The 461,373-nt window shown below is 57.4% G+C and carries 431 protein-coding genes, 13 tRNA genes, 6 rRNA genes, 1 other RNA gene and 1 riboswitch (2 of these 452 running past the window's edge); of the genes, 303 read left to right on the top strand and 148 right to left on the bottom strand.

All coding sequences use genetic code 11. From position 1 onward, the window contains the following. The 3 genes from aupA to FIV08_RS02305 form a co-directional block, all read right to left on the bottom strand. On the bottom strand, positions 1–761 hold the 5' portion of the coding sequence (aupA, locus tag FIV08_RS02295) for an alkane uptake protein AupA (RefSeq protein WP_152437223.1). It extends 577 nt beyond the left edge of the window; the window shows 761 of its 1,338 coding nt (coding positions 1–761); the start codon lies at positions 759–761; the stop codon falls past the left edge of the window. Between the two features lie 375 nt (positions 762–1,136). After that, a complete protein-coding gene (locus FIV08_RS19795; protein ID WP_228715479.1) occupies positions 1,137–1,655 on the bottom strand; it encodes a PEP-CTERM sorting domain-containing protein in 519 nt (172 codons plus the stop codon). Positions 1,656–1,891: 236 nt separating this feature from the next. Beyond that, positions 1,892–3,565: a LuxR C-terminal-related transcriptional regulator gene (locus FIV08_RS02305; RefSeq protein WP_172972238.1), complete on the bottom strand. Its 1,674-nt coding sequence runs from the start codon at positions 3,563–3,565 to the stop codon at positions 1,892–1,894. A 132-nt stretch (positions 3,566–3,697) separates the two neighbouring features. Here FIV08_RS02305 and FIV08_RS02310 point away from each other — a divergent pair, with 132 nt between their 5' ends. Both FIV08_RS02310 and FIV08_RS02315 read left to right on the top strand, forming a co-directional pair. Beyond that, positions 3,698–4,465: a class I SAM-dependent methyltransferase gene (locus FIV08_RS02310; protein ID WP_172972239.1), complete on the top strand. Its 768-nt coding sequence runs from the start codon at positions 3,698–3,700 to the stop codon at positions 4,463–4,465. Continuing rightward, a complete protein-coding gene (locus FIV08_RS02315; RefSeq protein ID WP_152437226.1) occupies positions 4,466–6,145 on the top strand; it encodes a hypothetical protein in 1,680 nt (559 codons plus the stop codon). Here FIV08_RS02315 and FIV08_RS02320 read toward each other — a convergent pair whose 3' ends face one another. The 7 genes from FIV08_RS02320 to rpsU form a co-directional block, all read right to left on the bottom strand. Beyond that, positions 6,146–7,612 carry a hypothetical protein gene (locus tag FIV08_RS02320; RefSeq protein ID WP_152437227.1) on the bottom strand — a complete coding sequence of 489 codons (1,467 nt, stop codon included), beginning with the start codon at positions 7,610–7,612 and terminating at the stop codon, positions 6,146–6,148. Between the two features lie 273 nt (positions 7,613–7,885). Next, complete coding sequence (locus tag FIV08_RS02325; RefSeq protein WP_152437228.1) at positions 7,886–8,221, bottom strand: hypothetical protein; 336 nt, start codon at positions 8,219–8,221, stop codon at positions 7,886–7,888. A 58-nt stretch (positions 8,222–8,279) separates the two neighbouring features. After that, on the bottom strand, positions 8,280–8,837 hold the full coding sequence (locus tag FIV08_RS02330) for a DUF6036 family nucleotidyltransferase (protein WP_152437229.1): 558 nt from the start codon (positions 8,835–8,837) through the stop codon (positions 8,280–8,282). Positions 8,838–9,004: 167 nt separating this feature from the next. Continuing rightward, positions 9,005–9,081 (bottom strand) — tRNA-Ile (locus FIV08_RS02335). 60 nt (positions 9,082–9,141) lie between these two features. After that, positions 9,142–10,989, bottom strand: a complete 1,848-nt coding sequence (rpoD, locus tag FIV08_RS02340; RefSeq protein WP_152437230.1) for an RNA polymerase sigma factor RpoD — start codon at positions 10,987–10,989, stop codon at positions 9,142–9,144. A gap of 150 nt (positions 10,990–11,139) precedes the next feature. Continuing rightward, positions 11,140–12,876 (bottom strand): DNA primase, encoded by a 1,737-nt coding sequence (dnaG, locus tag FIV08_RS02345; protein ID WP_152437231.1) that lies wholly within the window; start codon positions 12,874–12,876, stop codon positions 11,140–11,142. Positions 12,877–13,029: 153 nt separating this feature from the next. Then, positions 13,030–13,245 carry a 30S ribosomal protein S21 gene (rpsU, locus tag FIV08_RS02350; protein WP_007153483.1) on the bottom strand — a complete coding sequence of 72 codons (216 nt, stop codon included), beginning with the start codon at positions 13,243–13,245 and terminating at the stop codon, positions 13,030–13,032. A gap of 234 nt (positions 13,246–13,479) precedes the next feature. On the opposite strand from rpsU, the gene tsaD reads away from it, so the two are divergent. Continuing rightward, positions 13,480–14,535 carry a tRNA (adenosine(37)-N6)-threonylcarbamoyltransferase complex transferase subunit TsaD gene (gene tsaD / locus FIV08_RS02355; RefSeq protein WP_152437232.1) on the top strand — a complete coding sequence of 352 codons (1,056 nt, stop codon included), beginning with the start codon at positions 13,480–13,482 and terminating at the stop codon, positions 14,533–14,535. A gap of 12 nt (positions 14,536–14,547) precedes the next feature. Here tsaD and plsY read toward each other — a convergent pair whose 3' ends face one another. Further along, positions 14,548–15,141, bottom strand: a complete 594-nt coding sequence (gene plsY / locus FIV08_RS02360) for a glycerol-3-phosphate 1-O-acyltransferase PlsY (protein WP_152439574.1) — start codon at positions 15,139–15,141, stop codon at positions 14,548–14,550. Positions 15,142–15,286: 145 nt separating this feature from the next. On the opposite strand from plsY, the gene folB reads away from it, so the two are divergent. After that, positions 15,287–15,658 (top strand): dihydroneopterin aldolase, encoded by a 372-nt coding sequence (folB, locus tag FIV08_RS02365; protein WP_152437233.1) that lies wholly within the window; start codon positions 15,287–15,289, stop codon positions 15,656–15,658. After that, positions 15,655–16,170: a 2-amino-4-hydroxy-6-hydroxymethyldihydropteridine diphosphokinase gene (gene folK, locus FIV08_RS02370; RefSeq protein WP_152437234.1), complete on the top strand. Its 516-nt coding sequence runs from the start codon at positions 15,655–15,657 to the stop codon at positions 16,168–16,170. The genes folB and folK (FIV08_RS02370) overlap by 4 nt, the downstream gene beginning before the upstream one ends. Here folK (FIV08_RS02370) and pgi read toward each other — a convergent pair. The 11 genes from pgi to dksA all read right to left on the bottom strand — a co-directional run bounded on the left by pgi (position 16,153) and on the right by dksA (position 28,152). Continuing rightward, complete coding sequence (pgi, locus tag FIV08_RS02375) at positions 16,153–17,814, bottom strand: glucose-6-phosphate isomerase (protein WP_152437235.1); 1,662 nt, start codon at positions 17,812–17,814, stop codon at positions 16,153–16,155. The two genes, folK (FIV08_RS02370) and pgi, sit on opposite strands and share 18 nt — an antisense overlap. 54 nt (positions 17,815–17,868) lie before the next feature. Continuing rightward, positions 17,869–18,717, bottom strand: coding sequence for a pantoate--beta-alanine ligase (panC, locus tag FIV08_RS02380; protein WP_152437236.1), 849 nt, complete (start codon positions 18,715–18,717; stop codon positions 17,869–17,871). Continuing rightward, positions 18,714–19,508 carry a 3-methyl-2-oxobutanoate hydroxymethyltransferase gene (gene panB, locus FIV08_RS02385; RefSeq protein ID WP_061333538.1) on the bottom strand — a complete coding sequence of 265 codons (795 nt, stop codon included), beginning with the start codon at positions 19,506–19,508 and terminating at the stop codon, positions 18,714–18,716. Before panB ends, panC begins: the two co-directional genes overlap by 4 nt. Before the next feature lie 119 nt (positions 19,509–19,627). Beyond that, entirely contained in the window at positions 19,628–20,128 is a 501-nt protein-coding gene (gene folK, locus FIV08_RS02390; RefSeq protein ID WP_152437237.1) for a 2-amino-4-hydroxy-6-hydroxymethyldihydropteridine diphosphokinase, read from the bottom strand. Next, a complete protein-coding gene (gene pcnB, locus FIV08_RS02395) occupies positions 20,125–21,495 on the bottom strand; it encodes a polynucleotide adenylyltransferase PcnB (RefSeq protein WP_152437238.1) in 1,371 nt (456 codons plus the stop codon). Before pcnB ends, folK (FIV08_RS02390) begins: the two co-directional genes overlap by 4 nt. After that, the gene (locus FIV08_RS02400; RefSeq protein WP_228715480.1) at positions 21,488–21,919 is read right to left on the bottom strand and encodes a hypothetical protein; all 432 of its coding nucleotides are present in this window, start codon (positions 21,917–21,919) and stop codon (positions 21,488–21,490) included. Before FIV08_RS02400 ends, pcnB begins: the two co-directional genes overlap by 8 nt. Before the next feature lie 288 nt (positions 21,920–22,207). Beyond that, entirely contained in the window at positions 22,208–23,605 is a 1,398-nt protein-coding gene (locus FIV08_RS02405) for a sigma-54-dependent transcriptional regulator (protein WP_152437239.1), read from the bottom strand. Positions 23,606–23,612: 7 nt separating this feature from the next. Beyond that, positions 23,613–26,576, bottom strand: a complete 2,964-nt coding sequence (locus FIV08_RS02410) for an ATP-binding protein (protein ID WP_152437240.1) — start codon at positions 26,574–26,576, stop codon at positions 23,613–23,615. Beyond that, positions 26,566–26,742 (bottom strand): hypothetical protein, encoded by a 177-nt coding sequence (locus FIV08_RS19670; protein WP_058090701.1) that lies wholly within the window; start codon positions 26,740–26,742, stop codon positions 26,566–26,568. The genes FIV08_RS02410 and FIV08_RS19670 overlap by 11 nt, the downstream gene beginning before the upstream one ends. 4 nt (positions 26,743–26,746) lie before the next feature. Then, positions 26,747–27,664, bottom strand: a complete 918-nt coding sequence (gene gluQRS, locus FIV08_RS02415; RefSeq protein ID WP_152437241.1) for a tRNA glutamyl-Q(34) synthetase GluQRS — start codon at positions 27,662–27,664, stop codon at positions 26,747–26,749. Between the two features lie 47 nt (positions 27,665–27,711). Then, positions 27,712–28,152, bottom strand: a complete 441-nt coding sequence (dksA, locus tag FIV08_RS02420) for an RNA polymerase-binding protein DksA (RefSeq protein ID WP_058090703.1) — start codon at positions 28,150–28,152, stop codon at positions 27,712–27,714. A 177-nt stretch (positions 28,153–28,329) separates the two neighbouring features. On the opposite strand from dksA, the gene sfsA reads away from it, so the two are divergent. Further along, on the top strand, positions 28,330–29,061 hold the full coding sequence (sfsA, locus tag FIV08_RS02425) for a DNA/RNA nuclease SfsA (protein WP_152437242.1): 732 nt from the start codon (positions 28,330–28,332) through the stop codon (positions 29,059–29,061). On the opposite strand, the gene FIV08_RS02430 is transcribed toward sfsA, so the two are convergent. Genes FIV08_RS02430 through FIV08_RS02440 form a run of 3 tightly spaced genes read right to left on the bottom strand, consistent with a single transcriptional unit; the run spans position 29,045 to position 31,412 of the window. Further along, on the bottom strand, positions 29,045–29,416 hold the full coding sequence (locus tag FIV08_RS02430) for a Rieske (2Fe-2S) protein (protein ID WP_152437243.1): 372 nt from the start codon (positions 29,414–29,416) through the stop codon (positions 29,045–29,047). The two genes, sfsA and FIV08_RS02430, sit on opposite strands and share 17 nt — an antisense overlap. Beyond that, positions 29,413–29,781: a pentapeptide repeat-containing protein gene (locus FIV08_RS02435; protein WP_152437244.1), complete on the bottom strand. Its 369-nt coding sequence runs from the start codon at positions 29,779–29,781 to the stop codon at positions 29,413–29,415. The genes FIV08_RS02430 and FIV08_RS02435 overlap by 4 nt, the downstream gene beginning before the upstream one ends. A gap of 44 nt (positions 29,782–29,825) precedes the next feature. Then, positions 29,826–31,412: an AAA family ATPase gene (locus FIV08_RS02440; protein WP_152437245.1), complete on the bottom strand. Its 1,587-nt coding sequence runs from the start codon at positions 31,410–31,412 to the stop codon at positions 29,826–29,828. Between the two features lie 133 nt (positions 31,413–31,545). Here FIV08_RS02440 and mrcB point away from each other — a divergent pair, with 133 nt between their 5' ends. Continuing rightward, positions 31,546–33,864: a penicillin-binding protein 1B gene (gene mrcB, locus FIV08_RS02445; protein WP_152437246.1), complete on the top strand. Its 2,319-nt coding sequence runs from the start codon at positions 31,546–31,548 to the stop codon at positions 33,862–33,864. Continuing rightward, positions 33,861–34,442, top strand: coding sequence for a tetratricopeptide repeat protein (locus FIV08_RS02450; protein WP_138436760.1), 582 nt, complete (start codon positions 33,861–33,863; stop codon positions 34,440–34,442). Before mrcB ends, FIV08_RS02450 begins: the two co-directional genes overlap by 4 nt. Before the next feature lie 58 nt (positions 34,443–34,500). Here FIV08_RS02450 and FIV08_RS02455 read toward each other — a convergent pair whose 3' ends face one another. Continuing rightward, positions 34,501–35,436 carry a DUF4382 domain-containing protein gene (locus FIV08_RS02455; RefSeq protein ID WP_152437247.1) on the bottom strand — a complete coding sequence of 312 codons (936 nt, stop codon included), beginning with the start codon at positions 35,434–35,436 and terminating at the stop codon, positions 34,501–34,503. Between the two features lie 194 nt (positions 35,437–35,630). Between FIV08_RS02455 and FIV08_RS02460 the strand changes: the two genes are divergently transcribed. The 4 genes from FIV08_RS02460 (at position 35,631) to FIV08_RS02475 (ending at position 38,735) form a co-directional block, all read left to right on the top strand. Then, a complete protein-coding gene (locus FIV08_RS02460) occupies positions 35,631–36,218 on the top strand; it encodes an RNA polymerase sigma factor (protein WP_152437248.1) in 588 nt (195 codons plus the stop codon). Between the two features lie 10 nt (positions 36,219–36,228). Continuing rightward, positions 36,229–36,933 (top strand): anti-sigma factor family protein, encoded by a 705-nt coding sequence (locus FIV08_RS02465; protein WP_152437249.1) that lies wholly within the window; start codon positions 36,229–36,231, stop codon positions 36,931–36,933. Beyond that, a complete protein-coding gene (locus FIV08_RS02470; RefSeq protein WP_228715481.1) occupies positions 36,930–37,328 on the top strand; it encodes a hypothetical protein in 399 nt (132 codons plus the stop codon). The genes FIV08_RS02465 and FIV08_RS02470 overlap by 4 nt, the downstream gene beginning before the upstream one ends. An 84-nt stretch (positions 37,329–37,412) precedes the next feature. Next, a complete protein-coding gene (locus FIV08_RS02475) occupies positions 37,413–38,735 on the top strand; it encodes a tetratricopeptide repeat protein (protein WP_152437250.1) in 1,323 nt (440 codons plus the stop codon). Between the two features lie 49 nt (positions 38,736–38,784). Here the strand turns inward: FIV08_RS02475 and hemL are convergent, their stop codons facing one another. The 5 genes from hemL to FIV08_RS02500 are packed head-to-tail and all read right to left on the bottom strand — an operon-like array spanning position 38,785 to position 43,738. Next, positions 38,785–40,065, bottom strand: coding sequence for a glutamate-1-semialdehyde 2,1-aminomutase (hemL, locus tag FIV08_RS02480; protein ID WP_152437251.1), 1,281 nt, complete (start codon positions 40,063–40,065; stop codon positions 38,785–38,787). Positions 40,066–40,077: 12 nt separating this feature from the next. Further along, entirely contained in the window at positions 40,078–40,728 is a 651-nt protein-coding gene (gene thiE / locus FIV08_RS02485) for a thiamine phosphate synthase (RefSeq protein ID WP_416376914.1), read from the bottom strand. 5 nt (positions 40,729–40,733) lie between these two features. Then, positions 40,734–41,540, bottom strand: coding sequence for a bifunctional hydroxymethylpyrimidine kinase/phosphomethylpyrimidine kinase (gene thiD, locus FIV08_RS02490; protein ID WP_228715482.1), 807 nt, complete (start codon positions 41,538–41,540; stop codon positions 40,734–40,736). After that, positions 41,537–41,959 (bottom strand): protoporphyrinogen oxidase HemJ, encoded by a 423-nt coding sequence (gene hemJ, locus FIV08_RS02495; RefSeq protein ID WP_061333554.1) that lies wholly within the window; start codon positions 41,957–41,959, stop codon positions 41,537–41,539. Before hemJ ends, thiD begins: the two co-directional genes overlap by 4 nt. Before the next feature lie 3 nt (positions 41,960–41,962). Continuing rightward, positions 41,963–43,738 carry a chloride channel protein gene (locus FIV08_RS02500; protein WP_152437252.1) on the bottom strand — a complete coding sequence of 592 codons (1,776 nt, stop codon included), beginning with the start codon at positions 43,736–43,738 and terminating at the stop codon, positions 41,963–41,965. A gap of 144 nt (positions 43,739–43,882) precedes the next feature. Here FIV08_RS02500 and argC point away from each other — a divergent pair, with 144 nt between their 5' ends. The 4 genes from argC to erpA all read left to right on the top strand — a co-directional run bounded on the left by argC (position 43,883) and on the right by erpA (position 46,535). Further along, on the top strand, positions 43,883–44,920 hold the full coding sequence (argC, locus tag FIV08_RS02505; protein WP_152437253.1) for an N-acetyl-gamma-glutamyl-phosphate reductase: 1,038 nt from the start codon (positions 43,883–43,885) through the stop codon (positions 44,918–44,920). A 12-nt stretch (positions 44,921–44,932) separates the two neighbouring features. After that, positions 44,933–45,673: a DUF6776 family protein gene (locus tag FIV08_RS02510; protein ID WP_072678571.1), complete on the top strand. Its 741-nt coding sequence runs from the start codon at positions 44,933–44,935 to the stop codon at positions 45,671–45,673. A 3-nt stretch (positions 45,674–45,676) separates the two neighbouring features. Further along, complete coding sequence (locus tag FIV08_RS02515; protein ID WP_152437254.1) at positions 45,677–46,120, top strand: bactofilin family protein; 444 nt, start codon at positions 45,677–45,679, stop codon at positions 46,118–46,120. A gap of 61 nt (positions 46,121–46,181) precedes the next feature. Further along, a complete protein-coding gene (gene erpA / locus FIV08_RS02520; RefSeq protein ID WP_061333558.1) occupies positions 46,182–46,535 on the top strand; it encodes an iron-sulfur cluster insertion protein ErpA in 354 nt (117 codons plus the stop codon). Positions 46,536–46,539: 4 nt separating this feature from the next. Here the strand turns inward: erpA and FIV08_RS02525 are convergent, their stop codons facing one another. Then, positions 46,540–47,640 (bottom strand): anhydro-N-acetylmuramic acid kinase, encoded by a 1,101-nt coding sequence (locus FIV08_RS02525; RefSeq protein ID WP_152437255.1) that lies wholly within the window; start codon positions 47,638–47,640, stop codon positions 46,540–46,542. A 2-nt stretch (positions 47,641–47,642) separates the two neighbouring features. After that, positions 47,643–49,034, bottom strand: coding sequence for an OapA family protein (locus FIV08_RS02530; protein WP_152437256.1), 1,392 nt, complete (start codon positions 49,032–49,034; stop codon positions 47,643–47,645). A gap of 313 nt (positions 49,035–49,347) precedes the next feature. On the opposite strand from FIV08_RS02530, the gene tyrS reads away from it, so the two are divergent. Further along, the gene (gene tyrS / locus FIV08_RS02535; protein ID WP_152437257.1) at positions 49,348–50,550 is read left to right on the top strand and encodes a tyrosine--tRNA ligase; all 1,203 of its coding nucleotides are present in this window, start codon (positions 49,348–49,350) and stop codon (positions 50,548–50,550) included. Here tyrS and FIV08_RS19675 read toward each other — a convergent pair. After that, on the bottom strand, positions 50,537–50,878 hold the full coding sequence (locus FIV08_RS19675) for a hypothetical protein (protein ID WP_172972241.1): 342 nt from the start codon (positions 50,876–50,878) through the stop codon (positions 50,537–50,539). The two genes, tyrS and FIV08_RS19675, sit on opposite strands and share 14 nt — an antisense overlap. A 149-nt stretch (positions 50,879–51,027) precedes the next feature. On the opposite strand from FIV08_RS19675, the gene FIV08_RS02545 reads away from it, so the two are divergent. The 58 genes from FIV08_RS02545 to rplQ all read left to right on the top strand — a co-directional run bounded on the left by FIV08_RS02545 (position 51,028) and on the right by rplQ (position 96,298). Further along, positions 51,028–52,568 (top strand): 16S ribosomal RNA (locus FIV08_RS02545). 90 nt (positions 52,569–52,658) lie between these two features. Beyond that, positions 52,659–52,735, top strand: a tRNA-Ile gene (locus tag FIV08_RS02550). A gap of 124 nt (positions 52,736–52,859) precedes the next feature. Then, a tRNA-Ala gene (locus FIV08_RS02555) sits at positions 52,860–52,935 on the top strand. A 317-nt stretch (positions 52,936–53,252) separates the two neighbouring features. Further along, positions 53,253–56,144: ribosomal RNA gene (locus FIV08_RS02560) — 23S ribosomal RNA — on the top strand. A gap of 104 nt (positions 56,145–56,248) precedes the next feature. After that, positions 56,249–56,362, top strand: a 5S ribosomal RNA gene (rrf, locus tag FIV08_RS02565). The 16S, 23S and 5S rRNA genes sit together here with 2 tRNA genes alongside, the layout of an rRNA operon. Before the next feature lie 212 nt (positions 56,363–56,574). After that, complete coding sequence (locus FIV08_RS02570) at positions 56,575–57,777, top strand: DUF6160 family protein (protein WP_106693784.1); 1,203 nt, start codon at positions 56,575–56,577, stop codon at positions 57,775–57,777. Beyond that, positions 57,777–58,862, top strand: coding sequence for a hypothetical protein (locus tag FIV08_RS02575; protein WP_228715483.1), 1,086 nt, complete (start codon positions 57,777–57,779; stop codon positions 58,860–58,862). The genes FIV08_RS02570 and FIV08_RS02575 overlap by 1 nt, the downstream gene beginning before the upstream one ends. Continuing rightward, positions 58,859–59,410 carry a hypothetical protein gene (locus FIV08_RS02580; protein WP_152437258.1) on the top strand — a complete coding sequence of 184 codons (552 nt, stop codon included), beginning with the start codon at positions 58,859–58,861 and terminating at the stop codon, positions 59,408–59,410. The genes FIV08_RS02575 and FIV08_RS02580 overlap by 4 nt, the downstream gene beginning before the upstream one ends. A 62-nt stretch (positions 59,411–59,472) precedes the next feature. Further along, positions 59,473–61,821, top strand: a complete 2,349-nt coding sequence (locus FIV08_RS02585) for a DUF6160 family protein (RefSeq protein WP_416376915.1) — start codon at positions 59,473–59,475, stop codon at positions 61,819–61,821. Positions 61,822–61,936: 115 nt separating this feature from the next. Continuing rightward, complete coding sequence (locus tag FIV08_RS02590) at positions 61,937–62,902, top strand: biotin--[acetyl-CoA-carboxylase] ligase (RefSeq protein WP_152437259.1); 966 nt, start codon at positions 61,937–61,939, stop codon at positions 62,900–62,902. After that, on the top strand, positions 62,899–63,633 hold the full coding sequence (locus FIV08_RS02595; RefSeq protein WP_152437260.1) for a type III pantothenate kinase: 735 nt from the start codon (positions 62,899–62,901) through the stop codon (positions 63,631–63,633). Before FIV08_RS02590 ends, FIV08_RS02595 begins: the two co-directional genes overlap by 4 nt. Beyond that, positions 63,630–64,268, top strand: a complete 639-nt coding sequence (locus FIV08_RS02600; RefSeq protein ID WP_152437261.1) for a hypothetical protein — start codon at positions 63,630–63,632, stop codon at positions 64,266–64,268. The genes FIV08_RS02595 and FIV08_RS02600 overlap by 4 nt, the downstream gene beginning before the upstream one ends. Before the next feature lie 31 nt (positions 64,269–64,299). Beyond that, positions 64,300–64,375, top strand: a tRNA-Thr gene (locus FIV08_RS02605). Between the two features lie 40 nt (positions 64,376–64,415). Next, positions 64,416–64,499 (top strand) — tRNA-Tyr (locus FIV08_RS02610). Positions 64,500–64,509: 10 nt separating this feature from the next. Beyond that, positions 64,510–64,584: transfer RNA gene (locus FIV08_RS02615), tRNA-Gly, on the top strand. Between the two features lie 13 nt (positions 64,585–64,597). Beyond that, positions 64,598–64,673, top strand: a tRNA-Thr gene (locus FIV08_RS02620). 50 nt (positions 64,674–64,723) lie between these two features. Continuing rightward, complete coding sequence (tuf, locus tag FIV08_RS02625; protein ID WP_068351550.1) at positions 64,724–65,920, top strand: elongation factor Tu; 1,197 nt, start codon at positions 64,724–64,726, stop codon at positions 65,918–65,920. 44 nt (positions 65,921–65,964) lie between these two features. Further along, positions 65,965–66,040 (top strand) — tRNA-Trp (locus FIV08_RS02630). A 33-nt stretch (positions 66,041–66,073) separates the two neighbouring features. Next, complete coding sequence (gene secE, locus FIV08_RS02635) at positions 66,074–66,442, top strand: preprotein translocase subunit SecE (protein ID WP_072678396.1); 369 nt, start codon at positions 66,074–66,076, stop codon at positions 66,440–66,442. Between the two features lie 12 nt (positions 66,443–66,454). Then, positions 66,455–66,988, top strand: a complete 534-nt coding sequence (nusG, locus tag FIV08_RS02640; RefSeq protein ID WP_058092381.1) for a transcription termination/antitermination protein NusG — start codon at positions 66,455–66,457, stop codon at positions 66,986–66,988. 119 nt (positions 66,989–67,107) lie between these two features. After that, positions 67,108–67,539 carry a 50S ribosomal protein L11 gene (gene rplK, locus FIV08_RS02645; RefSeq protein ID WP_058092380.1) on the top strand — a complete coding sequence of 144 codons (432 nt, stop codon included), beginning with the start codon at positions 67,108–67,110 and terminating at the stop codon, positions 67,537–67,539. A gap of 1 nt (position 67,540) precedes the next feature. Beyond that, positions 67,541–68,239: a 50S ribosomal protein L1 gene (gene rplA, locus FIV08_RS02650; protein ID WP_152437262.1), complete on the top strand. Its 699-nt coding sequence runs from the start codon at positions 67,541–67,543 to the stop codon at positions 68,237–68,239. A 212-nt stretch (positions 68,240–68,451) separates the two neighbouring features. Next, a complete protein-coding gene (rplJ, locus tag FIV08_RS02655; RefSeq protein ID WP_061333835.1) occupies positions 68,452–68,982 on the top strand; it encodes a 50S ribosomal protein L10 in 531 nt (176 codons plus the stop codon). A gap of 39 nt (positions 68,983–69,021) precedes the next feature. Then, positions 69,022–69,396, top strand: coding sequence for a 50S ribosomal protein L7/L12 (gene rplL, locus FIV08_RS02660; protein ID WP_061333837.1), 375 nt, complete (start codon positions 69,022–69,024; stop codon positions 69,394–69,396). A 242-nt stretch (positions 69,397–69,638) separates the two neighbouring features. Continuing rightward, positions 69,639–73,715 carry a DNA-directed RNA polymerase subunit beta gene (gene rpoB, locus FIV08_RS02665; protein WP_061333843.1) on the top strand — a complete coding sequence of 1,359 codons (4,077 nt, stop codon included), beginning with the start codon at positions 69,639–69,641 and terminating at the stop codon, positions 73,713–73,715. 76 nt (positions 73,716–73,791) lie between these two features. Continuing rightward, positions 73,792–78,006 carry a DNA-directed RNA polymerase subunit beta' gene (gene rpoC, locus FIV08_RS02670; RefSeq protein WP_058092376.1) on the top strand — a complete coding sequence of 1,405 codons (4,215 nt, stop codon included), beginning with the start codon at positions 73,792–73,794 and terminating at the stop codon, positions 78,004–78,006. A gap of 165 nt (positions 78,007–78,171) precedes the next feature. After that, positions 78,172–78,546 carry a 30S ribosomal protein S12 gene (rpsL, locus tag FIV08_RS02675; protein ID WP_012139854.1) on the top strand — a complete coding sequence of 125 codons (375 nt, stop codon included), beginning with the start codon at positions 78,172–78,174 and terminating at the stop codon, positions 78,544–78,546. A 113-nt stretch (positions 78,547–78,659) separates the two neighbouring features. Continuing rightward, complete coding sequence (rpsG, locus tag FIV08_RS02680) at positions 78,660–79,130, top strand: 30S ribosomal protein S7 (protein ID WP_011784243.1); 471 nt, start codon at positions 78,660–78,662, stop codon at positions 79,128–79,130. Positions 79,131–79,148: 18 nt separating this feature from the next. Next, complete coding sequence (gene fusA / locus FIV08_RS02685; RefSeq protein WP_152437263.1) at positions 79,149–81,254, top strand: elongation factor G; 2,106 nt, start codon at positions 79,149–79,151, stop codon at positions 81,252–81,254. Positions 81,255–81,289: 35 nt separating this feature from the next. Continuing rightward, entirely contained in the window at positions 81,290–82,486 is a 1,197-nt protein-coding gene (gene tuf, locus FIV08_RS02690) for an elongation factor Tu (protein WP_068351550.1), read from the top strand. A 186-nt stretch (positions 82,487–82,672) separates the two neighbouring features. Beyond that, the gene (gene rpsJ / locus FIV08_RS02695) at positions 82,673–82,984 is read left to right on the top strand and encodes a 30S ribosomal protein S10 (RefSeq protein WP_004580743.1); all 312 of its coding nucleotides are present in this window, start codon (positions 82,673–82,675) and stop codon (positions 82,982–82,984) included. A 75-nt stretch (positions 82,985–83,059) separates the two neighbouring features. Further along, positions 83,060–83,698: a 50S ribosomal protein L3 gene (gene rplC / locus FIV08_RS02700; RefSeq protein ID WP_152437264.1), complete on the top strand. Its 639-nt coding sequence runs from the start codon at positions 83,060–83,062 to the stop codon at positions 83,696–83,698. Between the two features lie 11 nt (positions 83,699–83,709). Then, positions 83,710–84,315 carry a 50S ribosomal protein L4 gene (gene rplD / locus FIV08_RS02705; protein WP_061333569.1) on the top strand — a complete coding sequence of 202 codons (606 nt, stop codon included), beginning with the start codon at positions 83,710–83,712 and terminating at the stop codon, positions 84,313–84,315. Further along, positions 84,312–84,605, top strand: coding sequence for a 50S ribosomal protein L23 (gene rplW / locus FIV08_RS02710; protein WP_008174862.1), 294 nt, complete (start codon positions 84,312–84,314; stop codon positions 84,603–84,605). The genes rplD and rplW overlap by 4 nt, the downstream gene beginning before the upstream one ends. A gap of 17 nt (positions 84,606–84,622) precedes the next feature. Then, entirely contained in the window at positions 84,623–85,450 is an 828-nt protein-coding gene (rplB, locus tag FIV08_RS02715) for a 50S ribosomal protein L2 (protein ID WP_058089996.1), read from the top strand. A 23-nt stretch (positions 85,451–85,473) separates the two neighbouring features. Further along, on the top strand, positions 85,474–85,749 hold the full coding sequence (gene rpsS / locus FIV08_RS02720; RefSeq protein ID WP_061333570.1) for a 30S ribosomal protein S19: 276 nt from the start codon (positions 85,474–85,476) through the stop codon (positions 85,747–85,749). A 16-nt stretch (positions 85,750–85,765) separates the two neighbouring features. Beyond that, the gene (gene rplV, locus FIV08_RS02725; RefSeq protein WP_008940674.1) at positions 85,766–86,098 is read left to right on the top strand and encodes a 50S ribosomal protein L22; all 333 of its coding nucleotides are present in this window, start codon (positions 85,766–85,768) and stop codon (positions 86,096–86,098) included. Positions 86,099–86,109: 11 nt separating this feature from the next. Continuing rightward, positions 86,110–86,793 carry a 30S ribosomal protein S3 gene (gene rpsC / locus FIV08_RS02730; RefSeq protein ID WP_058089998.1) on the top strand — a complete coding sequence of 228 codons (684 nt, stop codon included), beginning with the start codon at positions 86,110–86,112 and terminating at the stop codon, positions 86,791–86,793. 12 nt (positions 86,794–86,805) lie between these two features. Beyond that, positions 86,806–87,219, top strand: a complete 414-nt coding sequence (gene rplP / locus FIV08_RS02735) for a 50S ribosomal protein L16 (RefSeq protein WP_044387654.1) — start codon at positions 86,806–86,808, stop codon at positions 87,217–87,219. Further along, on the top strand, positions 87,219–87,410 hold the full coding sequence (gene rpmC, locus FIV08_RS02740; protein ID WP_058089999.1) for a 50S ribosomal protein L29: 192 nt from the start codon (positions 87,219–87,221) through the stop codon (positions 87,408–87,410). Before rplP ends, rpmC begins: the two co-directional genes overlap by 1 nt. Position 87,411: 1 nt before the next feature. Next, positions 87,412–87,678 carry a 30S ribosomal protein S17 gene (rpsQ, locus tag FIV08_RS02745; RefSeq protein ID WP_044387650.1) on the top strand — a complete coding sequence of 89 codons (267 nt, stop codon included), beginning with the start codon at positions 87,412–87,414 and terminating at the stop codon, positions 87,676–87,678. Between the two features lie 18 nt (positions 87,679–87,696). Further along, positions 87,697–88,065 (top strand): 50S ribosomal protein L14, encoded by a 369-nt coding sequence (gene rplN, locus FIV08_RS02750; protein ID WP_007154005.1) that lies wholly within the window; start codon positions 87,697–87,699, stop codon positions 88,063–88,065. A 17-nt stretch (positions 88,066–88,082) separates the two neighbouring features. After that, positions 88,083–88,403, top strand: coding sequence for a 50S ribosomal protein L24 (gene rplX / locus FIV08_RS02755; protein ID WP_061333571.1), 321 nt, complete (start codon positions 88,083–88,085; stop codon positions 88,401–88,403). A 15-nt stretch (positions 88,404–88,418) separates the two neighbouring features. Beyond that, a complete protein-coding gene (gene rplE, locus FIV08_RS02760) occupies positions 88,419–88,958 on the top strand; it encodes a 50S ribosomal protein L5 (protein ID WP_058090001.1) in 540 nt (179 codons plus the stop codon). A 12-nt stretch (positions 88,959–88,970) separates the two neighbouring features. Further along, entirely contained in the window at positions 88,971–89,276 is a 306-nt protein-coding gene (gene rpsN, locus FIV08_RS02765) for a 30S ribosomal protein S14 (RefSeq protein ID WP_058090002.1), read from the top strand. Positions 89,277–89,364: 88 nt separating this feature from the next. Next, positions 89,365–89,757, top strand: a complete 393-nt coding sequence (gene rpsH / locus FIV08_RS02770; RefSeq protein ID WP_058090003.1) for a 30S ribosomal protein S8 — start codon at positions 89,365–89,367, stop codon at positions 89,755–89,757. Between the two features lie 9 nt (positions 89,758–89,766). Continuing rightward, positions 89,767–90,300: a 50S ribosomal protein L6 gene (rplF, locus tag FIV08_RS02775; protein WP_058090004.1), complete on the top strand. Its 534-nt coding sequence runs from the start codon at positions 89,767–89,769 to the stop codon at positions 90,298–90,300. 9 nt (positions 90,301–90,309) lie between these two features. Then, positions 90,310–90,657, top strand: coding sequence for a 50S ribosomal protein L18 (gene rplR, locus FIV08_RS02780; RefSeq protein WP_011784258.1), 348 nt, complete (start codon positions 90,310–90,312; stop codon positions 90,655–90,657). Positions 90,658–90,669: 12 nt separating this feature from the next. Then, complete coding sequence (gene rpsE, locus FIV08_RS02785) at positions 90,670–91,170, top strand: 30S ribosomal protein S5 (RefSeq protein WP_058090005.1); 501 nt, start codon at positions 90,670–90,672, stop codon at positions 91,168–91,170. Between the two features lie 4 nt (positions 91,171–91,174). Next, entirely contained in the window at positions 91,175–91,363 is a 189-nt protein-coding gene (gene rpmD / locus FIV08_RS02790) for a 50S ribosomal protein L30 (protein ID WP_007153997.1), read from the top strand. Between the two features lies 1 nt (position 91,364). Beyond that, complete coding sequence (gene rplO, locus FIV08_RS02795; protein WP_022989795.1) at positions 91,365–91,799, top strand: 50S ribosomal protein L15; 435 nt, start codon at positions 91,365–91,367, stop codon at positions 91,797–91,799. A 17-nt stretch (positions 91,800–91,816) separates the two neighbouring features. After that, positions 91,817–93,139, top strand: a complete 1,323-nt coding sequence (gene secY / locus FIV08_RS02800) for a preprotein translocase subunit SecY (RefSeq protein WP_058090006.1) — start codon at positions 91,817–91,819, stop codon at positions 93,137–93,139. Between the two features lie 33 nt (positions 93,140–93,172). Then, positions 93,173–93,286: a 50S ribosomal protein L36 gene (gene rpmJ, locus FIV08_RS02805; protein ID WP_004580765.1), complete on the top strand. Its 114-nt coding sequence runs from the start codon at positions 93,173–93,175 to the stop codon at positions 93,284–93,286. A 141-nt stretch (positions 93,287–93,427) separates the two neighbouring features. Continuing rightward, positions 93,428–93,784 (top strand): 30S ribosomal protein S13, encoded by a 357-nt coding sequence (gene rpsM / locus FIV08_RS02810; protein WP_029655315.1) that lies wholly within the window; start codon positions 93,428–93,430, stop codon positions 93,782–93,784. A gap of 13 nt (positions 93,785–93,797) precedes the next feature. Next, a complete protein-coding gene (gene rpsK / locus FIV08_RS02815) occupies positions 93,798–94,187 on the top strand; it encodes a 30S ribosomal protein S11 (RefSeq protein ID WP_007153992.1) in 390 nt (129 codons plus the stop codon). Between the two features lie 18 nt (positions 94,188–94,205). Further along, positions 94,206–94,826 carry a 30S ribosomal protein S4 gene (gene rpsD / locus FIV08_RS02820; protein ID WP_058090007.1) on the top strand — a complete coding sequence of 207 codons (621 nt, stop codon included), beginning with the start codon at positions 94,206–94,208 and terminating at the stop codon, positions 94,824–94,826. Between the two features lie 35 nt (positions 94,827–94,861). Then, a complete protein-coding gene (locus tag FIV08_RS02825) occupies positions 94,862–95,866 on the top strand; it encodes a DNA-directed RNA polymerase subunit alpha (protein ID WP_008174911.1) in 1,005 nt (334 codons plus the stop codon). Positions 95,867–95,899: 33 nt separating this feature from the next. Then, positions 95,900–96,298 (top strand): 50S ribosomal protein L17, encoded by a 399-nt coding sequence (rplQ, locus tag FIV08_RS02830; protein ID WP_058090008.1) that lies wholly within the window; start codon positions 95,900–95,902, stop codon positions 96,296–96,298. Positions 96,299–96,558: 260 nt separating this feature from the next. Here the strand turns inward: rplQ and uvrA are convergent, their stop codons facing one another. Further along, positions 96,559–99,378: an excinuclease ABC subunit UvrA gene (gene uvrA / locus FIV08_RS02835; protein ID WP_152437265.1), complete on the bottom strand. Its 2,820-nt coding sequence runs from the start codon at positions 99,376–99,378 to the stop codon at positions 96,559–96,561. Positions 99,379–99,558: 180 nt separating this feature from the next. Between uvrA and FIV08_RS02840 the strand changes: the two genes are divergently transcribed. The 8 genes from FIV08_RS02840 to FIV08_RS19800 all read left to right on the top strand — a co-directional run bounded on the left by FIV08_RS02840 (position 99,559) and on the right by FIV08_RS19800 (position 105,793). After that, positions 99,559–100,929, top strand: a complete 1,371-nt coding sequence (locus FIV08_RS02840; RefSeq protein WP_152437266.1) for an MFS transporter — start codon at positions 99,559–99,561, stop codon at positions 100,927–100,929. A 56-nt stretch (positions 100,930–100,985) separates the two neighbouring features. Beyond that, positions 100,986–101,525 carry a single-stranded DNA-binding protein gene (gene ssb / locus FIV08_RS02845; RefSeq protein WP_058090011.1) on the top strand — a complete coding sequence of 180 codons (540 nt, stop codon included), beginning with the start codon at positions 100,986–100,988 and terminating at the stop codon, positions 101,523–101,525. A 212-nt stretch (positions 101,526–101,737) separates the two neighbouring features. Next, complete coding sequence (locus FIV08_RS02850; RefSeq protein WP_228715485.1) at positions 101,738–102,661, top strand: biogenesis protein MshI; 924 nt, start codon at positions 101,738–101,740, stop codon at positions 102,659–102,661. Then, complete coding sequence (locus FIV08_RS02855; protein WP_227510293.1) at positions 102,658–103,278, top strand: PilN domain-containing protein; 621 nt, start codon at positions 102,658–102,660, stop codon at positions 103,276–103,278. Before FIV08_RS02850 ends, FIV08_RS02855 begins: the two co-directional genes overlap by 4 nt. Further along, on the top strand, positions 103,275–103,952 hold the full coding sequence (gene gspM, locus FIV08_RS02860) for a type II secretion system protein GspM (protein ID WP_152437267.1): 678 nt from the start codon (positions 103,275–103,277) through the stop codon (positions 103,950–103,952). The genes FIV08_RS02855 and gspM overlap by 4 nt, the downstream gene beginning before the upstream one ends. Position 103,953: 1 nt before the next feature. Continuing rightward, positions 103,954–104,283, top strand: a complete 330-nt coding sequence (locus tag FIV08_RS02865) for a hypothetical protein (RefSeq protein WP_072678391.1) — start codon at positions 103,954–103,956, stop codon at positions 104,281–104,283. Beyond that, positions 104,280–105,029 (top strand): secretin N-terminal domain-containing protein, encoded by a 750-nt coding sequence (locus tag FIV08_RS02870; protein ID WP_228715486.1) that lies wholly within the window; start codon positions 104,280–104,282, stop codon positions 105,027–105,029. The genes FIV08_RS02865 and FIV08_RS02870 overlap by 4 nt, the downstream gene beginning before the upstream one ends. Before the next feature lie 104 nt (positions 105,030–105,133). Then, entirely contained in the window at positions 105,134–105,793 is a 660-nt protein-coding gene (locus FIV08_RS19800; protein WP_267313130.1) for a DUF6701 domain-containing protein, read from the top strand. Between the two features lie 13 nt (positions 105,794–105,806). Here FIV08_RS19800 and FIV08_RS02875 read toward each other — a convergent pair whose 3' ends face one another. Beyond that, positions 105,807–106,253: a hypothetical protein gene (locus FIV08_RS02875; RefSeq protein WP_072678380.1), complete on the bottom strand. Its 447-nt coding sequence runs from the start codon at positions 106,251–106,253 to the stop codon at positions 105,807–105,809. Between the two features lie 180 nt (positions 106,254–106,433). On the opposite strand from FIV08_RS02875, the gene FIV08_RS02880 reads away from it, so the two are divergent. The 6 genes from FIV08_RS02880 (at position 106,434) to FIV08_RS02905 (ending at position 111,877) form a co-directional block, all read left to right on the top strand. Beyond that, the gene (locus FIV08_RS02880; protein WP_216646165.1) at positions 106,434–107,177 is read left to right on the top strand and encodes a MotA/TolQ/ExbB proton channel family protein; all 744 of its coding nucleotides are present in this window, start codon (positions 106,434–106,436) and stop codon (positions 107,175–107,177) included. Then, on the top strand, positions 107,167–107,565 hold the full coding sequence (locus FIV08_RS02885; protein WP_058090025.1) for an ExbD/TolR family protein: 399 nt from the start codon (positions 107,167–107,169) through the stop codon (positions 107,563–107,565). The genes FIV08_RS02880 and FIV08_RS02885 overlap by 11 nt, the downstream gene beginning before the upstream one ends. Further along, positions 107,562–107,981: an ExbD/TolR family protein gene (locus FIV08_RS02890; RefSeq protein WP_072678378.1), complete on the top strand. Its 420-nt coding sequence runs from the start codon at positions 107,562–107,564 to the stop codon at positions 107,979–107,981. The genes FIV08_RS02885 and FIV08_RS02890 overlap by 4 nt, the downstream gene beginning before the upstream one ends. Next, positions 107,981–108,784 (top strand): energy transducer TonB, encoded by an 804-nt coding sequence (locus FIV08_RS02895; protein ID WP_152437268.1) that lies wholly within the window; start codon positions 107,981–107,983, stop codon positions 108,782–108,784. Before FIV08_RS02890 ends, FIV08_RS02895 begins: the two co-directional genes overlap by 1 nt. A 141-nt stretch (positions 108,785–108,925) precedes the next feature. Next, a complete protein-coding gene (locus FIV08_RS02900) occupies positions 108,926–111,040 on the top strand; it encodes a TonB-dependent receptor family protein (RefSeq protein ID WP_172972242.1) in 2,115 nt (704 codons plus the stop codon). A gap of 174 nt (positions 111,041–111,214) precedes the next feature. Continuing rightward, a complete protein-coding gene (locus FIV08_RS02905; protein ID WP_058090029.1) occupies positions 111,215–111,877 on the top strand; it encodes a response regulator transcription factor in 663 nt (220 codons plus the stop codon). A gap of 7 nt (positions 111,878–111,884) precedes the next feature. On the opposite strand, the gene ntrC is transcribed toward FIV08_RS02905, so the two are convergent. The 4 genes from ntrC to glnA form a co-directional block, all read right to left on the bottom strand. Next, positions 111,885–113,318, bottom strand: a complete 1,434-nt coding sequence (gene ntrC / locus FIV08_RS02910) for a nitrogen regulation protein NR(I) (protein WP_058090030.1) — start codon at positions 113,316–113,318, stop codon at positions 111,885–111,887. Then, a complete protein-coding gene (glnL, locus tag FIV08_RS02915; protein ID WP_106693312.1) occupies positions 113,315–114,415 on the bottom strand; it encodes a nitrogen regulation protein NR(II) in 1,101 nt (366 codons plus the stop codon). Before glnL ends, ntrC begins: the two co-directional genes overlap by 4 nt. 240 nt (positions 114,416–114,655) lie before the next feature. Beyond that, the gene (locus tag FIV08_RS02920) at positions 114,656–115,180 is read right to left on the bottom strand and encodes a DUF4124 domain-containing protein (protein WP_058090031.1); all 525 of its coding nucleotides are present in this window, start codon (positions 115,178–115,180) and stop codon (positions 114,656–114,658) included. Between the two features lie 198 nt (positions 115,181–115,378). Continuing rightward, entirely contained in the window at positions 115,379–116,782 is a 1,404-nt protein-coding gene (glnA, locus tag FIV08_RS02925; protein WP_152437270.1) for a glutamate--ammonia ligase, read from the bottom strand. Between the two features lie 391 nt (positions 116,783–117,173). Between glnA and typA the strand changes: the two genes are divergently transcribed. The 5 genes from typA (at position 117,174) to FIV08_RS02950 (ending at position 123,214) form a co-directional block, all read left to right on the top strand. Next, the gene (gene typA / locus FIV08_RS02930) at positions 117,174–118,985 is read left to right on the top strand and encodes a translational GTPase TypA (protein WP_072678372.1); all 1,812 of its coding nucleotides are present in this window, start codon (positions 117,174–117,176) and stop codon (positions 118,983–118,985) included. Between the two features lie 249 nt (positions 118,986–119,234). Beyond that, on the top strand, positions 119,235–120,197 hold the full coding sequence (gene pip / locus FIV08_RS02935) for a prolyl aminopeptidase (RefSeq protein ID WP_152437271.1): 963 nt from the start codon (positions 119,235–119,237) through the stop codon (positions 120,195–120,197). Between the two features lie 106 nt (positions 120,198–120,303). Further along, positions 120,304–120,759, top strand: a complete 456-nt coding sequence (dtd, locus tag FIV08_RS02940; protein ID WP_152437272.1) for a D-aminoacyl-tRNA deacylase — start codon at positions 120,304–120,306, stop codon at positions 120,757–120,759. A gap of 490 nt (positions 120,760–121,249) precedes the next feature. Beyond that, a complete protein-coding gene (locus tag FIV08_RS02945; RefSeq protein ID WP_152437273.1) occupies positions 121,250–122,263 on the top strand; it encodes a porin in 1,014 nt (337 codons plus the stop codon). Between the two features lie 93 nt (positions 122,264–122,356). Further along, the gene (locus tag FIV08_RS02950) at positions 122,357–123,214 is read left to right on the top strand and encodes a CYTH domain-containing protein (protein ID WP_058090037.1); all 858 of its coding nucleotides are present in this window, start codon (positions 122,357–122,359) and stop codon (positions 123,212–123,214) included. A 76-nt stretch (positions 123,215–123,290) separates the two neighbouring features. Here the strand turns inward: FIV08_RS02950 and FIV08_RS02955 are convergent, their stop codons facing one another. The 3 genes from FIV08_RS02955 to FIV08_RS02965 all read right to left on the bottom strand — a co-directional run bounded on the left by FIV08_RS02955 (position 123,291) and on the right by FIV08_RS02965 (position 126,747). Then, a complete protein-coding gene (locus tag FIV08_RS02955) occupies positions 123,291–124,019 on the bottom strand; it encodes a TorF family putative porin (RefSeq protein ID WP_058090038.1) in 729 nt (242 codons plus the stop codon). 194 nt (positions 124,020–124,213) lie between these two features. Next, complete coding sequence (gene mgtE / locus FIV08_RS02960) at positions 124,214–125,569, bottom strand: magnesium transporter (RefSeq protein WP_152437274.1); 1,356 nt, start codon at positions 125,567–125,569, stop codon at positions 124,214–124,216. Between the two features lie 8 nt (positions 125,570–125,577). Beyond that, positions 125,578–126,747, bottom strand: a complete 1,170-nt coding sequence (locus tag FIV08_RS02965; RefSeq protein ID WP_152437275.1) for a potassium channel protein — start codon at positions 126,745–126,747, stop codon at positions 125,578–125,580. 80 nt (positions 126,748–126,827) lie between these two features. Here FIV08_RS02965 and glnE point away from each other — a divergent pair, with 80 nt between their 5' ends. The 3 genes from glnE (at position 126,828) to FIV08_RS02980 (ending at position 131,554) form a co-directional block, all read left to right on the top strand. Continuing rightward, positions 126,828–129,734 (top strand): bifunctional [glutamate--ammonia ligase]-adenylyl-L-tyrosine phosphorylase/[glutamate--ammonia-ligase] adenylyltransferase, encoded by a 2,907-nt coding sequence (gene glnE, locus FIV08_RS02970; protein WP_152437276.1) that lies wholly within the window; start codon positions 126,828–126,830, stop codon positions 129,732–129,734. 77 nt (positions 129,735–129,811) lie between these two features. After that, entirely contained in the window at positions 129,812–130,735 is a 924-nt protein-coding gene (locus FIV08_RS02975; RefSeq protein WP_152437277.1) for a branched-chain amino acid transaminase, read from the top strand. A gap of 99 nt (positions 130,736–130,834) precedes the next feature. Next, positions 130,835–131,554, top strand: a complete 720-nt coding sequence (locus FIV08_RS02980; protein ID WP_152437278.1) for a 3-deoxy-D-manno-octulosonic acid kinase — start codon at positions 130,835–130,837, stop codon at positions 131,552–131,554. Here FIV08_RS02980 and FIV08_RS02985 read toward each other — a convergent pair. From FIV08_RS02985 to FIV08_RS03025, 9 genes are all read right to left on the bottom strand, one after another. Then, complete coding sequence (locus FIV08_RS02985) at positions 131,544–132,650, bottom strand: glycosyltransferase family 4 protein (protein WP_152437279.1); 1,107 nt, start codon at positions 132,648–132,650, stop codon at positions 131,544–131,546. The two genes, FIV08_RS02980 and FIV08_RS02985, sit on opposite strands and share 11 nt — an antisense overlap. Then, the gene (locus FIV08_RS02990; protein WP_152437280.1) at positions 132,647–133,894 is read right to left on the bottom strand and encodes an O-antigen ligase family protein; all 1,248 of its coding nucleotides are present in this window, start codon (positions 133,892–133,894) and stop codon (positions 132,647–132,649) included. The genes FIV08_RS02985 and FIV08_RS02990 overlap by 4 nt, the downstream gene beginning before the upstream one ends. After that, on the bottom strand, positions 133,891–134,898 hold the full coding sequence (locus tag FIV08_RS02995) for a WavE lipopolysaccharide synthesis family protein (RefSeq protein ID WP_228715487.1): 1,008 nt from the start codon (positions 134,896–134,898) through the stop codon (positions 133,891–133,893). Before FIV08_RS02995 ends, FIV08_RS02990 begins: the two co-directional genes overlap by 4 nt. A 20-nt stretch (positions 134,899–134,918) precedes the next feature. Further along, positions 134,919–135,908: a hypothetical protein gene (locus FIV08_RS03000; RefSeq protein ID WP_228715488.1), complete on the bottom strand. Its 990-nt coding sequence runs from the start codon at positions 135,906–135,908 to the stop codon at positions 134,919–134,921. 87 nt (positions 135,909–135,995) lie between these two features. Beyond that, positions 135,996–136,859, bottom strand: a complete 864-nt coding sequence (locus FIV08_RS03005) for an aminoglycoside phosphotransferase family protein (RefSeq protein WP_152437283.1) — start codon at positions 136,857–136,859, stop codon at positions 135,996–135,998. A 40-nt stretch (positions 136,860–136,899) separates the two neighbouring features. Next, the gene (gene gmhB / locus FIV08_RS03010) at positions 136,900–137,454 is read right to left on the bottom strand and encodes a D-glycero-beta-D-manno-heptose 1,7-bisphosphate 7-phosphatase (protein ID WP_152437284.1); all 555 of its coding nucleotides are present in this window, start codon (positions 137,452–137,454) and stop codon (positions 136,900–136,902) included. Next, positions 137,451–138,494 (bottom strand): glycosyltransferase family 9 protein, encoded by a 1,044-nt coding sequence (locus FIV08_RS03015; RefSeq protein ID WP_152437285.1) that lies wholly within the window; start codon positions 138,492–138,494, stop codon positions 137,451–137,453. The genes gmhB and FIV08_RS03015 overlap by 4 nt, the downstream gene beginning before the upstream one ends. 1 nt (position 138,495) lies before the next feature. Then, positions 138,496–139,944 carry a bifunctional D-glycero-beta-D-manno-heptose-7-phosphate kinase/D-glycero-beta-D-manno-heptose 1-phosphate adenylyltransferase HldE gene (gene hldE / locus FIV08_RS03020; protein WP_416376916.1) on the bottom strand — a complete coding sequence of 483 codons (1,449 nt, stop codon included), beginning with the start codon at positions 139,942–139,944 and terminating at the stop codon, positions 138,496–138,498. Beyond that, a complete protein-coding gene (locus FIV08_RS03025; protein WP_152437287.1) occupies positions 139,941–140,525 on the bottom strand; it encodes a D-sedoheptulose-7-phosphate isomerase in 585 nt (194 codons plus the stop codon). The genes hldE and FIV08_RS03025 overlap by 4 nt, the downstream gene beginning before the upstream one ends. 264 nt (positions 140,526–140,789) lie before the next feature. Here FIV08_RS03025 and rfaD point away from each other — a divergent pair, with 264 nt between their 5' ends. Genes rfaD through FIV08_RS03040 form a run of 3 tightly spaced genes read left to right on the top strand, consistent with a single transcriptional unit; the run spans position 140,790 to position 143,481 of the window. After that, on the top strand, positions 140,790–141,731 hold the full coding sequence (gene rfaD / locus FIV08_RS03030; protein ID WP_152437288.1) for an ADP-glyceromanno-heptose 6-epimerase: 942 nt from the start codon (positions 140,790–140,792) through the stop codon (positions 141,729–141,731). Beyond that, positions 141,728–142,735 carry a lipopolysaccharide heptosyltransferase II gene (waaF, locus tag FIV08_RS03035; protein WP_152437289.1) on the top strand — a complete coding sequence of 336 codons (1,008 nt, stop codon included), beginning with the start codon at positions 141,728–141,730 and terminating at the stop codon, positions 142,733–142,735. The genes rfaD and waaF overlap by 4 nt, the downstream gene beginning before the upstream one ends. Next, entirely contained in the window at positions 142,732–143,481 is a 750-nt protein-coding gene (locus tag FIV08_RS03040) for a glycosyltransferase family 2 protein (protein ID WP_152437290.1), read from the top strand. The genes waaF and FIV08_RS03040 overlap by 4 nt, the downstream gene beginning before the upstream one ends. On the opposite strand, the gene FIV08_RS03045 is transcribed toward FIV08_RS03040, so the two are convergent. Continuing rightward, a complete protein-coding gene (locus FIV08_RS03045; RefSeq protein ID WP_152437291.1) occupies positions 143,465–144,559 on the bottom strand; it encodes a glycosyltransferase family 4 protein in 1,095 nt (364 codons plus the stop codon). The two genes, FIV08_RS03040 and FIV08_RS03045, sit on opposite strands and share 17 nt — an antisense overlap. 70 nt (positions 144,560–144,629) lie before the next feature. On the opposite strand from FIV08_RS03045, the gene FIV08_RS03050 reads away from it, so the two are divergent. Beyond that, entirely contained in the window at positions 144,630–145,658 is a 1,029-nt protein-coding gene (locus FIV08_RS03050; protein ID WP_152437292.1) for a glycosyltransferase family 4 protein, read from the top strand. A gap of 23 nt (positions 145,659–145,681) precedes the next feature. On the opposite strand, the gene FIV08_RS03055 is transcribed toward FIV08_RS03050, so the two are convergent. Then, the gene (locus tag FIV08_RS03055) at positions 145,682–146,590 is read right to left on the bottom strand and encodes a lysophospholipid acyltransferase family protein (RefSeq protein ID WP_152437293.1); all 909 of its coding nucleotides are present in this window, start codon (positions 146,588–146,590) and stop codon (positions 145,682–145,684) included. Beyond that, positions 146,587–148,005 (bottom strand): mannose-1-phosphate guanylyltransferase/mannose-6-phosphate isomerase, encoded by a 1,419-nt coding sequence (locus FIV08_RS03060; RefSeq protein ID WP_152437294.1) that lies wholly within the window; start codon positions 148,003–148,005, stop codon positions 146,587–146,589. The genes FIV08_RS03055 and FIV08_RS03060 overlap by 4 nt, the downstream gene beginning before the upstream one ends. 122 nt (positions 148,006–148,127) lie before the next feature. On the opposite strand from FIV08_RS03060, the gene FIV08_RS03065 reads away from it, so the two are divergent. Beyond that, positions 148,128–148,928, top strand: coding sequence for a glycosyltransferase family 2 protein (locus FIV08_RS03065; protein ID WP_152437295.1), 801 nt, complete (start codon positions 148,128–148,130; stop codon positions 148,926–148,928). Between the two features lie 16 nt (positions 148,929–148,944). Here FIV08_RS03065 and FIV08_RS03070 read toward each other — a convergent pair whose 3' ends face one another. Genes FIV08_RS03070 through lpxL form a run of 4 tightly spaced genes read right to left on the bottom strand, consistent with a single transcriptional unit; the run spans position 148,945 to position 152,977 of the window. Beyond that, positions 148,945–149,952: a glycosyltransferase gene (locus tag FIV08_RS03070; protein WP_152437296.1), complete on the bottom strand. Its 1,008-nt coding sequence runs from the start codon at positions 149,950–149,952 to the stop codon at positions 148,945–148,947. Continuing rightward, the gene (locus FIV08_RS03075) at positions 149,949–151,058 is read right to left on the bottom strand and encodes a glycosyltransferase family 4 protein (RefSeq protein ID WP_152437297.1); all 1,110 of its coding nucleotides are present in this window, start codon (positions 151,056–151,058) and stop codon (positions 149,949–149,951) included. Before FIV08_RS03075 ends, FIV08_RS03070 begins: the two co-directional genes overlap by 4 nt. Next, positions 151,055–152,017, bottom strand: coding sequence for a mitochondrial fission ELM1 family protein (locus FIV08_RS03080; RefSeq protein WP_152437298.1), 963 nt, complete (start codon positions 152,015–152,017; stop codon positions 151,055–151,057). The genes FIV08_RS03075 and FIV08_RS03080 overlap by 4 nt, the downstream gene beginning before the upstream one ends. Before the next feature lie 3 nt (positions 152,018–152,020). Then, complete coding sequence (gene lpxL, locus FIV08_RS03085) at positions 152,021–152,977, bottom strand: LpxL/LpxP family Kdo(2)-lipid IV(A) lauroyl/palmitoleoyl acyltransferase (protein WP_072678350.1); 957 nt, start codon at positions 152,975–152,977, stop codon at positions 152,021–152,023. 102 nt (positions 152,978–153,079) lie between these two features. On the opposite strand from lpxL, the gene waaA reads away from it, so the two are divergent. Further along, positions 153,080–154,333, top strand: coding sequence for a lipid IV(A) 3-deoxy-D-manno-octulosonic acid transferase (gene waaA / locus FIV08_RS03090; protein ID WP_152437299.1), 1,254 nt, complete (start codon positions 153,080–153,082; stop codon positions 154,331–154,333). A gap of 43 nt (positions 154,334–154,376) precedes the next feature. Here waaA and FIV08_RS03095 read toward each other — a convergent pair whose 3' ends face one another. Beyond that, entirely contained in the window at positions 154,377–155,738 is a 1,362-nt protein-coding gene (locus FIV08_RS03095; RefSeq protein ID WP_061332408.1) for a TolC family outer membrane protein, read from the bottom strand. 138 nt (positions 155,739–155,876) lie between these two features. Beyond that, positions 155,877–155,990: riboswitch (TPP riboswitch) on the top strand. Between the two features lie 81 nt (positions 155,991–156,071). Here FIV08_RS03095 and thiC point away from each other — a divergent pair. From thiC to FIV08_RS03125, 6 genes are all read left to right on the top strand, one after another. Further along, positions 156,072–157,949 (top strand): phosphomethylpyrimidine synthase ThiC, encoded by a 1,878-nt coding sequence (thiC, locus tag FIV08_RS03100; RefSeq protein WP_152437300.1) that lies wholly within the window; start codon positions 156,072–156,074, stop codon positions 157,947–157,949. A 458-nt stretch (positions 157,950–158,407) separates the two neighbouring features. Beyond that, positions 158,408–159,028: an NUDIX domain-containing protein gene (locus tag FIV08_RS03105; protein ID WP_152437301.1), complete on the top strand. Its 621-nt coding sequence runs from the start codon at positions 158,408–158,410 to the stop codon at positions 159,026–159,028. Beyond that, positions 159,025–159,510 carry a DUF1249 domain-containing protein gene (locus tag FIV08_RS03110; RefSeq protein WP_152437302.1) on the top strand — a complete coding sequence of 162 codons (486 nt, stop codon included), beginning with the start codon at positions 159,025–159,027 and terminating at the stop codon, positions 159,508–159,510. The genes FIV08_RS03105 and FIV08_RS03110 overlap by 4 nt, the downstream gene beginning before the upstream one ends. A 214-nt stretch (positions 159,511–159,724) precedes the next feature. After that, positions 159,725–160,531, top strand: a complete 807-nt coding sequence (gene cpdA, locus FIV08_RS03115) for a 3',5'-cyclic-AMP phosphodiesterase (RefSeq protein WP_152437303.1) — start codon at positions 159,725–159,727, stop codon at positions 160,529–160,531. Between the two features lie 224 nt (positions 160,532–160,755). After that, positions 160,756–161,019 carry a helix-turn-helix domain-containing protein gene (locus tag FIV08_RS03120; protein ID WP_152437304.1) on the top strand — a complete coding sequence of 88 codons (264 nt, stop codon included), beginning with the start codon at positions 160,756–160,758 and terminating at the stop codon, positions 161,017–161,019. Further along, positions 161,016–162,251 (top strand): type II toxin-antitoxin system HipA family toxin, encoded by a 1,236-nt coding sequence (locus FIV08_RS03125; protein ID WP_152437305.1) that lies wholly within the window; start codon positions 161,016–161,018, stop codon positions 162,249–162,251. Before FIV08_RS03120 ends, FIV08_RS03125 begins: the two co-directional genes overlap by 4 nt. Positions 162,252–162,267: 16 nt before the next feature. On the opposite strand, the gene metE is transcribed toward FIV08_RS03125, so the two are convergent. Next, complete coding sequence (gene metE / locus FIV08_RS03130) at positions 162,268–164,538, bottom strand: 5-methyltetrahydropteroyltriglutamate--homocysteine S-methyltransferase (RefSeq protein ID WP_152437306.1); 2,271 nt, start codon at positions 164,536–164,538, stop codon at positions 162,268–162,270. Positions 164,539–164,652: 114 nt separating this feature from the next. On the opposite strand from metE, the gene FIV08_RS03135 reads away from it, so the two are divergent. The 3 genes from FIV08_RS03135 to FIV08_RS03145 all read left to right on the top strand — a co-directional run bounded on the left by FIV08_RS03135 (position 164,653) and on the right by FIV08_RS03145 (position 167,358). Continuing rightward, on the top strand, positions 164,653–165,543 hold the full coding sequence (locus FIV08_RS03135; RefSeq protein WP_152437307.1) for a LysR family transcriptional regulator: 891 nt from the start codon (positions 164,653–164,655) through the stop codon (positions 165,541–165,543). Positions 165,544–165,591: 48 nt separating this feature from the next. Further along, positions 165,592–165,984 (top strand): glycine cleavage system protein GcvH, encoded by a 393-nt coding sequence (gcvH, locus tag FIV08_RS03140; RefSeq protein ID WP_072678341.1) that lies wholly within the window; start codon positions 165,592–165,594, stop codon positions 165,982–165,984. 177 nt (positions 165,985–166,161) lie between these two features. Beyond that, positions 166,162–167,358 (top strand): class I SAM-dependent rRNA methyltransferase, encoded by a 1,197-nt coding sequence (locus FIV08_RS03145; protein WP_152437308.1) that lies wholly within the window; start codon positions 166,162–166,164, stop codon positions 167,356–167,358. A 187-nt stretch (positions 167,359–167,545) separates the two neighbouring features. Here FIV08_RS03145 and FIV08_RS03150 read toward each other — a convergent pair whose 3' ends face one another. Then, positions 167,546–168,202 carry an HAD family hydrolase gene (locus FIV08_RS03150; protein ID WP_152437309.1) on the bottom strand — a complete coding sequence of 219 codons (657 nt, stop codon included), beginning with the start codon at positions 168,200–168,202 and terminating at the stop codon, positions 167,546–167,548. Positions 168,203–168,372: 170 nt separating this feature from the next. Here FIV08_RS03150 and FIV08_RS03155 point away from each other — a divergent pair, with 170 nt between their 5' ends. The 3 genes from FIV08_RS03155 (at position 168,373) to FIV08_RS03165 (ending at position 172,554) form a co-directional block, all read left to right on the top strand. Next, complete coding sequence (locus tag FIV08_RS03155; protein WP_061332397.1) at positions 168,373–168,903, top strand: RNA pyrophosphohydrolase; 531 nt, start codon at positions 168,373–168,375, stop codon at positions 168,901–168,903. Positions 168,904–168,915: 12 nt separating this feature from the next. After that, a complete protein-coding gene (ptsP, locus tag FIV08_RS03160) occupies positions 168,916–171,222 on the top strand; it encodes a phosphoenolpyruvate--protein phosphotransferase (protein WP_152437310.1) in 2,307 nt (768 codons plus the stop codon). Positions 171,223–171,312: 90 nt separating this feature from the next. Further along, a complete protein-coding gene (locus FIV08_RS03165) occupies positions 171,313–172,554 on the top strand; it encodes a patatin-like phospholipase family protein (protein WP_061332395.1) in 1,242 nt (413 codons plus the stop codon). Positions 172,555–172,627: 73 nt separating this feature from the next. Here the strand turns inward: FIV08_RS03165 and hslU are convergent, their stop codons facing one another. From hslU to FIV08_RS03195, 6 genes are all read right to left on the bottom strand, one after another. Next, complete coding sequence (gene hslU, locus FIV08_RS03170) at positions 172,628–173,959, bottom strand: HslU--HslV peptidase ATPase subunit (RefSeq protein WP_152437311.1); 1,332 nt, start codon at positions 173,957–173,959, stop codon at positions 172,628–172,630. Between the two features lie 11 nt (positions 173,960–173,970). After that, positions 173,971–174,501 (bottom strand): ATP-dependent protease subunit HslV, encoded by a 531-nt coding sequence (hslV, locus tag FIV08_RS03175; protein ID WP_058090075.1) that lies wholly within the window; start codon positions 174,499–174,501, stop codon positions 173,971–173,973. Between the two features lie 256 nt (positions 174,502–174,757). Continuing rightward, positions 174,758–175,405, bottom strand: a complete 648-nt coding sequence (locus tag FIV08_RS03180) for an SPOR domain-containing protein (protein ID WP_152437312.1) — start codon at positions 175,403–175,405, stop codon at positions 174,758–174,760. A gap of 7 nt (positions 175,406–175,412) precedes the next feature. Beyond that, a complete protein-coding gene (argS, locus tag FIV08_RS03185; RefSeq protein WP_152437313.1) occupies positions 175,413–177,098 on the bottom strand; it encodes an arginine--tRNA ligase in 1,686 nt (561 codons plus the stop codon). A gap of 141 nt (positions 177,099–177,239) precedes the next feature. Next, complete coding sequence (locus FIV08_RS03190; RefSeq protein WP_152437314.1) at positions 177,240–179,045, bottom strand: hypothetical protein; 1,806 nt, start codon at positions 179,043–179,045, stop codon at positions 177,240–177,242. A 104-nt stretch (positions 179,046–179,149) separates the two neighbouring features. Further along, complete coding sequence (locus tag FIV08_RS03195; protein WP_152437315.1) at positions 179,150–181,315, bottom strand: primosomal protein N'; 2,166 nt, start codon at positions 181,313–181,315, stop codon at positions 179,150–179,152. A gap of 233 nt (positions 181,316–181,548) precedes the next feature. Between FIV08_RS03195 and rpmE the strand changes: the two genes are divergently transcribed. Then, positions 181,549–181,770, top strand: a complete 222-nt coding sequence (gene rpmE, locus FIV08_RS03200; RefSeq protein WP_058090079.1) for a 50S ribosomal protein L31 — start codon at positions 181,549–181,551, stop codon at positions 181,768–181,770. A 216-nt stretch (positions 181,771–181,986) separates the two neighbouring features. Beyond that, positions 181,987–183,252, top strand: a complete 1,266-nt coding sequence (locus FIV08_RS03205; RefSeq protein WP_061332389.1) for a malic enzyme-like NAD(P)-binding protein — start codon at positions 181,987–181,989, stop codon at positions 183,250–183,252. A 92-nt stretch (positions 183,253–183,344) separates the two neighbouring features. Here the strand turns inward: FIV08_RS03205 and FIV08_RS03210 are convergent, their stop codons facing one another. Further along, positions 183,345–185,873 (bottom strand): penicillin-binding protein 1A, encoded by a 2,529-nt coding sequence (locus FIV08_RS03210; protein ID WP_152437316.1) that lies wholly within the window; start codon positions 185,871–185,873, stop codon positions 183,345–183,347. 238 nt (positions 185,874–186,111) lie between these two features. On the opposite strand from FIV08_RS03210, the gene FIV08_RS03215 reads away from it, so the two are divergent. The 12 genes from FIV08_RS03215 (at position 186,112) to FIV08_RS03270 (ending at position 202,293) form a co-directional block, all read left to right on the top strand. Then, the gene (locus FIV08_RS03215; protein WP_152437317.1) at positions 186,112–187,176 is read left to right on the top strand and encodes a pilus assembly protein PilM; all 1,065 of its coding nucleotides are present in this window, start codon (positions 186,112–186,114) and stop codon (positions 187,174–187,176) included. Next, entirely contained in the window at positions 187,176–187,739 is a 564-nt protein-coding gene (locus tag FIV08_RS03220) for a PilN domain-containing protein (protein WP_106693178.1), read from the top strand. The genes FIV08_RS03215 and FIV08_RS03220 overlap by 1 nt, the downstream gene beginning before the upstream one ends. Then, positions 187,739–188,350, top strand: a complete 612-nt coding sequence (locus FIV08_RS03225) for a type 4a pilus biogenesis protein PilO (protein ID WP_072678328.1) — start codon at positions 187,739–187,741, stop codon at positions 188,348–188,350. Before FIV08_RS03220 ends, FIV08_RS03225 begins: the two co-directional genes overlap by 1 nt. Positions 188,351–188,352: 2 nt before the next feature. After that, on the top strand, positions 188,353–188,895 hold the full coding sequence (locus FIV08_RS03230; protein WP_061332384.1) for a pilus assembly protein PilP: 543 nt from the start codon (positions 188,353–188,355) through the stop codon (positions 188,893–188,895). An 18-nt stretch (positions 188,896–188,913) separates the two neighbouring features. After that, complete coding sequence (pilQ, locus tag FIV08_RS03235) at positions 188,914–191,028, top strand: type IV pilus secretin PilQ (protein ID WP_152437318.1); 2,115 nt, start codon at positions 188,914–188,916, stop codon at positions 191,026–191,028. Between the two features lie 123 nt (positions 191,029–191,151). Beyond that, positions 191,152–191,736 carry a shikimate kinase AroK gene (aroK, locus tag FIV08_RS03240; RefSeq protein ID WP_138438137.1) on the top strand — a complete coding sequence of 195 codons (585 nt, stop codon included), beginning with the start codon at positions 191,152–191,154 and terminating at the stop codon, positions 191,734–191,736. Continuing rightward, positions 191,711–192,799, top strand: a complete 1,089-nt coding sequence (aroB, locus tag FIV08_RS03245) for a 3-dehydroquinate synthase (RefSeq protein ID WP_152437319.1) — start codon at positions 191,711–191,713, stop codon at positions 192,797–192,799. The genes aroK and aroB overlap by 26 nt, the downstream gene beginning before the upstream one ends. Positions 192,800–192,842: 43 nt before the next feature. Beyond that, positions 192,843–194,324, top strand: a complete 1,482-nt coding sequence (locus FIV08_RS03250; protein WP_152437320.1) for an AAA family ATPase — start codon at positions 192,843–192,845, stop codon at positions 194,322–194,324. A 178-nt stretch (positions 194,325–194,502) separates the two neighbouring features. After that, positions 194,503–198,951 (top strand): glutamate synthase large subunit, encoded by a 4,449-nt coding sequence (gltB, locus tag FIV08_RS03255; RefSeq protein WP_152437321.1) that lies wholly within the window; start codon positions 194,503–194,505, stop codon positions 198,949–198,951. 78 nt (positions 198,952–199,029) lie between these two features. Next, complete coding sequence (locus FIV08_RS03260; RefSeq protein ID WP_152437322.1) at positions 199,030–200,448, top strand: FAD-dependent oxidoreductase; 1,419 nt, start codon at positions 199,030–199,032, stop codon at positions 200,446–200,448. A gap of 125 nt (positions 200,449–200,573) precedes the next feature. Further along, positions 200,574–201,638, top strand: coding sequence for a uroporphyrinogen decarboxylase (gene hemE / locus FIV08_RS03265; RefSeq protein ID WP_152437323.1), 1,065 nt, complete (start codon positions 200,574–200,576; stop codon positions 201,636–201,638). Positions 201,639–201,924: 286 nt separating this feature from the next. Next, on the top strand, positions 201,925–202,293 hold the full coding sequence (locus tag FIV08_RS03270) for a PilZ domain-containing protein (protein WP_152437324.1): 369 nt from the start codon (positions 201,925–201,927) through the stop codon (positions 202,291–202,293). Between the two features lie 199 nt (positions 202,294–202,492). Here the strand turns inward: FIV08_RS03270 and radA are convergent, their stop codons facing one another. Together radA and ettA are read right to left on the bottom strand one after the other, a co-directional pair. Beyond that, positions 202,493–203,869: a DNA repair protein RadA gene (gene radA / locus FIV08_RS03275; RefSeq protein WP_152437325.1), complete on the bottom strand. Its 1,377-nt coding sequence runs from the start codon at positions 203,867–203,869 to the stop codon at positions 202,493–202,495. A 69-nt stretch (positions 203,870–203,938) separates the two neighbouring features. Then, positions 203,939–205,600: an energy-dependent translational throttle protein EttA gene (gene ettA / locus FIV08_RS03280; RefSeq protein ID WP_061332377.1), complete on the bottom strand. Its 1,662-nt coding sequence runs from the start codon at positions 205,598–205,600 to the stop codon at positions 203,939–203,941. A gap of 396 nt (positions 205,601–205,996) precedes the next feature. On the opposite strand from ettA, the gene glyA reads away from it, so the two are divergent. The 8 genes from glyA to FIV08_RS03320 all read left to right on the top strand — a co-directional run bounded on the left by glyA (position 205,997) and on the right by FIV08_RS03320 (position 212,612). Next, the gene (gene glyA / locus FIV08_RS03285) at positions 205,997–207,250 is read left to right on the top strand and encodes a serine hydroxymethyltransferase (RefSeq protein WP_072678319.1); all 1,254 of its coding nucleotides are present in this window, start codon (positions 205,997–205,999) and stop codon (positions 207,248–207,250) included. A 73-nt stretch (positions 207,251–207,323) separates the two neighbouring features. Continuing rightward, on the top strand, positions 207,324–207,842 hold the full coding sequence (gene nrdR / locus FIV08_RS03290; RefSeq protein WP_058091276.1) for a transcriptional regulator NrdR: 519 nt from the start codon (positions 207,324–207,326) through the stop codon (positions 207,840–207,842). Next, positions 207,839–208,954 carry a bifunctional diaminohydroxyphosphoribosylaminopyrimidine deaminase/5-amino-6-(5-phosphoribosylamino)uracil reductase RibD gene (gene ribD / locus FIV08_RS03295; RefSeq protein WP_152437326.1) on the top strand — a complete coding sequence of 372 codons (1,116 nt, stop codon included), beginning with the start codon at positions 207,839–207,841 and terminating at the stop codon, positions 208,952–208,954. Before nrdR ends, ribD begins: the two co-directional genes overlap by 4 nt. Before the next feature lie 63 nt (positions 208,955–209,017). Then, entirely contained in the window at positions 209,018–210,133 is a 1,116-nt protein-coding gene (gene ribBA, locus FIV08_RS03300) for a bifunctional 3,4-dihydroxy-2-butanone-4-phosphate synthase/GTP cyclohydrolase II (protein WP_152437327.1), read from the top strand. Between the two features lie 48 nt (positions 210,134–210,181). Next, on the top strand, positions 210,182–210,658 hold the full coding sequence (gene ribE, locus FIV08_RS03305; RefSeq protein ID WP_106693188.1) for a 6,7-dimethyl-8-ribityllumazine synthase: 477 nt from the start codon (positions 210,182–210,184) through the stop codon (positions 210,656–210,658). Beyond that, positions 210,658–211,134 carry a transcription antitermination factor NusB gene (nusB, locus tag FIV08_RS03310; RefSeq protein ID WP_072678316.1) on the top strand — a complete coding sequence of 159 codons (477 nt, stop codon included), beginning with the start codon at positions 210,658–210,660 and terminating at the stop codon, positions 211,132–211,134. Before ribE ends, nusB begins: the two co-directional genes overlap by 1 nt. A 3-nt stretch (positions 211,135–211,137) precedes the next feature. Further along, positions 211,138–212,088, top strand: coding sequence for a thiamine-phosphate kinase (gene thiL, locus FIV08_RS03315; RefSeq protein WP_152437328.1), 951 nt, complete (start codon positions 211,138–211,140; stop codon positions 212,086–212,088). Continuing rightward, positions 212,085–212,612 carry a phosphatidylglycerophosphatase A gene (locus FIV08_RS03320; RefSeq protein WP_152437329.1) on the top strand — a complete coding sequence of 176 codons (528 nt, stop codon included), beginning with the start codon at positions 212,085–212,087 and terminating at the stop codon, positions 212,610–212,612. The genes thiL and FIV08_RS03320 overlap by 4 nt, the downstream gene beginning before the upstream one ends. Positions 212,613–212,661: 49 nt before the next feature. Here the strand turns inward: FIV08_RS03320 and FIV08_RS03325 are convergent, their stop codons facing one another. Next, the gene (locus FIV08_RS03325) at positions 212,662–212,865 is read right to left on the bottom strand and encodes a DUF6316 family protein (protein ID WP_058091282.1); all 204 of its coding nucleotides are present in this window, start codon (positions 212,863–212,865) and stop codon (positions 212,662–212,664) included. Positions 212,866–213,127: 262 nt separating this feature from the next. Between FIV08_RS03325 and FIV08_RS03330 the strand changes: the two genes are divergently transcribed. Next, a complete protein-coding gene (locus tag FIV08_RS03330; RefSeq protein ID WP_152437330.1) occupies positions 213,128–213,778 on the top strand; it encodes a DUF2057 family protein in 651 nt (216 codons plus the stop codon). Between the two features lie 38 nt (positions 213,779–213,816). Here FIV08_RS03330 and FIV08_RS03335 read toward each other — a convergent pair whose 3' ends face one another. Further along, positions 213,817–215,343, bottom strand: coding sequence for a WS/DGAT/MGAT family O-acyltransferase (locus FIV08_RS03335; protein WP_152437331.1), 1,527 nt, complete (start codon positions 215,341–215,343; stop codon positions 213,817–213,819). Positions 215,344–215,436: 93 nt separating this feature from the next. Beyond that, positions 215,437–216,351, bottom strand: a complete 915-nt coding sequence (locus FIV08_RS03340; protein WP_152437332.1) for a LysR substrate-binding domain-containing protein — start codon at positions 216,349–216,351, stop codon at positions 215,437–215,439. A gap of 190 nt (positions 216,352–216,541) precedes the next feature. On the opposite strand from FIV08_RS03340, the gene FIV08_RS03345 reads away from it, so the two are divergent. Further along, on the top strand, positions 216,542–217,528 hold the full coding sequence (locus tag FIV08_RS03345; protein ID WP_152437333.1) for a glutathione S-transferase family protein: 987 nt from the start codon (positions 216,542–216,544) through the stop codon (positions 217,526–217,528). 47 nt (positions 217,529–217,575) lie between these two features. Here FIV08_RS03345 and ispB read toward each other — a convergent pair whose 3' ends face one another. After that, complete coding sequence (gene ispB / locus FIV08_RS03350) at positions 217,576–218,544, bottom strand: octaprenyl diphosphate synthase (RefSeq protein WP_152437334.1); 969 nt, start codon at positions 218,542–218,544, stop codon at positions 217,576–217,578. Between the two features lie 241 nt (positions 218,545–218,785). On the opposite strand from ispB, the gene rplU reads away from it, so the two are divergent. The 4 genes from rplU to proB all read left to right on the top strand — a co-directional run bounded on the left by rplU (position 218,786) and on the right by proB (position 221,878). After that, the gene (gene rplU / locus FIV08_RS03355; RefSeq protein ID WP_061332366.1) at positions 218,786–219,097 is read left to right on the top strand and encodes a 50S ribosomal protein L21; all 312 of its coding nucleotides are present in this window, start codon (positions 218,786–218,788) and stop codon (positions 219,095–219,097) included. 35 nt (positions 219,098–219,132) lie between these two features. Beyond that, positions 219,133–219,393: a 50S ribosomal protein L27 gene (rpmA, locus tag FIV08_RS03360; RefSeq protein ID WP_022987754.1), complete on the top strand. Its 261-nt coding sequence runs from the start codon at positions 219,133–219,135 to the stop codon at positions 219,391–219,393. 136 nt (positions 219,394–219,529) lie between these two features. Next, positions 219,530–220,723, top strand: a complete 1,194-nt coding sequence (cgtA, locus tag FIV08_RS03365; RefSeq protein WP_152437335.1) for an Obg family GTPase CgtA — start codon at positions 219,530–219,532, stop codon at positions 220,721–220,723. A 30-nt stretch (positions 220,724–220,753) separates the two neighbouring features. Further along, the gene (gene proB, locus FIV08_RS03370; RefSeq protein WP_152437336.1) at positions 220,754–221,878 is read left to right on the top strand and encodes a glutamate 5-kinase; all 1,125 of its coding nucleotides are present in this window, start codon (positions 220,754–220,756) and stop codon (positions 221,876–221,878) included. A gap of 72 nt (positions 221,879–221,950) precedes the next feature. Here the strand turns inward: proB and rpsT are convergent, their stop codons facing one another. Beyond that, the gene (gene rpsT, locus FIV08_RS03375; protein ID WP_058091292.1) at positions 221,951–222,220 is read right to left on the bottom strand and encodes a 30S ribosomal protein S20; all 270 of its coding nucleotides are present in this window, start codon (positions 222,218–222,220) and stop codon (positions 221,951–221,953) included. A 270-nt stretch (positions 222,221–222,490) separates the two neighbouring features. On the opposite strand from rpsT, the gene murJ reads away from it, so the two are divergent. The 13 genes from murJ to FIV08_RS03440 all read left to right on the top strand — a co-directional run bounded on the left by murJ (position 222,491) and on the right by FIV08_RS03440 (position 236,978). Then, entirely contained in the window at positions 222,491–224,080 is a 1,590-nt protein-coding gene (gene murJ / locus FIV08_RS03380) for a murein biosynthesis integral membrane protein MurJ (RefSeq protein ID WP_152437337.1), read from the top strand. Between the two features lie 122 nt (positions 224,081–224,202). Next, a complete protein-coding gene (ribF, locus tag FIV08_RS03385; protein ID WP_152437338.1) occupies positions 224,203–225,171 on the top strand; it encodes a bifunctional riboflavin kinase/FAD synthetase in 969 nt (322 codons plus the stop codon). A gap of 34 nt (positions 225,172–225,205) precedes the next feature. Further along, on the top strand, positions 225,206–228,025 hold the full coding sequence (gene ileS / locus FIV08_RS03390) for an isoleucine--tRNA ligase (protein WP_152437339.1): 2,820 nt from the start codon (positions 225,206–225,208) through the stop codon (positions 228,023–228,025). Beyond that, the gene (gene lspA, locus FIV08_RS03395; protein ID WP_152437340.1) at positions 228,025–228,549 is read left to right on the top strand and encodes a signal peptidase II; all 525 of its coding nucleotides are present in this window, start codon (positions 228,025–228,027) and stop codon (positions 228,547–228,549) included. Before ileS ends, lspA begins: the two co-directional genes overlap by 1 nt. 5 nt (positions 228,550–228,554) lie before the next feature. Further along, entirely contained in the window at positions 228,555–229,007 is a 453-nt protein-coding gene (fkpB, locus tag FIV08_RS03400; RefSeq protein ID WP_152437341.1) for an FKBP-type peptidyl-prolyl cis-trans isomerase, read from the top strand. A 104-nt stretch (positions 229,008–229,111) separates the two neighbouring features. Next, positions 229,112–230,065, top strand: coding sequence for a 4-hydroxy-3-methylbut-2-enyl diphosphate reductase (gene ispH / locus FIV08_RS03405; protein WP_152439582.1), 954 nt, complete (start codon positions 229,112–229,114; stop codon positions 230,063–230,065). A 139-nt stretch (positions 230,066–230,204) separates the two neighbouring features. Beyond that, positions 230,205–230,693: a GspH/FimT family pseudopilin gene (locus FIV08_RS03410; protein ID WP_152439583.1), complete on the top strand. Its 489-nt coding sequence runs from the start codon at positions 230,205–230,207 to the stop codon at positions 230,691–230,693. Further along, positions 230,678–231,166: a type IV pilus modification protein PilV gene (gene pilV / locus FIV08_RS03415; RefSeq protein ID WP_216646166.1), complete on the top strand. Its 489-nt coding sequence runs from the start codon at positions 230,678–230,680 to the stop codon at positions 231,164–231,166. Before FIV08_RS03410 ends, pilV begins: the two co-directional genes overlap by 16 nt. Next, complete coding sequence (locus FIV08_RS03420) at positions 231,163–232,197, top strand: PilW family protein (protein ID WP_216646167.1); 1,035 nt, start codon at positions 231,163–231,165, stop codon at positions 232,195–232,197. Before pilV ends, FIV08_RS03420 begins: the two co-directional genes overlap by 4 nt. Continuing rightward, positions 232,194–232,712, top strand: a complete 519-nt coding sequence (locus FIV08_RS03425) for a pilus assembly PilX family protein (protein ID WP_152437342.1) — start codon at positions 232,194–232,196, stop codon at positions 232,710–232,712. The genes FIV08_RS03420 and FIV08_RS03425 overlap by 4 nt, the downstream gene beginning before the upstream one ends. A gap of 23 nt (positions 232,713–232,735) precedes the next feature. Further along, positions 232,736–236,200, top strand: coding sequence for a pilus assembly protein (locus FIV08_RS03430; protein ID WP_216646168.1), 3,465 nt, complete (start codon positions 232,736–232,738; stop codon positions 236,198–236,200). Between the two features lie 66 nt (positions 236,201–236,266). Continuing rightward, positions 236,267–236,671, top strand: a complete 405-nt coding sequence (locus tag FIV08_RS03435; RefSeq protein WP_152437343.1) for a type IV pilin protein — start codon at positions 236,267–236,269, stop codon at positions 236,669–236,671. A 28-nt stretch (positions 236,672–236,699) separates the two neighbouring features. Next, positions 236,700–236,978 (top strand): hypothetical protein, encoded by a 279-nt coding sequence (locus FIV08_RS03440; RefSeq protein WP_152437344.1) that lies wholly within the window; start codon positions 236,700–236,702, stop codon positions 236,976–236,978. A 32-nt stretch (positions 236,979–237,010) separates the two neighbouring features. Here the strand turns inward: FIV08_RS03440 and FIV08_RS03445 are convergent, their stop codons facing one another. From FIV08_RS03445 to FIV08_RS03455, 3 genes are all read right to left on the bottom strand, one after another. Continuing rightward, positions 237,011–237,517, bottom strand: a complete 507-nt coding sequence (locus FIV08_RS03445; RefSeq protein WP_172972312.1) for a GspH/FimT family pseudopilin — start codon at positions 237,515–237,517, stop codon at positions 237,011–237,013. 109 nt (positions 237,518–237,626) lie between these two features. Further along, entirely contained in the window at positions 237,627–239,012 is a 1,386-nt protein-coding gene (locus FIV08_RS03450; protein ID WP_152437346.1) for a sigma-54-dependent transcriptional regulator, read from the bottom strand. Between the two features lie 54 nt (positions 239,013–239,066). After that, complete coding sequence (locus tag FIV08_RS03455) at positions 239,067–240,713, bottom strand: sensor histidine kinase (RefSeq protein ID WP_152437347.1); 1,647 nt, start codon at positions 240,711–240,713, stop codon at positions 239,067–239,069. 93 nt (positions 240,714–240,806) lie between these two features. On the opposite strand from FIV08_RS03455, the gene FIV08_RS03460 reads away from it, so the two are divergent. Continuing rightward, positions 240,807–242,471: an NAD+ synthase gene (locus FIV08_RS03460; RefSeq protein ID WP_152437348.1), complete on the top strand. Its 1,665-nt coding sequence runs from the start codon at positions 240,807–240,809 to the stop codon at positions 242,469–242,471. Positions 242,472–242,541: 70 nt separating this feature from the next. Here FIV08_RS03460 and FIV08_RS03465 read toward each other — a convergent pair whose 3' ends face one another. Next, the gene (locus FIV08_RS03465; protein WP_152437349.1) at positions 242,542–243,375 is read right to left on the bottom strand and encodes an outer membrane protein assembly factor BamD; all 834 of its coding nucleotides are present in this window, start codon (positions 243,373–243,375) and stop codon (positions 242,542–242,544) included. A gap of 63 nt (positions 243,376–243,438) precedes the next feature. On the opposite strand from FIV08_RS03465, the gene rluD reads away from it, so the two are divergent. From rluD to clpB, 3 genes are all read left to right on the top strand, one after another. Beyond that, the gene (rluD, locus tag FIV08_RS03470; protein WP_138438110.1) at positions 243,439–244,416 is read left to right on the top strand and encodes a 23S rRNA pseudouridine(1911/1915/1917) synthase RluD; all 978 of its coding nucleotides are present in this window, start codon (positions 243,439–243,441) and stop codon (positions 244,414–244,416) included. After that, a complete protein-coding gene (pgeF, locus tag FIV08_RS03475) occupies positions 244,406–245,161 on the top strand; it encodes a peptidoglycan editing factor PgeF (protein ID WP_152437350.1) in 756 nt (251 codons plus the stop codon). The genes rluD and pgeF overlap by 11 nt, the downstream gene beginning before the upstream one ends. A 353-nt stretch (positions 245,162–245,514) precedes the next feature. Beyond that, positions 245,515–248,091, top strand: coding sequence for an ATP-dependent chaperone ClpB (clpB, locus tag FIV08_RS03480; RefSeq protein WP_152437351.1), 2,577 nt, complete (start codon positions 245,515–245,517; stop codon positions 248,089–248,091). 74 nt (positions 248,092–248,165) lie between these two features. Here the strand turns inward: clpB and FIV08_RS03485 are convergent, their stop codons facing one another. Next, positions 248,166–248,645 carry a DUF4124 domain-containing protein gene (locus tag FIV08_RS03485; RefSeq protein WP_072678286.1) on the bottom strand — a complete coding sequence of 160 codons (480 nt, stop codon included), beginning with the start codon at positions 248,643–248,645 and terminating at the stop codon, positions 248,166–248,168. Positions 248,646–249,115: 470 nt separating this feature from the next. On the opposite strand from FIV08_RS03485, the gene FIV08_RS03490 reads away from it, so the two are divergent. From FIV08_RS03490 to FIV08_RS03600, 23 genes are all read left to right on the top strand, one after another. Next, positions 249,116–250,834 (top strand): acetolactate synthase 3 large subunit, encoded by a 1,719-nt coding sequence (locus FIV08_RS03490; RefSeq protein WP_072678285.1) that lies wholly within the window; start codon positions 249,116–249,118, stop codon positions 250,832–250,834. A gap of 2 nt (positions 250,835–250,836) precedes the next feature. After that, on the top strand, positions 250,837–251,328 hold the full coding sequence (gene ilvN, locus FIV08_RS03495) for an acetolactate synthase small subunit (RefSeq protein ID WP_058091315.1): 492 nt from the start codon (positions 250,837–250,839) through the stop codon (positions 251,326–251,328). Positions 251,329–251,391: 63 nt separating this feature from the next. Continuing rightward, a complete protein-coding gene (gene ilvC / locus FIV08_RS03500) occupies positions 251,392–252,408 on the top strand; it encodes a ketol-acid reductoisomerase (protein ID WP_072678284.1) in 1,017 nt (338 codons plus the stop codon). A gap of 91 nt (positions 252,409–252,499) precedes the next feature. Continuing rightward, positions 252,500–253,312, top strand: a complete 813-nt coding sequence (gene pssA / locus FIV08_RS03505) for a CDP-diacylglycerol--serine O-phosphatidyltransferase (RefSeq protein ID WP_072678283.1) — start codon at positions 252,500–252,502, stop codon at positions 253,310–253,312. A 92-nt stretch (positions 253,313–253,404) separates the two neighbouring features. Further along, positions 253,405–254,376, top strand: coding sequence for a protein-methionine-sulfoxide reductase catalytic subunit MsrP (gene msrP / locus FIV08_RS03510; protein WP_072678282.1), 972 nt, complete (start codon positions 253,405–253,407; stop codon positions 254,374–254,376). Continuing rightward, positions 254,376–254,999: a sulfite oxidase heme-binding subunit YedZ gene (locus tag FIV08_RS03515; RefSeq protein ID WP_072678281.1), complete on the top strand. Its 624-nt coding sequence runs from the start codon at positions 254,376–254,378 to the stop codon at positions 254,997–254,999. Before msrP ends, FIV08_RS03515 begins: the two co-directional genes overlap by 1 nt. A gap of 413 nt (positions 255,000–255,412) precedes the next feature. After that, a 16S ribosomal RNA gene (locus tag FIV08_RS03520) occupies positions 255,413–256,953 on the top strand. Between the two features lie 90 nt (positions 256,954–257,043). After that, positions 257,044–257,120, top strand: a tRNA-Ile gene (locus FIV08_RS03525). A gap of 124 nt (positions 257,121–257,244) precedes the next feature. Then, positions 257,245–257,320 (top strand) — tRNA-Ala (locus FIV08_RS03530). A 317-nt stretch (positions 257,321–257,637) separates the two neighbouring features. After that, a 23S ribosomal RNA gene (locus tag FIV08_RS03535) occupies positions 257,638–260,529 on the top strand. Positions 260,530–260,633: 104 nt separating this feature from the next. Then, positions 260,634–260,747: ribosomal RNA gene (rrf, locus tag FIV08_RS03540) — 5S ribosomal RNA — on the top strand. A 114-nt stretch (positions 260,748–260,861) separates the two neighbouring features. Next, a complete protein-coding gene (locus FIV08_RS03545) occupies positions 260,862–262,412 on the top strand; it encodes a 2-isopropylmalate synthase (RefSeq protein WP_152437352.1) in 1,551 nt (516 codons plus the stop codon). 42 nt (positions 262,413–262,454) lie between these two features. After that, on the top strand, positions 262,455–263,264 hold the full coding sequence (locus FIV08_RS03550; RefSeq protein WP_152437353.1) for a hypothetical protein: 810 nt from the start codon (positions 262,455–262,457) through the stop codon (positions 263,262–263,264). Further along, on the top strand, positions 263,264–263,743 hold the full coding sequence (rimI, locus tag FIV08_RS03555) for a ribosomal protein S18-alanine N-acetyltransferase (protein ID WP_152437354.1): 480 nt from the start codon (positions 263,264–263,266) through the stop codon (positions 263,741–263,743). The genes FIV08_RS03550 and rimI overlap by 1 nt, the downstream gene beginning before the upstream one ends. Positions 263,744–263,804: 61 nt before the next feature. Beyond that, a complete protein-coding gene (gene prfC / locus FIV08_RS03560; RefSeq protein ID WP_152437355.1) occupies positions 263,805–265,385 on the top strand; it encodes a peptide chain release factor 3 in 1,581 nt (526 codons plus the stop codon). A gap of 19 nt (positions 265,386–265,404) precedes the next feature. Next, entirely contained in the window at positions 265,405–266,172 is a 768-nt protein-coding gene (locus FIV08_RS03565) for a TatD family hydrolase (RefSeq protein WP_152437356.1), read from the top strand. 219 nt (positions 266,173–266,391) lie between these two features. Beyond that, a complete protein-coding gene (rplM, locus tag FIV08_RS03570; RefSeq protein WP_152437357.1) occupies positions 266,392–266,820 on the top strand; it encodes a 50S ribosomal protein L13 in 429 nt (142 codons plus the stop codon). A 12-nt stretch (positions 266,821–266,832) separates the two neighbouring features. Then, positions 266,833–267,225, top strand: a complete 393-nt coding sequence (gene rpsI / locus FIV08_RS03575; protein WP_058092410.1) for a 30S ribosomal protein S9 — start codon at positions 266,833–266,835, stop codon at positions 267,223–267,225. 237 nt (positions 267,226–267,462) lie between these two features. Beyond that, complete coding sequence (petA, locus tag FIV08_RS03580) at positions 267,463–268,059, top strand: ubiquinol-cytochrome c reductase iron-sulfur subunit (protein ID WP_152437358.1); 597 nt, start codon at positions 267,463–267,465, stop codon at positions 268,057–268,059. Continuing rightward, complete coding sequence (locus FIV08_RS03585) at positions 268,059–269,291, top strand: cytochrome b (RefSeq protein ID WP_152437359.1); 1,233 nt, start codon at positions 268,059–268,061, stop codon at positions 269,289–269,291. Before petA ends, FIV08_RS03585 begins: the two co-directional genes overlap by 1 nt. After that, on the top strand, positions 269,291–270,046 hold the full coding sequence (locus FIV08_RS03590; RefSeq protein ID WP_138435402.1) for a cytochrome c1: 756 nt from the start codon (positions 269,291–269,293) through the stop codon (positions 270,044–270,046). The genes FIV08_RS03585 and FIV08_RS03590 overlap by 1 nt, the downstream gene beginning before the upstream one ends. Before the next feature lie 105 nt (positions 270,047–270,151). Further along, positions 270,152–270,781, top strand: a complete 630-nt coding sequence (locus FIV08_RS03595; protein ID WP_152437360.1) for a glutathione S-transferase N-terminal domain-containing protein — start codon at positions 270,152–270,154, stop codon at positions 270,779–270,781. A gap of 57 nt (positions 270,782–270,838) precedes the next feature. Continuing rightward, positions 270,839–271,249, top strand: coding sequence for a ClpXP protease specificity-enhancing factor (locus tag FIV08_RS03600; RefSeq protein WP_228263750.1), 411 nt, complete (start codon positions 270,839–270,841; stop codon positions 271,247–271,249). 27 nt (positions 271,250–271,276) lie between these two features. Here FIV08_RS03600 and FIV08_RS03605 read toward each other — a convergent pair whose 3' ends face one another. Genes FIV08_RS03605 through FIV08_RS03615 form a run of 3 tightly spaced genes read right to left on the bottom strand, consistent with a single transcriptional unit; the run spans position 271,277 to position 274,128 of the window. Further along, positions 271,277–271,867: a D-sedoheptulose-7-phosphate isomerase gene (locus FIV08_RS03605; protein WP_058091019.1), complete on the bottom strand. Its 591-nt coding sequence runs from the start codon at positions 271,865–271,867 to the stop codon at positions 271,277–271,279. 8 nt (positions 271,868–271,875) lie between these two features. Continuing rightward, the gene (locus FIV08_RS03610; protein ID WP_152437361.1) at positions 271,876–272,241 is read right to left on the bottom strand and encodes a YraN family protein; all 366 of its coding nucleotides are present in this window, start codon (positions 272,239–272,241) and stop codon (positions 271,876–271,878) included. A 12-nt stretch (positions 272,242–272,253) separates the two neighbouring features. After that, the gene (locus FIV08_RS03615) at positions 272,254–274,128 is read right to left on the bottom strand and encodes a penicillin-binding protein activator (protein WP_152437362.1); all 1,875 of its coding nucleotides are present in this window, start codon (positions 274,126–274,128) and stop codon (positions 272,254–272,256) included. Positions 274,129–274,279: 151 nt separating this feature from the next. On the opposite strand from FIV08_RS03615, the gene rsmI reads away from it, so the two are divergent. From rsmI to lpxC, 18 genes are all read left to right on the top strand, one after another. Further along, a complete protein-coding gene (gene rsmI, locus FIV08_RS03620; RefSeq protein WP_152437363.1) occupies positions 274,280–275,158 on the top strand; it encodes a 16S rRNA (cytidine(1402)-2'-O)-methyltransferase in 879 nt (292 codons plus the stop codon). 39 nt (positions 275,159–275,197) lie between these two features. Continuing rightward, positions 275,198–275,549, top strand: an RNA gene (rnpB, locus tag FIV08_RS03625) — RNase P RNA component class A. A 304-nt stretch (positions 275,550–275,853) separates the two neighbouring features. Next, the gene (mraZ, locus tag FIV08_RS03630; protein ID WP_061333007.1) at positions 275,854–276,306 is read left to right on the top strand and encodes a division/cell wall cluster transcriptional repressor MraZ; all 453 of its coding nucleotides are present in this window, start codon (positions 275,854–275,856) and stop codon (positions 276,304–276,306) included. Beyond that, positions 276,303–277,259, top strand: a complete 957-nt coding sequence (gene rsmH, locus FIV08_RS03635; RefSeq protein WP_152437364.1) for a 16S rRNA (cytosine(1402)-N(4))-methyltransferase RsmH — start codon at positions 276,303–276,305, stop codon at positions 277,257–277,259. Before mraZ ends, rsmH begins: the two co-directional genes overlap by 4 nt. Positions 277,260–277,285: 26 nt before the next feature. Continuing rightward, on the top strand, positions 277,286–277,690 hold the full coding sequence (gene ftsL, locus FIV08_RS03640) for a cell division protein FtsL (RefSeq protein ID WP_058091014.1): 405 nt from the start codon (positions 277,286–277,288) through the stop codon (positions 277,688–277,690). A gap of 31 nt (positions 277,691–277,721) precedes the next feature. Beyond that, entirely contained in the window at positions 277,722–279,464 is a 1,743-nt protein-coding gene (locus FIV08_RS03645; RefSeq protein WP_152437365.1) for a peptidoglycan D,D-transpeptidase FtsI family protein, read from the top strand. Positions 279,465–279,468: 4 nt separating this feature from the next. Then, the gene (locus tag FIV08_RS03650; protein WP_152437366.1) at positions 279,469–280,953 is read left to right on the top strand and encodes a UDP-N-acetylmuramoyl-L-alanyl-D-glutamate--2,6-diaminopimelate ligase; all 1,485 of its coding nucleotides are present in this window, start codon (positions 279,469–279,471) and stop codon (positions 280,951–280,953) included. Beyond that, positions 280,950–282,347, top strand: coding sequence for a UDP-N-acetylmuramoyl-tripeptide--D-alanyl-D-alanine ligase (locus tag FIV08_RS03655; RefSeq protein ID WP_152437367.1), 1,398 nt, complete (start codon positions 280,950–280,952; stop codon positions 282,345–282,347). Before FIV08_RS03650 ends, FIV08_RS03655 begins: the two co-directional genes overlap by 4 nt. After that, complete coding sequence (mraY, locus tag FIV08_RS03660; protein WP_058091011.1) at positions 282,332–283,417, top strand: phospho-N-acetylmuramoyl-pentapeptide-transferase; 1,086 nt, start codon at positions 282,332–282,334, stop codon at positions 283,415–283,417. Before FIV08_RS03655 ends, mraY begins: the two co-directional genes overlap by 16 nt. A gap of 15 nt (positions 283,418–283,432) precedes the next feature. Continuing rightward, positions 283,433–284,773 (top strand): UDP-N-acetylmuramoyl-L-alanine--D-glutamate ligase, encoded by a 1,341-nt coding sequence (gene murD, locus FIV08_RS03665; RefSeq protein ID WP_152437368.1) that lies wholly within the window; start codon positions 283,433–283,435, stop codon positions 284,771–284,773. Further along, on the top strand, positions 284,773–285,972 hold the full coding sequence (ftsW, locus tag FIV08_RS03670) for a putative lipid II flippase FtsW (protein WP_152437369.1): 1,200 nt from the start codon (positions 284,773–284,775) through the stop codon (positions 285,970–285,972). The genes murD and ftsW overlap by 1 nt, the downstream gene beginning before the upstream one ends. Continuing rightward, entirely contained in the window at positions 285,965–287,050 is a 1,086-nt protein-coding gene (murG, locus tag FIV08_RS03675; protein WP_152437370.1) for an undecaprenyldiphospho-muramoylpentapeptide beta-N-acetylglucosaminyltransferase, read from the top strand. Before ftsW ends, murG begins: the two co-directional genes overlap by 8 nt. Next, entirely contained in the window at positions 287,043–288,482 is a 1,440-nt protein-coding gene (murC, locus tag FIV08_RS03680; protein ID WP_152437371.1) for a UDP-N-acetylmuramate--L-alanine ligase, read from the top strand. The genes murG and murC overlap by 8 nt, the downstream gene beginning before the upstream one ends. After that, a complete protein-coding gene (locus FIV08_RS03685) occupies positions 288,479–289,456 on the top strand; it encodes a D-alanine--D-alanine ligase (protein ID WP_072678061.1) in 978 nt (325 codons plus the stop codon). Before murC ends, FIV08_RS03685 begins: the two co-directional genes overlap by 4 nt. Continuing rightward, entirely contained in the window at positions 289,449–290,288 is an 840-nt protein-coding gene (locus FIV08_RS03690) for a cell division protein FtsQ/DivIB (RefSeq protein ID WP_058091005.1), read from the top strand. The genes FIV08_RS03685 and FIV08_RS03690 overlap by 8 nt, the downstream gene beginning before the upstream one ends. Positions 290,289–290,324: 36 nt before the next feature. Then, positions 290,325–291,560: a cell division protein FtsA gene (gene ftsA, locus FIV08_RS03695; RefSeq protein WP_058091004.1), complete on the top strand. Its 1,236-nt coding sequence runs from the start codon at positions 290,325–290,327 to the stop codon at positions 291,558–291,560. A gap of 102 nt (positions 291,561–291,662) precedes the next feature. After that, positions 291,663–292,820, top strand: coding sequence for a cell division protein FtsZ (gene ftsZ / locus FIV08_RS03705; protein WP_058091003.1), 1,158 nt, complete (start codon positions 291,663–291,665; stop codon positions 292,818–292,820). A 216-nt stretch (positions 292,821–293,036) separates the two neighbouring features. Further along, entirely contained in the window at positions 293,037–293,951 is a 915-nt protein-coding gene (gene lpxC, locus FIV08_RS03710) for a UDP-3-O-acyl-N-acetylglucosamine deacetylase (protein ID WP_058091002.1), read from the top strand. An 11-nt stretch (positions 293,952–293,962) separates the two neighbouring features. Here the strand turns inward: lpxC and FIV08_RS03715 are convergent, their stop codons facing one another. Further along, positions 293,963–294,415: a DUF721 domain-containing protein gene (locus FIV08_RS03715; protein ID WP_152437372.1), complete on the bottom strand. Its 453-nt coding sequence runs from the start codon at positions 294,413–294,415 to the stop codon at positions 293,963–293,965. A gap of 235 nt (positions 294,416–294,650) precedes the next feature. Between FIV08_RS03715 and FIV08_RS03720 the strand changes: the two genes are divergently transcribed. From FIV08_RS03720 to ribA, 6 genes are all read left to right on the top strand, one after another. After that, entirely contained in the window at positions 294,651–295,586 is a 936-nt protein-coding gene (locus FIV08_RS03720) for a M23 family metallopeptidase (RefSeq protein ID WP_416376905.1), read from the top strand. An 89-nt stretch (positions 295,587–295,675) separates the two neighbouring features. Beyond that, positions 295,676–298,408 (top strand): preprotein translocase subunit SecA, encoded by a 2,733-nt coding sequence (secA, locus tag FIV08_RS03725; RefSeq protein ID WP_061333018.1) that lies wholly within the window; start codon positions 295,676–295,678, stop codon positions 298,406–298,408. Between the two features lie 102 nt (positions 298,409–298,510). Beyond that, the gene (gene argJ, locus FIV08_RS03730; protein ID WP_061333019.1) at positions 298,511–299,728 is read left to right on the top strand and encodes a bifunctional glutamate N-acetyltransferase/amino-acid acetyltransferase ArgJ; all 1,218 of its coding nucleotides are present in this window, start codon (positions 298,511–298,513) and stop codon (positions 299,726–299,728) included. Beyond that, positions 299,709–300,689 (top strand): Nudix family hydrolase, encoded by a 981-nt coding sequence (locus FIV08_RS03735; RefSeq protein ID WP_061333020.1) that lies wholly within the window; start codon positions 299,709–299,711, stop codon positions 300,687–300,689. The genes argJ and FIV08_RS03735 overlap by 20 nt, the downstream gene beginning before the upstream one ends. A gap of 91 nt (positions 300,690–300,780) precedes the next feature. Then, positions 300,781–301,263, top strand: a complete 483-nt coding sequence (moaC, locus tag FIV08_RS03740; RefSeq protein ID WP_058090996.1) for a cyclic pyranopterin monophosphate synthase MoaC — start codon at positions 300,781–300,783, stop codon at positions 301,261–301,263. Positions 301,264–301,395: 132 nt separating this feature from the next. Continuing rightward, on the top strand, positions 301,396–302,007 hold the full coding sequence (ribA, locus tag FIV08_RS03745) for a GTP cyclohydrolase II (protein ID WP_058090995.1): 612 nt from the start codon (positions 301,396–301,398) through the stop codon (positions 302,005–302,007). A gap of 56 nt (positions 302,008–302,063) precedes the next feature. On the opposite strand, the gene dxs is transcribed toward ribA, so the two are convergent. From dxs to FIV08_RS03765, 4 genes are all read right to left on the bottom strand, one after another. Further along, positions 302,064–303,995, bottom strand: a complete 1,932-nt coding sequence (gene dxs / locus FIV08_RS03750) for a 1-deoxy-D-xylulose-5-phosphate synthase (RefSeq protein ID WP_152437374.1) — start codon at positions 303,993–303,995, stop codon at positions 302,064–302,066. Between the two features lie 136 nt (positions 303,996–304,131). Further along, the gene (ispA, locus tag FIV08_RS03755) at positions 304,132–305,028 is read right to left on the bottom strand and encodes a (2E,6E)-farnesyl diphosphate synthase (RefSeq protein WP_152437375.1); all 897 of its coding nucleotides are present in this window, start codon (positions 305,026–305,028) and stop codon (positions 304,132–304,134) included. Beyond that, complete coding sequence (locus FIV08_RS03760) at positions 305,028–305,285, bottom strand: exodeoxyribonuclease VII small subunit (protein ID WP_058090992.1); 258 nt, start codon at positions 305,283–305,285, stop codon at positions 305,028–305,030. Before FIV08_RS03760 ends, ispA begins: the two co-directional genes overlap by 1 nt. Before the next feature lie 57 nt (positions 305,286–305,342). Then, a complete protein-coding gene (locus tag FIV08_RS03765; RefSeq protein ID WP_152437376.1) occupies positions 305,343–306,116 on the bottom strand; it encodes an NRDE family protein in 774 nt (257 codons plus the stop codon). 99 nt (positions 306,117–306,215) lie between these two features. Here FIV08_RS03765 and FIV08_RS03770 point away from each other — a divergent pair, with 99 nt between their 5' ends. The 4 genes from FIV08_RS03770 (at position 306,216) to FIV08_RS03785 (ending at position 309,516) form a co-directional block, all read left to right on the top strand. After that, a complete protein-coding gene (locus tag FIV08_RS03770) occupies positions 306,216–307,013 on the top strand; it encodes a sulfite exporter TauE/SafE family protein (protein WP_106693386.1) in 798 nt (265 codons plus the stop codon). A gap of 10 nt (positions 307,014–307,023) precedes the next feature. Next, positions 307,024–307,812: a prolipoprotein diacylglyceryl transferase gene (gene lgt, locus FIV08_RS03775; RefSeq protein ID WP_106693387.1), complete on the top strand. Its 789-nt coding sequence runs from the start codon at positions 307,024–307,026 to the stop codon at positions 307,810–307,812. Continuing rightward, positions 307,809–308,648, top strand: a complete 840-nt coding sequence (locus tag FIV08_RS03780; RefSeq protein ID WP_152437377.1) for a thymidylate synthase — start codon at positions 307,809–307,811, stop codon at positions 308,646–308,648. Before lgt ends, FIV08_RS03780 begins: the two co-directional genes overlap by 4 nt. A gap of 352 nt (positions 308,649–309,000) precedes the next feature. After that, complete coding sequence (locus FIV08_RS03785) at positions 309,001–309,516, top strand: dihydrofolate reductase (protein ID WP_152437378.1); 516 nt, start codon at positions 309,001–309,003, stop codon at positions 309,514–309,516. 20 nt (positions 309,517–309,536) lie between these two features. Here the strand turns inward: FIV08_RS03785 and FIV08_RS03790 are convergent, their stop codons facing one another. Next, positions 309,537–311,060, bottom strand: a complete 1,524-nt coding sequence (locus FIV08_RS03790) for a DEAD/DEAH box helicase (RefSeq protein ID WP_152437379.1) — start codon at positions 311,058–311,060, stop codon at positions 309,537–309,539. A gap of 197 nt (positions 311,061–311,257) precedes the next feature. Here FIV08_RS03790 and FIV08_RS03795 point away from each other — a divergent pair, with 197 nt between their 5' ends. Further along, positions 311,258–312,046, top strand: coding sequence for an acyl-CoA thioesterase (locus tag FIV08_RS03795; protein ID WP_152437380.1), 789 nt, complete (start codon positions 311,258–311,260; stop codon positions 312,044–312,046). A 13-nt stretch (positions 312,047–312,059) separates the two neighbouring features. On the opposite strand, the gene FIV08_RS03800 is transcribed toward FIV08_RS03795, so the two are convergent. The 3 genes from FIV08_RS03800 to FIV08_RS03810 all read right to left on the bottom strand — a co-directional run bounded on the left by FIV08_RS03800 (position 312,060) and on the right by FIV08_RS03810 (position 313,778). Next, positions 312,060–312,959, bottom strand: a complete 900-nt coding sequence (locus FIV08_RS03800; protein ID WP_152437381.1) for a haloalkane dehalogenase — start codon at positions 312,957–312,959, stop codon at positions 312,060–312,062. Between the two features lie 122 nt (positions 312,960–313,081). Then, on the bottom strand, positions 313,082–313,330 hold the full coding sequence (locus tag FIV08_RS03805; RefSeq protein WP_152437382.1) for a hypothetical protein: 249 nt from the start codon (positions 313,328–313,330) through the stop codon (positions 313,082–313,084). A gap of 97 nt (positions 313,331–313,427) precedes the next feature. Then, positions 313,428–313,778 carry a hypothetical protein gene (locus tag FIV08_RS03810; protein ID WP_058090982.1) on the bottom strand — a complete coding sequence of 117 codons (351 nt, stop codon included), beginning with the start codon at positions 313,776–313,778 and terminating at the stop codon, positions 313,428–313,430. A gap of 137 nt (positions 313,779–313,915) precedes the next feature. On the opposite strand from FIV08_RS03810, the gene FIV08_RS03815 reads away from it, so the two are divergent. Both FIV08_RS03815 and FIV08_RS03820 read left to right on the top strand, forming a co-directional pair. Further along, positions 313,916–315,007 carry an AI-2E family transporter gene (locus FIV08_RS03815; protein ID WP_152437383.1) on the top strand — a complete coding sequence of 364 codons (1,092 nt, stop codon included), beginning with the start codon at positions 313,916–313,918 and terminating at the stop codon, positions 315,005–315,007. Positions 315,008–315,109: 102 nt separating this feature from the next. Next, positions 315,110–315,508, top strand: a complete 399-nt coding sequence (locus FIV08_RS03820; RefSeq protein ID WP_152437384.1) for a peptidoglycan-binding domain-containing protein — start codon at positions 315,110–315,112, stop codon at positions 315,506–315,508. 69 nt (positions 315,509–315,577) lie between these two features. Here the strand turns inward: FIV08_RS03820 and ilvD are convergent, their stop codons facing one another. Beyond that, positions 315,578–317,413 carry a dihydroxy-acid dehydratase gene (ilvD, locus tag FIV08_RS03825; RefSeq protein ID WP_152437385.1) on the bottom strand — a complete coding sequence of 612 codons (1,836 nt, stop codon included), beginning with the start codon at positions 317,411–317,413 and terminating at the stop codon, positions 315,578–315,580. A gap of 151 nt (positions 317,414–317,564) precedes the next feature. Between ilvD and FIV08_RS03830 the strand changes: the two genes are divergently transcribed. Then, a complete protein-coding gene (locus tag FIV08_RS03830) occupies positions 317,565–318,818 on the top strand; it encodes an HDOD domain-containing protein (RefSeq protein ID WP_152437386.1) in 1,254 nt (417 codons plus the stop codon). 45 nt (positions 318,819–318,863) lie between these two features. Beyond that, complete coding sequence (locus FIV08_RS03835) at positions 318,864–319,442, top strand: LON peptidase substrate-binding domain-containing protein (protein ID WP_072678278.1); 579 nt, start codon at positions 318,864–318,866, stop codon at positions 319,440–319,442. Here FIV08_RS03835 and FIV08_RS03840 read toward each other — a convergent pair. Genes FIV08_RS03840 through FIV08_RS03850 form a run of 3 tightly spaced genes read right to left on the bottom strand, consistent with a single transcriptional unit; the run spans position 319,439 to position 322,904 of the window. Continuing rightward, positions 319,439–320,896, bottom strand: a complete 1,458-nt coding sequence (locus tag FIV08_RS03840; RefSeq protein ID WP_152437387.1) for a bifunctional DedA family/phosphatase PAP2 family protein — start codon at positions 320,894–320,896, stop codon at positions 319,439–319,441. The genes FIV08_RS03835 and FIV08_RS03840 overlap by 4 nt on opposite strands. Continuing rightward, positions 320,893–321,891 carry a GGDEF domain-containing protein gene (locus tag FIV08_RS03845; protein ID WP_152437388.1) on the bottom strand — a complete coding sequence of 333 codons (999 nt, stop codon included), beginning with the start codon at positions 321,889–321,891 and terminating at the stop codon, positions 320,893–320,895. The genes FIV08_RS03840 and FIV08_RS03845 overlap by 4 nt, the downstream gene beginning before the upstream one ends. After that, the gene (locus FIV08_RS03850) at positions 321,888–322,904 is read right to left on the bottom strand and encodes a GGDEF domain-containing protein (protein WP_152437389.1); all 1,017 of its coding nucleotides are present in this window, start codon (positions 322,902–322,904) and stop codon (positions 321,888–321,890) included. Before FIV08_RS03850 ends, FIV08_RS03845 begins: the two co-directional genes overlap by 4 nt. A gap of 137 nt (positions 322,905–323,041) precedes the next feature. Between FIV08_RS03850 and FIV08_RS03855 the strand changes: the two genes are divergently transcribed. The 10 genes from FIV08_RS03855 to lipB all read left to right on the top strand — a co-directional run bounded on the left by FIV08_RS03855 (position 323,042) and on the right by lipB (position 332,085). Further along, a complete protein-coding gene (locus FIV08_RS03855; protein ID WP_152437390.1) occupies positions 323,042–324,298 on the top strand; it encodes a glutamate-5-semialdehyde dehydrogenase in 1,257 nt (418 codons plus the stop codon). A gap of 4 nt (positions 324,299–324,302) precedes the next feature. Then, a complete protein-coding gene (nadD, locus tag FIV08_RS03860) occupies positions 324,303–324,953 on the top strand; it encodes a nicotinate-nucleotide adenylyltransferase (protein ID WP_152437391.1) in 651 nt (216 codons plus the stop codon). A 70-nt stretch (positions 324,954–325,023) separates the two neighbouring features. Beyond that, on the top strand, positions 325,024–325,374 hold the full coding sequence (gene rsfS / locus FIV08_RS03865) for a ribosome silencing factor (RefSeq protein ID WP_058090972.1): 351 nt from the start codon (positions 325,024–325,026) through the stop codon (positions 325,372–325,374). 2 nt (positions 325,375–325,376) lie between these two features. Then, complete coding sequence (rlmH, locus tag FIV08_RS03870) at positions 325,377–325,847, top strand: 23S rRNA (pseudouridine(1915)-N(3))-methyltransferase RlmH (protein ID WP_152437392.1); 471 nt, start codon at positions 325,377–325,379, stop codon at positions 325,845–325,847. A gap of 8 nt (positions 325,848–325,855) precedes the next feature. Continuing rightward, positions 325,856–327,751: a penicillin-binding protein 2 gene (gene mrdA, locus FIV08_RS03875; protein ID WP_152437393.1), complete on the top strand. Its 1,896-nt coding sequence runs from the start codon at positions 325,856–325,858 to the stop codon at positions 327,749–327,751. Further along, the gene (gene rodA / locus FIV08_RS03880) at positions 327,751–328,893 is read left to right on the top strand and encodes a rod shape-determining protein RodA (RefSeq protein WP_152437394.1); all 1,143 of its coding nucleotides are present in this window, start codon (positions 327,751–327,753) and stop codon (positions 328,891–328,893) included. The genes mrdA and rodA overlap by 1 nt, the downstream gene beginning before the upstream one ends. 136 nt (positions 328,894–329,029) lie before the next feature. Beyond that, the gene (locus tag FIV08_RS03885) at positions 329,030–329,911 is read left to right on the top strand and encodes a septal ring lytic transglycosylase RlpA family protein (RefSeq protein WP_228715490.1); all 882 of its coding nucleotides are present in this window, start codon (positions 329,030–329,032) and stop codon (positions 329,909–329,911) included. Between the two features lie 49 nt (positions 329,912–329,960). Then, a complete protein-coding gene (locus tag FIV08_RS03890) occupies positions 329,961–331,127 on the top strand; it encodes a D-alanyl-D-alanine carboxypeptidase family protein (RefSeq protein WP_152437396.1) in 1,167 nt (388 codons plus the stop codon). A 42-nt stretch (positions 331,128–331,169) separates the two neighbouring features. Further along, entirely contained in the window at positions 331,170–331,439 is a 270-nt protein-coding gene (locus FIV08_RS03895) for a YbeD family protein (RefSeq protein ID WP_058090966.1), read from the top strand. A gap of 4 nt (positions 331,440–331,443) precedes the next feature. Next, on the top strand, positions 331,444–332,085 hold the full coding sequence (lipB, locus tag FIV08_RS03900; RefSeq protein WP_058090965.1) for a lipoyl(octanoyl) transferase LipB: 642 nt from the start codon (positions 331,444–331,446) through the stop codon (positions 332,083–332,085). A 3-nt stretch (positions 332,086–332,088) separates the two neighbouring features. Here the strand turns inward: lipB and FIV08_RS03905 are convergent, their stop codons facing one another. Further along, the gene (locus FIV08_RS03905; RefSeq protein ID WP_152437397.1) at positions 332,089–333,174 is read right to left on the bottom strand and encodes a GGDEF domain-containing protein; all 1,086 of its coding nucleotides are present in this window, start codon (positions 333,172–333,174) and stop codon (positions 332,089–332,091) included. 275 nt (positions 333,175–333,449) lie between these two features. Between FIV08_RS03905 and FIV08_RS03910 the strand changes: the two genes are divergently transcribed. Then, positions 333,450–334,901, top strand: coding sequence for an ABC1 kinase family protein (locus tag FIV08_RS03910; RefSeq protein ID WP_152437398.1), 1,452 nt, complete (start codon positions 333,450–333,452; stop codon positions 334,899–334,901). On the opposite strand, the gene FIV08_RS03915 is transcribed toward FIV08_RS03910, so the two are convergent. Continuing rightward, entirely contained in the window at positions 334,835–335,284 is a 450-nt protein-coding gene (locus FIV08_RS03915) for a YqaA family protein (protein ID WP_152437399.1), read from the bottom strand. The genes FIV08_RS03910 and FIV08_RS03915 overlap by 67 nt on opposite strands. A 59-nt stretch (positions 335,285–335,343) precedes the next feature. Here FIV08_RS03915 and FIV08_RS03920 point away from each other — a divergent pair, with 59 nt between their 5' ends. Both FIV08_RS03920 and FIV08_RS03925 read left to right on the top strand, forming a co-directional pair. Next, entirely contained in the window at positions 335,344–337,470 is a 2,127-nt protein-coding gene (locus tag FIV08_RS03920; RefSeq protein ID WP_152437400.1) for a methyl-accepting chemotaxis protein, read from the top strand. Between the two features lie 148 nt (positions 337,471–337,618). Further along, positions 337,619–337,873 (top strand): GrxA family glutaredoxin, encoded by a 255-nt coding sequence (locus FIV08_RS03925; protein WP_138435373.1) that lies wholly within the window; start codon positions 337,619–337,621, stop codon positions 337,871–337,873. A 71-nt stretch (positions 337,874–337,944) separates the two neighbouring features. On the opposite strand, the gene FIV08_RS03930 is transcribed toward FIV08_RS03925, so the two are convergent. Further along, the gene (locus FIV08_RS03930) at positions 337,945–339,207 is read right to left on the bottom strand and encodes a 6-phosphofructokinase (RefSeq protein ID WP_061333038.1); all 1,263 of its coding nucleotides are present in this window, start codon (positions 339,205–339,207) and stop codon (positions 337,945–337,947) included. 144 nt (positions 339,208–339,351) lie between these two features. Between FIV08_RS03930 and mpl the strand changes: the two genes are divergently transcribed. From mpl to FIV08_RS03950, 4 genes are all read left to right on the top strand, one after another. Further along, positions 339,352–340,746, top strand: a complete 1,395-nt coding sequence (gene mpl / locus FIV08_RS03935; protein WP_152437401.1) for a UDP-N-acetylmuramate:L-alanyl-gamma-D-glutamyl-meso-diaminopimelate ligase — start codon at positions 339,352–339,354, stop codon at positions 340,744–340,746. Continuing rightward, positions 340,739–341,359 (top strand): flavin prenyltransferase UbiX, encoded by a 621-nt coding sequence (locus tag FIV08_RS03940; RefSeq protein WP_152437402.1) that lies wholly within the window; start codon positions 340,739–340,741, stop codon positions 341,357–341,359. The genes mpl and FIV08_RS03940 overlap by 8 nt, the downstream gene beginning before the upstream one ends. A 129-nt stretch (positions 341,360–341,488) precedes the next feature. After that, the gene (locus FIV08_RS03945) at positions 341,489–342,628 is read left to right on the top strand and encodes an acyl-CoA dehydrogenase family protein (protein WP_152437403.1); all 1,140 of its coding nucleotides are present in this window, start codon (positions 341,489–341,491) and stop codon (positions 342,626–342,628) included. Between the two features lie 140 nt (positions 342,629–342,768). Continuing rightward, positions 342,769–344,706 carry a hypothetical protein gene (locus FIV08_RS03950; RefSeq protein WP_152437404.1) on the top strand — a complete coding sequence of 646 codons (1,938 nt, stop codon included), beginning with the start codon at positions 342,769–342,771 and terminating at the stop codon, positions 344,704–344,706. Between the two features lie 150 nt (positions 344,707–344,856). On the opposite strand, the gene FIV08_RS03955 is transcribed toward FIV08_RS03950, so the two are convergent. After that, positions 344,857–344,943, bottom strand: a tRNA-Leu gene (locus FIV08_RS03955). A gap of 251 nt (positions 344,944–345,194) precedes the next feature. Here FIV08_RS03955 and rnr point away from each other — a divergent pair. The 8 genes from rnr (at position 345,195) to alr (ending at position 353,315) form a co-directional block, all read left to right on the top strand. Beyond that, positions 345,195–347,654 (top strand): ribonuclease R, encoded by a 2,460-nt coding sequence (rnr, locus tag FIV08_RS03960; RefSeq protein WP_152437405.1) that lies wholly within the window; start codon positions 345,195–345,197, stop codon positions 347,652–347,654. Positions 347,655–347,679: 25 nt separating this feature from the next. Next, a complete protein-coding gene (rlmB, locus tag FIV08_RS03965) occupies positions 347,680–348,417 on the top strand; it encodes a 23S rRNA (guanosine(2251)-2'-O)-methyltransferase RlmB (protein WP_058092239.1) in 738 nt (245 codons plus the stop codon). A gap of 243 nt (positions 348,418–348,660) precedes the next feature. Continuing rightward, entirely contained in the window at positions 348,661–349,074 is a 414-nt protein-coding gene (gene rpsF / locus FIV08_RS03970; protein WP_061333280.1) for a 30S ribosomal protein S6, read from the top strand. 24 nt (positions 349,075–349,098) lie between these two features. Continuing rightward, positions 349,099–349,329, top strand: a complete 231-nt coding sequence (gene rpsR / locus FIV08_RS03975) for a 30S ribosomal protein S18 (protein WP_008937282.1) — start codon at positions 349,099–349,101, stop codon at positions 349,327–349,329. Positions 349,330–349,354: 25 nt separating this feature from the next. Then, positions 349,355–350,221 carry a hypothetical protein gene (locus FIV08_RS03980; protein WP_058092237.1) on the top strand — a complete coding sequence of 289 codons (867 nt, stop codon included), beginning with the start codon at positions 349,355–349,357 and terminating at the stop codon, positions 350,219–350,221. 20 nt (positions 350,222–350,241) lie between these two features. Then, on the top strand, positions 350,242–350,688 hold the full coding sequence (rplI, locus tag FIV08_RS03985; protein ID WP_152437406.1) for a 50S ribosomal protein L9: 447 nt from the start codon (positions 350,242–350,244) through the stop codon (positions 350,686–350,688). A gap of 147 nt (positions 350,689–350,835) precedes the next feature. Next, complete coding sequence (gene dnaB / locus FIV08_RS03990; protein ID WP_058092235.1) at positions 350,836–352,242, top strand: replicative DNA helicase; 1,407 nt, start codon at positions 350,836–350,838, stop codon at positions 352,240–352,242. After that, positions 352,242–353,315, top strand: a complete 1,074-nt coding sequence (alr, locus tag FIV08_RS03995; protein WP_058092234.1) for an alanine racemase — start codon at positions 352,242–352,244, stop codon at positions 353,313–353,315. The genes dnaB and alr overlap by 1 nt, the downstream gene beginning before the upstream one ends. 30 nt (positions 353,316–353,345) lie before the next feature. Here the strand turns inward: alr and FIV08_RS04000 are convergent, their stop codons facing one another. Next, positions 353,346–353,702, bottom strand: coding sequence for a hypothetical protein (locus tag FIV08_RS04000; RefSeq protein WP_058092233.1), 357 nt, complete (start codon positions 353,700–353,702; stop codon positions 353,346–353,348). Positions 353,703–353,858: 156 nt separating this feature from the next. Between FIV08_RS04000 and FIV08_RS04005 the strand changes: the two genes are divergently transcribed. Beyond that, positions 353,859–354,740, top strand: a complete 882-nt coding sequence (locus FIV08_RS04005; protein WP_058092232.1) for an SDR family oxidoreductase — start codon at positions 353,859–353,861, stop codon at positions 354,738–354,740. Positions 354,741–354,767: 27 nt separating this feature from the next. Here the strand turns inward: FIV08_RS04005 and fnr are convergent, their stop codons facing one another. Both fnr and ylqF read right to left on the bottom strand, forming a co-directional pair. After that, positions 354,768–355,520 (bottom strand): fumarate/nitrate reduction transcriptional regulator Fnr, encoded by a 753-nt coding sequence (gene fnr / locus FIV08_RS04010; protein ID WP_058092256.1) that lies wholly within the window; start codon positions 355,518–355,520, stop codon positions 354,768–354,770. 275 nt (positions 355,521–355,795) lie between these two features. Beyond that, on the bottom strand, positions 355,796–356,719 hold the full coding sequence (gene ylqF, locus FIV08_RS04015) for a ribosome biogenesis GTPase YlqF (RefSeq protein ID WP_152437407.1): 924 nt from the start codon (positions 356,717–356,719) through the stop codon (positions 355,796–355,798). A gap of 239 nt (positions 356,720–356,958) precedes the next feature. Here ylqF and FIV08_RS04020 point away from each other — a divergent pair, with 239 nt between their 5' ends. Beyond that, positions 356,959–357,402 (top strand): Spy/CpxP family protein refolding chaperone, encoded by a 444-nt coding sequence (locus FIV08_RS04020; RefSeq protein ID WP_058092255.1) that lies wholly within the window; start codon positions 356,959–356,961, stop codon positions 357,400–357,402. A 50-nt stretch (positions 357,403–357,452) separates the two neighbouring features. Here the strand turns inward: FIV08_RS04020 and FIV08_RS04025 are convergent, their stop codons facing one another. The 5 genes from FIV08_RS04025 to FIV08_RS04045 all read right to left on the bottom strand — a co-directional run bounded on the left by FIV08_RS04025 (position 357,453) and on the right by FIV08_RS04045 (position 364,976). After that, positions 357,453–359,930: an efflux RND transporter permease subunit gene (locus FIV08_RS04025; RefSeq protein ID WP_152437408.1), complete on the bottom strand. Its 2,478-nt coding sequence runs from the start codon at positions 359,928–359,930 to the stop codon at positions 357,453–357,455. A 48-nt stretch (positions 359,931–359,978) separates the two neighbouring features. Continuing rightward, positions 359,979–361,199, bottom strand: a complete 1,221-nt coding sequence (locus FIV08_RS04030) for a methyl-accepting chemotaxis protein (RefSeq protein ID WP_152437409.1) — start codon at positions 361,197–361,199, stop codon at positions 359,979–359,981. Positions 361,200–361,206: 7 nt separating this feature from the next. Then, positions 361,207–362,253 (bottom strand): lipoyl synthase, encoded by a 1,047-nt coding sequence (lipA, locus tag FIV08_RS04035; RefSeq protein WP_152437410.1) that lies wholly within the window; start codon positions 362,251–362,253, stop codon positions 361,207–361,209. Positions 362,254–362,385: 132 nt separating this feature from the next. Continuing rightward, positions 362,386–363,663, bottom strand: a complete 1,278-nt coding sequence (locus FIV08_RS04040; RefSeq protein WP_152437411.1) for an O-acetylhomoserine aminocarboxypropyltransferase/cysteine synthase family protein — start codon at positions 363,661–363,663, stop codon at positions 362,386–362,388. Between the two features lie 101 nt (positions 363,664–363,764). Next, the gene (locus tag FIV08_RS04045; protein ID WP_152437412.1) at positions 363,765–364,976 is read right to left on the bottom strand and encodes a serine hydrolase domain-containing protein; all 1,212 of its coding nucleotides are present in this window, start codon (positions 364,974–364,976) and stop codon (positions 363,765–363,767) included. Between the two features lie 274 nt (positions 364,977–365,250). Here FIV08_RS04045 and FIV08_RS19960 point away from each other — a divergent pair, with 274 nt between their 5' ends. Beyond that, positions 365,251–365,682, top strand: a complete 432-nt coding sequence (locus FIV08_RS19960) for a DUF4124 domain-containing protein (RefSeq protein ID WP_152437413.1) — start codon at positions 365,251–365,253, stop codon at positions 365,680–365,682. Between the two features lie 49 nt (positions 365,683–365,731). On the opposite strand, the gene FIV08_RS04055 is transcribed toward FIV08_RS19960, so the two are convergent. Then, positions 365,732–366,004, bottom strand: coding sequence for a helix-turn-helix domain-containing protein (locus FIV08_RS04055; protein WP_152437414.1), 273 nt, complete (start codon positions 366,002–366,004; stop codon positions 365,732–365,734). Between the two features lie 112 nt (positions 366,005–366,116). On the opposite strand from FIV08_RS04055, the gene FIV08_RS04060 reads away from it, so the two are divergent. The 13 genes from FIV08_RS04060 to FIV08_RS04115 all read left to right on the top strand — a co-directional run bounded on the left by FIV08_RS04060 (position 366,117) and on the right by FIV08_RS04115 (position 373,774). Next, positions 366,117–366,335, top strand: coding sequence for a DNA-binding protein (locus FIV08_RS04060; protein ID WP_152437415.1), 219 nt, complete (start codon positions 366,117–366,119; stop codon positions 366,333–366,335). After that, a complete protein-coding gene (locus tag FIV08_RS04065) occupies positions 366,335–366,790 on the top strand; it encodes a hypothetical protein (protein ID WP_152437416.1) in 456 nt (151 codons plus the stop codon). The genes FIV08_RS04060 and FIV08_RS04065 overlap by 1 nt, the downstream gene beginning before the upstream one ends. Next, on the top strand, positions 366,787–367,059 hold the full coding sequence (locus FIV08_RS04070; protein WP_152437417.1) for a hypothetical protein: 273 nt from the start codon (positions 366,787–366,789) through the stop codon (positions 367,057–367,059). Before FIV08_RS04065 ends, FIV08_RS04070 begins: the two co-directional genes overlap by 4 nt. 377 nt (positions 367,060–367,436) lie before the next feature. Continuing rightward, positions 367,437–367,589 (top strand): hypothetical protein, encoded by a 153-nt coding sequence (locus tag FIV08_RS19680; RefSeq protein ID WP_172972243.1) that lies wholly within the window; start codon positions 367,437–367,439, stop codon positions 367,587–367,589. A 3-nt stretch (positions 367,590–367,592) separates the two neighbouring features. After that, positions 367,593–367,922, top strand: a complete 330-nt coding sequence (locus FIV08_RS04075; protein WP_152437418.1) for a hypothetical protein — start codon at positions 367,593–367,595, stop codon at positions 367,920–367,922. 14 nt (positions 367,923–367,936) lie between these two features. After that, positions 367,937–368,155: a hypothetical protein gene (locus FIV08_RS04080; protein WP_152437419.1), complete on the top strand. Its 219-nt coding sequence runs from the start codon at positions 367,937–367,939 to the stop codon at positions 368,153–368,155. Between the two features lie 27 nt (positions 368,156–368,182). Continuing rightward, on the top strand, positions 368,183–368,452 hold the full coding sequence (locus FIV08_RS04085) for a major capsid protein (protein ID WP_152437420.1): 270 nt from the start codon (positions 368,183–368,185) through the stop codon (positions 368,450–368,452). Positions 368,453–368,639: 187 nt separating this feature from the next. Next, positions 368,640–369,833, top strand: a complete 1,194-nt coding sequence (locus FIV08_RS19685; protein WP_172972244.1) for a virulence factor TspB C-terminal domain-related protein — start codon at positions 368,640–368,642, stop codon at positions 369,831–369,833. A 2-nt stretch (positions 369,834–369,835) separates the two neighbouring features. After that, entirely contained in the window at positions 369,836–370,150 is a 315-nt protein-coding gene (locus FIV08_RS04100; RefSeq protein ID WP_152437423.1) for a DUF2523 family protein, read from the top strand. A gap of 2 nt (positions 370,151–370,152) precedes the next feature. Next, complete coding sequence (locus tag FIV08_RS19690; RefSeq protein ID WP_172972245.1) at positions 370,153–370,308, top strand: hypothetical protein; 156 nt, start codon at positions 370,153–370,155, stop codon at positions 370,306–370,308. After that, positions 370,305–371,396, top strand: a complete 1,092-nt coding sequence (locus FIV08_RS04105) for a zonular occludens toxin domain-containing protein (protein WP_152437424.1) — start codon at positions 370,305–370,307, stop codon at positions 371,394–371,396. The genes FIV08_RS19690 and FIV08_RS04105 overlap by 4 nt, the downstream gene beginning before the upstream one ends. A gap of 144 nt (positions 371,397–371,540) precedes the next feature. Then, entirely contained in the window at positions 371,541–372,797 is a 1,257-nt protein-coding gene (locus tag FIV08_RS04110) for a hypothetical protein (RefSeq protein ID WP_152437425.1), read from the top strand. Then, positions 372,794–373,774 (top strand): tyrosine-type recombinase/integrase, encoded by a 981-nt coding sequence (locus tag FIV08_RS04115; RefSeq protein WP_152437426.1) that lies wholly within the window; start codon positions 372,794–372,796, stop codon positions 373,772–373,774. The genes FIV08_RS04110 and FIV08_RS04115 overlap by 4 nt, the downstream gene beginning before the upstream one ends. 49 nt (positions 373,775–373,823) lie before the next feature. On the opposite strand, the gene FIV08_RS04120 is transcribed toward FIV08_RS04115, so the two are convergent. From FIV08_RS04120 to FIV08_RS04160, 9 genes are all read right to left on the bottom strand, one after another. Then, a tRNA-Met gene (locus tag FIV08_RS04120) sits at positions 373,824–373,900 on the bottom strand. Positions 373,901–373,990: 90 nt separating this feature from the next. Then, positions 373,991–375,082 (bottom strand): redox-regulated ATPase YchF, encoded by a 1,092-nt coding sequence (gene ychF, locus FIV08_RS04125; RefSeq protein WP_061333290.1) that lies wholly within the window; start codon positions 375,080–375,082, stop codon positions 373,991–373,993. Between the two features lie 83 nt (positions 375,083–375,165). Further along, a complete protein-coding gene (gene pth, locus FIV08_RS04130) occupies positions 375,166–375,756 on the bottom strand; it encodes an aminoacyl-tRNA hydrolase (RefSeq protein WP_152437427.1) in 591 nt (196 codons plus the stop codon). A gap of 21 nt (positions 375,757–375,777) precedes the next feature. Further along, the gene (locus FIV08_RS04135) at positions 375,778–376,416 is read right to left on the bottom strand and encodes a 50S ribosomal protein L25/general stress protein Ctc (RefSeq protein WP_061333314.1); all 639 of its coding nucleotides are present in this window, start codon (positions 376,414–376,416) and stop codon (positions 375,778–375,780) included. 165 nt (positions 376,417–376,581) lie between these two features. Further along, positions 376,582–377,532 (bottom strand): ribose-phosphate diphosphokinase, encoded by a 951-nt coding sequence (locus FIV08_RS04140; protein ID WP_061333292.1) that lies wholly within the window; start codon positions 377,530–377,532, stop codon positions 376,582–376,584. A 52-nt stretch (positions 377,533–377,584) separates the two neighbouring features. Next, positions 377,585–377,659, bottom strand: a tRNA-Gln gene (locus FIV08_RS04145). Positions 377,660–377,681: 22 nt separating this feature from the next. Beyond that, the gene (ispE, locus tag FIV08_RS04150) at positions 377,682–378,545 is read right to left on the bottom strand and encodes a 4-(cytidine 5'-diphospho)-2-C-methyl-D-erythritol kinase (RefSeq protein ID WP_152437428.1); all 864 of its coding nucleotides are present in this window, start codon (positions 378,543–378,545) and stop codon (positions 377,682–377,684) included. Positions 378,546–378,549: 4 nt separating this feature from the next. Continuing rightward, the gene (gene lolB / locus FIV08_RS04155) at positions 378,550–379,176 is read right to left on the bottom strand and encodes a lipoprotein insertase outer membrane protein LolB (protein ID WP_058091885.1); all 627 of its coding nucleotides are present in this window, start codon (positions 379,174–379,176) and stop codon (positions 378,550–378,552) included. Then, on the bottom strand, positions 379,176–380,927 hold the full coding sequence (locus FIV08_RS04160; RefSeq protein ID WP_152437430.1) for a tetratricopeptide repeat protein: 1,752 nt from the start codon (positions 380,925–380,927) through the stop codon (positions 379,176–379,178). The genes lolB and FIV08_RS04160 overlap by 1 nt, the downstream gene beginning before the upstream one ends. Positions 380,928–381,161: 234 nt before the next feature. On the opposite strand from FIV08_RS04160, the gene hemA reads away from it, so the two are divergent. From hemA to FIV08_RS04180, 4 genes are read left to right on the top strand one after another with little or no spacing between them, the layout of a single operon-like run. After that, positions 381,162–382,451, top strand: a complete 1,290-nt coding sequence (gene hemA / locus FIV08_RS04165; RefSeq protein WP_152437431.1) for a glutamyl-tRNA reductase — start codon at positions 381,162–381,164, stop codon at positions 382,449–382,451. Beyond that, positions 382,448–383,536, top strand: coding sequence for a peptide chain release factor 1 (prfA, locus tag FIV08_RS04170; RefSeq protein ID WP_152437432.1), 1,089 nt, complete (start codon positions 382,448–382,450; stop codon positions 383,534–383,536). Before hemA ends, prfA begins: the two co-directional genes overlap by 4 nt. After that, positions 383,526–384,380, top strand: coding sequence for a peptide chain release factor N(5)-glutamine methyltransferase (gene prmC, locus FIV08_RS04175; protein WP_061333298.1), 855 nt, complete (start codon positions 383,526–383,528; stop codon positions 384,378–384,380). The genes prfA and prmC overlap by 11 nt, the downstream gene beginning before the upstream one ends. A gap of 11 nt (positions 384,381–384,391) precedes the next feature. Further along, positions 384,392–385,138, top strand: coding sequence for a HesA/MoeB/ThiF family protein (locus FIV08_RS04180; protein WP_061333299.1), 747 nt, complete (start codon positions 384,392–384,394; stop codon positions 385,136–385,138). A gap of 143 nt (positions 385,139–385,281) precedes the next feature. Here FIV08_RS04180 and phrB read toward each other — a convergent pair whose 3' ends face one another. Next, positions 385,282–386,673, bottom strand: coding sequence for a deoxyribodipyrimidine photo-lyase (gene phrB, locus FIV08_RS04185; protein WP_152437433.1), 1,392 nt, complete (start codon positions 386,671–386,673; stop codon positions 385,282–385,284). Between the two features lie 140 nt (positions 386,674–386,813). On the opposite strand from phrB, the gene FIV08_RS04190 reads away from it, so the two are divergent. The 11 genes from FIV08_RS04190 (at position 386,814) to FIV08_RS04240 (ending at position 400,041) form a co-directional block, all read left to right on the top strand. After that, positions 386,814–387,626 carry a hypothetical protein gene (locus FIV08_RS04190; RefSeq protein ID WP_152437434.1) on the top strand — a complete coding sequence of 271 codons (813 nt, stop codon included), beginning with the start codon at positions 386,814–386,816 and terminating at the stop codon, positions 387,624–387,626. 22 nt (positions 387,627–387,648) lie between these two features. Beyond that, positions 387,649–388,536, top strand: coding sequence for a mechanosensitive ion channel family protein (locus FIV08_RS04195; protein WP_152437435.1), 888 nt, complete (start codon positions 387,649–387,651; stop codon positions 388,534–388,536). Continuing rightward, the gene (locus tag FIV08_RS04200) at positions 388,517–389,008 is read left to right on the top strand and encodes an ATP-dependent zinc protease (RefSeq protein WP_058091876.1); all 492 of its coding nucleotides are present in this window, start codon (positions 388,517–388,519) and stop codon (positions 389,006–389,008) included. Before FIV08_RS04195 ends, FIV08_RS04200 begins: the two co-directional genes overlap by 20 nt. A 2-nt stretch (positions 389,009–389,010) precedes the next feature. Next, the gene (rimK, locus tag FIV08_RS04205; RefSeq protein WP_058091875.1) at positions 389,011–389,916 is read left to right on the top strand and encodes a 30S ribosomal protein S6--L-glutamate ligase; all 906 of its coding nucleotides are present in this window, start codon (positions 389,011–389,013) and stop codon (positions 389,914–389,916) included. Positions 389,917–389,922: 6 nt separating this feature from the next. Beyond that, positions 389,923–390,990 carry a succinylglutamate desuccinylase/aspartoacylase family protein gene (locus FIV08_RS04210; protein WP_061333304.1) on the top strand — a complete coding sequence of 356 codons (1,068 nt, stop codon included), beginning with the start codon at positions 389,923–389,925 and terminating at the stop codon, positions 390,988–390,990. Positions 390,991–391,004: 14 nt separating this feature from the next. Next, positions 391,005–391,430: a secondary thiamine-phosphate synthase enzyme YjbQ gene (locus FIV08_RS04215; protein ID WP_058091873.1), complete on the top strand. Its 426-nt coding sequence runs from the start codon at positions 391,005–391,007 to the stop codon at positions 391,428–391,430. A 240-nt stretch (positions 391,431–391,670) separates the two neighbouring features. Next, on the top strand, positions 391,671–392,648 hold the full coding sequence (locus FIV08_RS04220) for a TAXI family TRAP transporter solute-binding subunit (protein ID WP_152437436.1): 978 nt from the start codon (positions 391,671–391,673) through the stop codon (positions 392,646–392,648). 84 nt (positions 392,649–392,732) lie between these two features. Then, positions 392,733–394,928, top strand: a complete 2,196-nt coding sequence (locus FIV08_RS04225; protein WP_152437437.1) for a TRAP transporter permease — start codon at positions 392,733–392,735, stop codon at positions 394,926–394,928. Between the two features lie 107 nt (positions 394,929–395,035). Next, the gene (locus tag FIV08_RS04230; RefSeq protein ID WP_152437438.1) at positions 395,036–396,850 is read left to right on the top strand and encodes a sensor histidine kinase; all 1,815 of its coding nucleotides are present in this window, start codon (positions 395,036–395,038) and stop codon (positions 396,848–396,850) included. Next, complete coding sequence (locus FIV08_RS04235) at positions 396,847–398,199, top strand: sigma-54-dependent transcriptional regulator (protein ID WP_152437439.1); 1,353 nt, start codon at positions 396,847–396,849, stop codon at positions 398,197–398,199. The genes FIV08_RS04230 and FIV08_RS04235 overlap by 4 nt, the downstream gene beginning before the upstream one ends. A gap of 147 nt (positions 398,200–398,346) precedes the next feature. Further along, on the top strand, positions 398,347–400,041 hold the full coding sequence (locus FIV08_RS04240; protein ID WP_152437440.1) for a methyl-accepting chemotaxis protein: 1,695 nt from the start codon (positions 398,347–398,349) through the stop codon (positions 400,039–400,041). Positions 400,042–400,116: 75 nt separating this feature from the next. Here FIV08_RS04240 and FIV08_RS04245 read toward each other — a convergent pair whose 3' ends face one another. Genes FIV08_RS04245 through FIV08_RS04255 form a run of 3 tightly spaced genes read right to left on the bottom strand, consistent with a single transcriptional unit; the run spans position 400,117 to position 404,577 of the window. Next, entirely contained in the window at positions 400,117–401,775 is a 1,659-nt protein-coding gene (locus FIV08_RS04245) for an acetolactate synthase large subunit (protein WP_152437441.1), read from the bottom strand. Continuing rightward, positions 401,772–402,959: an L-lactate dehydrogenase gene (locus FIV08_RS04250; protein WP_152437442.1), complete on the bottom strand. Its 1,188-nt coding sequence runs from the start codon at positions 402,957–402,959 to the stop codon at positions 401,772–401,774. The genes FIV08_RS04245 and FIV08_RS04250 overlap by 4 nt, the downstream gene beginning before the upstream one ends. A gap of 4 nt (positions 402,960–402,963) precedes the next feature. Beyond that, on the bottom strand, positions 402,964–404,577 hold the full coding sequence (locus FIV08_RS04255; protein WP_152437443.1) for an FAD-binding dehydrogenase: 1,614 nt from the start codon (positions 404,575–404,577) through the stop codon (positions 402,964–402,966). A gap of 114 nt (positions 404,578–404,691) precedes the next feature. Between FIV08_RS04255 and FIV08_RS04260 the strand changes: the two genes are divergently transcribed. After that, the gene (locus FIV08_RS04260; RefSeq protein WP_216646170.1) at positions 404,692–405,672 is read left to right on the top strand and encodes an AraC family transcriptional regulator; all 981 of its coding nucleotides are present in this window, start codon (positions 404,692–404,694) and stop codon (positions 405,670–405,672) included. Positions 405,673–405,674: 2 nt separating this feature from the next. Here FIV08_RS04260 and FIV08_RS04265 read toward each other — a convergent pair whose 3' ends face one another. The 4 genes from FIV08_RS04265 to FIV08_RS04280 all read right to left on the bottom strand — a co-directional run bounded on the left by FIV08_RS04265 (position 405,675) and on the right by FIV08_RS04280 (position 410,527). After that, positions 405,675–407,612: an alpha/beta fold hydrolase gene (locus FIV08_RS04265; protein WP_152437445.1), complete on the bottom strand. Its 1,938-nt coding sequence runs from the start codon at positions 407,610–407,612 to the stop codon at positions 405,675–405,677. Between the two features lie 177 nt (positions 407,613–407,789). Next, complete coding sequence (locus FIV08_RS04270; protein WP_061332321.1) at positions 407,790–409,175, bottom strand: PhoH family protein; 1,386 nt, start codon at positions 409,173–409,175, stop codon at positions 407,790–407,792. A 24-nt stretch (positions 409,176–409,199) separates the two neighbouring features. Continuing rightward, on the bottom strand, positions 409,200–409,691 hold the full coding sequence (locus FIV08_RS04275) for an HPP family protein (RefSeq protein WP_072677927.1): 492 nt from the start codon (positions 409,689–409,691) through the stop codon (positions 409,200–409,202). Positions 409,692–409,795: 104 nt separating this feature from the next. After that, positions 409,796–410,527 carry an START domain-containing protein gene (locus FIV08_RS04280; RefSeq protein WP_152437446.1) on the bottom strand — a complete coding sequence of 244 codons (732 nt, stop codon included), beginning with the start codon at positions 410,525–410,527 and terminating at the stop codon, positions 409,796–409,798. A gap of 137 nt (positions 410,528–410,664) precedes the next feature. Between FIV08_RS04280 and FIV08_RS04285 the strand changes: the two genes are divergently transcribed. Next, positions 410,665–411,672, top strand: a complete 1,008-nt coding sequence (locus tag FIV08_RS04285) for a DUF2804 domain-containing protein (protein WP_152437447.1) — start codon at positions 410,665–410,667, stop codon at positions 411,670–411,672. A 14-nt stretch (positions 411,673–411,686) separates the two neighbouring features. Here the strand turns inward: FIV08_RS04285 and minE are convergent, their stop codons facing one another. From minE to FIV08_RS04310, 5 genes are all read right to left on the bottom strand, one after another. Next, positions 411,687–411,938: a cell division topological specificity factor MinE gene (gene minE / locus FIV08_RS04290; RefSeq protein WP_152437448.1), complete on the bottom strand. Its 252-nt coding sequence runs from the start codon at positions 411,936–411,938 to the stop codon at positions 411,687–411,689. Positions 411,939–411,941: 3 nt separating this feature from the next. Continuing rightward, the gene (minD, locus tag FIV08_RS04295; protein WP_061332318.1) at positions 411,942–412,754 is read right to left on the bottom strand and encodes a septum site-determining protein MinD; all 813 of its coding nucleotides are present in this window, start codon (positions 412,752–412,754) and stop codon (positions 411,942–411,944) included. A 64-nt stretch (positions 412,755–412,818) separates the two neighbouring features. Continuing rightward, entirely contained in the window at positions 412,819–413,583 is a 765-nt protein-coding gene (gene minC, locus FIV08_RS04300; protein ID WP_072677924.1) for a septum site-determining protein MinC, read from the bottom strand. 23 nt (positions 413,584–413,606) lie between these two features. Next, positions 413,607–413,969, bottom strand: coding sequence for a HopJ type III effector protein (locus FIV08_RS04305; protein WP_152437449.1), 363 nt, complete (start codon positions 413,967–413,969; stop codon positions 413,607–413,609). After that, on the bottom strand, positions 413,969–414,247 hold the full coding sequence (locus tag FIV08_RS04310; protein ID WP_152437450.1) for a DUF1244 domain-containing protein: 279 nt from the start codon (positions 414,245–414,247) through the stop codon (positions 413,969–413,971). The genes FIV08_RS04305 and FIV08_RS04310 overlap by 1 nt, the downstream gene beginning before the upstream one ends. Positions 414,248–414,362: 115 nt before the next feature. Between FIV08_RS04310 and dinB the strand changes: the two genes are divergently transcribed. Both dinB and FIV08_RS04320 read left to right on the top strand, forming a co-directional pair. Next, on the top strand, positions 414,363–415,427 hold the full coding sequence (dinB, locus tag FIV08_RS04315) for a DNA polymerase IV (protein WP_058091763.1): 1,065 nt from the start codon (positions 414,363–414,365) through the stop codon (positions 415,425–415,427). 163 nt (positions 415,428–415,590) lie between these two features. Then, positions 415,591–417,003 carry a pectin acetylesterase-family hydrolase gene (locus tag FIV08_RS04320; protein ID WP_152437451.1) on the top strand — a complete coding sequence of 471 codons (1,413 nt, stop codon included), beginning with the start codon at positions 415,591–415,593 and terminating at the stop codon, positions 417,001–417,003. On the opposite strand, the gene FIV08_RS04325 is transcribed toward FIV08_RS04320, so the two are convergent. From FIV08_RS04325 to FIV08_RS04335, 3 genes are read right to left on the bottom strand one after another with little or no spacing between them, the layout of a single operon-like run. Then, positions 416,976–417,653, bottom strand: a complete 678-nt coding sequence (locus FIV08_RS04325) for a hypothetical protein (protein ID WP_152437452.1) — start codon at positions 417,651–417,653, stop codon at positions 416,976–416,978. The genes FIV08_RS04320 and FIV08_RS04325 overlap by 28 nt on opposite strands. A gap of 55 nt (positions 417,654–417,708) precedes the next feature. Continuing rightward, positions 417,709–418,272, bottom strand: a complete 564-nt coding sequence (locus tag FIV08_RS04330; RefSeq protein WP_152437453.1) for a phosphatase PAP2 family protein — start codon at positions 418,270–418,272, stop codon at positions 417,709–417,711. Continuing rightward, positions 418,238–419,485, bottom strand: coding sequence for a glycosyltransferase family 4 protein (locus FIV08_RS04335; protein ID WP_072677919.1), 1,248 nt, complete (start codon positions 419,483–419,485; stop codon positions 418,238–418,240). Before FIV08_RS04335 ends, FIV08_RS04330 begins: the two co-directional genes overlap by 35 nt. A gap of 86 nt (positions 419,486–419,571) precedes the next feature. Between FIV08_RS04335 and FIV08_RS04340 the strand changes: the two genes are divergently transcribed. The 4 genes from FIV08_RS04340 (at position 419,572) to FIV08_RS04355 (ending at position 424,003) form a co-directional block, all read left to right on the top strand. Further along, positions 419,572–420,609, top strand: coding sequence for an NADP(H)-dependent aldo-keto reductase (locus FIV08_RS04340; protein ID WP_152437454.1), 1,038 nt, complete (start codon positions 419,572–419,574; stop codon positions 420,607–420,609). A gap of 223 nt (positions 420,610–420,832) precedes the next feature. Next, positions 420,833–421,168 carry a hypothetical protein gene (locus tag FIV08_RS04345; protein ID WP_152437455.1) on the top strand — a complete coding sequence of 112 codons (336 nt, stop codon included), beginning with the start codon at positions 420,833–420,835 and terminating at the stop codon, positions 421,166–421,168. Between the two features lie 145 nt (positions 421,169–421,313). Then, the gene (locus FIV08_RS04350; protein WP_152437456.1) at positions 421,314–423,527 is read left to right on the top strand and encodes an acetyl-CoA hydrolase/transferase C-terminal domain-containing protein; all 2,214 of its coding nucleotides are present in this window, start codon (positions 421,314–421,316) and stop codon (positions 423,525–423,527) included. Further along, positions 423,527–424,003 (top strand): FKBP-type peptidyl-prolyl cis-trans isomerase, encoded by a 477-nt coding sequence (locus FIV08_RS04355; protein ID WP_058091769.1) that lies wholly within the window; start codon positions 423,527–423,529, stop codon positions 424,001–424,003. The genes FIV08_RS04350 and FIV08_RS04355 overlap by 1 nt, the downstream gene beginning before the upstream one ends. Here FIV08_RS04355 and FIV08_RS04360 read toward each other — a convergent pair. Continuing rightward, positions 423,963–424,778 carry a lysophospholipid acyltransferase family protein gene (locus FIV08_RS04360; RefSeq protein WP_152437457.1) on the bottom strand — a complete coding sequence of 272 codons (816 nt, stop codon included), beginning with the start codon at positions 424,776–424,778 and terminating at the stop codon, positions 423,963–423,965. The genes FIV08_RS04355 and FIV08_RS04360 overlap by 41 nt on opposite strands. A gap of 17 nt (positions 424,779–424,795) precedes the next feature. After that, positions 424,796–425,557 carry a GNAT family N-acetyltransferase gene (locus FIV08_RS04365; protein ID WP_152437458.1) on the bottom strand — a complete coding sequence of 254 codons (762 nt, stop codon included), beginning with the start codon at positions 425,555–425,557 and terminating at the stop codon, positions 424,796–424,798. Positions 425,558–425,798: 241 nt separating this feature from the next. Here FIV08_RS04365 and FIV08_RS04370 point away from each other — a divergent pair, with 241 nt between their 5' ends. From FIV08_RS04370 to glpK, 3 genes are all read left to right on the top strand, one after another. After that, the gene (locus FIV08_RS04370) at positions 425,799–426,533 is read left to right on the top strand and encodes a response regulator (RefSeq protein ID WP_058091771.1); all 735 of its coding nucleotides are present in this window, start codon (positions 425,799–425,801) and stop codon (positions 426,531–426,533) included. 58 nt (positions 426,534–426,591) lie between these two features. Further along, a complete protein-coding gene (locus FIV08_RS04375) occupies positions 426,592–428,166 on the top strand; it encodes an ATP-binding protein (RefSeq protein ID WP_152437459.1) in 1,575 nt (524 codons plus the stop codon). Between the two features lie 259 nt (positions 428,167–428,425). Then, on the top strand, positions 428,426–429,907 hold the full coding sequence (gene glpK / locus FIV08_RS04380; RefSeq protein ID WP_152437460.1) for a glycerol kinase GlpK: 1,482 nt from the start codon (positions 428,426–428,428) through the stop codon (positions 429,905–429,907). Between the two features lie 9 nt (positions 429,908–429,916). On the opposite strand, the gene FIV08_RS04385 is transcribed toward glpK, so the two are convergent. Next, the gene (locus FIV08_RS04385) at positions 429,917–430,990 is read right to left on the bottom strand and encodes an ABC transporter ATP-binding protein (protein WP_152437461.1); all 1,074 of its coding nucleotides are present in this window, start codon (positions 430,988–430,990) and stop codon (positions 429,917–429,919) included. 3 nt (positions 430,991–430,993) lie between these two features. After that, positions 430,994–431,908, bottom strand: a complete 915-nt coding sequence (gene argF / locus FIV08_RS04390) for an ornithine carbamoyltransferase (RefSeq protein ID WP_152437462.1) — start codon at positions 431,906–431,908, stop codon at positions 430,994–430,996. A 210-nt stretch (positions 431,909–432,118) separates the two neighbouring features. On the opposite strand from argF, the gene grxD reads away from it, so the two are divergent. After that, positions 432,119–432,445: a Grx4 family monothiol glutaredoxin gene (grxD, locus tag FIV08_RS04395; protein ID WP_061332302.1), complete on the top strand. Its 327-nt coding sequence runs from the start codon at positions 432,119–432,121 to the stop codon at positions 432,443–432,445. An 8-nt stretch (positions 432,446–432,453) separates the two neighbouring features. Here grxD and FIV08_RS04400 read toward each other — a convergent pair whose 3' ends face one another. The 4 genes from FIV08_RS04400 to FIV08_RS04415 all read right to left on the bottom strand — a co-directional run bounded on the left by FIV08_RS04400 (position 432,454) and on the right by FIV08_RS04415 (position 437,776). Next, a complete protein-coding gene (locus FIV08_RS04400; protein WP_152437463.1) occupies positions 432,454–433,212 on the bottom strand; it encodes a TonB family protein in 759 nt (252 codons plus the stop codon). Between the two features lie 5 nt (positions 433,213–433,217). After that, positions 433,218–435,431, bottom strand: a complete 2,214-nt coding sequence (locus FIV08_RS04405; protein ID WP_152437464.1) for a DUF1631 domain-containing protein — start codon at positions 435,429–435,431, stop codon at positions 433,218–433,220. 161 nt (positions 435,432–435,592) lie between these two features. Next, a complete protein-coding gene (locus FIV08_RS04410; RefSeq protein ID WP_152437465.1) occupies positions 435,593–436,894 on the bottom strand; it encodes an HlyC/CorC family transporter in 1,302 nt (433 codons plus the stop codon). Between the two features lie 75 nt (positions 436,895–436,969). Next, positions 436,970–437,776 carry a cytochrome C assembly family protein gene (locus tag FIV08_RS04415; RefSeq protein ID WP_152437466.1) on the bottom strand — a complete coding sequence of 269 codons (807 nt, stop codon included), beginning with the start codon at positions 437,774–437,776 and terminating at the stop codon, positions 436,970–436,972. Positions 437,777–437,935: 159 nt separating this feature from the next. Here FIV08_RS04415 and ffh point away from each other — a divergent pair, with 159 nt between their 5' ends. From ffh to ung, 13 genes are all read left to right on the top strand, one after another. Continuing rightward, complete coding sequence (gene ffh / locus FIV08_RS04420; protein WP_152437467.1) at positions 437,936–439,327, top strand: signal recognition particle protein; 1,392 nt, start codon at positions 437,936–437,938, stop codon at positions 439,325–439,327. 165 nt (positions 439,328–439,492) lie between these two features. After that, positions 439,493–439,732, top strand: a complete 240-nt coding sequence (gene rpsP, locus FIV08_RS04425) for a 30S ribosomal protein S16 (protein WP_058091782.1) — start codon at positions 439,493–439,495, stop codon at positions 439,730–439,732. A 29-nt stretch (positions 439,733–439,761) separates the two neighbouring features. Further along, positions 439,762–440,289 carry a ribosome maturation factor RimM gene (gene rimM / locus FIV08_RS04430; protein ID WP_152437468.1) on the top strand — a complete coding sequence of 176 codons (528 nt, stop codon included), beginning with the start codon at positions 439,762–439,764 and terminating at the stop codon, positions 440,287–440,289. Positions 440,290–440,292: 3 nt separating this feature from the next. Then, complete coding sequence (trmD, locus tag FIV08_RS04435; RefSeq protein ID WP_152437469.1) at positions 440,293–441,051, top strand: tRNA (guanosine(37)-N1)-methyltransferase TrmD; 759 nt, start codon at positions 440,293–440,295, stop codon at positions 441,049–441,051. 25 nt (positions 441,052–441,076) lie between these two features. After that, positions 441,077–441,433 carry a 50S ribosomal protein L19 gene (rplS, locus tag FIV08_RS04440; protein ID WP_022988899.1) on the top strand — a complete coding sequence of 119 codons (357 nt, stop codon included), beginning with the start codon at positions 441,077–441,079 and terminating at the stop codon, positions 441,431–441,433. Positions 441,434–441,531: 98 nt separating this feature from the next. Further along, complete coding sequence (gene xerD, locus FIV08_RS04445; RefSeq protein ID WP_152437470.1) at positions 441,532–442,437, top strand: site-specific tyrosine recombinase XerD; 906 nt, start codon at positions 441,532–441,534, stop codon at positions 442,435–442,437. A gap of 90 nt (positions 442,438–442,527) precedes the next feature. After that, a complete protein-coding gene (locus tag FIV08_RS04450) occupies positions 442,528–443,262 on the top strand; it encodes a thioredoxin fold domain-containing protein (protein ID WP_152437471.1) in 735 nt (244 codons plus the stop codon). 143 nt (positions 443,263–443,405) lie between these two features. Continuing rightward, complete coding sequence (locus FIV08_RS04455) at positions 443,406–444,707, top strand: homoserine dehydrogenase (RefSeq protein WP_152437472.1); 1,302 nt, start codon at positions 443,406–443,408, stop codon at positions 444,705–444,707. Between the two features lie 11 nt (positions 444,708–444,718). Further along, positions 444,719–446,119 (top strand): threonine synthase, encoded by a 1,401-nt coding sequence (thrC, locus tag FIV08_RS04460; protein WP_152437473.1) that lies wholly within the window; start codon positions 444,719–444,721, stop codon positions 446,117–446,119. 6 nt (positions 446,120–446,125) lie between these two features. Continuing rightward, complete coding sequence (gene recJ, locus FIV08_RS04465) at positions 446,126–447,859, top strand: single-stranded-DNA-specific exonuclease RecJ (RefSeq protein WP_152437474.1); 1,734 nt, start codon at positions 446,126–446,128, stop codon at positions 447,857–447,859. Between the two features lie 235 nt (positions 447,860–448,094). After that, positions 448,095–449,190, top strand: a protein-coding gene (gene prfB, locus FIV08_RS04470) for a peptide chain release factor 2 (RefSeq protein ID WP_152437475.1) whose coding sequence is annotated in 2 segments (ribosomal slippage) — positions 448,095–448,166 and positions 448,168–449,190 — 1,095 coding nt in all. Because the reading frame shifts where the segments join, the coding sequence is not laid out codon by codon here. A gap of 51 nt (positions 449,191–449,241) precedes the next feature. Beyond that, positions 449,242–450,777, top strand: a complete 1,536-nt coding sequence (lysS, locus tag FIV08_RS04475) for a lysine--tRNA ligase (RefSeq protein WP_152437476.1) — start codon at positions 449,242–449,244, stop codon at positions 450,775–450,777. A gap of 4 nt (positions 450,778–450,781) precedes the next feature. Further along, positions 450,782–451,516 (top strand): uracil-DNA glycosylase, encoded by a 735-nt coding sequence (ung, locus tag FIV08_RS04480; RefSeq protein WP_152437477.1) that lies wholly within the window; start codon positions 450,782–450,784, stop codon positions 451,514–451,516. Positions 451,517–451,685: 169 nt separating this feature from the next. On the opposite strand, the gene FIV08_RS04485 is transcribed toward ung, so the two are convergent. The 5 genes from FIV08_RS04485 to nadB all read right to left on the bottom strand — a co-directional run bounded on the left by FIV08_RS04485 (position 451,686) and on the right by nadB (position 456,002). After that, positions 451,686–452,519: an HDOD domain-containing protein gene (locus FIV08_RS04485; protein ID WP_058091731.1), complete on the bottom strand. Its 834-nt coding sequence runs from the start codon at positions 452,517–452,519 to the stop codon at positions 451,686–451,688. A 102-nt stretch (positions 452,520–452,621) separates the two neighbouring features. Further along, the gene (locus tag FIV08_RS04490; RefSeq protein WP_172972246.1) at positions 452,622–453,605 is read right to left on the bottom strand and encodes a YgfZ/GcvT domain-containing protein; all 984 of its coding nucleotides are present in this window, start codon (positions 453,603–453,605) and stop codon (positions 452,622–452,624) included. A gap of 28 nt (positions 453,606–453,633) precedes the next feature. Continuing rightward, positions 453,634–454,095: a hypothetical protein gene (locus tag FIV08_RS04495; protein WP_152437479.1), complete on the bottom strand. Its 462-nt coding sequence runs from the start codon at positions 454,093–454,095 to the stop codon at positions 453,634–453,636. Next, positions 454,079–454,351, bottom strand: coding sequence for a succinate dehydrogenase assembly factor 2 (locus FIV08_RS04500; protein ID WP_061332284.1), 273 nt, complete (start codon positions 454,349–454,351; stop codon positions 454,079–454,081). The genes FIV08_RS04495 and FIV08_RS04500 overlap by 17 nt, the downstream gene beginning before the upstream one ends. A gap of 43 nt (positions 454,352–454,394) precedes the next feature. After that, positions 454,395–456,002 (bottom strand): L-aspartate oxidase, encoded by a 1,608-nt coding sequence (gene nadB / locus FIV08_RS04505; RefSeq protein ID WP_216646171.1) that lies wholly within the window; start codon positions 456,000–456,002, stop codon positions 454,395–454,397. Positions 456,003–456,141: 139 nt separating this feature from the next. Between nadB and rpoE the strand changes: the two genes are divergently transcribed. The 6 genes from rpoE to FIV08_RS04535 all read left to right on the top strand — a co-directional run. Beyond that, positions 456,142–456,831, top strand: coding sequence for an RNA polymerase sigma factor RpoE (gene rpoE / locus FIV08_RS04510; RefSeq protein WP_061332282.1), 690 nt, complete (start codon positions 456,142–456,144; stop codon positions 456,829–456,831). Positions 456,832–456,846: 15 nt separating this feature from the next. Continuing rightward, on the top strand, positions 456,847–457,410 hold the full coding sequence (locus FIV08_RS04515) for a sigma-E factor negative regulatory protein (RefSeq protein WP_152437481.1): 564 nt from the start codon (positions 456,847–456,849) through the stop codon (positions 457,408–457,410). Positions 457,411–457,426: 16 nt separating this feature from the next. Next, complete coding sequence (locus tag FIV08_RS04520; protein WP_152437482.1) at positions 457,427–458,479, top strand: MucB/RseB C-terminal domain-containing protein; 1,053 nt, start codon at positions 457,427–457,429, stop codon at positions 458,477–458,479. Beyond that, the gene (locus FIV08_RS04525; protein ID WP_152437483.1) at positions 458,476–458,925 is read left to right on the top strand and encodes a SoxR reducing system RseC family protein; all 450 of its coding nucleotides are present in this window, start codon (positions 458,476–458,478) and stop codon (positions 458,923–458,925) included. The genes FIV08_RS04520 and FIV08_RS04525 overlap by 4 nt, the downstream gene beginning before the upstream one ends. Before the next feature lie 156 nt (positions 458,926–459,081). Continuing rightward, a complete protein-coding gene (locus FIV08_RS04530; protein WP_228715535.1) occupies positions 459,082–460,485 on the top strand; it encodes a DegQ family serine endoprotease in 1,404 nt (467 codons plus the stop codon). Positions 460,486–460,601: 116 nt separating this feature from the next. After that, positions 460,602–461,373, top strand: partial view of an EAL domain-containing protein gene (locus tag FIV08_RS04535; RefSeq protein ID WP_152437485.1) — the 5' end (the start) only. 1,955 nt of this gene lie beyond the right edge of the window; the window shows 772 of its 2,727 coding nt (coding positions 1–772); the start codon lies at positions 460,602–460,604; its stop codon lies beyond the right edge, outside the window.

Raw genomic sequence — 461,373 nt, forward strand, 5'->3', positions numbered from 1 at the left:
GTGGTAGACGATGTCGATTTGGTGCGGTAGGAAATCGCCGTTTCCCATCCGTCCAGGAAACATGCCTGGTCTGGGCAGAAGGTATCTGCGTAATCGATATTAACGCTAAGAATGCTCTTCAACGACGGCTTGGCATTCACGCTGAGCTTCTCTTTCTCCGTATCGCCTGCCAGGTTGGAGGTGGCGATCAGTTCGGCCTCAGCTTCCAGTGTGATTCTGGCCGAAACCCCGGCGTCGATACCGCGCCAAATTCGCGTGGCACCGCCCAGATTAAGAAACAGAGGTTCTTTTCCGTACTGCAGAAACTGCCCCGTCTCGGATGTTTCAGACGAGAACGCGAGCATCTCTTTTCCATATTTTTCCACACCCGCTATGAAACCGAGGTAAAGCGGGTGCCCGAAACGGGTCAGTGAGCCCAGATTGGTTTTCATGCCAATCAAGACGTGCTGGCTTGGGGAGCTGGAAACCACGTCACCATCCCGGTTTGGGCCGCTGGCGCGCAGTTCCTGTTCGGCATGCAGCAGGCCGGCAGTGAGCTCACCCCGGGGGTCCTTGGTCAGATAGGCGGGGTTGTAATAGGTGGCAGACACTTGTGTATTAAACATCGACAGTGCCTGCGCTGAGGCAACATCAGTGGGCATCACGCCATAGGTGGTACCAAGGTTTCCCATGCTGGCACACACGGGTAACGACAGGGATAGACTGATCGCCGAAACAGAGGCGCAGAGAATCCGCTTACCTGCGAAATCAAAGCCGTGCATTGTAATACTCCGTTGTTTTTTTTAGTCGCTTGTCGGTCTTGTGACCGATTTATCATTATTCTGTGATCATAAGCTGGACGGCGCACTGGGTGGTGTGGCTTTGGTGACAGGTAAAGAGGCGTTTGAGGGTCAAGATTGATATAAGTCACTGTCTGGCATTGGGTTTGCGAGCCAGCCCGAGAAGTGCGGGAGGGATCAAGTTGTCCGTTTTGTGATGAGATTCACGTATTTTGGGGGCAGCCGTGTGTTGATGAGCGCGGTAATTTCGTTTGATGCGTAAAGAAACCTGACAGCTACTTCAATGGTGGGCCACGATCATAAAAACAAAGCCCCCCGATAGGAGGGCTCTGAAGAGACGGCAACGACTCTAGCTGCTTATGCAGTGCGTTGCAGTTTCCGGCGAACCGTCAGCAGCCCCAGGATGCCGAGACCAAGAAGGCCCAGCGTGCCCGGCTCGGGTACGGTAACGGTGCCGCCGTTGAACTCAGTCAGATGGCTGAGCTGAAGATCTTCTTTGTCCTTGAAGTAGTCCAGAAGCCGGAACACGCCCCAATCCATGTTGGGCTCGTTCTTGAACAGAACGTGTGTGCGGGCGTCTTTCAACAGAAAGTAGGACGGTGTGGTCAACAGTTTGAACGCGACGATACCCGAGTCTTCAACGGTGACCTGAAAGCTCGCGGGATCTGATTTTCCTGTAAACGTCAATGTGGTACCAACGATGCCTGATGCCCACGTTGCTTCCGTGGCGGGGTCCGACGGATTCATGTTTTCGATCTTTCCTAAGAATGAATCGATTCCTCCAACGTCTGTACCACCCGCGATGGTGTACGCAAAAGCGCTGCCACTGACACTGAAGGCCAGTAACGCACTGAATAACATAGTTTTGATTTTCATGATGACACACTCCTTGAGATCAGCACCTGTCGGTGACCAACGGCACCCTGTATCGATCTTTTCACTACCCATTCCTTAAGGGCGTGTAGTGTCGGGTTTCCATACGGATGTCATAGAGGGTCAAGCAATCGGCGGGCCAAGGTTTCAGGGCATTGATCGATATGGGATTTTTGTCTCGATTTATGCAAGGTGTGTAAAGTTACCTGACGTCTGATCGGGTGTGGCTGTAAAGGGACCTATCCGTGTTCTCGTGCGAGTCGGTTACCGGAGGCGTTTGCCATTGTCGCAAGGGCTTTGTAGAGCCGTTCGGTTTGCGAGACCGCCAATGTTAGCCCCTCGCCTTCAACCAGCTCGATGGTGAGGTCAGGGTTAATGCCCCGGAAAATACTCAGGTGAGGCACCGGGGTACTGGCATTGCAGTCGCCGTGAATAAGTGTCAGAGGGAGGTTCGGAGCGTCCAGCAAGTGCCCCCAATCCTGAATCATAATTCTGAGGTCCTCCAGATACCCGGCCCCGAGCTGATTGATATAAAACCCGTAGGCCGCGATCACCCCTTGTCTGAGGGAGTTTTTGCGAATTATATGCTCATCTGGCTCCACGCCCTCGAAAATCACTTTGGGCCACTGCTCCGGCCCGAGCTTCCTCATTCTCAGGATCAACAGCCGAACCATCAACCTGGCCAGCCAAGGCGCGTGGCGGGCGGCCTGGATGAAAATCGCCTGGTGAGCAGGCATGGCGTTAATCTGCTCCAGCTCCTTGAAAGGCGGAGCTGCGGAGACGGAAACAATGCCGTTTATCGCTATGCCTGGCTGTTTCAGCAGCGCAAGGGCGGGGATAAGGGCGACTTCATGGGACAGAATGGTTACCCGAGAGATCGACAGGGAGCCTAGCACGGCGAGTATATCGTGGCACTGGCTTTCCAGTGGGTCTTCGGATTTGTCCGAGGGTTCGGTCCTGCCATAACCGGCGCGTTCGACGGCAATGACATCCAGCCCAAATTGCGAAGCCAGTCGCCGTTCGTCCGGAAAGTCCCCGGCACCGAAGGAGGGGCCATGGAGGAATAGCGCTGGTTGCCCGCCGGGGCGGCCAAACCGGCGCCAGCCAATTCGCCGGTGATCACGGGCCACCTCATGAATACTCATGGGATAATCGTCGTAATGGGCAGACAGCAAATCCCCTTTCGCTTTCACGGTATCCATGGCGGTCGCTGCAGAGGCGGCCATGGTGGCTGCCTGCACCTGACTTTTAGCGCCCAGCTTCTGTAACAGGCTCTTGATTTGCTGCCGGACGGTAGCCACCGAACTGCCTCGCTCTTCAGCGATCTCTTCCGACGAGCAGCCCCGTGATAGTAGCGCGAGGATATGGCGTTCACTGGCAGACAGGCCGAACACATCTGCGAACGCCAGATCAATGGATTCCGGCCAGTGTTGCTGCAAGGCATTCAGCACGAAGGTTTTCAGTTTCTGCTGGTACATGCCCACGAGAATCAGGGGCAGGGTATGTTCGTCACTGCCTTTTCGGTAGGCCTTCAACAACGTGGGGCCCTGGGTGGAGGCGAGGCGTTCCTTGAACTGATGAAATGCCTCCGGGCTGATGCCCAGAGTGACCAAGCCATCACCGGATTGCATATCAAACAGCTGGGCCGCGCCCACGTTCAGAGCAACAACCTGGCCAGACTCATTGAGAGCCAGGGCGGGGGCTGTGTGGTCGTTAACCAGTCTGTATAGCGGGTCGTGGCCCGTTGCACGCTCTTCCAGGTCGTGCAGCGCCGTAGACAGTTCCAGGGCAAGATCAGTCGGCAGAATGGCCTGTGAGCTAAGATCCGGTGCCAGAGCGACGATCAGGTCGGCAAATTCCGCTTGCCTGGCGGCAACGGCCGAGATGAGTTCCTTGAGGTTGGTGTCTGACATCGGGCTCCACCGGATATATCCCATCAGTTAAACGAAATCAGGGAATTTCCGGATCACTTTATACCATGTGGTAGATGCCGCTTGGTGGCAGGCCCATTAATGTTAGCTCAAAACGCTGGGAGATACGGACAGGTGCTTGCAGATTACGCTGAAATTTTCCGGCACCGGGGTGGCAGTTACCATAAGGCCATGCTCACTGTGCCTCATGCGAGGGAGCTTGAGTTTAAACGGGCTTTAGAGCCCCTTATAGCAGACCTTGCAGCCCGTCCCGCCTTCCGGATAGCTGATGCGCCGTCTGGCGGGGAGTACCTGCGGAGTTTTCTGCCCGCAACGGTGGAGTACCATAGCTTCGACCCCAGTTCTGGCTTTAATACCGGCCCGGCTGAAGGTGGCGATCTGGCTGACTTGCCTTTCCCGGACCTATCGATTGATGCGTTTATAAGCCTGGCGGGGCTCCATCACTGTCTGGATAAGCGCCCTTTTCTGAATGCGTGTCACCGCACACTGGTACCCCATGGTTTGCTGTCTGTGCTGGATGTCCGGTCAGGGTCTCCTGAAGCCCGGTTTCTCGACGAGTTTGTAGGTGAATACAACGGCATGGGGCATAAAGGCGATTATCTCGGGCCTGAGTTCGTTTTACAGCTCGAACCATCAGAATGGGATGTCCTGTCAGCGGGTATGGTGGATTGCCACTGGCAATTCGCCAGTAAGATCGAACTGTGCGAATTCTGCCGTGGCTTGTTTCGTCTGCAGGGCGTTTCAGACAGCCTGATCCTTGAGGCCGTCAGAAGTTACCTGGGCATCAAACCGAGTATTGATTCGCAAGAATCTGTGCAAATGCCATGGCGCCTTTACCGAGTGGTGGCTCGCAAATGCGTCCCCAACCCGCAGGAGCACTGAATGCTGCAGAGACCCGATTGGGATATGCAGCCACCGGTTACGCGCTATTACGGTGGTTCAGATGTGACCCGTCAGCCTGGCTTCTGCGTGAACATCCGCCCGCCTTCGAATGCTTCGGAGCCGGTCTCACGGGCTTTTGTCACTTTGCTCGAACGCGCCTTTCCGGAACCCGGCTTTGGCCGATTACCGAAGCCTTCAGGGCACCCCGTCGGGCCTGAGACCTGGTTGGAATGGCTTGGGTACTGGCACCATCGAATCGTGCGGTTCGCCGGGTTGCCGGTATTCGAGGCGCCGAAGGCTTTGCCTTCGCCGGATATGCCCAATTACTACCTGGTGTACTTCCCCTCATACGAGGGTACGGAGAACGCCAGTTTATCGCTTTTGAAGTGGCTGTTGACGGTGTCCATGGCCCCCCAAACCGACACCCTTGTTCGTGAGGCAATATCCAGCCTTGAAACCGTCATGAAGCCCCTGGCTGACTGTGCCCCGACCTCGGCCAACATCTCGAGGTTTCTCTTCGCCGCTTTCGAGGCGCGTTTGCCAGTGGTTAGTCTGGGGCATCACATGTTTCAGATCGGCATTGGTGCATCCGGTGTGTGGTTCGACAGCTCGTTTACCTCCTCAACCCCGGTGATGTCGGCCAATCTGGTGAGAAACAAAGCGGCCACCAGCGACTTCCTTGCCAAGGCGGGCATTCCGGTGCCCAGGCAGGCACTGATCATGGAGGAGGTGCAGCTGAAGCCTGTCGCCGAGGCACTGGGCTTTCCCTTGGTGTGCAAGCCGGCCGATCTGGACGGTGGTAAGGGCGTTCATCTGTACCTGGAAGACCTGCCTTCGCTGGCGGAGGCCTTCCGGCAGTGCCGGGAACTAACCGATCAGGTTCTTGTTCAGCCTCAGGTGCAGGGTCGGGATTATCGATTAACCGTGCATCGCGGAGAATGTGTATGGGCGATAGAGCGAGTGCCCGCCAGTGTGATTGGTAATGGAAAAGACACTGTTTCGAGATTAATAGAGCGTGAAAACGCCCGGCCGGAGCGTTCCGGCACCGGCCTCAGCCCGCTCAAGCCTTTGCCTGGTGCGGAATCCGCGAAAGACTTGCTCAACGCTCAGAACCTCAAGCCAACCAGTGTGCCGGCAACAGGCCAGGTTGTTGTGCTGTCGCATTTACCGAATGTCGCCGCCGGTGGCCAGCCGGTTCCGGTCTACGCCGACATTCACCCGGACAACGCCGAGCTAGCAGCCAAAGTAGCGCGATTGTGCCGCCTGGACTTGGCCGGCATTGATCTGATCATGCCGGACATCAGTCATTCATGGCGTGATATCGGCGCCTGGGTGATCGAAGTGAACGCGCAGCCGGATATTGGCCAGACCACCGCTGCCCACCTGTACGGCAAATTGCTCGGAAGGATGCTGCCGGAAAAGCCGGTTGAGATTCGCTACGTTGAAGGGCGGGAGCGTGATGCCTGGGGTAGGGGGGATAGAGTGAGCCACAAGGGGCTTTTTTGGGATGGGTTGAGCTGGCAGCCGTTGCCCGATAAAACGGCCGAACGGATTGCCTGGGCGCGACAGTGCCTTTTGGATGATCAATGCCAAGGTGTATGGCTGGATGAGGTGAGTTGGAAATGGTTCAGGCAAGCCGCCACGGACTTGAGAATCCAATGGCGGCCGCAAGAAGACTAGTTAAATCACCACGGATGGATCATAGGAAATTGGCCCGAGCCCCGGAAGAGGAATGAACCTGGTTGGGCCATTTTCGCCATCGCGACAGACGTTATCTTCACTTGCTGTCGATATTGCCACAGCTGGATCGCGGTTGGTTTGAGTATTGTTCTCATCCACATACACGCGAGTCGTTTCCTGCGAGTTGCCATCTAAAAGGAAACTGATGCCCGCGACCATTGGTGCGCTGGGTGTAGAGGAATAGCCAATCGTGGCACTTGTTGGGCAATCCAGCCGCGCTTGGTCTGATCTGCCTCTCAAGAAGCTGGCTTCGTCTCCAACAAACTCAAAGTCCGCGGTAATGAACTTATCATTGCCACCGTTTGACAGGGTTTCGATAAAGACCGTTTCGGCGTCCTCATCACTACCGAATACGATAGAGCTAGCTTCGGCATTTTCATCACCGCGGTAGGGTGATTCGACGTACAACTTGTAGATATCGTCTGGCGTGTTGTTACCCAACTCAGTTGGGGCCACAAAAACAGACGCAAAGTTGTTGAACTGCACCTGCGATGCTGTGCCACCATTGGGTGTGGTGGTGATGCTCAGGTTCGCTGCATCGAAGGCATACATGCCTTTGAAGTCGTTATCGGCTAAACGCTGCTGGAACAGGCGTGATCTGAACGGCTGAGCGTATTCAAAATTGCTCAGTGCGTTTTGTTGGGCCTGGGAGAACTCGCCAAAGACATGGGTTTCGGTAAAGCCAAAAGCCAAGCTGTAGGTGGTGTTACCCTTGGTCACAACAACCGGCTCTCTGGCTTCAAGGCCAGACGTGCCGAAGTTAAAGTGGAAGTTATCCATGATAATACGGCTGTTACCCATATCCCCGTTGCTGCTCTCTCCAACCCATTCCCGTATAAGTGCGACCTGGCCATTAATCGTGGCGACGACGGTGCTTGAATCGGCCGGGTCGACGAGTTCACAATCATTGAAGATCAGAAGGGCGACTTCTCTGAAGAGCGCTGCCGTACCGACGCCATCCGGGTATGCCCCAAGCTCTTCTTCGTTATTCGCAGTATCTTTGGAAGACACTTGAAAGGAATTGGCGGGTGTTCCGACGGCTGGGTCAGGCTGTGTTGCTAGAGCGCCAAAGGTGCCTACGCCACACTGATAGTTGGTGAAGGCATCTTTTGTATCAATCCAAAACGAAAGCCTGTCTGTGCTCGACGCAGTGCCGCCTTCAATGAGCTGCTGGCGTAAGAGGTTATACAGCTCGGCCGGAAACGCCTTCTCAGGCAACTCCTTCATCTCATCCAGCGCCGTCGCCGGATTCTGACTGAACGCAAACGCTGCCGGGAAAGTCGGCTCATCCGGCGTCATATCCTCTTCCACCTGCTGATTCCCAGAGGAACTGGAACCACCACAACCCGCCAGCGCCAGTGAGGTGGTTAAAACTGCTAAACCCAGAAGATTCTTCTTTGTGTTCATGGTCGACATCCATTCTGATCACGGAATTAAGTGCCCGAACAGAGTAGGAGAGCGACACAAACGGAGCATCTACCATCTGGTATAAAAGTTGGGTTCTACTGGGAAAAAATCGAAAAGTATTTGAAACGATGGAGTTCGCTTTAGGAGAGGGAAGAAAGCTGCAAGTAGTGTTGGGCCCACCTGGACTCGAACCAGGGACCAAAATTCATGTGTGGCCGTTTCTACGTATCCGACGCCCCCTTAGTCCAGGGCCCTTCGGACTAAGTGGTATCTTCAGGCAGCGGTTTTATCGAGACCGCGCTTATAGTGCCGGGTTTGGAAGGGGAGTAAGGCTTTCATAAACGGCCTGAGATCGTGATCGAGCCCCCAGGATCGGGCCAGCCCGTCGACACGCTCCCGTGACAAACGCTCAGGAAGGTTCGCCTTCGCATCAGAGGCGACGGTTTGCAGTTCTTTCTTCTGCTCGGCACTCAGGCAGTTGAACCTGGATAAACGGTCAACCAGATAGCCGGCCAGGCGTCGCTCTTCTAGGGGCAACCCTGAAAGCGTCGGGACATAGCCCTGATGCCAGACTTCAAGGGCTGCTTTTACAACCTCTTGGTCTGTCACACGGTCGAGTCCTTTGTGTGCGACGTTAAGTAAGGAATTCATGAAATATCCGCGTTGATCACTTTGTATACGTTTTTATAACGTGGGTGATATTCCCTGTCAATCTGTCGAGGTTGCCGGGAAAGTACTTACGGGCCTCCTCGGCACGGTTTTTGAACTCCTCGATGGAGAGTCCATGGTCAAACAGCGTGTGTATATCATCGATGTCCTGGTCTCCATAGCGCCCGAGTTTCGAAACAGCCAGGTCCACTTTTTGAACCAGGTAGACCCAGATCGGTGAGTCTTCCTCGTTCCGGTTAAGCCAAATGGCGTCTTCCTGGTAATCCTCATGCAACGGTGCGAGGGTCGGAGTGAAATTCGGATCGAATACGATAGATGAGGGGCCGGTTTCCGGATCATCAAAAAAGACTTCATCCAGCGCAAGGACCAGCTCATTTGGAGAAATCCTCTCCATAGCTTCGAGTTCAATATCCAGATCACTGCTACCACGCGCGTTAGTATGGAGGTGGAGAGCACACCCGCCGAAAATATACGCCTTACAGCTACCAGGCTTTGCTCCTCGATCTTCCAGGAAGTCAGCCAGGTTATCGAACATTTCGAAAATGGCTTTCGCCATTGGTGTGTCCCTGTATATTTCGGTCATGGATACCCCCGTATATCAGCCCGGAAGCATAACAGAACCTCAGAGTCGTATCGTCCAGGTTAGCAGTAAAAAAGCGCCGTTGACGTTTGGTTGACACCTAGCGAGGAGAGGGGGGGGAAGTGATGTAAGTGCTTGAAATATGGTGGGCCCAGCTGGACTCGAACCAGCGACCAAGGGATTATGAGTCCCCTGCTCTAACCAACTGAGCTATAGGCCCTAAAAGGAAAGCGGGCGCCATTATACCCACGAGGGGTGGCGCCCGCTACTGTCTTGCGGATTAACCGTTGCCCTGGTCGTCAATAAAGCCGCGCAGGTGATCGGAGCGGGAAGGGTGGCGCAGTTTGCGCAGGGCCTTGGCTTCGATCTGACGGATACGCTCCCGAGTTACGTCGAACTGTTTGCCGACTTCTTCCAGGGTGTGGTCGGTGTTCATTTCAATACCGAAACGCATGCGCAGTACTTTCGATTCGCGAGCGGTCAGGCCGGCCAGCACCGAGCGGGTCGCCTCGCGCAGGCCTTCGGCAGTGGCGGAATCCACCGGCGACAGGGCCTGGATATCTTCGATGAAATCGCCCAGATGGCTGTCTTCATCGTCGCCAATCGGGGTTTCCATGGAGATCGGCTCTTTGGCGATCTTCAGTACCTTGCGGATCTTGTCTTCCGGCATGTCCATGCGCTCGCCCAGCTCTTCAGGCGTGGGCTCGCGGCCCATTTCCTGCAGCATCTGGCGGGAGATACGGTTGAGCTTATTGATGGTCTCAATCATATGCACCGGAATCCGGATGGTGCGGGCCTGGTCCGCGATGGAGCGGGTAATGGCCTGGCGAATCCACCAGGTGGCGTAGGTGGAGAACTTGTAGCCACGGCGGTATTCGAACTTATCCACGGCCTTCATCAGGCCGATGTTGCCTTCCTGAATCAGGTCCAGGAACTGCAGGCCACGGTTGGTATATTTCTTGGCGATGGAAATCACCAGTCGCAGGTTGGCCTCGACCATTTCTTTCTTGGCGCGGCGGGCCTTGGCTTCGCCGATGGACACCCGACGGTTGATTTCCTTGATATCGACTACGTCCAGATCCACTTCGGTCTGTACGTTCTGGATGCGCTTCTGCAGGCGCACGATCTCGTCGATGCGCTCACCAATGGCGGCGGCGTATGGCTTCTTGGTGGCCGCGATTTCTTTCGCCCATTCCAGGTCGGTCTCGTTGCCCGGGAACCATTTGATGAAATCTTTGCGCGGCATTTTGCAGTCGCGTACACAGATCTGCATGATGGCCCGTTCGTTCTCCCGCACCAGATCGTTGGTGGAGCGAACCACGTTTACCAGCTCGTCGAACGCCTTGTTGCCCAGCTTGAAGGGGGCAAATACCTGGCCCAATTCGTTCAGCGCTTCCTGGGTTTTCTTGTGGCTGCGGCCGTGCTTGGCCAGCGCCTTGTCGGCGGCATCCAGTTTTTCTTTCAGCAACTCAAAACGCAGGCGGGTTTCTTCCGGGTCCGGACCGTTATCGGTTTCTTCCTCGGTTGAAGTGTCGTCGTCATCATCGCTGCTGTCGTTATCGTCAGCAGAGGTGTCTTCACTGGTGTCTTCGCCCATGAACGGCTCGGCGTCGTCTGGGTCCAGGAAGCCGGTAACGATGTCGCTGATGCGGCCTTCGTTCTCGATGATGCGATCGTAAGCCTGAATCACGGTGCCGGCGGTGCCGGGGAAGTGGGCTACGGCGGCCATGACGTCGCGAATGCCTTCCTCAATGCGCTTGGCGATCACGATTTCGCCTTCACGGGTCAGCAGTTCAACGGTGCCCATTTCACGCATGTACATGCGTACCGGGTCGGTGGTGCGGCCGGCATCGGTTTCTACGGCGGCGAGAGCGGCGGCGGCTTCAGCAGCGGCGGCTTCGTCGGCGGTGGAGTCGCCTTCGGTCATTAACAGGGTATCGGCGTCGGGTGTTTCTTCGCACACCTGGATACCCATGTCGTTGATCATCCGGATAATGTCTTCAACCTGATCCGGATCTGCGATATCTTCCGGTAGGTGGTCGTTTACCTCGGCGTAAGTCAGGTAACCTTGTTCCTTGCCTCGTGCGATGAGGTCTTTCAAACGTGATTTCTGCGAATTGCCTGACATAGACACCCTGTGAACTCGCTTTTAAAGAGGAAAAAAGTTAAACAGCCATTATAGCTGCCGCGTATCTGCTGTGCCACCGAATGGTTAGATGGTGATCAGTGGCGTCAGTTTCAAGTGGTCATGCCCCAGCAACGGGATTTAACGCAGGATTCAATCTGCGTTGCCCTTGCTGAGCGTTCTCAGCTCTTCCCGCTGTTCCGGAGTGAGCGTGGCCAGATTCCGGAGCAGGGTTGCCAGTCTTTGCTGGCGCGCGGCCTCTTCGTTCGGGCTCAGCAGTTCTCTGGCGGCTGCCAGTATGCTTTCCCGGGCCGGTATATGCTCCAGTCCATCAAACAGGTTGTAGAACCTGTCTCTGGCCTGTTTGTCCGTTGCCAGCCCCGCGACTAATGCTTTGCGGGTACTGATATTCTGTTCCATCAGCCAGCGGGCGAACCGCCCGGCCTGCTCCAGCTGGCGGTTGCTGTCAGCCAATGCTTTGACTTCCGCCGCCATTTCCGGTGCTTCCAGTAGTGCCAGGCAAAGCGTGCTGTCTTTGCTCAGCTTCACATCTATGCGTTCTTCTGTCGGCCGGCTCTGCCGCTCGCCGCGCCATCCGCGGGCCTTGAAGTCATTGCCTTTAGGCCGCTCCTGCCAGGGCTTCCGGCCGCCACACAGGCGCATCATTTCGTGCCACATGGCGTCCCGCAGTGTGCTGCGGGGCATCTTGTTCAGAAGCGGTTCTGCCCGGGCTCTCAGTTCGCCTCGGTGTTCCGGCAACTCCAGGTTCAAACCTTCGCTCTGCCGGTCGAACAGGTAACGTGACAGGGGCGTTGCCGCCTCAATCCGCTGTCTGAAGGCGTCTGCGCCTTCCTTCCGGATCAGTGTGTCCGGGTCTTCACCCTGTGGCAGCATCAGAAACTGCAGGTGCAGGCCGTCGGCCATCAGTTCCAGGGCGTTCTCCATGGCGCGGTCTGCAGCACGGAAACCGGCCTGGTCGCCATCAAAGCAGAACACAATGTGCCGGACTTGCCTTAGCAGGGCGGTCAGACTGTCCTGGTTGGTTGCGGTGCCCAGGGTTGCCACTGCATCGTGTATGCCGTTCTGGGCCAGCGCGATCACGTCCATATAGCCTTCAACCACCAGCAGTTTGTCCAGCTGGCGGATGGCTTGCCGGGCCTCATAAAGGCCGTAGATCTCCCGGCTTTTATGAAACACATCCGACTCCGGGGAGTTGATGTATTTGGCCTTGTCGTCTCCGAGGGTGCGGCCGCCAAAGGCCACCGTTTTGCCCCGGGTGTTCCGGATCGGAAACATCACCCGATTGCGGAACAGATCTCTTGTTCGGCCGTACTTGTCTGAAACTGTTTTGGTTTCCAGTAACGGCTCTTTCAGATCTTTCGGTGCGGCGTCAAAAAGCGCCGTTCCGGTGCCGGGCGCAAAGCCGATCTGGTACTGCTCGATGATGGCATCGTCCAGGCCGCGCTGTTTCAGGTAGTCCCGAGCGTAAGCGCCTTGCTGGCTGCCAAGGGCCGAGTGGTAGAAGCGGCTGGCGAAATCCAGGGCGTCGGTCAGGGTTCTGGCCTGTTGCATTTCCTGTCGCGCAGCGCGGTCATAAGGCACTTCCAGCCCGGCCCGTTTCGCCAGTTCTTCTACGGCTTCGGTAAAGCCCAGACCGTCGAATTCGCGGATAAAGCTGATGGCATCGCCATGAGCGCCGCATCCGAAGCAGTGGTAAAAGCCTTTGTCTGGACGAACGTTAAACGACGGTGTTTTTTCGTCGTGAAACGGACAACAGGCCTTGTAGTTGGCGCCAGCCTTTTTGAGGGTGATGCGGCTACCGATCAGCTCTGCCAGATCAATCCGATCAAGCAGGTCTTCAACAAATCGTTGAGGGATCAGTCCGCTCATGGTGGCTCCACTTCAGTCGGGGTGCCTGATACAAACCGGTATTCACCATAGCCAAAAATGCCGCCGAAGCCAGGCCTCGGCGGCATTTTCAGTTTGCCGGAGAAGGCGAAACGCCGTTCCGGCAATCAGTCTTGCTGTCGATGCGCGCTGAACTCAGTACAGACGCTCGAACTTACGCTGCTCACGCTGAAGCTTCTTGAGATGACGCTTAACGGCGGCAGCTGCTTTACGCTTACGAACAGCGGTCGGCTTCTCGTAGTGCTCACGACGACGTACTTCAGACAGTACACCGGCCTTCTCGCAGGAACGCTTGAAGCGACGCAGTGCTACATCAAACGGCTCATTCTCTTTCACTTTAACAGCTGGCATTCGAAAATCACCTACCTGATAGATTCGGTTTCAATTGGTTCCGCCGGCCTTGGCCACGCGGGCTCGATACCTGGTCAGATTGGCTAAAACTCGACCAGTGCATAATTTAGGGCGGCAATGATAGCCGTTGGATATGTTCAGGTCAATGACTGTTCAACGAAACTGCCGGAGCCTTTCGGGTTTCTGCTAAAATGCCGCCAGTTCCACATTCCCATTTCGGACGCGGCCCAGACTATGCTGATTCTTGGTATTGAAACCTCCTGTGACGAAACCGGCGTTGCCCTGTATGACACCGAGCAGGGCTTGCTGGCCCACGCGCTGTTCAGCCAGATTGCTATGCATGCGGATTATGGCGGGGTAGTGCCTGAGCTGGCGTCCCGCGACCATGTTCGCAAGCTCTTGCCGCTGTGTGATCAGGTATTGGCCAAGGCTGGCAGGGATCGTAACGATCTTGAAGGGATAGCCTATACCGCCGGCCCTGGCCTGGTCGGGGCGCTGATGGTGGGTGGGTCGGTGGCCCATGCCCTGGGGTTTGCCCTGGGTATTCCTGTGCTGGGGGTTCACCACATGGAGGGGCACCTGCTGGCGCCGATGCTGGAAGACAATCCGCCGGCGTTCCCTTTTGTTGCTCTGCTGGTGTCCGGTGGTCATACCCAGCTGGTTCGGGTAGATGGTATCGGTCAGTACGAGATGCTGGGTGAATCGGTGGATGATGCCGCCGGCGAAGCCTTTGATAAAACCGCCAAGATGCTCGGGCTGGATTACCCGGGAGGCCCCCGGGTAGCAGCCTTGGCGGAAAAGGGCCGCGAGGGGATCTACCGCTTCCCCCGGCCAATGACGGATCGTCCCGGGCTGGATTTCAGCTTCAGCGGCTTGAAAACGTTTACCCTGAACACGGTGAACGATGCGAAAGATAACGGTGCCTTCGATGAGCAGGTAAAAGCAGACATCGCCCTGGCATTTGAGGCGGCGGTAGTGGATACCCTGACTATCAAGTGCCGGAGGGCGTTGGAGCAAACCGGTTGCAAGCGCCTGGTTATTGCCGGTGGAGTAAGCGCCAACAAGCGTCTGCGGGCAGGGCTGGAAAAGATGACCGCGAAACTCAATGGCTCGGTGTTTTACGCCCGCCCGGAGTTCTGTACTGACAATGGCGCGATGATTGCGTATGCCGGTGCCCAGCGGCTCAAGAGCGGTCAAAGGGACGGTGAGCGCATTGTGTCTGTGCCGCGCTGGCCGATGAATACCTTGCCGCCGGTTAACGAGCCGCGGGCGAACGGCCTGGTTGATTAACCCGGCCGGGCTTCAGAGCCCGGTTTCTCGACCCTGGGCGAGGCGGATCAGGTTGTTGCGGTGGCGCACAACGATCAGCAGGGTCAGCAGCCCGAACAGTGGCAGGGTTTCCGGCTCAATCAGCGCGCTGATAACCGGCCCACTGGTAACCGCCACCAGGGAGGCCAGCGCTGAAATGCGCCAGCGCCACATGATCAGCAGCCAAAGCAGCGCCATAATACCGGTGGTCACCGGAGCCAACGCCAAACCGGCCCCGAGTGCTGTGGCCACGCCCTTGCCGCCTTTGAAACGATAGAACAGGGGGATCATGTGGCCGGTGACCGCGCACAGTGCCACCATGGCCTGAACCAGTATCGACATACCCGCAATGTGTGATAGCCACACTGGCAGCCAGCCTTTGAATGCATCCAGTACCAGTGTAGCCACCGCAGGTTGCCAGCCACCGGCCCGGTATACGTTGGTGGCACCGGGGTTGCCGGAGCCCAGGGCTCTTGGGTCAGGCAGGTGCCAGAGCCTGCATACCGGGATGGCAAACAGCACGGAGCCGGCCAGGTAGGCGCCGAAGCAGAGTGCGACAATCAGAACTGGGTTACTGGTCAGGTTCATGGCCATATCACGGGCGCGCAGACGGCGCCGGGTGTTCTGTGAGAAAATGCCCGCCCTGAAGCTCAGTACACAGGCAAACTCCCACACTATCGTTTGCCTGCATATTATTCAATCAGCCTTGAGTGGAACACACTGGGAGTCCGGTTTGGCAGAAGGTTTGGTAGACACAGTGCTCATCGAGGGCCTGGCAGTGGACACCGTGATCGGCGTTTACGATTGGGAGAGGGAAATCACCCAGCGGATACTGGTGGATCTGGAAATGGCCTGGGACAACCGTGCGCCCGGGGCCAGCGACAATGTCGCCGATGCACTGGATTACGCGGCCGTTAGTGAGCGGGTGAGTGAATGCCTGCAAACCCTGAAACCCCAGCTGCTGGAACGGGCAGCGGAGGAGATTGCTGCGCTGTTGCAGTCGGAATTTGGTGTTCGCTGGCTACGGCTGACCCTGAACAAGCCCGGGGCCGTGCCGGCTGCGCGCTCCGTGGGCGTCCGGATTGTGCGGGGAACGCGGGCATGAGCCGGGTTTACATCAGTGTTGGTACTAACATCGAGCGATACCGCCATGTCACTGTGGCACTGGACGCGCTGGCAGGGTGGTTTGGAGATTTGACCATCTCGCCGGTTTACGAGAGTGAATCCGTCGGTTTTGAAGGTTCCGATTTCCTCAATCTGGTGGTGGGAATCGACACCGGGCTTTCGGTGGGAGAGCTGTCCCGCCGGTTCAAGCAGTTGGAAGCCGACAACGGCCGAACCCGATCTGCGCCCAAATTCAGCCCTCGAACCCTGGACCTGGATATATTGACCTATGATGATTCTGTCGGGGTGGTCGACGGTGTCGAGCTGCCGAGGGCGGAGATTCTCAAGAACGCTTTCGTGTTGCGGCCGCTGGCAGACATTGCCGGGGCGGAAATGCATCCGGCCTGCCGGCAAACTTACCAGCAGCTCTGGCAGGACTACCAGCGTGACCAGAAGCTCTGGCCGGTCGACTTCAGCTGGCAGGGGCGCCAGATTTCACGGGCGGTTGGCTGACCTGAATAGCCGGATCATCTGGTCGGTGGCACTGTCGCCGGCGGTGCCTTCGAATTTATCCCCGAGCAGCCGGGGCAGGATCTGGTTGCCAATCTGCTTGCCCAGTTCCACGCCCCACTGATCAAAGCAATCGATATCCCAGATCACGCTTTGCACGAAGGTGCGGTGCTCATACAGCGCGATCACGGCCCCAAGGGTTGTCGGGGTAATCTTGTCCATCACCAGAATATTGCTGGGTTTATTGCCTGGGATTTCCTTGTGGGGTGCCAGAGCTTTTGCGTCAGCCGAGGCCAGGCCCGCCTGCAACAGTTCCTGTTCCGCCTCGGCCCGGGTTTTCCCGGCCATCATCGCGCTGGCCTGGCTCAGGCAGTTGGCAAACAGGGTAGCGTGGTGATGTTCCACCGGGTTGTGGGACTGTAAGGGGATGATGAAGTCAGCCGGAATCAGCCGTGTGCCCTGGTGAATCAGCTGGTGGTAAGCGTGCTGGCCATTGGCGCCAACGCCGCCCCACAGGATTGGCCCGGTTTCGTAATCCACCGCGTTGCCGTTCTGGGTTACCCGCTTACCATTACTTTCCATATCCAGCTGTTGCAAGTGCTCCGGCAGATGCTTGAGGTATTCGTCATACGGTAGAACGGCGTGGCTCTGTGCATCCCAGAAGTTGTTGTACCAGACGCTCAGCATGGCCATGATCACTGGCAGGTTGCTGGCTGCTGGCTGTTCACGGAAGTGGCAGTCCATCGCGTGAGCGCCCTCAAGCAGCGCCCGGAAGTGCTCCATGCCGATGATCAGGGCAATGGGCAGGCCGATGGCCGACCAGAGTGAGTAGCGGCCCCCTACCCAGTCCCACATGGGGAAGATGTTGTTGCGGTCGATGCCAAACCGGATGGCTTCGTCCACGTTGGCGGTCACCGCCAGGAAATGCCGGGCCACCGCTGGCTCACTGCCGCTCTTGTCGAGAAACCACTGGCGGGCCAACAGGCTGTTATCCAGGGTTTCCTGGGTGCGGAACGACTTCGACTGCACCAGGAATAAGGTGGTTTCCGGGTTCAGCGACCTCAAGGTTTCGGCGATGTCGGTGCCGTCGATGTTGGCGACAAAGTGGCAGTTCAGATGGCCGTGCCAGAAGGGTTTCAGGGCTTCCACCACCAGTTTCGGGCCGAGGAACGAGCCGCCGATACCGATGCTCACCACGTCGGTAAAGGGTTTGTTGGTATAACCGGTATGGCGGCCCTCGGTGATGGCGGACACCAGCTCTGCCATTCTGTCGAGTGTGGCGTGCACTTCCGGAATAATGTTTTTACCGTGTACCCGAACGTCCTGGCCGCGGGGTTGGCGCAATGCCGTGTGCAGGGCGGGGCGGTTTTCCGTTCGATTGACGATGCCGCCATCAAACAGCGCGTTTCGCTGCTGCTCCAGGCCACAGGCCTGGGCCAGGTCCATCAGCGCGTTGAAGGTGGCATCGGTAAGCCGATTGCGGGAGAAGTCCAGGGTCAGACCGGCGCCGCTCACCAGGTACCGCTGGGCTCGCTGCGGGTCGTCCCTGAACAGATCCCGTATCGGCGTTCCGGCCAGCTTATCCTTGAATTGGGCCAGAACCCGCCATTCCGGAAGGTGAGTCAGTGGTGCCGGTTTGTCGGGCATCAGAGGTTCCTTTCTGTTCGCCGCCGGACAGTCTTCAGGCGGTGGTTCCTGGTGTTATCGGGTGACGCTAAGGTTGTCGATTAGCCGGGTGGTCCCTAAAAACGCCGCGACCAGGAGTGTCAGCTCCTGATCTGCTTCGATGGCTGGTTTCAGCGTCTGGCTATTCACAATGTTGAAATAGTCCGGGCGTAGCCCGGCCTTGGCCAGCGTGTCGTTCGCTTCCCGTGCCAGATCGTCAAAATCGGAGCGGCCCTGTTCCAGTTGCGCAGCCACGTTGGTCAACGTCTGATACACCACCGGCGCAATGGCTCTTTCCTCTTCATTGAGATAGCCGTTTCTGGAGCTTTTCGCCAGCCCGTCCTCTTCGCGAACAGTGGGGGCGCCAATAATTTCAACCGGGATCATCAGGTCCCGGGTCAGTTTGCGGATGACGGCCAATTGCTGGAAATCTTTCTCGCCGAACACTGCCAGGTCGGGCTGAACCATGTTGAACAGCATGGTGACGACCGTTGCCACACCCTCGAAGTGCCCTGGCCGGCTGGCACCGCAGTGCCCTTCGCTGACTTCCGGCACAACCACTTTGGTTTGTCGGGCCAGGCCTTCGGGGTAAATCTCGTCCGCCGAAGGCGCGAAAACCAGGGTGTTGCCAGCGGCGGCCAGCTTGTCCTGGTCGTCGGCGAGTGTGCGGGGGTAAGTGTCCAGGTCTTCGTTGGCGCCGAACTGCATCGGATTGACAAAAATGCTGGTGACAACGATATCCGCTGCCTCTGCCGCCTTCCGTACCAGCGAAACGTGGCCCTCGTGCAGATTGCCCATGGTGGGCACCAGGCCAATGGTTTTACCCTGCTGCCGGTAGCTGCGCAGAATGGTTCGGAGTTCTTTGAGTGAATGTACGGTTCTCATGCCTTGAACGTATGCTCCTCGGCCGGAAATGAACGCGCCTTGACGGCCTGGGCGTAGGCGGCGATGGCCTCCGGAATAGAGTTGGTTTCCGCCAGGAAGTTCTTCACGAAGCGGGGTTTGCGGCCGGTGGTGATGCCCAGCATATCGTGCAGCACCAGTACCTGGCCGTCGGTGTCTGCGCCTGCGCCAATGCCGATCACCGGGGCCCGGACGGCCTGGGTGATGCGGGCAGCCAGAGGGGCGGGTACGCATTCCAGAAGGATGACATCGGCGCCGGCCGCTTCCAGCTCGCAGGCATGCTCGATCATGGCTTCGGCAGCCTTTTCGTCACGGCCCTGAACCTTGTAGCCGCCAAACTTGTTGACGAATTGTGGCGTCAGCCCCAGGTGGGCGCACACCGGCACACCGCGCTCACTCAGGGCTTCGATGGTGTCTTTCATCCAGTCGGTACCCTCAAGCTTGACCATGTGGGCGCCGGCGCGCATCAGTTCTGCGGCGTTGTCCAGGGCATCGGTCACGGTGCCGTAAGACATGAAAGGCATATCGGCCATGATCAGTGAACCCTGGTTGCCTTTGGCAACGCAGCTGGTGTGGTAAACCATCTGTTCCATTGTGACTGGCAGGGTGCTGTCATGCCCCTGCAGAACCATGCCCAGCGAATCACCAATCAGGATAACGTCAACGCCGGCCTCACTGACCACATGTGCGAAGGTGGCATCGTAGGAGGTCAGGGCAGAGAAGGCTTCGCCCTTTTGCTTGTATTCCCGCAGGGTATTGATGGTAACTGCCATAAGATCCTTGCCTTTTGGGTGGATGGGCCGGTTCTGGCTCGGGGTCGTCCGAGCTCAGAGCGATAGATTAATGCCGGGGTATATCTGACACAAGAGTAGCATGGGAGTCTGGCTTGGGGTCAGTGACTTCCGGCCTTTGGGGGCAATAATCGAAGCTGGTTGTCCGGGCATGCTTGTCGCAGTGTTTCAATGCTTCGGCCATCGGGCAGCACCAGCTCGGGATTCAGATCGAGCAGGGGCTGCAGCACGAAGTCCCGGTTGGCCAGCTCGGCATGGGGTACGGTCAGTCGTTCGTCGTGGATGCTGTCGTTGCCGTAAAGCAGCAGGTCAAGGTCCAGGGTTCGGGGCCCCCAGTGGCGCAGTCGCTCCCGGCCATGAGCCTGTTCGATGGCTTGAAGATGATCCAGTAGCTGGTGTGGCGACAGCTCCGTGGACAGTTGCACGGCGCCATTCACGAAGTCCGGTTGATCCTGAGGGCCAACCGGCCGGCTGGCATAGAAGGCAGACTGTGCCATCAGGGAGGTGTTGGGCAGGCTGGCCAGTTCGGCAACCGCGCGTGCCAGCTGTGCGGTTGGGTCTTCCAGATTGCTGCCCAGCCCAACATAGGCCACTACCGTCATGCTTGCGGTGGCCTTTTGACCGGGCTGCGTTTGCGGCGCCGTTTACGCGGGGTGCTGGCGGAGCCCAGTTCCGACAGCATTTTTTCCTGCCCGCGTTCATCCAGGCGCTGGAATTCCGTCCACCAGTCGCCGAGGCCCGGTTCGATCTCGCCGGCGGATTCACGTACCAGCAGGAAATCGTACGCAGCCCGGAAGCGCGGGTGGGTCAGCGTGCCAAAAGCCCGCTTGCCCTGGCGCCTGGGCAGGCGCATCTGCATTTCCCAGATCTCTTTCATCGGGCCTGAGAAGCGTTTCGGAATGGCCGTGGCCTGCACCTGCCGGCCAATGACTTTGCCGATGGCGCCATGAAGGGCGGGCTGCACCGGGTCGCCATTATCCTGGCGGCGGCGCCATTCCACTTGTAGGGCCGGCCAGAGCATGGCGGCAAACAGGAAGTAAGGAGTGACGGATTTGCCCTGGGCAATCCGGGCGTCGGTATTGCGCAGTGCCTGGCGAATGAGTTCGTCGGATTCCCCGGCGTCGATGGCCTTGGCGGTTTCCGGGAACAAGGGCGCCAGTAGCCCGTACTCGCTGAGCAAGTCGTAGGTAGCTTCGCCATGGCCCGCCGAGAACAGCTTGAGCACTTCATCAAATAGCCGGGCCGATGGGATGTGAGTCAGCAGTGGAGCCAGTTCCCGGATGGGAGCTTCGGTGTCCGGTTCAATCTCGAAACCCAGTTTGGCGGCAAAGCGGATGGCGCGAAGCATGCGAACCGGGTCTTCACGGTAGCGGGTTTCCGGGTCACCGATCAGGCGGATCTGGCGATTTTTCAGATCGTCAACGCCGTTGGCGTAGTCGATGATGGTGAAGTTGCGGATGCAGTAGTAAAGCGCGTTGATGGTGAAGTCACGGCGCAGGGCGTCTTCTTCCTGGTTGCCGTAGACATTGTCGCGCAACAGCAGGCCATGCTCACTGGTTCTGTGCTCGTCGGCTGCCGGTTCATCTTCGGTGTCCCGGGCGTTGCCCCTGAAAGTGGTCACCTCGATGATTTCCCGGCCGAATACCACGTGCACAATCCGGAACCGGCGCCCGATCAGTCGGGAATTCCGGAACAGGTCGTGAACTTCCTCAGGGGTAGCGTCGGTGGCAATGTCGAAATCCTTTGGCTGTCCGCCCAGGAGGATGTCGCGCACGCCGCCACCCACCAGATAAGCTTCATAGCCGGCTTTGTTGAGCCGATGCAGGACTTTTCGTGCGGGCTCGCTGATCATCGAGCGGGACACGGTGTGCTGATCCCGGGGGATCTCCTGCCGCTGGTAGCGTCGGGCTTTCTTTTTCCCGTTGCCGGGAATGAAGGAGCGTAGTTTTTCTACAAGTCGTTTAGGCATGAAATTCCGTGATTGCGATGCGCAAAGACGGGGATTTTAACGGTTTGCGCAGGAATTGCACATGTTTAGGCAGAAACGGAAATAGAAAAGGTGATTTTTGTTCAGGGGTTGGGGCGCTGAGGGTGGGTCTGTGGGCCAGATAATCAAAAGGCGGATCCGTTTTCACGAACCCGCCCTGAAAGCGTTGACGATCTGCATTGTTTTTGTTGTTGCCGGGATTCTTTTTGATTTTTTTACCCCACCGTGTTGTCCCAACAGTAAGGACATCAAATAACGCAAACGGAAAGCTTTGAATACATAGAGCGGTCAGGAGCAAAATGCGGGCTATGTTGGTAGGTGCAGTGCCGCTTCTGGAGCGATTCTTCTCTACATCTACAACTCGCACATGCCTGGGGACCACTAAAAAGCAAAGTACCCAAAACACTCAGTTCGCTTGCATCCTGTTTTTGTTTTTGTTGCTGGATGCTCATGCAGCTTTTTGTTTTTGTTTTGCCGCTGCGTTGTCACTTTTGTTTTTGTTGTTGTGCGCTAATAAGGGTGCGAAGGCTGTGCCAGTTTTTGAAAATCTTTAATTAACAGAGGGTTATGTTTTTGTGAGAAATAAGTGTTACCCCGTATACGTCTAAAGTGTTACCTGTCTCACGTAACCTGAGCCGGAAGTGTTACCTTGGGGAACGCCTGGTAACAAATGATTTTGGATTCATTTCTTTGTTCAGGAACTTTTCTTGCGGGGAATACCCAAACGCTGGCGCCGTTCCCACAGAGATTTCCGGCTGATGCCCAGTTTCTGAGCCAGCTCGGTTTCGCTCATCCGGTCCTGGTTCTCCAGCACAAAATGCTGAAAGTAGTCTTCCAGAGACAGGTCGTTGGCGGAGTCCGGCTCGCGGGTGCGGGTCTGCTCGTTGTTGCCTTCTACCAAAGTTTCGGGAATGTATTCGTCACTGCCCTCGTTATCGAGGTCCAGCACTGAGGGGGTGATGATGTCTCCGTCCGTGAGAATGGAGGCCCGTTCGATGGCATTTTCCAGCTCCCGCACGTTACCTGGCCAGCGGCACCGCTCCAGCGCCTGCATGGCCTCCGGGCTGAGACTGAGCTCCGGCCGTCCGAGCTTCTCTGCCTGCCGCTTAAGGAAACGGCGGGCCAGGCCCAGAATGTCTGACCGGCGTTCTCGCAGGGGCGGAATTCGGATTTGCATTACGTTAAGCCGGTAATACAGGTCTTCCCGGAATTCTCCGGTGCGGGTCATTGCTTTCAGGTTGCGGTGGGTTGCGGCAATCATGCGCACATCGACTTTCCGGCTCTGGGTGGAGCCGACCTTGCGGATCTCGCTTTCCTGCAGCACCCGCAGTAGCCGGGCCTGGGCTTCCGCTGGCAGTTCTCCTATCTCATCAAGGAACAGGCTGCCGCCATCGGCGGCTTCAATCAGACCGGTACGGGCGGATACGGCGCCGGTGAAGGCGCCTTTCTCATGGCCGAACAACTCCGATTCAATCAGGCTTTCGGGTATGGCGGCGCAGTTTACTGAAATCAGCGGCTTGGTAGCCCGGGGGCTGAGCAGATGCAGGGCTCTGGCCGCCAACTCCTTGCCGGTGCCGGACTCGCCCTGTATCAGGACGGTGGTTTCGGTCGGGGCCACCTTGCGAATCAGCGTGAACACCTTCTGCATGGGCTCGCACTGGCCGTACATGATGGCTGCCGGGTCGGATTCGGTCGCCTGGTGCTGCCCGGTGCTCTCGCCACTGCCGGGCTCAGCAGGCTGCGTACTCTGGCGGGCCAGGATGTTCTCCACGGCTGCGAGCATTTCATCGTGATCAAAGGGCTTGGCGATGTAGTCCACGGCGCCGAGTTTCATGGAATCCACGGCGGAGCGCAGGCTGGCATAGCTGGTCATGATCAGCACCGGGGTGTTGGGCGCCCGGTTGATCATCTCGGTACCCGCCGCGCCGGGCAGGCGCAGATCTGTGATGATCAGGTCAAAGCCGTCCGGTTCCAGGTTGTCCGCTTCCTCAACGGAGACGGCATCCGCCACTTCGTAACCGGCGTGCTGTAGAAGCTTGCGGACCGCGGAGCGGATAATGTCTTCATCTTCAACTATCAGAATACGGGGCATATCGCGTTCACGACCTTTCGTTCGGGGTGCTGTTGCCGGTATCGGTGTCTGGCTCGTAGGCGGGCAGGCGTAACCTTACACAGGTTCCCCGCTGGCGTTCGGTATCGGCCGGGCTTTCCACTTGTACGTTGCCATAGTGTTCTTCAACAATGCTGTACACCAGCGAAAGCCCAAGGCCCGTGCCTTTGTTCGGTGCTTTGGTGGTGTAAAACGGTTCAAAGATATGGTCCAGCTGGTCAGCGGGAATGCCGGTGCCTTCGTCAATCACTTCGATGATAGCGGAGTAGCCATCGCCCTTTCCACTGACCCGAATGGTGCCGCCGTCTGGCGAGGCATCACGGGCGTTGGCCAGCAGGTTGACGAAGACCTGCACCAGGCGTTGCTCATCCCCCAGTATCTGCAGGTTTGCCGGGCACTCATTCATGTACCGGATGCCCATACCCTTGTCACTCAGCGACAACAGGTTGATGGATTCTTCCACGCAGCGGTGGATACTGACCGGCTCATAGCGGTTGGCATGGGCGTGGTTGCCCGTTCGGGCAAAGTTCATCAGTGACTGCAGAATGGCGGAGATGCGTCGGGTTTGCTGCTGTATCTGGTCTGCGGTTTCCAGGATGGACGGGTCGTCGGTTTCCAGTTTCAGGTTCTGGGCCAACGACGAAATACCGGTGACCGGGTTGCCAATCTCGTGGGCAACACCTGCGGCCAGTCGGCCCACGGAGGCCAGCCGTTCACTGTGCATCAGCTCGTCTTCCAGCAACCGGGTTTCGGTCTGGTCTTCCACCAGAATGATAGAGCCACCCTCTGGATGGTCTGGCCCGCTCAGGGCGGCCTTATGAAGGTTCAGCCAGTGGGGCTTGCCGCGCAGGTCCAGCCGGTGTTTGTAACGGTGCAGGTCGTCGCCCCGGTTGAAGTCGTCCAGCAGGGTATGCCAGTGCTCCGGCAGAGCCATGAGTTTGGCGCCGACCACCTCGTCGGCAGAAATGCCGGTGAGCGATTCGATGGCGTGGTTCCACATCAGGATTTCGCCATCCTCACCGACAGAGCAGGCGGGTATCGGCAGGTTCTGCAGGGTCTGCCGGTAGTGGCGCCGCAAGTTGTCGAGCTCCCCCGCCAGGCCGGTGAGCTGGTTCTGGTAGTCGCCCAGCGCCCGTTCCACGTAGCGGATGTCCTGGCCGGTGCCGCCGTGGGTCAGGGGTTTGAAGCCCAGATGGCGTTTGACAATATCCCGGGCCACGGCAGGGCCCAGCAAGCCCGACAGGTTGATTTCAACCTGATCCCGCAGGCGCCTGAGCTGGTAGGGGCGAAACTCCACGTTGGGCAGCTTTAATTGCCCCAGTGCGCGCTCCACTTCCCGCCGGGCCACGGTCGGGCCCAGCGGGTCGGTCAGGTGTTGAACGAAGTCGTTGGAAGATGTTGCCAGCAGTTCCCTACGCTGTGGGCGAGACAGCGCACCCAGGGAGCAGGCCTGTGCCGCGCTGGTTTCTTCCGGAGACGCGGGGCTCAGGATGGAGACCAGTGCAAACACCGAAATGTTGGCCGTCAGGCTGATGAACGTGAACAGATGCCAGTTGTCATAACCCGGAGTGACCGGAAGGTCCAGCCAGGACAGCAGGTCGGCGGCGTAGGAAAACGGCAGCACCAGGGTGGTCATCCAGATGGCCAGGCCGGTCAGCAGTCCGGCGATCAGGCCGCGCCGGTTGCCCTCCGGCCAGTAGATAACGCCGAGGGCGCCTGGTAGCAGCTGCAAGGTGCCGGAGAGCGAGATTGCTCCGAGGATGGACAGGTCCAGGTTCTGGCCAATGGTTTCGTGGAATAGCAGCGCCAGAAACAGGATAACGGCAATGAGCAGGCGTTTTACCCACTGCAGCCACTGATAGATGTCGCCCTGGTCTTTGGGGGTTTTCAGGGGCAGCACAACATGGTTCAGAACCATACCCGACAGCGCCAGGGTGCTGACGATCATCAGTCCGCTGGCGGCGGAAAGCCCTGCGATATACATCAACAGTGTTAGCGCTGGGCTCTCCAGTGCCTGGGCCACCCCGATACTGAAAAACGCCTGGGGCACAACAACACCCAGGGCCTGACCGGCCCAGACAATCAGGGGCACAGGCAGGCCAAGCAGCAGCAGATACAGGGGCAGGCCCCAGCTGGCTTTCGCCAGGGCTCTTGGCGATGGGTTCTCGCTGAAGGTCATATGGTACATGTGCGGCAGGACCAGCGCGGCGGCAAACGACATCAGCAGCAGGGCCCGCCAGCTGCCGTCATTGATCGCCATGGTCATGGTTGCCTCGGGGTGTGAGGCCTGGGCCAACCATTCTTCAAGCCCGTCGGTGCCGCCGAACACACCGAATAACACCACACCACCCAGCACCAGCAGGGCAACCACCTTGACCAGGGAGTCAAAGGCGATGGCCAGCACCAGCCCCTGATGGTTGCCAGAGCTCTGGTGCCGGCGTGCGCCAAAGAGCATGGTGAACAGCACGACGATCAGGCTGAACATCACACTGATGGCTTTGGGTGAGGTGTCAGGCGCGAGCAGGGACGCCGATACCGCAACAGCCTGAATCTGCATGCTCAGCAGCGCCAGAATGGCGGCGGCTGAGCAGAGTGTCACCAGGGTGCCGGCCCACTGGCTGCGATAACGATAGGCAAACAGGTCAGCCAGGGACGTCAGTTGATAAGCGCGGCCGATGCGCAAGATCGGGTTCAGCAACACCGGTGCCAGCAGAAAGGCCCCGGAGATACCCAGATAGTAAGCCAGAAAGCCGTAACCGGATTCCGCGGCCATGCCGATGGCGCCGTAGACTGCCCAGATGCCGGCGTAGACGCCAAGGCTGAGGGTATAAACTAGAGGATGTCGTACCCACTGGCGCAGCAGAGTGCCCCGCTCGGTACTCCAGGCAATGCCGAACAACAGAATCAGGTACAGGAGGCTGGCCAGTAGCAGGCCGCTGGCGCTAAAACTCATTTGGGTCTCGCCGCCATTCGAGCCAGAAGCCGATGGCAATCAGGCCTCCCCAGATCACGTAGGGGCTGTACCAGGCGTTATCTGGTGAGGTCCACCAGTCCAGAATGTTGGGAGAAAAAATATAAATGGCCAGTACCAGCAAAAAGACCAGGCGGTAGATATACATCGGCTCAGTGGTCCGGACGCAAGTGTGTGTCTGGGTTTATACCATGGGCCTGCCGAGATGTCAGGGGGATAGCGTGCCGGCGCCAGTTTTCCCGGCCCCAGGCCAGCACATCGTCCACCGTTGCGTTCAGAAGCGCGGACGGCGGCTGTTGGCCCAAGGCTGCCAGTGCGTTGACCAGGTTGGCTGCGGGCTGTTGGTCATCCAGCGCCGGAGCATGGGTCTGTTTGCTCAGCTTCTGGCCCTGATCGTTCACGATGACGGGAATATGCAGCCACTGCGGTGGCTGGGCGCCAAGAGCACGGAAAATCTGTTGCTGCTGCGCTGTCATGTCCAGTAAGTCGGAGCCCCGCACCACGTGGCTGATGTTCTGGTCGATATCGTCCACCACCACCGCCAGTTGGTAGGCATAGAAGCCCTCCTTACGCAGTAGCACCGGGTCGTCCAGTTCTGCCGCTACTTTCTGTTGCTGATCGCCCAGCAGCAGGTCCTGCCAGTGGCTGAGTTCGTCGGTCAGGGCAAATCGAATAGCGTAGGGGGTATCTCCAGGTGCTGGATGGCCATCTCGGCAGTGGTCCGGATGATAACCGCCGTGCTTTTGGAGCAGTTTTCGGGAGCACCGGCAACGATAGGCTTGATGCCGCGCCAGAAGCTGGCCAATGGCAGCCTGGTAGGCGTCGTGGCGCCGGGATTGAAATCGTACCGGTTCGTCGGGAAACAGCCCGTGGCAATCCAGGGAATGGAGAATCTGGCCGGTGGCCTCGGGGGGCTCCCGTAGCGGGTCCAGGTCTTCGATACGAACCAGCCAGTCGCCACCGGCGGTGCGGGCTTCCAGCCAACTGGCCAGGGCGGTTACAAGGGAGCCGAAATGCAGCGGTCCTGTCGGGGAAGGGGCAAAACGCCCACGGTACCGTGGTTGCTCCATAGAGACTCAGTAAGCCGGCTGCTTATGCGGCCGGCTATCGGTAGGGCTCAGATGCCAGTCTGGCGCTCGCGGATTTCTGCCAGGGTTTTGCAGTCGATGCACAGTGTGGCCGTCGGGCGAGCTTCAAGGCGACGAATGCCGATCTCCACGCCGCACTGATCGCAGAAGCCATAGTCGTCCTTGTCGATGCGGTCGATGGTCTGGTCGATCTTTTTGATCAGCTTGCGCTCGCGATCCCGGGTGCGCAGCTCCAGGCTGAATTCTTCTTCCTGGGTTGCACGGTCACTGGGATCCGCGTAATTTGCGGCGTCTTCCTGCATGTGGTGCATGGTGCGGTCCACTTCTTCCATCAACTCCTGTTTCCATTGCAGGAGCAGATTTTTGAAGTGCTGCAGCATATCAGCACTCATGTAGTCTTCACCCTTTTTCATTTCATAAGGGGTGAAATTGGTAAAACGTTCGCGTGGTTGTTCTGCAGTGTTTGCCATTGAACCCGGCCTCTTGTTTGTACTTCTACAAGAACGCTTTGCTTCCGCCGCGCCAGCACGGTTGCTGCGCGGTTTAACCCTGGATAAAGCATTCGTCCTGAAACGGGAATTTGCGGAAAATAGCAGATTAGTCTCAGGGTGGCCAGCCTTGTGACAACGACTTTTTGCGGAGAGCACATGAAGTTTGCTGAACCTTTGGTGGAAGGGCGCCTGATTCGACGCTACAAACGCTTCCTTGCCGATGTACGTCTGCCCGATGGCGAAGAGGTTACGGCCCATTGCCCGAACACCGGGTCTATGCTCGGTTGCCAGCCGGATAATGCCCGGGTCTGGCTGAGCCGGAGTGATAATCCCAAGCGGAAACTGAAGTTCACCTGGGAGTTGGTAGAAACGGCCCCGGCTGTGTTCGCCTGCGTCAACACCGCCCGTCCCAACGCCCAGGCACGAGAGGCCATTGAAGCCGGGCGGGTACCGGAGCTGGCCGGTTACACAGAGTGCCGGGCAGAAGTGCGATACGGTGATGAGAAAAGCCGGATAGATTTGTTGTTGTCGGGCCATCCGGCGCGGCCAGACGCCTGGGTTGAGGTAAAGAATGTCACTTTGGCGGAAGGTTCGCACGGCTATTTCCCGGATGCGGTGACCGAACGGGGCCAGAAGCACCTGCGGGAACTGATGGTGCAGGTTGCAAAAGGCGACCGGGCGGTACTCTTTTTTGTGGTTAACCACACAGGAATCGACAGGGTGCGCCCGGCGGATCATATTGATGCCCGCTATGGCGAGTTGTTACGCCAGGCGAAGGCCGCCGGGGTCGAGGTGCTGGCTTATCGCGCCGCGCTGTCGGGGCCGGATGGCAACCCGGGAGGCAGGCTGGACCTGACCGAAGCGGTGCCGGTCAGTCTTCAAGCCTGATTTCGATCTGGTCACCGTTCTGGCGTACATCCAGGGCAGTCAGGGCATCGCCCTGGCAGGGCCCGGCAATGCATTCGCCGGTGCCGGGCTTGAACAGCGCGCCGTGGGTCGAGCACTGGATAAACAGGTTGTCGGCGTCCATGAACTTGCCCGGCATCCAGTTCAGTTCGATGCCCAGGTGCGGGCAGAGGTTCAGGTAGGCTTTCGGCTCGCTACCATCCAGAAACACAAAACCGGTCAGGGGCATGCCTTCCGGTTCACGGGCTTTCTGTTTCAGCCGGAACTCCAAAAACGCGCCCGGCACCAGGTCGCTGACCGGGCAAACGGTCTGCCAGGGATTGCTCTGTTCCGTCATTTCGGCAGCAGGGCGTAACGCATTCGGGTGCCGTGGTTCAGCGACATCACGATTTCATCGGCCTCCAGGCGATGGGGGAAATAGCAGCCGGAGATCTTGGCGCTGGCAATGCTGGCGCCCTCCATCCGGGATTTGGAAAAGTCGATGCCGCGCAGGTCGGCGCCCCGGAAATAGGCGTGGCGTAAATCCAGTCCTTTGGCGTCCAGGCCCCTCAAATCCAGCCCCCGGAAGTCGCCATGAGCAAAACTGGGCAGTTCGCTCAGCTTTGCTTTTTCGGCATTGAATGCCTTGATGTCTTCGCTGCGCAGTATTTCATACAGCGGATGATCAATGTGATGCAGTTCGTGTTCCTGAATTTCGTCCATCTCGCACCTCGAATGGAATGACAGCCAAGCATTTCCGGATAAGTTTAGACGCTCTGGCGCGGAGGCAAGCCAAAGTGCTGCCGAATTCGGTCTGCGACCGCTTCAGCTACATGCTCCTGGTCGGTATGCAGGTGCACCGTGTGGGTTTTCTCCTCCACCGTCAGTGGCTCGAACCAGCTTTGCTGTGCATCCAGCAGTTCTTCGGTGGCTTCCGAGGCATCGCCTTTGCGTTTGCGCACCCACTCCCGCCTAAGCTGTTCCGGGGCCTCGCAGTGCAGCAGGGCAAAGGGCACGCCCTGGGCCTCGGCCACCTTGGCAAAGAGCGTGCGTTCGCGTTCTTTCAGGCAGGCCGCATCCACAATGACGGAAAGCCCGGAGGCCAGCAGGTCCTGGGCCAGATTGGCGAGGTGCTGGTAAGTCTGTTCGGTGACTTCCGGGCTGTACAGGTCCGTGCCAACGCCGGATTTGCTGTCGTCCAGCGGTCCAAGGCCGTACAACCGTTTGCGCTCAACATCTGAGCGCAGCCTGATCAGGTTCAGCTCGCCGGCCATGGCGGCACTGACGCAGGTTTTGCCGCTGGCTGAAAGCCCGGTGGTGGCCAACAGGTAATGGTTGGGGATCTCGCCGTAATCTTCCGCCAACTGGGCGTAATCCCGGTATCGTTGCATCAGGCCGGCTCTTTCGTCCTCGCCCAGGCTTGGGTTAGCCATGGTGAACAGGGCGATTTTGGCCCGGACCATCGCCCGGTAAGCCTTGTAGAGCGGGAGCAGCGCCAAGGCTTCGAAATCGCCCCGGTATTCCAGATAGCTGTTCAGCACCAGGTTGGCCAGCAGCGGTTCCCGGCGGGATTCCAGGTCCATCAGCAGAAACGCCAGATCGTTGATGACATCAATCCAGCGGAACGGCTCATTGAATTCGATGCAGTCGAACACCGTAACCTGATCGTTGAACACTGTAATATTGGCCAGGTGCAAGTCGCCATGGCATTCCCGCACCATGCCTTTTGCCCGCCGGCTGGCAATCAGCTCCCGGTGCCGCTCGAAGGTGGTTCGGGTCCAGTCTTCCAGATTGTCCAGCTGCAGCAGCAGGGCGTTGTCGTCCAGCATCGGGCGGATCTGGTCGAAATTCTCTTGCATGGCAGCGAACACCGCTTCCGGGGTACCCAGTGGCTTGTCTTCATCAACGGCGGGCAAGCTATCGTGGAACTGCGCTACCTGGCGGGCCAGGTTGGTGAGCATCTCCGGTGGCAGGTCACCGCGCTCCTGGCGCTTGTCGAACAGCTGGTCCTGGTCGAACTGGCGCATGCGGATGGCGTATTCGAAGGCTTCTCCCTCGCCGCCGATAACAGGCTGCTCCGGTGTGCCGGTAATGGGCAAAACGTCCTGGTACAGTTCCGAGGCCAGGCGGCTGTTGAGCCGGAGTTCTTCCTCGCAGAAGCGCTTGCGGCGCGCCAGAGTGGAGAAGTCCAGAAAGCCGAAATCCATCGGTTTTTTGATCTTGTAGGCGTAGCTGCCGGTCAGTAACACCTGTGAAATATGGGTTTCAATGACCTGGAAGCCCTGTACCGGGTGGTCATACAGTGCCGGGTTTTGCAGTGCCTTGATCAGTGTTTCCGATGGGGTCTCGCTCACGGTGTGCTCCTGGTTCCCTGAACTCATTGATTTTTATCGCTCTGTTCTGATTGGCCTACTATAACGGGCGGATTACAGAAATAACACACAACAGACCTGCCGAAGGGGTCGCCCGCTTCGTTATAATCCGGCCATGACCAAATCTCGTTCCCCCCGTAAAAAATCCTCTAAATCCAGACCGGTGCGCAAACGCAGCGGTTTCTGGCGTTTCCTGTTTCGTGCCGGGGCCCTGGGCCTGGTGCTTCTGGCCGGCTGGATGGTGTACCTGGACGCGGTAGTCACCTCCCGCTTTGAGGGGCGCCGTTTTGAAGTGCCGTCCCGTGTCTACGCCCGGCCACTAGAGCTCTACGATGGCGCGAGCGTGAGCGCATCAGGTCTCGCCCGTGAGCTGGAGCTGGCGGGCTACCGGGCCGGAGATGGCGTTCGCGCAGGCACCTATCAGCGTAATGGCGGGCGCTTTGTGATCAGCGCCCGTGGTTTCAGGTTCCCCGATGGTGAGGAGCCCCGGCGCCGGTTGTCGCTGCTGGTATCCGGAGACCGTATCCAGTCGTTTTCGGTCGTAGCGGGCCCGGATTCCCCGATTGTCCGGCTGGAACCTGCCCAGATTGGCGGTATCTACCCCACCCACCGGGAGGACCGGGTGCTGGTTCGGCTTGACGAGGTGCCGGAGCTGTTGCCCCTGGGCCTAATGGCGATTGAAGATCGGCAGTTCTACGAACATCACGGCGTTGCGCCTTTGTCTATCGCCCGGGCCATGCTGGCAAACATCAAGGCGGGGCAGATAGTGCAGGGTGGCAGTACCCTGACCCAGCAGCTGGTGAAGAATTTTTTCCTGACCCGAGACCAGACACTGGTGCGCAAGGGTAACGAAGCCCTGATGTCGGTTTTGCTGGAATGGCACTACGAGAAAGACGACATTCTGGAAACCTATCTGAACGAGGTCTACCTCGGCCAGGCCGGCAACCGCAGCATCAACGGCTTTGGCCTGGCCAGCCAGTTTTTCTTTGGCGAGCCCCTGAAAGACCTGGACGTTCATCAGATTGCCCTGTTGATCGGCATGGTCAAAGGCCCCAGCTACTACAACCCGCGCCGCCACCCGGAGCGGGCCAAGGCCCGGCGTGACCTGGTGCTGTCAGAAATGGCTGAGGCCGGGCTGATCAGCGCTGATGATACAGCCCGGGCCATCCGCCAGCCCCTGGGGGTGAGCGCCAGGCCGTCTTATACCGATAATCGTTATCCGGCATACATTGACCTGGTGCGCCGGCACCTGGCTCGGGATTACCGGGAAGAAGACCTGCAGAGTGAAGGCTTGCGCATATTCACCACCCTGGACCCGGCGGTTCAGGGTGCGTCAGAAAAGGCGGTTCGCGATACCCTGCCCAGGCTGGCCCGTGGCGACACCCGCGAGGCCCTGGAGGCAGCTCTGGTGGTCACCGCGAAGGACACCGGCGAGGTGTTGGCGCTGGTGGGCGGCAAAGACCCTGAGTTTGCCGGCTTCAACCGTGCCGTAGACGCCCGCCGGCCCATTGGCTCGCTGATCAAGCCGTTCACCTATCTGGCAGCCCTTGAACAGGCTGACCGGTATACCTTGATTACCCCGGTTCAGGATCGCGCGTTTACCCTGGAGTTTGACGACGGCCGGTTGTGGCAGCCCAAGAACTTTGATGGTGAGGAGCGTGGCGAAGTGCCCCTGCACCTGGCCCTGTCCCGGTCCTACAACCTCCCGGCAGTGCGGGTAGGGCTGGATGTCGGCATCCCGCGCGTGCAGGAAGTATTAAGGGCGTTTGGGGTGACCACACCGATTTCGGACTATCCCTCGCTGCTACTGGGGTCCATGTCGTTGACGCCAGCGGAAGTGGCTCAGATGTATCAGGGGTTGGCCACTTCGGGGTTCAACACACCCCTGCGGACCATTCGCGAGGTGACCGATGCCCGCAACGAGCCGTTATCGCGCTATAACCTGAAAGTCGACCGGGTTGCCGACCCCGCTGCGGTGCACCTGGTGCAGTACGCCATGCAGGAAACCATGCAGGAGGGTACCGGCCGCTCAGCTTATCGGACCCTGCCAGATCGACTGACACTGGCTGGAAAGACCGGCACAACAGACCAGGGTCGGGACTCCTGGTTCGCCGGGTTCAGTGGTGATTATCTGGCGGTGGCCTGGGTGGGGCGTGACGATAACGGCCCCACGGTATTGACCGGCGCCTCTGGCGCCTTGCCGGTGTGGTCTGCAATGATGGCGCAGTTGCCACAGCATGGCTTTTCACCGGTCATGCCGGACGGTGTCCAGTATCATTGGGTCAATGCCCGGGAGCAGGCATTGACGGGAGAGCGGTGTGAGGATGCCCGTCTGGTGCCATTTATCGCCGGCAGTGAGCCCCGGCAGCGCCTGGACTGCGAAAGGCAGTTCGGCCGGCAAATACGCAGTTGGTTTGAAGGATTGTTCCGATGAATAAAACAACGATTACCCGCGCCGGTTGCCTGGCTATGGCGCTGGGCCTTGCAGGCTGCGCCAGCGGCCCCGGCGGTGGCTCCATCTACGTACCTATGGGCGGCGATGATCGCTCGAGTGCGCCGGAACCGCCAAGAACCGCAGAGCCGCAAGAAGAGTCTGAGCCCCGGGTATGGCGCAAGAGCGAGCAGCCCGAGGTGAGTGAGCCGGAGGCGCCCGCTACCCGCTCGCCCAGTTATCGGGAGTCCGGTGACGAACTGCCGGCCGCAGCGGTCAGCCTGATCCGTGATGCCGACCAGCGCCTGGCGCAGGGGGACTCTGCCGGCGCTGTCGCCCGTCTGGAGCGGGCACAACGCATAGCGCCGCGTTCCTCAGAGGTCTATTTCAAACTGGCGGAAGCCTATGTGTCTGGTGACAATCTGGGGGCGGCAGAACAGTTCACGCTGAAAGGTCTGTCGCTGGCGGGAAACGATTCGAGAATGCAGCGTTCGGGGTGGTTGTTGCTGGCGGACATTCGCCGAGCCAGGGGTAACGTGGCCGGGGCCGATCAGGCCGAGGCTCGTGCAGGGGCGTTATAGTTAGCACTGAACAGCCAGAGCAAAGGCCGTCCATGGCCTTTGCGTCAATGCAGCGTTATCAAAGCTGCTCGGGGATGGGGTCAGCCACGGTGGTTTCGCCAGCGATAACGTCGAGGGTCTGGGTACCCTCAAACTCGATCTCGTCGCCGGTCTCGTTATCATCCAGCTGGCAGCTGTAGCTGATGGTGTAGGTGCCTTCGGTGAGGAAGGCCGCGGTCCACTCATACAGGCTGCCATCTTCCTGCTCAGTGACCGGAACCACCATCAGCGGATTGAGGCTGTCCCGTTCGACGTTCAGATCTACCGGTTCGTCAATCTCACCTTCGTAGACATAGACTGCACCTTCATAGTTCGGACTGCAGTCAAGCCGCTCCGGGTTTTCACTGCGAGCTTGCAGGATTGTGGTGTAATCCACCTCGCCAGTCAGCTCACCCACCTCCAGGTTGTTGACCAGGCGAAGTACCGGCTTGAGCATATAATCCCCGAGCGCTCGGCCCTGGGGGTTAACGATGGATTTGCGAACATCGAAGTCGATGGTGAAGCTCTGGCTGGAATCGGCCGCGACAATAAAGCTGCCTTTGAGCTTCAGGCCGCTTTGCTCACCAGATGGCACACCCAGAGTGTAACGGGCATCACCATCGGACTCTTTGGTTACCCAGGACTGCTCAGTATCGACAATCAGGCGGATTTCCTCATACTCACCGGCAGGTACTTCTTCGTCGGTAATCAGAGGCTCGGTCACGCCGCCTTGCAGGGTGAGCAGGTCAATAATCCCTACTTCGTCCAGGCTGAATTCCTGCCATGGCCCGTCAACTGGCTTCAGCCGGATGGCGTTGAACGCCACGTTCACGCTGCTCAGCTCCATTGTGGGGGCATCGGTCAGCCCCATGGATACGGTGCCTGTCTGCCCTGAAGAATCGCTGCCACTGCCACCACAAGCCGCCAAAGCGGCAGCGAGGGCGGAGACCGTGAATACTTGGGTTGAACGCTTCATAAATCCTCCGGTTCGTATCCTTTTCAGTGTGTATCCGGCGTTGTGATCGCCAGTATTGTCTCCACGCTTCCGATTCCCTGCGGGTTCCCCCTGATTTGATTAACATTTGCACATGAGTTGGTCATAATTCGCTGGTAAGGGCAGGGCTGGTATAGACTGCGCGCTTCTGTAAACCGTCATCAGGCAGTACTTTTTTGGCCATTCTTCCGTTTCGCCCATCCGCGCAAAAGCGATTTCAGCGCCTGGTGCAGCCGCACCTGACGGCGTTGCACAGCTTTGCCTATCGATTGACCGGTAGCCTTCAGGACGCCGAAGACCTGGTGCAGGATGTGGTAGTGAAACTCTATCCGCGCCTGGATGAGCTGGAATCCGTGGATCAGCTTCGGCCGTGGTTGAACCGGGTGCTGTACCGCCAGTTCATCGATTCGGTCAGAAAAAAGGGGCGCCAGGCTGACCGCCCGGTGAGCGAATTGATGGAAGCGGATAGTCAGTCTGATTGGCTCGACAGCCAGATGTCGGACGATCAGTCGCCTGAGCTGGAGCTCAACAAAGAACGGCTTGGCCCTATGCTGGACCGGGCCCTGGAGCAGATGTCGCCAGACCAGCGCACGCTGCTGTTGCTTCATGATGTGGATGGCTGGCGCCAAGAAGACGTGGCGGAAGTGTTGGGAGTGCCCATCGGCACGGTCAAATCCCGGCTGCATCGCAGTCGGGCGGCACTGAGGAAACATCTTCAGGCGGTGGTGGAACCGGATGGCGATTCCGGGCGTCTGGAACATTGAGGTGATAACTATGTCCTGTCGGCAAATCCGATCACAATTACCCGAGTATGTTCGGGGCCAGCTGCCTGCTGATGAGTCGCAAGCGGTGCTCGTGCACCTGGAAGATTGTGCTTCGTGCCAGCAGCATGAGGCGTTCGAGCGCTCGCTGATGTCCGAAATGGCCTCCCGCTGCAAGGTCCCAGAACCGTCACCGGGCTTCGAGGCTCGGGTGTTCGGCCAGCTTCCCGCATCAGGCTCCAATCGCAAGGTGCACGTGGCCTGGGGCGGTGCCGTTGCGGCGGCACTGGTGCTGGGTCTGGTGCTCGGCCAGGGAGGAGGTAAACCAGGGCTTGAGCCGGAAGTGGCGGCCACAGACGTGACCGAAGAATCGGCCGATACGTTGGAGATGGTGCCGGTGGAGCGCAAGGTACGACTGGCGTTTAATGCGGGCGAAGCTCTGGATGATGTCACCTTGACCCTGGACCTGCCGCCCCATGTTGAGCTGTCAGGCTTGCCCGGTCAGCATCGGGTCAGCTGGCAGGTGAGTCTTGTACAGGGCGACAATGTATTGGAGCTACCCTTGACGATTCTGTTTCCCGGCGCCGGCGAGTTGATTGCCGAGCTCGATGCCAATGGTCGTCAGAAAGTGTTCAGGGCGATGGTGCCCCAGTACCCGAACGATGATGGCCCGGCAGCCTCCGGCAGTCGGACAAATCAAGAGGAGCCTGCAACATGAGCGTTTGTGAATCCTGGTGGCGGGCCAGCTCTTCCCGCTGGATGCTGGTGGCCGTGCTGGTGGTTAGCGCCCCTTTGGCGCTGGCTGACGACCTTGATGTGACCATGAGAATGGTGGACGACAGCGAAGATCTCACCGGTGCCGTGACTCGGGAAATACGCCTGCCGGAGCTGCCTGGTTTGCGCCGCCACGAGCGAGGTAATAGCTCGGTGCCTGGCAGGGCAACGGCAGAGGATGCCAGAGAGCGGGGGCGGGATTTTGGCCAGTCGGTCTCTGAACGTGCCCGGGAAGTCCGGCGTGGAAATCCGGATATCGGGCGCGACAGTCTGCCGGAAACTGTAAGGGATCTTGACGAATTGAGGCCTGAGCTACCGTCACCATCGTCACGTCCCTGACCTTTTATCTGTGTTAACCTCAGGGCTCGCCCGGAACGGGGCTGCCCCGGCCGGTTCCGTTGATGTCGAGCCTGAGGTTTTCGGTTGTTCAAGACCCTTCGTTTTGTGGGCCTGTTGGCCATCTCCGCTGTCGTTGTTGCTGAGCCGGATCAATCCGCGCAGCAGGCCATGGCCACTGGCATTGAACAGTTTCAGCAGGGCGATTATCCCGCCGCACGGCAGCAGTTTGAAACGGCCAGGGAGCTGGGTCACGACAGCCCAGCCCTGACCTACAACCTGGCGGTCACCTACTACAAAACCGGTGATTACCCGGCCGCCGAAGCTCTGTTTCTCCAGCTTTTGCAGGGGTCAAATCAGGCTCTTGCCCACTACAATCTCGGTCTGGTTGCCCTGGCGGACGGCCGAACGGCCGAGGCTGAGGGCTGGTTTCAGGAGTCTGCCCGTCAGGAATCGCCAGAAACCATCCGTGAACTGGCACAGCGGCAGCTGGCCAAACTGGCCGGAGACGCCCCCTCTGACTCGTCCTCAATGAAATCGATTGCCCAAGGCTACTTGGCTACCGGGCTTGGCTACGACAGCAATGTGGCCGGCGTTCCCGACGACTCGCCGAGCGACAGAGGCAGCTTTTTCGCCGAGCTGGTGGCGGCGGGCACTCTGAGCCAGCCGGTCAGCGAGCACTGGCGGGTGGTCTGGGATGGCGTGATTTATGGTCAGGATTATACCCGCGGCCGGGCGGACGACACGTCTGTGGTTCAGGCCCGGGCGGCCGGGGTGCGCCGCTTTGACCAGTGGGAACTTGGCCTGCGTGCCGGTGCCTCACGGGCCTGGCTGGGCAATGATGAGCTGGAAACCCGTGTAGGCCTGAGCCTGTTCGGCCGTTCCGGCGTTTGCCCGTTATCCGACTGGCTGTCCGGCTGTTCATGGTCGGTGTCAGCGGATCAGGTGAATGGCGGCCCGGATTACGCCGCCTATGATGGCCAGTGGTACCAGTTTGAAGTCCGTGCGGAACAAGGCTTTGACTCGCTGCTTGTTGACGGGTTCTATCGTTGGCAGCGCAATCACCGGAGAGACTTTCAGCAAGACGAGTTTTTTGCCAGCGTATCCCCGGACCATCATGAACTGGGCGTTGAGGCGATTTATCCGGTTGGGCCGGCACTTTCGGTAGGCGCGGAGGTTGCCATGCGGCACAGTCATTACGAAGATCCACACCAATGGCTCGAACAAGATACACTGATCACCCAGCGGCGCCGGGATGTGCGGCGGGAAGTCGGGCTGATGGCAGAGTATGCAATCAGTCGGCAATGGCTGGTGCGTAACCAGTGGCTTTTCCGGGATCAGAATAGCCGGATTGACCGGTACGACTACCGTCGTCACACCTATACACTATCGCTGGAAGGGGTATTCTGAAAACCATCAGCCCTGGCCTGAGGTGGCCAGAGCTGACAAGGCGATCCTGTTACAGGGTCGCCATGACTTTCCGGGCCGCGGCCAGGGTAAACTCAATGTCGTCATCGCTGAGGGCGGCCGTGGTAAAGCCCGCTTCGAATGCCGAGGGCGCAAGGTAGATGCCTTCCTTCAGCATCCCCTGGAAGAACTTCTTGAAGCGTTCCACATCGCAGGCCATCACCTGTTCGAAGGTGGTTACCGAGGGCTCGCTGGTAAAGAAGAATCCGAACATGGCGCCAGCGGACTGCACGGTCAGCGGGATGCCGGCTTCGTCGGCGGCGGCTTTCAGTCCGTCGCGTACCTTGTTGGTTTTCTCCGTCAGTTTATCGTGGAAGCCGGGCTCAGAAATGGCGTTCAGGGTGGTTAGGCCCGCAGTCATGGCCAGGGGGTTGCCGCTCAGGGTGCCGGCCTGGTAGACCGGGCCCAGTGGAGAAATGTGCTCCATGATTTCGCGCTTGCCGCCAAAGGCACCCACCGGCAAGCCGCCACCGATCACTTTGCCCAGGGCGGTCAGGTCCGGCTTAACGCCGTAGAAGCCTTGGGCGCCGCCGAGTGACACCCGGAAGCCGGTCATCACTTCATCAAAAATCAGCACGGTTCCGTGTTCATCGCAGACTTCCCGCAACCCTTCCAGGAACCCGGGTACCGGCGGAATGCAGTTCATGTTGCCGGCAACAGGCTCGACAATGATTGCCGCCACCTGGTTGCCAATGTCCTTGAAGGTTTCCCTCACCTGGTCGATGTCGTTGTAGTCTAGGGTGATGGTGTGTTCGGCCAGGCTGGCGGGAATGCCCGGGGAATTGGGTACACCCAGGGTGAGCGCGCCGGAGCCAGCTTTCACCAGCAGCGAGTCCACGTGGCCGTGGTAGCAACCTTCAAATTTCACAATCTTGTCCCGGCCGGTGTAGCCACGAGCCAGGCGAATGGCGCTCATGGTGGCTTCGGTTCCGGAGTTAACCATGCGCACCAGTTCAATGGAGGGCACCAGCTCACACACTTTCTTCGCCATCTCGGTTTCGATGGCGGTAGGGGCGCCATAGCCCACACCCAGATCCACCTGGGCGTGCAGGGCCGCTTTAATGCGCGGGTCTGAGTGGCCAAGGATCATCGGGCCCCAGGAGCCGATAAAGTCAATGTATCGGCGGTCATCTTCGTCATACAGATAAGCGCCTTCGGCATGCTTGAAGAAAACCGGAGTACCGCCAACACCGCGGAAGGCCCGCACCGGTGAATTTACGCCGCCCGGAATGTATTTCTGGGCCTGTTCGAATAGCGTTTCAGAGTGAGTCACGGATAGCTCCTGTCAGTTTGAAGATGAGAAAAGAGGGTGATGCCTGGCCACCAGCCGGGTAAAGGTTTCCGCTCTGTGCCTGATGTCCTCCGGAGTGCCACCAAACAGACCGCCCACTACCGCAATCAGGTCTGCGCCGGCACAGATCAGGGCTTCGGCGTTGTCGGTGGTGATGCCGCCAATCGCGGTAATCGGAAGCGCCAGCGCTCTGGCTTCCGTCAATACACTCGTTTCTGCAGGTGGTGCACCGGGTTTGGTGGCCGAGTTGTAGAACCGGCCAAACGCCAGGTAGTCGGCCCCTGCCGCCTTGGCGTTGCGGGCAAGGTCCAGCCGATGGTGGCAGGTAATGCCAATGATGGCCTCTGACCCCAGAACACGCCGGGCGTCGGCCAGGGTGCAATCGTCCTGGCCCAGGTGCACACCCGCAGCGCCCACCCGCAGGGCCAGTTCCGGGTCATCGTTAATCAGCAGGGGCACGCCGGCCTGGCGGCACAGGGCGTTCAGCTCCGTTGCCTGGCGCAATCGCTCGGCACTGGTGCCTGCCTTGTCGCGGTACTGTACCAGTGTCGCTCCGCCCTGCAATGCCGCTTCCACGGCGGCAATCAGCTGATCTGCCGGGGTCAGTACGTTATCGGTAATGGCATACAGGCCTGGTTTAAGCATCCGGTTCAGCGTTCCCACAGAATGCCCCGGTCGGGAACCCGTTGGCCTTTGCCCACGTTCAGCGCGTGCAGCAGGGCACGGTGAACGTAGTTCTGCGCCTGGGAGATCGATGCCCTGGCCGACAACCCACTGGCGCGCCCGGCCGCAATGGCGGCGGCCAGCGTACAACCGGTGCCGTGGAACTCATTGGCACCGACCCTTTCCACTTCCCAGTGCATGGGTTCCGGGGCGTGGTTGTACAGGGTATTGACGATATGGATGCCCGTGCCATGGCCACCGGTGGCCAGTACCGATTGGCAGCCGGCGTCAATCAGGTTTCTGGCGGCCTGGTCAGGATCATCACTGCCACCCAATTGGGCCAGTTCAACGCCATTGGGGGTGATCATTTCCGCCCTGGGGAACAGCCGGGTTTTCATCGCCTGAACCAGCGCTTCATCGGCAAGATCGCCGCCGCCGGCGGCCTTGATGACCGGGTCGACAATCAGCGGCAACTCCGGCTGGCTGTCAAGAAACTCCACCAGCACATCGACCACATCGGCATTGCCCAGGGCGCCGGTCTTGATGGCATGGATGGGCACATCTGCTGCCAGGCACTGCAGTTGTTGCCGGATCAGCTCGGCGTTGACAGGCTCGGCGCCATAGACGTTGTTGGTGTCCTGCACGGTCAGGCAGGTCAGCACTGGCAGGGGGTGCCCGCCAAGGGAAGTAATCGCCTGGATATCGGCCTGAATGCCGGCACCACCGGAGGGGTCCAGCCCAGACAGCACCAGAACATGGGGGCGGGTGTAGCTATTAATGGTTGCTCTCCTCAAAAGGGTTTTACAACAGCCAGAATGACCACCGCTAACAGAATGAATACCGGAACCTCGTTAAACCAGCGATAGAACACGTGGCTGCGGGTATTCTTGTCATCCCGGAAGACTTTCACCAAGTGGCCGCAATAGAAATGGTAGACGACCAGCAGCGCGACCAGAGCCAGTTTGGCGTGCATCCAGCCCATGCTGAAATAACCGGACACATTGTAACTGAGTAACCAGATTCCAAAGACCACCGTGGCGATCATCGAGGGTGTTGTTATGCCCCGGTACAGCTTGCGCTCCATGATCTTGAAGCGTTCGCGGCCCGGCTGGTCCTCACAGGCTGCATGGTACACGAACAGTCTGGGCAGATAGAAAATGCCGGCAAACCAGCACACCAGAGAAATGATATGAAACGCCTTGACCCACAACATCCATCAACTCCGTCGGTATTGGTAATAGCTTTCGATATCTGATTGAAGCACGACACCATAAACCCGCTGAATCATCGGGGCTACATGGCGTTGTACGTACAGTGCCTCAGCCTGGGTCGAGTCGAATTCGTTCAGGGCCTCTTCCAGGGTGGCTTGATATTGCACTGGCGCCACATCCCGCCGGTTGGCCGGGATTTCCATCAGGTCGACGGTGTCCGGAGGGTCGATGCCCTCTTCGGCAACCTGTTTTTCGGTGTCTTCCAGGTAGCGGGCAAGATCCACTGCCGGTAGCAGCGCGGTTGGCCCGTTGCTGCCCTCAACCAGCAACCATTTGGGTTCCGACTTCAGTGCCTTGCGGGCCTCATCCGGGGTTAGCTCCCGATCCGTGCGCAAAATGCTCCGGTCCATGATCGCGCCCACCGACACTCGCCTTAACGCCTGGATCACTGGTGAATTCTGGTAACTCAGGCCCTGGTTTTTCAGAATGGTCAGGAACAGGGATTTTTTGCCGAAAGCTTCACTGGTCACCAGGCTGGCGGTGGTGATGATCAGCATGCCAGGCAGAATGATGTTCGGGTTTCGAGTCAGTTCCATCAAGGCCATCAGTGCGGCCAGCGGTGCCTGTAGCACCGCCCCCATCATCGCCCCCATGCCCAGCATGGCGTAAAAGCCCACCGACGATGCCAGCTCGGGGAAGATCTGGGCGCCGATCAGCCCCATCGCTCCGCCAAGGGTCGCCCCCATGAAAATGGTCGGGCCGATCACGCCACTTGGCATGCCAAGCCCGATAGACAACCCGGTAATCACCAGTTTTGCCACGCCCACGCCAAGCAGCAGCCAGAACCCCAATTCGCCGTGAATGGTTTCGCTGACCGTGTCGTAACCAATACCCATGGTTTCCGGAACCAGGATCGCAAACGGCACCATCAGCAGGCCAGCCACCGTGATACGGAGCAGTACCGGCCGGTGGTGATGGCGCCCCATGTTGTCCACCAGATGGATAAAAGCCGCGGCGGTAATTCCGATGATCACGGCAATCGCGAGGATCCATGGAATTTCCAGCAGAGAGTTCATCGTCAGCGCGGGCACGCTGAAGGCTGGTTCCGAGCCGTAGACGATCTGGGTAATGATGGCGGCACTGACCGCCGCCAGAATAATCGGCGTGAAGCCGGCAATGGTGTACTCCATCATCACCACTTCCATGGCGAAGATCACGCCGGCAATCGGCGTGTTGAAAGACGCCGAGATAGCGGCTGCACAGCCGCAGGCCACCAGTGTTCGTATGCTGTTGTTGGGCAGTCTCAGCCATTGCCCGAACAGGCTTGAAAACGCCGCGCCCAGGTGCACCGCAGGGCCCTCCCGGCCAGCCGACTGGCCGGATACTACGGTGGTAACCCCGGCAACAAACTGAACCATGGCGCTTTTGAACGATATGTAGCCCTGATGGTAGTTCAGGCGCTCCATAATGTGGACGATGCCCACCTTGCGATCGTGAATGGACAGTTTGTGCAACAGAATGCCCAGACCAACGGCACCGGCCAGAGGCAGCAGCCCCCTGGTCAGGATGTCCAGTTGCTCGAAGTTCTCTGAGCCCGCTCCGGGCAGGAAATGTTCCAGCGGCCATTCAATGGCGAGCCGGAACAACAGAATCACCGCGCCCGTGACAATTCCGGACAACAGCCCAAGCACAGCCAGTTGTGGCAGTGCATCGACCCCCGACAGTTTCCTCCGGAAAACGGGGATCAGGTTCTCGGTGATCTGTTGCCTGATGTTACGCATGAGCGCCGGGTTCCGGGTCGATGGGCGGGTCCTTCAGAAGGATTCTGACAACATTGTAACCATGGGTCTGCAGGCTGCAATAAGTCCTTGGATTATCATGGTAGACTACCCGGGAATTCTGACCAGACCACGTTGGAGATGAGTGTGATTAAAATAGGCATCGTTGGGGGAACCGGGTACACCGGTGTTGAGCTATTGCGGATTCTTGCCGTTCATCCGGACGCAGAGGTGAAATGCATCACTTCGCGCTCCGAGGCTGGTATGCCGGTAGCTGACATGTACCCCAATCTGCGAGGGCATTTTGACCTGGCCTTCTCGGAGCCTGATTCGGCGGTGCTGGCACAGTGCGACCTGGTGTTCTTTGCCACACCCCATGGGGTTGCCATGCGCATGGTTCCGGAGCTAATGGCCGCCGGCGTTCGTGTGGTAGACCTGTCTGCGGATTTCCGCCTGAAAGACCTGGATGTCTGGGCCAAGTGGTACGGCATGCCCCATGAAACCCCGGAGTGGGCACAAAAAGCGGTTTATGGTCTGCCTGAGGTGGCACGTGACGCGATTCGCCAGGCCCAGTTGGTCGCCAATCCTGGTTGTTATCCCACGGCGGTGCAGCTTGGCTTCCTGCCTTTGCTCGAACAGGGGCTGGTTGATCCCACCCGGCTGATTGCCGATGCCAAATCTGGTGCCAGCGGTGCCGGTCGCCAGGGTAACATCGGCATGCTACATGGTGAGATCGGTGAAAGCTTCAAGGCCTACGGTGCCTCCGGGCATCGGCACCTGCCGGAAATCCGCCAGGGCCTGAGTCTGGCAGCTACCGGGCCGGTGGGCGTAACCTTCGTGCCGCACCTGGTACCGATGATTCGGGGTATCGAAGCCACCTTGTACGCGGAGCTGTCCGAGCCGGCGGATTTTGATCGGCTCCAGGCCCTCTACGAAGAGCGCTACAGGGCGGAGCCATTTGTGGATGTCATGCCTTTTGGCAGTCACCCGGAAACCCGAAGTGTTCGCGGCGGCAACCAGTGCCGGATGGCATTGCATCGCCAGGAACAGAGCAATGTGGTGATTGTCTCCTCGGTCATCGACAACCTGGTCAAAGGCGCTGCCGGGCAGGCAGTGCAGAACATGAATATCATGTTTGGTCTTGACGAAACCCAGGGCCTGAAGGCTCCGGCACTTCTTCCTTGAGGGCAATACAAGGTGAGTGATACCCGCAAACCGAACGATGAGTATGTGGTGATCCGCCACCGGCCGGGCTACCGCCTGCGCCGGACGATGATCCTGCTGGCTTTTACCGTGGTTGCCGCCATTGCAGGTTACGCTGCTGGAATGGCGCAGGGCGGGTTCCGGTTTTCATCTGCTGAAGCCTCGAACGAGCAGCTGGCACAGGAGTTGCGCAGTCTGCGGGATCAATTCCGCACCGCGCGGCAGAATCTGGTGAATCTAGAGCGCGGGCGGGCGATCGACGAACAGGCACTGCGAGAAGCCAGGAACACCATCGTTGGGCTCGAAACCCGAATATCGGAGTTGGAGGCAGACCTGACGTTCTATCGGAATATCATGGCGCCCTCAGAAACCAGTAAAGGGCTGCAGGTTGACAGCTTTACGTTGGCGTCCGCCCGTGGTGATAACACCTATCGGTTCAAGATGGTGCTAACTCAGGTTGGCAATAACAACAGTTTCATCGCCGGGCAGGTGGCCGTGAATATCATAGGCCGGTTGGGCGGTGAGAAAGAAGTGATTGCCTTGCGCGATCTGTCCGATGACATCGAGGATCTGGGGGTCAGGTTCCGGTTTCGGTACTTCCAGGATGTAGAGGGTACCTTGAGCCTTCCCCAAGGCTTTGAGCCCTACGAAATCCAGGTGGTTGCGCAGGCGCAGGGGCGGAATGCCTCACAGGCAGAACGAACATTTGATTGGGCACAGTTAACTGGGAGCTGATACATGCTGGGCAAGAAAAAACAGAAACCGCGCCGTTCCGTTGGCCATTTCGATACCTTGATTTCATCCAGAACAACCATTGAGGGCGATGTACGCTTTTCCGGCGGCTTGCACGTGGATGGCAAGATCAAAGGTCGGGTGCTGGCGGAAGAGGGCAGTGACGCTGTGGTCCGGCTGTCGGAGGTGGGGGAAATCACCGGCGATATCACTGCGCCACACATTATTATCAATGGCAAGGTGAACGGTGACGTGCGCGCCACCAGCCACCTTGAACTGGCAGAGAACGCTGCCATTAACGGTAACGTATACTATCGTCTTATCGAGATGGCCATGGGGGCATCCGTGAACGGTAATCTGGTTCGTCAGGATGAAACCAGCGGCCTGCTGACTCACAATAAAGAGTCTGTGCTGAGCGCGGAGTCAGAGGGTGAGGGTAAATCCGAATAGTTGACTGTTTTAGTCGGGAATACCATAATCCTCTGACCGCTTTATCTCCCGGAGGCATACCTTGAGTGTAGTTCAACAGCAAATAGCCACACCGTTGTTCTTCAGCGACAGCGCTGTTGCCAAGGTTCGCGAGTTGATCGAGGAAGAGGAGAATCCTGATCTCAAACTGCGGGTGTTCGTAACAGGTGGCGGTTGTTCGGGGTTCCAGTACGGGTTTTCGTTCGACGAGAATCAGGAAGACGACGATACCGTCATAGAGCGGGATGGAGTGAAGTTGTTGGTTGATTCCATGAGCTACCAATACCTTGTAGGCGCCACCATTGATTATCAGGAAGGCCTTCAGGGTTCACAATTTGTGGTTCAGAATCCAAACGCCAGTTCCACCTGCGGTTGCGGCAGTTCGTTTTCCATCTGATGCCTCAAGCCGGGTAAATCGCGCCCAGCACCCGCGGGCCTCTGGCGCCGGTCACCTCGGGAAGGTTTCCGGGCTGGCCTTCGAGGGTTTGCCTGGCCAGCCAGGCAAATGCCACCGGCTCTACCCATTGCGGGTCCAACCCCAGATCAGCCGTTGTGGTCAGTGCTACCGACCCCAGTCCGACTCTGAGTTCATTCATCATTAACCGGTTGAACGTTCCGCCGCCGCAGGCGTAAACCGTCATGTTGGCGGACTCCTGTGGCAACTGCTTCAGAACGGTAATCACCGTCAGTTGTAACAGGGTCCGTTGAACGTCCTCTGCAGCCAGATCGGGGAACCGCTGCAGGTGGGTTCTGATCCAGTCAAGGTTGAAGCGCTCCTTGCCGGTGCTTTTCGGAGCTGGCTTGCTGAAATAGGCATCGGAAAGCATGCTGCTCAACAGCTCCGAATGCACAGCGCCCTCGCTTGCCAGGTGTCCGGATTCATCATAGTGACGCCCGGTCTGGTCCAGGCACCAGGCATCAAGCAAGGCATTTGCCGGGCCGGTATCAAAGCCTATCACCGGTTTGCGGCCAGCGGCTGGAAGCCAGGTGATATTGGCAATTCCTCCAAGATTCAGTATGCAGCGATCCTGCTCGTCCGAGGCAAACAGCCATTGATGGAAGGCCGGAACCAGTGGGGCGCCCTGACCACCAGCGGCCAGGTCTCTGCTGCGAAAATCCGAGACCGTGGTCAGTCCGGTGCTTTCCGCAATACAGGCGGCATTGCCAATCTGAAGTGAGAAGGGGGCAGGGCCGGCAGGTTGGTGGCGTACTGTTTGCCCGTGACTGCCAATGCCTCGAATATCCCGGATTTCCAGGCCGGAGCGCCGGATCAGTTCCTTTGCGGTATGACCAAAGTGGTGGCCCACCAGTGTGTCCAATTCACCGAGTTCGTCAGTGTCTGACTGGTTTCGGGTGGCCAGCAGGAGCCTTTGTCTGAGTGGTTCAGGGTAGGGTAGCGAAAGCGTGGAATGAATATCCAGATGCCGGCCAGTGAAAGACACCAGCACCGCGTCCACTGCGTCCATGCTGGTGCCTGACATCAGGCCGAGCCAGTAGGTCATAATCAGTTGTCCGATGCCAGAGCCAGTTGGCGGCCACTCTCGCGGAAACCATTGAACTGCGCCAGCCGTTGCTCGGTGAATTGGCGAAATCTTGCCATTTCAGCGCTTGGTACGGGCTTGGCGTCGGGCAGTTTCACGGTACGGGAGTTCTTGGCAACGCCATTCACCCGGAACTCGTAATGCAGATGAGGGCCGGTCACCATTCCGGATGAGCCAACATAGCCAATGGTGTCTCCCTGTTTTACCCGGGTGCCATTCTTGATGCCTTTACCCAGTCGACTCATATGAGCATACAGGGTGGTGATATTGTCGCCATGCTGCAAAACCACGGTGCGGCCATAGCCGCCTTTCCAGCCGGCAAACTGCACTCGCCCACTGCCGGCTGCCTTGATCGGTGTGCCCGGGGGCGCGGCATAGTCGGTTCCCTCGTGGGGTCTGACCACGTCCAGTACCGGGTGTCGGCGTTGCAGGTTGAAGGGCGATGACACGCGGGCGTTGATTGGAACTCTCAGAAACGCCTTACGCATACTTTTGCCTTCCGGCGTGTAATAGTCACTCTCGCCGTTGTTGTCTGTGTACAGCAGGGCCACATTCTCAGTACCGCGGTTGATGAAGCGTGCGGAAAGAATTCGACCGGTATCAAATTTTTTACCGTCGATGTACAGCTCTTCGTACACAACTTCAAAGCTGTCACCCTTGCGGACGTCGTAGACAAAGTCGATGTCCCAGCCAAATATTCCGGCCAGTTCCATGGTGAGCCGGTCATTCAGGCCTGCGTCCCTGGCGGCAAGATAGAGGGAGCCGTCAATGACGCCGGCGGCAAATGCCGGGCGCGGCTCCGGTTTGCGAACTTCTGTGTTGCCAAGGAAGCCGTTGTCGGCCTTTGAGATCTTGAGAGTTTCCAGGCGGCTGCGTTGCAGCTCTACGGCCACAAGCTGCCCCTCGCTGTCGACACCGAAGCGAATGTCTTCCCCGGCGTATAGGCGCTGAAGCTTGCCTGCTTCGCCCTCACCGTGAATCACCGACAGCATGATGCCATCGTTGAAACCTGCTTTGCGAAACAGCGAAGACAGTGTGTCGCCGGACTTTACACGAAACTCCTGCCAGTCGACCTTCGGGGTATCGGGTTTCGCTGTGCGCCCAGTCTGAGCGATTGGTTCTCCGGCACTTTGCGCTTTGTCCTCTGAGGGCTGAGTGCCGCTGGCTTCCTGTGTCTGGGCGGGCCTGGTGTCTTTCGATGCCGCGCCAGACACCAGGCCCTCTTCGAGGTCAATGGTGTAGGACATGCGCTTGGCTTCGACGTCAGCGCTGGGGCTCATCAGCACAGCCGCAGAGACAACAATCGTCACTGCTGCTGCCAGAGTAATATGTGTTTTGGGGAATGTTTTAAGCACGTGGCTCACCCGTTTTCATCGGTATTCCAGCAAGTTGTACTAGCTAATTAAAGCGCTAGATCAAGTAAAGTCAAACAGATTACCGCATCTGACATTATCAGGACAGTGTCGAACATTACGGTTGAGCGGGTGTCTGGTCGTACAAAACTGCCTGCCGCTGGTATAATGCCGGTCCTTTTATTGCTCGGTTTGGTTGAAAACTGAGCAGTCACACTTTAGCAAGGGTGTCGGTTAAACACAGATTTGTTTTGTTGAGGTCTGTAACTGCCGCCGGCAAACCCTGGCACCAAGTCAAACTGGGGACGAAAGGTTCATGGCAACAATTGAGGAAGCGTTGGCCGTTATCAAGCGCGGTATTGAAGAGCTGATTCCCGAAGAGGATTTGATTGCAAAGCTTAAAGAAGATCGGCCGCTGAGGATCAAGGCGGGTTTCGATCCGACCGCACCTGATTTGCACCTCGGCCACACCGTGCTAATCAACAAGCTCCGCCAGTTCCAGGATCTTGGCCATGAAATCATCTTCCTTATTGGTGACTTCACGGGAATGATTGGCGATCCAACCGGAAAAAGCGCAACACGTCCTCCTTTAACAGAAGAGCAGGTGCGCAAGAACGCTATTACCTATAAAGAGCAGGTGTTCAAGATTCTGGACCCGGAGAAAACCCGGGTTGTATTCAATTCCGAATGGATGAGCCAGATGAATGCCGCGAGCATGATCCAGCTCGCGGGTCAGTATACGGTTGCACGGATGCTCGAGCGTGATGATTTCACCAAACGTTATAAAGCTGAGCAGCCGATTGCCATTCACGAGTTCCTGTATCCGCTGATTCAGGGCTACGACTCCGTAGCGCTTGAAGCTGATGTGGAGCTTGGTGGTACTGACCAGAAGTTTAATTTGCTGATGGGGCGGATTCTGCAGAAGCATTATGGTCAGGCGCCCCAGGCCATTATTACCGTTCCGATTCTTGAGGGTCTGGATGGTGTGCAGAAAATGTCCAAGTCGTTGGGCAACTATGTTGGGGTCAGTGATTCACCGGGAGAGATGTACACCAAGCTGTTGTCGATGCCGGATGAGTTGCTGTGGCGTTACTTCGAATTGCTGAGCTTCCGGCCGATGGCGGAAGTGGAACAGTTCCGCGCTGAGGTGGAAGCTGGTGCCAACCCGCAGGACTATAAAAAAATACTGGCTGAAGAGCTGATTACTCGCTTCCATGATGAAGAGGCTGCGAAAACCGCTCACAAGTCTGCCGGCAACCGGGTTGCGCTCGGGGAGATTCCGGAAAACGTACCATTGGTAGAAGTCTCTCTCGAAGGGCAGGATGAAATGCCGATGGCAGCCGTCCTTCGCCTGGCTGGGCTGGTAAAGAATGGCGCTGCTGCCAGAGATGTACTTGGTCGTGGTGCTGTCTATATAGATGGCAAACAGTTTGAAGGTGATCGCAGGTTTGTCAAAGGTGATGATTGCGTTGTCCAGGCGGGTAAGAAGAAGATTGCCCGGGTGGTCATTGTCGAGTGAAGTAAGGCTGGTTGCGGCCAATTTGAAAAAATTTCAGATTGGCCGTTGACTCCTCAGCAGAGGTCTGTAGAATGCGCATCTCGCTTGAGGGGCTGGCCACTGAGAAGGGGTAAAGCCTCAGCGATAACTGCTTGAAAGCACTGAAGAAAAAGTTTGAAAGATTCTTCAGGAAGCGGTTGACAGGAAGGCGGTTCAGTGTAGAATGCGCACCTCGAAACAGGCAGTAAGCCGGACAGTTTTTCGGCGGTTTTCGGAAGCGGAAACGGCGAAAAATAAACGGTTGACAGGGCAGCGGAACGATGTAGAATACGCGGCCTTGATTGAGCAACAGCTCAAACGCTCTTTAAAAAGTTAACCAAGTAATTCGTGTGGGCGCTGGCCGAGGTATTTCGGATACGAAATATCAGGACAGTGACTCGTCGAAATTGAGTTTTGTCTTGAGCAAGAATTAAGAACTTTCGGGTTCTTGTATGATTTAAACTGAAGAGTTTGATCATGGCTCAGATTGAACGCTGGCGGCAGGCTTAACACATGCAAGTCGAGCGGTAACAGGGGGTGCTTGCACCCCGCTGACGAGCGGCGGACGGGTGAGTAATGCTTAGGAATCTGCCCAGTAGTGGGGGATAGCCCGGGGAAACCCGGATTAATACCGCATACGTCCTACGGGAGAAAGCAGGGGATCTTCGGACCTTGCGCTATTGGATGAGCCTAAGTCGGATTAGCTAGTTGGTGGGGTAAAGGCCTACCAAGGCGACGATCCGTAGCTGGTCTGAGAGGATGATCAGCCACATCGGGACTGAGACACGGCCCGAACTCCTACGGGAGGCAGCAGTGGGGAATATTGGACAATGGGGGCAACCCTGATCCAGCCATGCCGCGTGTGTGAAGAAGGCTTTCGGGTTGTAAAGCACTTTCAGCGAGGAGGAAGGCCTTAAAGTTAATACCTTTGAGGATTGACGTTACTCGCAGAAGAAGCACCGGCTAACTCCGTGCCAGCAGCCGCGGTAATACGGAGGGTGCAAGCGTTAATCGGAATTACTGGGCGTAAAGCGCGCGTAGGTGGTTAGGTAAGCGAGATGTGAAAGCCCCGGGCTTAACCTGGGAACGGCATTTCGAACTGTCTGACTAGAGTGTGGTAGAGGGTAGTGGAATTTCCTGTGTAGCGGTGAAATGCGTAGATATAGGAAGGAACACCAGTGGCGAAGGCGGCTACCTGGACCAACACTGACACTGAGGTGCGAAAGCGTGGGGAGCAAACAGGATTAGATACCCTGGTAGTCCACGCCGTAAACGATGTCAACTAGCCGTTGGGACTCTTGAAGTCTTAGTGGCGCAGCTAACGCACTAAGTTGACCGCCTGGGGAGTACGGCCGCAAGGTTAAAACTCAAATGAATTGACGGGGGCCCGCACAAGCGGTGGAGCATGTGGTTTAATTCGACGCAACGCGAAGAACCTTACCTGGCCTTGACATCCAGAGAACTTTCCAGAGATGGATTGGTGCCTTCGGGAACTCTGAGACAGGTGCTGCATGGCCGTCGTCAGCTCGTGTCGTGAGATGTTGGGTTAAGTCCCGTAACGAGCGCAACCCCTATCCCTGGTTGCTAGCAGGTAATGCTGAGAACTCCAGGGAGACTGCCGGTGACAAACCGGAGGAAGGTGGGGATGACGTCAGGTCATCATGGCCCTTACGGCCAGGGCTACACACGTGCTACAATGGCGCGTACAGAGGGCTGCCAACTCGCGAGAGTGCGCCAATCCCTTAAAACGCGTCGTAGTCCGGATCGGAGTCTGCAACTCGACTCCGTGAAGTCGGAATCGCTAGTAATCGCGAATCAGAATGTCGCGGTGAATACGTTCCCGGGCCTTGTACACACCGCCCGTCACACCATGGGAGTGGATTGCACCAGAAGTAGTTAGTCTAACCTTCGGGAGGACGATTACCACGGTGTGGTTCATGACTGGGGTGAAGTCGTAACAAGGTAGCCGTAGGGGAACCTGCGGCTGGATCACCTCCTTAAACGAAGCCGAGAGCTTCGGTCAGAGTCCACACGAATTACTTGGTTGGCTAATAAAGAGAGCAAAAGGGGCTTTGCAGTCCCGTATGTTTGGGTCTGTAGCTCAGGTGGTTAGAGCGCACCCCTGATAAGGGTGAGGTCGGTGGTTCAAGTCCACCCAGACCCACCAAAATCGCTCAGCTCGTCGTTGCTTCCAGGCTCACGTGCTACTCGCACGCTACACCTGAAAGCGCCTAGATCTGAACGATTTTCCGAGTACGGCATTTGGTCGGCTTGGTGAGTGGTTTCGATGAGGGGCTGTAGCTCAGTTGGGAGAGCGCCTGCCTTGCACGCAGGAGGTCAGCGGTTCGATCCCGCTCAGCTCCACCAAAAAAGCCTGAACGATCGACGATTAACTGACTAACTCCGGTTAGCAGTGTACAGAAACGAATGTTTCATATCGATGAAGCCTTCCTTTCTGATCACTGGGTCAGATTTGCTCTTTAACAAATTGGACGAGATAGAACACGAATAGATTTCTCTCATTATCTCCGAGAGAAACTGTTCAAAGTGATAGCGATTTCAAGCGTTATCCGGTGTTGTCGTTGAAGTGGTTGTTATATCGCTTCAAGGAACTGTCTCCACTTATTGGCATCCTGGTTTACCAGGCGGTCGATAGATGGAACGCAGTTGTCTTGGGGTTATATAGTCAAGCAACTAAGCGCATACGGTGGATGCCTTGGCAGTCAGAGGCGATGAAAGACGTGGAAGCCTGCGATAAGGTTCGGGGAGCTGGCAAACGAGCTGTGATCCGGACATCTCTGAATGGGGAAACCCACCGACTTTCGGGTCGGTATCTTGTACTGAATCCATAGGTGCAAGAGGCGAACCGGGGGAACTGAAACATCTAAGTACCCCGAGGAAAAGAAATCAACCGAGATTCCCTAAGTAGCGGCGAGCGAACGGGGACCAGCCCTTAAGCTGGACAACTGGTAGGAGAAGGCTCTGGAAAGTGCCGCCATAGTGGGTGATAGCCCCGTATCCGAAACCTGAGTCCAGTGAAATCGAGTAGGTCGGCGCACGAGAAACGTTGACTGAACATGGGGGGACCATCCTCCAAGGCTAAATACTCCTGACTGACCGATAGTGAACCAGTACCGTGAGGGAAAGGCGAAAAGAACCCCTGTGAGGGGAGTGAAATAGACCCTGAAACCGTATGCGTACAAGCAGTCGGAGCAGACTTGTTCTGTGACGGCGTACCTTTTGTATAATGGGTCAGCGACTTATGTTCAGTGGCGAGGTTAACCGTTTAGGGGAGCCGTAGGGAAACCGAGTCTGAATAGGGCGAATTAGTCGCTGGGCATAGACCCGAAACCGGGCGATCTATCCATGAGCAGGTTGAAGGTGCCGTAACAGGCACTGGAGGACCGAACCCACTGTCGTTGAAAAGCCAGGGGATGACTTGTGGATCGGAGTGAAAGGCTAATCAAGCCCGGAGATAGCTGGTTCTCCCCGAAAGCTATTTAGGTAGCGCCTCGGACGAATACCACAGGGGGTAGAGCACTGTTTCGGCTAGGGGGTCATCTCGACTTACCAACCCGATGCAAACTCCGAATACCTGTGAGTACTATCCGGGAGACACACGGCGGGTGCTAACGTCCGTCGTGAAGAGGGAAACAACCCAGACCGCCAGCTAAGGTCCCAAAGTACCAGTTAAGTGGGAAACGATGTGGGAAGGCTCAGACAGCTAGGAGGTTGGCTTAGAAGCAGCCATCCTTTAAAGAAAGCGTAATAGCTCACTAGTCGAGTCGGCCTGCGCGGAAGATGTAACGGGGCTCAAACTGGTCACCGAAGCTGCGGCTGCATACATTGTATGCGGGGTAGGGGAGCGTTCTGTAAGCCTGCGAAGGTGTGTTGAGAAGCATGCTGGAGGTATCAGAAGTGCGAATGCTGACATGAGTAACGACAATGCGGGTGAAAAACCCGCACGCCGGAAGACCAAGGGTTCCTGCGCAACGCTAATCGGCGCAGGGTGAGTCGGCCCCTAAGGCGAGACCGAAAGGTGTAGTCGATGGGAAACGGGTTAATATTCCCGTACCTTGGATAGCTGCGATGGAGAGACGGAGAAGGCTAGGTGAGCCGGGCGACGGTTGTCCCGGTTTAAGCGAGTAGGGAGTGGACTTAGGCAAATCCGGGTCCACAATCCTGAGACGCGACGACGAGTGCCCAAGGGCGCGAAGTCATTGATGCCCTGCTTCCAGGAAAATCTTCTAAGCTTCAGGCTATTCGAGACCGTACCCCAAACCGACACAGGTGGTCAGGTAGAGAATACCAAGGCGCTTGAGAGAACTCGGGTAAAGGAACTAGGCAAAATGGTGCCGTAACTTCGGGAGAAGGCACGCCGGTGTGTACGTGAAGCCCCTGCGGGTGGAGCGGAAGCCGGTCGAAGATACCAGGCCCCTGCGACTGTTTATTAAAAACACAGCACTCTGCAAACACGTAAGTGGACGTATAGGGTGTGACGCCTGCCCGGTGCCGGAAGGTTAATTGATGGGGTTAGCATTCGTGCGAAGCTCTTGATCGAAGCCCCGGTAAACGGCGGCCGTAACTATAACGGTCCTAAGGTAGCGAAATTCCTTGTCGGGTAAGTTCCGACCTGCACGAATGGCGTAACGATGGGGGCGCTGTCTCTACCCGAGACTCAGTGAAATTGAAATCGCCGTGAAGATGCGGTGTATCCGCGGCTAGACGGAAAGACCCCGTGAACCTTTACTATAGCTTCACAGTGAACTTTGAGCATGCTTGTGTAGGATAGCTGGGAGGCTTTGAACCCGGGACGCCAGTTCCGGTGGAGCCAACCTTGAAATACCAGCCTGGCATGTTTGAGGTTCTAACTCTGACCCCTTATCGGGGTTGAGGACACTGTGTGGTGGGTAGTTTGACTGGGGCGGTCTCCTCCCAAAGCGTAACGGAGGAGCACAAAGGTGGGCTAAGTACGGTCGGACATCGTACGGTTAGTGTAATGGCACAAGCCCGCTTGACTGCGAGACAGACACGTCGAGCAGGTACGAAAGTAGGTCATAGTGATCCGGTGGTTCTGTATGGAAGGGCCATCGCTCAACGGATAAAAGGTACTCCGGGGATAACAGGCTGATACCGCCCAAGAGTTCACATCGACGGCGGTGTTTGGCACCTCGATGTCGGCTCATCACATCCTGGGGCTGAAGCCGGTCCCAAGGGTATGGCTGTTCGCCATTTAAAGTGGTACGCGAGCTGGGTTTAGAACGTCGTGAGACAGTTCGGTCCCTATCTGCCGTGGACGTTGGAGATTTGAGGAAAGCTGCTCCTAGTACGAGAGGACCGGAGTGGACGAACCGCTGGTGTTCGGGTTGTGTCGCCAGACGCATTGCCCGGTAGCTATGTTCGGACAGGATAACCGCTGAAAGCATCTAAGCGGGAAGCCCCTTCCAAGATGAGATCTCCCTGAGGCCTTGAGCCTCCTGAAGAGCCGTTCAAGACCAGGACGTTGATAGGCTGGGTGTGTAAGCGCTGTGAGGCGTTGAGCTAACCAGTACTAATTGCTCGTGCGGCTTGACTATATAACACCCAAGACAATTGCGGATAACGCAGAGCCACGCGAAAGCCACGCTCAAACGAAATCAATATCACGTTCCATCTCGTCCCCCAGTGATCATCCGTTTTGCCTGACGACCATAGCGGTCTGGAACCACCTGATCCCATCCCGAACTCAGAAGTGAAACAGACCAGCGCCGATGGTAGTGTGGTTCGCCCATGTGAGAGTAGGTCATCGTCAGGCTCTTAATACCAAAAGCCCCAGCATCCTTGATGTTGGGGCTTTTTTATTTGTGTTCTCGAAAGTATGACTCGCCGCACAGCTACAACCTGCAAACAAAGTTAACATTCGGTAAAGACTGGCCGACCCAGAATATAAAAAGAGCCAGCTTCAGAGACACTCATCAGTCATTCAATCGATGCCGTCAATAACAAGAAACGGCGCAGGGTGTGGCTATGAGTAAAAAACTGCAGGCACTTGTTGTTGCCATTGTTTCCCTGCCGGTGTCCGCCGAAGCAGGTCTTCAGCCTATTTCCGATGAGCAGATGTCGGAAGTCACCGGGCAAGCATTCCTTTCGGTTGATCGCCAGTACCATCCGGATCCGGACAACACTACCTCTTATACCCGCGTTAACCTTGGCATGGATATAGAAATCCAGACCAATGTCGATGTTCTGGAACTTGGCCGTTATGAACGGGAAGGTGAGAAAGCCGGCTCATCGGACGTCTTGATAAGGGATTTTGCGCTCGGCTATATCAATAACCAGGCGTACTATCAGCGTAACCCCAAGGCGGCGAGACAATATCGTCCGGATGGCTCTTCTTATAACGAGAACGAAATCGTTCCGTTCATGATCGATAACCCCTTTTTCGAGTTTGCATTTGATGAGGCGACCAACGAGGTGGTTGGTGTTCGCCTTGGCTTTGGGGATGCAATGGGAGTGCTGTCGGGTAAGATCGAAACCCTGACGGGTAATGTGAATGTGGACATCATTGACAGGGGTGAAGGGCTGCGGGATGCCAGTTCCAGCGGCAACTTCTTTGATCAACTGATTGTTTTGCTGACCCCTCTTCTGGAAGGCGGCAGTCCCCTGGCAACCAAAGCGCAGCTGGTCTACGGCGATGATAACGATCCTCGGGTTGGTGAGCTTGACCCGATAAGAGCAGAGTACATCGGTATCCCCAACGGTGAAAAGTTCGTTCTGGAGAACGCAGGCAGCTTCACCCGCTGGTCGGTTAAAAATCTGATTGGCTGGGGTTCGAGCTCGGAGATAGAGGTTCCCAATTGTTCATTCTTTAGCTGCGGCTCCGGTGATATCTACGTGTATGCCGATGGCTGCAGAGTGTTGGGCATTGACGCCTGTTTTGACCTGGATATCTACAACAGCTTCCCCATCGGGCAGGTAGAAGAGGTTAACGGGGAGCGTAGACTCACCGGGCCGGCGGATGGGGCTTTCATTTCTTTCCAGACGAAAGATCTGGACTGGTTGAAAGACGTCAAGAAAAGCGACCTGACGGTAGAGGATTTTATTCGAGCGACCTCCGGAGCCTTCTTCAATATTCCGAATGGTGCCACCGAGGTTAACCTGAACGAAGCCCTGAATGGGACTGATCGATATCGTACTGAGTATATCGATCGTGGCCGGGGGCTGTTCTGATGAGCGCGCGTATGCTGCGGGGCAAAGCAGGCTTGCGGCCTACCTGTGCAGGGGTGTTTCTTCTCCTGGTTGCTGTTGCTCCTGCCCCCGCTCTGGCTGAGCTGGAGCGGCTTGCCGAGTCAGAGATGTCGGAGATCGACGGGGCAGGTATTGGCCTGGTATTCGATAACTTTACCTTTTCCCACGGCACTGACCGGCCGGACACTGACGGCAACCAGGCGCGCATCTTCCGTATATCCGGTATCAAGAGTACCGATGGCCGGGAAGTGGATATCACTGTCAACCACCTGTATATCGCCGGCGCCAACTCAAATTATGGGGAAAACCTGACGCCGGTGAATCTTGGCAGGCTGGTTAATCCGTGGAGAATCGATATTGTTGACGGAAATGACATTGGTGTTCCCGATAGGGCGGTTCTCGAACTGGCGGCGCCGAGCAAGATTCCGGGAGCTGAAGGGTTCGACTGCATGGGCGCCACTGCCGCCGCCGGCAGTGGCCAATGTTCCAGTCGACCCGCCACAGCTGACTGGATTGGCGAGCGCGCAGATATCGGTATGCAGATGAATGTCGCCGTTGGCGATGACCGTTCAGCGAATCTCAATATCCATGCCCGAAGTGCTGTTATTGACGGCAGTTATCTGCGTTTGTGGGGTGATGACCAGCGTAGACAGATGGCGGGGCAATTCAAGCTAAACTTCTATTCACCCGAAGTGTCCATCAATGCCTGTACGCAAGACGGCACCGCTTGTGGTTCCCGGATTACCATGTCGGATTTTGCATTGGAGCTGGCGATTGGTAACAGTCTACAGCCGGTATTTTTCGACGTTGATGGCGGCGGAAATTTCATCCTCGAGGTGGAAACCATTCGCTCCCCGGGAGCCGGCCAGATTGCTGCAAACGGACTGAGGGCAGGGAGTAATGCCCAAGCCTGGGATTTCTACCAGGATTACTACAGCAACCCTGAGTATCGAAGTAACCTCCAGATCGGCAACTTCAGCGTTGGCGACCGAGATTTCGGCGCTGCACGGGTTGAGGGCATGCTGATACAGCATTTGCAAATACAGACAAAGGACCTGGCGCCATGACGTTTCCATACGCAGTTCCTGTGCTCTCGCTGTCACTGATGGTAGTCCTCACCTTGCCGGTCAGAGCGGAGATGGCCCCGCTGGGCGATGAAGCTTTGTCGAAGGTGGCAGGACAGGGCGGAATTTACCTGTCGGGTGACATCAGCATCAATGAAATGGGCGGGCCGGTAGAGAATGCTTACTTTGGCCGTTGCGATGAAACCGACAAAAAATGCGGTGCCCGGTTTGCCTACCGCTTGAAAGAAGACGGCGGTTGGATGGTTCTTGATGAAATTCGGGGGTTGTTTGCTTTCGAGGGGTTAACGCTAAGGGTAAGAAAGATCGATTCCGGGTTTGGCGGCGACGGCGAGCTGTTTGATCGGGATGTGATTGAGCTGGGGTTGCCAGATACCGTTCGGTTTACCGATGTGCATTTCAAGGTCGCGGCCAGCAGTACCGCCAGGCCGACCGATCCGGGGTTCATCCAGACCGATATTTTTGCGGTGCAGATGCAGGGTGATGTCATCATGCAGGGCAACCTGCTGGTCTTTCCGGACGGAAACCCATGAGGAAAAGTCTAATGGTCATGACAGGTGCTCGTCTTTTCCCTGGTCCTCTTTTATTGGTATCGATGGTGCCCGTGCTCGTTAACCCTGTGGCTGCCATGGAGCGGTTGGATGATACCGCCCTGTCACAGATTCAGGGGCAGAGCGGTATCACATTGGAGATGGAGTTGAACCTCTCCGCCGACCGCCTCTCTTATTATGATGATGGCAAGGGTGTGCATCTTGAGGGTATGCGCGTTGGATCTTCCAGGGGAGATAATGCGGGGGCGTTCCATCGGGTAAAGGTAGACATTGGGGCCGATGCATCATTGAACCTCGACTATCTGGTAGAGGATCGAAGAATCGAGTTTTCAGATATACGCCTGGCCGGCGCCCCCGGTGTGGGTATGGGGGGGATATTCTTTGATCACTCCCTGCAGGGTAGTCTGCGTATTCGACAAGGTGGGGCTGTGGGTGGCAGTGGTTACACCTTCGATACCGCCTACACCATGACGGGGGGGCGATTGGGATACCGAACCAATGGCAACAGCGTCTTCCTGGATGACATCACCATGGACGTCCAGGCTCTTGGGGTTACGCTGGATGTTGTGGGGGACACGCTGCAGCTGGTTTCCCCGGAGGTGATCGGTAACTGGAGCGTTGGTGCCATTCGCTACAGCAACGAACCGGGCAATATTGACCAAAGTTATAGTTCTGCCACGGGGCTGCCCTTGCCAAGCTACGGTGGGCTGCAGGGTCACTACAAGCTTTCCTCCGTGACCGATATCCGAGCCGGTGGCCGGTCGGGTGAGGGGTTAAGGCTGGATAATGAAACCACCATACACACGGCATCGTTTATCTATCTGGATGATGGCAACAGCTTGGCTCTGCGGGATATCACCGGTGACTATCGCATACACGACCTTCGCCTGGATGTTTCAGAGGACTGGCGTGGCCGGCCTGCGGTTGCGCTGACCCTTGGTGGACTGGAGGGTAATCTGAATATCGGCTCTATAGAGGTCGGCAGTAGCGGCCGAAGCTTTGGCTCGCTGAATTTGTCATTTTTACTGGAAGACCAGATATTCAATGGTCGAACCTATCGCAATGAGTTGTATCTCCAGGGTGGCGGGCATCCTGACGCCGGCCCGCAGGGACTGCGCATGGCAACGGAGTGGAGTTTGCGCCTCGCGGATCTGAGCTACACGGAGGATGGCAACCGTGTGATCTTCAGCGGTCTGCAATCCTGGGGATCGGGGGATGTCACCGTCAATGTCACGCGTAACGAAGTACGTAATGGCACACGGTTCTACGATGGTCTGCGAATTGGCTTTGAAGGCCTGGAAGCGGGTTATCGTATCAACGGGCTCAGAGTGGGCGGTGATGACGCGCCGCTCCAGGGCGGTACCGAGCTGCTGTTGGCACTGGGATTCTATCCCGCCTATGAGTTCGAACTGGATGGGCATATAACCCTGGGTGCCGGCGGCGCCTCGGGAGAGGGGCTTACAATTAATTCTGACATCCAGATTCGGGATGGTAAGGCCGCGGTGATCGCGGCTCCCTATGATGAAGGTAATGGCGAAATCGCCCAGAAGGGACTTTGGCTGACGGAAATGACTTATGACGGTCACGTCCGGGATATGACCCTGGATGTGACCGAAGAGGGGTTGGCCGTTGGCACCGGGGAGTCCTGGAGCACCATGGATATCGGCAATGTGCGGGTGGGCACCAAGGACGACGGTGCCAGTATGGGACGGTTACGAATTCAAAAATATCAGACCGGCAGCACGGCTTTGGTGAAGCCCGGAGGGGCCGGAGATATCTGTGTCGGGGGTGCTGGTAGTTCTGAGGGGGCCTGTGTGGCCGCGGGCGGGCAGTGGGAGACTCGGGGCAGCGAGGGTGTGACCATCGACATGGTTCAGGTTCTGGCTCGAGCCGAGGGCGACGACAAGAAGAATGCCTTGATGTGGGAGAGTAATCGCGCCGTGGATAGTCAGGGAAGGCCAATAAACAACACCGGTATGAAGTTGTTGGTTAACGATATCTATACCAGTGATGGCGGTGACTTTGACGGTGATGGCGTTGAAGACAATCGCTTCGGTATTCGAACCGATCTGTCGGTGGATGTCTACCAGACCAAGGTTACCAAAAAAGAGGATGGGCCTGACGCCCAGGGTGTAGTGGGAAGCCGCGGCGATGAGAAAATCATGAGCCCAGGGTCGGCGGCTGGGTACCGGTATGTAGCCAATCCGGGCCCGGGAGACATTGCTAACCGCCCCCTTGGTTTTGCGGTAAAGGCAGATACCCGTTTCAAGGAGCTCTCAATCAATAACATCGATCTGATCCATCCTGTCGGCGGCAGTCAAACGGTTGTCTACGGAGCAAAATTCCAGAACGTAGATATCCGTGCGAACCTGACCGCAACCCCCATACCCTGACGATTCAGGGGTCCGGTTATGGCAAACGGGCGGTCAAGGCGACTGTCCTTTTTGTGTTTTTGGCTGTCCTGTTGTTTAATCCGGGCTGTTCCATGTCGCCTCCGGAAGTTGTTTCATGAAATCCAGCTCGCTGTTATCCCTTCTTGAAGATCGTCGAATTCATTCCGGCGAATCCCTGGCGCAAACGCTCGGTATTTCCCGAACGGCGGTCTGGAAGCAGATTCGCAAGGCGCAAGCCGAAGGCGTGGAAATCAGAACCATCCGGGGGCAGGGGTATCAGCTCATCTCTACGTTGGATCTCCTGGCAAGTGACCGCATTCGGAAAGCACTGCCGGAGCGACTGCATAACGTCATTGCCCTTGATGTTCTGGATGCCGTTGACTCAACCAACGCGGAAGTGGCGCGACGGTTGACCTCGGGGTTGAAGGGCGTGCCGGTGGTGGTGGCTGACAGTCAGACTGCAGGTCGTGGCCGCCGGGGGCGTCAATGGGTGAGTCCGCAGGGAGAAAATCTTTATCTGAGCCTGGGGTTGAGTGTTCAGGGTGGGTTTTCTGCCCTCGACGGTATGAGCCTTGTGTTGGGGGTGGCGGTCAGTCGGGCACTGTCGACCTTTGGGGCAACGGATGCCGGTTTGAAGTGGCCCAATGATCTGTTCTACGGTGACCGGAAGCTTGGCGGGATACTCGTTGAGATTCAGGGAGAGCTTCAGGACGGAGAAGTGCAGGTTATTGCTGGTATAGGGATTAACGTGCATATGAAGCAGGCTGAGATGGTCGACCAGCCATGGATAAGCCTCGCCGAGGCATGGCCGGATGTCGTCTGGACGCGAAATGCTCTGGTGGCCGCTATTGTGTCGGAGGTAGTAGAGATTATCGCGCAGTTCGAACGTCAGGGCTTTGCCCCGTTCAGGGATGAATGGCAGGCCCGGGATATCTTTTTCAGCAAAGATCTGGTGGCCAGGGATGGTGGCGTTGAGGGTAGGGGTGCCGGTATCGATACCGCAGGCAACTATCAGGTTGATACTCCTGAGGGGCTGGTGCCCGTCAGGGCCGGAGATATCAGCTTGCGGGTGCGATCATGATTCTTTTGCTGGACTGTGGCAACACCCGGTTAAAATGGCGCCTCATGGCCGATGGAGTCGTCGTGCATGACGGTGGCGGAGCCCTCGAAGAAACAGTGACTTTTGCTGAGTTAACACCCTACGCCCGCAAGATAGATCGTGTTGCCGTATCGACAGTCGCATCGGAGCAAAGCCGGCTGCGCCTGGACGAGAGTTTGGCAACCGTAACGGCTGCCCCGGTTCGATACCACTGGGCGGAGGTAAGCCGGGACGGGCTCAGGAATTCCTACCAGGACGTGGCCAAAATGGGTGCCGACCGATGGCACGCAATGGTGGCCGCCTGGGTTGGCACCCGGCGCAGTTTCGCCGTCGTGGATGCGGGCAGTGCGGTGACCATTGACTATGTCGATGGCCAGGGCCAGCACCTGGGCGGGTATATTCTGCCAGGGCTGAATATGATGCGACGGAGCCTCAAGCTGGATGCCGCCCGCATTGGATTCGAATACGACGAACAGATCAACGCTGCGCCGGGCCGGTCCACCGGTGAGTGCGCAAACCACGGTCTTGCATGGCTGACAGAGAGTCTCGTCCAGCGTCTGCTTGGTGATGTTGGTCGCCTCGGGCTGGAGCGGGTTGTTTTGACCGGCGGAGATGCGGGGCGGTTTCTGTCGTTGGGGCTGAAGGCGGAGCATCGGCCCGGTCTGGTGCTGGAGGGGCTGGAAATCGTCGATCTGCAGGAATCGCAGGGATGAGGTTGATCGCGCTGGTGTTGTTGCTGGCCAACCTGGCTGTCTGGTTTGCCCCCGGCTTGATTCCGCCGGTCATCTATGAGGGGGCGGCCGGTGGTGTTTTGCCTCGCGTTGCTAGTCTGAAAGTGTCCGATTCGAGTGAGCAGGCTCCGCTACCTTCCACGGAGTGTGTCAGGGTCGGTTGGTTTGACTCCCGCGAGGACGCCACTGCATTTGCAGAACGGGTTGGCGAGCATTTCCGCATTGAGGAGCGAGAGCGGGAGCTGCCGCCCCTGAATTGGGTGATGATCCCTCCGCAGCCCAGGGAGGTAGCGCTATCCCAGTTTCGTGATCTCTTTAGTCGTGGCGTGGAGTCTTATGTGGTGACAGAGGGTGAGTACCGAAACGCCATCTCGCTTGGTCTGTTTGAGTCGAGGGCGGCAGCAGAGTCTGTGCTGGAGGAAAAAAAACAGCAGAATCTCAATGTAGTGCTAGTCAACTTCCCCCGAAATCGTATAGGATACGCCCTCGTTTTTGATGTTGAGCCAGCAAGGGAAACCGAGGTGGTTCAGGCGGTTGAGGCGGAAAGTCACAGCAATTTCGACTTCGTTGAAATCTACGCTTGTGAAGGTGTTGCATCACCAGAAAAAAATCCGTAGTATACCGCCCTCGCTGAACAGGCGAATGTGAGCTGGCGTAGCTCAGTTGGTAGAGCAGCTGACTTGTAATCAGCAGGTCGGGGGTTCGATTCCGTCCGCCAGCTCCACTTTAAGTTTTGAGCAGGTTTGCGGTTGCAGATCTGTACGGGAGGGGTTCCCGAGTGGCCAAAGGGATCAGACTGTAAATCTGACGCGAAAGCTTCGCAGGTTCGAATCCTGCCCCCTCCACCACTAATTGCTCGCGGGCATCGTATAGTGGCTATTACCTCAGCCTTCCAAGCTGATGACGTGGGTTCGATTCCCACTGCCCGCTCCAATTTGGTTTCAATGCTCATGTAGCTCAGTCGGTAGAGCACATCCTTGGTAAGGATGAGGTCACCGGTTCAATTCCGGTCATGAGCTCCATTTTTATCCGGTCAACGTTACGATCCTGGTTGATTAGGGAGATTGGTCGAATGTCTAAAGCAAAGTTTGAGCGTAACAAGCCGCACGTAAACGTGGGCACCATTGGTCACGTTGACCATGGTAAGACCACTCTGACAGCCGCCCTGACTCGTGTATGTCACGAAGTATGGGGTACTGGTGAGAGCCGTGCTTTCGATCAGATCGATAACGCACCGGAAGAGCGTGCGCGTGGTATCACCATCGCGACCTCTCACGTTGAGTACGATTCTCCGACCCGTCACTACGCACACGTAGACTGCCCGGGCCACGCGGATTATGTGAAGAACATGATCACCGGTGCTGCTCAGATGGACGGCGCTATCCTGGTCTGCTCCGCTGCTGACGGCCCCATGCCGCAGACTCGTGAGCACATCCTGCTGTCCCGTCAGGTTGGTGTACCGTTCATCGTTGTGTTCCTGAACAAAGCGGACATGGTAGACGATGAAGAGCTGCTTGAGCTGGTAGAGATGGAAGTTCGTGACCTGCTGAGCCAGTACGACTTCCCGGGTGACGACACTCCGATCATCACCGGTTCTGCGCTGATGGCTCTGGAAGGTAAAGATGACAACGAGATGGGTACTACCGCTGTCAAGAAGCTGGTAGAAGCCCTGGATGACTACATCCCTGAGCCGGAGCGTGCGATTGATCAGCCGTTCCTGATGCCGATCGAGGACGTATTCTCCATCTCTGGTCGTGGTACCGTTGTTACCGGTCGTGTAGAGCGTGGCATCATCAAGGTAGGTGACGAAGTGGAAATCGTGGGTATCCGCGACACCACCAAGACCACCTGTACTGGTGTTGAGATGTTCCGCAAGCTGCTGGACGAAGGTCGTGCCGGTGAGAACGTAGGTGTTCTGCTGCGTGGTACCAAGCGTGACGACGTTGAGCGTGGTCAGGTTCTGTGTGTACCGGGCTCCATCAAGCCGCACACCAAGTTCGAGTGTGAAGTGTACGTACTGTCCAAAGAAGAAGGTGGTCGTCATACTCCGTTCTTCAAGGGCTACCGTCCGCAGTTCTACTTCCGGACTACTGACGTAACCGGTTCTTGTGAACTGCCGGAAGGCGTTGAAATGGTAATGCCGGGTGACAACGTGAAAATGACTGTTACCCTGATCGCTCCGATCGCCATGGAAGATGGTCTGCGCTTCGCGATTCGTGAAGGCGGCCGTACCGTTGGTGCCGGCGTGGTCTCCAAGATCATCGAGTAACCTTCGGGTTACTCGTTGTTTGTTGCGCTGAGTTGTTTCGGTGCAGGCCAGTAGCTCAATTGGCAGAGCAGCGGTCTCCAAAACCGCAGGTTGGGGGTTCGATTCCCTCCTGGCCTGCCATTTTTCAACATCCGGATACATAAGTTGATTCCTATGGAGTCAAAAGCCGTTCAGTCAGCCGGCCGTTTCGATACCGTGAAATGGCTGGTTGTTTTCGTTTTGATTGCCGTCGGCGTCGTCGGTAATCAGTACTTCAGTGCCGAGTCCGTGCTATATCGGGTTCTGGCTCTTGTTGCGCTGGGCTTGGTTGCTGCGTTTGTGGCGTTGCAAACCGAGCGGGGGCGGCGTTTTGCCACCCTGTTAAAAGAAGCGCGTGTCGAGATCCGGAAAGTCGTCTGGCCGACCAGGCCAGAGTTGATTCAGACCACCATCATCGTGGTTGTGTTTGTTCTGGTAGTGGCGCTTATTTTGTGGGGCATGGATTCGCTGATCAGTTGGCTGGTCGCCGGATTTATCGGTTAACGGGAGTGGGCAATGGCTAAGCGCTGGTACGTCGTTCATGCGTATTCTGGCTTTGAGAAGCATGTAATGCGCACTCTTAAAGAGCGTGTAGCGCTCGAGCAGATGGAAGACAAGTTCGGCGAAATCCTGGTTCCGACTGAAGAAGTGGTCGAAATGCGGGACGGGAAGAAGCGCAAGAGTGAGCGCAAGTTTTATCCCGGCTACGTATTGGTCCAGATGGAAATGGACGACGCCTCGTGGCATCTTGTCAAGAATACACCTCGGGTACTGGGCTTTATTGGCGGTACCAAAGACAAGCCGGCTCCGATTACTGAGCGTGAGGCTGAGGCTATTCTGCGTCGGGTTGAAAGCGGTGCAGACAAGCCCAAGCCCAAGACGCTGTTCGAGCCAGGTGAAATTGTTCGCGTTGTTGAAGGTCCGTTTGCAGACTTCAACGGTGTGGTAGAAGAAGTCGACTACGAGAAGAGTCGAGTGAAGGTTGCCGTTCTTATCTTTGGCCGTTCTACTCCGGTTGAGCTGGAGTTTGGGCAGGTCGAAAAAGACTGATGGCAGCTTTGAAAATTGAAAGCTCGCGCGCTACGGCGACGCGGGCTTTTTGTGTCTGCTTAAAGCAGTTGTGAAAAACCGGGGAGCCGAAAGGCGTTCGAACCCACAGGAGATCTATCATGGCAAAGAAGATTGAAGCCTATATCAAGCTTCAGGTTGCTGCCGGTCAGGCCAACCCGAGTCCCCCCGTTGGTCCTGCGCTGGGTCAGCGTGGTGTTAACATCATGGAATTCTGTAAGGCGTTCAACGCCAAGACTCAGGGCATGGAACCTGGTCTGCCTATTCCGACCGTTATCACCGTTTACAGTGATCGCAGCTTCACATTCATCACCAAGACCCCGCCTGCGCCGGTCCTGCTGAAGAAGGCCGCTGGCATCAAGAGTGGCTCTGGTCGTCCGAACACTGACAAAGTGGGTACGGTTACCCGTGCTCAGCTGGAAGAAATCGCCAAGACCAAAGAGCCGGACATGACTGCTGCCGATATGGAAGCAGCCGTTCGCACCATCGCTGGTACTGCCCGCAGCATGGGCCTGAACGTGGAGGGTCTGTAAGATGGCTAAGCTGAGCAAGCGTCAAAAGCTGATTCGTGAAAAAGTCGACTCCACCCGCGCCTACTCTGTAGACGAAGCGGTTGCGCTGCTGGCCGAACTGGGCCAGAACGTGAAGTTCAAAGAGTCTGTAGACGTAGCGGTTAACCTGGGTGTTGATGCACGTAAATCCGACCAGGTTGTGCGTAGCAGCACTGTTCTGCCTCACGGCACCGGTAAATCCGTGCGTGTGGCTGTGTTCACCCAGGGTGCCAATGCCGAGAAAGCGACCGCGGCCGGTGCCGACATCGTAGGCATGGACGACCTGGCTGATGAAGTCAAGAAAGGCAACATGGACTTCGACGTGGTTATCGCCACTCCGGATGCCATGCGTGTTGTTGGTCAGCTGGGCCAGATCCTCGGTCCCCGTGGCCTGATGCCGAACCCGAAGGTTGGCACCGTAACCGCTGATGTTGAGACAGCGGTTAAGAACGCCAAAGCGGGTCAGGTTCGTTACCGTACTGACAAAAACGGCATTATCCACGCTCCGCTGGGTAACGTTGAATTCTCTGCCCAGAACATCAAGGAAAACCTTGAAGCTCTGGTGGCAGATCTGAAAAAGGCCAAGCCTGCATCGTCCAAGGGTGTGTATCTGAAAAAGATCACCATCTCTTCTACGATGGGTCCTGGCCTGACTATTGATCAGGGTGCTCTGAGTCTCTGATTGGTAGTTACTTTGTAGTCTGGGCGGAAGCCAAGGCTGTCAAAGACCGCAGGCCCCCGAAGCCCTTGGTAACAAGGGCTGCAAGGGTTAAAGCAACGCCTGCGCAGACGGTGTGAAGACGTTCTCTCTGAACCCAAACACCGTTAGGCGTCCTCGTTGAGGACAATGATGGGTTTGCCGGCATAACGCTGGCGAAATCGAGGAGAAATCCAGTGGCAATTAGACTCGAAGACAAGAAGGCGATCGTCGCTGAAGTCAACGAGACTGCTGGAGCTGCTCTGTCTGTGGTTTTGGCTGACTACCGTGGTGTCACCTCCGGTGACATGACTGCCCTTCGTGCCAAAGCTCGTGCCGAGAATGTTCGTCTGAAGGTTGTTCGTAACAACCTGGCGAAGATTGCTATCAAAGGTACTGAGTTTGAGTGCATCGATCCGGCGCTGGTTGGTCCGACCATTCTGGCTTTCTCTATGGAAGATCCGGGTGCCGCTGCGCGCCTGCTGAAGGATTTTGCCAAAGAGAAAGAGGCGTTTGAGATCAAGGGTCTGGCTGTCGGCGGTGAGCTGATGGGCGCAGAACAGATCGATCGCCTGGCCACGCTGCCGACGCTGCACGAAGCGTTGACCAAGCTGGCTATTGTTACACAGGCACCAGTTACCAAGCTTGCACGTACCCTGAACGATATTCCGGGCAGGATCACACGTGTTGTAGCTGCAGTCCGCGACCAGAAGCAAGACGCTGCTTGATTCTGTTGAACACCATTTTTTACATTTTCGGAGAAAGTCATGGCTCTGTCTAAAGACGATATTTTGAATGCAATTGCTGAAATGAGCGTAATGGAAGTTGTTGAGCTCGTTGAAGCTATGGAAGAGAAGTTCAATGTTTCTGCTGCCGCTGCTGTTGCCGCTGCACCTGCTGCTGCCGCTGGTGGCGAAGCTGCTGAAGAGCAGACCGAGTTCGACGTAGTTCTGACTGGCGCTGGCGAGAAGAAAGTCAACGTCATCAAGGCCGTTCGTGAGCTGACTGGTCTGGGTCTGAAAGAAGCCAAGGAAATGGTTGACGGCGCTCCTTCTACTGTTAAGGAAGGCGCTAGCAAGGACGAGGCTGAAGAAGCCAAGAAGAAGCTTGAGGAAGCAGGCGCTTCTGTTGAGCTCAAGTAATAGTCGGCTGTTGATCGACACCGTGCGTTAAGCATGGATGGGCTGGTGGCTCTGTGCCACCGGCCTTTTTCTGTTGTATATGCTATAGAGTCTGGTGTGCTTTTACGGGTTAATGTCAGATCTATAACCTACAGCCAGAGTCTTGTTCAAGACGGCGCGATAAGCCGAGCAATTCGGCCCCGAAGCAGAACATTTGATTGCTTCTTGATACCAGGTATCAGGTCTAAAGCTGGGGAATGCAGATGACTTACTCCTACACTGAGAAAAAGCGGATTCGCAAAGATTTTAGTAAATTGCCTTCCGTGATGGACGTCCCCTATTTGCTGTCTATTCAGCTGGATTCGTTCCGGGACTTCCTGCAAATGGAAGCCGCTCCTGAAGACCGCCGGGAAACCGGTCTTCACGCAGCGTTCAAATCCGTATTCCCGATTGTCAGTTACTCTGGCAACGCCGCGCTCGAGTATGTGAGCTATCGAATCGGCGAGCCAGTGTTCGACGTCAAGGAATGTCAGCTCAGGGGCGTTACTTACGCCGCGCCGCTGCGGGTGAAAGTCCGCTTGATCATTTATGACAAGGAATCGTCCAACAAGGCGATCAAGGACATCAAAGAGCAAGAAGTCTACATGGGCGAGATGCCCCTGATGACTGAAAACGGTACCTTCGTGGTCAACGGTACCGAGCGTGTTATTGTTTCCCAGCTGCACCGTTCGCCTGGCGTCTTCTTTGATCACGACAAAGGCAAGACCCACTCCTCCGGCAAGCTGTTGTATTCGGCCCGAGTGATTCCTTACCGTGGTTCCTGGCTTGACTTCGAATTCGATCCGAAGGACTCCGTGTTCGTTCGTATCGACCGTCGTCGTAAGCTACCTGCGTCAATCCTCCTGCGCGCTCTGGGTTACACCTCTGAGCAGATGCTCGACATGTTCTTCGAAACCAGTAAGTTTGCTCTGGGTGAAGAAGTCTGCAAGCTTGAGTTGGTGCCCAGCCGGCTGCGTGGTGACATTGCGACCTTTGACATCAAGGATAAGGAAGGCAACGTCATTGCTGAAGAAGGCCGTCGTATTACGGCGCGTCACATCAAGCAGTTGGAAAAGGCCGGCATTACCGAGCTGGAAGTTCCCACTGAATACCTGTACGGCCGTGTTCTTGCCAAGGACATGATCGATCAGTCTACCGGCGAAGTGCTGGTGGAATGTAACACCGAGCTGACCGAAGAAGTCATCACCAAGATTCTTGGGGCTGGTGTTAAGGATATTGAAACGCTGTACACCAACGATCTGGATTGTGGTCCGTTCATGTCTGATACCCTGCGTATCGACCCGACCCGAACTCCGTTGGAAGCGTTGGTTGAAATCTACCGGATGATGCGCCCGGGCGAGCCGCCCACCAAGGAATCAGCGGAGAACCTGTTCAACAACCTGTTCTTCTCCGAGGAGCGCTACGACCTGTCCGGTGTTGGCCGGATGAAGCTCAACCGTCGCCTTGGTCGTGACGAGAGCACCGGTGAAGGCACGCTGACCCACGACGATATCATCGACGTGCTGAAAACCCTGATTGCCATTCGTAACGGCCAGGGCCAGGTGGATGATATTGACAACCTGGGCAACCGTCGGGTTCGCTGTGTTGGTGAGATGGCTGAAAACCAGTTCCGGGTAGGCCTGGTACGGGTTGAGCGCGCGGTTCGAGAGCGTCTGAGTCTGGCGGAAAGCGAAGGCCTGATGCCGCAGGACCTGATCAACGCCAAGCCTGTTGCGGCCGCAGTCAAGGAGTTCTTTGGTTCCAGTCAGCTGTCACAGTTTATGGACCAGAACAACCCGCTGTCTGAGGTGACTCACAAGCGTCGTATCTCTGCGTTGGGTCCGGGCGGTCTGACCCGTGAGCGTGCCGGCTTTGAGGTTCGGGACGTTCACCCGACCCATTACGGCCGTGTGTGTCCTATCGAGACTCCGGAAGGCCCGAACATCGGTCTGATCAACTCGCTGGCAACCTATGCCCGTGCCAACTCCTACGGCTTCCTGGAAAGTCCGTACCGGAGAGTCGTCGACGGCGTGGTGACCGATGAGCTGGTGTATCTGTCTGCGATTGAAGAGAGCAACTATGTGATCGCTCAGGCCAGTGCTGCTACCGACGATGGTAAGCGCCTGACCGACGAGCTGGTTACCGTGCGTCACCAGAATGAATTTACCGTCGCTCCGCCGGAAGCGGTTAACTTCATGGACGTATCTCCGCGCCAGGTTGTATCGGTGGCGGCGTCTCTGATCCCGTTCCTTGAGCACGACGATGCTAACCGGGCCCTGATGGGTGCGAACATGCAACGTCAGGCGGTTCCGACGCTGAAATCACAGGTTCCGCTGGTCGGCACCGGTGTAGAACGCACCGTTGCCCAGGATTCCGGCGTGTGCGTAACCGCCCGTCGTGGCGGTGTGATTGAAAGCGTGGATGCTGCCCGTATCGTGGTGCGGGTAAACAACGAAGAAACCGAGGCCGGTGATGCAGGTGTGGATATCTACAACCTCACCAAGTACACCCGCTCTAACCAGAACACCTGTATCAACCAGCGCTCCATCGTGCGTCAGGGCGATGTGATTGCCCGCGGCGACGTGCTGGCAGATGGTCCCTCAGTGGATCTGGGTGAGCTGGCGCTGGGCCAGAACATGCGCATCGCGTTCATGCCCTGGAACGGTTACAACTTCGAGGACTCCATCCTGATCTCCGAAAAGGTGGTTCAGGAAGACCGGCTGACCACGATCCACATTCAGGAACTGACCTGTGTGGCCCGTGACACCAAGCTGGGTAGTGAAGAAATCACTGCGGATATTCCGAACGTCGGTGAAAGCGCGCTGTCCAAGCTGGATGAGTCCGGTATTGTCTACATCGGTGCGGAAGTTGGCCCGGGCGACATTCTGGTGGGTAAGGTCACGCCGAAAGGTGAGACCCAGCTGACACCGGAAGAGAAGCTGCTGCGTGCGATCTTTGGTGAAAAGGCCTCTGACGTTAAAGATACCTCTCAGCGTGTTCCGACCGGCACCCGCGGAACGGTTATCGATGTTCAGGTGTTCACCCGTGACGGTATCGAAAAAGATGCCCGTGCTCAGTCCATCGAGAAAGAGCAGCTCGATCAGTACCGTAAGGATCTGAAAGACGAGTACCGCATTGTCGAAGGCGCTACCTATGAGCGTCTGACTGCCGCACTCAACGGCCAGGAAGTGATCAGTGGCCCGGGTCTGAAGAAGGGTGCCAAGCTTGATGAAGCCTATCTGGCCGATCTGCCGCGTCCGGACTGGTTCAAGCTGCGCATGAAAGACGAAGCTCTGAACGAACTGCTGGAGAAATCCGAGCAGGGTCTGGAAGATCGCAAGAAAGAGCACGAAGCGCGCTTCGACGACAAGAAAGGCAAGCTGCAGCAGGGCGATGACCTTGCTCCGGGCGTGCTGAAAATCGTCAAGGTTTACCTGGCCATCAAGCGTCGTATCCAGCCGGGTGACAAGATGGCCGGCCGTCACGGTAACAAGGGTGTTATCTCTGCGGTAATGCCGATCGAGGATATGCCTTACGACGAAAACGGCACCACCGTTGATATCGTGCTAAACCCGCTGGGTGTTCCTTCGCGGATGAACGTTGGTCAGGTTCTGGAAACCCACCTGGGCGCAGCCGCCAAGGGGCTGGGTGAAAAGATCAGCCGGATGCTGGAAGAGCAGCGTAAAGTGGCTGAACTGCGCAAGCTGCTGGATGAGATCTACAACCACTCAGACGAAGTGACCAAGGTTGATCTCGACAGCCTGAGCGACAAGGAAATCCTGGAGCTGTGCGGTAACCTGCGTGACGGTGTTCCGATGGCAACGCCGGTCTTCGACGGTGCCAAGGAAGCCGAGGTCAAGCGTATGCTTGAGCTGGCCGACATGGATACCAGTGGTCAGGTCAAGCTGTACGACGGCCGCACCGGTGATGCATTTGACCGTCCGGTGACTGTGGGCTACATGTACATGCTCAAGCTCAACCACTTGATCGATGACAAGATGCACGCTCGTTCCACCGGCTCCTACAGCCTGGTAACCCAGCAGCCGCTGGGTGGTAAGGCTCAGTTCGGTGGTCAGCGTTTCGGTGAGATGGAAGTCTGGGCGCTGGAGGCATATGGTGCCGCCTATACCCTGCAGGAAATGCTTACCGTCAAATCTGATGACGTCAACGGTCGGACCAAGATGTACAAGAACATTGTCGATGGTGATCATCGTATGGAGCCGGGCATGCCCGAATCCTTCAACGTTCTCGTCAAGGAAATCCGCTCGTTGGGTATCGACATCGAGCTGGAATCCGAGTGAGCCGAATTGTTTTTGGCAGCGTGAGCGGGCACCTCGTGTGCCCGCCCGAGATTAACGCCATCCGGAGCTTTTACTGATGAAAGATTTGCTGAATCTTCTCAAGAGCCAGAATCAGAGCAAGGAATTCGACGCCATCCGTATCGGACTGGCTTCGCCTGACATGATTCGTTCCTGGTCTTTTGGCGAAGTAAAAAAGCCTGAGACCATTAACTACCGTACCTTCAAGCCGGAGCGTGACGGTCTTTTCTGTGCCAAGATTTTCGGCCCGATCAAAGACTACGAGTGCTTGTGCGGAAAATACAAGCGTCTGAAGCATCGCGGCGTTATCTGTGAAAAGTGCGGTGTTGAAGTCGCACTGGCCAGCGTGCGTCGTGAGCGTATGGGCCATATCGAGCTGGCCAGCCCGGTCGCTCACATCTGGTTCCTGAAGTCATTGCCGTCCCGTATTGGCCTGATGCTGGACATGACCCTGCGCGATATCGAGCGGGTTCTGTACTTCGAATCCTTCATCGTGATCGATCCGGGTATGACCACCCTGGAGAAGGGCCAGCTGCTGAATGACGAGCAGTACTATGAGGCCCTCGAAGAATTCGGTGACGAGTTCGACGCCCGTATGGGTGCCGAGGCCATCAAAGAGTTGCTCGAAGCTATCGATCTGCAAGCGGAAGTTGACGCCCTGCGGGAAGAGATCCCCCAGACCAACTCCGAGACCAAGATCAAGAAATTCAGCAAGCGCCTGAAAATTCTCGAGGCGTTCCTGTACTCCGGTAACAAGCCGGGCGACATGGTGATGACCGTTCTGCCGGTTCTGCCGCCGGATCTGCGCCCGCTGGTTCCGCTGGACGGTGGCCGTTTTGCCACTTCCGACCTGAACGATCTGTACCGTCGGGTCATTAACCGGAACAACCGTCTCAAGCGCCTGCTGGAACTGAACGCTCCGGATATCATCGTGCGCAACGAGAAGCGTATGCTGCAGGAGGCGGTTGATGCCCTGCTGGATAACGGTCGTCGTGGTCGTGCCATCACTGGCACCAACAAGCGTCCGCTGAAGTCCCTGGCTGACATGATCAAGGGTAAGCAGGGTCGTTTCCGTCAGAACCTGCTGGGTAAGCGAGTCGACTACTCTGGCCGTTCCGTCATCGTGGTGGGTCCGTACCTGCGTCTGCACCAGTGCGGTCTGCCCAAAAAGATGGCCCTGGAGCTGTTCAAGCCGTTCATTTTCTCCAAGCTTGAGCATCGTGGCCTGGCGACCACCATCAAGGCCGCCAAGAAAATGGTCGAGCGCGAGGAAGGCGTGGTCTGGGATATCCTGGACGAAGTCATCCGCGAGCACCCGATCCTGCTGAACCGTGCGCCCACCCTGCACCGTCTGGGCATCCAGGCGTTCGAGCCGGTTCTGATCGAAGGTAAAGCGATCCAGCTGCACCCGCTGGTGTGTGCGGCTTACAACGCCGACTTCGACGGTGACCAGATGGCGGTACACGTACCGCTGACCCTGGAAGCCCAGCTTGAAGCCCGTGCGTTGATGATGTCCACCAACAACGTTCTGTCGCCCGCGAACGGTGAGCCGATCATCGTACCGTCCCAGGACGTGGTATTGGGCCTGTATTACATGACTCGTGAGCGCCACGCTGCCCTGGGTGAAGGCATGGTGTTTGCTGATGTCAAAGAAGCCCATCGTGCCTATGGTGCCGGCAAGGTTGACCTGCAGGCGAAGGTCAAGGTGCGGGTTAAGGAAGTGGCCTATGCCGAAGATGGCAGCAAGTCCGAAGCCTACCGTGTGGTTGATACCACCGTTGGCCGTGCTTTGTTGTTTGATATCGTTCCTGACGGCCTGCCGTTTGAGATCGTCAACCGTCCTATGGTCAAGAAGGCGATTTCTAACCTGATCAACACCTGTTATCGGGACGCCGGCCTGAAAGATACTGTCATCTTTGCTGACCAACTGATGTACATGGGTTACCACTATGCAACCCGTTCCGGTATCTCTATCGGCTTCAACGACTTCGAGATTCCGCCGGAGAAGTATGAGCTGGTTGATGCCGCGTCTGACGAAGTAAAAGACATCGAGAACCAGTACGCATCCGGTCTGCTGACCCAGGGTGAGAAGTACAACAAGGTGATCGATATCTGGTCCCGCGCCAACGATAAAGTGTCCAAGGCGATGATGGAGCGTCTGTCCAAAGAGCAGGTTATTGGTCCTGACGGCCAGCCTGTGAAGGGTGAAGACGGCGAAGACCTGATGCAGGAATCCTTCAACTCCGTCTACATGATGGCCGATTCCGGTGCGCGGGGTTCCGCAGCCCAGATTCGTCAGTTGTCCGGTATGCGTGGTCTGATGGCCAAGCCGGATGGCTCCATCATCGAAACGCCGATTACCGCGAACTTCCGTGAAGGTCTGAACGTACTCCAGTACTTCATCTCCACCCACGGTGCTCGTAAAGGTCTGGCGGATACCGCACTGAAGACCGCGAACTCCGGTTACCTGACCCGTCGTCTGGTTGACGTGTCCCAGGACCTGGTGGTGACCGAGGAAGACTGCGGTACCGATGAAGGTCTGCTGATGACGCCGCACATCGAAGGCGGCGACGTTGTTGTGCCGCTGGGTGATCGCGTTCTGGGTCGTGTGACGGCCCGTGACGTATTCACCCCAACCGACAAGGACAACGCTGTTGTTCCGGCCGGCACATTGCTGGACGAGAAAACCGTCGAGATGGTCGAGCGCGCCGGTGTGGATGAGATCTGGGTTCGCTCTGCGATCACCTGTGAGACTCGCCACGGCATCTGCTCCAAGTGTTACGGCCGCGATCTCGCCCGTGGTCATCGGGTTAACGTGGGTGAGGCCGTCGGTGTTATCGCTGCCCAGTCCATCGGTGAGCCTGGCACCCAGCTGACCATGCGGACCTTCCACATTGGTGGTGCGGCCAGCCGGGCCTCCGCCGTGGATAACATTCAGGTCAAGCATGGCGGCACGGTACGCCTGCACAACCTGAAGTCCATCGAGAAGACCGATGGCTCCCTGGTTGTGGTGTCCCGTTCTTCCGCTCTGGCGATTGCCGACGAGCAGGGTCGTGAGCGCGAGTGGTACAAACTGCCTTACGGTGCCGTTCTGTCTGTGAAGAACGGTGACGTGGTTGAGGCCGGCGTTGTAGTTGCCAAGTGGGATCCGCACACGCACCCGATCATCGCCGAAGCGAAAGGCACGGCCAAGTTTGTCAACATGGAAGAGGGCATTACTGTCCGCACCCAGGCTGACGAGCTGACCGGTCTGTCCACCATGGAAGTGATTGACCCGAAAGAGCGTCCTGCGGCTGGTAAGGACATTCGTCCGGCCATCCAGCTGATTGACGATGCGGGTGAAGAAGTAGAACTGCCAGGCGGTGGTACCGCGATCTTCTTCCTGCCGGCTAACGCGCTGGTGACCATGGCTAATGGCGCGAAGATCGAGCTGGGTGACGTAGTTGCCCGTATTCCGCAGGAAAGCTCGAAGACCCGTGACATCACCGGTGGTCTGCCGCGGGTTGCCGACCTGTTCGAGGCGCGTCGCCCGAAAGAGTCTGCCATCCTGGCGGAAATCAGTGGCGTGGTGTCGTTCGGTAAAGAGACCAAAGGCAAGAAGCGCCTGGTCATCACGCCGAAAGATGACGATGCCTATGAGGTTCTGATTCCGAAGCATCGCCAGCTCAACGTTTTCGAAGGTGAAACGGTTGAGAAGGGTGAGGTGATTTCCGACGGTCCGTCCAACCCGCACGACATCTTGCGTCTGCTGGGTGTGGTCGAGCTGGCCAAGTACATCACCAACGAAATCCAGGACGTGTACCGCCTGCAGGGTGTTGTCATCAACGATAAACACATCGAGGTTATCGTTCGGCAGATGCTGCGCAAGGTGGAAATTACCGATCCGGGTGATACCACCCTGCTGTCTGGCGACCAGGTGGAAATCACTCAGGTACTGGAAGAGAACGAAAAGGCCAATCAGGCGGACAAAGAGCCGGCCAGATTCGAGCGTCTGCTGCTTGGCATTACCAAGGCATCGCTGGCCACCGAATCGTTCATTTCTGCGGCCTCGTTCCAGGAAACCACACGGGTCCTCACCGAAGGTGCGGTGACCGGTAAGCGTGACTTCCTGCGTGGCCTGAAAGAAAACGTTGTGGTTGGCCGGTTGATTCCGGCGGGTACCGGTCTGGCTTACCACAGCGAACGTCGTCGCAAGCGTGACCTGGAAGAGCAGGGCGTGACCGCGGCAGATGTTGAAGAAGCTCTGAGCGCGGAGCTCAACCGAGAAGGTTGATTGCCGGCGTGCCATTCTCGGGGTAGTTACTTATCCCGAGGGTGGTTAAAAAGAGAACAGTCATCTTGACTGAGTCGGGGCGCAGGCTTACACTTGCGTCCCTTAAATTTTACCCCCTGCACAGGGGGTAAGTTTCATTGGTATGGTTTTTTGGAGTTTGCTTACATGGCAACGATTAATCAGTTGGTGCGTAAGCCTCGTAAGCGCAAGGTAGCCAAGAGCGACGTTCCTGCTCTCCAGGCTTGTCCTCAGCGCCGTGGTGTGTGCACTCGTGTGTACACCACAACGCCGAAGAAGCCGAACTCAGCACTTCGTAAAGTGTGCCGTGTTCGTCTGACCAACGGCTTCGAGGTTTCCTCTTACATTGGTGGTGAAGGTCACAACCTTCAGGAGCACAGTGTTGTGCTGATCCGTGGCGGTCGAGTAAAAGACCTTCCGGGTGTGCGCTATCACACTGTTCGCGGTACTTTGGATACCCAAGGTGTTCAGAACCGTAAGCAGGGCCGCTCCAAGTACGGTGCAAAACGACCCAAGTCCTGATGTCCCGAGCGGGTGTCTTTTATCGTTGCTTGTAAGAACGGTAAGAGTAAGGCTGAGTAGCATTTGGCTATCTCAGGGGTTCCTGAAGACCTTTTAGATATAAGGGCTTATCGATGCCTAGAAGAAGAGTTGCAGCAAAGCGGGAAATCATTCCCGATCCTAAATTCGGCAGTGCACGTCTTGCCAAGTTCATCAACCATGTGATGGAAAGCGGTAAGAAGTCGGTTGCAGAGCGCATTGTTTACGGTGCTCTGGATATCGTTGCCGAGAAATCTAAAGAAGAGCCGATCGAAATGTTCGAGAAGGCCCTGGAGAACATCCAGCCGATGGTTGAGGTTAAGTCCCGTCGTGTGGGTGGTGCTACTTACCAGGTGCCGGTAGAAGTTCGGCCTTCCCGTCAGAACGCGTTGGCGATGCGCTGGCTCGTTGAATATTCCCGGAAGCGCGGTGAGAAGAGCATGGCGCAGCGTCTGGCTGGCGAAATTCTTGATGCGGCCGATAGCAAGGGTGCCGCAGTGAAGAAGCGCGAAGACGTGCATCGCATGGCAGAAGCCAACAAGGCATTCTCTCACTTCCGTTTCTAACAAGCCGAGGTTTATATCGTGGCACGCAAGACTCCTATCAAACGTTACAGAAACATTGGTATCTGTGCGCATGTGGATGCGGGCAAGACTACTACCACCGAACGTATTCTCTATTACACCGGTCGTAGTCACAAGATGGGTGAGACCCATGACGGCGCTTCCACTACAGACTGGATGGAGCAGGAGCAGGAGCGTGGTATCACCATCACGTCTGCCGCTGTTACAACCTTCTGGCAGGGTATGGACAAGCAGTATCCCGAGCACCGTATCAACATCATCGACACCCCGGGGCACGTTGACTTCACCATCGAAGTAGAGCGGTCCCTGCGTGTTCTTGATGGTGCTGTGGTTGTGTTCTGTGGTTCCTCCGGTGTTGAGCCGCAGTCCGAGACTGTATGGCGCCAAGCCAACAAGTATGAAGTTCCCCGCATGGTGTTCGTCAACAAGATGGACCGTGCAGGCGCCAACTTCATGCGCGTTGTTGAGCAGATTCGTAACCGTCTGGGTGCTATCACTGTGCCCATCCAGCTGCCGATCGGCGCCGAAGACGATTTCGAGGGTATCGTGGATCTGCTTCGCATGAAGGCAATCTACTGGAATGAAGCTGATCAGGGTATGACCTACGAGCTTCGCGATATTCCTGAGTCCATGGTTGCTGAGGCTGAGAAAGCGCGCGAGCAGATGATCGAAGCCGCCGCTGAAGCCAACGAAGAGTTCATGGAGAAATACCTCGAAGGCGAAGAGCTGACCTACGAAGAAATCAAGCAGGGTCTGCGTACTCGTACCATCGCTAACGAAATCGTTCTGGCTACCTGCGGTTCTGCGTTCAAGAACAAAGGCGTGCAGGCGGTGCTGGATGCGGTCATCGAATTCCTGCCGGCCCCGGATGAGGTTAAAGCCATCCGCGGTGAGGTGGATGACGAGGGTACCGAGGAAACCCGTCCGGTTGACGACGATGCTCCGTTCGCCGCTCTGGCGTTCAAGATCGCGACCGATCCGTTCGTGGGTACGCTGACGTTCTTCCGGGTTTACTCCGGTAAGCTTGAGTCCGGTAACGCGGTATTCAATTCCGTGAAGGGCAAGAAAGAGCGTGTGGGCCGTATGGTTCAGATGCACGCCAATGACCGTGAAGAGATCAAGGAAGTTCTGGCGGGCGACATCGCAGCTGCGATCGGCCTGAAGAACGTGACCACGGGTGACACCCTGTGTGACGAGAACAACAAAATTGTTCTTGAGCGCATGGAGTTCCCGGAGCCGGTTATCTCCGTTGCGGTTGAGCCGAAGTCAAAAGCCGACCAGGAAAAGATGGGTGTTGCTCTGGGTAAACTGGCCCAGGAAGATCCGTCATTCCGTGTTCGCACCGACGAAGAGTCTGGCCAGACCATCATCTCCGGTATGGGTGAGCTACACCTCGACATTATCGTTGACCGTATGCGTCGCGAGTTCAAGGTAGAAGCGAATATCGGTAAGCCGCAGGTTGCTTACCGTGAGTGCATCCGCAAGCCGGTTGACGTTGAAGGCAAGTTTGTTCGTCAGTCTGGTGGTCGTGGTCAGTACGGTCACGTAAAAGTGAAGTTGGAGCCGCTGCCGTTGGATGTGGAAGATGGCGAGAACTTCATCTTTGTGAACGAGATCGTTGGTGGTGTGGTTCCCAAGGAATACATCCCGGCTGTTCAGCAGGGTATCGAAGAGCAGATGCAGAACGGCTGTCTGGCCGGCTATCCGCTGCTGGGTATCAAAGCGACGCTGTACGATGGTTCCTACCACGACGTTGACTCCAACGAGATGGCGTTCAAAATCGCTGGTTCCATGGCGATGAAGAAAGGCGCCCTCGAAGCGAATCCTGCCCTTCTTGAGCCGATCATGAAGGTTGAGGTTGTTACCCCTGAAGATTACATGGGTGACGTAGTTGGCGACCTGAACCGTCGTCGCGGCCTTGTGCAGGGTATGGATGAAGGCCCCGCGGGCAAGGTCATCCGTGCTGAAGTTCCGTTGTCGGAGATGTTCGGTTACGCCACCGACCTGCGTTCTGCAACACAGGGTCGGGCGTCTTATGCGATGGAGTTCTCCCGCTATATGGAAGCTCCTTCGAACATTGCCGAAGCGATCATTAAAAAGGGTTGATCCCCAGGACTTAAGAAACAGGAAGAGGTGTAACCGTGTCTAAAGCAAAGTTTGAGCGTAACAAGCCGCACGTAAACGTGGGCACCATTGGTCACGTTGACCATGGTAAGACCACTCTGACAGCCGCCCTGACTCGTGTATGTCACGAAGTATGGGGTACGGGTGAGAGCCGTGCTTTCGATCAGATCGATAACGCACCGGAAGAGCGTGCGCGTGGTATCACCATCGCGACCTCTCACGTTGAGTACGATTCTCCGACCCGTCACTACGCACACGTAGACTGCCCGGGCCACGCGGATTATGTGAAGAACATGATCACCGGTGCTGCCCAGATGGACGGCGCTATCCTGGTCTGCTCCGCTGCTGACGGCCCCATGCCGCAGACTCGTGAGCACATCCTGCTGTCCCGTCAGGTTGGTGTACCGTTCATCGTTGTGTTCCTGAACAAAGCGGACATGGTAGACGATGAAGAGCTGCTTGAGCTGGTAGAGATGGAAGTTCGTGACCTGCTGAGCCAGTACGACTTCCCGGGTGACGACACTCCGATCATCACCGGTTCTGCGCTGATGGCGCTGGAAGGTAAAGATGACAACGAGATGGGTACTACCGCTGTCAAGAAGCTGGTAGAAGCCCTGGATGACTACATCCCTGAGCCGGAGCGTGCGATTGATCAGCCGTTCCTGATGCCGATCGAGGACGTATTCTCCATCTCTGGTCGTGGTACCGTTGTTACCGGTCGTGTAGAGCGTGGCATCATCAAGGTAGGTGACGAAGTGGAAATCGTGGGTATCCGCGACACCACCAAGACCACCTGTACTGGTGTTGAGATGTTCCGCAAGCTGCTGGACGAAGGCCGTGCCGGTGAGAACGTAGGTGTTCTGCTGCGTGGTACCAAGCGTGACGACGTTGAGCGTGGTCAGGTTCTGTGTGTACCGGGCTCCATCAAGCCGCACACCAAGTTCGAGTGTGAAGTGTACGTACTGTCCAAAGAAGAAGGTGGTCGTCATACTCCGTTCTTCAAGGGCTACCGTCCGCAGTTCTACTTCCGGACTACTGATGTAACCGGTTCTTGTGAACTGCCGGAAGGCGTTGAAATGGTAATGCCGGGTGACAACGTTAAAATGACTGTTACCCTGATCGCTCCGATCGCCATGGAAGATGGTCTGCGCTTCGCGATTCGTGAAGGCGGCCGTACCGTTGGTGCCGGCGTGGTCTCCAAGATCATCGAGTAATCTGCTCGTTTGATCAGGAAAAAGGGGCTGACTGGTTCAGCCCCTTTTTCTGTTTAAGTCGCAAAGTCTGCCTGACCTCCGTCAATATCAATGATGTTGACAGGGTTGGGTATTATGCATACAATGCGGCTCCTTTTTTTGAAGGTCGGCTAACTAGTAGCTGCTACGAGTGGAGTTTGGTGCATCATGCAAAGCCAAAAGATTCGAATCCGGTTGAAGGCGTTTGATTATCGCCTGATCGACCAGTCCACGCAGGAGATCGTCGATACCGCCAAGCGGACCGGCGCTCAGGTGCGTGGTCCTATTCCTCTGCCGACGCGCAAGGAAAAGTACACGGTATTGATCTCTCCGCACGTCAATAAAGACGCGCGTGATCAGTATGAAATTCGTACCCACAAGCGTTTGCTCGACATTGTTGAGCCGACGGAGAAGACAGTGGATGCTCTGATGAAGCTGGACCTGGCAGCAGGTGTAGACGTTCAGATCAGCCTCGGCTAATACCGCCCGGTATTAGTCTGTGTAACTGTCACAGGCCATAGAGGGTGCAAGCCCCGTACACTTAAGAGGTGAAACATGGCAATTGGTGTTGTCGGTCGTAAGGCCGGTATGACCCGTATTTTTACGGATGAAGGGCAGGCATTGCCCGTAACGGTAATCGAGGTTGAGCCCAACCGCATTACCCAACTGAAAACTCTCGAAAACGACGGCTACCGCGCTGTGCAGGTAACCGTAGGTTCTCGTCGTGCCTCCCGCGTTAGCAAGGCTGCTGCTGGTCACTTTGCGAAAGCAGGTGTTGAAGCTGGTCGTGGCGTGTGGGAATTTCGTCTGGCTGATGGCGAAGGTGAAGGCCTCGCTGCAGGCGGCGAGCTGACGGTCTCTGTGTTTGAAGACGGTCAGGTGGTTGATGCCACTGGTCAGTCCAAAGGTAAGGGCTTCCAGGGTGGCGTCAAGCGCTGGAACTTCTCCATGCAGGACGCTACTCACGGTAACTCCCTGTCTCATCGTGCTCCGGGTTCCATTGGTCAGAACCAGACTCCGGGCAAGGTATTCAAGGGTAAAAAGATGGCCGGTCAGATGGGTAACGCGCAGGTCACTGTGCAGAACCTGAAAATCGTCCGTGTCGATGCCGAGCGCAACCTGCTGCTGGTAAGTGGTGCCGTACCTGGTGCGACTGGCGGCGACGTTGTCATCAAGCCTGCAGTTAAAGCCTGAGGAGCGGTGCGATGGAATTGACAATTACTGGTAGCGGCAAGGGGATTTCTGTTTCCGACGCTGCGTTTGCCAAAGATTTTAATGAAGCACTGGTGCACCAGGTGGTAACTGCCTACATGGCAGCTGGCCGTCAGGGTACCAAGGCTCAGAAAACACGTTCCGAAGTCAGTGGCGGTGGCAAGAAGCCGTGGCGTCAGAAGGGCACCGGTCGCGCTCGTGCGGGCACCATTCGCAGCCCGATCTGGCGTTCAGGCGGCGTAACGTTTGCAGCCAAGCCCCGTGATTTCGAACAGAAAGTTAACCGCAAGATGTATCGTGCGGCTATGTGTTCCATTCTTTCCGAGCTGGTCCGTCAGGAGCGTCTGGTGGTTGTTGACGATATGAACGTTGACAGTCCGAAGACCAAGGCGTTCACCGCCAAGCTGAAGGATCTGGGCGTATCTAACGCTCTGATTCTTTCCGATAGCGTTGAGCAGAACCTGCACCTGGCTTCCCGCAACATTCCTCACGTGGATGTTCGCGACGTGGCAGGTCTGGATCCGGTCAGCCTGGTTGCCTACGAGAACGTCGTGGTAACTGTTCCCGCTCTGAAGAAGATCGAGGAGATGCTGGGATGAATCAGGAACGTATTTACAAGGTCCTGCTGGGGCCGCACGTATCAGAGAAAGCGTCTCTGGCAGCCGAGCGTGGTCAGGTGGTATTCCGTGTAGCACCAGACGCCACCAAGCCGGAGATCAAGAAAGCCGTTGAGCAGCTGTTCAACGTCACCGTCGAAGGTGTTCAGGTTCTGAACCGTAAGGGTAAGCTCAAGCGCACTATCCGCGGGTTCGGCAAGCGTAATGACATTCGTAAGGCTTACGTCAAGCTGGCAGAAGGTCAGGACATCGATTTTCTGGATGTGGAATAAGGTAAAGGGGTCGTAATATGCCGATCGTCAAAACCAAGCCAACATCTGCCGGACGCCGTCACGTTGTAAAACTTTACAACCCGGATCTGCACAAAGGACGTCCTTACGAGCCGTTGGTAGAAACTAAGAGTAAGTCAGGTGGTCGTAACAACGCTGGCCGCATTACTACTCGTCACATTGGTGGTGGCCACAAGCAGCACTACCGTGTCATCGATTTCAAGCGGACCAAAGATGGTATTCCGGCGGTTATTGAGCGCCTGGAATACGATCCTAACCGCTCTGCGCACATCGCGCTGCTGAAGTACTCTGATGGCGAGCGTCGCTACATCATCGCTCCCAAAGGTATGAAGGCAGGTGATCCTGTGCGGTCCGGCGTCGACGCGCCGATTAAGGTGGGCTCCACTCTGCCGCTCCGGAACATTCCGGTTGGTTCTGTGATCCACTGCGTCGAACTCAAGCCTGGCAAAGGTGCCCAGCTGGCTCGCTCCGCGGGCGCATCCGTACAGCTGGTAGCTCGGGAAGGGGCTTATGCCACTATCCGCCTGCGTTCAGGTGAAATGCGTAAGGTGCTTGTAGATTGCCGTGCAACGCTGGGTGAAGTATCCAACAGCGAGCACAGCCTCAAGCAGCTTGGTAAAGCGGGTGCATCACGTTGGCGCGGTAAACGTCCAACAGTACGTGGTGTTGCTATGAACCCAGTTGACCACCCACATGGTGGTGGTGAAGGGCGTACCTCTGGCGGGCGTCACCCGGTTACTCCGTGGGGTGTTCCGACCAAAGGGCATAAGACTCGTAAGAACAAACGTACTGACAAGATGATAGTACGTCGTCGTTCAGCCAAGTAAACGACTACATAGAGGTAAATGCTGTGCCACGTTCTTTGAAGAAAGGTCCTTTTATAGACCTGCATCTGTTGAAGAAGGTCGAGGCAGCTCTGGAAACAAGTGACAAGCGGCCGATCAAAACCTGGTCCCGCCGGTCAACAATCTTTCCGGAGATGGTAGGCCTGACCATTGCAGTCCACAACGGCAAGCAGCACGTGCCGGTTTATGTCACCGAAGATATGGTCGGGCATAAACTGGGTGAGTTCGCGGCAACGCGTACTTATCGTGGTCATGCGGCCGACAAGAAAGCTAAACGCTGATTGTGAGGTAATAGAAATGGAAGTAGCAGCCAAGTACAAGGGCGCTCGCCTCTCAGCTCAGAAAGCACGTCTTGTTGCCGACCAGGTACGCGGCAAGGCTGTTGAGGACGCCCTGAACATTCTGACTTTCAGCCCTAAGAAGGCAGCGGTTGTGATCAAGAAAGCTCTTGAATCCGCCATTGCCAACGCTGAGCACAACGAAGGTCTGGACGTAGATGATCTGCGGGTTTCCACCGTCATGGTGGATGAGGGCCCAACGCTCAAGCGAATCAAAGCTCGAGCCAAGGGGCGCGCTGACCGTATTTTCAAGCGCACCTGTCATATCACCGTCAAGGTCGCCGACAAGTAGGAGATGCTCAGATGGGTCATAAAGTAAATCCAACCGGCATGCGCCTGGGTGTGATCAAAGAGCACAACTCAGTGTGGTATGCCGACAAGAAGGACTACGCGAAGAATCTGCTGAATGATATTCAGGTTCGCGAGTTCCTGGACAAGCGTCTGGTGAAGGCGTCTGTCAGCAAGATCGTGATCGAGCGCCCTGCTCAGAACGCCCGGATCACGATCCATACCGCCCGCCCCGGTATTGTTATCGGTAAAAAGGGTGAAGATGTTGACCGTCTGCGTCGCGAAGTCAGCGACATGATGGGTGTGCCCGTGCACATCAACATCGAAGAAGTCCGCAAGCCGGACCTGGATGCCCGCCTGGTAGCGCAAAACGTTGCCGGTCAGCTGGAGCGTCGTGTGATGTTCCGTCGCGCTATGAAGCGTGCGGTTCAGAACGCCATGCGTCAGGGTGCCAAGGGTATCAAGATTCAGGTTGGCGGTCGTCTTGGGGGTGCTGAAATCGCACGTTCCGAGTGGTATCGCGAAGGTCGTGTACCTCTGCACACATTGCGTGCAGATATTGATTATGCAACCTATGAAGCGCACACCACTTACGGCGTTATCGGCGTAAAGGTATGGATCTTCAAAGGTGAGATTCTTGGTGGTATGGAGCAGGTCCGTGCTGACAAGAAAGCCTCTGGGAAGAAAGGTTCTAAGTAAAGGGGCACTCTTATGCTGCAACCAAAACGCACCAAATTCCGCAAGGTAATGAAAGGCCGTAACACCGGTCTTGCTCACCGCGCCAACAAGGTGAGCTTCGGTGAATACGGATTGAAAGCGACCAGTCGCGGGCGTATAACTGCGCGCCAGATTGAGGCGGCACGTCGTACTATGACACGTCGTATCAAGCGGGGCGGTAAGATCTGGATTCGGGTTTTCCCGGACAAGCCGATCACCGGTAAGCCGCTTGAAGTACGGATGGGTAAAGGTAAAGGTTCTGTCGAGTATTGGGTGGCTGAAATTCAGCCGGGCCGTATGTTGTACGAGATGGAAGGTGTTTCCGAGGAAATCGCTCGTGAGGCCTTCACTCTTGCAGCGGCCAAACTGCCGGTACAGACCACCTTTGTAACGAGGACGGTGATGTGATGAATGCAACAGAGCTGCGTGAAAAGTCAGTCGAGGAGCTGAACAAAGAGCTGATCGACCTCCTGAAGGAGCAGTTCAACCTGCGCATGCGCAAAGCGACAGGTCAGCTGAATCAGTCTCACCTCCTCGGCAAGGTGAAGCGCGATATCGCTCGCGTTAAAACGGTATTGAATGAAAAGGCAGGACAGTGACATGACCGAAGCTACCCAAACTGCCAGAACTCTGAGCGGCAAGGTCGTGAGCAACAAGATGGACAAGTCCATCGTGGTCCTGGTTGAGCGTCAGGTGAAACATCCTCTGTACGGCAAGTACATGAAGCGCTCGACCAAGATCCATGCGCACGATGAAAGCAATCAGTGCAACATCGGCGACATCGTAACCATTCAGGAAACCCGCCCGGTCTCCAAGACCAAAAGCTGGGCCCTGGTGGAAGTCACCGAACGCGCGTCCAAGGTGTAATTCGCCCGGAGAACAACCATGATTCAGACTCAAACAATGCTTGAAGTCGCGGATAACAGTGGTGCACGTCAGGTTATGTGCATCAAGGTCCTGGGCGGATCTCACCGGCGTTATGCGAGCGTTGGGGATATCATCAAGGTAACCGTTAAGGAAGCCATCCCCCGCGGTAAGGTGAAGAAAGGCCAGGTCCTCAAGGCTGTTGTAGTACGTACCCGTAAGGGTGTGCGTCGTCCGGACGGTTCATTGATCCGTTTTGACGGTAACGCGGCGGTACTTCTGAACAATCAGGACGCTCCCATTGGTACCCGTATCTTCGGACCGGTTACCCGTGAACTGCGTAACGAGAAGTTCATGAAGATTATCTCACTGGCACCCGAAGTACTTTAAAGGACCAGAGGCCGGTTATGAAAAAGATCAAACGAGATGACGAAGTAATCGTCACCACGGGGAAAGACAAAGGCAAACGTGGTAAAGTCCTGAAGGTTCAGGACGACGGCCGTGTGATTGTTTCTGGCATCAATATGATGAAGAAGCACACCAAGCCGAACCCGATGCTTGGCACCCCGGGTGGTATCGTCGAGAAAGAAGCGCCTATCCAGGCTTCCAACGTGGCTATTTTTAATCCGCAGACCGGCAAAGCCGATCGTGTTGGCTTCCAGACCAAGGAAGACGGCAGCAAAGTGCGGATCTTCAAGTCCACGAACGAAGCTGTCGATAACCAGTAAGCGGTGGTGGTTACGATGCTTAACATGAAAGAGCAGTACACTAAGGAAGTGGTACCCGCCCTGCAGAAAGAGTTCGGTTACAAGAACGTTATGCAGGTGCCGCGTATCGAGAAAATCACCCTGAACATGGGTGTTGGCGAAGCGGTTGGTGACAAAAAGCTGATTGAAAACGCTGTGGCGGATCTTGAGCGCCTGGCGGGTCAAAAAGCGGTTGTTACCAAGGCACGCAAATCCGTAGCGGGTTTCAAAATCCGTGAAGGTTGGCCGATTGGCTGTAAGGTGACCCTGCGCGGTGAGCGTATGTGGGATTTCTTTGATCGCCTGGTGCACATTGCGGTTCCCCGCATTCGTGACTTCCGCGGTCTGAATCCGAAATCCTTCGACGGTCGCGGTAACTACAGCATGGGTGTTCGTGAGCAGATCATCTTCCCTGAGATCGAGTACGACAAAGTCGACAAGATCCGCGGGTTGGATATCACCATCACCACCACTGCCGGTACCGACGACGAAGGTCGCGAACTGTTGAAAGCCTTTGGCTTTCCGTTCAAGAAATAAGGAACGAGTGACATGGCGAAGGTTTCAATGAAAAACCGTGAGCTCAAGCGCGAAAAGACTGTGGCTAAATTCGCAGCCAAGCGCGCCGAGCTCAAGGCGATTATCAAAAACCCGAATACCAGCGAAGAAGATCGTTGGAACGCGCAAATGAAGCTGCAGCAGCTGCCTCGTGATGCGAGTCCCTCACGTCTTCGGAATCGTTGCCAGGTGACTGGTCGTCCCCACGGCGTTCTGCGCAAGTTCGAACTGTCACGGATCAAACTCCGTGAGTACGGCATGCGCGGTGACGTTCCGGGCCTGACCAAGGCAAGCTGGTAAGATAGGCCGCCTGACTTCGGTCAGGTGCCTGTTGGTAAGCGGTGCGGCACGCCGCTGCACAACTAAAAAGATCAGGAGCCTCATACTAATGAGTATGCAAGACACGCTTGCGGATATGTTTACCCGTATCCGTAATGCCCAGATGGCATCGAAAGCTGATGTGACGATGCCGTCTTCAAAAATGAAGGTCTCCGTGGCCCAGGTCCTTAAGGACGAAGGCTACGTAGCAGATTTTTCTGTTTCAGCTGACGCGAAGCCCGAGCTGACCATCACTCTGAAATACTTCGGCGGCAAGCCGGTTATCGAAGAGATCAAGCGGGTCAGCCGTCCGAGTCTGCGCCAGTACAAAGGCGCTGGGGAACTGCCGAAGGTTTCCGGCGGTCTGGGAGTCGCGATTGTCTCAACGTCCAAGGGCGTTATGACAGACCGCGCCGCACGTGCTGCAGGCGTGGGTGGCGAAGTCATCTGCACCGTATTCTAGGAGATACACATGTCCAGGGTTGCCAATAATCCTGTCGTGCTGCCTTCCGGTGTTGAGGTTAAGCTGAACGGACAGGAAATTAATGTGAAGGGCTCCAAGGGAGCTCTCCAATTCACCATTCACCAAGCGGTTGAAGTGAAGCAGGAAGAGGGTTCTCTTCGCTTTGCGGCCCGCGATGGTGCGAAACAGTCCCGCGCTCTTGCTGGTACTACTCGTGCGCTGGTTAACAACATGGTTACCGGCGTATCCACAGGCTGGGAGCGTAAGCTGCAGCTGACGGGCGTAGGTTATCGTGCGCAGGCGCAAGGTAAGAAGCTCAATCTGACACTGGGTTTTTCTCACCCGGTTGAGTACGAGCTGCCCGAGGGTGTTACCGCTGAAACTCCGTCCAATACGGAAGTTGTGATTCGCGGTATCGACAAGCAACAGGTTGGCCAGGTCGCTGCTGAAATCCGCGCGTTCCGTCCGCCCGAGCCTTATAAGGGCAAGGGTGTTCGTTATGCGGATGAGCAGGTCAGACGCAAAGAAGCCAAGAAGAAATAAGGCGGGACTATGAGCGCGAATAACGAAAGATTGCGTCGCGCACGCAAAGTGCGCATGAAGATCCGTGAGCTGGGTACCGACCGTCTGTGCGTTCACCGCACGCCGCGTCATATGTACGCCCAGGTTACGACTGCAGATGGCAGCAAAGTGCTGGCCACTGCCTCCACGTTGGATAAGGAACTGCGCCAGGGTGCAACCGGTAACGTGGACGCTGCCAAGAAGGTCGGTCAGCTGATTGCTGAGCGTGCCAAGGCGGCAGGCATTGAGAAGGTCGCTTTTGACCGCTCAGGTTACCGTTATCACGGTCGTGTACAGGCTCTGGCCGACGCAGCCCGTGAAGCTGGCTTGCAATTCTAAGAGGTGGAGAAGATGAGCGTTAACGAACAGAAGGCGCCTGAGCTCCAGGAAAAGCTGGTTCAGGTCAATCGCGTCGCCAAGGTAGTTAAAGGCGGCCGTATTTTTGCCTTCACCGCACTGACTGTAGTGGGTGATGGCAAAGGACGCGTTGGTTTCGGTCGTGGTAAGGCCCGGGAAGTCCCGGTTGCCATCCAGAAGGCGATGGAAGCTGCTCGCAAGAACATGGTAGACGTGGCCCTTGACGGCACCACCCTGCAGTACGCAGTTCGTGCCCAGCACGGTGGCTCCAAGGTGTTCATGCAGCCTGCATCCGAAGGTACCGGTATTATCGCCGGTGGTGCGATGCGTGCGGTACTGGAAGTGGCCGGCGTACACAACGTACTGTCCAAGTGCTACGGCTCTACCAACCCGGTGAACGTTGTACGTTCTACCATCAAGGGTCTGCAGGCCATGAAGGCGCCTGAAGATATTGCAGCCAAGCGCGGTAAATCCGTCGAAGATATTCTGGGTTGAAGTCATGGCGAACGCAAAAACGATCAAAGTAACTCTGACCCGCAGCCCGATCGGCTGTCAGCCCAAGCACAAGCTGTGTGTGAAAGGCCTGGGTCTTCGTAAAATCGGTCATACCGTTGAAGTGGAAGATACACCTTCTATTCGCGGCATGATCAACCGGGTTAACTACCTGGTGCAGGTTGAGGAGAACTAAGATGCGTCTGAACGAACTTGCTCCGGAACCTGGTTCACGTCCTTCCGCCAAGCGTGTTGGTCGTGGTATCGGTAGCGGTCTGGGTAAAACTGGTGGTCGCGGTCATAAAGGTCTGAAATCCCGTTCCGGTGGCTCTGTAGCGCCTGGTTTCGAGGGTGGTCAGCAGCCTTTGGCTCGTCGCCTGCCCAAGTTTGGTTTCACTTCCCGCCAGCAGCGTTATGTTGCCGAAATTCGCCTGAACGAACTGGCGAAGGTTGAAGGCGACGTGGTCGATCTGGCTGCACTGAAGAAGGCTGACATCATTCGCGAAGAAATTCGCGAAGCCAAGGTTATGCTGTCCGGTGAGCTGGATCGAGCGGTAACCGTTAAAGGGCTACGTGTCACCAAAGGCGCACGCGAGGCAATCATTGCCGCGGGTGGGAAAGTCGAAGACTAAGACGAGTCGAGGACTAAATGGCCAAGACAGCATCATTGCCTGCGGGCGCCGGAAAAGGATTTGCAGAGCTGCGTTCGCGGCTCTGGTTCGTGTTTCTGGCATTGTTGGTGTACCGGATCGGTGCCCACATCCCGGTACCAGGCATCAACCCGGACCGGTTGGCGGCACTGTTTGACCAGAATCAGGGAACTATCCTGAGTCTGTTCAACATGTTTTCCGGTGGTGCGCTTGAGCGCATGAGTATCTTCGCACTCGGTATTATGCCGTATATTTCGGCTTCTATTATCATGCAGCTCATGACTGCGGTTAGTCCGCAGCTTGAGCAGCTGAAGAAAGAAGGCGAGGCAGGTCGTCGTAAGATCAGCCAGTATACGCGGTATGGTACGGTTGTCCTGGCCCTGGTTCAGGGCTTTGGTATTTCTGTAGGGTTGGCCTCACAGGGCGTCACCTTCAACGACAGCTTCAGCTTCCACTTTGTGGCGGTGGTGTCTTTCGTTTGTGGTGCCGTGTTCATGATGTGGCTCGGTGAGCAAATCACTGAGCGTGGCGTTGGTAACGGTATATCACTGCTGATTTTTGCAGGGATTGTAGCCGGCTTGCCTGGCGCCATCGGGCAGACTCTGGAGCAGGCCCGTAACGGTGAAATGAGCCTGTTGGTAGTGCTCGGTATCGGCGTGCTGGCGATCGCAGTGGTTGGCTTCGTGGTGTTCATGGAGCGGGGCCAGCGGCGGTTGACCATCAATTACGCAAAACGGCAGCAGGGCCGCCGGGTATTCGCCCAGCAGTCCAGTCATTTGCCGCTGAAGGTCAATATGGCCGGTGTTATTCCGCCGATCTTTGCCTCTTCGATCCTGTTGTTCCCGGCCTCGTTGGGCCAGTGGTTCGGTCAGGGCGAGGGCATGGAATGGTTGAGTGACATCTCTCAGGCATTGGCTCCGAGCCAGCCGTTGTATATCATCCTGTTCGCAGCAGCAGTGGTCTTCTTCTGCTTCTTCTATACAGCGCTGATGTACAACCCGAAGGAAGTTGCGGATAACCTCAAGCGTTCCGGCGCGTTCATCCCGGGCATTCGCCCAGGAGAGCAGACTGCCAAGTACATCGATGGTGTACTGACCCGTCTGACGTTGTTCGGGGCTATGTATATTGCAGCAGTGTCCTTGTTCCCTCAGTTCCTGATGGTGGCAGGTAATGTACCTTTCTATCTTGGTGGTACCTCACTGCTGATTGTTGTAGTCGTGGTGATGGATTTCATGGCTCAGGTTCAGTCGCACCTGATGTCGCATCAGTATGAATCGCTGATGAAGAAGTCCAATCTCAAGGGCTATGGTCGGAACGGCTGATACAGCCGTTCCCCTTGAAAACTGGAGTCGACAATGAAAGTACGCGCTTCGGTAAAGAAAATTTGCCGTAACTGCAAAGTAATTCGTCGCAATGGCTCAGTTCGAGTCATCTGCACGGAGCCTCGTCACAAGCAGCGCCAGGGCTGATTTCCAAGAAATCGCTCTGACATTGTAAAAGGGGTTCGGAATAGTAGCGCTTGACTCGCGAGCGGGTCAGGCGCTATTATTTCGCGCCCTTTTTGTGGCGGAAAATTCACACAGCAAAGCTTTGAACGCGGAGTAATTTGGATGGCACGTATAGCCGGTGTCAATATACCCGATCACAAACATGCTGTTATCTCGCTCACCTACATCTTTGGTGTTGGCAAGACAACAGCCCAGAAGCTTTGCGATGCAACCGGCGTTAAGCCGGACGTCAAGGTCAAAGACCTGAGCGACGAGCAGCTTGAAGCACTTCGTACCGAAGTGGGCAAGTTCACCGTCGAAGGCGATCTGCGTCGTGAAGTACAGATGAACATCAAGCGTTTGAAGGATCTCGGTTGCTTCCGTGGTCTGCGTCATCGTCATGGCCTTCCGGTCCGTGGCCAGCGCACCAAGACCAACGCCCGCACCCGTAAAGGTCCTCGCAAACCTATTCGTAAGTAACAGGTAGGCAAACATGGCAAAGCCAGGTACACGTACCCGTAAAAAGGTGAAAAAGACGGTTGTTGATGGCGTCGCGCACATTCACGCGTCCTTCAATAACACCATCGTGACCATTTCGGACCGTCAGGGCAACGTCCTGTCCTGGGCCACCTCAGGTGGTTCCGGTTTCCGCGGCTCACGTAAGAGTACACCTTTTGCTGCGCAGGTAGCAGCTGAAAGGGCCGGTAATGCGGCTGCTGAATACGGCCTTAAAAACCTGGACGTAGAGGTTAAGGGTCCTGGGCCCGGACGTGAATCTGCAGTTCGCGCGCTGAATGCGTGTGGCTACAAGATCACCAACATCACTGATGTGACGCCGATTCCCCATAACGGCTGTCGTCCGCCCAAGAAGCGCCGCGTCTAACACAGGAGACAGTGAAATATGGCTCGTTATATAGGCCCGAAGTGCAAGCTGTCTCGTCGTGAAGGGACAGATCTTTTTCTGAAGAGCGGCGTACGCGCGCTCGATTCGAAGTGCAACATCGAGACTCCGCCGGGTATGCACGGCGCGCGTCGCGGTCGTCTGTCCGAGTACGGCGTACAGCTTCGTGAAAAACAGAAAGTCCGTCGTATCTACGGCGTACTTGAGAAGCAATTCCGCAACTACTACAAAGAGGCCGCTCGTCTGAAGGGTGCAACCGGTGAAAACCTGCTGCAACTTCTGGAAGGTCGTCTGGATAACGTTGTGTATCGCATGGGCTTTGGTTCTACCCGTGCAGAAGCCCGTCAGCTCGTCTCTCACAAGGCGATCCTGGTAAACGATAAGCCGGTCAACGTGCCGTCCTATCAAGTCAAGCCGGGCGACGTTGTGAGTGTGCGTGAGAAAGCCAAAAACCAGCTGCGCGTTAAAGGTGCACTGGATCTGGCTGGTAGCCGCGCACCGGTAAGCTGGGTAGAGGTTGACGCCAACAAGATGTCCGGCGTTTACAAGTCAGTACCTGAGCGTACTGAACTGCCGGCCGACATCAACGAGAACCTCATCGTCGAGCTTTACTCCAAGTAAAGCCCAGTTAGCAACGATAGCAGATAGGGGCGTCTATGCAGCGTTCAGTACATGAGTTATTGACACCTCGTACCATTGACGTGAAAGAATCCAGCGCCACGCGCGCCAAGGTGACACTGGAGCCGCTTGAGCGCGGTTTCGGTCATACCCTGGGTAGCGCACTGCGTCGCATTCTCTTGTCTTCGATGCCGGGCTGCGCCGTGACTGAAGCACAGATCGACGGTGTCCTGCACGAGTACAGCGCCATTGAGGGTGTCCAGGAGGACGTCATCGAGATTCTTCTGAATCTCAAGGGCGTCGCCGTAAAGATGAACGGCCGTGACGATGCTGAGCTGACGCTCAGCAAGAAGGGCCCGGGTGTAGTGACCGCCGGCGATATCAAGCTGGACCACGATGTGGAAATCGCTAACCCCGAGCACGTGATCTGTCACCTGAGCGAGAACGGCGAAGTCAACATGCGTTTGCGTGTTGCCCGCGGTCGCGGCTATGAGCCGGCTGATCAGCGTGGTCTGGACGAGGATGAAACTCGTGCCATCGGACGTTTGCAGCTTGATGCTACGTTCAGCCCGGTTCGCCGAGTGGCGTATGCCGTCGAAAGCGCACGGGTTGAGCAGCGTACAGATCTGGACAAGCTTGTTATTGATCTGGAGACAAATGGCACCATCGATCCGGAAGAAGCGATTCGCCGGGCGGCCACGATTCTCCAGCAGCAGCTGGCTGTGTTTGTAGATTTCGATCATGAGAAAGAGCCAGAGCGTGTAGAAGAAGAGGAAGAAATCGATCCGATTCTGCTGCGCCCGGTTGATGATCTGGAATTGACTGTGCGTTCAGCTAACTGCTTGAAGGCAGAAAACATTTACTATATCGGCGATCTTATCCAGCGCACCGAAGTGGAGCTGCTGAAGACGCCTAACCTTGGCAAAAAGTCGCTGACCGAGATCAAGGACGTTCTTGCGTCCCGTGGTTTGTCTCTGGGCATGCGTCTTGATAACTGGCCGCCGGCAAGCCTTCGTGGTGATGACCGGGTTCTGGGCGGTTGATCGCCGATTAGTTTAAGGTAAGGAATCAGAGCAATGCGTCATCGTAAGAGTGGTCGTAAGTTCAGCAGGACCAGTGCGCATCGCAAGGCCATGTTCCGTAACATGACTGCGTCACTGGTTGAACATGAGCTGATCAAGACAACGCTGCCGAAAGCCAAAGAGCTTCGTCGTGTAGCCGAGCCGTTGATCACGCTCGCAAAGAATGATTCGGTTGCAAATCGTCGTCTGGCGTTCTCACGCCTGCGTAGCGATGCTGCGGTAGCCAAGCTGTTTAATGAGCTGGGCCCCCGTTACAGCGAGCGTCCGGGTGGTTACCTTCGTATTCTGAAGTGCGGTTTCCGTGCTGGCGACAATGCCCCTATGGCATTCGTTGAGCTGGTTGGCCGTCCTCTGGACATCGAAGCTGAAGAAGTGGACGAAGGCGAAGAGTAAAATCTGCGTTTAGTCTCTGAAGAAACCGGGTTCCGAGAGGAGCCCGGTTTTTTTTGTGTCTGGGGTTTGGTTTCCGTTTCTAGCCTGGCGGCTTGTCGGGCGGGTCAGGGGGTGTGGGTAAATTTTCTTTGGAAAAATAACTCGCTTTGCTCTGACATCTTTTTCCGGCAGAAAATTTACCCACACCCCCTGACCGTCCGGACTGCCCGGGAATCGCTTTTCAAGCGCCTTAATTTTCCCTGTCTATTCCTAGCGAAAACTTACTTGAGCATAGGCTTCAGATAACGCCCAGTATGGGACGCCGGATTGTCCGCTACTTCCTCCGGGGTGCCTTCGGCAATAATCTGCCCGCCACCAGAACCACCCTCTGGCCCCAGGTCGACAATCCAGTCCGCTGTCTTGATCACGTCCAGGTTGTGCTCGATGACCACGATGGTGTTGCCGTGATCCCTCAGGCGTTCAAGGACGTTCAACAGTTGCTGGATGTCGTAGAAGTGCAAGCCGGTGGTGGGCTCGTCGAGAATGTACAGGGTTTTGCCGGTGTCTCGTTTGGACAGTTCCTTGGCGAGTTTCACTCGCTGGGCCTCGCCCCCTGACAGGGTGACCGCGCTCTGGCCGAGTCGGATGTAGGACAGGCCCACGTCCATGAGGGTTTGCAGTTTTCTGGCGATAAAGGGGACGGCGTCGAAGAACTCTCGCCCTTCCTCTACAGTCATCTCCAGCACTTCGTTGATGTTCTTGCCCTTGTAGCGGACTTCCAGGGTTTCCCGGTTGTAGCGTTTGCCTTTGCAGATGTCGCAGGGGACGTAGACGTCCGGCAGGAAGTGCATTTCCACTTTGATTACGCCGTCGCCCTGGCAGGCTTCACAGCGCCCGCCTTTGACGTTGAAGGAGAATCGGCCGGGCTTGTAGCCGCGGGACCGGGCTTCCTGGGTGCCGGCGAAAAGTTCACGGATGGGGGTGAACAGGCCGGTGTATGTCGCCGGATTCGACCGGGGGGTGCGCCCGATCGGACTTTGATCAATGTCGATGACCTTATCGAGGTGATCCAGGCCCTTCAGGTTTTTATAGGGGGCATGGTTCAGGCTGGTGGCCTTGTTCAGCTTGGCGGCAGACACCGGGTACAGGGTGCTGTTGATCAGGGTGGATTTGCCGGAGCCGGAGACCCCGGTTACGCACGTCATGACGCCCAGTGGCAGCGTAAGGGTGACGTCCTGAAGGTTGTTGCCCGTGGCGCCCGATAACACCAGGTGTTTGCCGTTACCCTTGTTGCGGGCGGGTGGTACGGCAATTTCTTTCTCGCCGCTGAGGTATTGGCCCGTCATCGACGCCGGGTTGGCGATAATCTCTTCAGGGGTGCCGCGGGCAACGATTTCACCACCGTGTACGCCGGCACCGGGCCCAATATCAATGACATAATCGGCAGCACGGATGGCGTCTTCGTCGTGCTCAACCACAATTACGGTATTGCCGAGGTCGCGCAGGTGGGTGAGGGTGGCCAGCAGGCGGTCGTTGTCCCGCTGGTGCAGGCCGATGGATGGTTCGTCCAGGATGTACATGACGCCCACCAGCCCGGCGCCAATCTGGCTTGCCAGGCGAATCCGCTGTGCCTCACCACCAGAGAGAGTGTCTGCGCTGCGTTCCAGCGTCAGGTACTCAAGGCCGACATTGACCAGGAACTGTAAGCGTTCCCGCACTTCTTTCAGGATTTTTTCGGCGATTTCACCTTTTCGGCCTGGCAGTGTCAGTTCACTGAAGTAACGGTGAGCGTCGCCTACCGGCAGGTGAGTGATTTCCGGTAGTGTCCGTTCCTCGATAAAGACATTGCGCGCGCCGCGGCGAAGCCGGGTGCCACCGCAGTCTTTGCACGGCTGGGTGCTCAGGTTGCGGGCCAGTTCCTCGCGCATGCTTTGGGAGTCTGTCTCCCGGTAGCGGCGTTCCAGGTTCGGGATGATGCCCTCAAAGGGGTGGGCTCTCTCCATGATCTGGCCACGGGAGTTGACGTACCGGAAGCTGATGTCTTCATTGCCAGAACCATACAGCAGTGCTCGCTGAAACGGTTCTGGCAAGTCTTCCCACGGCGTTTCCAGGTCGATGTCGTAATGTTCGGCCACGCTGGTCAGCATCTGGAAATAATAGACCGCGCGCCGGTCCCAGCCCTTGATCGCGCCGGAGGCCAGTGTGGCTTCCGGATTCTGGATAACTTTTTCGGCATCAAAGAACTGGCGCACTCCCAGACCGTCACAGGTGGGGCATGCGCCGGCCGGGTTGTTGAAGGAGAAGAGCTTGGGTTCGAGTTCGCTCAGTGAATATCCGCATTGGGTACAGGCATAGCGTGCCGAGAAGGTCTGTTCTTCGCCGTCTCCGGTCATTGGGGCGACCAGCGCGATGCCATCGGCCAACTCAAGGGCGGTTTCGAAACTTTCCGCCAATCGCTGTTCCAGGCCCTCTTTGACCTTGAAGCGGTCTACCACGACATCAATCTGGTGTTTGCGTTTCTTGTCCAGTGCCGGAACATCATCGATGTCATAAACCGTGCCGTCGACCCTAAGGCGGATGAAGCCCTGGCTGCGCATGGTATCAATCACCTGGAGGTGCTCGCCTTTTCGGTCCCTGATCACCGGCGCCAGGATCATCAGTTTGCTGCCCTCAGGCATCGCCAGGACTTGATCGACCATCTGGCTGACGGTCTGGGCCTCCAGGGGCTGACCGTGGTCCGGGCAGCGGGGTTCGCCGGACCGGGCAAAAAGCAGTCGCAGGTAGTCGTAGATTTCAGTGATGGTGCCAACGGTTGAGCGGGGGTTATGGGATGTGGACTTCTGTTCAATGGAAATGGCGGGTGACAGGCCTTCGATGTGGTCAACATCGGGCTTTTCCATCATCGACAGGAATTGCCGCGCATAGGTGGACAAAGACTCTACATACCGGCGCTGCCCCTCGGCGTAGAGGGTGTCGAAGGCCAGTGAGGATTTTCCTGAACCTGACAGCCCGGTGATGACAATGAGTTTGTCTCTTGGCATATCCAGGTCGATGTTCTTCAGGTTGTGCGTGCGTGCGCCTTTGATCTGGATATGGTCCATAACACCTCGCTTGAGTAAAACCACCATTATATCGTTTTCGGTAGCCCCCGGCGAAACTGGTGTTGTGCCGCCTGGGGTATGCGGTCTTGGGTAGTCCCTCACCCGGGGCGCATCTGGTACAATGCGCCGCTCGCAGCGAGTAGCTGCCTTCCCAATTTGTTCAATCCGGCACAGGTAAGCATGAACGCGCTTGAAAAACGCTCTGTAACGGCTTTGGCCTCGGTGTACGCAATGCGTATGCTTGGCCTGTTCATGGTCATGCCGGTGTTCGTTTTGCTCGGTAGTGATCTGCAGGGCGCAACGCCTGCGCTCATTGGTTTGGCGATTGGGGCCTATGGTTTGAGTCAGGCCCTGTTGCAGATTCCGTTCGGCTTGCTCTCTGACCGGGTTGGCCGCAAGCGGATGATCTATATCGGGCTGGTGCTGTTCGCCGCTGGAAGCCTGCTGGCAGCCTCCACGGATTCCATATACGTTGTGATTGCCGGACGGATTCTTCAGGGGGCAGGCGCGATCGCCAGCGTGTTGATGGCCCTGTTAAGCGATTTGACCCGCGAGGAAGAGCGAACCAAGGCAATGGCTATGGTGGGCATTTCCATTGGTCTGTCGTTCTCGGTATCACTGGTGGTTGGGCCCCTGCTGGGCTCGCTCTGGGGATTGTCCGGCATTTTCTATGCAACGGCAGCCATGGCCATGGTGGCCTTGTTCATCGTAGCCAGAGTGGTGCCAACACCCCATGCCCACAGAGTCAGCGCGGATACCCATCCCGCGAGGGAGATGGTCGGGCGGGTGCTGCGGGACGGTCGCCTGCTGCGGCTGGACTTCGGTATCTTTATCCTCCATTTTGCCCTGACGGCGTTGTTTCTGGTGTTTCCCACCATGCTTCAGGATCAATTGGGGCTGGCCAGCGTTTCCCATTGGTGGTTCTACTTGACGGTGATGGTGACATCCTTCTTCGCCATGGTGCCATTTATCATCATCGGCGAGAAAAAGCGGGTGATGAAACCGGTGCTTTGCGGTGCCATCGCCCTGCTTTCGCTGGCAACGGCCGCATTAACCGGTGTGGAGCAGAGTCTCTGGCTGGCCTGGGGCGTACTGTTCTTCTTCTTTATGGCGTTTAACCTTCTGGAAGCGAGCCTGCCCTCATTGATCAGCAAAGAAGCTCCGGCCGCCAGCAAGGGGACCGCGATGGGGGTTTACTCGACGTCGCAGTTTTTTGGTGCGTTTCTCGGCGGTGCCCTGGGCGGTTACTTGCTACAATCGGCCGGCCTGGAAGGCGTTCTCTGGTTAACGGCCGGTGGTTTGGCTACCTGGTTTCTGGTAGCGCTGACGATGCCGGCGCCGAATTACACCACGAGCTTTGTGGTTGAGTTGGAGCAGGTGCTGCCCACCGGTTTTGATGAGATTGATGAGACATTGCGCCGCCTGCCCGGTGTGGAGGACGTGGTGATTGTGGAAGACGCGGCAACCGCTTACTTAAAAGTGGACCGTCAGCATTTTCATGAAGATCAGCTTGCGCACTTTGAATTTGTGCGGCAGGGTAAAGGTTCTTAAACAAAGGATGCGTGCATGGACCGCACGAGTTCCGGAAAATCGATCAGGAGCAGAAGATGGCACGAGGCATTAACAAGGTAATTCTCATTGGTAATCTGGGCCAGGACCCGGATACCCGCTATACCCCGAATGGCAACGCGGTTGTGAATCTCAACCTGGCTACCGATGAAAGTTACAAGGATCGCCAGACTGGCCAGATGGTACCGAGAACCGAATGGCACCGGGTTGTGCTGTTCGGCAAGGTGGCGGAAGTGGCCGGCCAGTACCTGCGTAAAGGTTCCAAGGTGTATATCGAGGGTCGCCTGCAAACCCGCAAGTGGCAGAATAAAGAAGGACAGGACGTATACACCACCGAGATTGTGGTAGACATCAACGGCCAGATGCAGATGCTCGACAGCCGCGGTGGCGAAGGTGGCATGAATCAGGGCGCTCCCCAGGGCCGGCCGCAGCAGCAGCCCCAATCTCAGTATAATGCTCCGCCCCAGCAGCAGGGTGGCCAGGCTCAGCAGCCGTCCGGGGGTTATAACCCTCAGGGGCAGCAGAGCGGTGGCATGCCGGAGCCGATTGATGATTTTGATGACGACATTCCCTTCTGAACGTGATCCAGCTCATCGACAATCAAAAAACCCGTGCTCTGCGCGGGTTTTTTTGTTAACGAGTTGCAAAATCTCCGTGAAATCAGTCGGTGAAACGTAGAGTTACGTTCACTTTCTCAACTATCATGTAAGCTTGTGTTAAAAGTGCTGATAATTTAAACACCTTGTGCACGCCGGCCGGCAGCAGAGCTGTGGTCACGACCTGGGAATCCATGATCCTGAATCTTGTTACGACGCTACAAAAACTGATCCGCCGCAAGCCTTCGGGCCAGCCTGTCTGTCTTGAGGTGCGCCCGGATGGCATTGCCTGGGCCAGAGCCGCTGCTTCGCCCGGGCAGTCGCTGGGCTTTGTGGAGTGTGTTTCTGCACAACGGCAGGACACGCTCAGCAAGCTGGTGGACGACCAGGGCTGGGCTGGTGTGCCTGCGGTTCTGGTCCTGCCCATTGATCAATATCAGGTGTTTCAAGTTGAGCGTCCGGAGGGTGTTGAGGACAGTGAGCTGGCCGATGCGCTCAAATGGAAGCTCAAGGACTTCCTCGATTTCAGCCCGGCCGACGCCGTGTCGGATGTGTTTGCATTTCCGGAAGACGCGTCCCGTGGGCGTGGCCCGCTGGTGAACGTTGTTGCAGCCCGTAAATCTCTGGTTCGCGAGCTGGTTGGTCTGGTAGCGGATGCAGGCCTTGAGCTGGATCGAATCGATATTGCCGAGCTGGCCTTGCGAAATCTGGCGGCCCGCCTGGATCAGTCGAATAGGGGGGTGGCTCTGGTTCATCTTCGTGACCGCTATGGCCAGATGGTCATATGCCAGGGCGATACCCTGTATCTCTCCCGCCGCCTTGAGCTGTCTTATGATGATCTGCGGGACGCCTCCAGCCAGGAGAGTGCTGTGCAATCCCTGGCGCTGGAGATCCAGCGTTCCATGGACTATTTCGAGAGCCAGCTCGGTCAGGTGCCACCGTCGACCATCCAACTGGTGGCCCGGGATTCGGTATTACCGTTGAACTCCATGCTCTCATCTTACATGGCGGCCGGTATCGAGGTGCCTGAGTGGAGCCAGTTTGGCTTGTCTGACGCGCTTGATAGCCGATGCCTGCCCGCCTGGAGTGCGGCGCTTGGCCAGGGGGGGCAGGCATGATCAGGCAACAGGTGAACCTGTATACCCCGGAACTTCGCCCTACAAGGCAGCGGCTGCATGCCGGTACGGCCGGAGCTTTGGTTGGGATCGTATTGCTGATACTCGTGGCCGTCATGGCTTTTGGCCGCTGGCACAATCAGACGCTGGAGCAGCAGGTAGAGCGGCTGGAACAGCAGAACCGGAATCTGGAAACGGCGGTTGCCACCATGGCCGACCAGGTGCAGGCAAGGCAACCAGATCCTGACCTGGAAGCCTCGCTGGCGCGGATCACCGAGACAATTGCTCGCAGGCAGCGTCTGCTCGAACGGGTGGAAGGGCTGGCAACCCACAACCACGGTGGTTTTTCCGGGCGGCTTTCGGCCCTGGCGCGCCAGGTTCCTGAGGACCTGTGGCTGACAGCCGTGCGCTTGCAATCGCTTCCCTCGGCCATGCGTCTTGAGGGCAGAACCCGGGCGGCGGAACTGGTGCCCAGCTACCTTGCGCGCCTGGGTGACGAGCCGGCGTTTGTTGGTGAAACCTTTGGCGATTTCCGGTTGCAGCGGCCAGACGACGAAGCTGATCATCAGTGGGTGGAATTTCGTGTTGCAACACAACCGGGAGAGGCGTCGGGGCGATGAGTAAATTGACAGATTCCCTGGCCACCACTGCGCAATGGTACAACGACCGTCCGGTCCGTGAGCGGGTTTTGATTGTCGTGACTGCCTGTGTGCTCACGTTTGTCCTGGGCTGGGAGTTGTTGATTACCCCAGTGGAAACCCGGCAGCAGCAACTCAACAACCGTGTGCAGGCACTAACGGCTACGCAGAACAGTTTGCTTAGCCAGCAGGAAACCCTCAACAGCCAGTTGGCCGGTGACCCTTCGGAGGCCTTGCGCCAGCGATTGGCTTCTCGGCAAAGCCGCCTGGAGCGGCTGGATCAGGAAATTACCGAGACTACCGGGCAGCTGATCGCACCGAGGGACATGGTCACGCTGTTGCGGGGCATGCTCTCAGCTCAACAGGGCTTGCAGTTGGAATCCATGACATTGCGCACGCCAACACCGGTTTATGACGGTGCCCAGCCAGAGGCGGGTAATCGGCAAGCGGCAGAGCCCTTGCTCTATGCTCATGACGTGGAGCTGACCATCCGGGGTGGTTATCTCGATGTGCTGGCGTATCTGCAGCGGCTCGAAACCATGGATGAGCGTCTGGGGTGGATACAACTGGACTATCAGGCCGGTGCCTGGCCCAAGGGTGAAGCGACCATCCGTGTGCGCACCCTGAGCCTTGATGCCGCCTGGCTGGGAGTTTGAGATGGCACATCCTTTGTTCAGATATTTGATGATGACGCTGGTGTCACTTGGGTCGCTCCAGGCCTATGCCTTGCAAGACCCGACCCGACCTCCCGGTGCTGACTCGCAGCCGGTGGTGGCATCGCCGGCCCGGGAAATTCGGCTGGGCTCGATCCTCCTGGGCAAGGAGCGGCGGATTGCCGTCATTGAGGGTGTAGCCCTGAAAGAGGGCGACAGCCACGACAACATACGTGTGCGCCGTATCTTCAAAGATCGGGTAGAGGTAACAGATCGCGGCCAACCCAGAACCCTGTATCCGGAACCGCTCCCGCAGGTGCGGAGAACACCATGACAGACAGTCGGACCATGATGACAACACTCAGACCTCTCGCAGCTGCCATGCTCTCTCTAACGCTGGTTGCCTGCGCCAATAACCCGCTGATGCGGACGTCTGCCGCCACATCAACAGACGTTGCCGACCAGATTGACCAGGCGCTGGCCGAAGCAGAGCGGCAAACCCCTGCCTCGGGCGCCGCATCCGCTGACCCTGCTGCTGCATCGGCCGCGGATATCAGCAGTCAGTTGTTACCGCCCCTGTCTAGTGCGCAGGAGCAGGACGAGCGTTTTGATGTGAATGCCCGCGGCGTTCCAGCCTCGAGCTTCTTTGAAGCGCTGGTGGAGGGTACCCGCTATAACGTGGTGGTTCATCCGGGCGTTACGACACCGGTTGATCTGCGCCTGAGCGATGTCAACGTCCCGGAAGTCATGGAGATTGCTGCGGATTTATACGGTCTGGATATCCAGCGTAATGGCCGGCTGTTTCGGGTGGCGGAAGACCGGATACAGACAAGACTTTTCCCCATTGACTACCTGCATTTCAAGCGTCGTGGCGGCTCAGAAACCCGGGTAAGTTCGGGCCAGGTCAGCAGCGCCCGGGGCAGTGGCAACGGCACTTCCAACTCAAACTCCAATTCCAATACCGGTAATGAAACCCGAAACCTGGTGGGCACCACCATTTCGACTGATACCGAGTCAGACTTCTGGCGGGTCAGCCGATCCGCACCCCGGATATTGGCGGGCTGTTCTCCGCCACGGTGAGCGCCGGCGATTTCACTGGTCTGATCCAGCTGTTGGGCTAGCAAGGCAATGTTCAGATTCTTTCCAGCCCGCGCATCTCCACCATCAACAACCAGAAAGCCGTCATCAAGGTAGGTACCGACGAGTTCTTTGTCACCGATATTGATTTCAATGATAACAACTCGGCGGTGACGGCCACTGACAGAACCTCCACCTCGGTGGAGTTGACGCCGTTCTTCTCCGGCATTTCTCTGGACGTTACCCCGCAGATTTCCGACAGCGGCGCGATAACGCTGCACGTGCACCCGTCTGTCAGCGAAGTGAATGACCAGGAAGTTCAGGCCGAGGCGGCCCCCTATGACTTCGAACCGGAGGCCTCTTTTGATATCCGCTACGGCCGGCTGATCATGGAGAACGTTTACGGCCCGGAAACGGTGGAGGCCTTGTTTATGCCGTTCAGGGTGGAGTCTTTCGAGGGCGGGCGGTTTGTTACCCATGATGCGGACAGTTGCACCACGTGGACAACGACCGATATTGATTCGGCCGAAACTCACCATGCGCTGCTGGCGGATTCCGGAGTTTTCGACGAGGGCACAGCCGGGCCATTGCGCCTGGAACCTCTTGGTACCCAGGGCACCGATCTGCTGACCTGGGATGTTCCGGAGTGGCTGGAGGATGATTGGAACAACGATGGGGTGTTAGCAGACCCCTCCGCCAACGCCACCTTCGGCGTCTACCGAGGCAACGACCGCATCATCTACTGGCGGGAAGTACCCGCCAACTGAGCCACCGGCGTTATCAATAAATGCGTATGCTGCCGGTCATTCCTGCCTCCTGATGACCGGCTACCGGGCAGGTCAGGTCGTTGAACTCTCCGGTTTGTACCGGCACAAACCACCAATCCGCCTTGTGGCCTGGAAATACCTCAATTTCATGGATGTGGCCTTTGATTTCGGCTGTGCGCTGGCCGTCGGGTGCGTAGGTTTGTGCCTTGCGGGTAAATACCGAGCGTGCCATACCATTGGAGGAAAAATAGTGTGGCTGGGGGCTGTTGTTGATCAGCACCAGCCGGTAGAGCTTACCAGTCTCAAATTCGAGGTGTGATGGGCTGAATCGCATCTCACCCTCGGTCGTGCCCAGTTCGACTTCCACTACGATGGGCGTTTGTCTGGTCAGGTCGCCTTCACTGTGAGCCTGAAAGGGCAGTGTGATGCCAGCCACCAGTAGTGTTATCCAGAATTTCATCGCGTTGTTCTCCTCATCCACTCGTTTCGACAGTATCAGCGGACAAGTCGGGATACCTAGCGTCTTTCCGTAGTACAACCAAAGTTGGGGAAGTGGCGACCAAAGGGCGGTTCAGGCGGTCCTGGCATTGTGTCAGGCTCAGGTTGAATCAGTGCCATTTGCGCGGAATTGGGTGACGTGATGTCTGAGTGGTTGAGTCCGTTGGTGGAAATGGGTGTGTTGACGCCCGGATTGGTGGAATTGCTGGGTATTGGCGGGCCGGTGGTGGCGATCTTGTTGGTATTCTCCATGGTTGCCGTCACGTTGATTATTGGCAAATCCCTGCAGTTGTTTTTGGCCACCTGGCAATCCAAAACCAAAGTTTCGGACAGTCTGTCTTTGTGGCGGGATGGCCAGGTGCGTGACGCCCACAGTCTCTTGATGACGTGCCAGCAACCGGTGCCGGCATTGGTGGCCAGTGCCATGGCCTCGGTGATGCGCCATGGTGACTCACCACTGGTTCGAGAGGAGCTGGCCCGCCAGGCGTCCCGGCACTTGGCTTCGCTCAAGAGCTATCTGAAGCCGCTGGAAGTTATTGCCACATTAAGCCCGTTGCTGGGCCTTCTGGGTACGGTAATGGGGATGATTCTGGCGTTCCAGCAGATGGAAGCAGCGGGTAACCAGGTGGACCCGTCGGTGCTGTCGGGAGGGATCTGGCAGGCGCTGCTGACCACGGCTGCGGGCCTGATCGTGGCCATTCCCGTGGTCATGTTGCACAGCTACCTTGAGCGTAAAACGGACCGCCTGGTGGATGAGATGGAAGATGCGCTGACCGCGGTGTTTACCGGACCCTTGGTTGGCAATACTTCCGGCGCGGTGAATGTGTCTGAGCCAGCGGCTAATCCTCTTAACGCCAGTGATGAGCGGCGGGGCCATGCAGCTTGATCGCCCTGCGGCACCCTCCCGAAAGCTGATTGGTCTGACACCATTGATTGATGTGGTGTTCATTCTGCTGCTGTTTTTCATGCTGACCTCCTCGTTTATCCAGTGGCAAAGTCTCGACTTGATGGTGTCGACGGGCGAGGGCTCAGAGGTCTCCGGTGAGCCACCGTTGATGCTGGGGATGGCACCGGATGGCCGACCAATCCTGCCGGATGAGCCGCTCGTGTTTCTGGATGACAGGCAGCTGAGTGACCTGCTCGCAGGAGGCGACCGATCCGTGATCCTCACACCCAATCCGGCGAGTTCAATACAGCAGGTGGTCTGGTTGCTTGACCAGGTAGGGGCGTTGGGAGCCGCCAGCGTCTCGGTGAACACTGGGGCGGCAGAATGAACATCAAACGTGGCAGCGCTCCGGCGGCCAGTAATGACGATCATCTGATACCGCTGATCAACGTGGTCTTTCTGATGCTGATCTTCTTCATGCTGGCCGGTCAGATTCGGGCGTCTGATGGTTTGCCGTTTGTTCCCCCAGCCATGGACTCCGGCGAACCGGAGGTGTCAGCGCAGGTCGAGATTCTGATGACGGAAGGTGGTGAGGTTTTTCTCAATGGCACCCCGGTCCAGCACGACGAGCTCTCGCGGGCATTGGCGGATGGCTGGGGTGTGGATGGAGCGGCGCGCTCCCAATCCCAGGTGCTGGTCAAGATTGATCAAGCGTTAACGGCAGAGCAATGGCAGCCGGTGTTGGCCTGGGTGTCGGAAGCTGGGTTTGAATCGGTGCACCTGTCCACGCGGCGGAGCCCGTGATGGGGTTGAAGCGTCGGTATCTGTTTGCGGGTGCGCTCTGTGCACTGGCGTTTCATGCCGGAGCCTTTCTGATCGTGCAGGGTGTATTGGCGCAACAGCCGGTGCCGGATGTGGCCGCAGATGAAGGGACCGATGGTGTTTTTGTGACGCTGGCGAGAGCTGACATGTCGCCTGCTGAAAGTCCTTCTGACACTGATCCGGAGCCGGTACAGGCCACCCCGAAAGAGGAGCCCCAGAAGAAGCCTGATTCCTTGCAGGCCCCCATGCCCGCGCCGTCGCCAGAAACAAAGCCAGAACCCCTGCCAGAACCAGAGCCCAAGCCACAGCCAACGCCAGAGCCGGAGCCTGTCGAGCCGGTATCGACAACGTCAGAACCCGATATGGATGTAGAGGAGCCGGAGGTGCCCGAAACCAGTGGCGCCGACCCGGCACCCACCGCAGAGCCTAACTTAGCCTCCGCCGAAGATGCCTCGGTAACCCACGCCACACAGGCAGATAGCGGTGGTGTGGTGAACGATGAAGCCCGTTATCTGCAAGCGTTACTGGGCCACCTGAACCGCTATAAACGTTACCCCGAGTCTGCCCGCCGCATGCGTCGGGAAGGCGTGGTCGAGGTGACCTTTACGGTTAACCGGCAAGGCCAGGTGGCAGACGCCCGGGTGGTAAAGAGTGCGGGCTTTCGCCCTCTGGATGACGAGGTGCGGGATATGTTGTCCAGGGCGGTACCGTTACCCGGAGTGCCTGCGGATTATGGCCGGCCCGAGTTGACGGTGACCTTGCCCGTCGCCTTCTCCCTGCGGTAACGCCCGGCTTTAACGGGAAAATGTCCCGACCCAAAGTAGGCCTCCTCAGGTTCCATCGTTCAGTTCTCCCGAATCGCTCCCCACTCTAAGGTTACCCCAACAGCAATAAAAACCTGTGCTAAGGGGAATACGATGAGTTTGATGTTGAAACCAATAATCCGCGCGGTGCGTTTCGCCGTTCTGGCTTCCGTTCCGGGCATTGTGATGGCCCAGCAGACAGGCGAGGCAGTGTATCTGCCGGCACTGGATGTGCGTAGCCTGGTGCCCACGTCTGTTGAGGGCATGCCGGGTGCCGCGAGCGTGCTGACCCGTGACCAGATCGATGTGTATAAGCCCTACACCCTGCATGATGCCCTGGACTTTGTGCCGGGCGTGCGCACCATTGATGATGATGTCCTCGGCCGGCGCTCCGGTATTGGTGTTCGCGGTGCACCGCCGCGTCGTTCCCGTAAGGTGCTCTTGCTCGAAGACGGCACGCCGATCAACAACAGTGCATATCTCGATTCCGGTGCGCATTACACCCCGCCGCTGGAGCGCCTGGAGCGCGTTGAGGTCTACAAGGGCGCCGGGCAGATTGTCCACGGCCCTCTGAACAACCACGGCATCGTCAATTTCCGTAACCTGAAACCTACCCCGGTGCCGGAAACCGTCATCGAAGTGGGCGTGGGCAACCAGGACACAGTCCAGCAGCATATTCACCATCGCCGCACTGAAGGCGATGTCGGCATGGTGTTTTCCTACACCGGCAAGCGTGCTGACGGAACCTTTGATGTGGAAGAGCATCAGTACGACGATTTCTACACTGGCCTGGAATGGCAGGTCAATGAACGCAACCAGCTGGCGGCGTCTGTGACCTACTTGCGTGAGCGCAGCGATGGTTACGACGAAGCGAATCTTTCTCTGCAGGAGTATCGTGACGCGCCCCGCAACAAGAGCCGTTTCGATGAGGGGCGCGAAGATAACAACATTTCGGTGAACTACCTGAAGTACGACCTGACCCATAACCTGCAGGTGACGGACGATGTCAGCGTGTCCAGTAAAGTCTTCTTTACAGACCTGGACCGCCCGCGTTTCCAGACTCGCGGCACGGCACCTGCAGACGGCGGCGTGATGGAAGGCCGGGATCGCCGTTATGAGAACCTGGGGGTTGAGAGCCGACTGGAGTGGGCCAACATTGAAGCGCTTGGGCTGACCCATCGTATCCAGACCGGCGTACGCTACGAAAACCATAACTTTGAGGACCGCCGCCCTGTTGGCCTGCCGGGTGAGAAGCTGGATGAGGGCAACCGCGGCCGTTTGTTGGCGGTCTCTGGCGAGGACGGTTACACCCGTGACGGGCGCCTGGTGGAATACGATGCCGAGGCGGTTTCCGGATATATCCAGAATAGCATGAGCTTTGGTGATTGGACGGTGACCCCGGGCCTTCGTTATGAAACCTACAACCAATACAAAGACACGGTGTTTCGCCCTGGTAGCAGTGACGAAGGTGTTCGGGAAAAGGATTCCAACTCATTGTTCCTGCCTGGGATCAGCCTGCTTTACACAGGGTTTGCGCAATCAGAGATCTACGCCGGCATCCATCGCGGTTATGCGCCTGCCTCGGCTCGCTCGGATGAGTTTCCGCTCACCCCGGAAACCGGCGTGAACAGCCAGTTGGGTATCCGTACCAGCGCAATTAAAGGTGTCAGCCTGGATGCCGCTGTGTTCCACAATCGCATCAAGGACACGTTGATTCGTGATGATGTGGACGAATTCGGCGATGCGTTGTTTGTAAACGCAGCGGATTCGCGCATTACCGGCGTCGATGTCGGCGCCAGAATCGATTCCTCTGCCTTCTATCTGGCGGATTACAACCTGTTCGCCGAAGCTGCGCTGAATTACACCGATGCCCGTTTCACCACCGGACCCCTGGACGACAATCGGGTACCTGAAATCCCGACCCGGGCAGGCAGCTTCACCGTTGGGATGGATCACATGGCCGGCTGGCACTTGAGCGCCACTGTCAGCCATCTGGGGTCCTTCTACAGTGATATCGAAAATACCCGTGAGCTGACTGCTGACGGCGAGGCGGGCAAGGTGCCCAGCCGCACCCTGTTCTCGGCACGGGCAAGCTACAAGTTGCCAACCACCACGGATGCAACCTTGTGGGTTCAGGGGCGCAACCTGTCAGACAAGCTGTATATCTCGGATGTGCAGGACGGCATTCGCCCCGGCGCTCCGAGAACGGTTGTTGCTGGCGCAACAGTGAGGTTTTGATATGACCCTCGGTTAGTCATATCGCTTGGCCGGGTTTCCTTCCTTTTCCCGGCATTTTTCTTCCGATGCTCCGGTTGCTCTGCGGCCGGAGCTTTTTTCGTGTCAGGGGGGACAAACGCCCGAGAGGGTTGTGATAATCTTGGCGGGTGAATACCAACAACAAAAGAGTCCGAGATGAAAATTCTGATTGCGGATGATCATGCGGTGGTGCGACAGGGTTATGTCAGCCTGTTGTCGATGGCCCTGGAACCCTGTGAAATTATGGAGGCGGCATCTGGGGAGGAAGCCTGCGACTTCAGCAGAAGGCATCAGCCGGACCTGATCATCATGGATGTCGGACTGCCCGGCATCAGCGGTATTGAGTCCGCGGCCCGAATTCTGGAGGATCAGAAAGATGCTCGCATCCTGTTTTTCAGCATGTACAACGAAGTCCCCATCGTTAAGCGCGCCCTCCAGGTAGGCGCCATGGGATACATCACCAAGTCCTGCGATACCGACACTCTGATCAAGGCGGTCCAGCGAGTTGCCGAAGGTGAAATTTTTGTTGAATACGATCTGATCATGAAGTCGTCGTTCAACGATCAGGCCTCCGAGTCCGCAAAATTGCAGCAGTTGACGCGCCGCCAGTTTGAAGTGTTTTCCATGCTGGCTCGCGGGTTAAGCAATGATGAAATTGCCCATGCCCTGGCAATCGAAAAGAAAACCGTGGCCAATACGGTGACCGCCATTAAGAGCAGCCTTGGAATCGAGTCGATGGCGAAGCTGGTCTTCTTCGCCATTGATGCCGGGCTGGTTCAAATCTGCACGCAGCCAGCGGCATCCGTTTCCCAGGAGTAACGGCTGCTTAGTCTTCCGCGTCCTCAGCAGAATCGATTTTCAGTTCGTTAATCTTCCGGGTCAGCGTATTCCTGCCCCAGCCAAGCAGCACGGACGCATCCCGGCGGCGCCCGCCGGTGTGCTTCAGGGCCACCTCAATCATAATCTTCTCGAACTCCGGTACGGCGGTGTCCAGGATCGACTTCTTGCCGCGCTTCAGTTCCTGTTCTGCCCAGTTTTTCAGGCCTTCCTGCCAGGTCTGGCCAGTGGCGCTGTGCTCACTTTCCGCCTGGTGCAGGAGTTCCGGGGGCAGGTCATCTACATGAATCTCGCGCCCGCTGGCCATCACGGTCAGCCAGCGGCAGGTGTTTTCCAGCTGGCGGACGTTGCCGGGCCAGGGCAGGGTGGTCAGGTACTCTTCGGCATCCGGGCGCAACAGCTTCGGCTCCACCGCCAGTTCCTTGGCGGCCCGTTTCAGGAAGTGCTGCATCAGGCGGGGAATATCTTCCCGCCGTTCCGCCAGCTTGGGCAGGTGCACGCGGATAACGTTCAGGCGGTGGAATAAATCTTCCCGGAAGCTACCTGCCTGCACCAGTTTTTCCAGGTCTTGATGAGTGGCGGCGATGATACGCACATCCACTTTAATCGGGGTGGTGCCGCCTACCCGATAGAATTCACCATCGGCCAATACTCGCAGCAGACGGGTCTGGGTGTCGGCTGGCATATCACCGATTTCATCCAGAAACAGGGTGCCGCCGTTTGCTTGCTCAAACCGCCCCTGGCGGGCTGCGCCGGCGCCGGTGAAGGCGCCCTTTTCATGGCCGAACAGTTCAGATTCAATCAAATCCTTGGGGATAGCGGCCATGTTCAGGGCGATGAACGGGTTGCGGGCCCGGGGGCTGTGGTTGTGCAGGGCCTGAGCGACGAGTTCCTTACCGGTGCCGCTTTCTCCGTTGATCAATACCGTGATGTTGGAGTGAGACAGGCGGCCGATGGCCCTGAACACTTCCTGCATGGCCGGAGCTTCACCGATGATTTCGGTATTGCGCTGGGCGCTGTCGGCCTGGGGTTCGCTGGCGGCCCGTTTTTCATGACTGTGGGCCACAGCGCGTTTCACCAGGGCCACGGCATCGTCCACATCAAAGGGCTTGGGCAGGTATTCGAAGGCACCGGTCTGATAACTGGTAACCGCACTTTCCAGGTCCGAATGGGCGGTCATGATGATCACCGGCACATCCGGATGCTTGTCGACAATCTGTGAAAGCAGGGTGATGCCGTCTACTCCGGGCATGCGGATATCGCTGACGATGGCATCGGGCTGTTCGTGTTCCAGTCGCATCATGATGCTTTCGCCGCTGTCGAAAACCCGCGGCTGCATACCGGCCTGGTTGAGGGCGCGTTCCAGCACCCAGCGAATGCTCTTGTCGTCGTCGATAATCCAGACGTTTGCCGGTTGGCTCATTGGTTGTCCTCCAGAGGCAGGAAGATAATGAAATCGGTTCTTCCGGGCTCGCTCTCACACTCCACCAGCCCTCGGTGCTGGCCGATGATGCTTTGGGTAATGGATAGGCCAAGGCCGGTTCCTGAGGCCCGGCCACTGATCATGGGGTAAAAGATGTTCTGCAGAAGATCCGCTGGAATACCCGGGCCGTTATCGATGATGTCGGCGCGGCACACCAGCCGGTGACGACGGTGGCCTATGGTGAACTGGCGCAGCGCACGGGTACGGAAAGTGATGGTCGGCGGTACATCGGAAGGACTTGCACCTTCGTTCTCGAAGGCCGCCTCCATGGCGTTACGCGCGATGTTCAGGAATGCCTGGATCAGTTGTTCTTTGTCTCCGGGGAACTCGGGAATGCTGGGGTCGTAATCCCGTTTCAGCCGGACCCGGCCCCTGCTTTCGGCTTCCACCAGGGTACGTACCCGCTCCAGAACCTCGTGGATGTTGGTGGGCGCGATTTTCAGTGCCTTGTTGGGGCCGAGCATACGATCGACCAGGCTGCGCAGGCGGTCTGCTTCGTCAATGATTACCCGGGTGTATTCGCGCTGGTCTTCATCGTTCAGCTCCCGGTCAAGCAGTTGAGCCGCGCCACGAATGCCGCCCAATGGGTTCTTGATTTCGTGGGCCATGCCGCGAACCAGGATCCGGGTGGTCTCCTGTTGGGAGATAATGTCTTCTTCGCGGCTGATGCGCATCAGCCGGTCCCGGGGCTGGATCTCGATCAACAGCTCCATGGGTTCAAGGCTGATGGGTGTCACCGAATAGTCCACCGTCAGCCTTGAGCCGCTCAGTAAAGCGAACTCTGCTTCTCGCCGGGTGTAGGATTGGCCATTGCCTGCTGCCGCATACAGGGTTTTCAGAGCGTCCGCAGAATCGAGCAGAACGTCTTTCAGGGGCAGGCCCTGGCTACGGGTCATGCTGGTTTCAAAAAGACTTTCGGCGGCGGGGTTCAGGTAACGGATGGTCAGGTCGTTTCCCAGCACCAGAACGGCCGTGGTCAGGCTGTCCAGAATGCTCTTATAACCGCTTCCCAGCGAGATGGATGGTTGGAACGACATGCTTGGTTTCCGTTTTAAACTCATAGTAGTTACCCCGGTTTTGCAAAAAACGAACCAGTTTTGCCTGGTGAGATACGACGATGGTCTAAGTACGGGCACAGCAGGGCCCGGAGGGCATCCGGGTGCTGTAGGTTGGTGCAGATGGGGAGCTTGTCGCTACAGGCAGCCGGGGTTTTGCCCCTTCGCTGCCCAAAGTATGGCTTTATCGTGGTGCGGTTGCACTAAAGTGGTGCGTAAATATCAGTTCAGGCGCGAAGGTCGGTGAATGGTAAAGGTGATTGGCTGGCCGCTTTTCACCTGTATGCCTTCGCGATCCACGATGTGAACGCCCGCCTGATGGGTGCCCCGGTCAATATTGCGGACGGTGATGGAGCCTGAGGTGCTTTGGCCAACTGGCTGGCCGTCCAGGGTAACCTCATAGCGATGACCGCGCCGCAGGCTCGGGGTGCTGCGCACTTCAAAGGTGACGTCGCCGTTGCCACTGTGGAAGGCCTGATCGTTCTCAGGGGAGATCAGGGACAGGCTCTCATAGGCTGCGCCTTCGCGCTCCACTTCCTCAAGCAACTGTTCGGTTTCTCTCACCGCGTCAGGCTTTGGCAGTGTGATGGTGGTTACCGGTTTAACCTCGATTTCTTCCCCACCCTGCATGGGCTCGTCCGAGAAGGTTACATTGCCCTGGGCATCCACATGGCGGTAAACCTCTGCGTGGGCGGATGCGGTGGCCAGCAGTAACAAGCCGGTTGCGAGCGTGAGCGGTGCTTTCATGACAATAACCTGCGGTAGTGAACTGTCTCGATTATCGGCGGCGGGTGCAGGCATTTCAACGCCGGAGGGCGATCCCTTGGTTACATATCGTTAAGGGCGCGGGGTGTTTGGCGGGATTTGAGAAAAACGGCACAAAAAAGCCCCGCACGGGGCGGGGCTTTCAGGCTTAAATGCCCTGCACCTTATTGGTGCATTGCATTAGCAGGAGTAGTAAAGCTGGAACTCAACCGGGTGAGTGGTCATGTTCAGCTTCTCAACTTCACCGCGTTTCAGGTCAATGTAGCCTGCGATCATGTCTTCGGTGAACACGCCGCCACGGGTCAGGAACTCGTGGTCTGCTTCCAGGCAGTCCAGGGCTTCAGACAGGGTCTCGGCAACCTTCGGAATGTTCAGAGCTTCTTCCTTCGGCAGGTCGTACAGATCCTTGTCCATGGCATCGCCAGGATGGATCTTGTTCTGGATGCCGTCCAGGCCGGCCATCATCAGGGCAGCGAAGGCAAGGTACGGGTTAGCCGCCGGGTCAGGGAAGCGCACTTCGATACGACGTGCTTTCGGGCTGTTTACGTACGGAATACGAATAGACGCGGAACGGTTGCGGGCAGAGTAGGCCAGCATAACCGGTGCTTCATAGCCCGGAACCAGTCGCTTGTAGCTGTTGGTGGCCGGGTTGGTGAAGGCGTTGATGGCCTTGGCGTGCTTGATCACACCACCGATGTAATACAGAGCGGCTTCGCTCAGGCCCGCATAGCTGTCGCCGGCGAACAGGTTCTTGCCGTCTTTGCTCAGGGACATGTGTACGTGCATACCGGAACCGTTGTCACCAACCACCGGCTTGGGCATGAAGGTGGCGGTTTTGCCGTAGGCGTGGGCCACGTTGTGTACGCAGTACTTCAGGATCTGAACTTCGTCAGCCTTGCGGGTCAGGGTGTTGGCGCCAACGCCGATTTCACACTGGCCAGCGGTACCCACTTCGTGGTGGTGTACTTCAATTTCCAGACCCATGGATTCCATGGCGGCACACATGGCGCCACGAAGGTCGTGCAGGCTGTCGACCGGCGGAACCGGGAAATAGCCGCCTTTAACGCCTGGGCGGTGGCCGATGTTGTTGCGATCGAAATCTTCGCCGGAAACCCAGGCAGCTTCTTCGGAGTGGATGTGGTAAGACGCACCTTGCATGTCCACATTCCATTTAACGGAGTCGAACACGAAGAACTCGGGCTCCGGGCCAAACAGCGCGCCATCGGCGATGCCGGTGGACTTCAGGTATTCTTCGGCACGACGGGCAACAGAGCGGGGATCGCGCTCATAACCCTGCATGGTAGACGGCTCTACAATGTTGCAGGTGATGTTGACAGTGGTTTCTTCGGTGAACGGATCCAGTACGGCGGTCTCGTCGTCCGGCATCAGGATCATGTCGGATTCGTTGATACCTTTCCAGCCAGCAATAGAGGAGCCGTCAAACATTTTGCCGTCAGCAAAGAAATCTTCATCGGCTTCGGTGGCGGGCAGGGTGACGTGCTGCTCTTTTCCGCGGCTGTCGGTGAAGCGCAGGTCAATCCATTTCACTTCGTGTTCTTTGATCAAATCAATCGTCTTGGACATTGTGCATGCTCCGTAGTGATGTCGTGTTCGTTATGCCGGATCGTTCAGCGGGCTGAAGCCCGATCTTTTTCAGGTCAGGGCAGCTTAACAGAAGCTGTTGGCTCTTACCTTTCAATTACGGCTGCACAAGGATAAGCAAGGGGCTTGCCAGTTTTTCGGTTTTGCGCCAGAACAGCGCAGCGGCAAGGCTTTGGGGCGATTCTGGCGCACCGGAGTGCAGCTTACAGGCATTGGTTGCACTGAATGTGTGCACTTTATTGGTGCATTGATTCTTATCCTGCCTGATAACGGTGCATTAGCCGATTGGTTACATATTAGGCACTATTCTTCATATTATCGACATGGACTTTTCTATATACTGCTCGCCGCTAAATTCTGCAGGATACCCGTTGTGATTGATAAGCTTAGAAACGTTGCCATTATTGCCCACGTTGACCACGGTAAAACCACCCTGGTTGACCAATTGTTGCGCCAGTCTGGAACTTTGGACCGTAAAGAGCTCGAAAACGAGCGCGTTATGGACTCCAACGACCAGGAAAAAGAGCGTGGCATCACCATTCTGGCGAAGAATACCGCGCTGAAATGGAAAGACTACGACATCAACATCGTGGACACCCCGGGGCACGCGGATTTTGGTGGCGAAGTTGAGCGAGTCATGAGCATGGTAGACAGTGTGCTGTTGGTGGTGGATTCCATTGATGGCCCGATGCCGCAGACCCGTTTTGTAACCCAGAAGGCGTTTGCCGCTGGCCTGCGCCCGATCGTGGTGGTTAACAAGATTGACCGCCCCGGCGCGCGCCCGGACTGGGTGGTGGATCAGGTATTTGACCTGTTCGATAACCTTGGTGCCACCGACGAGCAGTTGGACTTCCCGATTGTTTACGCCAGTGCCCTGAACGGCATTGCCGGCATGGAGCATGAAAACCTGGACGACAACATGGATGCCGTATTCCAGGCGATTGTCGACCATGTGCCCGCGCCTTCCGTAGATCTGGACGGCCCGTTCCAGATGCAGATTTCCCAGTTGGACTACAACAGCTTCCTGGGCGTGATCGGTATCGGCCGCATTATGCGTGGCAAGGTCAGAACCAACACTCCGGTGGTGGCTGTCGGTGCCGATGGCAAGAAGCGTAATGGTCGTATCCTGAAAATCATGGGCCACTCCGGTCTGCAGCGTGTGGAAGTTGAAGAAGCGCAGGCTGGCGACATTGTGTGCGTGAGTGGTCTGGATCAGCTGTACATCTCTGATACCTTATGCGATCCCGCCAATGTTGAGGCACTGCCGGCGCTGACCGTTGACGAACCCACGGTATCCATGACCTTCCAGGTCAACGATTCACCGTTTGCTGGCAAAGAAGGCAAGTACGTGACCAGCCGTAACATCAAGGAACGTCTGGAAAAAGAACTGCTGCACAACGTGGCGCTACGGGTAGAAGAAGGGGACTCTGCTGACAAGTTCAAGGTCTCCGGCCGGGGTGAGCTGCACCTGTCCGTATTGATCGAGAACATGCGCCGTGAGAACTTCGAGTTGGCCGTGGGCCGCCCGGAGGTTGTGATCAAGGAGATCGATGGCGTCAAGCAAGAGCCTTACGAGAACGTGATCATTGACATTGAAGAGCAGCACCAGGGTTCCATTATGGAACAGATGGGGCTGCGCAAGGGCGACATGACCAACATGATCCCGGACGGCAAGGGTCGTATTCGCCTGGAATACACCATTCCGGCCCGCGGCCTGATTGGTTTCCGGAATACCTTCCTGACCATGACATCGGGCACCGGTATTCTGACGTCTACCTTCAGCCACTACGGCCCGATCAAGCTGGGTGACGTAACCAGCCGCCAGAATGGTGTGATTGTCTCCATGGCCACTGGCACGGCGCTGACCTACTCCCTGGAAACCCTGCAGAGCCGTGGCAAGCTGTTCCTCGACCCGGGCCAGGAGATCTATGAAGGCCAGCTGTGTGGTATTCACAGTCGCGACAACGACTTGGTGGTTAACCCCACCAAGGGCAAGAAACTGGACAACATGCGTGCCTCTGGTAAAGACGAAGTGATCGGGCTGGTGCCGCCCATCAAGTTCACCCTGGAGCAGGCGCTGGAGTTCATTGACGACGACGAGCTGGTGGAAGTAACGCCCAAGTCGATCCGTCTGCGCAAGAAGCTTCTGACCGAGAACGAGCGTAAGCGCGCGGGTAAGAAGTAACAGACTTTTTGCCACAAAAGAACACGAAAGAAAGAAACTGATTGGCCACGGACACTCACTGACCCTCACGGACAAAAATGCTTTTGGCAGTTGTCCGTGTAATTCCGTGAGTGTCCGTGGCAAAAAAATAATCATTTTCTTTTAAGTTTTTTTCGTGTTCTTTCGTGGATTTCGTGGCAAAGCAATCCCTCCTTTATTGTCCCCACCCAACTCAGCTAGACTGCCGTTATCCCTGAAACGGAGTTCGTCATGCTGAGCCTGTATCCTGAAATTCAGCCATACGCTCGTCATCACCTTGCGGTGGAAGAGCCTCATGAGCTTTACCTGGAGGAGTCCGGCAATCCGGAGGGTATTCCTGTGTTAGTGGTGCATGGGGGCCCGGGTGGTGGTTGTGAGGATAATCACCGGCGATATTTTGATGCTGAACGCTTCCGGATCATTCTGATGGACCAGCGCGGGGCAGGGCGATCCACGCCGCTTGCGGAACTGGAAGGCAATAGCACAGACAAGCTGGTGGAGGACATGGAAACCGTTCGCCAGTTTCTGGGTATTGATCGCTGGCTGCTGTTTGGCGGCAGCTGGGGCTCCACCCTCAGCCTGGTGTATGCTCAGGCCTACCCGGAGCGGGTCACCGGGCTGGTACTCCGTGGCATTTTTCTGTGCCGGCCCAAGGATATCCATTGGTTCTATCAGGAAGGCGCCAGCCGCGTGTTTCCGGACTACTGGCAGGATTTCGTGTCACCCATCCCGGAAGTGGAGCGTGATGATCTGGTGCCGGCCTATTACCGCAGGCTGACCAGCCCCAACGAGCTTGAGCAGATTCAGGCGGCCAAGGCCTGGTCAGTCTGGGAAGGACGTTGCGCAACCCTGCATCCTAATCCCGGAGTGGTCGAGCGCTTCGCCCACCCCCATGTGGCGATTGCCCTGGCACGGATTGAGTGCCATTACTTCATGAACCAGGCGTTTTTGGCGGCTGACCAGATTGTGCGCAATGCATCAAGGCTGGCGGGGATTCCGGGGGTGATTGTTCACGGACGCTATGACATGGTTTGCCCTCTGGATAACGCCCTCGCGCTAAGCCAGGCTTGGCCCGAAGCGGGTCTGCGTATTATTCGCGATGCAGGGCATTCCGCGTCTGAACCTGCCATTGTCGATGCACTGATTCGGGCCGTTGAGGATGTGGTGTCACAAACTGACTCGCCCGCCGGGTGACTGGATTATCTTTTCTTGATCTGAGGGGTTGCGGCCGGTGTTGCGCGCCGATACACTCTCGACGTTTCTGATTTTTAACCCTCGAAGTTGTTGCTCAAGGGACTGAATGAAAGGACTTATCCAGCGAGTATCAGAAGCCAGCGTGACGGTTGACGGCCGGAAAATTGCCAGCATTGGCAAGGGGCTTTTGTTGCTGTTGGGTGTTGAAAGGGACGACTCACCGAGTGAGGCAAAGGAACTGTGCCGAAAAATTCTCTCCTATCGGGTTTTTCCAGACGAGCAAGGCCGCATGAACATTAACGTTCAGGATGCGGGCGGCTCCATCCTTGTTGTTCCCCAGTTTACCCTTGCGGCCGACACCAGTTCAGGCACCCGGCCGGGCTTTTCCCTGGCTGCTGCACCGGAACTGGCCGTCTCGTTGTATCGCGAGTTCCTGCTCAGTGCCCGTAACCAAATGGGGAGCGAGCGTGTGGAAGAGGGGGAGTTTGGCGCGGATATGAGTGTGGCGCTTATCAATGACGGGCCAGTCACCTTTTTGCTGGAGGTTGCGCAGAAACATTAATGCCCCGAAATGTTGCGCGTGCCATTTGCCTGCGCGTTTCTGGTGCCACATTGTCGGGTGTATGGTGTGAAGACGATGTCGTGAAACGGCTTGGCATGGTTTAACTATATGTTTTAGATTGGAAAAGTCTGTTTTGGCCTCGAGTTTGAGTGATCTGCGTATCGGAAAGCTGGCAAACTTTTGGGCATAAAGGGTTGCCTTGCAGGCACCAAAAAGGCTAAAAACCGGTTGTTAAAAATTTGCAAAAATACATTCACTGTATTAAAACAAGCTCATCACTAAGAGCTTTAAGAAAGGCTGTTAAGTGGTTGAGATGTAAGGCTCAGCTTGATGGCTTGAGTCATATAAAAAGAAAAAATGTCGTGTCCCGCAGGATATAAATGGGAGGCGATCAGGAGTCCGGCAAGCGCAGCCCAGGCTGTTTTGCCAGCAAAAATCGGGATTTAGAACCCGTCGAAAACCTGAGTTAACTCAAAAAGGAAGACGCAACATGAAAAAAACTATCCTTGCTTCTGCTATCGCAGCTGCAACTTTCTCTGGCGCTGCTCTGGCCCAGGAAAGCAACCTGCCGACCGTATACGGTAACATTCAGTATGTTCTGAACCACGACAATGTTGACGGTGGCGGTTCTTCTGTTGAGCATCGCGACAACGGTTCGACGCTCGGTGTGATGCATGACCATGAAATCGCTCCTGGTCTGACTGGTTTCTTCAAGGTCGAAATCGACCGTCTTGGCGCTGACGACATCAATAGTGCGAACGATCCAGAAGGTCGTTTCCGTATTGATGAAGCGTACATCGGTGTTAAGGGTGAGAACTTCGGCCAGCTCTGGGTTGGTACCGACGACACAATTTACGAGCTAGCCGTAACAGAGATTTCAGAATTTTACGAAGTCGCACTGCTGAACCAGGCGGTGAGTTATGACACAGGCGAGGGTGACATGGTTCAATACCTGTCTCCTAATTTCGGTGGATTGACTATCGGCGCCGCTGTCCAGGTCAACGGTGACGATGAGTTTGGCAAGAAGTCTTACCCATGGCAGCTGGCTGCTATGTACGAGGTTGATGCCCTTGAGCTGGCGTTCGCTGTTGACTCAAACGACGGTGGCCGCGCTTATAATCGCATAAGGACCGTTCCCAGCGAGAACAATGAGAATACCTACGGTCTGCGCGCCAGCTACAACCTGGACAATCTGCGTCTGACCGGTGAATTCCACACTCGTAAAGATGTGGCCGACACCTTTGGCGTGATGGGTATTTATACTCTTGGTAAGAATCAGTTTGCTCTTTCTTATGAGCTGACTCAGTACGACGACAATTTCAGCGACGCGCAGTTTGCTGACAAAGACATCGACACTGTGACACTACAAGCGCTGCACAACCTGTCTGACCACATGTATGTCTACTTCGAGGGCTACCTCGGTGGCGGCGATGACGGCGTATACGGCGTTGCTAACAAGAGTGAGCGTTCACTCGCTTCCGTTGGTGCTGTTTACTACTTCTGATCAGCAAACCTGCTAATCAAGTAGTCTCGAAAACCGGTGGCTCAGGTCACCGGTTTTTTTGTATTTTTAGGGGCCTGTTATTGGGAGTCTGCCATGGAAGTCGAACTTGAAATCAAACTGACTCTATCGGAACGGGCGCAGGCAAAAGCCCTCCAGTGGTTGCTTGCGCAGCCTGAGGCCAGTCGCGGTGGTCAGAAGGATTTGATGAATCGCTACTACGATACGCCGGACGCAGCGCTTAACAGGGCCAGGGCGGCACTTCGGGTGAGACAATCTGGAGATCGCTACATCCAGACTCTGAAAACTCAGGGCGAGTTTGTTGATGGTGCCCATCGCCGTCAGGAATGGGAATGGCCGCTGCCGGGGCCTGAGCTTGACCTGTCATTGCTTGAAGACACGCCATTAAAGCAAAAGCTGGATCTGCAGAAACTCCAAGTGGCCTTCGAAACCAACTTCTCCAGGCAGGTGGTGATGCTTGAAACTGCGGACGCACTTGTTGAAGTTGCCGTCGATTTTGGCGAGGTCGTCGGGGGTGGGAGGTCTCGTCCCTTGTGCGAGGTGGAGTTTGAGCTGAAGTCCGGAAACTCGTCACTGCTGTTGAGCTGGGCCAAGGCACTTGCTGTTGAGGTGCCGGTTTTACTGAACCTGATCAGTAAGGCGGAGCAGGGCTACTATCTTGCGGGTATTACCGGCAGAGAAACACGGGTGGCAGAAGATGGAGAGTGTGCGCGCGGGTTCCTGCGGGCGTTGAGTGACTCCTGGCTCACAGGGGCTGTGCTGGCATTGCCGGAAGACTGTTTCAGACAATTAACTCAGAAATCCACGGAGTCAGGATGTCATGCTACATGGCGCGAGGTAGAGGGCTTTCTGAAATCGGGATGCAACACCCGAGATCTGCTTGATCATGTGCCGCGCCTGGGTTTCCTCCAGTTGGCCTTGGCGGAAGGCTGACGGTGCACAGAAAAAAGGGGCCGGATAACCGACCCCTCTCTGCACTACTGCCTGTGTTATCCGGGCAGATAACGTGTCAGAACGATTTGGTCCAGCCTACCCAAACCTGCGGTTTGTCAGCGCGTGGGCTGCCGAAGGGAGAGTCGCTTTTGCTGATGTCCGCGTAATCGACGTTAAGGCTGAACTCGCCCAATTCGCTCGCATCCTTTGCAAGGCTGGCTGAGTAGTGTACGTAACTGGCATCTTCAAAGCCGGCCTTACCATCAACATCGAAATCATAGTAGCCAACGGTGAAAGACGCTGCGAAATCGTTCGCCAGTGGGAGCGAGGCAGAGCCGTAGTAGTAGATGTCGCCCTCATCGAAAACGTCTTCCTGGTTTTCGCTATGAGCAGTGTATGCTACACCGACGGCGAAGTTACCCAGCCCGATCTCGCCATAAATTTCACCGAAATCGATGTTTTCCGGGGCATCGGTGTAGGCGTAGTAGATGTAGCCGACATCATACGCGATGCCCTCCACGTCGCCCGCGAAGCCAAAGTAGAGATCCAGTTCGTGCGTGGCCTCGTCTCCAAAGTCTATCGTGGAAACCCATGTTCCGGCGTAAAGCCCGCTTGCGTCCTCGTAGTCAACGCCGCCCTGAATAGCGGAGGCACCTTCCGTCTGGGTGAGGCCCCGGAACATGTAGTTGCTCACGGCACCAATATTTGCAGACAATTCTGCGTGGGCGATACTTGGCACGGCCAGCGTCCCGAGCAGGGAAGCAGTGAGTACCGAAGCAGTCAGGTTGTATGCGTTGCGTTTCATCGGATACCTCTTGGATCGATTGTTTAACTCACGGTTGACTAAGCACAGTCGATGCCAATAAATGAAACTTATTATAAATCAAAGGCATCCGTGAATCCTCCGTTATTGCGGTTGCTGAGTTGTCCCAATGTGCACTAAGTCTGGGCGTCAGTTTTTGCGGCTGCACCAGATTGCACCACGGAGTGGTGCGTCAGCTATGGCAGGCTCAGAAGCGCTGTTGCCACGCTGAAGTAAATCAGCACGCCGCTGACGTCGGCAATGGTTGTTATCAGTGGCGTACTTGCCGTTGCCGGGTCGAACTTCAGCTTATCCAGCAGGAAAGGCAGCAGCATACCAATGAGGCTGCCCACCATCACCACAGCGATCATGGTAACCGCCACCACAAAGGCAATCTCCGGCCCGGCCCTCATAAAGCCAACCACCATTACGGCGGCAGCCATGGTGACACCCAGGGCACTGGCTACCAGGGTTTCTTTGCCCAGCAATTTGCCCCAGTCTGCGATTGTTACATCGCCGGTGGCCATACCCCGTACCATAAGCGTGGCTGACTGTGCCCCGGCATTACCGGCGCTGGCGACCAGAAGAGGCATAAAGAACAACAACGCAATGTGCTCGGAGATGATGTCTTCGAAGTAAGCGATGCCCGCGCCGGTGAAGATATTGGCAAATACAAGGATGACCAGCCATTGCACCCGTGAGCGGTAGAGCGAGAACGGTGTTGCATCCCTCAGGCCGGTTTCCAGTTTGCCCACCGTGGCCCCTTTGTGGATGTCTTCGGTGGCCTCTTCTTCCGCTACGTCCATGGCGTCATCGTAGGTGACAATGCCCACCAGCCGTTCGTCCTGATCCAGGATTGGCAGTGCCAGCAAGTCGTAGCGTGATATCAGTCGGGCCACTTCTTCCTGGGGAGTGTCGGTGCTGGCGGTCACCAGGCCCGTAGCAATCAGGTCATCCACCGGCGTGCCGGGCATCGCGGTAATCAGGTTCCGAAGGGAAACTGCACCCACCAGTTTGTGCTGGTTATCGATCACGTACGCCTGGTAGATGGTTTCTTTATCCGGCGCGGTGTTTCGGAGTAGGTTAATCGCCGCGCTGGCGGACATGCCGGTGCTGATCACCGCGTATTCCGAGCTCATCAGTGCGCCGGCGGTGCCTTCTTCAAAGCTTGCCAGGCGCCTAAGGTCTTCGCGCTCCTTGCTGGCGAGGGATTGGAACAGGGCGTGTTGACGGTTCTCATCCAGCAGGTTGAAGAAGTCGGCCCGTTCGTCCGAGGGCATGGCGGTTACTAGCTCAGCCAGGTCTTGGGTGGGCAAGAGCTCCGCGATCAACGTTTGGGTGTTGGGGCCGATATACCCGAATACCTTGGCGCTTTGTTCCGTTGTCAGGGCCCGGAGAAGGCGGACGCCTTCCTCGTTATCCGGATTTTCCTCAACAAACTCCGCGAGGTCGGCGGCATTGAAGGTGGCCGCCGCGGCCTGAATCTGCGCTTCGTCACCGGTGGCGATCGCCTCAAAGAGGGGTTGATAGAATTCGGAGTCCAGGTATGACATGCGTTACCTTACTCTTTTGGTGTCATGGTTTCGGCTGTCTGCTCGTTGTGATTGTGCAGGTCTCGCCACTGCTTGAGGAATTCCCTGTACCGGTCCAGGGCCTCCTCAACCACAGATACAGATGGGGTGTCGGTTGATCGGACCAGCACAATCAGTCCCTTGCCCTCGACCTCTTCATTGGTGGGAGGGTGGCAAATCACTTCATTGTCGTGATCGATATACGCCAGGGCGGTGCCTATGCCGTGGCGCACGAGTGCGCTGACAATGTCTGCCCAGACCAGGTCGTCCAACTCCAGATCATAGCGGTGAGGATGGTCGCGCTCGTAGTTGAACATGTCTTCCAGCACCTTCTCTGAGCCGGGTGCCACCACGGCGCGAACCATGATCTCCGGGTAGGTGCGCACCGGGCGGATGGTGGTGCGTACCCCAAGTGTTTTGAAACGGTCGCGATTGTGATCGCTCACGCATTCCACCGTTGTTCGGCCCCCCAGGTTGGATTCTACCAACCTGTGGGCGATATCGAAGGTCAGACTGTCTGAGAACGGATCGGATTCGTCTGCGGCGAGCACAATGATGTGTTTGGCACTGCCGGCATGCACCGCTTTCAGGGCTTCTGGATCGTTGCCCGCGCCATGAAAATGGACCATCCCGCAGTCGGACAGTTCTGCAGGTAATCCGCCCGGGAACTGACGGGTCAGTAGCATGATGGGTACCGTGTGGTATTCGGGTACCGAGCGGATCTGGGAGGCAAAGCGCATAAAGTACTGCTCGCCGCCACTTCGTGGGGTGTTAATGATTACGATGTGATCTTTCATGTTGTAAATCCAGCGTCCGGTCAGGATTCGTTCACGGCGGTAGAACCGGTATTCAATATAGTCGCTGACGATCAGTGTCAGCAGCGTGATGGCGCTGATAAACATCAGCAGGATGGTGCTCAGGCGGCCAACGGTGGTTTCTGGAGCGAAATCTCCGTAGCCCACGGTGACCAGTGTGGTCATGGTCATCCACACCGCCTCAAACAGCGTCAGAGGCTCTGCCGCCCAGATAATCAGTATCTGGGTGATGAGCAAGCAGCCCAATATGACAAAGAGCCGCCGCATTCGGCTGCGGATCAGGCCGCCCATGGGCAGGTGAGACTGCGTATGTTCGGGATTCAGCGGGCGGCGATTGCGCATCATAGAGTTGGCGTGCCTGTTCAGTCCTTGGCGAGTTCGTTATACAGTACCGGAAATATATCAGAGAGACAGGGGTTTGCGTTATGTCTGAGCCTTGGGGTTCATTGCCAGCGGAACTGGCCAACGATGTGTCAGGTTGTTGGGCTTCGATATTCCCGGACGGGATTCCAGGCTGGTTGACCGATGACGCAGACCTGACGGAGGCCGATATTGCCGAAGCCTTTGCCCGAAGCCTGTTCTTGCGGCAAACCATAGAGCGACATTCTGAGCAGATTCGCTCGGCGGTACAGGCACGGCCACTGCAAGAACCCACCACCGAATCCTGGCTGGCGGAGCGCTGGGCATCTTTCCTGGGCTCGGTGGATTCAGAACCAGCGCTGCACTCAGCTCTCAGGCAATTCCGGCGGGAGATCCAGTTCCGGATTATCTGGCGGGATCTGCTTAAGTGGGCCGACCTTCAGGAAACCATCGCCGCCACCAGTGCGTTCGCCGATACCTGTATTGATGGCGCGCTGGATTGGCTATACGAACAGGCTTGTGAAGAGTCCGGCACGCCCTGGGGCAAAGACCCGGTAACCGGCGAGGAAGCTCCCCAGAAAATGGTGGTGCTGGGTATGGGCAAACTCGGCGGCCGTGAACTGAACGTCTCTTCTGATATTGATCTTATCTTCGCCTTCCCGGGCAAGGGTGAAACGCGCGGTGGTCGGCGAGCCCTGGATAACCAGCAGTTTTTTATTCGTCTGGGGCAAAAACTGATCCAGGCGCTGGACCAGATCACCGCCGACGGGTTTGTGTTCCGTGTGGATATGCGCCTGCGCCCCTACGGCCAGAGCGGCGCCCTGGCCCTGAGTTTCGCAGCGCTGGAAACCTACTATCAGGACCAGGGCCGTGACTGGGAACGCTACGCGATGGTGAAAGCCCGGGTAGTGGCGGGCGACCAGCGGGCAGGGGAGGTGCTGATGAGTAGCCTTCGGCCCTTCGTTTACCGGAAGTATATTGATTTCAGTGCCTTTGAGTCGCTGCGCAATATGAAGGCAATGATCAGCCGGGAAGTGCGCCGCAAGGGGCTGGAAAACAACATCAAGCTGGGCAGTGGCGGCATCCGTGAAATCGAGTTTGTGGTGCAGGCGTTTCAGCTGATTCGGGGCGGCCGGGACCGGGAGCTGCAGCAGCGGGAACTGCAGGTGATCCTTAAAGAGCTGGAGGAGCTGGAACTACTGCCCTCCACCGTGGTTCGGGAGCTTCGGGATGCCTATGTGTTCCTGAGAAACCTGGAACATGCTCTTCAGGGCATGGAAGACAAGCAGACTCAGGAGCTGCCCGACGATGCACTCTCACTGGCTCGGATATCACGAATCATGGGTTACGGGGATTGGTCCGCCTGCCAGAAGGCCCTGACAGAGCATCGTGAGCGTGTGGCCACACATTTTTCCAATATCATTGCCTCGGAGGAAGAGGAGCAGGAGGGCGAAGCCGGCATTGAGGATGGCTGGTTCGAGCTTTGGCTGGCGGAAATGGAAGCGCCTGCTGCCGTGGAGTGGCTCTCTGAGCAGGGGTTCGAGCGCCCTGAAGACAGCGTCCAGAAACTGACGGACTTACGGGACAGCCGCACCGTGCAAACGCTGCAGACCCAGGGTCGAAGACGACTGAATGAATTCATGCCACTGTTGCTAAGCGCCCTGACAGGTGTAGAGAATCCCTCAGAAACACTTGAGCGGGTGCTTCAGCTTGTTGAGGCCATTCTGCGCCGCACCGCGTACATGGTGCTATTGTTGGAGAACCCAGGCGCCCTGACCCAGTTGGTACGCCTGTGCAGCGACAGCCCCTGGATCGCCAGCTTGCTGGCGGAAACCCCGTTGTTGCTGGACGAATTGCTGAACGCCGAAAGCCTGTACACGCCCCCCGCCAAGGAAGAGTTACAGGACGACCTGCGCCAGCAAATGCTGCGGATTCCCTATGAAGACCTGGAAGAGCAGATGGAATCGCTGCGGTATTTCAAAAAGGCCCATGTGCTGCGGGTAGCGGCATCCGAGATCAAAGGCACCCTGCCGTTGATGAAGGTGAGTGATTACCTCACCTGGATAGCCGAGGTGGTGCTGGACCACGTGGTGGATGTGGCGTTCGCAAACCTGGTGAGCCGGCACGGCTATCCGCGCAGGGCTGATGGCTCCGCCTGTGATACCGACTTCGCTATCATCGGCTATGGCAAGCTCGGCGGCATCGAATTGGGTTACACCTCAGATCTGGATCTGGTGTTTGTGCACCAGGCAGACCCGGAACTGGCCACCGACGGCGACAAGCCCATCGACAATGCCGTGTTCTATACCCGCCTCGGCCAGCGCATCGTCCACATCCTCAGCACTCAGACCCCGTCCGGCCAGTTGTACGAAGTGGATATGCGTCTGCGCCCTTCGGGCAATTCCGGGTTGCTGGTCAGCACCTTGCAGGCCTTTGAAAAATACCAGCGGAATGATGCCTGGACCTGGGAACACCAGGCCCTGGCGCGGGCCCGTGGGGTGGCGGGTTGCCCGGATACCCTGAAAGCCTTTGAAACCATTCGCCACAACATTCTTTGCCAGCCACGAGACAAGCAGGCACTGCGCAAGGAAGTGGTGGATATGCGGGAAAAAATGCGCGCCAATCTTGGTACGCCCGAGGCCCGGCGGGCAGAGGTGTTCCACATCAAGCATGACAACGGCGGTATTGTTGATATCGAGTTCCTGGTGCAATACCTGATGCTGGCCTGGAGTGCGGAGCACCCTGAGCTGACCCAGTGGAGTGACAACATCCGGCAGATGGAAGAGCTGGGTCGTGCCGGCGTCATGGCGGTGGAAGACACCGAAAAGCTCAGGGAGGTGTTCATAACCCTGAGGTCCACCATCCACCGGCGGGCCCTGCAGAACCTGAACAGCCAGGTGGAGGGAGACGCCTTTCCCGAGGAGCGGGCTTACATACAATCCATGTGGCAAAAAGTGATGCTCGCCGATTAAGCAACATTCAATTCCGGCAGAGAATCCTGCTAGAATGCCGGTTCCCCGAAAACCGCTTTTTTTAGGAGCAGAACAGAATGTCGATGGCTGACCGCGATGGCGTTATCTGGCTGGACGGAGAAATGGTTCCCTGGCGTGATGCCAAGACCCACGTCCTCACCCACACCCTGCATTACGGCCTGGGCTGTTTTGAAGGCGTGCGTGCGTACAACACCGCGAACGGCCCGGCGATTTTCCGCCTGAAAGAGCACACCGACCGCCTGTTCCGCTCCGCTCACATCCTGAACATGAAAATGCCGTTCAGCAAGGATGAGATCAACGAAGCCCAGCGTGCCGCGGTTCGTGAAAACGACCTGGACGAAGCCTACCTGCGCCCCATGGCGTTCCTGGGCTCCGAAGGCATGGGTCTGCGTGCCGACAACCTGAAAGTGCACGTAATGGTTGCCGCCTGGAGCTGGCCGTCTTACATGTCGCCAGAAGCCAAGGAGCTGGGCATCAAGGTGCGCACCTCCTCTTACACCCGCCACCACGTGAACATCACCATGTGCAAGGCGAAGGCCAACGGCAACTACATCAACTCCATGCTGGCCCTGAACGAAGCCATCTCCGGCGGCGCTGAAGAAGCCCTGCTGCTGGACAACGAAGGCTACGTGGCGGAAGGCTCCGGCGAGAACATCTTCATCGTTCGCAACGGTGAGCTGCACACCCCGGAACTGACCTCCTGTCTGGAAGGCATCACCCGCGCCACCATCATCGACTTCGCCAAAGACCTGGGCCTGCAGGTGAAAGAGCGTCGCATCACCCGTGACGAAGTCTACGTGGCCGAAGAAGCCTTCTTCACCGGCACCGCCGCCGAAGTACTGCCCATCCGCGAGCTGGATGGCCGCCAGATTGGTGAAGGCAAGCGCGGGCCGATCACCGAGAAGCTGCAGAGTATGTATTTTGATGCGGTTAAGGGGAAGTTGGCTGCGCATCAGGAATGGCTGACGGCAGTTCGCTAACCCGGAAATCGTGTTCGATCAGTGTAGAAGCCGCCCCAAGTTTCCCGTGGGGCGGCTTTTTTATTAGAGTTGTTGGTGAATGGCCTTGTGAGAGGTTGAGTGGTGGGCTCAGATACGGAAGTACACATAAAACGCGATGGCATCAACGCACTGGTGGTGCCTGAGTGGGCAGAACAGTTCGACCCTGGTTGGTTTGACCCTGATTATTGGGGAGAGCGCGCGGTGCCGGTTTCTTCGGGGGGGCGTGGGAGTGCCTGGTTTGTTGCGCGCAGCCCGGAACATTGGGTGCTTCGTCATTACCGTCGGGGAGGATTGATCGGAAAGCTGATACGTGATCTGTACCTTTACGCCGGCGAGGTGCGCGTGCGCGCGTTCGCTGAATTCCGACTGTTAGTCCAGCTCCGTGTTTTGGGGCTTCCTGTGCCTAAGCCGGTGGCTGTTATGTACCAGCGCAGGGGGTTGTTTTACTCCTCGACCATTATCATCGAGCGCTTGCAAGGCGTTCGCCCATTAGGGGACGTTGCTCTGTCACTGGACGAAGCCCGTTGGCGCGAAATCGGCCAGGTGATTCGTCAATTCCATGATGCCGGTGTGTATCATGCGGATTTGAACTGTTTCAATATCCTGGTCGGAGAGACTGCAATTCACCTGATAGATTTCGATAAAGGTGAGTTGCGTTCCCTAACCCCTTATCAGGCTTTCTGGAAAGGCAATACGGTAGATCGGTTGAAGCGTTCCCTGAATAAGGCTTATGGCGAAGAGCTGGAGCGTGAATGGCAGTTTTTCCTTGAGGGGTACAACGCCTCCACTAACGTTTGACGAGAGAGTTTAACAGATCTTCCATAGCCTGTTTTTGGTTCACCATTGAATACATTTGGCCAAGACTTGCCGCCGCCTGACTAGCTCGCTTTCCTACGTCAGGGTCTGTCAGCATGTTCTGCGCGGCTTTCCCCCACTCCTCCAGGTTGTAGCCACTGATTACCTCTGGCACCGAGTGATCCTGCATCAACTCAGCGACGCCGACGTTGTCACTTGCGATCGTAGGCACTCCACAGGACAACCCCTCCAGGACAACACGGCCGTATTCTTCCAGTAAGGCGGGGAATATGTGCAAATCCAGGGCATGAAACAATTCGTGAACGTTTGGTACCGGGTCAAGAAATCGAATCCGGGACTGCAAGTCGTGTGCAGATATTTGTTCGGCAAAACGAGTACTGTCTGATTTTCCCACGACAAGGAATTCAATCGGCAAAGATGTGTTTGCTGCAAGAAATCCGGCGACCTCCAGAAAGAAACGAACGTTTCGTTTGGTAAAGTCTCCGGAGGTGATCAGCCCAACAACCGTGGAGGTTTCCGGGATCTGCAACTCTCGGCGAGCTATTCTCCGTAACTCCTCTTTGCCCGATGTACTGAACAGACTGGTATCAACGCCCTGGTAGAAAACACGTAGCTTCTCTTTGGGTACTGAATATCGGCGATGGAAATCATCGGCCATAAGTTTGGAGTTGGCGATGAGTACCCGGTAATCTCCATCGGAGATAACGGAGTCGTGGAAGGCTGCTACATCAAGCTCCGGAGTGCCGCATTTTTCTTCATGCAACCTGACACAGTTGTGCATCACCAGGATGTCATTGCTGTGGCTGTCACCATGACTGAAAAAGAGGTCGTAGGGGTTTGCTCTCAGCCAGTGTTGTACACGCTTATCAAACCAGGTTCGGCGATAGGCCCCTTTGATTGGCCATCGCATGATGCGAACGAAATCCGCTCCACATTCATCCAGGATTTTTCGGTTATAGCGTTCTGCGATGACCGTAATGTCATAGCCCAACGCCTTGAGGTACTGGCAGTGTTCAATAACATTCCGAACAGCACCCGTGTACCTCTGAATTTGTCTGATAGCGATGACGGCTTTCAATTTAGACTCTTCCTATGAGTGTTATAGATGAACCACGCAGCAATAGCATAATACAAACCATAGTTCTGAATAACTCTCCTCTGATCAAACAGGGTGATTGTAAGCCCAAAGAAGATGAAGGATAGAAAAATCACAGCCAGCGTAACACGCAGAATATGGTGGTTCAGATGGCTGCCAGGGCGAGGTGTGGCCAGGTAGAACAAGGGAAGGGTCAGCATCAAGAGTAGAAGAAACAGACCTATCAGGCCGTGAGATGCAAGCTGATACAGGTATTGATTGTGAGGCTCGGAAGAAAAATCGGACATGAGTGGTTTTAGATGCCCTTCTGAAATCCGGGTAAGGATTTCGGTTCGGTATCCAGAGAAACCAGAACCAATAACAGGTGCCTCGGTAATCACATTCAATGCTGCATCCCACATGAGCAAGCGCATTCCCATGGAGGTGTACAACTGACCTTCTGAAAATTTATCCAGCTCACTCAGGGTTAGCTCATATCGTTCGGAGATAGGGTCAACATACTTGACTGAGACGATGGCAGCAGACGCGACGAGCGCGAGCGTAATGACGAAGTAGCGAATTTGGTTTCGAGTAACGCTGAACCAGAATCCAACAGCGAGGAGTGCCAGAAATAGTGCAACGAGGCCTCCCCGGGATCCGGACTCCATAAAGGCTATCAGTGCGCCAACACTTCCCGTCGCGGCTATCACATACCAGTGACGTTTGCTCTGGGTGAGTAATCCTCCAACGCAGAGTACCAAGGTAATTAGGGCGATATTGCCAAAATGGATGGCATGAACCAGTCCATCTAACCTGCCCTCGCCATCGTGCACAATCCAATACCCCAGAAACACCAGACCGCTCAGGGAAAAACTCAGTAACAGGTCTTTTGCCCGGAACCGCGCATGAAACAGGAGTGCGATGACAGGAATGCTGATCAAGAGCAGGGCATGTCGCTCGACACGGGATTTCGCGAAATCGCTGGGATCAACGAGCCAGTAAATAATGATTGACCACACAAAGAAGAGAAAAGGCGTGGCAACGAATAGCAGGGCTTTTGGTTCAAAGCAGAGTCTCTCTCTCACATTGGCGCTGATCGCAAATGAGACGATTCCCACGAGACCCAAAAGATACCAAAGGGCACTGCCGTACCCATCAACGATGACGCTGAGTGCAGGGAAAGTGCCAATGACGATAAGTAGTAAATATTTGAGGGTGGATGCCAGGCCACTTTGAACTGGGGTCATTTGATGCTGCCTGACTCACTGATGCGTCTGATTCTGTGGAGTTTGAAGAGGGTCTCCAGCTTGACAGGATGCACATGGACCAAGCGTTTCAGAAACAGGTTTGCCTTCACTGAAGCTGGTGCTTTAGGGAAGTCCGGGTCACAGTAACGGCGATAAATCTCTTGCCATTCCCAGTGTTGCCACTGGGCGCATTGCCCTTTGGTACGTGAGATTCGGGCGGTTCCGAGAAACTTCTGGCAAAGCCCCAAACCGAGCTCTGGAGGGGAGGCAATTATCAGATTGTTGGCGAAACACAGATCAGACTGGTTCATCTTGAGGGGCGATCTGTCAAGTAAGCCGTTGATATTTAATGATGAATCAAATTTCCTCAGGGCTTTTATCCAGAACATCTGGGTGCAATCGGGCGGATAATCTGTAAATAGAGTGTCCTCGCTATCACGAATCGGGTCCTGGGCGTCGTCAAAAAGGGCAAGATCCCAAAGGGTTCTCAGATCTTCGGTTAAGCCAAAATAGAAAAAGTCAGAGAGATGGAAGGGTACCCTGAATCCTTTAGCGTACTGTCTGGTGAATACGTTTGAGACGACAACTCTCTCTTTCAGAAAGCAATGCGTTGAGGTTCTTTTGGGGTATTCACGTTGCAGAGCTACGAAGTTGTTTCCCGTCAGATAGTTGTCACTACGTAATTTGACCGCGTATTTCGTGGTGACCTCTCTCAAGCCCTCACGTGTTGATACTATCTGCCTGTTATTGTTGAAGCGATGTGGCGCACCGTCCCTTCCAAAAAACCTGACGTTAGGCCCTGGGTCTTCGGAGATGATGAGCCGATCGTAATCGAGCCCAGCGAGTTCCTGGCCGGGCCATGTGGAGAGGATCAGCGTGCTACCAGGAAGATGTTGCCGAACTGACTCCAGGCATTTCTGGGTAATGCCTGGTTCTTGTTCACGGTCCTGAAAGCTCTGCACGGGGCCTTGGACAACCACGCTAATGTCAGAAAAGTCGCTCATTCTCATGCTCGTATCAGGTTTCAGATGCCAATATCAAAGCCAATAGACTCTTCAAGCATTTCTTTGAGGTCGTCGCTGTTGCGTTTGATATTTATTGCGTCACAGCTCTTGAAAGGGTTTGTTCGGGCGTAATCATTGATTACGATTCTTCGGCCATGCACCAGGCCAAAAATAATATCGTCGTAAGGAATATTTAGGCGCTCAAGTTGTTTGATGGTCGCTTCCCGAAAGCTTTCCTTCCGCGATGTAGTAATAATTATCTGGACCTTTCCAGATTTGTGAAGTTTGTTCAGGACCTGAATGTTCTTTGTTATGCCATTGGTTTCGCCCCAGTATGGTGAGTTGTACTGGGCCGAGTTCTCTACCAGAGTTCCATCAAGGTCTACGAAAAGCGTAGAGTATTGAGCCTTATATTGATTCCATTCGCGAATCGTTCCCCAGTCACAATAATCTTCACTATGCAGGGCGTTGAACGTATGGCCGTCCAGGAGCATCTGATAAATAATGTTAGAGATGTAAAGGTCGTGTGAGTCGCTGCTTAGCTTTTCATAAATGCTCATAAAGGTTTGGGCTGACTCAAAAACGTAGCCTCCCACACAGAATGTTGAGCTCACGATCTTTTTCTCAACAATATTTTGGACAAAACCATACTCGTCAATGTCTATATAGCTTTTGTTTCGTGCATTAACGGTTTCTAGCTCGTGGAGATCCAGGCAACAGACGTGGTTTCCCTCCTTAACGGGAGCAGAAAACTGGTTGTCAGAGTCTTTAATGAATATTGGACCGGTGATGCCCGCAGCCTTGAGCCCTTGATAAACCGTCTCGGGCTGGTTCCGTGTGCGTTCTTTCAGCATGATAAAACGAAGCTTGTCTCTGTAGCCAATTTCATCAAACTGGGTTTCAATCGCGACTCTCACGGAATGTTTATCTTCATGTTCCTGTAAGCAGATCAGGTTGATACTTTCAAATTTATCCAGGTCCAGTTTTTTGATCGCTTCAACAATCATCATGTGGCCCCTGGGGTGCGTAAGTAGCCATTTGGGTTTCATGTCTGGGAACCGTGATGAGCTGCCAGCAACTGGTAGAATTAGGTGCATTTAGTCCTCCAGAGTCTTCAGGGATGTTTGAATGAAGTTTAAAGTGGTTGTGTCGTTAGCGTACGGCAAAATTCTTAGAACGTTGACAGATTGGAGTAGGTTGTACTCTTTTCCGGAGATTCCGAGAGCTGAAAGCTTACGTTTTGCAAATATATCCAACTGCCGGAGGCCTTGGCAGACTCGAAGATGAGAGAATGGTTTTTTGGATTTGGTGAGAGACCAGCGAAGGTGTGTATCCTGCCGGAGCTTGACTAGGTCCATGATTGGGGAGTCGATGTAGCTGTCCAGGAAATCGAATAGGCCGATGCAATTACCATTGGCAGAAAAAACGATGTTGGACAGGGTAAAATCGCCGTGACACCAACCATGAGGAATATTAATTTCTTTTTTTGTTAATCGGTCTCGCAATTTATTCCCGAAGAGTTGGTCGATCTCTTGTTTTTGAGGCTCCCCTGAAATGTTGCGAGATATTTCATCCAGCTTTACCAAAGCCGATGTATTAACTGTTTGGTAGTCGGTTCGCAGGTTGTGATCGATGAAGCCTTCGATTGCTTTGATACTTTGCATTAACGCAGGCACGGAACAAACGCCAAGGAAGTCGATGAAGTTCAGGTAGGGTAGAAATTCCATTCGTGCGGAATAGAAGGCGGGATTGTCCGCTTCATCATAGAGTTCTGGGACTATTATGGCAGGGTTCTTAAGTGCATGTCGGAAGTTGTCTTGTTTGCGAATTTGTGCCTGGAGACGCGGAATATACGACGGGAGTGCGCATTCCTTTTCAACCATGATTCGCTGGTCATGAGTAAGCAGCCTTACGGTGCATCCCGAATTGCCAGAAATCTCAATTGAAGGCTGATGTGGCATTCCCGTTCCTTACCTTTCTATTTTGTCTTGTGTAATCACACTAGACCGATGATCTATCGTGGATAATCTGGCCAATATGCGTTAGCAGGGATAGTGACGCCTCGTTGTTCGGCAACGTCACAAGGAGGCTGCCGGTCAACACCCTTACCTTTGTGCCGATACTGGCTCGTTCCGCTGCTGCAACGTCACTTGGTTTATCCCCGACCATAATGCACTCCGACGGATCCAAATCAAAGTCCTCAATCCCCCTCAATATCATCCCCGGCTTCGGCTTCCTGCAATCGCAGTCCCGTTCATCTTCGGGCCCAAAGTCCGGATGGTGGGGGCAATGATAAACTCTGGAGATGGTCACGCCCTGTTCCTTGAATCGTTCTACCATCCAGTCTGTCAGTTCCTGGAATTGAGCTTCTGAGTACATGCCGCGGGCAATGCCGGACTGGTTAGTGACGACAATCAGCAGATAACCCTGTTCCTGAAAGTGCCGGCAGGCCTCGAAGATACCATCTACAAACTCGAAATCTTCTTTGCGATACACATAGCCGTGATCCACGTTGATCACGCCATCCCGGTCCAGAAATACGGCTTTGTTGGTCATAGGTTCTGTTCCTGAATACAGCGGTCCAACATGTCGATAACGTGTTCCGTCGTGATGTTCTCCATCAGTTCTTCGCCCTTGAGCCTCTGGCCCCAGCGGCTTTGTTCCGGCGTTTCCCCTCGCATCTGTTTCAGTGCGGGGGTATAGGCGTCTACCACGTAGTTTTGCCACAGGTAGGGGCCGGTACGTTTCGGGTTGCTGTGAGCATACAGGCCGATAACCGGCGTGCCTGCGGCAACGGCCATGTGGGCCGGGCCGGTGTCTGGGGCGAGCACAAGGCTGGCCTCGCCAATCAGGGCGAACAATTGCTTCAGGCTCGACTGGCCAACCAGGTTATGCAGGGAGTGTTTGGCGTGGGCCTGAATGTTGGCAGCTAATTGCTTTTCATGATCGGCCGGCCCGCCACACAGATACACGGAAAAACCCTGGCTGGCGGCGTAGTCGGCTACCGCGGCGTATCGGTCTGGCAGCCAGTTCCGCTCGGTGTTAGAGGCGGCGGCGGTGATGATCAGGTGTTTGCTGGTGTTCGGGTCGAGCTGGGCTTTGGCCCAGCCCCGGTCTTCGGCATTAACCGGAATGTTCCAGCCGGGCGCTTCGAGCGGGATGCCCAGCGATTTCTGGAACTGTCGGAAATTGTCCAGCACGTGGACCTTGTTCGTTGGCTCGATCCGCTCGTTGATAAACAGGCTGTGCAGCTCTTTGCTCTTGGCTTTGTCGTAGCCAATTCGCCGCTTGGCGGAAATACACAAGCTGGCGAGATTCGCTCTCAGGGCGACTTGCATCAGTAGCAGGGCGTCAAATCGTTTGCCCTGGAGTTGGCGCCGAAGGTTTCGGTAAGCGGCCATGCCCTGCTTCTTGTCAAACACGACAAAGTTGACGCCGTCCATGCCTGCCATCAGCGCGGCTTCAGCCTTGCCGATCACCCAGGTGATCTCAGCTTCCGGGTAATGTTGCCGGATGGCATGCACCACTGCAGCGGCGTTGCAGGTGTCGCCAATGGCCGACAGGCGCAGCAGGCAGATGGAGCGTGGCGCAGACAAATCAGCCTCGAACTTTCTTGATCAGCCCGGTGGTGGAACGGCCTTCAACCGTGGGCAGAATGGCAACCTCACCGCCGTTTTCCTGAACAAAGTCCGCGCCGACGATGGTGTCGATTGAGTAGTCGCCGCCTTTGGCGAGCACCTGCGGATTCACCCGTTTGATGAGTTGCTCCGGGGTGTCGTTCTCCTCAGTGTTGTCACCGAAGGGGATGACCCAGTCCACACAGGCCAGGGCGGATAGCACTTCCATCCGGTCTTCCAGCGAGTTCACCGGGCGCTCCTCGCCCTTCAGGCGACGCACGGAGGCATCGGAGTTCAGCCCGACAACCAGTCTGTCACCGAGCGCCCGGGCCTGGGCCAGGTAGCGTACATGGCCGGCGTGCAGGATGTCGAAGCAGCCGTTGGTAAAGACAATCCGCTCGCCCTGTTGGCGGGCGTAGTCAATGTGCAGCAGGCTCTGCTCGACGCTGGGGTGGTAGCCGCTGGTCTTGGCCGACCACTGATGGCTGGCGCGGGCCGCCAGTTCCTCCGGGGAAACGGTTGCGGCGCCTAGTTTGGCCACCACAATGCCGGCCGCAAGGTTGGACAGCCAGGCCGCGTCTTTCAGATCAAACCCGGCACTCAGCAGGGTGCCCAGGGTGGCGATCACGGTGTCACCGGCACCGGTGACGTCACTCACTTCCAGGACTTCCGCCGGGAAATGGTGGTGCTCCGTCGGGGTGATCAGACTCATGCCTTGCTCGCTGCGGGTCAGCAGCATGGTATCGATGCCCGCGTCGGCCAGCATGGCGCGGGCCGAACTCAGCATGGCGTCATCTGAGGAGGCGTCTCCGCCGGCGGCCTTGAACTCACTCAGATTCGGGGTAATGACGGTTGCGCCACGATACAGGGAGAAGTCTTTGCTTTTCGGGTCAACCAGCACCTTCTTGCCGGCCTTTCGCGCAGCCTGGATCAAGTCGCCAACAAAGGCGAGGGTGCCTTTGGCGTAGTCGCTGATGATCACGGTATTGTATTGCTCAACCAGTTCGCCGTAACGCTGCTTGACGCTTTCGGCCTGGGCGACGGGGAAGGTGTCTTCCATGTCGAGCCGAACCATCTGTTGATGGCGGGAGATAATACGGGTTTTGGAGATGGTGCGTGCGTCGTCCAGTTCCAGGAGCTCGGAATGGACCTTTTCCTTGACCAGAAGGTCTTTCAGCAAACGACCGTCGGTGTCGTTGCCGATGATGCCAAGAATGGCAGCCTGGCCATCAAGGTGGGCAATATTTCTGGCAACGTTGGCGGCACCGCCTGCCCGGTCTTCCGTGTGGGCAACCCGGACCACCGGCACCGGTGCTTCCGGTGAAATGCGGTTGGTGTCGCCAATGAAATAGCGGTCGAGCATGACATCGCCAATCACCAGCACAGAGGCGGTCTGAAGCTGGTCCAGCCGGGCCAGATCAAGCATCAGTCAAAGCCTCCGGACAGCATCACCTCATCCATCGCTTCACACAGCCAGTGGCCGATGAACATATGGGCCTCCTGGATGCGGGCGGTTTCGTCACTGTTGATGATGATGGACAGCTTGGCGATGTCTTTGACTTTGCCGCCGTCCCGGCCGGTCAGTGCCACGGTGGCCGCACCCATGTCGTTGGCGGCTTTCAGGGCACGGTTGATGTTCTCGCTCTGGCCGGAGGTGGTCAGGCCGATCACCAGGTCTTCCGGCTTGCCCAGCCCCAGAACTTGCCGCTCGAATACGGTCTCGAATTCGTAGTCGTTCGGGTGTGCCGTCAGAATGGAGGTGTCTGTGGTCAGGGCGATGGAGGCCAGGGGGCCGCGCTCCTTTTTATAGCGGACCATGAACTCGGCCGCCAAATGCTGCGAATCTGCGGCACTGCCACCGTTGCCCAGGAAGATGATCTTGCCGCCCCGTTTCAGGCTTTGGCGAGTCAGTTCCAACAGTTGCTCGACGGATTCCTGATGCTCTTCCATCACGGCAAAGGTTTTGCGGTGCCGTTCCAGGGTGGCGAGGTAACTGCTTTGCTGGGACATATGAGCCTCCGGTGTGAACAATCCCAAAGTCGACCCGGTGCGGCGCAGCACCAGTTCCAAGCGCGAAGTGTACCATGGCCGCAACAGGCGTCCCATATGCTTTTTCACCGACTAACCGCCCGTTAATCCAGTGTTCATCATGGTTCTGGCCGATGGCCAGTCGGGCTCTGGTTGTTTTAGGCAGGTACAAAAGAGGTTAGTATTACGGCTGAACCCAGCGGCCATTATCCGGCCTGTCTGCACAGAAATTTCAGGAGCCTTACCATGATTGTCGTCACTGGCGGTGCCGGTTTCATTGGAGCCAACATTATTCACGCCCTTAACCTGCGTGGCGAAACCGATATTCTGGTGGTGGACGATCTGACCGACGGCACCCGTTTTCGGAATCTGGCGGAGCTGGATGTTACCGATTACATGGACAAGGGTGAGTTTCTGGAGCGGGTGAAAGCCAACGATTTGCCCATGGGTATCCGTGCTGTATTCCATGAAGGCGCCTGCTCAGACACCACCGAGTGGGACGGCAAGTTCATGATGGAGAACAACTACACCTACTCCAAGGTGTTGTTGCACTGGTGCCTTGATCGCAAGGTGCCGTTCCTCTATGCATCCAGCGCGGCGGTCTATGGTGCCAGTGACGAATTCCGCGAAGAGCGCGAGTGCGAACGACCGCTTAACGTTTACGGTTATTCCAAGTGGCAGTTTGACCAGTATGTGCGAAAGATCCTGCCCTCCGCCCGCAGCCAGATTGTTGGTTTTCGATACTTCAACGTGTATGGCCCGAGGGAGCAGCACAAAGGCAAGATGGCTTCCGTTGCCTATCACCTGCACGAGCAGATCAAGGCCGGCCAGAACCCCAAGCTGTTCGAGGGGTGGGATGGCTACTCTGATGGTGGTCAGCAGCGGGATTTCGTGTACGTGGAGGATGTCTGCAAGGTTAACCTCTGGTTCTACGACAACCCCGAACAGTCCGGCATTTTCAACCTGGGTACAGGGCGCGCCCAGTCGTTTCTGGATGTGGCTCAGGCTGTTATCCGCTACCACGGCAAGGGCAGTGTTGAGTTCATTCCCTTCCCGGATGAGCTGAAAGGGCGCTATCAGAGCTTTACCCAGGCCGATATTACCGCTTTGCGTGATGTTGGCTACACTGCTGAGTTTGCTGATGTGGCCAGTGGTGTAGAGAGCTATCTGGCCTGGCTGGACCGATGAAATACCTGGTGGTAGGGCCGTCCTGGGTGGGTGACATGGTCATGGCCCAGGCACTGTTCATGTCCCTCAAACAACAGGACCCGCAAGCAGAAATCGACGTGCTGGCTCCCGGGTGGTCGCTCCCGATCATCGCCCGTATGCCTGAGGTCAACACAGGCATTGCGGCACCCTGGAAAAGTGGTGAGCTGGCCCTGAAGGCTCAGTGGCGACTGGCCAGAATGCTAAAAGGGTATGATAAAGCCATTGTCCTGCCGCGTTCGTTCAAGTCCTCTTTGATCCCTTTCTTTGCAGGCATTCCCGAGAGGGTTGGTTTCAGTGGGGAAGGACGCTCGATTCTGTTGACCGATGCCCGGCGCAGACACCCGACTCGAGACGGCTCTACCATCACCGATAAAACCGTGTGGCGTTACATGGGGCTTGGGGCCAGCAAGGCGGATTACGAAACCTATCAGTTTGATGTGCCACAACCGGCACTGACGATTAACAAGACAAACCTGAACGACGTGATGTGCAAGCTGGGCCTGGACCCGGAACGCCCCGCCATTGCCATCTGCCCTGGTGCGGAGTTCGGCCCAGCAAAGCAGTGGCCTCTTGAAAGCCACCGGGCGCTAGCCGAAAAACTGGTGCAGCAGGGTTTTCAAGTCTGGGTTATGGGCGGTCCGAAAGATGTGGAGCCGGGTGACCAGATTGCCAATGGTCAGGAAGGCGTATTCAATCTTTGTGGCAAAACCCGCCTTGAAGATACCGTGGACCTGTTCAGTCATTGCCGCAAAGTGGTCAGTCACGATTCCGGCTTGATGCACGTGGCCGCCGCTTCTGGCGCTGATGTGGTTGCCATCTACGGTTCCACCAGCCCGGATTTCACACCTCCGCTGACGGATAAGGCGACGATTGTCCGGCATCCGGTGGAGTGTAGTCCCTGCTTTGAGCGGACCTGCCGTTTTGGTCATTACAATTGCTTGACCGGTATTTCCGTGCAGCGGGTTCTGGAGGCTTGCCAGTGAAACTCAGCGCGGTACTGATCACTAAGAACGCAGGGCCTGAGTTTGCCAACTGCTTGGAGAGTTTGGCTTTTGCCGATGAGATTGTAGTGCTGGACTCCGGCTCTACAGACGATACGCTGGCCGTCGCCGAGCAATTCGGGGCGCGCATTTTCCAATCGGACGACTGGCCAGGCTTCGGTCCGCAGCGTCAGAGGGCCCAAAGCCACGCGCTGGGCGAGTGGTTGTTCTGGATCGATACCGACGAAGTGGTCACCCCTGAGCTGGCCTCATCCATTCAGCGCGCCATCGAACAGGCTCCGGCGAAGAAGGTGTTTCAGGTAAAGCGGTTGTCGTGGTTTTTTGGCCGTTTCATCCGGCACTCTGGCTGGTATCCCGATAAAGTAGTGCGGTTGTACCGCCGTGAAGAATTCGGTTATGACGATGCTCTGGTGCATGAAAAGGTACACTGCCCAGGCGCCAGCGTGGAGACATTGGACGGGGATTTACTGCACTATACCGCGACCAATTTCCCGGATTACATGGCGAAATCCGTCCGTTATGCAGAGGATTGGGCCGAGGGGCGGGCCCGCCGTGGCAAGAAAGCATCACTGTTCTCTGCCTGTACCCACAGCCTGGGAGCGTTTGTCCGGAAGTATCTCGTCCAGAGAGGGTTTCTGGACGGCCGGCATGGGTTTTTGCTGGCCGTCACCACCGCCATTTATGTGTTCAACAAATACGCAGCGCTCTGGATTAAAACTCGCCGTTGACGGTTTCGTTCAGTACCTTCAACAGGGCTTCAGACGACTGCTGTACATGAAAGTGCGACGCGATCCGTTTTTGGGCAAGTTCGCCCATATTTGCGCATAGCTCAGGGGATTCATGCAGCTTTTGGATACCTGCCGCAATTTCTTCAGCGCTACCGGGCGTTACGCGTACACCGGATACGCCATCTTCAATGAGCTCCGCACTTCCTCCGGTATCGCTGACGATTGGAGCAACGCCGTAGGCCATCGCTTCAATCACCGTTTTTGGAAGCCCCTCTCGTTTGGTTGAAGCCAGCACGGATACCTGGCAGGACGCAATGATGGCCGGCGCGTCTTTTCTGAATCCAGTCAGGTGAATTCTGTCGGCCATCGGGCTGGCCTGGATTAGAGCCTGAACCTCTGGATTGTCCATTCCCCGGCCCACGAGCAATAGGTGGATGTTGCTGTCCGAGGGTAAAAGGTGTGTGGCTTTCAGCAGAATTGGCAGTCCTTTTCTGGGGCGGATATTTGCCACCGACCCAACCACAAAGGCGCCATCCGGTACGCCGAATTGTTTGAGGTCTACCTGAGTATCCTGGTACCAGTCGAGATCGTGGCCTTTATAGACCGTACAAACTTTGTCTTTGTTGCCCCAGACGTGCTTTTGTAGGTCATCGCGGGTTGCTTTGGAAACGCAGATAATTCGATCCACCCGTGGGCTTAAGTGGGTCAGGTAGCCACTTGGGTCCCAGCGGCTGATATTGCCGGTTTGGCCTCGATAGGTCATAACTTTGACTGGCAGGCCGATTGCCGCAAGGTTGGTGTTAGCGATGGCTTTGTTGTTAAAGCAGTACACTGCGTCAAACTTGCCTTCGATCAGGAGGTGACGAATTCGACGAATGGCTTCAGGCTCTATTTTCTTTCGGGGATGGAAACCGTGTACCTTGATGCCGTTTTCTTCAAAACGGGAACGGTACTCCGCATCCGGTTGTGTCATCAGCTCAACTTCGACACCCAATTTTGCCAGCCCGATCAGCATTTCCGCTTCTGGCCGAACAGAGTTCCAAGTATCTACATAGGAGCTGATTACAAGTAGCTTCACAGTGTTATGTCCTTTTCATGGTCGATCTCTTACACTGCCGCCATTAAAACATCGACAGGGCCGAGTTGGTATGCACATTTGCCACGTAAATCTGGCCGGAGGTTTTTCCGGTGGTGAGCGACAGACCGTAAACCTGATTCGGGAGCTGGCGAAGCGCGGCATTCAGCAAACGCTGGTGGCCAAGCCGGGGAGTCGTCTATGGGCAGAGCTGGAAAGCATCCAATCGCTCGGTAGGCGAGAGACTGCACATTTTCTGCTGGGCCACGGCAAGGGGGATTGGGACCTCGTTCATTGCCACGACGGTAAATCAGTCTACTGGGCCTGGATTGAGTCCCGCCTGCGTAGAACGCCTTACGTCGTCACACGGCGAGTCGATAATCCCATCGGAACCGGGCGCCTGACGTCTGCGGCCTACGGCGGAGCCTCGACCGTCGCCTGCCTCAGTTCCGCCATTGAATCTGTTGTACAACAGCGACTGGGCTGTGTGGACACTGTCATCATTCCGTCGAGTTTCTCAGGCTTTCCCGCCGCACCAGACGCCGTCGAAGCTATCCGGCAACAGTATCCTGCCAAACGCCTGGTTGGCCAGGTGGGGCGCCTCCTGAAGCACAAGGGTTATCACATCACGATTGAGGCAGCGCGTTTGCTGGGCAACCTCAGGCCAGACGTGCAGTTCATTTTCCTGGGAGAAGGGCCAGATGAACAGTGGCTCAAGTCCCTGGCACAGGGTTTGCCCAACGTCAGTTTTCTGGGGCATAAAGATAACGTCGGGGATTGGTTGGCAGCTCTGGATGTCTTCGTGTTCCCCTCACTCTCCGAGGGGCTTGGCTCAACGATTCTTGAGGCCATGCAACATCATGTGCCGGTGGTTGGGGCCAAAGCCGGAGGCATTCCTGATCTGATCTCCGATAAAGCGAATGGTCTTCTGGTATCTCCGGGTGACCCGGAGGCTTTGGCTTCGGCGATTCAGTTTATCCTCGATAACCCAGAGCAGGCCGCCGCTTTCGCAGACGCTGCCCAGGCTGGATTAACAGCGTTTAGCCCTGCATCGGTAGCGGAGCGTTACCTGGGACTCTACTCCGCAACCTTGCAATCCTAAGGGAGTTCCCGGCAGCCGGGCGGTTAGTCGCAAATTTGCCCGGGCTTATAAGGGTTCGGATTCCCCGGCGGCCGGTGCCGCATACGTTTGTACTCCCACTGGTACTGCTCAGGGGCCATTCGCACCACCTTTTCCACGGATTGATTCAAGGCGGTGGCGCCGGCCACTGTATCGTCGGCACCAATGCCAGGCTCCGCCCGGGTGACCAGAATCTTGAAGCCTTCGCCGTTGGGCAGGCGCTCGGCGTAGGTCACCAGAACGTTGGCCCCGGTTTTCTGAACCAACTTGCCGACCAGGGTCATGGTCATCACGTCCATGCCGAAAAAGGGCGCGTAGGCGTTGGTTTTGCCGCGGGGAGACTGGTCGGGGAGAATGCCCGCTACGCCGCCTTCCTTCAAAATGCCCATCAGGCGCATCAGGCCTTTACGGTCTCCGCGTACCAGTTCGGAGCCCAGGCGCCCCCTCACCCGAATCATGTAATCTTCGAATTCCTTGATGTGCGGAGGGCTGTATAGCGCGGCCATTTTGTAGCGGGAGGAGAAAAACAGGCCCGCCAGCTCCCAGTTGCCCAGGTGCGGTGCGAGCAGGATCAACCCCTTTCCTGTCGACAGGGCTTCGTCCACCAGTTCCAAGCCTTCCGTTTCCTTGATCAACCCGAGGCACTTATTTACGGGCCACTCCCACATCAGTGGAATTTCCAGGGCCGTCATGCCGGTATGGGCCAGGGAGTCTCTGGATAGTTCCCTGCGCTGCTCTTCGGTGAGTTCCGGTAGGCAGATGTCCAGATTAATGTCGGTGATCTTCTTTGGCCTGCCGCCCAGTTTCCAGGCCAGGAGCCCCAGCCATTTGCCAATGAACTGCGCGGCTCCCAGGGGCAAATAGCTGACAATCCGCAACAGGCCGGCAATCAGGTAATACTTGAATTTGCTCATGATCTGCCGTACCGGTCCTCAAATCGTACAATGTCATCTTCGCCCAGATAGGATCCGGACTGCACTTCAATCAGTTCCAGATCAATAACGCCGGGGTTTTCAAGGCAATGGATCTGGCCGACCGGTATGTAAGTGGACTGGTTTTCGGTCACCAGGTACGACTCCTGGCCATTGGTTACCTTTGCGGTGCCGCTGACAACAATCCAGTGTTCTGCCCGGTGGTGGTGCATCTGGACAGACAGCTTGGCGCCGGGCTTCACGGTGATGCGTTTCACCTGGTAGCGGTGGCCGTTATCGATGGAATCATATACACCCCAGGGCCGGTAGACTTCCCGGTGATTCATGTGCTCGTGTCGACCATCATTCTTGATGCATTCAACCACCTTTTTGACATCCTGGACCTGATCTTTGTGGGCGACCAGCAAGGCGTCTTTGGTTTCAATGATTACAAGGTCTTTCACGCCAACCGTGGCCACAAGGCGGCTGTCTGCCCGGACCAGAGTGCTCTCTGTGTTGTGGGCAATGACATCACCGCTGAAGGCGTTTCCGCAGCTGTCTTTCTCGGAAACTTCCCATAAGGCGGACCAGGAGCCGATATCGCTCCAGCCTGCATCGAGCGCCACCACGGCGGCGTTGTCGGTCTTTTCCATCACGGCGTAATCGATGGAATCTTCCGGGCACTCGGCGAATACGCTTTCATTCACGCGGGTGAAGTGCAGATCCTCGCTGGCGTCGTCCAGTGCTGCCTCGCAGATGGCGACAATGTCCGGGCGGTGTTTCTGCAGTTCCTGAAGGTAGGTGCGGGCGCCGAACAGAAACATGCCGCTGTTCCAGAGGTAATCACCGGAAGCGAAGTATTCCTCTGCGGTTTTCTGGTCGGGCTTCTCTACAAACCGGCTGACGCTGAAACAGTTATCGGCCAATTTCGGGCCTTGCTGTATGTAGCCGTAACCGGTTTCCGCATGGCCGGGCACTATGCCGAAGTTCACCAGCTTGTCCTGCTGTGCCAGGGGAATGGCGTTCTGGATGCCGCTCTGGAACGCAGCGATGTCTTTGATCAAGTGGTCTGCGGCCAGAACCAGCATCAGCGGGTTCTGGTTTTCATCGATGTTCTTGACCAGTTGCAGGGCTGCCAGAGCGATGGCCGGTGCCGTGTTGCGCCCACAGGGCTCCAGAATAATTCGGGCATCTTTATAGCCCGCCTGGCGCATTTGCTCGGCCGCCAGAAAGCGGTGGTCTTCGTTGCAGATCAGGAGTGGATCGGCGGATTCCATGCCATCCAGCCGGGCCACGGTCAGCTGCAGCATGGATAGATGTTGGTCCGTCAGTTTCAGGAACTGCTTGGGGTTCAGTTGCCTGGATAACGGCCAAAGGCGAGAGCCGGTGCCTCCGGCCATAATGACGGGGTGAATCATGTGTTTGCTCCACGCGTAGCTTTCGGTCAGCATTGTCCTTTTCTGATGGCTGAATATTATCACAGGTGCGCTCTCTCGGCAGTGTTTGGGGCCGAGCAGGGGCCAGTTTGCGGGTGTTTATGATGAAACTGCCGTTATCGGTTTACTACATCACGTTGAATGAAGAGGAGAGGCTGCCGGAATCTCTTGAGAAGGTGAAGGACTGGGCTGATGAAATCATCGTTGTTGATTCGGGTAGCACAGACCGAACCTGTGAGCTGGCAGAGGCCGCGGGCGCCCGAGTGGTTTATCGGGAATGGGAAGGCTTTGCGAGCCAGAAGGCCTATGCCGCCAGCCTGTGTGCGAACGACTGGGTGCTTGATCTGGATGCTGATGAAGTGCTTTCCGATACCCTGGTACGAAACATCAAGCAGCTGTTTTCCAAGCCGATCTCTCCGGATATCGCAGGCTATCGTATGCGTTGGGTTTTGTCGTCCCCCAACCCGAGGCACCCTTTTCGGCACGACAAGTCCAAGAAGATCCTGCGGCTCTACAATCGGAAACGGGCTGCGATCCATGCGGAAAAACACAGTAACGATGACCGGCCTAGAGTGCATACAGGTAAAGTGTTGGAGCTCAACGGCGATGTTTTGCACAGGACCTTGATCTCTCTGGAGCAGATGGAAAGAAAATACACTCAACTGTCCAGCGAGCAGGCCCGGTTCCTGTGTGAGAAGGGCCGCCGAATTTCGACCCCCCGCCTGATGGTCGAATTTCCTTTGAAGTTTCTCAAGTATTACCTGATTCACCGCCAGGTATTGAATGGCTGGTTCGGGTTCAGTGTTTCGGTAGTGGCCGCAAACCGTAATTTCATGCGATTGGCGAAGGCAAGGGAATTGCAAATGCTCGAGGGAATCAGTCGTTCCGGTGGTGAGGAGCGGTAAGGCGCTCTCGCAGGTGCTATTCGGCTTGATATACTCTGACGGTTGCCTCGGCCATGCCCCTGAGCGTGAGATGAGTCTGCGCATAGTCAAAGGCTGACTGCTCTGATTCCCGGAGCCTATCCAGACCGGCAAGTGCCTTGGAGATGACGTCGGCGATAGCCGGCGCGGAAATGTCCCTGGCGAGCGCGTTTTCGGGAAGCAGGTCGATACTACCGGAAACCGGGGTTGAGACAACCGGCAGTCGCGCGATCAAGGCTTCTATCAATACGTAAGGGAATCCCTCCCGCCTTGAGCTGAGAACCATCAAGTCTGCATTGGACAATGCCGATGCCAGCGTTGTTTGGTGCCCTGCCATCGTCACCGAATGTCTTAGGCCTTCATCGTCAATCAGCCGATGCAGGTTTCCGGCTTCAGAGCCGTCACCAAACAGTGTTAGGTGTGCCGTCGGAAAGCGCTTATGGATCAGGCTCCAGGCCTGAACGAGCATGTCGAACCCCTTTACTGGCTCCAGTCTCCCGGCAGCAATGACGTTTGTTGCTTCGGGGAGTGGATAGTTGCCATGGGGCGAATCCGGGAATTCCTTCCGGATTCCATTGTAAATCAGATGACGGGACGGGTGACTCAGGCCCTCATAGATTGACCGGCTTACGGCGATGACTTTGTCCAGCACAAGGAACGGGCGAAGGTTTGATTTGCTGCCGTGAATCGTGGCTACGGTTTGCCAGGTCTGATGAGGCAACCTGCCCAGTATGAGGGCGGCTTTATTGCCGTGGGCGTGGGCGATATCGGGAGAAACCCGCTTCAATATCCGGGAAACGCACCAGCGAAGCCAAGGGTTGTTTCGGCTCAGCTTCATTGGGCACGGGTGAAACTCGGCGAATGGGAAGTGCGTGCGGTAGTCGGGATGGGCGACTATGTGCACCTCATGTCCGAGGCTCGTGAGGGCTTCTGCCAGGTCCGCCACATGTTTTTCCATGCCACCCCAGGCAGTACTAGGCGTTGCGAGTATCAGGGCGACCTTCAATCGGGCCTCCCGTTCAGGGCCTGCTGGTATACCCGAAGCGTCGCCTCCGTCTGCGCCCTCAACAAAAACCGCTCTGGCAACTCAATCTCCGGCCGGGGTTTATCCAGCAGCCCCAACACCGCACTGGCAAACGCCCCGGTATCATCCGGCGTCACCAGTCCGTCCCGAAAGCATGCCTGCAGCGTTTCCGCCGCACCGCCCCGGTTGTAGGCCACCACTGGCGTGCCGGACGCCAGGGCTTCGGTTACTGTCCGCCCAAAGGGTTCTGGCTTGGTGGACATGTGGCAAACCACATCGGCGAACAGATACAGGTTGGTCATGTCGTTGCGCTGGCCAAGGAATGTGACTTTATCGGTCAGGCCCAGCCGGCTGCGCTCTTTTTCAAGCTCCTGCAGGAATCGTTCTTTTCCCGGTTCGGCCCCGCCTACGATGATGCCGTGACAATCCGGCCGCTGGCGGACAATGCGGGCCATGGCTTCAAGGTAGTCCAGCTGGCCTTTCCAGCGGGAGATGCGGCCGGGCATCATAATGATTTTCTTGCCGGCCAGTTGGGGGAAGCGGGACAGGAGAATGTCCAGCCACTGATCATTTATGGCGCGGTTGCGGAAGGCGTCGATGTCGACGCCGCGCTGGATCACCGTCAGCTTGTGTTCCGCTACCTCGAAATTCTTCAACACGTAATCCCGCACGCAATTGGAGACGGCAATGATCTGGTCCGCCCTTGTCATGATGGCGCTGTAGGGATTGACGGAATACATACCGTGAAAGGTCGAGACAACGGCGGGCTGGTGGTCGGCAGGCAGAGTCTTCAGGGCCAGGTGGATAATCCAGGCGGGCATTCGGGAGCGGACATGAACAATGTCAGGCTGCAGCTCCTGTAACAGCTTGCGCATGGGCAGGATCTGCCCGAAAGACGCTGGCGTTTTCCGGTGGATGGGCATGTGGATATGGATTGACCCCTGGCCACGAACCTGTTCCGCCATCGGGCCGCCGTTGGAAACTACATAGGATTGATGACCACGCTTGACCAGTTCTGCGGCGAACTCCACGGTGCCTCGCTCCACGCCGCCACTGTAGAGTGCCGGAAGAGCCTGGAGAATCTTCATTGTCTGGCCTCCTTTCCTGATTTTTGAAAAGCAGCCAAATAGTTACCCGCCACCCATCGGGCGGCCCGGTCGGCTTCCCAGAGGCGTTCATGCCTTTCTGCCTGTTCGGCCATCACGCTGGCATGGTCTGCCCAGTGGGCAATCAGCCCCCGCTCTGTCAGGCGTTTTACTCCGTTCGCCACGCGGCTGTTGGCACGCGCATTCAGGTTCAGCAGGCCGGTGGGCACGCCGGAAGTGGCGGCTTCGCACACCATGGAAATGCTGTCCGGCGTTACCCAGACCGCGCGGGAAGCAGCGAGCTGGTGGCTGAGCCAGTCGTCGTGGGTACGGGTGTGATGCACTACGGAGATTTTCGGGCTCTGCAATTCGGCCAGTCGCTCGCTGGTCGTTTCCGGCGTGCGGCGGGAATCGGTGATGGTCCAGCGCCACTGAGGGTAGCGGGCTATCAGGTCGCTTACCTGGCTCAGAATGGCATCGTCGTCCCAATCGAAATGTTCCGAGCGCCCACCCACCAGGATCAGGGCTTCCGGTTTGCTGGTTAGCCGGGCGAGGGGTGTGATGGTGTTGATCACGCCTTCGGTGTGCAGGATGTTGTTAGCAGGCTTTACCTCGTCATGGGCCGGGATAATCGCGCCATCTACCCAGCCCAGTGGGAAGGCCGGTTTCATCAGTACGAGGGTTTTGGCCTTGCCCAGGCGCCGAAGTGCCAGTAATAAACGGTGAGTGCCGGTGCCTGCGGCGACCATCAGGTCTGGTTTGGGCAGTGCCGTATCCATGGCAGGGGCCACACCCAGAAGGGCTCGCCAAAGAGGTACCGGGTATTCTTCGGCACTGACCCAGTAGAGCGCCGCGCCAGTCAGCACCCGCAGGCGATTGCCCAGCCCCTTGAGTTGGTTTTTGTGGCCGGGCTTGTTGTCAGTTAACAGCCAGACAACCGGTGCTTGTGAGTGATTGCTCACGGATTATTCCTTGCGCTTGCGCCCGTAAAAGCCAGGGTCTTCTCGGTCGGGGCGGGTTTTAAAGCGCCGGTGCATCCACAGGTATTGGTCCGGCGCTTTGCGAATTTCTTGCTCAATAACGGCGTTGGTCCGGGTTGCGTCGTCCAGGTCGTCACCGCTTGGGAAGTTCTCAAGGGCGGGGTGGAAATAGATGTCATAGCCGGGCTTGTCATCGCGGCGAAAATGGCTGAAGGGCACGACTTTGCAGCCGCTGCGTTCAGCAATTCGCGAAGTGGCTGTGATGGTACCGGTGGGAATGCCGAAGAACGGGGCAAACACGATGTCCTTGCGGCCGTAGTCCTGATCTGTCGCGTACCACACGGCGCGATTTTTCTTGAGGCTACGGAACAGGCCGCGCAGGTCGCGGGCACCTAGTACTGTGCCATAGCGCCGGCCCCGGGCCCTGGTCATCACGGCATTCATCAAAGGGTTGTTGTGATCACGCTGCATGACGTCGGCTTCTATGTATTCGGTGACCAGGCTGCCACCCAGGTCGAGCGTGCTGTAATGGCCGCCCAATAGCAGCACGCCCTTGCCGGCTTCCAGCGCTTTCTCGAAATGTTCGATACCGTGAATGCGGGTCATGCCGGTCAGCTTGGCCGGGTTCCGGAACCAGGCAATGCCGAGCTCCATCAATCCGATACCATTGGCGATAAATGCGTTGCGCACCAGGGCGGTCTGTTGCTGTTCGTTCAGCTCCGGGAAGCACAGCCGGATGTTGACCTCGGTAATGTGTCGCCGGCTTTTCGCCAGTTTCCAGGCGAGCAATCCCACCATCTTGCCCAGCCACCATTGAAACCGGATGGGCAGTTGGGCAACCAGCCACATCACGCCAATACCCAGCCAGGTTGGCCACCAGCGAGGATGACGGTAAGCTGAATAGTCGGTATTCCTTGGAAGTTTGCGGTACTTCTTTTTCAAAATCGTGAATCCTGCATCGACAAACGTTTAACCCGGGGGCAAGATGCAACCCCTCGACATTTTTCGCCCTATGATAACGCACTGTTTTGCCGGGAGTCCTGCGTGTTCCAGTTTATCTATTCCCTGCTGATTCGCCTGGCGCTGCCGTTTATTCTCATCCGGCTTTGGTGGCAGGGCCGCAAGGCGCCGGCGCTCAGGCAGGACTGGCAGCATCGCCTGGGCCGTGTGCCTTCCATACCCGGGCCCGTCATCTGGGTGCATGCGGTCTCCGTGGGCGAGACCATCGCCGCCGGCCCCATGGTGCGTCGACTGCTGGCGCGCAATCTCGGTGCCACCATTCTGATGACCGCCATGACCGACACCGGCCTTACCCAGGCCCGGAAAATGTTCGGTAACAGGGTAACCTATGCCTACGCGCCATACGACACACCGGGTGCCATCCGTCGATTTCTGAGGCGGGTCAATCCCCGCATTCTGGTCATCATGGAAACCGAGATCTGGCCCAATATGATCAGCCAGTGCCGCCGCAAAAACGTGCCGGTGTTTCTGATCAACGCCCGGCTGTCGGAGCGCTCGGCCCGGGGCTACGAGCGGGTCAGGGGGCTGGCGGCGCCGATCATGAAAAGTATCACCTGGGTGGCTGCCCAGGCAGAACCTGATGCAGAACGCTTTCGTCGAATTGGGGTTGCGGCAAGCCACGTCGAGGTGACGGGCAGTGTGAAGTTCGATGTCGACATCCCGGAGGATGTCCGGCTTGCCTCTGAAAGTTTTCGTACCACACTTGGCCCACGTCCGGTCTGGATCGCCGGCAGCACACACTGTGGCGAGGATGAACAGCTGCTTCAGGCTCACCGATTGGTGCTTGCGGGACACCCTGATGCCCTGTTGATTATTGTGCCGCGCCACCCGGAACGCTTTGACGCCGTGGCGGTCATGGCACAGGAGTTGGGCTTTCAGGTTGCACGGCGATCTCAGGGGCAGAGTGCCTCGGGCGCGCAGGTTTATCTGGCCGATACCATGGGGGAGCTGATGATGCTCTACGGAGCCAGCGACCTTGCCTTTGTGGGTGGTTCACTGATCGAACGGGGCGGTCACAATCCGCTAGAGCCGGCAGCCTGGGGTATCCCTGTGTTTTCCGGGCCTCATGTGTTCAATTTCGAGACCATCTACGAACGGTTGTTGGCAGACCAGGGGGTGCAGTTGGTTCAGGGGGCAGACGACCTGGCTCGGGCGATCAATCTATTGTTTGCCAACCCGGTGGAACGCAAAGCCTATGGAGAGCGGGCGCTGGCGGTGGTTAACAAAAACCGGGGCGCATTAGACCGGGTGGTTGAGGGGATTATAGAAAGGCTGTGATTCCGGGGCAGTCGCCACCGGAATCACACGGACGACGGCGCCATTACTGCGTGGGGTCGTCCAGGGTCAGATCTTCTTCTGCCAGAGCTTCGATGCCCCTGGCGTTGGCGCTGAGCCAGTTGTTCAGTTCAATCAGGTCTTGCGGGCTCAGAGTGCCTGCCGCCTGTTTCAGCTGTAACGTGTTGATCACGTAATCGTAACGGGCATTGGCATAATCCCGAAGGGCCACGTAATACGCCCGCTCGGCATCCAGCACTTCCACAATGTTCCGGGTTCCCACATCGTAACCGGCACGGGTCGCGTCCAGCGCACTGCGGCGGGAGATGATGGTCTGCTCCAGAGCCGAGGCGGTTTCAACGTTATTGTTTACGGTCAGGTACAGGCTGCGTGTATTTACCCGAACATCCCGGCGCGTTGTGTTCAGGTCTTCCTGAGCGGCGGTAACCAGCGAGCGCTGCTGGCGCACGCCGGCTTGTGTGCCACCGCCCATGTAGAGTGGAACATTCAGCTCAAGGCCAATCACGCCTTGTGTGCCTTCCTGCTGAGTATTCTTGGCTCCATCCAGTTCAGACTTGCCATAAGATGCAAACAGGTCAAGCGTGGGGAGGTGGCCAGATTTCGCAACCTTCAGGTTGGCTTCATTGGCATTCAGCTGATACAGCGCAGACTGGATAACCCAGTTCTGCTCGAGCGCGGTGTTTTCCCAGGCGGAAGGGTCCATCGGCTCCGGTCGGCCAAGCGGGAAGTTCTCGCGCAGGTTTTCCAGATCCTCTGCATATTCGCCAGTCAAACGCGCCAGTTGTTCACGGGCAACGTTGAGCTGGTTTTCAGCGGCGATGCGCTGACTTTTACTGTCATCGTAACTGGCGCGGGCCTCATAGACCTCGGTGATGGCAATCAGGCCGACATCAAAGCGTTCCTGAGCCTGCTCGTATTGCCGCTGAATGGCTGCTTCGGTGGCGCGTGCGGTTGTCACCGTATCCTGGGCACGCAGCACGTTGAAGTAAGCGGTGGCGACGTCCAGTATCAGCTGCTGTTGGGCCAGGTTGTACTGAGCCTGGGCGGCCTCGGTCTGGAACTGACTGGCATCGTAGCGGAACCAGCTGTCGGCACGAAACACCGGTTGGCTCAGCCGAACGCCGTAGTTCAGGGCCTTATAGCTGTCTCCCGGGCCATTCTTGGCGTCGAAATCGGTGTGGTTGGCCTCAGCAAACGCGCCGACTTGCGGCAGAAGTGTGCTCCTGCTGACATCGCTGGCCGCCTGTTGCGCCTGGAATTGTGCCAGCGCGGAGGCAATGCCCGAATCGTATGATAGCGCCTTCTCGTAGGTTTCCATCAAATCCAGAGAAAAGGCAGGCTGGGCTGCGAGCAGGGTGATCAATCCTGGAAGTAGACGTTTCTTCATTGTTTCTCCTGAAAAACTAACTCCGGGAATCTGCCCGGCAATGACCCAAAGGTATTGGTTGACCATTATGGACAATAATCAGTCCGGCCTCTACACTTGCATAGCTCAACCATTTTGTGAGCAAAACAAAATACTTATCGCGTCTTGACGGGGTGCCGAATTGCCAGAACATGGTGATCGGCTGAGATTGCAACGCAGAACCCGCGACCTGATCCGGATAATACCGGCGTAGGAATTAAGACCATATGAACCGCGTCAACATGCCTTTGGTGGCATCTTGTCGTAACTCCGTCATACGCGACCCGACACCATCAGCCTCAACGGGAGCAGATCATGACGGACTTGCCAGCTTACCTCAGCGACTCCGCGAAAGTGGACTCCGCAGCAATCAAACCATTACCAAGCTCACGAAAAATATACGTGCAGGGTAGCCGACCTGATCTGCGTGTGCCTATGCGGGAAATTACTGTGGGAGACACCCCCACGGAAATGGGCGGCGAAAAGAACCCACCGGTCGTTGTGTACGACACTTCCGGGCCTTACACCGACCCTGAGGCCTCCATTGACCTGAGAAAAGGCCTGCCGCCGGTTCGCGCCAACTGGATCGCCGAGAGGGGCGATGTGGAGCAGCTGGACGGTTACACCTCCGAATTCACCCGTCGCCGGATGAAAGACCCGCAGCTCGACCCGTTGCGTTTTATGGATGAGCGTAAACCCCTGCGAGCGAAGCCGGGTAAAAACGTGTCCCAGATGCACTACGCCCGCCAGGGCATCATCACCCCGGAGATGGAATACATCGCCATCCGAGAGAACATGAAATTGCAGGAAGCCCGCGAAAATGGTCTGCTGGCGGACCAGCACCCAGGCCAGTCTTTCGGTGCCAATCTGCCACCAGAGATCACCCCCGAGTTTGTTCGCGACGAAGTGGCCCGGGGCCGGGCGATTATTCCCGCCAACATCAACCACCCGGAAACAGAGCCGATGATCATCGGCCGTAACTTCCTGGTGAAGATCAACGGTAATATCGGCAACTCGGCGGTCACCTCGTCCATCGAAGACGAAGTCGAGAAACTGACCTGGGGTATCCGCTGGGGTTCCGACACGGTGATGGACCTGTCCACCGGCAAGAATATCCACGAAACCCGCGAGTGGATCATCCGCAACTCTCCGGTGCCCATTGGCACCGTGCCGATCTACCAGGCCCTGGAGAAAGTGGGCGGCGTGGCCGAAGACCTGACCTGGGAAATCTTCCGGGACACGTTAATTGAACAGGCAGAGCAGGGGGTGGATTACTTCACCATCCACGCCGGTGTGCGGCTTCATCACGTGCCGCTGACCGCGAAACGTACCACGGGTATCGTGTCTCGCGGTGGCTCCATCATGGCCAAATGGTGCCTGGCTCACCATAAAGAGAGCTTCCTGTACGAGCACTTCGAAGACATCTGCGAAATCATGAAGGCCTACGACGTGTCCTTCAGCCTCGGCGACGGACTGCGCCCCGGTTCTATCGCGGATGCCAACGACGCCGCCCAGTTCGGCGAACTGGAAACCCTGGGCGAGCTCACCAAAATTGCCTGGAAGCACGACGTCCAGTGCATGATCGAAGGCCCCGGCCATGTACCCATGCACCTGATCAAAGAGAACATGGACAAGCAGCTGGAATGCTGCGATGAAGCGCCGTTCTACACCCTTGGCCCACTGACCACGGATATTGCTCCAGGCTACGACCACATCACTTCCGGAATTGGTGCGGCCATGATTGGCTGGTTCGGCTGCGCCATGCTCTGCTACGTTACCCCGAAGGAGCACCTGGGGCTGCCGAACAAGGATGATGTAAAAACCGGCATCATCACCTACAAAATCGCCGCCCACGCGGCCGATCTGGCCAAGGGCCATTCGGGGGCCCAGATCCGCGATAACGCCTTGTCCAAGGCCCGTTTCGAGTTCCGTTGGGAAGACCAGTTCAACCTCGGCCTGGACCCGGACACCGCCCGCGCTTTCCACGACGAGACCCTGCCCAAGGAATCGGCGAAAGTGGCTCACTTCTGCTCCATGTGTGGGCCGAAGTTCTGTTCCATGAAGATCTCGCAGGAAGTGCGGGATTATGCAGCGGAACACGGCATCGATGAGGTATCGGCGATTGATGCCGGGATGCAGGCCAAATCGCGGGAGTTCGTGGAGTCTGGCTCCAAGCTTTACGACAAGGTTTGAGTTGGGTGTTCGTGATCGCCTAGCCTTCTGGCTGGGTGCTTAGAGCCGGGGTGGTGGCCTTGTTCAGAAAACGACTCGAGACGTCCCTGTGCGTCTCGGGCTCCGCCATCCCTGGCTCCGCACGTTTCTGAACAAGGCCACCACCCCGGCTCTTACTGGCCTTTGCAGTAATCGCTTTACTCATACCCTATGCATTCGTTCTGAGCGGATTGCACAATGTTGGACTGGGCGTGTCGGGTAGGGCCTCCAAAAACTGTGCGGAGCCAGGGATGGCGGAGCCCAAGCGCCCCAGGGATGGGCCGAAGGAGCGTGTTTTTGGAGGCCCTACCCGACACGCCCACCTCCCAAGCTCAGCAGGCTGTGGGCAGAACCGTAATCCAAAGCCAGCCGTAAGACACTTGCACCCAAGCAACCCCTAAGGCTATCGTTCCAAGCCGAACACCAAACCGGAAACACGAATGCCGAAACCGTTCCAGTTCAACGCCAGCGACGTCACCGTCGAAAAACGCGAAACCGTCTTTCAGGGCTTCTTCCGCATGGACAAGCTCTGGCTGACCCACCCGCGCTTTGACGGCCGCGACATGCCTACCTTCACTCGTGAGCTGTTCGTCCGCGGCGACGCCACTTGCGTGCTCCCCTACGACCCGGAACGGGACGAAGTGGTGCTGCTGGAACAGTTCCGCCTCGGCGCGCTCGGCCGTAACCAGTCGCCCTGGTTGCTGGAGCTCGTGGCCGGCATGAACGAAGACGGCGAAAGCCCGGAAGACGTGGCCCAACGCGAAGGGCAGGAAGAAGCCGGGCTGAGTTTCAGTCGGCTTGAGAAAATTTGCGATTACCTGGTCTCTCCTGGCGGCACCACCGAAATGATTCACCTCTACTGTGGCCAGGTCAGTACGGCCGAGGCGGGTGGAGTTTTCGGCGTGGAGCATGAACATGAAGACATTCTCAGCCACGTGGTCAGCGCCGAAGAGTGCTTTGCCATGGTCGCCGACGGCCGTATTAACAACGCCGCCGCCATCATTGCGATACAGTGGCTGCAACTGAACCGTGACAGGCTGCGCCGGGAGTGGCGGGCATGACCGAGTGGGTAAAACGGCCTAAGCCGTATGTGCCGGATCTACGTCAGCTGGGTGCGCTGTGTGATGGCAACTACCAGCGCCTGCGCAAACTGCGCCAGTTGGAGGTTGATGGTAGGCCCGTTTGCGAGTTTGAGCTGCACCGGGAAAGCCAGTATTTGGGCCGGGTGCGCATCGAAGTCCTGCAAACCGCAAAGTTCACTGAAACCCTGCTGCTCGAGCAAGTGCACAACAGTGGCCGGTGGCTGAACAACCCTCAAATAACGGTGCGGGTCTACCATGACGCGCTCATGGCTGAGGTGATCAGTTGCTACCGTCAGCGCCAGATTGCGCCGGTAAACGATTACCCGAACCGGTTTATGCATCATCCTGATGAAAAAGTGCAGGTCAACGGGTTCCTGGCTGATTGGCTGGATTACTGCCTGCGGTTTGGGCACCTGCCTATGGAACACGCCGCCTGGTCTGCGGGCGAAGGCTGCGACTGAATTCGTTGTCTCTGTCATAAACGGCGCCACAGTGCCCTGAAAGTCTGACTTGCTCCCGGCTTTGCCTGTGCCATAGTTGTTAAAAACTGCAAAATCTTTGTGGTAGCGGGCCAGAATGTGACCTACCTACCATTTAAAACTGATAAAACGGAACGCAGCCGTCGTACACTTGTCTGAAATATCAAACGGTTGCACTCAAGACAACAGGCCCTGAATGACCATTGCGCATACTGCTCGCCCCCTGAAGGTATTGCAGCTGACCGACCCGCACCTGATGGCGTCGGCAGATGGCGCGTTACTTGGGGTCAATACCCGGGACAGCCTGGCGGCGGTGATTGATGAAGTATTGCGCAACCATGGCCAGCCGGATCTGATCCTCGCGACCGGTGATCTTACTCAGGATGCGTCATCTGAGGCCTATCGGTATTTTGGCGAGCAGTTGAAAGCGTTTAACTGTCCTTCGCTCTGGATTGCCGGCAATCATGACGACTCCGATTTGTTGGCCTCCATCGCAGCGGAGTTTCAGGCCGAGCAAAAACAGGTTGTGCAGGGTGGCTGGCATTTTGTGATGTTGGACTCTTCCGTGCACGGCAAGGTGTTCGGTGAGCTTTCGCCGCCGGAGCTTGCTTTCCTGGACGAGTCACTGTCGCAGCAACCGGAGTTGCCCACCATGGTGTGCCTGCACCATCACCCGGTGGATATTGGCTCTGACTGGATGGAAAAAATCGGCCTGAAGAACCGTGATGCTTTCTGGCAGGTGATCGACAGGCATCCTCAAGTGAAAGTCGTGCTCTGGGGGCATATTCACCAGGATCTCCAACAGCAGCGCAATAGCGTGCAGCTGCTTGCCACGCCTTCCACTTGCATCCAGTTCGCCACTGGCTCCAGTAAATTTGCCGTAGAGCCGCTGGCGCCCGGATACCGTTGGTTTGAGCTTGAGGCTTCCGGGCAGTACTCCACGGAAGTATGCCGCGCCAATGAGTTCAAGTTTGACCTGGACGAGAAGAGTACCGGTTACTGAGCGAACTCTGGTTGCCCTCCAGAATTCCCTCTTCCCGCTGATATCCGCACATACAGGCCCTTGCCTACCCCCGGCCCGCTGAGCAGATAATGCTGCAACCACACGGATAATGCCCGTAGATACACATTGTTCCGATGTTGGATTGAAATCTAGAATGTCCCTATATGTTCTCATGGTGAAGGTTTTCTGGTATTTTGAGAATATATAGGGTCAGGCGTGGTTGTATGGGAGCGATTACCAGAAAGTTGGGGCAACAGATCAAAGAGCGCCGAAAGGCTTTGGGCTATCAAAGCCAGCAAGCCTTGGCAGATGAAACCGGTGTTCTTCGTAAGCGCATCAGCGAAATGGAAACGGGTCGTTATACCGGACGGATAACAGACTTGCAGAGGGTTTTGGCGACGTTGGGGCTGGAAATGGAATTCAGGGTGAAAAGTCGTCCTACATTGGATGATCTGGATGTTCTTTTCCCTGCTGAGGATGATGAATGACGCGAAAAATCAAAACGCTTGGCGTGTCTGCAGGTGGAAGGCTGGCCGGTGAACTGCGTAAAGAGTCGCAATTTTGCTTTGCTTATGACTCCAACGTCAATGAGGGACAGTGCGTTTCGCTTACCATGCCCGTCAGGCCTCAGGAATACCGCAAATCTGTTCTCCATCCGGTGTTCGAGATGAACCTGCCGGAGGGCTATCTGCGCCAGCGGATCATCGAGCGTTTTCGCAAGCACGCAACGGTGGATGAGATGTTTTTTCTGGCTCTGCAGGGTGACAGCTCTATAGGTCGACTGGGGTTTCAGTCGAAGGAGGTGGAGCGTCAGGCTGTCGTAGGAATGTCTCTGGGCTCTTTGGTTGAAACCGACAACCCCCAGTTGTTTGAGCAATTGGTGGAGCGCTATCTGGGTCAGACAACGATCGCCGGCGTTCAGCCGAAGGTTCTGGTGCCCGAAAATACTGAGCCGAAGTCTTCAGTGGTTTTGCCGGAATTGATTGTAAAGTCCGCCGGCGCCGAATTCCCGGGCCTGACGATCAATGAGTTTGTCTGTATGTCTATTGCAGCAAAGGCAGGGCTTTCAGTACCTGAATTCTACCTGTCTGATGATACTCGAATGTTTATCATGCGCCGTTTTGACATCAGTGAGAGCGGTGAGCGGTTCGGCATGGAGGATATTTGTGGACTGATAGGCCTGGTGGCCGACGACAAGTACAAGCGCAGCTATGAGCAGGTGGCCAAGGCAATCGAAGTTTATTCTGAAGCTCCCAATCGGGATCTGGAGATACTTTTCCGGTCACTATGTGTGTCGGTTCTGGTCGGGAATGGCGATGCGCACCTGAAGAATTTTGCCATGCTGTATCGGGATGCGTCCTCGGGCAAAGCGTGGATGTCACCGGCCTATGACATCGTTAACACCACGGTTTATCTGGAGGCGGATACCCTGGCCCTGAAGCTGGGTGGCACAAAGGACTTTCCAAACCGGGCGACTATGATCCGATTCGGCCGGGAGCACTGCAACCTCACCGAGAAAATGGCCGAAGCGGTTATTGATGAATGCATCTCTGCGGTTGAATGGGGTATGCGTGAGTTTGCTGACTATGCAGAATCGGTCGAACTGGAAGGGCGATCGATGCTGTGTGAACTGGGTAAAGGCGTCGGCCGGCTGATGAAACCTGAGCGAAAACAGAAAGTCTGGAAAGGCGAGGTGCGCCTGCCAAAGCGCACCCGCTGATTCCCATAGAGGCTCGTTACGCCCGCAAAGCCTGGGCCGCTGCAACCATCGTCTCCAGCGCTGGCGTCACTTCCTCCCATTTACGGGTTTTCAAACCGCAGTCCGGGTTAATCCACAATCGTTCTGCCGGGATGCGTTCTGCCGCCAGGGTCATCAGATTGATGATGTGTTGCTTGTCCGGAATGTTGGGGGAGTGAATATCGTAAACGCCCGGGCCAATGTCGTTCGGGTATTCAAAGTTCCGGAAAGCATCCAGCAACTCCATGTCCGACCGTGAGGTCTCGATGGTGATCACGTCGGCATCCATGTGGGCGATGGCCTCAATGATGTCGTTGAACTCCGAATAACACATGTGGGTGTGAATCTGGGTGCAGTCATCCACGCCATTGGCGGCGATGCGGAAGCTGTTAATCGCCCAGTCCAGGTACGTTGCCCAGTCTGACTGGCGCAGGGGCAAGCCTTCCCGCAACGCGGCTTCGTCGATCTGGATGATGTTCACGCCAGCCTTTTCCAGGTCCTGTACCTCTTCACGAATGGCCAGGGCCAGTTGCAGGCAGGAGTCTTTCCTTGGCTGATCGTCCCGCACGAAAGACCAGTTCAGAATCGTCACTGGGCCGGTAAGCATGCCTTTGACCGGTTTTTCGGTCAGGGATTGAGCATAGCGAATCCAGTCCACCGTCATTGCCTGGGGGCGGCGAATGTCCCCAAACAGGATGGGCGGTTTTACACAGCGGGAGCCGTAGGATTGCACCCAGCCGAAGCGGGTAAAGGCATAGCCTTCCAGCTGCTCACCGAAGTATTCCACCATGTCGTTGCGCTCTGGCTCACCATGAACCAGCACATCCAGTCCAAGCTTTTCCTGTTCTTCGATGCATCGGGCGATTTCTGCCTGCATCTGCTCGGTATAGGCTTGCCCGGTCAGTTCGCCTTTACGGAATTGCAACCTTGCCTGGCGGATCTCCGGCGTTTGCGGGAAAGAACCGATGGTGGTGGTCGGGAACGCCGGGAGGTTCAGAATCTGCCGCTGCCTGGCGATGCGCTGGGGGTAGGGGCTTTGACGGTTGCCCAGTTCCTGCGTCACTGCGGCGATGGCACGGCGAACCTCCGGGTTGATAACACGGTCGGAGTTCTGGCGGCTGTCAATGGCCCGCTGGTTTGCGGCCAGCTCGGCGCGAACGCTGGCGCGGCCTTCGTTCAGGGCCTTCGCCAGCGTGCTCAGCTCATCAAGTTTTTGCACGGCAAAGGCCAGCCAGCTGCGGATTTCAGTATCCAGCTCCTGCTCACGATCCAGGTCTACCGGTACATGCAGCAGCGAGCAGGACGGCGCCAGCCACAGGCGGTCGGCCAGTTTCTCACTCAGCGGCTCCAGCCATTCCAGGATGCTGTTCAGATCGGATTTCCAGATATTACGCCCGTTGATGACACCAAGGGAAAGCACCTTGTGGTTGGGCAGCCAATCTGCCACGCGGCTGACTTCAGCAGGGGCGCTCACAGCATCGATGTGCAGCCCGGCCACCGGCAATTCGCAAGCCAGCTGCAGGTTATCCCGGAGCTCTCCGAAATAGGTAGCCAGCAGCAGCTTCGGGCGATTGGCCTTCAACTGGTGATAGGCCAGATTGAACGCATAGCGCCAGTTGGCATCCAAATCGGTCACCAGGGCCGGTTCATCAATCTGCACCCATTCGGCACCGGCATCGGCCAGGGCTTCCAGTAGCTGTGAGTAGACTGGCAGCAGGCGCTCCAGCAAATCCAGGCGATTACTGCCATCGGAGGTTTTGCCTAACCACAGGTAAGTAACGGGCCCGATGATCACGGGCTTGGCATTAACGCCTTGTTCCCGTGCTTCAGCCAATTGGGCCAGAAGGCGTTCGGGATTCAGCTCGAACTGGGTGTTGGCATGCAGCTCCGGCACGATGTAGTGGTAGTTGGTATCGAACCACTTGGTCATTTCGCCTGCGGCAGGGGCGCAGCAGGGGCTATCGTTGGCGCCCCGGCCACGGGCGGCTCGGAAGTAGGCGTCCAGTTCCGAGCCTTCTTTGTCTTTGGCCCGTGCTGGCAGGTTGCCGAGGGTGACGGACATATCCAATACCTGGTCGTAAAGGGAAAATTCGCCTATTGGCGCATAGTCCAGCCCGGCTTGCTGCTGCCAGTGGCGCCGGCGCAGGTCGGCGGCCGTGATGGCTAATTCTTGCTCGGTATTCCGGCCAGCCCAGTAGGCTTCCAGTGCGAATTTCAGCTCCCGCTGGCCGCCAATGCGGGGGAAGCCCAGGTTGTGAGTGATTGCCATGATTGAGTCCTTGAATTCCGTGGTTTGTTAAAGGCCTTCAAGGTTAGGTGGGTGATGGCATGAATAAAAATGGTATTATTTCACCTATCCATGAGAATAATTCACGGGTTAGCCATGATTGAACGACATCACCTGGAGATATTGCGAGCGGTGGAGCGCCAGGGCTCGTTGACGGCGGCAGCGGAACAGTTGCACCTGACTCAATCCGCGCTGTCCCATGCGGTGCGCAAGCTGGAGCAGCAACTGGGCACACCGGTCTGGCTGAGGGAGGGCCGGCAACTGAGGTTTACCCAGGCGGGCAGTCAGCTGTTGGGATTGGCGAACCGCCTGTTGCCACAGTTTGAACATGCGGAAATGCAGGTTCGCCAGATTGCCAGGGGGCAACGCGGGAGTCTGCGGGTGGGAATGGAGTGCCATCCTTGCTATCAATGGCTTCTGAAGGTAGTGGGTCCTTACTTGCGGCATTGGCCGGATGTGGATGTGGATGTAAAGCAGGAGTTCCAGTTCGGTGGTATGGGGGCGCTTTTCGGCCATGACATCGATCTTCTGGTAACGCCAGATCCGCTGCACAAGCCGGGAGTATGTTTTGAGCCGGTGTTCGACTACGAGCAGGTGTTGGTGGTGCCAGAAAGTCACGCGCTGGCGGACAAGGCGTGGGTAGAGCCCCACCAATTGGAGAAAGAAACCCTGATTACCTACCCGGTGGCGGTAGAGCGGCTTGATATTTTTACCCGGTTTTTCCTGCCGGCCCACTGCGCGCCCGCCCGGCACAAGACCATCGAAACCACCGATATCATGTTGCAGATGGTGGCTGCGGGCCGGGGAGTGAGTGCGTTGCCGCGCTGGCTGGTGGACGAGTACGCCAGAAACCTGCCAATCACTGCGCTGAAACTAGGTAAAGAGGGTATACCCAAGCAGATTTTCCTGGGCTTCCGGGAGCGGGATGAATCGGTGGATTACCTTTCTGAGTTTGTGAAGTTGGCGCGTGAGGTTCGCTGGGGCTAGGATCTTCGGTTAAACTGCGCGAAAAATTTCAACAGGACACACAAAATCATGAGCGATATTCCTGCAGATCTGAAATACATCGAAACTCATCAGTGGGTTCGGGTGGATGCCGATGGCACAGCCACCGTGGGGATTACCGATTTTGCCCAGGAGCAGTTGGGTGATGTGGTTTATATCGGTGTGCCGGAGGTTGGTGCGACGGTGAATGGTGGTGAGGAGGCCGGTGTGGCCGAGTCGGTTAAGTCGGCTTCGGATGTTTTTAGCCCGGTGACGGGTGAGGTGATTGAGATTAATGAGAAGCTTGAAGACGAGCCGGAGATTGTGAACGAAGATCCTTATGGCGATGGCTGGATGTTCAAGGTGAAGCTGGCGGACCTTGGTGAGCTGGACGGCCTTATGGATGCTGCAGCTTACGGTGAGCACGTCGCTGCTGCCGAGTAATTTTTACAGTGGTGCAAGTCGCGGTTCCGGGGGCGCTTCCCGAAACACGCTGTGAATACGTCCTTGTACGCTCTGCTCCGCCATCCATGGCTCCGCAAGGTTTCGGGAAGCGCCCCCGGAACCGCGCCCCCAACGCTGTGCAAATGGCCCTGCCGACAAAATTCAGGTGATTATTTGATGGATTTCCCGATTCTCTACCTGCGCAAGGGCGCAGAACGCCGTCTCCGTGCCGGCCACTTGTGGGTTTACAGCAATGAGGTGGATACCCAGCGTAGCCCGCTGCCAGGGTTTGAGCCCGGCGCGCAGGTGCAGGTGCGTGCCTCGAACGACAAGCCGATGGGGGTGGCGTTTGTGAACCCTCACGCATTGATTTGCGGCCGGCTGATCAGTCGGGATGCGGACCATGGCATGACGCCTAAGCGGTTGACGGATCGGATGGAGGCGGCGCTGAGTCTTCGGGAGCGTTTGTTTGATAAGCCTTTTTACCGTTGGGTGTTTGGTGACAGTGATGGTTTGTCTGGCCTGGTGGTGGACCGGTTTGGTGATGTCGTGGTGGTGCAGATTTCCACTGCGGGCATGGAGCAGATGAAGGATGCCATTGTGCGTGCCGTTCAGCGGTTGGCTCATTCCCGGGTTATTGTGCTGAAGAACGACGGCAAGATGCGCAAGGTTGAGGGGCTGGACACCTATGTGGAGTTTGCCCATGGGCCGGAAGCGGACACGGTGCTGGTGGAGGAGAACGGTGCTCGCTTTGAGGTGCCGCTGGCCGGTGGTCAGAAGACCGGCTGGTTCTATGATCACCGTATGAATCGGCAACGCCTGCAGGCCTATGCGCCCGGGAAGAAAGTGCTGGATGTGTTCAGTTACGTCGGCGGTTGGGGGATTCAGGCCGCTTGTGCCGGGGCATCCCAGGTGACCTGTGTGGACGCGTCCTCATCGGCGGTGGATGCGGTACATCACAATGCCAAGCTGAACGGGCTGGAGAATGTGGACACAATTGAGGGCGATGCCTTTGATGCCCTGAAAGCCTTGGCGGATGAGAAAGAGAAGTTCGACATTGTGGTACTGGACCCGCCCGCACTGATTCCGCGCCGCCGTGACCAGAAGGCCGGGGAGCAGGCCTATGCCCGGCTGAATCAATTGGGGCTCAGGCTGCTGGAGCGTGATGGATTGCTGGTGTCAGCATCTTGCTCCATGCATCTGTCCCAGGAAAAGCTGATCGACATTATTCGTGGCAGCGGCCGCAAGATTGATCGGTTTGTGCAGCTACTGGAGCAGGGGCACCAGGCGCCGGATCATCCGATTGTGCCGGGGATTCCGGAGACGGACTATATCAAGTCCTGCTTTGTACGGTCGCTGACCGGGTTTTTCTAGGTTTTAAGGGTCTGTCCCAAGGGTCTGTCCCCGAACGGGGACTGACCCATTTTGGAATCCAGTATCGTTGTTAGCTTTGGGCCCAGGGGTCTGTACCCGCATGGGGACTGACCCATCTTGGACTCCAGTACCAAGGTTCGATCTGGGTGCAGAATACGGGCAAAAGTGGGTCAGACCCCGTTCGGGGTCAGACCCTTAACGACATAACCCGCCAACCATTCTCCACAGCCGTCTTCTCCAGCGTCGGGTCCGGATCCACCGCCACCGGGTTCTCCACCTTTCGCAACAGCGGCAAGTCATTGTGTGAGTCGCTGTAGAACCAGGCGCCCTCAAGGCTCTCACCGTGAGCAGCCAGCCAGTCGTTCAGCCGTTCCACTTTGCCTTCCTGAAAACTCGGAGTGCCAGCCACTTCACCGGTGAATTTGCCGTTGACCAGCTCGGGTTCGGTGGCGATCAGGTGCTCAATGCCCATTAGTTCAGCAATTGGCTCGGTAATGAATCGGTTGGTGGCGGTGATAATCATCAGGGTATGGCCCTGTTCGCGGTGGTCGGCCAGTAGCTTCGCCGCCTTATCCTGCATCATGGGCTGTACTTTCTTGGCCATGAAGGCTTCGCGCCAGCGTTCCAGTTCGTCCATGTTGTGCCGGGTCAGTGGTGCCAGGACAAAGCGCTGATAGTGGAATACGTCGAGCTCTCCGTTCAGGTACTCTTCGTAAAAGCGGTCATTGGCGCGCTTGTACTCTTCGGCATCCACCATGCCCTCTTCCACCAGAAATTCACCCCAGGCGTGGTCGCTGTCACCGTTCAGTAAGGTGTTGTCCAGATCAAATATTGCGAGCGTCAAGCCGTTTCCTCCCATTGTGACGGGCTCTGAAGCAGGAGTCACAGTCTACCATGACCTGCCGCTAACGGCTCCGTTTGCCGAAGCCTTGGGATTCTGTAAGAATGAGAGCAACTTGGACAATTTTCGCCGGTTAAAACTTAACCGGTGCCGACTTTTATGAGGACTGTGCCGTGATCGACTCAGACGGTTTCAGACCCAACGTCGGAATCATTCTGGCCAACCACAGGGGAGAGGTTCTCTGGGCAAGGCGAATAGGGCAGGACTCCTGGCAGTTTCCACAAGGTGGTATCAAGCACGACGAATCACCGGAGGATGCGCTTTATCGGGAGCTTGGAGAGGAAATCGGCCTGAGTGCCAGCGATGTGGAAATCATCAGCTGCACCCGGGGCTGGCTGCGTTACCGGCTTCCGAGGAGGATGGTACGCCATAACTCGCACCCCGTTTGTGTGGGGCAAAAACAGAAATGGTTCCTGCTGAGGATGATGTCGCCAGACGCGCATGTGCGCGTGGATGGTACCGATTCACCGGAATTCGACGGGTGGCAGTGGGTAAGCTACTGGTATCCGTTAGGACAAGTAGTTTCATTCAAGAGAGAAGTGTATAGGCGCGCGCTGAGAGAGCTGGCTCCCAGGCTGTTCCATAACATGGAACAGTGGCAACGGAGTGAGCAGAACCGGCGTTTGAAGGAACACCAGAAATGACGGACTGACTCCATGCTGAGCATCCTGCGAAGTCTAGTACAAGAGGTAAACAGCGCCCGCGATCTGCAGGAGGCGCTGGATATCATTGTCTCGCGGGTGCAAAAGGCCATGAATACCGAGGTCTGCTCCGTCTATCTGTTAGATCCGGCGTCCAATCGTTACATCCTGATGGCTACCGAGGGTCTTTACAAAGACTCTGTTGGCAAGGTCAGTCTTGCTTATTCTGAGGGGCTGGTTGGCCTGGTGGGCTCCCGTGAGGAGCCTATCAACCTTGAAGATGCCCCAGCCCATCCCCGCTATCGTTACTTCCCGGAGACGGGTGAGGAACGCTTCCGTTCATTCCTGGGCGTGCCCATCATTCACCATCGCCGGGTACTGGGCGTGCTGGTGGTTCAGCAACGGGAGAGCTCCCGTTGTTTTGATGAGGGCGAAGAGGCGTTCCTGGTCACGGTCTCTGCCCAGTTGGCGGGTGTCATTGCCCACAGCGAGGCCACCGGGGCCATAAGCGGCTTGTCGTTGACCGGGGAAGAAACCCAGGATGTCAGTTTCAATGGGGTGCCGGGCTCCCCTGGTGTCGCGATTGGTACTGGTGTGGTGGTGTATCCGTCCGCCGATCTGGACGTGGTGCCGGAGAAACCGACCGAGGACATCGAGCAGGAACTGGAGCTGTTCCAGTCTGCCGTGCAGGCCGTTCGGGAAGACATCGAGCGGGTAGCGAACCGCCTGGCCTCGCAACTTCGCCCTGAGGAACAGGCCCTGTTTGACGTTTACCTGCGGATGCTGGATGACGGAGCCCTGCCAGGCGAAGTTGCGATCAAAATTCGCGAAGGCATCTGGGCTCAGGGTGCTTTGAAACAGGTGGTGCAGCAGTACATCCGTCATTTCGAGATGATGGATGATCTTTACCTGCAAGAGCGGGTGGTGGATATCCGGGATCTCGGCCGGCGGCTGCTGTCCCATATGCAGGAAGGCGAGCAAAAGCTTCAGGAATACCCGGAGCACACGGTACTGGTCAGTGAAGAACTGACGCCAGCCATGCTGGGCGAAGTGCCGAAAGGGCAACTGGTTGGCCTGGTGTCCGTCAAAGGGTCCAGTAACTCCCATGTGGCCATACTGGCCCGCGCCATGGGTGTCCCCACCGTGATGGGATTGGTGGATATTCCGGTCAACCAGCTGGATGGTCGGGAACTGGTGGTCGATGGCTTTGAAGGCCAGATATACGCGTCACCTTCCTCCGATCTGCGCTCTTTCTATCAGGCCATTTGTGAAGAAGAAGACGAGCTGATTCGTGGGCTTGAGGTTCTGCGGGATAAGCCTGGCGAAACCACTGATGGCCATCGAGTGTCGCTGCTGGTGAATACCGGTTTGATGACCGATGTAGTGAGATCCTTGTCTAATGGCGCGGAGGGCATCGGGCTTTATCGCACCGAAGTGCCGTTCATGATCAAGGATCGCTTCCCCTCTGAACAGGAGCAACGGGAATACTACCGGGAACAGTTGGAAGCCTTCGCCCCCAACCCGGTCACCATGCGCACCCTGGACATCGGTGGTGACAAGGCCCTGACCTATTTCCCGATTGAGGAGGAAAACCCCTTCCTTGGTTGGCGGGGCATCCGGGTTACCCTGGATCACCCCGAGATTTTCCTCGTTCAGGTGCGGGCCATGCTCAAGGCCAGCGAAGGCCTGAACAACCTGCAGATCATGCTGCCGATGATCAGCAACATTTCCGAGGTGGAGGAATCCCTGCACCTGATTTACCGGGTTTATCACGAAGTGCGCGAAGAAGGCTACGACATCCACATGCCCAAAGTGGGTGTGATGGTGGAAGTGCCGGCTGCCGTTTACCAGATTCGTGAACTGGCTGAGCGCGTGGACTTTCTCTCGGTGGGTTCCAACGACCTGACCCAATACCTGTTGGCGGTAGATCGCAACAACCCGCGTGTTGCCCAGCTTTACCATTCTTATCATCCGGCCGTTTTACAGGCATTGGTGCGCATTGCCCAGGATGCCCACTCCGTGGGTAAGCCGGTGGGCATCTGTGGCGAGCTGGCCGGCGACCCGGGTGGCGCGTTGCTGTTAATGGCGATGGGCTATGATTCCCTGTCGATGAACGCGGCCAGTCTGCCGAAGGTGAAATCCGTTATCCGCAGCATTGATCGGGAGTGGGCTATTCAGTTGCTGGAAGACGTTCTGCTGCTGGATTCCCCCCACGTCATCAAGAGCTGTGTCGACCTGGCCCTGCGTAATGCCGGGTTTGGCCGGTATTTGCGACCGGTGAAATCCTCCAGCGCTGCGATGGCAGAGCAGGCGGTTTCCTGACCGACTGTGACAGTAATAGGGTGCTTACTCTAAAATCCGTTGATAGGTTAGTAACGTAATTCTTACTGCAGTACCTACGAAGGACAGGCTATGACCAAAGCGACCGAGCTCAAGCCAGCACCGCGCATTGGCCTCGCCCTTGGGGGCGGTGGGCCACTGGGTGGCATTTATGAGATCGGAGCGCTAAGGGCGCTGGACGAAGCCCTGGATGGCCTGGATTTCAACAACATCGATGTGTATGTCGGGGTTAACTCCGGTTCTTTCGTGGCGGCTAACCTGGCCAACCAGATGACCACGGCCCAGCTGTGCCGGATCTTTGTGCGCAATGAAGCCGAAGTGCATCCGTTCCACCCGGAAGTGTTCTACCGCCCTGCATTCCGTGAGATTGGCAGCCGCTTGCTGGCCGTGCCCGGGCTGCTGTCTTCCGCTGTCAGCCGTTTCATCAACAACCCCTACGACCAGAGCCTTCTGGAAGCCTTGACCATTCTGGCCCAAGCCGCGCCAGCCGGGTTGTTTGATAACGAGGGGCTGCACGAATACCTGCGGCGGGCGTTTACCATGCTTGGCCGCACCAACGATTTCCGTCAGCTAAAGCGTAGCCTGTACGTGGTGGCTGCGGATGTGGAGAGCACGGAAGCGGTATGCTTTGGTGCCCCGGGGTATGACCACGTGCCCATTTCCAAGGCGGTCCAGGCCAGCACGGCTTCGCCGGGGCTGTACGTGCCGGTCGACATCGATGGGCGTTACTATGTGGACGGCACCTTGCGCAAGGGGCTGCACGCCTCGGTCGCCTTCGAAGACGGCGCCGATCTGGTGTTGGCGGTGAACCCTCAGGTGCCTATCGACGCCAGCGCAGCGGTGCGTGCAGGCACCATGAAGCCCGGTGACCTGACACGCTCCGGCATGCCCAACCTGTTATCCCAGACGTTCCGCACCATGGTCTACTCACGGATGCAGTCCGGCATTGCCCAGTACGGCCGTGACTACCCGGACAAAGACATCCTGCTGTTCGAGCCCACCCGGGACGACGCCAAACTGTTCTTCTCCAATGTGTTCAGCTTCCAGAGCCGGCGGATGGTGTGTGAGCACGCCTATCAGATGACCCGCCGAGACCTGCTGAACCGGGCCGATGAGCTGGAGCCAAAGCTGCTCAAGTATGGCATTAAGCTGCGCCGGGATCGCCTGGAAGACGAACAGCGCACCATCAGTACCAGCCTGTATGGCGAAATGCTGCCTCTTTATGTGGCCAAGGGGCGCAAGAAGCAGGCGGAGAAGGGCAAGTTAGCCGCAAGTATCGGCAACGTGACTCATTTGTTCTCGAAAGCCCAGTAAGTAAACGCCAGGGTACAAAAAAAGGCCGGATGCGTTAAACACATCCGGCCTTTTCAGTATCGGGCGAAGCCGGTTACAGAATATACCGGCTCAGGTCCTCGTCTTCAGACAATTCGCCCAGCTTCTCATCTACGTACTCCGCAGTAATCTCGAAGCCATCCGTTACCTTGTCACCGGCATCGAACGACAGGCTTTCAAGCAAGCGTTCCAGCACCGTATGCAGGCGACGGGCACCGATATTCTCGGTGGTTTCGTTCACCTTGAACGCCACCTCCGCGATCCGCGCGATAGCGTCTTCGCTGAAGTTGAGCTTCACACCTTCGGTGCCCATCAGGGCTTCGTATTGCTGTACCAGAGAGGCATCTGGTTCGGTCAGGATGCGTTTGAAGTCGTCCGGTGTCAGCGCCTGGAGTTCTACCCGGATCGGCAAACGCCCCTGCAGTTCCGGGATCAGGTCTGACGGCTTGGACAGGTGGAAGGCGCCGGAGGCGATAAACAGAATGTGATCAGTGCGCACCGCGCCATACTTGGTGCTGACGGTGCTGCCTTCGATCAACGGCAGCAAATCCCGCTGCACACCCTCGCGGGAGACATCCGATGAGGTATTCTCCGAGCGCTTGGCGACTTTGTCGATCTCATCAATGAACACAATGCCATTCTGCTCAACCGCATCAATGGCTTTGTGCTTGATCTCTTCCTCGTTCACCAGCTTGGCGGCTTCCTCGTCTCTCACCTGCTTCATGGCATCCGCCACTTTCATCTTGCGGGTCTTGCGCTTGTCAGATGACAGGTTGGAGAACATGCTCTGCAGCTGATTGGTCATCTCCTCCATGCCAGGAGGAGCCATGATTTCAACGCCGGCGCCGCCACTGCGAACGTCAATCTCGATTTCCTTGTCGTCCAGCTCGCCTTCCCGCAGCTTTTTGCGGAACATTTGGCGAGTGGCGGAATCGTTACTGGCGCGCTGGCTGTCTTCGTTAAAATCCCGGGCCGGTGGTAGCAGGGCATCGAGAATGCGATCCTCGGCGGCGTCCAGGGCGCGGTTCTCGTGGCGTTTCATCTCCTTCTCGCGGAGCAGTTTCACCGCCATATCCGCCAGGTCCCGGATAATGGATTCCACATCCCGGCCCACGTAGCCCACTTCGGTAAACTTGGTGGCTTCCACCTTCAGGAAGGGCGCATCCGCCAGCTTGGCCAGGCGTCGGGCAATCTCAGTTTTACCCACGCCGGTGGGGCCAATCATCAAAATGTTCTTGGGGGTGATTTCATCACGCAGGCTGCTGTCCAACTGCATGCGGCGCCAACGGTTGCGAAGGGCAATGGCTACGGCACGCTTGGCTTCATCCTGACCCACGATGTGTTTATTGAGCTCGTGGACAATCTCACGGGGAGTCATTGCAGACATGGTCGCTCCGCTCAGTCTTTGAAGGACAGCACTTCCAGAGTGCGGTTCTGATTGGTGTAAATGCAGATATCGCCGGCAATCTCGAGCGCCTTTTCGGCGATTTCGTGTGCACTCAGGTCGGTATTTTCAAGCAGCGCACGCGCCGAGGCCTGGGCAAACGGGCCACCGGAGCCAATGGCAATCAGTCCTTGTTCAGGCTCGATGACATCGCCATTGCCGGTAATAATGAGCGAGGCGGTTTTATCGGCCACGGCCAGCAGGGCCTCCAGCTTTCGCAGTGCGCGATCGGTACGCCAGTCTTTGGCAAGCTCAACGGCAGCGCGGGTCAGATTACCCTGGTGCTTCTCCAGCTGCGCTTCAAAGCGTTCAAACAGGGTAAACGCATCGGCGGTACCACCGGCAAACCCGGCAATCACCTGACCGTTATAGAGCCGGCGAACTTTACGGGCATTGCCTTTCATGACGGTATTGCCCAGAGAAACCTGGCCATCGCCGCCCATGGCGACTTCATCGTCCCGGCGGACGGAAACTATGGTAGTCATTTTGGCTCCAGTTGCCTGATTGAAAATCGTGTCTTGGAGCTTTATGGAGGCTGACTGCAGGATTTCAAGAGGGCCGGCTTGAGGTGGAGGCCAGCTTTGCGGGGGTGCTTTTCAAAACACGCTGTGAATACGTCCCTGTACGCTCTGCTCCGCCATCCATGGCTCCGCAAGGTTTTGAAAAGCACCCCCGCAAATCTGTCCCAATCTCCGGCGCGGTTATCTTTTCGGGTGATTCCAGAGGGGGCTTACAAGAACTTTAACCTTCGCGCGGAATTTTCCGAACCAGCGGCTGAATATTAATCGAAACCAGCTTATCCACCGCCGCATTCATCTGGCTGCGAGACTCAAACGGCCCCACATTCACCCGATACCACACGCTGCCACTTTCCAGATCAATGCGCTGAACCTGCGCCCGCAAACCCTGGAATGCGATCTGTGCCCGCTGCCGTTCCGCGTCCGCTTGGCTACGGAAAGAGCCGGACTGGACGATATAGTTGAAGTCCTGTTGGGTGGGATTCGGGGCATACTCCTGAACTTTGGGAGGCACCACTTCCGATTCCGGCAACATATCGTAGAATCGGAAATTCTGCTCCCGTGGCCGGCTTGGCTCCTGCTTGGCGGTGCTGGGCGCGGGTGTTTGGGGCTGGGTAGACTGCTGTGCGGGTTGGCTCGGCCTGGAGGGTTCCTGGCCCGTAGGCAGCGTGTTGAGATACACGATAAAGCCGACAAAACCACCCACCGCAGCCAGAGACAGAATCCATTTGAACGACAGCGCCCCGTGCTGGGAGTGCGATGGCGCACTCCGCTTGGCGGGAGAAGCTTTACGGGGCTTCGGCGTGGGCTTTCTGGACGAGGCCGCTCCTTTTCCCGCAGGCCGGTCTTTCTTGGCGTAGTCTCTGGCCATGGTCTTTTTACATCTCCTCTGGCGCACTAACGCCCAGCAAATCCAGGCCGTTGGCAATCACCTGGCGCACGGCCAGATAAAGGCTGACACGGGCATCCCGCAAGGCGGTGTCTTCAATCAACACCTTGTGGGCGTTGTAATAGGTGTGGAACTGGCCGGCCAGCTCACGCAGGTAATGGGTGAGGTGGTGCGGCTCCCGCTGGGCGGCGGAGTTGGCGATCAGCTCCGGATACTTGGCCAGCTGATTGGCCAGTTCTTTCTCTTCGTCCAGTGTTAACAGGCTGAGATCGCCAACACATTCGTTCATGCCCCGCTGTACGCCTTCCGCTGCCAGCTTACGCAATACGCTGCAAATACGGGCATGGGCATACTGAATGTAATACACCGGGTTTTCATTGGTCTGGGAGCGGGCCAGATCGATATCGAAGGTCAACTGGGAATCGACACGGCGCGCAGCCAGGAAGAAACGGGTGGCATCGCGGCCGACTTCGTCGATCAGGTCCCGTACGGTTACGTAGCTGCCGGCCCGCTTGGATATTTTCACTTCCTGGCCGGAGCGGGTCACCATCACCATCTGGTGCAGAACGTAGTCCGGCCAGCCCTGGGGAATGTCGGCTTTCAGTGCCTGCAGGCCGGCACGCACGCGGGTGACGGTGGAGTGGTGATCTGCACCCTGTTCGTTGATCACGGTGGTAAAGCCACGTTGCCACTTGTCCAGATGGTAGGCCACATCCGGCAGGAAGTAGGTATAGCCGCCATCCTTTTTACGCATAACGCGGTCTTTGTCATCGCCAAACTCGGTGGTTTTCAGCCACATGGCGCCGTCCTGCTCGTAGGTGAAGCCGTTCGCCTTCAGGCGCTCAACGGTGGCCTCCACCTTGCCGTCTTCATAGAGGGACGATTCCAGGAAATACACATCAAACTGAACGCCGAAGGCTTTCAGGTCCAGATCCTGCTCCCGGCGCAGGTAGGCCACGGCAAAGTCGCGGATGGCGTCCTGGTCGTCCGGGTCGGCCTTGGCGGTCACTGCCCGGTCGTCGGCAATCACGGTTTCGCCGGCCAGGTAGGCGTTGGCCACATCGACAATATAATCGCCACGGTAGCCGTCTTCCGGCCAGCTTTCGTGCTCCGGCGTCAGGCCTTTCACCCGGGACTGAACCGACAGCGCCAGATTGTTGATCTGGGCGCCGGCATCGTTGTAGTAAAACTCCCGGGTAACATTGTAACCGTTGGCTTCCAGCAGCCGGCACAGGCAGTCGCCAATAGCGGCACCGCGGCCGTGGCCGACATGCAGGGGGCCGGTGGGGTTGGCCGACACAAACTCCACCTGAACCTTCTCGCCTTTACCCGATTTGTTGCGGCCAAACTGTTCCGCTTCACCCAGGATGGTATCCACAATCCCGAATGCGCTGGCGGTGCTCATGAAAAAGTTAATAAAGCCCGGCCCGGCAATCTCCACCTTCTCCACCGCTGAACTCTCCGGCAACGCCGCCACCAGGGCTTCGGCCAGCTTTCGCGGCGGGCAGCCAGCCGCCTTGGCGGCCATCAGAGCAATGTTGCAGGCGTAATCGCCATGGGATTTGTCCTTGGTGTTGCCAACCTGCGGGGTAAAGGTCTGGTCGGCCGGCAGGGTGCCTTCAGACTGCAGGGCAGCCAGTGCGGACTGGAGAAGCTCGGATACGGTCTCTTTCATGCGTCAGATGACTCGGTTTTCAGGAGAATGGGTACAGGGCAGAGCGCCCGTTGAAATCAGAAGAGGCGTATTATCGCGGAAAGTTTGGGTGTAAGCAAAAAGCCCGGCGCTGGGGCCGGGCTCTGTTAGGAAAATTATTGATTAATCAGTAATCGGTGCCTGTAGCGTGAAAGGGTCGCCGTTAAATGGTGCTGGAGGCGTCACTTCGACGGTGAAGGTGCCTGTAGATGATGTGCCGTCGGCCTCGACCGTTACGCATAGCTCGATCGGTGTTGTCCTGTATGACGTGGTGGATGTGAAGCTGGTTGGATCAACCAATGTTCCGTTTGTTGTCGCGAACGAAACATCGGTGCCTCCTGGAGGTGGGCCTGCAACTGTAGTGCCCAAGTCGTCGTTCCAAAACATGCCGGCAACCTGTGCGCATACAAGTCCTGGCGCGACCGGCGTTGTAAACGTGATCATGATGTCGTCACTGGCAAGGAAAAGTTTGCCTGTTTGCGTGATTTCCAGCAGAGAGCTCGTACAGTTCTCTTCCGTCACGCAGGCTGTTCCGTTATAGATGCCGTTGGGCGGGTCATACTGGCCATTGTTGTTGTAATCGAAATACTCTTCACCAGGGTCGTAAACGCCGTTTTGATTTCTATCTAGAAACGCTTCCCCCAAATCATCTGCAACTGTGTTGAATTGATCTGTCCCGAAAGTATATTGTCCGTCACTGTTAACATCGCGGAAGCTCTCCTCACCAACGGTTCGAGCTAGTATTAAAACAACGCCGTCTGAGCTACGGGGGTTCTGGCTGATCCATTCAATTGAGCAAGCACCATCAACTAGGGTGCACTCGCTTTGAACAGATCCAGCGTTGGTGAGAAAGTTAACTACAGCATCTCTGACCCTGTTGTTGTTTCTGTCTGCGGCGCGAATAGTAATTGGGACCTCAATACCATCGTAGTTGCGGGCGTTTGGAAGAAAATTTTCTTCAATGGAGATCGAAAAACTGTCTTGGTCTGGGATTGCTGCACTGATAGATATAGGGGCGGAAGTGGTTTGGATCGTCGCGCCTGAGTCGGTGGTGTGACTTGCGGTGACGCTTACAACACCGGGGACGGAGCCGGCATTTACTCGTGTTGTAGCTACCCCATTGCCATCAGTTTCGACTGATTCACGTGAAAGCGAGATGCCTCCTACTGTTGTGGAAAGCCTGAATCGGACCTCCTTGCCGGTTGTAATCGGCTCACCACCATTCGCAGTAAGTCTGAAAGAGACTTCTGAGACACTTGGTCTGGAAGCGTTCGAATTTCCGCTTAAAGCAATTGAATCTGGTACGACACTAACAAATTCAAGCTCGCCTACTTGAGCTGAGGCCACAGAGAGTACAACGGTCGCACTCGCGCCATTATCCAGCCTTGCGGTAATTGTGTCGGAGCCCTCACAGGCTGCATTATAGTTAAACGTAAATGAGCCAGAGTTAGAGGTGATCAATCGGTCGAAATCAGCATTTTGGCAAAGCGAAGAGATTGCTGCCGAAGTCGGTTCTGCATTGTAAATGGTGTTTCCGGTTCGCGCATCAACCACGTTGAATTCGAGACGTGCAGAACCCCCAAAAGACAGCTCTGTCGCAGAAGCCTGAATTCGACCCGACTGGAAGCTAGAGCCGCTGCCGCTTCCAAGCTCAAGGACAGCTGTTTGGGCCCCATCGCCGCTGCCCGTTCCTCCATTATTCCCGCCGGTCCCACTGCCACCGGCCAGAGGAGTGGAGTTTTCATCTCCCCCGCAAGCGGCCAAAACAAAAGCCAGCGACAACGCTGACGCACGCGCAAGGAATTTCCCTGACATTTTTATATCTCCAGTTTTCGTTACAGCAAAAGCCTTTTCGCTGCGCATTCCCTGCATGAGAACCGCAACCTCAGGTGTTGTTACAGCTTTGTTAGGTAGTTTGCTGAAAATCATAGCACAGTCGGCGCGAACGCAATGCTTACGGGTGCGGATTTCTGCAAAAGATTGTAACGATTTGCAGGTTATCGACTGCGTCACATTTTTGTTGGCTGAACCGGTTAGCCGGTTTCCTGCGGATCTACATCAACCACCCATCGGGTACTGGAGGGCAGCCTGGCTTGGTCCAGGTGTTGGCAGAGCTGTGTCAGCACGCGGTTCAGGTGGCTACGGCTATCGCTGCACAGAATCAGTTGGGCCCGGTGGCGGTCGGCTTTGCGGGCGATAACGGCGGGTAACGGGCCCCAGATTTCGATGCCTGGGCTTTGCGCCATGGGTTTCAGGGTGTCCAGAAGTTGCAGGCTGTTCTGCATGGTGTCGGCTTCGGCCCGAACTATCGCCATAGCGCGGTAGGGTGGCAGGGCGCCTGTTTCACGCTCGGCCAGGAGTTGGTCTGCGATTGCAGCGTAGTTGCCCCGGCACAAGTTGGTGAGAAGCGGGTGGTCGCTGTGGCAGGTCTGGATCAGCACTTTTCCCGGTTTGTCGCCCCGGCCGGCTCGGCCACTGACCTGCAGCAGAGTCTGGATCATCTGTTCCGGCGCCCGGAAATCAACACTGAACAGGCCACCGTCGGCGTTTACCACGCACACCAGGGTGACGTTGGGAAAGTCGTGGCCTTTTGCCAGCATTTGGGTGCCCACAAGAATGCACGGCTCACCAGTGTTCACTCTTTTAAGGATGGCTTGAATGCTGCCTTTACGCTGGGTGCTGTCGCGGTCTACCCGCACGATTGGCGTGTCCGGAAATTGCTCGGCAAGGGTATCTTCGGTGCGCTCGGTGCCCTGGCCAACCGGTTTGTAGTTTTCACTCTGGCATTTGGGGCAGGTGTGGCTTGCTGCCATCTGGAAGTCACAGTGATGGCAGCGCATGGCGTGGTCGCGCCGATGGTAGGTCAGGCGGGTGTCGCAGCGTGGGCATTCTTCAAGGTGGCCGCAATCAAAGCACATCATCACGGGGGCAAACCCCCGTCTGTTGACGAAGACCAGCGCCTGCTCGCCCCTCGCAAGCGTTTCTTTGATCGAATTCAGGGTTGGGCGGGACAATCCCGCTTCAAGTGGCCGGCTACGGATGTCCAGCAATTCAAGCTGGGGTGGTTTTGCGTTGCCGGCCCGTTCTTCCAGTCGAATCAGTTGGTATTTGCCCTGTTGCGCGTTATGCCAGGATTCCAGGGATGGTGTGGCCGAGCCGAGAATCACCGGGCACCGGTTCAGGTGAGCTCGGTAGACGGCAACATCCCGCCCGGAATACCGGAAACCTTCGCCCTGTTTGTAGGAGCTGTCGTGCTCCTCATCGACGATGATGGTGCGAAGGTGGCTAAAAGGAAGCAGCACTGCCGAGCGGGTGCCGATCAGGATGACCGGTTCGCCATTGCGGATTTTCAGCCAGGTGCTGAGGCGCTCGCCATCATTGAGGGCGGAATGCCATACCTGAATGCGGTAGCCAAAGTAGCGGCGGAAGCGAGCCAGGGTTTGAGGTGTCAGGTTGATTTCGGGCACCAGCACCAGCGCCTGTTCGTTCGTTTCAAGGTGCGTTTTTAAATAATGCAGATAGAGCTCGGTTTTGCCGCTACCGGTGATGCCGTAGAGCAGGGTGGCGGAGAATTCGTGGGTGTGCTCCGGCATTTGAGCTGACGCTGCCTGTTGGGCGGCCGACAGTGTCGGGGCCGGTAGGTCTTTGGTGGCCGGCGTAGTTAAGGCTTTGGCGCCCTCGGTGATCAACTCTTTTTGCTGCAGGTTACGAATCTGAGCCCGGCTGAAGCCAGATTTCACCAGCGCGCTGGAGCTAATGCCAGGTGATTCCTTGATGGCATTGAACAGGGCGACCTGCCGATGTGCGTTGGCTGGTAAGGCGGCCTCTGTTGTCGCCGGATGCCAGCTTTCATCCGCTTTCTCCTGAGCGGGCCGGCCTCGTCGCAAGGCTGGGGGGAGGGCGGTAAACAGGCATTCCCCCAGCGGATGCTGGTAATAGTCGCTGGCCCAGGTGAGCAGGTTAAAGGTGTTGTCTGGCAGGGCTGGCCAGGCTTCCAGTGTGCCTTTGATGGCCTTCAGGTTGACGCCGGGCGGGGGCTCAACGCCAATCTCTACTACCAGGCCAGTCAAAGTCTGGCGGCCGAAAGGCACGGTAACCCGCTGGCCAGGTGCGAGCTCCAGGCCGTCGGGAATAAGGTAGTCAAACAGGCGCCTCAGGGGACGGTTCAGGGCGATGCGGGCGATAGCTGGCCGTGTCACGGTATCTGCGTATCCTGATGGCGGGCCGTTTGGCGCCGGGCGTTGTGTTCTGGAGTCTTGTGAGGAGTCAAGATACTTGCCTGTGGCCGGGTTTGTCAGTAAGATTCGCGGTCTGTTTCTGGCCGGGCATGATTGTGCACGGTCTTTCCAATTGATTCAAACATGCGGTGCCTGGCATGTAGGCCGTTTCTCGGCGGGTGATCAGGTAGCGGCATGACCGACAGAGGTTCGCCATGAAAGAAGGTATTCACCCGAAGTACGAAGACATTACCGCCACCTGTTCTTGCGGTAACGTGATCAAGACCCGTTCCACCGTGGGTAACGATCTGCAGCTGGACGTATGCTCCCAGTGCCACCCGTTCTACACCGGTAAGCAGAAGGTTATGGACACCGGCGGTCGTATCGATCGGTTCCAGAAGCGTTTCGGTAGCCGTATTGGTGGCAAGAAAGCCTGATCTGCACCGAAACGTTGCAAAAAAGCGCCTGAGGGCGCTTTTTTTGTGTCCGGACGTCGGTTTTTTCGATGTCTTATACGCAAAATGCACTATTGACTGGTCATAAAATATTCGGTTTTGGCTTGTCGTTTCGGGGCGGTCGCGCCATAATGTCGCGCTCCGTTGGGCGAGCCCCGGCGGTTATTACCTTTAAACGTGACAAACGGAACAGTGGCAATGTCTCAAGATCTGAAAGAAGCAGCCCTTGAATATCACGCCAAACCGCGGCCGGGTAAGCTGAGTGTTGAAATCACCAAGCCAACCCAAACTTCCCGCGACCTTTCCCTGGCGTACAGCCCCGGGGTTGCCGAACCGGTCCGCGAGATCGCGAAGGACCCCGAGAACGCATACAAGTACACAGCCAAGGGTAACCTGGTAGCTGTGATTTCTGATGGTACTGCGATCCTGGGTCTGGGTAATCTCGGCCCCTTGGCAAGCAAGCCGGTAATGGAAGGCAAGGGCGTACTGTTCAAGCGCTTTGCTGGTATTGACGTGTTCGATATCGAAGTCAATTCCGAAAGCCCGCAAGCGTTTATTGAAACTGTAGAGCGTATCGCGGATACCTTCGGTGGTATCAACCTCGAAGACATCAAGGCACCGGAGTGCTTCGAGATTGAGCGTGCGCTGATTGAAAAGTGCAACGTGCCCATCTTCCATGATGACCAGCACGGTACTGCCATCGTGACTGCAGCTGGCATGATCAATGCCCTTGAGCTGCAGGGTAAGAAAATTGAAGAGGCAAAGGTGGTTTGTCTGGGCGCCGGTGCGGCTGCCATTGCCTGCATGAAGTTGTTGATCAGCTGCGGTATTCGCTCTGAAAACATTTTCATGCTCGACCGCAAGGGTGTGATCCACTCTGGTCGTGACGATCTGAACCAGTACAAAGCGATGTTCGCAAACGAGACAGACAAGCGCACACTGGATGACGCCATTGACGGCGCCGACGTGTTCCTGGGTCTGTCTGGTCCGGACCTGTTGAGCGCTGAGCAGCTGGCGAAGATGGCTCCGAACCCGATCGTATTCGCGTGCTCCAACCCGGATCCGGAAATCAGTCCGGAAGTGGCTCTGGCTACCCGCGATGATCTGATCATGGCAACCGGCCGTTCGGACTATCCGAACCAGGTGAACAACGTTCTGGGCTTCCCGTTCATTTTCCGTGGCGCGCTGGACGTTCGTGCAACCGCCATCAACGAGGAAATGAAGGTGGCTGCTGTTCACGCCATCCGTGAGCTGGCCAAGGAGCCTGTGCCCCAGGAAATCTGCGCCGCCTACGGTGTAGACAGCCTGGAATTCGGCAAGGAATACATCATTCCCAAGCCGATGGACGTTCGTCTGCTTGACGTAGTGCCTGCTGCGGTTGCCCGTGCTGCCGTAGACTCTGGCGTGGCGCGCAATCCGTACCCGGCGCACTACCCGCTGAAGTCCATGGACGACATCATCTGATCTGGATGTAGTTGTTCGGCTTCAACAAAAAACCGGCGGAGATCCCGCCGGTTTTTTTGTGTCTGGCCATTGCTGGGCTCGCCTGCACTGGATCAGAAAATCTGTCCGGGCAGGCTGTCAGAGTCATTGGCGCCTGACCCGTTGCCGTTGGTGTCCTGTGATAGCGGCGCTGGGGCGTCTTCCTCTTTGAAAATTTCAAACGTGCCATCTTCTCCAGGGCGCGCCCGTTCGCCGGTTCTGGGGTTGATGCGGATGCTCACAATCCCGTTGGGTCTTGCCATGGTAGATTCGGGTACGCCTTGCATGGCGGTTTTCATGTAGTCAACCCAGATTGGCAGGGCTGTGCTTGCGCCAAACTCCCGTCGGCCGAGGGGGGCTGGCTGGTCGAAGCCCACCCATACGGTTGTTGCCACGTCGTGATTGAAGCCGGCAAACCAGGTGTCTTTCTGTTCGTTTGTGGTGCCGGTTTTGCCGGCCAGGTCTTGGCGATTCAGCGCCAGTGCGCGGCGACCGGTGCCGCGACGGACCACGTCCTGAAGAATCGTGTGCATGATATAAACCGAGCGTTCGTCGGCCAGGCGTTTCATCACGCGTTTTTCCGCAGACTGCTGGGCGCTTGCCGGCAACAGAATGCCATCCGTTTCCGGTGTGTCGCTGTTGCTCGCTGTGAGCGGGCCTTCACTGGCGTTATCGGTCAGTTGCTGTTCGCAGTCGCTGTCGCAAAGCTCGGTTTCAGGTGCCTCGTAGACAACGGTGCCATCCGGTTCCTGGATGGTTTTAATCAGGTACGGTTCTACGTCATAGCCGCCGTTGGCAATAACGGCGAAGCCGCGCGCCAGCTCCATTGGCGTGAGCTGGCCTGCCCCGAGGGACAGAGACAAGTTGGCTGGCATGTTGGTGGTCGGGATCTTCAGTTGGTCCAGATAGTTCAGGGTTTGGCGGATGCCAAGATCCCTCAGTAGTCGAATTGAAACCAGGTTGCGCGAGCGATAGAGGCCTTCCCTGAGTGTGGTTGGGCCGTAAAACTGGCCCGATGAGTTCTGGGGGCGCCAGGCGCCTTCGAGCTCTGAGTCCTCAAATACGATGGGCGCATCATTGTAAATGGTTGCAGGCGTGCGGCCGTTCTCCAGGGCAGAGAGGTACAGGAATGGTTTGAATGTAGAGCCCGGCTGGCGGTTAGCCTGGGTTGCCCGGTTGTATTTGCTCTGGCTAAAGCTGTAACCGCCGGCAAGGGCCTCAATGGCGCCGGTTTTTGCCGACAGAGAAATCACTGCGCCTTCCACTCTTGGGGCCTGAGAGAGCGCAACCTGTAGTTCAAGCCGGGGCTCGTTGCTGTCAGTTTCAGGGTTCTGCTCCTGTACTTGGGGCAGTTGCGCCACCTTCACGTAGACCACGTCGCCAACACTGACTACATCGGACGGCTTTTCTGGGGCTGGTCCCGTCAGGTTCTCTGTGCGGTATCGCTTAGCCCAGGTCATCGTTTCGAAGTCCATTTTTCCCGGGCCGAGGTGGCGGGTGTGAACCCTTGCTGCGCCCTCATCATCGTTGACTGAGGTGATCACTGCAGGGATGAGGCCTTCTACCCTCGGGTAGTTGAGTAGCTGATTGGATAGCTCTGCTGCAGACATGCCGGCAGCGTCAAACTGGCCGATGGGGCCCCGGAAGCCGTGACGCCGATCGTAGTTTTCAAGGCCGGTGCGGAGGGATTCCGTTGCCGCTTGTTGTTTGATTCCGTCAACGGTCAGCGTTACGCTGTAGCCATCATTGTAGGCGGCTTCACCAAAACGGCGAACCATTTCCGTTCGTGCCATCTCGGCGACGTAATCGGCGTCTACCTCGGCTTCCCGCATGTTATAGGTGGCGGTGAGGGGGGCATTGGTTGCGTCTGACCAGTCTTCCTGTGTGATGTAGCCGAGATCCCGCATTCTTCCAAGAATCCAGTTTCGGCGTATCAGTGCTCGCTCAGGGTTGGCCAGAGGGTTGTAGGCAGAAGGCGCCTTTGGCAGTCCAGCCAGCATGGCCATCTGGGCAAGGGTGAGCTCGTTGACGGGTTTGTCGTAATAGACCTGGGCGGCGGCGGCGATGCCGTATGCGCGGTTGCCCAGGTAGATCTTGTTCAGGTACAGCTCCAGGATCTTGTCTTTATCAAGTTCACGTTCGATCTGAAGAGCCAGAAGTATCTCGTTGAACTTACGAATAAAGGTGCGGTCGCGTGACAAAAAGTAATTTTTTGCAACCTGCATGGTGATCGTACTGCCGCCGGACTGGATGCTGCCGGTGGACACCAGTTCGATGGCAGCCCGCGTCAACCCTTTGATGTCGACTCCGAAATGGTCGTGGAATCGGGCGTCTTCCGCGGCCAGAAAGGCTTGTAACTGAATTGTAGGGATCTGTTCGATTGTGATCGGTGCCCTTCTCTTTTCGCCGAATTCTGCTATTAATCTGTTGTCTGCACTGTATACCCGAAGCGGCGTCTGAAGTTTTACGTCCAGCAGCTGGTGAACAGGAGGCAGACTGGGCCGAAGGTATAAATAGAAGGCCGAGGCTATAATAATGGCGACACTCAGGCCGGTGAGCAGGAACCAGGCGAAAACACGAGATGTGCGCAGCAAATGAGACATTTTTTTCTGACAACAGTTGGATATAGGTCTATTATTTGAGAAATTGCTTTAGGAAGGTTGAGTTGCTTCACTGAATGCAAGATCTCTTGAATAACAAAGAGCCTGCATTGTAGACGGAAAACTTGAAGAATTCTCTTACATAAAAAACACATAAAGCGTCTCTGTCATGATTGCCGTATCAGGGATTGGTTCAGAGGCGCCTTAGCCGGGTGCATTAAACCAGGTATAGGGTGAGCGCGTGTTCGGATTGCTAGGAAAAAAATCCAGTGCAGTGCTGGGCGTGGATGTCAGCTCCAGCTCGGTCAAACTTCTGGAACTGTCAAGGCATGGCGACCGTTACAAGGTTGAAAGCTATGCGGTTGAGCCGTTACCGGCCAACGCAGTTGTCGAGAAAAACATCACTGATGTAGAAGCGGTGGGTGAGGTGCTCAAGCGAGTGGCCTCTAAATCCCGTACCGGCGTTAAGCAGGTTGCCGTGGCTGTGTCAGGTTCTGCAGTTATCACCAAGCTCATCCAGATGGATGGCGGCCTCAACGAATTCGAGATGGAAGACCAGATCACCCTCGAGGCCGATCAGTACATCCCGTATCCGCTGGATGAAGTAGCTATCGATTTTGAGGTGCAGGGTCCGTCTGAGTCGAATCCGGACCAGGTCGACGTGCTTCTGGCTGCGTGCAGAAAAGAGAACGTGGATATCCGTGAGGACGCTCTCGAGATTGCCGGCCTGACCACCAAGATTGTCGATGTCGAAGCTTATGCACTGGAAAGGGCGTACAAACTGATCGAACCCCAATTGGAGTCCCAGGGCGAAGAGCTGGTGGTTGCCATCGTCGATATCGGCGCAACCATGACCACGCTGAGTGTGCTGGCTGAGGGCAAGACAGTTTATACCCGAGAGCAGATTTTCGGGGGCAAGCAGCTTACTGAGGAAATTCAGCGCCGCTACGGCTTATCACTTGAAGAAGCCGGCCTGGCCAAGAAGCAGGGCGGGCTCCCGGACGACTATGAACCGGAGGTGCTTACCCCCTTCCGTGAAGCGGTTGTGCAGCAGGTTGCACGCGCTCTCCAGTTTTTCTTTGGTGCCAGCCAGTACAACGCCGTTGATTACGTCGTTCTTGCGGGCGGTACGGCATCCATTCAGGGCCTGACCGAGATGGTGGAGGAGAAGACCGGCACGCCAACTCTGGTTGCGAATCCATTCGCCGACATGGCCGTGGGTTCCAGAGTGAATGCATCAGCCCTGAGCAATGATGCTCCATCGTTGATGATTGCCTGCGGCCTGGCAATGAGGAGTTTCGACTGATGGCAAAGATTAACCTCAGACCATGGCGTGAGGAACTGCGAGCCGAGAAGCAGAAGCAGTTCGTGGTCATGATCCTTGGCGCAGCTATTGTGGCGGCTGGCCTGGCATTCCTCTGGAAGTCGGATATGGACAGCCGGATTGCTTATCAGCAATCCCGAAACGCCTATATTGAAACCGCTGCAAAACAGCTTGACCAGCAGATCAGAGAGATCGAGAACCTCAAGCGCCAGCGCGATGAGTTGTTGGCTAGGATGCAGGTAATCCAAGATCTCCAGGGCACACGTCCGGTCATCGTTCGGGTGTTTGATGAGTTGGTTCGCACCTTGCCTGATGGCCTCTTCTACACCGATCTGAAGCGGACGGGAGAACGCATCGAAATCGTGGGTATGGCGGAGTCGAACAGCCGTATATCCAATCTGATGCGTCAGTTTGATGACTCTGACTGGTTCACAAATCCCAATCTCACCAATGTGGCTGCAGCCGACGCTCGTCGTGCAGGTTACAGCCAGTTCAACCTGTCTGTTCAGCAGCAGACACCAGAGCCCGAAGGGGAGGATAATTAATGAGCCTCGCGGACTCACTCAAGAGCTTGAACGAATTTGATATCAACGACCTCGATATCAATAACGCCGGTATCTGGCCTGCACCGATAAAAGCGATTGTTGCTCTGATTATTTTTGGCCTGATTCTTGGCGGCGGATACTGGTTCTTTATCAAGGATCAGTATGCCCAGCTGGACAGGGTCGAGCGCACCGAGCAGGAGCTCAAGCAACAATATGAGCGTAAGGCCTATCAGGTGGCCAACCTTGACGTGTTCAAGGCTCAAATGGCCGAGATGGAAGAGACGTTTGGCGCGCTGGTACGCCAGTTGCCCAGCGAGACTGAGGTGCCAGGCCTGCTGGAGGACATTACCAATACCGCATTGGGTAGTGGTCTGTCTCTGCAGCAAGTAGCGCTGCAGCCTGAACAGCGGCGGGATTTCTATTCGGAGCTGCCGATCAATATCCGGGTGTCTGGTGCGTATCACGAGCTGGCAACGTTTGTCAGCAGTGTGGCAAGTTTGCCGCGGATTGTGACATTGCACGATTTAACCATTCAACCAATTGGCGGAGATGGTGAGCGGCTTGATATGCAAGTTGTTGCACGTACCTACCGCTACCGGGCTGGAGAGTGAGCATGACAGGAAAGCATGCGGGAAAAGCCTGGCTGGGGGTGTGTCTGGCGTCTTTGCTGACGGCTTGTTCCCAGGGCAACGGTTTCTCGGATCTGGACAAGTTCATGGCCGATACCCGGGCCAAGCCCCGGGGGCACGTAGAGCCCCTGCCAGAATTCAAGGCCTACGAGGCGTTCAGTTATTCCGCGGCAGATCGCCGGGCCCCCTTTGAGCCGCCTGTCGACGTTCAGTTGACCATGGTGGACGAGCAGCCGATCAGTGATGTTGAGCCAGACCTCGACCGGCCGAGAGAGGTTTTGGAGAACTTCGATCTTAAATCTCTGACCATGGTTGGTACGCTTCAGGGGGTCGGCGGCGGATTGTTTGCATTGATTCGTGATGGCAGTGGCGGCATCCACCGGGTGCGAAGCGGAAATTATATGGGGCAGAACTACGGCCGGATTGTCGGTATCAGTGAAACCCGCATTGAATTGATTGAAATCGTTCCAAATGGCCGGGGTGGCTGGGTCGAGCGCCCGCGTTCCCTGTCTTTGGATGAAGGATAAGGCCGGGAGCGATATAGGATGAACGAAAAAAACATGCACGAACAAAATGGTTTAAGGTCGAGGCTAGCGATGTTCAAAAAACTCAATGTCTGCGTGGGCGTGATCGCCATCGGGTTATGGACCAGCCTGGCCAGCGCGGTCACGCTGGAAGACGTGTCGTTTTCGTCGCTGCCGGGAGAACGCCTGGAAGTGACCATGAAATTCGACGGGCCACCGCCGGAGCCAACCGGTTACACGATTGAGCGCCCGGCGCGCATCGCCGTGGACCTCAAAGACACCACCAGTGGGCTTAACCAGCGGAGCATTCCGCTTGGATCTGGCAACGCCCAGAGCGTGACTGTGGTGGAAACCAAAGATCGCACACGGCTGATCTTTAACCTGGTCGAGCTGGTGCCGCACGATACCGTTCGCCAGAACAATTCGTTGGTGATGACCATTGGTGGCGCCAGTGGCGCGCCGACGGTGACAGCAGGAGCCCAGCAGAGCAGGACCGGAACAACCAATGCCTCTGCAGCCAACGCCTTGGCTGGCGTTGACTTCCGTCGCAGCAAAGAGGGTGAAGGGCGCGTTATTGTTGATCTGGGTAGTGCGTCGGCTCCGGTGAACCTGTCTGAACTGGCCGGTCGCATTCGCCTGACCATGCCGGGCCTTGAAGTGCCTGTGGATCTCCGTCGCCGTCTCGACGTGACTGACTTTGCGACCCCTGTTACCCGCATTGATACCTTTATTGAGGATGGTAACGCTGTTGTTGAGATTCGCCCGGAAGGAAACTACGACTACATAGCGTATCAGTCTGGCCGTGAATTCACCGTGAGCGTGGAACGCATCTCGGAAGAAGAGGCAGAGACCCGTCGCGAAGAGAAATTCCCGTACACCGGTGACAAGCTGTCCTTGAACTTCCAGGACATTGAAGTACGTTCGGTTCTCCAGTTGATTGCCGACTTTACCGGGCTGAACCTGGTGGCCAGTGATACCGTTGGTGGCAGCATTACCCTGCGTTTGCAGAATGTACCCTGGGATCAGGCGCTTGATCTGATTTTGAAGACCAAAGGTCTGGACCAGCGTCAGATCGGCAACGTTCTGCTGGTGGCTCCGGCAGAGGAAATCGCCGCCCGTGAAAAGCTTGAGCTCGAGACCAGTAAGCAAATTGCGGAACTGGCCCCAGTGCGCCTTGATATCATTCAGGTGAACTACGCGAAGGCGGCCGATGTTGTGGCGCTGATTCGCGCGGATGAAGAGTTGATCTCCTCTCGTGGCTTTGTGTCTTCAGACGTCCGCACCAACACGATTAGCGTTCGTGAGACGCAGCAGAAGCTGGAAGAGATTCGTCGCCTTGTCGGCACTTGGGATGTGCCTGTACGGCAGGTGTCCATCGAAGCCCGAATTGTTCGCGCGCAGACCAATGTGGCTGAGAATCTCGGGGTTCGCTGGGGTGGTGCGGCTTACGATGTCAGTGGCAATGATGTCATTAGTATCGGCGGATCGTTGGGTACCCTTCAGGAGGCGCGTGATGCCGCAGCCGGTGGTGGTGGTGGGATTTCGTTCCCCGGCGCCCTGGGAGTCGATCTGGGAGTTTCTGGCGACGGTGCCTCATCCTTTGCCATTGGCTGGGGTAGTGACGACTTCCTGATCGACCTTGAGCTTTCTGCTCTGGAAACAGACGGTCGCGCCGAGGTTGTCTCTCAGCCACGCGTGGTGACAGCAGATCGCCAGAGTGCGTCCATTAAGTCAGGTGAGGAGATTCCCTATCAGGAAGCGACCTCCAGTGGCGCGACTAACGTTGAGTTCAAGGAAGCGGTTCTTTCACTGGAGGTAACCCCGCAGATCACTCCGGATGACAAGATCATCATGGACCTGGTGGTAAACCAGGATTCCCGGGGCGAGGTAACGGCTGGTATACCCTCTATCAACACCAACTCCGTGACCACGCAGGTCTTGGTAGCCAACGGCGAAACTGTTGTATTGGGCGGTATCTTCCAGTCGGAAGTGGCTACACAAACCACCAAGACGCCGTTCCTGGGGGATATTCCCTACCTCGGTCGCCTGTTCAAGCGCACGGAACACATCGATGAGCGCAGCGAATTGCTGATTTTCATCACACCCAAGATCATCAAGAACGACTTGATTCAGTAATCGCTCCGCACGCAAAAAGCCGCCGCTAACCCCGGCGGCTTTTTTCTTTGTGTCGGCCTCTGGCTTATGGAATGTCTTACCCTGTGCTATTCTCACGCGCTTGAACCCTGTTGAGCGGAAATTATGTCTTTGCCCGAACGTGTTGTCCTGGTCGGCCCTATGGGAGCCGGAAAAAGTACGATTGGCCGTATGCTCGCCAAAGAGCTGGGTTATCGTTTTCTTGATTCAGACCGGATAATCGAAGAGCGGTGCGGAGCCAATATTCCCTGGATATTCGATGTCGAGGGAGAAGACGGATTCCGGCAGCGCGAAACCGCCATGCTGGATGAGCTTTCAGAAACGCGGTCAACGGTATTGGCGACCGGAGGTGGTGCGGTGATGCGCCCGGAAAACCATGCATTGTTGAGGAAAAATGCAGTGGTGATCTATCTCAAAACGTCGATTGAGCAGCAGGTAGAGCGCACCCGAAAAGATCGAAATCGTCCTCTGCTTCAGAACGATGACCCCGAGGGTGTGTTGAGAAGGCTGTTCGCAGTCCGGGACCCGCTATACACCAAGCTCGCTGATATCGTGATGTTCACCGATCGCAAGAGTCCAAGATTGGTGGTGCGCCAGCTGGTGAATCGAATCAATCCGAAAACCCCACGACATAAACGGCAGAGACGGAAAGAAGGTCGTCAACATGTACCAGGTACTCAAAGAGCTTAACGTAGAGCTGGGTGACCGCAGCTATCCCATCGTTATTGGTCAGGGGTTGCTGGGGGCTTATGATCTGACACCCTGGGTCTCCGGCAGTCAGGTGATGATTGTTACCAACGAGACGGTTGCACCTTTGTATCTTGAGCGCGCGAAGGCTTGCTTCCCAGGAAAATCGGTTGATGTGGTCACGCTTCCGGATGGCGAGAAGTTCAAGGATTGGCAGACCCTTAACCTGATTTTCGACCGGTTGCTGGAGCGCCGGCACTCCAGAAAAACAACACTTGCTGCCCTGGGCGGCGGCGTCATCGGGGATATGGCGGGGTTTGCAGCGGCCTGCTATCAGCGGGGCGTACCATTCATCCAGATGCCCACTACCCTGCTTTCCCAGGTGGATTCATCCGTTGGCGGTAAAACCGGGATCAATCACCCCCTTGGCAAAAATATGGTTGGTGCTTTTCATCAGCCCAACATCGTCCTGATTGATACCGATTCCCTGACCACACTTCCTCCCAGGGAGGTGTCGGCCGGGCTTGCGGAGGTTATCAAGTACGGCCTGATTCGTGATGTGCCTTTTCTGGAGTGGCTGGAAGCGAACATGGATGCGTTGGTCCGGCTGGAGCCCGAAGCAATAGGAGAGGCCATTTTCCGTTCCTGCCAGTGCAAGGCAGACGTTGTGGCGGTTGATGAGAGGGAAGGGGGCTTGCGGGCCATCCTGAATCTTGGCCATACCTTTGGCCATGCGATTGAAACCTACGCAGGTTACGGCAACTGGCTCCATGGCGAGGCTGTTGGAACAGGGATGATGATGGCATCTGACCTATCGTTGAGGGAAGGTATGATCAGTGCCAGCGATCATCAGAGAGCGGTGGCGTTGATTTGCCGCGCGGGATTGCCCGGGCGGGCCCCGAAAGGCATGACGCCTGATGATTTCATGTCGCTGATGGCCGTTGATAAGAAGAATGTGGATGGCAACCTCCGGTTGGTATTGATGAGGGCCTTGGGGGATGCCTTCGTAACGGCTGATGCCCAGCCCGATAACCTTAGAAAGACCTTGTTGGAATTTATCGATTGATCGTCGTATCACGCGGTGATTGAGCAACAGGCAGGGATGAGTTGTGACCCAGGATAACCTCAATGCGATAGACAGTGGCGGATTGTTTCCGCGCCTCCAGCAACGCTACGGCTTGCGAGACAACCCGCTGGAGATGGAGACACCGTTCTTCCCGGACGCCATGCGCCATCATGCATTGGAGTCATTGCGTCATTTGTGTGGGTTTGGCGACATGGCGCTGCTGCTCACGGGTGCACCCGGTGCTGGAAAAACGCGAATACTCACAGAGTTGGTTCGAAGCGAATCCTCCCGGCTCGATTTCCATCGCATTCCGACAGCGGCTTTGACGAGTACTCAAGCTTTGGCTCGGGATCTCCATAAAATCGCTGGCTCGGGCTTGCCGGGAGATTTAGAGCCCCGCGAACTGGTTTACCAGTTTTTCAGGTGGTCTCAAGCGCGTGCCCAGCGTGGCCGGCGCCTGGTGTTGCTTCTGGATGATTCTGACGGAGTCGCGCCAGAGTTGCTGAATCTGTTGCTATCTGGATTTCTGGCGGCTGATCGGTCATTGGCCGCAGCCTTGGTATTCTCGGGTGCCGAGGGGCTCGAGGAGCAGTTTCGGGCCGAGGATCTCTCCGTTCACATCCATCATATCAATCTCCCAGCATTAACCCGTGATGACGTTTTCGCTTATCTTCAGCCTCGGGTTCATAGGGCTGGTGGCAGGCAGGATGAATTGCTTTCTTCATCGCGCCTTAAGCAGCTTCATGCTTTGAGTCAGGGCAGTTTCGGCCGACTGAAGCGCGTTGCACCAGGTATCTGGCTCGACATGGTTACGCCACAAAGCCGAGCCGCAGCCCGTAGCTGGCCTCCCCTTGCATCACTGCGTTGGCCTGCCTTGGCACTGGTGATATTGCTGGTGTCGTGGTGGTTCGTGGCACGGCAATATGACGAATCGGTCGCTGGCGCAGGTGGGTTGGAGGCTCCGAAAGAGACAGTTCGAAGGAGCATTACTATAGGGCCCGAAGCAGCGCGAGAGGCGGCTGAAGAGCCTACCGCTGATGCGCGGCCGTCGCCAGAGTTACCGCGCCAGCAGGAACCGGAAAACCTGGCGTTGACAGGCGTCAGTGCCGCAGTCGAAACTGAGCCAGAGCCAGAGCCAGAGCCAGAGCCAGAGCCAGAGCCAGAGCCAGAGCCAGAGCCAGAGCCAGAGCCAGAGCCAGAGCCAGAGCCAGAGCCAGAGCCAGAGCCAGCGTTCACTCCGGCAAGACCGAAGAACTTTGTGCCTTTGGCGCAGTTGCAACAACGTGAAGGCTGGACTCTCCAGCTTGTCGCCGGTCATCAGGAGCGTACGATTTTAAATGTTCTTGATCGCCAGCCAGACAACCCCCAATTGAGCTATACCCTCGGAGAGCGCCTGGGTCAGCCCTGGTTTATGTTGGTGTATGGCGAGTATCCAAGCCGTGAATCCGCCCGGGAAGCCTCCGGACGGTTGCCCTCTGCTTTGGGAATTACTGAGCCCTGGGTGCGGTCCTTCGAAAGCTACTAGGCGCACTATTTTGGTGCATTTCCGGCCTGTTCTAGCGGTAAAACAGCGAAAAAAATTGTATACGTAGTTTCACGTGTGTAAAATCGCTTCCCCCTTTTTTTCGGTGTCAGTACGTTTTGTGCACTAAGTTGGTGCGCTTCGGGCTGGCGAGAAAGCATTTACACGCGAGAGAACGCTTATGACAACAGGCTTGTATCATCCCGATGAGTTCAGGGACAACTGTGGTTTTGGCCTGATTGCCCACATGAAGGGCGAGGCGAGCCATAAGCTGTTGCAAACGGCCATCGAGTCATTGACTTGCATGACCCACCGTGGAGGCATCGCTGCCGATGGCAAAACCGGTGATGGTTGTGGGCTTCTTATTCAAAGTCCCAAGGCCTTCCTCTACAAAGCTGCTCAGGCGGCATTCGGGAAAAAACCTGGAGACTTATTTGCAGTCGGCCAGGTTTTTTTAGCCCGGGACGAAAGCCAGGCGGCCGCCGGTCGTGCTGCGGTTGAGAAAAACCTCGTCGATCAGGGGTTGGAAATCATGGGCTGGCGAGAAGTGCCCGTGGACGACAGTTGCCTGGGGCCAATGGCGCTGGATTGTCTGCCCAGGATTGAACAGGTTTTTGTTGAGCCGGGCGGAAAAACCGAGCAGGAGTTTGCCGTTGCGCTGTTTGTTGGTCGCCGCCATGCTGAGCGGGAGATGGCGGACGACTCTGAGTTTTATATCTGCAGCTTGTCGCATCGCACCCTTGCATACAAAGGCCTGATGATGCCGGCGGATCTCGCCAACTTTTATAAGGATCTGGGTGATCCGGATCTGCAAACCGCCATCTGTGTGTTCCACCAGCGGTTCTCCACCAACACCATGCCCAAGTGGCCGCTGGCCCAGCCGTTCCGGTTCCTGGCCCATAACGGTGAGATCAACACCATCGACGGCAACCGTAACTGGGCGATCGCACGCGCGGCCAAGTTCAGCTCACCGGACCTGCCAGATCTGCAAACCCTGCAGCCGCTGGTTAATCTGACCGGCTCGGATTCATCCAGCATGGATAACATGCTGGAGATATTGCTGGCCGGTGGCGTCGACCTGTTCCGTGCCGTGCGGATGATGATTCCGCCGGCCTGGCAGAATGTCGACACCATGGATTCCCAGTTGCGGGCGTTCTATGAATACAACTCCATGCATATGGAGCCCTGGGATGGCCCTGCCGGCCTGGTTATGTCTGATGGTCGTTACGCCCTATGTATGCTCGACCGTAACGGCTTGCGCCCGGCTCGCTGGGTCATCACCAAGGACGACTTTATTACCCTGGCATCAGAAGTGGGCACCTACGGCTACACGCCGGATGATGTGGTTGCCAAGGGCCGTGTGGGCCCGGGCCAGATGCTGGCGATTGATACCGAGTCTGGTGAGGTGCTGCACACTGCAGACATCGACCAGCGCCTGAAAACCGCGCAGCCCTACAAGCGTTGGTTGAAAGACAACGCCCTGCGGGTGGAAACCACGCTGAACCAGGCCACCCCTGAGTTCAAACTGATGGAGCCGGACGAACTTCTGGTTCATCAGAAGATGTTCAATATCTCCTTTGAAGAGCGCGACCAGGTGTTGCGCCCGCTGGCTGAAAGCGCGCAAGAAGCTGTGGGCTCCATGGGTGACGATACGCCGATGGCCGTGCTGTCCAGCAAGGTGCGGCATGTGGCGGATTATTTCCGCCAGAAGTTTGCCCAGGTCACCAACCCGCCTATCGACCCGCTGCGCGAAACTATCGTGATGTCGCTGGAAACCTGCTTGGGTGCGGAGCAAAACGTCTTTGAGGAGACCCCTGAACACGCCAACCGGATTATTCTGACAACCCCGGTGTTGTCGCCGGCCAAGTTCCTCAAGCTCAGCAATAACGATCGCCCGGGCTTTGAAGTGGCCAGAATTGCCATGAGCTACCGACCGGAGGAGGGCCTTCACGAAGCGGTTCGCCGGATGTGCGATGAGGCTGAAAAGTCGGTCCGCGACGGTAAGGTGCTGCTGATTCTGAGCGACAAGGACCTGGTGGAAGGCGAGTTGCCTGTAAACGCCATGATGGTGACCGGTGCTGTGCACCACCACCTGGTTGAGCGGGGCCTGCGCTGCGATTCCAACATCATTGTGGAAACTGGCTGGGCCCGGGATCCCCATCACTTCGCCGTACTGTTCGGCTTTGGTGCCACTGCGGTTTATCCGTACCTGGCCTATCAGGTCCTCAACGATCTGATTCGCACCGGTGAGCTGCTGATGGACCCGATCGAGGCCAAGAACAACTATCGTAAAGGCATCAACAAGGGCTTGTTGAAGATCCTGTCGAAAATGGGAATCTCCACCATCACCTCCTATCGCGGAGCCCAGCTGTTTGAAGCCATCGGTCTGGCCGATAACGTTGTGGATCTGTGCTTCAAGGGTGTGCCTAGCCGTATTCAGGGGGCGGACTACTTTGACTTCCAGCAGGATCAGGAACAACTCGCGGCCGTTGCCTGGAAACCCCGCAAGCCTCTGTCTCAGGGTGGTTTGCTCAAATACGTTCACGGTCAGGAGTACCACGCTTTCAACCCGGATGTGGTTGCCAAGCTTCAGGATGCCGTGATCAGTGGCGACTACGGCCACTATCAGGAATACGCCTGCCTGGTGAACGAGCGCCCGGTGGCTACCCTGCGTGACTTGTTGGTATTCAAGAAGGATATCAAGCCCATTGATCTCTCCGAAGTTGAGCCGGTTGAGAATATCTTCCCCCGGTTTGATTCCGCGGCCATGTCCCTGGGTGCTTTGTCTCCGGAGGCCCACGAGGCGCTCGCGGTGGCTATGAACACCCTGGGTGGGCGGTCTAACTCCGGTGAGGGTGGTGAAGACCCGGCCCGCCATGGCACTAACCGCCGTTCGAAGATCAAGCAGGTTGCCTCTGGCCGATTTGGTGTCACCGCAGAGTACCTGCGCAGCGCCGATGTGATGCAGATCAAGGTAGCCCAGGGCGCCAAGCCCGGTGAGGGCGGCCAGTTGCCTGGCGGCAAGGTGAATGACCTGATCGCTCGCCTGCGTTATTCCGTGCCGGGTGTGACCCTGATTTCTCCACCGCCCCACCACGATATCTATTCCATCGAGGATCTGGCGCAGCTGATTTTCGATCTGAAGCAGGTGAACCCGGAAGCCCTGGTGTCGGTGAAGCTGGTGTCCGAACCTGGAGTAGGCACTATCGCCGCCGGTGTGGCAAAGGCCTATGCCGACCTGATTACCGTATCTGGTTACGACGGCGGTACTGCGGCCAGCCCGTTGACCTCGATTCGCTATGCCGGCTCGCCGTGGGAGCTGGGCCTGACCGAAACCCAACAGGCCCTGAGGGCAAATGACCTGCGGGGCAAGATTCGCCTGCAGACAGACGGTGGCATCAAGACTGGGTTGGATGTTGTTAAAGCAGCGATTCTGGGCGCTGAAAGCTTCGGCTTCGGTACTACGCCAATGGTGGCCCTGGGTTGTAAATACCTGCGGATCTGTCACCTGAACAACTGTGCCACCGGTGTTGCTACCCAGAACGATTACCTGCGGGAAGAGCACTTCAAGGGCACCGTTGAGATGGCCATGAACTTCTTCCGTTTTGTCGCGGAAGAAACTCGCGAGTGGATGGCCAAGCTGGGTGTTCGCAGTCTTGAGGAATTGGTTGGCCGTGTCGATCTGCTTGAGCGCCTGCCGGGCAATACTGAGCGCCAGAAAAAGCTGGATCTGACCCGTCTGCTGCAGAATGATCACATCCCGGCGGACAAGCCCCAGACATGTCAGGTTGAGCGCAACCATCCGTTCGACGAAGGCCGCCTGGCGGAGCAGATGGTGAAAGATACCGCTGCAGCTATCGCAGAGAAGTCCGGCGGCGCCTGGAGCTACAAGGTTACCAACTGCGATCGCTCCATTGGTGCGCGGCTGTCTGGCGAAATTGCAGCGCAGTACGGTAACCAGGGAATGGTGGATGCACCGATCACCCTGGATCTTACCGGGACCGCAGGCCAGAGCTTTGGTGTGTGGAACGTGGGTGGTCTGAACCTGATTCTTGAAGGCGATGCCAACGACTACGTGGGCAAGGGCATGACTGGCGGCAAGCTGGTTGTTAAACCGCCCCGCGGCAGCGACTTCAAAACCCAGGAAACATCCATCGTGGGTAATACCTGCCTGTACGGCGCGACAGGGGGCAAGCTGTTTGCCGCTGGCACAGCCGGTGAACGCTTTGCGGTTCGTAACTCTGGTGCCCATGCGGTGGTAGAAGGGGCCGGGGACCACTGTTGTGAATACATGACCGGCGGCCTGGTGACCGTTCTCGGTTCCACCGGCTATAACTTCGGTGCCGGCATGACCGGCGGCTTCGCCTATGTGCTGGACCTGGACAACACCTTCGTGGACAAGTACAACCACGAACTGGTTGAGATCCAGCGCATTTCGCGGGAAGACATGGAAGCCTACCGGAATCACCTGCGTGGTGTGATCCGGGAGCATATTTCCGAAACCGGAAGCGCCTGGGCGGAGCACCTACTTGAAGATTTCGACGATTACATCGGCCGCTTCTGGCTGGTGAAGCCAAAGGCTGCGAACCTGCGCAGCCTGCTGGCCAGCACCCGTGCCCGCCCGGAATAAGGCTGGGCAACGCAAAGGTTGATGGGCTGCGCCAGCGGGCGCAGCCCCCGTCGAAATTGAGCTGATGAGAGTAGCAACATGAAAGAACGTCTCAACAATGACTTTCAGTTTGTGGAAGTTGGGCGGGTAGACCCGAAGAAGGTGCCTGCCAAAAAGCGGAAGAAAGAATTCGGTGAGATCTATCACCCGTTTACCGAAACCCATGCGGCATCTCAGTCTCACCGCTGCCTGGCTTGCGGTAACCCCTATTGCGAGTGGAAATGCCCGGTACACAACTATATTCCGAACTGGCTGAAGCTGGTGTCTGAAGGCAACATCATGAAGGCCGTGGAGTTGTGCCACCAGACTAACTCCCTGCCGGAAGTGTGCGGCCGGGTGTGCCCACAGGATCGCCTGTGTGAAGGTGCCTGTACCCTGAACGATGGCTACGGCGCGGTAACCATCGGTTCAGTGGAAAAATACATTACCGACACGGCCTTCGCGCTGGGTTGGAAGCCTGATATGTCCAATGTGAAATGGACAGACAAAAAAGTGGCCGTTATCGGCGCCGGGCCCGCTGGCCTCGGCTGTGCCGATATCCTGGTGCGTAATGGCGTCAAGGCGGTGGTTTTCGATCGTTACCCTGAAATTGGCGGTCTGCTGACCTTCGGTATTCCCGAGTTCAAGCTGGAAAAGTCCGTGATGTCCCGGCGCCGTAAGGTGTTCGAGGAGATGGGCGTGGAATTCCGTCTGAACACCGAGGTGGGTAAAGACGTCCAGGTGAAGAGCATCATGGAAGAATTCGACGCGGTGTTCATGGGCATGGGCACCTACACCTACATGAAAGGCGGCTTCCCGGGAGAAGAATTGCCGGGCGTCTATGATGCTCTGCCGTTCCTGATTTCCAATGTGAATCGCCGTCTTGGGTTCGAGAAAAAAACGACAGACTTCATCGATATGAAGGGCAAGCGCGTGGTGGTGCTGGGTGGTGGTGATACCGCCATGGACTGCAACCGCACCTCCATTCGTCAGCAGGCGGAGAGCGTCACCTGTGCCTACCGTCGGGATGAAGCCAACATGCCCGGTTCGCGCCGGGAAGTCGCAAACGCCAAGGAAGAAGGTGTGAAGTTCCTGTTTAACCGGCAGCCTATCGCCATCATCGGTGAAGACCGTGTTGAGGGCGTCAAGGTGGTGTCTACCCAGCTGGGAGAACCGGACGAAAATGGCCGTCGCCGCCCTGAAGTCGTGCCGGGTAGTGAGGAAGTCATTCCTGCCGATGCGGTACTGGTGGCGTTTGGTTTCCGGCCGAGCCCCGCTGACTGGTTCGGTGAACACGAGGTGAACACCGATGATTCCGGTCGCGTTGCAGCGCTGGAGGAAGCCGAGTTCCCGTTCCAGACCAGCAACCCCAAGATCTTTGCCGGTGGCGATATGGTGCGCGGCTCTGATCTGGTGGTCACCGCCATCTGGGAAGGTCGCCAGGCTGCGGAAGGCATTCTGGACTACCTCGACGTATAACTCTGAGTTGATCAGAGTCAGAAGGGCGGCTTGCTACGGGTAAGCCGCCCTTTTTTATTCGTATAAACGGGGTATCATTGCTCCCCATTATCTCTGACCATTTACCGACGAGAACGGGATACCATATGACCGAGCTGAAGAATGACCGCTTCCTGCGCGCCCTGATGCGGCAGCCTGTAGACCGCACCCCGGTGTGGATGATGCGCCAGGCGGGTCGCTACCTGCCGGAGTACCGCGCAACCCGGGCCAAGGCCGGCGATTTTCTCAGCCTGTGCAAGAACACGCCGCTGGCCTGTGAAGTTACCCTGCAGCCGCTCGAGCGCTATCCGCTGGACGCTGCCATCCTGTTCTCCGATATTTTGACCATTCCTGATGCCCTGGGCCTGGGCCTGTATTTCGAAACTGGCGAAGGTCCGAAATTCCGCAAAGTGATTCGCACCGAAGCCGACGTCGACGCCCTGCCGAAGATGAATGCCGAGTCGGATCTGGACTACGTGATGAACGCCGTCTCCACCATCCGCCGCGAACTCAGCGGCCGGGTGCCGCTGATCGGTTTCTCCGGCAGCCCCTGGACCCTGGCCACTTACATGATTGAGGGCGGCTCCTCCAAGACTTTCTCCGAAGCCAAGAAGCTGATGTATGGCCAGCCGGAAGTGATGCACCGCTTGCTGGACCACTTGGCGGATTCGGTGATTGATTACCTGAACGGTCAGATCAAGGCCGGTGCCCAGGCAGTGCAGATTTTCGATACCTGGGGTGGAGTGCTGAGCAGCTGGGCCTACGAAGAGTTCTCCCTGCGTTACATGAAGAAGATTGTGGATGGGCTGATTCGTGAAAGCGAAGGCCGCAGGGTGCCGGTGATCGTGTTCACCAAGAACGGCGGCCAGTGGCTGGAGTCTATTGCTGACTGTGGTGCCGACGCCGTGGGCCTGGACTGGACGACGGACATCGGCAATGCCCGCGCTCGCGTGGGCGATAAGGTTGCCCTGCAGGGTAATATGGACCCGGCGATGTTGTACGCACCGAAAGCGCGGATTCGCCAGGAAGTGGCGGATATCCTGAAGCGGTATGGCTCGGGTTCCGGGCATATCTTCAACCTGGGGCATGGTATAACGCCGGATGTGGATCCGGAGCATGCTGGGGCGTTCATTGAGGCGGTTGTTGAGCTTAGCGGGCAGTATCACAAATAGGTTCGAGTTTGTGCTTTGCTTACTCCTAGCCTGCGGGCTGTGGAGTAGGCAGGGTGGCGATAGGGCCTCCAAAAAAACGCTACGAGCTCATCCCTGAGCGCTTCGCTCCGGCCATCCATGGTCTCCGAGATTTTTTGGAGGCCCTATCGCCACCCTGCAGTCCAACGTTTCGGGAATATCTTAAGCCCTCGGGAGCGAAGCTCTCGTTAACCACTCCACGCTGTACTCCCTTTTATGTCCGGTCTATAGTCATAGAGAGTAATGACCGTCGAGCCGGAGCTGCCCCTTGTCTATCAAAACTTCCGAAAAACGCCGTTTCCATCGAATCAGTTTCGATGCGCCCTGTGAGCTGCATTGTCAGGATCAGGTGTGGTCAACCGAGGTGTTGGATATTTCCCTGAAGGGCGTTTTGGTCCAGCGGCCGGAAGGTTGGAAGGTTCCGCTGAACAAGCCTTGTGAGGTGGTGATTCACCTGAATGAGCATGAAGCCGCGATTGTGATGGCGGTGGAGTTGAAGCACGTGGAGGATCATCGGCTGGGATTTCGGTGTCAGTATATTGATCTTGAAAGTGCCACGCATTTGAAGCGGCTGGTTGAGTTAAATCTTGGGGATCAGGCGCTGTTGGAGCGGGAGTTTGCGCATCTGATTGACTGATGCGGATGTGTTTGCATTTCTCTGTTGGATTAGCGGTTTGCACGACTGATAGAGAGGGTGGTGTTGGGTGACCTTTCAAAAAATCTCGTAGGCCATGGATGGCCGGAGCGAAGCGCACAGGGATGTGCTCGTAGCGTTTTTTTGAAAGGTCACCCAACACCGCCCTAACTCCAAGCCTGGGAAGGCTGGGTGCTAGAGCCTAAAGTTCCTCTAAAGCCGAAAGAGCATCAGAAAGCTTGGTCACCGGAATGACCTTCATGCCTTCCACAGGCTTGCGCGGAACGTTAGCCTTGGGAACCAAAGCCCGAGTGAAGCCGTGCTTGGCTGCCTCGTATATCCGCTCCTGGCCATTCGGCACCGGCCGGATCTCACCGGACAGGCCCACTTCTCCGAAAATCACCAGATCCTGCGGCAACGCCCGATTCCGGAACGACGACACCACCGCCGACAACAAGGCAAGGTCCGCACTGGTTTCATTGACCTTCACACCCGCCACCACGTTAACGAACACATCCTGATCGGCTACATGCATACCGCCATGACGATGCAACACCGCGAGAAGCATCGCCAACCGGTTCTGGTCGGTACCCACGGCCACACGGCGCGGATAGCTGCCCTGGGCCATATCCACCAAAGCCTGGATTTCCACCAACATCGGCCTGGTGCCCTCCCAGACCACCATCACCACACTGCCGGGAGCAGCTTCCTCTCCCCGGTTCAGGAAAATGGCGCTGGGGTTTTTCACTTCCTTCAGGCCCTGTTCCAGCATGGCAAACACGCCCAGCTCATTCACTGCACCAAAGCGGTTTTTGATGCCCCGTAGGGTGCGGTAGCGGCTGTCGCTGGAGCCTTCGAGCAGGATGGAGCAGTCGATCATGTGCTCCAGCACCTTCGGGCCGGCCAGGCTGCCGTCTTTGGTGACGTGGCCAACCAGCAGCAAAATCGTGCCGGTTTGCTTGGCAAAGCGGGTGAGGAAAGCGGCGCTCTCCCGCACCTGGGAGACTGAACCTGGGGCGGATTCGATATCGGCCACGTGCATCACCTGGATACTGTCGATCACCAGAATGCGGGGCTTTTCCATTTCCGCCACCTGCATCAGCCGCTCCACGGACGTTTCCGAGAGCATTTTCAGGTCTTTGGTGGGTAATCCCAACCGTTTGGCGCGCATGGCCACCTGTTGCAGGGATTCCTCACCGGTGACGTAAAGCGCCGGGTGCTGCTCGGCTAGTTGGCAAACCGCCTGGAGCAGCAGGGTGCTTTTGCCCGCGCCGGGGTGCCCGCCCATCAACACTGCGGAGCCCTCCACCAGACCGCCGCCCAGCACCCGGTCGAACTCCTGCATGCCGGTGCTGATGCGGGCCTGCTCGGCCAAGCTGACTTCGTCCAGGCTTTTGACCTCGGATAGGCTGCCTGCGTAGCCCTCAAACCGGGCGCTGCGTGCACCCTTGCCGGGGCTGGAAACGCCGCGTACTTCGCTGATGGTGTTCCAGGCCTGGCAGGCCGTGCACTGGCCCTGCCACTTGGAGTAATCCGCACCGCACTCGGTGCATACAAAGGCGGTTTTGGCTTTGGCCATGGCAGAATTCCGTATCGGGCAAATCGGGGCGGGAGGAGCGAGCCGGCAAACGCCGGCTCAGTACCACAGTTACGCCAGCTTCTTGTACTTCATGCGCTTGGGCTGCATGGCAGATTCCCCTTTGCGCTTCTTGAAGTCGGCGTCGTAATCGGTGAAGTTGCCTTCAAAGTACACCACCTCACCGTCATCCTCGAACGCCAGAATGTGGCTGGCCACACGGTCCAGGAACCAGCGATCGTGCGAGATGATCAGAGCGGAGCCGGGGAAGTTCAGAATGGCTTCTTCCAGTGCGCGCAGGGTTTCCACGTCCAGATCGTTGGTGGGTTCGTCCAGCAGCAACACGTTGCCGCCTTGCTTTAGCAGCTTGGCCAGGTGCAGGCGGTTACGCTCACCACCGGAGAGATCGCCTACCCGCTTTTGCTGGTCGGTGCCCTTGAAATTGAAGCGGCCCACATAAGCGCGGGAAGGTGTTTCGTAGTTGCCAACCTTGATGATGTCGTTGCCGTCGGACAGCTCTTCCCACACGGTTTTACTGCCGTCCAGGTCGCGCATCTGATCCACGTAAGCGAGCTCAACGGTTTCGCCCACGGTAATAGTGCCGGAGTTTGGTTGGTCCATGCCGGCAATCATCTTGAACAGCGTGGATTTACCGGCACCGTTACCACCGATGATGCCGACAATGGCCCCGGGCGGCACGCTGAACGATACGTTTTCGTATAACAGGCGGTCGTCAAAGGCCTTGCTGATGCCTTCCACTTCGATCACCTTGCCGCCCAGGCGAGGTCCGGGCGGGATGTACAGTTCGTTGGTTTCGTTACGTTTCTGGAACTCCTGAGAGCTCATCTCCTCAAAGCGGGCCAGACGGGCCTTGCTCTTGGACTGGCGGCCCTTGGCGTTGGAGCGCACCCACTCAAGCTCCTGCTTGATGGCTTTCTGGTGCGAGGCTTCCTGCTTGGATTCCATTTCCAGGCGTTTTTCTTTGTTCTCCAGCCACTGGCTGTAATTGCCCTCGAACGGGATGCCGTGGCCACGGTCCAGTTCCAGAATCCAGCCGGCGACGTTGTCGAGGAAGTAACGGTCGTGGGTGATGGCGACCACAGTGCCGTCGTAATCGTGCAGGAAGCGCTCCAGCCAGGCCACGGACTCCGCGTCCAGGTGGTTGGTCGGCTCGTCCAGCAGCAGCATGTCCGGGCCAGACAGCAGCAGGCGGCACAGGGCCACACGGCGGCGCTCGCCCCCGGACAGCACTTTGACTTTCTGATCCCAGGCTGGCAGGCGCAGCGCATCGGCGGCCACTTCCATCTTGCGTTCGATATCGTGCCCGTCCGTGGCCTGGATGATGGCTTCCAGTTCGCCCTGTTTCTTGGCCAGGGCGTCGAAATCGGCATCCGGCTCTGCGTACGCGGCGTATACCTGGTCCAGTTCGGCCAGGGCGTTGTGCACGTGGGCAACGGACTCGTCGACGATTTCCTTGACGGTTTTTTCTTCGTCCAGCTCCGGCTCCTGGGGCAGGTAGCCGACATTGATGCCGGGCTGGGGCCGGGCTTCGCCGATGTAATCCTGGTCGACACCCGCCATAATACGGAGCAGGGTGGATTTACCGGAGCCGTTCAGGCCCAGCACGCCGATTTTGGCGCCCGGGAAGAAGCTCAGGGAAATGTCTTTCAGAATCTCCCGCTTGGGTGGTACCACCTTGCCCACGCGGTTCATGGTGTATACGTACTGGGCCATATTGGCAGAATCCTTATCCGAAATTCGCGTAGATAACAGAAAACACGACCGGTGTCTGGCTGAGGCCTTCGGGGTGGGCGATTCGGGATCCACAAAAACAGGGATGTTTTTGTGGAGCGTACAGGGACGTATTCACAGCGTATCCCGAATCGCCCACCCCGAAGGCCGTCACTGCCAAAGTCGACACCTTTGAATGTTGATCGGCTAAGGTATCTAAACCTATCCGGGATAGCAATTGAGCGAAAACCGGGATCCTCGATGTGCCGGTATCTGCGGACGGCATAAAGGATGATTTTTAACCCGCTTTCGGGATAGAATAGCGGCCCAATTTTTCAGGGGTTACGGCATGCACAGAGGCAGCGCCGGGCCAGCCATACAGACAGGGGCAGCACATCCATGTTTAATCGTGATATGAAAATCGCCGGTTTCGATGACGAACTTTGGAACGCCATGCAGGCGGAAGAGAAGCGTCAGGAAGCGCACATCGAACTGATCGCGTCTGAAAACTACACCAGCCCGCGGGTGATGGAAGCCCAGGGCAGTGTGCTGACCAACAAGTACGCCGAAGGTTATCCCGGCAAGCGTTACTACGGCGGCTGTGAGTTTGTCGACATTGCTGAAGACCTGGCCATCGCCCGTGCCAAGGAACTGTTCGGTGCTGCCTACGCCAACGTTCAGCCTCACTCCGGCTCCCAGGCCAACTCTGCCGTGTTCATGGCCCTGCTCAAGCCCGGCGATACCGTTCTGGGCATGAGCCTGGCCCACGGTGGCCACCTGACCCACGGTGCCAGCGTCAACTTCTCTGGCAAGATCTATAACGCCGTTCAGTACGGTATCAACACCGACACCGGCTTGCTGGACTACGACGAAATCGAGGCGCTGGCGGTTGAGCACAAGCCGAAGATGATCATTGCCGGCTTCTCAGCCTACTCCCAGGAACTGGACTTTGCCCGCTTCCGTGCCATCGCCGACAAGGTTGGCGCCTACCTGTTTGTGGACATGGCTCATGTGGCTGGCCTGGTTGCTGCTGGCGTGTATCCGGACCCGGTGCCACACGCCCACGTGGTTGCAACCACCACTCACAAAACCCTGCGCGGCCCCCGTGGTGGCCTGATCCTGGCCTGTGATGATGAAGATCTGCAGAAGAAACTGAATTCTGCCGTCTTCCCCGGCGGTCAGGGTGGCCCGCTGATGCACGTGATTGCAGCCAAGGCCGTGTGCTTCAAAGAAGCCATGAGCGACGAGTTCAAGGCTTACCAGCAGCAAGTGGTGAAGAACGCTGCGGCCATGGCCGAAGTGTTTGTTGCGCGTGGCTTTGACGTGGTTTCCGGTGGCACCAAGAACCACCTGTTTCTGGTCAGTCTGATCAAGCAGGACATCACTGGTAAAGACGCCGATGCCGCGCTTGGCAAAGCGCACATCACCGTGAACAAGAACGCTGTCCCGAATGACCCGCGCTCGCCGTTTGTGACTTCTGGCCTGCGCATTGGTACCCCCGCAGTCACCACCCGTGGTTTCAAGGAAGGGGAGTGTCGTGATCTGGCTGGCTGGATGTGTGACATCCTGGACAACCTTGAAGACGAAGCAACCATCAGCCGTGTGCGTGAGCAGGTAGAAGCGGTGTGTGCCCGCTTCCCGGTCTATGGCTAAGTGATAGCGTAACAAGACTGCCCGGGCGTTCTTGACGGAGCCCCGGGTTCTTCCTTTCCGGAGCATCTGAATTATGCATTGTCCTTTCTGTGGTGAAGCCGATACCAAGGTGATTGATTCGCGCCTGGTGGCTGAAGGTGATCAGGTTCGCCGCCGCAGGGAGTGTTTGTCCTGCCGGGAGCGGTTCACTACGTTTGAAAACGCTGAGCTGGTGATGCCGCGCGTGGTCAAGCAGGATGGAACCCGGCAGCCATTCGATGAAGAAAAACTTCGGGCAGGCCTGATGAAGGCGCTGGAAAAGCGGCCGGTCAGCATCGAGGAAATCGACGCTGCCCTGAACCGTATCAAGTACCGCCTGCGTTCCACTGGTGAGCGTGAAGTAAAGTCTATGCAGCTCGGTGAGGAAGTGATGACCGAGTTGCGTCAGCTCGACAAAGTGGCCTACGTTCGCTTTGCCTCTGTTTATCGCAGCTTTCAGGACATCAACGAGTTCAAGGAAGAGATTGAGCGATTGTCTCAGGGTAATGGTGAAACCGCGGCTGATGTGGCAAGGGCGTTGGCCGACAAGCAGTCCGGAAAAGGCAAGGCATGATTGCAGACCGTGACCGGGCGATGATGGCCCGGGCCATTCAGTTGGCCTGGCGTGGCCGCTATTCTACCCACCCCAACCCCCGGGTTGGCTGCGTGATCGCCAAGGGCAACCGCATCGTCGGAGAAGGCTGGCACGAACGTGCCGGAGAGGCTCACGCAGAAGTTCGCGCTCTGAGCCAGGCCGGCCAGGATGCCCGTGGGGCGACTGCGTATGTCACGCTAGAGCCCTGCAGCCATTATGGCCGAACGCCGCCCTGTGCCAGAGCGTTGATTGACGCTGGCGTGGCGCAGGTATTTGCCGCGACTAAAGATCCTAATCCGTCAGTGTCTGGCCGGGGGCTGGACATGCTCCGGGATGCCGGCATCAAGGTGACCGAGGGGTTGATGGCCGATGAAGCGGTTCGCTTGAACCCCGGTTTTATGAAACGCATGAATACTGGCCGGCCCTGGGTTCGCCTGAAAATGGCCGCCAGCCTGGATGGCCGTACCGCTATGGCCTCTGGCGAAAGCCAGTGGATCACCGGGCCCGAAGCCCGGAGGGACGTGCAGCGGCTGCGCGCCATCAGCGATGCTATCCTGACGGGAGTAGGCACGGTTCTGGCGGATGACCCATCGTTGACGGTGCGTCGGGATGAAATGGGGGAGATTGGTGATGCCACGGATCCCTCACGCCAGCCTCTGCGGGTTATTGCCGACCGGGACGCCCGCACACCGGCGACGGCGCGTATTCTCCAGGGGGGCAATGTTCAGGTGTTCTGCGCCAGTTCGGCACTGGCATCGGCGCCGGCGCAGGATCTGGCCGCGCTGGGCGTTAGCCTGACCGGTGTGGCCTGGAAAGATAATGGTGTTGACCTTGCTGAGCTGCTGGATGCCCTGGGCGAACTTGGCATCAACGAATTATTGGTAGAGGCGGGGCCAACCTTGGCCGGAACGTTCATTCGGGAAAACCTTGTGGATGAACTCTGGTTGTATCAGGCGCCGGTATTTCTGGGCAGCACCGGGCGACCAACCGCTCATCTGCCGCTTGAAACAATGGCTGATAAAGTGCAATGGAAAGTGCTGGATCGGCGTCAGGTGGGTGAGGATCAGAGGCTGATCCTGGCCCGCAGCTAATCATTCAATTCATTCCCTTCGGTCGCAGCAAGATGCGGCCAGGGTGACAGGGTGCAGAACCGTATGGCACTGAACAGCATTGAAGACATCATCGAAGACATCCGCCAGGGCAAAATGGTGATCCTGATGGACGATGAGGATCGCGAGAACGAGGGCGATCTGGTAATGGCTGCAGAACATTGCACGCCGGAAGCGATCAATTTCATGGCTCGCTTTGGCCGGGGCCTGATCTGTATGCCGATGACCCGAGACCGGTGCGAACAGCTTGGCTTGCCGTTGATGGTGCAACAGAATGCTTCCGGTTTCGGCACCAAGTTCACGCTGTCTATCGAGGCGCGTGAAGGCGTGACCACCGGTATCTCTGCGGCTGATCGCGCCCGCACGGTACAAGCGGCGGTTGCCCGCAATGCCAAGGCGTCAGACCTGGTTCAGCCGGGCCATATTTTCCCCTTGATGTCTGATCCTGGTGGGGTTTTGAGCCGGGCAGGGCACACCGAAGCCTCCTGTGACCTGTCGGCTCTTGCTGGTTGCGAGCCTGCCGGTGTGATCTGTGAAATCATGAATGACGACGGTTCCATGGCGCGCCGTGAAGACCTGGAAAGATTCGCAGAAGAGCATGACCTGAAAATCGGCACCATCGCCGACCTGATCCACTACCGCACCATGAATGAAAAAACCGTGGAGTGCGTGGAAGAGCACGACCTGGATACCGAGTATGGTCTTTTCAAGTTACGTACCTACCGAGACAACATTCAGGGTGCCACCCACCTGGCCATGGTGATGGGAGATATTGCCCCTGAAGAGCCTGTGTTTGTGCGTGTACACATCACCGATACCCTTCGGGATCTGCTGGGTGCACGTCGTAAGGACTCGCGCAGTTGGCCATTGCATCATGCCCTTGAGAAAGTGGCTGAGGAAGGGCGTGGTGTTGTGGTTCTGCTGAACAGCGCTGAAGACAGCTATAACCTGGAAGATCGAATCCAGGAATTCTACGACGAGGGCACAGCATCTGCCGGGAAAGGCAGTTCTGGCGTGTACTTCACCGTCGGAACCGGTTCTCAGATTCTGCGGGATATCGGCGTAGGCAAAATGCGCTTGTTGAGCCCGCCGGTAAAATTCTCTGCCATTTCCGGTTTCGATCTGGAAGTTGTGGAATACGTACCCTATACCCCCGAATGATAAACCCGGCTGCGGCTCTGAGTGCCGCAGCTCGCGAAGGAGCCCAAGATGGCAGATATCAAAGTAATTGAAGGTGATTTCACCCAGTGCAGCGGCCGTTACGCCCTGGTGGTTGGCCGGTTTAATGGTTTTGTGGTTGAAAGTCTTGTAGATGGGGCTGTAGATACCCTGTTGCGCCACGGTATTTCCAAAGATGACATCACCATCATCCGGGTACCGGGTGCCTATGAAATGCCGCTGGCAGTCAAGCGCGTAGCCGAAACCTCCGACTACGATGCCATCATCGCCCTGGGTGCGGTTATTCGTGGTGGTACGCCGCACTTCGAATACGTCGCCGGCGAAGCCTCCAGTGGTTTGGGCGCTGTCAGCCTGGAAACCGACGTGCCAGTGACCTTTGGCGTATTGACCGTCGATTCGATCGAACAGGCCATTGAGCGCTCAGGCACCAAGGCCGGCAACAAAGGCGCGGAAGCGGCCATTACTGCCCTGGAAATGGTCAGTCTGTTCAAAAAGTTGGGTGAGTAATGAACGAAGCGGGTGATACCTCTCCCCAGCCGGGGAAAACCGGCCAGCCCAAGGCTGGTGATCGGCGCAGGGCGCGGGCCCTTGCCATGCAGGGCCTGTACCAGCGGCACTTCAGCAAAACGCCGATCTCTGACATTGAAGCGGAGTTCATGGTCGATAATGACATGAGCAAAGTAGACATCATGTATTTCCGGGATCTGTTGCGGGGCATCCATCGGGAACAGGCCGAGCTGGACAAACTGATCGAGCCTTTCCTTGATCGGCCCCTGAAAGAGGTGGATCCGGTTGAGCTGGCGATTGTCCGCCTGGGCACCTATGAGCTGAAGCATCGGATTGATGTGCCCTACAAGGTGGTGATTAACGAAGGCATCGAGATGGCCAAGCGTTTTGGCGGCACCGAAGGCCACAAGTTTGTGAACAGTATTCTGGATAAACTGAGCCAGCGCCTGCGCCTGGCAGAGACTCGCCCGCGTTGATTCATGGGTGAATTCGAGCTGATCCGTCGCTTCTTTGTGCCCCTGGCCAACAAGGCCATGACAGATCAGCTTGTGCTCGGCCCCGGGGATGATTGCGCTATCCAGCGTGTTCCCGAGGGTCGGGATCTGGTCTTCTCAGTCGATACGCTGGTTGAAGGCGTTCATTTCCCTACTAACTATTCCCCTTTCTGTCTGGGATGGCGAGCGCTGGCGGTAGCCACCAGTGATTTGGCTGCCATGGGCGCGACACCTGTTTGCTTTACCCTTGCACTGACATTGCCTGAGGCGCAGCCTGAATGGTTGGCGGATTTTGCCCACGGGCTTGCTAAGGCCAGCGATGCTTTCGGGATTTCCCTGGCCGGTGGCGATACTACCCGGGGGCCGTTGGCGGTCTCCATCCAGGTACACGGTACGGTGACACAAGGCTCTGCTATCCGGCGCTCTGGCGCCCGCCCGGGGGACCTTATCTGCGTGTCCGGGCCTCTGGGTGCAGCAGGCGCGGCACTTGATTTTCTGGGGGCCACAGACCCCGGGGTGGACCAGCAGGCGATACTGGCGCGTTATCATTTTCCCGAACCGAGGTTAGTGCTGGGTCAGCAGCTGGTTGGCAGGGCCTCGGCGGCGATTGATATCTCTGACGGGTTGCTGGCGGATCTTGAACACATTCTAGAGCAGTCCGGTGTGGGTGCTGAGCTGGACGGCAATAACATTCCAATGTTGCCGGAGTTGCGCCGAATTAAAGGGGCTGCGGCGCTCTGTCTGGCATTGACCGCAGGCGACGACTATGAATTGTGCGTGACCATCGCGCCTGATCAGTACGCTGCCCTTGCACCGGAGGTGCAGGGTGGGTTGATTATTATAGGGCGCATTCAGCAGGAGTCGGGGCTGCGCGTGACGGGAGCGGAGATGACGGAATCACCCGCCGGATTTGATCATTTTGGGGGATCGGTTTGAAGGACGAAGATCTGATACATGAGCCAGACAGTCCAACGGCTATACTGCCACCGGGGTTTTTGCGACACCCGGTGCATTTTCTGGCCTTTGGCTTCGGCAGTGGCGCCATGCCAAAGGCGCCCGGCACCTGGGGGAGCCTGGCGGCGATACCGGTATGGTATACCTTCGCCTGGTTGCCGCCGGTTGCCTATTGGCTGGTGGTTCTGGCGGCTTTCCTGGTGGGTATCTGGTTGTGTGGGAAAACCGCAGCCGCGCTCAAGGTGCATGACCATGGCGGTATCGTCTGGGACGAGTTTGTGGGCATGTGGATCGCCCTTGGCCTGTTCCCGGACCAGATCTACGGTGTATTGATGGCGTTTCTGCTGTTCCGGCTGTTCGATGTGGTCAAGCCCTGGCCCATCAGTTGGCTGGATGCCCGGATGCCAGGAGGGCTGGGGATCATGGTGGATGATGTGGTGGCCGGATTCATGGCCCTGGTCTGCTTGTGGGGTATCGATGTATGGGTAATGCCCTTCATCATCTGAAGAACATTACCCTGCGGATGGGCCAGCCGGAGCTTCCTTTCGGCCAGGTCTAATGGAGTTGCTGTTCTTCCGGTAGCATCCTGACCACGTGCAGAAATCGTTTGAGGCCGATCTCAGCACGCTCCCGGGACGCAAAGGGACCGCTGTCAAAGCCTTCCCGGGTGGTGAAATACCATTTGCTGCCTACACAGAAAAAACGACTGCTGCGAAAGGGTGCCGGGCCTTGTTCCCCGGTCCTGCGCTGAGTGTCCATGGTTGCTCCTGAGCCCGCTTATTCTTTTCTTCTCGGGCAACGCGTTTTGTTTGCCGACCTGATTAAAATTAATCCAATTGCCGCTTAATTCAACAATTTTTTACATTCTTGTGATCGGCGTTGCATGAGCCCGGTAAAAATCTCCGGTGCTTGGCGCCCGCATATCAAAGCTTTGCTTGCTCCCCATGGCCTGGATGGTCAGAATGCGAGAGCGTGTGATCCCGTCATGGCCGCCCAGGCCTCTCAAGGAAAAGGAGATGAAATGAGTATGTGTCACGTTTCCAGGGTTTTCAAGTTGGTTGCCCTGATGCTGAGCGTTACCTTGGTAGGTTGTGCATCATCACTGACGCGAGTGGATGCCTGGCAGGGCGACCCCGAGGGGGCGGCGAACCCGGCAGTGTTGAAAGCCCCGGGTGAAATCCAGGTAGCTGCCATCAACGGCAGAAGCATGACCCGCTTCATGTTGGACGACCTGGCTCTGGACTACGGCTTGTTGCCCGGTGAAACCGAGGTCGTCTTTACCTACAAGACCATATGGGCCCGAACCGGGGTGGTGCGGGATGGCGAATCCAAAGTGCATACCGTTGAAAGCGAGCAACAAGTGGTGCGCTTCGATGCCCAGCCGGGCGCAGAGTATCGCTTCCGTTTTGACAAGCCGTCGTCGCGGCAGCAGGCTGAAGCCATGATGACAGGCTTTTCCGCAGCCATTATCGACAGTAATGGCGCGCTGGTGGCTGAATCCAGCAAGTGGGATGGGGCGTCAAAGGGCAGCGCTTCTCGCACGCCTTTGGCGGCATCTGGCGGTAGCGCCGGCAGCGAACCTGGCTCGACCACGCTGGAGCGCCTGAAAGCTCTGTGGGAAGACGCTACCGAGGAAGAGAAGCGAACCTTCCTGCGTTGGGCGTTTGAGTAATATTGTCGGCGGGCCGGGCGTTGGGTGCCCGGCCCGAGTTATCGGCGAAAGCGCTGAAGCCCGCCCTTGATCATGTTTTCAAGCGCCCCTAGTACCTCATCGGTCAGGTTTTGGCCGCTGCCGTGCGGAGTCTCCAGGCCCTGATCGGGGCCGAGGTCATGCAGACACTCCTCGATCCCGGTCAGGCTATCCTCAATCAGGCCTTTCAGGCTGTCTCCATCGGGAGCCACGTCCGGGCAGAGGGTAAAGTTCAGTGTCAGTTGTCCTTGATAGCTCACGGCCACAATGACCAGCCCAAGGCTGTCGAACAGCGGGGCCGTGTTGTATTGCCGGATCAGTCGCGCGCCTTGTAGGAACAGTGGAACTTGTGGTCCGGGTACATTGGTGATTGGCAAGTTGAAGAGCGGGTGATAACGCTGCGCCACCTGCAGCTCAGAATATAGCCGGGCAGACAGCGCCAGCAGGGTGGATGGCAGAAGTTCTGTCAGCCGGTCGGCGGCAATGGCTTCGCGGTAGGGTTCAGACTCCACCGCGTTCTGATGGATGCGTCGGATCCGGGCTGCGGGATTGGGTTCGTTAGTGGCAAGGTCCAGCAGCATCGCAGACATCTGGTTGCCGGTGGCTTTGCGCAGGCTGCTGGAGCGTACGGAAATTGGTGTCATTGCCACCAGGGACTTGTCTGTGTCGCCCCCCTGTTGTTTGAGGTACCGGTGCAGGGTCTCAGCGCATAATCCGAGTACGACATCGTTCAGGGTGACATCCCCGAGGCTTGCCTTGATCGCTTTGAGTCGGGACAGGCTGACGCTGGCGGAGACAATGCGCCGGTTGGCGGTGATCTGCCGGTTAAACGGACTGTGGGGTGCGGTGAACAGCGGGAAGGGCACCGGCAGCTTCTGCAGCTGTTTCTTGACCAGGCCCCGGGCGGTGGCTTCTGCTGCGTTGTAAGCGAGTGAGGCAACCTGCATGGGGGTCTTGAGCATATTGGCGCTGGCCTGAAGAAATACACGCTCCTCGGAAGGCTCCGGTCGCGCCAGCCAGGGACGTGGCGGTGCGATGGGTCGGGGCTCCGGCGTGTATTCCAGTAACTTGCCCATGATCTCCTCGCCACTGAAGGCATCAATGGCGGCATGGTGCAGTTTGACGATCAGCGCAAATCCTTGTTTATCACCTTCCGGGTCGTCAATGCGAAAGCCGTCGACAAACGTGATGTGCCACAGGGGGCGGTCACGTTTAAGCGGCTCTTCCATGATTTTTGACGCCAAAGACATCAGGCTTGCCTGTTTGCCATGTTCACCCAGGTTAACGTAGGCTAGGTGCCGTTCAATACTGAAGCCGGGGTCATCGATCCAGTAGGGGCGCCCCAGGCGCAGGGGGATTTCCTTGAGCTTTTGCCGAAACAGGGGTACCACGTGCAGGCGGCTGCGCAGGTATGACACAAACGTGCTGAATGCCAGGGGATCTCTCAGGCCGCTGGCGTCGAACAGGTACACACCGCCAATGTGCATGGGGGTGGTTTCTGACTCCAGATAGAGAAACGAGGCATCCAGTTCCGACAGCTGACGCATCCAGCGCACTCCCTTGTGTGTCACGGTTAAGGTTGCGGGCCTTGGAGTATAGCCCATGGCATGATCGGGCCTATTGGCCCCGGTGCCTCGATTTTATTCCGGTTGAAGCCATTTGTGGATGGTCTCATCATGGCTGAGTCTGTCCCAGAACCACATCAATGCCTTGCCTTTGTCTTCGCTATGGCGGGCCAGATGTACGCTGATGGCGGAGCGGGGTTCACTCGTCTCTTTGGTAATAAGCGAGCCCCTGGCGAGCTGGTTCCGGATTCTCGGGTAGGGCAGCCAGCCAACCCCCAGTCCTGCCTCCTGGGCCAGAATCTTTTGGTCAATGTTGCTGACGGTGAGGGTTCTCTGGCGCCGGAATATTCCCGCATGGCCGGGTGGTAGCGAGCGCGACGTATCCGCCGCTACCGCTGCCGGATACTGTGCAATATCCGCTTCGGCCAGGGGGGCGGTCACACTGGCGAGAGGGTGTTCTGCGCCTACGGCAAACACAAACGGTACTTCCCCCAGTGATTTGGTGGCGAAAGCTCCGGCAGGTTTGCTCAGCAGGTCAGCCCCGACAACCATATCAACGCGACGGCTTTGCAGGGCATCCCAGGCACCGGCGAAGACTTCTTCGATAATCTGCACATCAACCGGAACCCCGAGCTGATGAAAATCCCGAATGGCCGGAAACAGGCATTCAGCCGGCAGCAGCGAGTTAAAGCCAATACGCAGCCGGGTTTCCCAGCCCTGGGCCACCTGCCGCGTGGTATGGGCAAGGTTCTCAGCGGCTTCCAGCAGTGAACGCCCCTCCTCAAGCAGATACCGCCCGGCCGAGGTCAGCACAGCCTTATGACCGCTGCGGTCAAAGATACTGACGTTCAGATCCTCTTCGAGCTTCTGAACCGTGTAACTGATGGCGGAAGGCACCCGGAACAGCTCCGAGGCAGCCCCGGCAAAACTGCCCTTGCGGTCAATGGCGTCCAGCACTTTGAGTGCGTCAATCGTAATGGCTGTATGCATGTTCGAATAATCTGAAAGTGTTTGCCAGAAATGCTTGCTATCAGCCTACCAGCCCACCCGGTAACCTGTCTCCAACATTTGTAAACGGGGTCAGACCCCTGTGAATTAATGTGGACAGTTAAATTGGGGTCAGACCCCTGTTGATAAGTCTACAGTTATACATAGGGGTCTGACCCCAACAGGAGGTTTTATGGGTTTGTTGGTTGATGGTCAGTGGCACGACGAGTGGTATGACACGGACAAGACCGGAGGCAAGTTTGAGCGTGAAGCGGCTCGGTTTCGCAACTGGGTAACGGTTGATGGCTCGCCCGGTCCGGCGGGGGAGGGCGGCTTTGCGGCCGAGAGCGGGCGCTACCACCTGTATGTGTCTATGGCCTGCCCCTGGGCGCACCGGACATTGATATTCCGGAAGCTGAAGGGTTTGGAGCGTCACATTTCGGTGTCGGTTGTGCATCCGGACATGGTGGAGAATGGCTGGGAGTTTCGGGAGGATGATCCGGCTCACCAGGATCATCTGTATCAATCCCAGTTTATGCATCAGATCTACACTCGGGCCGCGCCAGATTATTCCGGTCGGGTCACCGTACCGGTGTTATGGGATAAGCGGCAGGAAACCATTGTCAGCAATGAGTCTGCCGATATCATCCGGATGTTCAATTCCGCGTTTAACGGCCTGGAAGGTGTGAATTCCGGTCTGGATCTATACCCGGAGCAGCTGCGCGAGCAGATCGATTCGGTGAACGAGCGGGTTTATGACACCGTTAACAATGGTGTTTACAAGGCCGGCTTCGCGACTGCACAGGACAAATACGAAGAAGCCTACAGCGCGCTGTTTGATTCTCTGGACTGGCTTGAGCAGAGCCTGGCGGGGAAGCGCTATCTGACCGGCAGCCAGCTTACCGAGGCGGACTGGCGCCTGTTCACCACGTTGATTCGGTTTGATGCCGTGTATTACAGCCATTTCAAATGTAATCGCCGGCAGATCCGGGATTATCCGAACCTGTCGGGTTATGTGCGGGAGCTGTACCAGGTGCCCGGAGTGGCCGAGACGGTGGATATTCGGCAGATCAAGCAGCATTACTATGTCAGCCAGCGCACCATCAACCCGACACAGGTGGTGCCGGTTGGGCCAGATCTGGACTTCGATGCGCCCCATGGTCGCGAGCAGGTTGGCTAAGGCAGTAGAACGGGCGGCGCCTGATGGGTTGCCGCCCGGTTTGATACTCAGCTGACTCGGGCTACCGCCACTTCAGTCAGCAACTCCAAGGCCTTCCGGTGCTCAGACTTCGGCAGGCAGGTGAGCAGGTCGCAGGCGATCTGTGCCTGCTCTTTTGCCTTGGTCATAGTGTATTCAATGGCGCCGGAGGCTTTGACAATCTCCAGTACCTTTGGCAGGTCGTCCAGCCCGCCTTTGCGGATGGCCTGACGAATCAGCTGTCGCTCTTCATCGCTGCCGTTGGCCATGGCATAAATCAGGGGCAGTGTGGTTTTCCCCTCGGCCAGGTCGTCGCCCACGTTTTTGCCCATGGCTTCCGCATCGCCCAGATAATCGAGAACGTCGTCCACCAGCTGGAACGCCAGGCCTAGATGCTTGCCGTAGTCTTTCAGTGCAGCTTCCTGCTTGTCATCGGCGCCCGCCAGCAGCGCGCCGGTGTGGGAGGAGGCCTCGAACAGCATGGCAGTCTTGTTGTGGATGACCACCATGTACTGCTCTTCGGTAAGATCCGGGTTTTTCACGTTCATCAGCTGCATTACTTCGCCTTCGGCAATCACCGCCGTGGCGTGGGACAGCACGTTCATGATCGACAGGCTTTCCAGTTCCACCATCATCTCGAAGGCCCGGGCGTAGAGGAAATCACCTACCAACACACTGGGAGCATTGCCCCATTTTGCGTTGGCGGTGCTGCGGCCCCGACGCATGTCAGAGGTATCGACAACATCGTCGTGGAGCAGGGTGGCGGTGTGCAGGAACTCAATGACGGCAGCCAGTTTCAGGTGTTCGCTTTCGCTGTAGCCGGCAGCCCGACTGGATAGTAGTACCAGCAGCGGCCTCAGGCGTTTGCCGCCGCTTTCAATGATGTATTGAGCGATCTTCTCAACCATTGGGACGTCAGAGGCAAGCCGCTGGATTATCAGGTCATTGACGCGGCTGAAGTCTTCCGCCACGGTGTCATGGATGCGCTGGGCTGTCATCGGGCTGGTACGTCCCTTGCTGGTGTTTTCGTTGAGTTTTCGGGCAGGACGCGGCAATGCTAGGTATTGCTGCCTACAGTGTCAACTTGCCCGGGAATCTCACTTGTATTGCCCGGCGGCTTTTCGTACAATCACGCGCCCAACTCATCCCAACCTGCGCTCCCTGCAATAGGGTCGCCAGAGCGCCTCCCTTAGAACCAGGTGGATAAGAGCAGGGATGGGTCAATCGCGGAGACTATGAATGTACGCAGTTATTGTTAGCGGTGGTAAGCAGCACCGTGTAAAAGAAGGCGAAACTCTGAAGCTGGAGAAGCTGGAAGTTGAAACCGGCGGCTCTGTTGAGTTCGATCGTGTTCTTCTGGTTGCCAACGGCGACGACGTAAAAGTCGGTGCCCCGGTAGTTGATGGCGCAAAGGTGACCGCTGAAGTGGTTAGCCACGGTCGTCACGACAAGATCAACATCATCAAGTTCCGTCGTCGTAAGCATCACATGAAGCGTCAGGGCCACCGTCAGTGGTTTACTGAAGTCAAGATCACGGGTATCCAGGGCTAAGCCCTCGAATAACCCCTTAATTAAGGAGGCTGGTAATGGCTCATAAAAAGGCAGCAGGTAGTACCCGTAACGGTCGCGATTCCGAGTCGAAACGACTTGGTGTCAAGCGCTACGGCGGTGAGACTGTCACTGCAGGCAGCATCATCATTCGTCAGCGTGGCACCCGTTTCCACGCCGGCAGCAACGTAGGCATTGGCAAGGACCACACCCTGTTCGCGAAAGCGGAAGGTCAGGTGAAGTTCGAGACCAAAGGCCCGCAGAACCGCAAGTTCGTGAGCATCGTTCCGGCTGCGTAAGCAGCGGCGATCCGGTTCTGTTGAACCTTGGATGAGCCTGATATGCTGATCTGATCAGCCCTCAGGTGAATCCGGAGCCCCGCAAAGCTTCCATGAGGCTGCGGGGCTTTTTAGTTTATGCAAAGGCATCAGGCGTATGAAATTTGTAGACGAAGCCACCATCATTGTTGAAGCCGGTAAAGGCGGCCACGGCTGCCTGAGTTTCCGGCGGGAAAAGTATGTACCAAAGGGTGGTCCCGACGGCGGTGACGGCGGGGATGGCGGCTCTGTCTACCTGGAAGCAGACAGCGCTCTGAACACGCTGATCGATTACCGCTTCCAGCGCAAACACAAGGCCCAGAATGGCGAGCCGGGGGCCGGGCGTAACTGCACAGGTAACAAGGGTGAAGACCTGGTGCTGCCGGTACCGGTAGGCACCACCGTTGTGGATATGGATACCCATGAAGTGCTGGGCGACCTCACCAAGGAAGGCCAGCGCCTGAAGGTGGCCCAGGGTGGTTTTCATGGCCTGGGGAATACCCGTTTCAAGTCATCGGTCAATCGTGCCCCGCGACAGACCAGTAAAGGCTCGGAAGGTGAGACCCGTAATTTGCGCCTGGAGCTGAAGGTTCTTGCGGATGTCGGTTTACTGGGCATGCCCAATGCCGGCAAATCTACTTTCATTCGTTCGGTATCTGCGGCAAAGCCGAAGGTGGCTGACTACCCGTTTACCACGCTGGTACCCAATCTTGGTGTGGTTAGTGTTCAGGCTCACCAGAGCTTTGTCATTGCCGACATTCCGGGGTTGATCGAAGGCGCTGCCGAGGGCGCAGGGCTGGGTATCCGCTTCCTTAAACATCTGGTGCGTACCCGCTTGTTGCTGCACTTGGTGGATGTGGCGCCTTACGATGGTTCGTCCCCCGTTGAGGCGGTAAAGGCCATTGCTCTCGAGTTGGAGAAGTTTAGCGAAACCCTGGCCAGCCGCCCCCGTTGGCTGGTGCTGAACAAGGTCGATATGGTGCCAGAAGAAGATCGTGAAGCCCATTGCCGGGCCATCGTGGATGAGCTGGGTTGGGAAGGTCCGGTATTCCGCATCTCGGCATTGAGTGGTGAGGGTACCAAGCCGTTGGTTCAGGCGGTGATGCGCTGGATTGAAGAGCAGGCGGAGCAGGAAGCCGAGAACCCGGAAGTTGCCGAGCAGGAGGCCGCTCGTCGCCGCCGGATGGACGAAGAGGCCCGCGCCAGAATTGAAGCTGATCGACAGGCTCGCCGGGCTGCGCGAGAAGCCGATGACGATGATGACTTTGACGACGACGATTACGACGTCGAAGTCGTCTACGCCCCTGAGTAAACCGCAACCCCAAGGGACAGAATCACAATCATGAGTGAACGCCTCCAGCTCCGAAAGGCTCGACGTCTGGTTATCAAAATTGGTAGTGCCTTGCTTACCGATGATGGCAAGGGGTTGGATGTCGCGGCCCTCGGGTTGTGGGTAGACCAGATTGCGGAGCTGATTGCCGAAGGCGTGGAAGTGGTGGTGGTGTCCTCAGGCTCGGTGGCTGAAGGCATGAGTCGCTTGGGCTGGAGCTCGCGGCCCCAGCATTTGCACGAGTTGCAGGCCGCAGCAGCGGTCGGTCAGATGGGCCTGGTGCAAACCTGGGAGGCGCAGTTCAAGCGCCATGATATCCACACCGCTCAGATTCTGCTGACCCACGATGATCTCTCCGATCGCAAGCGTTACCTGAACGGCCGCAGCACGCTGCGCACGCTTCTGGATTACGGTGTGGTGCCCATCGTCAATGAAAACGATACGGTGGTGACCGACGAGATCCGTTTCGGTGACAACGATACCTTGGGCGCGCTGGTGGCCAACCTGATCGAAGCTGATGGTCTGATCATCCTTACCGACCAGTTGGGGTTGTTTAACAAGGACCCACGTAAGCATCAGGATGCAGAACTGGTTACCGAACGAAAAGCCGAAGACCGGGATCTCGACGCCATGGCGGGTGGCGGCGCCGGGGCGCTAGGCCGGGGAGGTATGCTGACGAAGCTGCGGGCAGCCCGCCTGGCAGCCCGTTCAGGTGCCTTTACCGTGATCGTCGGCGGTCGTATCGAGCATGCGATTTCCCGTCTGCGGCAGGGTGATGTGATTGGCACGTTATTGCTTCCAGAGCAGGGTAGAATGGCGGCTCGCAAACAGTGGATTGCCAGCCATCTGCAAACCCGGGGTAAGTTGACGCTGGATGATGGTGCGGTAAAGGTGTTGCGCCAGGGCGGTCGCAGTTTGTTGCCGGTAGGCGTGAAGGCAATTGCCGGCCAGTTCCGGCGGGGCGAGATGGTGTCATGCGTTGACCTGAATGGTCGGGAAATTGCCCGCGGGCTTGTTAACTACGATGCTGACGAAGCAAGGGCTATTGCCGGCCGCTCAAGTGATCGCATTGCCGATGTGCTGGGTTATGTCTCCGACGAAGAGATGATTCATCGGGATAATCTGGTTGTGGTCTGAGTTGTTCGTATAACGGGTAAAATTCAGGCACAAAAAAACCGGCACGAAGCCGGTTTTTTATGAGCTCAAGATTCAGGCAGCTTTCAGGGCCTTAATCTTGGCGTTCAGGCGGCTCTTATGACGAGCAACCTTGTTCTTGGCGAAGATGCCTTTGTTGACCATGCTGTCCAGAATCGGCTGAGCGGTCTTCAGGGCTTCCTGAGCGCCTTCGTAGCTGCCAGCTTTGATCTGGGCATCTACTTTCTTCATGTAAGTACGTGCCATGGAACGCAGGCTGGCGTTGTGCTTGCGGTTTTTCTCGTTCTGACGAGCGCGCTTCTTGGCTTGCGGGGAATTTGCCACCGTAAAACTCCTGAAATTCGTTGCTGTAACTACTGAATATGTTTACATCGCAGGCGCGCCAAAACCAGCGCGTCGGAATAAATGACGCGGAACTATGCCGCCGAAAGCCCCAAATGTCAAGGCCGGCGGCGCAGTAATCCCCGTGTTGAAAAGGCCTGTGATACACTCCCGCATCGCCTGCATGGGGCCTGAACCGGCTATGGCTGGCACCTTGCGGATTACCGAAACGCCGTTCCGGCCTGAACCCTGGATTTCTGGACGCCCATCACCATGTCATCGGAACCTCAACCAATAGACTCTCAGCCCCCAGTTCAGGAGCCCCCAAAAGCGCCCGGCTTGCTGCGTTCATCCGGGGTGGTTGGCGTAATGACCATGCTATCGCGGGTGCTGGGGTTAGTGCGGGATATGGTGATTGCTCGCTATTTCGGGGCGGGTACCGCGGCGGATGCCTTCTTCGTGGCGTTCAAGATTCCCAACTTCCTGCGCCGCCTGTTTGCCGAAGGCGCCTTTTCCCAGGCCTTCGTGCCGGTGCTGTCGTCCTATCGGGAAAATCGTGACATCTCCGAGGTCAAACGCCTGGTGGATGCGGTGGCAGGTTCTCTTGGCCTGGTGCTGCTGGCGGTGACGCTGGTCGCCATGCTGGGTGCGCCGGTGCTGACCTCCATCTTTGCCCCGGGCTTTCTCAGTGATGACGTCAAGTTTGCCCTGGCCAGCGATATGCTGCGCATCACGTTTCCATACCTGCTGCTGATCTCTCTCACGGCGTTCGCCGGTGGTATTCTGAACAGCTATGACCGATTTGCGATTCCGGCGTTCACCCCTGTCTTGCTGAATCTATCTATGATCGGGGCGGCTATTTTCCTGGCCCCGTTAATGGATGAACCTGTCATGGCGCTGGCCTGGGGTGTGTTTATCGCCGGTGCCTTGCAGCTTTTTTTCCAGTTACCGTTCCTGATGCGCCTGGGGCTGCTGCCCAGGCCGAGGGTGGACTACAAACACGAAGGCGTCAGCCGCATTCTCAAGCTGATGGCGCCGGCGTTGTTTGGCGTGTCGGTCAGCCAGATTAACCTGTTGCTGGACACCGTGCTGGCGTCGTTCCTGCAAACGGGTAGCGTATCCTGGCTTTATTACTCCGATCGGCTGGCGGAGCTGCCGTTGGGCGTATTCGGCATTGCCATTGCCACGGTAATTCTGCCCAGTCTGTCGCGCAAGCATGCGGCGGCGTCCAAAGATCAGTTTGCCGCTACCCTGGACTGGGCCGTGCGCGCGGTGTTGTTGATTGGCGTGCCGGCAGCGCTGGCACTGGCACTGTTGGCGGAACCGCTGATTGCCACCCTGTTTCATTATGGTGAGGTGACCGATCGGGATGTGGCCATGTCGGCCCAGAGTCTCCGGGCATACTCCGCTGGCTTGCTGGCGTTCATGTTGATCAAGGTGCTGGCCCCCGGTTTTTTCTCCCGGGAAGACACCAAAACCCCAGTGAAAATCGGCGTAATTGCCATGGTTGCCAATATGGCCTTCAACCTGGCGTTGATTGTGCCCCTGGCTCATGCTGGCCTGGCGCTGGCGACTTCCATTTCGGCCTGGCTGAATGGCTACCTACTCTGGCGCGGATTGCGCAAAGAGGGCGTCTGGAAAAGCCAGCCGGGCTGGCCCAGGTTCCTGATTCAGTTGTTGGTGGCCAATGCCGCCCTGGCTGCGGTGGTGTTCTGGCTGAATGCCCCGGTGGCAGACTGGCTTGCCGCCAGTGGTCTGCAGCGGGCCATCGATATGGGGGTTCTGGTTGTTGCCGGGGTGGCGGCCTATTTTGTGGCTCTGGCCCTGGTAGGTGTGCGGGTTCGCCAGTTCCGCCAGAAGTAAGCAGCCTCAAGATTTCTACCGCACCCCAGCATGAGGTATAATCGCGCGTTTTCTCACCAGCGCATCTCGCTTCTCGGGCAGGTGCGCCACAAAGCCAGCTGGCAAGTTAAGGTTCGCAGTACATGCGTCTGATTCGAGGCCTGACCAATCTTAAGCGCCTGTCCGGGCAAGCGGATTCGCCGCTCGCCGATGGCTGTGTGGTGACCATCGGTAATTTCGACGGCGTGCACCTGGGCCACAAAACCATTATTGATCAGGTGAAGCAGAAAGCCGCTGAGCTGGATGTGCCCGCGGTGGTGATGATTTTTGAGCCTCAGCCCCGGGAGTTTTTCCAGGGTGCTGACGCGCCACCACGACTCATGCCGTTCCGCCAGAAATTTGAGGCGTTGTTGGCCGAGGGCGTGGATGTGGTGCTGTGCATCCGTTTCGACGAGCGATTCCGCAGCTATTCTGCGATGGGCTTTGTGGAAGATGTGCTGATCCAGGGCCTGGCGGTGCGCCATCTTGTGGTGGGTGATGACTTCCGTTTTGGCTGCGACCGGGCCGGGGACTTCAGATTGCTGGAGCAGGTGGGCCAGGAGCATGATTTTACCGTCGAAAATACCCGCACTGTGACGGTAGACGGCGAGCGGGTAAGCAGTACCCGCGTGCGCAATGCCCTGAATGTGAACGGCCTTGAGGAAGCGGAACGGCTGCTCGGGCACCCTTACCGCATCCATGGGCGGATTGTGTACGGGCGCCAGTTGGGCCGGCAGATCGGTGCCCCCACAGCTAACATCCTGCTGCATAAGATGCCGGCGCTGCGTGGTGTGTACGTGGTGCGGGCCCGGCTTGAAACCGGTGAATGGGGCGATGGCGTGGCCAATATCGGCCTGCGGCCCACGGTAGACGGCAAGCGGCCATCACTGGAAGTGCACCTGTTCGACTTTGCTGGCACACTTTATGGCCAGCATTTGGAAGTGGTGTTCCGCCATGGCCTGCGGGACGAAGTGAAATTCGACTCTGTTGACGAACTGAGGCAACAGATCGCCCGGGATTTTGAGCATGCCCGGGCCTGGCTGGCGAATAACCCCGCCACGCCGGAAACCTGATTCAACTGACCAACTAAAGAGTACGCACACAAACATGAGCGACTACAAGCATACCCTGAATCTGCCGGAAACCGCGTTTCCCATGCGCGGTAACCTGGCCAATCGCGAGCCGGAGATGCTCAAGCGGTGGCAGGACCTGAACGTCTACGGCAACCTGCGCAAGCAGCGTGAAGGCCGGGAAAAGTTCATCCTGCACGATGGCCCTCCTTACGCCAACGGCAGCATTCACATCGGGCATGCGGTCAACAAGATTCTGAAAGACATGATCGTGAAATCCCGCAGTTTCATGGGCTATGACGCACCCTACGTGCCCGGCTGGGATTGCCACGGCCTGCCCATTGAACACAAGGTGGAGCAGGAAATCGGCAAAGCCGGCGTTAAGGTGGATTACAAAACCTTCCGCCAGGCCTGTCGCGATTACGCTATCAAGCAGGTTGAAGGCCAGAAAGCCGATTTTATTCGCCTGGGTGTGATGGGCGAGTGGGACAAACCCTACCTGACCATGGACCCGAAAGTTGAAGCGGGCATTGTGCGGGCGCTGGGCAAGATCGTGGCCAAGGGCCACCTGGTACGTGGATTCAAGCCGGTTTACTGGAGTGTGGTTGGTCAGTCCGCACTGGCAGAAGCGGAAGTTGAATACCAGGACAAAACCTCTACCCAGATCGACGTGCGTTTCACTGCCGTGGATCAAGAGGCTGTCCTAAGCGCCTTCGGCACCGACGGCGGCCAGGGCGATGTGTCGGTTGTGATCTGGACCACCACCCCCTGGACCATCCCGGCCAACCAGGCGGTGTCCATCGGCGCCGATCTGGAATACGCCTTGGTGCAACTGGATGCCGGCAACGGCCCGGAGCGCCTGATTCTGGCCACCGATATGGTGCAGGGCATCATGGCTCGCTGGGGGGTGGAAGATTATCAGGTGCTGGCCAATGTGGTCGGTTCAGCGCTGGAAAACCAGCTATTGCACCATCCGGTGTATGACAAACAGGTTCCGGTGCTGCTGGGCGACCATGTCTCCCTGGATGCCGGTACCGGCGCAGTCCACACCGCACCAGACCACGGTATGGAAGACTTTGAAGTAGGCAGGGCCTACGGCATTGGCACCATCAACCTGGTGAAAGCTGACGGTACCTACACCGAAGCGGCTGGCGAGTTTGCCGGCGTGCACGTATACAAGGCCGACGAGCCGGTATGCAGCGCCCTTGAGCGTGAAGGTAAGCTGGTGCGCTCGGAGAAATTCCGCCACAGCTACCCGCACTGCTGGCGGACCAAAACCCCGCTGATCTATCGGGCCACGCCCCAATGGTTCATCAGCATGGACAAGCTCAACCTGCGCGCCGATGCTCTGGAAGCCATCAAGGGCATCCGCTGGGTGCCATCGTGGGGCCAGAATCGTATCGAGGCCATGTTCGAGCAGAGCCCGGACTGGTGTATCTCCCGTCAGCGCACCTGGGGTGTACCGATCACCTTGTTTATCCACAAGGAGACCCAGGAACTGCATCCGAACACCCAGGAACTGATCGAGAAGGTAGCCCAAGCGGTGGAAGCCGGCGGCATCGATGCCTGGTACGACATTGACCAGAAGGAACTGCTGGGCGCAGACGCCGACCAGTACGAAAAAGTAATGGATACCCTGGATGTCTGGTTTGATTCCGGTGTCACCCACGACTCTGTTCTGAGAGTGCGGGAGGAACTGGGCCAGTTCCCGGCCGATCTGTACCTGGAAGGCTCCGACCAGCACCGAGGCTGGTTCCAGTCGTCCCTGAAAACCTCCATCGCCATGAATGGCGTGGCCCCGTACAAGCAGGTGCTGACCCACGGCTTCACCGTGGACGCCAAGGGCTACAAGATGTCCAAGTCCATGGGTAACGTCATCGCACCACAGGAAGTGATGAATGAGCTGGGTGCGGACATTCTGCGCTTGTGGGTTTCCGCCACCGACTACAGCGGCGAGATGAGCGTCTCCAAGGACATCCTGCGCCAGACGGCAGACGGCTACCGCCGTATCCGTAACACCGCCCGCTTCCTGCTGAGCAACCTGACCGGGTTTGATCCGGAGCAGCACACGGTGGCGCCGGAAGACATGATCGCCCTGGACCGCTGGATGGTGGACCGTGCCCTGCAGCTGCAGAAGGAGCTGCACGAAGACTACGGCAACTACGCCTTCCTGCGGATTTACCAGAAGGTATACAACTTCTGTGAATCCACCCTGGGCGGTTTCTACCTGGACATCATCAAAGACCGTCAGTACACCACCCAGGCTGACAGTCTGGCGCGGCGTTCCTGCCAGACGGCGCTCTATCATGTAGCCGAAGCCCTGGTGCGCTGGATTGCCCCGATCCTGAGCTTCACCGCCGATGAGATCTGGCAGCACCTGCCAGGCAAGCGCGGTGACACCGTGTTTTATGAAACATGGTACGAAGGCCTGACCGCTCTGCCGGAAGACTTTGATCTGGGCCGGGACTACTGGCGCGAGATCTACGCGGTAAAAGAAGCCGTCAACAAGTGCCTGGAAGAAGCCCGTGCCCGTGGCGAAATCAAAGGCTCCCTGAGTGCGGAAGTTACTTTGTACTGTGAAGGTAGCCTGGCTGAGCGCCTGAACCACCTGGGTGAAGAGCTGCGCTTTGTGCTGATTACCTCTGAAGCTACCGTGAAACCGGTGAGCGACGCAGCGGGTGCAGAGCAAACCAACCTCGAAGGCTTGTTGGTGAAAGTCACTCCGGCCGCCCACGCCAAATGCGAACGCTGCTGGCACCACCGCGAAGATGTGGGTGCCAATGCGCAGCACAGCGACCTGTGCGGCCGCTGCGTCACCAACGTGGAAGGCCCGGGTGAAGCCCGCGCCTACGCCTGATGGACGCTGTGATGACTCAAACCCGTGTGGGTAGTAAATTGAAATGGCTGTGGCTGGCGGTGCTGGTGATTGCCCTGGACCTGGGTACCAAGGCTCTCGCCACCGCCATGCTCACCTACGGTAACCCGGTACCGGTGATGCCCAGCTTCAACCTGACCCTGCTGCACAACACGGGCGCTGCTTTCAGCTTTCTGGCGGATGCCGCTGGCTGGCAGCGCTGGTTCTTCGTAACCCTGGCCATCGTGGTCAGCGTAGTGTTGGTGGGCTGGCTCAGAAAACTCCAGAGCCACGAAACCTGGATGGCCATCGCCATCGTACTCATCCTTGGTGGCGCCCTTGGTAACGTCTACGACCGGGTGGTGCATGGCTACGTGGTGGACTTCCTGCATTTCTACTGGCAGGACTGGCACTTCCCGGCCTTCAACCTGGCCGACACCGCCATCACCATCGGTGCCGCCATGATGATACTCGACGCATTCCGCAAACCCGCTGACGACAGCGGGGATGCCAACCGGAGCAACTGATTCCCATGAGAGAACTGCCCATCGACAAGGGGACCCGCGTAAAACTCCACTTCGCCCTCAAATTCGAAGACGGCGAAACCGTGGACTCCACCTTTGATAAAGAACCGGCCACCCTGGAAATCGGCGACGAAAACCTGCCGGAGAACTTCGAAGCCTATTTGATGGGCCTGAAAGCTGGCGATCACCAAACCTTCCAGGTGCCGCCGGAAAAAGCCTTCGGCCAGCACAACCCCAGCAACGTACAAACCTTCAAACGCCACGAATTCAGCGCCGACATGGTGCTGGAACCCGGTGTGGTGGTGTCTTTCGCCGATGCCCGTCAGCAGGAGTTGCCCGGTGTGATCAAGCGGGTAGAAGGCGATCAGGTGGATGTGGACTTTAATCACCCGCTGGCAGGGCATACACTGAGTTTTGAAGTGAAGATCATTGATGTGGAGCCGGCTGGCCCGACTCATTGAAGGCTCGAATTCAGCCTTGAACACCTGATCCGAATATAGCGGGGCACCTCCCCGCAGCACGCGGGCGACCAACTCCACCAGGCGGAAACTCCAAAGGCAAGATGATGCAAATCCGACTCGCTAACCCCCGTGGCTTCTGTGCCGGCGTAGACCGCGCCATAGAAATCGTAAACCGCGCCCTCGACGTATTCGGCGCCCCCATCTACGTGCGCCACGAAGTCGTCCACAACAAATTCGTCGTCGACAACCTCCGCAACCGCGGGGCCATCTTTGTCGACGAACTGCATGAAGTGCCAGACGATAAACTGGTGATCTTCAGCGCCCACGGCGTATCCCAAGCCGTACAGAACGAAGCCGCCCGCCGTGGCCTGAAAGTCTTCGACGCCACCTGCCCACTGGTCACCAAAGTCCACATGGAAGTCATGCGCTACAGCCGCGACGGCCGTGAATGCATCCTCATCGGCCACCATGGCCACCCGGAAGTAGAAGGCACCATGGGCCAGTACGACCACAGCAACGGCGGCGACATCTACCTGGTGGAAGACGAGGCCGACGTCCAAAAGCTGGAAGTCAAAGACCCCAGCCGCCTCGCCTACGTCACCCAGACCACTCTCTCCATGGACGACACCGCCCGGGTGATCGACGCCCTGCGCGCCAAATTCCCGCAAATCGAAGGCCCCCGCAAGGACGACATCTGCTACGCCACCCAGAACCGGCAGGACGCCGTCAAACAACTGGCCGGCGACTGCGACCTGATGCTGGTCGTAGGCTCCCCCAACAGCTCCAACTCCAATCGCCTTCGGGAACTGGCGGAACGCATGGGCACCCCTGCCTATTTGATCGACGAAGCCGCCCAGATTGATCCCGCATGGCTGGAAGGTAAGAGCGCTGTGGGCGTTACTGCTGGTGCTTCTGCCCCGGAAGTGCTGGTGGCAGATGTTATCAGCCGGCTGAAAGAGCTTGGTGGGGAAGAGCCGCAGGAAGTGGCGGGCAGGGAGGAGAATATTGTGTTCTCCATGCCTAAGGAATTGCGGATTGATGTGATTGAGGTCAGTTGACCTCAATCACAGTTGAGCTGCGTCACACTTTTTCCTAAAGCATCCCGCTTATCCCTGTGCAATAACCGTTTGTCATCTCAATACTGCACCATTCAGTCCCTCTGCCTAGAATGAAATTGGGTTAATAATGGAGTAATCAATGTCACCGCTGATTCAACACCGGGGTTTTACGCTCATTGAGCTCCTCGTCACCTTAGCTGTGCTTGTCATTGTGACAACGGTTGCAGTGCCGAGTTTTCGTAATTTGGCTGAGAGCAATCGAATGACCGGTCTGGCCAACGAAATGGTCGCCGCCATGAACCTGGCCCGCAGTGAAGCTGTGAAGCGGGGAGCTCCAGTCGCTGTCTGCGCAGCAGCAGGTGGATGGGAGGGCGGCTGGTCGGTCCGAGAGGGGGCGGCCTGTACCGGAACCATTCTTAGAGTATGGGATGCGCCGGACGCCGGGCCTACTATGACAACAAAACCGGCCAGTCTCAACAGGGTTACATTTGCGGCCCTGGGCAATAGAGCTAATGCGATCGAATGTATTCATCTTTCAGGCGCGAGTTCTTCAGATGACAGGGTGGTGTTGGTTGGGGCATCTGGCGCTATCAGCGTAGCTCGGAGGGACGAATGTCCGACAACATAATGTTTCAAGCCTCGGGTTATCACCAAGGTTCAAGGCCCATGATGCAGAAAGGTTTCTCACTGATTGAAGTGCTCATTACTGTGCTCATTCTGGCAATAGGCCTATTGGGGCTTGCGTCGCTGCAGGCGAACTCCTTGGTGGGTAATCAGCAGTCCTATATGCGCTCCCAGGCAACCAGTCTTGCCTACGATATGACAGACCGTCTGCGCGCGAACAAAAGGGCGGCTCTCGATGGAGACTATAACTCTTCATTCGGAGATGCTGTCACTTGTGGCGTACCCCAGGGTGGCGGAACCGTTGCAGAGGATGATCTCGAATCCTGGCAAATTGCCTTGGCATGCGCCCTAACGGAGGGTCGTGGGGCCGTAAACGTCGACGGCGGGTCGGGCATTGCAACAATACGCGTGCGTTGGACCAATGGTCGCTCTGGCGGTACCGATACCGAAACGTTTGTAACGAGGACGGCATTGTGAGCATTTCAACCTTCGCACCGTCAAATATGTCCAAGCCTAAGCAGTCTGGATTGTCTCTCATAGAGCTAATGATTGCTGTTGTGCTGGGATTACTGCTTATTGCTGGCGTGATCAATATTTTTCTGGGAACACAGCAAACCAATCGTACACAGGAGGCGCTGGCACGCGTCCAGGAAACGGGCCGATTTGCGGTAGAAATATTGAGCCGTCAGGCTCGAGAAGCTGGTATGAACGGTTGCCCGGCAGGTTCCGTAAACAATCTGCTTGATCCCAATGGAACTGGTTACGATGCCGCCAGTATGGCTGGTTCCGAGCCTTTCTCCTTCATAGATCCGGATGATCTGGATGGTCATGTTAGAGGTCACGTTTTGACCATCAACGGAGCCCGTAGACTTGATTTGAATCTAGAGGCTTCAGGAAACGGATCAGCGGGAGGTGGTGGGCAGGTTCCGCCAATCAATCTGACCAGCAGCAACGGTATTGCCAAGGGAACGATCATTACGGTTGTCGGTGCCGATGGCTATACTTGCGATCTTTTCCAGACAGGATCTGCGCAGAATGCTAACAACTTACAGCGTTCAACGAATGACAACCCTGGCAACTTGAGCGTCTCCCAAGCTCGTGGTGTTTACTCCGCATTCTTCGGACCGATCGAAGTGTTTGAGATGGCGAGCTCCAGTTACTACATCCGAAATAATCCGGCAGGGATTCCCAGTCTCTATGTCTTGTCCCGAGGCGATCTGGACGAAGTCGTTGAGGGTGTGTACGACATGCGGTTGGAATATGGTATCGACAGCAACGGAAATGGTCGTGTTAACCAGTACGTTAATCATGAAAGTATGACTGCGAACCAGTGGGAGCAGGCAGCAACGATAAGGATTCATTTGCTTGCCTATAACGGTGAAGAGGGCCAGGTATTAGAAACCGCGCAAACCGGTTTGTTGTTCCGAGATTCACTATTCAATGCCCCTGATAACCGTCTTTATCAGGTGTTCACCACCACCGTTGCTGTTAGAAACATGGTGCTATGATGAGTGTTTTCTATATTTTTGAGAACCGTGAAAGTCAGCAAGGCTCTGCGTTAATCATTTCATTGCTGCTGCTGTTCATTTTGACGATCCTTGCCCTTGCCGGGGCCAGAAACTCCGTTCTGCAGGAGCGGATGACTGGGAACATGGTCGATCGAAATATGGCATTCCAAGCTGCCGAGGCGGCGATGTCGGAAGGTGAGCGGGAACTTCGGGCCGGCGGATTCCGCAATGCAATATCGGAACGTGAAAACCCGGGAAACCCCGACAGCTGGATTACGTTTTTCAACGATACCAGTAATGCGGGCTCTGTCTACGATTTTGATCTGAATATCTCATCGGACGATTATAATTACGAACTTTTCGCCAGCCCAAGGTTCGTTATTGAAGAGCTGCCGCAAGCCCCGAATTTGGTGGCTGACCAACCCCCCCTGCCAAGCCTGTTCCGAATTACCGTCATAGGCCAGGGTGGTACGGAAAACTCGATTGTTATCTTGCAGTCTGCGTCTCGACTCTGAGTAAACTCAACGGAGTGCTCACTATGAATAAGTTCAAACTACCTGCCGTTGCCCGAAAGCTGGGCGTGATGTTCGCTAGCGCGTTGATGGCATCGGTAACGCTTTCTTCAGCCACTGCTTATGCTGCGATCGCTCAAAAGCCATTGTTTTTGACCGGGGAGGGGTTGCCTCCGAATGTTCTGCTCATTCCGGATACCTCTGAGAGTATGCAGGAGGGACTAATTGACGGCCGGGTGGCATTAGACTTTTCAAGCTGCACACCGGGACAGATTACAAATCCGTCCGTGTGTGTAGCCGGCGCCGCAAACACGCAAAGTAAGGCAAGTATTGTTAAGCGCACTGGGTTGGCTTTGATAGACGATTATATGGACCAGATAAATCTGGGATTGCTGTCCTATCAACAAAGCCCGGCAAGCAGAAGTAGGGATGACTTTAATTCTGGAGGAACGGTCCGTTGGAGATTGGTCGAGCGTTTGTTGGATGTTCGCTATTCCAACAACGCCAATCCTAGCTGGTATCAGCCTGCAACCGAGCAGGCATGGAACTCGGATATAAAAACTAACCGAATACCTAGTCCCCGTGGAGGAAATCGATGGGTTTTCTTCAATACTAGCGTAGTTGGGTACGATTGGAATACCTCTGACGGCACGTTTGGATTACCAACTAGTGACAGGGTTTTGTTTACCGAAGAGACCAATACTCGAGATACCGCCAATGTTCCGCCCGAATGGTTCCGGCACACATGGTCACAAATGACCGGTTCTGGTGGGTTGACGAACCTTGGCACGGTGGATATCTATATGACAGATATCCTGAGACAGCGGGGCATTAGCTCTTGGGGGAGAAGTGTGCTTTTCCTTCCACTTAATCAGGTGGAGTGGAGAAGCACTTCAGCGCCAGGTCTTGGCTATTTGCATGTTCCAATCGGCGGGCGAAACGCTGACGGCACTCTGGACTCAAACCATTGGGATCGTTTGCGCACCAAGCTGCAACCGCAGAGAGTGGATTGGAATGGATCCGGTAACCCCATGACGGATTCATCCTGGCCACTTGTCGCAGCAGGATTAACGCCACTCGAGGGTACAATGTTGACCGCCCGAGACTACTTCATGGGTGAACGTACGTACTTTAACAATGCTCAAGGAAGAGCGAATAGGGCCCCGATACCACAGAGTTGCGATGCTAATGCGGCTATCTGGATAACTGATGGTTTGCCGTCGGTCAGTTCTGATGGGACACCTTTAGGGCAGAATCCGGTGCTGGCTGTGAGACAGGCTGCAGACGCGGTTGCAACATTCCATGGCGATACAGATATTCCTCTCTATGTGATTGGGTTTGCTATGCCGCCTGGCGTAGGCGGTTTGTTTGCAGGTCAAACTGACTTCCCTACTGGTAACCCGTTAGACCTTTTGGCTGAAAAAGGCGGTACTGGAAGTGCTTATGATGCTTCTTCAGAGGCAGAGCTAAAAAATATAATGGACGAAATATTCTCGCAGATCGTGCAGGAAGCGAGGGGAAGCGCTGCTTCAGCAGCAGCAAGCTCAACCAGTCTCCAGACAGACACAGCTATTTTTGTTGCGGGCTTCGACTCTCGTGACTGGACCGGTGAGCTAAAGGCGTTCAGGGTTAACCGAAGAGAATCGGATGAAGATTCTTTGTTGGATGAATCTCCGGCCTGGAATGCCGAGGATAAATTGCCTGCTCCAGGAAGTCGAAACATTCTTACATGGGTTCCGGATAGCTCCGCAACTGGATCTGTTGATTGGGCTAAGGGCGATACTAAACCCTTTACAACCTCTGGAAGTGGACTCAGTGCCGCTCAGATCTCCGTACTTTCTGCTGGTGGGGTTGATGTAGATGATCTCGTTGGGTGGTTGCGTGGGGATCAATCCAACGAGGGGGCTGAGCCTGGCGATCTTCGTCGGCGGACACGGGTGTTGGGCGACATCGTTAATTCCAGCCCGTTGTATATTAGAAACCAGAATTTCAACTATCAGTTATTCCCAGAGACTGAGGGCGGAACCAAGTATAATGCGTTTCTAGACGCTAATCGTACTAAAGCTCCTTTAATAGCCGTGGCTTCCAATAATGGCATGCTGCACGTGTTTGATGCCCGGTTGCCTTGTCGATCTGGCGAAACTGCGGCTTCTGACGGTTGCTCCGCTGATGGTGGCAAAGAGGTATTCTCGTATGTTCCCAATGCGCTAATGTCTCGTCTCCCCAATCTTGCCAAGCAAAATTATGATCGAGAGTATTATTTTGATGGTTCTCCTCGCATTGGCCATGTTTATGATGGTACCGACTGGCGTCGAATCCTGGTTGCTAGTCTGGGGGCTGGAGGCAAGGCAGTTGTTGCTATCGACATAGATTCCCAAGAAGTTTTGTGGGAACTCGATGCATCTCATAACGATAATCTTGGTTATGTCCTGGGAGATCCGATTCTTGGCAAAGCTGCAAGCGGCGAGTGGATAACGGTTATTCCCAACGGGTATGACAGCGTTAATAATCGGGCCTCTTTGATTATTCTGAATACATTGACCGGTGAGGAAATCACAACTTGGACCCCAACAGGCTCCAACCCTTCCGGTAACGCGATGTTTGAACCATTGCCGCTTGATGTGACCGGAGACCGGAGGATTGACCGGATCTACGCTGGTGACTTGGAGGGCAATCTCTGGCGTTATGACCTTGACCCGCGAGGCCCTGGGCAGTGGGGAGTGATCAATAGCCTCAGGTCTGGTGGCAATGATGGTCCGCTGTTCAAGGCTGTGTCGCCCGAGGGGCAGAAGCAGCCAATCACCGTGCGCCCAAATGCGGCAAGGGACTCTTCTGGAATTATTCATCTGGTCTTTGGCACAGGTAAGTATTTTGAAGTTGGTGATAATGCGGTAGCCAATGTCCCCACTCAGTCTCTCTACGGTATTCGCGATGAAGACGACACGGTTGCTCGGTCGGACTTGCTCGAACAATCAATTATCTATGAGGGTACGGAGCACGGTTTTGATGTTCGGGTCTCCACTGACCTGGTTGTTGGTAGTAATAGAAAAGGTTGGAGACTTGATCTTATCTATGATGGCCAGAACAATGGCGAACGACTGGTGCAGAACCCGATTATCCGAGGCAGCAGAGCCGTATTTGCAACCTTGATACCTGAGCCGAACCCCGATCCATGTGAACCGGGTGATGGTACTGGTTGGATTATGGAAATAGATGCTTTCAACGGTGCTCGCTTGAGCCAGTCACCGTGGGACCTCAGTGGCGACGGCTTCGGTGAAGAGAGCTTTGTTAATGTGCCTGGTCTGGGTCTGGTTCCAGCCAGCGGTATTCGTTCACCAGTTGGTATCCCAACGATTCCTGCAGTGGTTGAAGATCATCAGTTGAGTGATCGCGAATACAAGTTCGTGGTTGGCTCAACCGGTGACGTCTGGGAACTCCCTGATGAATCGCGGGATGGCGCTGGCCGTCAATTCTGGCGCCAGTTGCGGTAATCAAGTCAGGGCAAGGAGCGGCCAGCTATCAGGGCCGCTCTTTTATCATTTTCGAGGTATTAGGTTATGGTTTTAAAACGGCGTCACCATCAGGGATTCACCCTGATCGAGTTGATGATTGTAGTGGCGATTATCGGGATTATTGCTGCCATCGCTTACCCTTCTTATCAGCGATATGTGCTCAATTCATACCGAACAACGGCTGCGGGTTGCGTGATTGAGCTGGCGCAGGCGATGGAGCGGCAGTTTACAGCCTCCATGAGGTATCCGGCAGCGTTACCTGTGCGGGGCTGCACAACAGAAAGCAATATGGATGATAGGTATTCATTTGCTCTGGATGGCGATAACTCGTCGACAACAACGTTCCGAATCACCGCAACACCTCAAGGCGCCCAGACTGCTGATGCGTGCGGAACGCTGGCCTTGAGTCATACCGGGCAGCGCGAGGCAGATGAAACAGGTTGTTGGTAAGCGTATAAATGGTTCAGGAGTACTGTTCATGAAAAAAATATGCATACTGGTTCTAATGCTGTTTTCCCCCCTTGCTTTAGCTAATGAGCGGGTTGTGGTGGTGGAAAACGCGGACTCCATCGCTGTTACCAGAGTCGTTGTTGCTTCAGGTGAGTACTTTCACTTTTCTCCCTCAGCAGTTAAGAGCAAAGATAAGCGTTATACGCTGTCTGATATAACTCCGGGTCGAAATCTGGTGATTGAAACTGAAGTTGGTCGCAACCAGCAAAAACAGATCGTTCAATGGCAGATGATCGAGTCGTTGTAAGCGTTCATTCTTTATTGTTCATTGTTGATTGGCTATTCATGAACAATACGAGGCCTCCCGCTCCAGCTGACGATAATTTTGCTTCTGGAGCGCTCTATGTCCTCCAGGGCATTAAGGGTAACTTCAATTCGGCCAGGGGTGCCCTTGGTCTCTCCGGTGCCCCGAAACTGAAAGAAGTTTTTGGTGGCCGGGAAAGCTAGCAACTGATTGTGTTTTGGTGCTGGGAGCACCTTCTTAAGGAATTCTTCGTTTGTGATCTCTTTCTGGTTTAATGGATCCAGAAATATTCCAAGTGGCTCATTCCAATTGTTGGTGCATTTGTTTTCTTGTACCGGACAAATCGTCACCAAGACGTTGTGAGAGATCGCGGTATATCTTGCAAACTGAAGGGCTTGATAGAGTTCACGGACTTCGGATTGGTGTTTGCTTCTCTGTATCAGGCCAGAAAAGCTCGGATAAGCCATTGTGATAAGCGTTGTGAGTACGATAAGGCTGACAAGTAGTTCGAGCAGGGTAAACCCTGCGTAGCGAGTATTCATGGTGCGTCCTTGCGTTTGTGTGAGAGACCAGATCCTTCCGGTCATTTGCCTAGCAGATGCTATCGTTGGATGCTGACCAAATCTGTGAACCAGTTTGGCCTAGTTGCAATTACTCCATCCCCAACTTCTTCAACCGATACCTCAACGCCCGAAAACTGATCCCCAGCCTCTTGGCCGCCGCCGTCTTGTTCCACCGGGTTGCCTCTAGCGCCTTCTCAATCGCCTGCCGCTCGATGTTCTCCAGGAAGCCTTCCAGGTCTATTTCCCCCTCGGGCACAGGAGCAGGAGCCTCTGATGTGCCAGTGTCAGAGCTGCGCTCCGATACCGGGGTTCCGGGAATAGCACCGCCACCCAGATGCAAATCACCCGCATCAATAAAATCTTCATCACACAGCGTAAACGCCCGCTCCAGAATGTTCTCCAGCTCCCGCACGTTGCCTGGGAAATCGTATCCCTGCAGGCGTTCGATAGCTCCTGGCGTTAGTTTGGCGGGGTCGCATTCGTACTCTCGGGCGATGCGCTGCAGAATATGGTCGGCCAGCAGGGAAATGTCTTCCGCCCGCTCGCGCAGAGGCGGTACCGCCAGTTCAATCACGTTAATGCGGTAGAACAGGTCCTGACGGAAGCTGCCTTCCTGCACCAGTTCAGGCAGGTTTTTGTGGGTGGCGCTGAGTACGCGGATATCTACTGGCACTTCCTTGGTATCGCCCACCGGGCGCACGGCCTTTTCCTGAATGGCGCGCAGCAGCTTTACCTGCATGGCCAGGGGCAGGTCGGCGACTTCGTCCAGGAACAGGGTGCCGCCGTTGGCGCTGCGGAACAGGCCCTCCTTGTTTTCGACCGCACCGGTAAAGCTGCCTTTCTTATGGCCAAAGAACTCGCTTTCCATCAGTTCCGAAGGGATGGCGCCGCAGTTAACGGCAATAAAGGGGCCATCAGCCCTTGGCCCCTGCATGTGGATCATGCGGGCGACCAGCTCTTTTCCACTGCCGGATTCGCCGCTGATAAACACCGGCGCCTGGCTGCGGGCCAGCTTACGGGTCTGGTTCCGCAGCTTGCGGATTTGTGGGGATTCACCGAGCAGAAGTCCGGGCTCGTCAGCTTCGGCGCTATCCTGGTTCTTGGGTTCGCTCAGCTTCAGGGCGCTGTTCACCAGTTCCCGCAGGCGGGGCAGTTCCACGGGCTTGGAGACAAAATCGAAGGCGCCGGCCTTGAGGGATTCGATGGCGGTGTCCATGCTGCCGTAGGCAGTGATGACGGCTACCGGCGTGCAGGGCGTGTGCTGCTGAATCCAATGCACGAGGTCTATACCGTTGCCGTCCGGCAGGTTCATGTCGGTCAGGCACAACTGGGGTTTATGCTGTTCAAGCAGGGCCCGGGCTGTAGTCAGGTCCGGTGCGGTGTAGGTGGTAATCCCCATTCGGGTGAGGGTGATCTCCAGCAAGTCCCGGATATCCGGTTCGTCGTCAACAATCAGCGCTGTTTGGTGTGTCATTATTTGTGTTCGGTTCCCTGTTGAATTTCAAACGCCCGATGCCCCGCGCCCGGCCTAAATCATCCGCCCGGGATGCGCAAAGGTAATGCGAAAGCGGCAGCCTGGCTGTTCATCTTCCACCAGCGACAAATGCGCCTGGTTGGCCTCGCAAAGTTCCCGGGCCAGGTACAGGCCAAGGCCGGTGCCGCTCTTGTCGGTGGTGAAAAAGGGCTCAAATACCGAGTGTCGGTGTTCCCGTGCAATGCCGGGGCCGAAATCCCGGACATCCACGTAAGCCCGTTCGCCATCGGCGGTGGCGCCAACCACTAATTGTATCCTGTTTTGGCCGGTCTGCTGTTTGCTGTAGCGCAAACCATTGTCACACAGATTCACCATGACCTGTTCAATCTGGCTCTTGTCAAAGCGGGCAGGCGGTACGGCATCGTCTGCCAGTAATTCAATGATGGCTTTGGAGCCGTCGTCTCGGGTCTGCTGGAAGTCCTGAGTGAATTCGGTCAGCCAGTCCCTCACGTCCACTTGCTCTGAGTTGGCCGCCCTGCGCCGGGACAGGTCGAGCACGTTCTCAATAATGCCGTTCACCCGCTTCGAGTGTCGGCGAATGATATCCAGCATCTGTTTGTCGCCTTTGTCCAGGTTGGGCGACTCTTCCATCAGCTGTGCTGCGTGGCTGATGGCCCCGAGGGGGTTGCGGATCTCATGGGCGATGCCTGCCGTCAGGCGCCCTAGCGACGCCAGCTTCATTTGCTGGGCTTGCTGGGTGACTTTGCTCATGTCCTCGATGAACACCAGAATCTGGTCGCCCCGCTCCTGATCCAGTTGGGTAAAGTTGGCCTGTAGCAGGGGGGAGGTGGGCGACGCCTGAAACGGTTCGATGCGCATGTTGGGGTTTTTTAGCCAGGCCTCCAGACCTTTGCGCAACGGTTTGGGCAGTAATCGGTTTTGGTGCTCTGCGCTACCCTGGCTGTTGACCGAACCGAAAAGCAGCTCCTCCGCCGCTGCGTTAGCCAGTCGGACCTGACCAAAACGGTCCAGTACCAGAATGCCCGTTCGCATGCGCTGGATGATCTGCTGGTTGATCTGCTCCAACTCTGCAATGCTTCGGGCTCTGCTGGTGGCAAGAGCCTCGCTGCGCATCATGCGCTTTGAGATGCCTTGCAGAACAAAGGCAGCGGCAAAGTAGAGGATGCCCAGTGAACCGGCACGAACAATGTCGTCTGCAGATTCGTTGATCACCAGCACCGCCCAGCCGGAGATGCCCAGGGAGCAGATGGCCGCGAGGGCGGCATAGAAGGTGCCCATGCGACTGGGGTTGAGGATGTTCCCGGCCGCAACGGAGACAATGACCAGATTGGCGAGGCCGTTGGTGATGCCGGTGCTGGCGAGTAATAGCCCATGCATTATCAAGATATCGATCAGGATAGACAGCGTGATGTGCCGTTGCCGGGGCTGCAGTCTGGCCAGCAGCATCAGGCCAACAAAGGCGTTGATGGCGAGATAAGACACCGCGCCCGCCTGGTAATAATCCAGCCAGCGAAATTTGGAATCGGTGGTGAATGGGTCCACAAACAGCAGGCCGACCAGCATCAGGCTGATCACCAGCCGGTAATGATTGTAGATGCGGAACAGCCTTACCTGCTGATGGTGTGCTCGTGGCCCGAAAGGAGAGCGCGCGGCTGTGGCTGAAGATGCGTCGGTTACCATGGGTATGGTTATCTGCCTTTGGTCAGGAGAAATCCTTGTCTATGGAGGGTTATAATAGCCTTTTAACGGCAATAAGTTACAGGAGCCCTGATCATGACGGTAACCGGTACAACCACCGAAGACACTGCTGCGCCCCGTAAGCTACGGGTGGTGATGGCCCAGCTGGATTTTCTGGTGGGGGATATTCCTGGCAATACCGACTTGATCATTCAGGCTACCCGTGAGGCAGAGGAGCAGCATCAGGCTGATATCGTGTTGTTCCCGGAGCTTTGCCTGACAGGGTACCCACCGGAAGACCTGTTGCTTCGGCCGAGCCTGGATTTGAGAGTCCAAGAAGCGCTTGAGCGTTTGAAGCAGGCGAATCTGGCCCCCGCCATGATCATTGGTGCGCCTTTCCGCGCGGCGGGCCTGCTCTACAACGCGGCAGTGGTCATCGAAGCGGGGGAAATCCGGGGCCGGTATTTCAAACGCTGCCCACCCAACTACCAGGTATTTGATGAAAAACGCTACTTTGCCGAAGGCTCCCAGACCCTGGTCGTCGACATCAAAGGGGTTCCGGTAGGTATCACGGTGTGTGAAGACCTTTGGAAAGATGGCCCCCTGGAGGATGCGGCAGCCGCTGGTGCCCAGTTGGTCCTGAACCTGAACGCGTCTCCCTACGACATCGACAAGCAGGCCCGCCGCAAGGCGTTGCTGGAGCGAAAAGCCTCGGAAAATCGCGTCAGTATCGTCTATGTCAACCTGGTGGGTGGGCAGGACGAACTGGTGTTTGATGGAGGTTCGATGGTTTATGACCACTCAGGTACTTTGAAAGTCGAAATTCCCCAGTTCACCAACGGCCTGTTCCCGGTGGATTTTCTCGGTGAACACCACTGCCAGCCGGTGTCTCAGCCATTGCCGCCGGAGCCGTCACTGGAAGCGAATGTTTATAATGCGCTAGTCACCGGTGTTCGGGACTATGTTAATAAAAACGGCTTCAAGTCTGTGGTGCTTGGCTTGTCCGGCGGCATTGATTCCGCGGTGACTCTGGCAGTGGCGGCGGATGCCCTGGGCAAGGAGCGGGTGCGGGCGGTGATGATGCCATTCCGTTATACCTCAAGCGCCAGCCTGGAAGACGCGGAAGCCCAGGCGAGGGCTATGGGCGTTCAGTACGATGTGTTCTCCATTGAGCCCATGTACGACACCTTTATGGCGACCCTGGCAAAACCCTTTGAGGGCACGCGCCCGGACACCACGGAAGAAAACCTCCAGGCTCGCCTGCGCGGTGTGTTGCTGATGTCCTTGTCCAACAAGTTTGGCTCTCTGGTGCTGACCACCGGTAACAAAAGCGAGATGGCGGTGGGCTACTCCACGCTCTATGGCGATATGGCCGGCGGCTTCGATGTGCTCAAAGACGTACCGAAAACCCTGGTGTTCCGCCTGGCCTGGTACCGCAACGGCGTGTCACCGGTGATTCCTGAGAGGGTCATTACCCGCCCGCCGTCGGCCGAGCTGGCGCCAGACCAGAAAGACGAAGACAGCCTGCCCGGCTACGACATCCTTGACCAGATTCTGCATTTTTACGTAGAGCGGGATTACAGTGCCGAGGCGATTGTCGCAGAGGGGTTTGCGCGGGCGGATGTTGAGCGGGTGGTGCGCCTGGTGGACATTAACGAGTATAAGCGGCGCCAGGCGCCTATCGGCGTGCGCATTACTGAGCGTGGCTTCGGGAAGGATCGCCGTTACCCGATTACCAATGGCTGGAAGATCGGTTTCTGAGTTCCTGGCTTGAAACAAAAAGGGCCGGCAGTGAAGACTGCCGGCCCTTTTTACTATTACGCTGGTTGGCTTACTCGTCGCCCATCAGGCCAAAGGTGACCACATTGGTGAGCGAGCGATTCTGGCGGCGCAGGCGGTCAGACTGGAATTCGCCGTTCTCATCAAACGCCTCGCTGTTGGGGAAGTTGGTGCGCAGGGTGGCAATGGCATCGCTGGCGCCTTTTTTCAGGTCCATTAACCGGAAGGTATCGGCCAGCAGAATCAGGGCCTCTTCAACGGATGGTGAGGACGGGTAGTTCTCCACAACAAAACGGGCCCGGTTGTTTGCAGCGATGTATGCCTCACGCTTGATGTAATAGCGGGCGGCGTGCAGCTCCAGTTCCGCCATCCGGTTGCGTACGGCGATCATACGCTGGCGGGCATCCGGGGCGTATTCACTGTCCGGGAAGCGGTTCAGCAGTTGGGAGAAATCCCGGAAGGCCTGCAGTTGCTCGCCAGGGTTTCGGGCGGCAACATCAATGGCGAAGTATCGCGCCGCCAGACCGATATCGAGATTATAGGAAGCAAGGCCGCGCATATAGAGCGCGTAGTCCAGGTGTTCGCTCTGCGGATTCAAACGCATGAACCGATCTGCTGCCGCCCGAGATCCCTCGAGGTCAAGATTCTGGTAGCGGGCATAGATCAGGTCCAACTGGGCCTGTTCGGCATAACGGCCGAACGGGTAGTAGGTTTCCAGGGCATCAAGGTTCTGCTCGGCTTCATTGAAGTTGCCGGAGTTCATCGCCTTTCGGGCATTGTCGTAATAGGTCTTCTCCGGCAGCACTTCCACGTCTTTTTTGGAGGCGCAGCCGGTGGCCAGCGCTATCATTGTGGAAAGTAGCAGTAATCGGACAACTGATCTCATGCCGGAATCCCGTATAATGGTCACAACTTGAATGAATTTCGCATTGTAGCAAAAAGAGGCTGAATGTCTTCCAATAACCGGATTACCGGACATTACATAGTACCCCCGCAGCTCAGCGACAAGCGCCTGGACCAGGCCGCCGCCGAGTTGATGCCCGAGCATTCCCGCTCGCGCCTGCAGTCCTGGATCAAAAGTGGCGCCTTGACCGTTAACGGCGCCGTTCGCAAGCCCAGAGACAAGGTGATGCTGGATGACGTTCTCGACCTGGATGCCGAGCCGGAAGTGCAGGTGACCTGGGAAGCCGAGCCCATCAGCCTGGACATTGTCTACGAAGATGAGCACCTGCTGGTGATCAACAAGCCGGCGGGCCTGGTGGTACATCCTGCCGCCGGCCACGCCGATGGCACCCTGGTCAACGCTCTGCTGAATCATGCGCCAGAGGTAGAGAACCTGCCCCGGGCCGGCATTGTTCACCGCCTGGATAAGGACACTTCCGGCATCATGGTGGTGGCCCGAAGCCTGATCGCCCACACCTCCCTGGTGGACCAGCTGCAAACCCGAACCATGGGCCGGGAGTACGAAGCGGTCGTGGTTGGGTCATTGACCGGAGGTGCCACCGTAGACGCACCCATCGGCCGACACCCCCAGGATCGCAAGCGCATGGCCGTGGTCCCGTCCGGAAAACCGGCGGTCACCCACTATCGGTTGCTGGAGCGTTTCGCCGCCCATACCCACATCCAGTGCAAACTGGAAAGCGGCCGAACCCACCAGATCCGCGTACACATGACCCATGTGCGCCACCCCCTGGTGGGCGACCCGGCATACGGCGGCCGCCTCCGCCTGCCCAAGGGCACCACAGAAGAACTTCGCCAGGCGCTGGCTGCGTTTAGCCGCCAGGCCCTGCATGCCAGAAGGCTGACTCTGGAACATCCGGAAACCGGCGAAACCCTCAGCTGGGAAGTGCCGCTGCCGGAAGACATGGTTCAACTCATCGAAGCCCTGCGCAAGCACGCCCGGGAGCTGGAAAACAGTGATTTCTGACAATAACACCCTGACCCCGAGCTGGCGCGCACCAGCTCACGTGCGGGCCCTGTGCACAACCCGAAAAGGTGGTATAAGCCTGCCGCCCTGGGAAGCACTGAACCTGGGCGGGCACGTCAACGACAACCCGGATCACGTGGCTGAAAACCGCAGCCGCCTGGCGGGATTTATCGGCCTGGATGCCAACAACATTGGCTGGCTCAACCAGGTACACGGCACCGGCGTGGTAGAACTCACGCCAGATAACGTTGGGGCGATCCCCGAAGCCGATGCCAGCTACACCCGGCAGCCCGGAATCGCGTGCGCCATCCTCACCGCCGACTGCCTGCCCGTCATCCTGGCAGACACCGACGGCACCGTCATAGGCGCTGCTCACGCTGGCTGGCGTAGCCTTTGCGGCGGCGTACTCGAAAGCCTGATCACCGCCATGGCGGTACCCCCGTCCAACCTCCAGGCCTGGCTCGGCCCCGCCATAGGCCCCGACAGCTTCGAAGTCGGCCCCGAAGTCCGTCAGGCCTTCCTCGACCACAACCCCGATGCTAGCCAGGCTTTCATTCCCTCAAAACAGCGTCCCGGCCACTACCTGGCCAATATCTACCAACTCGCGAGCCAGCGTTTGAAAGCAGCCGGCGTTACGTCCATCTCTGGCGGAAGCTTGTGCACCGTCAACGACAGCGACTGGTTCTTCTCGTATCGACGAGACGGTGAAACCGGAAGAATGGCGACGTTGATCTGGATGAAGTGATCATTAGCCAATAGTCCCTCTTGCCGAAAAGGCGACAAGCACCGAATTCGGCGGGCCGGGGCAGGATCTGCTTCCCGGAACTGTCTGCAGCATGGATGCTGCAGTCAAGCCTACATGGATGTATTCACGGCGTGTTCCGGGAAGCAGATCCTGCCCCAGCCCATGCTCCGCTGTATCATGCCCGAAACCAAGTCTATCGCTCGCCAAGACTGACCGCCGTCAAATTTCTGACGAAATAGCCCCGAGCCAACTTGAAGTCCCCCAGGTTGCCCCTACATTAATTGTCAAAGCAACACGAATACCCTTCACCAACCACCAACTGGTATTCGCACAAAATTCGGGGAAACGAACACATGAGAATCGACAAACTCACCAGCAAACTGCAAAGCGCCCTGGCCGACGCCCAGTCCATTGCCGTCGGCAAAGACCACAACTTCATCGAGCCGGTTCACCTGATGCAGGCCCTGCTCGACCAGCAAGGTGGGTCCATCAAGCCCCTGCTCAAACAGGTGGGTGTGGAGCCCGGCCGCGTGCGCCAGGCCATCGCCAAAGAAATTGAAAACCTGCCGGAAGTGCAGGGCAACGCCGGCGACGTCTCCATGTCCAACGACATGGGCCGGCTGTTCAACATGGCGGACAAACTGGCCCAGAAGCGCGGCGACCAGTTCATCTCCAGTGAACTCATTCTGCTGGCAGCCGTCGAAGACCGCGGCTCCCTCGGCCGTGTGCTGAGAGAACAGGGCGTGGACAAGGCTGCCCTGGAAAAAGCCATTGATGCCGTGCGCGGCGGCGAAACCGTCAACGACGCCAGTGCCGAAGAAAACCGTCAGGCGTTGTCCAAATACACCATCGACCTCACCGAGCGGGCCGAAGCCGGCAAACTGGACCCGGTCATCGGCCGCGATGACGAAATTCGCCGCACCATCCAGGTACTCCAGCGCCGCCGTAAGAACAACCCCGTGCTGATTGGTGAGCCGGGTGTGGGTAAAACCGCCATCGTTGAAGGCCTGGCCCAGCGGATTGTTAACGGAGAAGTGCCGGACGGCCTCAAGGATAAAAAGGTGCTGTCTCTGGACATGGGTGCCCTCATCGCTGGCGCCAAGTTCCGCGGTGAGTTCGAAGAGCGCCTGAAAGCCGTGCTCAACGAGCTGTCCAAACAGGAAGGTCAGATCATCCTGTTCATCGATGAGATCCATACCATGGTCGGCGCCGGCAAAGCCGAAGGCTCCATGGACGCCGGCAACATGCTCAAGCCCGCGCTGGCACGGGGAGAGTTGCACTGCGTAGGCGCCACCACCCTGAACGAGTACCGGGAAAACATCGAGAAAGACGCAGCGCTCGAGCGCCGTTTCCAGAAAGTTCTGGTGACCGAGCCCAGCGAGGAAGACACCATTGCAATTCTTCGGGGCCTCAAAGAGCGCTACGAAGTTCACCACGGTGTGGAAGTGACCGATGGCGCGATCATCGCCGCCGCGAAACTGTCCCACCGTTACATTACCGATCGCCAGCTGCCGGATAAGGCTATCGATCTGGTAGACGAAGCGGCCAGCCAGATTCGTATGGAAATGGATTCCAAGCCCGAGGCGTTGGATCGCCTGGAGCGGCGCCTGATTCAGCTCAAGATTGAACGCGAGGCCCTGAAGAAAGAAACCGATGCTGCTTCCAAAAAGCGGTTGGAAGAGTTGTCCTCGGTGATCGGCAATGTCGAACGTGAATACGCCGATCTGGAAGAAGTCTGGAATACCGAGAAAGCGGCACTCCACGGCTCCCAGAAGATCAAGAGCCAGCTGGAGCAGGCCCGGATTGACCTGGAAAACGCCCGCCGCGCGGGCGATCTGGGCAAAATGTCTGAGCTTCAGTACGGCACCATTCCGGAACTGGAGCGCCAGCTGGATATGGCCAGCCAGGCTGAAATGATGGAAATGAAGCTGCTGCGTAACCGGGTCACCGACGAGGAAATCGCCGAGATCGTCTCCAAGTGGACCGGCATCCCGGTATCGAAGATGCTGGAGGGCGAGCGGGATAAACTGATGCGCATGGAAGACGCCCTGCACGACCGGGTGATCGGCCAGCATGAAGCGGTCGAGGCGGTCTCCAATGCCGTGCGTCGGTCCCGGGCCGGGTTGTCTGATCCCAACCGGCCGAATGGCTCGTTCCTGTTCCTCGGGCCGACCGGTGTGGGCAAGACCGAGCTGTGTAAGGCTCTGGCATCGTTCCTGTTTGATACCGAAGAGGCCATGGTGCGGATCGATATGTCCGAGTTTATGGAGAAGCACTCCGTTGCTCGTCTGATCGGCGCGCCTCCTGGTTACGTGGGCTACGAAGAGGGAGGCTACCTGACCGAGGCGGTGCGCCGCCGGCCTTACTCGGTGCTGCTGCTGGATGAGGTCGAAAAGGCCCATCCTGATGTGTTCAATATCCTGCTGCAGGTGCTGGATGATGGTCGCCTGACCGACGGCCAGGGCCGTACGGTCGACTTCCGGAATACCGTGATCGTGATGACCTCCAACCTGGGTTCCCACATCATTCAGGAAAAGGCGGGCGAGGAAAACTACGACGCCATGAAGGCGGCAGTCATGGAGGAGGTTGGCACGCACTTCCGCCCTGAGTTCATCAACCGGGTGGACGAAGTGGTGGTGTTCCATCCGCTGGCGGAAGGCCAGATTCAAGGTATTGCCCGTATCCAGATCGAGAATCTGGCGCGGCGATTGAAGGATCAGGATATGAAGCTAGAGCTGGACGATGCGGTTATGCAACTGCTGGCGGAAGTGGGCTACGACCCGGTCTACGGTGCACGTCCTCTCAAACGTGCGATTCAGCGGATGATTGAAAACCCGCTGGCGCAGAAGCTACTGCAGGGCGGCTTTGTGCCCGGCGACACTATTCGTGCCGCTGTAGAGAACGACCAGTTGGTGTTCTCGAAGGCCTGACAAAGCCAGCGTCAGCCAATTAAAAAGGCCGGGCAACCAAACTTCGTTGCCCGGCCTTTTTTGTGGTGAGAAAACTAGCGTTGGGCGGGTGCCGAGCCTTCCGGCCCGCAGTTTTCTTCCATAATCTCCCGGAACCGGCGACGTTGCTCTTCGATTTCGTCCGGCGCCAGATAGCGCATCTCGCCGTTCTCCTCAACCCGGATCCGCGCGTTGCTGTTCAGCACGTCCAGGTTGGATCGGGCGGTGGCACAATTGGCTTCCCGCTGCTTGCGGCGCGCTTCCTCAACAGCGGTCTCTTGACGGCGCTGTTCCTGGGAGCGCTGCTGCTCCTGCAGTTCTCCCAGCTGTTCCTGGGCACTTTGGCGCTGGCCAGACTGGCTTCTGCTGGTCGTGCCGGAGCGGACATTCACCTGCTCCGAGTTCGCGCCCGTTGGCTGGCGGTCGCCAAAGTGGGTTACCCCGTTTTCATCTGTCCATTTATACACTGAAGCGCCGGCCGCAAGGCCCGGTGTCATCGCCATCAGAAGTGTCAGCATCAGGATTTTTCGATTCATGTCTCTGCCCGTTTCTTGTCTACTGCCTGGGGATATCATGCCACCGAAACGATGGATTTTCCCTTGTCTGGTTCAAATCTCTTACACGTTATATCCGGTCAGTATGGCAGAGTGTAGAGGAAAATGGTCGCAATTAAGCCACAGCGCCTATTGACAGTGAGTTTCCCGCTGTCAGAATTACCGATTGCCTGAAGACTGGGGTCAATACGGCAGGCAATCCCGAGCGAGTATCCCCCGTTAATCACCACACTGAGTTCGCCACGCGCTGGCGGGCGCTGGTTGTTGCTTACGTGCAACCCGTTGATTGGTCGTTCTCCGCAACCCTCAGGAGGGCGGCTGGCCAGGAGACAACCTCTTATTCATGGTGTGGAGGAGTGCCGGTTCCGCTTTCAAAAGAAGCAGGGAAACCGAAAATCCAGGCAACCGGGGCGAAACCCGGCTCATTCACTCGTAGAAGAGGGTAGAAAATCGTGGAGTTATTGTCTGGCGCCGATATGCTGATCCGCTCCCTGCAGGATGAAGGGATCGAATACATATACGGCTATCCGGGTGGTGCAGCCCTTCATATTTATGATGCGCTGTTCAGGCAGGACAAAGTCAAGCATATTCTGGTGCGGCACGAGCAGGCGGCGGTCCACATGGCCGACGGCTACGCCCGTGCAACCGGAAAACCAGGTACCGTACTGGTGACCTCGGGTCCTGGAGCCACCAACACTATTACCGGCATTGCCACCGCCTTTATGGATTCCATCCCCATGGTGGTTCTGTGCGGCCAGGTTGCATCCACCCTGATTGGTGAAGATGCTTTCCAGGAAACCGATATGATGGGTGTTTCCCGCCCGGTGGTTAAACACAATCTCAGTGTGCGCCATCCGGAAGAGATTCCCGAAGTCATTCGCAAGGCCTACTACATTGCCGCGACCGGCCGCCCCGGCCCGGTGGTGGTGGATATCCCCAAGGATATGACCACCCCGAACGAGCGCTATGAGTATTCCTATCCCAAGAAAGTGAAACTGCGCTCCTATAACCCGGCGGTTCGTGGCCACGCAGGCCAGATCAAGAAAGCCGTGGATATGTTGATGGCCGCCAAGCGCCCGATGATTTACGCCGGTGGCGGGGTGATTCTGGGTAAGGCCTCCGGCCAGTTGACTGAGCTGACCAAGACACTGGGATTCCCGATCACCAATACCCTGATGGGCATTGGCTGTTATCCGGCGACTGACAAACAACACCTTGGCTGGCTGGGCATGCATGGCACCTACGAAGCCAACATGGCGATGCACCACTCAGACTTGATCCTCTGCGTCGGCGCGCGTTTTGATGACCGGGTAACCAATGCCACCGAGAAATTCTGCCCTGGCGCTCGCATCATTCATATCGACATTGACCCCGCGTCTATTTCCAAAACGATTGATGCCGATGTGCCGATTGTGGGTCCGGTGGATGCGGTCCTGAAGGAAATGCTGTCACTGGTCAAAGAGTCGAAAGACAAGCCGGATGCGGATGCGCTCGCGGCCTGGTGGAAGCAGATTGAAGAGTGGCGAGCATTCCACGGGATGCGTTACGAGACCAGTCCGGACGTCATCAAGCCGCAGGAAGTGGTTGAGATGCTCTGGAAGCTCACCAACGGCGACGCCTTTGTGACCAGCGATGTTGGCCAGCACCAGATGTTCGCGGCCCAGTACTACAAGTTTGACAAGCCCAACCGCTGGATCAACTCCGGTGGCCTTGGCACCATGGGCTTCGGCTTGCCGGCAGCCATGGGCATCAAGCTGACTCACCCGGATGACGAAGTCCTGTGCTTCACCGGTGAGGGTAGTATCCAGATGAACATTCAGGAGCTGTCTACCTGCAAGCAATACAATCTGCCTGTGAAGATCATCAACCTGAACAACCAGGCACTGGGTATGGTCAAGCAGTGGCAGGACATGAACTATGAGTCCCGGCATGCAGAATCCTACATGGAGTCATTGCCCGATTTCATCAAGCTGGCGGAAGCCTACGGTCATGTCGGTGTTCGCATTGAGCGCAAGGAAGATCTCGAGCCCAAGCTCAAGGAAGTTCTGGCGATGAAAGACAAGCTGGTGTTTGTGGACATCTACGTTGACCGCTTTGAGCATGTGTACCCTATGCAGGTTGCCCGTGGTTCCATGAAAGACATGTGGCTCAGCAAAACGGAGAGGGTGTGATCATGCGTCGAATCATTTCTGTTTTGCTTGAAAACGAACCCGGTGCCTTGTCTCGGGTAGTTGGTCTGTTCTCGCAGCGCAACTACAACATCGAGACCCTGACCGTGGCCCCGACGGAAGATGAGACGCTGTCCCGCCTGACCGTCACCACCACCGGTTCCGACAAGGTCATCGAACAGATCACCAAACAGCTGAACAAGCTGATCGAAGTGGTCAAGCTGGTCGACCTCACCGAAGGTTCGCACATTGAGCGCGAACTGATGCTGGTCAAGCTCAAGGCGACCGGCTCCCAGCGTGCGGAAATCAAGCGCACGGTGGATATCTTCCGAGGCCAGATCGTTGACGTGACCAGTTCCGTGTACACGGTGCAGTTGGCGGGTGACAGCGAAAAGTTGGATGGCTTTATCCAGGCGGTAGGTACCTCCGGAATCCTGGAAGTGGTGCGTACCGGCGTGTCAGGTATTGCCCGTGGCGAAAAGGTGCTCAGCCTCTGAGGCTGCTTTGCAAATTTGAACATCATGGCCCGGCAGGGCCATTACATATAATAGAGGTTTCTCATGCAGGTTTATTACGATAAAGATTGTGATCTTTCCATCATCCAGGGCAAGAAGGTTGCCATTCTGGGTTTCGGTTCTCAGGGCCACGCCCACGCGTGCAACCTGAAAGACTCTGGCGTTGACGTAGTGGTTGGCCTGCGTGCCGGCTCTTCCTCCATCGCTAAAGCCGAAGCCTACGGCCTGAAGACCAGCGACGTGGCTTCGGCCGTTGCTGCCGCTGATGTGGTTATGGTTCTGACTCCGGACGAATTCCAGGCCCAGTTGTACCGTGAGGAAATCGAGCCGAACCTGAAGCAGGGCGCTACCCTGGCCTTCGCTCACGGCTTCGCAATCCACTACAACCAGATCGTTCCCCGTAAAGATCTGGACGTGATCATGGTTGCCCCGAAGGCTCCGGGCCACACTGTGCGCACCGAGTTCACCAAGGGCGGTGGTATTCCTGATCTGATCGCCATCTTCCAGGACGCTTCCGGCAACGCCAAGAACGTTGCTCTGTCCTACGCCAGCGGCGTGGGCGGCGGCCGTACCGGTATCATTGAAACCACCTTCAAAGACGAAACCGAAACCGACCTGTTCGGTGAGCAGGCGGTTCTGTGTGGCGGCGCGGTTGAGCTGGTGAAAGCTGGCTTCGAAACCCTGACCGAGGCAGGCTACGCTCCGGAAATGGCTTACTTCGAGTGTCTGCACGAGCTGAAGCTGATTGTTGACCTGATGTACGAAGGCGGCATCGCCAACATGAACTACTCCATCTCCAACAACGCCGAGTACGGTGAGTACGTAACCGGCCCGGAGGTGATTAACGAGCAGTCCCGTGAAGCCATGCGCAACGCACTGAAGCGCATTCAGAGTGGCGAATACGCCAAGATGTTCATCTCTGAGGGCGCGTTGAACTACCCGTCCATGACAGCTCGCCGTCGCCAGAATGCGGCACACGAGATCGAGACTGTGGGCGAGAAGCTTCGCTCCATGATGCCGTGGATCTCCGCGAACAAGATCGTGGACAAAGAAAAGAACTGATCCGGAATTTCCGGTACGGTTTTGAAAGCGCGGCCCTAGTGGCCGCGTTTTTCGTATATACTCCGCCCAAATGCTTTCCGGAGTTTATGGAATGACTGAAGACAAAAAATCTGTTGAACATCCAGAGTCCCACTGTGCACACGAGTCAGAAGTGGCGGCCGGAGAGGTTATTGAGGAAGAAGTCGTAGGTGGTGCAAAGGTTCGCCGAAAAGGTATCTATCTACTGCCAAATGCCCTGACAACGGCATCCCTGTTTTCCGGGTTCTATGCGATTGTTTCAGCAGCCAACGGCGTTTTCGATAATGCAGCTATAGCAATATTCGTCTCCATGATTCTCGACGGCCTTGATGGCCGGGTAGCGCGGATGACCAATACCCAGAGCAAGTTCGGGGAAGAATACGATAGCCTTGCCGACATGGTGGCGTTCGGCGTTGCGCCCGGAATGGTGGCTTTTTTCTGGGCTCTGAACGGCCTCGACAAGGTTGGCTGGGCTATTACGTTCATCTACGTTGCCGGAGCTGCCCTGCGCCTCGCTCGTTTCAACACCCAGATTGGATCGGTGGACAAAAAGTACTTTGTGGGGCTGCCGAGCCCGGCAGCTGCAGCGTGTGTGGCGGGTCTGGTCTGGTGCTTCCATCAGTATGAGCCAGCCACCTGGTTGACCCTGCTTTCGATTATTGTTGTCGGCGGCACCGGCCTATTGATGGTCAGCAATGTGCTTTACCGCAGTTTCAAGGATCTCGATATGCGGGGGCGGGTGCCATTCGCGGCCATCCTGCTGGTAGTGCTGATTCTTGTGGTGATCGCCCTTGACCCGGCCACCGTACTGTTTACAGCATTCCTGATATATGCACTGTCTGGTCCGGTGCGCGCCTTGTTCAGACAAAAGGCAAAACGCGCCTGATGCTATAGTGCACCCGCCCGGGGACGTCCGGGCGGGAATTTCTCCGGGAATCTACGGTCACTTATTCAAACCGCTTCCTGTGGAGTCAGCCCATGCTCATCAAACGGCGCCCTTCCTGGTTTTTGCCCGAATCCGAAGTCACTCCCCGGTCTGTCTACCTGAACCGACGTAAATTCATGACCGGTGCCATTGCCTCTGCTGCAGCTCTCACTGCGCCCGGCCTTTTGCGGGCAGGTGACAGTTCGACAACCACACCGCTGACTTTCCGTGAAGCGCCGGAGTACTCAACCGACGAGAAGAAAACGCCCTTTGATGCAGTAGCCAAGTACAATAATTTCTATGAGTTTGGCACCGGCAAGGGCGATCCTGCCAAGTATGCCCACGAGATGTCTGTGGACCCCTGGTCTGTGGAGGTTGATGGCGAGTGTGCCCGGCCAGGTCGTTACGCCCTGGAAGATCTGCTGAAGCCCCACGACTATGAAGAGCGAATCTACCGGCTCCGCTGTGTTGAGGCTTGGTCTATGGTGATTCCCTGGGTTGGCGTGCCGTTAGCGACAGTGTTGAACCGCCTGGAGCCGAATTCGCGAGCGAAGTACGTGTACTTCGAAACCCTGCATGACCCAAAACAGATGCGAGGGCAGCGCTCCCTGTTCAGTACCATAGATTGGCCGTACAGGGAGGGGCTACGTATGGATGAGGCGATGAACGAGCTTTCTTTCCTGGCGATTGGTCTCTATGGCGAAACCCTGCCTAATCAGAATGGCGCTCCGATCCGCCTCGTGGTTCCCTGGAAGTACGGATTCAAGAGTATTAAATCGATAGTTCGGATTCGGTTTCTGGAAGAGCAGCCTAAAACGACCTGGGAATTACTTGCGCCAAGTGAGTACGGATTCTATGCCAACGTAAACCCTGAGGTGGATCATCCGCGTTGGAGTCAGAAGAGAGAGCGGCGTTTACCCTCTGGTGTACTCCGTCCGAATTGGCTGGAAACCCGAATGTTTAATGGTTACGAAGAGCAGGTTGCGCATCTCTACAAAGGGATGGACCTGGCCAAGTTCTACTGATGTTGCCTGCAGCCGAACGAATGGTGTCGAGCGTTGTGGCGAAAGTTATCGTCTTTTGCGCTGCCTTGATGCCATTGATATGGTTGGTGTCCGATGTTGTGGTTGGCCGAATAGGTCCGGATCCTGGCCAGGAGATAACGGAGCGGCTCGGCATTGCGGCCTTCCAGTTATTGCTTGTGACGCTTCTGATAACCCCTTTGAAGAAAATGACCGGCTGGCCTGGTTGGTTACGCCACCGGCGCATGCTGGGTTTGTTTGCCTTCTTTTACGCAGTGTTGCATGTGTTTGCGTTCTTGCAGCTGATTCTCGGTTGGGGCGATTTGTGGGCGACCTTCACGCGCCGGCCCTACATCGCCCTGGGGGCAGTCGCCTTCCTCCTGATGATTCCTCTCGCATTAACGTCAACAAAAGCGATGATGAAGCGGATGGGTCGCCGATGGAAGCCGATCCACCGCTTGATCTACCTGTCGGCACTTTTCGCCTGGCTGCATTTTTTGTGGCAGGCAAGGAGTGATGTCACCGAAATGGTGATGTACGGGCTGTTGCTTATGGCTTTGCTGTTTACCAGAGCTTACTGGTTTGGTGTTTCTTCGTTGGTTCCCTTGCGAAAGTCCGGAGTTTGACTGGAAAGTAAGCATTTTGGTGGCGTATTGATCAGTGACATAGGTGGAAACCGAATAAGGGAAAGGTTTTTCGAAAAAGGGCGTTGACAGTTTTCGTGGCGCCTGTAGAATGCGCACCACTTCTGAGGGACAAGCCGCTGACGGCAACCTCCCAGACGAAAGCAACTGTTTGAAAGTATTCGAAAATTTGATCTGAAAATTCTTCGAAATAAACGGTTGACAGGGCAGCGGAACGATGTAGAATACGCGGCCTTGATTGAGCAACAGCTCAAACGCTCTTTAAAAAGTTAACCAAGTAATTCGTGTGGGCGCTGGCCGAGGTATTTCGGATACGAAATATCAGGACAGTGACTCGTCGAAATTGAGTTTTGTCTTGAGCAAGAATTAAGAACTTTCGGGTTCTTGTATGATTTAAACTGAAGAGTTTGATCATGGCTCAGATTGAACGCTGGCGGCAGGCTTAACACATGCAAGTCGAGCGGTAACAGGGGGTGCTTGCACCCCGCTGACGAGCGGCGGACGGGTGAGTAATGCTTAGGAATCTGCCCAGTAGTGGGGGATAGCCCGGGGAAACCCGGATTAATACCGCATACGTCCTACGGGAGAAAGCAGGGGATCTTCGGACCTTGCGCTATTGGATGAGCCTAAGTCGGATTAGCTAGTTGGTGGGGTAAAGGCCTACCAAGGCGACGATCCGTAGCTGGTCTGAGAGGATGATCAGCCACATCGGGACTGAGACACGGCCCGAACTCCTACGGGAGGCAGCAGTGGGGAATATTGGACAATGGGGGCAACCCTGATCCAGCCATGCCGCGTGTGTGAAGAAGGCTTTCGGGTTGTAAAGCACTTTCAGCGAGGAGGAAGGCCTTAAAGTTAATACCTTTGAGGATTGACGTTACTCGCAGAAGAAGCACCGGCTAACTCCGTGCCAGCAGCCGCGGTAATACGGAGGGTGCAAGCGTTAATCGGAATTACTGGGCGTAAAGCGCGCGTAGGTGGTTAGGTAAGCGAGATGTGAAAGCCCCGGGCTTAACCTGGGAACGGCATTTCGAACTGTCTGACTAGAGTGTGGTAGAGGGTAGTGGAATTTCCTGTGTAGCGGTGAAATGCGTAGATATAGGAAGGAACACCAGTGGCGAAGGCGGCTACCTGGACCAACACTGACACTGAGGTGCGAAAGCGTGGGGAGCAAACAGGATTAGATACCCTGGTAGTCCACGCCGTAAACGATGTCAACTAGCCGTTGGGACTCTTGAAGTCTTAGTGGCGCAGCTAACGCACTAAGTTGACCGCCTGGGGAGTACGGCCGCAAGGTTAAAACTCAAATGAATTGACGGGGGCCCGCACAAGCGGTGGAGCATGTGGTTTAATTCGACGCAACGCGAAGAACCTTACCTGGCCTTGACATCCAGAGAACTTTCCAGAGATGGATTGGTGCCTTCGGGAACTCTGAGACAGGTGCTGCATGGCCGTCGTCAGCTCGTGTCGTGAGATGTTGGGTTAAGTCCCGTAACGAGCGCAACCCCTATCCCTGGTTGCTAGCAGGTAATGCTGAGAACTCCAGGGAGACTGCCGGTGACAAACCGGAGGAAGGTGGGGATGACGTCAGGTCATCATGGCCCTTACGGCCAGGGCTACACACGTGCTACAATGGCGCGTACAGAGGGCTGCCAACTCGCGAGAGTGCGCCAATCCCTTAAAACGCGTCGTAGTCCGGATCGGAGTCTGCAACTCGACTCCGTGAAGTCGGAATCGCTAGTAATCGCGAATCAGAATGTCGCGGTGAATACGTTCCCGGGCCTTGTACACACCGCCCGTCACACCATGGGAGTGGATTGCACCAGAAGTAGTTAGTCTAACCTTCGGGAGGACGATTACCACGGTGTGGTTCATGACTGGGGTGAAGTCGTAACAAGGTAGCCGTAGGGGAACCTGCGGCTGGATCACCTCCTTAAACGAAGCCGAGAGCTTCGGTCAGAGTCCACACGAATTACTTGGTTGGCTAATAAAGAGAGCAAAAGGGGCTTTGCAGTCCCGTATGTTTGGGTCTGTAGCTCAGGTGGTTAGAGCGCACCCCTGATAAGGGTGAGGTCGGTGGTTCAAGTCCACCCAGACCCACCAAAATCGCTCAGCTCGTCGTTGCTTCCAGGCTCACGTGCTACTCGCACGCTACACCTGAAAGCGCCTAGATCTGAACGATTTTCCGAGTACGGCATTTGGTCGGCTTGGTGAGTGGTTTCGATGAGGGGCTGTAGCTCAGTTGGGAGAGCGCCTGCCTTGCACGCAGGAGGTCAGCGGTTCGATCCCGCTCAGCTCCACCAAAAAAGCCTGAACGATCGACGATTAACTGACTAACTCCGGTTAGCAGTGTACAGAAACGAATGTTTCATATCGATGAAGCCTTCCTTTCTGATCACTGGGTCAGATTTGCTCTTTAACAAATTGGACGAGATAGAACACGAATAGATTTCTCTCATTATCTCCGAGAGAAACTGTTCAAAGTGATAGCGATTTCAAGCGTTATCCGGTGTTGTCGTTGAAGTGGTTGTTATATCGCTTCAAGGAACTGTCTCCACTTATTGGCATCCTGGTTTACCAGGCGGTCGATAGATGGAACGCAGTTGTCTTGGGGTTATATAGTCAAGCAACTAAGCGCATACGGTGGATGCCTTGGCAGTCAGAGGCGATGAAAGACGTGGAAGCCTGCGATAAGGTTCGGGGAGCTGGCAAACGAGCTGTGATCCGGACATCTCTGAATGGGGAAACCCACCGACTTTCGGGTCGGTATCTTGTACTGAATCCATAGGTGCAAGAGGCGAACCGGGGGAACTGAAACATCTAAGTACCCCGAGGAAAAGAAATCAACCGAGATTCCCTAAGTAGCGGCGAGCGAACGGGGACCAGCCCTTAAGCTGGACAACTGGTAGGAGAAGGCTCTGGAAAGTGCCGCCATAGTGGGTGATAGCCCCGTATCCGAAACCTGAGTCCAGTGAAATCGAGTAGGTCGGCGCACGAGAAACGTTGACTGAACATGGGGGGACCATCCTCCAAGGCTAAATACTCCTGACTGACCGATAGTGAACCAGTACCGTGAGGGAAAGGCGAAAAGAACCCCTGTGAGGGGAGTGAAATAGACCCTGAAACCGTATGCGTACAAGCAGTCGGAGCAGACTTGTTCTGTGACGGCGTACCTTTTGTATAATGGGTCAGCGACTTATGTTCAGTGGCGAGGTTAACCGTTTAGGGGAGCCGTAGGGAAACCGAGTCTGAATAGGGCGAATTAGTCGCTGGGCATAGACCCGAAACCGGGCGATCTATCCATGAGCAGGTTGAAGGTGCCGTAACAGGCACTGGAGGACCGAACCCACTGTCGTTGAAAAGCCAGGGGATGACTTGTGGATCGGAGTGAAAGGCTAATCAAGCCCGGAGATAGCTGGTTCTCCCCGAAAGCTATTTAGGTAGCGCCTCGGACGAATACCACAGGGGGTAGAGCACTGTTTCGGCTAGGGGGTCATCTCGACTTACCAACCCGATGCAAACTCCGAATACCTGTGAGTACTATCCGGGAGACACACGGCGGGTGCTAACGTCCGTCGTGAAGAGGGAAACAACCCAGACCGCCAGCTAAGGTCCCAAAGTACCAGTTAAGTGGGAAACGATGTGGGAAGGCTCAGACAGCTAGGAGGTTGGCTTAGAAGCAGCCATCCTTTAAAGAAAGCGTAATAGCTCACTAGTCGAGTCGGCCTGCGCGGAAGATGTAACGGGGCTCAAACTGGTCACCGAAGCTGCGGCTGCATACATTGTATGCGGGGTAGGGGAGCGTTCTGTAAGCCTGCGAAGGTGTGTTGAGAAGCATGCTGGAGGTATCAGAAGTGCGAATGCTGACATGAGTAACGACAATGCGGGTGAAAAACCCGCACGCCGGAAGACCAAGGGTTCCTGCGCAACGCTAATCGGCGCAGGGTGAGTCGGCCCCTAAGGCGAGACCGAAAGGTGTAGTCGATGGGAAACGGGTTAATATTCCCGTACCTTGGATAGCTGCGATGGAGAGACGGAGAAGGCTAGGTGAGCCGGGCGACGGTTGTCCCGGTTTAAGCGAGTAGGGAGTGGACTTAGGCAAATCCGGGTCCACAATCCTGAGACGCGACGACGAGTGCCCAAGGGCGCGAAGTCATTGATGCCCTGCTTCCAGGAAAATCTTCTAAGCTTCAGGCTATTCGAGACCGTACCCCAAACCGACACAGGTGGTCAGGTAGAGAATACCAAGGCGCTTGAGAGAACTCGGGTAAAGGAACTAGGCAAAATGGTGCCGTAACTTCGGGAGAAGGCACGCCGGTGTGTACGTGAAGCCCCTGCGGGTGGAGCGGAAGCCGGTCGAAGATACCAGGCCCCTGCGACTGTTTATTAAAAACACAGCACTCTGCAAACACGTAAGTGGACGTATAGGGTGTGACGCCTGCCCGGTGCCGGAAGGTTAATTGATGGGGTTAGCATTCGTGCGAAGCTCTTGATCGAAGCCCCGGTAAACGGCGGCCGTAACTATAACGGTCCTAAGGTAGCGAAATTCCTTGTCGGGTAAGTTCCGACCTGCACGAATGGCGTAACGATGGGGGCGCTGTCTCTACCCGAGACTCAGTGAAATTGAAATCGCCGTGAAGATGCGGTGTATCCGCGGCTAGACGGAAAGACCCCGTGAACCTTTACTATAGCTTCACAGTGAACTTTGAGCATGCTTGTGTAGGATAGCTGGGAGGCTTTGAACCCGGGACGCCAGTTCCGGTGGAGCCAACCTTGAAATACCAGCCTGGCATGTTTGAGGTTCTAACTCTGACCCCTTATCGGGGTTGAGGACACTGTGTGGTGGGTAGTTTGACTGGGGCGGTCTCCTCCCAAAGCGTAACGGAGGAGCACAAAGGTGGGCTAAGTACGGTCGGACATCGTACGGTTAGTGTAATGGCACAAGCCCGCTTGACTGCGAGACAGACACGTCGAGCAGGTACGAAAGTAGGTCATAGTGATCCGGTGGTTCTGTATGGAAGGGCCATCGCTCAACGGATAAAAGGTACTCCGGGGATAACAGGCTGATACCGCCCAAGAGTTCACATCGACGGCGGTGTTTGGCACCTCGATGTCGGCTCATCACATCCTGGGGCTGAAGCCGGTCCCAAGGGTATGGCTGTTCGCCATTTAAAGTGGTACGCGAGCTGGGTTTAGAACGTCGTGAGACAGTTCGGTCCCTATCTGCCGTGGACGTTGGAGATTTGAGGAAAGCTGCTCCTAGTACGAGAGGACCGGAGTGGACGAACCGCTGGTGTTCGGGTTGTGTCGCCAGACGCATTGCCCGGTAGCTATGTTCGGACAGGATAACCGCTGAAAGCATCTAAGCGGGAAGCCCCTTCCAAGATGAGATCTCCCTGAGGCCTTGAGCCTCCTGAAGAGCCGTTCAAGACCAGGACGTTGATAGGCTGGGTGTGTAAGCGCTGTGAGGCGTTGAGCTAACCAGTACTAATTGCTCGTGCGGCTTGACTATATAACACCCAAGACAATTGCGGATAACGCAGAGCCACGCGAAAGCCACGCTCAAACGAAATCAATATCACGTTCCATCTCGTCCCCCAGTGATCATCCGTTTTGCCTGACGACCATAGCGGTCTGGAACCACCTGATCCCATCCCGAACTCAGAAGTGAAACAGACCAGCGCCGATGGTAGTGTGGTTCGCCCATGTGAGAGTAGGTCATCGTCAGGCTCTTAATACCAAAAGCCCCAGCATCCTTGATGTTGGGGCTTTTTTATTTGTGCTTCGGGAGAAGTGATATACTCCCTACCATTATCCGAACCAAGTTTTGATGGGAGCCTTCCAATGGCCGCAACTGATCACCTTGTCATTTTTGACACTACTCTTCGTGATGGCGAACAGAGCCCTGGCGCCACCATGAACAAGAACGAGAAGCTGCGTATTGCCAAGGTGCTCGAGAAGCTGCGCGTGGATGTGATAGAGGCCGGCTTCGCGATTGCCAGCCAGGGCGACTTCGATGCGGTCAAAGCCATTGCAGAAACCATCAAGGACTCCACGGTCTGCAGTCTTGCGCGTGCTCTGGACAAGGATATTGATCGTGCGGCGGAGGCCATCCGCCCAGCGGCCAGCGGCCGCATCCATACCTTTATTGCCACCTCGCCAATCCATATGAAGCATAAGCTTCAGATGGAGCCGGACCAGGTGGTGGAGCAGGCGGTTCGGGCGGTAAAGCGCGCTCGAAGCCATACTGATGACGTTGAGTTCTCCTGCGAAGACGCCGGTCGTTCGGAGCTGGATTTCCTGTGCCGAATTATCGAAGCTGCGATTGATGCCGGTGCCCGAACCATTAATATTCCAGACACTGTCGGTTATGCAATCCCCGAGCAGTTCGCTGAAACAATCCGACAGCTATTGAACCGTATCCCCAACGCTGACAAAGCCATTTTTTCCGTCCATTGTCATAATGATCTGGGGCTGGCTGTGGCTAACTCTCTTGCTGCGGTTACCAGTGGTGCCCGCCAGGTGGAGTGCACTATTAACGGTCTGGGTGAGCGTGCCGGTAATGCTTCTCTGGAAGAAATCGTGATGGCTGTGCGCACCCGCCAGGATCTCTTCAATATTGATACTCGAATCGATACCCAGCACATCGTGCCGGCATCCCGGCTTGTGTCGACTATTACCGGTTTTCCGGTACAGCCGAATAAGGCCATTGTGGGCGCCAATGCCTTTGCCCATGAATCCGGCATCCATCAAGATGGCGTACTCAAGCACCGGGAAACCTATGAGATTATGCGCGCCCAGGACGTGGGCTGGCATACCAACAGCCTGGTCCTGGGTAAGCATTCCGGTCGCAACGCCTTCCGTACCCGGTTGCTGGAACTGGGCATTCAGTTCGATACCGAATCTGAGCTCAATGAGGCCTTTACCCGTTTCAAGGCTCTGGCTGATCTGAAGCATGAAATTTTTGATGAAGACCTCCAGGCCATAGCCAGCGACACGCGTCAGAAAGACGAGGAGGGGCGTTATGGTCTCGTCTGCATGCAGGTCTGCTCGGAAACCGGTGTTGTACCCAAGGCTCATCTGACCCTGACCATGGATGGCAAAGAACACTCGGTTGAGGCCGAGGGCAGTGGTCCGGTGGATGCAACGTTCAAGGCAATTGAGTCGCTGGTTGATTCAGCCTGTAATCTCCAGCTGTATTCCGTGAATAATATAACCAGTGGCACCGATGCCCAGGGCGAAGTGACCGTGCGCCTTGAGCGTGGCGGGCGCATTGTCAATGGCGTTGGCTCCGATACTGATATCATCATCGCATCAGCAAAGGCCTATATCGAGGCGTTGAACCTGATTGCGAGAGGCGGTATTCGTCAGCACCCTCAGGTGGCCGATGTCTGATCGTGAAGTTATGTGGCATTTGTCCCCGGTCAGAGGCATGACGTGATTCGAACAGAGGCGGAAAGGCAGTTCTATCTTGGGGCCGCGGGCATTCATCTGTGGTATGCCCGCGCACCGCTGCCTGGCGCAGCGCCAAGCCCGGAGTATGATTTCGGTGTTGCCGAAGTCGAGTCAGCCCCGGTCGTTGTTGATGCGCCGGCAACCAAGCGTGCCGTGCCCGCTCGCCCTGCCGTTGATCCCGGCAATAAAGACCGTCTGGCGCAACTCAAGAATCTGATGGAGACCGGCGCTGGTAAGCCAGATAAAGCAGCGCCGGTGGCCGAGGTTGAGTCGCGAGTTGTGGATTCCGTCGAGCCAGACCCGGCCGCAGAACTGTTGGGTCAAAACGTGCCCGAGGCCAGCCCACGGGTTGCTTCGATCGAAGATATCGCTCGGCTGTGTCTGCAGTTCTGGGTGGGAGATAGAGTTATTTTGCTTGCCAATCTCTCCGAGGAAGCCAGTTTCAGCATGCAGGATGCACTGGCTCGCAACATTCTTCGCAGCCTCGGTGAGCAGACCCTGGACATGTCAGACCTCATTCGCTGGCCACTGTTCAATAATGTGAGGGTTTCGCTCAACAGTGATGCAGATCTGACGGGCTTGCTGCGCCAATCGCTGGTCCCTGCGAATGGCAAGTCTGTCATAGCGCTTGGCTTTGGCGCCGGGGCCGGTGAGGTGCCTACTATCCTTTCCGACGTTATGGGTCGCAGACCGGAAGTGGTGTTTGACGCCTCCCTTGCTGGCCTGGCAAGTAACCCGGTACTGAAACGAGAGTTATGGCAAAAGATTCGCTCCCTGGACGCGAAGGGTTAATGTCGACACGGGTCCTTCGCCAGGTTCAGAATCAGGACCTGACGGTTCGAAGCCTCGTGGAATCCGATCTGCCCCGAGTGATGGAACTGGAATGCCTGGGGTATTCTCACCCTTGGCCGGTGTCTGTGTTCCAGGACTGTTTTAAGCCGCAATATCGACTGTGGGCGCTGATGCAAGGCGATGAGTTGGTCGGTTATGCCGTAGTCAACTATATGGTTGATGAGGCTCACCTCCTGAATGTCTGCGTGCATCCTGCCCTGCGGGGTCACGGAGCAGGCCGTTACTTGTTGCGCTACGCCGTGGCTGAATCGATCCGGGACGGAATGGTACAAATGATTCTGGAAGTCCGACAAAGCAACGAAGCGGCTGCTTCGCTGTACGCCAGCGAGGGATTTGAGGAAATTGGCCGCAGGCCCGGCTACTATCCGGATACCACTGGACGAGAAGATGCCCGCGTAATGGTCTATCGGTTCACCTGAACCCACGCTACCCCGTATAATAGTCCGTTTTTCACCCAACCCAATCAGGTTTCCGTTGTTTATGTCTAACCTATCCCAGGAAGTGGCCAAGCGCCGCACCTTTGCGATTATCTCGCACCCGGATGCCGGTAAAACCACCATTACCGAGAAAGTGCTGCTCTTCGGTCAGGCGCTTCAGAAAGCCGGAACGGTCAAGGGCAAGAAGTCCGGCCAGCACGCAAAGTCTGACTGGATGGAAATGGAAAAAGAGCGGGGTATTTCGGTCACCACCTCCGTGATGCAGTTTCCTTACGGTGGCAAGCTGGTCAACCTGCTGGATACCCCAGGTCACGAAGACTTCTCTGAGGATACCTATCGGACCCTGACGGCGGTTGATTCATGCCTGATGGTTATCGACAGCGCCAAAGGCGTTGAGGAACGTACCATCAAGCTGATGGAAGTTACCCGCCTGCGTGATACGCCAATCATCACCTTCATGAACAAACTGGATCGCGACACCCGGGACCCGATCGAGTTAATGGATGAAGTGGAAGATGTTCTCAAAATTGCCTGCGCCCCCATCACCTGGCCGATTGGCATGGGCAAGAGTTTCAAGGGTGTCTACCACTTGTATCGGGATGAAGTGATCCTCTATCAGACTGGCCAGGGCCACACCATTCAGGAAAAGCGGGTTGTCAAAGGCCTGGATAACCCCGAACTCGATGAAGCGATTGGCGGCTATGCCGCTGACCTGCGCGACGAAATTGAATTGGTTAAGGGTGCGTCTCATGAGTTTGATCATGAGGCATTCCTTGCCGGACAACTAACCCCGGTGTTCTTTGGTACCGCACTCGGTAATTTCGGTGTGGACCATATGCTGGATGGCCTGGTTGACTGGGCACCTGCGCCTCAGGGGCGGGAAACGGATGTACGCAAGGTCGAACCGGCGGAAGATACCTTTTCCGGTTTCGTATTCAAGATCCAGGCAAACATGGACCCACAGCATCGTGACCGGGTCGCGTTCCTGCGTATCGTGTCAGGTCGCTATAATCAGGGTATGAAGGCGCGCCACGTGCGGATTGGTAAAGAGGTGAGGTTCTCCGATGCCCTGACGTTCATGGCGGGTGATCGTGAGCATGCCGAAGAAGCCTATGCCGGGGATATCATTGGCCTGCATAACCACGGCACCATCCAGTTGGGTGATACCTTCACCGCAGGCGACGACATGAAGTTCACCGGTATTCCCAACTTCGCACCGGAGTTGTTCCGTCGTATCCGGCTCAAGGACCCTCTCAAGGCCAAGCAGCTGCAGAAGGGGCTGATTCAGCTCTCGGAAGAGGGTGCTGTCCAGGTGTTCCGGCCGATGAAGAACAACGATCTGATCGTGGGTGCGGTAGGTGTGCTGCAGTTTGATGTGGTGGTGAGTCGTCTCAAGAGTGAATACAAGGTCGAGGCTGTTTATGAGCCGATCAACGTCGCCACAGCGCGTTGGGTGAGTTGCAGTGATGAGCGCAAGCTGGATGAATTCCAGCGCAAGAACCAGGACAACCTGGCGCTCGATGGCAGTGACCGCCTGGCCTATATTGCCCCAACGATGGTTAACCTGAATCTGGCTCAGGAGCGTTATCCTGATATCCAGTTCCATAAAACCCGGGAACACTAACCGGCCACCGGAGGGTTCCATGCAGCTGGTCGATGCCCATTGTCATTTCGATTTCCCCGAATTTGACGGGGTTCGCGATCAGGTTCTGGATACGGCCAGGGCTCGGGGTGTGGAGGCGCTGGTGGTTCCGGGGGTACGCAGGGTGGATTGGGATCGGGTTGAGGCGCTGGCGTCCCCGGCGCGCGGGCTCTGGTATTGTCTTGGTATTCATCCCTGGTTCGTTGGCGAGCACAGCGAGCAGGACCTGGCGGTTCTGGAAGCTCGGCTTTCGGCCCGGCCCGAGGGCTGCGTGGGGCTTGGTGAGTGTGGTCTTGATGCCCTTCACGGCGATCTCGCTGCACAATTGCCGTGGTTCCAGGCGCAGATCGACATCGCAGCCAAGCTGGCCTTGCCTCTGGTCATTCATTCGGTGCGCAGCCATGATCAGGTGCATGGCCTGCTGCGATCGTCCGGGTGGTCCGGCAGGGCCCTGGTTCACGGGTTTTCCGGCAGCTACCAGCAAGCCAGGAAACTGGTAGATCTGGGCTGTTTTATCGGTGTGGGTGGTGTGATCACCCACGAACGGGCCCGTAAAACCCGCGATGCCATTGCGCGGTTGCCCCTGGAGGCGCTGGTGCTTGAGACCGACGCGCCGGACATGTCGCCGGCCGGTGTGGAAAAGGGGCAGAATTCCCCGGTGTACCTGCTGAATGTTGCGCAAGCGCTGGCGGAGCTTCGGGGCGGGCCGGTCGAGGCAGTCGCAGAAACCCTGTATGACAACGTCCAACGGCTATACGGTTGGCGCTGAGTTCAGGGGAGAATAGGGGATTGACGAAACACCTTGAGGCAGGGTTGGCTTTCCTTGCGGCTTCGAGTATACTTCGCGCCCTGGCTTTTCAAGGCGATGTCACTATCTCAGCCCCGAATGGTGGCGACGTCAACATACAGGTATGAACCTCCTCCGGATGCCTTGCATTTACCGGTGGTGGTTTTTAACGTTTCTTATATAGCGTTCAAGGCGGAATCAATGAAGACTCTGAGTGCGAAACCAGAAACAGTAAAACGTGACTGGTACGTTGTAGACGCAGCCGGCAAGACGCTGGGTCGTCTGTCAACCGAAATCGCCCTTCGTCTGCGGGGCAAGCATAAGCCTGAGTATACCCCTCACGTGGACACTGGCGACTACATCGTTGTTATCAATGCCAGCCAGGTGAAGGTTACCGGCAAAAAGGCATCAGCAAAAATGTATTACAGCCATACCGGCTTTCCGGGTGGAATCAAATCCATCAACTTCGAGAAGCTGGTTGACAAGGCTCCCGAGCAAATCATTCAGAAGGCCGTAAAAGGCATGCTTCCGAAGGGCCCGCTCGGCCGCGCCATGTTCAAGAAGCTGAAAGTGTACGCAGGCGCTGAGCATGCTCATGCCGCCCAGCAGCCCAAAGAACTCGACATCTAACGGAAGGCGAATATGTCTGTAGCACAAAATTACGGTACTGGTCGCCGCAAATCATCCACGGCTCGCGTCTTTATCAAGCCGGGTAGCGGTAACATCTCCATTAACGGTCGCACCATCGAAGATTTCTTCGGTCGTGAAACTCTCCGCATGATCGTTCGTCAGCCGCTGGTTGTTGCCGAGTCTGCTGATCGCTTCGACATCACCATCACGGTAAAAGGTGGTGGTATCAGCGGCCAGGCCGGCGCCATTCGCCACGGTCTGACTCGTGCGCTGATGGAATACGACGAAACTCTGCGCCCTGCGCTGCGTAAAGCGGGTTATGTTACCCGTGATGCTCGTAAGGTTGAGCGTAAGAAGGTTGGTCTGCGCAAGGCGCGTAAGCGTCCTCAGTACTCCAAGCGTTAATCGGCACTACTGTCGATGGAAAAACCCGATCCTATGGTCGGGTTTTTTTGTGTCTTGCGGGTGGCCAGAATTTTGATCTGACGCAGGGATAGGCTCTCGGGTGAGCCTTTCCGGCTTGTAAGCGAGGGGTAATTTCATTACCATTTCAGCGCTTATATTTTTGGGTTGTGAAGTCCTTTTCGAAGCGCAGTGCCGGTTTTTCCGCGTCTGTGCCTCGCCTGATGGGAGAAAACCATAATGAGTAATGGCGACGTGAACCAAGGTCGACGCCGGTTTCTGATCGGCGCAACGTCCGTGGTGGGTGGTGTCGGCGTCGTCGGTGCAGCGGTTCCTTTCGTGGCGTCCTGGAATCCCAGTGCGAAAGCGGAAGCGGCCGGTGCGCCGGTAACCGTAAGTGTCGACAAAATCGAGCCGGGTCAGCAAATTACCGTCGAGTGGCGGGGTAAGCCGGTGTGGATTATCCGGCGTACCGAGGAGATGCTTGAGAACATCGAGCAACTGACTCCGAGAATGAAAGATCCTGAATCTGAAGAATCGAGTCAGCAGCCTGCTTATATCAGCGGCGCTCAGCGGTCCCTCAGGCCGGAGTTTATTGTCCTGGTTGGTATCTGTACCCACCTGGGCTGTGTTCCGAGCTACCGTCCTGAGATAGCTCCTGCGGACCTGGGCAGCGAATGGCTCGGCGGTTTGTTCTGCCCGTGCCACGGTTCCCGATTCGACTTGTCCGGTCGTGTGTTCGCCAATCAGCCGGCTCCGCTGAACCTTGAGGTTCCGCCGTATCGGTTTGATGACGATGCGACCATGACTGTTGGTCTTGATCCGGAGGCAGCGTAATGAACAAACTCATTAGTTGGGTAGACGAGCGTCTGCCGATTGTCGATGCCTGGAACAAACACCTGGCAAAGTATTACGCGCCGAAAAACTTCAACGTGTGGTACTTCTTCGGTTCCCTTGCCATGCTGGTTCTGGTTAACCAGTTGGTCACCGGTATCTGGCTGACCATGAGCTACAACCCATCTGCAGAAGGCGCCTTTGCTTCTGTGGAATACATTATGCGCGATGTGGAGTGGGGCTGGCTGTTGCGCTACCTGCACTCTACCGGTGCCTCTGCGTTCTTCGTGGTGGTCTACCTGCATATGTTCCGAGGTCTGATGTACGGCTCGTACCAGAAGCCGCGTGAGTTGATCTGGATCTTCGGCATGTTGATCTACCTGGTGCTGATGGCTGAAGCTTTCATGGGCTACCTGTTGCCCTGGGGTCAGATGTCTTACTGGGGTGCCCAGGTTATTGTTAACCTGTTTGGTGCTATTCCGGTGATCGGTGAAGATCTGTCTCTGTGGATTCGTGGCGACTACCTGATTTCAGGTATTACCCTGAACCGCTTCTTCGCCCTGCACGTGGTTGCATTGCCGATCGTACTGTTGGGTCTGGTTGTCCTGCACATTCTTGCTCTGCACGAAGTGGGTTCCAACAACCCTGACGGCATTGATATCAAGAAGAACAAGGATGAAAACGGTATTCCCAAAGACGGCATTCCGTTCCACCCATACTACACCGTGCATGACCTGCTGGGTGTGGCGGTCTTCTTCTTCATCTTCTTTATCGTGGTGTTTTACTTCCCGGAAATGGGTGGCTTGTTCCTTGAGAAGCCAAACTTTGAACCGGCAAACAATTTGAAGACACCAGAGCACATTGCGCCGGTGTGGTACTTCACCCCGTTCTACGCCATGTTGCGGGCGGTGACCGTCGACCTGTTCGGTCTGGACGCCAAGTTCTGGGGCGTGGTTGTGATGGGGGCGGCAATTGCCATCCTGTTCGTGCTGCCATGGCTCGACAAGAGCCCGGTACGGTCTATCCGCTACAAGGGTTGGATGAGCAAGGTTGCCCTGGCAATCTTCGTGGTGAGCTTTGTTGTGCTGGGTTATCTGGGTATTGTTCCGGCAACTGAGGGCCGCACGATTGTCGCTCAGATCCTGACGGTGCTGTACTTCCTGTACTTCATTCTCATGCCGTTCTATACGCGCATGGAAAAAACCAAACCAGTACCAGAGAGGGTGACAGGATAATGAGAAAGCTGATTTTTGGTCTTTTCATCGCGATCCTGCCGGCCCTCGGGCTGGCGGCGGGCCCCTCAGGTCCTCTGGATACCATGAAGCCGGATCACACCAATAAGGAATCCTTGCAGCGGGGCGTGGCTCTGTTCACTAACTATTGCATGGGCTGCCACTCCATGGAGTACGCTCGTTACAAGCGGGTGTCTGACGACCTGGAGATTCCGGCCGAGCTTTACGAGGAGAACCTGATCTTCACCGGCGCCAAGATCGGCGAACTGATGCAGATCTCCATGGGTAAGGACATGGCCGCAGGCTGGTTCGGTGCTCCGCCACCTGACCTGACTCTGGTTACCCGTGTGCGTGGTGAGTCCTGGGTTTACTCATACCTTCGTGGTTTCTACAAAGACGATTCCCGTCCGCTGGGGGTAAACAACGTGGTGTTCGACAACGTTGGTATGCCGCATGTGATGGTAGAAATGCAGGGGCTGTGTGCTGTGGAGCCGCGTATTGGCGTTGGCGCTTCGGTAGAGCCGCTCAGTGGCAACATCAACAATGCCGATGTGTGCCCGGAGTATGCGATTGAAGGCAACATGTCAGCAGCAGACTTCGACCGCGCCATGTGGGACTTGACCAACTTCATGTCCTACATGGGTGACCCGGTGAAGGTTGAGCGTGAGCGTCTGGGGATTTTCGTGCTGATCTTTGTGGCGATCTTCTTCATCTTTGCGTACCTGCTTAACCGCGAGTACTGGAAAGACGTGCACTAAGATTTAGGGTATAATCCCGTATTCTGAATTCCAGCGGGTCGGTAAGGTCCGCTGGAATTTTGCGTTTGTGGATTGTTTCGATTTTTAGAATCGTGAGGTAGCTTTATGGGCGTTGTGACCAAGCGGTCATCAATGACGTTTTTCTCGGATCCGGCCAGCCATTACAGCCACCGTGTTCGCATTGTTTTGGCTGAAAAGGGTGTAACCGTAGATATCGTAGACGTGGATCCGGACAACCCGCCCGGAGAATTGGCGGATCTGAATCCGTATAACGCCCTGCCTACTCTGGTGGACCGGGATCTCGTTCTGTACGAGCCCAACATCATGATGGAGTACCTGGACGAGCGTTTTCCGCACCCGCCACTGTTGCCGGTGTACCCGGTTGCGCGGGCCAACAGCCGCTTGATGATCCACCGTATTCAGAAAGATTGGTGCGGCCTGGTTGACCAGATTCTGGCGCAACCGACTGGCAAGGCGGCCGATGCGGCCCGAAAAGAACTGAAAGAGAGCCTCCTGGCAACAGCACCTCTGTTCGCGGAAATGCCGTTCTTCCTGTCAGAAGAGTTTACGATTGTGGATTGCTGCATCGCTCCGATTCTCTGGCGCTTGCCTGCGCTGGGAATTGATCTGAGTGACAAGCAGGCCAAGCCTATTCAGAAATACATGGACAGCATCTTTGCCCGGGAAGGTTTCAAGGCAAGCCTTTCAGACCTGGAAGAAGACATCCGAAGCTGATCGGCAAGCCCGCATGGCGGGGCAGGAGTGGTTGCAGTGCCTGATATGAGTGTCACTATGACGTCTAGCCGTCCATACCTGGTGCGATCCCTGAATGAGTGGATTCTGGATAACGACTGTACTCCCTACATCGTGGTCGATGCCGGTGTACAGGGCGTTCAGGTGCCCACAGAACACGTGGCCAACGGCCAGATCGTCCTGAATATCAGTCCCGGCGCGGTAAGGGGGCTGGTGATCGGCAATGGCGCGCTTGAGTTCAGTGCCCGCTTTGGCGGGGTGCCCATGCAGGTGTTTATCCCGTTGCAGGCCGTGATGGCTATCTACGCCAAGGAAAATGGTGAGGGGATGGTGTTCGGCAGTGAGCCGGGTTCACCGGACCCTGATGGCGGAGCGGATGGAGATGCGCCGGCTGACAGGCGATCCGATGAGCGCCCGAGTGGGCGACCAACCCTGAAAGTGGTGAAGTAAAAAAGCCGGCGAAAGCCGGCTTTTTCGTTATCCGCCAAACAGTTTGTGGTCAACCAGGTCGCACAGGGTGTTGATGATCAGCAACATCAACGGGGTGGCTTCATGGGGTGCCAGATCATTCAGTGCAATTTCATGGTCTTCCGGGTGCATTAGCGAGGTGATGTCTGACTTTTCCCGGGCACTCAGAACGACCACCTGCATCTCCCGGTCGTGGGCGGCCTGGATCGCCTGGATGAGGTTGGCCTTGTGGCCGTCATCGACAATGACAAACAGAAGGTCACCGGGTTTGCCGATGGCACGAACCTGTCGGGAGAAGGTGTCGTTGAACCGGTTATCCCTGCATATGGCCGAATAGGTTGTGGCATCCGCACCGAGGTTGATGGCGGGCAGTGCCGGCCGGTCCTGCTCAAAGCGATTCAGCAGTGCCGTGCAGAAATACTGGGCCAGGATATTGGCGTTGCCATTGGCGCAGGCGATCAGTTTGCCGTCCTGCAGCAGGGTATTCACAAAGGCATCTGCCACGTCCTCGATATCCGGCCCAGCAGTACTGGCGGCCTGGGCAGTCTGTTCCATGTGGTTGGCAAACCACTGGTTAATCTTTTGTGCGGTGTCGGTCATTGGTTCGGTTATTCTGCCTGGATTGCATTTTTGATCCATTGTACCCGGTATTTGCGCACCGTACCCGGCATGATCGCGACGACGTCAATTCTGGAGGCGATGTTCCACAAACCATGCCTGTGCAGGTAATAAGAGGCAGCCCGGAGCAGTCGTCGCTGCTTGCCATACGTTATGGAGCCTGCTGGATCGACCAGGCTGCCATCGCCGCGATAGCGAACCTCGAAGAACACCAGGGTATCGCCGTCCCGGCCAATCAGGTCAAGTTCTCCGCCCCGGTTGTAGACGTTCTGTTCCAGAATGGTAATACCGTTTTTCACCAGATAGCGGGCGGCCACCCCTTCGTAATGATTTCCAATGGCGCGTTTGCCTTCCATGGCTTATGTCCTCTACAGGCGCTGGCTATCAACTTGCTCAGTTTCACGAGCGCCTTCCCGGGAAGTAGCCTCGTTGAGTTCCGGGGCCAGTACCGGGCGCCCGTTCTGGAACTGTGCCCAAAGTTGATGGCGGTGGATGGCGCCGTCCGGGGACATGGTGAGGGTGCCGGTTTGACCATCAATGGCGGCGCCTTCCACCTGCCGCAGCAGCGGCAGCCGTTTGCTCAACTGCCAGGCGTCGGCCCCCATGGCAAACAGCCGGCCCAGTTGGCCGCGTGTGCCGCTGAGATTCTGCTCGGCCTGGGTGCGCATTGGGTTGTCCTCGGCCAGGACCCAGGGGATGTCGGTAAACGTCACCCGGTTCAGGTCGCGATCGCGCCCCGGGTCGGGGGTGCCCTCGTAGACAATGGACGGCGCATATACCGGCAGATCGCCAGAGAAGTAAAACGCAAACAGCGGATTGAACTGGCGTGCCACGTTGGGTTGCGCAACCAGTACAATGGCCTCGGCATCCTGGCGACGACGAGGTTCGAATTCGACGTTTTGGCCAATGGTCCTTTCTACTTGAATGGCCCGCTGCCGGGACGTGGTGACGCCCAGTAAATCGGCGGTGACTGACCGGAAGTTGTCCTCCGGGAAGAACCGTTCAATGTCGAGCGCGGAACCGTTGTGGGTAGCCATGCGTTGCAGCAATGCCTGTTCCACGCGATCACCCCATTCGCCCCTGGGAATGAGCACCAGGATCTGGCGGAGCGACTGTGCTGCCAGCTGGTCGGCAATCTGCCGGGCTTCATCTTCGGCTGATAGGCCGAACTGGTAAAGCCCGTCGGGCACACGGCTGTCCGCCGGCAGGTAATTCAGCCCGAGCACTGGAACGGCAAGTGTGTTTCTCGCACTCAGGCCTGCAAGTGCGTCTTTCTCGAGGGGGCCAACAATCAGGTCAATGTTCTGGCCAGCCAGTTCTTCATACAGCGCCGTAAAAGGTTTGCTGGAGGTGTCGACGATGCGGATATCGGTTTTGCTGCGGTCCGCGCTGTCATCACTGAAATAGGCAGCGAGGAAGCCGTCCCGGATTGCGCGCCCGGCACTTGCCAGAGAGCCCTGCAGGGGAAGTGCCAGTACGATGCGTTCCGGCCGGCTGGTGGCCAGTTCCGACAGCAGGCGAAGGTCTGTGGGCAGGATCTGTGCCGCGGGGTGCCCTGGCCAGTTATTCTGCCAGGCCCTGATCAGACGCCCCTGTTCGTCAAGGCCGACATCGCGGGCGCGCAAGGTGGTGGCCAGCTCCAGCCAGCCCTGTTCTTCGAAGCCGATGGCTGTTTCTGAAGCTTCATTCAGCGCTTGCCCGGGGATTGTCCTGAGGTATTGCCAGATCTGGTCGTGGGTGTCCTGTGGGTCGCTTTGGGTGTCAGTCTGGCTGAGCAGCATCAGCGTAAGCGCGGCGGACAGCTGGTCATCATTGAGGGCGAATGTCTCAGCCTGCAGTTGCGCGGCTTTTGCCATGATGTCTGACGGGTAGCCGAGGAAGTGGTCTGGCGACAGATTGCCGACCAGTTCATTCGCCCAGTCGCTATCTTGCAGTTCGACGGCGCTGGCCATGGACAGAAGTAATTTCTGGCCGGTTAGCTGGCTGTCGATCGTGTCCAGCTGCTGGTTGCGGAGAATCTGGCGCGCCGCCCTGTGGTTGCCCTGATCCTGGAAGTTGCTGGCCATCCGCAGCAGGTAACGCTGTGCTGTTACGGGGTTTCGTTCGCTGGCAGCAAGTTCGAGTGCACGCTCTGGTGTGTCTGCAACCTGGCTGTCCAGGTTGACGGTGGCGCAACCCGCAGTCAGAAGGATGACCAGGGTGATCAGGGCAAAAAGTGTTCGATGGCTGCGGTATTTAGTCATGGCAGGCTCGGAGTCTCCGGATCATTAGGCTTGTGGTGCCGCTTTATTGGTGGCAAGTTTACCAGCTCCCGGCCCATTTCACATGACATGCCTGTCATGGGTGCCGGGTTGCACGGGAGTGACGCAGCTCCTGTCTTCTATCGGTGGGAGTATGTGTATGTCCGGTTCGGAAAATGTCCGGAAAGAGATGGATGGTGTTCTGTATGTGGTTGCAACGCCAATTGGTAATCTGGACGATCTCTCTGACAGGGCGCGTCAGACCTTGGCAAAAGTGGACCTGGTGGCTGCGGAGGATACCCGTCACTCGGGACGGTTGCTTCAGCATCTTGGGTTGAGCAAGCAAATGATGGCGCTGCATGACCACAATGAGCGTGCTCGGGTAGCAGGTATTCTGGATGCGCTGGCGGCGGGGCGGCAGGTAGCGTTGGTATCTGATGCTGGCACACCGCTTATCTCGGACCCGGGTTACTTGCTGGTTCGCGAGGTTCGCGCGGCGGGTTACCGGGTGTCGCCGGTGCCTGGCCCGTGTGCGCTGGTCGCCGCCTTGTCTGTGGCGGGGTTGCCTACCGACCGGTTTCTGTTCGCAGGCTTTTTGCCAGCCAAGCGCTCGGGCCGGCAGGCTGCGTTGACGGAATTGGCGCGGGAGCCAGCGACTTTGGTGTTCTATGAGTCGCCGCATCGCATTATCGATTTTATGAAAGACATGGCTGAGGTGTTGGGGGGGGATCGGGAGTGTGTGTTGGGGCGGGAGCTGACCAAGACCTTTGAGACCTTCTACAGTGGTCGCGCGGATGAGGTGCTTGAACAGCTTGAGAGTGATCCTCATGGAGCCAGGGGCGAGTTTGTGGTGATGGTCCGTGGCGCGGCGCCGACACCCGCTGGAGAAGTCTCCGTTCTGGACACCGATAAACTGCTGGGGTTGTTGATCAAGGAGTTACCGGTGAAGAAGGCGGCCCGGATTGCGGCGGAAGTCAGTGGCCTGGGTAAAAATGAGCTCTACCAGCGCGCGTTGGAGCTGAAAGATCATTAAGGCCTTGCATGGCGGCGGATGCGGGGGTATTGTCGGCACCGAGCTCGCCAGGCAGTCGCCGCCGGTTTCGATCGGGGGAGGAAAGTCCGGGCTCCGCAGGGCAAGGTGCCAGGTAACGCCTGGGCGGCGCGAGCCGACGGAAAGTGCAACAGAAAGTATACCGCCTAAGCGCCTTCGGGCGCCGGTAAGGGTGAAATGGTGCGGTAAGAGCGCACCGCGTGGCTGGCAACAGTCCACGGCGATGGTAAACCCCACCTGGAGCAAGACCAAATAGGAATCCAATGGCGTGGCCCGCGCTGGATTCGGGTAGGTTGCTTGAGGCCTGCGGTGACGCAGGCCCTAGATGAATGACTGTCCAAGACAGAACCCGGCTTATCGGCGAGCTCGCCATTTTCTTTTCTGATGTAATGCCCATCCTTCTCACAATTCGGCCTTTATAGCCAAAAAATCTTAAACCTCAGAAAGGCTCTTTAGAGTTTTCTGCAGGTGCTTGTTTTTTCTCCTTTTCTTTACGTCTTTTTAACGATTTTCTAAGTTTCCCCTTTGTAACCTCTTGTCATTAAAGGAACTTTCGCCTGTGTGGTGCCGAATGCGGCGCTTGCATTGTCTTTTGCGTGTTTCTATAGTGTGCGGAAGTGGGAAAAAGTGGTTTCAAGTGGTTTTTTGTGGAAATAGCAGCCTTGGACACGGCATAAATGAGCAACTTTCTTGGCAGTCATGCCATCAATATGGACGCGAAGGGTCGCCTGGCGATCCCGACAAAGGTGCGTGAGGAACTCGCGCAGCTTTGTGGTGGCCGTATTGTTCTGACCGCCAATGCCGATGAAGAGCGCTGTCTTTTGCTGTATCCAGAGCCGGAATGGGAAACCCTCAGGCCCAAAATTGAAGCGCTGCCGAACATGAATAAAGCAGCACGGCGTTTACAGCGGCTGATTCTCGGTAATGCGGCGCCCATGGAGCTGGATTCCGCGGGCCGCATCCTGGTGCCGCCGACGCTGAGAAGCTACGCGCACCTGGAGAAAAAGCTGATGCTGATTGGCCAGGGCAAGAAGCTGGAGCTCTGGAGCGAGGAGCGCTGGTTTGCCTGGCTGGATGAGTCTTCTGGCGATGACGATATGCCGCCGGAAATGGAGGCGCTGTCGCTATGACCAAAACAGAGCAGGCGTCAGATCAACCTTTCCGGCATCGCTCGGTGCTGCTGGATGAGGCTGTTGATTATCTGATCAATGACTCGGCTGGTCGTTATGTGGACGCCACCTTCGGTCGGGGCGGTCATAGTCGTCTGATTCTGGGCCAGCTGGACGCTCAGGGCAGCTTGCTGGGTATCGATAAAGACCCGGAAGCCATTCAGGTTGCAAAAGAACTGGCCGCGGAAGACGGCCGGTTTTCCTGGTATCACGGCTCCTTTTCTGAGTTGAGTCAGGCTCTGGACAGTCAGCAGTGGCCGGCGGTACAGGGCGTGTTGATGGATCTCGGGGTGTCGTCGCCACAGCTGGACGATGCCGCGCGCGGGTTTTCTTTTATGCGCAATGGTCCGCTGGATATGAGGATGAATCCCCAGCAGGGGCAGAGTGCTGCCCAATGGCTGGCAACTGCAGACGAGCGCGACATCGCAGATGTGATCTGGCGCTACGGTGAAGAGCGTTTCTCTCGCCGTATCGCGCGCCTGGTAGTTGCCCGTCGGCAGGAAGAGGCCATTGAAACAACCCGCCAGCTGGCGGAGTTGGTGGCTGAAGCGGTGCCCAAGAAAGAAAAGCACAAACACCCGGCCACCAGAACCTTTCAGGCGATCCGCATCTTTATCAATCGGGAGCTGGAAGACCTGGAAGTCGGTTTGGCTGCTGCGGTCGAGCGCCTGGCGCCAGGCGGTCGCCTGGTGGTGATCAGCTTTCACTCGCTCGAAGATCGCCTGGTAAAGCGCTTCATGCGGGATTTGGCCCGGGGCCCGAAGATACCAAAGGGTGTGCCAGTGACCGCTGATCAGGAGCGCTCCGAGTTTTGCCTGGTAGGTAAGGCCAGCAAGGCCAATGAGCAGGAAATTACCGAAAACGTCCGTGCCCGTAGTGCAGTCATGCGGGTACTGGAAAGACGAACCAACTAATCGAATTCGCAGGGGAGCGCGACGTTATGGGCGCGGTAGCCATCGAACAACCAACCAAGACCACCAGGCTCAGCAAGCAGCGGGTCCGTGACGGCGTGGCAACCGCCGTGCGCCTGTCCCGGCAGGTTTTCGATACCACGCGGGAGAGCCGGGTGGTGGTGACTCTGGCGTTGGTGGCGGTATTAACACTGTCTGCCATCGGTGTTGTTGTCAGTGCCCACGAAAACCGGGAGTTATTCAATACGTTGTCCGGGTTGCAGCAGCAACGTGATGCTTATCAGCGGGAATGGAGTCAGCTCTTGCTTGAGCAGAGTGCGCTGAGTGCTCACGGGCGCGTAGAGCACCTGGCGGCAGAACGTTTCAATATGGTGGTGCCGGGGCGACAGGACATAGTTCTTGTGCCGCTGATGTCTCCGGTTGCGGCGAAATAACGATCATAACAAACACATCAGGGTGATCGATTTGTCCGGTCAGGGAAAGCAGGCAGCAAACTGGCAGCAGCGTTTGTCCGCGGGGTTGAAAGCCTGGCGCTTCGGCTCGGTGCTGGGCGTTTTTCTGCTGGTGATGCTGGGTATTGGCTGGCGACTGGTCGATCTGCATGTGGTGGATAACGAGTTCCTGCGTCAGCAGGGTGATGTCCGGACCATCCGGGTTGAGTCCATTGACGCGCATCGTGGTGTGGTTAGCGATCGCCATGGTGAGCCACTGGCGGTCAGCACCCCGGTTCAGACGCTGTGGGCGAACCCCTCTGAAACTGATCCTGATGATCCCCGGTTGGCGGGTCTGGCTCGCCTGTTGGGTATGACCGAAGGTTCGCTGCGGGAGCGTTTGCGTACCTTTGCGGGTCGTGAGTTCATCTATCTGCGCCGGAAAGTTCAGCCAAGCCTGGCGCGTGAAGCACTGGATCTTGGGATCGGTGGCATCTATGCCCGGCAAGAATACCGTCGGTACTACCCTGCCGGGGAGGTGACTGCGCATGTGGTTGGTTTCACCAATATCGACGAGCTGGGACAGGAAGGGATTGAACTGGCCTATAACCAGTGGCTAACCGGCGAGCCCGGGCGCAAGCGGGTACTCAAGGACAATCGTGGGCGCGTCATCAAAGACCTGATGTTAATCCGGGATGCCCGGCCCGGCCGGGATCTTGAGCTTAGCCTGGATCTGAGGCTTCAATACCTGGCTTACCGAGAACTCAAAGCAGTGGTAACTGCCCACAACGCCCGGGGCGGCACGCTGGTCATGCTGGACGTTGATACCGGTGAAGTTTTGGCAATGGTTAACCAGGGTTCATACAACCCCAATGACCGGGCCCAGTTATCCGCGGATAATCTGCGCAACAAAGCAATCACCGACTTGTTTGAGCCAGGTTCCACCATCAAGCCGATTACCATCGCGGCGGCACTGGAATCCGGCAAGTACCAGGTTAACAGCACCATAGACACCTCACCCGGCTTTCGCCGATTTGGTCGTTTTACCATCCGGGATGCGCGAAATTACGGAACCATGGACCTGACAGAAATGATCGTCAAATCCAGTAACGTGGGGGTCAGCCAGATTGCCACGGAGCTTGGGGGCGATGTGTTGAGGAATCTGTTCGCCAGGATGGGGTTGGGGCAGGCAACCGGTATCGGCTTCCCAGGGGAAGCCGTTGGTGTTTTACCGGCACCGCCAAGGTGGCGCCCGGTTGAGGAATCCACGCTGTCCTACGGTTACGGCATGAGCGTGAACGCCTTGCAGTTGGCCCAGGCCTATATGGTGATTGCTAATGGTGGCATCCGTTATCCGTTGAGCCTGATGAAGCAGGACGCGCCGCCCCAGGGGCAGCGGGTACTGAGTGAAGACGTGGCGTTCGCCGTGCGCGGTATGCTGAAAGAGGCCGTGGCGCGGGGAACGGGTGGTCGCGGCCAGCCGGGCCTTTATGCGGCCGGAGGCAAGACCGGCACGGTTCACCTGGTGGGCGCCCGGGGTTATGAAAAGAGCCAGTACAAAGCGATATTTGCGGGCATGGCGCCAATTGATGACCCGCGTATCGTGACGGTTGTGGCCGTGGATGCGCCTCAATCCGGAGAGTACTACGGTGGCGAAGTGGCGGCCCCGGTATTCGCCCGGGTGATGGGGGACGCACTGCGACTGCTGAATGTGAAGCCAGAACTGGAAGTCAGCGGGGCCAAAGGCTCTGGTCGGGCCTCCGGAGAGAGAGGGTAACACCATGTGCATCACATCTATCAGCAACTTGTTACAGGGTATTGTCGACGTGCCATCGGTGTTTGATGTCACGATTCATGGCCTGAAGACCGACAGCCGAACGGTGACGTCGGGGGATGCGTTTATCGCACTGGCCGGGGCTCGAACGTCATCGGAGCAATACGTTGACCAGGCGATATCGGCGGGTGCCACTGCGATACTTCTGGAAGCTTCGGAATCGAGGGAATGCCACGAGCGCCATGGCGCGTTGGTAGTGCCCGTGGTTGGGCTCCGGGCCCAGTTGGGACGGATTGCAGATCGATTTTTCGAGCATCCCTCCCGGCATTTGCGCCTTATTGGCGTGACCGGTACCAACGGGAAAACATCGGTCACCCAGTACATCGCACAACTTTTGAAGGAAACCGGCACCCCTTGTGGTGTGCTGGGCACTCTGGGATATGGCATGCCAGGTAACCTTCAGCCGGCAACCCACACCACGCCGGACGTGGTCCAGGTTAACCGGGTACTTAACCGGATTCGAAACGACGGTGGTCGTGCAGCGGTGATGGAGGTGTCATCCCATGCATTGGATCAGGGGCGGATTGACAAGCTGACCATGACCGGAGCGGTGTTTACCAATCTTACACGGGACCACCTGGACTACCACGGCTCCATGGAAGCTTACGGCGAGGCCAAAGCCAGACTGTTTCGCAGGGAAGAGCTGCACTTTGCCGTAATCAACTTTGACGATCCTTTTGGGCGGCAGTTATTCGAACAGCTCAATGGGCAATGTGACCGGGTTCGTTACAGCCTGCATGAGGCCCAGACCGAGTTGTGGCTGAAAGATTTCGCGCCTGTGGCGACTGGCTTCCGGGCCCGTGTTGATGGCCAGTGGGGCGAATTCGACCTGCAGGTGCCGTTATTGGGTAGCTTCAACGCCAGCAATGTTCTGGCGGCACTGGCTACGGTCCTGACGCTGGGGGTGCCTGTTGACAGAGCAGTCGCCGCAACAGCAGGGCTGACCCCGCCACCGGGGCGGCTGGAGCGGTTCACCGGTGCCGATGGCAGGAACGTGGTTGTGGACTACGCGCACACGCCGGACGCCCTCGCCAATGCCTTGGCGGCCCTGCGCTCCCACGTCACCGGCCGGTTGATCTGCGTGTTCGGTTGTGGCGGTGACCGGGACCCCGGAAAGCGTCCGGAAATGGCCCGCGAGGCGGAGAAAGAGGCGGATGTGATTATCGTCACCGATGACAACCCTCGCTCAGAACATCCGGCACGGATTATCCGTGATATTGCGCAGGGCTTTTCAAAGGATGGGTGTTTCGAGGTTATCCATGACCGCGCCGAGGCGATAGCGGCAGCGGTGACCATGGCGGGGCCGGAAGACCTGGTGCTGATCGCCGGGAAGGGACATGAAGCCTGGCAGGAGATTGCCGGGCAGAAGCTTCCGTTCAGTGATGCAGAGCAGGTTCGCCACCTATTGAAGCTGAATGGGGGTGTGGCATGATGCGCGCCTTTTCTCTGGCGGAGGCCCGCGACTGGTTGCAGGCAACTGTTGCCGGATCCGTTGCAGCGCTTGACGCAGTTCGGTTTGACGGCGTTTCCACCGACACCCGGTCTGTGGTGCCAGGGCAGCTGTTTGTGGCACTGCGGGGCGAGCGGTTTGATGGTCACGGATTTGTCCGGCAAGCCATGGAGCAGGGCGCGGTTGCGGCGGTTGTGGATACCGCCGACAGCTCCCTGGCGATCCCACAGCTGGTGGTTGCCGATACGGTGGATGCGCTGGCGCGGCTCGCGGCCGGAAATCGTGATGAGAGCAGCGCTCGTTTGTTGGCGGTGACCGGCAGCAGTGGCAAAACCACGGTCCGGGAAATGACGTCGGCGATCCTTGCGGGCATGGGGCCGACCCTGGCCACCGAAGGCAACCTGAATAATCACATCGGAGTGCCGCTGACCCTGTTCCGCCTGGCACCTGAACACCGGTTTGGTGCCATTGAGCTGGGTGCCAGTGGTCTGGGAGAGATTGCCCACACGGTCGCGGTGGTTCGCCCCGAAGTGGCAATCCTGACCAACGCCGGCCAGGCACATCTGGAAGGTTTCGGCAGCTACCAGAACATTGTACTGGCCAAGGGTGAAATTATTGATGGTGTGCCCGCCGATGGCGTGGTTGTGCTGAATCGCGACGACCCCGCTTTTGACCAGTGGCGCGAGCGGGCGGGCCGGCGCCGGGTGCTGAGTGTTTCCCGGCTCGGGGTTTCAGGTGCCGACTATCAGGCCGTCGCCAGCACCCCGATGTCAGAGGGATTTGAAACCGAAGTAACCGGTCCGGAAGGCTGGCATTGCAAGGTGCGTATACCGCTGGCCGGCGAACACAACATAACCAATGGCCTGCTGGCGCTGGCGGCTTGCCGGGCGCTGGGAGCCACGGATCAACAGATCGTGGACGGTCTGGCAGGGGTGCAGGCGGTGAAAGGGCGATTGCAGGTACTGAACCCCGCAGCCGATTTAACCGTGATTGATGACAGCTACAACGCCAACCCGGCGTCCATGATCGCTGCCCTGAATGTGCTGGCGGGTTACCCCGGTACTCGGGTGGCGGTATTGGGTGCCATGGCGGAGCTGGGTGCGGAGGCTGCCGAGTTGCACCGGCAGGTGGGTGCCCATGCCCATGCCAAAGGCATTGAGCGCCTGTTGGCGGTGGGTCCGGGTGCAGAGGCATACGAGGCCGGTTTTGGAACCGGCACTGAAATCTTCCAGAGTCATGAGCAGGCTGTGCCGGCCATCATGGATGGCAGGCAGGGCGCTACAACAGTTCTGGTGAAAGGTTCTCGCAGTTCCGCCATGGATCGCGTGGTGGAGGGGATTCAGAAAAAGGTGAAAAACACATGCTGCTCTGGCTGACAGAGATTCTATCGCAATACTTCTCCGCGCTGACGGTGTTTCAGTACCTGACCCTGCGCGCCATTCTGGGCGTGCTCACGGCGCTGTTGATATCGCTGCTGATCGGGCCGGTGATGATTCGCAAACTGAGCCAGTACCAGATTGGCCAGGCGGTGCGTGATGATGGTCCGCAGACTCATCTCAGCAAAGCCGGAACACCGACCATGGGCGGTGCGCTGATTCTGGTGGCGATTGCAATTTCCACCCTGTTGTGGGCGGATCTGAGCAACCGCTACGTCTGGGTGGTGCTGTCTGTCACCTTGTTGTTCGGTGCGATTGGCTGGGTTGATGACTACCGCAAAGTGGTTGAGCGTAACCCTCGTGGACTGCCCGGGCGCTGGAAGTATTTCTGGCAGTCGGTCATCGGTGCGGCTGCCGCAATTGTGTTGTACATGACCGCATCGCTGCCTCAGGAGACCTCGCTGTATCTGCCGTTCCTGAAAAACGTATCACTGACCCTCGGGCCGGTGATGTTCATTCTTCTGACCTACTTTGTGATCGTTGGTAGCAGCAACGCCGTGAACCTGACCGACGGTCTGGATGGCCTGGCCATCATGCCGACGGTGATGGTGGCGAGTGCGCTGGCGATCTTTGCCTATGTGTCTGGTCATGCCCAGTTCGCCAACTATCTGCTGATTCCACACCTGCCGGGTGCCGGTGAGCTGATCGTATTCTGCTGTGCGCTGGTCGGGGCGGGGCTCGGTTTCTTGTGGTTCAACACCTATCCGGCCCAGGTGTTCATGGGGGATGTAGGTGCACTTGCACTGGGCGCTGCCCTGGGCGTGGTGGCCGTGATTGTTCGCCAGGAGATCGTGCTGTTCATTATGGGCGGCGTGTTTGTGATGGAAACCATCTCGGTGATTCTGCAGGTGGCCTCGTTCCGGCTGACCGGGCGTCGCATCTTCCGCATGGCGCCGTTGCATCACCATTTTGAATTGAAAGGCTGGCCCGAACCGCGCGTTATTGTGCGTTTCTGGGTGGTCACTGTGGTTCTGGTTCTGATTGGCCTCGCCAGTCTGAAAATCCGATAGGAAGTGGTTACAGCTATGAGTGTCATTGTTTCGGATCGTCGCACATTGGTAGTAGGGCTCGGTAAGACCGGGCTCTCCTGCGTGCGCTATTTGTCCGGAACGGGCCGCGACATTGCGGTGGCTGACAGCCGGGAAAACCCGCCCGGGCTGGAAGAGCTGCGTGCGGGCTGGCCGGATGTGCCGGTCTATCTCGGAGCGTTTGATCCCTCGTTGTTTGCCGGTTTTAACGAACTGGTGGTCAGCCCGGGTATTGCCATTGCAGAACCGGCGATTGCCGCTGCCGCCAAAAATGGTGCTCGAGTCCGCGGTGATATTGATGTGTTTGCCGACGCGGCAGATGCGCCCATCATAGCCATCACCGGTTCCAACGGTAAGACAACGGTCACCACCCTGGTTGGGGAAATGGCCCGGTCGGCGGGGCGGAACGTCAAGGTTGGCGGCAATATCGGTACACCCGCCCTGGATCTCCTTGGTCAGGGCGCAGACCTGTATGTGCTGGAACTCTCGAGTTTCCAACTGGAAACCACCGAAGAGCTGAACGCCGAGGCCGCCACCGTGCTTAATGTCAGCGACGATCACATGGACCGTTACCCGGACAAAATGGCGTACTTTCAGGCAAAACAGCGGATTTACCGGGGCTGTAAGAACGCCATTGTGAATCTTGACGACGCCCTCAGTACTCCCATGGCCCGCGATAACCTGCGGTTTATCTGTTTTGGCTTTAATCGGGTGAACCCGGAGACTTTCAGCACCCGGGACGACGATCAGGGAACCTGGATAACCTTCGGGTTCGACAACCTGTTGCTTGCCAGCGAGCTCAAGCTGATGGGGCGGCACAACATCAGCAACGTGATGGCCGCATTGGCCCTTGGTCAGGCAGCGGGCCTGCCAATGGAGACCATGCTTGGGGTGGCACGTGAGTTTACCGGCTTGCCCCATCGCTGTGAGTTTATCCGGCATCTGGATGGCGTTGATTACATCAATGATTCCAAAGGCACCAACGTGGGTGCCACTGTTGCCGCGATTGAAAGCCTGGCCCCCGAAGACGGCCAGGTAATCCTGATTGCCGGTGGCTATGGCAAGGGCGCTGACTTCAAACCCTTGGCGGAACCCGCGGCCAGATACTGCCGTGCGGTCGTATTGATGGGTCGTGATGCCGATACCATTGCCAGGTCGTTGGCCGACGGAGTTGACCTGGTCAAGGCAGGGTCGCTGGCCGAGGCTGTCGAGCAAGCGCGCCGGCTGGCGCGGCCAGGCGACCGGGTGGTGTTGTCACCGGCCTGCGCCAGTTTTGACATGTTCCGGGATTATAACGATCGCGGAGACCAGTTCCGTGCGTTGGTGGAGGCCCAGTGATGCAAGTGGGTGCAGCCAGTTACCGGCCACAAGCCTGGTTAGGTGATCTCCAGCCCCTGCCAGTGCTGGTGGTGACGTCCGTTGCGCTTCTGGTGCTGGGCGTGGTGATGATTTCGTCCGCCTCCATGGATATGGCGGCGGCCACCATGGGCAACAGTTATCACTATGTGATCCGGCAGGTACTGTTTGCGGCGCTCGGTTGCCTCATGGCCCTGGTCGCCGTGAATGTGCCGGTGTCCTGGTGGGAGCGCAGCGGGTGGTTGCTGCTGGGTGTCGGCATACTGGTGTTGTTGCTGGTGCTCACACCCATGGGGCGCACCGTCAACGGTTCAACCCGCTGGATCCCCCTGGGACTGTTCAATGTGCAGGTATCCGAGGTGGCCAAGCTGTGCCTGATCGCCTATCTGGCCGGATACGTGGTTCGGCGCCGGGATGAGTTGCTGAACACCTGGTCCGGGTTTCTGAAACCCCTGGTAGTGTTGGGTCTGGCGTCGGTGCTGCTGGTCATTCAGCCAGACTTCGGTGCCACCGTGGTGCTGGTCACCGCCGCAGCGGGCATGATTTTTCTCAGCGGCGTTCGGCTGACCCGGTTTGCTCCGTTGATCGGCATCCTGGCGTTACTGGGAACCGTTCTGGTGGTTACCCAGCCCTACCGTCTCAAGCGGGTAGTGAGCTATCTGGACCCGTGGAAAGATCAGTTTGACACCGGGTATCAGCTCACCCAGTCCCTGATTGCTTTCGGGCGGGGCGAGTGGGCGGGCGTTGGCCTGGGCAATTCGATCCAGAAACTGTTTTATCTGCCGGAGGCACATACCGACTTCATCTTCGCCATCATCGCCGAAGAGTTTGGTTTGTTGGGCTCGCTGATTGTGCTGGCATTGTTCACCGCACTGGTAGTGAGCGGGTTTGTGATTGCGCGGCGGGCGGAGAAAGCTGGTATGCCGTTTGGTGCGTGCTTCAGTTATGGCCTTACCCTGCTGATTGGTCTGCAGGCGGGTATCAATATGGCCGTCAGCACGGGATTGTTGCCCACTAAGGGGCTGACGCTGCCCTTGGTGAGCTACGGCGGCTCAAGCCTGATGATGACCTGCATTGGCATCGGCGTGCTGGCAAGGGTTGAAATTGAACGGCTTGATAAGGTGCGAATGAATTCAGAACAAACCAGGAGAAAGGCGGGGGGAGGTGCTGTGTATGAGTAAGCCCCGTCGTTTTCTGATGATGGCTGGTGGCACCGGTGGTCACGTATTCCCCGCGCTGGCTACCGCCCGTGCGCTGCAGGACAGAGGCCACGAGGTGTTCTGGCTGGGTGCAAAGGGCGGTATGGAAGAGCGGCTGATCGGCGAGACGGATATTCCGCTGTCGTTGATTCATATTTCCGGGCTTCGTGGCAAAGGCAAACTGGCCCTGGTGCTGGCACCGATCCGCTTGATGCGCGCACTGGGTGAGGCGTTCACCGTACTGCGAAAGATCAAGCCGGATTGCGTTGTGGGCATGGGTGGCTTTGTGACTGGCCCCGGCGGCGTCGCTGCCTTTTTGCAGCGTGTGCCCCTGGTGATCCATGAGCAGAATGCCATCGCGGGAATGACCAACCGTTGGTTAACTCGGGTTGCGGATACGGTGCTCGAAGCCTTTCCCGGGAGCTTCGGTGCGAACGTGGTTACCCGTTGCACCGGCAACCCGGTGCGCAAAGATGTCACCGAAATCGACGGGCCGGAACGCCGCCTCGATGGCCGGACCGGGCCGGTGCGTGTTCTGGTTGTAGGCGGCAGTTTGGGTGCCCGGGTTTTCAACGTGCAGGTACCAGCTGCACTGGCGTTGTTGCCGGAGGAACTGCGCCCGGAAGTTCGGCACCAGTGTGGTGAAAAAAATGCGCAGGAAGCCCGGGACGCCTATGAGGCTGCCGGTGTCTCGGCCAGTGTTGAACCGTTTATCCGGGACATGGCCGAAGCCTACGCCTGGGCAGATATTGTGGTGTGTCGGGCTGGAGCCCTGACGGTGTCAGAACTCTGCGCCGCTGGCGTCGGGGCAGTGTTGGTCCCTTTCCCCCACGCGGTGGACGATCACCAGACCCGCAATGGCGAACACATGGTAAAAGCAGGGGCAGCGATTCTGATACCCCAGCAGATGATGACTCCGGATGTGCTGGCAGAGACCTTGAAAGATCTCGCTGGCGACCGGGAACGAATTTCGACAATGGCGACGGCCGCCCGCTCACTGGCCCGCCCTGATGCAACGGAGAGAGTTGTGAATTACTGTCTGGAGGCCGCCAATGGCTGATGTAACCAATCCGCCGCTGGTCTATCAGGTGCCCGAAATGCGCCGTATTCGCCGTATCCATTTTGTCGGTATCGGCGGTGCGGGCATGAGTGGCATCGCAGAGGTGCTCAAGAACCAGGGCTACGATGTGTCCGGGTCGGACCTGAAAGAGAGCCCGGTTACCGGCCGCCTCCGCGCCATGGGCGTAGAAGTCCAGATCGGCCATCGGGCGGAGAACAGTGAGCAGGCAGACGTCGTGGTCGTCTCTTCTGCTGTCGCCGGCGACAACCCTGAGGTGACAGCCGCCCGCAGCCGCCGCGTGCCGATCGTACCGCGAGCAGAAATGCTGGCGGAAATCATGCGCTATCGCCATGGCATTGCCATCGCTGGCACCCACGGCAAGACCACCACCACCAGCCTGATTGCCTCGATTCTTGGGGAAGCAGGACTGGACCCAACCTTTGTCATTGGCGGCAAGCTGAACAGTGCCGGTACCAATGCCCAGCTCGGTGGCTCCCGGTACCTGGTGGCGGAAGCTGACGAAAGCGATGCATCGTTCCTGCACCTGACCCCGGTGATTTCGGTGGTGACCAACATCGAAGCCGACCATATGGATACCTACGGCGGTGATGTTGAAAAACTGAAACAGACGTTCGTGGACTTTCTGCACAACCTGCCATTCTACGGCATTGCCGTGATGTGCGTGGATGACGCCTACGTGCAGGAAATCATTCCGCGGATATCCCGGGCCATCATTACCTACGGCATCGACAACCCGGATGCGGATTACCGGGCCGAGCAGATCAGTTCGGATGGTCTGAGAACCCATTTTGTCGTGCGCCGCCCGGGGAATCGCTCAGACCTGACGGTCGAGCTGAAAATGCCGGGCCGTCACAATGTTTTGAATGCTCTGGCGGCCATTGCCGTCGCCACCGATGAAGGGGTGGATGATCAGGCAATCTGTCGGGGCCTCGCGGGCTTTGCCGGTGTCGGCCGGCGCTTCCAGGTGTATGGCGAATACCGGATTCCGCAAGGGTCGGTAACGCTGGTGGACGATTACGGGCACCACCCCACAGAGGTGGAGGCGGTCATTCGCGCCGCCCGGGGTGCCTGGCCTGGCCGGCGCATTGTCATGCTGTACCAGCCCCATCGCTACACCCGTACCCGGGATTTGTACGAAGACTTTGTACGTGTGTTGTCGGAACTCGATGGCCTGTTGTTGATGGATGTGTATTCAGCCGGCGAGCCGGCAATACCCGGTGCCGATGGCCGTGCCCTGTGCCGGAGTATCCGGCAGCGTGGCAAGGTTGAGCCGGTGTTCGTCGAGGAAAACCGGGAAATCGAAAATCTGTTGGAAAGTGCCCTGAAAGACGGCGACCTTCTGATTACTCAGGGTGCCGGCGATATTGGTGGCGTTGCTGCGCGACTGGCTGCGGCGGGAGTGAGCAAGTGAGTGATTTGAGTCATACCAACGCACAGCCCTATCAGGCTTCGCCGGAACTGGTGAAAGCCTTCGGGCGCGTGGCGGTCTTCATGGGAGGCGATTCCGCAGAGCGGGCGGTGTCCCTGAAGAGTGGCCAGGCTGTGTTGTCGGCGTTGCAGTCGGCCGGCGTTGATGCCTTTGGTATTGACGTGCGTGGCTGTCTGCTGAAAACCGTCGAAGCTCCGGAGTACGACCGGGTGTTTATTGCCCTGCACGGCCGGGGCGGCGAAGACGGCACCCTGCAGGCGATTCTGGGGCAGGCGGGCATTCCCTACACCGGCAGCGAGGTTTTGGCCTCGGCCCTCGCCATGGACAAGTTACGTACCAAGTACGTGTTCCAGGGCTGCGGGCTGCCAACGCCTGCATTCAGGGCCATGACCTCCGCCGCGGAGGCGGATGAGATTATCCGGAGCCTGGGCACACCGTTGAGTGTCAAGGCGGCCCATGAAGGCTCCAGTATCGGGATCTTCAAGGTTCACAATACCGAGGAGTTGGCGGAGGCCTATCGGAAGGCAGCGGAAATCGATGACCTTGTGCTGGTGGAACAGTGGATTGAGGGGCCGGAATTTACCGTCAGCCTGCTTCAGGACAAAGCTTTGCCGGCCATTGGCCTGAGTACAGACCATACCTTTTACGACTACGACGCCAAGTATCTGGCTGACGATACCCGGTACCGGATTCCGTGTGGCCTGGCCCCGGATGATGAAGTCCGGTTGCAGCACCTGGCGCTGGACGCCTTTCGCGTGCTCGGGTGCAGAACCTGGGGGCGGGTCGACATCATGCAGGATGCGGACGGCGAGTTCTGGTTGCTGGAAGCGAACACTGTCCCTGGTATGACTGACCACAGCCTGGTGCCGATGGCCGCCAAGGCAGCAGGCATCAGCTTCGAAGAACTGGTCGTGCGGATTCTCAAGGACACTCTGCCGGAGGCGACGAATGCTTGAAACATTACTGATCCGGAGCCGGGCGGTACCGCCCGAGCCGCCCCGGCGACGGGGGGCAACCTCGGTCGGACCGGAGCGGGACCGGTTTGGTGTGTTGCGAGGGGTATTGTCGGCGGTGCCCTGGCTGCAGGTGGGGCTGGGCGCGACCATTGTTCTGCTGGCGGCCATGGTGCCCTGGGCAACCGACCGGCTGCTTACCGCCATGGACCAGCAGATCATTGCGGTGGATGTGCGCGGAGACTTTGTTGGCGACAGCTCGGTGGCCGTGGAGCGTGCTGCCGGAGCCTGGATTGGCAAGAGTTACTTCGCTACCGATCTGGCGGAGGTGAAAGCCGAACTGGAACAGCGGCCCTGGGTAGCCTCGGCCGCGGTCAGGCGGGTTTGGCCAGGGCGGCTGGAGATCGACATCCGGGAGAAAAAGCCATTGGCGTATTGGACGGATGGCCGGCTGGTAAGCAGGTCAGGCGAGCTATTCCTGCCGCCAAACCCGGAAGTGGCGGGCAGATTGCCCAGGCTGGCGGGGCCGGATGAGCGGGTGCGAGAGGTGATTTCCATGGCCCGCACCATGAGTGACCAGCTGGCCGGCTACGGGCTCGGATTTGCTGGCTTGTCCCTGGAACAACGGGGCGCCTGGACACTCACGCTGTCAAACGGCATTGAGGTGGTTTTGGGGCGCGACAAGGTTGAGCAACGTTTTGAGCGTTTTATTACGGTTTATGAGAACCGCCTGGCTTCGCGAGTGGACGAAGTCAGTCGGGTTGATGCCCGCTACTCCAACGGCGTGGCGGTGCAGTGGAAGTCGGATGTGGCAACCGCCGCGCCGAAATCCTGATAACGATTATTACGAACCTGGGGTTTGGTGAAACACATGTCATCGGTTGAAACGGAAAACATGATTGTCGGCCTGGATATCGGAACTTCCAAAGTGGTTGCGATTGTCGGCAAGCGCAAGATGGATGGAACCATCGAAGTGGTTGGTATCGGCTCACACCCGTCCCGCGGCCTCAAGCGGGGGGTGGTGGTGAATATCGAAACCACGGTTCAGGCCATCCAGCGGGCAGTGGAGGAAGCCGAGCTGATGGCTGGCTGCCGAATTCATTCGGTCTACGCAGGCATCGCGGGCAGTCATATCAAGAGCCTGAATTCCCATGGCATTGTGGCCATCCGCGACCGGGAAGTGACTCAGGCCGATATCGACCGGGTGATCGACGCGGCCCAGGCGGTTGCCATACCCGCGGATCAGAAAATCCTGCATATCCTGCCGCAGGAATTCGTGATCGATAACCAGGAAGGCATCAAGGAGCCCATGGGCATGTCCGGTGTGCGCCTGGAAGCCAAGGTGCACCTGGTGACCTGTGCGGTAAACGCGGCACAGAACATCGAGAAATGTGTGAAGCGCTGCGGCCTTGAGGTAGACGACATCATTCTTGAGCAGCTGGCATCGAGCCACGCGATTCTGACCGAGGACGAAAAAGAGCTGGGTGTCTGTGTGGTGGATATCGGCGGGGGCACCACCGATATCGCGGTGTTTACCGGCGGTGCGATCCGCCATACCGCGGTGATTCCCATTGCCGGTGATCAGGTCACCAATGACATCGCCATGGCGCTGCGCACGCCAACGCAAAATGCCGAAGAGATCAAGATCAAATACGCCTGCGCGCTGACTCAGCTCGCCGGTGCCGATGAAACCATCAAGGTTCCGAGTGTCGGGGACCGGGCGCCCAGAGACCTGTCACGCCAGGCGCTGGCGGAGGTGGTGGAGCCCCGCTACGAGGAGCTGTTCACCCTGGTGCAGTCGGAGCTTCGCCGGTCGGGATTCGAAGACATGATTCCCGCAGGCATCGTGATTACGGGCGGTTCGTCCACCATGGAAGGGGTGGTGGAGCTGGCCGAAGAAATCTTCCACATGCCGGTAAGGCTGGCCTGTCCGCAGGCGGTCTCCGGCATGACCGAAGTGGTCAACAACCCGATCTACGCCACGGGTGTGGGGTTGTTGATTCATGGCTTCCGGCAAATGGATCTTGGCCGGGCGCCGGTGCTCAAGGGGGAGGATGCACCTTCCCTGATTGAGCGCATGAAAGCCTGGTTTACCGGTCACTTCTGACGGTGAATCAGCAGGTAGTACACGAAGGTATCTCGAAAAACACAAAACGATCGAATGAAACCGGTCTGGAAAGACCGGAAACAGCACGAAGGAGTAGGGGATATGTTTGAACTCGTTGATAGTGTTCAGCAAAACGCAGTTATAAAGGTTGTCGGTGTTGGCGGCGGTGGCGGTAACGCCGTTCGTCACATGCTTAACAGCGACATTGAAGGTGTGGAATTTATCTGCGCCAACACAGACGCCCAGGCACTGAAAGACCTGGACGCCCGCCAGATTATCCAGCTTGGTGGCAACATCACCAAGGGCCTGGGTGCTGGTGCCAACCCGGAAGTGGGCCGTCAGTCTGCCCTGGAAGATCGTGACCGTATTGCCGAGGCGCTCAGTGGCTCGGATATGGTGTTTATCACCGCCGGTATGGGCGGTGGAACCGGCACCGGTGCCGCGCCTGTTGTCGCGGAAGTCGCCCGGGAACTGGGTATCCTGACCGTTGCCGTGGTCACCAAGCCGTTCCAGTTTGAAGGTGGCAAGCGTATGAGCGTGGCCGAGTCCGGCCTGAAAGAGCTGGGCGAGAGCGTTGATTCACTGATCACCATCCCGAACGAGAAGCTGTTGGCGGTGATGGGTAAGAAGACCAGCCTGCTGGACGCCTTTGCCTCCGCCAACGACGTGTTGCTGGGCGCGGTTCAGGGTATCGCTGACCTGATCACCCGCAACGGTATGATCAACGTTGACTTTGCCGATGTCAAAACCGTGATGTCCGAAATGGGCAACGCGATGATGGGTACCGGTCGTGCCACCGGCGAGAACCGCGCCCGTGAAGCCGCCGAGGCCGCCGTTCGCAGCCCGCTGCTGGAAGACATCAACCTGCAGGGCGCCAAAGGCATCCTGGTCAACATTACCGCCGGCATGGATCTGAATCTGGGCGAATTCTCCGAAGTTGGTGACATCGTTCGTGAATTTGCGTCAGACGCCGCCACGGTAGTGGTGGGCACCGTTATCGATCCGGAAATGACCGACGAGCTCAAGGTCACCGTGGTGGCGACGGGTCTCGGTGGTGAACGTGAGAAGCCCACCAAGGTGGTGGACAACTCACGCACACTGGACGGCAAGACCGATTACAACCAGCTGGACCGGCCTGCTGTGCTGCGTCGTCGTGCGGTTTCGCAGGGCAATGTGGCGCTGGACCAGAGCAAAGAAAGCGAAGAGCAGGGCGTGGACTATCTCGATATTCCCGCATTCCTTCGCCGGCAGGCTGATTGATAATCTGTCTCACCTGTGTTCGGGGGTATCGGTTTCAATGCAGTGAAATGGAACCTTTAGTCCGGAATAAACGTGAGCTGGTTGGCCATAGCGGATGACTATTGCAATTTTTAAGTAAAGTCATGTTGGCTAAATGGTACTCAGTCTTGAATTCTGATATTCTCCGGGCAGTTTTTTGCTCAGAATATCGACTTTTTGTGACGGAATGATGAACCGATGATCAGACAACGGACACTCAAAAATACCATCCGTGCGACCGGTATCGGCCTGCACTCAGGGGAAAAGGTTTACCTGACCCTGAAGCCGGCTCCGGTTGATACGGGCATCATCTTCCGCCGTACGGACCTCGACCCGATGGTTGAGATCCGGGCATGCGCGGAAAATGTAGGTGAGACCATGCTGTCCACGACGCTGGTAAATGACGGTGTCCGTGTGGCGACCGTAGAGCATTTGCTCTCAGCCATGGCTGGTCTTGGCATTGACAACTGCTACGTCGAACTGAGCGCGGCGGAAGTGCCTATTATGGATGGTTCAGCCGGGCCGTTCGTATTCCTGCTGCAGTCGGCCGGCATTTCCGAACAGGATGCCGCCAAACGCTTTATCCGCATCAAGCGGGAAGTCACCATCGAAGAAGGTGACAAGAAAGCGACCTTCCTGCCGTTTGAAGGCTTCAAGGTCAGCTTCGGTATCGACTTTGACCATCCGGTGTTCAAGGGTCGCGCCCAGACCGCAACGGTGGATTTCTCCAGCACGTCTTTTGTGAAGGAAGTCTCCCGTGCCCGTACCTTCGGGTTCATGCGCGATATTGAAAAGTTGCGTGCGATGAATCTGGCGCTGGGTGGCAGCGTGGACAACGCCATTGTGGTCGACGACTACAAGATTCTTAACGAGGATGGCCTTCGTTATGATGATGAGTTCGTCAAGCACAAGGTTCTGGATGCGATCGGCGATCTCTACCTGCTGGGCAACAGCCTGATCGGTGAGTTCCGCGGTATCAAGTCCGGTCACGACCTGAACAATAAGCTGCTGCGCAAGCTCAGGGCAGAAGAAGACGCATGGGAAGTGGTGACCTTCGATGATGAAGCCACTGCTCCTATCTCTTATATGAAACCTGTGCTCGCGGTGGGTTAAGGCCGGAAGCCTTAATCCCGGACGTGGCTTGCGAGTTTTTCGAGAACCTCGCGTAGTGCTTTATCCTTCGTGTGCCCGGCTTCCTCTTTGAGGAGCCGGGCATTTTCTTTGCTCAGGGGTGTCATTTTGGCCTCCGGTTTGTCCCGGTACCTCAAGGGTGACACCTTGATGCGAACCTTCCAGACAAACCTGAACAGCTCCTGCTCCCGCAGCTTTTCCATGATCTCGTGTTGCCGGAACCGTAACCGGGTAGCCTTGCTGGCGTTGTCGGTGGCCAGCACCAGTTCTCCTTCGGTGCAGCTGACAAAACGCGTACCGTCTGCCAGCTCTTCCGGAACCGCGTCGAGCACCAGTTGTTCCGCCTGCTGGTGAAGCTCGGCTTTGGTCAGCAGGGCTTTCAGAGTAGAGCCGGGGCTGGAAGCCACTTTGCCAAAGATCATTTTTTGGTCATTTTTTTTGCTCATAACCGGCTTTTTTCTCGACGGGACTGTTTACGATTGGTTACACTTCGGCACGCTTTGTGCGTAGCGCTGATAACACACTCGTTTTACATTGTGGGTAATGAGTATGTCTACCGGGCGCTGCGATTTATCAGTACGTAGTTGTTGCCAAGGATAGCAGAACCGCTCGGATATTTATTTCCGGGCCGCAGCACTACAGGGACAGGTATGCGGCTCTTCAATGAAATCGAATGACGATATGAACGTAATATTCGTTGGCAAACGCCACGGCCGTTCCCGGGCAATCGCGCTCAACGCCGGTATTGTTGCAACTCTGGTGTTTACTGTGCTGGCGCTGTTGTTGGCGGCTGGCTGGGCGGGTTATCAGGTGGCCGTGGCAAAGGCTGAAGCCAAAAAGCCCACAGAGACCGAACTGGTATCTACCTGGCAGGACAAGCTTCAGGAGCAGCGGGTCGAGGTGACGCGGGTTCGGGAGAGCGTGCAGCAGCAGGTGGACGCTTTGACACTCCGGCTTGGTGATATCCAGGGGCGGCTTCTGCGATTGGACGCCCTTGGTCAGCGCTTCGTTGAGTCCGGGCTGGTGGCCAGCGATGAATTCAACTTTGATCAGCCGGCGGCTGTGGGTGGCCCCGAAGACGGTATGGGTGGTGAGTCCTACAGTGCCCCTGAGTTGACCGATATGATCGAGCAATTGGAGCGCACGCTGGATGATCGTGAAAAGCAGCTGCGATTGCTTGATAAGGTGGCGTCCCGCAACAAGCTCGAAGACGAGCTGTATCTGCAGGGCCGTCCCATCACCTGGGGTTGGTTGTCGTCCCCTTATGGATACCGTACCGACCCCTTCACCGGCAAGCGCCGCTGGCATGCCGGAGTGGACCTGGCCGGCAAGGAAGGCAGTGATATCATCACTGTCGGTGCCGGCGTGGTGACCTTCGCCGGTGACCGCTTTGGCTACGGCAATCTGGTTGAGGTAGATCATGGCGACGGGCTGGTTACCCGTTATGCCCACGCCAAGACCATCAAGGTCGAAACCGGTGATGTGGTCCAGAAGGGGCAGGTTGTGGCACTGATGGGAAGCACCGGCCGGTCGACTGGCCCCCACGTGCATTTTGAAGTGATCCGCAATGGCAAGTCCGAAAATCCTGAGAAATATATCCAGCGCGCAAGCCGCTGATTCCATTCCCGTGAACCCCACCTTTTGTCCTGTCGCCAAATAAGGTTAGAATGCCGGCTTCCTCCGTTTAACTGAAGAAGCAGTGGTCTATGTTCACAAAGCTTGCAACGAAGATGTTCGGCAGTAAAAACGCCAGAGAAATCAAGCGGATGCGCAAAACCGTTACGCGCATCAATCAACTTGAAGAGGCGCTGGGCGGGTTGTCGGATACCGAGTTGCAGGGCAAGACCGCTGAATTCCGCCGGCGTCTTGATGAGGGTGAAGCCCTGGATGCCCTGTTGCCCGAAGCCTTTGCCACCGTTCGCGAGGCCAGCCGCCGGGTGATGGGGATGCGTCATTACGACGTACAGCTGATTGGTGGTATGACCCTGCACGAAGGCCGCATTGCCGAGATGAAGACCGGTGAGGGTAAAACCCTGGTGGCCACCGCAGCGGTTTATCTCAATGCATTGCCCGGCAAGGGCGTTCATGTTGTAACCGTCAACGATTACCTGGCAAGCCGTGATGCCGAGTGGATGGGCAAGCTGTATCGCTTCCTTGGCCTGACCATTGGCGTGGTCGTTGCTGGGCAGCCGCCGGAAGAGAAGCGCGCCGCCTACCAGGCAGATATCACCTACGGTACCAACAACGAATTCGGCTTTGACTACCTGCGCGATAACATGGCCTTCAGTATTGATGACAAGGTTCAGCGCGGTCTCAACTTTGCCATCGTGGATGAGGTGGATTCCATCCTGATCGACGAAGCCCGTACCCCGCTGATTATTTCCGGTGCTGCCGAAGATTCCTCGAAGCTCTATCAGGCCATCAATACGCTGATTCCGGGCCTTGAAAAAGGCGAGGTCAGTGAATCCGGAGAAAGCTCCGGCGACTTTACCATCGACGAAAAGTCACGCCAGGTAGAGCTCACCGAGGCCGGTCATGAGAAGGTTGAAGAATTGCTTCTGGAGCGAGGCCTGCTGCAAGAGGGCGAAAGCCTGTACTCGGCAGCCAACCTGAGCCTGCTGCACCACGTTCATTCAGCCCTGCGGGCTCATCACCTGTTCCAGAAGGATGTCGACTATATCGTTCAGGGCGGTCAGGTGGTGATCGTTGATGAACACACCGGCCGGACCATGCCGGGCCGCCGCTGGAGCGAAGGCCTGCACCAGGCCATCGAGGCGAAAGAAGGCCTGAAGATCCAGGCCGAGAGCCAGACCCTGGCATCGACCACCTTCCAGAACTATTTCCGTCTGTACGACAAGTTGGCCGGCATGACCGGTACGGCCGATACCGAAGCCTTCGAATTCCGCCAGATCTACGGTCTGGACGTGGTGGTGATTCCGCCCAACAAACCCATTCAGCGGATTGACTATAACGACCTGGTGTACCTGACCCAGGAAGAAAAGTTCCACGCCATCATTGATGAGATCAAGGATGTCACTGGTGAAGGCCGGCCTATCCTGGTGGGTACCGCATCCATCGAGGCCTCCGAGCTGCTGTCCATGCTGCTCAAGAAGGCCCGCATTGAGCACAAGATCCTCAACGCCAAGCAGCATGACTCTGAGGCACTGATCATTGCCCAGGCGGGCCGCCCCGGCGCGGTGACGATTGCAACCAACATGGCCGGTCGTGGTACGGACATTGTGTTGGGCGGTAACTGGGAATACGAAGTGGCCGCCCTGGATAATCCGTCCGAGGAAGAAGTCGCCCGCATGAAGGCGGAGTGGACCGAACGCCACAATCAGGTGCTGGATGCCGGTGGTCTGCATATTATTGGTACCGAGCGTCACGAATCCCGGCGGATCGACAACCAGTTACGGGGCCGTGCCGGCCGTCAGGGCGATCCGGGTTCTTCCCGTTTCTTCCTGTCGCTGGAAGATAACCTGATGCGGATCTTCGCGCCTGAGCGGGTGAAGAACCTGATGCAGGCCATGGGTATGAAAAAGGGTGAGGCCATCGAGCATCGGATGGTTACCAACGCCATCGAGAAATCCCAGCGCAAGGTGGAAGGTCGTAACTTCGACATGCGTAAAACCCTGCTGGAATACGATGACGTAGCCAACGATCAGCGCACGGTGATTTACGACCAGCGTAACGAGGTGATGGCGTCTGACGACATCTCCGAGATGGTCGACACCATTCGCAGCGATGTGGTTGACGCGATGGTCAGCGAGTTTATTCCGCCCCAGAGCATGCCGGAACAGTGGGATGTGGCCGGGCTGGAAGCGCAGCTGCAGTCGGAAATGGCCATTGATCTGCCGATTCAACAGTGGCTGGACGAAGACAGCAAACTGTATGAGGAAAACCTGCGCCAGAAGATTCTTGACGCCATCGTCACCGAATATAAGGCGAAAGAAGAGATTGCCGGCGCAGAACCCATGCGCAAGTTCGAGAAACAGGTGTTCCTGCAGGTGCTCGACACCCTGTGGAAAGAGCATTTGTCGAACATGGACCACCTGCGCCGCGGTATCCACCTGCGCGGTTACGCTCAGAAGAACCCGAAACAGGAATACAAGCGCGAAGCCTTCAACCTGTTTGAGACCATGCTGGACACCATGAAGCGTGACGTCACCCGTGTGTTGTGCCATGTCCGGGTTCAGAGTCGCGAAGAGATGGAAGAGATTGAGCGCCGCCGCAAGGAAGAGCTGGAGCGGGAAATGGCCCGGGCCAAGTTGCGTCACGATCAGACCAGTGCCACCCAGGGTGAGGATGATGGCCAGGGTAACCAGGCCCAGGGCACCCCGGAAACTTTCGTTCGCCAGGAGCGCAAGGTAGGGCGAAACGAGCCGTGTCCCTGCGGGTCTGGCAAGAAGTACAAGCAGTGTTGCGGTAAGGTCAGCTAAAACCTGAGCAGCAACCTCGGCACCAGAACCCGCAATCGGCCAGTGTATGGGCGGTATGCGGGTTTTGTCGTTTACAGTTTCGGATAAATTCAGGAGGCAGGCATGGCGGTAGGTCCCGGAACCTTACCCGAGTTTTACCCGGTGGCGGGTATCAAGGTGGGGATTGCGAGTGCGGGTATCAAAAAGCCCGGGCGTAAAGACATAGTGGTGTTCGAGTTGGTGCCGGAGGCAAGGGTAGCGGGCATATTTACCCGTAATCAGTTCTGCGCGGCTCCTGTGGTACTCAGCCGGAAACACTTGGCCCAGGGCGCACCCCGCTACCTGCTGATCAACACCGGCAATGCCAACGCCGGTACCGGAGAGCGGGGTATGGCCGACGCCCTGCGTTGTTGTGAGGCGCTGGCCGCCGAAGCGAGCGTCAGCCCTGACGCGGTGTTGCCGTTCTCAACCGGTGTGATCGGTGAGCCCCTGCCGGTCGACAAGATTATCAAGGCGCTGCCGGAAGCCCTGGCCAATACCCGGGAAGACCGCTGGGCGGAAGCCGCCAGTGGCATCATGACCACCGACACCCGGCCCAAGGGGGCGTCTGTGCGGGTGGACCTGGGTGGCCATGCGGTGACCATTTCCGGCATCAGCAAGGGCGCGGGCATGATCCGGCCAAACATGGCCACCATGCTCGGGTTTATCGCCACCGACGCCCGCATTGCACCCGACGTGCTGCAGTCATTGGCGTCGGAACTGGGCGAGAAGTCGTTCAACCGGATTACCATTGATGGCGATACCTCCACCAACGATGCCTGCATGTTGATGGCCAGTGGCCAGTACGACGGGCCGGAAATTACCGCAGGCAGCCCGCACCTGCCGGCGTTGAGAGAAGCCCTTCGCCAGGTATACCTGGACCTGGCCCATGCCATTGTCCGGGACGGTGAGGGTGCCACCAAGTTTGTCACCATCGACGTCAGCGGTGCTGCCAGCCAGCAGGAGGCGCTGGATGTGGCCTATACCGTCGCGCACTCGCCGCTGGTGAAGACCGCGCTGTTTGCCTCGGACCCGAATTGGGGCCGGATTCTGGCGGCGGTGGGGCGCGCGGGCGTGCCGGACCTGGACCTGGGCTCTTTGGAAATCTATCTGGGGGATGTCTGCCTGGTGCGCAACGGTGGCCGTGCCGATGATTACTCCGAGGACCGGGGTCAGCGGGTAATGAGCCAGGAAGAAATCACCATTGCCATCGACCTCAAGCGCGGTAGCGTCCAGGAAACCGTGTGGACCTGTGACTTCTCCCACGACTATGTGACCATCAATGCCGAATACCGTACCTGAGCCTGAGACCCTGGCGGGGAAGAAGCAGATCCACGTTGCCGTCGCCGTCATTATCCGTGACGGCCGGGTTCTGATTGCTCGCCGTCCGGATCACGTGCATCAGGGCGGACTGCTGGAGTTCCCGGGTGGCAAGGTGGAGCCGGGGGAGACCGTACAGCAGGCCCTGGTTCGGGAGATTGCCGAGGAAACCGGCCTGCAGGTACCCCTGGCCAGCCTGGAGCCGGTGATCGGTATCCGCCACGACTACGGTGACAAACAGGTGTTCCTGGATGTCTGGAAAACCTCGGGGGCCGAGGGGCAGCCAGAGGGCCGGGAAGGGCAGCCGATCAGTTGGCTGCGCCCGTGCGAGCTCGCCGATGCGGATTTCCCTGCCGCCAACCGCCCGATCATCAGGGCACTCAATTTACCGCAGCGCCTGGCTATTGTTGGCCCCATGGCATCCTGGCAGGACGGTATCAGCCGGCTGGAACGGTCGATTGGCGGGATGGCGGGGCAGCTGGTTGTGCTTCGGGCGCCTCAATTACCGGATAACGATTACCTGAAACTGGCGGCAGAGGCTTTGCCGATCTGTTCCGGTGCCGGCGTCGGACTGGTTTTGCATGGCCATCCGCGTTTGCTGGGTGCGTTTCCGAAAGCTGCCGGCCTGCACCTGCCCTGGCGTGAGGCTCAGGCGCTCTCAAGGCGTCCTGTGCCGGCCGATCGATGGCTGGGTGTGTCGTGCCATGACCAGGGCCAGCTGCACCATGCGGCGGCCCTGGGTGCGGATTACGCGACGCTGGGCCCGGTGTTGGAAACGTCCACCCATCCGGGGCAACCCGGAATGGGCTGGGGGCAGTTCGAATCCCTGGTGGCCAATGCCAGGCTTCCAGTCTACGGGCTGGGGGGGCTGACGCCAGGTCATGAAACACTGTGTCGTGAGCGGGGCGGCCAGGGCATTGCCGGCATCGGATTCTGGTGGTGAGCCGCTGGCGGAGATTACGGATTTCCGCCGGCATCAGTCTGTGCAACAGTAGTTAATCAGTGACAGATCAAAAACGAGCGGGGAGTGCAGCGTGAGCAAGTTGACCCATCTGGATGATAAGGGCGAAGCCCGAATGGTGGATGTGACGAGCAAGGCCGTCACCGAGCGGGAGGCCCGGGCGGAAGCAACCATCCGCATGGCGCCGGAAACCCTGCGAATGATCATTGATGGTGAGCATCCCAAGGGAGATGTGCTGGCTACTGCCCGTATTGCCGGCATCATGGCGGCCAAGAAGACCCATGACCTGATTCCCCTGTGCCATGCCCTGAATCTGACATCGGTGAAAGTGGAGTTGTCCCCGGGGGCGGATGGCGCCTCGGTGCATATCCTTACCCGCTGCAAGCTGTCGGGGCAGACCGGTGTCGAGATGGAGGCGCTTACGGCCGCCAGTGTTGCCGCGTTGACCCTGTACGACATGTGCAAAGCCGTTGATAAGGCGATGGTGGTGGATGGTGTGCGGCTGCTGGAAAAGAAGGGTGGCCGCTCGGGACACTGGCGCGCGCCGGAACAATGATCTGCTCTCTGGCCTTGGCCGTACTCTTTCCGACCACACTGTATTCGGAGAGTAAACGTGCCAACACTACGCCAGGCAAGCAGCCGCATGATAGAATGCCCGCCCAATTTGTCAGAACCACGAGGAAATACAGTGGCTGTTCGTTACATTGAGACCTGCCGTTTGCCCACCCCCTTCGGTGTGTTCGACATGCACGGCTTTGAGGAGCCGGACACCGGAAAGGAGCATGTGGCACTAACGCTGGGCGATATTGATAGCGATGAGCCTCTGCTGGCACGTACTCATTCCGAATGCCTGACCGGCGATGCCCTGTACAGCATGCGTTGTGATTGCGGGTATCAGCTGGAAGAAGCATTGCGCAGCATTGCCCGCGAAGGTCGTGGCATTCTGATGTATCTGCGCCAGGAAGGCCGTGGCATCGGGTTGCTGAACAAGATTCGCGCCTACCGGTTGCAGGATCAGGGCGCAGATACCGTAGAGGCCAACGAGCGGCTGGGTTTTGGTGCGGATTTGCGGGACTACAGCATGTGCAAGGACATGCTCGAGCACCTGGGGATTCGAAGCCTGAAGCTGATGACCAATAACCCCAGGAAGGTCAAGGCGTTGGAGTCTTACGGAATTCAGATTTCGGAGCGTGTTCCCCTGCACGTGGGTCGCAACCCGCACAACGAACACTACCTCAATACCAAGCAAAGCAAGCTCGGCCACTGGCTCGAGACTCATCAGGATGACGACCCGGCCTGATTGAGCCGGCTGGCAGAGTCGGCTGATAGCACGGCTGTGCTATCAGCCAGCAGTGATCACTTGATGGCGGTCAGTGCGGCGTTACCGAGGCGGTCAATCCGACTTGCGATGGCGCTACGGATACCTTCCGGGTCCAGCCCGCATTCCTTGAGCAATTCCCCGTGCTTGCCATGGTCGATGAAGCGGTCAGGCAAGCCCAGCTGCAGCACCGGCAGCATCACTTCCCGTTTATTCAGGCATTCGGTCACTGCGCTGCCGGCACCGCCAGCCACAACGTTCTCTTCCAGCGTTACCAGCAGGTCGTGTTGTTCGGCCAGTTCCAGTACCAGGCTCTCATCCAGCGGTTTGACGAAGCGCATATCGGCCACGGTGGCATTCAGGCTGTCGGCCGCCTCCAGGGCAGAGCCCAGCAGAGTGCCAAAGTTAAGTATGGCCACCCGAGTGCCCTCTCGGACAACGCGACCCTTGCCGAGGGGTAGAGCCGTCAGTGTCTGCTGGATTTCGGCACCGGGGCCGGTGCCCCGGGGGTACCGCACGGCAGCTGGGCCATGGTATTGAAGACCGGTGTGCAGGAGCTGGCGGGTTTCGTTTTCATCTGAGGGGGTCATCACCACCATTTTCGGGATGCAGCGAAGATAGCTGATGTCGAACGCGCCGGCATGGGTCGGGCCGTCTTCGCCCACCAGCCCCGCCCGGTCGATGGCAAACAGCACGTCCAGATCCTGGATGGCAACGTCGTGAATCAGTTGGTCATAGCCCCGTTGCAGGAAGGTAGAATAGATTGCCACGACAGGTTTGGCACCATCACAGGCCAGCCCGGCCGCCAGGGTTACCGAGTGCTGCTCTGCGATGGCTACGTCAAAGTAGCGGTCCGGGAAACGCTCCGAGAACGCCAGCAGGTCTGAGCCCTCGCACATCGCGGGGGTGATGCCGACCACGCGCTCATCCTGCTCCGCGGCATCGCACAGCCATTGCCCGAAGACGTTGGCGTATTTCGGTTTGGCCTGCTTCGGTTTGACCGGCTCCGGCTTGCTCGGTGGCACGGGTTCAATCTTGTTGATGGCGTGATAGCCAATGGGGTCCGCCTCTGCGGGCGCAAAGCCCTTGCCTTTGGTGGTCACCACATGCAGGAACTGCGGGCCGTCCAGCTCCCGGATGTTCTCCAGGGTTTCAACCAGCAATGGCAGATCGTGGCCATCAATGGGGCCGATGTAGTTGAAGCCCAGCTCCTCGAACAGCGTGCCCGGGGCAATCATGCCCTTGAAGTGTTCTTCGGTTTTCTTCGCCAGCGCCATCAGGTGTGGGGTGCTTTTCAGCACTTTCTTGCTGCTGTCCCGAACCTGGTTGTAGGTTCGGCTGGCCAGCAGCTTGGCAAAATAGTTGGACAACCCGCCCACGTTGCGGGAGATCGACATGTCATTATCGTTCAGGATAACCAACATATCGGCGTGCAGGTGGCCGGCGTGGTTCAGGGCCTCGAAGGCCATACCGGCGGTCATGGCGCCGTCGCCAATCACCGCAATGCTCTTGCGCCCGGTATTCTGCATGCGGGCTGCAATGGCCATGCCCAGTGCGGCGCTGATGGAGGTGCTGGAGTGGCCAACACCGAAGGTGTCATATTCACTTTCCGCCCGTTTCGGGAACCCGGCCAGGCCATCCTTGCGGCGGATGCTGCCCATCTGTTCCCGGCGACCCGTCAGGATCTTGTGGGGGTAGGCCTGGTGGCCAACATCCCAGACCAGTCGATCTTCAGGCGTATTGAAGACATAGTGCAGGGCGACGGTCAGTTCCAGAACGCCCAGGCCGGCACCAAAGTGCCCGCCGGTCTGGCCGACAGACCAGAGCAGGAAAGCCCGGAGTTCTCTGGCCAGTTGGGGAAGATCTTCCTCGGGCAGGGTGCGCAGCTGGGCGGGCACGTCAATCCGGTCAAGAATGGGCGTGTTGGGCCGCTGCGACGGGATTTCCCTGAAAATGTATGTGTCCTGCATCAGCTCGGGTCTTTATCGGAATATGGATTCTATGACTGGCATTATAAGGGAACAGGGAGGTGTGTTTCACACTTCCCGGGCCAGATGTTACAAAACGGTGTCGTCAGACCGGCCGATTCTTGTTTGTCAGCGCGGTTCAGTGGCTTCTGGCCACCACATAATCGGCCATGGCCCTCAGCACCTCGGCTTCGTCGCCGAAACTGTCCAGGGCACTCTGGGCCTGATCCAGCAGCTTCTCCAGGTGTTCCCTGGCACCGGAAATACCCAGCAGGGCCGGATAGGTGGGTTTCTCCCTGGCGGCGTCCGAGCCCTGTCGCTTTCCGATGACTTCGGTATCGCCTTCAATATCCAGCAGGTCATCCTGCACCTGGAACGCCAGGCCCAGGGCGCTGGCAAAATCAGACAGGGCGGCCAGTTGTTGATCTGTGACCGAACCGGATGTCAGCGCGCCAAGGCGAACACTGGCTTCGATCAGGGCGCCGGTTTTATGGCGATGCATGGACTCAAGTTGTTCTATGGTCAATTGGCGGCCAACCGATTCCAGATCAATGGCCTGGCCCCCAACCATGCCTTGATGTCCGCTGGCGGTCGCCAGTTCCCGAATCATTGCGATGCGTTGTTGGTCTGACAGCTCCGGGGCCTCCGCCAGAAGTGCAAAGGCCAGGGTTTGCAGCGCATCGCCGGCCAGTATGGCGCTGGCTTCGTCAAACGCGATGTGAACGGTTGGTCGGCCACGCCGGAGGTCGTCGTCATCCATGGCGGGCAGGTCGTCGTGCACCAGGGAATAGGCGTGCACCAGTTCCAGCGCACAGGCGGGGGCCAGCGCCGCTAATGGATCGGCGCCGATGGCGCGGGCTGCGGCCAGGCACAGTGCCGGGCGAATGCGCTTGCCACCGCCCAGAACGCTGTAGCGCATGGCCTCATCCAGCCTGGGTGAGGCGGCGCCATCGCGAATAGAGAGTTCCAGTGCCTGGTCAATCTGCTGGCGGGATTGCTCCAGAAATTCCAGAGCCAGGGACAGGCGCTCACTCATCAGTTGGCATCATCCGCTGAAAAGGGGCGGGTCTCCAGGGAGCCATCGCTGTTCTGAACCAGCTGTTCAACACGCTGTTCGGCGGTTTTCAGGGCGGTCTGGCATTCTCGGGTGAGCTTTACGCCCCGTTCGAAGGCTGCCAGTGACTGCTCCAGCGAAAGCTCTCCCTGCTCAAGATCGCGAACCAATCGTTCAAGTTCGTCCAGGGATTTTTCAAAGTCGGCAATGGATGTGCTGCTGTTATTCTCACCGGCCATGGGCGACCTCCGGTCAGGTGTTTCGGAAATTGCGCGGATTATATCAGAGTCCCTGAGCTATCGCTGCCAGGTGAATTGGCGTTTTTCCAGAGTTGTGGCATTCGGTCCCCAGGATTGCTCGGTGACTGACACCTGGCCCTGTCGGGACACGGTAACAACCGTGGTTGCTCGGGTTCCGTAGTGGTCGCCGACGATGAATGGTGAAGACAGAAATCGCTCGGTTTCCATGCCAACGCCGGTATCCGGAAGGCTCCGGTCGGGCGCTGGCGTGGTGTCCTGTAAGAGTGACAGTAGCTGTTTGTGCAGCGGCGCCGGGTCTTTGCGCGCTTGTTCCACGCAGTGGCCAACGGCCTTGCGTAACCTCAGCAGTTTTGGCCAGGGGGTCTGCAGCAGGTGGTTGCTCAGGCCATAAACGCCCCGGAATACCTGCCGGCCAGGGTGGGCGTCCCGATTGCTGTAATACCAGCCTCCAAGCCCGGTCAGCTTCACCAGGTTGAACCCTGCGTAGCGGCCCGGCTCTGCATCCAGTGAGGATTGCAGTTCACTGGTTGAGAGTCTCAGTGCGTGTAAGGGCAGTTCGCCACGGCTTTGGCGGCCAGCCTCGGGGCTTCCCTCCCGCACGTTGGTCACGGCTGTTACCGTGCCGTCGGTATTGACCGCCAACCAGGTGCCGCCGGATTCCAGGTCCTGTCCGGCCAGAATTTGCTGGCCGTTGTTGTCCTGCCACCAGTCGATGGCGGCGGTGGGGCGCCGGAAGAACTCGTCCCGGTTGGCTGCCACCACCAGGGGAAATTCCGGGCTTTGTCCGATGGCGAAAGCAATGAGGCACATGGTCGATGGCAATCCTTTAATTGAATTGGGAGGCTGCAGCGGTTGGCAACAATGCGTATCATACCAGCCTGATTTATTCCCGGGATTAAGCAAACAAACATGACCCTGATCGGTATATTCATTCTGTACCTGACACTAGGTGCACTGGCAGGCACCATGGCTGGCCTGTTCGGAATCGGTGGTGGCCTGGTTATCGTTCCGGTGCTGATTTTCACTTTTGGCTTCCAGGGGTTCAGTTCCGAGATCGCCGCTCACCTCGCTATTGGTACTTCTCTGGCCACTATTGTCTTTACGTCTATCAGTTCCATACGCACCCACCATATCCATGGGGCTGTCCGGTGGGAACTGGTGCGTCCCATGACGGTCGGAATCATCGTCGGGGCATTGGCCGGCGCGTGGACGGCGTCGCTGCTGAGTGGCCCGATGCTGAAAACCATCATTGGCGCCTTTGCGATTCTGGTCGCGCTGAAAATGCTGCTGGAAGCAAACCCCAAGCCTGGTCGGGATGTGCCTGGAAACGCCGGGCTCGGCGTGGCCGGTGGGTTTGTGGGCTGGGCATCTGCCATCTTCGGAATTGGTGGTGGCACAATCTCCGTGCCTTACCTCACCTGGTGTAACGTGCGCATGCAACAGGCTGTCGCCACGTCCGCGGCTTGCGGCTTGCCGATTGCCTTGGCCGGCGCTGCTGGCAACATCTGGACCGGCTGGCAGAACCCGCAGCTGCCCGATTTCAGTGTTGGGTTTATCTATTTGCCGGCGTTGGTCGGTATTGTTGCCACCAGTGTCTTTTTTGCCCGTTTCGGCGCAAAGCTGGCGCACAAGCTGGATGGCCGCCTGTTGAAGAAGATATTTGCCGTTGTGCTGATCCTCGTCGGCCTCCGATTCCTGCTGAGTTGAGAGCGTATTCATGTTGCAACACCCGCAGATTGACCCGGTGGCTATTGCCATCGGCCCCCTGAAAATCCACTGGTATGGCCTGACCTACCTGGTTGGCTTCGCCGCCGGCTGGTGGCTTGGCCGCCTGCGTAGCCGCAAACCCTGGTCGCCCCTGAATGAAGAGCAAGTAGGTGACCTGCTGTTTTATATGGCCCTGGGTGTCATTCTCGGTGGCCGTTTCGGGTATGTGGTGTTTTATAACTTCGATGCCTTCCTGGCCGACCCGCTATGGTTGTTGCGGGTGTGGGAAGGGGGGATGTCGTTCCATGGCGGCCTGCTGGGCGTCATGCTGGCGATGTGGTGGTTCGGGCGTAAAACGTCGGCCGGGTTCTGGAGCATCGCCGATTTTGTGGCGCCGCTGGTGCCGGTGGGCCTGGGCGCGGGCCGCATCGGCAATTTTATCAACGGGGAGCTTTGGGGCAAACCTACGGATGTGTCCTGGGGCATGGTGTTCCGCACCGCCCCCGACAGCCTGGCCAGGCACCCCTCCCAGATCTATCAGTTTGCCCTGGAAGGGGTGGTGTTGTTCGCTATCCTGTGGTGGTTCTCCTCCCGGCCCCGCCCGAAAATGGCCGTCTCTGGCCTGTTTCTGGCCTGCTATGGCAGTTTCCGATTCTTTACCGAATTCTTCCGCCAGCCTGACCCGCAACTGGGTTACCTGGCCTTCGACTGGCTGACCATGGGGCAGGTGCTGTCGTTGCCCATGGTCGTTGCTGGCGCTGCCCTGATTGTTATTGCTTACCGGAGAAACGCTGCATGAAAGCTTACCTCGACCTGATGCAAGACGTTGTTGACAACGGATTCGACAAGGGCGACCGCACCGGCGTTGGCACCCGCTCCGTGTTCGGCCGGCAAATGCGCTTCAATCTGCAGGATGGCTTCCCCCTGGTGACCACCAAGAAAGTCCACCTACGCAGCATCATCTACGAATTGTTGTGGTTCCTGAAAGGTTCCACTGACAACAACTGGCTGGCGGAACGAAAGGTCAGTATCTGGAACGAGTGGGCGCTGGACAACGGCGACCTGGGGCCGATTTACGGCAAGCAGTGGCGCAGCTGGCAATGCCACGACGGTCGGGTGATCGATCAGATCAGCGAGGTTATCGAGCAAATCCGAACCAAGCCCAACTCCCGGCGCCTGATCGTCTCCGCCTGGAACCCGGCGGAACTTCCGGACGAGTCGGTCAGTCCGCAGGAGAACGTGCGGGAAGGGCGCATGGCGCTCGCTCCCTGCCACTGTCTGTTCCAGTTCTATGTGGCGGACGGCAAGCTGTCTTGCCAGCTTTACCAGCGCAGCGCGGATCTGTTTCTGGGGGTGCCCTTTAACATTGCGTCTTACGCTTTGTTGACCCACATGATTGCCCAGCAGTGTGATCTGGATGTTGGCGAGTTTGTGCACACGTTTGGGGACTGTCACCTCTACAGTAATCACCTGACCGACGATATCGTGTTCGAGCAGCTAAAGCGCGAGCCCCGCGGGTTGCCCAGGCTGGTCATCAAGCGCAAGCCGGAATCCATCTTCGACTACGAGCTGGAAGATTTCGAATTCGAAGGTTATGACCCTTACCCGGTCATCAAGGCCCCTATTGCGATTTGATTGATGGTCTGGCGGTGTTTTCGTCAGACGGGCCCGCGAGTATGGGGGGCGGCTGCCAAGCGGGTGGGGCTTTCCGAAAAGCGCCTCAAGACGTCCCTGTGCGGCTTCGGCTCCGCCATCCCTGGCTCCGCAGATTTTCGGAAAGCCCCACCCGCTTGCCAGCGATCACGCTGCGAGATGGATCGCAGTAAATGAGGTCATACAGTGAAGTTTGGGTGCGAGGGGCGGGAGCTGGTTTTCAAAACTGTGCGGAGCCAGGGATGGCGGAGCCCAAGCGTCACATGGATGTGCTTGAGCGTGTTTTGAAAACCAGCTCCCGCTCCTCGCTAACTCCAGGTTATGAGGACCAAATATGAGAAAAGCACTGATTGTTGCGATGTCCCGGAACCGCGTCATTGGGCGGGACAACAAGCTCCCCTGGTATCTGCCTGGCGATCTGCGTTACTTCAAGCAAGCCACTATGGGTAAGCCGATCATCATGGGGCGGAAAACCTGGGATTCCATTGGCAGGCCACTGCCGGGACGGATGAACGTGGTGATTTCCCGAAACCCGGCATGGGAAGCGCCGGCCGGCACGGTCGCGGCGGCATCATTGGATGAGGCGTTGGTCAAGGCTCAGGCCCAGGCGGAACTGGAGGGTGGTGATGAGGTGATGATCATCGGCGGTGGCCAGATCTACGCCGAGGCGCTGCCCATGGTCGACCGGATGTACATCACACAGGTGCACGCCGAGGTAGATGGCGACGCTTACTTTCCGGAAGTGAACTGGGATGACTGGGAAGAGATCGGACGCGAAGATTTCTCCGCGTCTGATAATAATCCTTACGACTACAGCTTTGTCGTCTACCAGCGTAGCCGGTCAGCCTGACCGGCTAGCGTTTCTGGCCCTTAGCGCGGGGCGCGCTTGGGACCATTGGCAGAGGGCTTGCCGCCTTTGCCAGCAGGCTTGCCCTTGGGTGGTCCCTTGCGGAAGCCGGGCTTGCCATCTTTGCTGAATTTCTTGCCGGGCCCACCCTTGCGGAAACCGCCTTTGCCCGGAGGCGGGCCTTTGCGGTCGCGACGGGGCGCTGCCGACACTTCCGGCAGGGCTTCCGGCTGCTCCAGCGGCAGGGAGTCCGGCTGGGAAGCTTCCAGCAAGCAGGCCAGGGCGCCAGCAACGGCGGCCATGTCCATATCGTTACGCTCGGCAATTTCGTCCAGCAGGGCAATGGCCTTTGCGGCGCGTGGGTCTTCGGTGAAGCCCAGCAGTTGCGTTTCAAACTGCTCTACCCGCATTTTCTGCAGGGCCGCCGGCGACGGCAGTTGGTACGGTTCCATCGGCGAGTTGGTCGCACGCTCAAGCGTTCGCAGCCAGCTGCGCTCGCGCGGTGTGACCAGCAAAATCGCCTTGCCGGTACGGCCGGCACGGCCAGTACGGCCAACCCGGTGGATGTAGGCCTCGGTGTCGTAGGGCACGTCGTAGTTGATCACGTGGGTGATCCGGGGCACATCCAGGCCACGGGCAGCAACATCGGTGGCGATGATGATGTCTTTCTTGCCGCGCTTGAGGTCTTCTACGGTCTGTTCACGCTGGCGCTGGTTGAGGTCACCGCTCAGGGGCGCAACCGCATGGCCTCGGGCTGACAATTTTTCCGCCAGCAGGGTGGTCTCGGCCTTGGTGCGCACGAAGATAATAGAGGCGTCGAACGGCTCCACTTCCAGGATGCGGGTCAGGGCATCCAGCTTACGCTCGGCGTAGACCGGCAGAACGAACTGGGCGATACGCTCAACGGTGCGGGTCTCGCTCTCGATCTTAACTTCCGCGGCGTTCTTCAGGTAAGTCTGTGCGACTTTCTTGATCTGCGGCGGCATGGTGGCCGAGAACAGGGCACGCTGACAGTTGTCCGGGGTTTTCGCCAGAATCGCTTCGACGTCATCGATAAAGCCCATGCGAAGCATCTCGTCGGCTTCATCGAGCACCAGGGCGCGCAGGTTGTCCAGTTTCAGGGTGCCTTTGCGCAGGTGGTCGAGCATCCGGCCCGGGGTGCCTACGATAACCTGGGCGCCACGCTTCAGCCCGCGAATCTGCGGAGAGAAGTCCTGGCCGCCGTAAATGGGCAGCACATGGAAGTTGCGGAACTTGCTGGCGTAGGTGGTAAAGGCTTCTGCCACCTGGATGGCCAGTTCCCGTGTGGGGGCCAGGACCAGGATCTGGGGTTCGGCAATGTTGGCGTCGATGCGGCTCAGCAGCGGCAGGGCAAAGGCTGCGGTCTTGCCGGTACCGGTCTGGGCAACACCCAGCAGGTGTTTGCCGGCCAGCAGGGCAGGGATGGATTGCGCCTGGATGGGCGACGGAGTTTCATAGCCAACTGCGGAGACGGCTTCCAGTACGGCTGGATCGAGCCCCAGTTCGGCAAAAGACAATTCTGACATGAATGTACTCGGTATTCGGAGGGTATCGCATTACAAAGGCAATGCATGATTTTGAAACATTATAGTCGGTTTGGGCAGTCTTTAACATGACTATTGCCGGTAATAGGGTAGGTAGTTGCCGGGGAAGCCGCTTGCCAGCTTCGGTAAACTGCGGCAGTCTTGGTTGTTTGCAGGCTAATTAACAGGAATAGAAGAGTATGACGTTCGATGAGCTTCTGAATTCGGTGCGTGAGGGCCGGGACGTTGTGATCCCGGCCAGTTGGGGGCAGGGACGGGCTACCTTCGGTGGGCTGGTAGCGGCACTGGCATTCGATGTGATGGCGTCGAAAGTTGCTCCTGGCAGGGCGATGCGGGCGATGCAGGTGTCGTTTGTCGGGCCGGTGGAACCGGATGTGCCTGCGGTGTTTGAGGCAGAGCTGTTGCGTGAGGGCAAGGCGGTCTCTCAGGTTCAGGGGCGAATTCTGCAGAACGGTGAGACCAGACTGGCATGCCTGGCGAGTTTTGGTGGTGACCGGGAGTCGTCGGTTCAGGTAGCGCCATCGCCTGCCCCGGCGGCTATTCCGGTAGACCAATGCCAGGAGTTGCCATACATTCCCGGAGTTACCCCGGAATTTACCCAGCATATCGACATGCGTTGGGCGTTTGGCAACATGCCGTTTTCCGGCAAGGGTGGTCGTGATATGGGGGGCTGGATGCAGTTTCGAGAGACGCCCTCGGCCCTGACCGACGCGCACATTGTGGCGTTGGTGGATGCCTGGCCACCAGCATTATTGCCGCATTTGAAGGGGCCCGCACCGGCCAGTTCCCTGAGCTGGGCGCTGGAGATTGTGCATCCACGGCCGACCATGAAGCCAGGAGAGTGGCTGCTCTACAGGGCCACGATTGATCAGGCAGGCGCCGGTTACGGCCATACCCATGCCGGTATCTGGACCGAGAGCGGCGAACTGGTGGCGTTGAGCCGCCAGACGGTGACTGTATTCGGTTGAATGGTTGGCGGCTTCAGGCCGCCATTTCAGCTTTCAGGGCGTCCAGTATGACCCGGGCAAACTCCCTGGGGGAGTCCTCCTGCAGGAAATGGCCACCGCGCAGGGTAATGTGGGGCTGTCCCAGTGCCCCGGGAATGCGTCTTTGCATGTGACGATCGCCTCCCCGGGTGATCGGATCGCCATTGCTGAAGCAGGTGATGAAGGGCTTGCGCCATTTCTCCAGGATCCGCCAGGCCTCACGGTTGGCGGCGCTGGCTGGATCATCCGGTGAAACTGGAACCAGGCCCGGAAAGGCGCGGGCGCCCGCTTTGAATGCCGCGCTCGGAAAGGGTGCCTCGTAGGCCGCCATCTCACCCGGGCTCAGAGCCCTTTCGGTACCCAGCTGTATGATGCGGGCCACGGGAAACCAGGGGCTGTGGCTGGCAAACGCTTTCCACGCACGGAACACCGCAGGCACCGGCGAGTCTCCGGTAGGCAGCATGCCGTTACCGACAATGATCCGGTTGAAACGTCTGTGGTGTTCAGCCGCCAATCGCAGGCCAAGCAGTGATCCCCAATTCTGACAGACCAGGGTGATGTTGGTGAGGTTCAGGTCTTCCAGCCAGCGGGTCAGCCAGCTCATATGGCGGCTGTAGCTGTAGTCCGTCACTCTGGCCGGTTTGTCTGATTTTCCGAAACCGATGAGATCCGGTGCCAAAACCCGATATCCCGCCTCTGCGACCATGGGAATCATGTGTCGGTAAAGATACGACCAGGATGGTTCCCCATGGAGCATGACGACCGGTGTGGCATTGGTCGGACCATGATCGACGAAGTGCATGCGCAGGCCTGGCTCAACGTCCAGATAATTTGCTTGGAAGGGATAATCCGGAAGGCCTGCGAAGCGGGCTTCGTCGGTTCTCAGAATACGCATGCCATCGACTGTCCTGACTGATTGGTTGCGTGATTGTCTTTACGGCAATCGTCGGAAATCAGGATAAATCAGATGGAAATTTTGTGTGTTTGAGTTGCGTAACAGTGCGTTGCCGGTTTGAATCAGGACGCGATATCAAACAGGCGTTCGGGGTTGTCAATCCGGGCCAAAGCATCGTCACAGCAGTTGACGGCGCCACAGTCGTCGGCCGAGCACAGGCCGATGGTATGGCAATGGATGTCCTGATGGCCGTCGCCCTGGTTCCTGAAAATCCTGGCTCTGGAAAGAATGGAACGGCAATGGCCGCACAACAGTGTCGGCACGGCACTGCCTTCAGCCAGGATGGCGGTGTAATGGGTCGTCTTTGTCATAATAATCCTCCTGATCCATAGAACATAAGGACAAAATGTGACAGTTCAAAGTCGCCACAGTGATCCTGCGTTGGTTCGGGTTCGGCAGTTATACGTATCAGGCGTCAGGATCGACCACGGGGCGACGGTTTGAGCGTTTGTCCTCCCAGTCCAGGTCTTTCGGGTCGTACCATCCGAGTTTGTCCATAACCCGGTGCCGGGTATACTCGGACAGTGTTGGCCACAGTTCCTGGAAGTCTTCCAGCCCTCTATCCCGTTGCCTCTGCTGTTTGCTCTGCAAGCGGTTGATGGTGCGCGGAAGATGCAGGGCTTCACCCAGTTGACCAGGCACCAGAACCTCCTGCCCCATCACCTTGCGGCGGTGCATACGCGAAGCCAGAACCTTCTGGAGTTCTGTTGCGGCCTCAAGGGCTGTTTCAACGGTAAAAGCGTCTGAATCCAACAACATGACCTGTTAAGTGGCTGATCGATAACCTGATACTATATCGTGAAGGTGGCTATAGTGGCCACGCTATCGTGTTAGTCTGTTTTTTCGTGAAACGTTCCATCTGTTATGGGCACCGTTCGCTTCCGAGTATGGGGATTATGTACGCAAAACTTGAGACACGGACTTTTCTGGCGATGCTGGTGGGCGTTTCCATCGCCTTCGCGTTGTTGATGAAGCCATTTTTCGGGCCAATATTCTGGGCCATCGCCATTGCCCTGATTTTTTACCCGGTCAATCAGTGGCTGACCCGCCGTATGGGCGACAGGCCTAACATCAATGCCATGATCACCCTGCTGGTTTGCATCATCATCGTGGTGATTCCGGTGCTTGGGCTGGGAGCGGCCCTGATCACCGAAGGCATGGGGCTGTACCAGAAGATCCAGAACGGTGAGATCCGTCCTGGTGAATACATTGACCAGGTCAACCGGTCGTTCCCGGCCATTCAGGCATTTCTGGGCCAGTTCGATATCAGTTTCGGTGAATTGCGGGATCGCGTGGTCAGTGTGTTTGTTGGGGGCAGCCAGTTCCTTGCCAAGCAGGCCCTGGGCATCGGCCAGAACACTTTCCAGTTTTTCCTCGGCCTGGCGCTTATGGTGTATCTGGCGTTTTTCCTGATTCGGGATGGCCAGCAACTGGTAGAGCTGCTGATCAAGGCATTGCCCCTGGGTGATGAGCGGGAGCGCCTGCTGTTTGCTAAGTTTGCCGAAGTTACCCGCGCAACGGTCAAAGGCAATTTGCTGATTGCCATCATTCAGGGGGCGCTGGGTGGCGTGATTTTCTGGATTCTGGGGATCTCCGGTGCGCTCCTGTGGGGGGTGGTGATGGCCATTTTCTCCCTGCTGCCCGCCGTTGGCGCTGCCATTGTGTGGATTCCGGCGGCGGTCTACCTGGCTGCCATCGGTGACGTGGTGCCAGCGGTCATTCTGACGGTCTACGGTATGGTGGTAATTGGCCTGGCCGATAACCTGTTACGGCCCATCCTGGTGGGGCGGGATACCAAGATGCCGGACTACCTGGTTTTGCTGTCGACCCTCGGGGGGCTTGTCATGTTCGGCATTAACGGGTTTGTGATGGGCCCGCTGGTGGCGGCTCTGTTCATGGCGTTCTGGGGTATCTTTATCCGGGAGTTTGGCAACGAAACTACCGGGAATATGCCGGAACGTGCGACAGGTTCGGCAAAGGACGACTGATCTGTGTTAGGGTCTGTGGGTCGCCCGGGCTTGTGGAGATGGGCGCCACATAATAATAAATAGACCGATATCCCTGAGGTATCAGGAGCAGATCAGGTGTCAATGACGAATCCTTTCAGCCATCGCATACGAAAGGCGGCTATGGCCGCCGGAACTATCGCTTTCCTGGGATTGACATCCCCGGCTTATGCCAACGACGTCGTCGCCCTCAAGCATGCTTTGTACGGTGCCGGTTACGATATAGAAAACGTTAACCCGGAGCTGGACAGTAATACCCGAGCCGAACTGGAAAAGTTCCAGAGTGACCAGGGGCTTGAGGTAACCGGTTCGCTGGATGAGGCAACCGAGCGCGCCCTGGGTATGACCGCTGTGCAGCCGGTGGCCAGCGCTGCGGGCCAGGCCGGAGCTGGAGCTGCGCCGGCGGCAGAGGAGAGTGCCGCTGCCGCGACCGAGCCGGAGCCGGAAGAGGAAGAAGAGGAGAGCGGCTGGTCACTGTGGTGACCGGACGATAGCCACAAAAAAGCCCGCCAGGCATTCGTCAGGCGGGCTTTTTTGTTAGTGCGTGGGTGCTTAGTCCAGTTTCGACAGGTCCCGCACAGCACCTTTGTCGGCACTGGTCGCCAGCAGCGCGTAGGCCTTGAGTGCTGCAGAGACTTTGCGGTCGCGGGCGAGTTCGGGCTTCCAGCCTCTGGCGTCACGGTCTTTGCGACGTTTGTCCAGTTCTTCGTTGCTGACCTGCAGATTGATGCTGCGCTCCGGGATATTGATCAGGATGGTGTCACCATTCTCGATCAGGCCGATGGCACCGCCGGCGGCGGCTTCTGGTGACGCGTGCCCGATGGATAATCCGGAAGTGCCACCTGAGAAGCGGCCGTCCGTCAGCAGGGCGCATTCCTTGCCTAGGCCCTTGGATTTCAGGTAACTGGTGGGGTACAGCATTTCCTGCATGCCTGGGCCGCCACGGGGGCCTTCATACCGGATAATGACGACCTCGCCGGGTTTGACTTCGTCGCTCAGAATGCCGGCAACTGCCGCATCCTGGCTCTCAAAGACCCTGGCTTTACCCTCGAACACGTAGATGCTCTCATCCACGCCCGCTGTTTTTACCACGCAGCCGTCCTGGGCAATGTTGCCGAACAGAACCGCCAGGCCACCCTCGGATGAGTAGGCATTTTCAACGGACCGGATGCAGCCGTTTTCACGGTCGCCGTCCAGGCTGGGCCAGCGGGTGCTCTGGCTGAAGGCAGTCTGGGTGGGAATGCCCGCCGGGCCGGCCTTGTAGAACTCAACCACCTCAGTGGTGGGAGAACGCATGATGTCCCATACTTCCAGGGCATCTCTCATGGTTTTACTGTGTACCGTTGGCAAATCGACGTTGATCAGCCCGCCACGTTCCAGTTCACCCATGATGCCCATGATACCGCCGGCCCGGTGTACATCTTCCATATGGTATTTCGGGGAGTTGGGAGCCACCTTGCACAGCTGGGGTACTTTCCGCGACAGCTGGTCAATTTCGGCCAGCGTAAACTCAACACCGCCTTCCTGGGCCGCCGCCAGCAGGTGCAGAATCGTGTTGGTGGAGCCGCCCATGGCAATGTCCATGACCATCGCATTCTCGAACGCGGAGAACGACGCAATGCTGCGTGGCAGCACGCTGGCATCGTTCTGCTCGTAATAGCGCTTGGCATTCTCCACAATTTGACGACCGGCCTTCAGGAACAGCTGTTCACGGTCGGCGTGGGTGGCCAGCATGGAACCGTTGCCGGGCAGCGCCAGGCCAATGGCTTCGGTGAGGCAGTTCATGGAGTTGGCAGTGAACATGCCGGAGCAGGAACCGCAGGTAGGACAGGCGCTACGCTCGTATTCTTCGACCATTTCATCGGTGGCCGTCGGGTCGGCTGCGATCACCATGGCGTCCACCAGGTCCAGTTTGTGCTCGGACAACTTGGTTTTGCCGGCCTCCATCGGGCCACCGGAGACGAAGATTGTCGGAATGTTCAGGCGCATGGCGGCCATCAGCATGCCAGGGGTGATCTTGTCGCAGTTGGAAATGCAAACCAGCGCGTCGGCACAGTGGGCGTTAACCATGTACTCGACAGAATCGGCAATAATTTCCCGGGAGGGCAGGGAGTAAAGCATGCCGTCATGGCCCATGGCGATGCCATCATCCACCGCAATGGTGTTGAACTCTTTGGCAACGCCGCCAGCCGCTTCGATCTCACGGCAGACCAGTTGACCGAGGTCTTTCAAGTGAACGTGCCCAGGCACAAACTGGGTGAAGGAGTTGGCAACGGCGATGATTGGTTTGCCAAAGTCTTCATTTTTCATGCCGGTGGCGCGCCAGAGCGCCCGGGCACCGGCCATGTTGCGGCCAGCGGTTGATGTATGGGAACGGTACTGGGGCATGGTGTGCTGCTGTCTCCCTGATTATCTGGTTGTACTTGATCACAAAGGATACCAGATTAAACGCTGGTCGCATGGCTGTTTTGCCAGTGCGTGTTTACAATACGTAACAAGTAACGGGATATTTTGACCAGAATTGCGAGGGAGTCTGTCTATGGGTGGCCAGGAAAGCCTGCAGCTGCGTCGTCTCAAGGATTTCCAGCCATTGGGGCGGTTGACGGACGACCAATTGGTGTTGTTAGCCAGCCGGGCTGAACGCCGGACCCATGGGCCCGGCCAACGGGTGATAGAGCGGGGCGTTCGCGACGGCCTGGACTTTTTCCTGATATCCGGGAAGGTAGAGCTCGAGTCTGTGGACGGGCGCAAAACGGTGATTGAGGCTGAAACGGAAAAGGCACTCAACCCCATTGCCCGGTTGCAGCCCAGGATGTACGACGTTACTGCGGTCAAACCCTGCGAGTTTCTGGTCATTGAGCAGGAGATTCTGAACCAGATGCTGAGATCGGCGCCGGTCGCCCAGGTGGAAATGGATTCCGGGGATGGCGGCGCCGATGAAAGTGAAGAACATCATCTGTTGATGGAGTTTTACGCCGAACTCCGCTCCAATCAGCTCAAGTTGCCCAGTGTGCCGGATGTGGCCTGGAAAGTGCGCCGAGTGGTGGACCGCGAAGACTCGACGGCGCTTGATGTATCCAAGGCGGTCTCGGCCGACCCCGCCATGGCGGCAAAGCTGGTGCGGTCCTGCAACAGCCCGTTGTACCGGGGGTTCAGTGATGTCCGGAACGTGCGGGAGGCGGTGGTTCGTTTGGGTATGCGAACCACCCGGCAATTGGTAACAGTATTTGCCATGCGCGAGGTGTTCAAGACTCGTCGGGCCTCGTTGCAGAAGGAAATGGAACAGCTTTGGCGGCATTCCCGGGAGGTGGCGGCCTTGTGTTGGGTGCTGGCGGATCACGCCACCCGGATTGATCCGGAAGAGGCCCTGCTGGCGGGCTTGCTGCACGATATTGGTATCGTTCCGGTCCTGGTGCAGGCCGAGCACCATGTGAACCTGTTTGCCGATGAAAAGAACCTTCAGCATGCCATGTCGGAGTTGCGGGCCGATGTAGGGTGTGCGGTTCTGGAGAACTGGCAGTTTCCGAAAGCGTTTATCGAGTCCGCCCGCCACGCGCAAGACTGGAGCTATGAGTGTCGGGAGTCTGCGCCCCAGCTGGTTGATGTTGTGATCGTGGCGCAGTTGCATTCCATGATCGGATCCAGTCAGAATGCCGGCTTGCCCGCTTTTGACCAGGTGCCAGCCTGGCGCCGCCTGGGGGAACTGGATCTCAATGCCTCGCGGAGTCTACAGCTTTTGAGTGAGGCCCGTGAACGGGTAGATGAGGTGCAAAAGCTCCTGTCCATTCGATAACTACTGCCTGATGACGGAGTCTGCCCTGCAGTGAATGACACCATTATGAATGTTCCCCTGTTTCCGTTGAATTCAATTGTTTTGCCCAAGGGGCGCATTCCCCTCCAGCTGTTTGAGCCGCGTTACATCGATATGCTCTCCCGGTGTATGAAAGAAGACCGTGGGTTTGTGGTGGTCTTGCTCCGTGAGGGCGGTGAAACCGCCCGACAGGCGGCGTTCTACGATATCGGAACCTACGTGCGGATTATCGATTTCCAGCAATTGGACAGCGGGCTGCTCGGGATTACCGTGGAAGGTGAGTTGAAAGTGTCTGTTGTTCGCAGTTGGCAGCAGGAAGACGGCTTGAACCTGGGGGACGTGGAGTGCCTGATCGCAGAAGCCGAAAGCGAGGTCCCTGAGCGTTACCATGAACTGCCTTCCGTGCTGAGGGCGTTGTTCCGCCACCCGGTTGTCAAGGATCTGGGTATGGACGTGGACTACGAGGATGCCCGGGACGTAGGCTGGCGGCTGACGGAGCTGCTGCCCCTGGACAAGCAGGAAAAACAGCGGCTGGCAGAACTGCAGGATCCCCTCGAGCGGCTGCAACGGCTTCAGGAATTGCTTGAGGCGCTGGAGCAGAACTAGCCCGGAGGCAAGGGCGAATAGGAAAGACTGGCGGTGTCCCACTGAGTGATGAGGTAACCTGCGGCGAACCCCAGCCAGAGCATCACCGCTGCCCAGGTCAGGGCATCCGGCCAGATGGGTACCCGGTCGTAGCGACTGTAGCTGGCGCGAATGGCGCCGGTAATGGCCAGCCCCAGCAATACTCCTCCCAGTACATCGGTAAACCAGTGTACCCCCAGGTAGAGCCTGCTCAGGGCAATGGGCACCAGGGGTAAGGACAGCAATACATAGGTTTGCCAGCGCTGTCGCATCCTGTTTTCGCCAGCGATGAAGCTGGCGGCCATAGTTACCAACACCGTTGCCCCTGCAGTATGGCCGCTGGGAAAAGCGCCTGAGGCGGGTGGCCTAAGCACCTGATCCGGGCGATCCACCATCAGGCCGGTTTTGACCAGCCATACGCAGGCAAAGCAGAGAATCGCCGCCAGGGCAATGTGCAGGGCAGCGGCGTAATACCCCCTGAACGACAGAACTGCCACGGCCAGTACGGCCGCGCTGATCAGTACCGGAGGGTCGCCCATGAGCGTGGCGGCGATCACCGGAATATCCAGCAGCGGTTGTCGCAGCACTTCAAACCAGGCAACGACCAGGTGGTTCAGCTCGTTGATCCGCCGGCTGTAAGTAATCAGCTGGGTCAGGATCACAAACATCGCCAACGACCCCGTAGCCAGAACAATCGATGGCAGGGGGAATTCGCCTTTGCGGGCAGGCCGTTCGTTGGTGTAAAGCCGCCAGAACCGATGCGTGGTGTCGTAACGGGCCATGAATGACTCCAGCCAGCGGTAGGGCCTGCTGCCCTCGCCAACGCCAAGCCGGAACTGAAGAACCACCACATACAAAGCCACCAGCACCGCTGCGCTGATGCCAATAACCGGGTAGAAATGAGGTGGTGGCTCTATTTCGCTGGCGAGGGCGCTGCCGACGGCATAGCCCGGCAGCACATAGACCAGGGCCCAGCCGACCGCGGAAATAAGGTTGAAGGTAAGAAACCGGCGCCATGGCATGTGCAGCGCACCGGCAATCAGCGGGATGACCGGGCGGATAGGGCCAATAAAACGCCCGGCAATCACACTTTTGCCGCCGTGGGCATTAAAAAAAGACTCGCCCCGGGTAATCAGCCCCGGGTAACGGCTGAAGGGCCAGACCGAATGCAGCCGCCCCTTGAAGAAACGGCCCGCGGTAAAACTGATGAGGTCACCGATAACCGCTCCCATGCCTGCCCAGGCCAGGGCTTCGGACAGGGGCATGCCGGATTTTCCTGCAAGTGCGGCAAAACCAAACAGCATGGCAACGCCGGGTACAACAATGCCGGCAATTGCCAGGGACTCCACCATGGCGGTTGCAAAGAGTGCCAGTATCAGCCAGCCGGGATTGTCTGCTACCCAGGCTGCGGCACCAGCCAGCCAGCTTTCAATCATATGTCGACGGACTCTCCCGGGCTGAACCAGGCCGAATCCATGCCCCGTTTACGAGCCTGATGCATTGCCTGATTGGCCCGGTTACGGAGTGAGACCGTACTGGTATCGCCGTTGCCGCGAGTGGTGCAGCCCAAGCTGACAGACAGCCTGCCAATGCTGCTCCACTCCCTTTCGCCAATGGTCCTTCGAATCCGCTCGGCGATAACGCGTACACCTTCCTCTGGCGTGAAGGGGAGGATCAGGAAAAACTCGGAGTCGTTCAGGGTGTACAGGCTGTCGCCCGCCCGGATAACGCCAAACAGATGTTCGGTGACCGATTTAAACAGGTTTTGCAGCCCCGCTTTGCCATGCAGGTCCCTTATTTCGTCCGTGTAATCAAAGCTCAGGTTAATCACTGACAAGGGGTGGCCCGTGGCAATCGCTCTGCTGATTTCCTTTTGCAGCGTTTCGTCAAGAAACCGTGAGTTGTGGGCGCCGGTGACCGGGTCGGTAATGGCAAGATCCTCCGCTGATTGGGCGATGTGATCGTAGTGCCAGATGTACAGGGCGCCGACTGCGAGCGTCAGGATCAGGCCCACGGAGGTCATCAGGGCGTAGGCGGCGGGATGACCGAGCCACACAACACCCATTACCGGAACCAGGAGCAAGGCAGACAGGCTTAGCCCCTGGCGCAGCGGCAGAACCAGAAGATTCAGGATCAGGAGCGGCATCGCCCAGTGAGTTACTCCGGGGCTGTCCAAAACCAGAATGGCGGCCACCAGGCCTGCGTTGAGACCAGCCAGAATCAGCAGGTGCCCTGGGGCCGATAGCTGCTGGCGGCGACACACGAAGGTGTAGATCAGCCCGGCCAGCAACAGGCAGGTCATCGCCAGGGCGAGATAGAATAACTCGTAAAAGCCGTAGCGCAGGTTCTGCAGTGCCAGCGAGAAAATGAACAGGGCCGCCAGTCCGTAGCCGAAGCTGTGAGTCCAGGTTCTGAGTCTTGTTTCTGTCATCGCGCGTCACCTTCGGTGCCGGTGGGGCTCTGGACATCCGGGTGCAGCCAGTTGCTGTAGGCCTGGGTGCGGTTGCCCCCCTGTTGCTGCGCCCGGCGTAGCGCGTTGGCGGCACTGTGTTGCAGGCTGTCGGCGTCGTCGCCGATGTTCAGGCCGGCAATGCCGGTGCTGACGGTCAGTTTCATGCCGTGGGATGCCAGCAGCTTGCACAGGCCGTTGCGGATTTTCTCGGCGCTGGCGGCGGCGCCCGCGGTATTGATACCCGGTAGGATAACCAGAAACTGCAGGTCGGCTACCCGGTAGTAAGTGTCAAAATCCCGAAGCTGGGAATGCAGGTAACGGCCAATTCTGGGCAGGATGGCGCGAATGTCTTCGTCCGGATCATTGTCGCTCAGGTGGGTGTCCAGCCCGATCATCATCACAGACATGTCGGTGCCCTCACGCTCGCTGCGCTGGATTTCCTTGTGCAGGTCGGCAGACAGGTACTCCCGGCTGGCGGCCTGGGTGAGTTCGTCGGTTCGCCTTAGTGGTGCCAGCTGCCGGGCCTTGTATTCTCGCAGGAAGATCAGCAGCGTGGAGAGCAGCGTTGTCAGCACAAAGGCACTGATCATCTGGTGGCGGTCGGGAAGAATCACGGCCCATTGGGTGGAAACCAGTATGGCAAAGGTCAGGAGCGCAGTGATCAGGGCTGCAATATAGGTTGGCATCAGAGCAAAAGTCACCAGCGGTAATGCATAGAGCCAGTGGCTGAGCGCCCAGGGCCCCTGCCAGAGTGCGACCAGTAACAGGATTGCCAGGATTGAATAGCTGGCTGTTTTGAAGTGTTTCCAGAGCCGGGCATGGTGGCTGGTGAAACGTGGGTTGCTGGCCAGGCTGATGCCCGCCGCCGCGGCAGCGCAAGCCGCCAGCAGGAATTCGCCCAGCATTATGCCGGCCGCGCTGGTGAGCGCAAGGGCAACAAAACCGGCTCTTGAGAGCCGGCCTGGCAGGAACTTTTCAGCCGACTGGGGCATGTTATCTATCCTTTGCTGGCGCATCCATTTGAATCTGTGCAGCGCTATAATAGTCGTTTGGGATGCGGACTTGAAACGGGAAAGGTAAAGTAGCGTTCCAGTTCCGGAATCAGTATGCAAAATATAAAGGTAATCCGATGGATGTAGCAGCCTACATGGCAGAACTCGGTCAACAGGCTCGGGCCGCCGCCCGGGAAGTGGCCCGTTCAACCACCGCCGTTCGCAATCAGGCACTGCTGGCAACGGCCAGGGCGTTGAGTGCTGCCCGTACCGAGCTGGTGCGGGCCAACCATAAGGATCTTGAAAATGGCCGGGCGAATGGTCTGGATGATGCCATGCTTGACCGCCTGGAGCTTACTGAGGCCCGCATTGACACCATGATTGAGGGGCTGAAGCAGGTGGCAGGCTTGCCAGATCCTGTGGGTGAAATTACCGACATGACCTACCGGCCATCCGGCATTCAGGTTGGCAAGATGCGGGTGCCTCTGGGGGTGATTGGCATTATCTACGAATCCCGCCCCAACGTGACGGTTGAAGCAGCCAGCCTGTGCCTGAAGTCGGGTAATGCTACCATTCTGCGCGGAGGTTCTGAGGCTATTCATTCCAACCAGGCCATCGCTGCCTGCTTGGCGACCGGGCTGGCTGAAGCCGGTTTGCCTGAAACGTCAGTACAGGTGGTGGCGACTACCGACCGGGCTGCAGTAGGTGAACTCATTACCATGCCCCAGTATGTGGATGTGATCGTGCCGCGGGGCGGCAAAGGCCTGATTGAACGAATCAGCCGCGACGCCCGGGTGCCGGTCATCAAACACCTGGACGGTGTATGCCATGTTTACGTAGACAGCCACGCGGACCCTGAAAAGGCGCTGAAGGTCGCGGTCAATGCCAAGACCCACCGTTACGGGACCTGCAACACCATGGAAACCCTGCTGGTGGATGAGGAAATTGCCGGTGACATGCTGCCTTTGCTGGCTCGGGAGTTTGTGGCCAAGGGGGTTGAGCTGCGTGGCTGTGAACGCACCCGGGCGGTACTGCCCGATGTGATCGCTGCCACGGAAGAAGATTGGCACGCGGAGTACCTTGCGCCGATTCTTGCGGTGCGGGTTGTTGCCGGGCTGGATGCCGCCATAGATCACATAAACCGCTACAGTTCCCAGCACACCGAGAGCATTATTACCGAAAACTACACCCGTGCTCGCCGGTTCCTGACCGAGGTCGATTCCAGTTCGGTGATGGTGAATGCTTCTACCCGGTTCGCTGACGGATTTGAATACGGCCTGGGTGCGGAAATCGGTATCTCGACCGACAAGCTCCATGCCCGTGGACCGGTGGGTCTGGAAGGACTGACGTCACAAAAATACGTGGTGTTCGGCGACGGCCACATCCGGACATGATGTCATGCACGTGATCTACGGCGGCACCTTTGACCCGATCCATCACGGCCACCTGCGCCTTGCGCTGGAGATAGCCGATGCCCTGGCGGTGACAAAGGTGCATCTGGTGCCCTGCCATATTCCCCCGCATCGTGGCAGCACCGGTGCCAGCTCCGAACAGCGGCTGGAACTTATCCAGCTGGCCATCGAGGGCGAGCCGGGGCTGCGGGTGGATGACCGCGAACTGCGCCGGGCTGGCGCCTCCTATACGGCCGACACCCTGCGTCAGTTGCGACAGGAGCTGGGGCCGGATGAACCTCTGGTGATGGTGGTGGGCACCGACGCCTTTGCCGCTTTTGATTGCTGGCGTGAATGGGCCGACATTCCGGGTCTGGCGCACATTGTGGTTGTTAAGCGCCCTGGTTCGGATTTGCCCGTTGGCAGTGAGGCGGCTCGCCTGGTGCGTGAACGCCGGGCAGACGGCCCCGAGGCTTTAAACTCAGCGCCTTGCGGGGCGTTGCTGGAGCTGGGCCCGCCCCTGCTGGATATATCTGCAACGGGAATCCGGCAACGCATCGCAGACGGGCGCTCTCCCCGGTATCTGACCCCGGATTCTGTCTGGCAGAGAATCCAGGCGCTCGGCCTGTACGGTGCGTGCCCCGCAGGGAACTTTTAATGGTACAATTTCGTCTGAATATCATTTATCGGGCGGTCATCCTGGCCGGAGCCCGGAAAACAGGGTAATTATGCAGGCAGAACAACTGAAAGATCTGGTCGTAACCGCACTTGAAGATATCAAGGCACAGGACGTCAGTGTGATTGATGTCCGTGATCGAACCAGTGTTACCGACTTTATGGTTCTTGCATCCGGCACCTCAAGCCGCCACGTAAAATCCCTGGCAGACTCCGTCGTATCTGAAGCCAAAGATCAGGGTGTAAGGGCAAACAACGTTGAAGGCGAAGGTGGCAGCGACTGGATTCTGGTGGATCTGGGAGACGTGGTCGTGCATGTCATGATGCCTGCAACTCGCGAATTCTACGACCTGGAACGCTTCTGGCGTGACGCGCCGGACCTGGGTGCGGCAGGTCACGAGTAACCATGAAACTGCGTCTGATCTGTGTAGGGCAGAAGATGCCCGACTGGGTCAGTGCGGGGTATAACGATTATGCTCGCCGGATGCCGCCGGAGCTGCCCCTGGAACTGACCGAAATTGCCATGGCTCACCGGGGTAAGAACCCGGACATTCCGCGGCTGATGCAGCGTGAAAGCGATGCCATCCTGGCGTCGGTTGCCCCCCGTGACCGGGTCATCGCCCTGGAAGTGGGCGGCAGGCCCTGGTCCACGGAAAAACTGGCCAGCCACCTGGAGAGCTGGCAACAAGACGGTCAGGATGTCTGTTTTCTGGTAGGCGGCCCCGATGGTCTGGCCGATGCCTGCCGGCAGCGAGCTGACCAGCAGTGGTCTCTGTCGCCGCTTACCTTGCCCCACCCCCTGGTGCGTATTGTGCTCGCCGAGCAGCTCTACCGCGCCTGGTCGATCACCCGTAACCACCCGTATCACCGGGCCTAGGAGTTTCCATGGCCTGGGGCGAATTCAAGGATACTGCAGCGGAGCGCCGGCTGTTCCAGCGCCGTGCCGTGGTCATGCTGGTGTTCGTCCTGCTAATGATGATCGGCCTGCTGGCGCGGATGTACCAGCTACAGATTGTCGAACATGAGATCTACACCACGCTGTCAGACAAAAATCGGGTTCAGGTCCAGTCTGTGCCACCGCCCCGGGGCCTGGTTTACGACCGGAACAATCTGCTGCTGGCAGAGAATCGCCCGGTGTTCAGCCTTACACTGGTGCCAGAGCGCGTGGCGGGTATGGAGGCCACTCTGGCCCGGTTGTCCGAGATTCTGGACATCGCCGAAGAGGACATAGAACGGTTTAAGAGGCGGCTTCGTGAACCTCGCCGGCCCTTCCAGGAAATGCCTCTGAGCTACGATCTGGGCGAAGAGGAAATTGCCCGAATGGCGGTGCACCGGCATGAGTTCCCCGGCGTGGAGGTTCGCGCTGAACTGGTTCGATATTACCCCCACAGTGAACTGACGGCTCATGCCCTGGGCTTCGTTGGCCGAATCAATCGGGAAGAGCTGCAGCGGATTGACCCGGTGAACTACGCGGGAACCAACTACATTGGAAAATCCGGTATTGAGCGATTCTACGAGCAGGTGTTGCACGGTACGGTGGGCTACCAGCACGTCGAAACCAACGCCCGGGGTCGTATTCTGAGGGTACTTGAGCGGGTAAACCCGGTGCCCGGTGAGGATCTGCAGCTGCACCTTGACCTGCGGCTCCAACGCAAGGCCTATCAGCTGCTCGAGGGGCGCCGCGGCGCTATTGTGGCAATCGAACCAGAGACTGGAGGTATCCTGGCGCTGGCCAGCGTGCCGGGCTTTGATGCCAACAAGTTTGTCACCGGAATCAGTGTTGAGGACTACCGCAATCTTAGTACCGATATTGACAAGCCCCTGTTCAACCGGGCGTTGCGTGGTCAGTATCCGCCGGGCTCCACCATCAAGCCCATGATGGCGATTGCGGCGCTGGACAGTGGCGTGACCAACCGGGAGCGGCGAATCTGGGACCCCGGATACTTTCAGTTACGCGAGGGGGGGCGGCGTTTCCGGAACTGGAACAGATCCGGCGACGGCTGGGTTGATCTCAAGTATTCCATGGCCCGATCCAACGACGTTTACTTCTATGAGGTAGGCGTTGAAATGGGTGTCAGCGTGATGTCCGAATACCTGGCGCATTTCGGCTTTGGCGAAGACGCCACCCTGGATGTGTCGGGGGCCCTGAGCGGTCTGTTGCCCACCGCTGACTGGAAGCGGGCAGCGCGAAATGAGCCGTGGTATCCGGGGGATTCTGTGAACATGAGTATCGGCCAGGGTTTCATGCTGTCGACGCCTCTGCAGCTGGCAACGGCAACCACGCTGATTGCCAATCGTGGCGTATGGGTTGAGCCCAGGCTGCTTAAGGACATTCGCGGTGACCGGTCGGTGGATGAGTTTCTTCCTTCAGAAACCCATGAGCCGCTGATACTGAAGAACCCGGACGATTGGGAATACGTAGTGGACACAATGGAAGAGGTGATGCATGGCGCCCGAGGCACGGCGCGTTCTTCGGGGCAGGGGGCCAGTTACCGGATGGCCGGGAAAACTGGAACCGCTCAGGTGTTCAGTCTCGGAGAAGACGAGGAATATGATGAAGAACAAATAAAAGAGCGCTTGCGGGACCACGCTCTTTTCGTCGGTTTTGCTCCCTCGGATAATCCCAAGATTGCAGTGGCGGTTATCGTTGAAAACGGCGGTGGTGGCAGCTCCACCGCTGCACCGGTTGCCCGGGCTCTGTTTGATGCCTGGCTCGAAGAGTTTCCTGCGGCCGACCAGTCATCGGTGATCAGTCAGGTTGACCAGGAGGGAGGGCTCTGATGGCATTGGGGAGCTTGCTCAATAACCCTGCCGATCACAATCTTGGCCGTTCGCGGGGTTTCTGGTCGGCCATTCACCTTGATCCTTTGCTGCTTTTGCTACTGTTGCTACTCATGGGAGCCGGGCTTTTTGTGCTTTACAGTGGCGCTGACCGGAACATTGAGGTGGTCAAGGCCCAGGGCATTCGGTTTGGTGTGGCGCTGGTGGTGATGTGTGTGTTTGCGCAACTGGACCCAGCCGTTTTCAGGCGCTGGGCTCCGTGGCTTTATGCTGTTGGTATGGTGGGGCTTGTGGCCGTTCTGTTGGTGGGCGTGGGGGCCAAGGGGGCCCAGCGCTGGCTGGCGATTCCCGGATTGCCCAGATTCCAGCCCTCGGAATTCATGAAGTTGGTCGTGCCCATGATGGCCGCCTGGTACCTGTCCCGTCATTTCCTGCCGCCGCGTCTCTCCCACGTTGCCGTCGGGTTGCTCATCGTGTTGATGCCCATGGCACTGATTGTTCAGCAACCCGACCTTGGTACTTCACTGCTGGTGGGTATGGCCGGGATATTCGTGGTGTTCTTTGCGGGCATGAGCTGGAAGCTGATTTCGGCGTTCTTTGCGCTGGTATCGGTATCTGCGCCAATGATGTGGTTTTTTGTCATGAGGGACTACCAGAAGCAGCGAGTGCTGACATTGCTCGACCCTCAGAGTGACCCTCTGGGGGCGGGCTGGAACATCATCCAGTCCAAAACCGCCATTGGTTCCGGTGGCATGGATGGCAAAGGCTGGTTGCAGGGTACCCAGTCCCATCTGGAGTTCCTTCCCGAAAGTCACACGGATTTTATCGTGGCAGTGCTGGCCGAGGAATTCGGTTTTATTGGCATGTTGCTGCTGATGACCCTGTATTTCTTGATCATTCTTCGTTGCCTGTATATTGCGGTCACCGCCCAGGATTCATTCAGTCGTCTACTGGCAGGTGCCTTGACCATGACCTTCTTTATCTACGTTTTTGTGAATGTGGGCATGGTCAGTGGATTGCTGCCCGTGGTGGGTGTGCCCCTGCCACTGGTCAGCTATGGTGGCACGTCCGGGGTAACGTTGATGGCAGCGTTCGGGGTGCTGATGTCGATTCATACCCATCGTCGCATGATCTCTGCGTAGCGGGTGTAAGCGATGATGGCTTGCCGGTAATGGTGAATCCTGCCGGGAACCCGTTACAATATTACAGGTCACTAAGGCTGGGTACCGGATGAAGATGCATGGGTTGCCGAACATAATGATCAGGGAACAAAGAACAATGTGGTTGGGGGTGCTGGTAAGCCTGATCTTTGCGGGTTGCTCCAGTACGCCCAAGTCGACATCTCCAGAGCCGGATCACTCATCACGCTATACGATCAAACAGGATAGAGCCCCTTCCGGGAGTTTCGATGTCTCGGGCCTGCAAGATGCGGTTCCCCGTTACGAGCAGCCCCGAAATGCCGGCAATATGGCGCAGTACAAGGTGTGGGGGAAAACGTACCGGGTTATGGACAGTAACGACGGCTACGTCGCCCGCGGAATCGCCAGCTGGTACGGCGAGAAGTTCCATGGTCACAAAACGTCCAATGGCGAGATATTCGACATGTATTCGATGTCTGCCGCCCACAAGTCCCTGCGCATACCGAGTTATGCCCGGGTGACGAACCTTGAAAACGGCCAGTCGGTGATTGTTCGGGTGAACGATCGCGGGCCGTTTCACGATGACCGGCTGATAGACCTGTCCTATGCGGCGGCCAAGAAACTTGGCTACAAATCCAAGGGTACCGCAAGGGTTGAGGTGGCGGCGATCACCGTTCGCGAAGATGGCTCCATGACGCTGGCCGGCAAACCGTTCAAGCCGGGTGTCGGGGCACCTGCTGTCGCCGCTGCTCCGGTGCCGGGCCAATCGGCGGGCGGGAGCAGTGGTCTGTTTGTTCAGCTCGGCTCGTTCAGCCAGCGCGACCCGGCGGAGGCCTTGCTGGCAAAGGCGCGGGGAGTCATCGAAACCCCGATGCGGGTGCGCGAAGTGACAACAGGCTCTGGCCGCTTTCACCGGGCCCAGATAGGGCCATTCAGTGATGAGTCCGAGGCCCGTCATGCACAGAATTTACTGGAATCCCGGGGCTTTGGTCAGTCTATCGTGCTGACCGACAGCCACTGATTCCTGAAACCCCAGAAGAAAATACACCTTACGACGAATGAACCTACCCATGGCTTTTAATTCAGTGATTCGCAGCTTTGTTTTTGTCTTGTCCCTAGCCACCCTGCTGGTGGGGCAGGCGGTTGCCCAGTCGGCTTTGATTCCGTCTCCGCCCCAGATCGCAGGCAGTTCTTGGGTGCTGAAAGACCCTCTTAGTGGTCGTGTCATCATGGAACATAACAGCCATGAACGAGTGCCGCCGGCCAGCCTAACCAAGATGATGACGGCCTACATCGTTGAGCGCGAGCTGGATGAAGGCCGAATTTCCATGACGGACATGGTGCCGATCAGCGTCAAGGCCTGGAGAACCGGAGGCTCCCGGACCTTTGTACGGGAGGGTACACAGGTGTCCGTGGAAGACCTTCTTAAAGGCGTGATTATTCAATCCGGCAACGACGCCTCCGTCGCGTTGGCGGAGTTTGTGGCCGGTAGTGAAGATGCCTTCGTGGATATCATGAACCAGCAGGCGCGCCAGCTGGGCATGAACAATACCAATTTTGAGAATGCCACCGGGTTGCCACATCCTAATCAGTATGCCACCGCTTATGACCTGGCCTTGCTGGCCAAGGCCATTATTGAGGACTACCCGGAGAACTACCCGTTGTATGCGGTGAAAAGCTTTACCTACAACAACATCCGTCAACCGAACCGGAACAGTCTGTTGTGGCGGGATGAAAGTGTGGATGGTCTGAAAACCGGCCATACTGAAGAAGCCGGTTACTGCCTGGTGGCCTCCGCCAAGCGGGACAACACCCGGCTGATTGCTGCTGTGATGGGAACCAGCAGTGCCGAGGTGCGGGCCCGCGAAGTTCAGAAGATGCTGAACTATGGCTTCCGTTACTATGAGACGGAGCGCCTGTTCCGGGCCGGTCAGGAGCTGGTGGATGCCAAGGTCTGGGGTGGCAAGAGCGATCAGATTTCTGTAGGCCTGGCGGAGGATGTGTTTGTAACGATTCCCCGTGGTGCCCGGGATAAGCTTGAATCAACCGTAGACCTTGATTCTGTCATCAAGGCACCCATCAAGGTGGGGGATGAGCTGGGCCGGATCCAGGTTATGCTCGACGGTGATGTGTTGGTGGATGAGCCTGCACTGGCACTGACTGATGTGCAGCAGGGTGGCGTTTTCAAACGGCTTTGGGATGCTATCAAACTGTTTTTCGTACAACTGTTCAATTAAGGTGGTCGGCGATAGCCAGCCGGGCATCGGGGAGTATCTGGCATGAGTGAGCCAAAAGCGCCGAAGATCGAGTTTCCCTGTGACTACGTCATCAAGGTGATCGGCAATTCCGCTCCGGATTTCACCGAGTTTGTCGTGGAAGTTGTGGAGCAGCACGCTCCTGGTATCAGCGAAACCGATATTTCGGTGACGGACAGTAGCAAAGGTCGATTTTCCTCGGTGCAGCTCAAGATTGTCGCCACTGGAGAAGCGCAGCTCAAGGCCCTGTTCGAAGATCTGAAAGCGAGCGGTCGCGTGCACATGGTGCTCTGACGCCATGGCTGACCTGATTGTCCGTTCATTGGGCCAGCAGCCCTACATGGAAGCCTGGGAAGCGATGAAAACCTTCACCGCCAACCGGGACGAAACCACCGTGGATGAGCTGTGGTGCCTTGAGCACCCGCGGGTGTTTACCCAGGGCCAGGCGGGCAAGGCAGAGCATATTCTGTTGCCGGGCGATATCCCGGTGATTCAGGTGGACCGGGGCGGGCAGGTGACCTACCACGGCCCCGGCCAGCTTGTTATCTATCTACTGATCGATCTGCCGCGTTGCAAACTGGGTGTTCGGGAGCTGGTGGATCACATCGAGCAGGCCATTGTTCGCACGCTTGCGCAATCGGGCATCGAGGCGGCGCCAAGGCAGGATGCGCCCGGTGTCTATGTCAACGGCGCCAAGATTGCCTCGTTGGGGTTGCGGGTACGTCGGGGTTGCTCGTTCCATGGTCTGGCGCTCAACGTCAATATGGATATGGAACCGTTCAGCCGCATTAATCCCTGTGGCTACGCCGGTATGTCCATGTGCCAGGTCAGTGATTTTGAACCGGAAGCCAGCGTGTACAGCCTGGAGCATAGGCTTGTTCACGAGCTGGTCAGCGGTCTCGACCGCCAGCAGGTGGAGCTGCGACAGGGCTGGCAATGATGCTCAGGCGGCGACGCTGGCCTGGCAGGTACGGTTGCGGCCCTCGGACTTGGCCTGGTAAAGCGCTTCGTCGGATCGCTGCAGCAGGCGGTCAATCGACTCCGATCCCTGTATCGTTGCCACGCCAATACTTATCGTGGCCCGAATAACCTTGCCATCCACGGTAATGGTCTGGCTGGATACCGCCTGCCGTATCCGCTCAGCGGAGGCGTAGGCATCCGCTAACGATGTTTCCGGAAGCAGAATCAGAAACTCCTCGCCGCCCCAACGGGCAATGGTGTCCACCTTTCGGCACTGGCTGGCCAGCGTTCTTGCGACCAGAACAATCATCTCGTCACCGGCCTGGTGGCCGTGGGTGTCGTTCACACTCTTGAACAGGTCGATGTCCATCAGCAGGACTGAAAAGCCGCGGCCGCTACGCAGGTAACGCTGATATTCGTTATCCAGTTGTTCCAGGCCCTCGCGCCGATTGGCCAGACCGGTCAGCGCATCGTGTTTCGCCGCGTATTCAAACTCCTTGGCCAGCTTGATCAACCCGAGTTTGCTGCGCCGGCGGCTCTGGTCAAGGATGTAACAGGTCACCATGACGAACGCCAGGACGATGATCATGACAAGGCGGAAGGTGGCGTTGTAGGGGGATGCAAACAGCGCATCGCCAATCGGGCTGAACAACACCAGGACAGCCAGCCAGCCACCCAGGCAGGCGTAGATACCGACCCGGGCCTCACTGATATAGAAAATAATCGGTGGGTAAGCAAACAGCCAGATAATCGCTGAGCCATCCTCCACCGCTTGCGTTGCCAGATAGGTAAACAGCGCGGTGATCAGGGTAATAAAGACCCGGCGATGAAAGGTCTTGTGGCCCGCGAACAGAAAAATCAGGCTGTTGATCGCCAGCAATACAGCGAAGCCAGTCAGGAAGGGGGCAGTCACCGAATCCCCTTGCTGCATTGAGCGCCAGGAAAAAAACAACAGTAACGGCACGGCAGCGGTCGTAAGCCCGTTGATAAGGGCCGGTACCGGGATCTCGCCCTTCACCCGGAACTGGGAAAGTTCAGAATCTGGTGTTCTGGTTGTTGAAGGCTTCATGTCTTGGCTTTTATTGTAATTGACGAAAGTCACATTGTTCCTGTTAACCAATTCTAGAACGCATTGTGACCTGAGTTTGTGTTAAATCGTAACCATCGACCTGAACATATTTACGGTGAACAATATTTGTCCACATTGGCTGCGGAAACGGAGCTTTTGCGGCGTAGAGGTTAGGTTGTCACCGCTTGCGATCCGTATAATGCAGTAACGGCGCCGGGAAAAACTGTTCCGGGCGCGGTCGAAACGCCAAAATTTTCTGAACATACAGGTTATCCATGTCTTCCAGACGCCCCGGAAAATCCGTGTCCCGCATCAAAACCGGCAGCTTCGAGCGCAGGCTTTCCCTGACTAAGGCCGGGCTTTTCGCTGGTACCCGTATGGCATCACACATGGCCACCAACTGGTTCAGCAGCAAGGACACTCGGGAACAGCGCCATCGTGCGATGTTGTCGAGCCAGGCGCGTTTTCTGGTGGATGAGTTGGGCCGGCTGAAAGGCAGTGTGGTCAAGATTGGCCAGGTGATGGCGCTCTATGGCGAGCATTTTTTGCCAGAAGAGGTGACCGAAGCCCTGCATACGCTGGAAGACCAGACCACGTCACTGGAATGGCCGGCGATCGAGCGGGTGCTGAAGGCCGAGATTGGTGCCGAAAGGCTCGCAGAGCTGGATGTCGATCCGGAACCAATCGGTGCTGCCTCCCTTGGCCAGGTGCACCGTGCGGTGCGACGCAGTGACGGCCTGGAGTTGGTGCTCAAGGTGCAATACCCCGGCGTTGCTGATGCCGTGGACAGTGATCTGAATGCAGTGGCGCAGTTATTGAAAGTGGCCCGGCTGGTGAGCTTCGGCCCGGAATTCAATGACTGGCTCGAAGAAGTCCGGCAGATGATGCACCGGGAAGTGGATTACCGCCTGGAGGCCAGGACCACCGAGAAATTCCGCAACATGCTGGGCTCCGACCCAAGGTTTGTTGTGCCCAGGGTATTACAGGAGTATTCGACCGACCATATCATCGCTTCTACCTACGAGCACGGCCATTCCGTTGGCTCCCCGGCGGTACGGGATTTGCCGCTGGAACGCCGCAGTGCCCTGGGCGAGGCGGCGCTGGAGTTGTTCTTCCGGGAGCTGTTTGACTGGGGCGAAATCCAGACAGACCCGAACTTCGGGAACTACCGCATCCGGATTGCCGGTGAGGAAGGTGGTGACGAAGATTATGACCGCATCGTACTTCTGGACTTTGGTGCCGTTCAAAGTTATTCACCGGCCTTTCTTGATCCGGTTATCCAGATGATTCGCGCGTCATACGAGCAGGATCTGGAGCAGGTGATTGAGGGTGGCGTTACCCTCCGGTTCATGAGCCGGGATTGGCCAGAAGAAGTCCTGGAGAAGTTTGGTTCGGTGTGTATGTCGGTGCTGGAGCCCCTGGCCCGGGACCGCAGCCAGTGGCCGGACTATGCCGTGAACGCCAGGGGCCAGTACTGCTGGAAGCAGAGCGACTTGCCTTCGCGGGTAGCCAAACACGCGGCGCGCTCAGCCATCAGTCGGTACTTCCGGGTGCCCCCGAAGGAATTCGTGTTCCTCAACCGAAAGTTGATCGGGGTGTATACCTTCATCGCGGTGATGCACGCGGAGTTCAACGGCGAAGACCTGTTGCGCAAATACCTTTACGGTGATGGCGCCGATGAGGCAAATCCGGTGGCTTCCAGCACTACCCAGATCACGAAGGCATAGCGCAGGCCCTTTCCGATACCCACCAGGATCACAAAGTTGAGCCAGGGCACTCGCATAATGCCGGCCACCAGCGTCAGCGGGTCTCCAACAATCGGCAGCCAGCCCAGCAACAATGACCATTGCCCATAGCGGTTAAACCGGTTGCGGGCCTTGTGCAGCTGCAATTCGCTGACCGGAAACCATCGTTTATGCTTAAAGCGATCCACCTGCCGGCCGATAAGCCCATTAACGACTGACCCCAGCGTATTGCCCAGTGTGGCCCAGAACCACAGCCAGAATAGCGGCCGGCCCTGACTGGCCAGCGTGCCCAGCAGCAGCTCGGAATAGGCTGGCAGCAATGTGGCGGCGGCGAATGCGGTGAAAAAGAGGGTCAGATACGCCAAGGGCGCCTCCATGCTCTAGTATTGTCAGTAAAGGTTCATTAACAAAGGTTTCGCGGTTTATGAAACACCTGTCGCTTCGCTTCAAGCTCTATGGTCTGGTTATCTCACTGCTACTGGTAATGGGCATCAGTATTGTGGTGACTGCCCAGTTATCACTTGGTTCGATGGAAGAGCGATTGTCCCGGGAAACTCGCGATACCGTGCAGAATATTGTCATGGACCAGCTGAGCGCAACGGCGGGGCAATACGGTGAATTGGTGACCGGCCTGTTCGAAACCGCCTACCAGACGCCGGAAGTGGTGCGCAGCCTGATCACCCGCAACATTGAATCGGACAGTTCCGGCCGCATCAGCCGCCGGGATCTTCAGGAAACCATCGGAACCATTCTGTCCGAACAGCAGCATTTAAGTTCCATCTACGCCCAGTTTGAACCTGACGCATACGATGGTATGGACATCTATTTCACCGACGGCGTAGAGGAACACAGCAGTGATGAAGGCACCCTGGAGATCTACTATTACCGTGATCCTCAGGGCAATGTGTTGTTCAGCCGCACCGAAGACCCGTCCACCAAGTACCTCGACAACCGGAACGAATTCGGCATTCGTGAAGCAGAGTGGTATCTGTGTTCCCGGGATTCCCTCAAACCCTGCCTGATGGAGCCTTACGAGTACGAAATCGAGGAGGGATACTCTGAGCTGATGACCAGCCTGGTGGTGCCGATTCGGAACAACGGTGAGTTTGCCGGTGTGTCCGGTGTGGATATCAACCTGTCCACACTGCAAGCCACGATTGCCGGTGTCAGCCAGGCGTTGTTTGATGGTGAGTCCCGGGTGTCACTGTTAAGCGAGGGTGGGCTGATTGCCGCATCCAGCCATTATCAGTCCCACCTCGGCCGGCCATTACAGGAAGCCGTACCAGACCTGGCTGATGAATTTGTCCGCCTGCACCAGCGTGGCGGCCGGTTTGATGATGGGCAGACCCTGGCGGTGGCCTATCCGGTGGAAGTGCAGTTACCCGGCGCCGAATGGTCATTGCTGATTGAATTGCCGCGCTCAGTGGCCCTGGCCAGTGTTGAGGAAATCACCGGTCTGTTGTCTTCCGAAGTGTCCGATACGGCTGCGCGGCAGACCATGGTGGGTGTGGTGGTGGTACTGATTGCCATTGCCGTGTTGATTCTGCTGGTGCGTTCAGTAACCCGGCCATTGGATGAAATTCGAGACCGGATGCGCAACCTGGCCAGTGCAGAAGGGGACCTTACCCGGGAACTTGATATAGACACCCACGCCGAGCTGATTGACCTGGCCGGTGGCTTCAACGCTTTCCTGGCTCGCCTGCGGGAAATGATCAATGACCTGAAAGAGGTCAATGCCCAGGTGCGAGGCCAGGCTGCAGACGTGGGCGCCATCGCCCGTGATACTGACGACCAGACGTCGCGACAGCATCAGGACATCGACAGCGTCGTCACCGCCATGAACGAGATGTCTGCCGCCGCCGGCGAAGTCGCAGGCTTTGCCGGTGAGGCTGCCGACAATGCCCGGGCCGCCCGGGATGGCATTCGGTTTACCCAGGATACCCTGGGCGCGGCGCTCAAGGGTGTCGATGCGCTGGCGGGGGATATGGAGCAGGCCAGCTCCGCCATCGGCCACGTGGCACAGCGCAGCGAGGAGATCAACCGAATCCTGGAAGTGATACGCGGCATTGCCGAACAGACCAACCTGCTGGCACTGAATGCGGCCATTGAGGCGGCTAGGGCCGGCGAGCAGGGCCGGGGCTTTGCGGTGGTGGCCGACGAAGTGCGAACCCTGGCGTCGAAAACCCGGGAATCCACTGACGAAATCAGCGATATGATCGAACGCCTCAAAGGCGATGTGGACGGCGCGGTAACCGTCATTCAGGGTGGTGTAGAGCGAGCAACCACTGCTGTAGACGGCACTCGCGAAGCGGACCATTCACTGGCCACGGTGGTGGAGCGGATTGGTACCATTGTCGAGCACGTTACCCAGGTGGCCACGGCCGCCGAAGAACAGAGTTCGGTGAGCGAAGAGATCAACCGCAACCTGACCCAGATTGGCGATGCGGCCAACGATCTGCGGGAGCTGGCACGGCGGGTCCGCCAGAGCGGTGACGCGCTGGACGGCCAGGTGCAAGTGCTTGACCGGGAACTGGGCCGGCTGAAAACCTGATGGCTTAACGCAGAGGATCAGTATCGCCCCTTACTATCACAGCCATGAGAAGCATCAATTTTCAATTGTTGCTTCTCATGTCATCATTTAATCCAAGTATTGAACCATTCGTTTCGCCCTGGGGCTCACCCGGATTCAGGAGGTTGTTATGGAGCAGGTCACTATTTATGGCCGTACAAGCTGTGGTTTTTGTGTTCGGGCAAGGGACCTGTGTGAATCCAGAAATATCCCGTATATCTGGGTCGATATGATCGAGCGGGGAATGAGCAAGCAGGATATTGCCGACCAGATCGGCCGCCCGGTGTATACCGTGCCCCAGATTCTCGTCGGTTCCGAATACGTTGGCGGTTTCGATGATTTTTATGGCTATGTTCGCGACCATGAGGCCGCAACAGCACGCTGATCGTCGTCCGTTTTCAGGTACAAAAAAGCCCGGCTACCGTGAGGTGACCGGGCTTTTTCATGACGACCAGCTCAGAGCTTGAACTCAGTCCTCAGCTTCTTCTCGACCAGCTGGTTTTTCAGGTGCGCAACCTTGGGCAGACCATTCTCGAATGGCGGGAAGCTCTCGCCCTCGATCAACGGCTGCAGGTAGTCCCGGCAATCCTGGGTAATGCCAAAGCCATCATCAGTGATGTAGTGGATCGGCATTTTCTTTTCCTGGTTGGCTACTTCGCTCAGGTTGGCCTCACCAATGCTCCAGCGGTAGGGCTTCGCCTGCTCGCGAACGATGGTGGGCATCAGCGCCTGTTTGCCTGCTATTGCCATTTCCACGGCGGCCTTGCCTACGGTATAGGCCTGCTCCACATCGGTGGCCGAGGCAATGTGCCGGGCGGCCCGCTGCAGGTAGTCAGCAACGGCCCAGTGGTACTTGTGTCCCAGGGCCTGTTTGACCATGTTGGCCAGTGCCGGAGCAACACCGCCCAGCTGGGTATGGCCAAAGGCATCCTTGGCACCGGCGTCGGCCACAAAGCGGCCGTCTTCGTACTGGGCCCCCTCAGAAGCGACCACCACGCAGTAGCCGTAATCTTTCACACACTGGTCGACTCGCTCCAGAAACTTCTCCCGGTTGAACGGAATTTCCGGGAACAGAATGATGTGCGGCGGTTGGCCTTCACCCTGGCCGGCCAAGCCACCGGACGCTGCAATCCAGCCCGCGTGCCGGCCCATTACTTCCAGGATGAACACCTTGGTGGAGGTTTCGCACATGGATTTGATATCCAGGCTGGCTTCCAGGGTAGAGGTGGCAATGTACTTGGCCACCGAACCGAAGCCCGGGCAGCAGTCGGTGAACGGCAGATCGTTATCGACAGTTTTGGGCACACCAATGCAGGTGATCGGATAACCCATTTTTTCACCAATCTGTGAGACCTTGTACGCCGTATCCTGAGAGTCGCCGCCACCGTTGTAAAAGAAGTAGCCGATGTCGTGGGCGCGGAAGACTTCGATCAGCCGCTCGTACTCGCGCTGGTTCTCGGAGATATTCTTCAGTTTGTAGCGGCAGGAGCCAAAGGCGCCGCCCGGGGTGTGAAGCAACGCCGCGATGGCGTCGTCTGATTCCAGGCTGGTGTCGATCAGCTCTTCTTTCAGGGCACCGATAATGCCGTTACGACCGGCAAACACCTTGCCTATTTTATCCGTGTGCTTGCGTGCGGTCTGGATAACGCCACAGGCGCTGGCATTGATAACGGCGGTAACCCCGCCAGATTGGGCATAAAATGCGTTCTTGATAGCCATCTCGGGCTAAGGCCTCCTGCTGGTTCAACGATGGCGCAGATGATACGCCAAACACGGCGGTTTTTCATGAGCACATACCGGCTCTTGACCCCGCAGAAAGTATGGTAGAGGCTTGGCAGGTTTCAAACCGGAGGCAACACGTTAATGCACATACACATTCTGGGCATCTGCGGCACCTTTATGGGTAGCCTGGCGGTTATCGCCAGAGAGCTTGGCCATACCGTGACCGGCTCCGATCAGGGTGTTTACCCGCCCATGAGTACCCAGCTTGAGGCTCAGGGCATCGAGTTGATGCAAGGGTACCGTGCCGACAATCTTGAGCCCAGGCCAGATCTGGTGCTGATCGGCAATGCCATGTCCCGGGGTAATCCGGAAGTGGAGGCGGTGCTCAACCGGGGCATTGATTACATGTCTGGCCCCGAGTGGCTGGCCCGTGAAGTGCTCCGCCATCGCTGGGTGATGGCGGTCGCCGGCACCCATGGCAAAACCACCACCACCGCTATGCTGTTGTGGATTCTGGACCAGGCCGGGTTTGATGCCGGTTACCTGGTAGGTGGCGTGCCCCAGGATTTCCCGGTTTCGGCGCGCCTCGGTACCAGTGACTTTTTCGTGATTGAGGCGGATGAATACGACAGTGCGTTTTTCGACAAGCGTTCCAAGTTCATCCATTACCGCCCGAACACCCTGATCCTGAACAATCTGGAATACGACCACGCTGATATCTTTGACAGCGTGGAAGCCATTGAACGCCAGTTCCACCACCTGGTGCGTACCGTACCCTCCCAAGGGCTGATTATCCGCCCGGCGGTCGACAAGCACCTGGATAATGCCCTCGACATGGGCTGCTGGAGCCCGGTGCAGGATACCGCCATCGGCAGCGAGATCAGCCGCACCGCAGACTGGCGCGCTGAACTGCTGGCGGAGGATGGCAGCCGGTTTATGGTGATTCACCACGAGCAACCAGTCGCCACCCTGAAGTGGAATCTCACCGGCATGCACAATGTGCGCAATGCGCTCTCGGCCATCGCCGCTGCCCGCCATGTGGGTGTCACCCCGGACCATGCAGTGGCGGCCCTGTGCCGGTTCTCCGGCGTGAAACGGCGCATGGAACTGGTGGGCGAAGTAGGCGGTGTGCGTGTGTATGACGATTTCGCTCATCATCCCACGGCCATCGCCCTGACTCTGGAAGGCTTGCGCAACCGGGTGGGGGATGAACCGATACTGGCGATCATCGAACCCCGTTCCAACACCATGAAGCAAGGGGTGCACCAGCAAACCCTGATTCCCAGTGCCGCCGCTGCTGACCGGGTCCTCTGGGGTAACCTCAGCGATATGACCTGGCTACCAGAGCTGGTCGAAGGCTGGCGTGCTGAACATGGTGAACTGGACCACCATTGGGTGGAAGCATCGGTTGAAGCCTTGATTGCCCGCGCCGTGGAACAGCTACCTGAAACCTGCCACATTGTGGTTATGAGCAATGGCGGCTTTGGTGATATTCATCGTAAACTGGTTGCCGAACTGGAGAAACGTCGTGGCTGATAACCCGCCGGTCATCAATCTGGCCTTTACCGGTGCCTCTGGTGCCCAGTATGGGCTGCGACTGCTGCAATGCCTGGTGGCCAATGGCTGCCGGGTGAATGTGATGGTGAGCAAGGCTGCCCAGGTGGTAATCGCCACCGAGACAGAGTTCCGGCTGCCGGGTTCCAAGCCGGCCATGGTCGAGGCGTTCACGGACTATACCAAGGCAAAGCCGGGGCAGGTGCGGGTGTTTGGCCGGGAAGAGTGGTTCTCGCCACCAGCTTCCGGCTCTGGAGAAAAGGCCCCGCTGGTGGTCTGCCCCTGCAGCACAGGCACCCTGTCGGCGCTGGCTACCGGCGCCAGCAACAACCTGATCGAACGAGCCGGCGATGTGGCGCTGAAAGAGCGCCGCAAGCTGATCCTGGTGTTGCGGGAAACACCGTATTCCGAGGTTCACCTGGAGAATATGCTTAAGCTCACCCGCATGGGGGCGGTAATCATGCCCGCCAGCCCCGGGTTCTACCACAACCCCCAATCATTGGATGACCTGGTGGACTTCATGGTGGCACGGATTCTGGACCACCTGGACCTGCCGCAAACCCTGGTACCCCGTTGGGGCGAGAGCGCGGACTGACGATCCGCGCCCGTCCGGGGCGATGGTTTTGGCCAAAGCGATTGATGGTTTTCACCATTGAGCGAAAACCCGCCCCGCCACAGACTTGCTGAACACAACGATAAACCAACCCGTTCACCGAGGTTCAGCATGATTCCACGTACTCTTTTCGACGCCGATCTGGAAGGCTTCCGGGACTCCGTCCGCAAATTCCTGGAGCAGGAAGCCGCGCCTTATCACGAACAATGGGAAAAAGACGGCCAGGTCAGCCGCGAGCTTTGGCGGAAGGCGGGCGAGCTGGGCTTCCTGTGCCCGATGCTGCCGGAAGAGTATGGCGGTGTTGGCGCCGATTTCCGATATTCCGCGGTGATTATGGAAGAAATCTCCCGGGCCGGTTTGTCTGGCATTGGCTGGGGACTGCACTCCGATATCGTGGCGCCTTACATTCTGAACTACGGTTCAGAAGCGCAGAAACAGAAGTACCTGCCGAAAATGGCCTCTGGTGAAATGATCACCGCCATCGCCATGACCGAACCGGGCGCGGGTTCCGACTTGCAGGGCGTAAAAACCACCGCGATTCGCCAGGGCGACCACTACATTCTGAACGGCTCCAAAACCTTTATCACCAATGGCCAGCTGGCGGACCTGGTGATCGTTGTCGCCAAGACCGACCCCAAGGAAGGCGCCAAGGGCACCAGCCTTTTGCTGGTGGAAACCGCCTGGGAAGGCTTCGAGAAAGGTCAGAACCTGAACAAGGTGGGCATGAAGGCCCAGGATACCTCCGAGCTGTTCTTCCAGGATGTAAAAGTACCGGCCGACAACCTGCTGGGCGCCATGGAAGGACAGGGTTTCTTCCAGCTGATGCAGGAGTTGCCGGCGGAGCGCTTGCAGGTGGCGCTGACCGCCGTAGCCGCCGCAGAAGCCGCCTGGCAATGGACCCTGGATTACGTGAAAGAGCGCAAGGCGTTCGGTAAGCCGGTTATCGCGTTCCAGAACACCCGCTTCAAGCTGGCGGAACTGAAAGCCGAAATCACCGCCGCCCGCGTGTTTACCGACCGCTGCCTGGAACTGCACCTGGACAAGAAGCTGGACATTCCCACCGCTGCCATGCTCAAGCAGCACACCACCGACCTGCAGTGCAAGGTGATGGACGAATGCGTGCAGCTGCACGGCGGTTACGGCTACATGTGGGAATACCCGATCGCCCGGGCCTGGGCAGACTCGCGGGTTCAGCGCATCTACGCCGGCACCAACGAAATCATGAAGGAAATCGTGGCCCGGTCGTTCTGATCGGAGCCCTGTAAGTGCAAGCCCCGGCACATTCCGGGGCTTGCCTGTTACCAAACTTTACAATTTGCCAAGCCTGTCAAGGTCTGTACCGATCACATCTCCTAAAGTAGCGGCACTAATAAAGATAAATGGTTGCCGCGATGAAACGCCTGATCACCCTTACTGTTCCTTTGCTGTCTCTTGTTATCGCCGGTTGCGGTGAAGAATCCGATCGCTTGCCCGTTGACGGGCGAGATTTCGATGGGGTTGATTACAGCGAGCCTGCGCCATATCAGGGGCGCGTGATTGACGGTTACCTCAACAATGCCCGAGTCTGGCTGGATATTGATGGTGATGGCCAATTCACCCCGGGCCCGCTGGAAGTGGAGTTGGCCAACGGCGCAGTGGTGATTCTCGACGAAGGCGAGCCCACGGCCATGAGTGGCCCGGGCGGCAGGTTCTCCATCGATATCTCGGCACTCAGCGTGGACCCATCCGTTGGGCCTAATCTGGACCCCAGGCATTACCCGCTGTACGCCCTGGCCATTCCCGGCAAAACCCTGGAGGAAACCTCCCGCGGCGACGTGGTTGTTGAGCAGGCTTACCTGATGTCGGCCGGCCCCGGCATCCGTAACGTGACACCACTGACCACACTGGCCCGGTTCCGCGCCGACGCCGCCCGCCGCAACAGCCTGAGCCCGGTCAATGAAAGCCAGTTAGCAGATCTGGATGGCCTGAACCTCTGGCAGGACTATATCGTTGCCGGCGATCATCGCGCCCACGCTTACGCCAGAGCCTTGGCTCGCTTCATGGCCAGCCAGATTCCGGATAGCTACAATGAAGTGCTCTCGCGCCCCGGCAGTGACGGTACCGAGCGGCAACTGAGTAAGGATGCCGTTTTCCTGTTGGGCTATTCCCTGGTGCAGAACGCGGGCGATGTTATTGCCATCGTTGATGCGGCTGCAGCAGGCAATTATGAGAATCTGGACACCGATTCACTGGCATTGCCCAACGTGCCAGTGGAGTTGGCCAATCCGGTGCTCTTGACCCGCCTGCAGGTATCTGCGGATTCCAGGCGGGGGCAGGATCTGCCCACGGGTACCTCCGATCTCGAGATATCTGCGGAACTGGTTTTTGATTACACCGAAGACGGGCAACTGCTTTCCGTGTCCAGTCGTGGGTGCCTGGTGCCTTCCATGCCTGAGGTCGCCCGCCTGATCCAGGTGAACGGTTATATGGCGCAGTTGAAGACCCAGTGGCTGCCGTCAGCCTCTCTCTCCCGCCAAAGTCGACAGCGCTATGAGGAAGAGGGCGAGGCTATCCACGAGCGAATAGTCTTCGATTGGGACAATCAGCAAGCGTACTTCGATACCGTAACCAGCTGCCACGAGCAAACCCTGGCGGTTTCTCCGGAAAGCTCAGAGCTGGACGGAACGCCGGAACTGTCCTGGAGCTGGACCCAGGATGATGCCGGAGTAGAGTTGGTTGAGCGCCAAGGGAGTGCGGGAATTGAGCGGCGAACCTTCACGACACTGGCGGCCAACTCGCCATCGGAAGAGCTGGAGGCAGATGCGCCGGATTGGGTGACCGGTTACCGGGTACTGGCGGAGGAGGTGACGGAAGCAGAACTCAGTTTCACCACGCCCGATGAGGCCTGCGAACCTGAAGGTACCGACCGAACACCGGTTGATGAGGCGGCACCCTATGTCACCCGGCTATTCCCGTTTGACTATGCCGGCAATACAGAGGCCGCCAACAACTTCGGGCCCCGAGCCTATGAGTACGACGCCCGTGACGTGGACGGACTGGCCATAGAGCGATTGCTGAAACTGCCGTTCCTGGACACGGCAACGGCTAATCTCGATGGGGTCAGCCCCGGTGATGGCGCCTTCCAGTGGTCGCTCTACTACCCCCGGCTGGATGCCGACAGCCTGAACCCCGACCTGCCAAACTTGATCCAGACGGCGTACCTGCTGGATGTGACAACCGTGGCCGGTTGTGGTGCCCGGTTTCAGGATGCGCCGAGAAACGCCTATGCCAGGTTAGATTATCAGTATCAGACCCTGTCGGATTACCTGGTGGGTTTGCTGGCGGAGTGATTTGAGCTCGTCGGGTTGTGGCTTCCGGGGTTAGGCGCGGGGCCACGGCTCAGGGCGCGTTTCAGAAACACAAAAACAACACCAATAGCTTCGATGCTAGTGTGATTCTTAATGCTTGGGAGTTCTTTCTGTCCATTCCTGGGGGAGGAATGGTGCCGAGGAGAGGACTTGAACCTCCACGGGGTTGCCCCCACTAGCACCTGAAGCTAGCGTGTCTACCAATTTCACCACCTCGGCAGGTGATTTGCAAAACCGCTGTTAGTTTGTTGAAAACTTAGCGTTTTGCCCGTGTTGAGAAGTTGCCCCTCAACCGATGGCGCGTACTTTAATAATTCCCCCGAACGCTGTCAAATATTTTTTCAAAAATCTTTCTGCCGTATTTATGCCTATAAATCAGCCCGCGGTTAGGCAGGTACGGCCTACCGACGTTATACTGCTGGAATAATGAATTCCGCCGCAGTGTTTGCGGCCTGATAACAAGGATCCGAATGGTTTCCAGGAAGAAAGAAGGACGGGATCCTCACGCTGAACGTGAGGCCCAGAAGTATGAAAACCCTATCCAGAGCCGGGAGTTTATTCTCAAGCACCTTAAAGAGCGAGGTGCGCCGGCCACTCATGAGACGTTGTGCCAGGAACTGGGGCAAACGTCCGAGGAAGGTATCGAGGCGTTGCGGCGACGGCTGATTGCCATGTGCCGTGATGGCCAGTTGATCTGTAACCGCCGGGATGCGTTCCTGCCCATTGAAGAGGCGGATCTGGTCACGGGTAAGGTGACTGGACACAAAGATGGCTTCGGGTTCCTGATTCCCGATGACGGCGGCTCCGATCTTTTCCTCACCGCGCGCCAGATGCGCCAGGTGTTTCATGGTGACCGGGTAGCTGCCCGGGTGGACCGCGTGGATGATCGTGGTCGCCGTGAAGGGGTAATTGTCGAAGTTCTGGAGCATCGCACCAGTCAGACGGTTGGTCGCTTCTTCAAGGAAAGCGGCATTGCATTTGTGGTGCCCGAGAATGCCCGCATCAATCACGAAATTCTGGTGCCGGATGAGCACGCCGGTAAGGCTGTGCACGGCCAGTACGTGGTGGTGGAAATTCTGCGCCAGCCCACCGTACGCACCCAGCCGACAGGTCGGATTATCGAGGTCCTGGGGGAGCACATGGCTCCTGGCATGGAAATCGATGTGGCAATCCGTTCCTATGAGATTCCCCACAGTTGGCCAAGTGCCGTGGGTGAGCAGGCAGCGGGGATTCCTGAAGAGGTTGCCGAGAAAGACAAGGCCAACCGGGTGGATATCCGCAACATGCGGCTGGTCACCATTGATGATGAAACCGCACGTGATTTTGATGACGCCATCTACTGTGAGCCCCGGCCCCGTGGCGGTTACCGGTTGGTAGTGGCCATTGCGGATGTGTCGCATTATGTACGCCCCGGCTCGCCGCTTGATGAGGAGGCGATTCGCCGGGGTAATTCGGTGTACTTCCCGGACCATGTGGTGCCCATGTTGCCGGAGAAGCTCTCCAATGGACTGTGTTCACTGAATCCAGGTGTTGATCGATTGTGTATGGTGGCGGATATGACCATCAGCGCAGCCGGTAATATCAGTGGCTACACCTTCTACCAGGCGGTTATGCGCAGCCATGCCCGGCTGACCTACAACAAGGTCAGTGCCATGCTGGAGCACCCGGACTCGGAGCAGGGCTACAAGCTGTCGGCCCATTACGCCGATTTGCTGCCGCATCTGCATAACCTTTATGAGCTTTATAAGCTGCTACGCCGTGCCCGGACTGAGCGTGGGGCGATTGATTTCGAGACCACCGAGACCAAAATCGTTTTTGATGCCGAGCGCAAGATTGAGGAAATCGTGCCGGTGCACCGCAATGATGCCCACAAGATCGTAGAGGAGTGCATGCTCTGCGCGAACGTGGCTACGGCCCGGCTGTTGAAAAAGCATCAGGTGCCGGCGCTTTACCGGGTGCATGATGGGCCCTCCGAGGAGCGCCTGAATAACCTGCGCTTGTTCCTGGGTGAGCTCGGTTTGCAGTTGGGGGGTGGTGACAAACCAACTTCCGGGGATTACCAGCAGCTGCTGGCCCAGGTTGCCGACCGTCCGGATGCCAATGTGATCCAGATGGTGATGCTGCGTTCCCTCAGTCAGGCGGTATACAGCCCGGAAGAAGCTGGCCATTTTGGTCTGGGCTTTCCCAGCTATACCCACTTTACCTCGCCCATTCGCCGGTATCCGGACCTGATAGTTCATCGAGCCATCAAGTCCCGGATTCACAATCCGGAAGTTCAGAAAGATGTGGTGTCGCCGAAAAACCACGATCCGGAGCTGGCGGTTTATCCCTACGACTATGCCCGTATGGAGCAACTGGGTGAGCATTGTTCGATGACCGAGCGCCGTGCCGACGACGCCACCCGTGACGTAATGGCCTGGCTCAAGTGCGAGTTCCTGCGGGATCACGTGGGCGAGGAGCACGACGGTGTGATTGCGGCCGTCACACCCTTCGGTTTCTTCGTCGAGCTGTCGGATATCTATATTGAGGGGCTGGTGCACGTGTCCACCCTCAGTGGCGATTACTTTCACCACGATTCCGCCAAGCACCGCCTGATCGGTGAGCGCACCGCGGTGAGCTTCCGGTTGGGGGATGAGGTTCGCGTTCGGGTTGTTCGGGTAGGCCTGGAAGATCGCAAGATCGATCTGGAACTGGTCAGTACGCCCAGGAAAAGGACGGCAGATCGTGACGCCCTGGACATGTCCAAACGCGAGACCCGCGGTAAAGGTGATCGTGCCGGTAAGGGCGGAAAGGGCGGAAAGCGCGGTAAATCTGGCAAGCCCGAGAGTGCCAAGGAGAAGCTGGCAGCCGAGGCGGCCAGGGCGGCGTCCCGAAAAGGTGGCAGGGGCAAGCCCTCTGCCGGCGGTAAAGCCCGTAAGGCCCGAAAGTAAACCGTTGCACAGGAAATAAGCGTCAGTGTCACAGGAATATGTATTTGGCTGGCATGCCGTCGATGCCGTTCTCAAGCGGGAGCCGGAGCGCCTGCAGCAAGTCTGGATTCAGACCGGGCGGCAGGACAAGCGGGTTAAATCGGTTACCGACACCCTGGATAGCCTGGGTGTGCGCTGGAAAGTGGTGCATCGTCGTGAGCTGGATGAGCGAGTCGCCGGCGTTCACCAGGGTATTGTTGCCGCTGTGGCGGAAAGCCGTGAGTGGACCGAAGCGGACTTGCTGGCCCAGCTGGCCGCCAGTGGCAAGCCACCATTCCTGCTGGTGCTGGACGGGGTGACCGATCCGCACAACCTCGGTGCCTGCATGCGTACGGCAGATGCCGTGGGAGTACAGGCGGTGATTGTGCCCAAGGACAAATCCGCTTCGCTGACTCCGGTGGCCCGAAAAGTTGCCTGTGGTGCGGCGGAGACCGTGCCGTTTGTTCGGGTGACCAACCTGGCTCGCTTCCTGCGCGAGCTCAAGGAACTCGGCGTTTGGCTGATTGGTACGGCCGGCGAGGCGAGTGCAAACCTGTATCAGGCAGACTTCAAGGGGCCGGTGGCCCTGGTGATGGGCGCCGAGGGTAAGGGTATGCGCCGTTTAACCCGGGAACACTGCGACCAGTTGATCAACATTCCCATGCTGGGGCATGTCGATAGCCTGAACGTGTCGGTGGCGACCGGAGTTTGCCTGTATGAAGCCCTGCGCCAGCGGCTCGGTTAAGTCTTGCACAACACCGCTCATACGCCTAGAATACGTGACCCCTTTTCCAAGGGGTGGTTTTGTATTGCCTGAATGCAGGCAGGCAGAACCTGGCTTTTGATCGGGCCTTTGCGTTTAAGGTCTTGTTGATAAAAGCAAAAAGAAGCCGGCAGCTTTGCTGTCACCTCCTTGCTTTCATGCTCGGGATCGGGGCTTAACCGCGCCCGCCGCAGAAGAAAGCTGTTTAAACCGTAGGGAGAACTCATGCGTCACTACGAAATCGTTTTTATGGTACATCCGGATCAGAGCGAGCAGGTGCCCGCAATGATCGAGCGTTATACCAGCGTCATCACTGAAGATGGCGGCAAGGTACATCGCCTGGAAGATTGGGGCCGTCGTCACCTGGCTTACCCGATCAACAAGATCCACAAGGCTCACTACGTGCTGATGAACGCTGAGTGTTCACAAGCCGCTATGGACGAGCTGACTCATAACTTCCGGTTCAACGATGCCATCATCCGTGACCTGATTCTGCGTCGCGATGAGGCTGTTACCGACATGTCTCCGATGAAAGCTGCCGAGTCCCGTGAGGACCGTCGTTCCGGCGGAGACGATCGTCCGCGTCGTTCAGCTGACTCTGAAGATCGTCAGAGCGCATCCCAGGACGAAGAAGAGTAATCAACCGGAGTTAGGAGTTACGTTATGGCTCGTTTTTTCAGACGTCGTAAGTTCTGCCGCTTCACGGCAGAAGGTGTGAAAGAGATCGATTACAAAGATCTGGACACCCTGAAAGGCTACATCACTGAAACCGGCAAAATCGTGCCCAGCCGTATCACCGGCACCAAAGCACGTTATCAGCGTCAGCTGGCTACCGCTATCAAGCGTGCCCGCTACCTGGCACTGCTGCCGTATACGGACAGCCACGACCACTAAGCACAGATAGACAGGACCCGGGACCATGCGTGCACTGGCACAATATGTAATGCGCGGTCCCCTGCAGGCTGGCGGGGTTGCAGCAGTTACCACTGCAGTGCCCCTGTTGTTCTGGATTGGCGCAGCGGTTATCGGCCTGGTCATTCTCAGACTGGGCATCCGGCAGGGGTTGAATATCGGCCTCTGGGCATTGATGCCGGCGTTGGGTTGGGCCGTTTACGGCCAGGATCCAACGTCACTGGTGGTGCTGCTGCAGGTGATGCTGATGGCATCCATCCTGCGAACAACCCTGGCCTGGGAGAAAGCACTGTTGTCGGGTGCTTTTCTGGCAATACTGAGCGGGCTGATGTTGCCCGTCATGTATCCGGCACTGCTGAACGATCTGGTTCAGACCGGTGTCAGCTTTTACGAGCAGTACAACGCCGAAGTGGCCCGGTCATTGGGCAGCGATCTTGAGCTGATCATCCGGGACACCATGAACGCCAGTATGGCGGGCACTTACTTCGCGACAGCGGTTGGTATGACCATGCTGGCGAGGGCCTGGCAGGCGGGGCTCTATAACCCAGGCGGATTCCGGAAGGAATTCCACGCCCTGAGGTTGTCGCCGGCCATTGCGGTGGTTTGTGCACTCACCATGGTGATTGGCCCGGTGTTGGGGCTCAATTCCATGCTGTTGGCCTGGGCAGCGGGTACGCCGCTGTTCATCGCTGCGCTGGGGTTGGTTCACGGTGTTGTTGGTCGTAAGCAGTTGAGCGGTAACTGGCTGGCCATGTTTTATCTGGCGCTGGTATTGCTGGGTCCGAGTCTGATGTTGCTGTTGTTGGTTCTGGCTTTTGTGGATAGCTGGCTGGATATCCGGGGGCGTATACAACCCGCCGGGCCAGCTGAATAAAGCACGAAGAGGTTAACGAGATGGAAGTTATTCTGCTCGAGAAAGTAGCAAACCTTGGCTCCCTGGGTGACAAGGTAAAGGTTAAGGCCGGTTACGGTCGTAATTTCCTGCTGCCGTACGGCAAAGCTGTTCCTGCCACGGCCGCAAACGTACAGGCGTTCGAAGAGCGTCGCGCTGAGCTGGAAAAAGCCGCTGCTGAGAAGCTGGCTGCTGCCCAGGCCCGTGCCGAAGCTCTGGAAGGTGCATCCTTCACCATTACCTCCAAGGCTGGTGACGAAGGCAAGCTGTTTGGTTCTATCGGTGTTCGTGACATCGCAGACGTGGTTTCTGCCGGTGGCACGGAAGTCGAGAAGAGCGAAGTTCGTCTGCCGGAAGGTCCTATCCGGACCACTGGCGAGTTCGAGATCGAACTGCAGCTGCACACAGACGTAGAAGTAACCATCAAGCTGGCGGTTGTTGCCGAGTAATCGGTCATCGTTGATTGATGTAAGCATGGAGTGTTGAAGCCAACGGCTTGAACATTCTGAGACGGGCCCGAGCCGGAAACGGTTTCGGGCCCGTTGCTTTCTGGTATTCTTGTTTCCTGTTATTCAATTCAACGTTGTCTGGTGTTTATGGCCAATCCCACTCTGAAACCTGCATCCATTGATCCGGAAACCAGCCGTATCAAGGTTCCGCCCCATTCTGTTGAAGCGGAGCAGGCGGTGCTCGGTGGTTTGATGCTGGATAACCGGCGTTTTGATGAAGTCTCCGAGATCATTTCTGCTGCTGACTTTTACCGCCAGGACCACCGGTTGATTTTTGGTGCCGTGGAGCGCCTCGCCAGTGAAAGTGAACCCCTGGATGTGGTTACCCTGGCCGAGTTTCTGGAGCGTGCCGGTGACATTGAAGATGCCGGTGGCTTGTCGTATCTGGCCGAGCTTGCAGAGAAAACGCCGGGAGCGGCAAATATCCGTGCCTATGCCGAGATTGTCCGTGAGCGTTCGGTGCTTCGGAAACTGGTGGAGGTCTCTGGCCAGATTTCCGACTCTGCGTTCAATCCCCAGGGGCGAAAGAGCAGCGAGATTCTGGACGAGGCCGAGCGCAGCGTATTCCAGATCGCCGAATCCCGGTCGAAGGAAGGCTCTGGCCCCAAGGCGATCAACCCCATTCTGGCGACAACGCTGAGCCGTATTGAAGAGCTGTTTGAATCCGGTGAACAGACCACGGGTTTGACCACAGGCTTTCGTGATCTGGATGACCAGACCTCCGGTATGCAGCCAGCGGACCTGATTATCGTTGCAGGCCGGCCCTCCATGGGTAAGACCACCTTCGCTATGAACATTGTCGAGAACGCTCTGATCAGTACCGGCACGCCGATACTGGTGTTCAGTATGGAGATGCCGGCAGATGCTCTGGCTATGCGTATGTTGTCTTCCCTGGGGCGGATAGACCAGACCAAAGTCCGGAGCGGTAAGCTGGAGGAAGACGACTGGCCTCGGCTGACCTCCGCGGTGAGCCTGCTCAAGGACAAACCCCTCTATATTGACGATACGCCGGGCCTGAGCCCGACGGAAATGCGGTCACGGGCACGGCGGATTGCCAGGGAGAATGGCGGCAAAATCGGCCTGATCATGGTCGACTACCTTCAGTTGATGCGGGTGCCTGGCAATACCGAAGGTCGTACTGCGGAGATCTCCGAGATTTCGCGCTCACTCAAGGGTATTGCAAAGGAACTGAGTTGCCCGGTCGTGGCGCTGTCACAGCTTAACCGTAGCCTGGAGCAGCGGCCCAACAAGCGGCCGGTGAACTCGGATCTGCGGGAATCCGGTGCGATCGAGCAGGATGCCGACGTTATCATGTTCGTATACCGGGATGAGGTCTACAACGAAGACACCCAGGATAAGGGCATCGCGGAAATTATTATTGGTAAGCAGCGGAATGGTCCTATCGGCACCATTCGCTTGGCGTTCATCGGTAAATACACCAAGTTTGAAGACCTGGCCCATGGGGATTACAGCGATTACGGTGGTGATTATTAATGCCACGCAGTACCGTTGCCCGCGTTGACCTGGATGCTCTAAGGCATAATTATCGGTTGGCTCAGGCCAGGGCCGGTGGCGCCCGTGCCATGGCTGTGGTCAAGGCGGATGGCTATGGCCACGGGATTGTTAACGTTGCCCGGGCTCTGGCCGGTGAGGTCGAAAAATTTGCCGTGGCCTGTATTGAGGAAGCGCTGGCAATCCGGAGCGCCGGCCTCGGGCAGCCTGTCGTGTTGCTGCAGGGCGTGCATGCCCCTGATGACTTGCGTGATTGCGTACAGCATGGTTTCGAGCCCGTAATGCATTGCCACGGGCAACTCGAATGGCTGGCTGCGGGCCCGCAACCCCGGTTCTGGCTGAAGGTGAACTCCGGCATGAACCGTTTGGGGTTCCGCCCGGAAGAACTGGATTCCGTGGTTGCCGCCTTGGGGCCGTCAGCGACTAGGGGGCCATTGCTGGGGTTTGTTACCCATTTCGCCTGTGCTGATGACCTCACCAGCGATATGACCGATCATCAAACCCGTTTGTTTGAGGACGCCACGGCGGCCTGGCCAGCGTTAATGCGCAGTGTGGGCAATTCTGCGGCCCATTTTCGGCCGGGCCAGCCGCTCTATGATTGGAGTCGGCCCGGTATCATGCTGTACGGGGCCTCGCCCATGATCGGCAAGACCGGCCCGGAGCTGGGGCTGCAGCCAGTGATGACTCTTGAGGCGCCATTGATCAGCACGCGTGTTGTTCGCGCCGGAGAATCTGTGGGTTACGGTGCAGGTTGGGTGGCTCAGGAGGATACCCGAATGGGTATGGTGGCCATCGGGTATGGTGATGGTTATCCTCGCCATGCCGGTACCGGAACGCCGGCAGCCATTCGTGGCAAGCGTATTCGTCTGTTGGGCCGGGTATCCATGGATATGCTGGCAGTCGATCTGACCGGTGCGCCAGAGGCCCGTGAGGGTGATCCCGTGGAGCTGTGGGGCACGACGGTCAGCGTCGACGAAGTCGCAAGCTGTGCCGGTACCATAGGCTACGAGCTGCTGACCGGGGTCACCGCCAGAGTGCCCAGGGTCTGCGAGTAAAAGGCAGACCCACAGGGCTCTTGGGCGAGTTTAGTGGGCTTCAGGTTCGTGAATGATTTCTTCGATAAAGTCGAGAATCGCCGCCAGGCTCCGGTCATCCAGCTTTTTCAGCACCTTGTGAACAACCATCTTGCTGCCTTTAAGCATGCTGCTGATGCCCATTTTGGCCATGCCCATCATCATGCTGCTGGCATTCAGGCGCCGCAGGGGCTCCAGGAAGAAGAAATCCAGGCCCTGTTCAGTCAGCTCGACAATCAGGTTGTACAGCTTTTCGATGGCTTCCTTATCGGCTTTACCGCGCCCCTTGAGCTCGCTTACGGTATACAGGGCCCGGGTGCGCAGTTCGTCCGGGATGGGGGCCACGATATGGCTTTGTTGTTTCAGCATAGAGGTTCCTGTTGTTGTATGCTCGTCAGTGAGAATGGGTTTTACACCGGCGCTTGAAGTTGCATGATAGTGCAGCAAATGGATTGCCCGGGCCATTGGCCTGAGTGATTGCCAGCGCCCGTCATATCAGTGATATTCCGGAGGCAGTGATTCAACGTGCATGTACTTGTGGTTCACGACTATGGCCCTCTTGGCAGGGTGTTGCTGGAGCGGCTGCGAAGAACCCATCTTCAGGTCAGCCCGTTACTGGTCAGCGACCCGGCCAACGCCGACTTGCACGCTCTGGAAAACTGGATTCCTGAAGACACTGACCTGATTGTGAATGCCCTGTGGCTGGTAGACCCCGAAAAGGCCGAGGATAATCGCGAGGCAACGCACCAGGCGGCGTTTTCCCTACCCCTGGCGTTGGCGGAGTTTGCCCGTGACCGGAACATGGCCCTGTTACAGCTATCGTCCTGTTATGTCTTTGATGGCCGTAAGCAGGCGGCTTATATTGCCTCCAATCCCGGGCAACCAGTCAATGAACTGGGCCGCTGGCAATGGGAGTGTGAACAGGCGCTTCGCACCGTATTGCCCAGGCATATCCTGCTGAGAACCGGCTGGAGCCTCGCCCGGTTTATCGAGAAGGTCCAGAAAAGCACCGCTGGTAACGAAGGGCTGCATTTGCCCGGGCGTTGCAAGGGCCAGCCGGTGGCCGTGCAGGATCTGGCACGGGTGATTACCGCGGTGGTTCTGCAGGTAGATTGTGGCGCTGAGGTATGGGGCACCTATCAGTACGCCGGGGCTGAAGAAATCAACCTCTATGAGCTGGGGCTGGCGATTGCTGGGATGCCCGGTATTCCCGAAGACATAAGGATAGTGGACGAAGTGCCTGGGTGGGGGCATCTGGAGCCGGTGAATACCACCATGGTGTGCAGCAAGATTCGCAATACCTTTGGCATCAAGCAGCTGCCCTGGCGAACGTGGTTGTCGGAAGAGGTGGCGATGCTGAAAACAACGCCAGAAGTAGAGCCAGACAAGGCGCCGGCGAGCTCCTGAAGCTGCCGGCGCTGTTGGTCCCCGGGCTTACTGCTGGCAGCCCTGGCGAGCGAAATCCCGAGTGACCATCTGCAGGGCTTCAACATCAAGAAGTTCCACTTCCCGGCCCTTGGCCCGGATGATGCCCTGATTCTGGAAGCGGGTGAACACCCGGCTCACGGTTTCCACGGCCAGCCCCAGGAAATTGGCGATATCGTTTCTCGCCATGGGCAAGCTGAAGTTGGTGGGCGACATTCTGCGACGGCGGAACCGGCTGGACAGCGACAGCAAAAGGGCAGCGATGCGCTCTTCGGCGGTATTCTTGCTCAGCAGCATGGCCAGTTGATGGCTGTTCTGGATTTCCTGGCTCATCAGGTGGTACATGTGGTGCTGCAGTTCCGGCAGCTTGCCGGTGAGTTCTTCCAGTTTGTCTACCGGGAACTCGCACACACTGGTGCGTTCCAGGGCTTTCGCGGTACAGGCATAGTGTTCGCTGCTCATGCTGTCGAGGCCCACCAGTTCGCCGGGCATGAAGAAGCCCGTCACTTGCTCGTCTCCACCTTCGGTAATGATGGATGTTTTGATGGAACCGCTCTTGACCGCAAAGCACGAGCGGAACGGCGTGCTCTGATCAAAGATGTGCTCGCCGCGATTGAAAATCCGTCCCTGCTGGACAATGTCTTCCAATCGCTCCAGATCGTTTTCTTCCACCGCCAGGGGAAGACACAGGTTGCTCAGGCTGCACTGCTGGCAGGAGGCCTTGAGGGGAGACACTTGGTGAAGTCGAATTGCCTGGGCCATATTGACGAACCATCCGGGTTGATCCATATCAGGCTGCGGTCATGCGCAGCCGTCCTCATTCCTGGTTGGCAAGGATTGCCCCTGCTCAGGAAGCAAGACCATGGCCAATCCGGATACGCTTAAAGTTTAGCGGACCGCCATGGGTGACAATGCTGAAACATCTGGATTCTCACACATTGATCAAAATCAAGTATAGCAAAAGAGTCTAGTCTTATGCGTGGATTTTAAGAAGGCTTTGGTCTAACCGGGCCGGTGGCCAAACGGTGGGAATTCGCTCAGGACGACCTCTTCTTGCGTTGCTCGGTACGGGCCTGCTTCTCGGCTTCCCTGGCTTCTTCATCGGCCCGGGCCTGCTGAAGTTCTCTCTCTACCATCTCAGGTGTTTCCAGGGAAATCCGGCCGATGGTTCCGGCCCTGAATTCATTGAGCAGGATTTCCGACACTTTGTGGAGGTCTGGCACACCGCCCCGGCGGAAGAACTTTCGTTTCGCGGCAATGGCATCCATCAGCGCCAGGCCATCGGCCGGTTGCTGTTCCAGACCGTAGCGGGCCATCACCAGTTCCAGGTAGGACTTGACCAGGTAGTCCGCCTCAAACATCGCCACATCTTCGAAGTCCAGCACGGCGCTGCGAATGGCGCCGGAAATGGCCAGCCGGTAACCGCACTGTTCCGGGGACAGTTTGGGCCAGAGGAACCCTGGCGTGTCATAGAGCAGTATGTTGTCTGGCAGTTTGATGGCTTGCTGGGCCCGGGTAACCGCCGGCTCGTTGCCGGTCTTGGCGGCCGGCCGGCCGGCAAGGGTGTTGATCAGGGTAGACTTGCCAACGTTCGGAATGCCCAGGATCATCACCCGAAGCGCGCTTTTCTGCCGATCGTGGCCAGGGGTAAGTTCCTCGGCCAGCTTGAGGATACCCAACGCTTCCTTACGTTCGTTATGGGTCAGGGTAATGGCACGAACGCCCCGTTCCTGCTCCAGCCACTGTAGCCATTGATCGGTGATCGCCGGGTCTGCCAGATCACGCTTGTTCAGGACTTTGATCAGCGGGGTGTCACCACGAAGCGAGGGCACCAGCGGGTTCTCACTGCTAAAAGGAATGCGCGCGTCGACTACCTCGATGATCAGATCCATCTGAGGCATGACTTTTTTGATCTCCTTTCGGGCCTTGTGCATGTGCCCGGGAAACCAGTTAATCGCCATGGTGTGTGCTCCGCTCGCTGTTTAAAGGCGCCATTATGCAGGGGAATGACTAAATTTTCATAGTCGCTGCGACCCCCGTGTGCCGGGAGCCGACGGAGATTTTTTCGGAAGTGTGTACAAAAAGAAGGGTGATCGGGGTGAAAAGTGGGGCTGGAATGTTTTAGTGTGTACAGCCTTGGACAGTGAAAGCAACGAAATCCGGTGGTTAGAGCGTGGCCACCGGCCATTTGGAGAAATTTATGAAGATTGCAAAAATTATTGGTTCTGCTTTGGTGGCCATCAGCCTGTCAATGCCTGCATTTGCCCAGCAAGCCGCCCCTGGCCAGCCTGACCAGGTAGACCAGTTGGCCGAGATGGTGGGTTTGTCTGATGACCAGCAAACTGAAATTCGCGGCATCATCGACGACATGCAGGGCGAAATTGGTGCACTGCGTCAGAATGCCCAGTCACTGCAGCAGGCACTGCAGGCTGAAATCAAGGCGGACTACAGCGAATCTGCCATTCGGGACAACGCCGAGAAGCTGGGTGATGTGACAGGCGAGATCGCCGCGCTGTCTGCGTTGATGCAGGCAAAGGTGGATGCGGTATTCACCGAAGAGCAGCGTGATGAGCTGGATCGTCGCATGCGGGAAATGCAGCAGCAGATGCGTCAGCAACAGCAGATGATGCAGCCTGGCCAGTAAAACCGGCTGAATCAGACCCCGCCCGAGCGATGCTCCGGCGGGGTTTTTTATTATCGGGCAGGGAAAGGCTTGAACAGGATGATCAGCCTTGGCAGCAGCGTCAGGGCTCCCACCAGGGCCATGAACATGGCAAAGCCGGTGAACAGGCCGAAGTAGATGGTCGGGATGAAGTTGGACAGTACCAGAATCGAGAACCCGGAGATGATGGTCAGCGAGGTGAAGAACATGGCCTGGCCGATGCTGCGATGGCATCGGTGCATGGTGGCCACGTAGTCGCCGTCTTTGGCTAACTCGGTTTTGAACCGGTGGATATAGTGGATGGTGTCATCCACGGCAATGCCCACGGTGATGGCCGCCACGGTGATGGTCATCATATCCAGTGGAATTCCCAGCCAGCCCATCAACCCAAGCACCGAGCCAGCCGCTATCAGGTTCGGGGCCATGCCGATCAGCGCCAGTTTGAGTGACCGGAACAGGATCAAAAACATCACCATAATAGCTGCGAAAACCACCCCGATGGTTTTGATCTGGGAGTCGAACAGGCTCTGCAGCATGTTGTTGTACATCACTGTCATACCCGAGAGCTGGACTCGTTCCGGAGCGTAGCCAAGGTCCGTCGTCAGGTGGTTGTGTATGCGGTCCAGCAGGTCCTGCCGGCGCAAATCCGGCATGGTTTCCAGAATCCGGATGCTGAACCGGGCCTGGCTCTGCTCTTCCGATATGTAGGGTGTCAGAAGAATGTCCTGCAAATCGTCGGGCACCGCGGCGGGCACAAACGCCAGCTCAACGGCGTTCAGTGGCGTACCGCCGTTGATCTGGGCGAGCAGGTCCAGGGTGGTGCTGATCGACAGCACTTTGCCGGTCTCTGGCAGGCTGTTCAGGTAGTCGTGCACGTCACCAAGCTGGCGCATTTTCTGGTAGGTATACCAGGTGTCCCGGTAGTCTTCTTCGTCGCAGTCTTCCACAAACGGATCGCAATCGCTGGCGAAGGGGTCGTCGCTGTAGTTCTCAGGTGGCGGCTCATCGGTGATCACCACATCCAGCGGCGTGGTGCCGCCAAGCCGGTCGTCTATGGTGATCATGCCCTGGTGGATTTCGGTGGAGGATTTGAAGTAATCAATAAAGCTGTTCTCAACGGTCAGCCGGTTAAGGCCAACCACGCACAGTGCGGCAATCACCCCGGAACCCACAAGCACGGTGCCACCGAACCGCTCGGTGAATCGGGCAAAGGCATCGGTGAACGGAATCCTGTCCGAGGTTACCCGGCTGTCCAAAGGTGGCGGCAGCAGGCTGAGCAGGGCAGGGAACACCAGGAAGGTGATGATGAAGGCTACGGATAGTCCCAGGGTCATCATCCAGCCGAAATCAATCACTGGTCGAATGCCGCTGAAGGTCAGGGACCCGAAGGCGACAATGGTGGTGATGGCCATATAGAAGCAGGGTTTGATCATGGCCATGACGGTGCGGCGCAGGACATCCCGGGGCGCAGCACCTGGCTCGTCGTGCTGGAACTCCCGGTAGCGCACAATCAGGTGAATGGTGAGCGACAGGGTCATGATCAGCAGCAGGGAAATAAAGTTGGATGAGATGACGGTGACGGGCCACTGGGCCCAGCCAAGGAAGCCGATCATCAGCCACACGGTAAAGCCGCAACACAACAGGGGCACCAGAACCCAGCGCCATTGCCGGAAGATAACCGCCAGGGTCAGCAGCAGGAACGCCAGCACACCCAGGCCAAAGGTAGACAGATCGCTCTTAATGAAGCGGATCATATCGGCCACAATCATCGGTACGCCACCCAGGTGAATGCTGGCGTGCTCCCGGTGGTTATCGAGGATCACCCGGACCTTCCTGATGGTGGCATCCCTCTCCTTGCCCAGGGATTCGGTGTAACGAATGAATTCCTGGCTGACCTGTTCCAGTTGCCGTTGGTCATTGGCGCTGGCGTTGCCGGAGTTAACCCTGTCCCGCAGGTTGTCACGCTGGTTCAGCAATTCGAAATAGCGCTCGGGTGTGGGCAGGTTAACCTGAATGGCGGTGGTGCCGGCATCTTCGCTGAGCAACAGGTTCGGGTACATGGGGTTGTCCAGCAGCGCCTGGCGCGCGGTGTCCGGGGCAACCTCGTGTTCGTCCAGGGTCTTGATCTCGGTGTCGACGGTATCCAGCGTCAGATCCGGACTGTGCAGCAGCGGTACGTTCAGGATGCTGTTGGTCGAGCTGACGGCTTCCAGCGCCTGCAATTCGTCCCGCAGGGCTTTGAGGCGGCCCAGGCCCTCCGGGGTGAATAGTGGCTCGTGGGGCGTGTAAGTCACCACCAGGAAGTCGTCTGAAGTGGTGAAGGTGCGGTTTACCTGCCGGTACTCTTCCAGAGAGCGATCATTCTCAAGCACCAGCGATTCCGCCGAGGCGTCCAGCCGGAACTGGTCAAAGCGCACGGCCGCCAGGGCCAGGATGGCTCCGAACAGGACCAGTACCATCCAGGGGTGGGGAAGAATAAAACGATCGTAAAAGGCACCGATGCGGTTCATGTATCAGGACTCTGCAGCGAAAAACGACTGCAGAGTGTGCCACAAACCTCAGTGAACTTTGACCTTTGATGCCGCGTCTTCGAGCGATTCGATCAGGTGTTTCAGTCGGCGGGTCATCTCGGCGCTGTCGGAAAGCTGGGTGACCATGCTCTGAGTGGTGTCCCGGATACCCTGAACATTGGCCAGCACGTCATCGGTACCGGCCGTCTGTTCGGCGGACATGTCTGCGATTTCCTGGTTGGTCCGGTCAATGCGGGTAACCACTTCATTGATGGCTTCCAGGGCCTGGCGCCCCTGTTCCGACTCCTCCACGCAGCGGGCAGCGCTCTCTGAGCTGCCGGTCATCTGCTGTACCGAGGTGTTCATGGCGGCCAGCAGCTTGTCCAGTCTGGTCTGGATCTGGTCGGTGGAATCCTGCACCCGTTGGGCCAGTTTGCGCACTTCATCCGCGACGACGGCAAAGCCTCGGCCCTGCTCGCCAGCGCGGGCGGCCTCAATGGCGGCATTCAGCGCCAGCAGATTGGTCTGCTCGGCTATGCCTTTGATTTCGGTGATGGTCTGGCCAATGGCCTGGCTGTTTTCGGCCAGGGATTCGACGCTGCTGGCGGAGTTGCGGATAACCTGTTCAAGCTGGCGAATGCTGTCGGCGCTCCTGCCCACCCGTTCCTGGCCGGCAAGCGCCGTATCGCGAGCTTCGTGGGACAGGGTTTTGGCAATGCCAGACTGCTCGGCAATGCCGATGAAGCTTTGTAGCATGGTTTCGATCACTTCGGCGGAGCGGTCGGCACCGGCCTGCTGGCGTGCCAGATTATCCCGTCGGGATTCCGCTGCGAGCGTCAGTTCCTGAACCTCCCGGTTCAGACGTTCGATAGCCTCCTTCATGCTGCGAACAACTTCGACGGTACGATCCTGCATGGCGTTAAAAGCGGTAGCCATCTCGCCGATCTCATCGGTGGAATCCACCGGGGCCCGCTCGCTGAGATTGCCGCTGGCCTGAACCGACACCATGGTGTCTTTGAGGCGGTGTATGTGCCGCTCTATAAAGGAAATCAGCAATTGGGAACCGGCCATCTCAAGTGCCATAAGCACAGCAACCACCAGGGCAAACCCCGGTGCGGTGTCGGAAAATACCTGTGAGAAGGTTGCGCCAGACTGGTCAGCGATCAGCTGCATGGCGTAAAGCACCAGCAGGCAGAGCACAGCAAACACCACAATATTCAGCAACCAGAACTTGTACTTCAGCCGGGCATTGCGCAGCAGTGTCAGCATGGGCGCCTCAGTCGATGGCTTTAACGGGAATCTGCATGGCGTTGCTCGCCTGCGGAACGTCGGGCACGGCCAGCCCCAGGTTGTTCTTGTCGAACACCCGGTCAGCCCGATAGCTGGAGCGCACCATGGGGCCTGATGGCACTTCCATGAAGCCCTTCTCCAGGCCGATGTCGCGGTAGCGGTTGAACTCTTCCGGGGTCACGTAGCGTTCAACCGGCAGATGGTTGGGCGTGGGGCGCAGGTACTGGCCAAGGGTAAGAATGTCGACGCCAATAGCCCGCAGGTCATCCATGGTTGCCAGGATTTCTTCTTCGGTTTCACCCAGGCCGAGCATCAGGCTGGTCTTGGTGAGTACGTCTGGCCGGTGCTTCTTGGCGTGGGCCAGCACGCTCAGGGTTTTCTCGTAACCGGCACGGGGGTCGCGCACACGGTGAGTCAGGCGTTTGACGGTTTCCACGTTCTGGGCGAACACGTCCAGGCCGGAATCCACCACTTTTTCCACGTCGCTCATTACCGCGTCAAAATCCGGGGTCAGGGCTTCAACAGCCACTTCCGGGGTGCGCTGTTTGATGGCAGAGACACAGGCGGCGTAGTGCGCAGCACCCCCGTCGTCCAGATCGTCCCGGTCTACCGAGGTCAGAACGATGTAGCGCAGGCCCATCAGCTCCACAGACTTGGCGGTGTTCTCTGGCTCTTCCGGGTCCAGCCAGCCTTTTGGGTTGCCAGTGTCGACCGCGCAGAATTTACAGGCTCGGGTACACACCGAGCCCATCACCATGATGGTGGCGGTGCCGTTGGTCCAGCATTCGCCGATGTTGGGGCAGTGGGATTCCTGGCATACGGTGCTCAGGCGGTGTTCCGAGACGTTGCGGCGCACGGCATCGTAGCGTTCGCCACCGGGCATTCGCGCTCTCAGCCATTTTGGCTTGCGCTCCAGGGGTTTGTCTTCCGTGCTGGAGGCTGTTCTTTTCACGCCGTCCTTGATGGCGGAAAAGCCGTGTTCGTTACGGAATTTGGAACCACTGGTAATGCGGGGCTTTGCGCTTTCGCTCATTGGGCCGGAGACTCTCGCAGAAAAGGTATGGAGAACCTTAAAGGTTAATCGGCGGGGCGAGCAGTTACAAGGCAGATACGGGCAATCACGGGGTAACCGGGCACGACTTTGGTCGTACCCGGTTGATGGTTATCAAGCCTGGGATTTGTCCAGGGCCTGGGTGATGTCGGCAATGATGTCGTCTGCGTGTTCAATGCCGATAGACAGCCGCACCAGGTCTTCACTGACACCGGCACTCTTCAGCTCGTCTGCGTTGAGCTGGCGGTGGGTGGTGGTGGCCGGGTGGCAAGCCAGGGACTTGGCATCGCCAATGTTTACAAGACGCAGGATCATGTCCAGCGCATCGATAAACCTGGCGCCGGCCTCGCGGCCACCCTTGATGCCAAAGCTCAAAATGCCGGAGGCCTTGCCGCCGCAGATCTTGTCACAGGTGGCCTTGTAGGGGCTGGCGGTCAGGCCGGCGTAGTTCACCCACTCCACGGCAGGGTGGTCCTGCAGGAACTGGGCAACTTTCTGGGCGTTGTCACAGTGGCGCTCCATGCGCAGGGCCAGGGTTTCCAGGCCCTGCATGATCAGGAAGGCGTTGAATGGCGATAAGGCAGACCCGGTGTTACGCAGGGGCACCACGCGGCAGCGGCCGATAAAGGCGGCTTCGCCCAGGGCTTCGGTGTAAACCACACCGTGGTAGGACGGGTCCGGCTGGTTCATCATCGGGAACTTGTCGGCGCTGGCTTTCCAGTCAAATTTGCCGGAATCCACCACAATACCCGCTACGGTGGTGCCGTGGCCGCCGATGTATTTGGTCAGGGAGTGAATGACGATATCGGCGCCATGCTCAAAGGGTCGGCACAGGAACGGGGTGGCGACGGTGTTATCGACAATCAGCGGAATGCCGTGCTTGTGGGCAATCTCCGCCCACTTCTGGATATCCACCACGTTGCCTGCCGGGTTGCCAATAGACTCGCAGAACAGGGCGCGGGTCTGGTCGTCGATGGCGTTTTCCACCGCCGCAAAATCATCGTGGGGCACCATCTTGCACTCGATGCCCTGGTTGGGCAGGGAGTGGGCGAACAGGTTGTAGGTGCCGCCATAGAGTTGGCTGGTGCTGACGATGTTGTTGCCAACCTTGCAGATGGTTTGCAGGGCATAGGTGATGGCCGCCATACCGGAGGCCACAGCCAGGGCGCCGATACCGCCTTCCAGCGCTGCCATACGCTCTTCCAGAACCGCGTTGGTGGGGTTCATGATGCGGGTATAGATGTTGCCTTGCACCTTAAGATCAAACAGATCGGCACCGTGCTGGGTGTCATCAAAGGTGTAAGACGTGGTCTGGTAAATGGGTGTGGTGGCGGCCTTGGTGGTCGGGTCGCTCTTGAAGCCGGCGTGCAGTGCGAGGGTTTCCGCTTTCATCACAACATTCCTTGCTGGTGGTTTGTTCGTTATTGGTTTGAGGCCCTGAAGTATGGCACAGAGGTTTCCAGAAGAGGATGATGCCTGTCAATCGCCACAGATCAGTCCAGGGCTCCATAAACCAGAGCTCGGAGTTCTTGACGAACTGCATAAGAGGAGGAGGGCATTAGCTGAGTCATGAAGATCACTACCATGTCTTCTACCGGATCGACAAAGAAGCTGGTGCTGGCCAGCCCGCCCCAGCCGAATTCACCTTCTGAGCCGATGGTGGCTGACCGGGCGACATCGGTTTTGACCGAAAAGCCCAGCCCGAAGCCACTGCCCGCGTAGGGTGTTTCACTGAAACCGCCAATGGACAGGGCAGGTAGGTCCTTGTTGCCCGGCAGGTGGTTGCGGCGCATAAATTCAAGGGTCTTTCGCCCGATAATCCGTTGGCCCTGATACTCGCCACCCTGGCACAAGGCCTGGGCAAACCGGTAATAGTCATCAATGGTGGAGACCAACCCGCCACCGCCAGAGAGGAAGCGGGGCTGCTTGAGATATTTCGAGCGCTGCGGGTCATCCTGCAGTTTCATGGTGTCGCCGGGTTGATGCAGGTAACAGGCGGCGAACCTGTCTTGCTGGTCCGGGCGAACCTGGAAGCCTGTCTCGGTCATACCCAGTGGTTTAAATATATGCTCGTGGAAATAGTCATCCAGCGGTTGACCGGAGAGCAACTGGACCAGATAGCCGATCACATCTGTAGATACCGAGTAGTTCCAGGCGGTTCCTGGCGAAAACTCCAGTGGTAGGTCAGCCAGCCGATCCACCAGCTTGTCCAGAGTCAGGATGGAGCTGCCATCCAGCTTCAGCTGACGGTAGGCGGCATCTACTTCCGTTCTTTCTGTGAAACCGTAGGTCAACCCCGAGGTGTGGGTCATCAGGTCCCGGATGGTCATGGTGGTAGCTGCCGGTTCGGTTTTGAAATCCGGGTAGCTGCCACCCTTGTACACCCGCAGGTTGCGCCAGGCCGGAATATACTTGTGCACCGGGTCGTTCAGCAGGAACTTGCCCTGTTCGTGCAGCTGCATCATCGCGATGGAGGTGATGGGTTTGGTCATGGAGTAGATGCGGAATACCGTATCCCGTTCCATGGGCAGGTTGCGCTCTATATCTCTCAGCCCTCTTGCCTCACTCCAGACAATCTTGCCGTGTCGCGCAACCAGTGCCGCAAAACCGGGTAGCTTGCCGGGCTGGATATAGTTCTGTTCAAAGTGCCGGCTGATGCGCTCGAGGCGATCCAGCGACAGTCCTGACACGAGGGATTCCGGCATGGCTGCTATCCTGTGCTGTAAAACACGCAATCGGGCTCTCAACGGGGTTGGGCCAGAACGAAAAAAGCCCGGATCTTTCGAACCGGGCTTTTAAGAATACTGGTAGCAAGGGGCGGAGTCGAACCGCCGACCCCAGCATTATGAGTTATTGACGGCATAATTCAACATTTTACAAAACCTTGCAAAACAACGCGTTTAACTTTGTTGAATATTCAAGGCAGTTCAATAATTATCACTGTATGGGTGATGTAGACAACACTGAAAGGGACCTTCAATGAATTACTTTCTTTTTTTTCTTCTGCTGGTTTTTGCCGCCGTGCCTGCTCACGCCGATCAGCTTTATCGTTGGGTTGATGCAGACGGTGTAACCCATTTTTCAGACGCTCCCCCAAAATCAGACGGAACGCCTTCCCGTATTCCTCGTAGTAATACCTCTATCCCGATTCGATCCAACAATTACGAATCCCAGAGGTCTCTTAATCAGATCAATCGTGTTACTTCTCAGCCCCGAAGAAACACGTCTTCTCGGTCCTCCGAGTCCACTGGTTCCAATCAGGCCGTCTGTGAGTCCTACCGCAAACGAATTGCTTCTATTGACTCCCGTCTTCGTGCTGGTGGTTACTCCGTTAGTCAGGGCAATAGGCTCAGAGCTGAACGCCGTGAAGTGTCGGGAAAACGCTCCAGGGAGTGCCTTCTTAATCAGTGACGTTTCGCGTCTCGGTGATACCACCGCTCCATAACTGCCTTCGTAATGCTTATCCCTCGGCGCGATTGTCTAACTTTGAGTTCACTTCGTCGTATTCGGGGCTGGTCTGTCCGATTTCTGGGGCAATGTTTCCTGTAGCTATCCAGTACCCATAGTGAGGGAACAGCGCAATAACCGCTTCTATCTCCTCTGTTTTCAAGGCTCGCTCGGGCTTATTCCTTATGTTCTGCCAGGTATACCGGTTTACTCCGGTCCTTTCCTCAAGCTCCGGGTTCTTCAGCCCTGACTCTTTAATAACCGTTATTACCCGTTCTTTTATCATAAGAAAATAGTCTAAAAATAACTTAAGCCAATATGGCTAAAGATATCACGTTTAGCTAAAATGGCTTTAGTTGAATTGAATTAATAATGAAACGCACTGCAAGGTACTGAACATGATAGACGAGCAGATCACCGAAAGCATCAGCGACAAGCTCCAGTCGGGAACACCCCCGATGATGGACTGGCGCGCTTTTGCTGACTGGATCTCGGTTGATCACTCAGTTGTGCACATGTGGCTGCACCGTGCCTACATCCCGTCTATCAAGATCGGTCGCCGTCGCCTGGTGAATCTGGTTCGGCTTGTAGAGCAGTTGAAAGGGGAGGGTGAGTGATGAAGCGCCTTAACCATGTTGGTGACATGATCGCCACTGTTGCCCGGGCTTCAGATAAAGAGCGCAAAGCTGTCTATTTCTTCGATGGCAAAAACTTCGTTGCTACTTCTGATCGCCTTGGTCCCGCTCGTATGGTGGCTCCAGGTACTGTTGCAGTAAGCCTTTCCGGTCGTCAGTGGATTGCCGTAGGTGGTGATCGTGTGAACGGTGCTACTGGCTGGGCCTTTGTCTCTCCATATGTCGACCAACCCTCTTTAGACGGTGATGCCGTCCGTTTCAGCGACAACCCTAAGTCGTTGAAGATTCGCGCCAGTCTTGATGAATACCTCGGCTACTACCAGGACTGCAAAGGCGTTCTTCCTGATTCCGTCATTCTACGTAGCGAACAGCTTTCAACCCTGGGGGCATTGCCAGGCCAGGTATACAAGGGTGTTCGCCTGGAGGTTTTCTTGTGACACAAATAATTCCACCCCGCAACCCGAATCAGGAAGACGAAGAAAAACGCTTCTACGTCACCGCTAAGCGCTCGGTAAAGCTCCACCTGGAACAGGAGGCTTTTGACCGTGGTACGGACGTCTGGACGCTCGGCGGGCTTGTTATTGAAGCCTGGTTAAAGGCTGGATGTCCTGATTTCGGTTTCTCTGGCCAACCTCCCGTGTCTGAAAATCCGCCCCCGTCATCGTCGCCATCGCAGCTCGCGGACGATCAGGGAGGCGCGGAATGACCGGCGCAAGGCTGCGTAGCACGCGTAGCGCTTGGCCTTGCGCTGGTCAGGCCGTGACTCACAGTCCGCAACCAGGAGCTGCGTTGGCGACGATGACGGGGGTGGATGACCGCCCCTTGATTCAGAACCGGAGCGGTGAGCAAAGGATGCAAACGGAGTGCGCAGGTCACCTTGGTGACCGTAGGCAACAGGGATCGTCACCCGTAAGGGCCGAAACCTTAGTTTCGGGGAGCGAAGCGAGTAGAGCCCGCCCCGGAGGGGTTGCACGAAAGCCGGTCACCTTAAGTTTGACGCTGAAAGAGTCTCGGCAATTACAGAACAGTCTGGAACGTCAATTAAAGGCAATTAGATCAAGCCTGGCGTTCTGGAAACACGAAATGGCCATCGGCCAGAAGCCGCCCTTTGATATAGCCGCAAAGGCCTACGAGGCGGAGTTGATACAGCGCCTGTTCCTGGAACTGTTCGACGCAAACAAGGCAATCCAAAACTCAGAAACGGCCTACAACACGGCCAAAAACCCGGAGAAATAAGCCATGCAATTCGAAATGACATCCACCGTATTCAACTGCCGCAAAATGACCATTGAAGGTCGCACCTTTTGCAGTGTTATTACCGGCCAGGCACCAGTAGGCGATAACTCAGGCACCCTCGGTTATGAAGTTACGAAAATCAGTGCAGAGCCGGGAATCTTTGACCAGTTGAAGCAGGAGGGGTACCAGCCAGGTCAGCCCCCGCGCGATTTCAAGCTGGTCGCCATGTTGAAGACAGCAGCCGGTGGCAAGTCACAGCCGCACATTATTGGCGTTGTACCAAGTCAAAAAGCCGCTAACTCTCCCGACGCTAAGTCCAAACCGGCTGGATAAGGAGCCCCTAACCCATGGAAATCGTGACCTGTGACGGAATCATCAGCCAAAGCGGCAGCACCCCCCAGTGCAGCGGCTCCTGGCAAGTCGTCCAGGTCGCCGAGTTCGCCGCCCAATACCGGGAGGCGTTCACCATGTCACCGGAGGAATTCAGCTACCTGGCTGGCACCTTCGTGACGTGGTTTTTAGTGGCGTTTGGGGTCCGCCTCATCCGCCGCATGTTCAACACCTGAAACCCAAACCAGAAAGAGGAAACCACCATGTCCCGCATCATCGACATGCAGAAAGAACCGGACGGCAAAGCCTGGGCCATGGCCCGCAGCCGTGTCGGCCGCACCGTAGCCAAAGTGGGCACCGCCGTGGCAGCCGCTGGCGCAACCGTCACCGCCCAGGCCTCCATCCTGCCCGCTGATTTCAGCGACAAGATGGACGGCGTAGGCACCGACATCACCACCGTGGGTGGTGCCCTGATCGCCCTGGCGGTGATTGCCGTGGGCATCAAATGGGTCAAGGCCACCTTCTTCGGCTAAGCCGGGGAAGGCACCCACACCCAGGAGGGCGGGCCACGGCCCGCCTTTTTTGATCACAACAGGGAGAAAACCGGTGTGTTCTTCAACGATCCGTACTATCTGTCGCTACTGGCCCTTATTGCTTGCCTTTGGGTGGCTACCGGCTGAGTCCTGGGCTGTCGGTGTTACCCCTGGGTGGACTGCAGACATGAACTTTAGTATTCGCCACCGTCTGGAGTCCTGTGGTGTAGGTGTCCATACCAAGCAGGAAGCATTAGATGAAATTAACGCCAAATGTGATAGCGGTTCATTGGGTTTTTATAGTCGAGACCCTGGCTATGAATGTCGAGCCGTTGTTGTCAGCGAGGGGTCTTCCTGTAATACCCACTATCACGTTGCGCCGGAATATCGGGAGATTCCTGAGCCGCCTCCACAGTGCTCAACGGAAACCATCCCGGGAGGCTCCATCAACGGCGGTTTTGGCTCTGGAGTCTATAACGTTGAAGGCTGCGCCTACACCTGCGGCACTAACTATTCCAAGCTCGATGGCAGCACCAGCATGTTTGACGCCCAAGAGTGCGCCGGCTTGGGTGAACAGTACGTCTCCGACAATCCCGAAGACTATACCGGCCAGCCTGAACAATGTGACATCAAAGACAGCCAGGGCAACTGCCTGGACATGGACAAGCAGCCCGGCGGCAGCTGCCCAACTGGCACCACCTATGGCGAAGTAAACGGCACCAGCGTCTGCGTCCCCTCCGGTACCAACCTATCCGGACTCGACCAGGGCTCTCAAGGTGTGCAGGGTGAAGGCGGTTCAGAACCCGCTATCCAACCGGGTGACGGCGATGGAGACGGTGACGGAGATGGAAGCGGCGACGGTAGCGGAGATGGTGACGGCTCTGACGGCGGTGATGGGTCAGATGGTGGCTCATCTGGCGGAGGCGGTGGAAGTGGCGACGGAGAAGGAGAAGAAGGGGAGGGCGAATACGGCTCTAACGGCTGCGAGGCACCTCCCACCTGTGAAGGTGACGCCATTCAGTGCGGCATTGCCCGGGAAGTCTGGGAAAACCGCTGCCTGATCCACGAAACCGGCGACAAAGCCGACGAATTCTTTAACCAGAAAACCCAGGGAGTGGGCAACCTGGATGAGGAAGGCCTGGAACTGGTCGACACCCAGGAAATGGACCTGTCTGACAAAATGCAGGACTTCACCAACGTGGCCGACCCGGCCCCGGCCGAATGCCCGCCCCCGGTTGATATCAGGCTTAGCCTTGGCAACTTCCAAGTGGAATTTACCACCTTCTGCACCCTGGCCGAACAACTGCGCCCCTTAACCCTCTTTATCTTCTCGTTCCTCGGCTCCCTCGCCGTGGCCCGAACTGTCATGGGGGTTATCTAACCATGCCTATACTCTACTTTGTCTGGTCCATTGTTCTCTCTGTCGTCCCTTACATCGTCACCTACGTGGTACGGGGCCTCGGCTTTGGCCTCATCGTCTTCACCGGCGTCACCCTCATCCTGGACCAGGCCGAACAGTTCCTGTTCGCCAAATTCGACGGCTTACCGACGGCCCTGTATTCCGTGCTGGCTATCGCCGGGTTTCCCCTCGGCATCAAAATCCTGTTCACCGCCTTTGGCATTTGCATTGCCATCAAAACCGCCGTCAAACCCGCGCACCCCATCTGGCGCAAACCCGGTTCACCTTGGGAGGCCTGACCATGAAACTCCGACACCGACTTGAAAACATCGGCTGGTGGCTCCTGACTGACGTTGCCCCCACCTCCTTACTTCTTCTCGCCGTCTGGTTCCTCGCCTACAACCAAGGCCAGATCGACGCCATCAAACTCATCGACAGCGTAGAGGTTCGCTCATGATCACCCTGATCACCGGCACCCCTGGTGCTTCCAAAACCCTCAACGCCATCGACCTGGTACTGAACGATCCAGCCTTCCAGGAGCGCCCCGTCTACGTCTACAACATCGAACTCCTGGCCCCCGGTGAAGCCCTAGGCTGGCAGACCCTCGACCTTGAACAGGCCAAAGCCTGGTACGACCTCCCACACGGTGCCGTCATCATCCTGGACGAATGCCAGGACCTGTTCCCCCCGGAGAAATTCGGCAACAAAGTGCCCGAACACATCCGCCGGCTGAATACCCACCGACATTTGGGCATTGACCTGGTTCTGATCACTCAACACCCCAAACTGATCGACACCAAGGTTAGACGCCTGGTCGGCCAGCACTTCCACTTCAAGCGCCAGTTCGGCCTGCAGTCGGCCACCCGCTTCACCTTCCAGGAATGCGCCGATGACCCCAGCGACTACTTTGCCCAAAAAGCCGCCACCAAAACCCGAAAACGGTTTAACAAAAAGCTCTTTGGCCTCTACAAAAGCGCCGAAGTACACACCCACAAACGCAAGATACCCTGGATGGTCTGGGCCCTCCTGGTGCTGATCATCGTCACCGGTTACACCATCTACAGCGTGGTTGCCAACTTCGGCCAATCCGACAGCGTCAGCAGTCCAGGTCCAACGCCTGACAACGTCACCACCCAAGCGAACAACGCGCCCGGACAGCCCGCACCGGCCAGACGGGAAGGGCAACCTCTCACCCGTGAGCAATACCTGGAACAGTGGTCCCCAAGGGTAAAAAGCATTCCCCATTCAGCCCCGGTCTATGACCAAGTGTATGTAGTCCGCGACTTCCCAAGGCCGCAATGCCTCCTGCGCGAAAAAACCGACCAATGCCGGTGCTACACCCAACAGGCCACGCCCCTGGAAGTCCCCGAGGCACAATGCCGCCAGATTGTTGCCCACGGCTATTGGGACCCCACCCGCGAACCACCTCAAGACAAAGGCACCCGCAACCCCGAGAGCAGCAACAGTACCCAGGCCACCGGCGCCCATGAACGCAACATGGAAGCCCTGAGAATCCGTGTACAAACCCAGGCAATGAACTATTGAACCCGACACCCAGGAGGGCCGGCGGTGGCGTGTGGGTGGAAGGCTTGCCCCAGCCACACGCCGCCGGCAGGCGAGAGACGTCCCTGTAACACGTCTCATAGAAATCAAAAAACTATTTCATAACGTTTCAGTAGGAATCACAAAATGGCCATACATGACTTCGAAAGGTTCGACGTACGCACTGGTGAAACGGGAAGAGGTGATCTTTTCATCGGCGAGGGTCAACAAATCAATCTGCAAGGTGTGAACGTCCTCTGGTCCGGTGTTGACACTGTTCGTCAGCTCTATCAGGGTCGGTTGCGTCCTGAAGTCCTAGCCGAAATTGTGACTGCTTATGAACAGGGTCACGGCGCCATGATTCGTATCAATGAGCTGGACTGGGCCGTAATGTCCGGTCGTCGCGGTGGCTTCCGGTACCTTCTTCAGAACCGTGAATACGGCTTGACCATGCTGGTTCAGAATTTCTACGCTGAAGCTGATTCGCTTGGCACGCACGTAAAAATTGAAACCTCACCCTCCTGGTTGTATGAACGTGGAAGTCAACAAGTTCAGGATGAATTGAACTTCTGGGCTCGCTATTTCCTGCAATCTTCCGAACCGTCTGGCGTTGCTATCCATCTCGCCGTGGATTTCCAAGGGTGGCAACCTCCCCAGGATTTTGCGCAAAGGTTTGTAACACGCGCAAAAACAGTCAGTGTTTACAACGGTGTCAGTGATCTTGATTGGCAAACCGGTTCAACCGTTAATGGTCGCGGTGAAACTTATACGTTCGGCAAAGCCAACAGCTTACAGTCCTGCCTGTATGATAAATCCAAGGAAATCGACGTCTCTGACAAACGCGCTTTCATGGAAAGTATTTGGGAGACCGCAACCAACGAACAATGTTTCCCGGAAACCTGCTATGACCAGGAGCAACCTGTCTGGCGTCTCGAAATCCGGTTTCACCACCGCATCATTAACGAGATTGCTGATGGTACCGAGGGTATGCCCGTCATTAAGTCTTTCATCGATGCCGTTGGGCACCTGACAGGCTTTTGGCGCTACGCGTTGAGAGCTAACCGGTTTGAAATCAGAAAAGGTTGGGTTCATCCCATTTGGACAAAGCTCCGGCAAGACGTCGTTTTCACACACCCTGCGCCTCAATTGCTTTACAAACGCGCAAAAAAGGAACCCGGTTGCGGTAACGAAAAAAACGTTTCCCTGGCCTTTGGCAACCTCCTGAGCATTTATGCCCGCAACCGGTTTAACCCTCGTCAGGCTTGGGATTATCTTAAGAAAAGTGGCCTCTGGGAGGATCTCACCAGCTATTATCGTAGGCGTGATATCACCGAGAACGATTTGTTCCAGCTTGTCCAGGATGGGCTAACAAAACGACGGCTACTCGGTAAGGTCTGCGCGTGATACGAAAGATTAAAACCGGTTGGGAAGTTGACTTCTATCCAGAAGGTCGAACCGGTCGAAGGATACGCAAACGGGGTTTTAAGACACGACTGGACGCTGTTGCCTGGTTACGCCGCTTTGAACAGAAGGGCAGCGGGGCCGGTCGCCGCCTATCTGACTTGGTTAAGTACTGGCATGACCATCATGGTTGTACCCTCAAAGACGCCGATCAAAGACTTAGCCGTTTACAAGGTATTGTTTCCAGGTTAAACGATCCGTTGACAGTCGATTTCAGCTCGTCCGATTGGATGGAGTATCGGATTACCAGGTTAAAGCAGGTCAAGGCCTCAACCGTCAATCACGAACAGCGGTACATGAAGGCCGTGTTTTCAGAGTGTGTCCGTCTGGGTGTGATCCAGGAGAACCCGATTGCCAAGGTTCGCCAGGTGAAAGAGCAACACCATGAAATGATGTTCCTCGACCTGGAGCAATGTCGACAGCTATTGACTGAATGTGAATCTAGCACCAATAACCATACATGGTGTGTTGCTGCTATCTGTCTTGCTACGGGTGCGAGATGGGGAGAAGCAGAAGGGTTAACACATTCATCCTGGTTACCAGGTAAGGTGATCTTCAAGGATACGAAGAACGGCAAGGATCGTGCGGTACCGATTATGCCCGAGCTGCAAGAACAGATTAATCCGAGGTTACGTCCAGGTCCTGGGCGCTTGTTTGATTCCTGTCGGTCTGCCTTTCGGTCTGCGTATGATCGTTGTGGTTTCCAGACTCCCCAGCAACTAACGCACATCCTTCGGCATACCTTCGCCAGTCACTACATGATGAACGGCGGAGATCTGCTTACCCTTCAGCGCATACTTGGTCACGGCTCCATAACCATGACCATGCGTTACGCGCACCTGGCACCGAATCACCTGGAATCCGCGTTAAGGTTTTCTCCGATGGCTGCCCTCTGTAGACAAGATGTAGTCAACATGTAGTCGAACCAATAAAAAAGGGCTACCGCGTTAACGGTAACCCTTTGAATCTTGGTAGCAAGGGGCGGAGTCGAACCGCCGACCCCAGCATTATGAGTGCTGTGCTCTAACCAACTGAGCTACCTTGCCATTTCGATCGAGGCGTGCCCCAAACGAGGCGCGTATTTTCGGTATTTGGGCCCAAGGTGTCAAGGCTTTGGGGCCAAAAATTCGGAAAAATTACACGTTAAAACGGAAGTGAATAACGTCGCCGTCTTTGACGATGTATTCCTTGCCTTCCAGGCGCCATTTGCCGGCATCCTTGGCGCCGGCTTCACCGTTGTATTGCACGAAATCGTCGTAGCTGATCACTTCGGCGCGGATGAAGCCGCGTTCGAAGTCGGTGTGGATAACGCCCGCTGCCTGGGGGGCGGTGGCGCCGATCTTGACGGTCCAGGCGCGTACTTCCTTCACCCCTGCAGTGAAATAGGTTTGCAGGCCCAGCAGGCCGTAGCCGGCGCGGATCACGCGGTCCAGGCCGGGCTCTTCCATGCCCATTTCATCGAGGAACATGGCCTTTTCTTCGTCTTCCAGTTCAGAGATTTCGGCTTCCATCTTGTTGCAGATGGGCACCACCACGGCATTCTCTGAGGCGGCAATTTCGCGAACCTTGTCCAAGTGCGGGTTGTTCTCGAAGCCGTCTTCATTCACGTTGGCGATGTACATGGTGGGCTTGACGGTGAGCAGGCACAGTTCCCGCACCAGGGCCATCTGGTCTTTGTCCAGGCCCATGCTGCGCACCGGTTTGCCTTCATTCAGTACTGGCAGCAGCTTTTCGAACATCTCCAGCTGGGCCTTGGCTTCTTTGTCGCCGCTCTTGGCTACCCGCTGCACACGCTTGATGGCTTTCTCGACGGTGTCCAGGTCGGCCAGGGCCAGCTCGGTGTTGATCACTTCAATGTCAGATGCCGGGTCAACCTTGTTGGCCACGTGGATGACGTTGCCGTCTTCGAAGCAGCGCACTACATGGGCAATGGCGTCGGTCTGGCGGATGTTGGCCAGGAACTGGTTGCCCAGGCCCTCGCCTTTGGAGGCGCCGGCGACCAGGCCGGCGATGTCGACAAATTCCATGGTGGTGGGCACGACTCGCTCGGGCTTTACGATTTCGGCCAGTTTGGTCAGGCGCGGGTCGGGCATGGCCACCACGCCGGCGTTGGGTTCGATGGTGCAGAACGGGAAGTTCTCTGCGCCGATGCCGGCTTTGGTCAGTGCGTTGAACAAGGTAGATTTGCCGACGTTGGGAAGGCCGACGATGCCGCAGTTAAATCCCATGGAATGCCTCTGCTGGAACTGAAAAATTTGGGCGGATTATACCGGGGTATCGGTACGGGTGCGAGTAAGGGGATGTGCCTTGCTCAGGGGGTCGGTTTGAAACTGTGTAACCGGTTCATGGCGGCAGCCAGTTTGCCGTTGGCGGCGTCTGGCAAAACCCGCATGACTTCGTCGAACACGGCGCTCAGCTGCTCGGTTTCCTGTTTGCCGAGTCGGCCCAGTACAAAACCGGTGACCTTACGGCTGTCGCCGGGATGGCCGATGCCAAGGCGTAGTCGCTGGAAGTCGTTGGTGCCGAGGTGGGCAATGGTGTCCCGCAGGCCGTTATGGCCGCCGTGGCCGCCGCCTTTCTTCAGCTTGGCCGTGCCGGGAGGCAGGTCGAGCTCGTCGTGGGCAACCAGAATCTGTTCAGGAGAGATCTTGAAGAAGTCCGCCAGGGCCTTGATGGCAATGCCGCTGCGGTTCATGAAAGTGCTGGGGTTCAGGAGGTGCAGGTCGAGGCCCTGCCACTGAATGCGGGCGTAAAGCCCGTGGTACTTCTTTTCGGGGCGTAGCGTCTGGCCCGCATGGCGGGCCAGCGCTTCGACGAACAGGGCGCCGGCGTTGTGGCGGGTATTCTCGTAGTCGGCACCGGGATTTCCCAGGCCAACCACCATGACAATATCCTGTGCCATTCGCCTTTGCCCCCGGAGTGATTACTCCTCGCCGCCTTCCTCGCCTTCGGCGTCCGCAGCGTCGTCCGCCTTGGCACCTTTCGGCTTATGGATAGAGGCAACCGGCTGGTCGTGGTCTTCACCCTGCAGCAGGGCAGCAACACGAACGCCTTTCGGCAGTTTCAGGTCGCTCAGGTGGACAACCTGGTCCATGGCGACGTCAGTCAGGTCGACTTCGATGAACTCAGGCAGGTTCTGCGGCAGACAGATAACTTCCACTTCGGTCATGGTGTGGGAAACAATACCACCCTGAAGCTTAACGGCCGGCGCTGTGTCTTCGTTCAGGAAGTGCAGCGGTACGTTAACGTGGATCTCGTGATCCTTGTCTACGCGCAGGAAGTCGGCGTGGGTCAGCAGCAGCTTGTACGGGTGGCGCTGCAGATCCTTCAGGATCACGCTTTCTTTCTTGCCCTGAATGTCGATGGTCAGGATGTGAGAGAAGAAGGCTTCGTTTTCGAGGGCCTTTTTCAGCTCGTTGTGCCAGATTGAGACTGGCGTTGCGTCTTTCCCGCCACCGTAGATGATGGCCGGGATTTTACGCTCTTCGCGACGCAGGCGGCGGCTCGCACCTTTCCCCTGATCGTCACGAGGAAATGCTTCAATAAGGAATTCCTGAGACATGGTATGTACCTCGTTGTTCATCTGAACGGCCCGCGACCAGGCTCGGGACAGATGAGTTCTTTGAATGACCGGATTTTTCCGATCGACTAAAAGAGTCGGGAGCCCTGTTGGACTCCCGACCCGAAAACTGCCTTTAAAGTCTGAGTGTTACGGAGCTTGGCCCGTTCAGACGTTCTCAAACATGGCGCTGATGGACTCTTCGTTGCTCACGCGACGAATCGATTCCGCAAGCAGTCCAGCCATGCTGAGGGGGCGGATTCTAGCACAATTTTTGGCTTTGTCACCCAGTGGAATGGTGTCGCACACCACCAGTTCGTCCAGCTCCGAGTTGTTGATGTTCTCGACGGCCGGGCCAGACAGCACCGGGTGGGTAATATAGGCGACTACGCGGGAGGCGCCGTGCTCTTTCAGGGCGTTGGCTGCCTTGCACAGGGTGCCGGCGGTATCGACGATGTCGTCAACCAGAATGCAGGTTTTGTCTTTGACGTCACCGATGATATGCATAACCTGGGAAACGTTGGCCTTCGGGCGGCGTTTGTCGATGATGGCCAGGTCGGCATCATCCAGGCGCTTGGCAACGGCGCGGGCGCGTACAACGCCGCCTACATCCGGGGATACCACGACAAAGTTTTCGAACCGCTGCTTTTCGATGTCTTCAAGCAGCACCGGGGTGGCGTAGATGTTGTCCACCGGGATGTCGAAGAAGCCCTGAATCTGGTCAGCGTGGAGGTCGACGGTCAGCACACGGTCGACGCCGATGCTGGAAATCATGTCAGCAACCACTTTGGCGCTGATGGCTACCCGGGTAGAGCGAACGCGACGATCCTGGCGGGCGTATCCGTAGTAAGGGATAACGGCGGTGATCCGTGTGGCGGAAGCGCGGCGCAGGGCGTCGGCCATCACGATCAGTTCCATCAGGTTGTCGTTAGTGGGGTAGCAGGTGGGCTGGATAATGAAAACGTCGTGACCACGAACATTTTCATTGATCTCAACGGTGGTCTCACCATCGCTGAAACGGCCAACGGTGGCCTGGCCCATGGGAATATGCAGTTTCCTGGCAATATCGCGCGCCAGTTCAGGGTTGGCATTGCCAGCGAAGATCATCAATTTGGACACGACAGCATCCTTCTCAGTATCGGCGTTTGATTCAGAAGAAGCGGGAGAAAGGTGGCTGGGGTGGCAGGATTCGAACCTGCGCATGACGGGATCAAAACCCGTTGCCTTACCACTTGGCGACACCCCAATATCATCGTGCTTTCTTGGCATCATTTCAGCTCTGTCAGCTTTTTGTGCAGAGGTGAATGGTTCACCCCTTTAGCTACGAACCCCGTGATGCCGGAGGGTTTGCTTTCCCAGATAATCCGGGCTGCGGATTCTGTCGGGAAACGTCCAAAAATGCAAGCCCCGGTTCCGGTTAATCTTGCAGGTCCGAATTGTGAAAGCCATTCCAGGCTCTTGTTAACCTCAGGATACAGTTTTCGAACTACATCCTCACAGTCGTTTCGGTACCTCGAGGCGTCTCCCTCAAAAGCGGGCGCTATTTTCATTTTTGGGGTGTCCCTTGTCAACCCTTCTTCCGAAAAAATCTTCCCGGTGTTTATTTCGCAGTCAGGCTTGAGGACCACAAACCAGTCTTCCGGCGGATTGACGGGCGTGAGCTTTTCACCCACCCCTTCGCCAATGGCGGAGCGGCCGCGAACGAACACCGGTACATCGGCGCCCAGATCCAGGCCCAGCTCGGCAAGCTCGTTTTCATCAAGATGCAGTTCCCAGAGGTGGTTTAGTGCCACCAGGGTGGTCGCGGCGTTGGAGCTGCCGCCTCCGAGGCCGCCGCCCATGGGAAGTCGTTTTTGAATGCGGATCGTCACGCCGGGCAATGCATGGCTGGCGCGTTCGGCCAGGGCACGGGCTGCGCGAATAATGAGGTTGTCGTCGTCAGGTACCCCGGGAACCGGTTCCTCAAGGCGTATGCGGGCATCCCCCGGGGTCAGGGTGAAGGTGATCTCGTCGCCATAATCGAGAAACTGAAACAGGGTTTGTAGTTCGTGATAGCCATCGGGTCGTCTGCCCACGATGTGCAGGAACAGGTTGAGCTTGGCCGGCGAGGGCAGGGTAATGCTGTTGCTCATGTGCTCAGTCCTTTCTCTGCCAGTCACTGATCACCACTCGAACGCGCTTGTCGTCCTTCAGGGCGGTGATTCGGGCGGGGAGCTGAGGCAGATCATCAATGAACGCCTGCCAGCGATCGTAGCGTATTTCCCAGCCGTCCTGGCGAATGATGGCTAGCCGTTGCTGGTCATCGAACAATAACCGGAAATTGCCGTCTGGTGCCGGCAGGCCACGAATCCACCAGGTCAGGCTGTCAATGGGCAGCTGCCAGCCGGTTGCGGCCTGTACCAGCTGTTCCGGGTTCGATGATTGGTAGGTGTCGCCGTTAGCCAGTTGCAGTTCGAGAAATCCCGGTGTTCCGCGCAGGCTGGTGCTACCCATTCCGAGAAAGGATGATGACAATGCCAGGTCGTATTGCTCGCCTTGCTGTTCCCAGTGATTAATGACTGCGGTGCCGCTATCGGACGGTTGGCGCACCGCAAGTTTCCCGGAAAGCTGCCAGTGATTGAATTGACCAAGTGTGCGGGACCGTTCAGCCCAGTTGGCTGGGGGCTGGTCGGTCATGCCTTCCGGGAGTGGTTCCAGCTGAATGGTGGTGCAGCCGCCCAGCACGCCAAGTACCAACAGGGCGGCGAACAGATTCTTCAACATCAGGAGTTTCCGTTGCCGGTCAGGCGTTGGATGGTTTCAATCAGAATGTCGTGGTCCGGATCCTGTTCCAGGCCTTCTTCCCAGATCACGCGAGCCTGTTCTTCATTTCCGCTGACCCAGAGGGCTTCGCCGTAATGGGCGGCTACTTCCGGGTCCGGGTAGGCGGCCCAGGCGTCGGCCAGGTATTCGAGGGCGGCTTCGGTGTCGCCCTGGCGAAACAGTACCCAGCCCATGCTGTCGAGAATGGCGGGATTATTCGGATCCAGGGCCAGTGCCTGTTCGATGTAACTGCGGGCTTCATCCAGGCGCTCGGTACGAATGGTCAGGATATACCCGAGCGCATTCAGCGCCACCGCGTTGTCTGGTTGATTCGATAATATGGCCCTGAGGTCCTCTTCCGCTAGTTCGGTGTTGCCGAGAGAGTCGTGCAGCATGGCTCGGGCGTAACGGATCTGAATGTTTTCAGGAAAGGCCTCAAGGGCATGGTTGGCGGCTGCCATGGCGTCTTGTTCGCGCTGCTGGTCGAGCAGCAGGTTGACTTCAAGGAGCCAGAAGTTCTCAGCCTGCCCCGGGTTTGAATCCCTCAGTGTGTCAATCTTGGCAAGTGCGCTATCCAGATCCCCTGTCTCGGCTTGCAGTTCACTTGCCCTGGCGAGGGCGGGGAAGAAGTAGTTTCCGCCTTCTACGCTCATATAGTAACCGATGGCGTGGGTGATGTTGCCCGCATCTTCCTCTATGCGGCCAAGGTAGTAGCTGGCTTCATCGGTGTGGTGGCCCTGTTCGATCAGTTCCGTAAGCTCCTCTCTGGCCAGCTCCGGCTGACGATTTTCCAGGGCGACCAGAGCGAACGACAGTCGCAGCCCCGGGGTCTGGGGATAGCGTTTGACCAGTCGCTCGAACTCGTCCTGGGCAGCCTGAAGCTCTCCCTCGTTAATCAGGATGCGGCCGTAAAGCGTGCCCAGTTGCCGGTTGGCCGGGAATCGCCGGGTGTTTGTGGTCAGGTAGGTCAGGGCTTCTCTTGTTTGACCGGTCTGGTACAGCAGGTCGCCTTTGAGTGCGATGGCGGGCTGGAAGTTGGGTTGCTGGTTGGTGAGCCGCTCAATGCGCTCCAGGGCCTGCTCCGGGGCGCCGGTGATTTTCAGGAGCAGGGCAATGCTGTACTCAAGCTCGGGATTGCCCGGGTGCCGTTCAGCCAGTCGCTCGTATAGCTGCAGCAGTTCCCGTTGCTGGGCCGGTGGCAGGTTGGCAGACATCGCCGCAAGGCTGTCAAAGTCTGCGTCCTCTCCCTGCTCCATAATGCGTTCCATGTGGACCAGAGCGGTTTCAAGATCCTGGCGTTTGACCGCCTGAATCGCGGAAACCCGGTGTGCCAGCAGGTTGTCGGGCTCCAGTTGCAGCCATAGGTCTGCCAGTTGCTGCTGCGCGTTATCGGCATTCAGGGACTGGGCAATGCGCATGGCACGGGTAATGACGCCGCGATCTTTTGAGGTTTTGGCTGCCTGCAGGTAGTTGACCAGGGTTACGTCGTAGCGCCCACGCTGGGCGGCAATCTCCGCCGCCAGGAGTTGGTAAAGCACTTCTGGCTCGAAATCCGCATAACGAATCTCTTCCTGTGGCGTCGGGGTGACCGCTACGGGGGTAGGTTCATCAGCCTTTGGTTCTGTCGTTTCGGAAAAGCTGGCGCAGCCGGGCAGGGCGGCAATGGTGAAGGCCAGGAGGCTGGTAACCAGATACGGTGCGGATTTTTGCATGCAACTTCCCGTGTGCTGTCGGCAGTACGTCAGAGTATGTTCTGTTCTGCCGTAGAATTGAGGCAGATCGGGTTTAGGCCGTGGCCGAGCCTCTATAATGGCATAAGCATTATAACTTGCCCAACCTGTCCGCAGTTCCCGAAGGCGGCGTGTTTTCGGGTGGCAGGCGGTGGCCCTCACCGGTAGAATGGCACAATATGATCCACGACTGGCATAAGGTTTTTTAACCTCGAAATGGCATTGCTGACACTGGGAATCAATCACCGAACCGCACCCGTGGAGATCCGCGAACGTGTGGCGTTTACCCCGGAGCGGATGGCGGAAGCCTTCTCAGAACTCCGGGCGGCGTCCGGTGCCAGTGAAGCGGCCATTCTGTCTACCTGTAATCGCACAGAGCTGTACCTGGCCGGGGACGACGACTGCGCGCCCACGGTACTGCGCTGGCTGGCCGGTTTTCATGAGCTGGATGTGGCCGACCTGGAAGACGTGCTCTACGTTCACCGGGATTCGGAGGCCGTTCGCCATATGATGCGCGTAGCGGCGGGGTTGGATTCCATGGTGCTGGGCGAACCGCAGATCTTCGGTCAGCTAAAGGATGCCTACTCCCTGGCCCGTGAGCACGGTGCCACCGGCTCTTTCCTGTCCCGCCTGTTTGAGCAGACATTCTCGGTAGCCAAGCGGGTTCGAACCCAGACCGCCATCGGGGAAAATCCGGTGTCGGTGGCCTATGCCTCTGTCAGCATGGCGCATCATATCTTTGCCGATATGTCCCGCAACAAGGCGTTGTTGATTGGCGCGGGCAAAACGATTGAACTGGTCTCCCGCCACCTGGCCGATGCCGGCGTGAAAGACTTCCTGGTGGCCAATCGCACCCTGGAACGTGCCCAGGCGCTGGCCGAACTGCACGGTGGCAAGGGCATTGTTCTGTCGGAAATTCCCGATCACCTGGCGGACGTCGACATCATCATTTCCTCTACGGCCAGCCCGTTGCCAATACTTGGCAAGGGAGCGGTGGAGCGCGCGCTGAAGAAGCGCAAACACCGTCCGTTCTTCATGGTCGACATTGCGGTTCCCCGGGATATTGAGCCGGAGGTGGGGTCGCTGGCCGATGTGTATCTCTATACCGTCGACGATCTGCGGCAGGTGATTGAAGAAAACATTCGTTCCCGTGAAGGCGCTGCCCGCGAAGCCGAGAACCTGATCAGCAGTGGCGTACAGGAATTCCTGGACCAGCTCCGGGCCCTGGATGCGGTCTCTACCCTGAAAGTGTTTCGCCAGCGTGCCGAACTGCTGCGGGATATTGAATCTGAAAAGGCCCTGCGTGCCTTACGCAACGGCGTTGACCCGGAGACGGTGCTGCGCAGCCTGGCACGTGGCCTCACCAACAAACTGCTTCACCAGCCCTCTGTACAAGTGCGTAAAGCCATGGCCGAGGGCCGCACCGAAGTCACCGAATGCCTGCGGGAGCTGTATCAGCTTGATGCCCTGGAAGCTGACGAGCCCGCCACCACGGAAAAATTATGAAGCCATCGATCCAGTCCCGCCTCGAACAGCTTGTTGAACGGTTCGAGGAGGTCAACGCGTTGCTGAGCGATGCCTCGGTGATTGCCAACCAGGACAAATTCCGGGAACTGTCCCGGGAATTTTCTGAGATTGAGCCGGTGGTAAAGTGTTTCCAGGCCTGGCGCCAATCCCATGAGGATATCGCGGAAGCGAAGGAACTGGCCAAAGACGGCGATGCCGAGATGAGGGCCATGGCGGAAGAAGAACTAGCCGCCGCCGAAGCGCGTAGCGAAGAGCTTGACGAAGAGCTGCAGCGCTTGATGCTGCCGAAAGACCCGAACGACACCAAGAACGTGTTCCTGGAAGTGCGCGCCGGTACCGGCGGTGACGAAGCCGCGATTTTTGCCGGCGACCTGTTCCGCATGTATTCCCGTTATGCGGAAAAACACCGTTGGCAGGTGGAAGTGCTGAGCGAGAACGAGGGTGAGCACGGCGGCTATAAAGAAGTCATCGCCCGGGTGTCCGGAGATGGCGTCTACGGAACGCTCAAGTTTGAGTCTGGAGCCCACCGGGTGCAGCGGGTACCGGAAACCGAGTCCCAGGGCCGCATTCACACCTCCGCCTGCACCGTGGCCGTGATTCCGGAGGCCGATGAATCCGAAGCCATCGAAATCAACAAAGCTGACCTGCGGGTAGACACCTTCCGCTCCTCCGGCGCCGGTGGCCAGCACGTCAACAAAACCGACTCTGCCATCCGCATTACCCACCTGCCCACCGGTATTGTGGTGGAGTGTCAGGAAGAACGTTCGCAGCACAAGAACCGCGCCAAGGCCCTGAGCCTGCTTGCGTCCCGGTTGCAGAATGCCGAGCTGGAGAAACAGCAGAAGAGCATGGCGGAAACCCGCAAAAGTTTGGTGGGCAGTGGCGACCGCTCGGAGCGTATTCGCACCTACAATTTCCCCCAGGGCCGGGTAACCGACCACCGCATCAACCTCACCCTGTACAAGCTGGACGAGGTGATTGCCGGCGATCTCGACGCCGTGGTGGTCCCCCTGCAACAGGAGCACCAGGCTGAATTGCTGGCAGAACTGGCCAATGAGCAGTGAGTCCTCGCTGACCTGTGAAGCCCTTCTGAATAACGCCATTGAACGGATCGGTGGCGACTCTCCCCGACTGGACGCCGAATTACTGTTGAGCCACGTAACCGGCCTGGGCCGCACCAGCTTTCGGGCCTGGCCCGAGCGGGAAGTAGCCCCTGATCAGGCGCAAGCGTTTCGTGAATTGGTGGCTGAACGAGTCAAGGGCTTACCCATCGCCTACCTGCTGGGACAGCAGGAATTCTGGTCTTTGCCCCTGAAAGTCAGCCCTTCCACCCTGATTCCCCGGCCAGACACCGAGTGCCTGGTGGAAACCGCGTTGGAACTACCGCTGCCTGAAAACGCCCGCGTGCTGGACCTGGGCACCGGTACTGGCGCCATTGCGCTCGCGCTGGCCAGCGAGAAAGCTAAGTGGCAGATTATGGCCAGCGATCGTATTGAAGAGGCCGTCGAACTGGCCCGTGAAAACAGTCGGTCCCTGCAGCTGCCGATTACCGTAGTGCGCAGCCACTGGTTCGACCAGATTCCAGAGAGTGGCTTTGACCTGCTTATCTCCAACCCTCCTTATATACCCGCCAGTGACCGTCACCTGAACGAAGGCGACGTACGCTTTGAACCGTCATCCGCTTTGGTGGCGGGTGACGATGGCCTGGACGACATCCGGTTGCTGGTCACCGAAGGCTTCAAACGCCTGAATCCCGGTGGCTGGATGCTGCTGGAACATGGCTATGATCAAGGCGATGCCGTGCGGGATTTGTTTGCCAGGGCCGGATGGCTCAACATAGAAACCCGTAAAGACTACGGCGGAAACGACCGAATGACTTTGGCCCGGAAGCCGGCCAGCGACCAGTAGCGAGACCCCTCATGCTCAGCGATGAAGAACTGCTCCGATACAGCCGCCAGATTCTGATGCCCCGGTTCGACATCGCCGGCCAGGAAAAACTCAAGGCCGCCCATGTACTGGTCATCGGCGCCGGTGGTTTAGGTTGCCCGGTAGCCTTGTATCTGGGCGCCGCAGGCGTTGGCCACCTGACGTTGGTGGATGATGACCAGATCGAACTGGCCAACCTGCAACGGCAGATTGCGTTTGAACAGAGCTGGCTTGGCGATTCAAAAGCGGAGCGCCTGGCCGAGCGGGTAAGGGCGATCAACCCGGAGATCACCGTTAGTGCGGTGAATCGGAGGGTGGATGGCGACGACCTCAAACAGCTGGTTGCTGAATCCACGCTGGTGCTGGACTGTACTGATAACTTCAATACCCGTTTTGCGTTGAACCGGGCCTCGGTCGCCAACAAGGTTCCGCTGGTATCCGGTGCTGCCATTCGTGGTGAAGGGCAGTTGTCTGTTTACGATCCCCGGCATCCTGAAAGCCCTTGCTACCACTGTTTGTATCCTGAGCAAGGTAATGAGGATCTGACCTGTTCCGAGGCTGGTGTTATTGCTCCCCTGGTGGGAATGATCGGCTCAGCCCAGGCTATGGAAGCCATCAAAGTGATCTCTGAAGTCGGTAAGCCATTGGTAGGCCGTTTACTAATCCTGGACGCCTGGCAAATGGAATGGCGGGAAATGAAGCTGGCGAAGGACCCCGATTGCCCGGTTTGTGCCGGCTAGCTCAAAGGTAGGTTAGGGTTGGGGACGGCCTTTCCAAAACCCTGCGGAGCCATGGATGGCGGAGCGGAGCCTACAGGGACGTATTCACGGCGTGTTTTGGAAAGGCCGTCCCCAACCCTGACCGGCAACAAGACTCCAAAGTCTCAATCTTTCAAAGCCTGAAATCTCGCAATGGCCTCTTTCCGGCTCTCTTTCAGATCGACGATCGGTCTTGGGTAGCCTTTCGGGATAACTCCGCCCTTGGAAGGATCGTGAATCCGTTTGTTATCCAGTCTGGCCAGCTCAGGCACCCATTGCCGAATAAACTCTCCCTTCGGGTCAAACCTCTCACTCTGAGTTACCGGATTAAACACCCGGAAATAAGGTGCTGCATCGGTACCGGTTGAGGCACTCCACTGCCAGCCGCCATTGTTGGACGCCAGAAAGCCATCCACCAGATTCTGCATGAACCAGGCTTCGCCCAGCCGCCAGTCGATAAACAGGTTCTTGGTCAGGAACATGGCGGTGATCATCCGCAGGCGGTTATGCATCCAGCCAGTGGTTTTGAGCTGACGCATAGCAGCGTCCACAATCGGGATGCCTGTTCGGCCTTCCTTCCAGGCTTCAAAGTGGTCTCCCGGCTTATTCCATACCAGCGCCTCCGTTTCTGGTTTGAATGCCCGGTGCATGCTGACGCGCGGGTAGTGATAGAGAATGTGAACGTAAAAATCCCGCCAGGCGATTTCATTGATCCAGGTTTCGATACCGTCTCCGGAAACGCCAGCTTGTCGGGCCGCAATCAGGCATTGGCGGCCGGAAAGCACCCCGTTGGCCAGGTAGGGCGAGAGTTGGCTGGTGCCATCCACTGCGGGGAGGTCCCGGTTGTCTTTATAGTCTTTCGCCCGTTCGGCCAGGAATGCCTCCAGCTGACTATGGGCAGCGTCCTCGCCTGTGGCCAGCAGTGGCTCGGGCGCATCGTTGAATGGTGCCGGCAGGGTATCGGTTCGCTCCGGCTTTACCTCTGGCCCCATGGACGATGGCGTCGGGTACAGCGTGGGCTGGGTTTCCTCTATCCAGCTACGCCAGCGTCGGGAGAAGGGAGTGAATACGGAATAGGGCTCATTCTGCTGGGTCAGAATCTGGCCGACGGGGGCCACGGTCTGATCCCGGTACTTGGCCACCCGGATGCCGAGGGCGGTCAGCCGGTCGTGGGCCTGCTTGTCCCGTCTCCGCTCATTAATGCCGTACTCTTCGTTGAAGTGCAGGCCTGCAATCTGGTGTTGTTTGCAGAATGCTTCCAGCTTGTCGAGGCTTTCAGTAAAGGTATCCGCGTAAAGAAATGACAGGGTAATGCCCAGCTTGGCCAGCTGGCGGGCCAGGACATTGGCGTGCTCAAGCACGAACTGCACCCGCGCAGCGGACCAGTCGTGCTCCTGCCATTGTCCTGGCGTTATCAGGAAACAGGCTTTCACGGGTTTGCTGCGGGCGCAGGCGGCAGTCAGGGCGGCGTTGTCTGCCAGGCGGAGGTCGTTGCGGAACCAGACCAGTTCTGTCATCAGATTGCGTACCCTTGAGTGTGTGGCATAGGTGAAATTACAGGCGATAAATCATTGGCTTGTATATTCGCTGTAACTACCGGATTGGATTATAGTTAAGCAGACTAGCCGGCTACCCCAAAAGGAGTTTTTTCTTCGGCATGACTGACGTTACCGAAAGCCAGCGCGATGGTGTCTGGGCACACCCATACCAACTGGCTTCCGGCCAGACCCAGCAGCACCAGCTTGGCCATAAACGATTATGGGTGACCCTGCTGGATCTGGAGTGGCAGATTCGGGAAGAGAAAATTGACGTCGAGTCTGATCCCCAGCACTGGCTGGAAACCACCGGCTACACTCTGCCTTCGGCCGAGATTGCTGCTCAGCGTTTTGTTCGCTCCAGCGACAACGGCGTGGTGAGTTTCTATCCGGCCATGGCCAGCCTGCCAACGGTGATTCGTCCTTTTCAGCCCCTGACAATTCCACCCGGCGCCCGTTGCGTTCTCTATGTGGGTACCGCACTCTGGATGAAAGTCTGCGTGGGTGAAGAGCGGTTGGAATTGGCGGAAATCCCGCTGGCGCCACCTTCCCTGACCTGGCTTGGCCGGAATACCCGTGAAGGCGAGTTGTGTTACGCCTCGTCGACATATGGACGATTAGCGCTGGAAGCGGTACCCAAAAGGCCCTGGCGGGCGGTTACTCCGGTCACCATCATCAACAGTCGGGAGAAACCGCTCCTGCTGGAGCGTTTCAGCATGCCTACGCCCTTGTTGTCTCTGTATCGCAACGAGAAAGGGCAGCTGTGGACACCCGGTATCACGGTGGAATGCGAAACGGACATGAGTTCTGCCAGCTTGCAGATAGCGTCGTCTGTGGTTGCTGAGGCTGGCCCTTGCGAAGCCATCGCCCCGGCCCGGGAAAAGCTTGCCCGGGGCCGAAGGCTGGTTCGCGCCTTCGACCATATGTTTGGCTAACAGCCGCTACAGGAGCAGTTACGTGTTGGAAGCAATTCAGGCAACCATAACACAGGTGATCAACGGGATTGCCTGGGGGCAGTGGTTGTCCGCCGGATTCTTGCTGGCTCTGGGTATCGTTCTGGGTTCACTGGTGGCCCGCAGCGTTGGCCGTATGGTTGAGAGCCGGGTGTCTCGCCATCACATGGTGATGATTCGCCGGTTGTTCTTCTATGCAATCTTCATGTTGTTCGCCATGGCAGCGCTGCGCGAGGCTGGGTTTTCTCTCGAGGTTGTACTGGGTGCCGCCGGTATTCTGACCGTCGCCATCGGTTTTGCCTCGCAAACCTCAGCCTCCAACATCATCAGCGGGTTGTTCCTGGTCATGGAGAAACCCTTCGAGATTGGTGACTTTATCGAGGTGGATGCCACTATCGGGGAAATCGTTTCTATTGACTTGCTGAGTGTGAAACTGCGCACGCCGGACAACCTGTATGTGCGAATCCCCAATGAAACACTGATCAAGACCCGGTTGGTGAACCGCTCCCGCTTTCCCATTCGCCGGATTGATCTGACGGTGGGTATTGCCTACGCGGAAGATGTAGAGCGTGTCAGTGATCTGTTGCTGGAGCTGGCGGAGAAAAATGCGGTATGCCTTGAAGAACCCAAGCCATTTGTTCTGGTAACGGGCTTTGGCGCGTCCTCCGTGGATCTGCAATTTTCCTTCTGGGTACCCAAAGACAAGTTCTTCGAGGGCCGTGGTGGCATGATGGTGGCCATCAAGAAAACACTGGACCAGCAGGGTATCGAGATTCCGTTCCCCCATACCAGCATATACGCCGGTAGCCATTCCGCGCCCTTCCGTGTGCAACTGATGGGCCCGGAACAACAGAAAGATAAGGACTCCCCGGATGTCGAGCGAGACAACTGAAGTAATCAAGAGCACTCAACCCATCCAGGCGGATAACAAGATCGCTCTGGGGTGGCGGGAATGGGTGGCCCTGCCGGATCTGGATATTGGCCGAATCAAGGCGAAAGTGGATACCGGTGCGCGCACATCGTGCCTGCACACCTTTCGCACCGAACCCTACACGGAGAACGGAGAACGCAGGGTGAAATTCTGGGTACACCCCGTTCAGAACGATTTGCACCAGGTAGTGGAATGCGATGCCAAAGTGCTTGATGAGCGAACGGTATCGGATTCCGGAGGGCACAAAGAAATGCGGCTGGTGATTGAGACCACCCTGGTGGTGGGCGATCAGAGCTGGCCTATTGAAATGACACTGACCAATCGGGATTCCATGCGGTTCCGGATGTTGCTGGGCCGTACCGCCATGGCGGGCCGGTCCCTGATCTACCCTGAAGCTTCCTACCTGGCCGGTAAGCCGGCATTAAGGACCTGAATATGAAAATTGCGGTACTGTCGCGAAACCGTCACCTGTACTCAACCCGGCGTCTGGTGGAGGAAGGCATTAACCGTGGCCACGAAGTGAAGGTGATCGATGCCTTGCATTGCTCCATGAACATCACTTCTGCGAACCCGTTGATCCACTATCACGAAGAAGTGCTGGAAGACTTCGACGTGGTGATTCCCCGGATTGGTGCCTCGGTCACCTTCTACGGCACTGCGGTACTGCGCCAGTTCGAAATGATGGGTGTGTTTCCGCTGAACGAATCCGTGGCCATTACCCGTTCCCGGGACAAATTGCGTTCCCTGCAGCTGCTGGCCCGTAAGGGCGTGGGCATGCCGGTCACCGGCTTTGCCAACAAGCCGGACAACGTGCCGGAATTGCTGAAAATGGTGGGCGGCGCGCCGGTGGTGATCAAGCTGTTGCAGGGTACCCAGGGCATTGGCGTGGTGCTGGCGGAAACCCGCAAGGCGGCAGAATCAGTGATTGAGGCCTTTATGGGCCTGAAGGCAGACATCCTGGTGCAGGAGTTCATCAAGGAAGCCGGCGGCGCTGACATTCGCTGTTTTGTGATTGGCGACAAGGTCATTGCCGCCATGAAACGCCAGGGCGCCGAGGGTGAGTTCCGCTCTAACCTGCATCGGGGCGGCACGGCCTCGCTGGTCCGCATTACCCCGGAAGAGCGCCGCACCGCTATTACCGCCGCCAAGGCCATGGGCCTGAACGTGGCGGGTGTGGACTTGTTGCGCTCCAGCCGTGGCCCGCTGGTGATGGAAGTAAACTCCTCGCCGGGCCTGGAAGGCATCGAGAATGCCACCGGCAAGAACGTGGCAGGCATGATCATTAACTGGACAGAAAAGAACTACAAACCCTGGAAAACCAAAACCCGGGGCAGGGGATAAGCGCGCATGGCAAGAGCACCGTTTGAAATCGCTGGCGTACAGGTAAAAGCCGGTACCCGTGAGACTGTGGAAGTCCCGGTGGCCAAACTCTATACCCATACACCGCTGCACATTCCTGTGGAAGTGGTGCACGGCCGCCGTGACGGCCCGGTGCTGATGGTGTGTGGTGCGATTCATGGCGATGAAATCAACGGTGTGGAAATAATCCGCCGGGTGTTGAAAAACGGCGCACTCCGGCACCTGCGGGGCACGCTGGTGGCAGTTCCTATCGTTAACATCTTCGGATTTGTGCAGCGCACCCGTTACCTGCCGGACCGCCGGGACCTGAATCGTTGCTTCCCGGGCTCGGAAACCGGTTCGCTGGGCGGCCGCATTGCCTACCTGTTGCGCACCCAAATTATGGAAAAGGTCACCCACATTATCGACCTGCACACCGGCGCCATTCACCGCTTCAACCTGCCGCAAATCCGGGCCGAGCTGAAGAACCCGGAAACCTCCCGAATGGCGGATGCCTTTGGCGCCCCCATCATCATTAATGCAGGTCTTCGGGAAGGCAGCCTGCGGGCCTACGCCGATTCCCTGGATATTCCGGTCATCACCTTTGAAGGCGGTGAGGCCTTGCGCTTTGATGATGTGGTTATCGCCAGCGGTGTGAAGGGTATTATCCGGGTGATGCGGGAACTGGAAATGGTGCCTGCCAAGAAAGGCCCGAGGGCGCCCAGAAAGCGCTCTGAAACTGCGGCTAATTCACAGTGGGTGCGGGCGGATATGGACGGCATCATGCGCCCCGTGGCCAGCCTCGGCCAGAAGGTGCGTAAAGGTCAGAAACTGGCCATGGTGGCGGATCCCTTTGGTGAGTCGGAGGTGGCGATCACGTCCCCCTGTTCCGGCATCGTGATCTGTGTGAACAACCTGCCACTGGTGAACGAAGGCGAGGCCATCTATCACATCGCCCGCTTCGACGAGCTGGGCGAAGCTGAAAAAGCCATGGACTACTTCCGCAGCTCCTTCGAGAGCGAAGTGTCGGAAGACGCGGTAGTGCCCGTACACCCCTGGGACGAACTGCAAAAATAACCGGAGTTGGTACTATGATCTGGCACCAGAACACCATCGAACTGGCCCCGCTGCCCAGGGGTTTTCACCTGGTCACCAATGAAATTCTGGCCCAGGCGCCGGAACTGACCAACTGCGAAGTGGGGCTGCTGCACCTGTTCATCCAGCATACCTCCGCTTCCCTGGCGGTCAACGAGAATGCCGATCCCGATGTCCGGGGCGACCTGGAGCGTCATTTCAACGTTATGGTGCCCCAGAATGCTCCGCATTATGAGCACACCATGGAAGGCCCGGACGACATGCCGGCCCACATCAAGAGTGTGATGATCGGCCCGTCACTGACGCTGCCCATCAGTCACGGCCATCTGGCCCTGGGTACCTGGCAGGGTATCTATGTGTGTGAACACCGGGATAACGCCGGTAGCCGGAAAATTGTGGCAACGTTGCAGGGGCGTTGGTAAGCCACATTAACTTCACGGATATTATCGGGCCCGGATGGGTGGTGGCCTACCCAAACTCATTCTACTGATGGGTGGGAACCCGCCCATTATCACCGTCCGATAACAGCAACTAAGACTTAACCTTCTGTTCTTTGGCCGTTTTCCCGATCTGGCCTGGTGCTTGCTGATTGCTTCCCCCAGCGGGGCTCTTCTCTGGCCTCATCAGCACCCAACCAACAAGACCAATCGGGAGCACTCATTATGAGATTCCAATCCATTGCGGCGACTGCGCTCGCCTACGCTGTTTTTGCAACCCCTGTTCTGGCTCAGGATCGTTCCGGCTGGCCGACCAGTTTTACCGTCGGTACGGCGAGCCAGGGCGGAACCTACTTCGCTTACGGATCTGGCTGGGCAAACTTTGTGGCGAAGAATCTGGGGGTCTCTGGTGGGGCTGAAATCACCGGTGGCCCGGTTCAGAACATGGCGCTGGTCCATACGGGTGATCTAAAGCTCGGCTTAACCACCATGGGCCCCGCCCGGGAAGCGGTTGATGGCCAAAGCCCCCTGGCTCCGGGAATGAAGATGGATAATGTCTGCGCCATGTTCCCGATGTACGAGACTCCTTTTTCTATTGCCGCGTTATCCAGTTCCGGTATTGCTTCGATCTCGGATATTCCACCTGGTGCAACGATCGGGTTTGGTCCCGCTGGCTCCACTTCGGATACCTATTTTCCGCGCATGATGGAAGCTTTGGGTGTTGATTTTAAACGTCGCAATGGAAGTTGGTCCGATCTTGGTGGACAGCTTCAGGACGGGTTGATTGATGTGGTGGCTTTCGCCGCAGGTATTCCCATTCCGGCGGTCAGTCAGTTGGAGGTGCAGACTGATGTGAACGTTATTGGCATGAATGATAACGAAGCAAAAACGATCACAGACAGTTTTCCGGTGTCTGAATTCATTATTCCGGCCAGCACCTATCAGTCACTGGATGAGCCTTCCCGTGTGGTCTCGATGTGGAACTTCGCCATGGTGAACTGCGATATGCCTGAAAGTTTTGTATACGAAGTCACCAAACTGACCATGGAGAACAATGCCGAGATGGTGTCAATCCATCGGGCTGCCCTTCATTCTGTCCCCGAAAACTATACCCAGAACCAGGCACTGCCATGGCACCCGGGTGCGGCCCGCTGGTTTAACGAGAACGGCTACCCCATCGACGACGCGGCTATCAAACACTGATGAATGTTGCCGGTGGGCCACTTTGCAGCTCACTGGCAACCGCTCGTTACCGATTTACCGCCTCCCGGACAGGCAGGACTTATCATGAACAAAAAACCATTCCAGAGTGGTGGAGACACACCGCTTGCAGAAAATCTGACGGTCAATGAAGACCACATCCTAGCCCACAATGTGGATGACGAACCCGTAGAGGCCAACCGCCGACTGTTCACCGGTGTTCTGATGAAGTTCGTGGTGATGCTGGCCATTGCCTATTCTGCTTTTCATCTCTACATACTGAACGTGGCGCCCATGGAAACCTGGTCGTTCCGAATTGTGCACGTGGCTGGAGCGCTGGTGCTGGGCTTTGTCCTGTTTGCCGGTGCGCGGTTCGTGTCCGGTGATGAAGGCGGTGTTCGGCATCGCTGGACCACCTGGTTTGCGGCTGTTGCCCTGATTCCTGCAGTCTACGTGTTGTATCAGATCTATGTATTCCATCAGATGATTCTGGACGGCGCCATGCGGATTCCCGCCGAGCTGGAAACCTGGCACTTTGGTTGGCCTCTGCTGGCCGCCTCTGGCGTGGGCATTGTGATGAGTTGGTTCCATCAACGTGATCGTGCCCGGTTCAGTGTGCCAGACCTGGTCTTGATCATCTGCTCGGTGGCCGTCGCAGCGTATCTGTTGGTGGTTTTCAACACGTCCATGCGTATGACCACCGGCACCGCCTTCGCCCCCGTGGGAATTTCCTTTGCGGCAGTGGCAGGCACAGCGCTGATTATGGAACTTACCCGCAGGGTAGCCGGCATGGCCCTGGTGGTCATTGCCCTGGTGTTTCTGGCTTATGTGTTTGCAGGCCCGTACCTGCCGGGTTTCCTTGGCTATCCGGGGCTCTCGGTTCAACGGTTCTTCAGCCAGGTATACACCGATGCGGGTATTCTGGGGCCCACCACGGCGGTGTCCTCAACCTACATCATTCTGTTCATCATCTTCGCCGCGTTTCTGCAGGCTTCGAAAGTCGGTGACTATTTTGTCAATTTCGCCTTCGCGGCGGCCGGCCGTTCCCGGGGTGGTCCGGCCAAGGTGTCCATCTTCGCTTCCGGTCTGATGGGCATGATCAACGGCACCAGTGCCGGCAACGTGGTGTCTACCGGATCCCTGACCATCCCGTTAATGAAGCGAGTTGGCTACAGCAAAAAATCGGCTGGCGCAGTTGAGGCGGCGGCATCCACGGGCGGGCAGATCATGCCACCGATTATGGGCGCCGGCGCGTTCATCATGGCCGAGATCACTGGCATCCCCTATACGGAGATTGCCATTGCCGCGGTGATTCCTGCGATTCTCTATTTCGCCTCGGTGTACTTCATGGTTGATTTCGAGGCCAAGAAACTGGGGATGCGGGGTATGCGCGCGGACGAACTGCCGGACCTTCGGCTGATGCTGCGCCAGGTCTATCTGTTTGTTCCCATCATCATCCTTATCGTGGCGCTGTTTCAGGGCTACTCGGTGATTCGTGCCGGCACACTAGCCACTATTTCGGCGGCGGTGGTGAGCTGGATTTCGCCCAACAAGATGGGGTTGCGCCAGATTCTGCACGCGTTCGAGATAGCGGCCTACATGTCCATCCAGATTATCGTGGTCTGTGCTGCGGCCGGTGTGATTGTGGGGGTGATATCACTGACCGGTGTTGGCGCCCGTTTCTCTGTGTTACTTCTGGATGTGGCGGCCCATAGCAACCTGCTGGCGCTTGTGTTTGCCATGTTCATTTCCATCCTGCTGGGTATGGGCATGCCAACCACCGCGGCTTATGCGGTTGCTGCTTCGGTTGTCGCGCCCGGATTGGTCCAGTTGGGCATTGAACCGCTCACGGCACACTTCTTCGTGTTCTACTTTGCCGTTGTCTCGGCGATTACACCGCCGGTGGCCCTGGCATCCTATGCGGCAGCGGGTATCTCCGGCGCTAATGCTATGTCTACTTCCGTGGCCTCCTTCCGTATCGGTATTGCTGCGTTTATTGTGCCGTTCATGTTCTTCTACAACAGTGCCTTGTTGATGGACGGCGGCTGGTTTGAGATTGCCCGGGCGTTGATGACGGCAACCTTTGGCGTGTATCTGTTGTCGGCAGGTGTACTGGGCTGGTTCGCCCGCTCTACAGCGCCGGTTCCGGTGCGGATTTTGCTGGTGGTTGCGGCCTTGCTCACCATCGAGGGCGGTTTATGGACTGATCTCGCGGGTATCGGGCTGGCACTCCTGGCGATCTTTATCCAGCGCAGGGTGGCACCGGCTCTGGCCGCCGCCTGACCTGGCCTGTGCCTGGCCGGGCAGCCTGCTGCAAAGCGGGTTGTCCTGCCAGACCGGGGGCGCTAGGCTTGACCTGAGCCCCTCTAAGCTTCTCGGAACAAAGTCTCATGCCCCAGCGGTTCAGCGTTGTTGCCCTTCTGGTTATCACTCTGCTTTCTTCGTGGATGCTCGGTGGCTGGTATGGCTACCGGCAACTGGAGAGTGAAGCCTTGCAGGAGGCCTTTCGATACCGGCAACTGGTGGCCAATGAGCTGAACCGGTACCTTCCGGTTCCGGCATTGATTGCTGAACACCCGCTGCTGGCGGATGCGCTTAAGCAACCAGACGATTCGATTACGGTGCTCAGGGCGAATGAACAAATGCAGCGGATGGCAACCATTGTTGGGGGCTCCGACATCTACCTGATGGACCTGTCCGGTTTGACCATTGCAGCCAACAACTTTGGCCAGCCTGACACCTTCGTCGGCAACAATTACGCCTTCAGGCCCTATTTTTCAGAAGCGGTACGAACCGGGCAAGCTGTCGCATATTTTGCCCTTGGCTCCCGGTCCCTGGAGCGTGGCCTCTACTTTACCCATTCCGTGCGTGATCAGAGGGGTAACATGTTGGGCGTTGTGGCCATCAAGGTTCTGGTACATGAACTGGAATCCCAGTGGCATCGCCCAGAGTCACCTCAGCAGGCCGAGATGGTCGTGCTGGATGGGGATCGCATCAGTTTTCTGTCCAGCCGCAGCCAGTGGCTTTACAGGGACTTCGGCACGGGGAACGATGGTGAAAGAGCTGACAGGGTCCATCAGCGTTACCCCGAGCGAGCATTGCCGCCAATCGATTTTTCGGTAATCGGACAGCCCTGGGGGCTCGCCGAGCATTCGTTGCGTGTCCGATTGGGGGAGAGTGGCAAGGCTGAAACCTACCTGGCGGTGCAGGCCGACTTACCGCGGCTGGACTGGAGCCTGATGGTACTGACCGCAACCCGGCCGGTACTCTGGGCCCGGGCGGGGTTCGTGGCCGGCGGACTGGCGCTGTTCCTGGCTGGCTTCCTTACCTGGCTGTACCTGAGAGAGCGATATCGTCGTGAGCGGGAGCTGGCCCTGCGGGGAGAGCAGCTTGAGCGTCGGGTTGCCCAGCGCACAGCCGACCTGAAGCGATCCAACGATCAACTCCTGGGTGAAATCCAGGAACGGGAGAGAGCCCAGACGGAGTTGCGTGAAACCCAACACGAGCTGATCCAGGCGGCAAAACTGGCGGTACTTGGGCAGATGTCTGCCGGACTGAACCATGAAATCAATCAACCACTGACGGCCATCCAGGGATACGCTCGCAACAGCCGGATGTTCCTTAAGCGGGGTTCAACCGATATGGTTGATGCCAACCTTGGGGAAATTGTCTCCCTGTGCGACAAAATGGCGGAGTTGATCCGGCAATTCAAGGTTTTTGCCCGTAAGTCTGAGGGACCGCCATCGGTGGTTGATCTGCGGTTGGCTGTCGATGGTGCTCTGAAGATCATTCGTGCCCAGCACAGCAGTTCCGGCATCGAAATACACTGGTGCCGGCCCGAATATCCTGTGATGTGTCATGGTGACCTCATCCGCATTGAGCAGGTGATGGTTAACCTGATTGCGAACGCTGTCCAGGCACTGGAAGATAGAGACCAGCCGTGGATCGATATTAAGATTGTAGACGATGGTGAATACTGGCATTGCCGGGTACGCGACAATGGTCACGGCCTTCCCGGCAACACAGAACAAGTGTTCGAGCCTTTCTTTACGACTCGCTCGGTCAAGCAGGGTCTGGGATTGGGGTTGTCTATCTCGCGCCAGATTGTCGAGGCGCTTGGGGGAAGTCTCATTGGCCTTAACCGTGACGATGGCCCCGGTGCTGAATTTGTACTGAAACTGAAACAGCGTAGGGCAGACGAATGACAACAGCTTCCGTCCTTTTCGTGGATGACGACCCGGATATCCGGCCGCTGATGGAGCAGACCCTGGCGCTGGAAGATATCCCGGTGGTCTGTTTCGCCGATGGTGCTTCAGCCCTGAAACAGATCCATCCCAGCTTCGAAGGTATTGTCCTGTGTGATTACAACATGCCCGGCATGGATGGTTTGGAGCTGTTGGAGCGTGTCCGGGCCACGGACGAGGATATTCCGGTGATCCTTCTGACCGGTCAGGGTGATATCAGTACGGCTGTATCGGCGATGCAGCGAGGGGCTTACGACTTTATTGAGAAGCCCTTCGACCACGAGGAATTAATTGAGCTGCTGCGACATGCTCTGGAAAAACGTCATCTTGCGCTGGAAAACCGTCGACTCAAAGCCCAGCTGCGACACCTGGCCCGGCCGGGCCCCAGGATACTGGGCGATTCGCCCGCCATGCAGCGGGTGATGGCCACCATAGACCCGGTGCTGGATATCTCGGCAAACGTCCTGCTGCATGGTGAGACGGGTTCGGGTAAAGATGCCCTGGCACGCTACATTCACGAAAACAGTCCTCGCAGTGGTCACAACTTCGTGGCGATCAACTGCGGTGCTGTGCCAGAGCATCTCATCGAAAGCGAACTCTTTGGCCACGAGGCGGGTGCTTTTACCGGGGCTGACAAGCGCCGCATCGGTAAAATTGAACATGCTCATCGGGGAACATTGTTTCTGGATGAACTGGAAAGCATGCCGATGCCCTTGCAGGTAAAGCTGTTGCGGGTGCTGGAGGAACAGCGGGTAGAGCGCCTGGGCAGTAATCAGGTTGTGGACGTGGATATACGGATTATTGCTGCCACCAAGGCCGACCTGAAAGAACTCAGTGACAAAGGCGATTTTCGCTCAGACCTTTATTACCGCCTGAACGTGGTCAAGGTGGATATTCCTGCGTTGCGGGAACGCAAGGAAGACATCCCCAAGCTGTTCCACCATTTTGCGTTGATCGCCGCCGCCCGTTATGACCGCGAAAGCGTGCCCTTGGAGGCCCGACAAGCCGCCCGGCTGATGCAGCATTCCTGGCCCGGAAACGTTCGTGAACTGCGAAACCTGGCGGAACGTTACGTGCTGCTTGGTCCGGCGGCCCTGGAAGAAGGCGATTCCGCGAGTGGTCCCAGTATTGCTGGCCGGCAGACATTGTCGGAGATGATGGATAGCTTCGAGCGCTCTGCCATTGTCAGTGCCCTCAACGCCTGCCATGGCAGTATCAAGGACACCATGGTCCAGCTCGGTATTGCCCGGAAAACGCTGTATGACAAGATGAAGAAGCATGGTTTGGATAAGGCGGAGTTCAAGGATTGACGGTTACAAAAGATAACGCTTCGGTTGCGCCTGTTTTACAAACTACGAGGTTTCCTCAATAAATCTGTCGTGTGTTTCTCTGTAGGATTGCTAATCTTTTTTAGTGGATCTCTCCCACTGCCATCCTAACTACGGAAGACACATCTCATGAATAAGCTCACCATCCAGGCACGGGTGCTGTTGCTGGCACTGGTGCCGGTTATAGTTCTGACCGCACTGCTGACCACCTATAACCTGAATCAGGCCCGCTCGATCGGTGAGCAAGCAGTTGCCAGCTTCTCGGAAGACATGGAGGCCAGCAAACGCCAGGAACTCAGGAACTATCTCGAGTTAGCAAAAACCTCCATACAGCATCTCTATGAACAGCCTGGCTCGGCAAACGATCCCGAGGTTCAGCGACAAGCCTGGGATATCCTGCGGCAGCTGCGTTTCGATGACTCCGGCAGTGAGGGCTACCTGTTTGCGTATGACACCAACGGTGTGAACGTGATGCATGGCGTCAATGCGTCATTGGAAGGCCGGAATCTATGGGGGTTTCAGGACCCTAACGGTACCTACCTGATTCGTGAGCTGGTGCGTGTGGCCCAGCGGGGCGGAGGCTATGTTCCTTATGGTTGGCAACACCCGGATACCGGAGCGGTGGCTCCCAAACTGGGATACGCCGAGATGCTGCCGGAATGGGGGGTTATGATTGGCACTGGTTTCTGGATTGACGGTCTTGAGAGCCAGGTGGCCGGCATGGAAGGGCGGGTTGGCGAATCGCTGGCAGCGGCCATTATCGGCTCTGTGACTACCTCCCTTGTGGCGCTCGCCATCATTGTATTCCTGGCCCTGATTGTGGTGCGCGGCATTATACGGCCGCTCAAATCTGCCGTGGGTGCCATGACTGGTATTGCCAGTGGTGACGGTGATCTGACCCGTCGGCTGGAGGTGAGTGGAAAAGATGAGCTGAGTCAGTTGGCGACAGCATTCAACAGTTTTGCCGATCAGGTACACGGCCTGGTAAAGCAGGTGCGGCAATCGTCTGAGACACTTAACGGCGCTACCGAAGAGCTTAACGACGTGATGGTGGAGGCCGAGCAGGGCGTAGACCGGCAGAAGTCTGAGAGCGATCAGGTGGCCACGGCCATGAATGAAATGACCGCAGCTGCCCAGGAGGTAGCCAGTAACGCCAGTGAAGCCTCGGATTCCGCCGGCCATGCCATGGTGCAGGTGACAGACGCGCAAGGGCTGGTGCACCAGGCGATCGAGGTGATCGGTGGGTTGTCACAACAAGTCGAAGAAGGTGTGCAGGTGATTGAAAAGCTGGGAACGGATTCCCGGCAGATTGACAGTGTGCTGGAGGTAATTCGGGAGATTGCTGACCAGACCAACCTGCTGGCGCTTAACGCCGCCATCGAGGCCGCCCGGGCCGGCGAAGCAGGACGTGGCTTTGCCGTGGTCGCCGACGAGGTACGTACTCTGGCCAGCCGTACCCAGCAAAGTACTCAGGAAATCCAGAAAACCATCGAGCAACTACAGAGAGGTGCGCAGGACGCGGTGAAGCTGATCGCAGCCATCAGTGATCGCAGTGAAGCCACCGTTGAGGAGACCCGGCAGGTGAACGAAGCCCTGCAGCGTATCTCTCAGGCGGTGAACACCATCACCGATATGAATACCCAGATCGCCAGTGCTGCGGAAGAGCAGACCAGTGTGTCGGAAACCATCAACCAGAATGTTCATGAGATCGTGGCGATCTCCGAGCAAACGGCCCAGGGGACTCGCCGGGCGGGGGATGCCACCCAGCGCCTGAAATCATTGGCGGGTGAATTGACGGCCGAGGTCAGCCGCTACCGGGTGTAGTACAGATCAGAGTCTTGAGTGAGGTTTTAGCCGGGCGCAGCCATTCTCGGTGGCTGCGCCCTTTCTTCTGGCCCCTCAGGGCGCAATTTTCTTCTTAAGCGCCTTGGTCAGTGGCCTTGGCAGGCTCGGCAGCGATTTCAGCAGCCAGGGCAGAACCTTTCTTTTCACGCCATTCAAAGATTCTGGCACCACCGCCTCGATCAGGTGTGGGCCGGGGTTGTGTTTGGCGTATTCCATGGCTTTGATCAGTTCTTCGGCGGTGGTCACCCGGGTGCCGTGCACCCCCATGCTCTGGGCCAGCAGCGCGTAATTGGTCACCGGGCCACTGATGTCGAGTTGAGACTTGGCCTTGGCCCCGGCTTCTTCTGCACCAACCCGTTCCAGCTCCACGTTCAGGATGGAGTAGGAGGCGTTGTTGAAGATAATGGTGGTCACGCTCAGGTTTTCCCGGGCCATGGTCCACAGGGCCTGGTTGGTGTACATGGCGGTGCCGTCACCGATCAGTGCGTAAACCTGGCGGTCGGGGCAGGCGATGGCCGCGCCGACCGCGTTCGGCATGCCTTGCCCGATGGCACCGCCGGTGAGGGTGATCATGTCGTGCCTCGGCGAGCCGGCGGTCATGGCGTTGAGCATCAGGCCGGAGGTGATGGATTCATCCACAATGATGCTGTTCTCGGGCATCAGTTCGCCCACTGCCCGGCAAACTTTTTCAGCGGTGAGTTTGCCTTTCGGCAGTCCGGGGCGGCCAGGCGCCTGCAGCTTTGGTTGAGCGCTGCTGGCACCGAGGGTATCGGCCAGCTTCTTGAGGCTGGTGGTGGCATCCTGTTCCGGCGTGCTCAGGGTGTGCGCGGTGCAGTTGGCCGGCACCAGGTAACTCTGTTTTCCCGGGTAGGCGAAGAAGGAGACCGGCGCCTTGGCGTCCACCAGAATCAGATGGTCGAACTCGGAGAGCTGCAGGGTAGCGAGTTCTGCCAGGTAGGCAATCCGCTCCACCGGCGGCAGGCCGGCACCCCGTTCGATACGGGTCGGGAAGGTTTCAGCAAACAGGGTGACACCGTTGTGGGCGGCAATGCGGGCTGCTTCCAGCAGGGCGGGCTCACGCAGCGCCCGGCCACCCAGCAGCAGAGCGGTTTTCTTGCCACTGCCAATGGCCTCCGCGGCGGCCTGAACGGCGTGGTCATCGGCCGCCGGTGCCTGCGGCTGTGTTGGTGCTGCACAAGGTTTGCCGCCTTCGCCCCAGGACACGTCCGCCGGCAGAATCAGCGTGGCTACCTGGCCCGGCAAACCCCGGGCCGCAGTGATGGCTTCGGCGGCGTCCTGGCAAAGGGCTTCGGTGCTTTGTGACGTGCGCACAAAATTGGGGGAGATGTTGCGGGCCACGGTTTCGATGTCAGACTGCAACTGGGCGTCGTATTTCACATGGTAGGTGGCATGGTCGCCAACAATGTTGACCACCGGCACCTTGCCTTTGCGGGCGTTGTGCAGATTGGCCAGGCCGTTGCCCAGGCCGCAGCCCAGGTGTAGCAGGGTGGCGGCGGGTTTGTCGGCCATCCGGGCGTAGCCGTCGGCGGCACCGGTGGCCACGCCTTCAAACAGGGCCAGTACCGCTCGCATCTTGGGTTCGCTGTCCAGGGCGGCGACAAAATGCATTTCGCTGGTGCCGGGGTTGGTAAAGCAGACTTCAATACCCGAATCCACCAGGGTTTTCATGAGTGCCTGAGCGCCGTTGGTCATTGTTGTTCTCCAGCTTGGGTCAATTTGTGTGTGTTTGGCAGATCCAGGTGGGCCGCGCTGATGTCAGCAATTCGGGTGACGCCGGTCAGGGTCATGGCCAGTTTCAGTTCCTGCTGCCAGGTGTTCAGGAGTCGGGTTAATCCGGCCTGGCCTTCCGCCGCCAGGGCCCAGGCCCAGGGGCGGCCAACCATCACGCCGTTAGCCCCCAGGGCGAGGGCGCGGAAAACGTCCACGCCGTTGCGGATGCCGCCATCCACCAGGATCTCGGTGTCTTTACCAACGGCGGCAACGATATCAGGGAGTTTGCTGGCGGTGGCGGCCACACCGTCGAGCTGGCGACCGCCGTGGTTGGAGACCACGATGCCATCGGCACCCACGTTGACGGCTGCTTTGGCATCGTCCACCTCCAGAATGCCTTTGAGGATCAGCTTGCCGGGCCAGCGTTCCCGCAGCCATTCGATGGCCTGCCAGGTAACGGAGGCATCAAACTGGGTATCCACCCACTGTTTGAACGAATCCAGATTGCTGGCCTCTGGCACTGCGTCGCTCAGGTTGCCGAAGGTCAGCGGTTTGCCTTTTATGGCCACTTGCCAAAGCCATCCCGGCCGCGACAGCAGTTGCTGCGCCTTGAGGGCGACGGAACGGGCACCGCTGCTGTCCAGACCGTTGCGGGTGTCCCGGTGTCTGGGGCCAGGTAGGGGCAGGTCGATGGTGAAAATCAGGGTCTGGCAGCCGGCATTCCAGGCTTTTTTCAGCAGAGTGTCCACGTACTCCCGGTCACGAATCATGTACAACTGGAACCAGAAGGGTGCATTGGCGGCGGCTTTCACTTCGTCCAGCGGGCAGATGCCAACGGTGGATAGGGTGAACGGTACCTCGGCGGCATTGGCTGCCCTTACCGCCTGGGCTTCTCCCCGCTGTGCCATCATGCCGGCCAGCCCCAGGGGCGCCAGGGCCACTGGCATGCTGCAGGATTGGCCGGCCAGCTGGGCGCGGGTGTCTACGTTGTCGACATCAATCAGAACACGCTGGCGCAGGGCGATATCCTGCCAACCGCTGACATTGGCCCGCAGGGTTTGCTCTTCGGTGGCACCGCCGTCCAGGTAGTCTGCCAGGAAACGGGGCAGTTTACGGCGGGCGAGGATCTGGTAATCGGCGGCAGTGGCCGGATATCTCAGGGGCATGGTGTCAGCCTCCGTTGGTGATGGAACGGGCGGCCGCCCGGGCAGTCAGAATGCAACCGGGCAGGAAGGTGCCTTCCAGTGATCGCTTGCCGTTGCTGCCGCCGCCACCAAAACCGGCCGCTTCACCCACACAGTACAGGCCTCGGATGGGCTGGCCGCTGGCATCCAGCACCCGGCTTTGCAGGTCGGTACGCAGGCCGCCCAGGCTCTTGCGGGTGGTCAGTTGCATGTGGATGGCGATGAAGGGGCCGGCCCCTGGTTTTTGCAGTGGTGCCGGTTTGCAGGTGCGTAGCCGGTCCGGCCCCCACTGCCGGGCATGGCGTATCATGCGGATTTGCGGATCGTTGTTCAGTTGATTGCCCTTGCTGAAACTGGCATCGAAGGCATCGGCGGTGGCTTTCAAGGTGGCGGCGTCGACGTCCAGGGAGCAGGTGAGGGCATTCATTTTCTTCGCCAGCCCTTCCAGGGTGTCGTCCACCAGGAAGTGACGGCTTTCGTTCTGCATCTGATTCACCAGCGGTTTGTTACCCAGCAGCAGCTCTTTCAGGAACAGGGGAAATTGCTTGTCCCGGATGCGGGCGTTGTGTTCGGCACCGGAGATGGCAAATTCTTTCAGGGCGATACGCCGGTTCAGCAGGTGCCAGGTCCAGGGTTTTTCCTGTTCGGCCACGCGCTGGCAAAGCCAGTGGGTATCGAAGCCGGTCACCAGGGGCTCCGGCCCGATGCGCTCGCCCCGGTGGTTCAGCCAGAGCGCGGATTTACATGGAATGGTAGACAAGCCATGGCCCGGGAAATGCGGGTAGGGGTGGGGAAAGCCCGCCGCGTAGTTCCACATTTCGCCGGCGTGGGTAATGCGCGCGCCCAGGTGGTCTTTGGCCCAGTGGTGCAGCTTGCCATCGGCAAAGGGATGGGCGCCGTTAAGCATGGTGGCCGGTTGCGGGCGATGTTTGGGCCAATTGGCCCGGCATTCGGCGTGGCTGCCGTTGATGCCGCCCATGGCCAGCACCACACTGGGAGCCTCAAACCGGACCTCTTCGCCGGTTTCCTCGTTGATGGCAATGGCGCCGCAGACCTCACCCGCCTGATGGTCCAGCCCGGTGATCCGGTGGCGGTGATGAATGGTGAGGCGGCCGCTGGCATTTTCCTCATGCAGGGCGTTAACCATGCAGCGCACCAATTCCCGGGAGGTGCCCCAGGTAACATGGTAGCGGGGCACACTATTGCCATCGCCAAACCGGCCACGTTCTACCCAGTTCACCGCCGGCATGAATTTAATGCCCTCGTTGGCGAGCCAGTCGTGCACGTCGGAACGGGAATGTTCAACGTAGTAGCGGGCCCACTGCATGGGCCATTCATCATTGGGGTCCAGTTCACCAAAGCGCAGCCAGTCCTGGAGGGCCAGTTCCGGCGAGTCGGCAATTCCCATACGCCGCTGCAGTGGGGTGTCGATCAGCGCCATGCCACCAAAGGCCCACAACGCGAGGCCGCCAAAGCGTTCGGGAGTGTCCCGGTCAACGATGGTAACAGTCTTGCCCGCCCGCAGGGCTTCGAGGGCGGTAACCATGCCCGCCAGGCCGCCGCCGGCAATAAGGATGTCTGAGCAATCAGGTTTTGCCATGGTGCATGTCCAAACTGTGTTTTTGGTTTTGTTGTTACAGACCATATAACGCTATGATCGGATCTGAATTGACTTCAGAGGCCAGAATAATTGACTTTAGAAGCCACCGTTTCCATGGGATGGGTCAACACCGTGATCGATGCCGCCCGCCGTCTGGGGGTTGGCGACACCGTGTTGCTCGAAACTGCGGGCTTGCCAGCACAGGCACTGGCCTGGGAGCGCTGGCCCATCGATTTCATTACCCGGCTCTGGCACGCCGCCGAGCGCTGTACCCACGATCCGGGTTTTGGTCTGAAAGTGGGCACGGGCGTGCGCCCGGCCAGCATTGATGCCGTCAGTTTTGCCATGCAGAGTGCGGCGACGCTGCGCGAAGCCATTACCCTGGTGCAGAAATATCAGCGCCTGATCTCCGACGGTGGGCGTTTTCAGATGTTGCCCGGCAGCCGGGGTACCTGGATTGTCTACCATCCAAGGCAGGGCCGGCTGGCATTCAGTCCGCACCAGATTGAGGCCGTATTGTCGGCGGTGGTCAGCCTGACAGACTGGATAGCGGGATCGGCGGTGCGGCCGGTGCGGGTTCAGTTCAGTCAGGCCCGGTTGGGGCCGGTTCGCGGTTATCGGGAGGTGTTTGGCTGCCCGGTGGATTTTGAACAGGCATTCAGCGGTCTGCTGGTGAGTCATGAGATGCTGGACAAGCCTCTGCCACAGGCAGACCCGGCCCTGGCTCAGGTACACGAGCAATACAATGCCGGGCGCCTGGCAGCCTTGGAAAAGGGAGCGGTGTCGGCAGAGGATCTGCGGCAATGGCTGGTGGCACGTGTCGGGCCAACCTTGCCCCGTCGGGCAGAGGCAGCGGGAGCGTTGGGTATCAGTGAGCGGACGCTGGCGCGCAGGCTGGAGACTCAGGGTTACACGTTTAACAGCTTGCTGGATGAGGTGCGCCAGGAACTTGCCCTGGCGGCCGTGCGAGAATCCCGCCAGTCCCTGGCGGATATTGCACTATCCCTCGGCTTCGCCGAACCGAGTACCTTCTACCGGGCCTTCCACCGCTGGACGGGGATGCCCCCGGCGCGCTGGCGCCGGGAGTTACCTTAGTTCTATCTGATTGATGCGAGCCGGTCTTGACCGTCGGAGGTCAGGATCGGCAGTGCCACTTCGCCGGAAACCTGAACCGTCGAAACCACCAGGTCGCGGGAGAAGGCACCCACAAACGTCGGGTGCTGGCCGTAAATCAACAGTACCAGGCGGTCACCCTCGCTCAGACGCTCTGCAATGCCCGTAAGCTGAACCTGGTGGTTGCCCAGGCCGCGGATTGGCTGCACCTGCTCGTCAATGAGTTCCGGTGCACCAAATCCGTTCTTGATCACGCCAACACCAACAAACAGGATGGCGTCGCAGGTGCCCAGGCTCAGAATCGGATCAGAACTTTCAAGGCAGGCGTTATCCAGAGTATCCAAGCCAAGACTGACATTGATATCGACGGTGGGGATGCCGGCAATCACGCCATCCTCCGGCATGGTGGTCAGGGGAACGATGTTAGGCAACACGCCGGCCGGGCCGATCAGCGCGGAAACCGGTACTGACTCTCCGAGAATGTCGCGGGCAATCGGGAAGGCCTGACCGCCTACGGTCACCTCCGGCGCTGATACCGCATCTCCGGGTGACAGGGTGTAGCAGATCTGCTGGCCGGTGGTGATGACATTGTCAGCGTTGCCTTTACCCAGCAGCTTTTCGTTAAACCAGGCCACGGTTGCCCGGTTGATCTCGATATCACCACAGCTGGCCAGGGCGTTCAGGCCGGCGGCAGGCAGTTCGGGCACTGCGTCGAAATAGAAATCAAAGCTGGCCAGGGTTTCCTGAATCAGCCCCACGTTGGGTGCCAGGTAGTGATGGCTGAACGGGTAGGTCAGCAGCCTCACGTCGCCACCGGCATTCTTCATCGCCAGGTAGTTTTCATAGGCTTCGTTAAACGGGAACAAGCTGTCGCGCATGCCCTGGAACATCAGCACATCCACCGGGTAGGGCGTGCTCTGGGGTGTCTTGATGATATAGCGGCCATCGCTGGTGATGGGTAGCCGGCCGGTGATCGGGTCAAGCAGGTATTCCTGACTGTTACCGCTGTCGAACAGCTCAAGCCCGCGCTCGTTATCCGAGAAGTAGCTGGGGCTGTGGTAGTGGAAGAAGTCCAGAGCGGCCTCGGGGAACCGGTTGCCGACAATGCCATCGATCAGGGTGCTTCGAATAAATGGGTCCATAGCGCCCCCGGTGCCGGCATCACCGGCCAGGGACAGGAACGCTGCCCAGTAGTTCTTGGTGACGCCGCCCTGGTTCAGGCTGTAGGTAAGATCATGCCAGGTGATCTGGGGCACCATGGCGTCCATGCGCTGGTCCGGGTCTACGTTGTAGAGCAGATACTGGAAACCACCACCGTAACTGCCTCCAACACCGCCGAGCAGCAGATTGTTGTCCCGGTATTTCAGGTAATCCAGATGGGTTTCGGCCCAATCGACAATCTGTACCAGGTCTTCGCCTTCATAGTCCGGGTCCATTACCCGAACCGTTCCGCCGCTTTCTCCATGGCCTCGCTGATCAATACTGATCACAGCAAAGCCCGCGTCTATCAGCGGCTTGATCGGTGCCAGAGGGTCATCGCCTGCAGTTGTGGTGCGTGAACCACTGAAACCATGGCCCTGCAGTATCAGCGGGTGCTTGGTATCGCAGTCGAACAATGAGGGTTCGAATACCTCGAACACGATGGCGGCACCGTCCACGCGGGATGGCATTTGTACCCGGTAGCTCCGGCCGCCAGCCAGGTCGGTTCCCTGGTTACACGAGGCAGGCTCGAGCGCGCTGGTGCTGGCTGGCATGGGGCGGCTGATGGCTCTGGCGGTCGGTTGAGGTTGGTTGGCTTGTGGCGTGCTGGCCTGTACACCGGAGTTGTTGGTTTCCGGGGCGGCGTCGTTGCCACCGCCGCCACAGGCAGCCAGAAGGGCAGCGCTCAAGCTGGTGATAGCGAACTTGGTTAGATGGTTCATCGGTTTGCCTTATTGTGAGTTGTTGTAACGACAGGTGTCGGAATGTGACAGAGTTCACGATAAGGCGGAAAGAGGGGCGGCACGATGGCCAGTCTGCCGGCCAAAAATGGCGAGAGGGCCAAAAGGCCCTCTGCGACAAGTGTCAGAATTGGCCGGCAGGCGGAGCCGGCGATGGCGTTAGAGGTTGGCTTCGGCGAACTCCGCCAGCACCGACCTCGGTACACCCTGCAGGTGAATGTGGCCTCCGTGGCGGAAGCCCTTGAAGCGCTCGGTCATGTAGGTCAGGCCGGAGCTTAGCGGGCTGAGGTAAGGCGTATCGATCTGCGCCAGGTTGCCCAGGCAAATCACCTTGGAGCCGTTACCGGCACGGGTGATGATGGTTTTGATCTGGTGCGGGGTCAGGTTCTGGGACTCGTCAATAATGATCAGGCTGTGCTGGAAGCTGCGGCCGCGGATGTAGTTCATGGATTTGAAGTGCAGCGGCACTTTGCTGAGGATGTAGTCGACGCTGGCGGTCATGTTCTCATCGTCTTCGTGCAGGGCTTCCAGGTTGTCCACGATGGCGCCCAGCCAGGGCTCCATTTTCTCCGCCTCGGTGCCAGGCAGAAAGCCGATGTCTTCGTCCAGCCCCTGGGTAGACCGGGTGGCGATGATCCGCTTGTAAAGCTTGCTGGCCACGGTCATTTCAATGCAGGCGGCCAGCGCCAGGATGGTTTTACCAGAGCCGGCGGAGCCGGTCAGGTTAACCAGGTGGATGTCCGGGTCCAGAAGCAGGTGCAGGGCCATGGCCTGGTAGATATCCCGTGGCACCAGCCCCCAGACTTCCTCGTTCATCAGGTCGTGCTGGTGCAGGTCTTTGATCACCAGCTGGTCGTCGGAGATGTCCACCACCTGGCCGACAAAACCGTGTTCATCAATCACGAACTCGTTGATGTTCAGTCTGGCCAGTTCGCCCTCCCGTTTGAGCAGGTGTTCGGTGACCCCTTCACGCTGTACCGTTTCTACCTTGGCGATGTTATCCCAGAAGGAGTTCTGGAACTCCTTGTAGCCTTTCGGTAAAAGATCGATGTCGTCCAGCAACTGGTCGTTGTGGTAATCCTGGGCTTCCACACCAAAGCCCCGGGCTTTCAGGCGCATGTTGATGTCTTTGCTGACCAGGATGATGTCGCGGGATTTGTGCCGGGCCTGCAGGGCGGCCAGGGTATTGATGATCTTGTTGTCGTTCAGGTGTTCCGGCAGGGAATGATTGCCGATGCCCTCGGTACTCATGATGATCGACAGGGTGCCCAAAGGCTCCGCCTTTTTGCCGCGAACAATCGGCACACCTTTTTCAATCACTTTCGGGCTGGCATCGCCCAACAATTTGTCGATGTTGCGAATGGCCTGGCGGCAATCGGCGGCGACGGTCTGTTTGCCGGACTTGAGGCTGTCGAGTTCTTCGAGAACCGTCATCGGAATGATGACGTCGTGTTCTTCAAAATTCAGGAGGGCGTTCGGGTCGTGAATCAGGACGTTGGTGTCGAGGACGTACATTTTTCGGCGAGCTTGCGGTGCTCTTGGCATAGGTAGGGCTACCTCTCTGGTGGCTCAGTCGTTCTCGGCGCAGCGTTGCGTCAGTTCCTTCTGGGAAATCAGCTTCAGCATATCGTAAGTGGTTATGATACCGGTAATTTTTGAGTCCCTGGTGACAAAAATACGGTGCAGGTGTTCGCGCATCATGATATTGGCAATGTCTCGCACCGGGGTATCTTCGTCAACCGAAAGTACGATGGGGGTCATGATATCTCGCACTTCAACTGGCACCTTGCCCATTTCCTCGAAGATGACCATGCGTAGTCGACGGGCTTCTTCCTGCTCTTCCGGGGTCAGGCTGGGCTGGCCCTCGGAGCGAGTCGCATTCCAACGGAATTCGGTGATGTCCTTGAGCGTCGCGATGCCGATAATATCGCCGTTGTCGTCTGTTACCGGGCTACCGGTGATTTCGTTGTCCGTCAGAAAACGCGCCAGCCGGTCCATGGTCCAGTGGTGCGGTACGGCTTTAACGGTCGGGGTCATGATTTCATGGGCGAGAACGCTCATTGGTGGGCTTCTTCCATTTGCAGTCCTTTTGATGAAGCTTAGCCGTTCCTTGGCTGTCCGTCACCCCTGTCTCTGTGTCTTGATCAACCCTTGGTCTCGGTTGGTCAGCGGTCAGTGGGGACGACCGCCTGAAGATTGCCGTTTTCGCCCCATTCAAGTTGGTAGCCCTGATACTTGTCTTCTTTGGCCACGGCCTCCAGCGCTTGCAGGGATTTCACTGGAATGTCGACCAGCAGATTATTCACCAGCCAACCGGGGAGAGCTCCGTTGGGTTCCGTGTGCTGAACCCAGACCATGCGGGTTTTGTCGCCGTTCGGGGTGAAACGGTAAAGGGTGTCTGAGCGATCAACCCGAACCCGGCTGTTGAATTCCGCCCGCATACCCGGCACGGCATTCAGGTCCATCACCACTTCACCGGTGTCGGCGTTGCCCCGGGTGCGTATGCGCAACACGTAATCCCGGTCGGTCACCGGCCAGGGCATATCGTTGACGGAGTAAGCGTAGCGATCGTGGAAGTCGCCCTGGCCAAAGGCGTAGGATTCGGTGCAGTTATGGACCCATTCCTTGCAGGATTCGGGATTGATCATCACTGCCATCAGGGTTTCCAGGGGAACGTCCAGATCGGCCACGGCCTTGAAGGCCTGAAACCCGGAATTGCTCTGGTCCATGGTGTAAATACGAATGTTGTCGACTTCCTTGCGCAGGGTCCACTCCCGGGCATCCTCCGGCGGGAGAGGCGGGTGTTCACTGGCCAGGCTCGGCAGGGTTAGAAACATGAGTGTACTCAGTACGCCCGCCACCATGCCTTTGAAGCCATGGGCTCTGGTTATTGTCATAAGCTACACTTCCGTGATGAAGGTGTGCTGAGTCTACCATGGAGCCGGTTTCTGCTTTTCGGCAGGAATAAGGGATTGTGAACCAGGTAGCGTACTGTTGCGCTACAACTTATGAATGGCCTGATCTGACGGTATTTATGAACAAAAAGAACCTGATTGATGCCAAGGGCAGAATTGCACCAGGGGTGCTGGAACAACCGGTCGAGACCATTAACTACATGGATTTTGACCTGCGGACGGTCATGGACCGGCCGCGGTCCCGATTGGCTCGCCGTTGGCGGTTCAACCAGTTTCAGTTTGTCAGCGCCATGGCGCCGGGCTGGGTGTTCGGCATGGCGATTGTGGACCTGAAACTGGTGGGCAACGGATTTTTCTATCTGTTTGATTTTGAAAGCGGTCAAATGTTTGAGCAGTCGTTCATGCAGCCGCTGGCCCGGCACACCGATATTGAACCCTATCCTGAACATGGTCATGCCCGGTTCCGCAAAGGTGACGTGTCGCTGGCCATCGAGCCGGCCACCGGAGGCCGCAACATCCGGGTGACCGCGCCGGGTAATATCCGGGTGGACCTGGAGTTGCAAGACACCGATCAACCCCTGCGGCTGGTCTGCCCGGCAGGCTACAATGGCTGGGTGTTTACCCGCAAATCGGCCGGCGTACCGGTTGAGGGAGAGGTGCGTTGGGGCCAGCAGGTATGGCGCTGTGATGAGCAAACCCGCGGCTCTATTGATTGGAGTTGTGGCTTCATGCGCCGGGAAACTGCCTGGAATTGGGCCTGTCTGGCCGGGGTAACCGAGCAGGGGGTGTCTGTGGGGCTTAATCTGGCGGCCGGTGTGAATGAAACCGGGATGACCGAGAACGCCCTGTGGCTGGATGGCCGGTGTGTGAAGCTGGGCGCCGCCCGCTTCGAATTTGACCGATATCGGCCGGGTGCCGATTGGCGGGTTACCACCGAGGATGGCCTGGTGGACCTGAGTTTTGTGCCTGCAGGCACGCGCAAGGAACGGCTGAACGCTGGCGTGCTTGCCTCCAATTTCCGGCAGTTTGTGGGCACCTTCCGGGGAACGGTCAGAGATGAGGCGGGCCAGTCAGTCCCCGTAGACGGGCTGCGGGGACTGATGGAAGACCACTATGCCCGCTGGTAAGGCGGGCGCAGCGATTACTTTTCCGGCAGGGTGACGTTCAGTTCCAGTACCGAGCAACTTTCGTTACGGTCCACGTCCACCTGAACCATATCGTCACTGATCTGGACATATTTGCGAATTACGTCCAACAGCTCCTTCTGGAGCTGTGGCAGGTAATCCGGCATGTCACGCTGGCCCCGTTCGTGGGCCACAATAATCTGCAACCGTTCTTTTGCCACGCTCGCCGTGTTGGTCTTCTTGCTCTTGAAATAATCCAGAAAACTCATCCCTTAGCCCCCTTTGAACATCCGTGAGAAGAAACCTTTTTTCTGGGAGGTCATGAAGCGATGTTCGCGCTCCTCTCCCAGAAGCCGGGCAACGGCGTCGTCATAGGCCTGGCCGGCATCGCTCTGGTCTTCCAGAATCACTGGCAGGCCCTGGTTGGAGGCGTTCAGTACCACCTGGCTCTCCGGGATCACGCCCAACAGTGGTATCGCCAGGATTTCTTCGACATCGGTCACCGACAGCATCTCGCCGCGCTCTACCCGGTCAGGGTTGTAGCGGGTCAGCAGCAGGTGTTCCTTGACCGGGTCCTGTCCCATCTCGGCGCGCCGCGACTTGCTCTGGAGGATGCCCAGGATTCGGTCGGAATCCCGTACAGAAGAGACTTCCGGGTTGGTGACTACAATGGCCTCATCGGCATAGTACAGAGCCATCAGAGCGCCGTGTTCGATCCCGGCCGGCGAGTCACACACGATGTAGTCGAAGGTTTCCGACAGCTCGTTGATGACCTTTTCCACACCGTCTTTGGTCAGTGCTTCTTTCTCACGGGTCTGGGAGGCGGGCAGAATAAACAGCGTGTCTACCCGCTTGTCTTTGATCAGCGCCTGGTTGAGTGTGGCTTCGCCCTGGATCACGTTGACGAAGTCATAGACCACGCGGCGCTCACAATTCATGATCAGATCGAGGTTGCGCAGGCCCACATCGAAGTCGATTACGACGGTCTTGTGGCCGCGCTTGGCAAGGCCGGTACTGATTGAGGCGCTGGTGGTGGTTTTGCCAACGCCGCCCTTTCCTGAGGTAACGACAATGATTCTAGCCAAGGTTCAGTTCCTGTTTCGCAGTGGATTCGTCATGTCTTCAACGTTGTTATTGGCTGTCACAACATCAGGCCTTGTCTAGTGGCGTCACCACCAGCAGGTCGTCCCTGAGCTGGATCTGCACAGCGCTTTTCCAGCCATTGTCCTGAAGATCTTCGGAGATTTTATAGTGTCCGGCGATGGACACAAGCTCTGCTTCAAGTGACTGGCAGAATACCCGGGCGGTTTCAGCCCCATGGATGCCTGCCAACGCCCGCCCCCTGAGTGGTCCGTACACGTGGATATTGCCTGCGGCGAGCACTTCGGCACCGGCCTGAACCGGGGCCAGGATGATCAGGTCCCCTTCCGGCGCATAGACCTGCTGGCCCGAGCGAACGGTTTGGCTGACGATCTTGGCCGCAGCCGGTTCGCTGGTGGGAACGTCAGCGGGGCTGGAGGTCTCGGCTTCCGGACTGGAGGCCTCATCAGGCTTTGTCCGGGCCGGTGCCTGGTCGCGCGGGCTGCTGCCGGGAAACAGCGCCAGTGAGGCCCCACGCGCCAGGCGGCGCTGGTCGTCGTTGCCGGCACGAACGCCAATCACATGGATGTTATGGCGGCGGCAGGTACCGATCATCTTGAAGAAGTCCAGCTCACTGTCCAGCCCCTCGTATTTCTCCAGGCTGATCACCAGGGGGATATCTTTGAAAAATCCCGGAGCCTGGCTGATCTTGTCCCGGAGATTGGCTTCGAACTCGTCGTTGTCGAAGTAATAAAGTTCCAGGGCTGTCAGCGAAACAGAGGCACTTTTCAGCTGGAAACTCTGTTTTAGCCCGGAGGCGGCGGTATCGCTCATGAATCAGTGTCTTCCCTGGTGGCTTACTGGTTGGGTTCGTTGCGGGCTCGCAGTGGCTGCTGATCAAACCGGATGCCAGACCAGCCCGTGCTGATGAACTGGCGGATGTTGCCATGGCTGTCGCCTGCTGGGTCGCCCAGGACCTGCTGATAGTGTTGGGCAAACAGGTTCAGGGTATCCGCCTCGCTCAGGTTGCAGTACTGGCCCAGTGCGAACACCCGGCAGGAACCGGCGTTTTCACCGGCATCGTTTCGCACCGGGCCATTGTTGAAGCCCGTGGGCTGAAACTCGAAATGCTGGTCGATCAGCGCCAGGGTGTCATCAAAATTGGCGTGACCTGCGTCGAGGGAAGCCAGGTGGATGCGCACCGCCTCATTGATGTTCATTATTTATGATCCTGCTTGGGACCAACCTGATATTTTTCTTTCCACTGTTCATAAGGCATGCCGTAGATTTCTTCCCGGGCGTCCGGATCGGATAGCTCAAAGCCTCTTTCCTGTGCTTCTGCCCGGTACCATTTGGACAGGCAGTTGCGGCAGAAGCCCGACAGGTTCATCAGGTCAATGTTCTGCACGTCGGTATTCTGGCGTAAATGCTCCACCAGGCGCCTGAAAGCAGCGGCTTCGATCTCAGTGCGGTCAGACTCGGGTATGGGGTTTGTCATGGGGCCTCGCAGATGGCGTTCCGGTTTGATGTTCGGGTTCCTGACATTCTCTGCATGTTAGCTTAAGATACAAGGCTGTATAGATGTACAGATTGTTTACGCGAGCCCACGGACCATGCCCCAGCGCAAGATCATTCATGTGGATTGCGACTGCTTCTATGCGGCGGTCGAGATGCGCGACGACCCAACGCTGAGGGACGTGCCCCTTGCAGTTGGCGGCGCCGAGGGCCGGGGCGTGGTGACGACGTGCAACTACCGGGCAAGGGCCTTTGGTGTGCGCTCGGCCATGCCCGGCAGTGAAGCCCGCAGGCTGTGCCCGGGGCTGGTGACCGTGCCACCGGATATGGCGCGATACCGGGCCGCGTCTCAGCAGGTAATGGCCATTCTCCGGGAAATGACCGATCTGGTTGAGCCCCTGTCGCTGGATGAAGCTTTTCTGGATGTGTCTGACATAACCGAACACCGTGGCAGCGCCACTCTGATGGCCCGGCATTTGCGAGAGCGGGTTCGGCAGGAAGTGGGTATTACCATCTCCGCCGGCGTGGCCCCGAACAAGTTTCTGGCCAAGATTGCCAGTGACTGGCGCAAGCCCGACGGCCTGTTTGTGATCACGCCGGAGCAGGTGCCGGAATTTGTCGAATCCCTGCCGGTGGAAAAACTGTTCGGTGTGGGCCAGGTGACGGCCGCCAAGCTGCATTCCATGGGCGTGAAAACCTGCGGTGACATGCAGTTGCTGGGGGTGGACACCCTGATTGAGAAATTCGGCAAGCAGGGCTACCGGTTATTTGAAATGGCCGCGGGCCGGGATGAGCGGCCGGTGATTGTCTCGCGGGTGGCGAAATCGGTCAGCGTGGAGCGGACGTTTTCCCAGGATCTGCCGGATAAGACCGCCTGTGAAACGGTGATGCCCGCCCTGGTGGCGGATCTCAATCTGAGACTGGCGAGAAAGGGGCGGCAGAAGCCCATCCACAAGCTGTTTGTGAAAATCCGCTACAGTGATTTTTCAACTCATACTCTGGAGCGGGTACGGGAATCGGTGGCCGAACCCGAGGTTGCCGATTACCAGCCCCTGCTGGATGAACTGGTTACCCGGGCCGATCGCCCAGTCCGTTTGTTGGGGGTGGGTGTGCGTTTTCGCAACGATGAAGCCCCGGTTACCCAGCTGAGGCTATTCGACTGATCTCTTCCCGCGTGGCTATATCCCCGCCTTTTTTAGTGTAAATCGGTCTTGCGCTCTCTTTGACGTGACATTGTGTCATATCTAGTTTTAGGTTGACGATTTCCTGCTGTAATCGTTGCGGGCCAGGCCCGCCCATTAAAATAACAAGTGCAGGAGAGCAAAAATGAACAAGCCTGACAGGTGGTCCCGGTGTCGCCATAGCGCGCTGGCCGGGTTGTTACTATTAGCCTTTGCCGCCCCCGCCGCTGCAGAACTTGGTGATTACGGGTTCTGGCGAACCTTGGGGAATCTGGTTTCGCCGCCCGGAGCGGATAATCCGGTTACCTCTGACCAGCGCCAGGGAGACTACCCCCTGCTGGCAAATCCGCCAGGGTATAACGACGGCTTTTCGCCCGGTGCCTACTACCAGTGGCAGACTGTTCCACTGGCGCCGGAAACCGGTGCGGTATGTGGCAACGGTTCCGAATACAAGTTCTTTGTAAACCGGGTGCCGAACACCTCCAATACGGTGGTTTATTTTGAAGGCGGTGGTGCCTGCTGGGACTATGAAAGTTGCAGCGGTCAGACTGGCATTCGTGGTGCCCGTAACCCCGATGGTATACCGGACGACTACCTGTCGTTGTTGAACCCCGGCGCAAGCCTGGTCAGCCCGTTTGTGGTGCGCCTGCATCCCTGGAGCCGGGTGAAAACCCAGAACTGGAATATGGTCTACGTACCCTATTGCACCGGCGACATCTACTCCGGTGACCGGGTAGCGGTGTACCAGGACCCGGAGGGCGAGGCTGAACCATTGGTCTGGCACCACAACGGGCTGCGTAATAGCCGGGCGGTTATTTCCTGGTTGAAAGACAATCTCCAGCGGCCCGGGCAGATGCTGACAACGGGCTGCAGCGCAGGTGGTATCGGTGGCTTGACGAACTATTATCCGGCCCGCCGGGACATGGCGCCCACCCGCAGTTTTCTGATCAACGATTCCGGGCCGGCATTCAGTGCGCCGGCAGGGGCAGATCCGCAACAGTACCCCTCGGTCCTGCTGCAGGGTTTGATCCGGCAGGTGTGGGGGCTGGATCAGGCCAACGGACCTCTTGCCTATCTGAAGTCTGGCTTGCCCGGATTGAACCTGAGTGACCTTGGGTCGCTGTATCCCGCCCTGGCCAGCGCACTACCTCAGGACCGCATGGGGCATACTCATTTCTGGCGCGACCTGAACTACTCATCCTATTCCTACGAACGTTTCTTCGATGACATCGAACAGGCGCCGGATCAGGCTACCAAGGAGGCCCTGCTTCACCAGAAATGGGCGCAGGATACCGAACGCCTGAAAAATACCCTGGCCGGGCTTGATAACTTCGGTTACTACCTGCCCATGTTCCGGGATGTGAATGAAAGCCACTGCACCTCAATCATCGAGTTCGCCAATTCGGATATTCAGGAACTGGGCCTGGAACTGGACCACTTCGTGAACAACGTGATGAACGGCAGCGGTGCGGTTATGCAGGCTTCAGAGACTGACACGGTGGCGGATTACAACAAACCGTTCAATCTGCTCTACTGGTCGCTGGACCAGTTGCTCTGAGGGTCTGGTTCGGGCTGGCCCATGGTCTCGATCCGCGCCTCTAGCAGGCGTTGACGCAGATACTGGTCGCGGGTCAGCCCTCCGGGTATCCGGTCAAGAGCCATTACCTCTTCAACAATCTCTTTCTCCCGGACCTTGTAGCGATCAAACTCGGGTTTGGGGGCAGATCGCCAGGCCTCAAGGCGTTCCTCAGACCGGGCCTGATAGCGTTCGATCAGTTCTGTGGCCGCCGCCTTGGCGGCCGCTTCGTCCTGCTCCAGCAGCTGTAGCAGAGCGAGCCTGACCATGAGCGCTTCTGGCGCGCTGACCTGGGTTTCCTGCTCGTAGCGGGCAAGCTGCTGTTCCAGTTGGTCGGCCCGGTTCTGTCGTTGCTGGGCGTCCAGTTCGGCGGCTTCCTGGAAAAAGCGTTGCAGTTCTTCTTCGAAATCGAGTCGTTGGGCGAACTGAATGATTCTGGGGTCTTCCAGCAATGCCCGTTGCTCGGGGGCCAGATCGACCGGCACTGGCGTGTCTGCAGGGGCTTGTGAAAGGGGGTCGTCGGGGGCCTGGTCGTTGACCTGCCCTGGAGGTGGGTCAGCCGGTTCAGGCCAGAGTAACACCAGTGCTGCTGCGGTGGCCACGGCAATGATGAAGGGTTTTCCGTGCTTCATGACGGGCTCCGGCAATAAGGCTTCGGAACCAGTTTAGACCAGTTTCTCAGGGACACTAAAGCGTGGCGAAGGTCGCTCCGAACATCCGTACTGACACCCAGCCCATGCCTGCGCCGATGACAGCCCCCGCGGCAACATCGCTCGGGTAGTGCAAGCCCAGGACCACCCGGGAGGCGGCTACCGACAGGGTGAAGGGCAGAACATACCAGGCAGCCACTGGCATGGTGACGAACAGCATGGCCTGGAAACAGGCTGCGTGCAGGGTGTGCCCGGAAGGGAAGCTGTAGCGATCCAGCGGTGGTGTGCCGCAATTGATGGCCGGAAACGAGATAAACGGGCGCTCCCGGATAAGTTTGTGTTTCAGGCCTTTGTAGGTGAGGGTGCAGGTGAGTCCGGTAAAGGCCATCAGCACCGCCAGCCCCAACCCCTGTTCCGGAGCCAGCAGGGGCAGGGCGAGGATCAGTGCATACCAGAACCAGCCGTCGCCAAGGCGGCTGACGACCCGGAAATAGCTCAGTACAGGCCGGAACCGGACTGCACGGTTGATGGCCTGGCACAGCGCATATTCACGCTGGTCTGCCAGGTCAAAGAAGCGAGATGCCTTGTTTGTTGATGCCATGGTATCGGGCCTGTGCCGGTTGGTTGAGTACCAGGTGTTCAAATTGTTCAATCTGGCTGTTCCAGCTCAGATCCAGCGCATCCAGGCGGGCCTGGGCGCGAACCCGGCTCAAAAGGGTGGGCTGGTCAGCCAGTCGCAATGCGTGGTTGATAAAGGCTTCGTCCTCCGACAGCTCTGCTTTCAGACCATTTTCTTCGTGGCGAAGGTGTTCAGCGGCCGCCGCGTCGTCAAAGGCGACCACTCCGAGCCCACTGGCCATGGCTTCGAGAACCACGTTGCCAAAGGTGTCGGTTTTGCTTGGAAACAGGAACAGGTCGCCCGACGCATAATGCCTGGCCAGATCCTCTCCGCGTTGGGTGCCGCAGAAAATGTATTCCGGGTGGCGTTCCGCCAGTTGTTTGCGCATTGGGCCGTCTCCCACAAGAATGAAGCGGGCATTGGGATGGAGGCCCCGGATCCGTTCAAAACAGGCGACCGCCATGCGCAGGTTCTTCTCGGCGGCCAGTCGGCCCACGTAAAGTACCGCCCGGTCACTGTTGGTCAGCCCCCAGCGGGCGCGCAGGTCATGGTCACGCTTATGGGGAGTGAAACGATGGCAGTCCACGCCGCGGCTCCACAGGCCGGTCGGGTGGATGCCCATGGCTTGCGTAACCGCTTGCATTTTGCGGGTTGGCACCAGAGTGATGGCGGTCCGGTTGTGAAACCAGCGGCCATAGGCGCAGAGTAATCGTTCCAGGCCGCCGGCACCGTAGTAACGGGAGTAGCTATGGAAGTTGGTGTGAAAGCCGGACGACACCGGGATGCCAAGATTTCGGGCGGCGGATACCGCTGCTACACCCAGCGGTCCCTGGGTGGCAACGTAGATGGCGTCTGGTCGTTGACTTTTCCAGAGTTTTTTCAGGGTGGCCGGGCGCGACACGCCGAACTGCAGATCGCTGTATCCGGGCAGGGGCAGGCCGGTGACCACCAGTTCACGGGTAAAGAGGCCGTCACCGGTGCTTTCAAACAACCCTTTTTGCTCATGGGCCTGCTTTGGCCTCACCACCGTGATCTTGTGGCCCCGTTGCATCAACCCCTGGCACAGGTGCTTCAAGGTGTTGGCCACGCCGTTGATTTCCGGCGGAAACGTCTCCGAAACAATGGTAATGTGTTGCGGGCGCCGGTCAGTCAGCTTGGGGTTGGTCACGGTGCGTCCTGAATATGTCGCTGTCATGCTTCTACTATGGAAATCCGGCATGACAGCCATGCGACAACTTTGTGACATTCCCTTTACGTCTTCTATGTGCACGAGGAGATCTCATGCAAACGCGAAAACTTGGACAAACCGACATTGATGTCAGTCTGATCTGCCTGGGAACCATGACCTGGGGTGAGCAGAACACCGAGCAGGAAGCGTTTGAACAACTGGATTACGCCACCGGGGCCGGTATCAACTTTATCGACGTAGCCGAGATGTATCCGGTGCCGCCACGGGCGGAGACCCAGGGCCTGACCGAGAACTACCTGGGCAACTGGCTTGCCCGCCGGGGGCGCCGGGATGACCTGGTGATTGCGACTAAGGTGGCTGGACCGGGCAATGGTTTGAGTTACCTGCGCGGCGGCCCCAGGCTCACCCGTGAGCATATTCGCGCAGCCTGTGAGAGTAGTCTGGCGCGCCTGCAAACCGATTACATCGATCTTTACCAGGTACACTGGCCAGACCGCAGTGCAAATTTCTTCGGCAAGCTGGGGTATCAGCGTAACCCGGACGAGACCTCGACCCCTATCGAGGAAACGCTGGGCGCCCTCGATGAGCTGGTCAAAGAGGGCAAGGTGCGCCACGTGGGATTGTCCAACGAAACGCCCTGGGGGACCATGGAATACCTGCGCCTGGCCCGCGAGAAACAGTGGCCCAGGGTGGCTTCCATCCAGAACCCCTACAGCCTCCTGAATCGATCTTTCGAGCTGGGCCTGGCGGAGTTTGCCCACCGGGAAAGCACCGGGTTGTTGGCCTACTCACCCCTTGCGTTCGGCATGCTGACAGGCAAGTATCTGGGCGGAAAATGGCCGGAGAAGGCCCGCTTGACGCTTTACGAGCGCTTCAGCCGATACACCGGGGAGCGGGCTGCGGATGCAACCCGTGCCTACGTGGAGCTGGCCCATCATCATGGGCTGACCCCGGCGCAGTTAGCTCTGGCCTGGGTGAATAGCCGCGAGTTTGTGACCAGTAACATTATCGGTGCAACCACCATGGACCAGTTGAAGGAAAATGTCGGGTCTGCAGATATCCGGCTCAGCCCCGATCTGGTGGCGGCCGTGGAGGCTATTCACGACGAATTTACCTACCCTTGTCCCTGAGGGAGGCAGCCTACGGCGAGGTTGCCCTGTTTCCGGTTTCTCGGGGCGGGGCGGTTACAGATTGCAATACAAGTGATCATTTGTTGACAAAAAAGTGACTAGTTTGCGTCGGGCTACTGGCGCATTTGTGTACAAAGTCACACCATTTTCAGGGACAATCATTAGACTTTGGTACTGAAGCGTTAATGTTCCGAAATCATTTTTCCGGGTGCTTGTTGTCATCATGATCATTCGTCTGTTTATCGCCCTGCTGGCCCTCAACTTCGTCGCGTTCGTAGTGCGCGCCGAAGCCGCTGAGCCGATTCTGGCCGATCGTATGATGGCAGAGCGTGATGACATGGTATCGGCCGAGGAAATCTACGAGCTTCAGGAATGGATGTCTGGAGATTACGAAGACGACCATTTGGATGCTTTTGCCGCTATCGGTTCGCGTTTGTTGAGTATCGGATTGAGCCGCCGTGCGCAGGAGAAAACCTACGCATCTGACCCCGCGCAGCCGGATCATGGCATCGGTCTGTTGAACGAGGGTGCGGCTCTTAACCTGCGCTGGCGCTTCTGAACCACCTTCAAGGCCCCTGTTTTAACCGTATCTTCCCACGTTACTCCCACCAATCAGCCAATCTCATGACCTGACGCATTGTCAGCTTCATTCTGTCGTGTGATCATCGAACCCGTTGCGATTCTCAAACAGTGGAGAGCTGGTGATGGCAGAACAGAACGGAGTCTATTACGACGACGCGAACGCGTGCGTGGACCGGGTGATCGAACGGGTAGGAAAGCGCATTACGCTGGGGTTACCTCTCGGTCTTGGTAAGCCCGTTCGCTTTGCGAATGCCCTTTACCAGCGCGCCAAGAATGATCCGGAAATCCAGCTGCATATTGTCACTGCGTTGTCGTTACTGGCTCCCGAGGGTGCATCGTCGCTGGAGAAGCGCTTTCTGGGGCCTTTTACCAAACGCCTTTATGGCAACATTCCTGAGCTGGATTACGCGCGAGACGTCAATCGGAACCGGTTGCCAGACAACGTGACTGTCTCGGAATTCTTCTTCAAGGCCGGCAGTTATCTCAACAATCAAAGCCAGCAGCGCCACTACGTTTGCACCAACTATACCCACGCCGTCCGGGACCTGATGGCGCAGGGCGTCAATGTGCTGGGCCAGTTGATGTCGCCTGGTGAAGATCATGGTCAGCCAGGACACCTCAGCTTCAGTTGTAATCCGGATTTGACCCTGGACATCCTGCCGCTGCTTCGGGAACGGGAAGCCGCTGGCACTCCGGTGGCCATGGTGGCAGAGCTCAATCACCACCTGCCGTGGTTCGGTCATCACGCCGAGGTTGAAGCCAGCCAGTTTGACGTGATCCTGTCTCACCGGGCCTCTGACTATCCGTTATTCTCCGCGCCCCAGATGGCGGTGAGCCCCGCGGACCACCTGATCGGGTTTTACGCTAGCAGCTTGCTGAAGGATGGCGGCACCCTGCAGGTGGGGATCGGGTCTCTTGGCGCCGCCCTGGTGCACAGCGCCATCATCAGACACAAGCATAATGACGCCTGGAAAGCCGTGTTCGATCACCTGCAGGTGCAGGATCAGTTTCCGGTGGTGCAGGAGTGTGGTGGTACAGAACCTTTTGAACAGGGACTGTATGGTTGCAGCGAAATGATGGTGGACGGTTTTGTCTACCTGCTTCAGGAAGGTATTCTCAAGCGCGAAGTCTACAACCACCCGGAATTGCAGAACCTGATCAACCGGGGTGAACTGACCGAGACCCCAAGCCTGGAGGCCCTGGACGTTTTGCACAACGCAGGCCTGATCGCCTCACCATTGCGGGCGCGGGATGTGAACTGGCTGGTCCGCCACGGGGTGCTGCGCGACCATGTTGAGTTCAAGGGCGGAAGGATACGACTCAATGAGGAGGTATCGGTTGAGGCGGATCTCTCCAATGCCGACACCCGTAAAGCGCTCGAGGCATTGGCGCTGGGCGACAAGCTGGCTGGTGGGATTGCCATGCACGGTGGTTTCTACGTTGGCCCGGAGAAGTTCTATCAGGCCCTGAGAGAGCTTTCAGACGACCAGCGCGACAAAATCTGCATGACCAGTGTTAATTTTATCAACCACCTTTATGACCATCGCTTCGGTGATCAGAAGCTCAAGGTGGCACAACGGGTCCATGGACGGTTTATCAATTCCGCCATGATGTACACTCTAAACGGTTCGGCGGTGTCGGACGGGCTGGCGGATGGCCGTGTGGTGAGTGGTGTTGGCGGCCAGTACAACTTTGTGGCCATGGCCCATGAGTTGCCGGGGGCTCGCTCCATCCTGGCCCTGAGAGCCACACGGGTCTCCGCCGGTAAGACCGTCTCGAACATTGTATTCAACTACGCCCACTGCACCATCCCAAGACACCTGAGGGATATCGTGATTACCGAATACGGCATCGCGGACCTTCGTGGGCAGTCCGATGAACAAGTGTTCCTCAGGCTGATCCGGATTGCCGACTCCCGATTCCAGGAGTCATTGCTGGCGCAGGCCAAGAAAGCGGGCAAGGTAAAAGCGGACTTCAAACTCCCGGCACACTGGCGCCAGAATACCCCTGAGAAAGTCGCCCGGGCCCTGAAGGCCGGGGGGGAAGGCGACTGGTTCCCGGCCTTCCCGTTTGGCAAGGATTTCACCGACGAAGAGTTGAAATTAGGGAAAGCCCTTAAGGGGCTGAAAGCCGCAACCTCTACTCCCCGTGGTAAACTGGCGACCATCTGGCAGGCCCTGAAGGCGGACGACGAAGAGGGGCGCTATGACGCCCTGCTTGATCGAATGGGTTTGAAAAAGCCGTCAGGATTCCGGGAAAAACTGGACCGGAAGCTGGTAATCCATGGCCTGCAAAAACTCGAACCCCGTAAAGAAACAGGAAACAAAACAAGCTGATGCAAGCCGATAAGCCGCAACTCAAGCCCGAAGTATTCACTGTCCATTACGTGCTCAAGAACCGTATAGGTGAGCTGGTGGATACCTCGGAAGGCAGTGAGCCACTGCATTTCCTGTACGGCACCCCGGAAATCATAGCGGGCATCCAGGAAGCGGTGAAAGACCGCCGGGTGGGCGACTGTCTCGAAGTCACCATCCCGCCGGAAATGGCCTACGGAGACTATCGCGAAGACCTGGTCCGCAAGGTGCCCCGCTCGCTGTTTGAAGGTGTGGAGAACCTGCAGGTTGGTATGAAGTTCCAGACCAATTCCGGCGATCAGGCCCAGGTGGTGCAGGTGGTGTCCATCGATGGCAACCTGGTGAAGGTAGATGCCAACCATCCGCTGGCTGGCTTTACCCTGTATTTTGACCTGGAGATCGTCGGTCGCAGAGAGGCTACGGAAGACGAGGTAGCCCAGGGGCGCCCGCTGTTCTGAGGCCGGTGGGCGTGGCTTCGAATTCGCCTGCGTGAATATGCTTCAAACCGGCACTGATCTGCTGATGGATTAGAGCGGTCAGGGCGTTACTCGATTCCGGGCAGGCCGGGTCTATGGTCGGGTGAATCACCACATCCACCTGGGTCGGCGGTTGCCTGAGCAGCCGGATCAGGTGGGCGTGGAAGCTGTCGTCACCGATGAACGGGGCGATCGGATCCGGACGATGTGCTCTGCGGTAACCGATGGTTATTGGCTGGATCGGTGTGTTGGCGTCGCGGGCGGAGGTCAGCAAAAAACCGTGGATCGGTAGCACAGCCAATCCCGAGCTGGTGGTGCCTTCCGGAAACACCAGGACAGACTCGCCGGCATTCAGGCATCGGCTTATCTCCGTTTTTATTCGCCTGGCCTGGCCGCTTCCACGTTGGATGAACAAGGTGCCGGCTTGCCTTGCGAGCCAGCCGATAATTGGCCAGTTGCCCACCTCAGCCTTGGACAGGAATCTCAACGGCGTTATGCACCCCAATATGGGAATGTCAGACCAGCTGATGTGGTTGGCAACGTAGAGTGCATGGGCTTCCGCGGGCTGGCCGTGCACCCGGATACGGAACCCGAGGCACTGGCAGGCCCGACGGAAGCAGAAAGCGGCCCAGGGTGAGCGGTCGACAGGTTGTCGCCGGAACAGGTCGACCAGTTTCAGGGTGATGGCCAGGGCGCAGGTGCCCGCAAGAAACACCAGGAACCCGGTAAGCCGGATTAGTAATCGTATCCACCCCATCTGCTGCTCCTTTGCCTTCAGGCAGTGCGCCCCATGAAATGCCGGCTATACCTGGCGGTCAGTTTGCTGACTTCCAGAACCACCAGCAGGTCCGCGCAGCGGAAGTCCGGGTCCCAGCAGGGTTCGCCGCACACCCTTGCGCCAAGGCGCATGTAGGCGCGAATCAGGGCTGGCACGTCATCGCTGTGTTCGTGTTCGGCGCGGGTCAGGTGTGGCAGGGCACGGAGTGGGGTTACCCGGAATGCAGGAGCGGCAAGGTATTCATTCTGCAGGTGCCGTGCTATCCGCCAGGCTTTCATGCCGCCATCGGCCATGCTGATACTGGCGCAGCCAATCAGATAGTCCACGTTCCGGCTATCCAGGTATTCCGCCAGGGCTGCCCACAAAAGGGTGATGGTGCCGCCATTGCGGTAATCGGGATGAACGCAGGTCCTGCCCAGTTCCGCAAGGGTGCCCGGCAATTTACCCAGGTTGCTCAGATCGAACTCGCCTGAAGAATAGAAGCCGCCAACCGAAGGCACGTCGCTCTGGTGCAGGATGCGAGTGGTTGCAACCACTTCACCGGTGCCGCCATCGGTAACGATCAGGTGGTCGCACAGGGCATCGTAGGCATCGGCATCGATACCCGGCGTGGTGGCGCCCAGATCACTGCCATACTCCTCGGAGAAAACCCTGTAACGCAGTCGCTGGGCGGTTTCGATGAGTTGTGGGCACCGTGTCAGGGCGGTTTTCAGCTGGCGCCCCCGGCGCGGCTGGGAACGGGCGATTTGTGCTGTCATGGCCTTGGCCTCTTGTTTCAATCACAAGCCAAGGCTATGAAGCTCCTGTGACAGTGAGGTGAACTGCCGGTGACGTCTGTATGACAATGGCCGGGATCTGTCGCTAACCGGATTTGTGTCACAGGCTGTAACCCTATGACCGTTCCATGTATATTTCTGAATAGCATGTATAATTGCTGTAACGGTACGTTGCCTGTATTGTCGGGTGGACGACCCCAAAAACCGGAATAAAAAAACAGAGATGGATGGCGTGGAACAGACAAACGAGAGTTGGCGAATCCTGATCGTAGAGGACGATGAACGGCTTGCGGACCTTACCCGCGAGTACCTCGAAAACAACGGGCTGACAGTCTCCCTGGAAACTCACGGTGGAGCCGCAGTTGAACGAATCCGTAATGAGCAGCCAGATCTTGTTGTGCTGGATCTCATGTTGCCGGGCGAAGACGGCCTGTCGATCTGCCGTCGAGTCAGGCCCTTCTATTCTGGCCCCATCATCATGCTCACTGCCCGAACCGACGACCTGGATCAGGTACTTGGTCTGGAAATGGGGGCTGATGATTACATCGGCAAGCCGGTACAGCCAAGGGTTCTGCTGGCCCGAATCCGGGCCATGCTCCGGCGGATGGAAACCGCCCCTGCCGGTAATCCGGAAGAAGGTGGTGAGGAGCCTGTGCGCCTGCAGTTCAATGACCTGGTGGTTGATCGCTCCATGCGGGAGGCCTGGCTCAGTGAAGAAAGCATTGACCTGACCAGCGCAGAATTTGACCTGCTTTGGTTGCTGGCCAGTAATGCCGGTCGGGTGCTCAGCCGTGAAGAGATCTTTACCGCCTTGCGTGGTATCGAGTACGACGGCCAGGACCGCTCCATTGATGTTCGGGTGTCCCGTATAAGGCCGAAAATCGGAGATGATCCCATTCACCCTCGTCGAATAAAAACGGTGCGCAGTAAAGGCTACCTGTTCGTAAAAGAAGCCTGACCGTTTTTCCGCGGCCTGTCCTCCCTGGTGGGCAGGCCGTGTTACCAGGGTAGGCCCAATGTCCCTGAAATTTTTCCTGACAGTCTATGCTCGCCTGGCCGGTGTCACCGCGCTGGTCATTCTGCTGTGTGTTCTTCTGTTCAACGGTATCAACTCCGTTCGTCATCAATTCTGGCATGAACGGTTCGCGGACCCTTTGATGCGCTGGCTGGCGGCGACGCCCGCGCCCACAAGGCAGTATCACTGGATGCCCTCCCTGTTCGACCTGCGTTCTGGCCCGCCGGAACAGTTCGACCTGGACAAAGTGGCCTTGGAGCGGCTGGGGTATGGGCAGGTGGTGGCGCAACGTACCGATGTTGGGTTTCGTTATCTGGTTCGCTCTTTCGAGGGTGGCCTCGTTAGCCTGCGCCTTGAGCAACCATACCGGGAAATGGCCCAGGCAGTTGCCCTGGTGGTTCGATGGCATCTGGAAACGGTGAGCGCTGAGCAGCGGGCCGATGTTGCCGCGCAACTGGCGGAGGCCCTGGGCGTGCGTGTTGAACCGGTACAGGACCTGAAGGCGCTGCCCAATCAGGACGTTATCGAAGACATCGCCAACACGGGGCTGGTGGTTTTCAATGAGCAGGGCACCCGAAACACCCAGGTGCTGCTGCGTCTTGAGGAAGGTGATCTGGTTGTTGTTCGCATGCCGTCACCGTTCAATCCCTGGGCCTGGCCAATGATTGTCTTGCTTGGCATCGTGGTGGGCTCGGTGCTGGCGGCAGCTCTGTTCCTGGCCATGAGGTTTGTCGATGGCCATCTCCGGAAGGTGGAATCTGTGGCAGTGCGTATTGGCCGTGGCGAAATGGGCGCCCGGGTGGAGTCTGAGGATGGCACACTGGTGTCGCGGCTTGCCTGTTCGTTTAACAGTATGGCGGAGCACATACAGCGGCTGGTTCAGGTTCAACGGGAAATGATCCACGCCGTTTCCCACGAGTTGCGCACTCCGGTAGCCCGAATTCGCTTTGGTGTCCAGATGATCGAATCCGGAAGCAGCCCGGAGGTTCTCGAGAAGCAGCTGGACGGTATCGATGGTGATATCCAGGAGCTCGATGAGCTGATTGATGAAATACTGACCTACGCCCGCCTGGAGCAGGGTGGGCCGGTGTTCAGCTTGCGAGAGGACTCGGTAACAGACCTGGTTCGGCAAGTGGTTTCTGAACAACAGATGATCCGCCCGGAGATCCGGATTGAGTGTCGTATAGATGAGGAATCCGAGCGTTGGGCCCTGTCGGATGTGGAGCCCAGGTACATCCACCGGGCTATCCAGAATCTGGTGGGCAACGCTGGCCGGTATGCTGCTGGCCGGGTGTTGGTGAACTGCCATCTTGACGAGGACAACTGCCGGGTTGACGTGGAAGACGACGGCCCGGGGATCCCCGAGCAAGACTGGGAGAAGGTGTTCACCGCCTTTGCCCGGCTGGATGACAGCCGCACCAGAACCTCGGGTGGCTATGGCCTGGGGTTGTCCATCGTAAGGCGCATTCTTTACTGGCATGGCGGTCAGGCCTTTGTTGGGCGCAGTGACGAGCTCGGCGGCGCGCGATTCAGCCTGGTTTGGCCAAGACGTAAGCCGGATGACGCCATTTTGTGAGCCAGTGCTCACGACCTCACCTGATGTAACAAAGCTCTACAGAATAGCTACTGAATCCGTCAGCTTCCGGGCTGAGAATAGACAGCGTAAGGGATGACTTTTGAGGTTGTAGTTCTTACGAACTTTCCTTGTTTCATTCGTCATTTGAGGGCCGGATTTATCCGGCCCTTTTTTTATGCAAAATTTCCCGCCAATAGTGGTTATTCACACTCGGACTGCTCTCGGACTGGTAGACTCTCCTGAAAAAAAGGAGATCTGAATGTCCCGCTATTTGCTTGCCATTGATCAGGGTACCACCAGCTCCCGGGCCATCGTTTTCGATGCCAGGGGTACGCAGGTGGCAGTCGCCCAGCAGGAGTTTCACCAGTATTTTCCCCGAGACGGCTGGGTTGAACATGACGCCGTGGAGATATGGGGCAGCACCCTGGCGGTGTGTCGCGAGGCTTTGGACAAAGCCGGGGTCCAGACGTCTGCCCTGGCCGGCATCGGGATTACCAATCAACGGGAAACGACGGTTGTATGGGACCGTGAGACCGGCGAGCCGATCCACCATGCCATTGTCTGGCAGGATCGCCGCACCGCTTCGTTGTGCACCAAGCTCAAGTCGGATGGCCATGAGGCCCTGGTCGTTGAACGCACGGGCCTGCTGATTGATCCCTACTTTTCTGCCACCAAGGTTGCCTGGCTGCTGGACAATGTGGAAGGTGCCCGCAAGCGAGCTGAAGCCGGTGAGCTGGCGTTTGGTACCGTCGATACCTGGTTGTTGTGGAACCTGACCAATGGCCAGTCCCATTACACCGATGCCACCAACGCATCACGAACGGCCCTGTTCAATATCCATAAACAGGACTGGGACGATGATCTGCTGGCGCTTTTTCGGGTGCCCAAAGCGTTGCTGCCAGAAGTGCTCGACTGTGCCGATGAATATGGCGATACCCACGCAGATTGGCTTGGGGCACCGGTCAAGGTGGCGGGCATTGCCGGTGATCAACACGCCGCGCTGATCGGGCAGGCCTGTTTCGAGCCTGGTATGGCCAAGAGCACCTACGGAACGGGCTGTTTTCTGATGCTCAATACCGGTGACGACGCCCTGCGTTCGGAAAACCGGTTACTGACCACCATGGCTTACCGGCTAAACGGTAAGCCATGCTATGCCATCGAAGGCAGTATTTTTGTTGCTGGCGCCGCCATGCAATGGCTCAGGGACGGTCTACGCCTGATTACTCACGCCAGCGAGTCGGCCGGCCATGCCGAAACGGTGGGTGTGGATAACCCGGTTTATCTGGTGCCGGCGTTCACCGGGTTGGGGGCTCCCCACTGGGACCCGAATGCCAGGGGCGCTATCTTGGGCCTGACCCGTGATACCGGTATTGCTGAGATTGTCACCGCCGGACTGCAGTCAGTGTGTTACCAGACCAAGGATCTGGTGAGGGCCATTCGTAACGATGGCGCGCGCCTGGAGTCGATCCGGGTAGACGGCGGCATGGCGGTAAACGACTGGGTAATGCAGTTTCTCTGTGACATTCTTAACGTGACCGTTGATCGGCCAAAGGTAACAGAAACCACCGCCCTGGGCGCGGCGTATCTGGCAGGACTGCAGACCGGAGTGTTCGAAAGCCTGGAGCAGATTTCCGATATGTGGGAGTGCGAGCGGCAATTCCGGCCGGATATGAAGCCGGCGCTTCGGGAATCGCTGTATGCAGGCTGGCTGGATGCAGTCGAGCGGGTCTGCAACAACTGACTCGCTCTCTCAACTGGTGCGTTCGAAGGCAATCAGGTGATCGGCTTCGACACGCACTGGCACGTGTTCACCCATGTGGAAGTCCAGGTGGCTCCGGAACAGGGCCTCGAATTCGGTATCTTCCGAGCACCGGAACCGATACAGGGTTGACGTGCCTGCGAAGGTTTTCTCCACCACTTTCGGTTTCAGGTCGGAGTGCTCATCGTAGACGATATCGTCCGGGCGAATCAGAACGTCCAGTAACGTGCCCGGCGTCCATTTATAGGCCCGGTTGCCGTGGATAACGCCCAGTTCGGATTCAATGGTGTCCGGCCCCAGGGCGGTACCGGGAATGAAGCCGCCCTGGCCAACGAAGCTGGCTACGAAGCGGTTGGCGGGTTCGTGATACAGGTTGTAGGGTACGTCCCATTGCTGCAGAGTGCCGTCTTTGAGCACCGCCACCTGATCACACATGGCAAACGCTTCCTGTTGGTCATGGGTGACGAGGATAGCGCTGATGCCGAGTGTTTTCAGGATATCCCGTACATCCAGGCTCAGCCGGCGCCGAAGGTCGGTATCCAGGTTCGAGAACGGCTCATCCAGCAGAATCAGCGTTGGCTCTGGCGCCAGTGCCCTGGCCAGGGCGACCCGCTGTTGCTGGCCGCCGGATAGCTCGTGGGGATAGTTGTTTGCCAGGTCCTGCAGGTGCACAAGGTTGAGCAGTTCCATGACCTTCTGGCGACGTTCGGCCTTGGTCATGTTCCTCAGGCCAAACCCGACGTTATCGGCGATGGTCAGGTGGGGGAATAGCGCATAATCCTGAAACACCATGCCGATACGGCGCTTTTCAGGAGCCAGGGTGCGTCCGGGAAGGCTGATTGCCTGGGACTGGAGCTGGATTTCCCCGCTGTTTAAAGGCAAGAAGCCGGCCAGGGCTCTGAGAATGGTGCTTTTGCCACAGCCACTGGGGCCGAGCAGGCACCCAATGTCGCCGTGGCTCAGGGCGAAGCTGACGTCTTTAACGACAGAGTCGCCGCCATAGCCGCAGGACAGGTTGTTGACTTCCAGCAGCCAGTCGGCCGGTGGCAGCAAAGATTCAGGCATGGATCAGTCCAGGCGGTTAAGAATGAGGAACTCGAGCAGGGCCTTCTGGGCGTGCAGGCGGTTTTCCGCTTCATGCCACACCACTGAACCCGGGTGCTCCATCATGTCGACGGAAATCTCCTCGCCACGGTGGGCAGGCAGGCAGTGCATGAACAGGGCATCCTTGGCGGCCACAGACATCAGTGCCGGGTTGATCTGGTAGTCCTGAAAGGCTTTCTCTCGGGCTTTCTGCTCGTCTTCCTGGCCCATGGAGGCCCAAACGTCGGTGACCAGCAGGTTGGCACCCTTTGCAGCGTCTTCCGGTGTGCGCACCACGGTTACGCGATCACTGTGGGCTTTCAGCAGGTTACTGTCTGGTTCATACCCTTCCGGGCAGGCCACGTTCAGGTGAAAATCGAACTGGGCCGCCGCGTTGATGTAGGAGTGGCACATATTGTTGCCATCACCAATCCAGGCAACGGTAGCTCCGCGGATGCTGCCGCGATGTTCACGATAGGTTTGCATATCCGCCAGCAGTTGGCACGGGTGGAATTCGTCGGTCAAGGCATTGATCACCGGCTTGCTGGAAGCCGAGGCAAAGCGCTCAACGGTTTCGTGGGCAAAGGTCCGAATCATCACCGCATCCACCATGCTGGATATCACGATGGCGGAGTCCTCGATGGGCTCGCCCCGGCCAAGCTGGGTGTCCCGGGGCGACAGGAACATGGCGGTGCCACCGAGCTGGGTCATGCCCGCTTCAAAGGATACCCGTGTGCGGGTGGACGACTTTTCAAAGATCATCGCCAATACCCGGTTTTTCAGGGAATCCCGGGTTTTACCCGCATGCCACTCTTTACGAAGCCTGGACGCATGATCAAGGAGCTGTTCCAGCTCACTGGTGGTCATGTCGTTCAGAGTCAGAAAATGTCTTGCCGCCATGAAAGGCCCCTGTTTCAAGGAAACTGCTGTACGGTTAGCATCTGAAAAGGGCATCAAGTCTAGCCCTTCACAACCCGTAAAACAACGCCGGGGGTGGGGTGGTTGCTCTGGGTCAAACACATCGGTTTGGTGGCTAATCGACCAGCCGTGTACAATGGCGGTTAAGTGCCGTGTAACGGTAAACCTGATTTCAACCAGAGGTATGAGTTCATGGATATCAATGAAACCATCAAGAGCCAGCTCGAAGAGAACCCGGTCATTCTTTACATGAAGGGCACTCCGCAGGCACCGCAGTGCGGTTTCTCCGCCCGTACTGTTCAGGCTCTGATGGCGTGCGGTGAGCGGTTTGCGTTCGTGAACATTCTGGACAATCAGGAGCTGCGCGAAGCCCTCAAAGTCTATTCAAGCTGGCCGACTTACCCGCAGCTCTACATTGGTGGTGAGCTGGTGGGCGGTTGTGACATTGTTCTGGAAATGTCCGAGAGCGGTGAGCTGGCCAAGGCGGTTAAAGACGCGGTCAAGCAAGCCGAAGCCTGAGCTTTCTTTTAGCGGCGCTTCGGGGTGAACACCAGCTTTACCTCGAAGCGGTCCCGCTCTTCTCCTTTTGGCTCCGGATAGGGGCTGGCAGCCAGCGCGGCACGATACGCTGCATCATCAATCCCCTGGACACCCGTCGACTCCACAACCCGTGCCCGGGTCAGCGCGCCATTGGCGAGCAGTCTTAATTCCAGTTCCATCGTGAGTGTCTCCTGCAGGCCCGCTATTGCAGGCACTCGCTCCTGTTCAAGTTGTTCCGCCAGATGGGTGGCCAGCAGAATCAGGTACGGGTCCTGCTCTGACGGCGACAGGGTTATCCGCTGAATCGCTTCCGGCTCGTCTTTGGTGGTTGAGGTTGACGGTGTGGATGCCATCGATTCAGGACTGGCCGGACGCTGTTGTGAACGGGGCCGGCTGGTTTCGGTTCTGGCTACTGGTTCTGGGGTGGGCCGGGCGGTGTGGGTCGAGACTGGCTCGGCAACAGGTCGGTTTGCTGAGTCGGTCGTGATTTGCTCAGGGGCCTCAACGGTAAAATCCGGATGCCTCGGGGGTTGTGGTTCAGCGGTGTTGGGGCTGGATGCGGTGCTGGTTTCGGCGACCGGAGACTGGAGAGTAAACACCAGGCGATGACTGAACTCCCGGGCTTCCCTCAGGGGTGAGGGAAGCCCGGCCAGTAGCAAGGTGTGCACTGTCAGGGCCAGGGAGATGGCCAGAATCAGCCGATAGGACGCCGGGATCGACGGAGGTCGAAGGCCTGGCTCTGACATCGCAATCAGGCGGTTTTGGTGCGCAGGTTGCCCACGACGGCATTCAAGGCGCGGTCAATCAGGGCGCCCTGTTCCAGAAGCGTCAGGCGGCCCCGGCGCATTTCGTGGGCCAGCTCCACCCTGGTTTTCTCGATCACCTTCAGGCCCATGCGATTAACGAACACGAAACAATCGGCCTCTTCGATAACCGCAGACAGTTTACATCGGAAGCTGGTACCGTTGACCAGCTTGAACTCAACCCAGTTGCCGATCTCGATGTCATCCAGCTTCGCTACATACTCCGCAATGGCAGCATCTTCCAGTTCCTGCTGGCGCTCAACGGCGGTCTGATGCACGGTGGGCGCTTCTTCTTCGATCTCTTCAGGGCTGTCCTGGCGTGCCTCGATGGCCGCATTGGTGCGGAAGGCTTCCGCCAGTTCGTGCTTAAGCTGCCCCATCATCTGGTCCAGACGGGAAGCGTTGTAAGACACTTCCTCCAGCCCGGCCCGGAGTGTCTTGAGTAAGGCAGGAACAACCCGGACCCATTGATCCCGCTCTTCGTCTTCCTCGTGGGGATGCAGGCACCAGATCAGGTCGTCTACCACCCGGGCCGTCTCGTGCCAGCGGTGCTCGGTGTCGTCACGCAGGTAAGCGAGAAACATGACCCGGCTCCAGCCATTAATCAGAATATCGTGAACCGGCTCGGGCAGGCGGTATCGGGAGACTTTTTCTTTGATCAGCCGGTCGACCGCTTCCTGGGCCTTCTGGGACTTGATGCGGCCCCGTTCAGACTCCCTGGTACGTTGCTCCACCAGAGACGCCTTGCGGTTCTCGCGCTCCAGGAACTGTTCGAACTCCTGGTTCAGGGTTTCAAACAGGGCGACATCGCCGTCAAATTCGTTGAGAATTCGCTGCACGACATTATGAATCTGGCCATAGAGCTTGTCTCTGGCTTTTTCATCACTGGAGCTCCAGCCAATACCGGCACGGGCAAGGGAGTTGAGCAGTTTGCGGGCCGGGTGGGTAGCTTTGCTGAAAAAGCTCTTGTCCTTGATGACCACTTTCAATATCGGAATCTGCAGCCGGCTGATCAGTACCTGTACCGGAGCAGACAGGTTGTAGTCATCCAGTATGAACTCGAACAACATGGAGACCAGGTTGATCAGGTCTTCGTCTACTTCGTTCAGTGCCGGCTTGCGTCCATCCTGGCCCTCTGCTCTTGCCAGCAATTGCTGCACGATCTGCCGGAGATCCAGTTCCACCGGTTTGCCGGTGCTTAGATCTTCGCTGTCCTGAAGGTTGTCGTAGCTCGGCAGGGAATTGAGCATATCTGCCAGTTCAGGTCCTCCGACTACCCGTAGGGCCGGGTCCGCGCTACGTGGAGGCAGGCCTGAATTGGCCCTTTGCAGCGCCAGCATCTGGCGAATCTGATCAAACAGGGCGGTGTCTTCAGGTCTCTGCTCGTAAGCGGCGGCCTCACCGCCTCCGGCCTTGGGCGCTTCGCCCTGGGCTGGCTTGCCCGAGGCTTTTTGCTGTTGGCCAGCCTTGCCGTGGAATCGGAAGTTGGGGATGACGCCGGCCTGGATCAGAATTCGGTTGGCTTCATCCAGCAGCATGCCCAGGTTGGACACCACGTAGCGGTCAAACTGCTTGAGAACGATCAGCCGCTCCCTGATCTGGATCTCCAGCGCCTGGATGGCCTCGGTGAAAGCGCTGCACAGGTGTTCCGGTGCCATTGGGTTAACCGGCACCTCTTCAGTGGCGTCCGGGTACACTTCGGTGAATCGCGCCTGCAACTGAATCAGGGGGCCCTGGAAGTGTGCTTTGGCCTTGGTGATCATGGCATTCAGGGCAACCTGTTCTTCCAGGTCGTCATTGCCGACCAGCGACAGGGTGTCTGCACTTGCCTGTTGGGTGGTGTCCGGCGTTTGCAGTTGTCCGGCGTGGGGGGGATTAGCAAAGAATTGGGCAACGGCGTTCTGGAAATGCCGCTCAACCCCTTTGCGCTTTATGCGGATTTCCCGCATCGCTTCAAAGTACCGGTTCTGCTCGTTATTACTACGGGCATTATTCGCCAGTTCGAAGAGTGAATCATCGACAGCGTCAAAAGCCCCTTGCAGCAAATCTCCCAGTCCCGCGACAACCGTGTCACGGATACGGGTTACCTCCGCGGGAACCGGCCGGGAGCTTGCGGCTTCCCGGTGTTCGCGGAGGTAATGTATGCCGGACTGCTTGTTCATGGCCGACTCCTGTTTACGCCTCAACCGGATACATGACCGAGCTTGCTCTTCTTCTATTCTGAATTATTGATTAAATTTAGCGCATTTTTGGTTGGATTAACATGAATAAACGCTAACCTGGGACGCCATTCAAAAAGCAGGCCTCATCGGCCGTGTCCGGTTCACCGAGCCGGTCGGGGTTCCAGGGCCGGCCGAGACCGTTTACCGAGGCGTTTGGGGTGTACAATCGCCGCTTTCACCACGTTGTCCTTGATCTGCAGCACTTCCACACGATGGCCACCCACCTTGAGGCAGACGTTGGTTTCCGGAATGTTTTCCAGGGTTTCGGTGATCAGGCCGTTCAGGGTTTTCGGTCCGTCGGTGGGCAGTTTCCAACCCAGGGTCTTGTTGATGGATCTGACGGCTGTACCGCCGTCGATGATATAGGTGCCGTTATCCTGTGGAATGATGTCTTGTGAGGTGGCGGAGTAATCGGTGGTGAACTCGCCCACAATCTCTTCAAGGATGTCTTCCAGTGTCGCCAGGCCCAGAACCTCTCCGTATTCATCCACCACGATGCCAAAGCGGCGCCGACCCTTCTGGAAATTGAGAAGCTGGGTGTTCAGGGGGGTGCTTTCCGGAATGAAATAGGGCTCCTGGCTTAGTTGCATCAGCATGGCCTTGTTGATTTCCGGCTCCTGCAGCAGTTTGGCGGCGCTGCGCAGGTGCAGAATGCCCTGAATGTTGTTGATGTCTCCCTTATACACCGGCAGGCGGGTGTGCTGGCTGCTTCTGAGCTGGCGCAGGATGGTGTCGGTGTCGTCTTCCAGGTCGATGCCCGCCACTTCGTTGCGGGGCACCATAATGTCGTTCACGGTCACTTTTTCCAGATCCAGTATGCCTACCAGCATGTCTTTATGCTTGGCGGGTATCAGCGCACCGGCCTCATTAACAACCGTTCTGAGCTCTTCCCGGCTCAGATGGTCCTCTGTGGCCTGGGCTGAAGATACGCCGAGTAGGCGCAAAATGCCGGTGGTGAACAGGTTGACGGCCCACACCAGCGGGTAGAGGATCTTCAACAGCGGCCTGAGTACGTAGCTGGCGGGAAAAGCAATTTTCTCCGGGAACAGGGCCGCCAGTGTTTTCGGGGTAACTTCGGCAAAGATCAGGATAACGATGGTGAGCAGTACGGTGGCGATAGCGATGCCGGCATCGCCCCAGATCCGGATGGCGATCACCGTGGCGATGGCCGAGGCAAAGATATTGACGAAGTTGTTGCCGATCAGGATAACGCCAATCAGCTGGTCGGTCCGGTTCAGGAGTTTCTGGGCGCGGCGTGCGCCTTTATGGCCGGTTTTCGCCATGTGTTTCAGGCGATACCGGTTGAGGGACATCATTCCCGTCTCTGAGCTTGAGAAGAAGCCCGACAGGATAATCAGGCCGACAAGAAGAATGAACAGCGCCGTCAGCGATGTTTCGTTCAAAAGAAAAGCCCTTATATTGACGACAAGAGTGGAAAATAGGGTGTGTTGGTTTGTGGTGTCAAGCGATTCGGGTGATCAGCCGCCTCTCTGGAACAGCAGTTCCAGCACGAATTTGCTGCCGTAGAATGCCAGCATGAGCAAGGCGCACCCTGCCAGAGTCCAGCGGCTGGCGGTCATTCCCCGCCAGCCTTTGGTGTAGCGGCCCACCAGCAGGCCAATAAAGACCATCAGGGAGAGCATGGAGAACAAGGTTTTGTGGGCCAGGTCCTGGGCAAACAGGTCTTCTATAAAGACTGCGCCGGTGACAATGGCCAGTACCAGCAGAACAACGCCCGCCCAGACCATTTCGAACAGCAGGGATTCCATGGTTTGCAGTGGCGGCAGGTTGCGGATCAGCAGGCTGTTGTAATTGTGTTTGAGCTGCCGGTTCTGGAAATACAGCAGTACCGCCTGAATGGCCGCCAGGGTGAACAGACTGTAGGCTGTCACTGAAAGCGCGATGTGCGACAGCATGCCATAGCTCTGGTCCGGCACAAGGCGGGAAGGGGTCTGGGTGATCAGTGTCATCACAATCGTCAGTGCCGCGATTGGGTAGGCCCCGAGGAACAGGCTTGCGACGGGCTTGGTCAGGTTCAGTCCCAATAACAAAAACACGATCAGCCAGGAAATGAGCACGGAACTTTTGAAAAAGCTCAAATCGAAGCCGCCATCCATGTGCACGGTCTGGGCAATCAGCAGGCCATGGCCAATCAGTGCCAGGATGCCAATCAGGGTGGTGATGGCCAGATTACTCTGTACCCGCCCCCTGAAATGCAGAGCCTGCAGGGCGGTTCCAACGCTGTAAAGAAAGAGTGCGGTAACCGCGAGAATCAGCGTTCCCATGACATCCTTAGTGTGTTGCCTTGTAATGAAAGCGGGCACGGAGTTGTTCAGAGGCTCCGTAGTCTGGGTATAATGTCGCGATTATGCAACAGGAATCAAGCAGCCTGGGCTGGCTTCTTGATTTGTGTGAACAATTTCTCCGGGGTACGGAAGAGCAACATGTTTGAGAACCTCCAGGACCGGCTATCCGGTAGCTTGCGCAAGATCTCCGGCCAGGCACGCCTGACCGACGACAACATCAAAGACACGCTTCGCGAAGTTCGTATGGCGCTGCTGGAAGCGGACGTCGCGCTGCCGGTAGTCAAGGATTTCATCGAAGGTGTCCGGCAGCGCGCTATTGGTCAGGAAGTCCAGCGCAGTCTCACGCCGGGCCAGGTGTTTGTAAAGGTTGTCCAGCAGGAGCTGGAGCGTGTGATGGGCGAGGGCAATGAATCCCTCAGCCTGTCTACCCGGCCGCCGGCGGTGATCATGATGGCTGGCTTGCAGGGGGCTGGTAAAACCACGACGGTCGCCAAGCTCTCCCGCTTCCTTAAAGAGCGTCAGAAAAAATCAGTGCTGGTGGTCAGTGCCGATATCTATCGGCCGGCGGCCATCCGGCAGCTGGAAACCCTGGCCGGTGAAGTGGGTGTCGAGTTTTTCCCCAGCACCACCGAACAGGACCCCGTGGACATTGCGAACGGGGCGATTGAGGCGGCGCGCCGCAAGCATATCGATGTGGTGATTCTCGATACCGCCGGGCGTCTGCACGTAGACGAGCAGATGATGGGTGAGATCGGTCGGCTGCATAAGGCCGTGAACCCGGTGGAAACCCTGTTCGTGGTTGACGCCATGACCGGTCAGGATGCCGCCAATACCGCCAAGGCGTTCAACGATGCCCTGCCGTTGACCGGTGTGGTGCTGACCAAGACCGATGGCGACGCCCGGGGCGGCGCGGCGCTGTCTGTACGCCATATCACTGGCAAGCCGATCAAGTTCCTGGGTGTTGGTGAGAAATCCGATGCCCTGGAGCCGTTTTATCCAGACCGTGTTGCGTCCCGCATTCTGGGGATGGGGGATGTGCTTTCCCTTATTGAGGAAGCAGAGCGCAAGCTGGATAAACAGAAGGCCGAGAAACTTACCAAAAAGATCAAGAAGGGTAAGGGCTTTGATCTGGAAGATTTCCGTGACCAGCTCCAGCAAATGAAAAATATGGGCGGCATTGGTGGCCTGCTGGATAAGTTGCCGGGCATGGGGCAGATGGCCCAGATGGCGCAGCAGCAGGTAAATGACAAGTCGGTTGGCCAGATGGAAGCCATCATCTGCTCCATGACGCCCAAGGAGCGCCGTTACCCGGATGTGATCAACAACTCCCGCAAACGCCGCATTGCCGCCGGCTCCGGTACCCAGATACAGGATGTGAATCGACTGCTGAAGCAGCACAAGCAGATGCAGAAGATGATGAAGAAATTTGGCAAGAAAGGCGGAATGGCCAACATGATGCGTGGTCTTGGTGGTATGATGCCGCCCGGCGGCGGTGGTGGTGGTGGCATGCCCCCGTTCGGCCGTATGTAAAAAGCCTTACATATAAAATGGGGAAACCGAGCGTTTCCCTGTTTTCATTGGCGCTTTTTTGGCATAGAATAGCGCCCCTTTCGAGTATGGGTCTTCTCGTCAGCCGCCAGTCGGCATGGTGAGAATCGTACAAAGTTCGTACAACAGAACAGGATATTGGTCGAAATGGTAACAATCCGTTTGGCTCGTGGCGGCTCCAAGAAGCGCCCGTTCTACCATCTGACAGTCACTGACAGCCGTAACTCCCGTGACGGCCGTTTCATTGAGCGTGTTGGTTTCTTTAACCCGGTTGCCCGCGGCCAGGAAGAGCGTCTGCGTGTAAATCGTGAGCGCGTTGATTTCTGGCTGGGCCAGGGCGCCCAGGCAAGTGATCGCGTTGCCCAGCTGCTCAAAACTGCTGGTTAATTGCACGTAAAGACCGGGGTTTGACAGGCATGACACAGCATCCACAGGAAACTGTGATCGGCCAGATCACCTCGGTGTTCGGGGTCAAGGGTTGGCTTAAAGTCTTCTCTTACACTGAGCCCCGGGAAGGGATACTCACTTATCGTGACTGGACTCTGGTTCTTGACGGTAAGCGTATCCCGGTAAAGCTTGAGGAAGGTCGCCGCCAGGGGCAGGGGATCGTCGTCAGGCTTAAAGGTATAGATGACCGTGAGCTGGCCCGCTCCTATGGCGGTGCCGAGATCCGGGTTCCAACCGAGCAGTTGCCGGAATTGCCTGAAGGGGAATTCTATTGGCACCAGCTGGAGGGGCTTGAAGTGTTCACGGTTGAAGGTGAGTGCCTGGGTAAGGTGCATCACCTGCTGGAAACAGGCTCCAACGATGTCCTGGTGGTGCGCGCAACGGCGAGCTCCATTGACCAGCGCGAACGGCTTATCCCCTATCTGCCTGATCAGGTGGTTCACGGGGTGGATCTGGACAACTCGCGCATGGTGGTCGACTGGGATCCGGAGTTCTGACGGGTGTGGATTGGCGCGGTCAGTCTGTTCCCGGATATGTTTTCTGCGGTGACGGATTACGGTATTACCGGCAGGGCAGTTCGTGAAGGGTTACTGACCTTCAGCTGCTGGAATCCCCGGGATTATACCCACGACCGACATCGCACGGTGGATGACCGGCCCTATGGCGGCGGCCCCGGAATGCTGATGAAAATTCAGCCCCTCCGGGATGCCATCCATGAGGCCAGGGCATCGGCACCCGGCAAGGCCTGTGTGGTCTACCTTTCGCCACAAGGTGAAAGGTTGGATCAGTCGGTGGTGGAGTCTCTGGCCGCCGAACAGCAGCTGATTCTCGTTGCCGGTCGTTATGAAGGCGTTGATGAGCGCCTGATATCGGCGGAAGTCGACCGGGAAGTGTCTCTGGGGGATTTTGTACTCTCAGGTGGCGAACTGGCGGCGATGGCTGTGATTGATGCGGTAACACGCCTCATCCCCGGAGCGCTGGGTCATGCGCAGTCAGCGGAGCAGGATTCCTTTGCTGACGGTTTGCTGGATTGTCCGCACTATACCCGGCCCGAGGTTTACGAAGGTCAGGCGGTGCCGGAAGTTCTTTTGGGCGGTCACCATGAACAGATCCGGCGTTGGCGATTGAAAGAATCGTTGAGGCGAACCCGGGAGCGACGCCCCGACCTGCTGGAAAAGCGGGTGCTTACGGAAGAAGAGCGTCAGCTTCTGGAAGAAATTTTGAACGAACCGGGTGTCTCTGAGTCATCAGGGCATTGAAAGATTGGGTATCAGGAGCATTACGATGAGCGGCAAGAACAACATCATCAGTCAACTTGAAGCAGAACAGATGACCAAGGAAATCCCTGCGTTCGCGCCGGGTGACACCGTGGTTGTTCAGGTTCGCGTAACTGAAGGTAACCGTGAGCGTCTGCAGGCGTTTGAAGGCGTGGTTATTGGCAAGCGCAACCGTGGCATGAACTCTTCCTTCACCGTTCGTAAGATCTCTTACGGCGTGGGCGTTGAGCGTACTTTCCAGACCTTCTCCAAGCTGATTGACAGCGTGAGCGTGAAGCGTCGTGGTGACGTGCGTCAGGCCAAGCTTTACTACCTGCGCGATCTGTCTGGTAAGGCAGCTCGTATCAAGGAAAAGCTTAACTGATTCAAGCCCCTGGCTAATCAGTTGCAAAAAAAGCAGCCTCGAGGGGCTGCTTTTTTTATGCTGTAATGCCTACAGGCAGCAAGTGAAGAGGTATAACCTTGCCCCGGCCAGACGATGAGCAACTGATAGCCCGGTTTTCCGATGCCATCTGGCTGGAAGACGGCTTGGGTGAGAAGACCCGTCAAGCCTACGCCAGCGATTTGTTCAGGCTGGCCGATTGGTTGCAGGCCCAGCCCGGTTCGCCAAAGCTCCGTGCTGCCCGGCGCACCGATCTGCTGGCCTGGATGTCGAGGGGGTTGGCGGATGGTATCAAAACCAGTACCGCGGCCCGGCGGTTGTCTGGCATTCGTCGTTTCTATCGTTTCCTGCTGCGTGAAGGTTTGATCGCCGAAGATCCGACGCTGAGAATCGACAGTCCGCGGTTGCCCAGGCGGCTGCCGGATACCCTGACAGAAGATGATGTAGATGCCTTGCTCACAGAGCCGGACCCACAGGAGCCGATTGAGCTGCGCGACCGGGCTATGCTGGAAATTCTATACGGTTGCGGACTGCGGGTGTCGGAGCTGACCGGGTTGACCGTTGATCAGGTCAATTTGCGCCAGGGGGTTGTTCGTATCAGTGGCAAGGGTGGTAAAGAGCGGTTGGTGCCGCTGGGCGAGGAGGCCGTGGACTGGTTGGTTCGGTACATGAAAGAGGCCCGCAACGAATTGTTGAAAGGCAAAAGTAGCGACGCCCTGTTTCCTGGTAATCGGGCCACGGCCATGACGCGCCAGACCTTCTGGCACAGAATCAAGCATTATTCCGTTCGTGCGGGCATTCGCAAGCCCATTTCACCGCATACCCTGCGACACGCCTTTGCCACGCACCTGCTCAATAACGGGGCCGATCTGCGGGTGGTGCAGATGTTGCTGGGACATTCCGATCTTTCCACGACTCAGATCTACACCCATGTGGCGCGTCAGCGGCTTCAGGATTTGCACCAGGCGCACCATCCCCGGGGTTAATCTGGTATGTTAGCCGGATGAACTTTTGCTGAGTGGCGGTGTCGCATCACAAGGTTTCGAAATTACAAACACAGAAGGTAAGTTAAACCGATGAATCTGAATATTGTGGCCGTTGTGGCGGGTCTGGTGATGTCACTGACCTGGGTTTCCGGGGCGAGTGCTGCCGACACCGAGGATCAAATTGCCAAGCGCCTGATGGATGCGGTGCCTGGTCTGAAAGTGACCTCGGTGCGGGAGTCTGAGGCGGCAGGCCTTTACGAAGTGCAAAGCAACAATGGCGACACCATTTACACCACGGCCGACGGTGTATACCTGCTGACCGGTGATCTGTTGAAGATTACCGACAACGGTATTGCCAACGTGTCAGAGGCGTCGCGGGCCGGGCAGCGGCAAGAGCAGATGGCGGCGTTTGCCGGCAAGGGTGTGATTACCTACCCGGCCAAGGGTGAGCAGAAGGCGGTGATTGATGTGTTTACCGACATTGATTGCCCCTACTGCCGGAAAATGCACGATGAAGTGCCGCAGTTAAACGAATACGGTATCACCGTGAACTACTACGGTTTCCCCCGTTCTGGCCCGGGAACCCCATCATTCAGAAAGTATGAGTCGGTCTGGTGCGCCGAAGATCAGCGGGAAGCAATGGACGCCGCCAAGGGTGGCAAGTCTGTGGCCCAGAAAACCTGTGATAACCCGGTTGAAGAACAGTACCGCCTGGGTGGTCAGGTAGGGGTCACCGGTACGCCGGCCATTCTTCTCGAAGACGGTAACATGGTCCGGGGCTACGTACCTGCGCGAAACCTGGCCGAAGGTCTCGGGATTCTGTAATTTTCCCCGGAGCTGTCGCACAGCTCCGACGTTTATCGTGTTAACTGCAACTGATTCGGGGCTTATTCAGAGGGCCCCGAATCGGTATACTATTGCCCTTTGTTGCAATCCATCAGCACCCCATCGGGATCAGAGGTGAGAGCTTGAAAGACGTTAATGTCGGAATTTGCGGACTGGGAACCGTTGGCGGCGGTACATTCAATGTCCTGACTCGCAATGCCGCGATTATTGCGGGGCGTGCGGGCTGCAATATCCGGATTACCCGGGTGGCCAGTCGCCATAGCCGGGATGACCTGGAGCTTGGCAGCGTTCCTTTCAGCACCGACATCTTCGATGTGGTGAATGATCCTGACATTGACATAGTGGTTGAGCTGATTGGTGGCTATGATGCCGCCAAAGAGCTGGTACTGGCCGCGATTGCCCAGGGCAAGCATGTGGTTACCGCCAACAAGGCGCTGATTGCCGTGCACGGTAACGAGATTTTTGAGGCGGCCGAGAAAGCCGGCGTTGTTGTCGCCTACGAAGCCGGCGTTGCCGGTGGTATTCCGGTGATCAAGGCGGTGCGTGAAGGCCTGGCGGCCAACCGCATCGACACCATTGCCGGCATCATCAACGGCACAGGTAACTACATCCTGACCGAGATGCGCGCAGGTCGTGAATTTGGTGAAGTGCTTAAGGAAGCTCAGGCCCTGGGTTACGCAGAGGCAGACCCGACCTTCGATGTGGAAGGTATCGATGCAGCCCACAAGCTTACCATCCTTGCAGCGTCAGGTTTTGGCGTTCCGCTGCAGTTCGAGAAAGCCTACACCGAAGGCATTTCCGGCATTACGCCTTACGACATTTCCCATGCCGAGCTGCTCGGCTATCGGGTAAAGCACCTGGGTATTGCCCGTCGCCGTGATGACGGTATTGAATTGCGTGTCCACCCAACGCTGGTGCCGCAAAGTCACCTGATTGCCCAGGTGGATGGCGTGCTCAATGCGGTGCTGGTAGACGGCGACGCAGTAGGGCAGACCATGTACTACGGCCCCGGTGCCGGTGACGAGGCCACAGCATCTGCGGTGATCGCAGACATTGTTGACGTGGCCCGCGCGGTTGCCAGCAACAGTCAGCAGCGTGTTCCCTATCTGGGCTTCCGCCCGGAGGCTCTGGAAGACCTGTCGGTCCTGCCAATGGAAGATGTGCAGTCGGCTTACTACCTGCGTATTCAGGCCTTTGACCATCCGGGTGTGCTGGCCAAGATTGCCGCGATCCTGAGTGAGCATGGCATCAACATCGAATCGATCATGCAGAAAGAGTCCGAATTCAAGGATGGACGCATCCCGGTCATCATCCTGACCCACACGGTTCAGGAACGCCAGATGAACCTGGCCATCGAGGAAATGGAAGCCCTGGCCGACATCGATGGCAAGGTTGTCCGTATTCGCGCTGAAAACTTTAACTGACAGGTACGCACGTGAGATACATCAGTACACGGGGTGAAGCGCCCGCTCTGGGCTTTGAAGACGTTCTTCTGACTGGCCTGGCCACAGACGGCGGCCTGTATGTGCCGGAATCACTGCCGCACTTCAGTGTGGAAGAAATCCGCAGCTGGCGTGGGCTCCCTTATGCAGAGCTGGCTTACAAGGTGATGTACCCGTTTGTCGAAGACGCCATTCCGGCGGATGATTTTCGCAAGATGCTGGGCGAAACCTACAGCGTATTCAGTCACCAGGCGGTCGCGCCCCTGGTGCAGCTGGACACCAATGAGTGGGTGATGGAACTGTTCCGGGGCCCCACGCTGGCGTTCAAGGACTTTGCCCTGCAGCTGTTGGGTCGACTGCTGGATTACGTCCTCGAGAAGCGCAAGCAGCACGTGGTGATCATGGGTGCCACCTCCGGTGACACCGGCTCTGCCGCCATCGAAGGGTGCCGCCGTTGCGAGCATGTGGATATCTTTATCCTGCATCCGTACCAGCGAGTATCGGAAGTACAGCGCCGGCAGATGACTACGGTGCAGGGTGACAACATCCATAACATCGCGGTCAAGGGGAACTTCGACGACTGCCAGCGCATGGTAAAAGAAAGCTTCGGCAACCAGTCATTCCTGGGTGGCAAAACCCAGTTGGCAGCGGTGAACTCCATCAACTGGGCGCGGATCATGGCCCAGATTGTTTACTACTTCCAAGCGTCCCTGGCCCTGGGTGGCCCGGATCGTAGCATGGCGTTCTCGGTACCCACCGGTAACTTCGGTGACATTTTTGCCGGGTACCTGGCCAAGAAAATGGGCCTGCCGATTGCCCAGCTGGTGATTGCCACCAACCGGAACGACATCCTGCATCGCTTCATGAGCGGCAACAAGTATGAGCAGCATCAGCTGGAGCACACTTTGTCGCCGAGCATGGATATCATGGTGTCCAGCAACTTCGAGCGCCTGCTGTTCGACCTGCACGGCCGTGACGGTGCGGCGGTGAAAGATCTGCTGGAGCGGGCAGCCAAGGGTCCGGTCAGCATCGAAGACTACCGCTGGAAGCACGCCCGCAAGCTGTTCGACAGCGACGCAGTGGACGACAAAACCACCTGCGACACCATTCGGGACATCTACGAGAAGAACGAATACCTGCTGGACCCGCACACTGCCATCGGCGTGCGCGCTGCCCGCAACTGCCGCCGCGACAGCACTGTGCCGATGATTACCCTGGGTACCGCCCACCCGGCCAAGTTCCCGGACGCCATCGCCGAGTCTGGCCTGGTTGTGAAGCCGCAACTGCCGGCCCACATGGCGGACCTGTTTGAGCGGGAAGAGCGCTACACCGTGCTGGATAACAACGTGTCCGAGGTGCAGGGCTTTATCGCCAAGCATTGGAAGAACGCCTGATCCGGCATGACTCCTAAAAAAATCCTGCGTCGTCCCCAGCCGTCAGACGTGACGGGCTGGGGGCAAAATCTGCCCCCCATCCTTCGCCGCCTGTACGCCGCCCGAGGTGTGCATTCCGACGACCAGCTCCAGTACACCCTGAAACACCTGGCGTCGCCCATGCAGTTGCGTGGCATAGATCGCGCGGTTGAACTGCTGGCCGAGGCCGTTGCCCAGAAGCAGCGGGTGATGGTGCTGGGGGATTTCGATGCCGATGGCGCTACCAGCACTGCCGTCGCCATGCTCGGGCTGTCCATGCTCGGTGTTGCAGCCATTGATTTCCGGGTGCCCAGCCGCTTCTCCGATGGCTACGGCCTGACTCCGGGCATCATTCACCGGTTACAGGACGAAGGCGACCTGCCTGATCTGATGGTGACCGTCGATAACGGTATTTCCGCCATCGAAGGCGTGCGCGCCGCCCGGGAACTGGGTATCAAGGTGGTCATTACCGACCACCACCTGGCCGGTGACGAACTGCCAGACGCCGACGCCATCGTTAACCCCAACCAGCCTGACTGTCCGTTCCTGAGCAAGAACGCCGCCGGTGTCGGCGTGATGTTCTACGTGCTCACCGCCCTGCGCAAGCACCTGCGGGACAACAATCTTTTGCCAGAATCGGAACCAAACCTTGGCAACCTGCTGGACCTGGTGGCCCTGGGTACTGTGGCAGACGTAGTGCCGCTGGATCACAACAACCGGATCTTTGTGGAGCAGGGCATCCGCCGCATTCGCAAGGGCGAAGCCCGACCGGGGATCCTGGCCCTGTTGGAAGTGGCGGGCCGTGACTATACCGAAATCAGCGCCACTGACCTCGGCTTCGTGGTTGGCCCGCGTCTGAACGCCGCCGGCCGGCTGGATGACATGAGCATCGGTATCGCCTGCCTGCTCGCCGACAGTCGCGATGAAGCCCTGCGCCTGGCTCGGGAGCTGGATAACTTCAACCGCGAACGTCGCACCATCGAAAAGGACATGAAAACACAGGCGCAGGACCTGCTTGCCTCCATGTCCCTGGACATTGAAGGCCTGCCCTGGGGCCTGGCCCTGTTCGACCAGGACTGGCACCAGGGCGTGATTGGCATCCTGGCCGCCAGAATCCGCGAACAGACTCATCGCCCCACCATCGCCTTCGCCCCCGATGATGACGGCGAACACCTCAAAGGTTCCGCCCGCTCCATCCCCGGCCTGCACATCCGCGATGCTCTGGCCGTGGTAGACGCGAAAAATCCAGGCCTGATGAAAAAATACGGCGGCCACGCCATGGCCGCCGGCATGACCATCGCCCGGGATGACCTGGAACGTTTTAGTAACGCCTTCGACCAGGCAGTGCGCGATACCCTGAAACCGGAAGACCTCGAAGCCGCCATCACCACCGACGGCCCCCTGACACCGGATGAGCTAAACCTGGACACCGCCTACCTGCTCAAACGGGCCGGCCCCTGGGGGCAGCACTTCCCCGAACCGCTGTTTGATGGTGAATTCCGGGTAGTGAGCCAGCGGATTGTTGGCGAGAACCATTTGAAACTGGTACTTCAGCCGGTTGAGGGCGGGGGCATTATTGATGGCATTGCCTTCAATACCGGGCCGGAAGTGCCGGACTTTACCCGGAGTGGCGCGCGGGTGGTTTATAAGCCGGATGCGAATACGTTTCGGGGGAGAACCAATCTTCAGCTGTTGGTGGATTATCTGGAGCCGTTAAGCTGAATCTGTTGACTCCCCGAATCAAGCTAGGGCGCCGTGCGGGGTAGGGCTTTCCGAGAGTGTCGAAAACAGGGATGTTTTCGTCAAGCGTACAGGGATGTATTCACCGCGTCTCTCGGAAAGCCCTACCTCGCACGGTGCTTACTCCAAGCCATGAATAGCTGATTTAACCCGTAAATTCCGGTAGAATCCGCCCTCTGTTTTTATCGCACCATTTTCCAAAGCGAGACAAGGTTTCATGGAAATTAATCCCATAGTGACGAAGATCAAAGAGCTTCGCGAGCGCACCGAAGCGCTGAGGGGGTATCTTTGACTACGATCAGCGAAGTGAACGACTGGTCGAAGTAGAACGGGAACTCGAGCTCCCCACCGTATGGGACGATCCCGAGCGAGCCCAGAACCTGGGTAAAGAACGCTCCGATCTTGAACTGATCGTCAAAACCATCGACAACCTCACCAACGGCCTGAGCGATGCCGAGAGTCTGCTCGACATGGCCGTGGAAGAGGATGATGAAGGCACCGTCGACGAAATTCAGGCCGACCTGGAAAGCCTCGATGGCGAGCTGGAAAAACTTGAATTCCGCCGCATGTTCTCCGGTGAAATGGACGCCAACAACGCCTATCTGGACATCCAGGCCGGCTCCGGCGGCACCGAAGCCCAGGACTGGGGCAACATGCTGCTTCGCATGTACCTGCGCTGGGCCGAGCGCCGTGGTTTCAAGGCCGAAATCGTCGAACTGCAGGAAGGTGAAGTGGCCGGCATCAAGAGCGCCACTATTCACATCCAGGGCGACTACGCCTACGGCTGGCTGCGTACGGAAACCGGCGTACACCGCCTGGTGCGCAAATCCCCGTTCGATTCCGGTAACCGTCGCCACACCTCCTTCTCTTCCGTGTTTGTGTCCCCGGAAGTGGATGACAGCTTTGAAATCGAAATCAACCCGGCGGACTTGCGGGTCGATGTGTACCGCGCATCCGGTGCCGGTGGTCAGCACGTTAACCGGACCGAATCCGCGGTGCGCCTGACCCACAACCCCACGGGCATTGTTGTTGCCTGCCAGGCTGGCCGAAGCCAGCACCAGAACAAAGACCAGGCCATGAAGCAGCTCAAGGCCAAGCTCTTTGAACTGGAAATGCAGAAGCGCAACGAAGAGAAACAGAAAGCCGAAGACTCCAAGTCTGACATCGGCTGGGGTAGCCAGATCCGTTCCTACGTGCTGGACGACAGCCGTATCAAGGACCTGCGCACCAAGGTGGAAACCAGCAACACCCAGTCGGTGTTGGATGGCGACATCGACAAGTTTATTGAAGCCAGTCTGAAGATGGCGCTGTAACCAGCGCCGTTCACCCACACCCGGACAATCCCGACTTCTTAGTGAGCCAACATGACTGAACACACCCAGAACGCTGCACAGCCCGAGGACAACAAGCTGATTGCCGAGCGCCGCGCCAAACTGGCAAACATGCGCGAGCAGGGCAATCCGTTCCCGAACGACTTCCGTCGCGATGCCACCGCTGCCGAGCTGCAGGAAAAATACGGTGACAAATCCAAGGAAGAGCTGGAGTCCCTGGGTATCAAAGTGGCGATTGCCGGCCGCATGATGCTCGACCGCAAGGCGTTCAAGGTGGTTCAGGATATGACGGGCCGTATCCAGATCTACGCCTCCAAGGATGTACAGAAAGACACCAAGCACTGGGACATGGGTGACATCGTGGGCGTGCGCGGTACTCTGTCGAAATCCGGCAAGGGCGACCTGTATGTCACCATGGACGAGTACGTGCTGCTGACCAAGTCCCTGCGCCCGTTGCCGGAGAAGCACAAGGGCCTGACCGACACCGAAGCCCGCTACCGCCACCGGTACGTGGACCTGATGGTGAACGAAGACAGCCGCCGCGTGTTCCACGCTCGCTCGAAGATCATCAACGCCATGCGCCAGTACTTCACCGACCGTGACTTCATGGAAGTGGAAACCCCCATGCTGCAGGTGATCCCCGGCGGCGCCACCGCACGTCCGTTTGTGACCCATCACAACGCCCTGGGCATCGACATGTACCTGCGGATTGCCCCGGAGCTGTTCCTCAAGCGCCTGGTGGTTGGTGGCTTTGAGCGAGTGTTCGAGATCAACCGCAACTTCCGTAACGAAGGGCTGTCCACCCGGCACAACCCCGAGTTCACCATGGTCGAGTTCTACCAGGCTTACGCCGACTACAACGACCTGATGGACCTGACCGAAGACATGCTGCGCACCATCGCCCAGAAAGTGCTGGGCACCACCACGGTGATCAACACCCGGGTGCTCAAGGACGGCAGCGAAGAAACCATCGAATACGATTTCGGCAAGCCGTTCGAGCGCCTGACCGTGGTTGACGCCATCCTGCGCTACAACCCGGACATTACCCGCGAGCAGCTGGCAGACGACGCGCAGGCCCGTGCCGTGGCGAAGAACCTGGGTATCCATGTGAAAGACATCTGGGGCCTGGGCAAGGTGCAGATCGAGATCTTCGAGGCGACGGCCGAGCACCGCCTGATGCAGCCAACCTTCATCACCGAATACCCGAAAGAGATCTCTCCACTGGCCCGCTGCAAAGACAGCGACCCGTTCGTGACCGAGCGCTTCGAGTTCTTCGTGGGTGGCCGCGAGATCGCCAACGGCTTCTCCGAGTTGAACGATGCCGAAGACCAGGCCGAACGCTTCCAGGCCCAGGTGGCAGAGAAAGACGCCGGCGACGACGAAGCCATGTTCTACGACGACGACTACGTCATGGCCCTGGAATACGGCCTGCCGCCGACCGCCGGCGAGGGCATCGGTATCGACCGCCTGGCCATGCTGCTGACCAACTCACCGTCCATCCGCGACGTGATCCTGTTCCCGGCCATGCGCCCCGAGCACAAAGCCGAACAGAAACCGGAAAGCGAGTAAGTCCATGCACCCTGCCGAGGCACTGGCTCAACAACTGAAGCCCGGTCGCGGCTGGGACCAGTGGCTGGCGGACGAGTTCCGCCAGCCCTACATGCTGCAACTGGCCGAATTCCTGGCCGCCCAAGAGCAGGCGGGCAAAGTACTGTTCCCGGAGCAAAGACACTGCTTCAACGCCCTGAACAGCACCCCTCTGAACCAGGTCAAAGTCGTCATCCTCGGCCAGGACCCCTACCACGGCCCCGGCCAGGCCCACGGCCTCTGCTTCTCCGTCCGCCCGGGCGTGCCCACGCCGCCGTCCCTGGTGAACATCTTCAAAGAAATCGAAACCGACCTGGCCATCACCCCGCCAGACCACGGCTGCCTGCAACCCTGGGCAGAACAGGGCGTATTACTCCTGAACGCGGTGCTCACCGTCGAACAGGGCAACGCTGGTGCGCACCAGAACAAGGGATGGGAGACCTTCACCGACAAAGTGATCGAAACCATCAACCGGGAGCGGGAGGGCGTGGTGTTTCTGCTCTGGGGCAGCTACGCCAGGAAGAAAGGCCGGCACATTGATCGCAATCGCCATCTGGTTCTGGAAGGACCGCACCCGTCACCGCTGAGTGCTTATCGAGGTTTTTTTGGTTGTCAGCACTTCTCGCAAGCTAATGACTGGCTGCAAAGGCAGGGAATAGCTCAAGTCGATTGGTCACTGCCGGATAGATTTCAGCTTATCCAGAGATATGCGAAGAGCTGAAGGCTCTCTGGTGAGTAGTCTTTGCGGCGGGGTTGAGCTCACGAAACCTTGCGGAGCCAGGGATGGCGGAGCAGAGCGTACAGGGAGGTATTCACAGCGTGTTTTGGGAGCTCAACCCCGCCGTAAAGACGGGCGTCAAGCTCCTTGCTTCCAGGCGTGATGTTGAAGCTTACTGAAGCAACGCCATCGCCGCTTCCATCTGAGCGTTGAGATCCTCCTCCTCGCTCATGTCGATATTCGGATCCAACCCCAAACGCCCAAAGGCGGGAATGGTATTCCAGTCCATCTCCGTCCACGGGTGATCTGTACCCGCCACCAGTTGCAGATTCGCCACCATCACCAGATCGGCATAATCCGCCGCCGGCACCTCGCGCTGGAAATTGGCATACTCCAGCGGCACATTCTGAAGATCACTCGGGAAATCCCACTTCTTGAGAATCAGCGCGCCAATGCGCGGGTGCAGCTGATCAATGACATTATCCAGCATGATACTACTGATCTGGATGTCCCTGTCCTCCACATAGCGCAGAATCGGCAGCACCCCAATCAGGTGCACAAGCCCCGCCAGCGTGGCCTGATCCGGTTTGAGCTTGGTGTAATGCTGGGCCAGAACGTGGCATACGCCGGCCACTTCAGTGCTGGTTTGCCAGGTGGCGCGCAGCCGCTTGTCGACCATGTCTGAGGTGGCCTGGAACATCTGCTCCATGGCCAGACCCATGGCCAGGTTGCTGGTGTAGGCCATGCCAAGGCGGCTGACCGCCATGTTCAGGTTTTCAATTGCGCGGCTACCCCGGAATAGCGGGCTGTTGCACACGCGGATAATCCGGGCAGAGAGGGCTGTGTCGTTACTGATGACCTTGACCAGGTCAGCGATGGCCGAGTCTTCGGACTCGGCGATGTCCCGAACCTGAAGCGCCACCTCCGGCAGCGTTGGCAGCACCAGTTTGTCGTTCTCAATGGCGTCGGTCAGGTCAGCCTTGATGGTATCTACAATGTTGGCCATGGTCAGTAACGTTCCGCTTGTCTGGGTGCGCTGCTCGCGCGCACGGGGTAAACCGGTATGTGGTTTAATTTATAGCAAATTTTTCCGGTTTTTCCTGTCAACTTATGTATCTGCCTGCGTTGCGGGCTGTTGCTCGGGCACCGGGTAAGGCAGAGGTTGCATGGTCACGGTCACCGTGTTCATGCCTTCCAGAGCCAGGGTGCCTTGCTGAGCGTCGTGCCGGATAACCGCCAGCATCTCACCAGCCTGTTCAGACGTGAGCTCTGCGTTAACTACCTCGCCAACGTTCTTGCCCTCGCTCAGTAGCCTGGTGCCCGGTTCCGGTGCAGTGTCGGAACCCTCAAAACGCAACCGGAACAGGCTCTTCTTGAGCTGCCCCAGAAAGTGCATTCTGGCGATCACTTCCTGACCGGTGTAGCAGCCCTTCTTGAAATGAACGCCTTGCAGGTGTTGCAGGTTGAGCATCTGCGGAACATAGGCTTCCCGGGTCTGGGCCGTTAGCCAAGGCACGCCGGCGGAAATACTGGAAGCGTTCCAGTGTGCGATGGATAACTCGGGCAGTTCCTCCGGCAGCGGTTGATCTCCCTCAAGCTGCCACCATTCGTAGCGGGCCGTCTGGTCACTGGTATCCTCGATTCGAATCAGGATTCCGGAACCGGTGGCCAGCGTCTGCCCCGGCCGGGAAAGCGATTCGGCTGCGTCTCCGCAGGCAGTGATAGCGGCGGGTTTACCGATCAGGCCAAGGATTCGGGCGGAAGGCAGCACGTCCATGCTGGTCCCACGAAACAGCATCAGGTACTTGCGGAGGTGGCTAAGGGTGTCATCCGCCAGCTCTGCATCCAGGTCCATCAACAGGTCCTGGTCGTGCCGTACCATGCGGGTTACGCAGTAAGCTCGTCCCTTGGGGGTGCAGGCGGTTGCCCGCAAAGACTGGGTCTGTGTCACCTCATCCACATGCTGGGAAAACTGGCCCTGGACAAACTTGTCGGCGCCGGCGCCGCTGATGCGCACCACCAGTCTGTTGGTGAGCTGTGTGTACCCGGCGTCAGACGAGTAGTGTGGCCGAGGGTTTTCCGTGGGGTTCATCGTGATCTCCATGTTGGGTCAGCGGAGTTCAGTGTGCGTTACGCGTATGGCCGATTCTCAGCCATACCCGCAGGCGTCGAAACTCATGCTCGGGAGCATTGGCTTGGAATGGCCCGATCTTGCCGGTAATCATTACCATGATGCTACCTGATCTGGAGTCTTGGGGGTGGAGTTTCAAGATCAGGCAGGACGCACCCAGGGTACTTGAGGCGCAGACCCGAACGGGTGTCTCATGGCCATCGCCGAACTGGCAGGTTATGCCGCCGCTGTCGGTGCGCAGGGACTTAAGGGCCTTGGGCCCGCGTAACAGGCCATAGCGCCGGAAGTTTCGCCAGGCGAAAGCGATTGTGACCGGCACTGCCATCAGTAACCAGAGGCTGGTTTCCAGTGCCGCACCAAGGGCAAAAGCGCTGAGAAGTAACCAGGGTGCACTGGCCAGCAGGCCCGCGATGCCGGAGGGGGATAGAGTCAGATCAATCCGGCTGGACACGGTTCAGGATGATGTCAACGATGCGCTGAAGATCCGGGTCTTCCGGCCGGCTGCGTTGCATGAACCATTCGAACATATCGGTGTCTTCGCAGCTCAGCAGTTTCTTGTATCGGGCCTGGTCGTCCGGCTCGAGATCCCGGTACGCTTCCTCCAGGAAGGGCAGCAGCAGAACATCCAGTTCCAGCATGCCCCGGCGGCTGTGCCACCACAGGCGGTGAAATTCGGTATGGTCGTTGGACGCATTGGTGTCTGACATAGTCGGTTGCCTTGAAAAAGAGTGGAGTCTCCCTGTCAGCCCGTCAGGGAGACAGCGTGCGATAAGTGGTGGGTACCAGAACCGTGTCTTGCGGATCGTTCAGCAGGCCCGGGTAGTCCAGTGTGTAATGCAGGCCGCGGCTTTCCTTTCGCTGCAGGGCCGAGCAGATGATCAGGTCGGAAACCGTCACCAGGTTACGCAGCTCGATCAGGTCATTGGTAACCCGGTAATTGCTGTAGAACTCGCCGATCTCCCGGGACAGCAGATCCACCCGGTGCTTGGCCCGCTGCAGACGTTTGGTGGTGCGCACAATTCCCACGTAGTCCCACATGAAATGACGTAATTCGTCCCAGTTGTGAGAAATCACAACGTCTTCATCGGAGTCCCGTACCTGGCTTTCATCCCAGTCCGGTGCGATGGGCGGCTCCGGTATGTCGGATTCCCGCCGGGCGATGTCAGCGGCGGCAGCGCGGCCGTACACCAGGCATTCCAGCAGGGAGTTGCTGGCCATGCGGTTGGCACCGTGCAGGCCGGTGAAGGCAGCTTCGCCCACCACATACAGCTGGTTGATGTCGGTGCGAGCCCGTTCGTCGCTGACAATGCCGCCGCAGGTGTAATGGGCGGCCGGCACCACCGGAATGGGCTCCCTGGTGATGTCGATGCCAAACTCCCGACACTTTTCATAAATGGTGGGGAAGTGGTGCTTGATGAAATCCGCCGGTTTGTGGCTGATGTCCAGGTACAGATGGTCGGCACCCAGGCGTTTCATTTCATGGTCGATGGCCCGGGCGACGATATCCCGGGGCGCCAGTTCGGCACGTTTGTCGAACCGGTCCATGAATCGGCTGCCGTCTGGCAGTTTCAGCACGCCGCCTTCGCCACGAACCGCTTCGGTAATCAGAAACGATTTGGCATGTGGATGGTACAGGCAGGTGGGGTGAAACTGGTTGAATTCCATGTTGGCCACCCGGCACCCGGCCCGCCAGGCCATGGCGATGCCGTCGCCGGATGCACCGTCCGGATTGGTGGTGTAGCGGTAGGCCTTGGAGGCGCCGCCGGTGGCAATCACGGTAAACCGGGCGCGGAACAGTTCTACGTGGTTATCTTCCAGGTTCAGTATGTAGGCGCCTACGCATCGGTTGCCTGGCAGGGCGAGTTTGCGGTTGGTGATCAGGTCCACCGCCACCCGGCCCGCTTTAAGGTCAATATTCGGGCGAGCCTGTGCCTGGCTGGCGAGTGTGGTCGACACCGCATGACCAGTGGCGTCGGCGGCATGGATGATGCGCCGGTGGCTGTGGCCACCTTCGCGGGTCAGGTGGTAGTCTTCGCTGTCATCCTGGCGGGTGAACTTTACGCCCGAATCAATCAGCCACTGGATGCTCTCTTTACTGTGCTCCACGGTAAAGCGCACGGCATCTTCGTGGCACAGACCGCCGCCGGCGTTGAGGGTATCCAGGATATGGTTTTCAACGGAGTCGGCATCATCAATCACCGCAGCAATGCCGCCCTGGGCCCAGAGTGTGGCGCCGGAGCTGATGTCTGCCTTGCTGACCACGCACACGCTGAGGTGCTCTGGCAGATTGAGCGCTACGGTCAGACCGGCAGCGCCGCTGCCGATAATGAGAACGTCGTATTCGAAGGACTGTGGCATTGAGTCGTTATCGCGGGCCATAATGTGGACGTGTATTGAACTAAACTTTACGCTTGCTGTCTATTTGGCCTGATGGATAAGCCGCCCGCCGGTTGCTGTCCAGGACCATGGGTTCATGATCGAACGCCGGAAGAGCCGAATGACACAAGCAGCAAATCTTATCAAGGCCACTCCGTTGGCTACCAAGACAGGACATTCTGTTACGTCGTCCATGACTCCTGATAACGACTGGAAACCGGGTGAGCAGACCGACAGTCAGACGGATCTGCAGTTGGTGCGCAAGGTTCGCAATGGCGATCGTGCGGCCTTTGATCTGCTTGTGGTCAAGTATCAGTCGCGGGTGGCCTCCATCATCAGTCGATACGTCTACGACAGCCAGGAAGTAATGGACCTGACCCAGGAAACCTTTGTCAAAGCGTTCCGGGCGGTCGAGCGGTTCCGTGGCGACAGCGCGTTCTACACCTGGCTGTACCGGATTGCCGTTAACACCGCCAAGAACTATCTGGAAGCCCGTGGTCGCCGGCCGCAGGGCTCGGCGGACTCAGCAGACGCAGAGAATTTTGACGATGGTGGTCGGCTGCGGGATGTCGCTTCTCCCGAGCGGCTGTTGCAGCGGGAGCAGCTGCAAAAAGCACTTTCGGAAGCAATAGCAGGCCTGCCTGAGGAACTTCGTTCCGCTTTTCTGCTCAGGGAATATGATGGCCTGAGTTATGAGGATATCGCCCGGATTCTGGAATGCCCGATCGGAACCGTTCGGTCGCGGATATTCAGGGCCCGGGATGCAGTGGACCGGCACTTGGGTCCCTTGCTCAATCATTCAGTGACGTAAATGAGGTTGCATCCGATGGATGAGCGTCTCAGAGAAACCCTGTCCGCGATGATGGACGACGAAGCAGATGAACTATCGGTTCGTCGCCTGTTGTCTCATGGTAATCAGGATGAGGTCAGGAACCAGTGGCAACGCTGGCAACAGGTTCGTGACCTCATGCATGAAAGTCATGGCCCTGAAGAGAGCGTCGATGTGGCGGTGGCTGTCCGTGAGGCTCTCGATGGTCACGTACGCCCTGAACCTTCAAGGCTCAAGACTCAGGTTGCCGCAGGCTCCTACTGGCGATGGCCGGTGGCGGCGATGGTCGTTATGGCTCTGGTCATTGGATTTGGCGCCGGCGCCGGATGGGATGGGCAAACCCAGGAGCCGGTGGCTGCGGTGGCAGTGACCGAGCTGTCTGATGAGGATGCACTGGCTTTATCTGCCAGTGTCGAGGAAGTTGCCTTGCAGCGTCTGGACGAAGATCAGCTTAAGCAGATGCGCCAGTTTATGCTCGAACACGCGCAGCACAACAGTGTCGGCGCAGGCCGGGGGTCTGTTGGTTATGCCCGGCTGGTGAGTGCCAGCAGTGGCTACTGACGTTGGGGAACGGCCGATGAAGTGGGTGGTGAGCAGCCTGGTGTCCCTAAGCCGAAGCGTGTTCGCCGGTGTGCTTGCCGGAGTGTTGATCATGCTGCCTGCTCACGGAGCCAATGCTGAGACGAGCAACAAACCTGTTTCTGCAGATCCCGCTGATGCGATGTCGTGGCTGGAGCGCCTGGGGCCGGCTTTGAACATGACCTCTTACCGAGGTGTTTTCGTCTATGCCCGTGGGGATCAGGTCCATTCCATGAAGATTGCCCATCGTTTTCGGGATGGCCAGGTGGAAGAGCGACTGGTCATGCAGGATGGTGGCAGTGGCGAGATTGTTCGTAAAGGCATGAATGTGGTTTGTGTGCTCCCTGACCGTGGTCGGGTGAGCCTTAACGAAGTGATTCCTTCCGGCCCGTTTGCCGAGGCGTTCACCAGTCAGCTGATGCCGTTTGGGCAATGGTATCGCTCAGAGCTGGCGGGTGAAGATCGCATCGCCGGTTATGATGTGGTGACCATTGCGTTAACCGCCCGTGATGACGAGCGATACAGCCATCGGCTGTGGATGGAAAAAGACACCGGCTTGCTGGTTAAGAGCCAGGTGCGCGATGGTGATGGCGAAGTGCTGGAGCACTTTCAGTTTACCAGTCTCGAAATTACCGATGAGATCGCCGACGAGGAGCTGGAAATACAGACCCAGGGGCGCGAAATAACCCGCACGCTGGCGACCAGAGACCCTCAGCAATCGGTGGTCGGCCGCATGAGCGGCTGGACTCTCAACTGGCGGCCCGAGGGCTTTGTGCCAGCGGCCGCGCCGCGGTCTGGCAAGGGCAAAGCCGTCGCTTTCTCGGATGGCCTGGCAGCGTTTTCGGTGTTTGTCGAACCGGTTGGCCAGTTGAAAATGCCGACAGGGGCCTCGCGGGTGGGGGCAACCACTATATACATGCGCGAGATCCTGGTCGCCGACAGACCGTTCCTGGTTGCCGTGGTGGGCGAGATTCCCCCGCGTACTGCCCGGAAAGTGGCGGATGCCGTTGAAATAGATGACGCCCTGGCCCTGGAGTTATCAGGGCTGTGATCACCGAGACCGGCAAGGTGGTGGCCCTGAGTGGCGATAGCGTCTGGGTGCAAACCATCCGTACCAGCGCTTGTCAGAGCTGTTCCGCCAGAGCTGGTTGTGGTCAGCGGGCACTGGCCAAAGTTTCCGGGGGGCGCGCGAATCAGATTCTGGTGGCGAATAGCTTGGGTGCCAGGGTTGGTGATGAAGTGGTGATCGGTATTGATGAACAGTCCCTGTTGACAGCATCGTTGGCTGTGTATGGTGCTCCGTTGCTGCTGATGGTGTTGGCCAGTATTGTTGGTTACCGATGGTTTGGCGGCACCGATGCCGCGGCCATCGCGGGCGCCCTGGCAGGGCTCGGGGCGGGATTCTGGTGGGTGCGTCGATGGCAGCGCCGGGGTGGAGATCGATACCAGCCGCGGCTGATCAGAGTGAACAGTGCTCATTCCGTGACATGTCTGTGAATCCTACCGTTTTGTAAGTTGAAAAACGGGTTGCCGGCCCCAGAATTACAGCGTAATTACAAGCAGAACAGGGGGTTCCACATGCCGAGATCAAACACAGAGGTTGCCCGTCTGGCTCCGGTCCGGAGCGCAGGACACTACTGGGCGGCCTTACTGATGCTTTCCGTCATGGTTTCAGTTTTCTGGAGCCAATCCCTCGCCGCGCGCGGCTTGCCGGACTTTACCGAACTGGTTGAAGAGAACTCCAGCGCGGTAGTGAATATCAGCACCACAAGTGAACCACGTAATCAGGGCTCCCGTTTCCAGGGTTCGCCGTTCGATGAACGGCAGCTCGAGCAGTTGCCGCCGTTCCTGCAGGAATTTTTCCGTGGCCCGCAATCGCCATTCGGCGGCTCGCCCCGTTCGCAGCAGCCCCAGCGCTCCATGGGTTCTGGTTTCATTGTGTCAACAGATGGATATGTACTCACCAACAACCATGTAGTGGAAGGTGCTGACGAGGTCATCGTGCGGTTGAACGACCGTCGTGAGTTTCAGGCCACCATTGTTGGCACTGACCCCCGTTCAGACATGGCCGTGCTGAAGATCGAGAACGGTGAGGATCTGCCCGTGGTCAAGGTGGGGCGTTCACGTGACCTCAAGGTGGGCGAATGGGTGTTTGCCATCGGTTCTCCGTTCGGTTTTGACTACACGGTTACGGCAGGCATTGTCAGCGCCCTTGGCCGTTCATTGCCCTCCGAAAACTACGTGCCATTCATTCAGACAGACGTGGCAATCAACCCCGGCAACTCCGGTGGGCCACTGTTTAATCTTGATGGTGACGTAGTGGGTATCAACTCCCAGATCTATACCCGCTCTGGCGGTTTCATGGGGGTTTCTTTCGCCATTCCCATTGACGATGCGATGAACGTATTCAACCAGATCCGGGACAAGGGCAGCGTTGCGCGGGGCTGGCTTGGTGTGTTGATTCAGGAAGTAAACCGGGACCTGGCGGAATCTTTTGGCCTGAAACGCCCGAGGGGCGCGCTGATTGCGGAAGTCATGCAGGGGTCGCCGGCTGAGAAGGGAGGCCTGGAATCCGGAGATATCGTGCTGGAATACAACAGCGAGCCGGTTCAGTTGTCATCAGACCTGCCGCCGCTGGTGGGCCGGACGCCGGTGGGCGAATCGGCCCGGCTGACGGTACTGCGGGGTGGTCGGGAAATTGAGTTGGATGTGACCATCGGCCGCTTGCCGGAAGATGGCGATGACAGTTCAGACCCCGTGGTTGGTGAAAACAATGCGCCGTCACAGGACCCGCTGGGCCTGGCGGTAGAATCCCTGACGCCGGAGCAGGCCAGTGCCGCCGGTGTTCAGGGCGGCGTGCTGGTGACCCGGGTAGGCCAGGGGCCGGCAGCGGAAGCCGGGATTCGTTCCCGGGACATCATCACCGAGATTAACCGCGAACAGGTGCGCTCAGTGGAGGATTTCCGGAACGCCACCCGCAAGCTGCCGTCTAACCGGGCGGTTTCGGTCAGAATCGTCCGCCAGGGTCGTGCCATCTATCTGGTGATGAAGCCCTGACACCATAGAAAACAGGCGTTTCGCAAGCCCCCGGTGTCTTTGACGACAGGCCCGGGGGCTTTTGCTATAATCGCCCGAACTGATAATAAATGGGGTCATGGAACGGACCGAAAACGATGATGACCAGCAAGGAACTTCCCCTCCGACAGCTTCTGCAATTACGCCATGCCTGGATTGCCTGGCTTGTGTTCTTTGTTGCCGTGGCCGCCACCCTGCTTCTATGGCAGGTGTCAATCCGCCTTGTGGAAGACCGCACCGAGGCCCACTTCCGAACCCAGTCCCTGCAGTTGAAAAGCGCCATCGAAGAACGGTTACTCAATTATGAGCAGGTGCTGGCAGGCAGTTCCGGTTTGTTCTCGGTCGCCGGGGAAGTAACCAGGGAGCAGTGGCGGGAGTATGTCGAGAAAGTCGATATCGACCGTTACTACCCGGGTATTCAGGGTATCGGCTATGTGCAACGGATTGGTGTTCGGGATATGGCCGATCACATCGCTTCGGTGCGGGCCGAAGGTGTCTATAACTATCTGGTCAAGCCGCTCGGTACGGGCCCGTTCTATTACCCCATGGTGTACCTGGAACCGGGCACAGATCGCAACCGCAGGGCGCTGGGTTACGATGCCTTCAGTGATCCGATACACCGGATAGCAATGGAAAAGGCCCGGGACGATGCTGTACCAACCGTGACGGGTAAGGTGGTTCTGGTTCAGGAATCGCTGGCGGAAGACCAGGCCGGCTTTCTGATGTACTACCCGGTATATCAGGGCGGAGAAATCCCGGACATTCGCGCAGAGCGTCGAATGATGCTGTCTGGTTATGTGTTCAGTGCCTTCCGGATGAATAACCTGATTGATGGCATTGTCGGCCTTATCTCTCCCTTTCTTGACGTGC

The sequence above is a fragment of the Marinobacter sp. THAF197a genome (assembly GCF_009363275.1).
Taxonomy (GTDB): domain Bacteria; phylum Pseudomonadota; class Gammaproteobacteria; order Pseudomonadales; family Oleiphilaceae; genus Marinobacter.

Coding starts and splice junctions, on each gene's coding strand:
- FIV08_RS19795 (WP_228715479.1), bottom strand. CDS start 1,655: ATGAAAATCAAAACTATGTTATTCAGTGCGTTACTGGCCTTCAGTGTC.
- FIV08_RS02305 (WP_172972238.1), bottom strand. CDS start 3,565: ATGTCAGACACCAACCTCAAGGAACTCATCTCGGCCGTTGCCGCCAGG.
- FIV08_RS02315 (WP_152437226.1), top strand. CDS start 4,466: ATGCTGCAGAGACCCGATTGGGATATGCAGCCACCGGTTACGCGCTAT.
- FIV08_RS02320 (WP_152437227.1), bottom strand. CDS start 7,612: ATGAACACAAAGAAGAATCTTCTGGGTTTAGCAGTTTTAACCACCTCA.
- FIV08_RS02330 (WP_152437229.1), bottom strand. CDS start 8,837: ATGGCGAAAGCCATTTTCGAAATGTTCGATAACCTGGCTGACTTCCTG.
- rpoD (WP_152437230.1), bottom strand. CDS start 10,989: ATGTCAGGCAATTCGCAGAAATCACGTTTGAAAGACCTCATCGCACGA.
- dnaG (WP_152437231.1), bottom strand. CDS start 12,876: ATGAGCGGACTGATCCCTCAACGATTTGTTGAAGACCTGCTTGATCGG.
- rpsU (WP_007153483.1), bottom strand. CDS start 13,245: ATGCCAGCTGTTAAAGTGAAAGAGAATGAGCCGTTTGATGTAGCACTG.
- tsaD (WP_152437232.1), top strand. CDS start 13,480: ATGCTGATTCTTGGTATTGAAACCTCCTGTGACGAAACCGGCGTTGCC.
- plsY (WP_152439574.1), bottom strand. CDS start 15,141: ATGAACCTGACCAGTAACCCAGTTCTGATTGTCGCACTCTGCTTCGGC.
- folK (WP_152437234.1), top strand. CDS start 15,655: ATGAGCCGGGTTTACATCAGTGTTGGTACTAACATCGAGCGATACCGC.
- pgi (WP_152437235.1), bottom strand. CDS start 17,814: ATGCCCGACAAACCGGCACCACTGACTCACCTTCCGGAATGGCGGGTT.
- panC (WP_152437236.1), bottom strand. CDS start 18,717: ATGAGAACCGTACATTCACTCAAAGAACTCCGAACCATTCTGCGCAGC.
- panB (WP_061333538.1), bottom strand. CDS start 19,508: ATGGCAGTTACCATCAATACCCTGCGGGAATACAAGCAAAAGGGCGAA.
- folK (WP_152437237.1), bottom strand. CDS start 20,128: ATGACGGTAGTGGCCTATGTTGGGCTGGGCAGCAATCTGGAAGACCCA.
- pcnB (WP_152437238.1), bottom strand. CDS start 21,495: ATGCCTAAACGACTTGTAGAAAAACTACGCTCCTTCATTCCCGGCAAC.
- FIV08_RS02405 (WP_152437239.1), bottom strand. CDS start 23,605: ATGCCCCGTATTCTGATAGTTGAAGATGAAGACATTATCCGCTCCGCG.
- FIV08_RS02410 (WP_152437240.1), bottom strand. CDS start 26,576: ATGAGTTTTAGCGCCAGCGGCCTGCTACTGGCCAGCCTCCTGTACCTG.
- FIV08_RS19670 (WP_058090701.1), bottom strand. CDS start 26,742: ATGTATATCTACCGCCTGGTCTTTTTGCTGGTACTGGCCATTTATATT.
- gluQRS (WP_152437241.1), bottom strand. CDS start 27,664: ATGGAGCAACCACGGTACCGTGGGCGTTTTGCCCCTTCCCCGACAGGA.
- dksA (WP_058090703.1), bottom strand. CDS start 28,152: ATGGCAAACACTGCAGAACAACCACGCGAACGTTTTACCAATTTCACC.
- sfsA (WP_152437242.1), top strand. CDS start 28,330: ATGAAGTTTGCTGAACCTTTGGTGGAAGGGCGCCTGATTCGACGCTAC.
- FIV08_RS02430 (WP_152437243.1), bottom strand. CDS start 29,416: ATGACGGAACAGAGCAATCCCTGGCAGACCGTTTGCCCGGTCAGCGAC.
- FIV08_RS02435 (WP_152437244.1), bottom strand. CDS start 29,781: ATGGACGAAATTCAGGAACACGAACTGCATCACATTGATCATCCGCTG.
- mrcB (WP_152437246.1), top strand. CDS start 31,546: ATGACCAAATCTCGTTCCCCCCGTAAAAAATCCTCTAAATCCAGACCG.
- FIV08_RS02450 (WP_138436760.1), top strand. CDS start 33,861: ATGAATAAAACAACGATTACCCGCGCCGGTTGCCTGGCTATGGCGCTG.
- FIV08_RS02455 (WP_152437247.1), bottom strand. CDS start 35,436: ATGAAGCGTTCAACCCAAGTATTCACGGTCTCCGCCCTCGCTGCCGCT.
- FIV08_RS02465 (WP_152437249.1), top strand. CDS start 36,229: ATGTCCTGTCGGCAAATCCGATCACAATTACCCGAGTATGTTCGGGGC.
- FIV08_RS02470 (WP_228715481.1), top strand. CDS start 36,930: ATGAGCGTTTGTGAATCCTGGTGGCGGGCCAGCTCTTCCCGCTGGATG.
- thiE (WP_416376914.1), bottom strand. CDS start 40,728: ATGCTTAAACCAGGCCTGTATGCCATTACCGATAACGTACTGACCCCG.
- hemJ (WP_061333554.1), bottom strand. CDS start 41,959: ATGTTGTGGGTCAAGGCGTTTCATATCATTTCTCTGGTGTGCTGGTTT.
- FIV08_RS02500 (WP_152437252.1), bottom strand. CDS start 43,738: ATGCGTAACATCAGGCAACAGATCACCGAGAACCTGATCCCCGTTTTC.
- FIV08_RS02515 (WP_152437254.1), top strand. CDS start 45,677: ATGCTGGGCAAGAAAAAACAGAAACCGCGCCGTTCCGTTGGCCATTTC.
- FIV08_RS02525 (WP_152437255.1), bottom strand. CDS start 47,640: ATGACCTACTGGCTCGGCCTGATGTCAGGCACCAGCATGGACGCAGTG.
- tyrS (WP_152437257.1), top strand. CDS start 49,348: ATGGCAACAATTGAGGAAGCGTTGGCCGTTATCAAGCGCGGTATTGAA.
- FIV08_RS02570 (WP_106693784.1), top strand. CDS start 56,575: ATGAGTAAAAAACTGCAGGCACTTGTTGTTGCCATTGTTTCCCTGCCG.
- FIV08_RS02575 (WP_228715483.1), top strand. CDS start 57,777: ATGAGCGCGCGTATGCTGCGGGGCAAAGCAGGCTTGCGGCCTACCTGT.
- FIV08_RS02580 (WP_152437258.1), top strand. CDS start 58,859: ATGACGTTTCCATACGCAGTTCCTGTGCTCTCGCTGTCACTGATGGTA.
- FIV08_RS02585 (WP_416376915.1), top strand. CDS start 59,473: ATGGTGCCCGTGCTCGTTAACCCTGTGGCTGCCATGGAGCGGTTGGAT.
- FIV08_RS02590 (WP_152437259.1), top strand. CDS start 61,937: ATGAAATCCAGCTCGCTGTTATCCCTTCTTGAAGATCGTCGAATTCAT.
- FIV08_RS02595 (WP_152437260.1), top strand. CDS start 62,899: ATGATTCTTTTGCTGGACTGTGGCAACACCCGGTTAAAATGGCGCCTC.
- FIV08_RS02600 (WP_152437261.1), top strand. CDS start 63,630: ATGAGGTTGATCGCGCTGGTGTTGTTGCTGGCCAACCTGGCTGTCTGG.
- tuf (WP_068351550.1), top strand. CDS start 64,724: ATGTCTAAAGCAAAGTTTGAGCGTAACAAGCCGCACGTAAACGTGGGC.
- secE (WP_072678396.1), top strand. CDS start 66,074: ATGGAGTCAAAAGCCGTTCAGTCAGCCGGCCGTTTCGATACCGTGAAA.
- nusG (WP_058092381.1), top strand. CDS start 66,455: ATGGCTAAGCGCTGGTACGTCGTTCATGCGTATTCTGGCTTTGAGAAG.
- rplK (WP_058092380.1), top strand. CDS start 67,108: ATGGCAAAGAAGATTGAAGCCTATATCAAGCTTCAGGTTGCTGCCGGT.
- rplA (WP_152437262.1), top strand. CDS start 67,541: ATGGCTAAGCTGAGCAAGCGTCAAAAGCTGATTCGTGAAAAAGTCGAC.
- rplL (WP_061333837.1), top strand. CDS start 69,022: ATGGCTCTGTCTAAAGACGATATTTTGAATGCAATTGCTGAAATGAGC.
- rpoB (WP_061333843.1), top strand. CDS start 69,639: ATGACTTACTCCTACACTGAGAAAAAGCGGATTCGCAAAGATTTTAGT.
- rpoC (WP_058092376.1), top strand. CDS start 73,792: ATGAAAGATTTGCTGAATCTTCTCAAGAGCCAGAATCAGAGCAAGGAA.
- rpsL (WP_012139854.1), top strand. CDS start 78,172: ATGGCAACGATTAATCAGTTGGTGCGTAAGCCTCGTAAGCGCAAGGTA.
- rpsG (WP_011784243.1), top strand. CDS start 78,660: ATGCCTAGAAGAAGAGTTGCAGCAAAGCGGGAAATCATTCCCGATCCT.
- rpsJ (WP_004580743.1), top strand. CDS start 82,673: ATGCAAAGCCAAAAGATTCGAATCCGGTTGAAGGCGTTTGATTATCGC.
- rplC (WP_152437264.1), top strand. CDS start 83,060: ATGGCAATTGGTGTTGTCGGTCGTAAGGCCGGTATGACCCGTATTTTT.
- rplD (WP_061333569.1), top strand. CDS start 83,710: ATGGAATTGACAATTACTGGTAGCGGCAAGGGGATTTCTGTTTCCGAC.
- rplW (WP_008174862.1), top strand. CDS start 84,312: ATGAATCAGGAACGTATTTACAAGGTCCTGCTGGGGCCGCACGTATCA.
- rplB (WP_058089996.1), top strand. CDS start 84,623: ATGCCGATCGTCAAAACCAAGCCAACATCTGCCGGACGCCGTCACGTT.
- rplV (WP_008940674.1), top strand. CDS start 85,766: ATGGAAGTAGCAGCCAAGTACAAGGGCGCTCGCCTCTCAGCTCAGAAA.
- rpsC (WP_058089998.1), top strand. CDS start 86,110: ATGGGTCATAAAGTAAATCCAACCGGCATGCGCCTGGGTGTGATCAAA.
- rplP (WP_044387654.1), top strand. CDS start 86,806: ATGCTGCAACCAAAACGCACCAAATTCCGCAAGGTAATGAAAGGCCGT.
- rpmC (WP_058089999.1), top strand. CDS start 87,219: ATGAATGCAACAGAGCTGCGTGAAAAGTCAGTCGAGGAGCTGAACAAA.
- rpsQ (WP_044387650.1), top strand. CDS start 87,412: ATGACCGAAGCTACCCAAACTGCCAGAACTCTGAGCGGCAAGGTCGTG.
- rplN (WP_007154005.1), top strand. CDS start 87,697: ATGATTCAGACTCAAACAATGCTTGAAGTCGCGGATAACAGTGGTGCA.
- rplX (WP_061333571.1), top strand. CDS start 88,083: ATGAAAAAGATCAAACGAGATGACGAAGTAATCGTCACCACGGGGAAA.
- rplE (WP_058090001.1), top strand. CDS start 88,419: ATGCTTAACATGAAAGAGCAGTACACTAAGGAAGTGGTACCCGCCCTG.
- rpsN (WP_058090002.1), top strand. CDS start 88,971: ATGGCGAAGGTTTCAATGAAAAACCGTGAGCTCAAGCGCGAAAAGACT.
- rpsH (WP_058090003.1), top strand. CDS start 89,365: ATGAGTATGCAAGACACGCTTGCGGATATGTTTACCCGTATCCGTAAT.
- rplF (WP_058090004.1), top strand. CDS start 89,767: ATGTCCAGGGTTGCCAATAATCCTGTCGTGCTGCCTTCCGGTGTTGAG.
- rplR (WP_011784258.1), top strand. CDS start 90,310: ATGAGCGCGAATAACGAAAGATTGCGTCGCGCACGCAAAGTGCGCATG.
- rpsE (WP_058090005.1), top strand. CDS start 90,670: ATGAGCGTTAACGAACAGAAGGCGCCTGAGCTCCAGGAAAAGCTGGTT.
- rpmD (WP_007153997.1), top strand. CDS start 91,175: ATGGCGAACGCAAAAACGATCAAAGTAACTCTGACCCGCAGCCCGATC.
- rplO (WP_022989795.1), top strand. CDS start 91,365: ATGCGTCTGAACGAACTTGCTCCGGAACCTGGTTCACGTCCTTCCGCC.
- secY (WP_058090006.1), top strand. CDS start 91,817: ATGGCCAAGACAGCATCATTGCCTGCGGGCGCCGGAAAAGGATTTGCA.
- rpmJ (WP_004580765.1), top strand. CDS start 93,173: ATGAAAGTACGCGCTTCGGTAAAGAAAATTTGCCGTAACTGCAAAGTA.
- rpsM (WP_029655315.1), top strand. CDS start 93,428: ATGGCACGTATAGCCGGTGTCAATATACCCGATCACAAACATGCTGTT.
- rpsK (WP_007153992.1), top strand. CDS start 93,798: ATGGCAAAGCCAGGTACACGTACCCGTAAAAAGGTGAAAAAGACGGTT.
- rpsD (WP_058090007.1), top strand. CDS start 94,206: ATGGCTCGTTATATAGGCCCGAAGTGCAAGCTGTCTCGTCGTGAAGGG.
- FIV08_RS02825 (WP_008174911.1), top strand. CDS start 94,862: ATGCAGCGTTCAGTACATGAGTTATTGACACCTCGTACCATTGACGTG.
- rplQ (WP_058090008.1), top strand. CDS start 95,900: ATGCGTCATCGTAAGAGTGGTCGTAAGTTCAGCAGGACCAGTGCGCAT.
- uvrA (WP_152437265.1), bottom strand. CDS start 99,378: ATGGACCATATCCAGATCAAAGGCGCACGCACGCACAACCTGAAGAAC.
- FIV08_RS02840 (WP_152437266.1), top strand. CDS start 99,559: ATGAACGCGCTTGAAAAACGCTCTGTAACGGCTTTGGCCTCGGTGTAC.
- ssb (WP_058090011.1), top strand. CDS start 100,986: ATGGCACGAGGCATTAACAAGGTAATTCTCATTGGTAATCTGGGCCAG.
- FIV08_RS02850 (WP_228715485.1), top strand. CDS start 101,738: ATGATCCTGAATCTTGTTACGACGCTACAAAAACTGATCCGCCGCAAG.
- FIV08_RS02855 (WP_227510293.1), top strand. CDS start 102,658: ATGATCAGGCAACAGGTGAACCTGTATACCCCGGAACTTCGCCCTACA.
- gspM (WP_152437267.1), top strand. CDS start 103,275: ATGAGTAAATTGACAGATTCCCTGGCCACCACTGCGCAATGGTACAAC.
- FIV08_RS02865 (WP_072678391.1), top strand. CDS start 103,954: ATGGCACATCCTTTGTTCAGATATTTGATGATGACGCTGGTGTCACTT.
- FIV08_RS02870 (WP_228715486.1), top strand. CDS start 104,280: ATGACAGACAGTCGGACCATGATGACAACACTCAGACCTCTCGCAGCT.
- FIV08_RS02875 (WP_072678380.1), bottom strand. CDS start 106,253: ATGAAATTCTGGATAACACTACTGGTGGCTGGCATCACACTGCCCTTT.
- FIV08_RS02880 (WP_216646165.1), top strand. CDS start 106,434: ATGTCTGAGTGGTTGAGTCCGTTGGTGGAAATGGGTGTGTTGACGCCC.
- FIV08_RS02885 (WP_058090025.1), top strand. CDS start 107,167: ATGCAGCTTGATCGCCCTGCGGCACCCTCCCGAAAGCTGATTGGTCTG.
- FIV08_RS02890 (WP_072678378.1), top strand. CDS start 107,562: ATGAACATCAAACGTGGCAGCGCTCCGGCGGCCAGTAATGACGATCAT.
- FIV08_RS02895 (WP_152437268.1), top strand. CDS start 107,981: ATGGGGTTGAAGCGTCGGTATCTGTTTGCGGGTGCGCTCTGTGCACTG.
- FIV08_RS02900 (WP_172972242.1), top strand. CDS start 108,926: ATGTTGAAACCAATAATCCGCGCGGTGCGTTTCGCCGTTCTGGCTTCC.
- FIV08_RS02905 (WP_058090029.1), top strand. CDS start 111,215: ATGAAAATTCTGATTGCGGATGATCATGCGGTGGTGCGACAGGGTTAT.
- ntrC (WP_058090030.1), bottom strand. CDS start 113,318: ATGAGCCAACCGGCAAACGTCTGGATTATCGACGACGACAAGAGCATT.
- glnL (WP_106693312.1), bottom strand. CDS start 114,415: ATGTCGTTCCAACCATCCATCTCGCTGGGAAGCGGTTATAAGAGCATT.
- FIV08_RS02920 (WP_058090031.1), bottom strand. CDS start 115,180: ATGAAAGCACCGCTCACGCTCGCAACCGGCTTGTTACTGCTGGCCACC.
- glnA (WP_152437270.1), bottom strand. CDS start 116,782: ATGTCCAAGACGATTGATTTGATCAAAGAACACGAAGTGAAATGGATT.
- pip (WP_152437271.1), top strand. CDS start 119,235: ATGCTGAGCCTGTATCCTGAAATTCAGCCATACGCTCGTCATCACCTT.
- dtd (WP_152437272.1), top strand. CDS start 120,304: ATGAAAGGACTTATCCAGCGAGTATCAGAAGCCAGCGTGACGGTTGAC.
- FIV08_RS02945 (WP_152437273.1), top strand. CDS start 121,250: ATGAAAAAAACTATCCTTGCTTCTGCTATCGCAGCTGCAACTTTCTCT.
- FIV08_RS02950 (WP_058090037.1), top strand. CDS start 122,357: ATGGAAGTCGAACTTGAAATCAAACTGACTCTATCGGAACGGGCGCAG.
- FIV08_RS02955 (WP_058090038.1), bottom strand. CDS start 124,019: ATGAAACGCAACGCATACAACCTGACTGCTTCGGTACTCACTGCTTCC.
- mgtE (WP_152437274.1), bottom strand. CDS start 125,569: ATGTCATACCTGGACTCCGAATTCTATCAACCCCTCTTTGAGGCGATC.
- FIV08_RS02965 (WP_152437275.1), bottom strand. CDS start 126,747: ATGATGCGCAATCGCCGCCCGCTGAATCCCGAACATACGCAGTCTCAC.
- glnE (WP_152437276.1), top strand. CDS start 126,828: ATGTCTGAGCCTTGGGGTTCATTGCCAGCGGAACTGGCCAACGATGTG.
- FIV08_RS02975 (WP_152437277.1), top strand. CDS start 129,812: ATGTCGATGGCTGACCGCGATGGCGTTATCTGGCTGGACGGAGAAATG.
- FIV08_RS02990 (WP_152437280.1), bottom strand. CDS start 133,894: ATGACCCCAGTTCAAAGTGGCCTGGCATCCACCCTCAAATATTTACTA.
- FIV08_RS02995 (WP_228715487.1), bottom strand. CDS start 134,898: ATGAGCGACTTTTCTGACATTAGCGTGGTTGTCCAAGGCCCCGTGCAG.
- FIV08_RS03000 (WP_228715488.1), bottom strand. CDS start 135,908: ATGATGATTGTTGAAGCGATCAAAAAACTGGACCTGGATAAATTTGAA.
- FIV08_RS03005 (WP_152437283.1), bottom strand. CDS start 136,859: ATGCCACATCAGCCTTCAATTGAGATTTCTGGCAATTCGGGATGCACC.
- gmhB (WP_152437284.1), bottom strand. CDS start 137,454: ATGACCAACAAAGCCGTATTTCTGGACCGGGATGGCGTGATCAACGTG.
- FIV08_RS03025 (WP_152437287.1), bottom strand. CDS start 140,525: ATGTCCCAGCAAAGCAGTTACCTCGCCACCCTGGAACGGCACCGCAAA.
- rfaD (WP_152437288.1), top strand. CDS start 140,790: ATGATTGTCGTCACTGGCGGTGCCGGTTTCATTGGAGCCAACATTATT.
- waaF (WP_152437289.1), top strand. CDS start 141,728: ATGAAATACCTGGTGGTAGGGCCGTCCTGGGTGGGTGACATGGTCATG.
- FIV08_RS03050 (WP_152437292.1), top strand. CDS start 144,630: ATGCACATTTGCCACGTAAATCTGGCCGGAGGTTTTTCCGGTGGTGAG.
- FIV08_RS03055 (WP_152437293.1), bottom strand. CDS start 146,590: ATGAGCAAATTCAAGTATTACCTGATTGCCGGCCTGTTGCGGATTGTC.
- FIV08_RS03060 (WP_152437294.1), bottom strand. CDS start 148,005: ATGATTCACCCCGTCATTATGGCCGGAGGCACCGGCTCTCGCCTTTGG.
- FIV08_RS03065 (WP_152437295.1), top strand. CDS start 148,128: ATGAAACTGCCGTTATCGGTTTACTACATCACGTTGAATGAAGAGGAG.
- FIV08_RS03075 (WP_152437297.1), bottom strand. CDS start 151,058: ATGAAGATTCTCCAGGCTCTTCCGGCACTCTACAGTGGCGGCGTGGAG.
- FIV08_RS03095 (WP_061332408.1), bottom strand. CDS start 155,738: ATGAAGAAACGTCTACTTCCAGGATTGATCACCCTGCTCGCAGCCCAG.
- thiC (WP_152437300.1), top strand. CDS start 156,072: ATGACGGACTTGCCAGCTTACCTCAGCGACTCCGCGAAAGTGGACTCC.
- FIV08_RS03105 (WP_152437301.1), top strand. CDS start 158,408: ATGCCGAAACCGTTCCAGTTCAACGCCAGCGACGTCACCGTCGAAAAA.
- FIV08_RS03110 (WP_152437302.1), top strand. CDS start 159,025: ATGACCGAGTGGGTAAAACGGCCTAAGCCGTATGTGCCGGATCTACGT.
- cpdA (WP_152437303.1), top strand. CDS start 159,725: ATGACCATTGCGCATACTGCTCGCCCCCTGAAGGTATTGCAGCTGACC.
- FIV08_RS03120 (WP_152437304.1), top strand. CDS start 160,756: ATGGGAGCGATTACCAGAAAGTTGGGGCAACAGATCAAAGAGCGCCGA.
- FIV08_RS03125 (WP_152437305.1), top strand. CDS start 161,016: ATGACGCGAAAAATCAAAACGCTTGGCGTGTCTGCAGGTGGAAGGCTG.
- metE (WP_152437306.1), bottom strand. CDS start 164,538: ATGGCAATCACTCACAACCTGGGCTTCCCCCGCATTGGCGGCCAGCGG.
- FIV08_RS03135 (WP_152437307.1), top strand. CDS start 164,653: ATGATTGAACGACATCACCTGGAGATATTGCGAGCGGTGGAGCGCCAG.
- gcvH (WP_072678341.1), top strand. CDS start 165,592: ATGAGCGATATTCCTGCAGATCTGAAATACATCGAAACTCATCAGTGG.
- FIV08_RS03145 (WP_152437308.1), top strand. CDS start 166,162: ATGGATTTCCCGATTCTCTACCTGCGCAAGGGCGCAGAACGCCGTCTC.
- ptsP (WP_152437310.1), top strand. CDS start 168,916: ATGCTGAGCATCCTGCGAAGTCTAGTACAAGAGGTAAACAGCGCCCGC.
- FIV08_RS03165 (WP_061332395.1), top strand. CDS start 171,313: ATGACCAAAGCGACCGAGCTCAAGCCAGCACCGCGCATTGGCCTCGCC.
- hslU (WP_152437311.1), bottom strand. CDS start 173,959: ATGTCTGCAATGACTCCCCGTGAGATTGTCCACGAGCTCAATAAACAC.
- hslV (WP_058090075.1), bottom strand. CDS start 174,501: ATGACTACCATAGTTTCCGTCCGCCGGGACGATGAAGTCGCCATGGGC.
- FIV08_RS03180 (WP_152437312.1), bottom strand. CDS start 175,405: ATGGCCAGAGACTACGCCAAGAAAGACCGGCCTGCGGGAAAAGGAGCG.
- argS (WP_152437313.1), bottom strand. CDS start 177,098: ATGAAAGAGACCGTATCCGAGCTTCTCCAGTCCGCACTGGCTGCCCTG.
- FIV08_RS03190 (WP_152437314.1), bottom strand. CDS start 179,045: ATGATTTTCAGCAAACTACCTAACAAAGCTGTAACAACACCTGAGGTT.
- rpmE (WP_058090079.1), top strand. CDS start 181,549: ATGAAAGAAGGTATTCACCCGAAGTACGAAGACATTACCGCCACCTGT.
- FIV08_RS03205 (WP_061332389.1), top strand. CDS start 181,987: ATGTCTCAAGATCTGAAAGAAGCAGCCCTTGAATATCACGCCAAACCG.
- FIV08_RS03210 (WP_152437316.1), bottom strand. CDS start 185,873: ATGTCTCATTTGCTGCGCACATCTCGTGTTTTCGCCTGGTTCCTGCTC.
- FIV08_RS03220 (WP_106693178.1), top strand. CDS start 187,176: ATGGCAAAGATTAACCTCAGACCATGGCGTGAGGAACTGCGAGCCGAG.
- FIV08_RS03225 (WP_072678328.1), top strand. CDS start 187,739: ATGAGCCTCGCGGACTCACTCAAGAGCTTGAACGAATTTGATATCAAC.
- FIV08_RS03230 (WP_061332384.1), top strand. CDS start 188,353: ATGACAGGAAAGCATGCGGGAAAAGCCTGGCTGGGGGTGTGTCTGGCG.
- pilQ (WP_152437318.1), top strand. CDS start 188,914: ATGAACGAAAAAAACATGCACGAACAAAATGGTTTAAGGTCGAGGCTA.
- aroK (WP_138438137.1), top strand. CDS start 191,152: ATGTCTTTGCCCGAACGTGTTGTCCTGGTCGGCCCTATGGGAGCCGGA.
- aroB (WP_152437319.1), top strand. CDS start 191,711: ATGTACCAGGTACTCAAAGAGCTTAACGTAGAGCTGGGTGACCGCAGC.
- gltB (WP_152437321.1), top strand. CDS start 194,503: ATGACAACAGGCTTGTATCATCCCGATGAGTTCAGGGACAACTGTGGT.
- FIV08_RS03260 (WP_152437322.1), top strand. CDS start 199,030: ATGAAAGAACGTCTCAACAATGACTTTCAGTTTGTGGAAGTTGGGCGG.
- hemE (WP_152437323.1), top strand. CDS start 200,574: ATGACCGAGCTGAAGAATGACCGCTTCCTGCGCGCCCTGATGCGGCAG.
- radA (WP_152437325.1), bottom strand. CDS start 203,869: ATGGCCAAAGCCAAAACCGCCTTTGTATGCACCGAGTGCGGTGCGGAT.
- ettA (WP_061332377.1), bottom strand. CDS start 205,600: ATGGCCCAGTACGTATACACCATGAACCGCGTGGGCAAGGTGGTACCA.
- glyA (WP_072678319.1), top strand. CDS start 205,997: ATGTTTAATCGTGATATGAAAATCGCCGGTTTCGATGACGAACTTTGG.
- nrdR (WP_058091276.1), top strand. CDS start 207,324: ATGCATTGTCCTTTCTGTGGTGAAGCCGATACCAAGGTGATTGATTCG.
- ribD (WP_152437326.1), top strand. CDS start 207,839: ATGATTGCAGACCGTGACCGGGCGATGATGGCCCGGGCCATTCAGTTG.
- ribBA (WP_152437327.1), top strand. CDS start 209,018: ATGGCACTGAACAGCATTGAAGACATCATCGAAGACATCCGCCAGGGC.
- ribE (WP_106693188.1), top strand. CDS start 210,182: ATGGCAGATATCAAAGTAATTGAAGGTGATTTCACCCAGTGCAGCGGC.
- nusB (WP_072678316.1), top strand. CDS start 210,658: ATGAACGAAGCGGGTGATACCTCTCCCCAGCCGGGGAAAACCGGCCAG.
- thiL (WP_152437328.1), top strand. CDS start 211,138: ATGGGTGAATTCGAGCTGATCCGTCGCTTCTTTGTGCCCCTGGCCAAC.
- FIV08_RS03325 (WP_058091282.1), bottom strand. CDS start 212,865: ATGGACACTCAGCGCAGGACCGGGGAACAAGGCCCGGCACCCTTTCGC.
- FIV08_RS03330 (WP_152437330.1), top strand. CDS start 213,128: ATGAGTATGTGTCACGTTTCCAGGGTTTTCAAGTTGGTTGCCCTGATG.
- FIV08_RS03335 (WP_152437331.1), bottom strand. CDS start 215,343: ATGCGTCAGCTGTCGGAACTGGATGCCTCGTTTCTCTATCTGGAGTCA.
- FIV08_RS03340 (WP_152437332.1), bottom strand. CDS start 216,351: ATGCATACAGCCATTACGATTGACGCACTCAAAGTGCTGGACGCCATT.
- FIV08_RS03345 (WP_152437333.1), top strand. CDS start 216,542: ATGGGTTTGTTGGTTGATGGTCAGTGGCACGACGAGTGGTATGACACG.
- ispB (WP_152437334.1), bottom strand. CDS start 218,544: ATGACAGCCCAGCGCATCCATGACACCGTGGCGGAAGACTTCAGCCGC.
- rplU (WP_061332366.1), top strand. CDS start 218,786: ATGTACGCAGTTATTGTTAGCGGTGGTAAGCAGCACCGTGTAAAAGAA.
- rpmA (WP_022987754.1), top strand. CDS start 219,133: ATGGCTCATAAAAAGGCAGCAGGTAGTACCCGTAACGGTCGCGATTCC.
- cgtA (WP_152437335.1), top strand. CDS start 219,530: ATGAAATTTGTAGACGAAGCCACCATCATTGTTGAAGCCGGTAAAGGC.
- proB (WP_152437336.1), top strand. CDS start 220,754: ATGAGTGAACGCCTCCAGCTCCGAAAGGCTCGACGTCTGGTTATCAAA.
- murJ (WP_152437337.1), top strand. CDS start 222,491: ATGTCATCGGAACCTCAACCAATAGACTCTCAGCCCCCAGTTCAGGAG.
- ribF (WP_152437338.1), top strand. CDS start 224,203: ATGCGTCTGATTCGAGGCCTGACCAATCTTAAGCGCCTGTCCGGGCAA.
- ileS (WP_152437339.1), top strand. CDS start 225,206: ATGAGCGACTACAAGCATACCCTGAATCTGCCGGAAACCGCGTTTCCC.
- lspA (WP_152437340.1), top strand. CDS start 228,025: ATGGACGCTGTGATGACTCAAACCCGTGTGGGTAGTAAATTGAAATGG.
- fkpB (WP_152437341.1), top strand. CDS start 228,555: ATGAGAGAACTGCCCATCGACAAGGGGACCCGCGTAAAACTCCACTTC.
- ispH (WP_152439582.1), top strand. CDS start 229,112: ATGCAAATCCGACTCGCTAACCCCCGTGGCTTCTGTGCCGGCGTAGAC.
- FIV08_RS03410 (WP_152439583.1), top strand. CDS start 230,205: ATGTCACCGCTGATTCAACACCGGGGTTTTACGCTCATTGAGCTCCTC.
- pilV (WP_216646166.1), top strand. CDS start 230,678: ATGTCCGACAACATAATGTTTCAAGCCTCGGGTTATCACCAAGGTTCA.
- FIV08_RS03425 (WP_152437342.1), top strand. CDS start 232,194: ATGATGAGTGTTTTCTATATTTTTGAGAACCGTGAAAGTCAGCAAGGC.
- FIV08_RS03430 (WP_216646168.1), top strand. CDS start 232,736: ATGAATAAGTTCAAACTACCTGCCGTTGCCCGAAAGCTGGGCGTGATG.
- FIV08_RS03435 (WP_152437343.1), top strand. CDS start 236,267: ATGGTTTTAAAACGGCGTCACCATCAGGGATTCACCCTGATCGAGTTG.
- FIV08_RS03440 (WP_152437344.1), top strand. CDS start 236,700: ATGAAAAAAATATGCATACTGGTTCTAATGCTGTTTTCCCCCCTTGCT.
- FIV08_RS03445 (WP_172972312.1), bottom strand. CDS start 237,517: ATGAATACTCGCTACGCAGGGTTTACCCTGCTCGAACTACTTGTCAGC.
- FIV08_RS03450 (WP_152437346.1), bottom strand. CDS start 239,012: ATGACACACCAAACAGCGCTGATTGTTGACGACGAACCGGATATCCGG.
- FIV08_RS03455 (WP_152437347.1), bottom strand. CDS start 240,713: ATGGTAACCGACGCATCTTCAGCCACAGCCGCGCGCTCTCCTTTCGGG.
- FIV08_RS03460 (WP_152437348.1), top strand. CDS start 240,807: ATGACGGTAACCGGTACAACCACCGAAGACACTGCTGCGCCCCGTAAG.
- FIV08_RS03465 (WP_152437349.1), bottom strand. CDS start 243,375: ATGAGATCAGTTGTCCGATTACTGCTACTTTCCACAATGATAGCGCTG.
- rluD (WP_138438110.1), top strand. CDS start 243,439: ATGTCTTCCAATAACCGGATTACCGGACATTACATAGTACCCCCGCAG.
- clpB (WP_152437351.1), top strand. CDS start 245,515: ATGAGAATCGACAAACTCACCAGCAAACTGCAAAGCGCCCTGGCCGAC.
- FIV08_RS03485 (WP_072678286.1), bottom strand. CDS start 248,645: ATGAATCGAAAAATCCTGATGCTGACACTTCTGATGGCGATGACACCG.
- ilvN (WP_058091315.1), top strand. CDS start 250,837: ATGCGTCGAATCATTTCTGTTTTGCTTGAAAACGAACCCGGTGCCTTG.
- ilvC (WP_072678284.1), top strand. CDS start 251,392: ATGCAGGTTTATTACGATAAAGATTGTGATCTTTCCATCATCCAGGGC.
- pssA (WP_072678283.1), top strand. CDS start 252,500: ATGACTGAAGACAAAAAATCTGTTGAACATCCAGAGTCCCACTGTGCA.
- msrP (WP_072678282.1), top strand. CDS start 253,405: ATGCTCATCAAACGGCGCCCTTCCTGGTTTTTGCCCGAATCCGAAGTC.
- FIV08_RS03515 (WP_072678281.1), top strand. CDS start 254,376: ATGTTGCCTGCAGCCGAACGAATGGTGTCGAGCGTTGTGGCGAAAGTT.
- FIV08_RS03545 (WP_152437352.1), top strand. CDS start 260,862: ATGGCCGCAACTGATCACCTTGTCATTTTTGACACTACTCTTCGTGAT.
- rimI (WP_152437354.1), top strand. CDS start 263,264: ATGTCGACACGGGTCCTTCGCCAGGTTCAGAATCAGGACCTGACGGTT.
- prfC (WP_152437355.1), top strand. CDS start 263,805: ATGTCTAACCTATCCCAGGAAGTGGCCAAGCGCCGCACCTTTGCGATT.
- FIV08_RS03565 (WP_152437356.1), top strand. CDS start 265,405: ATGCAGCTGGTCGATGCCCATTGTCATTTCGATTTCCCCGAATTTGAC.
- rplM (WP_152437357.1), top strand. CDS start 266,392: ATGAAGACTCTGAGTGCGAAACCAGAAACAGTAAAACGTGACTGGTAC.
- rpsI (WP_058092410.1), top strand. CDS start 266,833: ATGTCTGTAGCACAAAATTACGGTACTGGTCGCCGCAAATCATCCACG.
- petA (WP_152437358.1), top strand. CDS start 267,463: ATGAGTAATGGCGACGTGAACCAAGGTCGACGCCGGTTTCTGATCGGC.
- FIV08_RS03585 (WP_152437359.1), top strand. CDS start 268,059: ATGAACAAACTCATTAGTTGGGTAGACGAGCGTCTGCCGATTGTCGAT.
- FIV08_RS03590 (WP_138435402.1), top strand. CDS start 269,291: ATGAGAAAGCTGATTTTTGGTCTTTTCATCGCGATCCTGCCGGCCCTC.
- FIV08_RS03595 (WP_152437360.1), top strand. CDS start 270,152: ATGGGCGTTGTGACCAAGCGGTCATCAATGACGTTTTTCTCGGATCCG.
- FIV08_RS03600 (WP_228263750.1), top strand. CDS start 270,839: ATGACGTCTAGCCGTCCATACCTGGTGCGATCCCTGAATGAGTGGATT.
- FIV08_RS03605 (WP_058091019.1), bottom strand. CDS start 271,867: ATGACCGACACCGCACAAAAGATTAACCAGTGGTTTGCCAACCACATG.
- FIV08_RS03610 (WP_152437361.1), bottom strand. CDS start 272,241: ATGGAAGGCAAACGCGCCATTGGAAATCATTACGAAGGGGTGGCCGCC.
- FIV08_RS03615 (WP_152437362.1), bottom strand. CDS start 274,128: ATGACTAAATACCGCAGCCATCGAACACTTTTTGCCCTGATCACCCTG.
- rsmI (WP_152437363.1), top strand. CDS start 274,280: ATGTGTATGTCCGGTTCGGAAAATGTCCGGAAAGAGATGGATGGTGTT.
- mraZ (WP_061333007.1), top strand. CDS start 275,854: ATGAGCAACTTTCTTGGCAGTCATGCCATCAATATGGACGCGAAGGGT.
- rsmH (WP_152437364.1), top strand. CDS start 276,303: ATGACCAAAACAGAGCAGGCGTCAGATCAACCTTTCCGGCATCGCTCG.
- ftsL (WP_058091014.1), top strand. CDS start 277,286: ATGGGCGCGGTAGCCATCGAACAACCAACCAAGACCACCAGGCTCAGC.
- FIV08_RS03650 (WP_152437366.1), top strand. CDS start 279,469: ATGTGCATCACATCTATCAGCAACTTGTTACAGGGTATTGTCGACGTG.
- FIV08_RS03655 (WP_152437367.1), top strand. CDS start 280,950: ATGATGCGCGCCTTTTCTCTGGCGGAGGCCCGCGACTGGTTGCAGGCA.
- mraY (WP_058091011.1), top strand. CDS start 282,332: ATGCTGCTCTGGCTGACAGAGATTCTATCGCAATACTTCTCCGCGCTG.
- murD (WP_152437368.1), top strand. CDS start 283,433: ATGAGTGTCATTGTTTCGGATCGTCGCACATTGGTAGTAGGGCTCGGT.
- ftsW (WP_152437369.1), top strand. CDS start 284,773: ATGCAAGTGGGTGCAGCCAGTTACCGGCCACAAGCCTGGTTAGGTGAT.
- murG (WP_152437370.1), top strand. CDS start 285,965: ATGAGTAAGCCCCGTCGTTTTCTGATGATGGCTGGTGGCACCGGTGGT.
- murC (WP_152437371.1), top strand. CDS start 287,043: ATGGCTGATGTAACCAATCCGCCGCTGGTCTATCAGGTGCCCGAAATG.
- FIV08_RS03690 (WP_058091005.1), top strand. CDS start 289,449: ATGCTTGAAACATTACTGATCCGGAGCCGGGCGGTACCGCCCGAGCCG.
- ftsA (WP_058091004.1), top strand. CDS start 290,325: ATGTCATCGGTTGAAACGGAAAACATGATTGTCGGCCTGGATATCGGA.
- ftsZ (WP_058091003.1), top strand. CDS start 291,663: ATGTTTGAACTCGTTGATAGTGTTCAGCAAAACGCAGTTATAAAGGTT.
- lpxC (WP_058091002.1), top strand. CDS start 293,037: ATGATCAGACAACGGACACTCAAAAATACCATCCGTGCGACCGGTATC.
- FIV08_RS03715 (WP_152437372.1), bottom strand. CDS start 294,415: ATGAGCAAAAAAAATGACCAAAAAATGATCTTTGGCAAAGTGGCTTCC.
- FIV08_RS03720 (WP_416376905.1), top strand. CDS start 294,651: ATGAACGTAATATTCGTTGGCAAACGCCACGGCCGTTCCCGGGCAATC.
- secA (WP_061333018.1), top strand. CDS start 295,676: ATGTTCACAAAGCTTGCAACGAAGATGTTCGGCAGTAAAAACGCCAGA.
- argJ (WP_061333019.1), top strand. CDS start 298,511: ATGGCGGTAGGTCCCGGAACCTTACCCGAGTTTTACCCGGTGGCGGGT.
- FIV08_RS03735 (WP_061333020.1), top strand. CDS start 299,709: ATGCCGAATACCGTACCTGAGCCTGAGACCCTGGCGGGGAAGAAGCAG.
- dxs (WP_152437374.1), bottom strand. CDS start 303,995: ATGCAGGACACATACATTTTCAGGGAAATCCCGTCGCAGCGGCCCAAC.
- ispA (WP_152437375.1), bottom strand. CDS start 305,028: ATGAGTGAGCGCCTGTCCCTGGCTCTGGAATTTCTGGAGCAATCCCGC.
- FIV08_RS03760 (WP_058090992.1), bottom strand. CDS start 305,285: ATGGCCGGTGAGAATAACAGCAGCACATCCATTGCCGACTTTGAAAAA.
- FIV08_RS03765 (WP_152437376.1), bottom strand. CDS start 306,116: ATGTGCCTCATTGCTTTCGCCATCGGACAAAGCCCGGAATTTCCCCTG.
- FIV08_RS03770 (WP_106693386.1), top strand. CDS start 306,216: ATGACCCTGATCGGTATATTCATTCTGTACCTGACACTAGGTGCACTG.
- lgt (WP_106693387.1), top strand. CDS start 307,024: ATGTTGCAACACCCGCAGATTGACCCGGTGGCTATTGCCATCGGCCCC.
- FIV08_RS03780 (WP_152437377.1), top strand. CDS start 307,809: ATGAAAGCTTACCTCGACCTGATGCAAGACGTTGTTGACAACGGATTC.
- FIV08_RS03785 (WP_152437378.1), top strand. CDS start 309,001: ATGAGAAAAGCACTGATTGTTGCGATGTCCCGGAACCGCGTCATTGGG.
- FIV08_RS03790 (WP_152437379.1), bottom strand. CDS start 311,060: ATGTCAGAATTGTCTTTTGCCGAACTGGGGCTCGATCCAGCCGTACTG.
- FIV08_RS03795 (WP_152437380.1), top strand. CDS start 311,258: ATGACGTTCGATGAGCTTCTGAATTCGGTGCGTGAGGGCCGGGACGTT.
- FIV08_RS03800 (WP_152437381.1), bottom strand. CDS start 312,959: ATGCGTATTCTGAGAACCGACGAAGCCCGCTTCGCAGGCCTTCCGGAT.
- FIV08_RS03805 (WP_152437382.1), bottom strand. CDS start 313,330: ATGACAAAGACGACCCATTACACCGCCATCCTGGCTGAAGGCAGTGCC.
- FIV08_RS03810 (WP_058090982.1), bottom strand. CDS start 313,778: ATGTTGTTGGATTCAGACGCTTTTACCGTTGAAACAGCCCTTGAGGCC.
- FIV08_RS03815 (WP_152437383.1), top strand. CDS start 313,916: ATGTACGCAAAACTTGAGACACGGACTTTTCTGGCGATGCTGGTGGGC.
- FIV08_RS03820 (WP_152437384.1), top strand. CDS start 315,110: ATGACGAATCCTTTCAGCCATCGCATACGAAAGGCGGCTATGGCCGCC.
- ilvD (WP_152437385.1), bottom strand. CDS start 317,413: ATGCCCCAGTACCGTTCCCATACATCAACCGCTGGCCGCAACATGGCC.
- FIV08_RS03830 (WP_152437386.1), top strand. CDS start 317,565: ATGGGTGGCCAGGAAAGCCTGCAGCTGCGTCGTCTCAAGGATTTCCAG.
- FIV08_RS03835 (WP_072678278.1), top strand. CDS start 318,864: ATGAATGTTCCCCTGTTTCCGTTGAATTCAATTGTTTTGCCCAAGGGG.
- FIV08_RS03840 (WP_152437387.1), bottom strand. CDS start 320,896: ATGATTGAAAGCTGGCTGGCTGGTGCCGCAGCCTGGGTAGCAGACAAT.
- FIV08_RS03845 (WP_152437388.1), bottom strand. CDS start 321,891: ATGACAGAAACAAGACTCAGAACCTGGACTCACAGCTTCGGCTACGGA.
- FIV08_RS03850 (WP_152437389.1), bottom strand. CDS start 322,904: ATGCCCCAGTCGGCTGAAAAGTTCCTGCCAGGCCGGCTCTCAAGAGCC.
- FIV08_RS03855 (WP_152437390.1), top strand. CDS start 323,042: ATGGATGTAGCAGCCTACATGGCAGAACTCGGTCAACAGGCTCGGGCC.
- nadD (WP_152437391.1), top strand. CDS start 324,303: ATGCACGTGATCTACGGCGGCACCTTTGACCCGATCCATCACGGCCAC.
- rsfS (WP_058090972.1), top strand. CDS start 325,024: ATGCAGGCAGAACAACTGAAAGATCTGGTCGTAACCGCACTTGAAGAT.
- rlmH (WP_152437392.1), top strand. CDS start 325,377: ATGAAACTGCGTCTGATCTGTGTAGGGCAGAAGATGCCCGACTGGGTC.
- mrdA (WP_152437393.1), top strand. CDS start 325,856: ATGGCCTGGGGCGAATTCAAGGATACTGCAGCGGAGCGCCGGCTGTTC.
- rodA (WP_152437394.1), top strand. CDS start 327,751: ATGGCATTGGGGAGCTTGCTCAATAACCCTGCCGATCACAATCTTGGC.
- FIV08_RS03885 (WP_228715490.1), top strand. CDS start 329,030: ATGTGGTTGGGGGTGCTGGTAAGCCTGATCTTTGCGGGTTGCTCCAGT.
- FIV08_RS03890 (WP_152437396.1), top strand. CDS start 329,961: ATGGCTTTTAATTCAGTGATTCGCAGCTTTGTTTTTGTCTTGTCCCTA.
- FIV08_RS03895 (WP_058090966.1), top strand. CDS start 331,170: ATGAGTGAGCCAAAAGCGCCGAAGATCGAGTTTCCCTGTGACTACGTC.
- lipB (WP_058090965.1), top strand. CDS start 331,444: ATGGCTGACCTGATTGTCCGTTCATTGGGCCAGCAGCCCTACATGGAA.
- FIV08_RS03905 (WP_152437397.1), bottom strand. CDS start 333,174: ATGAAGCCTTCAACAACCAGAACACCAGATTCTGAACTTTCCCAGTTC.
- FIV08_RS03910 (WP_152437398.1), top strand. CDS start 333,450: ATGTCTTCCAGACGCCCCGGAAAATCCGTGTCCCGCATCAAAACCGGC.
- FIV08_RS03920 (WP_152437400.1), top strand. CDS start 335,344: ATGAAACACCTGTCGCTTCGCTTCAAGCTCTATGGTCTGGTTATCTCA.
- FIV08_RS03925 (WP_138435373.1), top strand. CDS start 337,619: ATGGAGCAGGTCACTATTTATGGCCGTACAAGCTGTGGTTTTTGTGTT.
- FIV08_RS03930 (WP_061333038.1), bottom strand. CDS start 339,207: ATGGCTATCAAGAACGCATTTTATGCCCAATCTGGCGGGGTTACCGCC.
- mpl (WP_152437401.1), top strand. CDS start 339,352: ATGCACATACACATTCTGGGCATCTGCGGCACCTTTATGGGTAGCCTG.
- FIV08_RS03945 (WP_152437403.1), top strand. CDS start 341,489: ATGATTCCACGTACTCTTTTCGACGCCGATCTGGAAGGCTTCCGGGAC.
- FIV08_RS03950 (WP_152437404.1), top strand. CDS start 342,769: ATGAAACGCCTGATCACCCTTACTGTTCCTTTGCTGTCTCTTGTTATC.
- rnr (WP_152437405.1), top strand. CDS start 345,195: ATGGTTTCCAGGAAGAAAGAAGGACGGGATCCTCACGCTGAACGTGAG.
- rpsF (WP_061333280.1), top strand. CDS start 348,661: ATGCGTCACTACGAAATCGTTTTTATGGTACATCCGGATCAGAGCGAG.
- rpsR (WP_008937282.1), top strand. CDS start 349,099: ATGGCTCGTTTTTTCAGACGTCGTAAGTTCTGCCGCTTCACGGCAGAA.
- FIV08_RS03980 (WP_058092237.1), top strand. CDS start 349,355: ATGCGTGCACTGGCACAATATGTAATGCGCGGTCCCCTGCAGGCTGGC.
- rplI (WP_152437406.1), top strand. CDS start 350,242: ATGGAAGTTATTCTGCTCGAGAAAGTAGCAAACCTTGGCTCCCTGGGT.
- dnaB (WP_058092235.1), top strand. CDS start 350,836: ATGGCCAATCCCACTCTGAAACCTGCATCCATTGATCCGGAAACCAGC.
- alr (WP_058092234.1), top strand. CDS start 352,242: ATGCCACGCAGTACCGTTGCCCGCGTTGACCTGGATGCTCTAAGGCAT.
- FIV08_RS04000 (WP_058092233.1), bottom strand. CDS start 353,702: ATGCTGAAACAACAAAGCCATATCGTGGCCCCCATCCCGGACGAACTG.
- fnr (WP_058092256.1), bottom strand. CDS start 355,520: ATGGCCCAGGCAATTCGACTTCACCAAGTGTCTCCCCTCAAGGCCTCC.
- ylqF (WP_152437407.1), bottom strand. CDS start 356,719: ATGGCGATTAACTGGTTTCCCGGGCACATGCACAAGGCCCGAAAGGAG.
- FIV08_RS04020 (WP_058092255.1), top strand. CDS start 356,959: ATGAAGATTGCAAAAATTATTGGTTCTGCTTTGGTGGCCATCAGCCTG.
- FIV08_RS04025 (WP_152437408.1), bottom strand. CDS start 359,930: ATGAACCGCATCGGTGCCTTTTACGATCGTTTTATTCTTCCCCACCCC.
- FIV08_RS04030 (WP_152437409.1), bottom strand. CDS start 361,199: ATGCTGACACTGCTGCGCAATGCCCGGCTGAAGTACAAGTTCTGGTTG.
- lipA (WP_152437410.1), bottom strand. CDS start 362,253: ATGAGCGAAAGCGCAAAGCCCCGCATTACCAGTGGTTCCAAATTCCGT.
- FIV08_RS04040 (WP_152437411.1), bottom strand. CDS start 363,663: ATGAAAGCGGAAACCCTCGCACTGCACGCCGGCTTCAAGAGCGACCCG.
- FIV08_RS04045 (WP_152437412.1), bottom strand. CDS start 364,976: ATGCCGGAATCCCTCGTGTCAGGACTGTCGCTGGATCGCCTCGAGCGC.
- FIV08_RS19960 (WP_152437413.1), top strand. CDS start 365,251: ATGAATTACTTTCTTTTTTTTCTTCTGCTGGTTTTTGCCGCCGTGCCT.
- FIV08_RS04055 (WP_152437414.1), bottom strand. CDS start 366,004: ATGATAAAAGAACGGGTAATAACGGTTATTAAAGAGTCAGGGCTGAAG.
- FIV08_RS04060 (WP_152437415.1), top strand. CDS start 366,117: ATGATAGACGAGCAGATCACCGAAAGCATCAGCGACAAGCTCCAGTCG.
- FIV08_RS04065 (WP_152437416.1), top strand. CDS start 366,335: ATGAAGCGCCTTAACCATGTTGGTGACATGATCGCCACTGTTGCCCGG.
- FIV08_RS19680 (WP_172972243.1), top strand. CDS start 367,437: ATGGCCATCGGCCAGAAGCCGCCCTTTGATATAGCCGCAAAGGCCTAC.
- FIV08_RS04075 (WP_152437418.1), top strand. CDS start 367,593: ATGCAATTCGAAATGACATCCACCGTATTCAACTGCCGCAAAATGACC.
- FIV08_RS04080 (WP_152437419.1), top strand. CDS start 367,937: ATGGAAATCGTGACCTGTGACGGAATCATCAGCCAAAGCGGCAGCACC.
- FIV08_RS04085 (WP_152437420.1), top strand. CDS start 368,183: ATGTCCCGCATCATCGACATGCAGAAAGAACCGGACGGCAAAGCCTGG.
- FIV08_RS19685 (WP_172972244.1), top strand. CDS start 368,640: ATGAACTTTAGTATTCGCCACCGTCTGGAGTCCTGTGGTGTAGGTGTC.
- FIV08_RS04100 (WP_152437423.1), top strand. CDS start 369,836: ATGCCTATACTCTACTTTGTCTGGTCCATTGTTCTCTCTGTCGTCCCT.
- FIV08_RS19690 (WP_172972245.1), top strand. CDS start 370,153: ATGAAACTCCGACACCGACTTGAAAACATCGGCTGGTGGCTCCTGACT.
- FIV08_RS04105 (WP_152437424.1), top strand. CDS start 370,305: ATGATCACCCTGATCACCGGCACCCCTGGTGCTTCCAAAACCCTCAAC.
- FIV08_RS04110 (WP_152437425.1), top strand. CDS start 371,541: ATGGCCATACATGACTTCGAAAGGTTCGACGTACGCACTGGTGAAACG.
- ychF (WP_061333290.1), bottom strand. CDS start 375,082: ATGGGATTTAACTGCGGCATCGTCGGCCTTCCCAACGTCGGCAAATCT.
- pth (WP_152437427.1), bottom strand. CDS start 375,756: ATGGCACAGGATATTGTCATGGTGGTTGGCCTGGGAAATCCCGGTGCC.
- FIV08_RS04135 (WP_061333314.1), bottom strand. CDS start 376,416: ATGTCTCAGGAATTCCTTATTGAAGCATTTCCTCGTGACGATCAGGGG.
- ispE (WP_152437428.1), bottom strand. CDS start 378,545: ATGAGCAACAGCATTACCCTGCCCTCGCCGGCCAAGCTCAACCTGTTC.
- lolB (WP_058091885.1), bottom strand. CDS start 379,176: ATGTTGAAGAATCTGTTCGCCGCCCTGTTGGTACTTGGCGTGCTGGGC.
- FIV08_RS04160 (WP_152437430.1), bottom strand. CDS start 380,927: ATGCAAAAATCCGCACCGTATCTGGTTACCAGCCTCCTGGCCTTCACC.
- hemA (WP_152437431.1), top strand. CDS start 381,162: ATGGCATTGCTGACACTGGGAATCAATCACCGAACCGCACCCGTGGAG.
- prfA (WP_152437432.1), top strand. CDS start 382,448: ATGAAGCCATCGATCCAGTCCCGCCTCGAACAGCTTGTTGAACGGTTC.
- prmC (WP_061333298.1), top strand. CDS start 383,526: ATGAGCAGTGAGTCCTCGCTGACCTGTGAAGCCCTTCTGAATAACGCC.
- FIV08_RS04180 (WP_061333299.1), top strand. CDS start 384,392: ATGCTCAGCGATGAAGAACTGCTCCGATACAGCCGCCAGATTCTGATG.
- phrB (WP_152437433.1), bottom strand. CDS start 386,673: ATGACAGAACTGGTCTGGTTCCGCAACGACCTCCGCCTGGCAGACAAC.
- FIV08_RS04190 (WP_152437434.1), top strand. CDS start 386,814: ATGACTGACGTTACCGAAAGCCAGCGCGATGGTGTCTGGGCACACCCA.
- FIV08_RS04200 (WP_058091876.1), top strand. CDS start 388,517: ATGTCGAGCGAGACAACTGAAGTAATCAAGAGCACTCAACCCATCCAG.
- rimK (WP_058091875.1), top strand. CDS start 389,011: ATGAAAATTGCGGTACTGTCGCGAAACCGTCACCTGTACTCAACCCGG.
- FIV08_RS04210 (WP_061333304.1), top strand. CDS start 389,923: ATGGCAAGAGCACCGTTTGAAATCGCTGGCGTACAGGTAAAAGCCGGT.
- FIV08_RS04215 (WP_058091873.1), top strand. CDS start 391,005: ATGATCTGGCACCAGAACACCATCGAACTGGCCCCGCTGCCCAGGGGT.
- FIV08_RS04220 (WP_152437436.1), top strand. CDS start 391,671: ATGAGATTCCAATCCATTGCGGCGACTGCGCTCGCCTACGCTGTTTTT.
- FIV08_RS04225 (WP_152437437.1), top strand. CDS start 392,733: ATGAACAAAAAACCATTCCAGAGTGGTGGAGACACACCGCTTGCAGAA.
- FIV08_RS04230 (WP_152437438.1), top strand. CDS start 395,036: ATGCCCCAGCGGTTCAGCGTTGTTGCCCTTCTGGTTATCACTCTGCTT.
- FIV08_RS04235 (WP_152437439.1), top strand. CDS start 396,847: ATGACAACAGCTTCCGTCCTTTTCGTGGATGACGACCCGGATATCCGG.
- FIV08_RS04240 (WP_152437440.1), top strand. CDS start 398,347: ATGAATAAGCTCACCATCCAGGCACGGGTGCTGTTGCTGGCACTGGTG.
- FIV08_RS04245 (WP_152437441.1), bottom strand. CDS start 401,775: ATGACCAACGGCGCTCAGGCACTCATGAAAACCCTGGTGGATTCGGGT.
- FIV08_RS04250 (WP_152437442.1), bottom strand. CDS start 402,959: ATGCCCCTGAGATATCCGGCCACTGCCGCCGATTACCAGATCCTCGCC.
- FIV08_RS04255 (WP_152437443.1), bottom strand. CDS start 404,577: ATGGCAAAACCTGATTGCTCAGACATCCTTATTGCCGGCGGCGGCCTG.
- FIV08_RS04260 (WP_216646170.1), top strand. CDS start 404,692: ATGGGATGGGTCAACACCGTGATCGATGCCGCCCGCCGTCTGGGGGTT.
- FIV08_RS04265 (WP_152437445.1), bottom strand. CDS start 407,612: ATGAACCATCTAACCAAGTTCGCTATCACCAGCTTGAGCGCTGCCCTT.
- FIV08_RS04270 (WP_061332321.1), bottom strand. CDS start 409,175: ATGCCAAGAGCACCGCAAGCTCGCCGAAAAATGTACGTCCTCGACACC.
- FIV08_RS04275 (WP_072677927.1), bottom strand. CDS start 409,691: ATGAGCGTTCTCGCCCATGAAATCATGACCCCGACCGTTAAAGCCGTA.
- FIV08_RS04280 (WP_152437446.1), bottom strand. CDS start 410,527: ATGACAATAACCAGAGCCCATGGCTTCAAAGGCATGGTGGCGGGCGTA.
- FIV08_RS04285 (WP_152437447.1), top strand. CDS start 410,665: ATGAACAAAAAGAACCTGATTGATGCCAAGGGCAGAATTGCACCAGGG.
- minE (WP_152437448.1), bottom strand. CDS start 411,938: ATGAGTTTTCTGGATTATTTCAAGAGCAAGAAGACCAACACGGCGAGC.
- minC (WP_072677924.1), bottom strand. CDS start 413,583: ATGAGCGATACCGCCGCCTCCGGGCTAAAACAGAGTTTCCAGCTGAAA.
- FIV08_RS04305 (WP_152437449.1), bottom strand. CDS start 413,969: ATGAACATCAATGAGGCGGTGCGCATCCACCTGGCTTCCCTCGACGCA.
- FIV08_RS04310 (WP_152437450.1), bottom strand. CDS start 414,247: ATGACAAACCCCATACCCGAGTCTGACCGCACTGAGATCGAAGCCGCT.
- dinB (WP_058091763.1), top strand. CDS start 414,363: ATGCCCCAGCGCAAGATCATTCATGTGGATTGCGACTGCTTCTATGCG.
- FIV08_RS04320 (WP_152437451.1), top strand. CDS start 415,591: ATGAACAAGCCTGACAGGTGGTCCCGGTGTCGCCATAGCGCGCTGGCC.
- FIV08_RS04325 (WP_152437452.1), bottom strand. CDS start 417,653: ATGAAGCACGGAAAACCCTTCATCATTGCCGTGGCCACCGCAGCAGCA.
- FIV08_RS04330 (WP_152437453.1), bottom strand. CDS start 418,272: ATGGCATCAACAAACAAGGCATCTCGCTTCTTTGACCTGGCAGACCAG.
- FIV08_RS04335 (WP_072677919.1), bottom strand. CDS start 419,485: ATGACAGCGACATATTCAGGACGCACCGTGACCAACCCCAAGCTGACT.
- FIV08_RS04340 (WP_152437454.1), top strand. CDS start 419,572: ATGCAAACGCGAAAACTTGGACAAACCGACATTGATGTCAGTCTGATC.
- FIV08_RS04345 (WP_152437455.1), top strand. CDS start 420,833: ATGATCATTCGTCTGTTTATCGCCCTGCTGGCCCTCAACTTCGTCGCG.
- FIV08_RS04350 (WP_152437456.1), top strand. CDS start 421,314: ATGGCAGAACAGAACGGAGTCTATTACGACGACGCGAACGCGTGCGTG.
- FIV08_RS04355 (WP_058091769.1), top strand. CDS start 423,527: ATGCAAGCCGATAAGCCGCAACTCAAGCCCGAAGTATTCACTGTCCAT.
- FIV08_RS04360 (WP_152437457.1), bottom strand. CDS start 424,778: ATGGGGTGGATACGATTACTAATCCGGCTTACCGGGTTCCTGGTGTTT.
- FIV08_RS04365 (WP_152437458.1), bottom strand. CDS start 425,557: ATGACAGCACAAATCGCCCGTTCCCAGCCGCGCCGGGGGCGCCAGCTG.
- FIV08_RS04370 (WP_058091771.1), top strand. CDS start 425,799: ATGGATGGCGTGGAACAGACAAACGAGAGTTGGCGAATCCTGATCGTA.
- FIV08_RS04375 (WP_152437459.1), top strand. CDS start 426,592: ATGTCCCTGAAATTTTTCCTGACAGTCTATGCTCGCCTGGCCGGTGTC.
- glpK (WP_152437460.1), top strand. CDS start 428,426: ATGTCCCGCTATTTGCTTGCCATTGATCAGGGTACCACCAGCTCCCGG.
- FIV08_RS04385 (WP_152437461.1), bottom strand. CDS start 430,990: ATGCCTGAATCTTTGCTGCCACCGGCCGACTGGCTGCTGGAAGTCAAC.
- argF (WP_152437462.1), bottom strand. CDS start 431,908: ATGGCGGCAAGACATTTTCTGACTCTGAACGACATGACCACCAGTGAG.
- grxD (WP_061332302.1), top strand. CDS start 432,119: ATGGATATCAATGAAACCATCAAGAGCCAGCTCGAAGAGAACCCGGTC.
- FIV08_RS04400 (WP_152437463.1), bottom strand. CDS start 433,212: ATGTCAGAGCCAGGCCTTCGACCTCCGTCGATCCCGGCGTCCTATCGG.
- FIV08_RS04405 (WP_152437464.1), bottom strand. CDS start 435,431: ATGAACAAGCAGTCCGGCATACATTACCTCCGCGAACACCGGGAAGCC.
- FIV08_RS04415 (WP_152437466.1), bottom strand. CDS start 437,776: ATGGGAACGCTGATTCTCGCGGTTACCGCACTCTTTCTTTACAGCGTT.
- ffh (WP_152437467.1), top strand. CDS start 437,936: ATGTTTGAGAACCTCCAGGACCGGCTATCCGGTAGCTTGCGCAAGATC.
- rpsP (WP_058091782.1), top strand. CDS start 439,493: ATGGTAACAATCCGTTTGGCTCGTGGCGGCTCCAAGAAGCGCCCGTTC.
- rimM (WP_152437468.1), top strand. CDS start 439,762: ATGACACAGCATCCACAGGAAACTGTGATCGGCCAGATCACCTCGGTG.
- rplS (WP_022988899.1), top strand. CDS start 441,077: ATGAGCGGCAAGAACAACATCATCAGTCAACTTGAAGCAGAACAGATG.
- FIV08_RS04450 (WP_152437471.1), top strand. CDS start 442,528: ATGAATCTGAATATTGTGGCCGTTGTGGCGGGTCTGGTGATGTCACTG.
- recJ (WP_152437474.1), top strand. CDS start 446,126: ATGACTCCTAAAAAAATCCTGCGTCGTCCCCAGCCGTCAGACGTGACG.
- lysS (WP_152437476.1), top strand. CDS start 449,242: ATGACTGAACACACCCAGAACGCTGCACAGCCCGAGGACAACAAGCTG.
- ung (WP_152437477.1), top strand. CDS start 450,782: ATGCACCCTGCCGAGGCACTGGCTCAACAACTGAAGCCCGGTCGCGGC.
- FIV08_RS04485 (WP_058091731.1), bottom strand. CDS start 452,519: ATGGCCAACATTGTAGATACCATCAAGGCTGACCTGACCGACGCCATT.
- FIV08_RS04490 (WP_172972246.1), bottom strand. CDS start 453,605: ATGAACCCCACGGAAAACCCTCGGCCACACTACTCGTCTGACGCCGGG.
- FIV08_RS04500 (WP_061332284.1), bottom strand. CDS start 454,351: ATGTCAGACACCAATGCGTCCAACGACCATACCGAATTTCACCGCCTG.
- nadB (WP_216646171.1), bottom strand. CDS start 456,002: ATGCCACAGTCCTTCGAATACGACGTTCTCATTATCGGCAGCGGCGCT.
- rpoE (WP_061332282.1), top strand. CDS start 456,142: ATGACACAAGCAGCAAATCTTATCAAGGCCACTCCGTTGGCTACCAAG.
- FIV08_RS04515 (WP_152437481.1), top strand. CDS start 456,847: ATGGATGAGCGTCTCAGAGAAACCCTGTCCGCGATGATGGACGACGAA.
- FIV08_RS04520 (WP_152437482.1), top strand. CDS start 457,427: ATGAAGTGGGTGGTGAGCAGCCTGGTGTCCCTAAGCCGAAGCGTGTTC.
- FIV08_RS04530 (WP_228715535.1), top strand. CDS start 459,082: ATGCTTTCCGTCATGGTTTCAGTTTTCTGGAGCCAATCCCTCGCCGCG.